Here is a 461,373-nt window from a genome sequence, read left to right as displayed (position 1 = left end):
TGTCGCAGGCGGCCAGCAGCCCGAGCCCGCCCGCCCTGACGTGCCCGCGCACCTGGGCCACCACCGGCTTCTTCAGGGTCGCCATCCGCCGCATCAGGTCCGCCAGTTGGCGCGGTCCCTGCCGGACCCGGCGGTCCTTGAGGTCGGCGCCGGAGCAGAAGGTGGTGCCGGTGTGGGTGAGCAGCACCGCGCGGACGCCGTCGTCCTCGCCGGCCCGCTCCACCTCCGCGGCCAGCCCGTCGAGCAGGTCGGCGGACAGGGCGTTGCGGTTGTGCGGGGAGTCGAGGGTGAGGACGGCGATGCCCCGATCGAGGTGCCGGTGGACCAGCGGTGCTGTTGCCACGTACGGACTCCTGTCAGTAGGACTTGGGCAGGCCCAGCGTGTGGTGCGAGACGAAGTTGAGGATCATCTCGCGGCTGACCGGGGCGATGCGGCCCACCCGGGACGCGGCGAGCAGGGTGGCGAGGCCGTACTCGGCCGTCAACCCGTTGCCGCCCAGGGTGTGTACGGCCTGGTCGACGGCTTTCGCGCCAGCTTCGGCAGCAGCGTACTTGGCCATGTTGGCGGCCTCGCCGGCGCCCATGTCGTCGCCCGCGTCGTAGAGATGGGCGGCCTTCTGCATCATCAACCGGGCCAGTTCCAGCTCGATATGGGCCTGCGCGAGGGGGTGGGCGATCGCCTGGTGCGCGCCGATCGGGGCCTGCCAGACCTGCCGGGTACGGGCGTACCCCACCGCCTGGGACAGGGCGTAGCGGCCCATCCCGATGGAGAACGCGGCGGTCATCACCCGCTCCGGGTTGAGCCCGGCGAAGAGCTGGAGCAGCCCGGCGTCCTCGTCACCGACCAGCGCGTCGGCGGGCAGCGCGACGTCGTCGAGGAAGAGCTGGAACTGCTTCTCCGGCGCGGCCAGTTCCATCTCGATCTGCTTGAACTCGAAGCCGGGGGTGCCGCGTTCGACGATGAACAGGCACGGCTTCAGCTTTCCGGTGCGGGCGTCGGCGGTGCGGCCGACGATCAGGGTGGCGTCGGCGATGTCCACCCCGGAGATGAAGACCTTGCGGCCGGTCAGCAGCCAGCCGCCGGTGTCCGGGTCGCGGCGCGCGGTGGTGGAGATCCGGTGCGAGTTGGAGCCGGCGTCCGGCTCGGTGATGCCGAACGCCATCCGCAGCGAGCCGTCGGCCAGGCCGGGCAGCCAGCGCTCCTTCTGCGCCCGCGTGCCGAACCGGGCGATCACGGTGCCGCAGATCGCCGGCGACACCACGAGCAGCAGCAGCGGGCTGCCGGCCGCGCCCAACTCCTCCAGCACGATGGACAGTTCGGCCAGCCCCTGGCCGCCGCCGCCGTACTCCTCGGGCAGGTTCACCCCGAGGTAGCCGAGCCGGCCCGCCTCCTGCCACAGCTCGTCCGGCTGCCTGCCGGCCCGGACGGTCTCGGTGAAGTAGGTCCGGCCGTAGCGGCGGCCGAGCGCGCCCACCGCCGAGCGCAGCGCGCGCCGCTCGTCGCTCTCCAGCAGTGCGCGGTCGAAGGGGGTGGCATCGGTGCTCATGGTCGCTGTTCCTCCCGGTACGTGGGTGGTGGCGCGGTTCACGGTGCCTGCTCCGGCGCGCCGCCGTCCTCCTTGACGACGGCCAGTACGGTGCCGGGTTCGACCTGGTGGCCCACCGCGGCGGTCAGTTCGGTGAGCGTGCCGGCGGCGGGTGCGGTGACCACGTGCTCCATCTTCATCGCCTCCAGCCACAGCAGCGGCTGCCCGCGCTCCACCCGGTCGCCCGGCGTGAAGCGGCCCAGCCGGACCACGGTGCCGGGCATCGGCGCCCGCAGCGAGCCCGGTGCGACCTGCTCGGCGGGGTCGGTGAAGCGGGGCAGCGCGGTGAGCGCGGCGGCGCCCGCGGGCCAGTCGACGAAGACCCGGTCGTCGTAGGCGGCCACCTCGAACGTCCGCCGCACACCGGCGACTTCGAGCACCACGCGGTCCGGCGCGGCCGACACGAGCACGACGTCGTCGTGGCCCTCGGCGGTCAGGCCGTCGCGGGTCAGGCGGTAGCGGACCTCGTGCTCGGTGCCGGCGGGCTCGGCGCGGAAGCGCTTGAGCTGGGGCTGCGAGGGGAGGTTGCGCCAGCCGCCGAGGAGGGCGGCGACCGGGGTGGGGCGGGCCGGGGGAGGGGGCGCCGGCGCCGTACGGCCGGCCGCGTCGGCGAGCGCGGCGGCCAGTGCGGCGAGCCGCTCCGGATCGCCTGCCGCCTGTCCGGGCTCCCCGGTCAGCTCGGCCAACCGCCGCTCCAGGAAGCCGGTGTCGAGCCGGGCGGCGGCGAAGTCCGGGTGGCGCAGGATGCCCACCAGCAGGTGGCGATTGGTCAAAGGCCCGTGGATACGGGCGCGTTCGAGGGCGTGGGCCAGCCGGCGGACGGCCTCGGCGCGGGTCGGCGCCCAGGCGATGACCTTGGCGAGCATCGGGTCGTAGTGCACGCCGACCGTGTCCCCGCCGGTCACCCCGGAGTCCAGTCGCAACCCCGCGTCGCGGCCCGGAGGCAGCGTGAACTCGGCGTCCACGTCGGGCAGTTCGAGCCGGTGCACCGGGCCCGCCTGCGGTTGCCAGCCGCGCGCCGGGTCCTCGGCGTACAACCGCGCCTCGACGGCGTGTCCGCGCGGCCGCGGCGGCTGCGGAGGCAGCGCGGCGCCCTCGGCGATCCGGATCTGCCACGCCACCAGGTCCAGGCCGAAGACGCACTCGGTGACCGGGTGCTCCACCTGGAGGCGGGTGTTCATCTCCAGGAAGTACGGCCGTCCGTCCGCGCCGACCAGGAACTCCACGGTGCCGGCGCCCTCGTAGCCGATCGCGCGGGCCGCGCGGGCCGCCGCGTCGTGCAGGGCGGCGCGTACGGTCGCGGGCAGGCCGGGCGCCGGGGTCTCCTCGACCACCTTCTGGTGCCTGCGCTGCACCGAGCAGTCCCGCTCGCCCAGCACCCACACCGTGCCGTGCGCGTCGGCCAGCACCTGCACCTCGATGTGCCGGGCGCCTTCGGCGTACGGCTCGACGAACACCTCGCCGTCGCCGAAGGCCGCCGCCGCCTCCGCCCGGGCGGCCGTCAACTCCTCCTCCAGCGAGCCGAGTTCGCGGACCACGCGCATGCCGCGCCCGCCGCCGCCCGCCGCGGCCTTCACCAGCACCGGCAGGTCGGCGGCGGTGACCCGGGCCGGGTCGAGCGCCGCGAACAGCGGTACCCCGGCCGCCGCCATCAGCTGCTTCGCCCGCGTCTTCGAGCCCATCGCCGCCACGGCCCGCGGCGACGGCCCGATCCAGGTCAGCCCCGCGCCCCGCACGGCCGCCGCGAACTCCGCGCTCTCCGACAGGAATCCGTACCCCGGGTGCACCGCGTCCGCGCCCGCCGCCAGCGCCGCCGCGACCACCGCGTCCCCGCGCAGGTAGGTCTCGGCGGCCGACTCGCCGGGCAGCCGGACCGCCCCGTCCGCCTCCCGTACGTGCGCCGCGTCCGCGTCCGGGTCGGAGTGGACCGCCACGGTGCCGATGCCCAGCACGCGGCAACTGCGCAGCACCCGGCGGGCGATCTCGCCCCGGTTCGCCACGAGGAGGACCCGGATCGGCCCGCGTCCCTCCTGTGCCGGGCCCTCCTGTGCCGGGCCCTCCTGCGTACGCGCCTGCGCCTGCTCGTTGCTCATCGGGTCCAGCTCCTCACATCCGGAAGACGCCGAAGCCGCCCCGCGCGCCCTCGACCGGGGCGTTGTGGATGGCGGACAGGCACAGGGCCAGGACGGTGCGGGTGTCGCGCGGGTCGATGACGCCGTCGTCGTAGAGGCGGCCGGACAGGAACATCGGCAGGGACTCGGCCTCGATCTGCTGCTCGACCATGGCCCGTAGCGCGGCGTCGGCGTCCTCGTCGTACGCCCGGCCCTTGGCGGCGGCGGACTGGCGGGCGACGATGGACAGCACCCCGGCGAGCTGCGCGGGGCCCATGACCGCGGACTTCGCGCTCGGCCAGGAGAAGAGGAAGCGCGGGTCGTAGGCGCGGCCGCACATGCCGTAGTGGCCGGCGCCGTAACTCGCGCCCATCAGCACCGAGATGTGCGGCACCCGGGAGTTGGAGACCGCGTTGATCATCATCGCGCCGTGCTTGATGATGCCGCCCTGCTCGTATTCGCGGCCGACCATGTAGCCGGTGGTGTTGTGCAGGAAGAGCAGCGGGATGTCCCGCTGGTTCGCCAACTGGATGAACTGCGCGGCCTTCTGCGACTCCGCGCTGAACAGCACCCCCTGGGTGTTGGCGAGGATGCCGACCGGATAGCCGTGCACCTCGGCCCAACCGGTCGCCAGGCTCGGCCCGTACAGCGGCTTGAACTCGTCGAACGCCGAGCCGTCAACCACCCGGACCACCACCTCGCGCGGGTCGAACGGGGTGCGCAGATCGCCCGGCACGATGCCGAGCAGGTCCTCCTCGTCGAAGAGCGGCGGGCGCGGGTCCGGGCGCGGATCGGGGCCCTGCTTGCGCCAGTTGAGCCGGGCCACCACCCGGCGGGCGGTGCGCAGCGCGTCCGGCTCGTCCAGCGCGAAGTAGTCGGCGAGGCCGGAGACGCGGGCATGCATGTCGGCGCCGCCCAGCGACTCGTCGTCGCTCACCTCGCCGGTGGCCATCTTCACCAGCGGCGGCCCGCCGAGGAACACCTTGGAGCGCTCCTTGACCATGATCACGTGGTCGGACATGCCCGGTACGTACGCCCCGCCCGCCGTGGAGTTGCCGAACACCACCGCGACGGTGGGGATGCCGGCCGCGGACAGCCGGGTCAGGTCGCGGAAGAGGGCGCCGCCGGGGATGAAGATCTCCTTCTGGCTGGGCAGGTCCGCGCCGCCCGACTCCACCAGGCTGATCACCGGCAGCCGGTTGGCGAAGGCGATCTCGTTGGCCCGCAGTGCCTTGCGCAGCGTCCACGGATTGCTCGAACCGCCGCGCACCGTCGGGTCGTTCGCGGTCACCAGGCACTCCACGCCCTCGACCACGCCGATTCCGGTGACGATCGACGCGCCGGTGGTGAAGTCGCTGCCCCAGCCCGCCAGCGGCGACAGCTCCAGGAACGGCGTGTCCGGGTCGAGCAGCGACTCGATCCGCTCCCGCGCGGTCAGCTTGCCCCGCCCGCGATGCCGCTCGACGTACTTCGGGCCGCCGCCGGCCAGCGCCTCCTCGTGCGCCGCCGCGACCTCCGCCAGCCGCTCCAGCATCACCGCCCGCCGCTCGTCGAAGTCGGCGCCCCGCAGCGCGTTCATGCCGCACCGCCGTCCGCCGCCGGCGCCCGCCCCTTGCCGGGCGGCCCCGCGAACGCCTGCGCCACCGACAGCCACGCGTCCGCGTCCGCGCCCCACGCGCGCACCGCCGTGTCGTCGCGGTGCCGCCGCCGCACCGCCAGCAGGCAGAAGTCCAGCGCGGGACCGGTCACCCGCTGCTCCGCGTCCGGCGGTCCATACGTCCACAACTCGCCGTCCGGAGCGGCCAGTTCGACGCGGAACGGCTCCGCGGGCGGCGTCAGCCCGTGCACCGAGAAGGCGTAGTCCCGGGCCCGCACCGCGATCCGGGCGACGTGCCGCAGCCGCGCGGTCGGCTCCCGCCGCACCCCGAGGGTGTCCGCCACGTCCTCGCCGTGCGCCCACGTCTCCATCAGCCGTCCCGTCGCCACCGACGCGGTGCTCATCGGCGGCCCGTACCAGGGGAACCGCGCCTCCGGCGGCGCCGCGGCCAGCACCTCCAGCAGCAGCCCCCGCCCGTTCCGCCAGCGCGCCAGCAGCTCCCCGTACGGCTCCGCCGCACCCGCCGCGGCGCCCTCCGCCACCGCCATGCCCAACTCCACCGCGCCGCGCCCCAGTTCCGCCGTGAACTGCGCCGGGTCCCGCACCGCCAGCAGCGCCCGCCCGTCCGTCCAGGCCAGATGCGCGATCTGATGCGCCACCGTCCACCCCTCCGCGGGCGTGCCGGCACCCCACTCCCGCGCCCCGAGCCCCGCGACCAGCCCGTCCAGCGCGTCACCCTCCGCGCGGAGATCCTCCAACACGGCGCGTACTGCCTGCGGATCGGCCACGGCCACTCCTCGACGAGCGAAGCCCACGGAACTGACAGGACGGTGCTCCATGAGGGTGCCAGCGGCACCCAAAACATTCAAGCGCGCATGCATTTTTCGGGAGCGGCTTCTTCCGAGGAAAGAGCGGCGCGCGGCCGGCGTGCACCGGGGAATCTACGGGCAGGTACCGACAGCGGCGGACCGCGGCGAGGCCGAGGGCCGGGAAGAGGGGGCGCGGGGTGGCGATTCGCGGGGTGCTGTTCGACGTGGACGGCACGCTGTTCGACTACGCGGCGTCGGAGGAGGCCGGGTTGCTCGCCCACCTCGCGGCGGAGCCGCTCGACGGGTTCCGGTCGCCCGCGGACGCGCTGGCGCGCTGGCGGGAGGTGACGGCGGAGGAGTACGGACGTTTTCTGGCCGGCGAGTTGAGCTTCCACGAGCAGCAACAGGTCCGGGTGCGGCGGTTCCTGGGCCGTCCCGGGCTGTCCGGCCGGGACGCCTTGGCGTGGTACGGGCGGTACGCGATGCGGCGCGACCTGCTCGGGGTGGCCTTCGACGACGCCGCGCCGGTGCTCCGCCGGCTCGCACCGCACTACCGCCTCGGGGTCGTCTCCAACGCGGGCGCCGAGGCCCAGCGGCACAAACTCTCCTGCGTCGGGCTGCTCTCCTACCTCGGCGGCGCGTTCGTCTGCTGCGACGTGCACGGCGCCGCCAAGCCCGCGGCGAGCATCTTCCACGCCGGGTGCGCGGAGCTGGACGTGCCGCCCCACCAGGTCGCGTACGTCGGCGACGACTACGCCGTGGACGCGCTCGGCGCCCGGGACGCCGGCCTTCGGGCGTACTGGGTGCGGCGCGACCCCGGCGCCCCGGACTCCCCGCCCGCCGACGGCATCCGTGTCCTGCGCACCCTCCACGACCTGCCGGCCGCGCTCCGCACCTGACGCGGCCCTACCGGCCCGGGCACTTCTCCTTCGTCTTCACGATGCGCACGGTGACGCGCGTGGAGACGTTGTAGCGCGCGGGAGAGGGCTGCTGGGAGCAGACGGTCCAACGCCCGCCCGGAGGAGCTCGTGGCGGGCATCCAGGCGGTGGCCACCGGCGAGGCCGTGGTGGCGCCGAGCCTGACCCGCCGCCTGCTGGACGCCTACGCCCACCAGGTGCTCGCCCCGAACGACCCGGCCGGGGCCCAGGACCCCCGGTTGAAGGACCTCAGCGAACGCGAGCGCGAGGTCCTCGTCGCGATCGGCAACGGCTCGCCTACGACGCCGGCCTGGTCGGGTCCAGACCCTGACGGGCAGGGCAGGGCAGGGCAGGGCCGGGCAGGGCCGGGGTGCGGGGCGCGGCGGGGGTAATGGAGCGGCGGGAGCCCGGGGGGAGACGGTAAGATCCCCGGCCTGATGAGCGCGACACTTGTAGCGAAGAACCTCGCCGCCGGGCACGGCGACCGGGCACTGTTCAGCGGGCTCGACCTGGTGGTCGCCGGCGGCGACGTGGTCGGCCTCGTGGGAGCCAACGGAGCCGGCAAGTCCACGCTGCTGCGGCTGCTCGCCGGGATCGGCACCCCCGAGGACGGCTCGGTGCGGCTGTCGCCGTCGACCGGGAACGTCGGGTACCTGCCGCAGGAGCCGGACCGCAGGGAAGGCGAGACCGTACGGGCCTTCCTGGCCCGCCGTACCGGGGTCGCGGCCGCGCAGGCCGCGCTGGACGCGGCCACCCAGGCCCTGGTGGACGAGGCGCCCGGCGCCGACGACGCGTACGCGGAGAGCCTGGACCGCTGGCTGGACCTCGGCGGCGCCGACCTGGACGAGCGGGCGGAGGAGGCCGCGGGCTCGCTCGGCCTCGGGGTGGGCCTCGACGCGCAGATGCGGGCGCTGTCCGGCGGCCAGGCCGCCCGCGCCGGCCTGGCCTCGCTGCTGCTCAGCCGCTACGACGTGTTCCTGCTGGACGAACCCACCAACGACCTCGACCTGGACGGGCTGGAGCGGCTGGAGAAGTTCGTCGCGGGCCTGCGCGCCGGCACCGTCCTGGTCAGCCACGACCGCGAGTTCCTGGCCCGCACCGTCAACCGCGTGGTCGAACTCGACCTCGCCCAGCAGCAGGTGACCACGTACGGCGGCGGCTACGCGGCCTACCTGGAGGAGCGCGAGATCGCCCGGCGGCACGCCCGGGAGGAGTACGAGGAGTACGCCGACACCAAGGCGGGCCTGGAGGCCCGGGCCCGGATGCAGCGCGGCTGGATGGACAAGGGCCTGCGCAACGCCGTCCGCAAGCAGCCCGACAACGACAAGATCGCCCGCAAGGCCCGGACGGAGAGCAGCGAGAAGCAGGCCGCCAAGGCCCGCCAGACCGACCGGATGATCGAGCGGCTGGACACCGTCGAGGAGCCACGCAAGGAGTGGGAGCTGCGGATGGAGATCGCCGCCGCGCCCCGCTCCGGCGCCGTGGTCGCCACCCTGCGGCAGGCCGAAGTGCGGCGCGGCGCCTTCCGGTTCGGGCCGGTCGACCTCCAGATCGACTGGGCGGACCGGGTGGCGATCACCGGCGCCAACGGCTCCGGCAAGTCCACGCTGCTCGCCGCCCTCCTCGGCCGGCTGCCCCTGGACGAGGGGCACGCGGCCCTCGGCCCGGGCGTGGTGGTCGGTGAGATCGACCAGGCCCGCGGGCTCTTCCGCGGCGACGACACGCTGCTCGACGCGTTCCGGGCGCCCGCGCCCGACCTCGAACCCGCCGACATCCGCACCCTGCTGGCCAAGTTCGGGCTGAAGGCCGCGCACGTGCTGCGCCCCGCCGCCACCCTCTCCCCGGGCGAGCGCACCCGCGCCGCGCTCGCCCTGCTCCAGGCCCGGGGCGTCAACCTCCTCGTCCTCGACGAGCCCACCAACCACCTCGACCTGCCCGCGATCGAGCAACTGGAGTCCGCGCTCGCCTCGTACGAGGGCACGCTCCTGCTCGTCACCCACGACCGCCGGATGCTCGAGGCGGTGCACACCACCCGCCGTATCGAGGTGGCCGAGGGGCGCATCACCGAGCACTGACGCGAGCCACCGGGCGCCGGCCGGCGGGGGGAGCCGTCCGGCGCCGCGGAACGCGTCAGCGGGAGCGGGTCACCCGGTCCTCCCGGGCAGCGAGCGTGCCGGCCGCACTCGTCGGGGCGGCCTCACCAGGACGGCATCATCTCCTCCGGATACCGCGACCCGGCCGCGCCGCGCGGCAGGATCTCCCGGACCCGGGCGAGGTCCTGCGGCGTCAGGGCGACCCGTGCCGCCGAGACGTTCTCGGCCAGCCGCCGCGGGCTGCGGGTGCCCGGGATCGGCACGATGCCCTCGCCCTGCGCCAGCAGCCAGGCCAGCGCCAGTTGCGTCACCGTGATGCCCTTGCCCTCCGCGAGCGCGGTCAACTCGCGGACGGCGGCCACGTTCCGCTCGTAGTTGCCCGGCTGCCAGCGGTCGTCCCAACTGCGCATGTCGTCCGCCGGGTACTCCGCGGCCGGCTTGCCCGCACCGGTGAGGAACCCGCGGCCCAGCGGCGAGTACGGCACGAAGCCGATGCCCAACTCGCGTACCACCGGCAGCACATCGGCCTCCACGGCGCGCTCGAAGAGCGAGTACTCGGTCTGGAGCACCGACACCGGATGCACCGCGTGCGCGCGCCGGATGATGTCCGGGCCGGCCTCGCTGAGCCCGAGAAAGCGCACCTTGCCCTCGGCGATCAGCTCGCCGACGGTGCCGGCCACGTCCTCGATCGGGACGTCGGGGTCGACGCGGTGCTGGTACAGCACGTCGATCCGGTCGGTGCCCAGGTGCCGCAGGCTGTTCTCGGCCACCTCGCGGATGTGCGCGGGCCGGCTGTCGAGCCGGGTGCCGACGTGCTCCGGGTCGGTGAGGTCGAAGCCGAACTTGGTGGCGATCACCACCTCGTCGCGGAAGTCCCGTACCGCGCGGCCGAGCAGGCGCTCGTTGCTGCCGGTGCCCATGCCGTACAGCTCGGCGGTGTCGAAGAAGGTGACGCCCAGTTCCCGGGCCCGCCGGATGGTCGCGATGCCGCCGGGTTCGTCGCCCGAGCCGTACGCCATCGTCATGCCCATCGTGCCCAGCCCGATCGCGCCGACCTCCAGGCCCTGGGTGCCGAGCCGGCGCTGCGGCAGCGCCCCGCCGCCGGTCTCGCCGGTCTCGCCGGTCCCGCCCGTACCGTCCGTGCTGCCTCCGCCGCCGGCACGCGTGCCGCTCGTCTTGCTCGTACCGTTCATCCGGTTCCGGCCGGCCGTGTCGTCCTGGCCGGTCTCGTTGCTGTGTGCCATGCCTCCACACTAGGAAGACAGCCGCTCCGGGGCATGGGGCGCTGATCGCATATTGTTGCCCGATACTCTCAACCGGATCGGAAGGAGCGCCACGGTGGACCAGCTCGCGGCCGCCGTCGCCCGGCACAGCGACGGCATGTGGTGCGACAGCGCGGTGCCACGCCTGACCGTGGTCGCCCTCGACGCACCCGTCCCGCCGGCGGACCTGCTCTACGTGCCGATGATCTGCTTCATCGCCGAGGGCGCCAAGCACTCCACCGCGGGCGAGCGGAGCTGGGGGACCCGGCGCGGCGAGATGTTCTTCAACTCGCTGATCCTGCCGGTCACCGCCGTCTTCGAGCAGTTGCCCTACCGGGCCGCGGTGATGCGGCTGGACGGAGGGGTGCTCGCCGACCTGCTGCTCGAACTGGAGGGCGCGGACCGGCGGCCGCTCGCGCCCGCGAGCCAGGACGGGCAGATCTCCGCGCCGATGACCCCGGAGATCGTGGACGCGGTCACCCGCTGGGTGCGGCTGCTCGACACCCCTGACGACATCGGCGCGCTCGCCCCCAGGATCGAGGCGGAGATCCTCTACCGGCTGCTCGGCAGCCCGCTCGGCCCGATGCTGCGCCGGCTGACCCCGGCCGACACGGCCGCCTCCCGGGTGCGCGCCGCGGCCGCCTGGATATGTGCGCACTTCCGCGAGCCGCTCACCGTCGAGGCGATCGCCGCCGTCGCCCACATGAGCCCAGCCACGCTGCACCGGCACTTCAAGGCCGCCACCGGCATGAGCCCGCTGCGCTTCCAGAAGCACCTGCGGCTCCAGGAGGCCCGTCGCCGCCTCATCACCGGCGGCACCACCGCGGTCCTGGTCGCGGAAGAGGTCGGCTACGCCAGCGCCACCCAGTTCAACCGCGAGTACCGCCGCCACTACGGCCTCCCGCCCGCCCGCGACGCCACCCGCCTGCGCCGGCGCCTGACGGCGGCCACGTGAGGGAGCCCGGGGCGCGCTCCACCCCGCACTCCACCCCGGACGCGGCTCCCCGGACATGGTCACGTGGCCCGGGCCGCCTCATGTGCGGCCCGGACCACGTGGTCTCGGTGCGCCGGAGCGCGGTGGATCAGCTCACGTTGACCGCCGTGTCGTCCAGCAGGAACGACGTGGCGTAGAGGGAGTCCTCCGAGCCGGTGAACTTGAGGGTGAAGGTCTTGCCGATCTGGGAGGAGACGTTGACCGTCTTCAGCACGTAGCCGCTGCTCGCGTTGACGTTGGAGTACGTGGCGAGCGTGCTGGAGCCGGCCGCGACGGTGAACTTGTCGTACGCGGTCGAACCCGTCTCGTTTGTGCTGATGTAGAGGTAGAAGGACAGGCTCGCGCTGGTGCAGGTGGCGGGGATCGTCACCGACTGGGAGAGCGTGTCGGTGTGGGTCGTGCCGTAGCCGTCGAACCACGCCTTGTAGGAGCCCGAGTGCGCCGGGGCGTCGGTGCTGTTGTCGATCACGCCCGAGGACGAGGTCCAGCCGGTGGTGCCGGACTCGAAGCCCGGGTTGCTCAGCAGCTGGGAGGCCGTGCAGCCGCCGCCCCCGCCGGAGGTGCTCACGGTCCAGCTGAAGGACGTCGAGCCGGACGCGTTGGTGCCGTCCTTGGCGGTGACCGTGACGCTGGAGGTGCCCGCGGTGGTCGGGGTGCCGGAGATCAACCCGGTGGAGGCGTTGATCGACAGGCCGGCCGGGAGGCCGGACGCGCTGTAGCTGAGGGTCTGGCCGGAGGCGGAGTCGCTGGCCTGGATCTGGAGGCTCGCCGCGGTGCCGGTCTGGGTGGACTGGTTGCCCGGGTTGGTGACCGTCACGGTGTTGCCGCCGGTCGAGCCGCCGTTGGTGAAGGCAGCGGTGCCGTTGGGCGTGCCGAGGCCGGTCGGGCCGTCGTAGCCGGGGCCGGCGGTGCACAGGTAGCTGCCGCTGCAGCTGCCGTTGGAGCCGCTGGTCACGTCGTTGAGCGAGCCGGTGTGCGCGTACGGGTAGGACGCCGGGGTGGTGCCGGCGGCCGGGGTGCCGGCCAGGGCGTAGACCGAGGCGATGATCGGCGACGAGGCGCTGGTGCCGCCGTACTGCTGCCAGCCACTGGCGCCGTAGGAGTCGTAGACGGCCACGCCGGTGGCCGGGTCGGCGACCGCGGAGACGTCGGAGATGGTGCGCTTGGAGCAGCCGGTGTCGGTCTGCCAGGTGGGCTTGGCGTCGTAGGACGAGCAGCCGGAGCCGGTGCCCTCGGAGCTGGAGGTGTTCCAGACGGACTCCGTCCAGCCGCGGGTGGTGCCGCTGGCGCGGTTGAGCGCCGTGCCGCCGACCGCGGTGACGTACTTCGAGGCGGCCGGGTACTCCGCGCCGTAGCCCTCGTCACCGGCGCTGACGGTGATGGCGACGCCCGGGTGGTTGAAGTACGACGAGTCGTAGCTGGAGTCGGAGGAGGACTCGCCGCCGCCGTAGCTGTTGGAGACGTACTTCGCGCCGAGGGTGACCGCCTCGTTGACCGAGGTGCCCAGGTCGCTCATGCTCGCGCTGGTCGCCTCGACGAGCAGGATGTGGCACTGCGGGCAGACCGCGCTGACCATGTCCAGGTCGAGGGAGATCTCCCCGGCCCAGCCGGAGTCGGCGGTCGGGTAGCTGGTGCCGCCGGTCTGGTTGACCTTCTTGAAGCAGCCGTTGGCCGTGGTGCAGGCCGGCAGGCCGTACTGCGAGCGGTAAGTGGCCAGGTCCGCCTCGGCGTTCGGGTCGTCCTGGGCGTCCACGATGCCGACCGTCTGGCCGGAGCCGCCGCTCGGCAGGGCGTAGGCGCTCGTCAGGTCGGTGGGGCCGTAGCCGGACGGGGTCGCGTTCGGGGAGATGCCGAGGTGGTGCGCGACGTCGGTACGGGCCAGCGCCATACAGGCCATCTGGCCCTTGCTGGGGGTCGCGCACAGGTGCTGGGCGTCCTTGCCGGCGGCGGGGCCGACGGCCGCGGTGCCGTTGCCGCTCGCCGCGGGGGCGGCGGCGGAGGTCGTGCTGGTGGCGGGAGCCGCGGTGGCGGCGGTGGCGGCGTACATGCCGCCGGTCAGGAGCGCGCCCGCGGCGACCGCCGCGATGGTCGCGCGCCGGAAGACCCGTCTGACCGGGCCGGTACTGAGCTGCAATGAACTGCCCTCCATGGGGGGAAATCCTGACGAGGGCGTCCATGGCCGAATATGTCAAGAGCATGACAAGCCATGCCATGGCGCGCCTGGACTTCGCGTGGCGCACGTGCACTGGTGGGGCGGAGGTGGAACGGGGGTGCGAGTGAACGGGGTGGAGCGGGCGGAAACGGGCGACACTGATGGAGCCGGTGGAATGTGTGGAGCCCGTGGAACAGGTGGAGCCGATGCCAACTTCTGTTCACTGCCACCCCGTTGAGTGGTGACGAGATGAAGGTAGTGAGGAGTATCGTCAAGGAACTACCGGGTGTTGGTAAAGGATTGCCCTCGACTTGTGCCCGAGTGTCCCCCCGGTCGCTTCCGCCGGACGATCTCCGCCGTATACGGTCGTCGTTCATGGAGACGGAGGAAGAGCCGGTCGGCGACCTGGTCGCACTGGGTCTGGCGCGCTACGAGGCCCGGGTCTACCTCGCTCTGGTCCGCCGCGAGTCCTACACCGCGGCCGAGGTCGCGCGCGAGGCGGACGTGCCGCGGCAGCGGGTCTACGACGTGCTCGACGCGCTGGTCAGGCGGCGGTTGGCCACCACCCGGCCGGGCCGGGTGGCCACCTTCTCCGCGGTCGCGCCCGAACTCGCCGTCGCCCGGCTGATGGCCCACCAGCGCGAGACCCTGGAGCGGCTGGACCGGATGTCCTCCGCGCTCACCGCCGCGCTGCTGCCGGTCTGGACCGAGGGCCGCACCCAGACCGTGCCGATGGACTACGTGGAGATCCTGCGCGACCCGAAGTCGATCGCCGAGGCGTTCGCCGACATCCAGGCGCAGGCCCGGCAGGAGCTGCTGAGCTTCTGCAAGCCGCCCTTCGTCGCCTCCCCGCTGAACGCCACCGGCATCAAGGTCGTCCGGCGGCTGCGCCGCTCCGGCGGCTCGGTCCGGGCGATCTACACCAACGAGGCGCTGGCCGACGGCGAAGTGCTGGAGAACGTGCGGAGGTTCGGCGCGGCGGGGGAGGAGAGCCGGTTCGCCGCGGAGCTGCCGCTGAAGCTGGTGGTGGCCGACGCGTCGCTCGTCCTGTGCGACATGCCCGACCCGGTGGCCGGCACCGACGCGACCACCGCGCTCTACATCGAGCACCCGGCGCTCGCCGCGTGCCTGCGGCTGGCCTTCCTCACGGTGTGGGAGGGCGCGCAGACCGTGCCGAGCGCGCTGCCCTGACCGGCGCCACGCGCCGGGCCGGAGGTCGCCAACGCCGGACGTGCCCAGGTCCGGGAGCTACAGTGACGGCGTGGCCGTGTTCCTGCTCGGCGTAGGTGCCGCCTGCTGTCTGGGCCTGGGGTTCGTGCTGCAGCAGCGCGCGGCGGCCCGTGCGCCGCGGGCGGACATCCTCTCGTTCCGGCTGCTGCTGGACCTCATCCGGATGCCGGACTGGCTGCTGGGCGTCGGGTTCATGGTCGCCGGCCAGGTGCTCAGCGCGATCGCGCTCACCCACGGCGAGGTGTCCCTGGTCGAGCCGCTCACCGCCACGAACCTGCTGTTCGCGATGGCGCTGTCGCGCTGGCTCACCCGCCAACCGCTGGGCTGGAGCGGCTGGGGCGGGGTGGCGCTGCTCGCGCTCGGCGTGACCGCGTTCATCGTCGCCGGGCAGCCGCACAGCGGCGGGCACGTCGCGAGCGCGCTGCGGCACTGGCTGGTGTTCGGCATCGTGGCCGGGCTCGCGCTCCTGGTCACCCTCTACGCGAAGGGCCTCCAGCCGTCCTCCGAGGCCACCTTCCTCGCGCTCGCCGCCGGCCTGATCTACGGGCTCCAGGACGCCCTCACCCGCATCTGCGGGTCCATCGTCGAGGACGACGGGCTCGACCAGCTCCTCGTGAGCTGGCAGCCCTACGCCGTCCTCGGCATCGGCATCACCGGCATACTCCTGGTCCAGTCCGCCTTCGAGGCCGCCCCCCTCCGCATGTCCCTCCCCGCCCTCACCGCCGCCCAGCCCCTCGCCGGCATCGCCTGCGGAATCGGCTTCCTCGGCGACCAGATCCGCGTCACCCCCCTCGCCCTCGCCTTCCAAGCAGCCGGCCTCGCCGCCGTCGTCGCCGGCGTCCTCCTCCTCGGCCGCCACCCCGCGATGCCCCAGGGCCCCACCAAACGCGAACGCCCCGGAGCCACCCGCGTGGCCTGACAAAGCCGAGCATTCCCCAAGGGGCGCAGCCGAGGCACGGAGGAGCCGAGCGAATATCAGGAGCGCGGCCGAGGCGCGGAGGAGCCGAGCGGATATCAGGGGCGCGGGGAACTGCGCGATCAGCCGCAGCGGGCGGAAGGTCGCGCGACGGCCCGACGGGGCAGGGCGGAGCGGGGCTGCGCCGGGGGAGCCCGAGCAATCCCGGTGGCGCGCGGAAATCCGCGGCCGGAGGGGCGCAGCCGAGGCGCGGAGGAGCCGAGCGAAAATCAGGGGCGCGGGGAACTGCGCGATCAGCCGCAGCGGGCGGAAGGTCGCGTGACGGCCCGACGGGGCCGGGTGGAGCGGGGCTGCGCCGGGGGAGCCCGAGCGAATATCAGGGGCGCGGGGAACGGCGCGACCAGCCACAGCGCCGAGAAGGTCGCGTGACGGCCTGACGGGGCAGGGTGGGGCGTGGGCTGCCCCGGGGGAGCCCGAGCCCCGAGAAGGTCGCGCGACGGCCTTACGGAGCAGAGCGGGGCGTCACCGAAGCCCAACCCCCCGCGAGAAACGCCTCGGCCCCTTCCGTCGCCTCAGAACTCTCCGCGGCCTGCCGGGCCCAGTAGGCGACACGCTCAGCGGACGGCTCCCCCGCCGCGAACTCCTTCGCGGCGGCCTGCGTGAGCCTCGACCTACTCGTGAGGACCTCCGCGAACCGGCGCACCCGCGCGTCCAGTTCGTCCCCGTCGGAGACCACCTCGTCGATCAGACCGGTCCGCAGCGCCCGCTCCTCGTCGATCAGCTCCGCGGAGAACAGCAGGTACTTCGCGGTGCCGGACCCCGCGAGAGCGACAAGGCGCCGGGTGGAGGCAGCTGGGTAGACGATGCCGAGCCGGGCCGGGGTCACCCCGAACCGCGCCCCCCGCGCGGCGAACCGCACATCGCAGGCGACCGCGAGCTGGCAGCCGCCACCGACGCAGAAACCGCGCACCGCGGCCACCGTGGGCTTGGGGAACGCCGCCAGCGCCTCCTCGGCCGCGAGCGCGGCCTCCTGCGCGGCCCGCCGCCCCTCGGGATCGGCCAGCTCCGAGATGTCCGCACCCGCGCTGAACGCCTCGCCCTCGCCGGTGAGCACCACCAGCCGTACTCCGGGGTCGGCGGCCAGCCCGGCCAGCACCCTGGGCAGCGCCCGCCACATGCCGAGCGTCATCGCGTTGCGCCGTGCCGAGTTGCTGAGGGTGACGGTCGCGGCACCGTCCTCGGTGCTCACCAGCAGACCGGGGCCGAACCGGGACATCAGGTGCTCCTTCGTGCGTGCACGAGCACCGTCCAGGTGCCGCCGGACGATCCTAACCACGCGTGCCGCCCCGGCCCCGACCGCCCCGACCACACACCCGGCGGTCGGTATCCGACGCGCAGCCGATCGCCTCCGGTCCGATCCGATCGCGAAACGCGCAAAGTCGTGGAGTTGCGGTCTCCTGCACGTGCAGGTGCAACAGACGCGGACACTCGACGGGTGAGGCTGATTCTCCCGGTCCTCCCGGTCGCCACGGTTCCCCGGGCGGACGCCTCGGCAGGCCCTGTCGGACGATGTCACGCGAAAGCGATGGTGGGTGCGGTCATGGAGGTCCGCGGGAGTGTCCCGCTCGGTCAGGCCCCGACACCGGCTCCGGTTCCACGACCGTACGAAGGGGTGTGGCGGTTCACCGCTCCCACGGTCGACGCCTCGGTGCCGCAGGTGCGGCGGGGCGTGCGCGCGCTCGTCCACGAGCAGGGCGTCCCCATCGACGACGACACGCTCTTCGGCCTGCTGCTGATCGTCTCCGAGCTGGTCACCAACGCGGTGAAGCACGCCGCGGTGCTCTCGCCCGAGGTCGCGGTCGAGCTCGCGGTGGGCCCCGAGTGGATCAGGATCGCGGTGGAGGACAACCACCCGTACCGGCCGAAGGCGCTGGAGACCGACCACGCGCGCACCGGCGGGCGCGGCCTGGTGCTGGTCAAGACGATCACGGACGAGGCGGGCGGCTCCTGCGACATCGCGCAGACCCCGGGCGGCGGCAAGGTGATCTGGGCGGCGCTCCCGCTGCGCCCGCTCACGTCCTGACCGGGCGGGGCCGCGACCTGGCGCGACACCCGCCCGTATAACCGTTCACCGACCCGTACGGCCGGTCACCGACCCGAGCCTGCGGTCACCGACCCGCGGTGCCGGTCACCAACCCGCGGTGCCGGTCACCTCGCGTACCGCGGGCAGCGCCGCGTCCAGCACGGTCTGGAACCACGCCGAGAACGGGCCGTCCTCGCGCAGCTTCGCCAGCTCGTCGGGAGTGGCGAAGAGCGTCTCGCCGATCTCCTCCGGGTCCGGCCGCAGCGGGTCGCGGACCAGGCCGACGTAGAGGTGGTTGTACTCCTGCTCGACCAGGCCCGAGGCCGGGTCCGGGTGGTTGTAGCGGACCGTGCCCGCCTCGCGCATCAGCACCGGCGCGACCCCCAGCTCCTCGGCGGTGCGCCGGGCCGCGGCCACGAACGGCTGCTCGCCGGGGTACGGGTGGCCGCAGCAGGTGTTGGACCACACGCCGGGGGAGTGGTACTTGCTCAGCGCCCTGCGCTGGAGCAGCAGCCGGCCCTCGTCGTCGAAGAGGAAGACCGAGAACGCCCGGTGCAGCCGGCCGGGCGCGAGATGCGCCGACAGCTTCTCCGCCGTGCCGATGGTGACGCCGTTCTCGTCGACCAGTTCGAGCATGATCGGTTCTGCTACCCCGTTCGGGGACGGCACGGTGGCGGGGGAGCCGGGTCGGCCGGTGGCAGGACTGGTTGGCATTTCCATCCTTCGCGTTCGACGACAAGCCCTAAGGGCCCGTCGTTCGGATCTGTGCGGTGCAATCCGGGCACCGCTCCTTCAGCCCGCGGAGATCCAAACGACAGGCCCTTAGTCTGCCTCACCGCCGCGTCTGCTCCGCGCCCGCACCGCCTCGCCGCACCGGCGCCCGGAGGCGCACAGGTGGTCACCCGGCGGCACCGGGCGCCGTCAGCGGCACAGCCCGGGCTCGTGGGCCGCGTGCCCGGCCGGTTCGAGCTGGAACGTGCAGTGCTCGACGTCGAAGTGCGTGCCGAGGCAGCCCTGGAGGTCGTGCAGCATCTTTTCGTACCCCACCGCGTCGAGCACGTCCTGGCTCACCACCACGTGCGCGGACAGCACCGGCAGGCCCGAGGTGATGGTCCACACGTGCAGGTCGTGCAGCCCCTCGACGCCCGGCAGCGTCTCGATGTGCCGCCGCACCTGCCGCATGTCCACGCCCTTGGGCGCCGCCTCCAGCAGGACGTCCAGCACCTCGCGCAGGAGCTGCCAGATGCGCGGCACGATCAGCACGCCGATCAGCAGCGAGGCCACCGCGTCGGCCTGCCGCCAGCCGCTGACGAGGTAGGTCACCGCGGCCGCCACCACCGCGAGCGAGCCGAACGCGTCGGCCATCACCTCCAGGAAGGCGGCCCTGACGTTCAGGCTCTCCTTCTGGCCGGCCATCAGCACCACCAGCGACACCGAGTTCGCCACCAGGCCGATCACACCGAAGACGATCGTGGCGCCGCCGTCGATGCCGTGCGGGGTGATCAGGCGGCGCACGCCCTCGTAGAAGATGAAGACGCCGACGGCGAGCAGCAGCAGCGCGTTGAGCCCCGCGGCCAGGATCTCGGCGCGGGCGTAGCCGAAGGTGCGGCGCTCGCTCGGCGGCCGGGCGGCGACGTGTACGGCGAGCAGCGCCATCGCCAGGCCCGCCGCGTCGGTGGCCATGTGGCCCGCGTCGGCGAGCAGCGCGAGCGAACCGGTGAGCAGGCTGCCCGCCACCTCGGTGGCCAGCACCAGCAGGGTGATCGACAGGGCGATCCGCAGCCGTCCGCGGTGCGCGCCGCCGGCGGTGGCGGCGACCGGGCCGTGCTGATGGCCATGGCCGTTCCCGTGGCTGTGGCCGATCCCTGCGCCCATCGGCGAGGCCCCCTTCCGCATGCTGATGACGCCCGCAGAACGTCTGCTCGCGTGGTCCCGGCGGCCAGTCAACACCGGTTACCCACCGTGGGCAAGCCGATACTGGAGACCGTTGTCATGTGCGGTGACCTGCGGTGGTGAGGTGACCCTCAGTTGTCGCCGACAGTGATCCGCGAGCCGGTGAGGAGGCATGGATGCCCCAATGTTGTGACGGGCGCCCGGAATCGAGGATGATGATCACACCGGACGGGCCAAGTTCAGGCGAACACGCAGTGAACGACTGCCGACCCGCATCCGATAACCTCGCCGTCGTGTCCGGCCCGGAGCCGCCTGCCGCGGCCTCGCCGGTGCGCCTTCGTACGCATTCAGGGAGTGGGTTCCTCTGTCGACCGCAATTCTCACCGGCCCGCCCGACGCCGGGACGCCGTCGCCGCTCGCGGACGACCTGCGGGCCCTGGGATTCCAGGTCGTGGAGGCCGACGGGCCGCGCGCGGTGGCCGAGCGCGTCGCCGACGCGCCGCCCGCCGAGCGCGTCGCGGTCGTCGACCGCCGCTTCCGCGGCCACCGCCACGCCCTGCGGCTGGCGCTGACCGACCCCCGCTTCGACGCCGGCGCCGTGCCCGGCGCGCTGGCCGTGCAGACCGCCGCCCGCCCGGCCCTGGCCAGGGCGCTCGCCGACCTGGCCGGCAACGCCGCCGCCCCGGTGGTGGCGGCCGGCCCGGCCGCGGCGCAGGGCGGCGCGCCCACCGCCACCGTCTCCGACGGCGACGTGCTCGCCGACCTGCTCGCCGGGGAACTGGGCCGGCAGGGCGCCGAACCGTACCGGCCGGAACTGGGCGTGCTGGTGGCCCGGGTGGCCCGCGGCCCGCAGGAGCAGGCCGCCGCCGCCGACGCGATCGCCGGCGTGGACGAGGAGGCGGTACGGCTGCGCAGCGCGGTGAAGTCCCGCGACGGCTTCTTCACCACGCACTTCATCAGCCCCTACTCCCGCTACATCGCGCGCTGGTGCGCCCGGCGCGGCCTGACCCCCAACCAGGTCACCACCGCGTCCCTGCTGGTCGCGCTGATCGCCGCCGGCTGCGCGGCCACCGGCACCCGGGCCGGCTACGTCGCCGCCGGGGTGCTGCTGCTCGCCTCGTTCGTCCTGGACTGCACCGACGGCCAGCTCGCCCGCTACTCCCTGCAGTACTCCACGCTCGGCGCCTGGCTGGACGCGACCTTCGACCGCGCCAAGGAGTACGCGTACTACGCGGGCCTGGCGCTGGGCGCGGCCCGCGGCGGCCATGACGACGTGTGGGCGCTGGCGCTGGGCGCGATGGTGCTCCAGACCTGCCGGCACGTCGTGGACTTCTCCTTCAACGAGGCCAACCACGACGCCGCCGCCAACACCAGCCCCACCGCCGCCCTGTCCGGGCGGCTGGACAGCGTCGGCTGGACCGTGTGGGTGCGCCGGATGATCGTGCTGCCGATCGGCGAGCGCTGGTTCCTGATCGCGGTGCTGACCGCCGCCACCACGCCCCGGATCACCTTCGTGGTCCTGCTGATCGGCTGCGGCCTCGCCGCCTGCTACACCACCGCCGGCCGGGTGCTGCGCTCGCTCACCCGGAAGGCGAAGCGGACCGACCGGGCCGCCCAGGCGCTCGCCGACCTCGCCGACAGCGGACCGCTGGCCGAGGCCGTGGCACGCGTCACCGCCCCGCTCGCCCGGCGGCTGCCCGCCTTCGCGCCGCCGCTGCTCGCCGCGATCGGCGCCGGCGCGCTCACCGCGACCGCCGCACTGGCCGCCCGCGGCACCTGGTGGGTGGTCGCGGCCGCCGCGCTCTACGTCGTGACCAGCGGGATCGCCGTCGCCCGGCCGCTGAAGGGCGCGCTGGACTGGCTGGTGCCGCCGTTCTTCCGGGCCGGCGAGTACGGCGCGGTGCTGGCACTGGCGGCCGTCTCCCAGGTGAACGGGGCGTTGCCCGCCGCATTCGGGCTGGTGGCCGCGGTCGCCTACCATCACTACGACACGGTGTACCGCATCCGCGGCGGCACCGGAGCGCCGCCCCGCGCGCTGGTGCGGGCGGCGGGCGGACACGAGGGCCGGGCGCTGCTGGTGGCCGTCCTGTCGGCGGCCCTGGTCACAGGAGCCCACCGCACCGGCTTCACCGTCGCGCTGACGGTGCTCGCCGCCGTACTCGCGCTGCTCGTCGTCACCGAGAGCATCCGCTTCTGGGTGTCCTCCGGGGCGCCCGCCGTACACGACGAATCAGGAGAACCCGCATGATCGGCCTGGTGCTGGCGGCAGGCGCAGGACGGCGTCTGCGGCCGTACACGGACACGCTGCCGAAGGCGCTGGTGCCGGTCGGACCGGACGGCGCCGCGGACGGCCCGACCGTACTCGACCTCACGCTGGGGAACTTCGCCGCGGTCGGCATCAAGCGGGCCGCCGTCGTGGTCGGCTACCGCAAGGAAGCGGTGTACGAGCGCAAGACGGCCCTGGAGGCCCGCTACGGCGTCGAACTGACCCTGGTCGACAACGACAAGGCCGAGGAGTGGAACAACGCCTACTCCCTGTGGTGCGCCCGCGACGTGCTCCGGGAGGGGGTGATTCTGGCCAACGGCGACACCGTGCACCCGGTCTCCGTCGAGCAGACCCTGCTGGCCGCCCGCGGCGAGGGCCGCCGGATCATCCTCGCGCTGGACACCGTCAAGAAGCTCGCCGACGAGGAGATGAAGGTCGTCACCGAGCCCGGCCGCGGGGTGCGCCGGATCACCAAGCTGATGGACCCGGCCGCGGCCACCGGCGAGTACATCGGCGTCACCCTGATCGAGGCCGACGCGGCCGCCGACCTCGCCGACGCGCTGAAGGCCACCTACGAGCGCGACCCGGACCTGTACTACGAGGACGGCTACCAGGAACTGGTCGACCGCGGCCACACCCTGGACGTGGCGCCGGTCGGCGACATCCCGTGGGTCGAGATCGACAACCACGCCGACCTCGCCCGTGGACGGGAGATCGCGTGCCAGTACTGACCCGGCTGGTTCCCTCGCCGGTCGTCGTCGACATCCGCAGGGGCGCGCTCGCCGACCTCTCCCGGCTCCTGGCCGACCAGCGGATCTCGGCGGCCGGCAAGATCGCCATCGCGGTCAGCGACGGCTCGGGCGCCCGCCTGCGCGAGCGGCTGGCCCCCGAGCTGCCCGGCGCGGACTGGTTCCCGGTGGCCGGCGGCACCATCGACGCGGCCGTGAAGCTCGCCGAGGCGATGCGCGGCAGCCACTACGACGCCGTGGTCGGCCTGGGCGGCGGCAAGATCATCGACGCGACGAAGTACGCCGCCGCGCGGGTCGGGCTGCCGATGGTGTCGGTCGCCACCAACCTCTCGCACGACGGCATCTGCTCGCCGGTCTCCACCCTCGACAACGACAACGGCAGCGGATCGTACGGTGTCCCGACGCCCATAGCGCTGGTGATCGACCTGGACGTGGTCCGGGAGGCGCCGCCCCGCTTCGTCCGGGCCGGCATCGGCGACGCGGTCTCCAACCTCTCCGCGCTCGCCGACTGGGAACTGTCGCACCGCGAGACCGGCGAGCGGGTGGACGGCCTGGCCGCGGCCATGGCCCGCACCGCCGGCGAGGCGGTGCTGCGCCACCCCGGCACCATCGGCGACGACGAGTTCCTCACCGTCCTCGCCGAGGCCCTGGTGCTCTCCGGCCTCGCCATGTCGGTCAGCGGCGACAGCCGCCCGGCCTCCGGCGCGTGCCATGAGATCCTGCACGCCTTCGACCTGCTCTTCCCGCAGCGGGCCCCCGCCCACGGCGAGGGAGCCGGCCTCGGCGCCGCCTTCGCGATGCACCTGCGCGGTGCCCGCGAGCAGTCCGCGCTGATCGCCGACACCCTGCGCCGGCACGGACTGCCGGTGCTGCCCGAGCAGATCGGCTTCACCGCCCAGGAGTTCGTCGACGTGGTGCGCTACGCGCCGCAGACCCGCCCCGGGCGTTACACGATTCTGGAACACCTCGACCTGTCCGCCACCGAGATCAGGGACGCATACGCCGACTATGCCAAAACCATCAGTAGCTGAGCTGCGCCCCGTCGTTCATCCGGCGGGCGTCAAGGACCGGCGCAGCGGCGAGCACTGGGCCGGTCGGCTCTACATGCGCGAGGTGTCGCTGCGCATCGACCGGCACCTGGTCAACACCCGTGTCACGCCCAACCAACTGACCTATCTGATGACCGTCTGCGGCGTGCTCGCCGCCCCGGCGCTGCTGGTGCCGGGCATAGCCGGTGCCGTGCTCGGCGTGGTCGCGGTCCAGCTCTACCTGCTGCTCGACTGCGTCGACGGCGAGATCGCGCGGTGGAAGAAGCAGTACTCGCTCTCCGGCGTCTACCTCGACCGGGTCGGCGCCTACCTGACCGACGCCGCCGTGCTGGTCGGCTTCGGGATGCGCGCCGCCGACATCTGGGGCAGCGGCCGGATCGACTGGCTGTGGGCCTTCCTGGGCACGCTCGCCGCGCTCGGCGCGGTCCTGATCAAGGCCGAGACCGACCTCGTCGGCGTGGCCCGCCACCAGGGCGGGCTGCCCCCGGTCAAGGAGTCGGCGTCCGAGCCGCGCTCCTCCGGGATGGCGCTGGCCCGCCGGGCCGCCGCCGCCCTGCAGTTCCACCGGCTGGTGCTCGGCATCGAGGCGTCGATGCTCATCCTGCTGCTGGCGATCGTCGACCAGATCCGCGGCGACCTGTTCTTCACCCGGCTCGGCGTGGCCGTGCTGGCCGGCATCGCGCTGCTGCAGACCCTGCTCCACCTCGTCTCCGTCCTCGCGTCGAGCAGGCTGAAGTGAGCACCCCGCTGACGGTCGGCGCCGTCATCATCACCATGGGCACCCGTCCCGCGGAGTTGCAGGACCTGCTGGACTCCGTCGCCAAGCAGCAGGGCGCGCCGATCGAGGTGGCGCTGGTCGGCAACGGCTCCCCGCTGCCGGTGATGCAGCGCGAGCACGTGCGCACCGCCGAACTGCCGGAGAACCTGGGCATCCCCGGCGGCCGCAACGTCGGCGTCGAGCTGTTCGGCCCCGGCGGCCGCGACGTCGACATCGTGCTCTTCCTCGACGACGACGGCCTGCTGCCCGGCGACGACACCGGTGAACTGGTCCGGCAGGCGTTCGCGCGGGACCCCGAACTGGGCATCATCAGCTTCCGGATCGCCGACCCGCAGACCGGCGAGACCCAGCGCCGGCACGTGCCCCGGCTGCGCGCGTCCGACCCGATGCGCAACTCCCGGGTGACCACCTTCCTCGGCGGTGCCTGCGCGGTGCGCACCGAGGTCATCCGGCAGGTCGGCGCGCTGCCCGAGCAGTTCTTCTACGCGCACGAGGAGACGGATCTGGCCTGGCGTGCCCTTGACGCCGGCTGGATGATCGACTACCGCTCCGACCTGGTGCTCCTGCACCCGGCCACCTCGCCCGCCCGGCACGCGGTCTACCACCGGCTGGTGGCCAGAAACCGTGTGTGGCTGGCCCGGCGCAACTTGCCCTGGCCCCTGGTGCCGGTGTATCTCGGCGTATGGCTGGCGCTCACCTTGGTGCGCAGGCCGTCGGGCACCGCGCTGCGCGCGTGGTTCGGCGGCTTCCGGGAGGGCTGGGCCACACCGTGCGGTCCCCGGCGGGCCATGCGCTGGCGTACGGTATGGCGGTTGACCCGGCTGGGTCGACCCCCGATCATCTGACAAGCTCGGATCTGAGAGCATCAGGCGCAGTCCGGGAGACCCCCTGCACCCGGCGCGCACCTTGAGGACGAAAGTGTCAACTGTGAGCGATACCACGCACAATGGTGCGGTCGCCGTCGGTGCCCCGCCGGTGCCCTCGGCCTTTGACGACGGCCTCAGTCCGGCGGAGCTCGCGGCCAAGTACGGCTTGTCGGTCAGTGGTGCTCGGCCTGGTCTGGTGGCTTACACCCGTCAGTTGTGGGGTCGTCGACATTTCATCAACGAGTTCGCGAAGGCGCGGACGGCGGCGCAGTACACGCAGGCGCGGTTGGGTCAGCTGTGGCAGGTGATGACGCCGTTGCTGAATGCGGCGGTGTACTACCTGATCTTCGGCATCCTGATCGGTACGCATCGGGGTATCGACAACTTCATCGCGTTCCTGGTGACGGGTGTCTTCATCTTCACGTTCACGCAGTCGTCGGTGTTGAGCGGGGTGAAGTCGATCTCGGGGAATCTGGGGTTGATCCGGGCGTTGCATTTTCCGCGGGCGTCGATGCCGATCGCGTTCACGTTGATGCAGTTGCAGCAGTTGATGATGTCGATGTTCGTGTTGTTGGCGATCGTGTTGATGACCGGCGAGGTGCCGGACATGTCGTGGTTGCTGATGTTCCCGGCGTTGTTGTGCCAGTGGGTGTTCAATACCGGGTTGGCGTTGATCGTGGCGCGGTTGGGCAGCAAGATGACGGACTTGTCGCAGTTGATGCCGTTCATGTTGCGGACGTGGATGTACATGTCGGGGGTGATGTACTCCATCACGAAGCTGACGACGACGGCGCCGCATATTCTGCGGATTCTGCTGGATGTGAATCCGGCGGCGATCTATATCGATCTGATGCGGTTCGCGTTGATCGACAGTGTGACGGCGGCGCAGATGCCGCGGCATGTGTGGGCGATGGCGGTGGTGTGGTCGCTGGTCGTCGGGGTGGGCGGGTACATCTACTTCTGGAAGGCGGAAGAGTCCTATGGCCGTGGCTGAGCAGCCGGCGCTGCCGCCGGTGCAGGTGAGTCGTCCGATGGTGCCGACGGTGATCGTGGAGGACGTGAACATCGTCTACACGGTGTACGGGGCGGGGACGGGCAAGGGGAGTGCTTCGGCGGCGTTGGGGCGGATGCTGTCGAAGAAGCGGCGGTCGTCGAACGTGCGGCGGGTGCATGCGGTGAAGAACGTGAGTTTCACGGCGTATCGCGGTGAGGCGATCGGGATCATCGGGTCGAACGGTTCGGGGAAGTCGACGTTGTTGCGGGCGATCGCGGGGTTGTTGCCGCCGGAGTCGGGGCGGATCTACACGGATGGGCAGCCGTCGTTGCTGGGGGTGAACGCGGCGTTGATGAACGATCTGACCGGGGGGACGAATGTGATCCTGGGCGGGTTGGCGATGGGGATGTCGCGGGATGAGGTGCGGTCGCGGTACAAGGGGATCGTGGACTTCTCGGGGATCAACGAGAAGGGTGATTTCATCTCGTTGCCGATGCGGACGTATTCGTCGGGTATGGCGGCGCGGTTGCGGTTCTCGATCGCGGCGGCGAAGGATCACGATGTGCTGATGATCGACGAGGCGCTGGCGACGGGTGACCGGGCGTTCCAGAAGCGGTCGGAGTCGCGTATTCGGGAGTTGCGGAAGGAGGCGGGCACGGTCTTCCTGGTCAGTCACAGCAACGCGTCGATCCGGGACACCTGTGAGCGGGTGATCTGGTTGGAGCACGGGGTGATGCTGATGGACGGTCCGACCGAGGACGTGCTGACCGCCTACGAGGCCAAGACCGGGAAGTGACGTGGCGTCGGAAACCGCGCCGCCCGCCGGCCGGTCTCCTGACGTCCGCCCTGACCTGCCCCATCCCGCGCCACCCCGCCCCGTCCTGACCCGCCGTACCGTGTCCCGCTCTGCCCGACTCGGTGCGTTGCCGGGGCCGGACGCGGGAGGTTTCGCGGGAAGTTTTTCGGAAAACCCGATCCCCGCCGGATGATCCGGTGGGGATCGGTTGTTGTGGTGGGGTGTTGTCGCTCGCGGATCGGGGCGCGCCCCCGGCGTACGCCGGGTGGGGCCCCGACGTAAGCTGTACCGGTGCTGGGAGCCTGCCGATGATCGATACCCGGGTCCGGGTGTCCGCAAGCGAGAGTGCGGCGTGTCCGAAATGGGAAGTTTCGACGGGGCAGTGTAGAACGGGGGATGTGGCGGCCATGAAGATCGGGACCATCCTGTTCCGGGGCACGTTCGCCGCCTGTGCACCGGGAAGCCCGCGGTGACCGGGGACGTCACCTCCCGGGCCGTCCTGGACAAGGCCGCGCGCGAGAACTTCCCGGTGGCACCGGTGTTCCTTCCGCGTGCCTGGCGACAGGATCTGATGGCCGTTTACGGGTTCGCCCGTCTGGTGGACGACATCGGCGACGGCGACCTGGCCGACGGCGGCCGGCCCGACGCGGTCCGGCTCGGCCTGCCCCCCGAGGCGGCCGGCGACCGGCTGGCGATGCTCGACGCCTTCGAGGCCGACCTGCGCCGGGTGTTCGACGGCGCCCCCGTCCACCCGCTGCTGACCGCCCTGCGCCCCACCGTCCAGCGGCACCGGCTGACCCCCGAGCCCTTCCTCGGCCTGATCGCCGCCAACCGGCAGGACCAGCAGGTCAGCCGGTACGCCACCTACGACGACCTGCTCGCCTACTGCGAGTTGTCCGCCAATCCGGTGGGCCGGCTGGTGCTCTCCATCACCGGAACCTCCACCCCGGAACGGGTCCGGCGCTCGGACGCGGTGTGCACCGCGCTCCAGATCGTGGAGCACCTCCAGGACGTCGTGGAGGACCTCGGCAGGGACCGGGTGTACCTCCCGGCGGAGGACATGAAACGCTTCTCGGTGGACGAGGCCGATCTCGCCGCACCGAGCGCGGGGGAGAAGGTGCGCGAACTGGTCGCGTTCGAAGCCGGGCGGGCCCGTGACCTGCTGGGCGAGGGCGGTGCCCTGGTCCGTAGCGTCCGTGGCCGGCTCAGACTGCTGCTCGCCGGATTCGTCGGCGGCGGCCGCGCGGCATTGCGGGCGGTGGAGGACGCGGGGTACGACGTGTTGGCGGGTTCCCCCAAGGCCACCAAACCCGTCCTGCTGCGTGAGGTGGGGTCGACATTGCGAAGAGAGGGGTGACCCGGACCGTGAACGGTTCCGCGCACACGTCCGGACAGGTGCTTGCTGCATACAAGTACTGTGAGACCGTGACCGGCCACGAGGCCCGCAACTTCGCCTACGGAATCCGCCTGCTGCCCACGGCGAAGCGGCAGGCGATGTCGGCGGTCTACGCCTTCTCCCGGCGGGTCGACGACATCGGGGACGGCGAGCTGCCGCCCGACGAGAAACTGCGCCGACTGGAGGACGCCCGCACCCTGCTGCACCGGGTCGAGGCCCACGAGGTGGAGGAGGACGACACCGACCCGGTCGCCGTCGCCCTCGCCGACGCCGCCGCGCTCTTCCCCATCCCGATGGGGGGCCTGGGCGAACTCATCGACGGCGTCCAGATGGATGTTCGGGGCGAGAGCTACGAGACATGGGACGACCTGGCCGTTTACTGCCGCTGTGTGGCGGGAGCTATCGGTAGGGTCTCATTGGGCGTTTTCGGCACCGTGAATGGGCACGATCATGCACGTGCCGCCGAATACGCCGACACACTCGGCCTCGCTCTGCAACTCACCAACATCCTGCGCGACGTCCGCGAGGATGCCGGGAACGGACGCACGTACCTGCCCGCGCAGGACCTCGCGAAGTTCGGCTGCGCCGAGGGATTCCACGGTGACACCCCGCCGGCCGGCTCCGACTTCGCCGGGCTGGTCGAGTTCGAAGTACGCCGGGCCCGCGCGCTGTTCGCCACCGGCTACCGGCTGCTGCCGATGCTCGACCGCAGGAGCGGCGCCTGCGTCGCCGCGATGGCGGGCATCTACCGGCGGCTGCTGGAGCGGTTCGCCGCCGACCCCGAGGCGGTGCTGCGCGGCCGGGTCTCGCTGCCCGGCCGGGAGAAGGCGTACGTCGCGGTCCGCGGCCTGGCCGGACTCGACGCCCGCCGTACCGCGCGTACTCCCGCCCCCGTCACCGCCCCGCGGAGGGACGCGTGAGACCGACCCGCGTGCACCCAGCGGGTCCCACCGCGCAGTACGCTCCGTCCACGTCGTTCGCCACGTCGTCCGCTCAGCCCGTCACACCCGCCCCGTCCCCGCGGCAGGTGCAGTTCCCGCGGTTCGTCCCGCACCCGCCGTCCGACCGAGCAACCTCGTTGACGCGCACTGCGTCACCTTCCGCGACGGCCCGCCGCACCCCGCATGGTGCGGCCCGAGGAGAGCGCGCATGACGACCACCCGATCCGGCCCGCAGGCCGGTCCGGCCGGCACCGAGGCCGGCCGCCCCGAGCGCGCCCGCGGGCGGCGCACCGCCGTCGTGGTCGGCGGCGGCCTGGCCGGGGTGACCGCCGCGCTCGCGCTGGCCGACGCCGGGGTCGAGGTGACCTTGACCGAGGCCCGGCCCCGGCTGGGCGGCCTCGCCTTCTCCTTCAAGCGCGGCGAGTTGACCGTCGACAACGGCCAGCACGTCTTCCTGCGCTGCTGCACCGCCTACCAGTGGTTCCTGGACCGGATCGCGGCCCGCGACCTGGTGACGCTTCAGGACCGGTTGGACGTCCCGGTCTTCGACGCCGACACCGGCAAGCTCGGCCGGATCGGCCGGGTGGCGCTGCCGGTTCCGCTGCACCTTGCGCCGAGCCTGGTGCGCTACCCGCACCTGTCGGTGGCCGAGCGGGCGTCGGTCGGGCGGGCGGCGCTCGCGCTGCGCGGCCTGGACCTCGACGATCCGGCGCTGGACCGGGTCGACTTCGGCAGCTGGCTCGCCGGGCGCGGGCAGTCCGCCCGCACCATCGAGGCGCTGTGGGACCTGGTCGCGGTGGCCACCCTCAACGCCACGTCGGGGCAGTCCTCGCTGGCCCTGGCCGCGATGGTGTTCAAGACCGGCCTGCTGTCCGAGCCGGGCGCCGCCGACATCGGCTGGGCCGCGGCACCCCTGGGCGACCTGCACGACGGCCGGGCCCGCGCGGCGCTGGACGCGGCGGGGGTGCGGGTGCTGCTGCGGACCCGCGCGGTCGGTCTGACGCCCCGTCCGGAAGGCCCGGACGCGGCCGCCGACGGGGCCGCGGGACGTGACGTCGCACACGCCGGGTGGCGCGTGGACGTCGAGACCGGCCCCGGCCGCGGCGAGCAACTGACCGCCGGCACCGTGGTGTTGGCCGTGCCGCAGCAGGAGACCCACGAACTGCTGCCGGCCGGCGCGCTGGACGAGCCGGAAAAGCTCTTGCGCATCGGCACCGCGCCGATCCTCAATGTCCATGTGATCTACGACCGGCAGGTGCTCCAGCAGCCGTTCCTGGCGGCGCTCGGCAGCCCGGTCCAGTGGGTCTTCGACCGCACGAAGAGCTCCGGGCACACCGGCGGCGGCCAGTACGTCGCGCTCTCCCAGTCGGCCGTGCAGGACGAGATCGACCTGCCGGTGGCCGAGTTGCGCCGCCGCTACCTGCCCGAACTGGAGCGCGTGCTGCCCGCGTCCCGCGGCGCCGCCGTCCGTGACTTCTTCGTCACCCGCGAACGCACCGCGACCTTCGCGCCCACCCCGGGTGTGGCCGCCCTGCGGCCCGGGCCCGCCACGCGCGCCCCCGGCCTGTACCTGGCCGGCGCGTGGACCGCCACCGGCTGGCCCGCGACCATGGAGGGTGCGGTGCGCAGCGGCCTGTACGCCTCCCGACAAGCTTTGTCCGCCCTTGGACTGCCCTGCGAATACGGCGTACTGGAGGCGGCATGAGTGCAATTGGTGCGACAAGAGGAGAGAACGTGACCGCTGACAGCGTGATCGCGCTGCTGGAGAACGGCCGCATCCTGACCACCCCCGTGCTGCGCGCGGCGGTGGCACGGCTCGCCCCGCCGATGGACACCGTCGCCTCGTACCACTTCGGGTGGATCGACCAGGCCGGCCGGCCCGCGGACGGCGACGGCGGCAAGGCGGTGCGTCCCGCGCTGGCCCTGCTGTCCGCGCAGGCCGCGGGGGCGCCCGCGGAGACCGGCGTGCCCGGCGCGGTCGCGGTGGAGCTGGTGCACAACTTCTCGCTGCTGCACGACGACCTGATGGACGGGGACGAGCAGCGCCGGCACCGCGACACGGTGTGGAAGGTGCACGGCCCGGCCCAGGCGATCCTGGTCGGCGACGCGCTCTTCGCGCTGGCCAACGAGATCCTGCTGGAGCAGGGCACCGCCGACGCCGGCCGGGCCACCCGCCGGCTGACCACGGCGACCCGCAAACTGATCGACGGTCAGGCGCAGGACATCTCCTTCGAGCACCGCGAGCGGGTCACCGTGGCGGAGTGCCTGGAGATGGAGGGCAACAAGACCGGGGCCCTGCTGGCCTGCGCCTCCTCCATCGGAGCGGTGCTCGGCGGCGCGTCGGAGTCCGACGCGGACGCGCTGGAGGAGTACGGCTACCACCTGGGGCTGGCCTTCCAGGCGATCGACGACCTGCTGGGCATCTGGGGCGATCCGGCCACCACCGGCAAGCAGACCTGGAGCGATCTGAGGCAGCGTAAGAAGTCGCTGCCGGTGGTCGCCGCGCTCGCCGCGGACGGTCCCGCGTCGGAGCGGCTGGGTGAACTCCTGGCCGCGGACGCGAAAAACTCCGGATTGATCGAAACTGATGCCTTCAGTGAGGAAGAGTTCGCCCTGCGCGCGGCGTTGATCGAGGAGGCGGGTGGTCGGGAATGGACGTCTCAGGAGGCCCGGAGGCAGTACACGACCGCCATCGCCGCACTGGACAAAATGGACATGCCTGAAGAAATCCAACGTAAGCTCGTGGGCCTGGCGGATTTTGTGGTGGTCCGCGAAAAGTAAACAGACAGACGTGGAGCGTATGACGTCGCCGGTCTCACTTTCGTGACGGCGGACGGCCGCCCCCGACACCGCAGAAGTCTCAACTGCAAAGGGGAAGCCATGACAGCGACGACCGATGGCAGTCCAGGGACGCCAACCCACCGGACACCTTCGGCCAGTAGCGCCTCGGAGCCGGAGCCTGTTCCAGCCGGCGATACAGAGGCGGCGGCGCAGCGTGCCGTGCAGCGCGCCGCAGACCACCTCCTGGCACGGCAGCACCCTGACGGATGGTGGAAAGGCGACCTCGAAACAAACGTGACGATGGATGCCGAGGACCTGCTGCTGCGGGAGTTCCTCGGCATCCGCGACGACAGCGTCACCGCGGCCTCGGCCCGCTGGATTCGCTCCCAGCAGCGCGAGGACGGCGCCTGGGCCACCTTCCACGGCGGTCCGGGCGACGTCTCGGCCACCATCGAGGCGTACGTCGCGCTGCGGCTGGCCGGGGACGACCCGGCCGAGGCGCACATGGCGCTGGCCGCCAAGTGGTCGCGCGGCGAGGGAGGGGTGGCGGCCAGCCGGGTCTTCACCCGGATCTGGCTCGCCCTGTTCGGCTGGTGGAGCTGGGACGACCTGCCGGAGATGCCGCCCGAGGTCATCTTCCTGCCCAAGTGGATGCCGCTGAACATCTACTCGTTCGGCTGCTGGGCCCGGCAGACCATCGTGCCGCTCACCGTGGTCGGCGCCCACCGGCCGGTGCGCCCGGCGCCGTTCGGCATCGACGAGCTGCATGTCGATCCGGCCCGGCCCTACCCCAAGAAGCGCCGGAAGTCGATCACCAGCTGGGACGGCGTCTTCCAGCGCCTCGACCAGGTGCTGCACGTCTACCGCCGGTTCAGCCCCCGGGTGGTGCGCCGCAGCGCGATGAACGCGTGTGCCCGCTGGATCATCGAGCGCCAGGAGGCCGACGGCTGCTGGGGCGGCATTCAGCCGCCCGCCGTCTACTCGGTGATGGCCCTCCACCTGCTCGGGTACGACCTGGACCACCCGGTGGTCAAGGCCGGACTCGACTCGCTGGATCGTTTCGCCGTATGGCCCGAGGAGGGCGTGCGGATGATCGAGGCGTGCCAGTCCCCGGTCTGGGACACCTGCCTGGCGACCATCGCGCTCGCCGACGCCGGCGTCCCCGCCGACCACCCGGCGCTGGTCAAGGCCGCCGACTGGATGCTCGGCGAGCAGATCACCCGCCCCGGCGACTGGTCCGTGCAGCGCCCGCAACTGGCGCCGGGCGGCTGGGCGTTCGAGTTCCACAACGACAACTACCCGGACATCGACGACACCGCCGAGGTGGTGCTCGCGCTGCGCCGGATCGCCCACCCCGACCAGGCCCGGGTGGACTCCGCGATCGACAAGGCGGTGCGCTGGAACGTCGGCATGCAGTCGAGGAACGGCGCATGGGGCGCCTTCGACGCCGACAACACCAGCCCCTTCCCGAACCGGCTGCCGTTCTGCGACTTCGGTGAGGTGATCGACCCGCCGTCGGCCGACGTGACCGCGCATGTCGTGGAGATGCTCGCCGCGCTCGGCCTGGAGCACGACGGGCACACCCGGCGCGGCATCGACTGGCTGCTGGGGGAACAGGAGGACAGCGGCGCCTGGTTCGGCCGCTGGGGTGTCAACTACATCTACGGCACCGGATCGGCCGTCCCCGCGCTGGCCGCGGCCGGGCTCGCCCCGGACCACCCGGCGATCCGCCGGGCCGTCGACTGGCTGCACGAGGTGCAGAACGCGGACGGCGGCTGGGGCGAGGACCTGCGGTCCTACTCCGAGCAGGAGTGGGTCGGCCGCGGGCACTCCACTCCCTCGCAGACCGCGTGGGCGCTGATGGCGCTGCTGTCGGCCGGCGAGCGGGACACCGAGTCGGTCGAGCGCGGGGTGCGCTGGCTGGCCGACACCCAGTTGGCGGACGGCTCGTGGGATGAGCCGTACTTCACCGGCACCGGCTTCCCGCGCGACTTCTCGATCAACTACCACCTGTACCGGATGGTCTTCCCGCTGACCGCGCTCGGCCGCTACGCCCGCTCCGAGCCCTTCGGTGCCGGCCACCCGGCGGCTTCGGCCGGCACGTCCGCCGTGAGCACGTCGGGCGGCGGCACGGCCGGCACCGGCATGCCCAGTTCCACCATCCCGAGCACCACCATCCCGAGCACCGGAAAGGGGGCCTAGTTCGTGGGCCGTCCCCGACCCCCGCTGACGGTGGTGTGCGCCCTGCCGATCGAGCGCTTCGCGCTGCGCAGGGGCACCGCCAGGAATACCGCGGAGTTCCCGGTCACCGTGCTGCGCACCGGCATGGGTCCGAAGAACGCGGAGCGGGTCGTCGCCCAGGCCCTGCAAGACCCGGCGATACACGGAGGTTCCGTCCTGACCACCGGCTTCTGCGCGGGGCTCGCCCCCGGCATGCGGCCGGGCGACGTCGTCGTCTCCGACGACGGGCACGAGAGCGCGACGCTGGCCGCCGCGCTCAAGGCCGTTCTCGCGGACCGGGGCCACACCGTGCACACCGGCACACTGGCGGAATCCGATCATGTCGTGCGGGGCGCCGAGCGCACCGCACTCGCGGCGACAGGTGCCATCGCCGTGGACATGGAGTCGGCCGCGATGCGCCGCGCCGCTCTCGCCGAGGGGGCGCACCGCATCGCGGCGGCCCGCGTCGTCGTCGACACGCCCGAGTTCGAACTCGTCCGTGTCGGAACGCTTCGCACCGGGATCATCGCATTCCGAGTGCTCAGAGATCTTGTTCCCGCCTTTCTCGATTGGCACCGCACTACCGCGCTCCCCTGGAGGTGAGCTAGATGGCCATGCCGCTCCGTCAGACCGTCCGCGTCGCGTCATACCTCTTCGAACAGAAAATGGTTAGGCGTCGCGAAAAGTTCCCGCTGATCGTCGAACTCGAACCGCTCTTCGCCTGCAACCTCAAATGCGAGGGCTGTGGCAAGATCCAACACCCGGCCGGGGTGCTGAAGCAGCGCATGCCGGTCGCCCAGGCGGTCGGGGCGGTGCTGGAGTCGGGTGCGCCGATGGTCTCCATCGCGGGTGGCGAGCCGCTCATGCACCCCCAGATCGACGAGATCGTCCGCCAGCTCGTCGCCCGTAAGAAATATGTATTCCTCTGCACCAACGCCCTGCTCATGCGCAAGAAGATGGACAAGTTCACACCGTCCCCTTACTTCGCGTTTACCGTTCACATTGACGGCCTGCGCGAGCGGCACGACGAATCGGTGGCCAAGGAAGGCACCTTCGACGAGGCCGTGGAGGCGATCAAGGAGGCCAAGCGGCGCGGCTTCCGGGTGACCACCAACTCCACCTTCTTCAACACGGACACCCCGCAGACGATCATCGAGGTGCTCAACTTCCTCAACGACGACCTCCAGGTCGACGAGATGATGCTCTCGCCCGCGTTCGCGTACGAGAAGGCGCCCGACCAGGACCACTTCCTCGGCGTCGAGCAGACCCGTGAGCTGTTCCGCAAGGCGTTCGGCGACGGCAACCGCAAGAAGTGGCGGCTCAACCACAGCCCGCTCTTCCTGGACTTCCTGGAGGGCAAGGCGGACTTCCCCTGCACCGCGTGGGCGATCCCCAACTACTCGCTCTTCGGCTGGCAGCGCCCCTGCTACCTGATGAGCGACGGCTACGTGGCCACGTACCAGAAGCTGATCGACGAGACCGACTGGGACAAGTACGGCCGCGGCAAGGACGAGCGCTGCGACAACTGCATGGCCCACTGCGGCTACGAGCCCACGGCCGTGCTGGCCACCATGGGCTCGCTGAAGGAGTCCATCCGCGCCGCCCGGGAGACCGTCGCGTCCAACCGCGCGAAGTGACCTCCTGGTGAAAGCGGGTACGAGCCACCGGCGACGGCATGGGCCGCGCCGGTGGCTCGTACCCGCACTGCCACCGGCCGGTCAGCGGCCGGCGATCCACCGCAATCCCGGCAGGAACGAGGTCCACACATGTCGATGCTGGAGAACATCAAAGGCCCGCGCGACCTGAAGGCACTGCCCGACGGCCGGCTGGACGAACTCGCCGCCGACATCCGCCACTTCCTCGTCGACGCGGTCGCCAGGACCGGCGGCCACCTCGGCCCCAACCTCGGCGTGGTGGAGCTGACGATCGCGCTGCACCGCGTCTTCGACTCACCCGCCGACCGCATCCTGTGGGACACCGGCCACCAGTCCTACGTGCACAAGCTGCTCACCGGCCGGCAGGACTTCTCCAAGCTCCGCACCAAGGGCGGCCTGTCCGGCTACCCGTCCCGCGCGGAGTCCGAGCACGACGTGATCGAGAACAGCCACGCCTCCACCGTGCTCGGCTGGGCCGACGGCCTGGCGAAGGCCAACGAGCTGCGCGGCAGCGACGACCGCGTGGTCGCGGTCATCGGCGACGGCGCGCTCACCGGCGGCATGGCCTGGGAGGCGCTGAACAACATCGCCGCCGCCCGGGACCGCCCCCTGATCATCGTCGTCAACGACAACGAGCGCTCCTACGCCCCCACCATCGGCGGCCTGGCCAACCACCTCGCCACCCTGCGCACCACCGACGGCTACGAGCGCTTCCTGTCCTGGGGCAAGCAGCTCCTGCAGCAGACGCCGGTGATCGGCCAGCCGCTCTACGAGTCGCTGCACGGCGCGAAGAAGGGCTTCAAGGACGCCTTCGCGCCGCAGGGCATGTTCGAGGACCTGGGGCTGAAGTACCTCGGCCCGATCGACGGCCACGACATCGACGCGGTGGAGTCCGCGCTGCGCCGCGCCCGCCGCTTCCACGGCCCGGTCCTGGTGCACTGCCTCACCGAGAAGGGCCGCGGGTACGCCGCCGCCGAGCAGGACGAGGCGGACCACTTCCACACCGTCGGCGCCATGGACCCGCTCACCTGCCGGCCGCTGACCCCCTCCCCGGGCCCGTCGTGGACCTCGGTGTTCGGCGAGGAGCTGGTGGCCATCGGTGCCGAGCGGCCCGACGTGGTCGCCATCACCGCGGCCATGCTCCAGCCGGTGGGCCTGGCGAAGTTCGCCGCGGCCTACCCGCACCGCGTCTTCGACGTCGGGATCGCCGAGCAGCACGCCGCGACCTCGGCCGCGGGCCTGGCCACCGGCGGGCTGCACCCGGTCGTCGCGGTCTACGCGACCTTCCTCAACCGCGCCTTCGACCAGGTGCTGATGGACGTCGCGCTGCACAAGTGCGGCGTCACCTTCGTGCTGGACCGGGCCGGGGTGACCGGGGTGGACGGCGCCTCGCACAACGGCATGTGGGACATGTCGATCCTCCAGGTGGTGCCCGGGCTGCGGATCGCCGCGCCGCGCGACGCGGACCAGTTGCGCGCGCAGTTGCGGGAGGCGGTCGCGGTGGACGACGCGCCCACCGTGGTGCGGTTCCCGAAGGAGACCGCGGGGGAGGAGGTGCCCGCGCTCGACCGGATCGGCGGCGTGGACATCCTGCACCGGCCGGCCGCGGGCCTGCGGCCCGACGTGCTGCTGGTCTCCGTAGGCGCGCTGGCCGGCACCTGCCTGTCGGTCGCCGAACTGCTCGCCGGGCGCGGCATCGGCGTCACCGTGGTCGATCCGCGCTGGGTCAAGCCGGTCGACCCCGCACTGGCCGAACTCGCCGCCGGGCACCGGATGGTGGCCGTCGTCGAGGACAACGGCCGTGCCGCGGGCGTCGGTTCGGCGATCGCCCAGGCGCTGCGCGACGCGTCCGTCGACGTGCCGCTACGCGACTTCGGCATCCCCCCGCAGTTCCTCGCGCACGCCAAGCGGGGCGAGGTGCTGGCGGACATCGGGCTGACCCCGGCGGAGATCGCCGGGTCGGTGGGCGCGTCGTTCCTGCGGCTGGCCGCGCGCACCGGGGCGGTGGCGGAGGGCGGCACGGCGGCGTCAGCTTCGGCCGGCGCCGTACCCGGAACCGCGGCGGGCCCCCGCGCCGTACCCGTGCGCGCGGCGGGAACCGCGGCCAAAGACGCGGGCAGGACTGTCCCCGGGCAGGCCGACCCGGCCGGTTCCGACACCGCGAGACCGGCACATACTTCGGGTGGCAGCACCCCACGCACGCGAGGAGCAGGTGAACGATGACATCGTCCGACCCGATGCCGGACCCGGACAGCCCGGTCCCCGTCGCGCAGCCGAAGGGGTTCGACCTGGGCACCCTGCTCGCGGAGCGGGGCGGTGAGCGGTACGAACTGCACACCAAGCACCTGAACCACCAACTGCCGCGGATGCTGCGCACCATCGGCTTCGACAAGTACTACGAGCGGGCCGAGGGCGCGCACTTCTGGGACGCCGAGGGCAACGACTACCTGGACATGCTCGCCGGCTTCGGCGTGATGGGCGTCGGCCGCCACCACCCGGTGGTCCGCAAGGCGCTGCACGACGTGCTGGACGCGGGGCTGCCGGACCTGACCCGGTTCGACTGCCAGCCGCTGCCCGGGCTGCTCGCCGAGAAGCTGCTCGCCCACACCCCGCACCTGGACCGGGTGTTCTTCGGCAACAGCGGCACCGAGGCGGTGGAGACCGCGCTGAAGTTCGCCCGGTACGCCACCGGCAAGCCCCGGGTGCTGTACTGCAAGCACTCCTTCCACGGCCTGACCACCGGCTCGCTGTCGGTCAACGGCGAGGAGGGCTTCCAGGACGGCTTCGCGCCCCTGCTGCCCGACACCGAGGTCGAGGTCGGCGACCTCGACGCGCTGGCCCGCGAGCTCAAGCGCGGCGACGTGGCGGCGATGATCGTCGAGCCCATCCAGGGCCACGGCGTGCACATCCCCCCGGCCGGCTACCTGCGCTCCGCCCAGTCGCTGCTGCGCGCGCACAAGGCGCTGCTGATCTGCGACGAGGTGCAGACCGGCATCGGCCGCACCGGCCGCTTCTACGCCTACCAGCACGAGGAGGGCGTCGAGCCCGACCTGCTCACGGTGGCGAAGACGCTCTCCGGCGGTTACGTCCCGGTGGGCGCGACGCTCGGCAAGGACTGGATCTTCAAGAAGGTCTTCTCCTCGATGGACCGGGTGCTGGTGCACTCGGCCAGTTACGGCTCCAACGCGCAGGCCATGGTGGCCGGCCTGGCCACGCTGTCGGTGGTCGAGGACGAGCAACTGGTCGAGAACTCCCGGCGGATGGGCGACCTGCTGCGCACCCGGCTGGCCGCGCTCGTCGACGAGTACGAACTGCTCAAGGACGTCCGTGGCCGCGGGCTGATGGTCGCGGTCGAGTTCGGCCGGCCCAAGTCGCTGAAGCTGCGCAGCCGCTGGACGATGCTCCAGGCCGCGCGCAAGGGGCTGTTCGCCCAGATGGTGGTGGTGCCGCTGCTCCAGCGGCACCGCATCCTCACGCAGGTGTCCGGGGACCACATCGAGGTGATCAAGCTGATCCCGCCGCTCGTCGTCGACGAGGCGGACGTGGACCGCTTCGTGCAGGCGTTCACCGAGGTGATGGACGACGCGCACGGCGGGGGCGGGCTGATGTGGGACTTCGGCCGGACCCTGGTGAAGCAGGCGGTGGCCAACCGGTAGGCGGCTGCCCCGGCCCGGCGAGGTCACGACCCCGCGTCGTCACGACCCGCACCGCTTCTTCCACCCCGCGTCGCCCGGTGTCGGGCGCCGCGGGGTGGCGGTCTCGCGGGAGGGCGGTCAGTCCGTGAGGAGGCGGTCCCGCAGGCGCGCGCGGGCCGCGGGGGCGAGGGCGAGGCCCTCTTCGAGATAGCGGTCGACAGAGCCCCAGTGCTGCTCGATCGTGTCGAACGCGGCCCGCAGGTATTCGATCCGGGCCTCGAAGAGCGGGTCCAGCAGCTCGCGGACGGCCGGATCGATCGCGGTGCCGGTGCTTCCGTCGCCGCGGACCACCTTGTAGCGGCGGTGCCGGGCGTTGCTCTCCAGGTAGTCCGCCTCGATCGCGGACCGCTCCACGCCGAGCGCGAGCAGGATGATCGCCATGGAGGTGCCGGCCCGGTCCTTGCCGGCCGCGCAGTGCAGCAGCGCGGGCACGGCGGCGCGGTCCGACGGCCCGGCCGCCGCGGCCGCCGCGGTCGTCACCGGCTGCCGGCCGTCCTGCGCGTCGTCGGACGGCCCGGCGAGCAGGGCGAGCATCCGGCCGTGCTCGGAGGTGCGTTCGAGGATGAGCTTGCGGTAGGACGCCTCCATCCGCTCCGCGCCCCTGCCGTCGCCGAGCGCGGCGTGCAGCGCGTCGAGGTCGCCGTTGCGGACCGTCCGCCAGAAGTCCGCGTTCTGCGCGGGGTCGCTGAGCGGGATGTTGATGTTGCGGGTGCCGGGCAGCGTGACGTCGGGGCCTTCGAGCGCGATGTCGTCGCCGTTGCGGAAGTCGAAGACGGTGTGCAGCCCGAGCGAGGCGAGGAAGGCCGCGTCCTGCTCGTCGGCGTGCGCGAGGTGGCCGCTGCGGAAGAGCACCCCCGGCCGTACCCGCCGGCCGTCGGCGGTGGGCAGCCCGCCCACGTCGCGGAAGTTGCGCACCCCGGTCAGCTGGGGTTCCGGGCCGGTCGCGGCGGACTGCCGCACTTCCTGCGTCACCGATGCTCCTTTTCCTCGTCCTTGCCATGCCATGAACTGCGCCTGCCGCGGCCGCACCGCGCCACCGCCGACGATACGGCAGCGCGGGCGAAGGCGTACCGAGCGGTATGTGTCGGGCCGTATTCCGTCCGCGGGCGGTCTTCTCCGGGCCGGACGGGTGGGATGAATCACGTACCGTCAATCCGTCCTTACGGTCGCGTAGGTCACAGGCCGAGGAGAAAAATGGTCCGACGTGGCTGACGATACGCGGACAGATGACAACGGAGAGACCGACGAAGGACGCCCGGCGCAGGGGACGCCGACCGGCACGGCGACCGGCTTGGCGACCGGCACTGCGACCGGACCGGGCGGCGGACCGGGCCGGGTGCTCGCGCCGGCCACGGCCGGCTTCGGGTCCTACGCGGCGGTGGGGGACAGCTTCACGGAGGGCGTCGGCGACCCAGGGCCCGGCGAGGCGTTCGTGGGGTGGGCCGACCGGCTGGCGAAGCTGCTCGCCGAGCGCCGGGCCGGCGCGACCCCGCCCGGCGACTTCCGCTACGCCAACCTCGCGGTGCGCGGCCGGCTGCTGGACCGGATCATCGACGAGCAGGTGCCCCGGGCTGTCACGCTCGCGCCCGACCTGGTCACCTTCTGCGCCGGCGGCAACGACATCCTGCGCCCGGGCAGCGACCCCGACGCGCTCGCCGAGCGGTTCGAGGGCGCGGTCGCGCAGTTGCGCGCGGTGGTCGGCACGGTGATGGTCTGCACCGGCTTCGACACCCGCGGGGTGCCGGTGCTCGGCCTGCTGCGCGGCAAGATCGCGACGTACAACGCCCATGTCCGCGCGGTCGCCGACCGCTACGGCTGCCCGGTGCTGGACCTGTGGTCGCTGGCGGCCATCCACGACCGGCGGGCCTGGAGCGACGACCGGCTGCACCTGTCGTCCGCCGGCCATGTCCGGGTGGCGCTGCGGGCCGCCCAGGTGCTCGGCCTGGAGCCGCCGACCGACCCCGACCTGCCCTGGCCGCCCGAGCCGCGCCGGCTGCCCGCGCAGGTCCGCCGGGACAACATCCACTGGGCCCGCGAGTACCTGGTGCCGTGGATCGGCCGCCGGCTGCGCGGCGCGTCCTCAGGCGACGGTGTGCTGCCCAAGCGGCCGGAACTGCTCCCGCTGGAACCGCGCCGCTAGGAGCCGGCGGGGGAGTCCGCGGTCAGGAACCGCGCCGCTAGGAGCCGCGCCGTCAGGGCTCGGCGGCCGGCCGGCGAACGTCGGTACGCCGGCCGAAACGCAGGCCGGTGCGTCGGCCGATACGTCAATGGGGCGCGCGGTGTGCGGCCAGTTCGGCCCACACCACACGCCCCATGCCATCCGCTGCGGGATCGGAACCCCAGGCTGCCGCCAGCACGCTCACCAGCAGCAGTCCTCGCCCGCCCTCTTCGTCGGCAGTGGCCGCACACGGCATCGGGTCCCCCTCGCCGCGCCCCTGATCGGTCACTTCGAGTCGCACTGCCGAGCCGACGTCATGCAGTGCGCACGTGATCTTCTCGCTGTCGGTGTGCCGGACCGCGTTGGTGAACAGTTCGGTCACCACCAGTCCCGCGTCGTCCCTCAGCTCGGCGTCCGCGCCCCACTCCCGGAGGCGGGCCCGTATCCGTGCGCGGGCGGCCGCCACGGACGCGCTCAGCGCGGGCAGCCGGAAGACGTCCTGGTGCCCGGGGGCGCGGACGTCTGCCCGGCATTCGGGCCGGAGAGCGTGAGTTGAAAGGACCACCCCGTAACTATGGGGCCCGCGCTGGACACATGGCAAGGTCCGAACTGTAAATTACAGAATCGACAGAACATGCTGTTCCTGGCGCTGACGTCATGACACACTGCATGTCAGTCAAGGGAGTTGGAGGATGAGGCACGTGATGGACCCCCGGCCGGGTGGTGCCCCGACGGTCCTGCGCATGGTGCTCGGAAAACGCCTCCAGGACCTCCGCGAGAAGGCCGGTCTCAGTTTCGAGCAGGCCGGCCGTGCCCTTGATGTGACCCACGCCACGATCCGGCGGATGGAAAAGGCCGAAGTCGGGCTGAAGATCCCGTATGTCGAGAAGCTGCTCACCACCTACGGCGTCACCGCCCCCGACGAGATCGGCGGCTTCCTCGCGCTGTGCCGCGAAGCCAACCGGCCGGGCTGGTGGCACAACTTCCGCGACGTGCTGCCCGAGTGGTTCAGCGCCTTCGTCAGCCTCGAAGGCGAGGCGTCGGTCATCCGCGCCTACGAGCCGCACTACGTCCCCGGACTGCTCCAGGTCCCCAGCTACGCCCAGGCCGTGCTGCGCGCCGGGCTGCCGAACGCCACCCCCGAGGAGATCGACCGGCTGGTCACGCTGCGGGTCGAGCGGCAGGCGCTGCTCAGCCGCGACGAGGCACCGCTGCTGTGGGTCGTGATGGACGAGACGGTGCTGCGCCGGCCGATCGGCGGCCGCGGCGTGATGCGCGAGCAACTGGGCGCCCTGATCGACGCCGCCGACCTGCCCAACGTGCGGCTGCAGGTGATCCCGTTCGCCGCGGGGCCGCACCCGGCCATGTACGGGCCGTTCCACATCTTCCGGTTCCAGCTCAAGGAGATCCCGGACATCGCCTACACGGAGAGTCTGGTGGGCGGCGCCTACTTCGACGACCGGGACGACGTGTCCACCTTCCTCGAAGCCCTCGACCGGATGTGCGCGCAGGCAGCGCCGGCACAGAGCACCAAAGCCATCCTCGATGGCATGCGCAAGGAGATCTGAACCATGGATCGCGTCACCAACGACACCATCTACAACGGAATGCCCGCCACGGAACTCGGCGCCGACGGCTGGCGAAAGCCGTGGAGCGGCGGCAACGGCGGCTCCTGCGTGGAGGCGAAGAGACTCAACGACGGCCGGGTGGCGCTGCGCCAGTCCACCGACCCCGAGGGCCCCGCGCTCATCTACACCAACCACGAGATCACCACGTTCATCCTGGGCGCCAAGTCCGGCGACGCGGACTTCCTGCTCGGATGACCGGGCCCTGCCGCCGGCCCGGCCGGCCCCGACCCCTCGACCAGGCAACGACCAAGCGGAGGACCGCGTGACCGAGCAGGGCTTTCCCGCCGGCGAGATCGACACCAGCCGCCCGCATCCGGCTCGGATGTACGACTACTACCTCGGTGGCAAGGACAACTACGAGGTGGACCGGGAAGCCGCCGACCGCATCGTCGACGCGGCCCCCGAGGTGGTCGTGGGAGCCCGCGCGAACCGGGACTTCCTCCAGCGGGCGGTGAGCTTCCTCGCGGAGCGCGGGGTGCGCCAGTTCATCGACATCGGCACCGGGATACCCACCTCGCCGAACACCCACGAGATCGCCCACTCCGTCGCCCCCGACGCGCGGATCGCCTACATCGACAACGATCCGATCGTCGCCACCCACGCCGGCGCCCGCCTGCTCGGCACCGGCAACACCGGCTTCTTCCTCGCCGACATGCGCGACCCGCAGACGATCCTGGGGCACCCCACCATCAGCGAGCTGATCGACTTCGACCAGCCGGTCGCGCTGATGCTGGTGTCGGTCCTGCACTTCGTCACCGACGAGGAGGACCCGCGCGGCATGGTGACCACGCTGGGCGAGGCGCTGCCGGACGGCAGCTACCTGGTGCTCTCCCACGCCACCGCCGACTTCCACGCCGAGAAGGCCGGCGAGGTGACGGCGGTGTACAAGAACGCCACCGCCGTGCTCACCCCGCGCAGCCACGCCGGAGTGCTGGAGTTCTTCGACGGGTACGACCTCGTCGAGCCCGGCCTGGTCCAGGTGAACCACTGGAAGCAGGAGGTGCCCGAGGACGAGCCGCCGGTCGGCGTCTACGGGGCCGTCGCCCGCAAGCGGTGAGTGACCGCGGCTGAGTACCGCCGCTCTCGAACAGGGGCCCTGCCGGGGCGCCCGGCCGGTGTCAGGGGAAGGACGCGCCCGGGACGCCATCCGGCGGGGCCCCATACCTGTCCGCACATCCGCGCGCGCCCGCCCGCCCGCCGGTCCGCGTGCGCCATGTCCGCCCGCGTCAGTGCGGCGTCTCGATCGAGACGGTCACGTCGTCCAGCGACGCGGCGAAGTCCGCGCCCAGCGCGCGGGACGGCGTCTGGAAGCCGGCGGCCAGATCGGGCAGCCGCTGCACGATCCGCAGCACCGCGTCGCTCGTGATCCGGTACGGGTTCGGGCCGGTCAGCGTGGCGGTCGCCTTGTTGCCCGCCGCGTCGGTGGCCTGCCCCCACACCTCGCTGCGGGTGCCGGCCAGCCGCCGCTCGCCCGGCCCCCGCACCACCAGCCCCACCGCACCCGAGACCGCGCGGCGCAGCGGCCCGAGCCGCACCGCACGGGAGGCGGCCACCACGGCCTGCGGCATCGCGGTGTACGTGGTGATGTCGGGGATGCCGGTCGAGTGGTAGGCGGTGCTCACATCGCCCCACGGGATCGACACCACCGTGCGGGCGCCCGAGGGGAAGGCGGCGCGCACCTGGCGGGAGCCCAGCGGCACCGAACGGATCTCGCCACCGCTGCGGATACGGCCGCCGTCGGGCGCGCCCTCCACCAGGGTGCGGGCGGTGCCGGGGCTGGGGCCGCCGCCGAGCAGGAACGCCAGGTCGAGCTGGGTGGCGTCCGGCAGCCTGGCCGCGAGCAGCGCCGCCACGCAGTCGGTCGGCACCACGTCGAAGCCGGCGCCCGGCAGCAGGGTGATCCCGGCCGCCTCCGCGCGGGTGCCGAGCGCGCGCAGTGACTCGAACACGTCGATCTCGCCGGTGATGTCCAGGTAGGGCGTCCGCGTCTCCACGCACGCGTGCGCCATCGGCAGCGCGGTACGGGTGAACGGCCCCGCGCAGTGCGCCACCGCCGTCACGTCCTTCAGCCCGCGGCGGATGGCGGTCGGCTCGGAAAGGTCGAACACCCGGTGCTCCAGACCGAGTTCGGCGGCGAACGGGACCAGCTTGGCGGCGTTGCGACCGGCCAGCACGGGGCGCTGGCCCTGCGCGACGGCACGGCGGGCGATCAGGCGACCGGTGTACCCGGTGGCCCCGTACAACAGCCAGGTCATGGAGTGCGATCCTTCCGCGGCGGTGCTACGAGAGCTGACCGGAACCGTACACGCGCGGTCCGTCAGGCCGCTATTCAGTAGGCGGGGGGCGGCCGACGTGCGAGGCTTGGGTCATGACCGACGCAAAGCAGGCGGCCGACGCGGCCGCCGACAGCAGTTCGCTGGATGCGGAAGCGGCCGCACCGGCCGATTCCGCGGAACCGGAAGGGGAGAACCCGGCCGCACCCGCCGAGGACGACGTGAAGCGCAAGTTCCGTGAGGCGCTGGCACGCAAGCAGGGCGGGCGCGGCGGAGGCGGCACCGCGGGGACCGGACCGGACCAGTCCAAGGTCCACGGCGCCCACGGCCGCGCGGGCGGAGCACGCGAGTTCCGCCGCAAGTCGGGGTGACCTGACCCTCCGGGGTGCCCCCGTCCGCCGGTTGAGGGACCACCCGCCGGCGGGGGGTCCTCGCGCGGTTCCCCGCGCCCCTTGAGGTTGCCCTCCTTCCGCGGAAGCAGCCGCACATACTCAGGGGCGCGGGGAAACTCCCGCCAGGGGGTACCCCAGCGCGCGGCAGGCCACCGGACTGGTGGCCGGAACGCGACCGAAACCGAGACGGCGGGGGCCCAGGCGGCTGTATAGGGTCGAACGGTGACCATGAACCCGCTGCTGAGCCCGAGCCCGCTGCCCTACGGCCTGCCCGCCTTCGCCGGGTTGGACGACGCCCACTACCTCCCGGCGTTCAAGCGGGCCATCGCGGAGCACACCGCCGAGGTCGAACGGATCGCGGCGGACCCCGAACCCCCCACCTTCGCCAACACGCTGGAGGCGATGGAGCGTTCGGGCGAACTGCTCGCACGGGTGGGCGCGGTCTACAGCAACCAGGCGTCCGCACACGTCACCGACGGCCTGCGGGAGATCGAGTCCGAGGTCAGCGCGATGACGTCCGCGCACCGCGACGAGGTGTACCTGAACGCGCAGCTCTACGCGCGGATCAAGGCGCTGTACGAGACACGCGACTCCCTCGGCCTGGACCCGGAGTCGCTGCGGCTGCTGGAGCGGTACCGTATCGCCTTCGTACGTGCCGGGGCGGAGCTGTCGCAGGAGGGCCGGGAGCGGCTGCGCGCGCTGAACGCGCGGATCGCGGCCGCGAGCACCGAGTTCGGCCAGAACGTGCTGGCCGCCAGCAAGGACGGCGCCCTGGTGCTGGACGACCCCGCGCAGCTGTCCGGCCTGTCGCCGGACGCGGTCGCGGCCGCCGCGGCGAACGCCCGCGAGCTGGGCCACGACGGCAAGTGGGTGCTGAGCCTGCGGAACTTCACCAACCAGCTCGAACTCGCCGTTCTCGACGACCGCGAGGTCCGGCGCCGCCTCCTGGCCGCCGCCATGGACCGCGCGCAGGACACCAACGGCCCGCTCGCGGTCACCCTGGCCACCCTGCGCGCCGAGCGGGCCGCGCTGCTGGGCTACGACAGCCACGCCGCGTACACCGTCGCCGACACCACCGCCGGCAGCACCGAGGCCGTGACCGCCCTGCTGGAGCGCCTGGTGCCGCCCGCCGTGGCCAACGCGCGCCGTGAGGCCGACGCGCTCGCCGAGACCGCCGGCGGACCGATCGAGGCGTGGGACTGGGCGTACTGGTCGGAGAAGGTCCGCAAGGAGCGCCACTCTATCGACCAGGCGGCGCTGCGCCCGTACCTCGAACTGGAGTCGGTGCTGCGCGACGGCGTCTTCCACGCCGCCCACGAGGTCTACGGGATCACCGTCACCGAGCGGCCCGACCTGGTCGGCTACCACCCCGACGTCCGGACCTTCGAGGTCTTCGACGCCGACGGCAGCGGGCTCGGGCTGTTCCTGATCGACTTCTTCGCCCGGCCGACGAAGCGCGGCGGCGCCTGGATGAACGCGCTGGTCCCGCAGTCCCGGCTGCTCGGCCGGCAGCCGGTGATCGTCAACAACCACAACATCGCCAAGCCCGCGCCCGGCGAGCCCGCGCTGCTGACGTTCAGCCAGGTCGACACGCTCTTCCACGAGTTCGGGCACGCCCTGCACGGGCTCTTCTCCGACGTGCGGTACCCCTACTTCTCCGGAACCGCGGTGCCGCGCGACTTCGTGGAGTACCCGTCGCAGGTCAACGAGATGTGGTCGACCTGGCCCGAGGTGCTGGCCCGGTACGCGCGCCACCACGAGACCGGCGAGCCGATGCCCGACGGCATGGTGGCGCGGATGCTGGAGGCCGCACGGTTCGGCGAGGGCTTCGCGACCGTCGAGTACCTCGCGGCGGCGCTGCTGGACTGGGCGTGGCACTCGCTGCCGGCCGGCAGCGACCCGGGCGACCCGCTGGAGTTCGAGGCGCGCGCCCTGGCGGCGGCCGGGATCGACCTGCCGGCGATCCCGCCGCGCTACCGCACCACCTACTTCACGCACATCTTCGGCAGCGACTACAGCGCCGGCTACTACTCCTACATCTGGAGCGAGGTGCTGGACGCCGACACCGTCGACTGGTTCGAGACCCACGGCGGCATGCGGCGCGCCAACGGGGAGATCTTCCGCCGCGAGTTGCTCGCGAAGGGAGGGAGCAAGGACCCGATGGCGGCGTTCGCCGTGGTGCGCGGCCGCGCACCACGCGTCGAGCCGCTCCTCTCCCGCCGCGGCCTGCGGTAGCCGGCGCCCACGGCGGGCGGCCGCCGGCGGTCGGGGCGGTGGGCCGCGCCTGGGCCGTGTGATGGAAGTGGCGCCGTCCGCCCGAGGGGAGGGGCCCGTGGCGTCTGGTGCTCCCCCGCAGCCTGCGGCGGGGGAGGGACTTCCAAAAATACGGCCTACGCGTCCGCGACCTGGTCCCGCTGGGCCGGGGCGGGGGGCGGCCACGGGGTCCAGCCGGTCTCGGGGGTGACGGCGACCTCGCGCCACCAAGGGAAGGCGGCCGGGGCGGTGACGGGTTCGAAGGGCTGCCCGACGAGCGGGGTGACGGCCTGCACGCCGGAGCGGTGGGCGGCGTCGAGGGTGCCCTCGCCGGGGTCGGACCAGGCGTGCGGGGCGAGGTTGAAGGTCCCCCAGTGGATGGGCAGCATCACGCCGTGCGAGGTGCCGCCGGACAGGTCGAGGTGGGTGCGGACGCCCTCGGCGGGAGTCATGTGGATGTCCGGCCAGAACTCGCTGTACGCGCCGATCTGGATCATGGTGGCGTCGAACGGGCCGTGCAGCTGGGCGATGTCGGCGAAACCGGGGAAGTAGCCGGTGTCGCCGCTGTGGTAGATCCGGTGGATGTCGTCGGTGACGACCCAGGAGGCCCACAGGGTCTGCTGCCGGCCGCGCAGGCCGCGCCCGCAGAAGTGCCGCGCCGGGGTGGCGGTCAGGGTCAGCCCGGCCACCTGGGTGGACTCGTGCCAGTCCAACTCGCGCAGCCGGTCCGCCGGCACCCCCCAGTGCTCCAGGTGCGAGCCGACGCCCAGCGGCACCACGAAGACCGCGCCGCCGCGGATCAGCGCGATGATCGTCGGCATGTCGAGGTGGTCGTAGTGGTCGTGGGAGATCACCACGGCGTCGATACCGGTCAGCGACTCGACCGGCACGGGCGTGGGGTGCACCCGCTTGGGCCCGGCGAACGCGAACGGCGAGCACCGCTCGCCCCACACCGGGTCGAAGAGCACCCGCCGGCCGCCGATCTCGGCGAGCACCGAGGAGTGGCCCATCCACGTCAGCCGCAGGCCCGAGGCCGGCGGCTTGGCGAGGTCGGCGAGCGTGGTGGGGTGCAGCGGGACTGGCCGGGCCGGCTTGCGGGCCAGCCGCGCGTCCTTGCGGAGGTTGGCCGGCAGCGCCTTCAGCATGCCGCCGCTGGGGGTGGTGCGGGCGCCGACCGGGTTCACGAAGGCCCCGTCGGCGTAGTGGGGTGAGGCGAGGATGCGCTCCAGCCGCGCGCCCGCGGGGTCCGCGCCGAAGGGTGCGGGCCGCAGCTTCACGAGATGGGACGGCTGTCGGCGGGCGCCGGTCACGGCTCCTCCTGGCGATCGTCGGGCGGCGGGGTATCCGCCGCTTCCATTATGCGGGGCGGTCGCGGAACCGCTCCGGTGAACGCGATGAGCTCTCGATCACCCGAAGGCGACCACCAGTTGGTCCCGAACCGGAACGTAGCCCAGCCGCCGGTAGACGTGGTTGCTCACCGGGTTGGCCAGGTCGGTGAAGAGCACGACGTCACGCGCCCCGGTGTCCAGCGCGGCCCGCGACACCGCCGCGGTGACGGCTCCCGCGTAGCCGCGCCCGCGCAGCGCGGCCGGGGTGTAGACGGCGACCACCCGGACCGCGCCGTCCTCCGGCGACGTCATGCCCGCCATCGCGACGGGCTCGCCGTCCACCTCCCACAGGACGCGGCCGCCGAACCGGAGGGCGTCGGCCACCACCCGCTCCGCACCCGGCATGGGCTCGCCGATGTCCCGGGCGAACTCCTGGTGCCAGCGCAGCAGCAGGCCGAGGTCCCGCTCCCCGGCGACCCGGGCCCGGCCGGGCGGCGCGGGGCTGCGCGGGGTCAGGGCGCCGAGCCGGTGCAGCCGCTGCTCGCGCACCACCCGCGTCGCCGCGCCGGTCCGCTCCCGCCACGCCTCACCGAACGCCCGGACCGCGTCCGCGTCCCCGCGCGCCCCGTCCAGCGGGCCCTCCCACCCGGCGGCCAGCTCGCGGGAGGACTGCTGGGTGCCGGGCGCGAGCAGCGGCGGATACGGCGGGGTGCGCAGGAACGCGGCCTGCACCGCCCCCTCGTCGCCGGCCCGCCACCAGCCGAACACCGGCGGCTGCGCTCCGTACGCGTCGGGGCCCCGCCGGCGCAGCGTCCCGCAGACCGTCCGCAGCACGTTGGTCTCCAGCGGGTGCCGGTCCAGGAAACCGCCGGCCGCGGCGGTGAACTCCGCCACCGACGGTGTGAACGTCCATCCCATCGCCCCATCCTGTCCCCACCGGCCGGATTTACGCACCGGGAATTCCGCGCGATGACCGGGCAGGCTGCCGGCGTACGGCTCGCCGGCTCCCGTGCCGCGTCCGCGGCCAGGCACGGGCCCCCGGGGGCCGCGTCCGCGTTGCCCCGGCCTACGCTCCGGCCTCCTCGTCCGCCAACTCCTCCCCGTCCGCCGTCTCCTGCCCGTCCGCCATCTCCTGCTCGTCCACCGCGTCGGCGAGCCGTTCCAGCGTCCGCTCCATGCCGCTCACCCAGACCTGCCCGCCCTGCATCCCGTCCCGCTCGTCGGCCGGGGCGCGGGAGCAGTCGTACGCCTCGGTGACCAGGGTGGACCCGGGGCCGGCGGGGGACAGGGTGTAGATCCAGCGGTGGCCCCAGCGGCTGCCCGGCAGGCCGTGTCCGGGGTGGCCGCGGCCCGCCTCGGGCTCCCAGGCGATACGCCGGTCCTGTTCGTACTCGACGACGTGGTTGTTCATCTCGTAGTGGCCGTGCTCCGAGTAGTACATGCGCATCACGAAGACGTCGCCGACGCGGGAGACGGGCGTCTCGGTGACCGCGCCGCGCAGCATGCCGGAGCCGTCGAGGTCGGTGTGCCGGGTGGGGTTGGCCAGGACCCGGAAGACGGCCGCCGGCGGGGCGGGAACCACCCGCGACACCGTCACGGGTTCGTACGGGGACTCGTCGGTCATGGGGTGCACCTCCTGCCGCCGAGCGTAGGGGCGGGCACTGACAATCGGCCGCGGCCGCGCCCGGCGGCGTGGAGGCGTGCCGGAGGCGTTACGACGTGGCGCGGCCGAGGTACGTCAGCGGCCCCGCGTCCGGGACCGGGATCTCGTGGAAGCCGAGCCGGTCGTAGAACGCGCGGGCGGAGGTGTTGGTGCTGAGCATGCCGAGGTGCACCGCCGGGACCCCCTTCGCCGCGAGCGCGGCCAGGTACGCGGTCATCAGGGCGCGGCCGTGCCCGGACCGCTGCGCCCGGGGGAGCAGGTCGATGTGCAGGTGGGCGGGGTAGGAGGCGAGCGCGGGCACCACCATCCGCTCGGGGAGGTGCAGCAGCACGGCCATCGACTCGGCGGGCGTGCCGGGTTCGCCCGCCGGCGCGGGCCAGCGGCCGGCCACGGACGGCAGCCACTCCGCGCGGAACCGCTCGACGAACCGCGCGGTGTCGCCGGTGCCGACGATGTAGCCGACCGCCTGCCCGCTGCCGTCGTCCACCACGAAGGTGAGGTCGGGTTCGAGCACGGCGTACGGCGCCGCGAAGATCGCGCCGACCAGGTCGCGGTCGGGCTCGGCGTAGGACGCGGAGGCGTCCTGACCCGCGTCGGCGGTGCGCAGGCAGATGTCGTACAGCGCGGCCAGGTCGGCGGGGCGGTACGGGCGGACGAAGGGGGTGGTGCCGGTCACGGGTGCTCCGGATCGTCGATGTCGGGGTGAGTGTCGGGGTAGGTGGCGGGGTCGGGGTCGGGCTTGATGGCGGGGCCGGTGGCCCGGTCGGGGAGAGGGCGGCCGGCCGGTCAGAAGGGGGGCCGCGGGCCGGCCGGGTGGCCGGCCCGCAGCGTGCCGAAGGTGAAGGAGAACGCGGCCGGGGCGGCGGCCAGCCGGAACTCCGGCAGCGCCTCGGGCCCGCAGGCGCCGCTGCCCACCCCGTGCAGCCCGTGGTCCAGGTGCACCCAGATCAGGTCGCCGCGCTTCAGCTCGTTCGTGTGCTCGGCCGCCGCCAGCTCCTCGGTGCTCCACGGCCGGGCGGTGAACCAGAACGGTGGCGCACCGGTCACCCGCAGCCCCGAGCCGTCGGCCCGGCGCAGCTCCGCCCACCGCACGTCGGCGCGGGCGCCGTTCTCCTGCGGCCGTACGTAAGGCGTCTGGAGGCCGTCGACGGTCGAGCGGTGCCGGCCCAGCCGGGACGCCTCGCGGGTGTCGGGGTACGCCTCGCCGGGCCCACCGCCGTACCACTCGACGGTGTCGAGCGTGGGGCACAGCCCGAGCCGTATGCCGAGCCGGGGCAGCGGCAGCGTCCAGGGGCCCTCCGGGGTGACCTCGACGTCCAGGGCGAGCCGGTCGCCGGCCGCCGTCCAGCGGTAGACGGTGCGCAGCCCCAGGTCCGAGGCGGCCGGCGCGACCCGGGTGGTGACGGTCAACGCGTCCTGGCCGGGGGCCACTTCGTCGATCCGGTGCCGCATCCGGTCCAACCCGGCTTCCCGCCAACGGCGTTCGAGCTGTCCTTCCGGATACCAGTCCGCGCCGCGGTCGTTGTCGATCGGCGCCCGCCACACGTCCAGCCGGGGGCCGTCCACCACCGCACCGTCCAGGTAGCGCAGGGTGCCGTCGGCCGCGTCGAACATGCCGGGGCCGAGCATGATCAGCCCGCCCTCGACCCGCCGCGGGGCGTGCGGCGCGCCGGGCAACGGGCCGGCCGGCACGGCCGGTCGGGCCACCTCGAACTGGGCCCACGCCACTTCGTGGCCGGACGGCGCCCACGCGGTGTCCTCGGCGAGCACCGCCCGCACCGTCCAGCACGCCTCGCCGTCCGCCGCGGTCCGCGGCGCGCGCGGCAGCGCCACCTCGGCGCTCGCTCCCGGCGCCAGCGCGGGCACCTCAAGCCGTCCCTCGGCGGCGAGTTCGCCCTCCACCTCGTACGCCCAGTGGAAGGCCAGTCCCGAAACGTCCGCGAAGTCATGGCGGTTGGTGACGTTCAGCAGGCCGCGCGCCAGATCCGCGGCGAAGCCGACCGGCTGCACCACCTTCTTGTACTCGACCAGCCCGGGGGAGGGCGTGCGGTCGGGGAAGACCAGCCCGTCGCAGACGAAGTTGCCGTCGTGCAACTCCTCGCCGAAGTCCCCGCCGTAGGCGAAGTACGCGCCGCCGTCCGCGGTCCTGCGGCGCAGCCCGTGGTCGATCCACTCCCACACGAAGCCGCCCTGGCAGCGTTCGTACGTCTCGAAGATCCGCTGGTACTCGCTGAGTCCGCCCGGGCCGTTGCCCATCGCGTGGGCGTACTCGCACAGGATGAACGGCATCGCGCGCCGGCGCTGATCCGACTCGGCGTCCAGGAGCGGGGGTTCGGCGCGGCGGCCGATCGTCTCGCTCTCCTCGTGGTTGGCGTACATCCGGGAGTAGACGTCGACGTCCGCGCAGGACTGGTCGCCCTCGTAGTGGATCGGGCGGGCCGGGTCGCGCCGCCTGATCCAGTCGGCCATCGCGGACAGCCCGCGCCCGGTGCCGCATTCGTTGCCCAGCGACCACATCACCACCGCGGGGTGGTTCTTGTCGCGCTCGACCATCCGGGCGGCCCGGTCCAGCAGGGCCGGGGTCCACCGCTCGTCGTCCACCGGGTTGCGGCGCCAGTCGACCTCGGAGAAGCCGTGCGTCTCCAGGTCGCACTCGTCGACCACCCACATCCCCAACTCGTCGCACAGGTCGAGGAACGCCGGGTGCGGCGGGTAGTGGCTGGTGCGGACCGCGTTGACGTTGTGCCGCTTCATCAGCAGCAGGTCCCGGCGCATCGTCTCCAGGTCCACCGCCCGGCCGTGGTCCGGGTCGAACTCGTGCCGGTTCACCCCGCGGAACAGCACGCGCCGCCCGTTCACCTTCAGCACGCCGTCCTCGACGCGGACCGTGCGGAAGCCGATCCGCAGCGGCACCCGTTCGCCCTCGGTGGCCAACTCCGCGTCGTACAGCCGCGGTACCTCCGCCGACCACGGCTCCACCGGCACCACCGCGGTCTCGCCGGTCGCGATGTCCAGGCCCAACTCCGGTACGGTCACGGTCCCCTGGGGATCGCAGTCGACCCGCAGCGAGCCGTTGCCGGTCAGGTGGTCGTAGTCGCAGTGCACGAAGAAGTCCGTGACGGCGCCCTCGGGACGTTCGATCAGCGTGACATCGCGGAAGATGCCCGGCAGCCACCACATGTCCTGGTCCTCCAGGTAGCTGCCCGAGGACCACTGGTGCACCCGCACCGCCAGGACGTTCCCGCGCGGCCGCAGCACCTCGCCGACCTCGAACTCCACCGGCAGCCGGCTGCCCTTGAAGGTGCCCAGCTCCTCGCCGTTGAGCCAGACCCGGGCGCAGGAGTCCACCCCGTCGAAGCGCAGCACCGCCGCACCGCCCGGCCAGTCGCCCGGCAGGTCGAAGCCGCGCAGGTGGTCCCCGGTGGGGTTCTCGGTGGGCACCCGCGGCGGGTCGATCGGAAAGGGGTAGCGGACGTCGGTGTACGCGGGCCGGCCGTAGTCGTGGTCCTGGCCGTGGCCTTGGAGCGGCCAGTGCGAGGGCACCGGCAGCACGTCCCAGCGCGAGGCGTCGAAGCCGGGGCGGGCGAACGATTCGTCCGACCCGTCCGCCGTCGCCGACAGCCGGAACCGCCATGCCCCGCCCAGGTTCACCCGGCGCGCGTCGGACACCCCCGTCCACGCCCGCGGCGGGAGCGCTCCCGTTCCCGGCCCCATGTCCTCGTAATACGGAAGCGGCCCGGACGGCGCCTCGTGCATGGTGCGGCTCCTCATGGTCCCGTCGAACGAATGTACCTGCCTGCGACGACGATTCTTCGCCAGCGGGGAGGGGCGGCGCCAGCGCTCACGCGGACGGATTCGGGGGATTCACGAGTGACGGGCGGGGCAAGGCGGTTCACGCACTCACGCGCGGCTCGGGCATACCCGCGCACGGCTCAAGCACCCGCGCGCGGCTCAAGCACCCGCGCACGGCTCGGCTCACGCCTCCACGCGCAGCACCGTCTTCCCCTTCGCGGCACCGGACTTGATGTCCTCGTGCACCTTCGCGATGTTCTCCCACGACTCGACGCGCCAGACCGGCACGGTCAACGTGCCCGCGGCGACGGCGTCGGCGACCGTCTGCGGGGCGTCCAGGCGGAAGACGGTGCCCTCGCGGCCGCTGGCCCGGACGCCGAACTCCGCGGCGTTGCCGAAGTCGGTGACCGTCACCACGTGCGAGGGATCGCCGCCCGCGATCGCGATCAGCTCGGGGAGTTGGCCGCCGGGGCCGATGTCCAGGACCCGGTCGACGCCGCCGGGGGCCAGGGCGCGCACGCGGTCCGCGAGGCCGTCGCCGTACCCGGTGACCTTCGCGCCGAGTTCGCGCATCGCCGCGGCCTTCTCGGCGCCCGATGTCACGATGACCTCCGCGCCGCGGCCCACCGCGATCTGCGCGGCGAGCCGCCCGACGGCGCCGCTGCCCCCGTTGACGAACAGGGTGTGCCCCTCGGCCACGCCGAGTTCGTCGAGGGTGCGGATCGCGGTCTCGGCGAGCATCGGGATGGCCGCCGCCTGCTCGAAGGACATGGTGTCCGGGATGTTGGCCCAGTGGTCCAGCACCGCGAACTGCGCCGCGCCGGCGGTGGCGCCGCCGAACATCAGGTTCCCGAAGACCCGGTCGCCGACGGCGGTGCCCGCGACGCCCTCGCCGGCCCGCGTGACGACGCCGGCGGCCTCGAAGCCGGTCCCCTGCGGCAGGGACCCGCCCAGGGCGCCCTCGCGGACGAACCAGTCGGCGGGGTTGGTGCCGCACGCGCGCACCTCGATCAGGACCTGGCCGGGGCCGGGGACGGGCGTCTCGGTCTCCACGAACCGCAGCACCTCGGGTCCGCCGAACTCGTCGATCTGTACCGCTCGCATGGGCACTCCACTCCGATGACGTGATGACACTTGATGTCATCACAACGATAACACCAAGTGTCATCGGGTAGGGTGAAGGCATGCCGAGATGGGAGCCGGACGCCCGGCAGCGCCTGGAGACAGCCGCGCTGGAGCTGTTCGCCGAGCGCGGCTACGACGGCACGACCGTCGCGGACATCGCGGAGCGCGCGGGCCTGATGAAGCGGTCGTTCTTCCGCTACTTCCGCGACAAGCGGGAAGTCCTCTTCGGCGGCACCGACGGGCTGGTCGCCCGGCTACGGGCGGGAGTGGGCGACGCCCCGGCCGGCGACCCGCCGTGGCAGGTGCTCCTCGGCGCCCTCGCCGGCTCCGCCTCCCTCTTCCCGGCGGACCGCTCCCTCGCCCACCGGCGGCAGAGCGTCATCGCCGCCAACCCCGAACTGCGGGAGCGGGAAGTCCTCAAGGTGGCGGTCCTTGAGGACGTGCTCAGGGACCTGCTCGCCGAACGCGGCGTCCCCCCGCGGCAGGCGGCCTACCTGGTGCGGCTCGCCCTGACCGTCTACGAGCAGGCGTTCACCCAGTGGATGGAGCCCGGCGCCCGCGCCACCTTCGAACGCTGCGTGGCCGACGCCGACGCCGAACTCCAACGGGCCCTGTCCACCCGCCACTTCGCGTAGCACGGTTCTTGCTGATCGTCGGATCGTCGGATCGTCGGTCCGGTCGTGCAGTGCCGTGCCGTGCAGTGCCGTGCGGTGCCGTCCCGTCCCGAACCGGTCCCGTGTCAGGGGGTGGCGCGGCCCCCGGCGCACAACGCGTGGTCGATCAGCGCGCTCCCCGCGTTCTCCTGCTGGGAGATGTGCTCCTGGGAGTCGCCGAGCGCCTCGGACATGGAGACCACCGCGCTGCGCCGGCCGTCGCCGGTGACGCCGTTGAGGGTGATGTAACCGCCGTCCCCGCCCTCATGGCTCCAGTACGTTCCCCCGCAGCTCAGGGGTCGCTCCACCAGCCCCAGCCCGTACCGTCCGCCGGGCCACATCGATCGCAGGTCCGCGCTGACCGGGACGGTCCGCTTCATCTCGGCCAACTGCCGCGCCGGGAGCAGCCGGCCCGAGAGCAGCGCGCGGAAGAAGGTGTTCTCGTCCCGCGTGGTCGAGACGAACGCGAGGATCTCGTGCTCCACCGGTACCTGGTGGGTGACGTCCACCCGGGAACCGGGCCCGAAGAACTGGTAGGCCCGGGCGTGCGGCTCGGGCAGCGTCGGCGAGACGCCCGTCCACCGGGTCCGGTCGAGGCCGAGCGGGCGCAGGACGCGGTCCTCGATCTGCCGATGGGCGGGTTGGCCGGTGACCTTCTGGATGATCATGCCGAGCAGGACGTAGCCGGTGTTGGAGTACTGCCAGCCCCCACCGGGCGGGAAGTCCGGCGGGTGGGCCATGGCGCGCGCCACCAACTGCGCCGAGCTGTAGACGTCGTCCCGCTGCTGGACGTACTCCTCCGGCGTGGTGTAGCCGGGCAGGTCGTCGTGGATGCCGCTGGTGTGCTGGAGCAGTTGGCGGACGGTGATCCGGCTGCCGTCGTTGCCGTTGCCCCGCACCACGCCCGGCAGCCAGTGGTCCACCGTGTCGTCCAGGGAGATCCTGTGCTCGGCCTCCAGCTGGAGGACCACGGTGGCGACCAGCGTCTTGGAGGTGCTGGCCATGCGGAAGTAGCCGTCGGAGGGCACCGGGCGGCCGGTGTCCAGGTCGGCGGTGCCGCTGGTGGCGACCGTCTGCCGGCCGTCGGGCGCGACCACGCGGGCCTGCACACCGCTGATGCCGAGGGCGTGGATCGCCTCGGTGTCCTGCCGGAGCCGCTCGGCGGGGGAGGCGCCGGCGGTCTGCGCGGAGGCGGTGGCCACCTCGGCGGCGAGCAGCGCGGCGACGCCGACCGCCACGGCGAGGTGCTTGCGTAAAGTCCGGGTCATGCCCGGACGCTACGTCGCGCGCCGGCGGGGCACGATCGGGCCAGTCCCATGATCGGACCGGGGGATATCCCCCGGCGCGGGCCGCCGAGGACCGGCGGCGCGTCTGCTGCCTGCCGTCCGGGCGGGCGCACGAAGCGCCGCCGCCCCCGAGCCGATCGTCGGCCACCGCGCAATCCGGCTGCCGCGTCCGGAATTTGACGCGCGCACGGGGCCTGGTCGGGTTCCACGCCGACCTGGCCAACCCCGGCTCGGCGGGCCCTGGCACTCCGCGCCCGCGGCCACGCCGAGCGGAACTCCGAAGGCTCCACTCGACGCTGCCGACCGGCACGGAGCCGATCGGTGCGCCGCCGGCCACCCCGTCGTGGGAGTGCCGGCCGGCCGGTCGCCCCCGAGGCCGGCTGATCGGCGGGGTGGCCAACCGCATCGTGCCGGCGGGCGTGACGCGCTGCCGCCCGAACGGTTCGACGACGCGGTGCCGTTCAGGAGGAGAGGGGCGGCCGTGCGTCCTGGTCGAGGTCGCACGGCCGGGACCGATCCCGCCGATGCCGGTCGGCATCCGAGTCGCCCGCGACGCGCGGCAGCGGAGCCTGTCGCCGCTGCCGCGGCTCCAACCGGCGGCACGCCCGCCCGCGGTGACCGGACCGGGCGGCTGAGCGCCGCCGGGTCAGGCCGGGTCCACCCGGATCGAGCCGAAGGTGTTCTGCGTCAGGCTCGACACCAGGCCGATGCCGCCGCGACGCAGCGCGATGCCGCTGTCCCGGCGGACCAGCGTGCCGTCCAGCCACAACTCGAGGACGTCCGCGGCCGCGTGGACGAGGAACGTGGCGGCGGCGCCGACCTGCGGGAAGGGCGCCGGCGCCGCGGCGCCGACCTGCGTCAGGGTGCCGTCGTGCTTGGTGAACAGCCGGGCGTTGCCGTCGGCGCACAGCCGGTACTCGTAGTAGTTCGCGTCGTCCTGGAAGCGCGCGACCACCCCGACGAAGGTGTCCTGACGGTAGGAGGGGTCGGAGTACCACACCACCGGTGCCACCGTCGGGCTGACGGTGACCGTGAACCGGTAGTCGGTCCAGGTCTGATCGCCCGCGACGAGCAGGGCCGGCTCGCCGATGGTGTCGCCCTGGGACTCGCCCTCGGACAGGTTGGTGTTGGCGATCACCGGCCCGTGGGCGCCGTCGGTGACGTCCCAGTCCCCGCGGCCCTCGACGATGCGCCACCCGGTGGGCAGCCGATGGCCCAGGTCGGTGGTCGCTCCGGCCCGGATCGGCGCCGTCCACGGCAGGCGGACCGGATCGCTGATCGCCACCTCGACGGCGGCGGTGACGTCGGGTTCGGCGGCGCTCGCGGCGGTGATCGTCACCGATCCGCCGGCCGGGACCCGGGCCGGGGCGGTATAGGTGCCGTCGGCCGTCACCGTGCCGACGCGGCTGTCGCCGCCGGGCCGGCCGTCGACCGACCAGCGGACCTGCTGGCCGGTGCCCTGCGTCGGTACGGCCACCAGGTGCACGCTGTTGCCGGCCGGGACGGCGGACGGGCCGGGGAACGGGAACACCACCCGGCTCGGCGTCAGGTGCGGCCGGTAGGGCCGGTCGAGGCCGATCACCAGCACGTCGTGGTACTCCAGCCGCGGCACCCGTACGGTGACCCGGCCGGAGGCGTACTGCCAGGACGGCGCCTGCCGTCGGGCCGGACCGACGGTGTCCGGGGTCACCAGCGTGACGCCGGCCGGGCGGCGGTCGGTGGACACCGTCACGGTCAGGTCGGTCTGGGTGCGCATGCTGCCGGTGTCGTTGTCGAAGTCGCCGTTCACCACGTGCACGATCCGCCGGCCCGGCTGGTCGAACGCGGACAGGTGCACGTTCGGCGCGCTGACGTCCAGCGTGGCCGGGGTGATCGCCCGCAGCTCGCGCCGCAGTTCGTGGGTGTCCCGCTGGAACGCGGCCAGATTGGACTCCAGCGTGAACACCCCGCGCACCAGCCCGTCGAGCACGTTGTACATGCTGCGGCCGGCCGCCGGGAAGCCGCCCGCGGCGAGGATCTGGGCGGAGGCGATCCGCACGAACGCCGGCCAGGAGCCGAAGTCGTGCGGCCCCCAGAAGATGGTCGGCGTCGCGTAGTCGATGAAGAACACGAACGGCTTGGGCGCGACCTTGGCGATCGCGGACCGCAGTTGCGGGATGAGGTTCGCGGTGCCGTCGAACGGGGCCGTGCTCTCGGCGGCGGGCACGTCGAGCCCCTGGAGCCGGAACGGGTAGTTGCGCAGGTAGTAGTCGACCGCCTCGGCGCCGGTGTTGGTGTCGCCGTCGAGCGCGGGGAAGTCCGCGCCGCCGTAGGTCGAGTTGGCCGACAGGTAGACCGTACGGCCGTGCGTCTGCCGTGCCTGCTGCCTGATCGCGCGCATCGCCGGGGCGATCACGGAGGTGTCGGTGGGGTACCACTCGTCGAACTCGACGCCGTCGAACCCGGCCGCGATCTGCCGCTCGGCCTTGAAGACCAGTTGCCTGACGGCGCTCGGGGTGTCACTGACCAGGTGGTACACCGGGCCGTTCCCGAGCGGGTCGCCGGACGCCTCGGCGGGGTCCACCCCCGGCGCGAGCGTCTCCAGCTCCGGTTCCCAGTAGCTCGCCGACACGCCGGCGCCGAGCAGCGCGCCGTCCTGTGCGAGCCGGACCAGGCTCTGCCGGACCGCGGGGAAGCCGCGGTCCTCGTACTCGGTGCCCACCCACTCGTACGCGGACCGGTGCACGAAGTCCGGGGCGATGACCCGGGTGAGCCGGCGGTTGCGGGCGTCGGACGCGTTCTGCTCGAAGAGCCACACCTCGACCTGGTCGAGGCGGCTCGGCGGGGTGGCCGGCGCGTTGGACGGCGCCGACCAGTGCCGGCCGTCGTGGGTCGCCAGCGCGAACCAGTGCCGGGTGCCCGGGTCCAGCCCGGAGACGTCCAGCTGGTGGCCGGCGCCGGCGGAGCCGATCGGGCGGGGGCCGCCGAGGCGTCGCGCGGTCGGCCATGTCGAGGCGTCGATCGGGCGGTCGGCCGACCGGAGTTCGTACCGCACCGCGCCGGCCGGCGCGGTCCAGCTCAGGGTGATCCCCGCCGAGGTCACCGACTCGACGGCGAGGTCGGTCACGGTCGCGACCGGTTGGCCGGCGGCCGGCGATCCGCTGCGCGCCGGCTGAGCGCCGGCCGGTTCCGCGCCGGCCGGCCGGGCATCGGCGACTCCGACCGGAACGGCGACCGCACCGGCCCCGACCACCGCGATGGTGAGGAACCGCCGGCGACCGATACCGGGTTGAGCTGACGCGTCCACGCGACCCTCCGACCGGGGATGGGGTTCTGACATCGTTGTCAACTACCTTGTGCACCGCTCGACGATCTGTCAATACCCTGTCAGCCACGGAGAGTTCGCCGCGGGAAACCGGTCCGCCCGCCGCCCCCGGCACCTCGTACGGGTGACGGGGGCGGCGGGCGGGTGTCCGCTCGGTGCTGCCGCGGTGGTCAGTTCACGCAGGTGAGCCGGGCCAGCCCCCAGTCCGCGTGGTCGTAGTTCTTGCCGTCGCCGCCGTCGCCGACGGCCAGGCTCAGGGTGTGCACGCCGGTGGTGTCGACGCTCAGGTCGACCGCGCTCTGGCCGCCGCGCACCACGTCGGTGGACGCGAGTTGCCTGCCGTCGTCGCCGAGCACGGTGAACGTGACGCTGCCCTGCCCGCCGGTCTCGTCGTCGACGCCGACGTGGGCCTCGAAGCGGGTGCAGCGGCCCTGGAGGTCGATCTGCACCTGGGCCGGCGCGTTCATGCCCAGGCCCTTCGGATACACGGTGCCGTCGATCGTCAGGGGGTGGCCGTCCTGCCCGCCGGCCTCGCCGTTGGACTGGTCGCGCTCGACCGGCCCGTAGCCGTTGGTCTCGGTGAGGAACGGCTGATCGCTGGCGTAGACGGTGCCGTGCAGCGGGATGGAGACCCGCACGACCTGCTCGACGTGGACCGGCGGGGCCTTCCCGCCGGCCGGGTCGGCGTACGTGGCCACCACGGGCACGTCGACCTCGCCGCCCGGCTGGTCCTTGCCGACCGTCACGGTCCAGTGGCCGTCGAGCGCCCGGCCGGCCCGCAGCGAGCCGGCGGTGACGTCCCGGCCGGTGGCGCTCCAGCCCGCGGGGAGCCGGTCGCGGTCCACCGTCAGGCGCACCTGGCGCAGGGCCGTGCCCTGCGGAAGCTCGAACGCCGCGTCGATCCCGACCTTCGCGCCGGGGCCCGCGGTGGCGGTCGACGGGTCGAGGGTCAGGGACGTGGCGGGCGCGGTGACCACCGGGTTCTCGCAGTCGGTGCGGCCCTTGGTGGCGGGGCAGGCCAGGGCGACGAAGCCGCCGTTGGCCGCGCCGGGCACCGACAGGGTGTCCTTGGCGGTGGCCGTCCGCACGGTGCGCTGCAACCGGCCGTCGCTGTCGCCGATCGTCTCGACCAGCCAGGTGCCCTTGCCGAGGAAGCCGAGCGGCGCCGTCATGGTGTCGCTCGCGCCGGCCAGGATGCCGCCGACGAACCAGCGGTCGCCGCTGCGGCGGGCGATGACGGCCTGCCGGTCGCCGGCCGGCTGCGGACCGGGCCCGCCGGAGACCAGGTGCGTCTCGTCCCAGGTGGTGGGGAGTTGCTCCAGGTAGCTCTCGGCCACCGGTTGGGCGGCGAAGCCCTCGGGGTTGTCGCCCAGCGACGTCCAGCCGGACTCGTAGACCACCGGCAGCGCCAGTTCGTGCGCCAGGGAGTCCTGCCGGTTCGGGCGGGAGAACCACGTCGGGGTGTAGTCCATCGAGCCGACGATGTTGCGGGTGAAGGCGAGGAAGATGTCGCGGGTCGGGTTCTGCCCGTTCTCCTCACCGCGGACCGCCTCGACGCTCATCACCTGCGGCCAGGTGCGTTGCAGGCCGCGGGGAATCGTCGCGCCGTGGAAGTCGATCATCAACTTGTCCTTGGCGGTGTCGTGCAGGATCGCGTCGTACCACTGGAAGGTGGACTGCGCGTCGGAGTCCATGTAGTCGACCTTGACGCCCGCGACGCCCCACTCCTTGAGCTTCGCGAACCAGGTGTCGCGCTGCTGCTGGGTCTTCAGGTCGGTCCAGGCGAACCACAGGATCACGTCGACGCCCTTGGCCCGCGCGTAGCGGACCAGTTCGGGGACCCAGCTGGCCTGCCAGCCGGCGTCCACCAGCGTGTACGGCAGGCCGTGGGCGGCCGCGTAGTCCACGAAGTCCTTCTGCCGGTCGAAGTCACCGGGGCTCGACCCGTCGCTCAGCCAGGACCAGTCGTCCACGCCCGGCCGTATCCAGGAGGTGTCCTGGAACTTCGCCGGCGGCGCGAGGTCGTTCACGAGCGTGGAGCCGACCAGCGTGTCCAGGCTGCCCACGATCGCGGTGCGCCACGGCGTCGCCAGCGGTCCGTTCGAGGTGACGGGCGCGTCGTCCGCCAGCGCGACGGAGTACGCCCCGCTGCCGGCCACGTGGTCGAGGTGGCTGCCGGAGTACCGGCCGTCGACGTCCGCCTCCGTCAGCAGCACGTAGGTGCTCCCGACCTCGAAGAGCGTCGGGTAGCCGAACGCGCAGGTGTCGCCGGTGCAGGACGTGGGCTGCGCCGCGTTGGCCGCGCCGGCGGTGGTCTGGGTCCGCTCGGTCTCGTAGCTGGGCGAGTACGGCTGGACCCAGGCGTCGGCGTCCGTCGGCAGCTCGAACGTCGAGGACTCCCCGGTCACGGTCACCGGGCCCTTGCCGTCCAGCAGGTACCGGTAGGCGACGCCGTCGTCGGACACCCGTACCGCGACGCCCAGTCGGGCACCGTCGGCGCCGCTGAAGGTGAAGGTCGCCTCCCGCATCGTGGCCGAGGTCCGCAGCTGCTTGCCGGTGGTCATCCGGTAGGACTCGTGGACCGTGCGGTCCTGCCGCCTGACCAGCCGCAGACCCGTCGTCAGGTCGTGCTGGTCGGTGCGGATGCCGAGCCGGCCCGGCAGCAGCACCGGCGCGCTGCCGCGGTCGACCGCGAGGTGCAGCTCGCCCGCGGAGTCCAGGTCGAGTTGCGCGGTGAGCGTCGAGCGGCCGGGGTCGTCCACCGTCCAGCTGCCGTTGGAGTTCTGTGCGGTGGTGGGGTTCTGTGTGGCGGAGTGCCGGGCCGCGGTGGACGGTGCGGCGGTGGACGGTGCGGCTGCCGCCACGACCAGTCCGCTGCCCAGCAGTGCCGAAAGGGCCACGCCGGTCACCGTTCGCCGGAGTCTTTCGTGCCGTGGTCGCATGCATGTCCTTTGCCTTGGACCACCGCACGCCCCTGAACGACCGGTCACGGACCGATCGTCAGCACGGGCTCGGCGGTCGACAGTTGAACAACAACGAACTTTTTCCAAGCAATTCCCGCACATGTCACCGGACTCCCACATGCGCGTCAAGCCTCAGGACCGAGTTCGCGGTGGCGGGTTCTCGCCCGCGCGGGCGCCGTGGGCGGCCGGTCGACCGCCCGCCCACGGCGCCGCTGCCGACCGGAGGTCAGCTGATGGCGGTGGCGAAGACGTGCAACTCGGGGTTGCTCGGCAGGGTCACGTACCGCACCTGCTTCCCGCTGCTGAGCGGCACGGACGCCGCGTACAGGCTGACCTTCTGGTCGGCGGGGTTGGTGCTGCCGGCCGGCCGGTTCCAGTGCGGGGTGGTGACGACCAGCGTGCAGCCGCTGCCCGCGGCGTTGCTGTACCAGTCGGAGACGTTCAGGGTCGACGTGGAGGTGGTGCCGTCGGTGTAGGTGACGGTCACCTTGCCGGTCTGGGTGCCGTTGGTGCCGACGGTCAGGAGCGACAGCGCCGAGCCGGAGCCGGACTGGCTGACGAGCTGGCCGCCGGTGGTGACCGCGTCGGCCTGGCCGGCCGGCACGTCGGGCCAGGTGAACGTCGCGCCGCCGGCGGTCACCTGGCCGCCGGGCGTGACGCCGACCGACGCCAGCGCCTGCGCGGAGAAGCTGTAGCCCTTTCCGTCGAGGTTGCCGGGGGTCTGGTCGGCGTCGTCGGTGACGCCCACCGTGTCGCGGGCCGCGGCGAGGTCGGCGTAGGCGATCTGCACGGTCGCCTTGCCGGTGCCCGGCGGCAGGCCGCGGGAGCCGCTGTAGGCGGTGGTGGCGGCGAGGGTGGCCGCACCGCCCCCGGTCCCGGCCGGCACCGTCACCTGCCAGGTGGTGGTGGCCGAGGCGCCCGCGGGCACCTTGCGGAAGGTGGCGGCGGTGACCGCCTTCTTCGTCCAGCCGGCCGGCACGGTGAGCTGGGTGGCGGCCTGGCTCACGCTCTGCGTCGAGGCGTTGGTGAACGTGGTCTTCACCGACAGGGTGCCGCCGCCGTCAGCGGTGGCCGGCGCCGAGACCTTGGTGAAGCGCGGCCCCGAGTTCCTGGTCACCTGGAAGGCGCCCGACAGCGGCAGGGCCCGCGAGGAGTCGCCGACCTGCACGGTGTACCTGCCGGTGGCCAGCTCCCACGCCTGCGCGTCGGTGCTCCAGTACGACGCGTCCTGCGCGCTGATCTCGAAGGTCACCCGCTTGCTCTGGTGCGGCTTGAGGTCGACCTTCTGGAACCCCTTGAGCTGGCGGGCCGGTTCACCGGTCGAGGACGGGTCGGTCAGGTAGAGCTGCGCGACCTCGGCGCCCTCGCGGCTGCCGGTGTTGGTCACCTCCACGCTCGCCGGCACGGTGCCCTTCTCGCTGAGCGCGTGGCCCACCCGCAGGTCGGAGAAGCCGAACGACGTGTAGGACAGGCCGTAGCCGAACGGGAAGAGCGGCGTCAGCTTGTTCGTGTCGTACCACCGGTAGCCGACGTTCAGGCCCTCGGAGTACTCCACCGTGCCGTTCACGCCCGGGAACTGCGCCGCGGTCGAGGCCGGCACCTGGTCCAGCGACGTGGGGAAGGTGACCGGCAGCTTGCCCGACGGGTTCACGTCGCCGAAGAGCAGCGACGCGATCGCGTTGCCCGCCTGCTGGCCCGGGTACCACGCCTCCAGCACGCCCTTGACCTGGTCCAGCCAGGGCATGGTCACGGCCGAGCCGGTGTTCAGCACGACCACGGTGTTCGGGTTGACCGCCGCGACCGCGGAGATCAGCTTGTTCTGGTCGGCGGGCAGGTCGATGTTCTGCAGGTCGCTGCCCTCGCTCTCGAAGTCGTTGGCGTAGACGACCGCCACGTCGGACTTGGCCGCGAGCGCGACCGCCTGGTCCAGCGGGCTGCCCGCACCCGGCGGCGTCCAGCCCAGCTCGGCGACGGCGTCGCCGCCGGACTGGTAGTAGTCCATCTCGACCTGCACCGGCTTGCCCGCGGTCAGGTCCACCTGCGCGGTCTGCGTGGTGCTGCCCTGGTCCCGCCAGTTGTCGATGAGCTGCTTGCCGTCGATGAACAGCCGGCTGCCGTCGTCACTGGTGATCCCGAACGTGTACGTGCCGGTGGCCGGCGGGGTGATCGTGCCGGTCCACTTGGCGGAGAACGAACCACCGGACACGCCCGCGGCGGGCGCCTGGCCGTTCCACTTGAAGTCGACCTGCGGGTCGGTCGTGGTCGCCGCCGGGTCCCCGGCCAGCGTGGTGTTGGTGTAGTAGTCGCCCTGCAGCCCGTGGCCGCTGCCGGACGCCGGCGTCAGGTAAGAGCTGTCGATGGCCGGCAGCTCACCGCCGGGGCCGCTGCCGCCCTGGGCGTAGGACACGGTGGTCCCGGCGCCGGCCCGCGCCTTGATCCCGTCGTACGGGGTGACGGTGCCGGTGCCGCCGACGGACGCGCTGCCGCCGCCCGCGGTCATGGTGTCCACGCCGGCGCCGTCGCCGAGCACCGCGATCGACTTCACCTTGCGGGAGTTCAGCGGCAGCACGCCACCGGAGTTCTTCAGCAGGACGGTGCCGGCCTCGGCGGCCTTCCTCGCGGTGTCGACGTGCGCGGCCGTGGACGCGTCGGCGTCCGGGGTGTCCTTGGACGGGTGCTCGAAGAACCCGAAGCGGAACTGCTCGCGCAGGATGCGGGTGACCATGTCGTCCAGCCGGCTCTGCGCCACCTGGCCGTTCTGCACGGCGGTCTTGAGCGCGGCGCCGAAGTACGAGGCGTCCGGCATCTGCATGTCCATACCGGCGTTGGCCGTGGCGACCGTGCTGTGGGTGCCGCCCCAGTCGGAGGTGATGAACCCCTTGAGGCCGAAGTCGTCCTTGAGGATCGAGTCCAGGTAGGCGCTCGCGCACGCGTCGGTGCCGTTGACCGTGGAGTACGAGCACATCGCCGACGCCGGGTCGGACTGCGCCACCACCGCGCCGAACGCGCTGGTGTAGATCTCCCGGACGGTGCGGTCGTCGATGATAACGTTGTCAGACGGCGTGTTCCTGTTGGTCTCCTGGTTGTACACCGCCCAGTGCTTGACCTGGGCCATCACGTCCTGCCCCTGGATGCCCTCGATGTCCGCGGCGCCCATCTGCCCGGTCAGGTACGGGTCCTCGCTGTACGACTCGAACGCCCGGCCCCAGCGCGGGTCGCGGACGATGTTGATCGTCGGACCGAGGTCGACGTCGACGCCCTTGGCCTTGTCCTCGGCGCCGATCACCGAGCCGTAGGACCTCGCCACCGACGGGTCGAACGACGCGGCCACGTTCGCCGCGGCCGGCAACTGCGTGGTGTCGCTCATCCGGACGCCGGTCGGGCCGTCCTGCATCTTCAGCGCGGGGATGCACAGCCGGCTGTTGCCGGGGACCAGTCCGGTGTACGGGCCCGCGGCGGAGCCGTGCACCATCGCGATCTTGTCGTCGAGGGTCATCTTCGACAGCACCTGCGCCGTACGCGTGTTCACCGGCGCGGTCGAACCCACCCACGGGCAGGCCGGGTTGGGGCCGTCGGTGCCGGCCGCGGCGGCGGGGGAGACCCCGGTGGGGGAGAGTGCGAGCCCGGCGACCAGGGCGGCGGCGGCGGTTGCCACGGCCGCGGCCCGCCGTCTGCGGGACGTTCTGAATCGTTTCACGATCAACACGGCTCCTCTGTTGGCCCGAGGCGATCCGGGGACCGGCCCGGGAAGTGGCGTGCGGATGGACCCTAGGCTCACCCAACTCGACTTTCAAGAGGTAGAGTCGGGCCTCAATTCGGCCGTTCAACGGCAGAAATTTGAGCTGGGGTGACGGCATGACAGATGCGACCGGGCCGGTCTCGGCGCGCCGGATGCGGACGCGCGAACTGCTCCTCGGGGCCCTCGCCGAGCGCGACACGGTCAGCCGCGCGGAACTCAGCCGGCTGACCGGGCTGTCCCGCAGCGCGGTCGGCGCGGGCGTGGCCGCGCTGCTCGCGGAGGGGCTGGCCACCGAGGGCGCCGGGTCGCCGGCCGCCGCCGGCCGCGGCCGGCGGGCCGGGCTGGTGAGTCTGCGGCCGGCCGCGGGGGTGGTGGTCGGCATCGACTTCGGGCACGCGCACATCACGGCCGCGGTGGCCACCGCGGCCGGGGAGATCCTGGCCGAGCGCACCGACGAACTCGACGTGGACGGGCGGCCCAACGACGCGCTCGACTCCGCGGCCGGCCTGGTCCACCAGGCCCTGGAAGCGGCCGGCCAGCGGCTGGACCGGGTGCTGGGCATCGCCGCGGGCATCCCCGGGCCGCTCGACGTACGGACCCAGGTGGTCCGGGCGCCCACGATCCTCTCGGACTGGGTCGGCCTCGATCCCGCCGACGAGCTCGGCCGCAGGCTCGGGCATCCGGTCAGCGTGGGCAACGACGCGGACATGGGCGCGCGGGGGGAGCGGGCCTTCGGCGCGGGGCGGGGGCTCGACGACTTCCTCTACATCAAGGCGTCGCACGGCATCGGCGCCGGCATCGTGCTGGCCGGCCGCACCTACCGGGGATCGACGGGCATCGCGGGGGAGATCGGCCACACCCAGTTGCCGGGCGCGACGAGTTGGTGCCGGTGCGGCAGCCGCGGCTGCCTGGAGACGGTGGTGTCCATCACCGAGGTGCGGCGCCAGCTCACGCACGTGCTCAAGACCGGCGCGGGGGACGTCTCGACGGTACTCCCGCCGCTGGCCGAGCTGGCTCCCAACTCGGCGGCGGCCCGCGTGGTCACGGACGCCGGGCGCACCATCGGGCGGGTGCTGGCCGACCTGGTCAACTGCCTCAACCCGGCGGCGATCGTGCTCGGCGGTGAACTGGGCACGGCGGGGGCCCCGTTGGTGGCGGGCGTCCGCGAGTCCGTCGACCGCTACGCGCAGCCCGCCAGCGCGCAGGCGGTCAGCGTGCGGAGCGGGTTGCTGGGGCAGCGTGCGGAGTTGCTGGGGGCGATGGCGACGGCGGCGGCGGTGCGGGCGGGGGGTGCGGCGGGGTGAGCCGGGGGGAGGGGGCCCCGGTGCGTGAGCCGGGGGAGGGGTCGCGGCTGTGGCGACCGCCTCCACGGGGCCGGGGTGGGCCGGGCGAGGGGGCGCGCGTGCGGCCGGTGTTGCCGCGCCGCGGGTCCGGTGGGGGGTGCGCGCGGCGCTGTGCGGGGGTGAACGGTGCGGGAAGCCCGTACGGGGGTGGGCGGGGGGTGCGGCGGAATGCGTCGGTGTGAGCCGGGGGAGGGGGCCGCGGCTGTGGCGACCGCCTCCACGGGACTGGGGCGAGGTGGGCGAGGGGCCGCGCGCGGCGTTGTGCGGGGGGAACGGCGCGGGAAGCCCGTACGGGTGTGGGGCGTCGCCCGTGACCGTGCGTGGCGTGTGGGTCACGAGGGCCCCGGCGACCTCGTCCGGGGCCGCACAGGTCGTCCGCCCTTCGCTCCCTTCGCATGGAGGGCTTTCGGGAGGAAAGGACATGCTTGATCGATGGCATCGGGCGGCCTCGATCTTTTTCCGGCCACCGGCGCGCCCCCCTCTGCCGGGCCCCCGTGGAGAGGGCGCGGCAGAGGGGGCGAGCGAGCGGGGCGATGGCCCGGCAGCGCCTCGGGTGCGTCAGCGGTCCGTCGAAGATCGCTGACACGAGGATGGTGCACCCGCGGGCACGCTGCGCGCCCGGTGTCAGACGGGCTGGCCGATCGGACGGAGCGTCACCGTGTTGAGGTCGACGCCGGCCGGCTGGTCGAGCGCGAAGCCGATCGCCTCGGCCACGGAATCCGGGCTCATCGCGATGGGGGGAGCCTGGCCGTGCCAGAACGCGGTGTCGATCATGCCTGGGTTCACGACCGTGACTCCGATGCCGCGGGTCGTGGCGTGCAGGCGGAGGTTCTCGGCGAAGCCGACCACTGCCCACTTCGTGGCGGAGTAGAGGTTCCCCGGGCTGTTCTTGATCCCGGCCACGCTGCCGAGGAGCACCAGCCGGCCGCGGGACCGTTCGAGGTGGGGCAGGGCCGCCCTGGCCAGCAGAGCCGGGCCGAGCACGTTGGCGAGCACCATCGGAGCCCACAGCTCCGGATCGCCGTCGTCGACCACGCCGGCACTGCCCGTCCGGAAGTGATCCGCGGACGCGCCGCCCGCGTTCGCGATCGCCGCGTCGAGCGACCCGAAGTGCTCCACCGTGCTGGTGACCACCGTGTTCGTGGCGTCCCAGTCGGAGGCATCTGCCACCAGGCCCAAGACGCGGTCCGCGTGGCCGACCTCGTCGAGGAAGGTCTTGAGCCGACCAGGGTCGCGCCCGGTGACGGCGACCCGGTGGCCACGCGCGAGCAGGAGCCGAGCGGTCGCGGCGCCGATCCCGCTCGTGCCACCGGTGATCAGGACCGTCTTTCCAGCGACCGGCGCGGCGCCGGAGCCGGTGGGTGTGTCAGTGAGTGAGGCGTTCATGGCGTCCACTGTGTGGCGCGGCGCGGGCCCGTGACAGTTGCTTCCGAAGGTGGGGACGGCATCCCCTGGCGCCGGCGGCGCAGCTCAGGGAGGCTGGGCCCATGTCGAACACGAGGTACTCCGAACTCGGCGGCTTCCTGCGTTCCCGACGCGAGCGGATTCGCCCCGAGGAGGTCGGGCTCGCGCCCGGCCCGCGGCGCCGCGTCCCCGGTCTGCGTCGCGACGAGGTCGCCGTGCTGGCCGGTGCCTCGGTGGAGTACTACACCGAGCTCGAGCGCGGCGCCGGGTCGCAGCCCTCCGACCAGATGCTCGCCGCGCTCGCCCGCGCCCTGCGCCTCAGCCGCGACGAGCGCGACCATCTGTACCGGTTGGCGAACCGCCCGATCCCGCCCCAGGGCGGGACGGCGTCGCACGTCCACCCCGCGATGCTCGACCTGCTGACCCGAATCGACGGGACCCCGGCGATGGTGAGCACCGACCTGCACACCGTCCTGGTCCAGAACCCGCTCGCCCTCGCGATGCTCGGCGACCTGTCCGCGCACCACGGCCGCGCGGCGAGCTTCATCTACCGGTGGTTCACCGACCCGGCCGCGCGGCGGATCTACCCGCAGGAGGACCTCGCCCCGCAGTCACGCTCGTTCGTCGCCGACCTGCGCGCGGCAGTCGGGCGACGCAGCCCGGGCGACGCCGAGGCGACCGACCTGGTGGACGAGCTGCTGCAGCAGTCGCCGGAGTTCCAGGCGCTTTGGGCCGACCAGGACGTGGAGGTGCGCAGAGACGAGCGCAAGCGGATCGTCCACCCCACCGTCGGCATGCTCGACCTCGACTGCCTCAGCCTCTTCAGTGAGGACAGCCGCCAGCGGTTGCTCTGGTTCACCCCGCGCGCCGGGACCGACACCGCCGAGAAGCTCGCGCTGCTGACCGTCGTGGGCACGCAGGCGATGCGAACCGAACCGGTCCGATGAACCGATCGAGGAGGTACCGGTCGAGCGACGGACGTGACCGGCCGGTCTTCGCCTTCCCGCGCCGCCGGCCTCGGTGCGTGACGCCGCCGTCGGATCGGACGCAGGCGGCTGTCGTCCGCACGGCACTCGGCGTTCGCACCGCACTCGGCGTCCGCACGGCACTCGGCGTCCGGCGGGAAGGAAGCGGATGACCGACCGTGGCCTGCCCGACGCCGGCACGATCGAGGCCGTCCTGGCATCCCATGAGGGCGCGTGGGCAGCCGGAACGCGGGTGCTCTCGGTGCGGGACCTGTCGCCGGGGCTGGGACAGGCAGCGGTCCTCGGGGTGAGCACCGCGGCTCCGGAGGGTCACCCGTCCCGGTGGATCGTCAAGATCCCGGGTGGGGGCCACCGGTCCCTGCTCGACTCGCGTGATGGCCGACTGGACCGCCGAGAAGCCCGCTTCTTCGGCAGCGGCATTCCCGCTGCGCTGCCCCGCGGCCTGGCCACACCGCCGGACGCGACCGTGGTGCGGCACGACGGGCGCGTGTGGATGGTGATGCGCGACATCGGTGCCGCCTTGCACCGGCCCTGGACTCCCGCCGCCGCCACGACGGCCGCGCTGCGCACCGCGCTGCTGTACGTCCCAGGGGCCTCGGACCCCGGCCTCCTCGACGCCCCCTGGCTGGAGCGCGACGGCCACGCCGCGTACACCCACCACGTTCCGGCCGGTCACGACAACCTCGACGCCCTTGCCCACGAGCCGCGGCTCAAGGCGCTGTTCACCCGCAGGCAGGTTCGCGCCCTGCACACCTGCCTGGACGCGGCCGCGGAGCTGAACTCGCGCGCCGCCACGCTGCCCAGCACTCTCGTGCACGGCGATCTCACGCCACGCAACGCCGGCCTGGACACGGACGGTGCCCTCGTCCTCATCGACTGGGAACACGTCGGCGTCGGGCCGGTGGGCTTCGACCTGGGCACCTTCGTCTCCCTCTACCGCGTCTTCGGCGGCCACGGCGAGCTGGACGAGCAGGCCCTCCTTGAGGAGTACGGCCGAGCCCTCAGCGACCTGGCCGGCACCGAACTGCGCCACCCCGCCGCCCTGGGCTTCGCCACCGCCCACCTCACCTGGGGACTGCACCTCCGTCTCGGCCCCGGCCTGACGGCGGTACGCCAGGGCTTCCACAGCGAGAACCCGGGAGAACTCTCCGCACACCTCGACGACATCCGCTCGGGATGCCTGCGCGCCCTGTCCTGGGCACCCGCGGCGGGAGTGGCCGCGGCGGGAGTGGCCGCCCGGGATGGCAGTGGGCTGAGGGCAACGTGACATTGTATTCTGGCGGTCACGTGCGTGGGAGGGTCGGTCATGGGTCATCTGTCGTCTCGCAGTGCCATTCCGGTGCGGGAGAACCTACGGGACCAGGTGGCCAACGCTCTGCGTGCCGCGCTCGTCGCGGGGGAGCTGCGGCCCGGTGTGGTGTATTCCGCGCCGACCCTTGCCGTCGATCTCGGGGTGTCGGCCACGCCGGTGCGGGAGGCGATGCTCGATCTGGCCCGGGAGGGGCTGGTCGAGGCGGTGCGGAACAAGGGTTTCCGGATCACCGAGGTCACCGAGCGGGAACTGGACGAGTACACCGAGATCCGCGAGCTGATCGAGGTTCCGACGATCGGACGTGTCACGGCCGTGGCCGGCGCCGAGCAGTTGGAGGCGCTGCGCCCGCTGGCCGAGGAGGTCGTCCAGGGTGCCCGGCGGCATGACCTGATCGCGTACCTGGAGGCGGACCGGCGCTTCCACCTCGGGCTGCTGGGCCTTGCCGGCAACGCCCACCTCGTCCAGGTGGTGGGCGACCTCCGCAAGCGCTCGCGGCTGTACGGGCTCACCGCGCTGGACGCGAGGGGCCGCCTGGTGGAGTCCGCCGAGGAGCACCTCGAACTGCTCGACCTCATGCTCGCCGGGGACGTCGAGGGCGCCCAGGCGTGCATGCGGCGCCACCTCGGCAACGTCCGCTCCCTGTGGGCCGACACCCCGGAAGGGGCCCCGTCCGCCGGGCCGGACCGCGGCGCGAGCTGACCGCACGACGGGGCTCCGGCACGCGCCGGGGCCGCCTCACGTCCGCGGGGTCCGGTAGTGGCGGGCGGCCCACGCCTGGAAGTGCGGTGCCCGGGCGATGAGTTCCTCGTAGGCGGCCAGGGCCGCGCGGAAGAGGGTCTCCGCGACCTCGCCGGACACCCGCTCGCGATGCCACACCAGTACGTAGCGGCACCACAGGGGCGTGCCGACCAGGGGCTTGACGATCACCCCGGGAATCGGCCGGCACGTCGCCTGGACGATGGAGATCCCCAGCCCGTCCGCGATCATCCGCTGCAACTCGTCCCGGTCGCCGAGGAATTCATGCACCGTGGGCGGGGTGAAGCCGGCCGCCCGGAAGGCGTCGTAGCAGACACCGGGCCAGCCGGCACCGTCGTCGGGGGTCAGGAACCAGGCGTCCCCGGCGAGTTCGAGCAGCGGCACGTCCAGCCGGCCGCGGGCCGGGTGCGTGGTGGGCAGGGCCACGAAGCTGGGCTCGGTGACGATCCCTCGGCGGGCCAGGGCCGCGGAGTGCGCCAACTCGCGTCCCGGGTAGTCGACCGCGACGCCGACGTCCACCTTGCCGTCCTCGATCAGCTCGACGATCTCGGCCGAGGAGTACACGCTGCTCACCTGCGCGGCGAGGGTCGGCAGGACGGCGCGCGCCCGTTGCAGCATGCCGGGCAGGACGGGCGTGTTCGTCGCGGCCAGCCGCAGCACCCGGCCGGCCCCGGGCCGGCCGGCGGTGGACCGCCGCCCGATCGCGTCGGCCAGCGCCACCACCTCGCGCGCCTGCACCACCACCTCGACCCCGAAGCCCGTCGGGGTCACCCCGGAACTGCCCCTGACGAACAGGTCCTCGCCCATCAGCCGCTCGATGCGCTTCAGCTGGTTGCTGACCGCGGGCTGCGAGCACCCCAGGACGGTGGCGGTCCTGCCGAGACTCATCGTGTCGGCGATCGTGCACAGCATCCGCAGGTGTCGGAGTTCGAGTTCCATCAGCCGGCACACCCCCCGCCCCAGGTCTCTCAGGAATGTGCCAATTTTACGGCCGATCTTGGGTTTTGGAGGTTCCGCTGCGGGCCGGGAGCCGGTTGGCGGAGGAAGGGTCGGGGCGGGAGGTTCAGATGCCGACGTAGTTCTCGGCGAAGTAGTCCTGGTGGCTGCGCAGATCCCGCAGGCTCGTCAGCCGCGCGCGTTGCAGCGCGCGCTGGAAGACGGCTTCGTCGTCGTCGCCGGCAGGGCTGTGCAGAAGGTTGATCATCCAGTGCGAGAACTCCTGGGCGTGCCACAGGCGCGGCAGGCAGTCCCGCGAGTACCGGGCGAGCCCGCGCGGGTCGTCCCTGACCAGCGCGTCGACGAGCGCCCTGGCCAGCGTGTCCGCTGCCATGATGGCGAGGTTGGCGCCCTTGGCGGCGGACGGGCTGATCAGGGCGGCGGCGTCGCCGGCCAGGAACAGCCGCCCGTGCTGGAGGGGTTCACGCACCTCGGAGCTCAGGTCCACGGTGGTCCGCTCCAGGATCGGCCCCTCGTGCAGGGGCTCGTACTGCGCGGTGCGCATCCTGACGGCCAGTTCGTCCCAGATCCGCCGCTCGCCCCACTCCTCGGGGTCCTCGCCGCGCGGCACCTGGAGGTAGTAGCGGGTGACCGTGGAGCTGCGTGCCATGTGGCCGGCGAACCCGCGGTCGTGCACGGCGTAGGTCACCGCGGCCATGCTCGGCGGCGCCTGCGCCAGGATCGCCAGCCAGGTCACGCCGTGATACCGCCGGTACTCGCGGGCCGCGACGGCGGGCAGCGCACGCCGGGCGACGCCGTGCCGGCCGTCGCACCCGGCCAGGTACGCCCCGGACAGCCGGTAGGCCGTCCCGTCGGGACCGGCGCAGTCCACCGACGGCCGGTCGGTGTCGATGCCGTGCAGCCCGGTCACCGCCGTGTCGAAGCGGATCTCGCCGCCGCGGTCCAGGAACGCGGTGATCAGGTCGGCGACCAGGTCCTGCTGCGGGTAGACCGTCAGCGGCTGACGGTGCCCCAGCGCTCCGTAGTTCAGCTCGAACTGCCCGTGCTCGCCGCGGAAGGCACACGTGTCATGGCGCTCCCCGCGGGCCCGCAACCCCGCGGCGAGCCCGTTCTCCTCCAGGACGCGGACGCTGTGGGGCGCCAGGAACCCCGCCCGGGCCCGCCGTTCCACGTGCGCGCGGCTCTGCCGCTCCACGATCACGCACGTGACGCCCGCCGCCCGCAGCAGGTTGCCGAGCACCAGCCCCGCGGGTCCGGCACCGACCACCACCACCTGGGCGTCCCTGGACGCGAGCATGCCTGTTTCCCCCCAACTCGGCTCACCACGGGGTACGTTCGCCGCTCACGGCGAGCGATTTCGGTGAAGCTCTCCCCAACGGTAACCGGCGGGCGTGGCCCGAGCCCGGCTGTCACGCTGATCGTGCCCCTCCGTCCCCCGTTCGGTGCCGGGCAGGGCAAGGAGCGGGCCCGTCGAGGCCGGCGATGGCGGTCGGCGGAAGGAGGTCGGCGGTGGCGGGTGGCGGTCGGCCGTCGGCGGGACCGTCAGTCCGACTTCGGCGGCTTCTGCGCGTCGAAGGCGAAGAGGGTGTTGTCGGCCGCGGCCACGATCACCTCACGCCCGGCGAGGGCCACGCGCGGGCTCGCGCCCTGCTCGCCGGTCAGACCGTCGGCCCGCGGGTCCGTGGTCCAGAGGGTCCTGCCGTCGGCCGGGGACAGCGCGACCACCCGGCCGGTGGCCGAGCTGAAGTACAGCGCACCGGCTCCGGCGACCGGCCCCGACGCGCCCTCCACGGCAGTCTGCCGCGACCACTTCTTCCGGCCGGTCAGGGGGTCGAGCGCGGTGACGAGACCGGTCTGCCCGCTCACATAGACGGTGCCGCCCGCCATGCCGGGCGTCCCCTCGTACACCTTGGCCAGCGGGGTGTAGGTGACCGTCCGCGCGACAGGGTCCACCCGCACCACCCTGTCGTAGCCGGCCGGCGCCGGTCCCGACATGTGCTCCTGGAGGAGTACGAGCTTGCCGTCGGCGACGCCTACCGGCACGGCGGGGGCCTTCACGTCGATCGCGAGGGGCCTGCCCAGCTTCCCCGAAACGCGGTCGACCGTGTAGAGGGTGGGGTGACGCACGTCCAGGTCGTCCACCTCCGCACGCGTCGCGCACATCGCGAGGAGCCGCGCGCCCGCCAGGACGGGAGAGCACTGCCGGTCCGCGGGGAACGGGGTCCTCCACAGCACGTGACCGCTGTGCGCGTCCCGGGCTTCCAGGCGGGTGTCGGCCGCGTTGACCGTCACCACGGCCGAGCCGAACACGAGGGCCTCCTCGGTCCGCGACGTGACGGCCGCCGACTGGTCGCCCGACGCGACGGACCACAGCTCCCGGCCGCTGTCCGCGTCGACGGCCACCACCTCGGTGGGCGGGTCCTGCGGGGCGTCCTCGGCGGCGAGGCGGTAACCGATCACCGTGTCGTCGGTGGCGCCGACCATGTGCATGCCCTGGGAGGGCACGCCCGGGCTCTTCACCGTCCACACCCGCGAGCCGTCCGCGGCCCTGATCCGGGTCGCGAGCACACCGCCGCCCCCGCAGTACACCGCGTCGCCGTGCGTGACGCACCGCAGCTCGTCGGGGATGCCCGCGCCGCCCCGCACGGTCATGTGCCACGGCGCGAAGCCGTCCGGAAGCGAGCCGACCGGCGCCGCGACGCCGGTGACCTTGTCGCCGACGTTCTTGCCCTGGTCGCCGCCGCTGTTCCCGCCGAGGCCGCCCGCCTGGAGCGCGGCGATCCCCCCGCCGATCGCCGCCACCGCGACCGCGGCCGCGAGCACCGGACGCCAACGGCCGCGCAGACGGCGGCCGGTGGGGGCTTCGGTGTCCTCGGTGCCGGAACCGGCCGGGGGGTTCGGCACTGAGGCGTTCGGCGTCGGGGAGTTCGGCGCCGAGACGTTCGGAGTCGAGGCGCTCGGTGCCGGGGTGGGCGGTGTCGCGAGGTGATGCTGGGTGATCACGTCGCGGGTGTGGCCCGCGCCGATGCCGCTCGGCTCGGTCCCGCCGAGGTCGACCGGCAGATCCCGGAGCAGCACGAGGAGTTCGTCCGCCGAGGGGCGCCCCTCGGGCTCCTTGTCCAGGCACGACTCGACGACCGCGCGCAGGGCCGCCGGTACGGCATCCAGCGACGGCTCCTCGTGCACCACCTGGTACGCCGTCATGTAGGGGCTGTCCGCGTCGAAGGGACCGTGGCCCGTGGCCGCGTACACCAGCAGCGTCCCCAGCGAGAAGACGTCGGACCGCGGTCCCACGCCACGCGGCGCCTGGAGCTGCTCCGGCGACATGAACGGCGGCGTGCCGATGACCCGCCCGGTCATGGTCAGCGTCTGCTGGTCGACGGCGCGCGAGATGCCGAAGTCGATGACGCGCGGGCCCTCGGGGGAGAGCACGACGTTCGAGGGCTTGAGGTCACGGTGGACGACACCCACCCGGTGGATGTCGCGCAGCGCCTCCGCCAGCCCGATGGCGAGCCTTCTCAGCTCCGCACCGTCCAGCGGGCCCTTCGCGGTGATGTGCTGGGCGAGCGTGTGCCCCTCGATGTAGGTCGTCGCCATCCACGGCTGCTCGTCCTCGGTGTCGGCGTCGACCACGGCGGCGGTGAACGCGCCGCTGACCCGCCGCGCCGCCGCCACCTCCTGCCGGAACCGGATGCGGAACTCCTCGTCCCCGGCGAACTGCTGGTGGATCAGCTTGATCGCCACGGCCCGCCCCGAACTCGTCCGGGCCAGGAAGACCGTGCCCATGCCACCCGAGCCGAGGCGTGCCTCAAGCGGATAGCCGCCGATCTCGGCTGGGTCCCCTCCGCGCAGCGACACTCTTCCCGTCCTCCTGTCCCCGTGTGTCTCCGCCATCACGGGCCCGCGTACCTGTCCTGCACACAAACTAGCCGCAGTGTGGTGCGGCAGGCCAAAGCGGGTGACGCACGGGGAGCCCGGGGGCGTGCTTCGTCGCCAGCCCGGTTCCGGGGGAGTCCTGCTCGGCGACTGTCAGGTACGCCGAGCAGGACCGATCAGGTGGTGCCGCCGGACACGTCCGTTCCCACCGTACAGATCGAGCGGCGCCGGCAGCGGCCGACCCCCTTGGACACCCGCCCTGGACAAGCGCGTTGGATACGCGCCCGCGTGGAGTGACCCCGCGCTGCCCGGTCCGGGCCGCGGCCCCGGCAACCGCCCGTACCCTGCTACCTGCCGTCGCGCAGCCGGGACGCCAGCGAGGCGAGCTTGTCGGCCTCCTTGGGGCGGTCCAAGGAGGTCAGGTGGGCGACCGCCGCGTCCAGCCGGGCGAGGGCGGCGGCGGTGCGCTTGAGGTGGATACCCTCCACGACGCCCGCCAGCCGGACGCACTCGGTCCACTCGTCGACGCGGTGGTCCCCGGCCGCCGCCTCGCCGAGCAGGTCGAGCGCCCGGTCCAGCGCGGCCACGGCGTCGTCGTACGCACCCGCGTACGCGTTGACCCGGCCGTACTCGTAGGCGAGCGCGGTGTCCAGGGAGCGGCCGCGCGGCGCGAAGCCGGCCTCGCGGGCCTCGTCGGCGACCAGGCCGGCGTCGGCGAGGAAGGCGAGGGCGTCCTGGAGGCCGTCGGGGCCGTCCTGCTCGCCCCGGAGGCGGGCGACCTCCCGCAGGGCGTTGCTGAGCTGCTCGTAGCGGGGGGCTCGGGCGTGGGCGGCGATCGCCTGGTCCACCGCCCGGCGGGCCGGGCCGAACTCGCCCGCCTCGGCGAGGAGCACGGCCGTCTCGGCGGCGATCATGGCGTGGCTGCCGCGGTCGTCGTCCCATCCGGCCGACTCGGCGGCGAGCGCGACGAACTCCGCCGTGGCGGCCTTGAGGTCTTCCCCCGCGTGCAGCGCGCGGGCGCGGGTCAGCCGCAGTTGTGCGAGCAGCCGGTCGTCGAGTTCCCCGGCGGCGGCGTCCGGTTCGGCCAGCACGGAGTCGAGCAGGGCGATGCTGTCCTCGACGCGGCCGAGTTCCAGGCTCAGCTGGGCGGCGTTGCTGTAGGCGCAGAAGGCGTCGACCCGGCTGCCCGCGCGCAGGTCCAGCTCCGCCGAGCGGGTCAGGTGGCGCAGCGCCTCGTCGGGCCGGTCCAGCCGCATGCACGCTTCGGCGAGGTCCGCGTGCAGGCGGGCGGTGGGTGCCGCTCCGGCGGGCCAGCCGGCGGCCAGCCGCAGGGCCTCGGTCAGGTCGGCGTGCGCGGCCTTCGCGTCCCGCAGGCCGAGGTGGAGGCGGGCGCGGAGCCCGAGGGTGCGGGGCAGGTGCCAGGCGGGGCCGTGCTCCGCCAGGAGGTCGAGGAGGCCGTCGATCTCGGTAAGGGCGGCGGGCAGGTCGCCGCGGATGGCGTGGGTACTGGTCCGCAGCAGGCGGGCGCCGGAGATCTGGCCGGCCAGGTCGTGCCGGGTGGCGAACTCCTGCAGCAGGTCCGTCGCGGCGAGGACCGGTTCGGCGTGCTCCTGGCTCCGCGACTCCTGGAACCGCAGGCCCAGCGCGGTGGCCCGAAGCCGCAGCAGGCGGGCCGCCAGGTACGGGGCGAGGTCGGGCGTGTCCTCCTGCATACGGACCAGCGCGGCGTGGACCTCGCCCAGCGCGGCCGCCTTGGCCTCGGCGGCCTCCGCCTTCCGCGCGTCGTCCCCGCCGTCCGCCGTGTCCGCTGCATCCGCGCCGCTCGTGTCGTCCGCACCGTCCGCCGTGTCCGCTGCATCCGCGTCGCTCGTGTCGTCCGCGCTGTCCGCCGCGTCTGCCGCGTCAGTGGCTTCGGCGCCGCCGCCGCGCTCCGCGTCCGCGGGCTTCTCGGCCTCGGCGAGCAGGGCACAGCCGCGGGCGAGCACCGCGTAGCCCCGCTCCCCGGCCTCGTCGTAGAGGGCCGCCGCCTGCGTGTAGAGGGGGACGGCGGTGCTGTGCTCGTCCTTCTGGTGGGCCCGGCTCGCCTCGTCGGCGAGAAGGTCGGCGCGCAGCCGCGCGAACGGGCCCACGGCCGGGTCGTCGGGGTGGGCGTAGTCCGGGGCGGCGGTGAGCGTCCGCAGCCGGGCCCAGCAGGCGTCCCCGTCCGGGTGCCCCTGCTGCTCCAAGTCCCTTGCCCGCAGGATGAGTTCGGTCAGGGACTCGGGGAGGGGCGCCGCCGTGGCGGGGGTGGCGGTGACCGGGGCGGCCGGCGCCACCGCGTCGTCGAGGCGGCGGCTGCGCAGGGTGAGCTCCAGCGCGTCCAGCAGGGGCGCCTGGTCCAGGCGGGCGCGACGGCGATCGGTGTGCGCCGTGGTCCCGTTGCGGGCGTCGAAACGGCTCGCGAGGTCGTCGGCGCGGTCCCGTATCTCGGCACGCAGGTCGGTGACCGACCAGGTGCGGCCCGCGTACCCGGCCGCGGGCAGGTCGCCGTGGCCGAGCCGTTCGACCCGCTGGAGGAGGACCTCGACGCCGGTGAGGAAGTCGTAGGTCTCCAGCGGCGACTCCACCTCGTCGAACAGCCGGCGGTTCTCGGCGAGCAGTTCCAGGCCGCGCGCCTCGTTGCCGGTCAGCGCGCAGAACTCCAGGTGCCGGCCCACCTCCGCGGCCATCGAGGCGTTGCGGCGGCAGCCCCGGTACCCGGTCAGGTGCAGCTCCCGGGCGCGGTCGGCGCGGCCGGTACGGACCAGGGCCGCCAGCGCGTACGAGATGGAGCGGGCCGGCTCCTCCTGGCAGGACGACTTGCCGGCCAGCACCGGCTCCCAGAGGTCCAGTGCCTGCTCGTCGTCGCCCGCGGTGAGGCGGTACAGGGCACGTGCGCAGATCTCGCACGCCTCGCAGTCGCTGAGCCGGGTGCGGGCGCGGGCGGCCCACAGCTCGTAGGCCGGGGCGGTGCCCTCGCCGACGTGGTGGGCGAGCTGGTACGCCTGCCCGTAGTACGGCTGGAGGCCGAGACCGGCCTTCTGGTACCGGTCGCGCATCTCGGTCAGCCACTGCCGGAGGCTCGCCAGCGGGATCTCGGGGAGCTGGAGCAGGGCGTTGGCCACCCACTTGAACCGCCAGAACAGCTGCTGGCGCAGCCGCTCGTCGAAGAGGTCGGGCTGCTCGTCGAAGAGGGTGAGCAGGCGGGCGAAGACCACGGGCGACTTCCGCGGTTCCGAGCCGTAGGTGTACGCCTTGTGGAGTTCGAGCAGGGCGTGGATGAGCGTGGTGGGGTCGTCGAACTGCTCGGCGACCTCGGCGAGTTCCTCCGCGACGACGGTGCGGTCCCGTCCGAACGGGCGCTGCTCGTTGTCGCTCAGCGCCTGGTACAGCTCGTCGGTGGTCAGGGGTGCGGTCGGCATCGTCAGCTGTCCTTGCGCAGGGCGTGGGCGAGAAGGTCGAGGAAGGAGCGGTTGATCAGGCTCGACTCGGCGGGCCTGAGCGGGCGCCGGGACAGCAGTGCGGCCTGCCCGTAGAGGGCCTCGGCGCTGGTGCGGGCGAGCTCGGGCTCGTCGATGGCGACGGCGGTGCGGACCAGCGGGTTGAGCTGGTTGAGGATCAGCTGGGCCCGTGGCGCCTCGTGGCGCAGCGCGCCGAGGATGTCGCCCCACAGGCAGCCCTCCTGCTCGCGGGCGAGCTGGGAGCGGGTGCGCTCGTGCCGGGCCTCCCGGCTGTCGACGAGGAGCGCGGGGGCGGAGGCGGGCTGGAACGTGCGCAGCGCGACGTCGCAGTCGAAGACGGCGAGGGCGTCGCGGGCCAGCGCGAGATAGGCCGAGGCGGCCAGTTCCGTCTCCCGGTCCACCGGGTCGAGGTGGGCGGTGAGCGTGGCCGGGTCGAGATCGGCGACGCTGGTCCCTGGCCTGACCTCGGGCAGCCGGTGGACGAGTTGGCGGTCGTAGGTGTAACCGCCGTTGACGACGCCGAGGCCGGCAGCCGAGGCGATCGCGGCGACCTGCCGGAACTCCTCCACGCTGGAGGTGACCAGCACGGTCGGGTGGGTGCGGGCGAACTCGTCGAGGGTGGTGTGCCCGTCGGTGGTCTCGAAGGGCAGCCACGGCAGCAGCATCCGCAGGATCTCGTCGTCGTGCACCGCGAGCGACTTCACGGCCAGGTGGTGCGCCTGGAGGAAGCGGGCCAGCAGGTCCGGGTCGCTCGCGGCGGCCCGGGCGATCCACGCGCGCAGCCGCTCCGCGAGGGCGTCGCGGACGGCGGCGAGGGTCTCGTCCTCGTACAGCGACTCGCGGGAGGCGGTCGGGCGCAGGCTCTCGGCGTCGACGACGCAGCGGACGAAGAACGCCCAGTCGGGCAGGATCTCCTCGGCCTGGTCCGACAGCAGCATGCCCTTGACGTGTACCCGGTGGCCGTGGCGGCGCCCGGCCGGCACCGCGTCGGGCAGCACGCACGCGATGCCCTTCAGGCCCACGGCCGGCAGGTCCAGCTCGATGGTGTCCAGGGGCGTGAAGCCGAAGACCTGCTCTCCGTAGGCGGCGAGTGCGCGCGAACGGGCGCCCGGGGTGGGGTACGTGGCCGCCCAGGGCGCGGGCTCGCGATTGACGGGGGCGCCCGGGCCGCCGGTGCCGTCGTCGAAGGTCACCGGGTGCCGCAGCAGCGAGCCGAAGTGCCGTGCCAGCACGTGTACTTGGGACGGCCGGGTCCACTCGCCGGCGTCGGCGCGCGGCGTCAGCCGGACGGTGGTGCCGGGCCGGGGACGGGCGGAGGCGGGCAGGGTGCGGACGGTGTAGCTGCCGTCGCCGTGTCCCCGCCATTCCACCGCGGGCGCGTCGGGGGTGCGGGCGGAGCGGCTGAGGACGTGGATCTCGTCGGCGACCAGGAAGCAGGAGAGCAGGCCGATGCCGAACTGGCCGATGAAGTCGGCGCGTTGCTCGGCGATCCGCTCGGCGCGCTTGCTGCTGCGGCCGATGGTGGAGAGGAAGGCGTGGACGTCGGCTTCGGTGAGTCCGACACCGTCGTCCTCCACGCGCACCGACGAGCCGTCGGCGTACAGGCGGATGCCGAAGTCCGCGGAGAACGCGTCGGGTTCGAGGAGCTGCCGGGCGGTCAGCGCGTCCACCGCGTTCTGCAGGAGTTCACGCAGGTAGACGCGGGGGCTGGAGTAGAGGTGGTGGGAGAGGAGGTCGACCAGTCCGCGCAGGTCCACCTGGAAGGTGCGGTCGGCGGAGGCGGGCGCGGTGGTGGGCGCGGTGTTGTCGTCGTGCGCAGTCATCGGGCAGTCCGGGGTGCGAAGGGGTGGCGGATGGGCGGCGGGGGAGCGGCGGAGGGGCGCCGGGTGAACGGCAGTTGGGTGCCGGCTGAGCGGCGGGTGAGCGGCGGGCCGGGGTCGGGTCCGCGCGGGCCGGGCCGTGGAAGGCCGGCGGCGGGTGCGGGCCCGGCGGGGTGCCGGTCGCGCTCGGACCCGCTGCCGGCTCGGACGGCTGCCGGCTCAGACGCGGCTGCGGAAGCGGGCGAACTGCTTCTCGGGCTGGGAGAGATACGACCAGGGCCGCCCGGTGAAGGCGCCGTCGAGCGCGCCGAAGACGCGCCGGGCCGTACGGCGTTCACCCGCCAGGGCCAGGGCCATCGCGAACAGGCTGAAGTCGTGCTGCCAGCCCGGCACCCGCACGTAGTCGGGGTGGAGGATGCTGTGCTCGGCCGCCGCCCTCAACTCGGCCTGGATACCGGGTGTTTCGAGGCACTTCCCGTCGTCCGACTCGACCCAGTCCTCGATGTGCGCGCAGGCGATCACGCAGCCGAGCCGGTGTCCCTGCGGCGCGCGCGTGAGGCTCTCCCGGGCGAAGGCCAGCGCCTGCCCCGGCTCACCGCTCCACCGGGGCTGGAGGTATGACACCCACTCGTGGTGCGCCGCCAGGTCCAGCGGGTCACGGCGCAGCGCCGCGGCCAGCCGGGTCTCGTTGACGGTGTCGCCCAGCGACATGCCGCGCCCGGAGGTGAGCAGACGGGACCACGGCGTGCTCCATTCCGGCCGCAGTTCGGCGGCTTCGAGCAACTGCTCCTCGGCGACTTCGAGCCGCTCGTGGAAGAGCCGCCACTGCTCCCGCGTGACGTTCTTGGCCGACGCGCGGGTGCGGGCCTCCCAGCCCCAGGCGATGTTGCGCGCCCCGGCCACCAGCAGGGCCGTGGCGCGGTACTCCTCCTTGCCCTCGGCGGCTTCGACGATCCAGTTCTGCACGCCCCCCAACTCCGCGAGTTCGCTGAGGACATGGTGGTCGCGACCGAGGTCGAAGGGGGCGAGCGCCGTGGTGAACGCCGCCCAGTCGTCCGCCCGCACCGCGTCGGTCAGGGCGAGCACCCGCGCGTCCCCCAGCGCGCGCAGCGTGTACGTCCCGTCCTTCTGCCGGCGCGGGACCGGCAGGGCGTACGGGTCCGCCTCCGGTCTCTCCCGGCCACCCCGACCCCACAGCTTGCCGAACATGCCGCGCCCTCCCCTGGTCCCGCGTGATCGTCCGGTGCAGGATATGTGGTCGCACCGACACTGTCTCCCCAGATCCTTCACCCCGCCCCGGTCTCGGCCGGCACCGCCCGACCCCGCCCGACCGCCGCCGCCCGCCCGGGAATACGGGCGGCCCCTCCGGGGACCGTGACGGTCGCCCGGAGGGGCCGCGGTGACGCTGTGCCGTACCCCGTGGTCCTCGCTCCCTGGCCTTACCCCTTGCCGCCCGCGGCGGAGGGGCGGTGATCCCGGGCCGTCGGCTGGAAGCCGACCGTGTAGGTCCGGGTGACCGTGCCGTCGGCCGAGGTGACCTCGATGGTGCGGGTGGTGATCCGGGAACCGGTCGAGGTGAGGACCGGGCTGCCGTCGGTGACCTTCACCCGGGCACCGGACTGGGCCGGTACGGCCGTGACGGACGGGAGCTTCACGTTCTTCGGCCAGTCGACCAGGTACGTGGAGACCTCCGGGTCGAACCCGTCGATCGCGACCCCGCCCACCGTGATGGCGCCGGCGTCCGCGACGGCGGCCTTGGTGGCGTCCGCGATGTTCGTCACCGTGACCGACCCGTCGGCGTTGACGACGACGTGCGCCGTCATCGCCGCCGCCAGGTTGATCCGCTCCCAGCTCGCCCCGCCGTCGGCGGTGAGGTCGAGCGGGTTCCCGGAGTCCGTCGCGGTCTGCTCCAGGATCTCGGTGCGCTGCTCGGTGTCGAGCTGCGGGAAGGCCGTCACCAGCAGGGCCGCCGCGTCGGACGGCACCTTCAGCGGCTGCCCGGCCTTGCCCGTCCGCGAGAACCCGTAACTCAGGCGCTGCGTGTACACGTTGACGTCCTGCGCCGTGCTCAGCCCGTCGTACGTGTCGCCCTCGCAGGCCGCGAGCGTGTCGCCGTACCCCTCCTTCTCGCACTGCGCGAGCAGCACGTTCTCGATCTCGGTGTGCGCCTGCGTCAGCAGCTTCGCGAAGTCGGGGTCCGCCCACCGGTGCGCGACGGTGGCCTGCCCGGTGATGCGGCCGCCCATGACGTCGAGCGGGTAGTGGAACCCGAGGACGATGCGGTTGTTCCCGTACTCCGAGGTGCGCGCCAGGATCGACGGTGCCAGCTCCGGCAGCAGCGTGGCGAGGATGGTGCCCGCCTCGTAGCCGCCGTAGGTGTGGCCGCTCGGGTAGGAGCCGCTGGTGGCGAGGCTGCTGTACGAACCGTCCTGCGACTCGTAGATGTCCCCGCCGTCGCCGACGAACCCGAGCCGCACGTACGGGCGCAGGTAGTCGTAGTAGTTCTTCGCCGCGTCGTGGGTGTCGATGTCCTGGGTCACCCGGCCGAACAGGGCGTTGGTCTTCGGCAGGTTGCCGCTGCTCAGGGCGTCGCTGTAGATCTTGCCGAGCCGCGACCCGAGGCCGTCGGCCATCGTGACGGTGGGGCTGTTGTTCGCGTCGATCTCGGCCCGGTCCACCTGGGCCTGCGTGGCGGCGTTGTTGATGCCCACCGCGATCGTGTCGTTCTCGGCGGTCAGCGAACTGCCGTCGGCCACCTTGGAGTTGGCGGCGAGGATGTCGGAGTGCAGGTCCTTGATGCCGCCGAGCAGGTCGTTGAAGTAGTCGCTCCCGTCGTCGGTGCTCGGCCACGCGTCGGAGGAGTAGTCGGCGTTGAGGGTGTCGGAGGGGAAGGGGGAGGGCGTGTACGACGACGGGTCGGAGCCGTCGCCGTCCGTGGCCGCGGCGTCCGTGGCGGAGGGGCCGGCCGACGGCGCCGTGGCGTCGTCCGAGGTCCCGGCCAGGGTGACCGCGGTCACCGTCGCCGTGTGCGCCTTCGCCTTCTTCCTGGCGGTCAGCAGCGCCGTGGTCGCCGTGCCGGGCACGTGCGCCGTGGTGCCGTCGTCGAGGGTCACGGTGTAGCCGATGACCGGGAACCCGCTGTCGCCGGCCGGCAGCCAGGTCACGCGGACCTGCCTGCCGTCGGTGACCACGCTCGTCACGGTCGGCTGCCGCGGCTTGCCGCCGCCGGTCACCACGGGTGCCGTGGCGGGGCTCTTGGCCGAGGCGCCGACCGCGTTCACCGCCTGGACCCGCGCCCGGTAGGAGCGGTCGCCCGTCAGCCAGGTGAAGGTGGTGCTCCGGCTGTCCGGGTCCTTGATCGCGATCTGGTGCCCGTCGTCGAGGCTGACCCGGTACCCGGTGACCGGCGAGCCGCCGGTGTCCCCGGGCGCGGACCAGACGACGGTCACGCTCGTGCCGGACGACGTCGCCGACACCGCGGCGGGCGCGGCGGGCACCGTCCTGGGCTTCGTGGTGAGCGCGGCCTGGGCCTTCCGCAGGGCCGTGTAGCGCGCGGTGAGCGTCGCGTCGGTGGCCTCGGTGTCCGCGACCGCGGTCTTCGCCGCGGCGAGCGCCGTGCCGAACGCCTGCCACGACGAGTCGGTGTAGCGCGCGTCGGTGAGCGCCGACGCGGTCGTGACCAGGTCCTCCAGTTTCAGCCGCGGCAGCGGGACCAGCTGGTCGGCGGCGAGGGTCAACGTGCGGGTCTGGGTGTCGACTTCGAGCTGGGTCGCGCCGTCGGCGGCCACCAGGTCGCGGGCGGCGGCGAGTTCACGGGTGAACACGGCGAAGTCGATCGGGTCGTAGCGCGCCGCGTCGCCGGCGAGCCCCGCGTACTGGTCGATCGCCTTCCGCAGCGCGGAGGTGTCCGTGGCGGCGGGCGCGTCCACGTGGCTGAAGGTGACCCGGCCCAGGTTCGCGACGTACGGGTGCGCGGCGTCCGCGGTCGTGGTCAGCCGCAGGTGGACGGCGTGCGTGCCGGTGATCGAGGTGGGGAGCGTGAGGCTCGTCGTCCCCCCTGACGACCACGCGCTTCCGGTGACCGGCAGCGGGATGGTCGCGTACGGCGTGCCCGGGGCGGCCGGGTCGAAGGCGTCGAGGTAGAGCTCGACGGCCGAACCGGTGCCGCAGCGCGCGGAGTTGTTGGCGTAGGTGATCGTGGCGGTGGTCTTCGCGGAGGCACCGAAGTCGATGTCCCCGTATGCCAGCCAGGCGCCGTCGTAGGTGCCGCCGAGGTCGGTGGCCGAGCCCGCGTCGCTCCAGCCGGCCGGCTCGCTCTTGAGGGTGCCGCCGCTGCTGGTGGTGAACGCCGTGGCGTCGAAGCCCACCGGGGCGTCGGCGGTCCGCGTCAGGGTCAGCGCGTAGACGTTGGCCACGTACGGCTGGTCGGAGGTCTGGGTGCCGGAGACGAAGTCCGCGTACACGTCCTGGACGCCGGTGAAGACGCTCGGGTCGAGCCGCACGGAGGTGGTGGAGACGGTGCCCCAGCCCGAACCGGTGTAGTCCAGCGGGATGTCGACGCTCCGGTCGCCGTCCTTCGCGGCGAGGTGCAGCTCGATGTGGGAGTCCGACGCGGCCCTCGACCGGGGCTTGTCGTAGCTGACGGTCACGGTGTCGGCGCCGTCGCCGAGGTCCGTGCCGTGCCACTCGGCCCACGCGCCGTTCGTCACGTTCTCGAAGATGCCGTTGCCGAGGCTGAGCGGGAGCGAGCCGGCACCGGTGGAGGTGGCGCTCGGCGCGGTCAGCGTGGCGAGCGTGGTCGTCGGCGACGACGTGACCGCGTTCGGCGAGAACTGGTACCAGTCGAAGTTCGACACCCACTGCTGCCCGGACGGGGCGTGGAAGACGAACGTCGCGGCCGACGCGCTCAGCAGCAGGTCGGGGTCGGTGATGTCGGCCTGCACCGTGGTGTAGTACTGCCAGCCGCCGGTTCCGGGCAGCGTGACGGTGCCGACGATCGGCCCGTCGGCGGGGCCGGCGTGGATGTCGACGCTGCTCGGCTTCGCGTTCGCGGCCTGCGCGTTGGCGTAGCGCACCGACACGCTGCGCGGCGCGACCCCGCCGAAGTCGAGCTTGCCGTACTGCTCCCAGGCCCCGTCGGTGACGCCACCGAGGTCGCCGTCGGAGTAGTACGCCTCGCTCACCAGGCTGGGGCCGTCCTTCTGGTCGGGGCTCTCGGCCTGAAGGACGGCGTAGCCGCCCTCGTCGATGGTGAGCGCGCCGGCCGCGGACGCCAGCGCGTCCTGCGCCGCCATGAGGGTGCCGGTCCCCGACGCGGTGTCCGCGAGGACGGTCCTGGCGCGCTGGAGCGCCGACTGGAACAGGGTCCAGGAGCCGTCGGAGTAGTTGGCGCTGCGGACCTCGGACGCCTGGTCGATGAGCGTGCCCAGGGACGCGCGGTACACCGCGGCGGCGGAGATGACGAGCGGGTCGGTCGCGGAGACCCCGGTGCCGGTCACCGTGGAGGCGTGCGCGCCGCGGGCGAAGGCCGCGTCGGTGAAGGTGATGCCGAAGCGCGCGTCGACCTTCGTGGTGCCGGTGAGCGACAGCGTCGCCGTGTGCGCGCCGCTGACCTTCAGATCGGCGCTGACACCGGCCGGCAGGCCGGTCACCGTCGCCGCCTTGCCGCGGGTGAGGCTGGTTCCCTTGCGGGCGGCGAACGACGCCGGACCGGACAGGGTGAGCTGCACGCTGCCCTTGACGGTGCCGTCCGCGGCGGTGGCCACGGTGCCCGGACGGGCGGAGACCACGGTGGTGCCCCGGTCGGTTCCGCCGCCTCCCGTGGCGCCGGTGTCGGTGTCCAGCGAGTACGCGGGCTTCGTGTCGGCGCCCCACCGGGAGGGCTTGGCGCCCATGGTGAAGTCCAGGGTGCCGCCGGCGATGATCTGCGCGTAGTCGAGCCAGGTGTCGTTGAACCGCGAGCCGTTGAGGGTCGCGCTCTGCACGTAGTAGTTGCTCGGCGACACCCCGTCGGCCTTCACCGTGAACGTGCTGCCGTTCGCGTAGGTGATCGTCGTGGAGTCGAAGAACGGGCTGCCGATCTGGAACTGGCTGGAGCCGGCCGTCACCGGGAACAGGCCCAGTGCCGCGGCCACGAACATCGTCGACATGGTGCCCGCGTCGTTGTCCATGGTCGGCAGGAAGCCGTCCGGGGCGAGCTTGTAGACCTGGGTGTCGATCGGCGGGGTGAACTCGCCGCCCGAGCTGGGGGCTTCGTTGGTGGAGCCGGTCGCGATGTAGCGGTTCCAGGTGGTGCCGGTGTAGATGGAGCGGACCCACTTCTGCGTCTGGCTGGGCTCGCCGACGTAGTTGAACAGGTACGGGGCCTGCAGGTCGATCTCGTTGGCGTTGGAGTGCAGCATCGTCGAGCCGTCGTCGGCGGCGGAGTCCACGCCGAACATGTGCTCCACGGCGGCCTTCCCCGCCTTCGCGCCGCCCATGGCCTTGATCAGGCCGCCCATGTCGTAGGCGTCGTACCAGTTGTACTGCCAGAGCGTGCCCTGGTAGAGGCCGGCCGCCTCGAACTTCTCGTAGTCCGCGCTCTGCCAGTCGCCGCCGGACGCGCGCGGGGTGAGCAGGCCGACCTGGGTGCCGTCGGCCGCGGTCCAGGCGCCGGACTTCACCAGGTGGTCGATGGCCATGGTCGACTGGGTACGCAGCTTCTTCGCGTCCGCGTCCTTGCCGAGCGCGCCGGCGATGATGGACAGCGCCCACTGGTCGTAGCCGCGCTGCACGGTCGTACCGGGGTCACCGCTGACGTACCCCTGGCGCAGTTGCGCTCCCGTGTAGTAGCCGGCGTACGACAGCAGCGCCGGGTACGCCTCGTCGAGCCGGTCGAAGTTCTTGTACCCCTTCGACAGCGCGTCGGCGATCACCACCGCCGAGCGCTCCCAGCGCACGGTCGGGACCGACTGGGTGAGGCTGCCGAGGCTCTTGCCGGAGGTGTGCGCGTCGGCGAAGAGCTCGATGAGCGACTGCACCATGTCCCGGTAGGTGGTCGGGTCGACGTACGCCTCGACGGAGTACTTGCGGAAGTCGTCCCAGGTGGACCAGCCGTCGTAGTACGTGAACCCGTTCGTCCGGTGCACCGCGCCGTCGACACCGCGGTACGTCCCGCTGGTGCTGGTGGCGTTCACCGGCAGCCCGTACATCCGGTACAGGTGCGTGTAGAACTCCTTGGTGAGCGTCGACTTGGGGTCGGACGTCGCGGAGGAGTGCACGGCCACGGCGCCGAGGGTGCTGTTCCAGTCGGCCTTGGTCCGGGCCCGCGCCTGGTCGAAGGTGAGGCCGCCCACCTCGTTCTGCTGGTCGGTGACGGCCTGGTCCGCGCTGATCGGCGAGAGCGTGATGCGCAACTCGACGTCGTGGCCCGCCGACGGGTCGAAGCCGAGGACGGCGCCGGTGTCGGTGCCGTCCTGCGCCGTCGCGTCGCCCAGCGTGCCGTCGTCGCCCCAGCTCTTCAGCGAGGTGACGGGGGCGTTCGTGGTGGCGGCGTAGTACATCCGGTACGCGGCGCCGTTGAAGGAACCCGCGATGAGCCCGGTGATCCGGGTGGTCCCGTCCGCGAGGGTGGTCGCCTTCATCGTCGCGCGCGTGCGGCTGGTGTAGTTGTTCGCGAGGTCGAGGACGAGTTCGGGGGCCGACCCGGCGGGGAAGTCGTACCGTTCGAGCGCCGTGCGCGTCGTCGCGGTCATCTCGGCGTCGATCGTCCCGGCGTCCTGCGTCACCGACGTGTCGGTCCCCGAGACGGACCCGAGCCCGACCTGGTAGGAGCCGGGCGACGCGCTCTCGTCGTCATGCCGGTAGGGGTGCGCGTACGTGCCGGGCGCGGGGCGCTTGCCGTACCGCACGGACGTCGGGACGACCAGCAGGTCGCCGCCGCCGCCCGAGCCGCCGACACCGTCGAGGTCCGTGGCGGTGAACCCCGCGATGTGGTCCTCGTTGTAGTCATAACCGGAGTGGTTGCGGTCCGGCGTGGTCATCGGGTTGACCTTGGCGAGGCTGTGCGGCGCCTCGGCGCCCGGCAGGTCGTTGCCGTCGTCGCCGGCCGTCGACACGAACGGGTCGACGAGCTTCGTGTAGTCCGTGCCGCCGGACGTGCCGCCGGACGTGCCGGAGGACGTGGCGGACGTCGCGGGCGACGCGGCGGCGGTTCCGGCACCCGCGAGTGCGGCGAGGCCGAGGGTGCCGGCGACCAGCGCGGCGACCGCCGCGCGCAGGGGCCGTCGCCGCCGGCGCTCGGTTCTCGTCAACGTCGTGGGTGGCAAGGGGGGATGAGATCTGACGGGCATGGCGCCTCTCCGGCGGTGCGGCACGCACGCATGTCCCGGTCCGAGCTCATGCTCAAAAGGACGGCTGACAACGTTGTCGGCCGCCAACTCCGGTTCATGCGGAACGAGATGGCAGTGGATATGCGGGGTACGGTACCCCGCTGCGTTCGTGGACGTCAGTCATCAGACACGGAGAAGGCGTACGGCGGATAAACGGAGTCCGCACAGCCGGTGCCCGGTCGTGCGGGGGGCGGGCCGTGCGGGAGCGGGCGTCCTGGGACACGCGGCGGGCCGGCGCCGCGTGTCCGCGTCACCACACGGTGACCGTATTGACCGGTTCGGGGAGCCGCTCGGGAGCGTGATCGGCAGGAGCGATCCGGGTGATCGAGGCGAACCGGCCACGGGTGGCTGCCGCGGCGGCCCCGGACCGCGTCGGCTGACGTCGTCCACCGACGGGTCGCGAGGCCGTACCCGGTGAGGCGCCGGCGGGGGATACGGGAATCGAACTCGTGAGGGGTTGGCCCCGACGCGCTTTCCAACTGCGACTACCGGTGTTCACGTTGGTACGCCAACGTCCTGACTAGGGCGGGAAGGGGCCGGCGGATGCACTTCGGACCCCTCCGAACAGGGGTGAACGCAACCCGAACTGCAACCTTCCGGTCCCCCGTCCGGCCGCGCGTCGATCGGGAGCGTACGCCCGCCCATGCCTTGTCCGTTCCGCCTCGGAGGCTCGTAACCGTGGACTGTGAGACCGAGGCCGCCCACGTCCAGGGAAGCATCTTCCACACACCCTGACAGGGGTCGTTCACCGGGACCCGCGTTCAGTTCTGCTGCGGCCAGCGGTTGCGGCTCTGGAAATACTCAAGCGCTGTGGGTTCCTCCGTGAACTCGAGCAGGCCGCCCACCTTGTCCGCCAGGAGTTCCCGGACCTCGGAGGGGGTGGCGAAGAAGAACTCGCGCCGCTGGTTGACGAAGTTGACGCGCCGGTCGGCGAACGCCTTGTGGAGTTGTGCCTCCAGAGTCACGGCGTCCTCGGAGAAGAACAAGGCATGGACGTCGTACCGGAACGGCACGGAAGCGTCACCGAGTTCCCGGACTCGGTCCATTGGATCGACGCGGCGGGTCATGCCGATCTTGACCATGTTCGGACCGAACGCGCCGATGTTTGAGATCACGTACACGTAGCCGGCACGGATGTTCGCGATGCGGTAGTCGTTGGCCTCGATGGCCTTCTCGATGTCGGCGAGGCGGCTGGAGAGTTCCGTGACGGAGGCGTCGTCGCCCTTGGCACGGAGGGATGCCAGGGCGCTGATGTAGTGGGCTCTTTCCTTCTCGAGTCGTTCCTTCTCGACGGCCAACTCTTGCTCCGCTCTGCGCTGTTCGCGGAGGAGCCGGCGTTCCTGGCGGGCGTGTTCGCGCTCTTCCTGAATTTTCATCTGGAAGTCGGCGGTCAGTTCGAGCTCGGTGACGCGCAGCGCGTGGTATTCGGGGTTGATCCGCATCTCCATGATCGCCCCGAGCCTCTCGATCGCGGTGACCGCCGACTCCATCCGCTTCAGCGCAGTGCGCACGTTCCCCGACCGCAGCGAGCGGACGCAGTTGTCGGCCTCGGCGTTGTAGGCCCGCAGCATCAGCTTCGACAGGTCGCCAACCAGCTTCCGCCCTCGGGCCAGAGAACCGTCGAAGGTGAACATGTCGGCTGCGAGGATCGCGCGACCGCTCCTGACAGCTTCGTCGATCTTGCCTTCGAGACTCCGCAAACGGTCCTTGTAGGCCGCCGCGTTCTCCAAGGGATGGTGGTAGTGATAGATGCCGACATCCTGCAGGGCGCGCTGATCACTGAGATCGACGAGGTCGGCGCCACCTTGCGCGGCGCCGAGCGCTGCTTCGAGGTCGGCGATGCGGGCCAGCAGCGGCGCGGGATCGACTCCGTGGGGTGGTTGCGGAGTCGGTGGGTCGGCCGGGGCGGGCTCCTGCCGCGCTTCCGGCGCGCCCTGCGCCGATTGCGTGGGCACCCCGGTGGCCTGGCCGGTCCCGGGCTTGCTGGCATCGACGTCCGCATCCCTGTCGTCGGGCAGGAAGAGGCGCCAGCCGTGTGGCGGGGCTGGCCAGGCCGGGTTAGGGTTCCATCCTGGCGGGGGCGTCCAGCCTTCGGGCGGCGTGGGCCACCCTGGGGGTGGGTTGAAGCGCATCGTCAATGTCCCCGAACGCGGACGCCGCGACTGGTGTCCGCCGGGACCAGGTCGAACGGCGATTTTGACATTGCGGCACCGAGGTGCCGCAATGTGTCCTGGGGCACTACTTTGGTCAGGTCGAAGCTGTTGAAGGTCTCACGTTCCGCCGCCACGAAGACCAGCGGAACGGTGGTCGGGCGGCCGGTCGCCGTGTCGACCGTGTCGACGCCGACCGCCAGCGCGATCGAATGGACCTTGCCGGCGCGGTCGGCCTCGAAGACCTCGTGCAGGCAGCGGACCGCGACCTGCCAGACCGCGTTCGCGTACCGCTCCTTCTTCTCGCGAACGGGCAGGTTGGTCGAAGTGATCTCGTCCTTCGCTTTCACGTACCGGTATGCCTTCACCGAAGACATGGACGAAGGCTCCGGAACACTGACTTCGAGCGAGAGTTCGCGGGACGCGAGGCTGAACACGTGGTTGTGCTCGACCGGGAAGACCTCGGGGTAGAGCGAGTTGGACAGCACGATGCCGACGTATTCCTGGATAGCGGATTCGACATCGAAGGCAAGATCGTTGATCAGTTTGGCGACCTCAGCGTTGTGAGCCGACGCCTTGGCCTCGCGCTTCTCGCACTCCTGCCTGTACTTCTCCTCGGCCGCTGACAGTTCCGCCACACGCTTCTCTTCGGACTTATCACGCTGGGCCGCCTTTTTGACATAGCTGCTGTGAGCGGCGTCCCTGGCACGCTCCCAGTGGTGATGGGCGTCCGCAAAAGCGGTTCGGGCCTTCTCGACAGCCTGCTGGTGCCGCTTCTTGCCGCCGAGTATGGCGGAGAGCCCGCCGGGCGCGGGCGGCTCTTCGTACACGGGTTCAGGCACGTCGTCCGGTTTCGGAACCGCGGCGGCCGGAACGGCCAGTTGACCGGGTGCGAACGGAGGATGCTCGACTACCGAGACCTTCAGGGAATCGAGATCGACGTAGTCGTCCATCTCCAGCGCCCACGCGAGCAGACCGTCGATGTCGGAGAGGTCGCCAGCCAGGCTGGCGTTCATCGACTCGACCTCGGCAAGCCTGGACTCAACGTGGAGCCGCGCGGCTTCACGCTCCGCGGCCTTCCTCTCCGCGGCAGAAGATCTCGCAGCTGCCATCTGCGCGCGCTCGTACGCCTTCGTGGCGCGCTCTGCTTGGCGCTGCGCTGCAAGATGAGCGCGATGGGCGACGGCGTCCTGCTGGCGTCGGCGCTTCTCCGCTTGCTGCGCCTGGTAGTTCAGTTCCGCGAAAAAGCCGCGGCGTTTCCCCATGACATCCCCCCACAGGAGTCGGCACCCGAGGATGTGACCGTCGGTCTTTCACCGTAGCCATGATCGTTGTCGCTGGCGTGGCGAACTCGGGATTCCGGACGGACGTCCCCACCGAACCCACGCGGGTGACAAGGGGAACGAGCGAGGCGTCGTGGTTCCGGCAGCGCGCCCGGTGTCGCCGGCTGCCGACGTGGTGTATCTCGCGAAGGACCGCCTGCACGTGGTCTAGGAGTACGGATGCCGGGGCACCCCGTGCAGGACGTGCCCGGTTGCCGTGCGGCTGCGAAAGCGAGGGGAGGCGACCGACTCGCCTCACCGACGATGCGGAATCCCATGAGGAGGACGGCTCCCCCGCCTGAAGCCACCTGTCGAGAGCGGTGAGGTCAGCATCGGTGATGCTGTGGCGGGGGTCGACGCGGTGGAGGAATGTTCGAGCGGGGTGACGTGCTTCGATCCAGGCACGGTCGTTGTCGGTGATCTCGTCGTCGAGCCAGGAGAAGGGGCGGCCAGCGGACCGGTTGAGAAGGGCACGAGCCTTCCAGTGGAGGCCGGCCAATGCGGGCCTCGTCGGACGGCTCCGGCCACGTGACCACGGGGAGTTGCGGAGGCCCCAGGGGCGCCGGAGTTACTCGTTGGCCTCGGCCTCCCACGTGGTGGCCCACACCAGCGCGCACTGAAGAGCCAGCAGGTTGGGGCCGAACCTCGGGTCGACCCTGCCCAGCAGCGGATTCGCTCCGGTTTCCTGTGGCACGTACGTCGGACAACCGTCCGGGTACTGCTCCCGCGTCTCCCCCGAACGGGATGAGCGGTCCGTCCACGTCAAGGAAGAGGAGAAGACGCGTGCGGGAAACGATCACACCTGCACGGTAGGGGCAACACGGGGAGACCCGGAAGCAGACCGACGGCCGCCAGCCCGAACCGGGCCGCGCCGCTGGCACCACCCCGAACGTCGAAGGGCCCCACCTTGCAGTGGGGCCCTTCGACGTCGTGCCCGGTGAGGCACTGGCGGAGGATACGAGATTCGAACTCGTGAGGGGTTGCCCCCAACACGCTTTCCAACTCTTCGTCCGTGGGTTCAGAAGCGTTCGTGGGCATCCTGACCCGCGATGGAAGGGGCGCACGGCCGTGGGCCGGGCCGTGCTGAACGCCGGTGAACGGGGCGAGATCACGTAGCCGGTTTCGCGGGTGACCTTCCCGCCGGCTTCGGTGCACCCGCGCGGCCTCAGCCAAGTGCGGGAAGTCCAGGCCCAGTCGATGACGGTCAACGCGCGCACCGTGCGGGTCGTTCGTCGGCCGTCACCGCGATCGCGCCGGATGGGCTCGGCGCGTGCCGTCGCCCGGGCGGCGCGCGCAGCGTCTCCAACAGTGCTCGTTCTAGCGACCGGGGCGGCTGAGGGCCTGCGCGTCGGCCGGGGAGTCGGCGGCTGTTGCGGCGGGGACGAGGACGATCTTGCCCACCGCGCGGCGGCCCTCCAGATCGGCGTGGGCGTCAGCGGCGCGATCGAGCGGGTAGCGCTTGACCAGTGGTTCGAGTCCGCCGTCGGCGGCCGCCTGGATCGCGCGGGCCTGCAGTTCCCTCATGGTGCCGGCGCGTCGCAGCAACTGGGGGCCGATCGCCCAGATCACGGTGCTCGCGTGCCCGATGATGTCGTCGGTGGTGAGCTGGGTGGCCGTGCCCGATGACCAGCCGTGCAGGAGGAACTTCCCCCCGGGGCCGAGAAGGTCGAACGCCTGGCGGCCGGTGGTCCCTCCGACGCCGTCGAACACGATGCCGATCTCTTTGCCGCTGAGGGCATCGTGGACCGCGTGCGGCCAGTCCGGGTCACGGTAGTCGGCGGCAATGTCGGCACCAAGTGACATGGCCTGCCGCGCCTTCTCCGGGCCGCCGGCCACGCCGACGACGGTGACGCCCTGGCGGTGCAGCGCCTGGATGAGCAGGGCTCCGACGCCGCCGGCCGCCGACGTGACCAGCGCGACGTCCCCGGGCTCGGCCTCGGCGACGTCGAGGAGTCCGAGCGCGGTCGAGCCGGTGGTGATCATCGCCACCGCGGTGTCCGCTGCCATCCGGTCGGGGATGCGGTGCAGAGCCTCGACTGCGGCCACCGCCTGCTCGGCGTAGCCGCCGTGGGCATCAAGGGTGCCGACCACCGGGCGGCCCAACCAGCTCTCGTCTACGCCCGGGCCCAGCGCGCCCACGACGCCGGCGACCTCGCCGCCCAGCACGACGGGCAGCGCGGGGGCGGGATGAGGTCCGATTCCGCGGCCCGACCGCAGCCTCGTCTCGATGACGTGGACGCCGCTGGCCCGGACGTCTATGCGGACCTGCCCCTCGCCGGGGGACGGTGGGGTGATCTGCTCGTACCGGAGGTTCTCGGCGGGCCCGTACTCGTGGAGCCTGACTGCGTACATGGGTGTTGCGCCTTTCAGGAGGAGCCGGCCGGCTTCCGGGCGTGCGGGCCGGTCGCGGTGGCGGCATCGGCGGTGGCGGTGTGCGGGGTGGGGCCCGGCGACCTGGGCGAGGACAGGACCCAGCCGGCGAAGGCTTCGGCGCCGTCCACGATCGCCTCGGAGCGCGGCGAGTGGTAGAGGTCCATCACGTGCTGTCCGCCGGGCAGTTCGGCGAGGACCACGGCGTTGTGCGATACGTCGCGCAGCCGGCCGACGAAGCTCCGGGCGCCCTCGACGGTGCCCAGCGGGTCCCTGGTGCCGTGGACGACCAGGAACGGCGGCGCGCCGGCGTTGAGGTACCGGTAGGGCTGCTCCTGCGGCGGCGTCTCGTCGGGCTGCTCGCCGAAGAAGTGGCCGTAGTAGCCGTAGAAGCAGATCGCTGCGCTCACCGAGGTGTCGGCGTCCTCGAAGCCGGGCTGGAACGCCGGGTCGTTCGGGGTGAGCGCGCAATGAGCCGCCATGTTGGCGCCGGCCGAGCCGCCCGCCACGAACACCCTCGACGGATCGGCGCCGTACCCGGAGCCGTACTCGCGGACCCAGGCGATGACCTTCTTGGCGTCGATCTGCTGGCCGGGGAAGGTGGTCTGGGGCCGCAGCCGGTAGTTGGCGCTGATGCACACCCATCCCTGTCCGGCGAGCCGGTGCAGCAGGGGACGCCCCTCGCGGCTCTTCGCGCCGCTGGAGTAGTGGCCGCCGTGGAAGTAGATCAGGACCGGAGCGTCGTCCGGAGCGTCGCGGCGGCGGTAGAGGTCGAGCAGATTGCGACGCCCGGCGTCCCCGTAGCGGATGTTGGCGATCCGCTGCACGCCGCGCGGTCGCAGGAGGCCCGGTGGTGGCAGCAGCAGGATGCGGGCCCAGGCCCGGTGGCGGCGCGGCGGCGCCTGCACGTGCTCCCGCCAGCCGGCCCCCAGCCCTTCCCGGAGGGCCTGCCCGACGGCCCGGTCCGACCGCACGCCGCGCCACGCGGCGACGGCCAGCCCGACGACGGTGGCGGCGGCCACCCCGACCACCGCCCGGGCGCCCGTCGACCCCAGGTCACCCTGGGCCGCGGCGAGTGCGGTGGAGGCCACGAGGGCGTATATGGCCACGAACGGCAACTCGTTGGGGAGCAGACCGAAGACGAAGCTCATGCTCGCCACCGGGCCGGGCCGACGCGGGGAGACAACGGCGAAGAAGGTGCACCAGGCGATGAGCGCCACGGTGATCAGATAGCCGACGGGCACGAAACCTCCAAGGACGTGGACCCTGACCGAAGATCGCAGCCACATGCGTGTGAACGGAGGGGCGCTGGTGTGACCTGGTCGAGAGCGGCTGTTCCGGCGGTCACGCCGTCCTCCTTGGTCCGGCTCGATGCACGGATAAGACGATACGTTTCGTCTCGCCGGAGCATGGCCGAGGAACCGACGCAGTGTCAAGACGAGACGTTCCGTCTCGTTCGTCTATGCTGAGGGCATGCCCAAGGAGCCGGACGCGGCGCGCCGCAGCGAGCGCAGTCGCCAGGCGATCCTCGCCGCCACTGAGGAGATCTGCCGGGAGAACGGCTACGGGCGGCTGACCATCGAGGCAATCGCCACGCGTGCCGGAGTGGGCAAGATGACCATCTACCGGTGGTGGCCGTCCAGAGGTGCCATTGTGCTGGACCTCCTCGACCAGACCGCGAACGTCGCAGCCGACCCGCCGGACAGCGGCGACCTGGCCGCCGACCTGCACGCCCTGCTTGCCGAGGTCATCAGCATCCTCACCCCGCCGTTCACCTCACCCGCCACCGGACTGATCGCCGAGGCACTGCAGGACGCCGACCTCGCCAACGACCTCCGCGAACGCCTGATCCGGCCGCGCATCGCCACGTTCAAACAACGCATCCGCCGCGCGCAGGACGCAGGCGAACTCCCGGCGGACGCGGACCTCGACGTGGCACTGGACCTGCTGTACGGCCCGCTCTACCACCGCATGGCCCTCCACCTCGGCATGCCGGACCCCGACTACCTCGACACCCTCATCGCCCACGTCCTGCGCGCCCTGGCAAGCACGAACGCGGGACCGCCGCCGGCTCGTGGCCGCCGAGGCGGTCCGGCGCAAGCAACGCCTGGGCTCCGCTAGGAAGCGGCGCTCGCATGGTTCTACCCGGCGACGACGCCTGACCCGGCCACCCGGAGCCGCCCAGCGCCACCAGGGCACCTATGCAACGCCGTTGGCCCCCCGCTGCGAGCAGCGGGGCGGGGGCGGGGGCCAACGATGTCGTGCCCGGTGAGGCGCCGGCGGGGGATGCGGGATTCGAACTCGTGAGGGGTTGGCCCCGACGCGCTTTCCAAGCGCGCGCCCGACACGGTCACGGCATCCGGCGGGGTGACACGTGCGAGGGACGGCCCGCCCGCCCGGCCGCGCTGCCGCCAGGGATGCCCCCGCCCCCGCACACCCCCTTCCACCCGCCGGGACGGGCCGGGACGGGGCGGGCGGTCAGCCGAGGGTGCTGCCGAAGGCGGACCCGGTGACGGGTGTGTGCATGGTCGCCGCGCCGAAGTTGGCGGGGTGACTGCCGGTCAGGCCGGCCGCGGTGCCGTGCAGGACCCACACCGCGCCGTTCCCGGCGTTCTCGCTCGGGTCGCCGGCGGCTGCCTGGGCGCGGTCGGTGCCGGTGGCGGCGAGGACGGCGACGGTCCGGCCGAACCGGTCGTGTGCCTCCGCGGCGCCCGGTACGCCCGCGGAGTCCTGGCTGAACGCCTGCGAGCCGGTGCCGGTCAGACCCTGGGCCGAGCCCTTGAACAGGAGGAAGTCGCCGGCGTCGGTGACGCCGTCGAGGTCCTCGCCCGGCGCGCCGGCCACCACGTCCGCGTAGCCGTCGCCGTTGACGTCGCCGACCGCGACGTCCGCGCCGAGCGCGTCGGCGGGTTCCGCGACGCCGGGCACGCCTGCGCTGTCCTGGTTGAGCCAGACCGGCGCGACGGTGGTGCTCTCGCCGTCGGGCCCGCCGTAGGCCACCCCGATCGCACCGCCCTTGGACGGGATCAGCGAGTCGGTGTAGTAGCCCTCGTGGGTGTGGCCGATGACCACGTCGCCGTAGCCGTCGCCGTTGAGGTCGCCGATGGCCACGGAGTCGCCCTCCAGCCAGTGGCCCTTGGCGTCCACGAGGTTGCTCCGGTAGGCGAGGCCGCCGACGCTGTCGCCGGTGTGCGAGCCGCCGAGGAAGAGCGGGGCCTGCCCGTCGTCCAGGGTCTCCACGTCCCTGCCGATCACGGCCAGGTCGCTGACGCCGTCCCCGTTGACGTCACCCGCGGCCAGGTCGTCCGTGATGATCCCGGCGTTGCCCATCGCCTCCCAGGTCACGATGGTGCCGTGGTGGTCCGGGCGCCCGTCCGTGCCGACGCCGGAGAGGACTTGGATGTCGGTGCCGGTGAGATACGCGATGTCGACGCCGCCATCCCCGTCGAAGTCGCCGGCCGCGAGGGTCTGACCCGTATGCCGGCCGGCGACGGCGCCGGTGTCGACCGCGGTCCCGCCGGCCAGGCCCTTCGTGCCGCCCCACAGCACGGTGACCATGCCGGCGTCGACCGCGCTGCCGACGTCCTCGCCGGGGGCGCCCACCAGCAGATCCGTGTATCCGTCCCGATTCAGGTCCACCGGGAGGACCTTGGCGCCGAAGTGGTCGCCCGCCTCGGCTCCTCCGGGCACGCCCGCGGTGTTCTGGCTGAAGCTCGCGTGCGTGGCGGCGTCGAGGCCACCGGTGGCGCCGTAGACCACCGAGACGTATCCGGCGCCGGCGCCCCCGCCGACCGTGCCGCCGGGGGCGCCGACCGCCAGGTCGGCGTGGCCGTCGCCGTTGAAGTCCACCACCGGGGGGACCCGGGTGCTCGGGGCGGACGCGTGGGCCGCGGTGCCGGGGGCGACGACGGCGCTCACCACGGCGACCGCGGCCGCCAGCGTCATCGAGTGGACACGGAAACGTCCGGGTCTGGACAAACGTCTGGGTCTGGACATACGCACTCCCCTTCAGCCTGACGGCCTCCGGAGACCCCGGATCGCCCGCCGCCCCGTCAGACCGGCCACCGCCGCGAACGGTTGTACGCCCCCGCGCCCGCCCGCCTCCCGCCCCGCCGCCCGCCCGCCTTCCGCCCCGCCTCCCGTCCGGTTGGCCCCGAGCGCTGGGCGTACGGCCGTGTGACGTGCGGAGCGCGGCGCGGTGCGGCTGCGGCGCGGGTTCCGTTCCGGCGGGGGCCTTGCCGGCGCCGGCCAACGGGCCGGGTGCTGGGCCGTCAGCCGGGGTGTGACCGAGATACGCGCCAAAGAGGCAACGGGATGATCGTGAAGCCCTGATCCGCTCGGATCTACGTGCGGCGACGTGCAGCGGGGTCGCGTTCGGCGAATTGCCGAGCGACCGAGTCCACGCCGGGCCGTGCGTATCGCTCCAGAGAGCGGACCGGGGCGTGGCGGGAGCGGGCCAGCAGTCGGGTGTTCTCCGCGAAGACCTCCTCAGCGCGGCGGTGGGAGAGCCGGGCCCGGCCGGTCTCCGGGCACACGTCGAGCGTCGGTGTTCCGGCCGCGCCTTGCGGTCGGTGCGGTTGCACGAGAACGGGGCCTACCTGGCGGCCTCCGGATCGGCGGACTGCGTGTCTCCCCTCTCCACGCGGAAGGGGTATGTCCTGGCTGCGGTGAACGCGTCGTGGATCGGCATGATGAGCGAGGTGAGACGACGGATGTCGGCGTCGCCGATCGGCGTCCACAGCGCCGCGCAGTGCTCGTCGGTCTCGACCTCGATCTGCTCGCGCGCCGCGATGCCGGCATCGGTAGCGGTGCCGTCGGCGTTGAGCCAGCCGCGAGCTACGAGGCGTGTTGTCGCCGCGGCCACCTCCTCGTCCTCCCACAGCCGGGTGGCGCGCGCGATCGCTTCCGGGAAGTGACCTGTCGCGGTTTGCAGAACGTTGCAGTCACACGGCCCGAGGTCGTTGGCGGCGAGCACGGTGACATGCGCGTCGCCGCGCCACTCGCGCAGCACCGTGATCTGCTGCCATAGCGCGACGAGCGGATCGGCTGGGAGGGGGACCGAGGCGTTGGCGGCAGCCATCGTCTTCCCGGCGTAGTCGGCGCTCGCGACGACCGGGGCGATCAGCGATCGTGCCTCGGCGATCTGATCGGCGGTGAGGCTCACGTCGACGCGCCGCAACGCACGATCGACGGCTGCGAAGCGGGCGGCCTGCCACTCCTCTGGCGTCGCCGTGTCCCACACGCCTGCCATGACCCGCACCGACCGCGGGCTGAAGTTGTAGAAGGCCGCGAGTGTGACCTGCCATGGGACCGCGCCCATCGGGGCTGACCGGAACGCGAAGTACGCCGGTGCGTACTCGGTTACGCCCAGCTTGGCGGCCTCTTCCGGTGCCTCGGGGATGAAGTAGACGAACAGGTGGGTCGCGTTGATGGTGAGGCTGACCTCGCGGACGGCGTTCAGATCCATGTCAGCGCGAGCGAAGGTGCTGGCGAGACGCATCTCGGTGGTCTCCCGACAAGTGGAAGGGGCAAGATCGTTTGTGGTGCGTCCGGTTCGTCCGGTACGTCAGGACGGCTCTGGCGCGGTGATCCGTGCGGAGATCGCGCCGAGCTCCTGCACTTCGATCCGGACCGTGTCTCCCGGTGCCAGGTAGCGGCGGCGGCCGGACAACTCCTGGATGCAGCCGGTGCCCACGGGGCCGCTGGCGAGGATGTCACCGGCTCGCAGCGAGGTACCGCGCGACGCGTGCGCCAGCATCTCGCCGAACGACCAGTGGATCTCGTCCCAGCTGCCGCCGCCGTAATGCTCATCGTTGACGTACCCGTCCATCCGCAGGGCATAGCCTTTGCCCGAGCGGTAGGGCTCCAGTTCGTCGGGGGTGACGAGGAACGGGCCGAGACTGGTCGAGGCGTCCTTGCTCTTGGACGGGCCGTACACGAACCCCATCTCGCTCGCGGAGATATCGCGTGCGCTCCAGTCGCAGTAGACCAGGTAGCCGGCTATGTGATTCTCCGCGGTGGCGGCGTCAAGGTTCGAGCAGTCCCCGGCGATCACCGCGGCGACCTCGACCTCGTAGTCCCACAACTGAGCGCCCGGGGCGATGGGGACCTCGTCGTGCGGTCCCTTGATCGCCGCCGGGTTGGAGAAGTAGAAGAGCGGATACTCGTACCAGACCGGGCTGACCCTGCCGTCGCCGACGGCTGCCTTACCCGCGTTGCTGATGTGACGTTCGAACGCGGCGAAGTCCCGGATCGCCGGGGGCACCGGTATCGGCGGCAGCAGGTCGGCCGTAGCCAACTCGACGATCTCAGACGGTTCTCTGGTTGCCGCGGCCTCCAGCCCGCCTTCGGCGCGCAGCAGCGTCAACAGGCCCGAGCCCACGGCGTGGATCTTGTTGTCGTGCACCACGCCGCAGCGCGTGGAGCCGTCGGCGGAGCGGTAGCTGACCCACTTCATCGGGCAAGCACCTCCCGGGTGTGGTCGTCGAGCCGCCGCGCGTCGGCGAGGGAGGATGCCTGAGGGTCCAGGGGGACGGCGCTTCCCTCGCGCACGGCGCCGGGCTCGGCCTTGGCCTTGTCCGTCCCGACGACCACGACCTGGTCCCCACGCCCGAGGTGGATACGGGCGAGGCCGCGCCCGATGCCGTCCGTGCCTCCGGTGATCACGACCGTCTTCATGCGGCCACCGTCCGCGCGAACTTGACGATCTCCTCGACGAACAGCCCAGGCTGCTCCAGGGCGGCGAAGTGGCCGCCCGCGGGGATGTCGTCGTTGAAGTAGCGCAGGTCGTGATAGGCGCGCTCGGCCCAGACGCGCGGGGTACGCGTCAGTTCGTCCGGGAAGACGCTGACCCCAACGGGAAGGTCCAGCTCGGTCAGCGCGAGCGGCTGCCGGGCGTACTCCCAGTACAGGCGGGCGGAGGAAGCGGCGGTGCCGGTGAACCAGTACAGGGAGATGTGGTCGAGGATCTCGTCGGGGGTGAGGGCGTCGGGCCGGGCCCAGTCGAGGAACTTCTCGTAGATCCAGGCGGCCTGCCCGGCCGGGGAGTCGGTCAGGGCGTAGCCGATGGTCTGCGGCCGGGTGCGCTGCACGACGTGGTATCCGGAATGGACGGCGAAGAAGCGGCTGCCCTGGTCGAGTGCGGCCTTCTCCTCGGGGGTCGGGGCGTCGCCGACCGGTGGTGCGGCGAGGAACTCAGGGAAGTTGACGTGGATCGCACGCAGGCCCGTCAGGCGCTGCGCCCCCATGCGGGTCGCGACGACACCGCCCCAGTCGCCGCCCTGGGCCAGGTAGGAGTCATAACCGAGGCGCCACATGAGCACGCCGTACGCGCGGGCGATCCGGTCCGGGTCCCAGCCTGTCGAGGCGGGTTGGTCGGAGAAGCCGTAGCCGGGCATCGAGGGGACGACGAGGTGGAAGCCGTGCTCGGTGAGCGGGCCGACGGTCTTGAGGAACTCCAGGAACGAGCCCGGCCATCCGTGCAGCAGCAACAGGGGGGTGGCGTCGGGGCGGGGTGAGCGTACGTGCATGAAGTGGAGGCCGAGACCGTCGACGGTTGTGCGGAACTGGCCCAGCTCGTTGAGCCGCCGCTCCAGATCGCGCCAGTCGTACCCGGTGGCCCAGTACTCCAGCAACCCCTCAAGGCGCTCCCGCTGCACCCCCTGGCTGCTGTCCGGCGCTGTCTCCCGGCCGGCAAGGCGTACCCGGTGGAGCCGGTCCTTCAGATCCTCCAGGGCACTGTCCGGAATGTCGATACGAAACGGTGTCACGCGGTCCGATGTCATGGTCACCACGGTGCGGCCGCGACGAGCGCGCAGTCCAATGATTGTTCCGACACATGTCATACGGACTGCGTATAAGGCCAGCTAGAGTGGGGTGGTGTCCGAACGCTTCCCCGCACCCGTGGACCTCGACCTCCGGCTGGTGCAGTGCTTCACGGTGGTCGCCGAGTACCAGCACTTCGGCCGTGCCGCCGAAGCGCTGCACACCACCCAGCCGTCGCTGAGCCGGCAGATCCGCCGCCTCGAACAGCAAGTGGGCGTCCGCCTGCTCGACCGCACCACGCGCGGCACCCGGCTCAGCGAGGCCGGCGAGGTCTTCCTGCCCCGGGCCCAGGGGGTGCTGCGCGCCGCGGTCGAGGCGATGGCCCGCACCCGGGCCGCGGCCCGGCCCAGCAGCATCACCATCGGCTACACCAAGGGGCTGGTCATCACTGCGGCCGTGCGCGCCCTGCTCGACCGCAATCCCGATGCCGAGGTCCACACCCGCCTGCTCGCCTGGAACGACTCGCGCGGCGCGCTGCTGGAGCACCGCGTCGACGCGGTGGTGACGCGCCTGCCGTTCCCCACCGACCAGCTGCGCGTCACCGTCCTCTACGACGAACCGCGGGTACTGGTCGTGCCCCGGGACCACCGTCTGGCCGGCAAGGAGTCGGTCACCCTCGGCGACATCGCCGACGAGCCGATCCCCCACGTACGCCAGTCCGACCCGTTGCTGAACGCCTACTGGCGGCTCGATCCCCGGCCCGACGGGCGGCCCGCGCCCGACGGCCCCCTGGTCGAAGCCCTTGAGGACAAACACGAACTCATCGCCGCCGGGCAGGCCGTGGCCATCGGGCCGCCCCTCGACCACGCGACCGGCCTGCATCCCAGCCTCACCACCGTCCCGTTGCACGGGGTCGAACCGAGCCAGGTCGTACTCGCCACGCGCACCGGCGACCGCAGCCGTCTGGTCACCGCTTTCCGCAAGCATGCCGAAGCTCTGCTGACCGGAACCCACCGTGCAGGACCGACCCGCACGACATGATCAGCGGCAGCTCCGCCCGCATACGCAAGTGATCATGGCCCGTGCCTGGTCCGCCGCCACAGCGTCCCGACGAGATCGGGGATCTCCTCCTTGGACGTCCCGCGCACCACTCCGTCTGCTGGGAGGGCCGGTAGACCCGCGGCCGGGGGTCGCCGGGGGTCGCCGTGGGTCGCCGTGCACGAAGGGCGGTTCGGCGCCGCCGACCGGGCTCAGCGGAACGCGTCGACGTGGCGGGCGGCCCAGTCGGCGAAGGGGCGCGGGGCGCGGCCGAGCACCCGCTCGACGTCCGGGCTGACGCGCAGCTCGGCCGGGCTCGGGGAACCGAGGATGTCCAGCGTGTCGTCGGCGAGTTCGGCCGGCATGCTCCGGGCCATGGCGGCCTTGGCCTCGTCGCGGGTGAGTTCGTGGAACCGTACCGGCGAGCCGAGCGCGGCGGCGATGGCCTCGGTCTGCCGGCGCGGGGTGATCACCTCCGGGCCGGTCAACTCGTAGACGCCGCCGGCGTGCCGGTCCTCCAGCAGGCAGGCCGCCGCGACCGCGGCGATGTCCGCCGGGTCGATGATCGGTACCCCGATGTCGCCGAAGGGCGCGGCGACGACCTGCCCGGTGCGGACGGAATCGGCCCACCACAGCGCGTTGGAGGCGAAGCCGCCCGGCCGCAGGATCGCCCACTCCAGCCCGGACTCCCGCAGCGTGTCCTCCAGCGCGCGCATCGCGACCCGGGTGGGGCCGGAGGGCCTGGTCACCACGCCCTGCGTGGAGAGCAGCACGACCCGGCGGACCCCGGCGGCCGCGGCTTCGCCGATGATGTCGGCGGGTTGGGCTCCGCCGGCGTGCAGGTCGCCGGAGAGCAGCAGGAACAGTGCCTTCGCGCCGTCCAGCGCGGGCTTGAGGCCGGCCGGCTCGGCGAGGTCGGCCACCACGTGGCGGACGCCGTCCGGCACCGCCGCCGCGTGCCGTGACACCGCCGTCACCTGCCGGCCCGCCTGGGCCAGTTCCCGCGTCAACGGCCTGCCGATGTTGCCGGTGGCCCCGGTCACCACGATCATTTCGAGCTCCTTGTCGGATGTCCTGTGTGGCCTTCACGCTAGGAGCCTGGGCTAACTTTTGGTAAGGACATACCTTGAGGTAAGCTCAATACATGGCGGGAGGCGCGCAGTTCAGGCAGGCCGGGGCGGGGAAGCCGTATGACGTGTTTCACACCGACTGCCCCGCGCGCGACATGGTCGACCACGTGACCAGCAGGTGGGGCATCTGGGTGCTGATCTCCTTGCGGAGCAACGCCCTTCGGTTCTACGAGCTGCGCGAGAGCATCCAGGGCATCAGCGAGAAGATGCTCGCCCAGACGCTGCGCGTGCTGGTCCGGGACGGCCTGGTCTGGCGGGAGGTCGAGCCGACGACGCCGCCCCAGGTCACCTACGGGCTCACCGAGTTCGGCCGTGACGTCGGCGAGCCGCTGACGGAGCTGTTCGACCGGATCACCCGGCGGCTGTCGGCCGACGGCGCGGACTGGCAGCCGCACTCGTAGCCGTAGCCGTAGCCGTAGCCGTAGCCGTAGCCGTAGCCGCAGCGCTCGTCGCCCGGCGCGGGGGTGGTGCGCTTCGCCCGGCGGGCATTCCGCGTCGTCGAGGTCAAGATTCGTCAGGTCACGGGTCTGTCCCAGCGGGGGCGGCCGCGGGCAGGTGCGGAACTCCGGCCGGGAACCGCCGACTCGGGCCGTCGACGGCCGCGTGCCGGAGCGTCGCGGCACACAGCGTGCGGACAGGTTTTCCGCGCCGGACGGGGGCGGGGGAGGGGTGCGGGAGGGGCGGCGCGGGCGGGATGTCGCCGGTGGTGGCGCGTGGGGCGCCCGGGATGGGTGTGTAACAGGGGTGTCCTAGCCGGCAGTTGGGTGGAACGGCCGGCCGGGCCGGCCGAGTCCTGGTGATCAGGAACGCTCGCTCGTACCGACTCGTACGGACTCGCACCGGTCCGTATCGACTCGTACCGGGCAACCGGAGCCTCCAACCGACACCGAGGAAGAAAAGATGCGCGTCCACAAGCTCACCTTCGCCGCCGTGATCGTCGCCGCGGGACTCTCGCTCACCGCCTGCAACAACGACGACAGCTCGGCGCACAGTGACCCGACGTCCTCGTCCACGGTGACGTCCACGGGCGGCGGTTCGGACTCGGACGGCTCGGGCTCGGGCGGTTCCGACCAGACCGCGACGGGCTCCGGCGGGCAGAGCACGGCCACCGGCACGTCGTCCTCGGGCGGCGGCTCGGGCTCGGGCGGTTCGGGCAAGGCCACGACCGGCTCCGGCGGGCAGAGCACGTCCGGCGGGTCCGGGTCCGACGCGAGCGGCAAGGTCGGCAAGTGCCGCACCGGCGACCTGAAGATCACGGCGACGGACACCTTCATCGACGGCGACGCGGCCGGCAGCGTCGCGGTGGGGCTGAAGAACGACAGCGGCCGGACCTGCACGCTCGCCGGGTTCGCCGGCGTCGACCTGACGACCAACGTGGGGACGGTGTCCGCGAAGCGCGTCGGTGCGCCGGCCACCACGATGAGCCTCAAGAACGGGCAGGAGGTGGACTTCAACGTCAACTACCCGCTCAACAAGACGGGCGGCACCGGGGCCCGGATCACCGGGCTGCGGGTGACCGCGCCTGACGACACGAAGTCGGTCACCCTGCGCTGGCCGGGCCAGGCCTCGCTGCCCACCGGCACGGACAGCGGTGGCCACGGCGTGGAGGTCGGCCCGATCGGCAGCGCCGGCCAGGGCGGCTGACCGCTTGCGCGCCGGTTCCGGAGCGCGGCGGTGCGGCGAGCGGCACAATGGGGGAGTGCCTGACTTCGCCGAACTCCGCCTCGCCGACGACTCCTTGGTCCGGGTGGAGCTTGCCCCGGTCGGGCAGCCCCCTTCGGGCGAGGGGGAGCCGGACGACCTGCCCGACGGTTTCAGCGCTCCCGTCCCGGTCGGACGGGGGGCCGGCGCCGCCAGGCTGGCCGCCGGCACGCTGCGAGGGGTGCTGCGGCCGATCGGGTTGGTGCTCCAGGAAGTCCAGGACAGCCTGAGTGCGCTGGACCACCCTCCGCAGGAGGTGAGCGTCGAACTCGGCGTCCAGATCGGGCAGGACCTCAAGCTGGGCATCGTCGGAGCGAACGGTCAGGCGAGTATGAAGGTGTGCGCCACGTGGCGGCCGGTCCCGGCCCCCGCCGCCGTGCCCGCGGCCGTACCCGGACCCGCGCCCGCACCCGGACCTGTGCCCGCACCCGCTTCCGCCCCCGCCGCGTCCGGAGCGGAGACCCCGCCCGCGGCGCCCGGCCCGGGGGCGCGGTAGCCCATGGGGTGGTTCGGGCCGCCCGTGGACGGTGGCGGCGGGCACGGTCGGGAAGCGGTGATCACGGTCCTCGCCGCGAAGAGCGGGCGGACCGCGGGCGCCGCCGTGCAGATGTCGGGCCGCTGGCTGCTGACGTGCGCGCACGTGGTCAACGAAGCCCTGGGCCTGCCGCTGGAGTCCGTGGCCGAACCCGCGGACGCGTGGGTCGACGTGGCGTTCGCCGCGCTGCCCGGGACGGGGCGGCGGCGGGCACGGGTACGGCACTGGATACCGCGGCGTGCCGCGGAGCCCGGCGCGTTGGGCTGGCTCGCGGACCTCGCGGTGCTGGAACTGCGGGATGACCCGCCCTCGGGAGCCCGGCCGCCCGCCTGGCGGAACATGGTGGCGGGGCAGCACCTGGTGGCCTGGTACGGCACCGGTCAGGAGTACAGCTACGCCAAGGTGGACGTCGGCTCCTGCGACGGCCCGCTCGGCTACCTCGACGGCACCCTGGCGGGCGCGGCCCTCGGCCCCGGCTACAGCGGCGGCCCGCTGTGCCTGCCGGACGGGACCGCCGTCGGCCTGGTGGTGGCGCACCTTCCGGCGCCCGCGGGACCGTTCTCGCCGGGCGACGTCATCCGCCGGGGCATCGCGATCCCGTGGCAGGCCGTACGCGCCGAACTGGCCGCGGCCGGAGTGCCCGATCGCGTGATGAGCGCGCTGACCGCGGCGCCGCCGGCACCGTACGGCCACCTGGTGGCGCGCATGGCGCAGCCGCTGGCCGTCCTGCTGGGCGACCCCGTGCTCCGCGCCGACCGCGCCGGCCAACTCGCCGAACTCCACGGGCTGGACCGCCCGCGAGACGGATCGGCGCCCGCCTACCAGGAACTGGCCGCCTTCCTGCTGCGGCACCCCCGAGGCACCGCCGACTTCGCGGAGATCCACGCGCCGACCCTGACCACGCGGGCCGGGCGGGCCGCGCTGGACGAACTGGTCGGCCTCGCCCACGGCGAAGGGGCCGCACTGCTGCTGTCGGCCGGCGAGCACCACGAACTGCTGGAACACCTCGGCGGGCGCTGCGACGCGGATCGGACGCTGCTGCCCCGCGCCACGCAGGGAGCCCTGCCGTACGCGCGCCTGCCCGCGGTCCTGCGCGCCTCCCGGCTGCCGTCCGGTGCACTCGACGAGGCCGTCCGGGCGCTGGAGTCCTTCGGCGGGGACAGCGCCCGCGTCCCGTACGACACGCCCCGGGTCCCGGCGCTGCTGCGCGTGGTCGAGTACGTGGCGGCGCTCCATACGAACGGCGCGGACCTGCCGGCGCTGCGCGCCTGGAACGACCGGGTCGCGCGCCGGCTGGGCATCCCCGGCGCGGCGCTGGCCGAACGCCGGCAGGACGCCGCCGAGTGGGCGGCCCGGCAGCGTGAAGGGCACCAGCGGACCGTCGTGGTGGAACTGGACCGGCGCGAGGGCGACCCGGACCACCACTTCCGCTGCGCGCTGTGGCGGACCCGGGCGGACGGCACCCCGGCGCGGGTGGAGACCGGCCCCGACCGGGCCCTGCCCGCCGCGGTGATCGCCCGGCTCGTCCGGCAGGCGGCGGACGGCGGCGAGGGCGACACGGCACTGGTCGAGGTCTGGGTGGACGACGCGCAGCTCCAGTTGCCCGTGGACGAGTGGGACGGCGCCGACCCCGGCGACGGCCTGGCCGCACCGCTGGGGGAGGAGCACCACGTGGTGCTGCGCTGCAAGGCCGTACGCCGCAACGCCTCGGCGCTCGCCCGCCGTTGGGCCGACCGCGCGCTCGCCGAACCCCTGGTGGTCGACGGGCGCGCCACCGACCCGAAGTCGGCGATCGTCCGGCTGAAGCAGGACCGGGACTGCGGACGGGTGGTGATCCACGGCCCCCGCGGCCACCGCGACACGGTGCTGCGCGCCTGCCTGGTACTGGGCGTGCCGGTGGTGCTGTGGGACCGGAACGCGGACGGGTACGACCACGCGCCGAGGCTCGATCCGGTCGGCCCCGCCGGGCCGCTCGACGGCCTGCACGAAAGGGTGCGGCGCTTCCGGGTCGACGCCTACGCGGACCCGGCGAAGTACCCGGCCCGTCCCGCGCTCGTCTGGGAGGACCCGGAGCGGCAACTGCCCGACGGGCTCTGGCTCGCCGACCCCGAAGGCACCGAGGCGTGAGGACCGATGACCGACATCCATGACCACGACTGGCAACTGTTCAAGGGCGACGGGCAGGCCCGGCGGCCGGACCTGCCGACCGCCCCGCCCTGGCGCCGGTTCAGCGGCGAGCAGGGTGCGCGCGGCCGGCCGTACCTGATCGGCGCGCGGGAGACGCACATCGTCAACGCGGCGCTCCACCTGCGCCGCCCGCTGCTGGTCACCGGCCATCCGGGCAGCGGCAAGTCCTCGCTGGCGCACGCCCTCGCCCATGAACTCGGCCTGGGGCGCGTGCTGCGCTGGCCGATCAACAGCCGCTCCACCCTTCAGGACGCGCTCTACCGCTACGACGCGATCGGACGGCTGAGGGAGACCACGCTGAGCCGCGACCGGGGCGAGGCGGAGCCGGGCATCGGCACGTACATACGGCTGGGGCCGCTCGGGACGGCACTCGCCCACCGGGGACGGCCACGCGTCCTGCTCGTCGACGAGCTCGACAAGGGGGACGTGGACCTCCCCAACGACCTGCTGGCCGCCTTCGAGGACGGCGAGTTCGAGATCCCGGAACTGGCCCGGCTGCCCGAGGAGCAGTCCGCCGTGGACGTGCTGACCGAGGACAACGGCGAGCACGTGCGGGTCGAACGGGGACGTGCGTTCTGCCGCGAGTTCCCCGTGGTGGTCATCACCAGCAACGGTGAGCGCGACTTCCCGCCCGCGTTCCTGCGCCGCTGCGTACGGCTGGACCTGCCCGAGCCGGACCGCGACCGGCTCCGGGACATCGTCGCCGCCCACCTCGGTGCGGAGGGACTGGCCCAGGCCGAGGACCTGCTGGAGGTCTTCGAGAACCGCCGGGTGGCGGGCGAACTGGCCACCGACCAGCTGCTGAACGCGGTCTTCCTGCGCGTCGGCGGCGTGGACACCGACGCGGACGGCCTCCTGGACGCGGTGCTCCACCGCCTGGGCCGGACGGTGTGACGGCCCGGTGGAGCGGCTGCTGAGCGTCCTCGACACCTGCGGAGTCACCCTGGACCCGGAGGAGTTGCTGGACGTCCTGTGGCTGGCCAGCCGGGTGCCGCGCGGCGCAGGTGCCCCGCTGGCCGAGGCGGTGGGCGCGGTCCCGGCACCGGCCGTGCAGCCGGAGCAGGCGGCGGCGGACCCCGAGGCGGCGGACTCCCCGGCGCCCGTTCCGGAGCCGGCGACCGTGCCGGTGCACGCCGGCGGCCGGCGGCCCGACGCCGAGGCGACCGCGCCCGGGACCCGGGCCCTGCCGGTCGGCCTGCCCGGGGAGCGGGCGCTGGGCGCCGGCACGCTCCCGCTGGGACGAGCCCTCAGGCCGCTGCGGGTCAGCCGGCCGGCCGCGCGCCGCACCGAGCTGGACGAGCCGGCGACGGCCGCCGCGTACGCGGAGACCGGGCTGCCCGACGTGGTGCTGCGGCCCGCGCGGGAGCGCGGGCTGGACCTGGTGCTCGTGGTGGACGACGGCCTGTCGATGCTCCTGTGGCGTCGGCTCGGCGCCGAACTGCGCATGCTGCTGGAGCGCCTGGGGGCGTTCCGCGCCGTGCGCGTCCACGGCCTGGGCAGCCGGGGCGCCGACGCGCCGTACCTGTCGTCCCGTCCCTTCACGCCGGGCGCCCGGCTGCCGGCCGCGGTGGCCGCCGACCCGTCGGGGCGCAGCCTCGTCCTGGTCGTGAGCGACGGGGTCGGCGAGGCGTGGCGGGACGGCCGGATGCGCGGCGTCCTCGACCATTGGGCGGGAGTGGGGCCGACAGCCGTGATGCACGTGCTGCCGCCGCGCCTGTGGCAGGGCTCCGGCATCCGCGCGGACCCGTGGCGGGTGACGTCCCGTCAGGCCGCCGCCGCCAACGGGACGTGGACCGTCGACGATCCGCTCCTGCCGCCCGGCACCGTGGACTTCGACGACGTGCCGGTGCCGGTGCTCCGGCCCGAGCCGGCGTCGGTCGCCGCGTGGGCACGGCTGGTCGGCTCCGGCGGCGCCACGGCGGTCCTGCCGCTGCTGGCACCGCAGTACGCCCCGCAGCGGCGGAACCCGGCGCCCACCCGGAGCACCGATCCCGCCGAGGCGGTACTCCGCTTCCGGGACGCCGCGTCGTCCGAGGCGTACCGCCTCGCCGCCCACCTGGCCGTGGTGGGCACGGTCTCGGTGCCGGTCATGCGGCTGATCCAGCAGGCCGTGCCGTGGACGTGCGAGACGGCGCACCTCGTGGAGGTCTTCCTCGGCGGGCTCATGCGCCCGGTCGCCGACGGGCAGCCACCGCACCGGCAGAGCTTCCGCTTCGACCCGGCCGCCCGGCAGATCCTCCTCGACACCGTGCCCACCGCCGAACTCGCCGCCACCAGCCGTGCGGTGGCCGAACAGCTCGCCGCCCTCGACCCGCGACCCGACCGGTTCCCCGCGTGGCTGCCGCATCCTGGCGGCAGCGCGCGGCTGTCCGCCGGCGCGCGCCCGTTCACCGCACTCGGCCCGGGCCTGCTGCGGACGATGGGCGCGAGCCTCCCGGACGCGCGGGAACCCGAAGGAGAGGCGGCCGGACCCGGCGGGCCGGAGGCGCCGGTGCCCTCACGGCTCGACCCGGCCCCCACCGTGGGGGCCCCTGCCGCGAGCGGTGACTGGGAGGAGCTGCGGGCCCAGGATCTGCGGCAGTTGGGGCCGTACCGGCTGCTGCGGCGCAACGACCGGGGCAGCTTCGCGGTGAACTACCTGGGCCGGGACGTCCGGGGCGGGTCGGCCCTGGTCCGCGTGCCGCGTACCCCGGAAGTCGCCCTCGCCCGCGAACTCATGTCCGTCGAGACCGAGGCACTGCGACGGATGAACGGGCGGTACGCCCCCCGCATCCTCGCCCAGGGGATCGACGAGCGGCCACCGTGGCTGGCGACCGAGCTGATCACCGACGACGCCATGGACCCCGCGCCCTCGCTCACCGCGCTGGTCGCCGCCGAGGGCCCCATGGGGGGCGGCCGGCGCTTCCGGACCCTCGGCTGGCATCTGGCGGAGGCGCTGAGCATCTGTCACCTCAAGGGCATGGTGCACCTGGGCCTGAACCCGAGGTCGATCACCGTCGCGCGGGGCACGGCGTACATCACCAGCTGGGCACGCACGCAGATCGACGGCCGGCCGCCCGGACCGCTGTCCGCGCATCGCGGGCCGCCCCGGTACCGTGCCCCCGAATTCGGCGACCTGGGCACGGTGTACGGCTCCGCGACCGACGTCTACGTGCTCGGACTCCTGCTGAAGGAGGTGTGCGCCGGCCGGGCGCTGCGCCAGTTCCAGGGCCGTGTCGCGATCGATCTCGTCGAGATGGCGAGCCTGCCCCAGGAGCTGCGCCGGATGCTGGACCGCTGCGTCCACGAGGACCCGCGGGAACGGCCCACCGCCCGCGCGCTCGCCGACGCCTTCGCGGCATCCCTGGAGGCTCATCCCGCGCCGGCGGGGTGGGGGCGCCCCGAGCCGGCCCTGTCCCCCCTCGGCGGCGCCGCGCCGCTGGGTCGTACGGCGGCGGTGGAGCTGTCCTCCGACCGGCTGCTGCGCGACCAGCCGAGGCCGAGACCCGGTGCCAACACGCAGCCGTCCCGGTTCAGGATCGGCGGCAGGAAGGAGCAGGAGGCGGAGCGGAGGCGGAAGCTGGAGCTGATCCGCACTCCGGTGCTGGCGTGTTGTCGGATCGCGGTCATCAGCTTGAAGGGTGGTGTCGGCAAGACGACGACCACCGTCGGGCTGGGTGCCACGCTCGCCAGTGAGCGGCAGGACAAGGTCCTGGCGTTCGACGCCAACCCGGACGGGGGCACGCTGGGGCGCCGGGTGCGCCGGGAGACCGGTGCGACGACCAGCGACCTGGTCCAGGCCATCCCGTACCTCACCAGCTACATGGACATCCGGCGGTTCACCTCGCAGGCGCCGTCCGGTCTGGAGGTCCTCGCCAACGACGTGGACCCGGCGGTCTCGTCGGCGTTGAACGACGAGGACTACCGCCGGGTCATGGGCGTGCTGGGCCGCCAGTACCCGTTGGTTCTCACCGACTCGGGCACCGGGCTGCTCTACAGCGCGATGCGCGGGGTGCTGGACCTGGCCGACCAGCTGATCGTCGTCTCGACGCCGTCCGTGGACGGCGCCTCCAGCGCCAGCACCACCCTCGACTGGCTGTCCGCCCACGGCTACGCCGAACTCGTCGCCCGCAGCATCACCGTCATCTCCGGGGTGCGCGAGACCGGCAAGATGATCAGGGTCGACGACATCGTGGCGCACTTCCGGACCCGCTGCCGCGGAGTCCAGGTCGTCCCCTTCGACGAACACCTCGCCACCGGCGCCGAGATCGACCTCGACAGGTTGCGACCCAAGACCCGCGAGGCGTACTTCGACCTCTCCGCGATGGTCGCCGAGGACTTCGTACGGGCGCAGCAGGACCACGACCAGCGACCGGCGGGCCCCCCGAACCCGCCCCCGGACGACGGCACTCCGCGGACGGGCGGGACCGACACCTGAGGATCGGTCAGGCGAACCATCCGTGCCAGCGGGCATGCGGGGGACGGCACCCCGCCGCGGCAGCGGCCTGCCGATAGGCGCGGTCCGCCAACCGCTGGTCCGTCCGGACCTTCCCGTTGTCGCTGGACGAGTCGGGCCCGCCGACAGAGGTGTACGGGCCGGAGAAGATGACGACACCGCAGCGCGGGCGCACGGACTGCGTGGCGTACCACCCCACCGTCGTGACGGCCACGACGGCGCAGACGCCGAGGACGAGCAGGCGGGGACGGCGCGCAAGGGACCGGATCACTCGCGGATCGTACCCGGCACCAGCTGACCGGAGGTCAGCGGCAGCCGGTCACGGTTCGCCGGGCACGTCCCGGGCGGCGGTCACCGCTCGCTCCTTTCCAACGGCTCGGCGGGCTCGGTCGGCTCGGCGGTGACGGCCTCGTCCGCGCGGGCGTAGGGCAGGTGCGGGACGAAGGGGCCGGCCATCGCCGTGGTCACCAGCGCCATGATGACCATCATCGTGAACATGCGGCCGTCCAGCACACCCATGGTGACGCCCGCGTTGAGGACGATCAGCTCGGTCAGACCGCGGGTGTTCATCAGGAACCCGACCGTGCGGGACTCCCGCCAGGAAAGGCCCGACAGGCGGGCCGCGCCGGTCCCGCCGAGCAGCTTCCCGAGGCTGGCGACCCCGCAGATGGCCAGCAGTTCGAGCACTCCGCCGCCCCCGAGCCGGGTGACGTCGACAGCGAGGCCGGTGCTGACGAAGAACACCGGCAGGAGCAGCGCGGTCACGTGCTCCATCGGTATCCGGACCCGCAGTTGCAGGGAGCGGTGCGCCTCGCGCGGCATGATCAGGCCGAAGGAGAACGCCCCGAAGATGGCGTCGAGGCCGATCTGGTTGGTGACGTAGCCGGCGAGGAACGCGCCGCTGGCGAACACGCCGAGGAGGAGCGGGGAGACGTCGCCGTTGCGGGTGGCGCGGACGACCAGCAGCCTGACCAGCGGCCGGACGGCAACGACCAGCACCACGACGTACAGCGCGGAGTACCCGACGATGCCGAGGAGCTTCCCGGGGCCGTCCGACACCGCGACGGCGGAGACGACGGCGAGCATGCACCACGCGAGGACGTCGCCGATCGCCGCACTGCCCAGAGCGAGCACGCCCGCCCTGGTCATCTGCAGACGGTGTTCGAGGATGATCCGGGCCAGTACCGGGAACGCGGTGATGGCCATGGCCGTGCCCACGAAGAGCACGAAGGCCGACTCGCCGACACGGTGGCCGGCGACTTCGGCGTGGTCGTGGAACAGCCATGTCGCCAGCAGCAGTCCGGTGACGAACGGCAGCGTGATGGACGCGAGCGAGAGGCCGAGTACGGCGTTCTTGCTGCGCCGGATCTCCGCGGCGTTCATCTGCCAGCCGACGAGGAACATGAACAGCAGGATGCCCACCTGGGCGATGGCTGCCAGGTCCGGTCGTACGGCCGGGGGGAACAGCCGGTGCGGCAGGTTCCCGGGCAGCAGCCCGAGCAGGCTCGGGCCCAGGGCGATGCCGGTGATGATCTCGGCGATCACCTGGGGCTGCCGGAGCCGCCGGAAGAGCGGGGTCAGGGCGGCACTGACGAGCAGGACCACCGAGACGTCGGCCATGGCCTCGGCCAGGAGTTGGGTCGGGTTCTGAGCCACTGGTTACCTCGCGGGGTCGTCGGATCGAGGGAGGCGTGGGAACGTCCGCGGTGTGCACGGCGGGCACGTGGCCGGGCTCCGGGATCGGGAGGGGCCGGTACCGGGATCAGGAGGGGTGGGCGCCGCCGGTGAGCCGGGCGAGGAAGTCGGGGACGAAGTCGCGGGTGCCGGCGCCGATGGCCACCCGGCCGCACATGTCGAGGCGTTCGCTGATGCCCGGCGGGAGGTTGGGGTTGTTCGTCTCGACCTCCGGCACGAAGACCGTGCGGCCCCGGCCCAGCCCGAGGTCGCAGCCGACGACGACGGCACCGTGTTCCAGCGCCGCGAAGCGGGGATCGGTGGCGACCGCGACCGCGAGCGGGTCGTGCAGGAAGCAGTGCTCCTGACCGGTGAACCGTGCGTACGCGGCGAGGTAGTCGCGCAGGACGCGTGCGGACAGTTCCGTTCCGGCGCCGCCGTGCTCCTCCATGACCGCCAGGTCGGACCGGTCGAAGACGGCCAGCTGGGTGGCGTCCAGCCCCACCATGGTGAACTCGATCCCGCTGGACACGACGATGTCGGCGGCGTCCGGATCGGCCCAGATGTTGAACTCCGCGACGGGGGTGATGTTCCCGGGCACCCGGGCCGCGCCGCCCATGAACACCAGGGCCCGCACCCGCCGGGCGAACCCCGGGTCCAGGACCAGCGCGGCGGCCACGTTCGTCAGCGGTCCGGTGGCCACGACCGTCAACTCGCCCTCGAAGCGGCGGCTGAGGCGCAGCAGGGCCGACACCGCGTCCTCGGCGGGCGGCCGGACGCGCGAGTCGGGAAGCGTCTGCCGGCCCAGGCCCTCGGGACCGTGGAAGTCCGATCGCACGGTGACCCGGCTGATCGGCCGTCCGGCGCCGCGGTGGACGGGCACGTCCGCGTCGATCCCGAACGCGGCCGCGATCGCCCGCGCGTTGCGGAACGTGCCGTCCACCGGGAGGTTTCCGCCGACCGCCGTGTAGGCCCGGAGATCCCACTCCGGTCGGGTGAGCAGGTAGTGCAGCGCGACCGTGTCGTCGAGACCGGGATCGCTGTCCAGCACGATCGGCATAGGCGTCATCGGTGGGACTCCTTCTGGTGGCGCGGTCACCCTCGGGGTGCGTCACGCGGGTCGGGACGGGGCGGTGCCGCGGGCGAGAACGAGGGCGAGCGGAGGAGGAACGTCTCGAACGCCCACGGTGCCAACGTCACGGTGAGCCGGCCCGCGTCGACCGGCAGGCGCTCCCCGGGCTGCTCGGTGAGCGTCGTCCGCCGGCACTCCACGTCGGGCGGCAGCCCTTCGAGGGTGGTGCGGCCGCCGCGGCCGGACCAGTCGGCGACGCGGTAGATCAGCCCGTCGCCGCCGTCGGCCCGTTTGACCGCGCCGACCAGCCCGCTGCTGTCCGCGGTCGGCACCGGCAGCGGCACAGGCAGTGGCACCGGCACCGGGCGCCGGCCCTGCGCCTGCGCGGCCGGCCGGCCCGGCGCGCCGACGACGACCGGCCGGACCAACCGCTCGGCCAGCAACGGAAGGCGGGCGTCCTGCCAGGTGCCGGGGTGCGGCACGATGCTGTAGCGGAAGGTGTGCGAGCCGAGGTCCGATCCGGCGGCCGGATCGTAGGCGCTGCGCAGCACGGTCATGCGCACGCGCGGCCCCAGCGCGTCGTAGCCGAAGCGGTCCTCCGACACCAGCGCGACGCCGTGCGCGCCGTCGCCGACGTCCACCCAGCGCTGCATCGGGCGCTCCTGGCCGTTGGCGGACACCTCGACCACACCTGCGGCGGCCGCCGCGTGCACGCGGGCAGCTGGCAGATCGGGCGTGCACGCCACTTTCAACGCCGCGGCGCCGTGCGCGTCGCCGACGGGTTCGTGCCAGTCGACGTGCAGGGTCACGTCGATGCGGGGCAGATCCCGATAGACCGTCAGGTCCTGCACGACGGAGGTGGCTCCGACCGTGTGCTCGGTGCGCAGCACGGCCCGCAGCGGGCCCTGCTCGCGCCAGGAGGTACGGCCGGTGTGGATCAGCGACACCTCCTGGTGGACCTCGTGCAGGTGCCAGGCGGACATCGCGTGCGGTCGCTCGCGGGCGATCTGCAGGACGTTGAGCCCCAGTTCGGGGCGCGCCGTGTTGGGGAACGTGGTCCTGCGTCGGGTGCCGTACGCCACGAGTTCGCGGTGCCCCTCGCGCATGGTCAGCGAGACGATGGCGCCGGCGTCTCCCCTGACCAGCAAGGAGAAGAACCGGTTGCGCACCGCGAAGAACTCCTTGCGGTTCTCCTCGCCGACGAAGACCTCGGGGGCGCCGTGGCTGCCGCACTCCAGGATCGCGTCCGGCGGCGCGGGGGGCTGCTCGCCTTCCTCGAGGCGGAACGCGCCGACCTCCCAGGGCCCGACGGGCGCCAGGAACCCCGTGCCGGTGCCGGTGCGTTGCAGCGCGAACCGCTCCCCGCCGGCGGAGACGGCCACGGTCGGGGCGCGGTGGGAGCGAAGCACGGCGTCGTCGGCGCGAATCCACTCCTCGCGCTGCCAGGGCGTCGGGTTGGCCACCACGAGGTCGGCGTCCGGCGGGAGGGGCAGCCGCGCCAGCGAGGCGTCGCGCAGCCGGGCGACGGTCCGGCTCCAGGCGGCGGAGTCGGCGGCGAGCCGGGTGTAGACGTCGGCCATCGCGGTACCCGCCGCCGTGTCGTGGTTCTGCCGGAAGAGCAGGGCGCGCCAGGCCTGGCGCAGCTCGCGGCGCTGGTCCAGGCCCGCCATGCAGGACAGCGCCTCCGCCTCCAACAGGGCGCTCTCCGCCTGCCGGATGCTCTGCTTGGCCACCGCCTGGGTGGTGTACGCGCCTTCCGAGATGGTCGGGGGAAGCGCCTGGAAGTCGGGCAGCGGCCCGCGTGCCACCGCGTCGACGAAGGTGTCCAACCGGGAGGGACGGGCTGCCGGGAGCCCGCTGCCGGACGCGTGCCGGGCCAGGCGGGCCAGCCCTTCTCGCACCTCCTGCCCGGTGTGCCCGTCGATGTCGAAGAACAGCACCCCCACGTCCAGGCCCGCTCGGCGTGCCTGCACGGCCGCTTCGGCGACCCGGCTGTGGAGCAGCTCCCCGTCGTAGGCGTCGGTCACCACGCCGATCACGCTCGAACCGTCCGGTCCGGTCCACCGGTAGGCGGGTCCGCCGTGTCGCGGCAGCGGGTGGCAGCGGGTGTGGAAGTACGCCGTGCAGCCGGCCCGGGCCAGCAGACCGGGAAGGGTGGCGGGGTGGCCGAAGGTGTCGGCGGCGACGCAGACCCGGGGGCGCACCCCCAGCACCTGCTCGCTGTAGCGCAGCCCCTCGGTGAGCTGGCGGGCGACGGACTCGGCCGACGGCACGTTCATGTCGTGCTCCACCCAGGTGGCCGTGAGCGGTTCCCATCGCCCGCCGTCGATCAGGCGCTGGACGGAGTCCATCAGGGCGGGCTCCTCCGCGCGGAGCATCTCGTACACCACGGGCTGGCTCAGGCTGAAGCACAGGTCGGGGTGCGAGTCCAGCAGCTCGACGGCCCGGGCGCAGACCGCCTTGGCGGCCCGTCCGGCCTGGTCCCAGTTCCACAGCCACTCCAGGTCGAGGTGGGCGTGCCCGACGAGGTGGACTTCGGGGAAGGGCTCCAGGTCCGCACGGACCGGCGGGAGCACCTCGGAGAGCAGGTCGGGAAGCGTGTCGACGGTGGCGGCCGGAAACTCCTCGGCGCGCTCGTTGATGGCGGCCAGGACGGCGGGGCGCAGGTCCGGGCGCTGCTCCGTCGCCAGCAGCAGCCGGGCCCAGGCGCGGTCGGCGTCGTGCCAGCGTTCGCGCAGCAGCGGCGTGGAGAACGCCAGCCGGAATCCGTAGGCGACCAGGTTGTCCGGGACGTCGATGGTGAGGTCCAGCTCGTGGACGCGGCCCGGCACGAGCTCGGGCAGCACGCCGGTCAGTATCCGGCCGCGGATGATCGGCGGGTCGTCGCACCGCGCGACCTCGCGTCCGTCGCACCGCAGCCGGAAGGGGAACCGGCTGAACACGTGGCAGTCCAGGCGCTCCCCGGCGAGTTCGATCCGGCCCACCCGCCGCGGCGCCTTCAGCCGGGTGCGCATGCGCACGGTGCGGCCCGGGGGCAGTTCGGGGCCGACGAAGTGCCCGCCGGAGGTCTGTACGGCCTTCCGGCCCCGGTCCGGTCCCTCGGTGATGTCCCAGCGCTGACCGGGGAAGCCGAACCGGCTGTGGTCGAGTATGTCGCGTAGCTCCGTGAGCCGTTCGCGCAGCGGGTCGCTCCACCAGGGGTCCGGGTCCACCCGCCGCGACGCGGCCGCGGCGGACCCGGGACTCTGCACGGTGGTCATGACGCCCCCTCCGGCGGCGCGGGCGTCGTGGGCCGGCGCGCCACCACCTTCGTCACGGAGTGGCCGTGCTCGCGCGGTACGCCGGCGTGGGACGACACGAAGGTCTCGTCGCGGACCGCTTCGACGCTCCAGCCGTCGTAGAGCGAGAGGCACCAGGAATGGGTGGGGATGAAGCGCGGCGGCGCCCGGTGCCCGTCCAGTTCCTGGTGCCGGTCGTTGAAGCAGCACATGAGGTGGCGGCCGCCGGGCTTCGTCGCCTCCCGCAGCCGGGTGATGACGCGCACGGCGTCGTCGGCGTCGGCGAGCCAGTGCACGACGCTGTCGACGACGACCAGGTCGTAGTGGGCGACGGGCAGTTCGACGTCGCGGAGGTCCGCCTGCTCCCAGCTGACACCGGGCAGCTCGCCGGAGGTCCGCACGGCGTGCTCGATGGCCAGCGCGGAGATGTCCAGTGCGCGCACCGTGGCCCCGAGACGCGCGAGGTGGGCGGTGTTGCGGCCCTCCCCGCAGCCGGCGTCGAGGACGCGCCATCCGGAGACCGGCGCGGCCCTGGCCGTTTCCGTCAGGAGGGGTTCGGGGTCGGTGCCCCACACGCAGGCACTGGTGGCGTAGGCGTGGTCTGATCCGCCGTCCATCGGTGGTTCCTCTCGTCGGTGTGGGTCATGCGAGGGCTGGGACGCGTGCAGGAGTGTCGCTACCATCGCCGGCATGGCAATCGACGAATGGACTGTCGAGCGGCACCTGGTCGGCAAACCGCCGGAAGTCGTCGCGCTCTACCACCGCTTCATCGAACTGGCCGAAGCGTGCGGGTCGTTCACCTATTCCGTGGCGAAGTCGGCGATCACCCTCAAGGGCGAGCGCCGGGGGTTCGCCGGCGCGAGCCCGGGCCGGGACCGGCTCGACGGCTACCTGGACCTCCAGCGCAGCGTCACCGATCCGCGGATTCGCCGGTCGGCGCCGTACACCAAGCGGCTGTTCGTGCTGCACTTCCGGGTCACCTCGCTGGAGGAGCTGGACGACGAGTTCGCCGGCTGGGTCGGTGAGGCGTACGCCGTCGGCCAGGGTGACCACCTCGACCAGCCGCCCACCCGGTAGCAGCGGCGCCGCCGCGCTCACCGGCCGGCCGCGCGCGCGATCAGGTCACGCAGGGCGGGTGGGCAGCGCAGGTAGTCGCGGTGCCCACCGTCCAGCGTGTGGTGGCTCACCGGCGCGCACTCGTCCCACCCGTCATGCACCTCACGGTCGGGGACGACGTCGTCCCGGCTCCACCCGATGACGCTCACCGGGCAGGGCAGCGGCTCGGCCGGCCGGTAGGAGTAGCCGCGCTGGACGGCGAGTTCCGCCGCCAGCACCTCGGCGGCCAGCTCCGCCAGGTCGTCGGGCAGGGGGCGGCCCACCTGCCGCGCCATGCTCCTGACCTCGGCGACCGCGTCGAACGCGGCCAGGTCGACATGGTTGAGCCGGCCGTACAGGCCGCGGTGCGGGGCGCCCCACGACGACGCGAACAGCCGTACCGGCGGCGCCAGTCCCCGCTCGCGGGTCAGCCGGATCGTCTCCAGGGCGTACGGGACGGCGCCGCAGTGCGCGGTGAAGGCGTAGCGCCGGCCGCGGACGTGGGGTTCGATGGCCGTCACCAGGTCCGCGGCGAACGCCGCGTGCGTCGGGTGCGCCTCCTCCCGGAACCGGCCCTCCCGGCCCGGCGGTTGCAGCGGCACGACCTGGAAGGCACCGAGACCCGAGGCGGGCCAGTCGTGGTAGGTCGAGGCGCCCATGCCGGTGTAGGGCAGGCAGAACAGCAGCGCCTCACCGTCGGGGACCGGCCGGATGAACCAGCGGTCGGTCGGGGGCACGTCGTCCGGTCGGGTGGACCGCGGGCCGCCGGTCATGCGCTCACCCGCGGGTCCTGCCGGCCGCGAGAGCCCTTCTCCCGTCCCGCGAGGTGCACGCGCAGGGGGAGGCCGGTGATCCCGTTGATGAAGTTCGAGTGCAGGTGCCGTACCTCGCCGGCCGGCTCCCACCGCTCGACCGCCGGGAGCAGTTCCTCCAGCAGCACGCGAAGGACCAGGCGGGCGGCGGGACCGCCGTTGCAGAAGTGGATGCCGTTTCCGAAGGCGAGATGCGGGTTCGGCGTGCGCCGCGGATCGAAACGGTGGGGGTCGGTGAAGCGGGACGGGTCCCGGTTGGCCGACGCCACCCACGCGCAGACCAGTTCGGCGGGCGCGATCTCGGTACCGGCGATGGTGGTGCGGTGCTTGGCGCGGCGCACCAGGTGGTTGGTGGGGGTGGCCCAGCGCAGTCCCTCCTCGACCGCCGCTTCGACCCGGTGCGGTTCGGCGCGCAGCGCGTGCCAGAGCTCCGGCTGCTCGGCGAAGGCGAGCAGCAGGTGGGCGGCCACGTGGGGGGTGGTGGTGTTGGCGCCCATGATGAAGCTGTAGCAGTTGAGGACGACCTCCTCGGTGGTGAACCGGCGCCCGTCGGCCTCGACCGCGAGGAGGCTGGTGATGATGTCGTCCCGCGGTCGCGACCTGCGCGCACGGACAAGGCTGTGGAAGAGCGCGAAGAGCTCGTGGTGCGCGGTCCGCAGGGTCTCCTGCACGCTTCCGTCGTGGAACGCCGGGTCGGCCGGCGCGACTCCGGCCATGGTCCAACGGGCGACGTCGGCCCAGTGCTCGCTCGGGATGCCGATCACGTCACCGACGGCCGCGAGCGGCAGCGGCAGCACCAGCGGTGCCAGGTCGACGACCCCGCCGCCGCTCAACGGCGCGAGCAGGGCCCGCACGTTGGCCCGGACGCGGTCCTCGTGGCGGAGCATCGCGCCGGTGGACAGCAGCCGCATCGTCGGCACCCGCACGGCGGTGTGACGCGGCGGGTCCATCAGGTTGATGGTGCGCCCGCCGGCCAGGTCGCCGTCGAGCACGGCGAGGATCGTGCCGTGCTCCGAGCTGAAGGTCCGGTGGTCCTTGATGACCCGCAGGACGTCGTCGTAGCGGGTCACCGACCAGTAGCGGGCGCCTCCCGGACCGGTCTGCGGCCATACCGGTGCCCGCTCGCGCAGGGTCTGCCAGGCGGGGTGCTGGGTGCCACCCGCGTAGCGTTCGGGGTCGAAGAGGTCGATGGTGTCCAGCGGCACGGTCAGGTCGTCAGTGGTGAGTGCGTTCCGCATAGTCCTAGCCCCGGAAGCCGATCGGTAGGTGAGTCAGGCCGTTGATCCAGTTCGAGTACAGATGGGTCGGCTCGCCGACCGCCTCGACGACCGCCGACGGTCGCAGCAGCCGGGTGAGGAGCATGACGAGCGCGGCGCGCGACAGGTGCGTGCCGACGCAGAAGTGCGGGCCGGCGCCGAATCCGAGGTGGCCGTGGGAGCGCCGGTCGATCCGGAACCGGTAGGGGTCCTCGAAGACGTCCTCGTCCCGGTTCGCCGACGCGACCCACGCGCAGACCCAGTCGCCGGCGCGGACCCGGACGCCGGCCAGCTCGGTGTCGCGGGTGGCGCGCCGGATCAGATGGTGCGTCGGTGACGTCCACCGGGTGCCCTCCTCGACGAGCGCGGGCAGCAGGCGGTGGTCGGCGCGCACCGCGGCGCTCAACTCCGGTTGCTGGGTGAGGATGTGGAGGACGTGCCCGGCGACGTGCGGCGTGGTGGAGTGGGCGCCGAGGACGTAGCTGTAGCAGTTGAGCACGATCTCCCGCATCGTCAGGTGCCGCCCGCGCACGGTGAGGGAGGACAGGACCGTGAGCAGGTCGTCGCCCGGGTCGCGGCGGCGGTGCCGCAGCGCCTCGGTGAACAGGTCGAACAACTCGTGGTGGGCGTTGAGCATGGTCTCCTGCACGGTGGCGCCGACGGCGTACTCCGGCTCCTCCGGCGCGATGCTCACCGCCGCCCAGCGCCCGATCTCCTCCCACAGGGGTTCCGGCACGCCCATGAGGTCGCCGAACATCGCCATCGGCAGCCGCCGGCCGACCTCCGCGAAGTCCCCGCCGCCCGCGGCCACGAAGGAGGCGGTCAGGTCGTCGATCCGCTCGCGTATCCGGGCGGTCCGCCGCTCGACGCCCGACCGGCTCAGCAGCCGCATCGCGGGCATCCGCACCTCGCCGTGCTCCGGCGGGTCCATGAGGGTGATGGTCTGGCCGCCGGCCGGGTCGCCGACCCCCACCGACGCGAGGATCGTGCCGTGTTCGGAGCTGAAGGTCTCCGTGTCCCGCAGTACCCTGCCGCAGTCCGCGTGCCGGGTGACCGACCAGAACGGGGTGCCGCCGGCCGCGTGCTGACGCCACACCGGGGCGTGCCGGCGCAGCGTCCGCCACGCGGCGTGCTGGCAGCCGTCCCGGTAGCGGCCGGGGTCGAAGAGGTCGACCGTGGCGAGGTCGACGTCGTCGTCAGGTGTCGACGAGGTGATCTTCATGACCGTCCCGTCTCGGCCTCGACGGCCTCGACGACGCCGGCGGCACCGGCGGACTCGGCGGCACCCCCGGAGGTGCTGCCACTGCGGCCGTCCAGCAACTCCGCCAGGAGCGCGACGGTGGGGTGCGCGAAGAACTCGCGTGACGACAGCCGGTAGCCCATCAACCGGAGCCGTTCCAGGACCTGCACGCTCTGCAGCGAGGTGCCGCCGAGCGCGAAGAAGCCGTCATCCCTCCCCACCAGGTCCAGGCCGAGCAGTTCCTGGAGCGTCGTGGCGACGGCCTTCTCGGTCGCGGTCCACGCCGGGACGTAGTCGTCGAGTCCCATCAGTTCCCGCGAGCGCCAGGGCGCGGGCAGCGCCCGCCGGTCGACCTTCCCGTTCCGGTCGAGGGGGAGTTCGTCGAGCAGGGCGTAGTACGACGGGCGGGCGTAGCCGGGCAGTCCCTCGTCGGCGAGGTACCGCAGGTCCGCCTGGCTGAGGGTGGCCCCGGGCTCCGCCGCCACGTAGGCGACCAGGCGCCGTTCCTCCTCGGCGGCGCCCACGACGGTGACGGCCGCGGCGGAGACCCCCTCGCACGTGGTGAGGAACGCCTCGACCTCCGCGGGCTCGACACGGAAGCCGCGGATCTTCACCTGCCGGTCGATCCGGCCCACGAACTCGACCGCGCCGTCCGGGAGACGGCGGCCGAGGTCGCCGGTGCGGTAGATCCGCCGGCCGGGGGCCGCCGCGAAGGGATCGGGCACGAAGCGCTCCGCGGACTCGCGTGGGCGGTGCAGATAGCCGCGCGCGACTCCGCCGCCGCCGACGTAGATCTCGCCGGTCTCCCCGTCCGGGAGCGGCCGCAGGTCGGCGTCGAGCACTTCCATGCTCCGGCCGGCCAACGGGGTACCCAGCGGGACCCGTTCACCGGTGCCGGCCGGGTCGACCCGGTGCAGGGAGCTGAAGACGGTCGTCTCGGTCGGTCCGTAGGCCGCGTACACCCGCGCGCAGCGCCCGGTGGCGGCGCGGACGTGCCGGGCGGACAGGACGTCGCCGCCGGTGATGACCCGGGTGACGCCCTCCAGCGCGTCCGGGGCCTGCTCCATCAGCGCGTGGAAGAGGCCGGTGGTCAGGAAGAGCCAGTCCGGCGCCGCGGCGCGGATGCCTCCGGCCATCGCGTGGATGGTCAGGTCGTCGCGCGCGATGACCTCCACGCGCGCACCGCTGCCCAGCGCGCACCACAGCTCGAAGACCGAGGCGTCGAAGGAGGTGGGCGCGAACTGCGCGACGACGTCGCCCGGGGCGATGCGCAACCGGGGGTCGCCGTCGATCAGGTCGAGCACGTTGCGGTGGCTGACCGCGACGCCCTTGGGCCGCCCGGTGGACCCCGAGGTGTAGATGGCGTAGGCGAGGTTCTCCGGGTGGGTCGCCCGGCGCGGGCCGGCGGGCGCCGGTGAAGCGCCGGTGTCGCCGGGTATGGCGACGCCGGCCGGCCCCGGCGCGTTCCAGCGGCCGACGTCGGCGGGGCGGGTGACCATCCGGCGCACCCCCGCCTCCGCGATCGTCGCCTCCTGCCGCGCCTGCGGGTGACCGGGGTCGACGGGCACGTAGTAGGCGCCCGCCATCAGGATGCCCAGGGCTCCGACGGCGAACTCCGGTGAGCGCAGGGCCGTGACGCCGACCGCCGTCTCGTGGCCGACCCCGGACCGGCTCAGCTGTTCGGCCAGCAGCTCGGCCCGGGTGACCAGTTGACGGTAGGTGAGGCTGGTGCCCTCCGCGCTGATCGCGATCTGGTCGGGCTGCCGTTCGGCCCACTGCCGAACCCGTTCGTGAATGCCCGTAGCCGGTTCGGTACCGGTGTTGTGCAGTGCCGCCACGTGATCACCTCATCCTGGGACGTGCCTCGCGGTCGCTCGCTTCGGCCCGGGCCCGCCGCAGCAGCGCGGCCCCCAGCTCCACGAGACGCCGCGGCTGCGTTCGCAGCACCGAGTAGTGGTCGCCGGGCAGGTCCACGACCTCCAGCGCCCCGCACAGCGGGCGCCAGTCCGTCGCGAGCGACCGCGACCGCGCCGCCTGGACCAGGCTCACCGGGCCCGGGTAGTACGTCGGGGTGTGCGCGAGTACCAGCTCGACGGTGGCGCTGAACGCCTCGTACCGCGCCAGTAGTTCGTCGACGTCCAGCAGGCCCCCGGCCGCCACGTCCTTGAGCACGCGGTCGGGGAAGCGCTCGTCGACGTGGTCCGGCAGCGGGAGCGCGATGTCCGCGCGCAACGCGAGATCGTGCAGGAAGGCGGCCAGCACGCCGGACGAGCCCGGTGCGGCCGGTGCGGGGCGTACCGGCGAGTCGATCAGCAGCACCGGCGGAAGCCCGCCCACGCTCTCGTGCCACAGCCGGGCCATCTCGTGTGCCAGCACGCCGCCCGCCGACCATCCGGCGAACACCACCGGGGTCGCCGCCAGCGTCTCCCGCAGTGCCGTCACCTGCGCCGCCGCCAGGGCCGTCAGGTGGCTGCCGCGGGTGCCGACGACGTCCACCAGCCGGCGCGGGTAGCGGTCGCCGATCGCGCTCAGCCAGGGGCCGTATCCCAGGCCGGCGCCTTCGACGCCCACCAGGACCAGGGTCGGTGCGCCGGACGTGACGTCGGCCGGCACCGCCTGCGAGCCCATCCACTCGGCGAGTTCGGCGACGCTCTGGCGGGCGAGCAGGACCTGCACCGGAACCTCGTGGCCCCGGGCCTCCAGCTCGGTGAGCAACTGGACGAGGAACAGCGAGTTGCCGCCCAGCACGGGGAACTGGTCGTGCCGGCCGACGGATTCCAGGCCCAGCAGGTCGGTCACGAGGTCCGCGACGACCTTCTCGGTGGCGTCGGTGATCGGGGTGCCCGACACGCGGGCCCCGGGGGTGACCGCCGGCAGGGCCTGGTGGTCGACCTTGCCGTTCGGCGTGAGCGGAATGCGGGGCAGCACCACGAGGTGCGCGGGGACCATGTGTTCGGGAAGGCGTTCCCGCAGGGTGCGCAGGAGCACGGCGGGGGAGAGGGACGCGGACTCGCCCGGCGACACGTAGCCGACCAGGCCGCCGCCGTCCGCGCCGCCATCCGCGCCGCCGTCCCGCGCGCGAGCCGCGACGACCACCGCCTCGCCGACCCCTGGTATCGCCGCCAGCGCGCTCTCGATCTCGCCGGGCTCGACCCGGAATCCACGGACGCTGACCTGGCGGTCCATCCGCCCGAGGATCTCGAACCTGCCGTCCGGCAGCCGGCGGGCGAGATCACCGGTGCGGTACAGCCGGGAGCCCTCACGGCCGGCGAGCGGGTGCGGGACGAAGCGCTCCGCCGTCGAGGCCGCGGCCCCGGTGTAGCCCCGGGCGATCCGGTCCCCGCCGACGCAGAGCTCCCCGGGCACGCCGACCGGCAGCGGCCGCATCCGGTCGTCCATGACGTGGACGTCCGTCGCGGACACCGGACGGCCCACCGGCAGGCGCACCGCCCGGTCGGGGACATGGCTGACGGGCTCGTAGGTGGCGAGCATGGTCGTCTCCGTCGGGCCGTAGGTGTGCACGACCTGCCCGCCGAAGCCGGTGGACAGCAGCGCGCGCACCGCGTGCGGACTGCCGGCCTCGCCACCGAAGTACAGCGCCCTGAGCGGTGCGCCGCCGAGGTGCCCGGTGTACGCCCCGTGGTTGACGAGTGCGCTGGGCACCGACAGCACGTCGATCCGCGCGTCGGTGAGGGCCCGTCGCAGCGCCTGCGGCGACATGATCACGTCGCGGTCGAGGATGTGCACGCAGCCGCCGTTGAGCAGGGGAGCCCAGATCTCGAAGGTGGTGTTGTCCGAGCAGGGGTTGGCCGTCTGCGCGACCCTGTCGCCGGGTTCGATGCTCACGTGGTTGGCGTCGACCACCAGACCGACGACACCGCGGTGGGTGATCGCCACGCCCTTGGGGACGCCGGTCGACCCGGAGGTGGACATGACGTAGGCGAGGGCGTCCGGGTGCCCGTCGTCAGCGAGCGGGCCGGCCTCCCGGTGGCCGGTGGCCGCCTCCTCGACGCGCAGGACGCCGAGGCCCCGCGGCCAGTCGCGGCCCGCGGCAGCGGCGTCCGTCACCACGCACCGCGCACCCGACTGCCGCAGCACCTCGCCGAGCCTGGGGTCCGGGTGGTCGGGGTCCAGCGGCACGTAGGCGCCGCCGGCCTTGAGGATGCCGAGGTAGGCGACGACGAGGTCCACCGAGCGCGGCAGGCACACCCCGACGGTGTCCTCGCGGCGGACGCCGTGCCGGCGCAGGTACCCCGCGACGGCGTCGGCACGCCGGTCGAGGTCGCCGTAGCCGATCTGCCGCGTGCCGTGGACGACGGCGACCGCGTCGGGGCGGCGCCGGGCCTGCGCGGCGAAGCGGGCGTGCACGGTCCCGCTCGGGGCGGCGCCGGCCGGAAGGGCGGCCGGGGGCTCGGCCAACGACAGCCGGCTGGCGGGGAGATCGGGGTGGCGGGCGGCGTCGGCCAGGAGACGGGTGAACTGGTCGGCCATCGCGGCCACGGTCCCGGCGTCGAACAGCGCGCTGTCGTAGATCCAGTACAGGATGGTCGGATCGGTGCTCGCGTCGACGGTGAGCGTCAGGTCGCCCAGCGGGAACCACCGCTGGTGCGGCACCGCGACGGTCGCCAGGTCGCCCAGCGCGAAGGAACCCTGCTCCGGATACCTGATGTTCAGGCTCACCTGCTGGTAGGCGACGGTGCTGACGCCCTGGTCGGGCCGCAGGGTGCGCAGCAGCAACTCGTACGGGGCGTCCTGGTTGCCCATTACACCGAAGACGGTGGCCTTCGTCCGCGTGAGCAACTCGCGGAAGGAGGGGTCGCCGCTCAGGTCCAGGGGCACCGGGAACGACCCGGCGAACATCCCGACCAGGCGCTCGACCTCGGGACGGAAGCGTTCGCCCGCGACCGGAAGGCCGATGCTCAGGTGCTCCTGCCCGGTGTACCGGTGCAGGAGGACGCCGAGCGCGGACAGGGACGCCACCACCAGAGTGGTGCGCTCCGAGCGGGTCAGCGCCGCCAGTTCGCCGGTCACCGACGCCGGCAGCGTGACCTGGTGCACGCCTCCTCCGCGCTCGCGGTCGCTGTCGCGCCGGCGGTCCGTCGGCAGGTCCAGCACGGGCGGGCAGTCGGCGAGCCGGCGGCACCAGTAGGCGACCTGCCGCTGCACCTCCGGCAGGTCCTCGCGGGCGCGCTGCCAGGCGGCGTAGTCGGCCGGCCGGAGAGGAGGAGCCGCCTCGGCGGCCTCCCCGGCGTCGCCGCCGCCGGTCTCGGCGCCGTACAGGGCGCCGAGGTCGGCGAGCAGGATGGGCCAGGACAGCAGGTCGATGACCACGTGGTGGGCCACCAGCAGCAGGGTCCACCGGTCCTCGCCGGTGCGCAGGACGACGATCCGGAACAGCGGGCCCCGCGACAGGTCGAAGCTGCCGGCCGCGGCGGCGTCGACATGGCGCGCGGCGGCGCCGGCGGGGTCCGGGTCGCCCCGCAGATCGACCTCCTCCGGTGCCAGCTCCCGGTCGACACACACCCGTTGGCGCGGAACGCCCCCCACCACGTCGATGACCGTGCGCAGCGCCACATGGCGTTCGCCCAGCCGGGCCGCGGCCCGGGACAGTGCTCCGGGGTCGAGGTCGCCGCGCAGCGCGAAGCACCGCACCCCGGTGTAGGTGGCGAACTCCGGGAACATCCGCTCGGTCAGCCAGATGCCCTCCTGCGCGTAGGTCAGCGGACCCTCGGCGCCGGAGCCGCCGCCGGGGCGCGAGATGCCCTCCACGCTCATCGCGGGTCCTCCGGCCGGCCGGCCGCGGCGCCCGCGGGGTGCCGCCGCGGCTCCACCGGCGCGGCGAGCCCCAGGAAGGCGGTGGCACGGTCCCAGGCGCGCGCGGCCACGACCGGGTGGTGGCGGTCCGCCGCGAAGCGGTTGGCGAAGGCGTGCCCGGCGCCCGCGTAGGTGCAGGCCTCCAGGTAGCCGCCGACCTCGTCGAACGCCTGCACCGCGCGGGCCAGTCGCCCCGCGTCCGGGTTGGTGTCCCGCGATCCGCGGTGGAACTGGACGGGTGCGGCCCCCGCGCTCGTCCGCTCCAGCGGACTGACGGCGTGGTGCCAGCCCTGGTCCAGGGCGCCGCCGTAGAAGCAGCAGGAGCGGTCGACGCCGGTCCCCGCGACCGCCGCGAGGAAGGCCAGCCGGCCGCCCATGCAGAAGCCGAGCGCCGCCACGTCACGGCCGGTCCGGCGCAGGAGCCGCGTCCCCCCGGCCATCACCTCCAGCAACTCCTCGTCGCGCAGCAGGCTCTTGCGCTCCTCGGGAGCGAGGCCGGGCGGCTGCCCGGCGAAGAGTTCCGGCACGGTGACGGCACATCCCAGCCCCAGCAGGCGGGCGGTGATGTCGGCGGTGAAGTCGTCCAGCCCGGTGCGGTGGTGCAGGAAGAGCACGGCACCCACCGGCTCGGCCGGCGGCAGGAACGTCCACACCGGGGTACGGGCGATCACCGTGCGATCGGACGGCTCGGGGCCGTTTCGGGCGAAAGGCCGGGGCAGATCGTTCATCGGCTCCTCCTGCGGCACCGGAAAGCGGAATCTGGACGGCGGGACCGGTCGTGTGCGCGAGCGGGCGAGGGCCTCGCTCACCCGCGCAGTGGCCGCAGCACCTCCTGCCAGTGGCGGACCCGGTCCAGCACGGCGGCGGGTCCCGCCTCGAGCACTCCTGAGGTGATCGGCAGCATCGCTCGGGACGGCCCCGCCGCCCCGACGACCTCGCGGAACTCCTCGACGGTGCGGCCCGGTCTGCCGAGCCCGGGCAGCGAGACCAGGGTGCCGGGCATCCGCCGCAGCAGGGCCACCGCCTCGTGCGGGGGAGCGCCCACCACCGCCGCCGCGGGACCGGGGGCACCGTCGGCGGCGAAACGGCGGTTGTGGCCGGCGATCCCGTCGGCGAGCTGCTCGCTGACCGTCACCCCGTCCGCGCTCCGGGCGAGTTGGGCTCCCGCTTCATGGTTGCTGGTGCGCACCAGCAGGAACGCCGTGCACCGCCGGCCGGCGGCCAGGTCGAAGAGCGCGGCGGTGGCATCGAGACCGAGGAAGGGCGCCACCGTCACAGCGTCCGCGCCCAGGACGCTCTGCGGGCCCAGATAGAGATCGGCGTACGCGGCCATGGTGTCCGCGGTGTCGCAGCGCTTCGCGTCGGCCACGGTCAGGGTGCGGCGCTGGGCGCAACCGGCCAGGAACGCCGCCATCAGCTCCAGCCCTTCCGGGCCGAACCGCTCGAAGAACGGCGTCTGCACCTTGACCGCGGCGACGCTCTCCACGGCGTCCAGCAGGCGCTTGCAGAACTCCTCCACGCCGGCCGGGTCGTCCCGCAGCCCCCATGCGGACAGCCACTTCGGGGACGGGGCGATCCCGACGGCGAGATTGGTGCGCTCGGCGGTGAGCTCGGGCCAGCCCGAGAAGCCCGTCCTGGGCGCCGGGTTCCGCGCACGTGTCCGATCGCGCACTGGCTTCCTCCGTGGGGTGGTGACCGCGTGGGGGGTACCGGGTCCGGACCGCTCGGCGCCCGCCAGTCCCGCCAGTACCGGGCCGAACCGCGCGGTGCCCTCCACCACCGGGCAGTCACCCGCCCGCTGCTGGACGACCGTCGCCAGCTCGCCGTAGGTCGGTGCCACCGCCGTCAGCCGGGACGTGGCGAAGACCCCGCGCTCCGGATCGGCGAAGGAGGGCCCGGAGTAGGGCAGTTCGGCAGCGACCCCGTGGGCCGGGAGGTCTCCGCGGGCGCCCGGTCTGCGGTGCATGTCGAAGACCGGCAGCCCGGCGGCCAGCGCGGCGATCCGCAGCGTGCCCGACACCCGTGGGTTGATCTCCAGGACGTGCACGGTTCCCTCCGCCGTGACCAGGAGTTCGGCCTCCGCCCAGCCGATCGAGCCGGCGGCCGCCGCGGTGCGCAGGCCGAACTCCCGCAGCACCCGGTCGAGGGCGGGGCCGCCGAACGGGTCGGGACACAGCCGCAACCGCCGCCAGGGCGGGACCAGGTGGCGGCTGGTGGCGCCCTTCCACACCGGCGGCAGCACCGCGGCGCCCGCGGCGTCCCGGTAGACCAGCACGGAGTACTCGGTGCCGTCGGCATAGCTCTCGCAGAACTCGTCCGGTCCGGCCGCGGCCGCGCCCGCCAGGTCGAGTCGGATGCCCTCGCTCTGGGTGCCGAAGCGCGACTTCACCACGACCGGCGTGTCGCCGGCCGGCGCCGGCCGCGGCCGGTCGCCCGGCCACCAGGGAAGCGTGCTCAGCCCTTCCTCGTCGAGGAGCCCGCGCATCGCGAACTTGTCGACGCCGAGCCGTGCCGCGCGTGCCGACTGCGCGAGCACGGTGCGTCCCTGGGCGCGCAGCTCGTCGGCGAGCGCGCTGTCGCGCAGGAGCGTCTCGTGACTGGAGTGGAACACCACCAGGTCCGCGTCCGTGCCCCGCAGCGCGTCCCGGGCCTCCTCGGACGCCAGGTCCGGGCCGGTGCCGGCGTGCACGACCTGGTCAAGGCCACCGGGGTCGGCCACGAAGTACGGCAGCCAGGCGAGCAGCGAGCCGGGGGCCACCACGTGCAGCGCCGACAGTGCCGAGGGCGCCGCGGGCCCGGGCTCCGCCGGGCTCCGCCAGGTGGCGCGCGCCTGAGGCGTCATGCGAGGAGCTCCGCGAACTCCTCGACGTAGCGTCCGGGCAGCGGACTGTCCTGCTCGTACAGGAAGCTGACGGGCAGCCGGAGCCAGTGGGCGAAGAGGTGGTCGGCGCGCGGGAAGGCACGGGCACCGGACCGGGCCGCCGCGCGGGCGGCCCGCGCGGTGCGGGGCGACCAGTCCGGCGCGCTGCCGCGGAAGAGCGGGTAGTGGTGCAGGGGGCGGGTCGAGGGCGCCCGCACGTTCAGCCCGCGGCTCTGGAGCAGCCGGACCAGGGTGTCCCGGTCGAGGCGGGCGTCGTCGCCCACCTCCACCACGCCGTCGTACCACGCGCCCGTGCTGCTGCCCGGCTCCACCGGTACGGCCCGGATGCCGGGCAGGGCGGTGAGGCCGTCGACCAGCGCGCCCATGTTCGCCTGCCGGCGGGACACCATGACGTCCAGGCTCTCCAGGTGTTCCAGGGCCAGCACCGCGGCCGTCGGGCTGATCCGGAGGTTTCCGCCGAGTCCGGTCGGCAGCAGCGCCGCGTACCGCTCGTCGTGGATGGTGAGGTCCGTCCGGTGGCGGAAGTTCGCGAGCAGGCAGGCGCGGGCGTAGAGGTCCGGGTCGTCGGTGAGCAGCATGCCGCCGAGGCCGCCGGAGACGGCCTTGTGCCCGCCGATACTGAAGACGGAGATGTCCGCGAGCGACCCGACCGGCCGGCCGCGGTACCGCGCGCCGTGGGCGTGGGAGCAGTCCTCGACGAGCGGGACCCCCCGCTCCCGGGCAAGGGCGATGATTGCGTCCATCGGGCCGGGGTTCCCCCACAGGTGGGTGATGGCGATCGCCCTGGTCCGGGGGGTGAATGCCGCGGCGAGCCCTTCGGCGGTGGCCTGGCCGGTGGCGGGCGCGACATCGGTGAGCACCGGGACGGCACCGAGCAGCAGCAGGGGACTGACCGCGCTGAAGAACGTGTAGACCTGCGTGGCGACTTCGTCGCCCTCGCCGAGGCCGAGCGCGAAGTAGGCGGCGAACAGCGCGGAGGTGCCCGAGTTGAGCGCGAGGGCGTGCCGGCGGCCGTGGTAGCGCGCGAACGCCTCCTCCAGCGCGGCGATCTCCGGCCCGTGCCCGTAGTCGAACGACCGGCCGGCGCGCAGCATTCGGGCCACCGACTCGATGGTGTCGTCCCGGTAGACGGGCCACTCCGGTGGATGGGCGAGCTTCGCTCCGGTCGCCGCACCGCCGCCCGCATCCGCCGGACGCGCGCCAACTGCTGTCATCGCCGCTGCCTTTCCGCACGCCGAAGAACCTCCTCGCGCCGCGGGAGGTGGAAGGCGCTCACGAAGGTCGTCGAACCGGACTCGCAGACCACAGTGCAGTGCGTCGGCAATGTGCGCAAGCCCCGCTCGGGGTGGTCCGCGCGTAACGCCGGAAGGCGGCCGGGCCGCGCTTTTCCGGTCCCGCCGCTTTGCGTCCGGTACACCGTTGTCGACCGCAATCGGCGCGGGTTATGTTGCCCGGACTCATTCAGCCGGCCGATCGACGGGAGTTGTGCTGTGGGCGAGAACGACGCGCTGGCGAACGACATCGAGGAACAGCTGCGGAATCACCTGGCCAAAGAATTCCACGACGACTGGACCGTCCGCGGGCTCTCCCAGCACTTCCGCCGCGAGGGCTACGTCAAGGTGTCCGGGATCGTGCCGCCGGATCTCAAGCGCGCGATCGGCGACGACGCCCGTCGGCTGCTGGACCAGGCAAAACGCATCGACACCACACTCAAGGAGACGTCGAACACGCCCCGCAGGATGAGTACGGTCGGCTTCCGCCACATCGCCGACAACAGCGAACTGGTGCCGGCGGTCTACGAGTCGCCCGCGCTGCTGGAATTCCTGTCCCGGCTGGCCGGGGAAAGGGTGCTGCCGTGTCCCTACGAGCCGGAGCGCTTCGTCATGACGAAGCAGGAGAAGGTCGGTGACACCCACGGGTGGCACTGGGGCGACTTCTCCTTCGCGCTCATCTGGATCGTGGAGGCGCCCGAGATCGAGGCGGGCGGAATGCTCCAGTGCGTTCCGCACACCGACTGGAACAAGTCCGACCCGCGCGTGCACGACTATCTCGTCAAGTACCCGGTGAAGACCTATTACCACAGCAGCGGGGACATCTACTTTCTGCGGACCGACACCACCTTGCACCGGACGGTCCCGCTCAACCGTGACGCGACCCGCATCATTCTCAACACGGCCTGGGCGAACGCCGCCGACCTGGAGAGCGCGGACTCGCACGAGACCATGGACGCGCTCTTCGACTGAACACCGCGTACCCAGCGGAGCCACGACGGCGGTGCCCGATGCCCTCCAGGGCATCGGGCACCGCCGTCGTTCAGCGGACGGCCCGTCCGGCGCGTACCTGGTCGATGAGGGCTCCGAGCGTGGGGCGCCGCAGGAAGTCGCGCAGCCGCAGTCGTACGCCGAGGTCGTCGCGGACGGCGGCGACGAGCCGCCCCGCGAGCAGGGAAGTCCCCCCGGACAGCATGAAGTCGTCGGACGCCGAGGCGCTGTCGACCCGCAGCAGCGCCGTCCACATCCGCCGCACCTGTGCGGCCGCGTCGTCCTCCTCCGGGTCGCCGGCGGGGAGGCCGCTCCCGGCGCCGTCCGGCCGCCCGGCATCCGGCACCGGCGGGCCGGCCGGGGGGAGGACCGGAACCGGCAGCGCCCGCCGGTCCACCTTGCCGTTCGCGTTGCGCGGCAGCCGCTCCAGGCCGATCACCACCGCGGGCACCTCGTGTTCGGGCAGCCGTCGCAGCAGGAAGCGCCGCAGTCCGGCGGGCACCGTCGCGCCGGGCCCGTCCGTGCCGGCCACCACGTAGGCCACCAACTGGGTCCGGCCGTCGTGATCCGGGACGCCGACGACCTCCGCGGCCAGGACGTCCGGGTGTTCCAGGACGGCCGCCTGCACCTGGCCCGGCTCCACCCGGTGGCCGCGCACCTTGACCAGGTCCCCGGTCCGGCCGTGGTGATGCAGCATGCCGTCGCGGTCCAGGACGGCCAGGTCCCCGGTCCGGTAGACGCGCTCGCCGGGGACGGCGGGCCGGGGATGCGGCAGCAACCGCTCGGCGGTGAGCGCGGGGCGGTCCAGATAGCCCCGGGTGAGTTCGGGTCCGGCCACGAACAGTTCACCGACCCCGCCGGCCGGCATCGGCCGCATCGAGTCGTCCAGCACCATCACCCGCACGTCCGGCCAGCTCCGGCCGACCGGCGGCGGCGCGGACCTGCGGGCGTGGCCGGCGGTGTGGGAGGTGCATCTGCGCGTCCAGGGGACGAGGCCGCTGGTGACGCCGTTCGCCTCGGCCGACCCGTAGGACACCGCGGTCTCGTACGGCAGGTGCGGCGGTGCCCAGCGCGCCACCCGGTCCCCGCCGACCGTCACCAGGCTCAGCGGGGTGTCCGACGGCCAGGGCAGCGCCATGAGCTCCTGTGCGGTCAGGGAGTTGAGGAACGCTTTGGTGATCCCCGTCGTGACGAGCCAGTCGCGCAGCTCCGCGGGGGAGGCGACGACGGCGGCGTCGGTGGTGTGCACGCTCGCTCCGTGCGCGAGGTAGGGCCACAACTCGCCGACGCCCGCGGACGAGCCCGGGGAGGCCAGCCAGCTCGCCCGGTCCGAGCCGTGCACGCGGTGCCCGGCCGCGTGGGTCGCGACGCAGTGGCTGACGGATCGATGGGTGATCCCGGTGGGCTTGGCCTCGCCGGTCGATCCGGACGTGTGCACGACGTAGGCGAGATTGTCCGGGTGCACCGGGACGCGAACGGCCCGGTCCTCCGGCCCGCCGATGGCCGAGGCCGCCTGATCGACCGGCAGGACCTCGCAGCGGGCGGTCGCGGCGGCCGGGGGGAGCGCGGCGGGACGGGCCAGCAGGACCCGGGGCGGGGTCGCCGCCAGGAGTGCCGTGGTGCGCTGGTGCGGCCACCGGGGGTCCAGCAGATGCGCGGTGCCGGCGGACTTGAACACCGCCAGGAGCGCGACCAGCAGGTCCGCCGAGCGGTCCAGGTACAGCCCGACCGGTGTCTCGCGGCGGACGCCGCCCGCGCGCAGCACGCGGGCGAGCGCGTCGGCGCGCAGGTCGAGTTGGCGGTACGTCAGCTCCGACGAGGCGTCGGTGAAGGCGAGGCGGTCGGGGGTCCGCCGCGCCTGCGTCTCGATCAGCCGGTGCACCGGAGTCCTGCTCTGTTTCATTTCGTCCGACTCGGCGATGGTGGGTTGAGGCGTCATGATGATTCCTGCCTGTGACCGATTTTCGGGATGGGTCTCTTCGGCATCCGCCTTGTCCGTCGGCATGTTCCCTTGTTTCCCGGCGCACCCGGACGCATGTGAGTGAGGTTGACGATGAACTCAAGTCTCGACTGCATGGTGATCGGCTACAACGACCCGCCGCTCTCGTTCCACGAGCACCGGTTGATGGCTCAGGAACCGAAATCCCCGGAACGCCGGGTGTTCATGCGTGAGCACCTCCTGGTGGACGGAGCGCGGCTGGCTCCGATGGATGTCATCAACCACTACGCGGAACGTTTCCAACCGGTCGGCGCCGACCCGTACTACCACGTGGGCGAAGTTCCCAATCTCGCCGCCGTGTATCTCACCAGCTACCTTCGCCGGCAGGGATTCGACGCCGAGTACATCAGCCTGTTCCGGCCGGAGACCTCCCGGCTGGAGGAGGTGCTGGAGCATCGCCGGCCGAAGGTGGTGGCCATCACCACGACGTTCTACCTCATGCCGTGGCCGGTGCACGAGATCTGCCGGTTCGTCCGGGAGCGGTACCCCGAGGCCCATGTCGTCGTGGGCGGCCCGCTGGTGGACAACCTGGCCAACGATCTGTCGGCCGAAGCCCTCACGACCGTCTTCGAGTGGGTCGGCGCGGACTCGTACATCAGGGAGTCCCAGGGAGAGGAGTCCCTGGGACGCCTGGTCAGCGCGGTGCGGCAGGGCACGGAGCCGTCGGACGTCCCCAACCTGTACACCCGGGCCGACACCGGCTTCCGGTTCACCCGCACGCGGCCGGAGGCCAACAGCCTCGACGCGTGCGCGATCGACTGGGGTCTGTGCGACCGGAGCGAGCTGGGCGCGACCGTGCAGACCCGCACCGCCCGCAGCTGCGCGTTCAAGTGCAGTTTCTGCGACTTCCCGGTGCGGGCCGGCGCCTTGAGCGTCGCCTCCGTGGAGACCGTCGAGCGGGAACTGCGGCAGCTCGCGGATCTGGGCACCCGGCATCTGGTCTTCGTGGACGACACCTTCAACGTGCCGATCGGCCGGTTCAAGGAACTGTGCCGGATGATGATCAGGAACGACTTCCCGTTCGAGTGGTATTCGTTCTTCCGCTGCTCGGCCGCCCGCGACACCGAGATATTCGATCTGATGTGGCGCAGCGGCTGCCGGGCGGTCTTCCTCGGTATCGAGACCGGTGACGACTCGGTACTGCGCAACATGGTCAAGTCGAGCAGCGGCGACCAGTACCGATTCGCCATGGAGCAGTTGCACGCGCGGGGGATAGCGACGTTCGCGTCGTTCATCTGCGGATTTCCCGGGGAGACCGAGCAGACGGTCCGGAACACCGTGGATTTCATCAACGAGACGCAGCCGACCTTCTACCGGTCCGAATTGTGGTTCTACAACCACCGTTCGCCGATCCACCAGCAGGCGGAGACCTTCGGCATCACCGGTCAGGGCTACGACTGGTCGCACGCCACGATGGACTCCGGGCGCGCAGCGGACGCGGCGGACGCCGTGTTCCGGGAGGTCACCGGCTCGGTGTGGATGCCCGGCTACAACTACGACTTCTGGGCCGTGCCGTACCTGCTCGGCAAGGGCCTGACGATGGCGCAACTGGTCGATCTCCACACCACCATGAGCCGCCTGATGGCGTTCAACGCCTCGCCGTCGACCGCGCCGGCCGAGCAGGCGCGCCACCGGCGGAAGCTGGAGGAGTGGTTCCGCTCGGTGCGGATGGCGCCGCCCCGGTACCGGATGGCCCAGGACCGGTCCGTGTCCTCAGCGGTCTGAGCGGCTGCCGGCGTCCAGGACGGTGACGAGACGGTCGAGCCGGGCCCTGACGGTGTCCTCGTCCCACAGGTCGGTGGCGTACTCCAGGTCGAGGACCAGCCCCCCGGCCGTCTCCTGCACGAAGAGCGTGAGTTCGAAGCGGCTCACGTCCGCCGTGACCTTCGCCGGCTCCGTCCGGCAGCCGGCCAGGGACAGCGCCTGGAGCTCCGGCCGGACCTGCTGCACCGTGGCCTGGAAGAGGGGCATGCGGTCGAAACTGCGCCTGGCCCCGGCCGCCCGCACGATGTCGGCGAGGGGCAGGTGCTGGTGCTGGTAGGCGTCCAGGCAGACATCGCGGGTCCGTGCCAGCAGGTCCGGGAAGGCCAACTCCGGGTCGTGGTCGACGCGCAGCGGAACGAACCCGGCGAAGCAGCCCACCGTCCCTTGCACCTCCGCGGTCGGGCGGTTGTCGACCAGGGTGCCCAGCACGATGTCCCGCTGCCCGCTCCAGCGGGCGAGCACGGTCGTCAGCGCGGCGGTGACCGCCATGAACACCGTGGCGCGGCAGCGCCGCGCGAGGCCGGCCAGGCGCCGCACCACCGGCGCGGGAACCGTGCGGCGGCAGGAGGCGACCGACAGCGTGGCCCGCTTGCGGCCCGGCGCGATGGGAAGGCGGAGCTCGGCGGCACCGGCGAGGTTGCGCCGCCAGAACGCGGTGGCCGCCGCGCCGCGTTCGCCGGCCAGCCAGGCCCGCTCCCACCGTACGTAGTCGGCGTAGTGGGCGCCGACCGGGGCCGGTACGGGCTCGCGGCCGGTGAGCTGGGCGGCGTAGAACTCGCCCAGGTCGTGGTGGACGACGCCCATCGACGTGCCGTCGGTGACGAGGTGGTGCAGCGTGCAGGACAGCAGGTGGTCCTCGGCGCCGAGCCGGATCAGCGTGGCGCGGACCAGCGGAGCGGTCCCCGTCTCGAACCTCGTGCCGGCGTCGATGCGGGCCAGCCGGACCGCCTGCGCGGCGCGCTCCGCCGCGGGCAGGTCCTCCACCGACAGCAGCGGCATCGCCACCGTGGCGGTGTCGCAGAAGTGCTGGCGGGGGATGTCGTCGACCGCCTCGAACCTGGCGCGCAGACCGGGGTGCCGGTCGATCGTCCGCTGGAGGGCGCGGTGCAGTGCGACGGCGTCCAGCGGGCCGCGTATCCGGTGCGCGAACGCGCTGTTGAAGTCGTCGGCGGCGCCGAGCATAAGGCGTTCGTTGACCCAGATCTGCTGCTGGGCGGCGGACAACGCCGGCTCGCGGTCCGGTCGTTGCCCGGCAGGCGCGGTGGGGGCGGCGCCCGCCACGTCCTGGGTGCGGTCGCGCAGCCGCGCGGTGAGGGCGGCGGCGAGGTCGTGCACCGTCGGGTGGAGGAAGACGTCCCGTACGCCGACGGGAACGCCGAGCGCCTCGGTGAGCCGTACGGCCAGTTGCGCGGCCGCCATCGACCCGCCGCCCAGGGCGAAGAAGTCGTCGTGCGGCCCGACCGTCCTGCCGGGCAGGAGCAGGCTCCACACGTCGGTGAGGGTGCGTTCGAGTCCGGTGTACGGCGGCGGGCCGGCCGTCCCGCGCGGCGTGGCCGGCAGCCGGGCCTCGTCGACGGTTCCGTCCGGCCGGCGGGGGATCTGCGCCAGCACGGTCACCTCGGAGGGACCCCACATCCGCGGCAGCGCCGCCGCGAGGTCCCGCCGGAGGCCGGCCAGGTCCGCGGCGCCGGCCGTCGTCTCGGTCACCACGTACGCGACCGGTCGCGGGTCCTCGCCGTGGGGCGCGGTGAGCGCCGCGTCCCGGACCGCCGGCAGGCCGCGCAGCACGTCCTCCAACTGGTCCAGCTGAACGTCGAGTTGGCCCAGCCTGATCCGGCGCCTGAGCGGTCCGAGCGTCTCGACGCGCCCGTCGGGCAGGCGTCGTGCGGTGCGTCCGGCGGGGGTCGGCGCCGGCCGGCCGTCGGGGCCCGCGACCAGCCGGTGCAGCTCACCGCACGCGCCGACGGGCAGCACGTTGCCGTCGCGGTCGAGGACCACCTCGTCCGCGGCCAGGGCGGTGGACACCTCCGGCGGAGGGAGCATCGCCACCGAGGCGAGCGGCTGGCCGGGGGCGCTCGCGGCGCCGCGGATCAGGCGCGCGAGGTGCGCGACGAACCGGGCGACGGTGTCAGGACCGAACAGGCCGGTGTCGTACTCGACGTGCACCGTCCACGCGCCGGCGTCGAAGACGTGTTCCATCATCAGGTCGAAGCGGGCCCGCGTCCTGGGGACCTCCAGCACGTCCCAGTCGAGGTCCGCGCAGGACAGGTGGGCGTAGTCGCGGTCCCAGATGGTGCAGACGAGCTGGACCAGCGGGGGATGGCTCGGGTCGTAGGCCGGCCGCAGGGCCGCCGCCAGCGCCTCCAGCGGGACCGCGCCGGCGTCGATGGCGTCGAAGACGGCGTCGCAGGCGGCGTCGAGGAGGCGGTCGACCGTGCTGCCGCCGTCGGGCCGCAGCCGTACCGGGACGAGGTTGGCGAACAGCCCGACGGTGCGGGAGAACCGCTCCGGCCGCGGATCGGTGGCGGTGCCCAGCAGCAGGTCGCCGCGGCCGGTACAGCGGTAGACCAGCGCGCCGGACATCGCGGCGAGTACCGCCAGCCGGCTTCCCCCGCAGCCGGCTGCCAGCCGGGTCAGCGCCTGACGGGTCTCCTCGTTCATCGGGAAGGCGTCGCGCCGGCCGCGGAAGTCCTTGACGGCGGGGCGCAGCCGGTCGGCGGGCAGTTCGGCGAGGGTCGGCGCCCCGGCGAGCGCGTCCGCGCGGCGGTCCAGCTCGTCCTGCCAGGCGGTCGCCCCGAGCAGGTGCTGCCGGCGGGCGTACGCGAGGTAGGACGGCGCGTCGGGCAGCGGGGGCGGGACCGCGCCCCGGGCCGAAGCGGCGTACCACTCCACCAGTTCGCGCAGCAGCAGGCGCAGCGACCAGCCGTCGCAGACGAGATGGTGGACCGCGAGCACGAGGGCGTGGTCGTCGGGGCCGAGCCGGACCAGCGTCCAGCGCAGCAGCGGTCCGCGCGCGGTGTCGAAGGCGGCCTCGGTGCGCTGTCGGGCGAGTCCGAGCACCCGCTCCAGCCGTACGTCGGGCGGCACATGGCTCAGATCGACCAGGTCGTCGCCCCAGGGGTCGGCGTACCGGGCCGCCGCGGGCGCCGGCCAGACCGCCTGGACCGGTTCGCCGTCCTGGAGCGGGAAGGTGGTGCGCAGCGCCTGGTGGCGTCCGACGAGCGCGACCAGGGCCCGGTGCAGGTGCTCGGGCCGCAGAGTGCCGCTCAGCCGCAGCAGGCAGCCCTCGTTGTACAGGCCGGTCGGCGGGGCGTTCTGGTCGGCGAGCCAGATCTGGCGCTGCTGCGGGGACAGCGGGCCGGTGTCGACGGGTCCGGCGTCGAGGGGGTGGGAGTCGAGGGGGCCGGCGTCGACGGGGACGGTGTCGAGGGGACGGGAGCCGGGCGCCCGCCCGCCGCCCTCGTCACGCATGGGCCGGCCGGCCGTCCACCGCCGCCGCGATACCGAGCACCGTGGGTTCCTCGAAGAACTCCTGCGGCGTGAGGGTGACACCGAACGCCGACTGCACCCGGGACAGGATGCGGAGCACCTGGAGGCTGTTGCCGCCGAGCGCGAAGAGGTCCTCGTCCACGGGCGCGTCCTCCACCCGCAGCACCTCCCGGACGATCTCGCCCACCGCCTTCTGGGTCGCCGTCGGCAGCGGCGCCGCCTCGGGCTGCCCCGGCACCGTGCCGGCGGGCGGGAACGGCAGCGCGGACAGCGCGGCCATGTCGACCTTCCCGCTGCTGTTCGCCGGGAGGCTGTCCATCACCACGAGCGTGCCCGGCACCATGTACGGGGGAAGCCAGTCCGCGGTGAAGGCGCGGATGCCGTCGGCCGCCGCGCCGCCGCCGCGCACCTCGGCGTAGCCGACGATCTCGGTGTCCCCGTCGGGGGTGGTCACCGTGACGGCACAGGCACGGCTGACCTCCGGGTGCCGGCACATGGCCTGCTCGACCTCGCCCAGCTCCACCCGCATGCCGCGGACCTTCACCTGCCGGTCGGTGCGCCCGACGTACAGCAGGTCGCCGTCGGGCAGGCGGCGGACGAGGTCCCCGGTCCGGTACAGCCGCCCGCCACCGGCCGCGCCGAACGGGTCGGGCAGGAACGCCGCGGCGGTCGGCCCCGGCTGGGCGAGATAGCCGCGGGCCAGGCCCGCGCCGCCGAGGTACAACTCGCCCGCCACACCGACCGGTACCGGACGCATGCGTTCGTCGAGGACGTACGCACTGTGGTTGGCCAGCGGGCGGCCGATGGGCGGGTCGTCCTGCCCGGTGCCCGCGCAGACCTTCGCCACGACCTCGACCGTCGCCTCGGCCGGACCGTAGCCGTTCACGAACCGCCGCCCGGGCGCCCACCTCGCGGTCAGCTCCGCCGAGAACGGCTCGCCGCCCACCGACATCACCCGCAGGTCGGGCAGGCCGTCCGGGTCCAGGGTCTCCAGCAGCGAGGGAGTGGTCATCAGCACCGTCGCCCGGCGTTCGCGCAGCACGGTCTGGAGGGCGCCGGGCGTGAGCTTGGTGTCGTCACCCGCGATGTGCACGCTCGCCCCGATCAGCAGGGCGGCGAAGATCTCGAAGACCGACACGTCGAACCACAGCGCCGCGCACTGGGCGATGCGGTCGTCGGCGGACAGCTCGAAGAAGTCCTGCACCATGTCGACGAAATGGGTCAGGGCGGCGTGCTCGATCATCACCGCCTTGGGCCGGCCGGTGCTGCCCGAAGTCGGAATGACATAGGCCAGGTTGGCGGCGGACAGCGGGACCCGGGGGCCGGCGCCCGCCCCCGCGGGCAGGTCGGGCCCGACGAGGTCGAGGGCGACGACCCGCGCGGCCCGGCCGGGCAGCCGCTCCGCGAGCCGCGAGTGGGTCAGGACCGTGCGCACGTCCGCGTCCTGGAAGAGCGCCTCCATCCGGTTGACCGGCATGGCCGGGTCCACCGGCAGGTACGCGGCACCCGCCTTGATCGTCGCCAGCACGGCCACGATCGCGTTGACCCCCCGCTCGTACACGATGGCGCACCGGTGCTCCGGGCGGACACCGATGGCGACCAGGTGCGCGGCGAGCGCGTTCGTGCGCCGGTCCAGCTCCGCGTACGTCAACGTCCCGCCGTGGTCGTCCGCCACGGCGATCCGGTCGCCGTACCGCCCGGCCGCTTCGGCGAACCGTTCCGGCACGGTGCCTCTCCGGTAGTCCCGGAGCGGACCTCTGGCCACCTCCGGCAGCGCCGACTCCCGCGCGGTGACGATGCTCAACTCGCCCACCCGGACCCCTGCCGGGTCGGCCGACGACTGGCGCAGCACCTGCTCGAAGCGTTCCAGCAGCAGCTCCGCGAGTCCGGGCCGCAGGGACCCGGGGCGGTACGCCAGGGCGAGGAGCGGGCCGGACCGCCCGGCCACCTCGTCCCGCGCACCCAGCTCCACGGTGAGGGTGAGGTCGGCGCCGATGTCGTGGTACTCGGGCAGCCGGGTGGTGACCGCCACGCCCGGGACCCAGGGGTCTTTGTCGTGGCCGGGCACGACGGAGACGACGGCCCGCGGGGCGAGGTCGCCGACGGCGTCCCGGTAGGCCGCCGACGGCGTGCCGGCGTGCGAGGCGAGGGCCGCGCCTTCCTCGACGGCGTTCCGGCACCGGTCGGCGAGTTGGGCGGGCGTCGCGGAGGCGGTCAGCGCGAGCCGGACCGGCACGACGACGAGCGGGGCCCCGCCGCGCGGCCCGTCCGCCCGCGGTGAACCGGCGTCGCAGCGGTACGGGCCGGTACCGAACAGCAGGTCGCGCTGCCCGCTGTGCCGGTGCAGCCAGGCCGCGAACGCGGCCTGCACCAGGGCCGGTTCGCCGACACCGAGCCGGGCCGCGACCCGGCCGAGCGAGGCGGAGACGTCCGGCGCCAGAGGGAGGGTCGCGATGCGGGTGTCCGTGCGTCCGGCGTTCGTGCCGGCGTGCTCGGCCGGAAGGCCGAGCCGTTCGGCGCCCTTGAACGCCTCCGCCCACCGGCGCACCTGTTCGGCGCCGCTGTCACCGCCCGGCTCCGCGGAGCGCGGCGTCCGGGCGCTGGACTCCGCGGAGCGCGGCGTCCCGGGGCCGGTCGGCCGCTTCGGGGAGACGCCGGGCTGGCCGGGGCCGCCTGCCGCGGGCTCTCCGCGGTAGTGGCGCGACAGGTCCCGCAGCACGCTCGCGCGGCGCGGTGCCCAGGCCCCGGGCGCGGCCACGACGAGCACGTGGCGATCCGGCGCGAGGACGCACACGGCCGTCCGCGCCGGGGCCTCGGCGGCCACTCCCGCGAGCGCGCCGCTCTCCTCGCGCCGGACCCGGTCGACCGCGTCGTCCTGCTCGGCGGCCGGCAGGTGCCTCAGGTCCAGCGTGCGGGTCATGGCCGGCTGCCCCACGGGCGGGTTCCGCAACGTCACCCGCAGGGTGCGTTGCAGGGCCTGGGAGTCCAGCGGGCCGGTCAGTTCGACCGCCCAGGACAGGACGGACGTATCGGGGGTGTCGTACCGGTCGGTCGCGTCAGCGCTTCGCATGGTCTTCCCGTCTCACGGTTCCAGTCGGCTGCGGGCGGCGGCACCGGGAACCGGTGCTCACCGGGTGCTCCGTCGCGTTCGTCGCCCCGTGGGCGGTCAGTCGTCGGGGTGCTCGCTCATCCAGCGGCGCAGACTGAGCGGCCGCATGTCGGTCCACAGCTCGTCGATGCGGGCCAGGCATTCCTCGCGTGGAGCCGGATCGCCCACGGGGTGCCATCCCGCGGGCAATTCGCGATCACTCCACCAGATCGAATACTGCTCCTCGTCGTTGCGTACCACGAGATAGAACTCTGTGGTCTTCGCATCGAACATGAATCGCCTCCAGAAATCATCGACCCCGGAAAACAACTTCAGCCATGTTCGTGGCACCGGATCGCCGGGTCAACCGTCGTGCCGCCGGCGCGCGGTGGAATCCGGGCGGGCCCGCCCGGTGTCCGTTCCGAGCACGACAACCCGGCGGTGTTCGTGGCATTGTTCGGCATCGGCGAGGCACTCCGCCCCGGTCCCCGGCACCTGTTGAGCTGCGTGGACCCGATCGGAAGACCGCCATGTCCGACTGCCGCTACGGACCGGAGGGCCGACGATGGACGTCAAGGACATCGATCTCATGGATTCGACCATGTTCACCACTCCCCGTGCGCTGCAAGTATTCGCGACACTGCGCAGAAAAGCACCGGTGCACTGGCACCGGGCGCCTGACGGCGGAACCGGATTCTGGGTGATCTCCCGTTATCACGACGTGGTCCACGTGCTGCGGCACCCGGAGATCTTCAGTTCCGAATTCGGCAACATCCTGCCGACCCGGGTGACCCGTGACCCCACCGCGGGACTGATGACGTTCACCACCGACCCGCCGGTCCACACCCGGCTGCGGTCGGTGTTCACCCCCTCGCTGACCGCCCGTTCGGTCGAGAGCATCCGCCCGATGATCCACGACATCGTCGAGGAGATCGTGGACGAGGTCGCGACGGGTGAGTCCTTCGACTTCATGGCGCAGGTCGCCGAGCGGCTGCCGATCGCCGTGTCCTGCGGGCTCATGGGGGTGCCGCGGGAGGACTGGCGGCTCGTCACGAACCTCACGCACGTCTCGCACGGCGTCAAGGACCTCAACCTGGTCGCTCCGACCACCAGCAGGAAGGGTTCCTCGGAGGCGAACCTCGAACTGCTCGCGTACTTCGGCGACCTCGTCCTCCAGCGGCGGCGCAGCCCCCGCGACGACCTGGTGACCAGGGTCGCGCAGGGCGAGGCCGCCGGCGGCGGGCTCTCCGACGAGGAGATCGCGGTCAACTGCTTCGCGCTGACGCTCGGCGGGTTCCAGGCCGACCGCAACGCGATGGGCGGCGGTCTGCTCGCGCTGATGGAACACCCCGACCAGTACCGGCAGTTGGTCGACGACCGGTCGATCATGCCGACGGCGATCGACGAGATCCTCCGCTGGACGACCCCGACCCTGAACCTCGCCCGGGTCGCGCTCGCCGACACGGAGGTCGCGGGGGTGCCGATCAAGAAGGGCGACCGGGTCAGCGTCTGGCTGTACTCGGCCAACCGCGACGAGAGCATGTTCGAGGACCCGCACCTGTTCACCGTCACGCGGCACCCGAACCGGCACCTGAGCTTCGGGAACGGCTCGCACTACTGCGTGGGCACGAACGTGGCCCGGCTGGAGATGGGCACCTTGCTCAACTCGCTCATCGACCGCGGCCTGCGCCCGTACCCGACAGCGGAGCCGACCCGCATCACGTCCTACTTCCAGCAGGGCCTCAAGCGCCTTCCCATCCGCCTGGCCGCCGACGACCAGGCCGCGTGATGGCCACCGGGGAAGCCCAGCGGGAGAAGCCGGCGGTCGAATCGCTGCGCGGGCAGAGCGACTTCCTCAGGCTCTGGACGGGGCAGTCGATCTCCACGCTGGGCAGCAGCATCTCCAGCGTCGCGCTGCCCCTGGTGGCGGTGGTCACGCTCGGCGCCTCGACCATGCAGATCAGCGTGCTGACGTTCCTGCAGACGCTGCCCGCCCTCCCGCTGTCGCTCTTCGTCGGGGTGCTGGTCGACCGGGTCAACCCGCTCAGACTGCTGATCGTCTCGGACCTCGGGCGCGGTGTGGCCGTCGGCGCCATCCCGGTGCTGGCCTACGCCGGCCTGCTCCGCGTGGAGGTGATGTACGTCTGCATGTTCGTCATCGGGGTGCTCAGCACCGTCTTCGACATCTCCTACGGGGCGTACCTGCCGCGCCTGCTGCCGCAGTCGCTGCTGATCGCGGCCAACAGCCGGATGGAACTGACCCGTAACGTGCTGAGCCTGACCGGCAAGGGCGTGGCCGGCGCGGCCATCGCCGTGATGCGCATCCCGTTCGTCGTGGCCGCCGACGCGCTGTCGTACTTCTGCTCGGCGCTCAGCCTCGTGCTGATCCGCCGCAGGTCCGCCGACCCGTCCGGATCGCCGAGCCCCGCCAGGCCGGCGCCCCGGCAGGTGATACGCGAGATCAGGGAGGGCGTCACGGCGGTGTTCGGCAACCGCTATCTGCGTCCGGTGACGGTGAACGCCGCACTGTCCAACTTCCTGACCCAGGTCGTGCTGACGCTCTTCGTCCTGTACGCGACGCGGGACCTGGGGCTGAGCGGCGGATGGATCGGCCTGGTCTTCGCCGGGGGAAGCGTCGGCGGGGTGGTGGGCAGCCTCCTGCTGCCGCGGCTGGTCGAACGGTTCGGGTACGGGCGGGCGTTCCTCGGCTTCATGGTGTGCCTGCGGGCCGGGCTGCTGTGCGTCGGCCTCGTGCACGGCCCGCAGCCGCTGCTGATCGCCGGGCTGACGGTCCTCTGGTTCGTCTCGCTGCTCGGGCTTGTCGGGTCGAACATCTGCCTGGCCGCCCTGCGGCAGGTGGCCGTTCCCGACGAGCTGCGCGGCCGGGCCAACGCGGCGATCATCACGCTCATCGCGGGAGTGACACCGCTCGGCGCGATCCTCGCGGGTGTGCTCGGCTCGGCGATCGGCGCGCACCGCACGATCCTCGGCGTGACCCTGCTGATGCCGCTGCCGCTCCTGCTGGTGGTCTTCTCGCCGATCCGGCGACTGGTCTCGGTCACCGAGACGGCACCGCAGCGGTCCTGAACGGCCCGACCCGACATCCGTCCGACCCAGGAGGTGACCCATGCGCATCGAGGTCTTCCGGGAGCGCTGCTGCGGCTCCGGCTACTGCGCCGCGGCCGCACCCGAACTCTTCGACCAGGACCCGGCCGAGGGGCGGGTGCTGCTGCTGGCGCAGCGGCCCACCCCGGACCAGGAGGCGGCCGCCCGCAGCGCCGCCGACGAGTGTCCGACGATGGCCATCGAGATCAGCTGAGACGTCCGGCCGGCGGGCCCGAAGTGCACGAAGGACCTGAAATGCCCTGCCGGTGCCGCGCGTTGGAGTATGCGGTGTGCAAGTGCGGCTTTTCCGCGGCTGCACACCGCAGGACGCCCGCATCACCGCGCCGGCCGCTGTACGGGCTCGCGCTCGGTCCGGACCGACGTCTCCAGCAGGCCCGCGAGATCCAGCCAGTCCTGCGCGTAGATCCTGAAGAGCGTGGCAACGGCCGTCACACGGTGCTCGGGAATGGTCTCGATCACCTTGCGGCGCAGCGCGAGCGCGGGCCGCAGGCCGAGCAGCCGCAGCAGGTCGCGGCCGCTGGCGCGGTACCTGAGCGTCGGGTCCTGCCGCAGCTCCTGAAGGATCGACTCGGCGTCCTTCGCCGGCACATCGGCCGACGCCGCACCGGCGCGCGCCGCCGTGCGCGGCCCACCGGTCTCCTTGCCCGTCTCGGCGAGCGCCGGTGTGCGCGGCTGGAGCGGGACGAGGCCGCGCACCGTCGCGGGCTTGCCGCGGTCCATGCTGTCGCGGACCCGGCGGACGGTCCCGGGCGAGACCCCCGCCCACTTCGCGATCTGGCGCAGCGCCGCCTGGGGGTGCGCGCTGAGGAGTTCGGAGGTGGTCTGCCGTCTGGCGGCACCGTCCACCGGCCGGACCCTTCCGTCCAGGCCGATCCGCCGGGTCTGCGCCGGCAGGTCCTCGGCGTGACGGTGCCTCAGTGCCCGGACGGTCTTGTCCGACACACCCGCCGCGCCGCCGATCGCGCGGTCGGACCACTCGGGGTGCAACTCGATGATCCGCAGTGCCGCGGACTTGCGGTCCGCCAGGGTCAGGGGGAGGCCGTGGGAGACGTTGGCCGCCACGCCGCGCAGGAACGCCTCCGCGTCCGAGATGTCCAGCAGCCGGGCCTCGATCTCCGTGCGCCCTTGGAGCTGTGCGGCCCTCAGCCGGTGCATACCGTCGATGACGCGCATCGAACTCGCCTGCACCAGGATGGGAGGCAGTTTTTCCGTGGATTCCGACAGAATTCTGACGTGTGCTTCGTCGACCCCGGCCGCTCTGATAGGTTCACCGACAGTTATTTCGTCGAGGCGTACACGGGTGACGTTCCCCGATTCTGCCCCGACAATTCCGCGATCCTCCCCGCCCAGCAAGCCGTACCTCCATGATTCGAAGGGCCGAAGATCGCCTGTCCGAGAAAGACCTACGGAGAGTGATAATCCGCCCTGGGTTCCGCGCCCTCCTGGTCTGCTGAAAATAGATGCCCGGATCATGTTCGCACAACCCTGCGGATGTCGATTTTAGCGACGGGTTGTCAAATCCCTTGTCAGCTCACTTTGTTTCCAGTTTCCCTTTCTGTCGAATTGCCGACCTTTGCACTTCACCGCGGCCGGCCCGGCGATGCGGATATGTCCCGAATATGACCCACCGCCTCGTGGGCCCAGGCCCCGAGCAGGGGCAGGACCTGGTCGGGGAAGAGCTCGCTCTGCGCCTCGACCGCCCAGTTGAGGCGCAGCAGCCAGTGCACCGCGACCGTCGTCGGGTCGACGAACGGGTGCGGATCGATCCCCGCCGCGACCAGCAGGGAGACCAGGTCGACCTCCGGAGGGGCGAGGATCGGCCGCTGCCAGTCGATCAGCCGGTAGCCGTCCGGGGTGACGAAGATCTGGTCCGCCTTCAGGTCCCCGTGCGCCAGGCGGGAGCCGTCCTCGAGCAGCGCCTGGACCGGGGCCGACGCCGCCCACGCCCGCACGTGGTCCAGGTCGTCCGGTCCGGTGCCGGCGAGCCGCCCCCGGGCCAGCAGCCCCGACCATCGGCCCAGCAGCCGGTCGACCGCCTCCGACCAGGCCCCGGGCGAGCCGACGTCCAGGTACGACGGCGGTTCACCGCCGATCTCGCCGATCAGGGCGATGACCTTCCGGGCGTGCGCGACGAGCCCGTCCGCGTCGTGCTCGGTCTGCGACAGCAGGGGCGCCGCGATCCAGTCGAGGGCCATCATCCGCACCCGGCCGAGCCGTCCGAGGTCGCGGTGGGCCGGCAGGAGCACGGAATCCGCCGCCGCGTAGAACTCCGGCTCGACGGAGGGCGGCAACTGGGCCTTGTAGACGAGTCTCCTGCCGTCCGCGAGGCGCACTTCCTCGACGCAGGAAAGGGGCCACGCCTGGATCACGCGGCGTTCCGCGGGGCGAGCGCCGAGCAGCCGCTCCAGTTCGTCGTCCGAGTACAGCAGAAGGTCGGTGAAAACAGGGTGGTTCGGCATGACGGGAATCTTATGCGAGAGCAAGGCACCGGCGGGCGAGAGAAAGCGTATCGACATGAGGGTCGCGGGCCGCTTCCGTCAGCACCGACTCCACCGCCCGCAGGATCTGTGTCGGACCCACCGGGAAGAAACGCCGGTCCAGATAGAGAAAGACCTCCGCCACGGGTGCGACCCGTGCCACCGTGAAGAGAAACTTCGATTCCCTGTCCGGTTCGCCGTCCGGCATCCGGCGGTATACCGAACCGCCGTCGCAGCAGGCCGCGTCGTGGTCCGGGCCGCCGCGCGCGGTCAGGCCCCGTGCCGCCGCCACGGCTCCCGTCTCATGGTCCGGCACCGGGCCGATCGGCTGGCTGACGTCGTTCAGGAACACGCACTGCTTGAACTCCTCCCCCCGGTCCCGAAGCGCGGAGTCGATCACGCCCTCCATCTCGTCCGGGTTGCACTGGCTGTACTGGACGGCCTGGAGCGAGGCCGCGGCCGCCCGCAGGAAGTGGGCTCGGATCGGTCCGGGCTCCACCTTCAGCCGGAACAGTCCGTTCAGGTTCAGCGTCGCCACCGAGTACCGCGCCTGGCGCCGGAACCTCGTCACCACCAGGCTGCGCAGAGCGAGATCGGACTCGCCCAGTGCGGCCGACAGCACCAGGGACACCGCCCCGGCGAGCACGGCGGGACTGCTCACCTTGTCGCGCACCACGATGTCCCGTACGGCGCGGGCGATGTGGTGCGAGTGCACGCTTCCGCGCTCCGCCAGCGCCTTGCTCTCGGGGCCGCCGGCGAACATGACCGACGGGACCTCGTCGAAGGCCCGCTGCCAGAAGCGCAACGTCCGCCGTGCGGCCAACACGCCGGCTTCCGATCGTTCGAACTCCGCCCGCTCCAGGGGCTGTTCGGACTGCCCGGCGTAAGAGCGCAGCGCGCCGGGACCCTTCGTGAGGAGCTCGTCCACCATGCGCCGGACGATCTCCACGCTCCAGCCGTCGACGGCGACGTGCGAGAACGCCGCGGCCACCTTCACCACCTGTCCGCCCGACGTCACGATGCCCAGACGCAGCGGGACATCCGTCGCGAGGTCGAAGGAAGTACCCAGAAGCCGCGCGAGCAGGAGCTTGGTGTGCTCGGCCGGCGCATCGGAGCCGGCGTCGCTGAGCACGACCGGGACCTCCCCCGAGCCGTGGACCTCCTGCCGCGGCCAGTCGCCGTCACTGCGAAAGGTCGTGCGCAACGTCTCGCACGCGGTCAGCAACTCCTCGAAGGCGGCGAGCACATCGTCGACGCGGACGCCCGGCGGCACCGACCACACGCACGGCAGGTTCCGCCGGTACGCGGTCTCGCCCTCCCAGCGGATGACGGACCAGATCGCGTACTGCGACCAGGTCATGGGGCCGCTGCGCCGGTCGAGGCCGGAGAACCGGAGCACCAGCCTGCGTTCCGCGTCCATCGTGATACCTCCGTCATGGCGTGACACGTGGTGTTGCGCCCCCGGGCGCCGGCAGGCCGGCGAGGAAGCGGGCCAGCCGGGTCGCTCCCTCCCGGATGCGCTCGGGGGTGAGATAGCTGCACGACAGGCGCAGTTCGTTGTCCCCGCCGCCGCCGATCCAGAAGGGGGACATCGGGGTCCACAGCACTCCGTAGCGGGCCGCGGACAGTTCCAGCAGGGCGGTGTCCACCGGAACCGGCAGCCGCATGCGGACGAAGAAGCCCCCGGCCGGCCGCTGCCACACCGGACCGGGGGGTTCCGCGGACGCCTCGCGGGTGTCGAACCGCCCCGCGGGTCCGACGTGGCGTTCCAGGGCGGCCAGCAGCGCTCGCAGGTTGCCGCGGTAGAAGGCGGACCGCCGGGCGGTGAACGGGGCCAGCGACCCGCCGTGTTCCAGCAGCATGCCGCCGATCACGGCCTGGCACAGCGGCGAGGTGTTCACCGTGACGGCCCCCTTGAGCGCCGCGAGGTGGTGGGCCAGCGGCCGGCTGCCCTCCGGCCCGCGGGTCCGCTGGTCGGCCAGCACGTATCCCACCCGGGTGCCGGGCAGGCACACCTTGGAGAAGGTCCCGAGATGGATCACCGACTCGTCCTGGTCCAGGGCCTTCAGCGGCGGCAGGACGTCGCCGCCGGCCGCGGTGAAGCCGTACGCGCTGTCCTCGATGACGAGGAACCCCTCACGGGCGGCGGTCTCCAGCAGGCGCCGCCGGGAGGGCAGGTCCATCCGGGTACCCGAGGGGTTGGCGAAGTCCGGTGCCACGTACAGGGCCCGGACGCGCCGGCCGCGGCGACGCTCGTCCGCGCAGACCTGTTCGAGCCGGCCGAGGTCCGGGCCGGCGCCCATGTCCTCGACCGGTACGACCGGGATGTCCAGGAACCGGGCCGCGCCGGTGATCCCGACGTAGGCGGGATCGACCACCGCCAGGACGTCCTCGGCCGATCGGCACAGCGCACGGAGGGTCAGGAGCATGGCCTCCTGGGCGCCGGCGGTGATCACCACGCTGTCGGGCCCGCAGGCGATGCCCAGGTCCGTGCGCAGCGCCTCGGCGACCAGATCGTTGATCAGCCCGCGGGCAGGCCCGTACTCGTAGAGCAGCAGCCGGGCGGCGGCTCGGTCGAGACCCCGTTCACGGGCGAGGTGGCCGACGTAGCGGTCGAGCAGCGCGGGGATGTCGAGGTCGGCGAAGAAGTCGGGGTGCGGCGCTCCGGGGGCGAACGAGATCGCCGTCGGATGGCGCGCCATCACCTCGTTGAGGTCGCCGACCGCGGACAGCGCCGGGTCCGACACGGCGGGATGCAGCTCACGGGCACTCACGCGCACGGGCCCCGACCTCGTTCCGCGGCGGGACGGCCCGGCAGCGACCGGGTCAGCTTGTCGATCACGTCCGGGCTGTTGACGCGTACGGCCTGGGCGTAGGCGAACTCCGCCATGTAGGTGCGGAACAGGTCCAGGGGTTCCTCGGCCGCCACCAGAGCGTGCTTGTTCGCGACCACGGCGGGGTCGGCCAACCGCGCCGCCGCCGCCTCGACCGCGGCTGTCACCTGTTCCGGCGGCACCACCTCGTCGCACAGCGCGCGGGCTTCCGGTTCGGTCGCGGCGATGCGTCTGCCGGACAGGACGACCTGCCGCGCCAGCCGGCCGCCGACCAGCCGCGGCAGCCGCAGATCGGCGGCTCCGGGGATGATGCCCTCCTGGGCCGCGGGCAGGCTGAAGTAGGCGTCGGCGGCGGCGATCACCACGTCGAAGACGAGCAGGAGTTGCATGCCGCCGCCGATCGCGAAGCTGTCCACGGCCGCGATCCACGGCTTCTGCGCGAACCGGGGCGGGGCGAAGGGGTCGGCGGAGGAGTCGGCGGAGTGGCCGGCGAAGGTGCCGCCGGAGGACCTGGCGAAAGGATCGGCGGGGGACCCGGCGGGGGGCTCGTCCAGCACGCCGCGGAGGATCTTGCTGACGTAGCCCAACTCCCGGCCGAGCAGGAAGTCCACGAAGGAGATCTGCCCGCGGTGGAGGTGGCGCAGGTTGATGCCGGCGCTGAAGACGCGCCGCCCCCGGTGCCGGGGATGGTCCATCACCCCGCCGCGGAGCACCCCGACCTTGATCCGGTCGTCGCACAGCGCCAGGTCGACGGCCGTCTCCATGGCGTCGCCGAGCGCGTTGTCCTCGGCATTGAGGCAGTAGCCGTTCGTCACGGTCAGGTGCGCCGCCGTGCCCCGCCGTTCCACCCGCACGGACCCCAGGTCCATGCGGTCGGTACGGCGGAAACGGGGCAGCAGGTCGAGGGCGCGCGGCGACGGCTGGAGCATCGAGGCCAGCAGGTGGCGGCCGGCCGTGGGCGCGCGCAGCACTCCGCGTACGAAGATCCCCTGGTCGATCTCCGACCCGTCCTTGTCCGCCTGCGCCAAGGCGGCCTGCTCGGCCATGTGCGCACGGGTGGGTACCAGGCCCGGGTAGCGGTCGGCGGCGCGGTGCAGGAGTTCCGCCAGCCGTGGACGGGCGGTACGGCGGTCAGTCAGCTCGTCGTACACCGCGTCGGCGTGGCGGCCGATGAAGCGTGCGCGCAGTGCGCGGCATGCGTCCTGGACGGACGGCGCGCACTGCGCGACCTCGCCTGCCCCCTCGCCGTTGCCTTCGCCCTTGCCCTCGCCGCTCCCGTGCGCGGCCTTCGGTCGTGGTGGGGGCAGTTCGGCCGCGGCGGCGATGTGGGCGCGCAGCGCTTCCGCGTCCTTCGCGAGGCCGGCGGTGAACTCCGGTGCGCCGGCGAGCCAGTCCGCGGTTCGCCGGTACCGTACGGTCTCGGTGCCGGTCATCGGCCGCCGCCCGTGGGCGGCAGCGGCGTCACCGGCCGGCGCCGCCCGAGGCGGCGCAACTCGCGGTCGCAGGCGCTGAGATGGGCACCGAGCGCGTCCTCGTAGGGGGAGGAGGCGGCCTCCCGGATCAGCTGGCGGCGCACCGCGACCTCGGCGCCGGCCAGTTCGCCGAGGAGGACGACCGCCGCCCGTACCGCCGCGTCCGTGTCCGCGCGGCACTCGTCGACGACTCCCGCCTCGAGTGCCTGGCGGGCGGACAGTTCGTGCCGCCACAGCACCAACTGGCGGACGTGCGCGGGGGACACCTGCTGGGCCAGCCGGAACACGGCTGTCCCCGGCCAGAGTTGACCGGCGTTGACGGGCAGGCGCAGCCGCAGGTCGGCGCCGGCTATCCGGTAGTCGGTCGCCAGGAGGAGGTCGAAGGCGGCCCCCGCGCAGGTCCCTTCGGCAACGGCGATGGTGACCGCGGGGAGCCGTTCGAGCCGGCGCACGGCACGCTCCCAGCGGTTCACCTCCTGGATGGTGACGTCACCGGGCCACCCTTCCCCCGGCGTGCCACCGTCGACGAGCCTCAGCACCAGGCACCGGCGGTCCGCCTCGGCCTGCTCGCAGACCTCCCGTACGGCATCGGTCAGTACGGGGAGCGGGTGCCCGGCGCCGATCCGCAGTACCCGCTCGGCATGCTCGTGGCGGCTGCTCGTGTCGTGTTCGTACATGTCCGTCCCTTCCAGGAGCCGGTAGGCGCTCACCAGCGCAGCAACGCCGTCTCGATCGCCGCACCCGGGCCCATGGTCATCAGCACTCCGTGGTCCCCGGGCCGTGGGGTGCCCTCGTCGAGCAGACGCTGGTAGGAGAAGAGGAAGGACCCGCTGGACAGGTTGCCGTGCTCCCTGAGCACCCCTGTGGTGTGGCGGAGTTCGTGCCGGGTCAGGCCGAGGTTGACCCGCAGCGAGTCGATGACCTTCTTGCCCCCGGAGTGCACCACCCAGTGCGCGATGTCGGCCCGCCGGAGCCGGTGGGCGGAGAACAACCGGTCCACCGTCTCCTCGACGTGGGCTCCCACCACGTAGGGCACGTCGGGAGCGAGCAGGAAACTCAGCTTCCCGAGGCGGTCGTCCCAGGCGAAACGCATGGCGTCGGCCGTGCCGGGGATGGTGCTGCTGGCGTAGTCCAGGACGGCCGGCGAGTTCCCGGCACCGGGGCCCGCGACCACCGCGACGGCCGCCGCACCGTCTCCGAACAGGCTGTTCACCACGGCGTTGGGCATGCCGCCGTCGATGACGTATGCCGCCGAGCACACCTCGATGCACACCATCAGCGCCAGCTCCCCGGGGTGGCCGCTGGCCCAACCGGTCACGGCGGAAAGGGCGTTGAGGCCGGCGTTGCAGCCCATTCCGACCACGTCGATGCGGGAGCACCGGTCGGACAGCCCGAGTTCCCCGATCAGCAGGGCGCTGAAGCCGGGCGTGAGGAGTCCGGTCGAGGTGACGGCGCACACGTAGCGGACATCCGACAGCTGGGCGCCCGCCTGCTTCAGGCACGCGCGCATCGCGTCGGCGCCGATGTCGAGCCCGGTCGACAGGTGCCGGTTCCGCAGTTCGCCCTGGGTTTCGGCGGGAGGGGGACAGCCGGGCTCGGCCGGGGGCAGGTCGAGGTAGCGCCGGTCGATGGCACTGTTGGTGAAGACCGACCTGATGCGCGGATCGGTGATCCGGAACAGGTCGAGCAGTTCCCGCTGGGTGTACGAGACCGGTGGCAGCGCCGTGCCGACCGCGGTGATGTGCGGCAGTGCCGGGGTGCGCTTCCCGGTGTCCTCGCGAGCGGCTGGCCCGGTGGTCATCAGGAGCGGCCCTGGGCCCGGCGTCCGCCGCCGGGGCCGGGGCCGGGGCCGGCGGGCCGGACGGAGCAGGCGGCCCATATGTTCTCGGCAGAGTAATTCTCCTGCATGAAGGCTCCTCTTCGAAAGCAGAACCGTTCGCGGTGAGGGTGCCGTGAAACAAAAGGATCGAACTGTCGAGGCGGCCGGTGAAGGGGAAATGCCTGCCGCGTCAGCGAGTGTTCAATGCCCTTCCCGCCGATGTCAAGCACCTGCCGATCGGCCCACTTCTGGCCCCTTGGGCCGGACTCCGGCCCGAGTGCGAGGAATTTGGCGGGTGTTGACTTCGCACCATGCCGGCTCTACGGTCATACCGCCGCCTCAAGGCCCATGGGGGAGGGCTGCGTTCGCCACGGGGCGAATTCCTCCGACCGGAAATCCCGGGCGGCCGATTCACCGACGGGCGGGGCGGGTTCTCCCCTTGGGAGGTCCTGGCCCGACACCCCACCGCGCACCCACGGGACGCCCGCGCGCCGGCACCTGCCCGGCGGAAGGGCCGGAAGGGACGACACGTGCCGATCCGGGGCGTGCTCTTCGACGTCGACGACACGCTGTTCGACTACTCGTCCTCGGAAGAAGTCGGCGTGCTCTCCCACCTGCGGGCCGAGGGACTGCTCGAACGGTTTCCCGACCCTGCCACCGCCGTCGCGCTCTGGCGGACCATCATGGAGCAGCAGTACGCCCGCTTCGTCAAGGGCGAACTCACCTTCCCCGGGCAGCAGCGCGAACGTGCCCGGGAATTCCTGCTCCGCATCGGACGGGCCACGCGCGCCGAGCTGTCGGACCGGATGGTCTCCGCCTGGTTCGCCGGGTACGAGGCCCATCGCAACGCCGCCTGGGCCGGGTTCGCCGACGCCGAGCCCGCGCTGAGAAGGCTCGCACCCGCCTACCGCCTCGGGATCGTCTCCAACTCCTCCGCCGACCACCAGCGTCGCAAGCTCGAAGCCATCGGCCTTCTGTCCTACTTCGGCACCGTGCTGGTCTGTTCCGACCAGCACGGCGCGGCCAAACCCGCGCGCAGCATCTTCCTCGCCGGCTGTGCCTCGCTGGGCCTGCGACCGCACGAAGTGGCCTACGTCGGCGACAAGTACGAGATCGACGCGGTGGGTGCCCGTGACGCGGGACTGCACGCGTACTGGCTCGACCGGGCGAACTCCGGTGCGGGCATGGACGTCGGCGGGAGTATCCGCGTCATCCGCTCCCTCGACGAACTTCCGGTCGCCCTCGCGGGCTGAACTCCGCGCGACGTCGCCCGCCCGCCGACCCGTTTCCGCCGGATTCCGCATCCGGCACGGAGGCCGGGCGCGCCGGCCCGCACCGTTCCCTCGCACGGGCGGCGAACGGATTCCGGCCAGGTGCGGGTGATGATCAGCCGGGTGCGGAAGGGGTGTTGACGCCGGATTGTTTCTTGATCTACCGTCACTGGGTCCACGAAGGATTCCCACACCGCCCTGTCGGCTCCCCGCATTCCTTTATGCGCGCCTCTCCCGCGAGGAATACCAATTCCGTTCCCGAGCCGTGAACGAGAATGGGGAGAACGAGCGGAATCGACGACACGCGGTCCGTATGAACGCCCTTTGTGAGGTGGCCCCCATGGACTCACCGGCTGTCGCCGTGTTCTGCGGTTCGTCGCTCGGCAGCAGACCCTCGTACGCCGCCGCGGCCCGGCAGGTCGCGGCGTACTGCGCCGAGGCGAAGGCCGACCTCGTATTCGGTGGATCGGCCGTCGGGTTGATGGGGGTGATGTGCGACGAGGCCGCAGCTCTCGGGGTGCGGACGATCGGCATCACCCCGCAGCACCTGGCGGACATCGAACCGCCGTCGGCGAGCGTCGGCGAACTCGTACTCGTCGAGGACATGCACGAGCGCAAACGCCGGATGATGGAGCGCTCCGACGCGGTGCTGGTGCTGCCCGGCGGCGTGGGGAGCCTGGACGAGGCGTTCGAGGCGATCACCTGGCGGCAGATCGGGCTGCACGAGAAGCCGATCGTGTTCGCCGACATCGACGGGTACTGGGGCCCGTTGCGCGCACTGGTCGACCACATGCAGGCCGAAGGGTTCGTCTCCGCCCAGGTGCGCGCGAACTTCACGCTCAGCGCGTCGCTGGACGACGCGTTCCGGGTGATCGGGGCGGCGCTTCGCAGTCGAGGGGCATGGACCGACGGCCCGAACCCGAACTAGTCCGCGCCGAGAGGAAGGCACACGAAATGCCGGTTCTCTACTCGTACCTGAACCTGAGCAACGGTTCGAATCTCCTGGCGGACAGCGGGTTCGTGTTCCAGGAGTCGCTGCTGCGCGGCCTGCGGGACCTCGGATGGGAGACGGTCCTGATCGGGCCGCCCGGCGTGCGAGCGGTCACCTCGTCGCGTGCCGTCGAAGTGGAGATGCCCGATTCGAAGTACGCCGTCCGGTACAGCTTTCCGTGGTCCCACCTGGAGAACGCGCTCGCCTCGTGCGGTTCCACGCCGGACGCACTGCTCGTGAACCAGCCGGAGTTGGCCGTCCCGCTGTCCGCTCTGATCGCCGAGCAGTCGGGCCGTAAGGTTCCCACCGGGGTCTACTACCACTACCTGCCCATCGAGTCGGTCGACGCCTCCGGCGACGTTCACTTCGACCCCAGCCTGAACGCCAACGGCCTCGCCGGCAGCATCTGGGCGCGCCAGGTCGAGGCGGCGCACTTCGCCGACCTGCTGATGATCGGCAGCGAGTGGGGGAGACGGCTGTTCCTGTCGGCGGCCCCCGGCTCGGAGGCGCTGGCGGACAAGCTCGCCGTGGTGCCCCCGCCGACGACCGTACGCGGTACGGACGTTGAGGTGGTGCCCGCGACGACCGTACGCGGTACGGACCCGCGGGCCGGCACCGGTGACTCGCCGCCGATCCCCACCTTCCTCTACAACCACCGGCTCTACGCCCACTACGGCACCACGGAACTCTTCGACTGGTTCGAGGAGCTGGCCGAGATCTCGCCGACCCCGTTCCGCGTGGTGGTCACCAACCCGACCGGGCGACGGTCGGCACGCCGGCGGAAGCTGGACAGCAGCGTGGACGCCGTGCTGGCGCGGATCTCGCAACTGCCCTTCGTGAGCACGGTGGACGCGCCGACCCGGTCCGCGTACGAGGCGGTCATCGCGCGCACCGACATAGGTGTCGCGCCGCTGCGCGCCGGTGCGCTGTGGAGCATGGCCGTGGTCGACGTCATGGCGTCCGGGCGCCCGGTGCTCGGCGTCCGGCGCGGCGCCATCCCCGAAATCATCGGTGACGACGACCTGTTGTTCGCCGACCGGGCTCAATTCCTCGACCGGGCACTGAAGTTGATCGCGGACTCGGCGTACGCCGTACGCAAGGGAGCCGCGGCCGAACGACGATCCCGCCGGTGGGCCCCGGAGCAGATCGCGGAACGGGTGTCGGACCTGTTCACCCGGGTCGACCGACCGCTGGCGGTCAGGTGAGGGGATCGGCGGCGTCGCCCCGCACTGCCGGCCGCAGGGACGCCCCGGCGGCGCGCCCTTCCCGTCATCTGGTGCGGGCCCGTGTCGCCGTCTCGCTGGTGTTCGGGTACTTCGGTGTCGTCGTGGGCACGTGGACCAGCAGGCTGCCGACCCTCAAGAACCGGCTCGGGCTGACCGACACCCAACTCGGCACCGCACTGGTCTGTTTCGCCGCCGGGTCGGTGCTGGGAATGCTGCTGCTGGCCCGGGTGATCGACGCCCTGGGACCGGCACGGGCGCTGGGCACCCTCGCGTTGACCCAGGCGATCGCCCTCGTGCTGGCCGCCATGGCCCCGAACCTGCCGGCGCTCTGCTGCGTCCTCGCCTTCTTCGGCGCCGTCCAGGGCACCTTGAACGTGACGATGAACTCCGCCGCGGTGGATGTCCAACGGGCCTACCACCGGCGGATGATGTCGTCCTTCCATGCCCTGTTCAGCGTCGGCGGGCTGGCAGGGGCGGCGAGCGGGGGCCTGGCCGCGGGTGCGGGGATCTCCGTCCGGCACCATTTCCTGGCGGTGCTCTGCGTGGCGGCCGTGCCCGCGGTGCTGGCGCACGCGTGGCGGCTGCCCGGGGGCCCCGGCACCGCGGACGTGGACGTGGACGCTGACATCGACGTGGACGCGGACGTGGACGCGGACGTCCGGTCGGCTCGTGCGCACGTCACAGCGAGGGGCACGAGCCTGCGGCTCGCGACCGTCCTGCTGGGGCTCTTCGCCATGTTCGCCATGGTCGCCGAGGGCGCCGTCGGCGACTGGAGCAGCGTCTACCTGCACGAGAACCTCGGTGCCGGCGTCGCGTTCGCGAGCTCCGCCTTCGTGGTGTTCTCGATCGCGATGTTCATCTCGCGAGTGGCGGGCGACCGCGTGGTCACCTCCCTGGGCACCCGGCGGTTCCTCCAGTACAGCGCGGTCCTCGGGGCGGTCAGCCTCGGTGCCGGGGTGCTGTCGACCGCGCCATGGCTCGCGGTGGCCGGCTTCGCGGGACTCGGCCTGGGCCTCGCCGGGCTCACCCCGCAGATCTACACGATCGCCGGCGACGTGGCCCACGGCAGCGCCGGTCGTGCGCTCTCGCTCATCGTCGGCATGGGCTACATCGGTTTCCTGGTCGGCCCGGCGCTCATCGGCTTCGTCAGCGGCGCGACCAGCCTCCGCGTCGCCCTGCTCCTGCCGTCCCTCCTCATACTGATCATCCCGGCGCTGGTGCCCGCACTGCGCCTCTCGGACTGACACGCCAACGGGGGCGGGAAGCGGCGGAAGTATCCGGCGGCTCGGGAAAGGGGCGCAATCCCCACGGCGGGGGCCTAGAGGGTGGAGTCCCGGAGGCGGCGGGTTGCGAGGGTGGTGAGGCTCTTACGGGCCTCGTCCCAAGAGTGCTGGGCGGTGAAGAAGCTCTGGCTCTCGAAGTAGGCGACCACCGATTCGACGGCCAAGTCGTCATCGATGCGGGCCAGTGCCCCCACCACGTCGACATGCCTGGGCATCCGGGCGGGCCCGTTGCCGTCGAGAAACCGGAGCAGGGGCCCCAGCCGCTCCGGTTCCGGCCGGTCGGCGAGCGCGTCGACCGCTGCGGCGCGGGCCGCGGCTTCGAACGGTCCGGTCGCCACACGTCCGAGCGCGGTGACGGCCTCGGCTCCCGCGCAGCGGCTGAGCGCCTGGACCAGTTCCCGCTGTGCGGGCGCCCGTTGTCCGGGTGCGCGTTCGACCAGGGCGGTCAGCTCCCGCACGGCGGGGGTGCCGATACGGCCCAGCGCGCTGAGCGCCGCGCACGCGATGTCGGCGTCGGGGTCGCCCGCGAGGTGGCCGAGCAGTCGGACGGCCTCGTCGGTGGGGAATCCGCCCAGCGCTTCGGCGGCCCGCAGCCGTACCGCTTCGGAGGGGGCGCGGGCCGCCGCGGACACCGCGGTCAGCGATTCCGGTACCCCGATCCTGCCCAGTGCCCGTACGGCGCGGGCCTGGAGACCGGGGGCTTCCGCCGGGTCGGTGAGTATCGCGCCGAGGGGTTCGGCTGCGGGCCGGTGGCCGAGCAGGCCCAGGGCGTCGGTGGCGGCGGCGCGCAGCGGGCGCGGTCCCGCCCGGTCCAGGGCGGCCAGCAGGAGTGGCGCGGCGGCCGTGCTTCGGGCAAGTCCGAGAGCCACAGCCGCTCCTCGCCGCCGGACGGGGTCGCCGCTGCCGGCGAGCAGTTCCAGCAGCCGCTGTTCGGGCGGGGCCGGGAGGCGGGCGAGTACGTCGGCGGCAGAGTCGGCGATCCGGTCGTGGCCCAGGGCATCCAGGAGGGCGGCGGTCGCGGCCTGCCCGCCGAGCGAGCCCAGGGCCTCGGCCGCGGCCTGCCGCAGCGGGCGGGGCTCCTCGCGGGCGAGCAGCAGCCTGCTCAACAGCGGGCCGACTTCCGCGGCGTCGAAGAGGTCCGGCTTCTCGCGGATGACGGCGCACGCCATCATGCACGCGGTCTCGGACGGCAGCGACTCGGGCACCGCACGGTCGTGGGCGCTGTGCGGGTGGCGCAGGCGGCTGACGAGCGTCTGCCGGCCGTCTTCCGTGCGGGAATGCAGTACCGCGGCGAGCCAGACCGTCTCGCGGTCGGGGTCCTGGGTGAGGCGCCACAGCAAGGCGCTGATCCCGAGATTGTTGCGGGTCGTGGCCCACGGCACGTCGGGGAGGTCGACAAGCGCTTGGAGCGCCGCCCGGCGGAGTTCGCGCGTGGAGCCGGTGGAGGAGGCGAGGTAGAGCATGGCCGGCCCGGTGCGTGCGTCGCGGAACGAGCCGAGCGCCCGTACGGCCTGGACGGGGTAGCCGGGCAGCATGTTCCACAGGAGGGCCAGCAGGGGTACGACGGCCTCAGGGTCGCGCAGTTCGTGCACGAGGTCGATGTCCGCGCTGTCCGGAGCCCCGGCCAGCCGGGCCAGGAGCAGGTCGGTGCCCTCGGGCGCTCCGATGGCGAGCAGGGTTCGTATGACCGCCGTCTCCAGCCGGTAGGTGAGGTAGTCCGGGATCATGGTGCCCGGGTCCAGCAGCGGCAGCAGCAGCGGGACGGCGCGGTGCTCCCGCAGCCGGCCGAGCCCGCGTACGGCCTCCAGCAGCGGCCAGAGCTGTTCGTCGTCGTAGCTTTCGACGCGGCAGCGTCTGCCGTGCCGGCGCACGCACATCAAGAGGGCGTTCGCCGCGTCCAGGCCGCCCATGTCGGAGAGCAGGGCGGCGGCTTGGGCAGCCGGTGTGGCCTCCCGGCCCAGCGCGATCCGGGCGAGGCCGTCGACGTCGCCGACGAGACGTAGCCTGGCCGGGCTGCTCGGGGGAGCGCCGCGCACTCAGGCTTCCTGGATCTCGTCGGACATGGCCACGTAGAGCGGGGTCGCGACGACCACGTCCCGCTCGCGGCCGTCAGGACCGGTGGCCCTGCCGCGCAGCAGTTGCCGGGCCAGGAACTCGCACCAGGTGGCGGGTCCGGTCGCGTGCTGGGCGAAGGCGATGACGTCGCGCAGCGTCCCGTCGGAGTCGAGGGCTTCGGTGTCCGGCGTTTCGCGGCCGGCCCGGGATTCCTCAAGCAGTGCGTGCAGCGCGGGGAGCCAGGAGTGGCCCACCCGTCCCAGTTCGGCGGGCGGCTCCTCGCGGCCCACGAGGTGGTGCGAGGAGCCGATCAGCGCGACCACGATGTCCTCGTCCACGCAGGTCATGAGGACCGGGCTGCCCGGCATGCCGGTCACCGCGGTCCGCAGTCCCGACTCGCCGCGGAACCATCGGGCGGGCTCGGTCATCCAGCCGATGTCGTACTCGCGGTCCAGGTGCGTCTCGACCACGCTGAGGCGGTCGTAGAGCGTGGGTTCCTCGCGCGGCTGCCGCACCGAGACGCTGAGCACTTTCAGGTCGGCGCGGGCCTCGGTGACCAGCTGGGGAAGCAGTTTCCGCGGGATCTGTCCGAAGAGCATGTCGACCTTGGCACGGGACACGTAGAGGTAGTAGCGCATCTCGGTCCTGCCCCTTCGTCAGCCGTCAAACGGACTATATACAGGGCGGGTTGGGTGCATCCTGCGAATGCTGACGCTGCTCGACGCCGTCGTCGCCCCGGGCGCCGCGGCCGTGGCCCGGCGCCGCGGAGGCGGTACTCGACGAGGCCGGCCCGGTCGACGGTGGAGGGTGCGGCGCGGGGCCGCGTCGACGGTCGGGCCGGACAGACCGCGAACCCGAGCGGGGCGGATCGGCCGCTCGGCTCCGCGGTCCCGGCCGGTCGCGTCCGTCTGACCGAACCCAGCGGCCACCCCACGGTCCGCAGCGGAGCAGGCGTCGGCCGTCCCGGCGCGGACGGCCGGCGCCGGCCGGGACGACGTGTCGGCGCCGGCGGCTGCGGCGAAGCGGCTGGTGGCGGCGGGGGAGGAGGGTGAGGTCCGGATGCCGCGGCCGGTCTGCCGTCGCCTCCTCACCCACCTGACGGGCCGTTCCCCGGCGACCTCGGATTCCCCGGCGCCCGCGGCGGACACCGCCGCTTCCGCCCCGGGCCGTCACCGCAACCACCGCGAACCGCGGGCCCCACCGCCCGGGGTGGCGGATGGGTTGGGGCTTGGGGCTTGGGGCCCTTCGCACGTCGTGCCCGTCCGGTCGGGTGCCGGCGCGGCCGACGCGGGAGGAGGAGCGGCCCTCCTGCCAGCGCTGTGCCGGGTGCCGCGCACCGGTGAACCTTGCCGGTCGCGGCACTACCGGACGGCGGGGTCCTGCTTCTGTGCGATGCGGTGCAGCACCGCGCGCAGCGCCAGCTCGTAACCGAACGCGCCGCAGCCGCAGATGACCCCCTGCGCGGCCGGTGAGGTGACGCTGGTCTGCCGGAACGCCTCCCGGGCGAGGATGTTGGAGATGTGCACCTCGACCACCGGGGTGCTGATCACGTCCACGACATCGCGCAGCGCGTAGCTGTAGTGCGACAGGGGGCCGGGATTCAGGACCACGCCGTCGTAGGCCGTACGGCTGTCCTGGAGAAGGGTGACGATCTCCCCTTCGGAGTTGCGCTGGTCGCAGGTGACCGAGACGCCCAACTCCTCGCCGAGTGCGGTGACTTGATGCTCGATCTCCTTGAGCGTCGTCCGCCCGTAGAGGGACGGGTCGCGCTCGGCGAGGAGGTTGAGGTTGGGGCCGTTCAGCACCAGGATGCGGAGACCAGAGGGATCACTCACAGGAGTTCCTTTCCGACGTCACGTTGCTCGACGAGGCCGAAACTTGACGGATACCGATGGTGCGGGGGAGTTGGAGGAGTTGGAGGAGTCGGGGGAGTCGGGGGAGCGCGGTCAGGCGCCCGCGCGGGCCGGCTGCTCGGGGCCGGTACGGACCAGGGGGAGGGCCACCGCGGCGAGGAGCGCGGTCGCTCCGGCGGCCACGAAGGACGCGGACGGCGAGGAGTTGTAGATCGGCAGCCAGCACAGCGGGGCGATGGCCGATCCGCTGTAGCGGAAGGCCGAGACCGCCGAGAGGGAGCCGCTGCGGTTGCCGGGGACCGCCCGGACGGTGAGGTTCTGGAGCGCCACGGTGACCATGGACGCGCTCACGCCGGCCCCCAGCCAGGCGAGCGCCAGGGTGACGCCGGAGCCGGTGATGCCGCACAGCGTGACGAAGACCGCGCTGACCACGGCCGCGACGGTCCCGCAGAGCTTGGCGCCGTAGCGGTCGGTGAGCGAGCCCCACGAGGCGCCGAGGAGCAGGCCGGCGAGGCCGAAGCCGAGGACGACCACACCGGTGACGCCCGAGCCCAGGCCCAAGTGCTCCTCGGCGTAGACCGAGACCAGGAACGGCAGCGCCGAGGCGCCCATGTAGGAGGCGAAGGCCGCGGCCGACAGCCAGGCCATCCGCCGGCTGATCAGCGGTCGCCACGGCGGCGCCGACGCGCCGGGCCGGGGCTCGCCGGGGGGCGGGAAGAGGGCGAGCACGGCCGCGGCGACGGCGACGACGACGAAGCCCAGCCGCCAGGACGAGCCGGCCGCCAGGCCGCCGACCAGCGGCGCGAAGGACTGGCCGGCGGCGAGGCAGCTGGCGTAGATCCCGACCGAACGGCTCAGCCGCTCCTTCGGGACGATGTCCGCCAGCCCCGCCAGCAGCAGCGGGGAGGTGAAGGCGTTCGCCACGCCCAGCACCGCCCGCATGACCAGCAGGACGGAGAGGTTCGGTGCCAGGGCGCAGGCCACCGACCCCACCGCGTAGACCAGGTACGCGGTGCGTACGGTCCGCTTGCGGCCCCAGCGCTCGCCCAGTGTCCCTGAGACCAGTTGGGCGGCGGCGAAGGCGACGAAGTAGGTGGTGAGCGAGGTGGCCACCTCGCTCGTCGACGCGTGCAGCGAGAGGCCGATCTGCAACATCATCGGCGAGACGACGCCGCCGCCGAGCGGACCGAGGACGCCGCCGGCGTAGGCCATGGTCACGCGGAGCCGGTCGCCGCCCGGCGTGCTTGAGGGGATCTCTGCGGGCTCCGCCGTCCGGGGTGGCCTGGTGCCCGTGTACCCGCCCGCGATCGACTCGTCTGCCATCGGACAGTTCCTTCAGGTCGAGGGTCTCCACTGCGAATAATGAGACTAGCACCTCACCCAATGGACAGTCCTGAAAGCTGATCAGCTGACGGCGTTCCTTGACTTCGCGTCATGTTGCCACGAGATCAGGCCATTTGACGCGCCGAGGGGAGGCGCTTCGCCCGCCTTTGTCACGGCGGCGCCCGGATTTCTTCTCTTGCCGTGCAAGAATCGATTCCCGTACGGTGGACAGCACTCCGCCGCTGGCGTCGGGGGGCAAGTCCCCGGGCACGACCGCAGGCTCTGATGGGAGTAGTTGTGGCACCCTCCACCTCGATCGTCGAATCACCCTCGGAAGACCAGGCGTTGAGCGACGCGTTCGGGCTCAGCGGCAAGGTGGTGCTCGTCACCGGCGCGAGCAGCGGCATCGGACGCGCGGCAGCGGTCGCGTTCTCGCGGGCCGGGGCGCACGTCGTCGTCGCGGGCCGCCGCGCCGACCAGTTGGAGGAGACCCGCCTCCTGCTGCCGCACCCGGACGACGCCCTCGCCGTCCGCACCGACGTCGCGCGGGAGGACGAGGTCGCCGATCTGGTCGAGCAGACCGTCGGCCGCTTCGGCGGCCTCGACGCGGCGTTCAACAACGCCGGCACCTTCGGCCGGTTCGGTCCGCTGCACGAGGACGACGAGGAGAACTTCGACCTCGTCGTCGGCACCAATCTGCACGGCCTGTGGAGCTGCATGAAGCACCAGGTGGCCCGGATGCTGGCGTCGGGCGGCGGCTCCATCGTCAACTGCGCCTCGGTGGCAGGGCACCTGGGCCACGCCAAGAGCCCGCTGTACTCGGCGACCAAGCACGCGGTGATCGGCCTGAGCAAGTCCGCCGCGCTGCAGTACGCCGCTTCCGGGGTCCGGGTCAACGTGGTGAGCCCGGGGTCCACCGACACCGAACTCCTGCGCTCCCTCTACGCGGACGCCGGCGCGCTCGCCACCCGCAGCAGCCGGGCCCCCCTCAAGCGGCTCGGAGCGCCCGAAGAGGTGGCCAACGCCGCCCTCTGGCTGGCCAGTCCGCTGAGCAGCTACGTCACCGGCCAGACCGTACTGGTCGACGGCGGCGTCACCGCCGGCCACTCCTGATCTTCCACCACCACAGTCCACGCCCTTGCACAAGGAGAAGAACGACCATGACCTCGACTCTGTACGACAAGGTCTTCGACCTGCATGTGGTGCGTGAACTGGGTGAGGACCAGTACCAGCTGTTCATCGGCCTGCACCTGATCCACGAGGCCACCAGCCCGCAGGCGTTCTCGATGCTGGCCGAGCGCGGGATGAAGGTGGCCTACCCGGAGCGGAACGTGGCCACCGTCGACCACGTCATCCCCACCGACGACGTCGCCCGCCCCTTCGCCGACCCGCTGAGCGAGGCGATGATCAGCGCGCTGGAGGCGAACACCTCCTCCGCCGGGCTGCGCTTCCTGTCGCCCGAGCGCCGGGAGAACGGCATCGTGCACGTCGTCGGCCCCGAACGCGGTCTGACGCAGCCCGGGTTGACGATCGTGTGCGGCGACTCGCACACCGCCACACACGGTGCCTTCGGCGCCCTGGCCTTCGGTATCGGCACCTCCCAGGTGCGCGACGTGCTCGGCACCCAGACCGTGGTCACCAAGCGGCTCAAGGTGCGGCGCATCGAGATCACCGGCGCGCTGGCCCCCGGCATCACCGCCAAGGACGTCATCCTCCACGTCATCCACCACCTCGGCTCCAAGGCCGGCGTCGGCTACGCGTACGAGTTCGGCGGCCCCGTGGTCGACGCCATGTCCATGGACGAGCGCATGACCGTGTGCAACATGGTGGTGGAGGGCGGCGCGCTCGTCGGCTACTGCAACCCCGACGAGACGACCTTCGCCTACCTCGAGGGCCGGCCCAGCGCGCCGCAGGGCGAGGACTGGGACCGCGCGGTCGCCTGGTGGCGCTCGCTGCGGTCGGACGACGACGCCGTGTACGACGACAAGGTCGTCTTCGACGGCGCCGCCATCGGCCACATGATCACCTGGGGCGTCAACCTCGCGCAGTCGGTCCCGGTCGACGGACTGGTGCCGGAGCGGGCCTCCGGCGACGAGGAGGCGGCCCTGGCGGACGCCCGCGCGTTCATGGGGGTCGAACCGGGCCAACCGGTCGCCGGCATCCGCATCGACGTGGCCTTCCTCGGCTCCTGCACGAACGGGCGGCTCTCGGACTTCGAGGCGGTGGCCGAGGAGTTGGTGCGCACCGGCGCCAAGGTGGCCGAGGGGGTACGGGCCCTGGCCGTCCCCGGCTCCCACGAGGTGCGGGCCCAGATGGTGGAGCGAGGGCTGGACGTGGTGTTCGAACGGGCCGGCTTCGAGTTCCGGCAGCCGGGCTGCTCCATGTGCATCGCGATGAACCAGGACCGGCTCGCGGACGGGGAGACGGCGGCCTCGTCCTCCAACCGGAACTTCAAGGGGCGGCAGGGGGCGGCGACCGGCCGGACCCTGATCATGTCGCCGCTGGCGGTCGCCGCGGCAGCGGTGCGCGGCGCGGTCGCCGACCCGCGCGAGGTGTTCGGCCTCGCCGACGGGTCTCGACTGGTCCCGGCCGGTCCCGACTCAGCTCGACCGGTCTGACCGGTCTGACCGAATCCGGCCGACCGGCCGCCGGAGCGATCCAACCGGCCGGCCGGGGCGTTCAACCGGCCGGCCAGAGAATGCGACCGGGCCCGACCGGCCCGACCGGGCCCGACCGGCTCGCAAGGCCTGCGTGACCCCTGAACGGCTTGCACGGCTCGCGTAGCCCGACCGGCCTGCGTGACCCGTACGACTTGCACGGCTCGCGTGACCCGCACGACCCGCACAGCCCGCACGGCCTGCGTGACCTGCACGGCCCGCGTGACCCGCACAGCTCGCGCGGCTCGCGTAGCCCGACCGTCCCGCGGGACCCGCACGGCCCCGCCGGGCCGACGCATCGGGCTCCCGCGCCGCGTGACCCGCCCGCCACACCGAAAATCCGAGAAAGGCACTCCATGGCGATCCCCGTTCAACCCCTGGTCTCCGTGCGCGGCACAGCCATCGCGCTGCACGGCGACGACATCGACACCGACCGGATCATCCCCGCCAGGTACCTGAAGTCGCTCACCTTTGACGCGCTCGGCGACCACGTCTTCGAGGGCGACCGCCGCATCGCCACCGCGGCGGGCGGGGCGCACCCGTTCGACGCGCCCGAGCACGCCACCGCGTCCGTCCTGCTGACCGCGGAGAACTTCGGCTGCGGCTCGTCGCGCGAGCACGCCCCGCAGGCGCTCCACCGCTGGGGCATCCGGGCGATCGCCGGAGTGAGCTTCGGCGAGATCTTCAGCGGCAACTCGGCGACCATCGGCCTGCCGTGCGTGCTGCTGACGCCCGTCGACGCCGCCGCGGCGCGGGCCGCGGTGGACGCGGACCCGGCCCTCGAAGTCGTCGTCGACCTGGAGCGGAGCGAGTTGCGGGCCGGCTCCCTGCGCTGGCCGGTGACCATCAACGAGTCGCAGCGCCGGCGCTTCGTGGCCGGGAACTGGGACACCCTGACCACCCTGTCAGAAGCCGGCGCAGCCATCTCCGAGGTTGCCCAGCGCCTTCCGTACCTGCACAACTGGCATGTCGCGGCCTGAGCGCACAGCGGCCGGGCCGACGAGGGCGGGCGCGGCGGCGGGCACGCTCGTCATGCCCGCCTGCCACGGCTACCCCGGCCTCGCCGACCTGGTGCGGCGCTCCCACCCCGACGCGGGCTTGCGGATCGAGGTGCACCCGGGCGCGCCCGGGTCACCCGCGGCGTGGGCGGACCGTATCCGCGGCGCCGACAGCGTCCTGCACTTCTTCGACTCGGGCGCAGTGGACACCGAGGCGCTGGTGGCCGAGCGGCCCCGCCGGGTCGTGATCGCCGGGCCGGCCGCCGGCGTGGTGGACACGGCGGCGATGCGCGCGGCCGGCGTCGAGGTCTACGACACGCCGGGCCTGGCGGCCGATACGGTCGCCGAGTTCACGCTCACCGTGATGCTCGCGCTGGCCCACCGCCTGCCGTCGGCGGTCGGTGCGCCGGGCGACTGGCGCTCCGTGGCCGGCCGGGATCTGGCCGGGCGCACCCTCGGCATCGTCGGCTGGGGCCGGATCGGCGCCCGGCTGGCCCGGCTGGCCCAGGCCATCGGCATGGACGTGGCGGCGTGGTCGCCGTCGCTGGGGGAGGAGGCCGCGCGCGCCGTCGGCGTCCGGCGCCGCGAACTCGACACGCTGCTGGCCGAGTCGGAGGTCGTCAGCCTGCACCTGCGGGCGGTACCCGAGACCCGCGGCATTCTCGACGCGCGCAGGCTGGCGCTGCTGCGGCCCGACGCCCTGCTGGTGAACACCGCCCGCGCCGCCCTGCTGGACATGGCAGAACTGCGCCGCCGGCTGCGGGCGGACCTGCTGGGCGGTGCGGCCCTGGACGTCCTGGACGTGGAGCCGCTGCCGGCGCGGGACCCGTTGGCCGCGCACCCGCGGGTGCTGGTCACGCCGCACATGGCCTGGATGACCGACGACGCGGTCGGGCGTTTCCTGGCCGCGGCCGCGGCGTTCGGCATGGACAACGACAACCGGTCGGTCCGGCGCGTCACATGAAGGGGCCGGGCCGCCGCACCACCACGGGGAGGGACGATGACCACCACGCCGCGGGTTCCGGAGATATTCGTCGGCGACGACCACGTGCTCGGTGACGTACTCGCGCAGGTGGCGGAGCACTTCGAGCGGGCGGGGGTGCGGGTCGTTCGAGGGCCCGCGGAGCCCGCGCCGGCCAGGACCGACTACCCGCCGCACCAGTGGCCGCGCTACTTCGCCCGGGCGGCCGTGGCCGTGATCAGCTCGCGGACGCTGATCGGACCGGAGTTGATGGGCTGGGCGGAGAACCTGCGGGGCGTGGTCTTCGCCTCCAGCAGCACCGCGTCCTGCGACCTGAACGCGGCCACCGCCCACGGCGTCCTGGTCGCCAACGGGGCCACCCCGCAGAACATGGAGAGCATGGCCGAGTCCACGGTCATGCTGATGTCCGCCCTCATGCTCGAACTCCCCGCCAAACAAGCCCAGTTGGCGCGCTCCTTGGCCAGGCCCGCACCCTACGAGCAGACCGGCCGGATGCTGGCCGGCTCCACGGTCGGCCTGTTGGGCTACGGGCGGATCGCCCGCGAGGTGGTCGCCCGGCTGCGCGGCTGGCGGGTCGGCCGGATACTGGTCGCCACCCGGCGTCCCGAGCACTACGCGGGCACCGAGGACGCCGCGGACGTCGAGTTCACCGACGTCGACACCCTGCTGGGCCGGAGCGACGTGGTCAGCCTTCACCTGCCGCTGACCGCCACCACCCGCGGCCTGATCGGCGCCGACGAGCTCGCCCGGATGAAGCCCGGCGCCGTCCTGCTCAACACCGCGCGCGGCGGGCTGGTCGACGAGGCGGCGCTCGCCCGCGCCCTCACCTCCGGCCGGCTGCGCGGCGCGGCGATCGACACCTTCGCGGTGGAACCGGTGCCCGCGGACCACCCGCTGCGCCGGCTCGACAACGTCATCCTCACCGAGCACATCGTGGGGCACACCCGAGAGCTCTTCGACTCGCTGGCCCCCACCGCGATCCGCAACGTCACCGCCCTGCTCGACGGGCGGCCGCCGCAGTACCTGGCCAACCCGGGCGTCCTGCGGAGACCTTCGCGCATCGGGCAGCCCTCGCGCGCCTGACCGCGGACCGCCGGACCGGCGGATCAGCGGATCGGTCGAGCGCACGCAATCGCATCGCACCAGACTCACCAGTCAGGAGAGCACACATGCGGATGGCAGAGCAGCAGTCCTTCGACGTGGAGACCGACGTCGTCGTCATCGGTTACGGCTACGCGGGAGCCGCCACCGCCATCACCGCCCACGACGCCGGGGCCGAGGTGGTGATCCTGGAGAAGATGGCCCAGCCCGGCGGCAACTCCCGTGTCAGCGGCGGCAACTGCGTGATCCCCCGGGACAGCGACGAGGCCGTGCGGGGCTTCACCGACTACCTCGACCGGCTCTGCTTCGGGACGACCCCGCGCCCGGTGCTCGAAGCGCTGGTCACCGAGGCGCGCTCGCTGGTCAAATGGGCCGCCGACCTCGGCGGCGACCTGCACATCCCCGAGCAGCTCATCGTCTCCGGCACCTACCCGCGCACCATCAAGGGCCCCGGCTTCCCCAAGGTGCCCGGCGGCAGCGGGAACTTCGACAAGTACTGCATCCGCGGCGACGCCGACGTCCCGCCGTCCCTGCGGCTGTGGAACCTGCTGTCCCGCAACGTGGCCGAGCGGTCGGTCCAGGTCCGGCTGGGCACCGCGGCGCGCGACCTGCTCACCGACGCGTCGGGCGGGGTGGTCGGCGTCGTGGCGACGGCCGGCGGCCGGCAGATCACGATCGGGGCCCGCAAGGGCGTCGTGCTGACCTGCGGCGGCTTCGAGAACGACCCGGAACTGAAATGGGACTACGCGCCGCCCAAGCCGCTGAAGTTCGCCGGGAACCCCGGCAACACCGGGGACGGTATACGTATGGCGCAACGCGTCGGCGCCGACCTGTGGCACATGACCCGCACCTCCACCATCGTCGGTTTTCAGGCACCGGAGTTCGAGGCGGCGTTCGGCATCTTCTTCCCGTCCGACGGATTTATCTACACCGACCGGGCCGGGAACCGCTACGTCGACGAGACCGGAATCGAGCTGCACGAGTTCTACCGGGTGTTCTCCCACTTCGACGCCGAGAACGTGGAGTTCCCGCGGATACCGAGTTGGGCGATTTTCAACGAGCAGACCCGGCTGGCCGGGCCGCTCACCTGGAACACGAGCGGCTACAACCGCGACCTGTACCGCTGGAGCCCCGACAACGCGGCGGAGGTCGAGCGCGGCTGGATCGTCGAGGCCGGCTCGGTGGAGGAGCTGGCCGAACGGCTCGACATGGACGCGTCAGTGGTCACCGCCACTCTCACCCGCTACAACGCGGCCTGTGCCGACGGGCAGGACACCGAGTTCGGCCGCTCGGCGGCCACCCTGAAGCCGCTGGCGCCCCCGTTCTACGCGATCCCGCTGCACCCGGTGGTCCTCAACACCCAGGGCGGCGCCAGGCGGGACGAGCAGGGGCGGGTCATCGGCACCGACGGGAACCCGATTCCGCGGCTGTTCTCGGCCGGAGAATTCGGCTCGGTGTGGGGATACCTTTACCAGGGGGCGAGCAACATCACCGAATGCCTGGTTTTCGGCCGCATCGCCGGCGCCAATGCGGCGTCCACGGTGAACGTCTGAAGGCCGCCGCGAGCGCTCGGTTGCGGGCACGTTAAAACCGCAACAACGCCTGACGGTTTCCCTTTTCGTTCGCACGGATATGCGACATGATTGAAGCCGGAGAAATGAGATCCATTTCTCCGGCTTCATCATCCGAGGGAAGTAGAATGAATCTTCATACATCCTCTCCCGCGCTGCCGAAACTCCATGGCGGCGGCGACTTCTTCGCCCGCACGCAAAGCGCGCTCAGCTGGCAGCGAGCGCTGTGCCTCAACCCCGGGCAGGTGGCGGACGACGTACTCCAGGACCTGCTCGACCAGGCCAGGAGCACCGCTTTCGGCCGCCAGCACCACCTGGGCTCCGTCGCCACCTCCGCGCAGTGGAAGCGGGCCCTGCCGATCCGCAACTACGAGGGCTTCCGCCCCTACGTGGAACGCCAGTTGGCGGGCGAGCCGCAGGTCCTCACCCGCAGCGCGCCCTACGCATTCCTCAAGACGTCCGGCTCCTCCGGGCTGCCCAAGTACGTTCCCAGCACCCGGCACTGGCGCGACCACTACCGCGGCCGCGGCCTCTATGCCCAGTGGGGGCTCTACTTCGAGAAGGTCGGCCGGCCGCGCCCGTTCAGCTCCGGCCTGCTCGACCTGTCCTGGGAGCGCGCTCCCGTCGCCGTCGAGCACCAGGGCTTCCCCGTCTACAGCATCTCCCGCCGGCCCGGCGCGGTCGGAGCCGAGGACTGGGTGCCGCCGTGGTACGACACCCCCTGGTTCACCGGTGACGACGACGAGGAGTACGGCGACAGCCTCTACCGCAAGCTGCGGCTGCTGGTGGGCGGCGACGTCCGGCTGCTGGTCACCCTCAACCCCTCCAAGATCGTCGGCCTGGCCGAGCAACTCGCCGCGCGCGGAACGGAACTCGTCCGGGACGTGCACGAGGGCACCGTGGCCGGACGCCCCTTCCAGGGCGCGTCCGCCGATCCCGAACTCGCCCGGCGCATCCAGCTGATGCTCGACCGCGGCGACGCGGGCCTGCGCCTCACCGACCTGTGGCCCAACCTCTCCCTGGTGGTGTGCTGGAACTCCGCCTCCGCCGGCCTGTACCGGGACTGGCTGGAGAACGTCACGCCCGGCATCCCGAAGCTGCCCTTCAGCACGACGGGCACCGAGGGCATCGTCACCCTCCCCGTCGACGACCACCCGTCGGCCGGCCCGCTCGCCGTCGACCAGGGGTGGTACGAGTTCGCCCCGTACGAGGACGGCGACGACGGCGGCCCGCTCGCGTCCGACGCCGAGACCCTGGACTTCCACGAGGTGGAGGTCGGCCGCTCCTACCGCCTGGTGATGAGCCAGGCCAACGGCCTCTACCGGTACGACATCGGGGACGTCTACAAGGTCGTCGGCAAGGTGGGCGCCGTGCCCCGGCTGGAGTTCTCCGGCCGGGCCGGCTTCGCCAGCTCGTTCACCGGCGAGAAGCTCACCGAGACCCACATCCACGACGCCCTGCGGCTGGCCTTCGCCCCCGCCTGGGGCGCGCTGCCCCTGTTCACCTGCATCCCCTCGTGGGGGACCCCGCCCGGATACGTCATCGCCGTGGAGTGGCCCGAGGGCCTGGGCGCCGTCGCCGAGGCCGAGCTCGCCGTCGGCGCCGAGCGCGCGCTGCAACGGCTCAACTCCGAGTACGCGGAGAAGCGCCGTACCGACCGGCTCACCCCGCTGCGGGTCCTGCCGCTCGTCGCCGGAAGCTTCGGCCTGATCGCCGAGGAGCAGCGCCGGCGCGGAGCCGCGGCCATGCAGATCAAGCACCACTGGATACAGCGCAACGACGCGCTGCTGGACATCGTCACCGAGATGGGCCTGACCGTCCGCCGGTGACCACCGCGCCGGGCCACCGGCCGCGGCACCCCAGCCCTTCTGCCATGAGAGGTCATCGCCTCGCCATGCCCATGGACCATGACGCAACGTTACCGGTCGCTCGCAGCACCGAGGAGTTCCCCGCTGCGGACGGCACCCCGCTCAGCCTCCACCGGTGGCTCCCGACCGACCGAGCCCCCGAAGCGGCCCTCTTCTACATCCACGGCCTGCAGAGCCACGCCGGCTGGCTCTTCGAGACCGGCGCCGAACTCGCCGGACGGGGGATCGCGGTCTACGCGCCGGACCGCCGCGGCTCCGGTGCCAGCGGCGGCCTGCGCGGCCACCTCCCCTCCGCCGCGAGCGTGCTGGACGACTACGCGGCGCTGTTCGACGCGGTCCGCGACCGCACGCCCGGGCTGCCGCTCACCGTCGTCGGCCAGAGCTTCGGCGGCAGCCTGCTCGCCGCGCTGCTGTCCACCACGCGCATCACCCCCGACGCCGCCGTGTTCTGCGCGCCTGCCCTCGGCCAGCAGCATGCCCGGCTCGGCAGGGACGGCATGGCGGAGCAGCTGAAGCTGGAGGGGACCTGCCGCACCCCGGTCGCCCTGTCCGACACCGACTACACCGACGACCCGCGCTACCTGGCGGTCATGGCCAACGACCATCTGATGCTCCGTCAGGTCAGCGACCGGTTCCGCTCGGTCATGGCCGAGCTCGAACTCGCCTACACCGCGGCCGGACCCTGGTGCCCGTTCGCGGTACGCGGCCCGGTGTACTTCGCCAGGCCCGAACGGGACGCGATCATCGACCTGGACGTGGCGCGCCGCGAACTCGCCCGCCTCCAGCCGGAGGCGGTCGAGGTGCACTTCGCCGCGGACACCCACTACCTGGAGTTCTCGGCGGTGCGCCGGCAACTGTGGGACTGGCTGGCCGACACGGCGGTGCTCCACACCGTCTGCCGGGAGAGGACCCAGGCGTGATCACCGACCTGGACGTCCGCATCGCACAGGTCCCGCTGCACCGCCCCTTCGCCCACGCCACCCACTCCCACAGCCGCACCCGGTCCGTCCTGCTCCACCTGCGCTGGGACGGTGTCCAGGGCTGGGGCGAGGGCGCACCCCGGCCCTACGTCACCGGCGAGACGCTGGTCAGCGCGCACACCGCGCTGACCGGTCTGGACACCGCGGTGCTGGACGTGCTGCTGTCCGGCCTCGACTTCGGCCCCGCCGTAGCGGTACTGGCCGACCTGGACCTGCCACGGCTGCTGGGCGGCCTGCGACGGGCACCGGCCGCGGCCGCCGCACTGGAGACCGCCCTGCTCGACGCGCTGTGCCGCCGGCACGGACTGCCCATGGAGGCCGTCATCGACGCCTGCCCCGGCGTCGACGGCGCCCTGGCCGAACGCCGGGTGCCCCCGCGGCCGGTCAGCCAGGTGGTGGACCTCAGCCGCTCACCCGCCGAGCAGTTCGGCGCCCTCGGCGCCTCGGCGCGCTCCCACCTCGCCCACGTCAAGCTCAAGGCGCTGGGCGACCCGGAGGAGACCGCCCGGCGGGCGGTCGAGGTGCGCAGGACCCTCGGCGACGAGGTGGGCCTGTCGGTCGACGCGAACGGCGCGTGGGACCCGCAGGACGCGCTCAAGGGCGCCGGCCTGCTGCGTGACCAGGCCCGGCCGGACTGGCTGGAGGAGCCCACCACCCCGCGGGACTGGGCGACGATGCGCCGTATCCAGGAACTCGGCGTCCCGGTCATGCTCGACGAGTCGGCCGTGGACCCGGTGGACGTCGACCTGGCCGCCGCCGCCGGCGCCGCGTCCCTGGTGAACGTGCGCGTCTCCAAATGCGGCGGGCTGCTGCCCGCGCTGCGCACCGCGGCGCGGGCGGCCGACCACGGCATGCGGGTCCAACTCGGCGTCCAGGTGGGCGAGGTGGGGCCGCTGTGGTCGGTCGGCCGGACCCTCGCCGCCCGGCTGTACGACCCGGTGACCGTCGAGGCCGGGCGCCAGGACGAGTGGTTCCCCACCCCGCTGACCGAGCCCGCCTTCGCCATCGACCGCGACCGGGGGCTGGCCCCGCCGGTCGCCGGCCACGGCCACGGCCTCGCCCCGTCCGCGGCCCTCACGCCGTACCTGCGCACCTCTCCGGAGAGGACGGAAGACCTGTGACCGCGACCCCGCGAACCGCCCTGGTCGTCGGAGCCGCGGGCGGCATCTGCGCGGAACTCTCCCGCGCCCTCGCCCGCCGCGGCGACCGGCTGGTGCTCCTCGACAGCGACGGCGCGGCCCTGAAGGAGCTGGCCGGCGAGGTCGCCGAGCTCACGGAGGTCCGCACCCTGAACGTGGACATCACGGACGTGCGCAGCACCGAGGAGCAGCTCGCCACCCTCAGCGGCGGCTGGGCGCCGCAGATCCTGGTCAACGGCGTGGGCGGCGACACCCGGGTGGCTCCGGTCACCGACCTCGACGAGGCGTTCCTGACCGAGTCGCTGGCCCGCAACGTCGTCCCGGTGCTCACCGCGATCCGGCTGTGTGTCCCCGCGATGCGGCGGGCCGGCTACGGCCGCGTCGTCAACTTCAGCTCCGCCGGCGGGCGTACGTACAGCCACTTCAGCAACGCCGCGTACGTGGCCGCGAAGGCGGCCGTCGTCGGGCTGACCAAGCAGGTCGCCTACGAACTCGCGCCGTTCCGGGTGACGGTGAACGCCGTCGCGCACGGCCCGATCGCCACCGAGCGGATCGCGACGGCGTGGGAGCGGCGCCCCGCGGCCGAGCGCGAGCAGGTCCTGTCCAAGATCCCGGTGGGGAGGCTCGGCACCGTCGCCGAGGCGGTGGGCAGCGTGCTCTACCTCTGCTCCGAGGAGGCCGGGTACACCACCGGCACCGTCATCGACGTCAACGGCGGACTGCTCATCTGACCGGCTCCCCTCACCAGGGGGGCGACACACCGTGGAAGGAGAGCACCGATGGGAACCTTTGTCGTGGAGCGCACCTACGTGGGGGACCGCGGCGCCCGGGCCGGCTGGGTCCCGCAGCACCGCGCGTACCTGGAGGAACTGATCGAGCGCGGCGTCCTGCTGGCGGCGGGACCGGTGGCCGGTGTCAACGGCGGCCTGCTGGTCTACCGCGCCGCCGACCGGTCCGACCTGGACGACGTCCTGGCGGCCGACCCCTTCACCCAGGCCGGCCTGGTTGCCTCGGTGCGGGTGCTGGACTGGAACCCGACGACCGGCATCTGGGCCGCGAAGGGGGTGCACTGATGGAGATCGTGCGCGTGCGCACCGAGCGGGGCGCCTCCTACGGGCGGGTGGACCGTGCCTCCGGGACCGTCCACCTGCTGAAGGGGGAGACCTTCGTGGAGATCGTGCGCGATCTCCACGAAGGGGTGGCGGCCGAGTCGGGACAACTGGTCCTGTTCGAGGAGGAACTGCTGCTCGCCCCGGCCGAGCCGGGGAAGATCATCGTCATCGGCCGGAACTACGGCGGCCGCGCCGAGGAGGCCGGCCGCCTCGTGGTCCACCTCAAGCCGCCGACCGCCGTGATCGGGCCCAACGACCCGGTCGTCCTGCCGCGGATCTCCCGCGACACCCGCTTCGAGGGCGAACTCGCCGTCGTCATCGGGCGGGTCTGCCGGGACATCGCCCCTGAGCAGGCCGACGGGGCCGTCTTCGGCTACACCTGCGCCAACGACGTCACGGCGTGGGACGTGGGGAGCGACGGCGGCCAGTGGACCACGGCCAAGGGCTTCGACAGCTTCTGCCCGCTCGGCCCGTCGATCACCACGGACCTCGACCCGCTCCACGCGGAGATCACCACCCGGGTCAACGGCGAAGTCCGGCAGTCGGGTTCGACCGCCGGCCTGGTGCGAAGCGTCCACCAGCTGGTCGCGGACCTCAGCGCCCTGATGACGCTGCTGCCGGGGGACGTTCTGCTCACCGGCACCCCGGAGGGCAGCGCGGCCCTCCACGACGGCGACGTGGTGGAGGTGGGGATCGCCGGAGTCGGAGTGCTCCGCAACCCCGTCTCGGGGTAGGCCGCGCACGGCCGGCGAGCGGCCGCCCCGGGGGGAACCGGTGCCCGGGACCGGGCCACCCGGACCACCCGGGGCGTCCGCACCGGCCACCGGACCTGGCACGACCGCGAAGGCACCCGGTAAAGTGCCTGATAGCGTCCGAGGACTGACAGGCGACGGACGGTCCTCGTGGAGAGCAGATTGACGCAGCGAAGCACAGAGTCAGGGATCGTCATGGTGGACCGTGTCATCGCGGTCCTCGACGCCCTGGCCGGCGGCGGCTCCTCGCCTGCCGAACTCGCCCAGGAGACGGGCATAGCGCGTTCCACGATCTACCGCATCGCCGCCGCCCTCCAGTCGCACGACGTGGTCCAGCGGACCAGCGCCGGGGAGTACCTGCTCGGCACCCGCGTCCTGTCCTGGGGCACCGCGGCCGTCGCCGCCCTGCCGTGGCTGACCACGGTCCGCGACGTGCTGGGCACCCTCCACAAGGAGACCGGCGAGAGCGTGCAGTTCTACGTGCGCGAGGGCCGCGAGCGCCTCTGCGTCGCGGCCGTCGACCGCCCCACCGGGCTGCGGGAGACCGTCGCCGTCGGCGAGCGCCTCGCGCTGAACGCCGGGTCCGGGGCGAAGATCCTGCTCGCCTGGTCCGACGACTGGCAGCAGTTCGGCGACATCGACAAAGCGGAACTCGACCGTATCCGCCTGGAAGGCACCGCCTACAGCATCGCCGAACGCGAAGTCGGCGTCGCCAGTGTCAGCGCGGCCGTGATGACCGGCCCCAAACGGATACTCGGCGCCCTGTCGGTGAGCGGCCCCATGCAGCGGATCGTGCCCAACATCGAGCGGCTGCGCCTTCAGGCCGCCCGCGCCGCCCGCTGCCTCACCGCCTCCTGGGAGGACGGCGACTTCCCGCCGGGGGACCCGCTCGCGCCCGGGACGGAGACCGAGGACGCGCGCGACGAAACCGCCTGACCGCCGGTCAGCGCACCCGCGACCGGGCCCCGCGCGCCGGCCGGTCCCCGGTCCCGTTCACACCCACCCGGCCACCACCGCGAAGCGGTACCTCTTGTAGAGGCAGTCCACCTGGCTGAATCCCGCTTCCGCCAGCCAGCTCAGGTGCGTGGAGACGGGCGCGGGAAGGTCGTAGGCCATCCGCTTAACGGCCTCGTCGATCTCCCGCGGGCTCGCGCCGAGCGCGACCACCTCGCGGTGCCAGGTCTCCTCGTACAGCGCGTCCAGGGCGGGGGTGCCGCCGGCCACCTGCTCCGCGTTGACGAACACGCCGCCCGGCCTCATCACCTCGCGCACCCGCCGGTAGAGGTCGCGCTGGTCGGGGTGCGGAAGGTGGTGGATGGCCAGGGCGGAGATCACGATGTCGTACGGCCCCTGCGGCAGCGGCGCCCGCAGATCCTGCTCGTAGATCGTCCGTTCCACCGCGTAGAGGTCGAGCATCTGGTCGGCGACGGCCAGCATGGCGGCCGAGGAGTCGACCAGGTCGACGGAGGCGTTCGGCAGCGGGAGGGCCAGTTCCCCGCTGAACAGGCCGGTACCGGCGCCGAGGTCGAGGACCCGCGGCGCGGGGCCGTGCCCGCGCACGGCCACGTCGATCGCCAGGCCGTAGAAGTCGTTGAGGTGGGGGACCAGCCGCGAGCGGGCCTCGTCATAGCGCTTGGCGCCGTCGCCGAAAAGGCGCGAGACCTCCCCCTCCACGGTGCCCCCGAAGTCGTAGTCAACCGGACCGCTGCTCACTATAAAGTGCGAACCGGATTCCCCGTCACCGGACGTGGCCAAAACCCGGGCCCCCGGCCCTCGCGGGGGCGAGGCTCGCTGGAGAGATGACGGGGCGTCAATTATATTGACCAGGGGGCACTTCGCGGCCGGCCTGAGGCCGCCCCCAGGGCTGGGCCCGGAGCTGCGCCCGGCCTGCCGGACACTGCTCCGGCCGAGCACGCTTCCCCATCGGGTGAGGACGTTGCGAAGGAGCCTACGTGACGCGGGTTGAACCGTTCGGCATCGGTTTGGTGGGGGCGGGACCGAGGGGCCTGATCGCTCTGCAACGGCTGTGCTCGGGCCTCGCCGCGTCCGCGTCCGACCGGCCGGTCCACCTCCATGTGATCGACCCGTACGAGCCGGGCGCGGGGCGGGTGTGGCGCGGCGACCAGAGCAGGTCGCTGCTGATGAACAGCCCCTGCGCACGCGTGACGGTGTTCGGCGAACCGCCCCTGCCGGGCGAGCGTGCCGCACGGCCCACCGCGGGACCGACGCTGTGGGACTGGGCCCGCGCCGTGGCCGACGGCAGCGTCCCCGCCGACCCCCAGGCGGCGGCGGAGGCCCGTTCGCTGACCCCCGCGGCCTGCACCACCCGCGCCTTCCACGGCAGTTACCTCCGCTGGGCCTTCGACCACGTGCGCCGCAGCGCACCCGCACGGGTGCAGATCTTCGACCACCGCGCCACCGCCCGCGCGCTGGACGACGCCCCGAACGGCTGCCAGGCGGTCCGGATCGCCGCGGCCGACGGCCGGGAGCTGACGCTGACCGTGGACGCGGTCGTCCTCGCCCAGGGCCACGTCGACATGCTCCCCGACGCCGGCGAGGACTGGTTCGCCGGCTGGGCCCGGGCCCGGGGCCTGGTCCACGTACCCGCGTCGAATCCGGCCGACGTGAACCTTGACGGCATCGCCGCCGGCGAGCCGGTCCTGATCCGCGGCCTCGGCCTCAACTTCTTCGACTACGTGGCGATGCTGACCACGGGACGCGGCGGCCGCTACGAGCGCGCGGCGAACGGACGGCTGCGCTACCTGGCATCCGGGCGCGAGCCCGTGCTGTTCGCGGGGTCGGGCCGCGGCGTCCCGCAGCCCTCCCTGCCGGCCTCCGAGCCGCCCTCCGCGCCGGGCGTCGACCTCGCCGCCCGGCTGCGGGAGAGCGCGGGCAGCGGCCCGATCGACTTCCGCCGCCACATCTGGCCGCTGGCCCTGCACGAGATCGGACGGCTGCGCAACGCCCCGGCGGCGCCCGTGCCGGTCGACGACACCTCCGCCTCCCAGCGCGACGTCGACGCGCTGGTCCGGCCGGCCTCGGGGCTGACCTTCCGCAGCCCCGGCGAATACCGCGAGTGGGCCGCCCGGTTGATGCGTACGGACCTGCGGCCCGAGGGCGCGCGCCCCGAAGCGGTCGGCCGCGCGCTGAGCTCGGTGCGGCGGCAGGTCCGCGACCTCGCGCGCGAGGGCCGCATCAGCGGCAGGTCCTTCCGCGACCACGTCCTGGGGACCTTCGCCTCCCTGGACAACGTGGGCGCGGAGGGACCGCAGAGCGCCCGGCTGGAGGAGCTGTCGGCCCTGATGGACAGTGCTGCCGTCTGCCTGGTCGGCCCGCACATGCTGATCGAGGCCGACGAGGACGCCGGGCGGTTCGCCGCGTACTCACCGGCGGTGAGCGGCAGCCGGGTCGTCGCGCGCTGCCTGATCGAGGCCCACCTGCCGGCGCCCGACATCCGCCGCACCAGCGACCCGCTGCTGCGCCATCTCGCCGCTACCGGCCAGATCCGCCAGCGCTCCCTCCCGGACGGCCGGGGGGACTACGCCACCGGAGCGCTCGACGTCGACACCGCGACGGTGGCGGTCGTCCGTGCCGACGGGACGCCCCACCCGCGGCGCTTCGGCTACGGCCCGCCGACCGAACTCGTGCCCTGGGTCACCTCCCTCGACGTGTCGGGCATTGTCGGTGAGGCGTTCCGGGACGCCGATCGCATCGCCGCGGGGTGCCTGCGCCTCATGGACACGGCCGACCGCTCCCTCGACCCGGTGGCCTGCTCGGCGCGCTACTCCGTTCCGCATTCACCGTGACCAAGAAATCGAACGGCTCGCCGACTCGAAGAGCCGACCGGCCGGCAAAGGCGAGACGGCGCCGATCGGGGCCATCCAGCGGTGGCACGCGCTGTGTTGGATCTCGGATAGAGTCAGGGCCGGGCCTGCGGTGGTGCGTTGAAGGAAATACCAGCGCTCCTCGCGTCTGAACACAGCGGATTCAGTGGAGCCGGCGGAGTCATATGGACCTGGGAATTGACGGCAAAGTCTTCCTGATCACCGGTGGGACCAAGGGACTCGGCCTCGCCGCCGCCCATGCCCTCGTCGGTGAGGGCGCTCGGGTGGTGGTCTCCTCACGCAACCAGGCCGCGGTCGACGAGGCCGCGGCGGCGTTGGGCGGCCCGGAGAACGTGCTGGGCCTGGCCGCTGACAACGCGGACGCCCTGGCGGCGGAGCAGATGGTGGCCTCCGCCCTGCGCCACTTCGGCCGGTTGGACGGCGTGCTGATCAGCGTGGGCGGGCCGCCCACCGGCCCGATCACCACGATCACCGATGAGCAGTGGCGGGATTCCTTCGAGTCGGTATTCCTCGGTGCGTTGCGCCTCGCCCGTGCCGCCGCACCCGTACTCCCGTCCGACGGATCGATCGGATTCGTCCTGTCGTTGTCCGTGAAATCCCCCTGGCCGAACATAAGCGTCTCCAACGGCTTGCGCCCGGGGCTCGCTATGGCCGCCAAAACACTCGCCGACGAGCTGGGTCCACGCGGCATCAGGGTCAACGGCTTCGTTGTCGGCTCGATCGCCACCGACCGGCTCAAAAGCCTGGAGTCGGCCAACGACGATCCGGCGCGGGCCCGCGCCGAACGGACCGCCGAAATCCCGTTGCGACGCTACGGCACACCTGAGGAGTTCGGCCGCCTTGCCGCGGTCATCCTGTCGCCGATTGCGTCCTACGTCACCGGCACCATGATCCACATCGATGGCGGCGCCCTGCGCACCCTGTGACCTACGCCCGGCGGAAGGGGTTGGGGATGCCGGGCCCCGCGAGTTCCCCGGCGCCTGTCACGGCTTCACGGCTGCCGGAGGTCAAGCGCGCGGGAGCCGCCCCAAAAGGGACGGGCGGCTCAGCGTGCCGCGATGAGACCGTCGACGAACGGCTGGACGTGGCCCAGCAGTTCGTCCTGGTGGGGTGGGGTGAAGATCTCGAAGTGGCCGCAGTTCAGGTCCCGGACGGTGAGGCGGGTGGCGAGCGAGCGCCAGCGGGCGATCTGCGCCTCGCGGTCGGGGCTCGCGCAAGCGAGCAGGAGTGTGGGGGTGTCGCTGGGCTGTCGGACGCGATGGGTTCGTGCGGCGGTGAGATGGGCGGCGGCGGTGGAGCGCAGCAGCGCCGGTTCGAAGCCCGAGGACAGCCCGCTGACGGAGTGTTCGATGCTGTCGAGTGGGTGGGAGCGCAGCAGCGCGTTGTCCGGTTCCAGTTCGGGGTGGCTGTCGATCATGACGACGGCGGGCGGCGGAGTGTCCCCGGCGTTCCCCGCGGCAGCGGCCTGTGCGGCCAGCTCCCAGGCGAGGATGCCGCCGAGCGACCAGCCGGCGAGCAGGGCGGGTGGTCGGGGCAGCCGGTCGAGGAGTTCCCGGTAGGCGGCCGCCATCCGTGGGACGCTCCGCTCCGGGCGCTCGCCGGGCAGCAGGCCCGCGGCGCGGATGCCGTAGACCGTGCCGTGCCGGGCCAGTCGCCGGGCCAGGCGGAGGTACTGGCCGAGCCCGCCGCCGGCGGGGTGGATCAGCACGGTGTCCAGCGGGCCGCTGCGCCGGCCCAGGGTCATGAGCAGCCCGGGTTCTTCGCTCATCGGCCGGCCCGCTGGGTGACGGCGATGCACACCAGCACCGCGACCGCGGCGACGGCCGCGATCACCGGCGGGCGCTCGCCCAGCATCGGAACCGACCAGATCAGGGTGAGCAGCGGCTGGGAGAGCAGGATCTGGCTGGCCCGGGTGATGCCGATGGCCGCGATCCCGCGGTACCAGACCAGCGGGCCGAGGAACTGCGCCCCGGCGCCCAGCCAGATCAGGCCGATCAGCGAGCGCGCGGTGGGGTGCGGATGGTCGACGAGCAGGGCGGCCACCGAGCCGGCGGCCGTGAGCGGCAGGCAGATCACCAGGGCCCAGGCGATCACCTGCCAGCCCGGCATGGCCCGGGCCAGCAGCCCGCCCTCGGTGTACGCCGCCGCGGCGACCAGCAGTGACGCGAACAGGTACAGGTCCGCCGCCGAGAACGTCCCGCCGCCCTGCTGGAACGCGAACCCGACGACCACCGCCGCCCCGGTCAGCGCGGCGGCCCAGAACACCGGCGGCGGCCTGACCCCGGTCCGCGCGGTGCCGTAGACGGCCGTGGTCAGCGGCAGGAGCCCGGCGATCACCGCGGCGTGGGTGGAGGTGGTGGTCTGTAGCGCCAGCGTGGTCAGCAGCGGGTATCCGACGATCAACCCGCCCGCCACGGTGGCCAGTCCGGCCCAGTGCGCGCGCCGGGGGAGGGGGACGCGCCGGGCCAGCAGGCAGCCGCCCGCGATCAGCGCGGCCAGCACGGCGCGCACGGTGGTCACCGTCCAGGGGCCCATGCCCTCCAGGGCCCAGGCGGTGGTCGGGAAGGTCAGCGAGAAGACCACCACCCCCGCCACGGCCGACACGCTCCCCGGCACTCTCGCTCGATCGGCGCCCTCCGCTACGTCCGCCGGTGCGGCGGCTCGCCGGGTGGTCGCGCCGGGCTCCACGTTCATGGCGGGGCCTTTCCTCATCGCGCTCATCAGGGGTTCCGCGCCAGCGCCTCGCGTAGCGCCGTACGGTCGATCTTTCCGTTGGTGTTGTAGGGGAAGGAACGACGGACGCTGACGGTCACCGGCACCATATAGGCGGGCAACCGCTCCCGTAGCCCCGCCAGCAGGGTGTCCGGGTCGAGCCGGGCGCCGGACTGCGCGGTGCAGGCGGCTGCGAGCCGCTCCTGTCCGGCGGCGCCGTCGAGTGACAGCACGACCGCCTCGTTGACGCCCGGTAGCGCGCGCAACGCCGCCTCGATCTCGCCGAGTTCGACGCGGTAGCCGCGGATCTTGATCTGGTGGTCGAGCCGGCCCAGGTGGACCAGCCCGTCCGGGCTCCGGCGCACCCGGTCCCCGGTGCGGTACCAGAGGTCGTCGGAGGGGGGATCGGCCCGTTCGACCACGGTGGTACACCCCTGCTCCCGGCGCAGGAAGCGCCCGATGTTGTCCTGGGGGTCGAGATAGCCCGGGAAGCGCTGGACGCCTCGTACGCACAGCTCTCCCTCGTCGGCCTCGCGGCCGTCCTCGTCGACGACCAGGTGCTCCAGGCCGGGGTAGAGGGTGCCGATCGGTACGGCGCCGCCCGGCCCGGCGGCGGGCGTGCTGCCGGCGGGAGTGCCGGTGCCGGCGGCGGGAGTGCCCGGTGCGGGCATCCGGAACTCGGTGCAGCTGAGGGTGAGTTCGGTGGGGCCGTAGAGGTTCTCCAGCACGCTGTTCGGCGCGGCCCGCTGCCACGCGCTCGCCTGGGCGAGGGTGAGCGTCTCGCCGCAGAACAGGCTCCAGCGCAGTGACGGCATGCTGTCCGGGGCCAGCGCCCGCAGCCGCCGGGCGAAGGAGATGACCGAGGGCACGGAGAACCAGTGGGTCAGCCGTTCGCGGGCGACGAAGCGGGCGGGTGCCAGGACGTCGTCGGGGCCCGGCACCACCAGCGTCGCGCCCGATCCCCAGGCCGCGAAGAGGTCGAAGACCGAGAGGTCGAAGGTGAGCTCGAAGGTCTGCGACAGCCGTGCGCCGACGTCCAGTTGGTAGCGGTTGATGACATGGCTCAGATAGGCGTCGACGGAACGGTGCTGGATCGGGACGCCCTTGGGGGAGCCGGTCGATCCCGAGGTGAACAGGACGTAGCCGATGTCCCGCGGTCCCCGGGCGCCCGCCGGGAGGGCCGGCAACGCGCGCGCGGGCGGGAGGGAACCGAGGTCGGGCGAGAGCAGCCGGGCGCCCAACTCCGCTGTGCCGTAGTCGGGTTGGGCGAGGACCAGATCGAGCCCGGCCGCCTTGGCGATGGCCGCGTTGCGGGCCGCCGGGAAGGCCGGGTTGAGCGGCACCACGCTCGCGCCCAGCCGCTGGACGGCCAGATAGCCCGCGTAGGCGTGCGGGGTACGGGAGGCCAGCAGCCCGATCCGCCGCAGCGGCCGGCCGGGGTCCGCCGCGTGCAGCGCTTCGGCCAACCGGCCTGCCAGGTCGCCGAGTTCGGCGTAACTCCAGGGCCGGCCGCCGACTTCCAGGGCCACCGCGGCGGGATGGCGGCGCGCGGTGTCGGCGAACCACCCGTACATGCCGCGCTGTGGGGTCATGGCTGCTGCTCCGCGGGCTCGATGGGGAACGGGGCCGGTGCGCCGTAGGCGACGCTCAGGGGGAGGGATGTCCGGTCGCGCAGCGACACCCAGCAGTAGCGGCCCCAGCTGCCGGCCCGCGCCGCCGGGCGGACCCGGACCCGCCAGGGCCGCCCGGCGAAGCCGCTGCCCTCGGCCTTGACGCACGCCTCCTGGACCGTCCACAGCCAGGCGAACTCGGTGGTCCGGCGCTCGGCCGGCAGCCGGGCCCACTCCTCGGCGCGGCCCTGGGTGCAGCGCCGCAGCAGGGCGGGCCGGACCTCCGCCGGGACGTGCTGGACGTCGACGCCGACCGCGCGGTCCAGTGCCGCGCAGACGGCGACGGCCCCCCGGTCGTGGCTGATGCTGATGCCGATCCGGGGCCGGCCGGCCAGGGCGGGGCGGCCACCCGGCTCGTAGACGACGGGCGCGCCGGCGGCCTCCGGGTACCGCGCCCGGAGCAGGGCACGCAACAGCCCTCGGCCCGCGAGCAGTTCGGCGGCCCGCCACGGCGGAAGGCCGTCGGCCGCGGCCAGATCCTCCCGGGTCGGAGGCACGTGCGGCGCGGGCTCCTGGTGGCGGTCGAACCGCTCCTCGTCGTGGCAGGCGCCCCGCCTCTCGTGGAGGGCGACCCAGATGCCCGGGGCGGCTTCGAGCCGCAGGCCCGGCCCCGTGGCCGGCGGCGGTACGGTCATGGCGTCAGCCCGTCCAACACGGCGTCCAGACGCTCGGCGACGATGTCCAGGGTCACCTCGGTGGTGCCGCCGCCGATGCCGAAGATCGCCGCCTCGGCGCGCAGCGCCTGCGCCCCGCCCCGTGCGAAGCCGTCGGCGCCCTGCAACCGCGCGCACTCCGCGAGCACATGGTCCACCGTCGCCCCCGACGCGGCCTTGAGGAGGGCGGCCGCGGTGCCGTCCCGCTCGTCGGCGATCCGGTCCCGCAGCTGCGTCCACAGGGCGTGCAGCCCGGCGACGCGGACCGCGCACTCGGCCAGGCGCTGGCGGACGCCGGACCGCCGGCGCAGCGCCGTGTCCTCGACGATGCGGCTGCCCAGCCGCCGGTCGGTGTCGGCGATGATCCTGCGGCACAGGTCGATCGCCCAGCCCGCGGAGGCCAGCCGCTCCACCGCGATGTGCTGGGCGAAGGCCGCCATGCCGCGGCCCTGCCGCCCCACCAGGTGGTCCGTCGTCAACCGGACGTCGGAGAAGCGGAGATGGCCGACCCCGGAGCCGGCGAACAGCTCGGTGTCCGCGGGCTCGGCCGTGACCCCCGGAGCGTCCAGGGGCACCAGGACCCAGGTGAAGTTGGTGAAGTGCCGCCCGGGCGACCGGCGGGCCAGGACCAGGGCGTCGCCGGCGGTGGTCGCCGAGGTCACCCAGCGCTTGGTGCCGTCGACCACCAGCCCGTCGGGACGCGTGCGGACCGTGGTGGTGAGCGCCGCCAGGTCGGAGCCCGCGCCCTCGTCCGTGGCGGCCAGGGCGACCAGCCGCTCGCCGCGCAGCGCCGCCTCCAGGCACGCGGCGGTCGTCTTCGAGCGGGAGCCCGCGGCGAGCAGCGGCACCGCCGACGCCAGGTGGACGCAGAGCGAGAGCACCGGGCCCAGCGCCCCCTCGGCGTCGGCGGCGGCCAGCAGTTCCCTGAGCACGACCGGGTCGAGCCGGCCAGGTGCGGGGTGCGGGTAGAGCCGCCGGAACTCCCCGGCGTCTGCGAACTCCTTGAGGAGCCGGTGGACGCGGGCCGGGGTAACGGCCTTTGGGGGAACGGCGGTTGGGGTATCGGGGACGGGGAGATCGGGGGCCGGGGGCGCGGCGCCCGGGGGAACAGCGGCGGCGCGGGCGTCAGGCACGTCAGGCAAAGGACACCCCCGCGTCGAGCAGGGCGAGGACGCCGTCCGCCTGGTGGAGACGGTCGTTGCTGTAGTTGAGCGGTGCGGAGCGCAGATCGCGCAACGCCTTCTCCAGGCGGGTGGGCGAGTTCCTGAGATAGCCGTGCCGCAGACCGACGGCGTCGATCAGGTCCTCCACGGCGCGATGGCACTCCTCGGAGGCGGTCAGCTTGAGGCTGTTGATCAGCAACTGGTTGCGGGGCAGCGAGACATCGGTGCCGCCCTCGGCGGCGGCGGTGACCACGGCGGCGGTGTGGCGCAGCAGCGCGTGGACGGTGTCCAGCCGCTGCCGGGCCCGGGAGAGCCGGCTCAGCAGCAGCTCCGACTCGAGCCGGCCGTCCTTGCCGTCCTTGCCCCGGGCGGACTCCCGCAGCATCCGCAGCACCCGGGACAGCGCCCCCGCGGCCGTGCCGAGCCAGCAGGCCGACCAGCCCAGGTGCGCCAGCGGACCGAGGGTCTGGAGCACCACCGCGCGGAACTCGCCGTGCTCGCCGACGACTTGGTGTCCCGGGATGCTGCCGGTCAGCCGCAGGGCCACGCTGTGGCTGGCCCGCATCCCGAGCGGGTCCCACTCTCCGGAGGCGGTGATCTCCAGCTGGTCGCGGCGGGCGAAGACCAGGGAGACCGCGTCGGCGGAGGGCGCCTCGGGAGCGCGCATGCTGATCAGGAAGCCGTCGGCGTACGCCCCGCCGGTCACGATCGGCGCGAACCGGTCGAGTTCCAGGTGCCCGGACCGCCCTTCGTCCGCGGAGAGTTGGGCGCCCGCGGTGAGCAGATGGCCGCCCTTGCCCGGTTCCGTGGTCACCGACGCCAGGTACATCCGCCCGGCCGCGATCTGCGGCAGCAACTCCTCGGCGAGCGGCGGGGCGGCGTGGGTGACCACGCAGGCCACCTGCTGGCAGTGCATCGCGAAGATCAGAGCCGCGGACAGGTCGGTGCGGCCCAGCGCGATGCTCACGTCCAGCAGTTCGTCCAGGGTGCCGCCCAGGCCGCCGTACTCGGTGGGGACCATCAGCCCGAGCAGCCCGCCGGCCCGCAGCTCGTCGAGCACCGCGACCGGGAACTCGGCCGCCGCGTCGGTCTGCTGGGCGTACTTCTCGGCCACCGCGCGGGCCTGATCGGTCTGCCGGGCGAAGCGGCCGCCGGCCGCCGGGCGGGGACGCGCGGACTCAGACATCGGCGCCGCCCTCCTGTGCCGCGACCGCCGACCACAGCGCGCCGGCCGTGCTGAAGGTCTTCTCGACCAGCGCCTCGTCGGGCAGTTCGACGCCCAGCTCGTCCTCCAGGGCGAGCAGCAGCTCGATCGACTGCATGGAGGTCAGCCCGGCCTCCCGCAGCCGGGTGTCCGGGGTGATCGGCCGGTCGGCCAGGTGGGGGAGGAAAGGCCGGAGTATCCCGGTGAAGCGTTCGTCCATCACGGCGCGGGCACCCTTCTCGGTCGGTGTGGACGCCGGGCTCACCCGGCGCCGCCATTGAGCCGTCGCTCGACCAGTTCGCACAGGTCGACGATGCGGTGCAGTCGTTCGGGGAGGAGGTCCCCCGGGCCGAACTCGATGGCGAAGCCCTCCTCCAGGCCGTCGACGATCTCCAGCATGCGCAGGGAGTTGAAGGCGGGCAGTCCGGTCAGGTCGGCGTCGGGCGCGGGCACGTCCCGTATGCCGAGGACCCGCCCGACGATCCCGGCCACCGTCGAGGCGACCTGCTCGGGGGAAGGTGGACCACCGCCGGCCGCCCCGGCAGCACCGGCCGCCTCGATGCCGCCCGCCCCCCGGTCGCCACCGGAGAGCACTTCCCGGTCGGCGTGCAGGAGTTCGGCCGCCCGCGGCAGCAGATCGGGTGGCTCCGCCCGGCCCCGGGCGACGCGGCGGGAGGTCAGATACGTGTACTCGACCAACCCGTCCCAGCGGGCGAGGTGCTCCGCCACGTGCTGCGGGGTCCCCGCGTCCCCCTGGGCCAGATACGCCGCACGCAGCCGGCGTGACCGGGCCAGCAGCCAGGTCTCCATGGTGAACTGATCCAGCGTCAGCTTCCGGTCCGGATGCTCGGCGTAGGAACGCAGGTAGTCGTCGGCCCCGGCGGACGATATCCGTACCTCTTCCTCCGGCGGATCGAGACGAGCGGGATCGAGGGGCGTGGGGGCGAACTGGAAGGCCCGGCCTGGGCCGGCGTCCAGGACCGCGGCCAGCTCCTCCCGTTCGAGGCGCAGTCGCGTCGGGCGCGCCGCGCCCCACGGAGTGTCGTTGTGGTAGGCGTCGGTCACCGCCAGGGTGCCGTCGCCGTCGGGTTCGGCCAGAAAGCTGTGCTCGATGTGGCGCTGCCCGTGGTAGGGCACCCAGGGCAGGTGGTAGGCGTCCGCGACCACCCACGCCGTCTCCCGTAGCGATCGCGCCCAGTCGCCGTCGGCGCCGGGCCACTTCTGGGCGAGGGCGAGGCCGAGGAGGTCCGCGGCGTCGGCCAACGCCTCGTCCAGGGAGGGCTCGACGGTGGGCAGGCCGTGCGGACCGGGGCGGGTGCGCAGGCGCAGCGCGGCGCCCAGCCGCAGGTGGGTCCCGGCGCCGTGGTACCTGTCGGCCAGCACCGCGAGGTTGCTCTGGAAGCAGTCCAGCAGTTCGGCTCGGATCTCCGGGGGCGCGGTCACAGCGACTCCTCCGCCGCGTCGTCGGCGTCGAAGGGGAACCGGTCGGCGAAGGCGGGCTTGAGGTCGGCGAGCCAGATCGCCGCGGGGTCGTACGCGGCGTAGAACGGCCGGCCGACCAGGGCCGGATCGCGGGCCTGGATCATGTGTAGGGCGAAGACCTTCTGGCCGAGGAGATCGACCACCCCGTCCACGCAGACCTTGCCCGCGGTGGCCGACATGGACGGCCCCCGTACGGTCCGGGCGAGGCCGGAGACCGAGGCGTAGGCGTCCCGGAAGATGTCGTAGGCCCGGGCCAGCGGCACCGCGAAGTAGTCCACCGGACCGGTGTCCCGCTCCACGAACATGTAGTACGGAATCATCCCGAGCCGCACCTGGGCGCGCCACATCGACTCCCACACCCGCGGGTCGTCGTTGATCGAGCGGATCAGCGGCGCCTGGGTGCGGATCACCGCCCCCGTGCCGCGCAACCGGGCCACCGCCTGCGCCACCACCGGCGGTTCCAGCTCGCGCGGGTGGGAGAAGTGGGCCATCAGCGCCAGGTTCTTGCCGGCCGCCACGACCTCCTCGAACAGCCGCAGCAGATCCTCGGCGTCCGGATCGGTGAGGAACTTCCGCGGCCAGAACGACAGCGCCTTGGTGCCCAGCCGGATGGACTCTATCTGGTCCAGCGCGAGCAGCGGCTCGACGTAGCGTCTCAGCACCGCCGCGCTGGGGATCATCGAATCGCCGCCGGTGAAGAGCACGTTGGTGATGTCCGGGTGCGCGCGCAGGTAGTCCACCAGGACCAGTTCGTCGCTGTCGGCCGCCATCCGCAGCTCCGGCTCGCCGACGAACTGCGCCCAGCGGAAGCAGTAGGTGCAGTAGGCATGGCAGGTCTGGCCCTGGCGGGGGAAGAACAGCAGCGTCTCGCGGTACTTGTGCTGGATTCCGGCCAGTTGCCGACCGTCCACCACCGGGTGGTTGAGCTCCAACTGGCCGGCGGGGTGGGGGTTCAGCCGCATCCGCACCTGGTGGGCGATCGTCTGGATCTGCCGGCGTGGCGCCCCGCTGCGCAGCAGGTCCGCGATCCTGGCCACGTCCTCGGCCGGCAGCATGTCCTCCTGCGGGAAGACCAGGCGGTAGATCGGGTCGTCGGGGGCCGCGGACCAGTCGATCAGCTCGTCCACGACATGGCTGTTGGCCCGGAAGGGCAGCACCTCGGCCACCGCCCGCACGCCCAGGCGCTGGTCGGGGCTCAGGCCGGCGCGGGCGGTCAGGTCGTCCAGGTGTCTGGAGGTGACGGCATGGAACCGGGGCGGGCTGTCCGTGGTCGGCGGAACGCTTGCGTTGCTCGGGGGCACCGTGCGGTCATTCCTTCCGGTCGGGGGCGGCTCAGCCGCAGAGCTTGCCGAACCCCTCTTCGATCGCGGCCAGGAGCCGCGAGACATGGGGCAGTACGAGCGGATCGGGGCTGTGCAGGGCCGCGGACTGCTCCTCGGGGGTCTCGCCGTAGAGCATGCTGGTGGCCGCCCGGAAGCGGAGCGCTCCCGGTTCGTCGCCGTGGTGGTGGCCGCCGAGGACGGCGATGCCGTGCGCGTCGAGCAGGCGGTCCTGCAGGGTGGCGGAGTCGGTGACGCCCCGGGCGGCCAGGGCCTCCCGGCGCGGTTCGAAGTCCGGGTAGACGTAGAAGCCGGCGTCGGGTCTGCGGCACTCGGCGCCGGCCGCGCGGACGATCCGGTGGACGGCACCGGCCAGCGCTCCGTGCAGCCGGGCGGCCTCGGCCAGGTGGGCGCGCAGTTCGGGGGGTTCGGCGAACGCGTAGGCGGCCACCTCCTGCATCGGACCGGCCAGGGTGGACCAGACCTCGCTGGCGAAGGAGGCCACCGCGTCGCGCAGCGCCGTCCCCCAGGTGCTCTCGGGGAACCGGGCCGCGCCGATCCGCCAGCCGCCCAGGGCCAGGTTCTTGCTCAGCCCGGTGGTCACCACCGTGCGCTCCGGAGCGACCTCGGCCGGGCTGAGGAAGGGCTGCCGCGGATCGTGCAGGAGGTCGCGGTAGATCTCGTCCGAGACGATCAGCAGGTCCTCCTCCCGGGCGATCGCGCACAGTTCGCGGACCAGCGCGGCGGGCGCCGCCGTCCCGGTGGGGTTGTCCGGCAGTGCCAGCACCAGGATGCGCGGGTCCCGGCCGTCCTCCCGCGCCCGCGCGATGGTCCGCGTCAGGGCCGACGGTTCCGGCACCCCGCCGCAGCCGGCGGGGATCGGCACCTGGAAGACCGCCTTCCCGGCCAGCAGCGCCTGCGGGGGATACGTGTTCCAGCAGGGGCGCGGCAGCAGGGTGTCGCCCCGGACGGTCATCTGCACCGCCGCGAGCAGGGGCTTGCTGCCGGGAGCGAGCACCACCTGGTCCGGTTCGGTCGGCACGCGGCGGCGGGTGAAGTACCCGGCCACGGCCCGCCGGGCCGCGAGGTCGCCGCGGACCGGGCCGTAGGCGTTGCGGCCCGCGCCCGCGGCCAGCCGCTCGACCAGCGGCGGGAACACCGGCAGCCGCGACTCGCCGAATCCCAGGTGCACCACGGTGTCGCCGCGCCGCCGGCGCTCCCGGACCTGCTCGTCCAGCGCCAGGTTGGGCGATATCCCGCGCGCGCCGGTCAGTTCGATCCGCGTCACACCGTCCGCTCCTTCCCGGGCAGCGCCAGTGCCAGCAACCGGGCCCGGTCGACCTTGCCGTTGGGGTTGAGCGGCAGGCGGTCGATGGCTCTCAGCTCGTCGGGGACCATGTAGTCGGGCAGTTCCTTCCCGCAGAACTCCCGTAGCTGATCGGGGTCCCAGCCGGCGGCGGGCTCCGGTACGACGAAGGCGGTCAGCACGGGATCGGCCGCGTCCCCGGCGCGCGGCACCACCAGCACGGCGGCGGCCTCCACCGAGGGGAACGCGCGCAGCCGGTGCTCCACCGCCCCCAGCTCCACGCGGTTGCCACGGATCTTCACCATCGAGTCGGCCCGGCCGTGGAAGTACAGTTCGCCGTCGGCTCCGCGGGAGGCGAGATCACCCGAGCGGTAGACGAGCTGGCCGGACCGCGGTTCGAGCGGATCGGCCACCAGGACGGCGCGGGTGGCCGCCGGGTCGTTCCAGTAGCCGGTGAACAGCGCGGGACTGCGCAGGTGGATCTCACCGACGGCCCCCGGCTCGTCCACCGGCCGGCCCTCGCCGTCGATCAGCAGGATCTCGGCTCCCGCGTGCGGCCGACCGATGGAGATGTCCGCCTGGTCCGCCGGGAGCGGGTCGGGGATGTCGGCGAACGTGCAGGCGATGGACTCGGTGCTGCCGAAGCAGTTGACGATCCGCACCCCGGGCAACTCGCGGCGCAGCAGCCGCAGATCCTCCAGCGGGAAGCGCTCGCCGGAGAAGAGGATGCCCCGCACCGCGCCGAGTTCGGACAGCCGCGCCGGCTCGTGCCGCAGCAGCGGCCGCCAGATCGAGGGGACGCCGTTGACCTGGGTGGCCCCGGCCTCGCGCAGGAAGCGGGCGAAGCGCCGCGGCCAGCGCAGCAGTCCGCGCGGTACCGGCACCAGCGTGGCCCCGTTGCCCAGCGCGAGCCCGGCGTCCAGCAGGGAGAAGTCGAACTGGAAGGGCGAGGTGCTGGCGACCCGGTCCTCGGCGGTGACGATGTCGTGCCGCAACATCCCCCGGCAGAAGGCCAGATACCCGCGGTGGCTCATCACCACGCCCTTGGGGGTGCCGGTGGAGCCGGAGGTGAAGACGACGTAGGCGGGGTCGGTGGAGACGGCGCCGGTGCGGTGGTGGGCGCGCCGGGCCGGCGCGCGCTCGATGACCAGCCCCTCCGGGCCGAAGCGGCCGCTGCCGGTGGACGCCGGCAGGCCCGCCGGTTCCTCGCCGCCGGACCGCAGGTACAGCGCCGGTCCGGTCATGCCGACGATCGTCAGCCGGCGGCCCACGGGCGACTGCGGGCTCAGCGGGAGAAAGGTCGCGCCGAGTGCGGAACACGCCATCAGCAACGTGAGGACGGCGGCACTGCTGTCGGACTCCAGCGCCACGCGGTCGCCGACTCCGATTCCGAGGCCGGCGAGTTCTTCGGTCCTGGCGGCGGTGCGTGCCGCCAACTCCCGATAGGTGACCGTGTGAAGGCCCCCGTCGGGGGCGCTTTCGATCACCGCCGGTCTGGTGGGGAGGGTATCGCTCGCACCGAGCAGGAACTCGTGCAGGAGCTCAGGGGCTTGGCGATGCCACGGGGAAAACGAACCTGTGGTGGCCATGTTCTCCTCCGAGAAAATCGGCGGGGTGGCCTGGGCACAGGGGACAGTACTACGGAAGCCATGTGCGTGAACCCATGAGTCCCAGCCCCGCTGCCGTATCCGCCACGGCGGCTCCGGCGCACGTCAGCGCGGTGCGGGCGCTGGACGGGGGCGCTTTCGGGTGGCCGATTCCCGGACCTGGGCATCGTTGTCATCCGCTGGTCGCGAGGGGGTTCGCCCGGCGTTTCGCTTTCTTCCGCGCCGCGGGACGCCGAGGTGGCCGATTCTGTGCCGTGGCGAATTTCGGCCTTCTTTTATTTCCGGCCAATCGGGACTCGCGGTGGCGGCCGGAGCGAAGTGGAGAAGATCTGCCGAGGGTGGCGGAGTGAGAGGGTGAGGAAAATGTGAACGCCCACCGCTGGTAGCAGACATTCGTGAAGAGAACATTGCACGAGAATGACGAAGACCGCGCAAGTCCGTGGCGTCCCGGCCGATTTGGAGGTCCACTCCCTTGGTGGACGCCGAAGTGCGGCGGCCGGAATCCCGCGATGCCGGCGTCCTTCGGAACTGTTTCCCGCGCGCGTCTTCCACTCGGCCACCCCCGTGTATCGGGAGGACCGACCCGGCGCTCCCGGCCTGCTCCTGACCGCCGCCGTACTCCGGACGACCCGCCACCTGGACGCCGCCGTCGACCGGCCCCAGGCCCTGCCGGCCGCTGCCGCGTCCGCGCCACGGTTCCGGACGGCGGATCGGGGTCCGTCCAGCCGACGGAGCAGCGCGGGGCGACGACTCCAGCGGTGCACGGTCGCTACGGTCGCTGAAGCGCTGCCAGCTCCGTTCGTGCGCGGGCCGCGCCCGCCGGGTACGGCATGGCATCGGCGAGGGCGACGGCCCGGCGCAGTTCCGCCGCCGCGTCAGCGGGGCGCCCGGCCGCGAGTAGGGCGCGCCCCAGCACCCACAGGCCGTCGACCTCGGCCGGGCGGTCGGGGAGTTCGCCGGCGCGCCGTACTCCCTTCGCGGCGGCGGCCAGGGCGTCGTCCACCGCCCCGGTCTCCAAGCGGGCCCATCCGACGAGCGGGCTGACGCGCTCGGCCGCGTCCCCTTCGGTGTACGGGCCGAGCAGCACCGCCGCCCGCGCCGGGTCGCCGGCGGCAAGCGCCGCTTCCGCGCGCAGGACGACGGTCCGCAGTCCCGCCTGCGCGTCGCCACTGGCCGCGGCGGCCTCCGCGGCCTCGGCCAGGTACTGCTCGGCCTGGTCCGTACGGCCCGTGCGGAGGTGCACCTCGCCGAGGTTGAGCATGGCGTAGGCGAGCGACCAGGACGTACCGACGGAGCGGGCCTGGGCGACGGCCTCTTGCGCGTGTTCGGCCGCCGCGTCGGGGTCACCGGTCAGCAGGCGCAGGTTGGCGAGGTTCGCCAACTGGAAGGCGAGCCGGGAGGGGGCACCGATCCGCTCGGCCAGCGTGACCGCGCGGGCACGGTGCACCAGCGCGCCGGTGAGGTCTCCGTCGCGCCGGCACGCCTCGGACAGGTTGCCCAGCACCGTGGCCAGCAGCACGGCGTCACCGAGGGGTTCGGCCTGCGTGGCGGCCTCCTGGAGGCTGCGCCGACCGTCCGCCGCCTGTCCGACGGCGAGTTGAGCCACCGACCGGCAGACCAGCCCGTCGATCACTGTCCGGGGCCCGGCTGGATGGCCGGTTGCGATCAGTTCCCGGCCCAGGGCGACCGCGGCGTCGCCGGCGGCCAGCTGCTCCGGATACCGGCCGAGCGGGAAGTAGAGCCGGCCCAGGACCAGTTGGCGGGCCGCGCGCACCGCGGCAGAGGCCGTCGAGTCGTTCACCGCCAGCAGCGCGGCCAGCCCCAGGGCCGGGGTGCCGGCGCCCGCGTGCAGGTGGCCGCCCTCGGTGATGGTGCGCACCAGCCCTTCGGTGTCGTCCGCGTCGCGGTACCAGCCCTCGGCCGCGGCCAGCGCCGCCGCGGAGTCGGCCCACCGGGCGGCGGTGCGCAGCACCGCGGCCCGGGCCACCCGGGCCGCCGCTGCTCCTGAAGGGTCGCCGGACTGGTCGAGGCGCTCGGCGAGGCGCCCGTAGTACTGCTCGGCGGCGTCGTTCGCGTAGAGCGCGGCCGCCCGATCGCCGGCCCTGCGCAGGTGGTCGGCGGCCCGGGGGTGCTCGGCTCGGTCGAAGTGCCGGGCAAGGGCGTCCACGTCCCGCGGGCGGGTGCGCTCCAGGGCGAGGGCCAGGGCGCGGTGCAACCGGAGCCGCTGGGCCGCCGAGAGCCGCTGGTACAGGGCCCTGCGGACCAGCGGGTGGCGGAAGGCGTAGCCGGCGGCGGTGCCGACCGGGCGGTCCTCCACGAGGCGGGTGGTGACAGCGCGGTCCAACGCGGTCAGCAGTACCTCCTCGGTCAGCGGAGGTACGAGGAGCGCGGCACTGGCGCGGAGTTCGGCCAGCGGGCCGTGGCCGCCAAGCGCGGCGAGCAGTTCCAGCACCCGGCGGACGTCGACCGAGATCCGGTCGACCCGGGCGACCACGAGTTCACGCAGGCCGCTGGGCACCTGGTGGGTGGAACCGCCCGCCGATCCCGACGGCTCCGCCGCCCAGGCGCCGATCAGCTCGTGGGCGAAGAGCGGGTTGCCGAGCGAGGCCCGGAAGACCCGCTCGACCAGGTCCGGCCCGGCCCCGGGCGCTGCCGCGCCGAGCAGCGCGGTCGCGTACCCGTCGCAGTCGGCGCGGCTGAGCCTCATCAGTTCCAGCTGGCGCAGCGTGCCCGCGGCGCTGGTGGCCCGGACGAACCGCTCCAGGTCGCCGCCCGCCTCGGGCTCCTGGTAGGTGCCGAGGAAGCGCACCGGGCGCCCCGCGGTCCGGCGCAGCAGATGGGCCACGAGCTCCAGTGAGGGCCCGTCCGCGGTGTGCAGGTCGTCGAGGACGACCAGCACCGGGCGGTTCGCGGCCAGGTCGGTGAGGAGCGCCGCCGTGTCGGCGCGCAGCCTGTCCCTGCGCTCCTGCGGGGTGCCGACGTGCGGGTCGTCGGGGCCCCGGGTCAGCGGCGGGACACCGCCCCCGAAGCCCGGCAGCAGTTCCGCCAGGTCGGGGTACTGCACGGCGAGGGCTTCGCGGACGCGCGGCGGGCATCCGGTCACGAAGTCGTCGAGCGCGGCGGCCACCGTGCGGTACGGCTCGTCGCGCGCGCCCTCCTCGCCGGCCGCCCACAGCACGACCGAGCCCTTCGCGGCGGCGGCCCTGGCCGCCTCGGCGACCAGCCTGGTCTTGCCGACGCCGGTCTCGCCACTGACCAGGGTGAGTCGCCCGACCGTGCCCGCGGGGTCGGCGGTGAGCAGCCGCAGCGCGCGGACCCTCCCGAACAGCGGGGTCGGCGGCGGCGATTCCAGGGCGGACGGCAGGGCGGCGGCAAGCCCCTGGAAGACGCTGTCCTGCGGTGCGGAGACCGCCTCCTGGAAGAGTGCGCGGGTCGAGACGTCGGGGTCGACGCCCAGTTCGGCGCGCAACGCGGCGCGGCAGGCGTGGTACTGGCGGATGGCCTCGCGGCGCCGCCCGAGGTCGAGGTGGAGCCGGATGAGCCGGCGGTGCAGCCCTTCGTCCAGGGGGTCGGCGGCCAGGGCCGCCGCCAGCGGCTCGACCCCGCGGGCCGGCTCCCCGCCGTCGCGGAAGAGGTCGGCCAGCGCGGTCGCGAGCCGGCGCAGCAGCTCCTGCTGGTCCCTGCGGGCCGGGGCCGTCCAGGGGGTGTCGCGGTCTTCGGGCAGCAACGGCCGGTCGAGCGCGGCCAGCGCGGCGGCCAGGGCCGTCGTGGTGGGCGGCCCGGCCAGGGCCGCGTTGGCCGCCGCACGGACCTCGTGCAGGTCGACCCGGGTCCGTTCCGGGACCAGCTGGACCATGCCGTCCTGGACGACGAGGTAGGAGGAGGCGGCGCGGGGCGGCAGGCCCGGTTCGAGGGCACGGCGGGCGGCGTGCAGGGCGACGCGCAGGCTGACCTGGGCGGCCTGCCGGCCGGCGCTCGGCCACAGCAGGCGCTGCACCCGATCGCGGTGCAGTGACGTTCCTTCACTCAGGGCCAGCAGCTTGACCAGGTGCCGGGCGCTGGAGCGGGTCCAGCGCTCCTCGTCCACGACGACCGCCGTCGCGTCGCCTCCCGCCTCCGCCAACTCGGCGCGAAAGCCGCCCAGGACGTGGAGCCGCAGGTCGTGGTCCATGGTTGGGCACTGTAATGAGTTTCACCGGCGGTGTCTCGTGCCGGCCGAGGCGCCGGGTGCGGCGGGACGTTCCCGCCGCACCCGGCCACCCGCGGTCTCAGCCGCAGGAGTTGACGGGCTTGAGGGCGAAGTCCGCGGTTTTCACACCTCTCGCGGTGATCTTCACCTTCGCCGTCTGGGGCTGCCGCCCGCCGGCGGTCGCGATGACGGTGAGCGGGTTGTTCTTCCGGTCCGCCCACAGTGCGTAGCGGCCGTCGGCACCGGTGGCCAGCGTCCAACTGCCGGCCGCCCCGTCGATCTGCACCAGTGCGCCGGGCAGCGGGGTCGTGGTGCCGTCGCACTGCGCGGTCGACACCAGTCCGGTGACCTCGCCCCAGCTCTTGGGCGGGGTCACGTCCATGGTCACGTCGACCGGGCCGACGGTGTACGGGGTGTTCTGGCGGAGTGTCAGCTGCGCGCCGTAGGTGCCCGGTTGGCTCACCACGGCGGAGTTGACCGTGACGGCGATCTTCACCGACGCGCCCGGCGCGAGGTTCGCGCTCGCGGGTGTCTCGCCGAGCCAGTCGACGTCCGCCGAGCCGCACTGGTCCCAGCCCGGCAGGACCTCCGCGACCGGCGCGATCTGGGACGGCCCCACCGAGCCGCCGACCTTGTAGAAGCCGCAGGCCGCCCCGCCGCGGTAGGTGGCCGCGTTCGAGTTGGGCAGCGGCGTCCAGGTGCGGGTCTGCGGGTCGAGAGCGAAGCCCTGGTTGGTCAGGACGGTGCTGCCCGAGGTGACACCCCCGGAGACGACCAGCCGGTCGTCAGCGGTGGCGTAGGCGCTGCCCCACAGGTCGATCGGCAGGTCGGGCAGCGGGGTCCAGGAGTCGGAGCCCGGTTCGTACACCCAGCCCTTGGTGGTGCTGACGCTGCTCAGGTCCAGGCCCCCCGCGCAGTAGACCGCGCCGTCCAGACCGCCGCAGGACAGCCACGAGGTGGGGGCGGGGTAGGACGCCGCCACGGACCAGGTGTTCGAGACCGGGTCGTAGACCTGCACATCGGTGTGGCCGCAGTTGCTCTGGTCGCAGCCGCCGACCACGTACAGCTTTCCGTCCAGCACGGCGGCGCCGGCGGCCGCGTACGGGTGCGGCATCGCGGCCTTCTGCGACCAGGTGTCGGTCACCGGGTCGTACGCCTGGAGATTGGTGATCGGCCGGCCGGTGCTGTCCCAGCCGCCTGCCGCGTAGAGCGTGCCGCCGATGAAGCCGCCGACCGGGCGCTCGCTCGGGACGGGCAGGTCGGCGATCGATGACCAGGTGGCGGTGGCCGGGTCGTAGGCGTAGCCGTCCGGCACCGCGTCCACGCCCCGGGTGCCGCCGACGGAGTAGATCACGCCGTTGAGGGAGGCGGCCAGGTTGTCCTGGACCGCCCTGGGCAGGTCGGGAAGGGTCTGCCAGGGCGCGGCGGACGGCGAGGCGGTCCTCGGGGTGGCGGCCGGGCCCGCCGCGCGCCGGGCGAGCGGTGTCCCGGCGTAGTGGCCCTTGATCCGCTGGGTCGCGGGTCCGGCCGGGGCGGTGGTCGAGGCGGGGCTGCTGACCGTACCGGTGAGCGAGGTGAAGGTGCCGTCCCGCTCGCCGAGTTGCACGCTCGCCGGGGCGGTCCCGGTGTTGGTGACGGTGAACGTGCCGGTGCCGGCCTTGCCCAGGGCGACGCTCCGCGTCACCGGGCCGCCAACGGTGAGCCGGCCCGCCGCCAGCGCGGTGCCGGCCCTGACCACGGCGTCGGCCTTGACGGTCACCGGGACCGACGCCGTCGTGTAGCCGGCGGCGGCGACCTTCAGCGCGTGCTTGCCGGTCAGCGAGGAGAACATCTGGAAGAAGCCGTCGCCGAGCGCGGTGTCCGCGCCGGTCGGCGCGGTCGTGGCGGAGTCCAGCGGCTGGTCGGCGCTGGTGACCTTCGCGCCGTCCACGGACTTGCCGGTGTTGCTGTCGGTGACCCGGCCGATGACCAGGCCGCCCGTGACCGGCGCGCACGCCCGGGTGCCCAGGTAGGCGTCGTCCACCTGCCACCACCGGTCGTAGTCGTAGGAGTTGGCGTAGCGGAACCGGATCTGGGCCTTGGGCTGGTGGGCGGCCTGCGGCAGCGGAACGGTCTCCATCTGGCCGCCGACGTGGCTCTGGTGCCAGACGGTGCTCCAGGTGGTGCCGCCGTCCAGGCTCAGGTCCACGTAGGCGGAGCCCCCGTAGGCCTCGTTGTAGTCGGAGCGGAAGCCGAGCACCGGAGCGTCCTGGCCGCTGAGGTCGGTGGACGGGCTGGTCAGCGTGGTGGTCAGGGACAGGCCGAGGCCCGCGTACTGGCCGTCGACGATGGCGAAGCCGCCCCGGCCGCCGGTCTGGTTGCCGCGGGTGGCGGGGTCGTCGAAGGTCCAGCCGGCGACGCTGGTCCGCGGTGTGTCCACGGTCCAGCCGGTGGGTGTCGAGCCGGTGTCGAAGGTCTGGCTCAACCCGGTGTAGGCGGCGGCGTAGCCGGGGGCGACGCATGCCGTCGCGTCCACGGCGAGCGCGGTGTCGTGGACGGTGTCCGCGGTGCCGACGGTCACGGTGTCGTCCGCCGCGGTGTAGCCGGCCGCGACCGCGCTCACGTGCAGCGTGTAGTCCGAGCCCTGCGGCACCCGCACGCTGTACGCGCCGGTCTTCGGGTCGGTGTACACCGGTGCGCCCGGGCGGCCCCCGACGGCCACCGTGGCGTAGAGCGGCCAGCCGTGCCCGCTGCCGTCGGTGACCTTGCCGCTGAGCGTGGCCATCGGCTCCGACGTCAGGGCGACGTCCTCGGCGGTGGTACCGCCGTCGGTGACGGACACCCCGTCCAGGGTGCGAGCGGCGTATCCGTAGGCGGTCACCTTCAGGTCGTACCGGCCCACCGGCAGGCCGAGCCGGTACGTGCCGTCCTTCCCCGTGGAGACCGTGCCCGCGGACGTGGCGACCGTCGCTCCCGGCACCGGCTTGCCGGTTGCCGCGTCGGTCACCGTGCCGGTGATCTCGCCGTGCGCGCCGGGAATCCCGAAGGCGGCCGTGCCGTGCGGGGTGCCGAGGCCGGTCGGCCCGTCGTAACCGGTGCCCGCGGTGCACAGGTAGCTGCCGCAGCCTCCGTTGCTGCCGTCGACCACGTCGTTCAGGCCGCTGCGGTCGGCGTACGGGTAGGCGGCCGGGTGGTCGCCCGTGGCCGGGGTGCCGGCCAGCGCGTACACGGCGGCGATGATCGGCGCGGCGGCGCTGGTGCCGCCGTAGACCGCCCAGCCGGCGCCGGCCCAGGTGTTGTAGACGGCGACACCGGTCGCCGGGTCCGCGACCGCGGACACGTCGGCGATGGTGCGCTGCGCGCAACCGGTGTCGGACTGGTAGGAGGGCTTGGGAGCGTAGGCCGCGCAGCCGCTGCCGGCGCCGTTCCACGCGCTCTCGCGCCAGCCCCGCGGGTCGCTCGCGTCCTTGACCAGCGAGGTACCGCCGACCGCGGTCACCTGGGAGGCAGCGGCGGGGAATTCGTTGCCGTATCCGTTGTCGCCGGAGCTGACGGTGACCGCAACTCCCGGGTGGTCGTAGTACTTCGCGGCGTCCGCGGCCTCACCGGCGTACTCCGCGCCGCCGTAGCTGTTGGAGACGTAGTCGGCGCCCAGCGCCACCGCCTCGTTCACCGCGCTGCCCAGGTTCTCGGTGGTCGGCGAGTCCGCCTCCATCAGCAGGATGTGGCACTGCGGGCAGGCCGCACTGACCATGTCCACGTCCAGCGAGATCTCGCCGGCCCAACCGCTGTCGCTGACCGGGTAGGTGACGCCGCCGCGCTGGTCGGACTTGCGGAAGCAGCCGTTGGCGGTGGTGCAGGGCGGCAGGCCGTACTGGCTGCGGTAGACGGCCAGGTCCGCTTCGGCGTCGGGGTCGTCGTAGGCGTCGACGACCGCGACCGTGGCCCCCGCGCCGGTGTCGGTGGGCAGGTCGTAGGCACTGTCGATGTCGTTGGGCGACAGGCCCGAGGGGGCGGTGTCCGTACCGGCGGCGTTGGGCCGCTGCACGCCGCGCAGCGGCGCGACGTCGTCGCGCACCACGGCCAGACAGGCCATCTGGCGCGGCTTGGTGGGCTTGGCGCACAGCTCGTGCGTGGGGTGGGCGGCAGGAGCCGAGGCCGGGGCGGCGGCCGGGGCGGCGGTCGGGGCAGCCGAAGCGACGGCCGGGGCGGCCACGGCGAGCCCCGCGGCTATCGCCAGTGCCACGAGGGGCGGCAGCAGTCTGCGGGCGAAGCCGCGCCACTGCGGCTGACGGCCGGCCCGCGGCGGGTCGGCCGACTTTCGACGGAACATGCGGTGTCTCCCTGCTGATGGCGGAGTGGGCTTACTCATGGGGGTCGCGGGACAGGGCCTGTCCCGCGGAACCGGGTTCCGGGTGCGCGCCGATCCGGATGACGAAGCGGGCGACGGCGTCGCCGTCGTGAGTGCGGGTCAGCCGGTCACCGTTGCGGGCGCACCAGGCCGGGACGGCACAAACGGCCTCGGGGTGGGAGGTCGAGACCTCGAGCAGCGCGCCCGGTGGGAGCGCCGCGCGGCGCCGCTCCAGAGCGGCGCGCAGTCGGGACCACGGCTCCTCACCGCCGTCCACCACGGCGAGCGGCTGGTCGGCGCCGCCGGGTGGGTCGGCGGGAGCGGAAGTCGGGTCGGGTGGACAGGGATCGGGCACTGAGCGGTCCTCGGACGTGGGGTACCAGGGCTCACCGAAGGTACGGTCGAAGGGCGTTACTCGTGTGTTACTGCGCTCGGCCGCACCTCACCGGATGACGGGCGGCCGGCCCGATGCCTGCGTGTGGCGCGGCTTGACGTCACTCCCGGGTCCCTCCACGAGGGTTCTCGCTCTCGTCGCTCTCGTCGCACCCGGGAGCGAGGTCGCCGAGGTCGCCGAGGTCGCCCGGCTCCTGGGCATCGGCGACCGGGCGATCCATGCCCGGCGACGCCGGCGCCTCATCGACACGGGGCAGTCGCCCGGCGCGCTGCCGGTTCGACTGGAACGTCCACCTGTCCGACGGCCTGCGCTCGGTCGGGCCGTTGCACGCCACGGGCGTCGAGGTTCTCCCCGGTACCGGCGCACCCCACCTCGGTGTCCCCACCTCGGTGCCCCGGGCCTCGCTCACGGCGCCGGCCCGCACGACGAGCCGCGCCCGCTCGGGCCGGCGCTCTGAGTCCGGTCGGGGCGCTCAGCTCGGTGGCGCGGCGTACCGCCGACCGGTCCGGCCCCACCGACCGGTCCGGCCCCACCGACCGCGGGCGAATGGAGCCTGGCGCCGCGGCGGACCTGGTACTCGTGGAGGGTGCCCCGACCTCGCAGCTCTCCTCGACACCGAACACCCGCGCGGTGGGGCGTCGGGGGTGTTGGGGACACCGGGGGCAGCAAGGGCAGCGGGGGCGTCGGGGCACCGCCTGGCACCGGCCGGGGTGACGGGGCGTCAGGATGCCTGAGCGCCCGTGCGGCGGCCCTCACCCTCGCACACGCGCGCGTGCCCGCCCCGAGATGTTCCTCGGGGCGGGCACGCGCGGGGCCGCGGGTTCGGTCACCGCGAGCGCGGTGACGCTTCGTCTACCAGCGGTACCAGCGCCCGCGGTTGCCGCCCGATCCGGTCGAGCGCAGGAGGAATCCCAGCGCCCAAAGGACCAGCACCACGATGCCGATCCACAGCAGCAGTTTCACCGCGAAACCCGCACCGATGAGAATCAGTGCCAGCAGGAGAACAATGAGCAACGGTGCCATGATGGTGAACCTCCGAGAATTGGTGTGCCCGGGAGTCGCCGGCCGATTCAGGGGATTCCTGTGACAACTCAGGCGAGGCAGTACCCGTGGTGCGGACAAGTGGTACGCCGACGCCCGCGCTACCGGGCGGTCGGGAAATGCGATGAGCCCCTGAGGCGGGAACCTCGGTTCCCGGCGTCCCCGGGACGTCGACGACGCGGGGGGTGTGCCGGACCGGTCAGGCGCGCGGACACGGGCGGAGCCGGGTGTCAGGGCGCGGGCCGGACCCGCCGGGGTGCGCCGGTCAGGCGCGTCGGCCGTTGGTGACGGCCCGGTGGATCGCGAGCAGGATCATCGACCCGGCGATCGCCGCGATCCAGGTGGACAGGTGGAAGAACCCGTTGATGGAGTGCACGTGGAAGATGACCTTCCCGAGCCATCCGCCGAGCAGTCCACCGAGAATTCCGATGACCATCGTGATGATGATGCCGCCCGGGTCGCGGCCCGGCATGAGCGCCTTGGCGATGGCGCCCGCCAGCAGTCCGATGATGATCCAGGCAACAATACCCATGACGCGCTCTTTCTCCGTTTCCGACGATCCCTGACAGCGACCGTCTTTACCGGCGCTGGACTTTCAAACACCCGTTCCCCGCGAAGCATCGGATGATCGGCCCGGGGTATCGTCCCGAGCACCGTGCGAAGAGACCGCGACAGGTTGGGGAGGCAGGTATGGCGGGGCAGGGCGCGGAGGTGTCCGCCTGGGCCGCAGGCGGCGGGGTGTGGATGGTGAGGATCGCGGGCGATCTGGACGAGTCCCGCACGGCGGCGATGTCGGACGCGCTACGGCGGGGCCTGGACACCGGTGGACGGCGCACCGTGGTGGACGCCTCGGACGTGGAGTTCGCGGACTCCTCGGTGCTGCACACCCTCCTCCAGGCCAGAGCCGCATACGTCGCCACGGAGGTCGAGTTGGTGATCGCGGGGCCCAGCCTGGCGGTACGCCGGCTGCTCGACGTGACCAACACGGCCTCGGCGTTCGTCCTGGCGGACAGCCTGCGGGAGGCGATGGCGTATTGACGGCGCGCGCTCGGTGACGGCGGGGAACCCGGTGGCGTGCCGTTGCGCGCACCGGGTAGACAGGCCCCCAGTGAGCGGGGAAGCAGCAGGTGATCAGCACGGCGCGGGTACGGGCATCGGGTCCGGCGGCGCCGCGGGATCGCCGAGCGCGCTTCCCCGGTCCAGCGCGGACGCGCGGGCGGCGGTCCTCGCTCTGCTGGAGCGGCGCTTCTGCGCTCCGGCGGCCGACTGGAGGGAGACCGTGGTGGTGGCGGATGTGCTGCTGGTCACGTCGGAGCTGGTCACGAACGCCAACCGGCACGGCGGCGGCCTGACCCGGTTCTCCGCGGAGATCGACGGGGACGCGCTGCGGTTGTACGTCGGAGACGCCAGCCCCGAGCCCCCGGTCAGCCCGTCCGGACCGGACGCGGCCGAGAACATGCCGAGGATCGGCGGGTACGGCTGGCAGATGGTCTGCCGGCTGGCCCACGAGGTGACAGTCGTCACCCACCGCGCGGGCAAGACGATCTCGGCCGTGCTCCCTCTGGTGTAGCCGGCACGGCCGGTCCGGGGCGGGTGCCGGGCCCTTCCGCCAGGCCCCTTCCGCCCCGGCCCCTCGGCCCTCGTCCCGCAGGCGGGCGGCGCCGTCGTGCCTGACCCGGGCGTGGTCCGGAGCCGGCCCGGAGCGCGCCCGCGCGGTGCCGAAAGCCTCCGGTGCGGCGCGCCGTTGGGACGGGGGCCGGTTGCCATCGGGGCGGGACATGCAGGATGGTTGCCGGGTGGCAACGATTTCGTCGAGTCGATGAGGTGAGGGATTCGCACAGCGGGTCCTCAGCATATGGTCTCCACCAGAGCGCAGACCGGCGCCGGACCGGAACACGGTTCTCCGTGGCGCCGTGCCCCCTATCCCGTCCTGGTCGTTGACGGCCGGGACACGATCGTCGTGCGGAACGACTCCGCCGAGGCGCTGCTGCCAGGGGCCCGCCCCGGGACGCGCTTCGCGGACTGGGCGCCGGACTGGCTGTCCGCCGCGCACAACGCCGTGCGGGCGCCCCGCCCCCGCCCGGCCGGCTCCGCGGCGGCCGAACCGCTCTCGGGCCTGATCGGCGAGCGGAGCTTCGAGGCGTACCCGCGGGCGCAGGGCGACGGCACGGTGGTGTGGTGGCTGGTCGACGACACCGAACTCCGGCTGGTGCGGGAGGCGTTGCGGCTGGAGCGTGAGCAGACCGCGTTCCTGACCAGGGCGTCGAGCACCCTGCTGTCCTCGCTCAACATGGTCCGCTGCATGGAGGTGATCGCGCACCTGGCCTCGGAGCACCTCGCCGACGCGGCGCTGGTCGTCGCGCCGGCCCGCGGGACCCGACTGCCGATGGTGACCTGCCTGCGCGGCGGAGACACCGTACGGACCCACGCGCCGGTCGACCCGGACGAAGTGCCCGGCCTGGGCGAGGCGTTGCGCGGCTTCCCGCCGATGCCCTCGCGGTGGATCGACCCGTCGGCCGCGCCCGACTGGCTGGTGCCTGACGGGTTCGGCCCGGCCGGTTCGATCGTGGTCACCCCGCTGCCCGGCCACGGCGTACCCGCCGGCGCGCTCGTCCTGCTGCGCCGTTCGGGTGATGCGCCGTTCACCGACAACGAGGAGGTCTTCGCCCGGCTGTTCGCCGCCCGCGCGGGCGTCGCGATGTCGGCCGCCCGCCTGTACGCGGAGCAGTCGTCGATCACCGAGACGCTGATGCAGGAGCTGCTGCCCCCGTCGCTGCACGAGGTCTCCGGCGTGGACTTCGCCGGCGGCTACCGGCCGTCGGCGGACCACGAGCGGATCGGCGGGGACTTCTACGACGTGCACCCCGCCGTCGTCGACGGCGAGCCGTCGCTGGTCGCGCTCGGGGACGTGTGCGGCAAGGGGCTGGAAGCCGCCGTGCTGACCGGGAAGATCCGCAACACGCTGCACGCGCTGCTGCCCATGGCCGACGACCACCAGCGGATGATCGGCCTGCTCAACACCGCGCTGCTCAACTCCCGCCACAGCCGGTTCGCCACCCTGGTGCTGGCCTCCGCGGTACGGGAGGGCAGCGGGGTGGGCCTGCGGCTGACCAGCGCCGGTCACCCGAGCCCGCTGATCGTCCGCGCGACCGGCGCGGTGGAGGAGGCCAGGACCCGGGGCACCCTGGTGGGCGCCCTGCCCAGCGCGCCCGCCCGCACCGCGAGCATCACCCTCGCGCCCGGCGAGTCCTGCGTCCTGTACACCGACGGGATCACCGAGGCCAAGGGAGGACCGATGGGCGGCACGCAGTTCGGCGAGGAACGCCTCCAGCGGGCCCTGTCGGAGTGCGCGGGCATGCCGGCCGAGAGCGTCGTCGAACGGGTCCAGATGCTCGCTTCGGAGTGGGTGGGGAAGGGCTCCCACGACGACATGGCTGTCGTGGTGATCTCCGCGCCCCGCAGCCACCATCTCATCGCGGTGAACGGCCACACCCGGGGCCGCTTCACCGCGTGATGCCGCGCCTGGTGAACACCGCGCCTGGTGAACGCCGCATCTCGTGAACGCCGCACCTGGTGAACACCGCACCTCCTGACCGCCGGGCTCCGGCCCGCCGGGCCGCGCGTGCGCCCGGCGGGAGGCGGCGGCACGGGCCCGGCGGCCGCGCGCCGGGCCGCGGGGTGCGGTGAACGCGCGCATTCAGGGCAGATGCGTTGCATGAGAACCAGTACACGGGACCGCCTTCCGGACAGCGGTGTGGTCGAGCGGTTGGTCGACGAGCTGTGGGAGGCCGTCGTGGCGACCCACGAGCGGAGGGCCACCGACGTGGTGCTGCGCGCGCTCGCGGACGGCGTGCACCCCGAGACCCTCCTGCTGGACGTGATCGCCCCGGTGCAGGGCAAGGTGGGCGAGGAGTGGGCCGCCAACCGCCTCAGCGTGGCCCAGGAGCACGCGGCGACAGCCATCAACGAGCGGGTCGTCACCGCGCTCACGCTGCACGCCGCCCCGGACACCGCGCCCGACCAGGGCCGGATCACGGTGTCCTGCGTCGACGGGGAATGGCACGCCCTGCCCGCCCGCCTGCTCGCCGAGGTGCTGACCCTGCGCGGCTGGCAGGTCGACTACCTCGGCGCCCAGGTCCCCACCCCGCACCTGGTCGGCCACCTGCACCGCACCGACGCCGACGCGGTCGCCCTGTCCGGCTCGATCGCGGTCCGGCTGCCCACCGCGCACGCCGCGATCACCGCCTGCCAGGCCATCGGCGTACCCGTGCTGGTCGGAGGAGCCGCCTTCGGACCCGGGGGCCGCTACGCCCGCCTGCTCGGCGCCGACGCCTGGGCGCCCGACGCCCGCGCCGCGGCCGACCGGCTCGCCCGCGGCCCGCTGCCCCGCCCGCAGCCCGACCACCAGCCGGCCGACGACCTGCCGCACCTGGCCGACCAGGAATACACCATGGTCACCCGCAACAGCGCCTCGCTCGTGCGCGCCGTCCTCGCCTCCCTGGAGGAGGCGTTCCCCGCCATGCGCGGATACAGCGCGGCACAGCGGGAGCGTACGGCGGAAGACCTCGCGCACATCGTGGAGTTCCTCGCCACCGCCCTCTACCTGGGCGACGCGGCGCTCTTCACCGGGTTCGTCACCTGGACCGCCGGGATACTCACCGCTCGCGGCGTCCCCGCGCACAGCCTGCCGCCGGCCCTGGGCATTCTGGCCCGCGAGCTCAAGGACTTCCCGCGGGCCGTCAACATCCTCGAACAGGCCCTCGACACGTTCGCCACCGCCCCTCGCACCATCGCCGGGAAGCCCCTATGACGATGACACCCCCCGCCCATCTGCGTCTGACCACGGTCGACACCGAGGACACCGTCCGGATCGAACTCCACGGCGACCTCGACTACGACAACGCCGACCGCCTCGTGGCCGCCGTGACGGAGAAGCTCGCCGAACACCCGCACCTGGACGACCTGCACCTGCACTGCGCCGAACTCGGCACCGTCGACACCATGGGGCTGTCCGCCCTGCTGATGATCCGCCGCCGCACCGGCGAAGCCGGCGTCCGCCTCCACCTGGACGAGCGCGGCACGCGGCTGGACCGCCTCCTGGCTGTCACCGGTACCCTCGAACACCTCACGGCGCCGGTGGCCGGCACGGACGAGACCGGCGCGGACGAGACCCCCCGTGACGAACGGGGAGGCGACGGTGCCCCGTAGCGCCGGGCCGGACACCACCCCCTGACGGCGAACTCCCCGGCCTCCCCCGGCCGCCCCCGGGCGCTCCCGGGCGCACAGAACCGGGACCCATCGACGGGGAGCCCCTGCCAGCACCAGACGTCGCCTCAGGAAGCCTCTCCGAGGAGGCCGCCCGGCCCGCCATCGCCTCCGCCATCGCCCCCGCTTCCCCGTCCCAAGTCCGGTTGGCCTCGGGCTTTCACGAGCGGGCTCGTGCGGGTCCGCGCGGGGGCGCGCGCCCAACTCACGGCGGACAGCGACGAACGCGGACCCGGCGCCGTCTCCGCGGCCTGATCCGCCCGCCCGGTGGCGTCAATTGGGTACTCGACGCGTACTCGGCGCGTACTCGATGCGGGGCACCTCGGCGGCGTAGACGGGGCGGGACAGCGGGACGGTCAGGGTCATTGATGTGCTTTGCGCACATCAATGTGCCTTTTGTGACGCCTCGTTGCTTCCCTATGGTGGGGCTACGCACTAGTCGTAACCAAGCGAGGAGCGACATGCCAGTCCAGCGTCTCAACCATGCCGTGCTCTATGTCCGCGACGTCGAACGCAGCGTCGCCTTCTACTCCGACCTGCTGAAGTTCCGCACCGTCTTCCGCCTCCACGCCGACGGCGGCAAGGTGCCCGAGGGCGCGTTCGTGCAGGCCGAGGGGTCTTCCAACGACCACGACCTCGCCTTCCTCCAGATAGCGGACCCGGCCTCCCCGCAGAGCCCGGGCCGACACCCCGGGCTCGCGCACCTGGCGTGGGAGGTGGACACCCTGGCCGAACTCCGGCAGATCCGCGACAAGCTGCTGCGGGCAGGTGCGCTGGCCTACGAGATCGACCACGGCACCACCAAGTCGCTCTACGTCAAAGACCCGGACGACTTGGAGTTCGAAGTGTGCTGGCTGGTGCCCGCCGAAAGGATCGACGAGGTGGACCGCGAGGCCTTCACGCCGCTCGACCTGGACGCGGTCATCGCACAGTTCGGAGCCGACCTCCCGGGCGGGACCGGCATCTCCGCCCCGGCCCGCCACTGAACCGGCGAACTCCGTTCGCCACTGGAGCCCCGCGGCGTCTGCGGATCGCGCGGTGGCGTGCCCGTGGACGCGAAGAAGCCCGCTGGGCTGGAGCGATGTGCTCCGCCAGCGGGCTTCCCCGTCTGTCGGGACGACAGGATTTGAACCTGCGACCCCCTGACCCCCAGTCAGGTGCGCTACCAAGCTGCGCCACGTCCCGGTGCTTGATCTTCCGGGGCGGGCCCCGGGTTGATCGCGCAGGGAAACAATACCGCACTTGGGGAGGTGGTCGCTCGCACCGTGGGGACGGGGCAGGGGGAGGGTTGAGTAGGCGTACTCATGTGGGGCGGGTCACGGGCGGGGAGGGTGGAGGCATGACCAAGGTGATTCCGCAGCAGCAGACGACTGCCGCGTATGCCGCGCAGGCCGCGATCTCGTTCGGGCTGGCGCTGGGGGCGATGGTGGTGGGGGTGGCGTACCTGCCGGTGGACGCGTGGGTGAGGGCGTTCCTGGCAGTGGGGCTGCTCTATGTGGTGACGGCGACGTTCACCCTGTCGAAGGTGGTCCGGGACCGTCAGCAGGAGGGGCAGGTGACCAGCCGGGTGGACCAGGCCCGGTTGGACAAGCTGCTCGCCGAGCACGACCCGTACAAGGTCGAGGGGATGTAGCCCGGGGGAACCGGGGAAACCGGGGGAACCGGGGGAGCGGATACGAGGACGCGCCCCGGGGGAGGGGGCCGGGGCGAGCGGGGGTTCAGCGCGCCGGGGGACTGTCGCCCAGCAGGTAGCGGGCGCCGGGCCCCTGGTGCGCTGCCGTGTCGTCCGGGTTGTACAGCCCGCAGCGGGTCAGGGACAGGCAGCCGCAGCCGACGCAACCGGTGAGCTGCTCCTTGAGCCGCTGGAGCTCGGCGATCTGCGCGTCGATCCGGCGCTGCCAGGTGCGGGCCACCCGGCTCCAGTCGGCGGAGGTGGGCACGTGGTCGACGGGCAGGTGCGCGAGGGCGTCGCGGACCTCCTCCAGGCTCAGCCCGATCCGCTGGGCGGCGCGGACGAAGGCCAGCCGGCGCAGAGTGGCGCGGCGGTAGCGGCGCTGGCCGCCGGAGGTGCGCTCGGCCTGGATGAGGCCGATCTCCTCGTAGTAGCGCAGCGCGGAGGTGGCGTTGCCGCTGCGGGCGGCCAGTTCGCCGATGGTCAGGCGGTCGCGGGTGGAGAGGCTCACGGCGTCCAGGGTAGCGCTTGACTTCAAGCGGACTTGAAGTTGCACAGTCGGGGTATGACGACGACGAGAGCCGCCGCACAGGCGGTCGCCGGCCACCCGGACGGGCGGCCGTACGGCTACCAGGACCTCCACCCGCTGATGTCGCTGATGAGCGGCGACGAGAAGCACGGCCCCGCGGCCACCTCCACCCTCGATGCGCTGTGGGTGCTGTACGACCGGGTGCTGCGGGTCTCCCCGGAGAGCGCCGACGACCCCGAGCGGGACCGTTTCCTGCTGTCGAAGGGCCACGGCCCGATGGCGTACTACGCGGTGCTCGCCGCGAAGGGCTTCGTGCCGCGCGCGTGGCTGACCGGCTTCGGGGGATACGACTCGCCGCTCGGCCACCACCCGGACCGGACCCTGGTGCCGGGCGTGGAGATCGGCTCGGGCTCGCTCGGGCACGGGCTGCCGCTGGCGGTGGGCAGCGCGCTGGGCCTGCGGGCGCAGGGGCTGACCGATCCGGCGGTGTGGGCGCTGGTCGGCGACGCGGAGATGGACGAGGGCAGCAACCACGAGGCGCTGCAGTTCGCCGGGGCGATGGGCCTGGAGCAACTGCACGTGGTCGCCGTGGACAACCAGTCCGCGACCTACGGCTGGCCGGGCGGGCTCGCCGCCCGCTTCACCATGGAGGGCTGGTCCGCGCTGACCGTGGACGGGCGGGACCACGACGCGCTGTACGAGGCGTTCACCGCGCCGCACCCGGGCCGCCCGCACGCGGTGGTCGCCCGGGTGGAGCCCAAGGACTGAGCCCGCCGCCCGTAAAAACGGTCCGCCGCCCGTACGGTCCGCCGCCCGTAAAAACGGTCCGCCACCCGGTCCGCCGGCCGGACAGCCGCAACCCCCTTCCCCACCCCACCCCACTTCTCGGAGCACCCCATGGACACCATGCGTGACCGTTTCGGCACGGTCGCCGGCCGCCTTCTCGACGAGGACCCGCGCCTCGCGGTCGTGCTCGCCGTGATCTCCGGCGACCGCTTCAAGGACGCCGCCAAGGCGCACCCGGACCGCGTGATCGACGTCGGCATCCGGGAGCAGCTCCTGGTCAGCGTGGCCGGCGGCATGGCGCTGACCGGCCTGCGCCCCCTCGTGCACACCTTCGCGAGCTTCCTGGTGGAGCGCCCCTTCGAGCAGGTGAAACTGGACCTCAACCACCAGGGCGTCGGCGCGGTGCTGGTGAGCGCGGGCGCCTCGTACGACATCGCGGCCGGCGGACGCACCCACCAGAGCCCGGGCGACGTCGCGCTGCTGGACACTCTCGACGGGTGGACGGTGCACGTGCCCGGGCATCCGGACGAGGCTGAGGCGCTGCTGCGGCACGCCGCGGCCGACGGGGACAACCTCGTGTACGTCCGGCTCAGCGACCAGGCGAACCTCGCGCCGCAGCCGGTCTCCCCGGGACGGTTCCAGGTGGTGCGCGAGGGCCGCGCCGGCGTGGTGCTGGCGGTCGGGCCGATGCTGGACGCGGTGCTGGAGGCGACCAGCGGCCGCGACGTGACCGTGCTGTACGCCTCGACGGTACGGCCGTTCGACGCGGCCACGGTGCGCGAGGCGGTGGCGCGTGCGTCGGCGCCCGACCTGGTGCTGGTCGAGCCGTACCTCGCGGGCACCTCGGCGGACTTCGCCGGCCGGGCGCTGGCGGACGTGCCGCACCGGGTGCTGTCGCTGGGCACGCGGCGCGAGGAGTTGCGCCGCTACGGGTCCCCGCGGGACCACATCGCCGCGCACGGGCTGGACGCGGCCGGGCTGCGCGAACGGATCGACGGGTTCCTCCGGCCGTAGCGCACCGAAGCGGGCCGCACCGCGGCGGACCGTAGCGCACCCGCACCCGCACGGCACCGCAACCCGCACGGCACCGCAGCCCGCACGGCACCGCCCCCGTGCCGCAGCCCGCCCTGGGGCCGTGCACCGGGAGCCGCCGAGGACCGGACCGCCCGGACCCGGTGACCTGATCCGTCCGCATCCGGACCCGATGGGGCCTGTCGCCGTCCGCGGCGCGGCCGTCAGGCTCGGGGCATGACCCGAGCACTGATCGTCATCGACGTCCAGGAGTCCTTCCGCGCCCGCCCGCTGTGGCAGTCCATCTCCGACCCGAGGATCGCCGAGCGGGTGGACCGGCTGGTCCGGCTCGCCCGGCGGGCCGGGGACCTGGTGGTGTGGGTGCTGCACACCGAGCCCGGCAGCGGCGACACGTTCGACCCGGCGCTGGGACACGTCCGGCTGATGGAGGAGCTGCGGCGCCTGGACGCCGAACCGCTGCTCCACAAGACCTCGCACAACGCCTTCACCACCACCAACCTGCAACAGCTCCTCACCCGGCACGGCGTGCGCGAGCTGACCGTCTGCGGCATCCGCACCGAGCAGTGCGTGGAGACCACCACCCGGGTCGCGAGCGACCTCGGCTACCAGGTCACCTTCGTCGTCGACGCCACCGCCACCAACCCCATCCCGCACCGCGACGCGCCCGCGGGGCAGAGCGTCGCCGAACTGCTCGCGGACCCGCGGACGTTGAGCGCCGAGGAGGTCATCAGGCGCACCGAGTACGCGCTCGCCGGACGCTTCGCCACCATCGCGACCGTCGAGCAGTTGGAGGAAGCGGCCGAACGCTCGGGCACGGGGGCCGAGCGCTCGGACCCGGCGGCGGGCACACCCGCGGGTGCGGCTACGTCCTCGGGCGCGGCGGCGGGCACACCCGCGGGTGCGGCTACGTCCTCGGGCGCGGCGGCGGGCACACCCGCGGGTGCGGCGGTGGGCGGGCGTTCGGCATGATGGCCTGATCGTGAGCCGCGTCGTCTTCTTCCTGGTGCCCGGGGTCCATCTGCTCGACCTGGCCGGACCCGCGCAGGTCTTCTCCACGGCCGCGGACTTCGGGCACCCCAGCACGCTCGTCTACGTCGCCGAGCGGCCGGTGGTCCCGACCGCTCAGGGGCTGCCGGTGGTGGCCGGCACCGAGTGGCCCCGCCTCGGCCCGGAGGACCTGATCGTGGTGCCCGGCTGGCGGGTGTCCGTCCCGGCGGCGGGGCCCCGTACCGGCGTCGGGGTGGGCGGCCCCGCCATCGGCGCGGCCGCCCTGCGCGCGCTGCGGGACCACCACGCCGGGGGCGGGACGGTGGCCGGCGTGTGCGTGGGCGCGGAGGCGCTCGGCCGGGCCGGGCTGCTCGACGGGCGCCGCTGCACCACCCACCACGAGGTGCAGGACGAGCTGGCCCGCCGGCACCCCGCGGCCGTGGTGGTCCGCGACGTCCTCTACACCGCCGACGACCGGGTGGTCACCTCGGCGGGCATCGCCAGCGGCATCGACCTGGCCCTGCACCTGGTCGCCGGCCGGCACGGGCCCGCCGTCGCCGCCCAAGTGGCGCGGGACATGGTGCTGCACACGCGGCGCAACGGCCACGAACCGCAGGCCAGCGCCATGTTCAGATACCGCTCCCACCTCGACGACGCCGTGCACCGCGCCCAGGACGTGCTCGACGCGAGGTTCGCCGAGCCGTTGCCGCTGCCGGTCCTGGCCGGGGCCGTGGGGGTGAGCGAGCGCACCCTCACCCGACTGTTCACCCGCGCCACCGGCGGGCTCACCCCGCTGCGCTACCAGCAGGCCCTCCGCCTCGAACGCGCCGAGCACCTCATCGGCCACGGCGCCACGGTCGAGGCCGCCGCCCGCGCGGTCGGCTTCGACGACCCCCGCATGCTGCGCCGCCTGCGGGCGCGCGGGAGTTGACCGCTTCGTCCGGACCTCGCGCGGACCCCCTACGCGACGCGTGCGGACCTCGTCCGTTGCTCCGTACCCGTACCCCGTACCCCGTACCCCGTACGTAAAAGGGTGGCGCCCGCGATTCCGAACGCCGAGGCTGGGCAGCGTGGACATACCCCGACAGCAGATCCGCGCCGTGCACACGGCCTCGACGGTGACCGTCTACCAGGCGTACGCGCCGGAGATCGGCGGACCGGCCGTCCGGCACGGGCGATTCCCCGCGGCCTGGAAGCGGGACCGTATGACGTGGATCAAGCCGTCCTTCCTGTGGATGATGTACCGCTGCGGGTGGGGCACCAAGGAGGGCCAGGAGACCGTGCTCGCGGTCGAGATCACCCGCGACGGCTTCGAATGGGCCCTGGAGCACGCCTGCCTGGCCCACTACGACCCCGCGCTCCACCCCGACCACGACGCCTGGAAGCGCGAGCTCAAGCGGGCCCCGGCCCGGGTCCAGTGGGACCCCGAACGCGACCTGCACCTGCGGCCGTTGCCGCACCGTTCGCTGCAACTCGGCCTCGCGGGCGACGCCGCGCGCCGCTACGCCGACGAGTGGACGGTCGCCGTCACCGACGTCACCGCGCTCGCGCACGAGGTCCACGCCCACGTGCGGAACGGGGAACTGGAAGCCGCCCGGCACCTGCTGCCGGCGGAGCGCCCCTACCCCGAGCACGGCCAACTCCTCGCCAGGGTGCGGGGATGAGCCCCACATAAGGGGAGAGCGGCCACTTCGCCCGGACCTTTATGCCATCGTGACCTGACGGATGTCAGGGTGTGGCCATGAGCGTAAGAACTGCGGAGGACCACAGACACGACCACAGACCTCTCGCGACGGTCGCGTGCGACGAGCGCGCCGGCGGCCCGGGCCTCGGCTTCGGTACCGGACCCGGACTCGGCACCGACGGCCACGCGGACGGGCCGTTCACCTTCGCCGGGCTCATCGCCCGTGTGCAGGCCCTCAACAGACGGGGCCGGTGAGCAGCGCGGACCGGGTACGCGTCGGCGGATCTCCCCGGCTCCGAGGCACCGCCTCTCCGGCGCCCCCTCCGGCACCGCCCTTCCCGTACCGCCCCTCCCGCACCGCTTCCGCGGCACCCACCGAGCCGGTCGCTCCGGACGGCGGGCCGCTGACCCACCCGCGCGCCACCGCGCGGCACAATTGCCGGATGGACCACACGCCGCAGGACGGAGCCCCGGCCGACCGGACGCACGGCGTCTGCGACCGGTGCGGAGCCGTCCGCACCACGCCGGCCGCCGCGCCTTGCGAGCGCTGCGGCGCGGTCCCCGAGCCGGTGGACGAGGCGCCGCACGGCAGGCCCGACCGCCGGGAGCAGGCCACCGACTCAGGCGCGGCGCAAGGGCGTTCCGGGCGTGACCGGGACGTCGACGGCCGGGCGCGCAACAGCCGGCCGCGCGACGGCCTCGGGCGCCCGCTGCCCTACGGCGCGCAGGGCGTGGAGCGCCAGCCGGAGGGAATCCTCCGCACGCCCCGGCAGACCCTGGACGAAGCCCAGCGCCTTCTCGACGACGGCATGCCCTTCCACGCCCACGAGGTGCTGGAGGACATGTGGAAGGCCGCGCCGACCGACGAGCGCGCCCTGTGGCGGGCCCTGGCCCAACTGGCGGTCGGCCTCACCCATGCCGCCCGGGGCAACAGCCGTGGCGCCGCAGCCCTCCTGGAGCGCGCCGCGAAGGGGCTCGCCCCGTACGGGGACCGGGCGCCCTACGGCATCGACGCGGCCGGGCTGGTGCGGTGGGTCGCGGACCGCGACACCGCCGCAGGACCGCCCCCGGCCCTCCGGACACCGCACTCCGCCACCTGACCGGGTCCGGCCGCCACCTGGCCCCGGCCGTCTCCCGACCCCGGCCCGCCGCCAACTCCGGTGCGGCCCGCGCGTCTTGCGTGACGGCAGGGGACCGTCACGACCGCGTGGGGACCTCGACGGGGTCGGCGCCGGGGAAGCTCAGCCGGACCCGGTCCCCCCGCACCTCGCAGCGGATCGCCTGCCGCAGTGCCCCGGGGTCGACGGTGTCCTGCGAGAGGACGACCAGGGTGACGTGGACCCCCGCACCCGCGTCCGTACCCGCACCCGCACCCGCACCCGCACCCGCGTCCGCACCCGCGCCCTCGTCCGCGCCCGCGCCCTCAGGGCGTGCCGCGCGCGAGAGATACGGCGTCGCCGAGTGCGAGCCGAACGCGTTCGCGGCGACCTCGCGGGCGACCGCGGCCTGCTCGTCCCAGCCGTGCAGGGCGATCACCGCGCTGGTGAGGCCGTTCGCGGTGCGGGCGAGCGCCCAGCCCGGACCGGTCTCGACGTAAGGCGGCTCGGCGTCGGCGACCGCGTAGCCGCCTTCCCGTACGGCCGCGTGCCGCGCGCCGCCGACGCGGTGCACGCGGACCTCCCACGGGCCGTGCAGGACACTGGCCGACTCGATCGGCACCGCCTCGTCGCTGCCGGGGAGCAGGGCGTCGTGGCGGGAGGCGGCGGTCCGCCCGTCGCAGTGCAGCGGGTGGATGCGCAGCCGGCGGGACGCCGTGCCGTCGGGCGCGAGGAGGGCCAGGTGGCCGTCCACGGCGCGCTCCCACGCGTGCTGCGCCGACTCGGGCGCGGTCGCGGTGGAGTAGCCGAACTTGGCGTAGTGCGGGTCGTCCTGGGCCGGGCCGGTGAGCGGGTTGTGGTCGCTGCCGTGGTTGACCAGCCGGACGATGCCGTCGTGCCGGGTGCCGTGCAGCAGCCAGCCGGGGACCGGCAGCGCCGTGCAGTGGTCGGACTCCTCGACCGGCAGCGCAGCCTCGCGCGCGGTCCACACCGGGTGGTCGGCGGGCAGCAGCAGCCCGAGGAAGCCCTTGCTCGCCCAGTACGGCGAGGCAGGCCCGGAGTACGGCTGGGTGGCGGGCAGGAACGTGCGGTGCCAGCCGAGGGTGAGCAGGCCGCGCTCGTCCGGCGCGCCGCGCTCCACGAAGTGCCGCACCGCGCCCGACGCGAGCCGCCGGGTGAGCCCGGGGGCCAGTGGCGAGCAGTCCGCGAGCGCCCCCATCCACACCGGCGCGGTCGCCGCGAACCGGTAGGCGAGGGACCGCCCCTGGTGGACCGGGGCGCCGTCGCCGCCGAAGAAGTGCGGGTAGTCCGCGAGGAACCGGCCCAGCCGCTCGCGGTACTCCCGGGCCCGCCCGCCGTCCTCCGCGCCGGCGATGCGCGCCCACAGCAGCGGGTACAGGTGCATCGCCCAGCCGCCGTAGTAGTCGAAGTTGCGGCCGTCGCCGTCGGTGTACCAGCCGTCGCCCAGGTACCAGTCCTCGATACGGTCCAGCCCGCCGTCGATGTCGCTCTGGCTGAACGGCGCGCCGACCGAGGCGAGGAACTGCTCGGAGACGACCTGGAACAGCCGCCAGTTGTTGTCCCAGGTGCGGCCGCCGACGAACCCGGAGAACCAGTCGACCACCCGCTGCTGGACCGCGGTGTCCAGCCGGTCCCAGATCCAGGGCCGGGTCTCGTGCAGGCCGACCGCGATCGAGGCCGCCTCCACCATCTGCTGCGAGCAGTCGGTGAGCACCGGCCACGCCTCGCCGGAGGAGGGGTCCGTGCCGGCCGCGAGTCCCCGCGCGTACCGCTCGATCAGGTGCCCGTCCACCGCGCCGCCCGCCCCGGCGATCCGGAAGGCGGCCAGCAGGAAGGTCCGGGCGTACCCTTCGAGGCCGTCGCAGACCACGCCCGACCAGGAGTTGCGCCCCGGCAGCCGGTACTGCGCGAAGTCCGGGGTGGCGAACGGCACGACGGAGTCCAGCAGATGGTCGGCGACCGCTTCCCAGTGGGCGCGGGTCCAGCCGGTGCGGGGCGACAGCACCCGGTCGGTCGGCGGGAGCGGGAGGAACGGAGCGGGCATGCGGGGGTCCTGTCTTCTCTTCTTCTCTGTCTGCTGCGCCGGGTGGTCTTGTCGTACGCCGCGCCGTGTCCGCCGTCCGGCGCGCACGGCGCGGCGCGTCGCGGTGGTGCTCAGGTCAGTTCTGCGCTGTGGGTGTGCCCCCGTGACCCTCCCACCCGCACGTGGAGCACCGGGCGCCGTCCCGTGGTGACGGTCACCGTGTCGTCCGCCCGCAGCACGTCGCCGACCGGGAACGGCAGCGTGATGGCCAGCGACTCGGCGGAGCGGCCACTGTCCGCCACCGCCACGGACACCCGCGTCCCCCGGCGCCGCACCAGTACGCTGCCGGGCCCGTCGCAGGCCAGCCCGGCGACCTCGCCGGCCGACCAGAAGTGGGCCGACAGCAGCCCGGCCGTGCGATCCTCGATCGCCTGCAGCGCGGGGAGGTTGGACAGCACCCGCACCGGCCGGGCCAGTGACCAGGCGGCCGTCCGTGCGGCGTCGGCCCCCGGCAGCAGCACGTACGCGTAGGTCGCGCCCGCGGGTGACACGCCGTGGTCGAACCACAAGGTGGCGTAGCGGTTGGTGACGGGAGTGGTGCTTCCGTAGGTGGTGCCGCCGACGTCCAGGTCGTGCCAGGTGCCGGTACGTTCCTCGCGCAGCGCGCGCAGGGCCGCCCCCGATGGCAGGACGTAGCCGCCCACCCCCTCCAGGTGCGCCCAGCGGACGTGGTCGAAGTCACGCTGCCAGCCGTCCCGTTCCGGCTGCGGCACCCCGTCGACCAGCAGCCGGTGGGAGGCGCCGGACGGGAGCCGGCGGTTCTCCAGCACGGTCTCGATCCTCCGGCCGTCGCTCGCGGTGATGCCGGTGCCCAGCGCGACGACCGCGTCGTCGAGGCAGAACCACGCCTTCCTGGCCCGCAGGGTGCTGCCCTCGGCGGCCAGTTCCATGGCGGCGGCGCCGTAGCGGCCGGCGAGGACGGCGCCGCCCGCGACCGCGTTGGCCGGAAGGTCGCCGGAGGTGCCGCTGCTTTGCAGGTCGGCGCGGGGCCGGGTGTCCACCGTGGTGCCCGGCAGGCGGTAGGAGTTCACGGTCGGCCAGAAGCCGTCCGCGAACTGGCCGCGGTCGCCGTCGGTGTAGAGGTAGGCCATGCCGTCGCCGGTGTACCAGCCGTGCAGGTTCTCGCCGTTGCCCGCCTCGTAGCGGGCGATCCGGCGCGAGGACAGGGCGAGCGCGAAGGACCAGGTCGGGCGGCGGTGCACCACGCGGTCCATGTCGGCCATGACCGTGTGGGCGGCGGCCGGGCCGGTCGGCACGAGGCCGCGGTCGGCGGTCAGCGCCTTGGCCCGTACGATCGCCGGGATCGTCGCCGACCGGGGGAACGGGTGGTCCTGGCCGCGGCTGATCCACCCCTTCACCAGCGCGCGCCAGGTCGCGGCGCGGTCCGCGGGCGCCCGCTCGGCCAGCAGCAGGATGCCGGACACGGCGTCGGCGCCGGCGTTGAAGTCCTGGGAGTACTCACGGGAGATGGCCCGGCCGCGCACCGGGTCCATCATCAGGCCGTCCAGGACGAACGGCGCGAAGGTCCGTTCCACCGCGTCGTAGAGCACCGAGACGGCCCGGTCGGTGATCTGCCAGTCGGAGTCGCCGAGCAGGGCGAGCAGGTAGGACGCGCTGTTCAGGAGCACGCTGCCGTAGGACCCGGTGTAGGCGAAGACGTCGTGCTGGACGAACGACCCGTCCTGGTAGAAGCCGTCGCCCGCGGCCACGTACTGGAACAGGCTGTCCTTCCCCGCGTCCCGGACGTCGGACAGGCCGTCGCGGGCGAGGACCAGCCGGTCCGCGTCGCGGCTCAGCAGGCCGCTCAGCGCGACGATGACGGACTTGTCCGCCCGGTTCGCGCCGGTCTCGGAGAGCGTGGGGCTGTTGGTGCGGCGGTCGGGGTTCGGGACGAAGTGGTCGACGGCCGCCAGATGGGCCGCGAGGTCGTCCGGGGTGAGCCGCGCACGCAGCAGCACGCACGTGTCGAGCAGTGCGCGCGGCGAGCCGATCTCCCACTGGTACCAGTTGCCGGTCTCCGCGCGGGCCGGGTCGTACGCCCGCTCGCGCAGGAACCGCAGTGCGGCGAGCAGGGCGTCCGCGACGTCCTGGCTGCCGGTCAGCGAGGTGCCCGGGGTGGCCCAGGCGACGGCGAGGGTCCGCAGGGCCGTGTAGCACTGCGCGAACATGTCGGGGTCGGTGACGGGGGCGAAGTCCGGCCACAGCACGGTCCGGTCCGCCGAGCGGTCGAGCGTGCTCCACAGTCCGCCGGCCGAACTGTCCAGCGTGCGCAGCGCGGTGGCGAAGTCGGGGTCGTCCGGGTCGATGTCCCCGCCGGTGATCAGGGTCTCGGCACGGGCGAGCAGGCTCTCGAAGGGGTCGTCGGCGGCGACGGCGGGTGCGGGGGTGAGCGGGCCGAGCACCGCGGCCGCGCCGGCGCCGGCGAGCCCGGCGAGGACGGTGCGCCGGCTTGCGTGCGATCGCGAGGGGGGGAGGTCCGAGCGCATGCGAACTCCTCTGCTGAGATGAGGCGTGGAAGCGTTCAGCGGATGCCGGACAGCATGTAAGCGATTGCTATGTGAGCGCAAGAACGCCCGGGAAGTTACTGTCTTTTACTATGGCAAGCGGGCTGAGAGGGCTAGTAAACGCTCACACCCGGCGGGCCCGGCTGCCGCCGCCGGGCGGTGCCACCGAGTCGCGGACCACGATGTGCGTGCCGAGCCGCACGACGCCGCTCGGCTGCTCGCGCCAGTCGTCCTCGTCGCCGTCGGCGAGGGCGAGCCGGACCGCCTGGCGGCCCATCTCCTCCAGCGGGACGTGCACGGTGGTGAGCCGCGGACGCAGCTCCTGGGCGACCGGGATGTCGTCGTAGCCGACCAGCGAGACGTCCTTCGGCACCCGCACGCCCGCCTCTTCGAGCGCCTGGGCGGCGCCGGCCGCCACGATGTCGTTGGCCGCGAAGACGGCGGTGAAGTCCGGTCCCCCGTCGAGCAGTTCGGCCATCCGGTGGTGGCCGAAGGAGCGGCTGAACGGGCCGTGCTGGACCAGCTCGGGGTCGGCTTCGACGCCCCGGGCCTTCAGCGCCCGGCGGTGGCCGGCCAGCCGGTCGCGGCTGGTGGACAGCCTCGGTGGGCCGCCGAGGTAGAGAATCCGCCGGTGGCCCTGGGTGAGCAGGTGGTCGGTGATGGCGAAGGCGCCGCCCTCGTTGTCGTACTCCACCTGCGCGGTCGGGGCCCGCTCGCCGATGCCCGGCCGCCCGCACAGCACCAGTTTGCTGCCGTCGGCGTGCAACGCGCTCGCCCGGCGCTCCAGTTCGGCGACGTAGCCGCGGTCCTGCACGCTGCCGCCGACCAGGATCACCGCGTCCGCGCGGCGCTGGTGGAGCAGTTCGATGAAGGCCAGCTCGCGCTGCGGGTCGCCCTGCGTGCAGCAGACCAGGCACAGCCGGTCGCCACTGGCCGCCTCCCGCTCCACGCCGCGCGCGATGTAGGCGTAGAACGGGTCGATCACCTCGTTGACCACGATGCCGACGGTGCGGGCCGAGACCCCGGCGAGCGCGCGGGCGTGGGCGTTGACGACGTAGCCGAGTTCGCGCATGGACGCCTCGACCCGTTCCCGGGTGGCCGCGGCCACCGGGTAGTTGCGGTTCATGACCCGTGACACCGTGGCCGTGGAGACACCTGCGTGCCGTGCCACGTCGGTGACTGTCGCGCGCCGTCGCGCGTCCTGGGATGTCGTACCTGCCCGACGCATCGTGCCGCCCTCTGCCCGCCGTCTCGTTCCGCTGAGCCTATGGTCTGGCGGTGCGGCCTCGCGCCACCTCTCCCCGACCGGGTCGGCCGCCGTCATGCCAGATACTCCCAGCTGGCCTGCCGCACCTGGTGCAGCAGCGGCTCGCGCCGTGTGTAGCGGACGAGTTCGTCCACGGCCAGCGATCCGAGCCGGGCCGCCTCGTTGCCCTGGGCGCCGGCCAGATGGGGCGTCAGGAAGACGTTCGGCAGGGTCCACAACGGGTGCTGCGGGGGGAGCGGTTCGGGCTCGGTGACGTCCAGGACCGCGTCCAGCCGGCCGCTGACCAGGTGTTCGGTGAGCGCGTCGATGTCGACCAGCGCGCCGCGCGCGGTGTTCACCAGCAGGGCGCCCGGCCGCATCAGGGCCAGCCGCCGGGCGTCGAGCAGGTGGCGGGTGGCCGGCGTCTGGGGCGCGTGCACGGTCACCACGTCGCTGCCGGCCACCAGGGTGTCCAGGTCGGTCCGCCGCGCGCCCAGCAGTTCGGCCTCGCCGTCGCGCAGGTACGGGTCGTAGAGCAGCACCTGGGCGTCCAGGGTGCGCAGCAGCAGTTCGATCACCCGGCGGCCGGTGCGCGAGGCGCCGATCACCCCGATGGTCAGGCCGTGGGTGCCGAGCCAGTGCTGGCCGTCGAGGTCGGCCGCGGTGCGGTGGGTGCGGCGGTGCTGGAAGAGCCGGGCGAGCGGCATGACCCGCTTGGCGCCCAGGATGATCGCCGCCAGCGTGAACTCGGCGACCGGTACGGCGTTGGCGGCCGCGGCCGAGGAGACGACGATGTCGCGGTCGAAGACCTCGGGTGACAGGAAGGTGCGCACCGTGCCGGCGGCGTGGATGACCGCGCGCAGCCGGGGCGCCCGTCGCAGCACCGCCGCGTCCACCGGGGGGCAGCCCCAGCCGGTCACCAGCACCTCGACGTCGGCCAGTTCGGCCGCCACGGCGGCGGAGGAGAAGTCGTCCACCGGGTGCGGGCGGCGCAGGTCGGCGACCTCCGCCAGGCGGCGCCGCACGGCCGGCGGGAAGACGTTGTCGACCGCGCCGGGGCTCATCGTCAACAGCGCGCGCGGCCGCCTCGGTGGATCGCCGGCCTCCGCTGCGGGACCAGCCGACGCTTCATCGATGCTACGCACCCTGCCTCCGGACAGTAAACGTGTACTACGGACGAGAGCACGCTAGGCACTCGGCCGGGCGGCCGTCAAGAAACCTCCTGGTGCCCAACGCCGCTGGTCACGCCCGCACATACGGCCTGACCACGGGTTTCGTGGCTCGCCAAACCGGCTGCCGCACGGCCGTGAAACACAGACTTTTCACGAAGACTATTGACGCTGGACGTAATCGCTTACTACTTTCTCGCAGCAGAAGACATCCGATCACACCCCCGGCGCCGCCCGAGGCGACCCCTGCGCCACCCCGTCGAAGAGGAACCCCGTCGTATGGCTGACACCGCAACAGGTCCACCGCGCAGCGGACGGCGCGAGCGCGCCGCGTCCGCCGGCCCGCCGGTGTACCGGCCGTCCCTGTGGCAACGGCTCAAGCGGGACAAGGTGATGCTGCTGCTGACCCTGCCGGGCCTGCTGTACTTCGTGGTCTTCCACTACGTGCCGCTGCTCGGCTACGTCGTGGCGTTCCAGCACTACGAGCCCTACCTGGGCTACATGCACAGCACCTGGACGGGACTGGCCAACTTCTCGACGGCCTTCTCCCAGCCGGCGTTCTGGTCCGCGACCCGCAACACCGTGGAGATCGCGGTCATCCAGCTGGTGTTCTTCTTCCCGGTGCCGATCGCGCTCGCGCTGCTGCTCAACAGCGTGATGAGCAGCAAGGTGCGCCGGTTCGTGCAGAGCGTGGTCTACCTGCCGCACTTCATCGGCTGGATCATCATCGTCTCGATCTTCCAGCAGGTGCTCGGCGGCGCGGGGTTGCTGCCGCACCTGCTCGGCAAGGTGGGCCTGCCGCGCTACGACATGATGTCCGACCCGCACGCCTTCCCGTGGCTGCTCACCTTGGAGTCGATCTGGAAGGACGCCGGCTGGGGCACGATCATCATCCTCGCCGCGCTGCTCAGCATCGACCGCGGGCTGTACGAGTCGGCGGCCATCGACGGCGCCGGGCCCTGGCGGCGGCTGTGGCACGTCACGCTGCCGGGCATCTCGTCGGTGATCGTGCTGCTGCTGATCCTCAACCTCGGCAACCTGCTGTCCGTCGGGTTCGAGCAGATCCTGCTCCAGCGCGACGCGGTGGGACCGGACGCGGGCGAGGTGCTCGACACCTACGTCTATTACCACGGCATCCAGGACAACGACTGGGGCGTCGCGGCCGCGGTCGGCCTGGTCAAGGCCGTCGTCGGCACCGTTCTGGTGGTCGGCGCCAACAAGTTCGCCCACCGGCTGGGCCATGAGGGGGTGTACCGCGGTGCTGACCGCTGATTCCACCGACGTCACGCGATCCCTCCCCGGCCGGGAGGAGTCCGGCACGGCCGGGAGCGGGGCGAAGGCGCTGCGCAAGGCCCGCCGCGACGCCCGCCGCCGGGCCGCCGCGCCCGAGGGGCGGCCGCCGTGGATGGAACGGCCGAGCCTGATCGGGCGCTGGGGCAAGGCGCTGATCCTGGTCCTGGTGGTGGCCGCCGTCGCCTACCCGATGATCGGCATCATCGCGACCAGCTTCGCCTCCCAGTCCGACATCATCAAGAGCTCCGGACTGGTGCTGTGGCCCGCCCACCCGACGCTGGCCGCCTACCGCACCGTCTTCACCGGCGGCGTGGTGCTGCGCGCCCTGTTCGTCAGCATCGGCGTCACCGTCGTCGGCACCTTCGTCAGCCTGCTCTTCACCATCGGCATGGCGTACGGCCTGTCCCGGCGCGAGGTGACCGGCTCCCGGCTCATCCTGATGACGGCGCTGGTCACGATGTTGTTCAACGCCGGCATCATCCCGAACTTCCTGCTGGTGAAGAACCTCGGGCTGTACAACACCTACGCCTCGCTGGTGATGCCGACGCTGATGAGCGCCTTCAACCTGGTGGTGCTGCGGGCCTTCTTCATGAACCTGCCGGCCGAACTGCTCGACGCGGCCCGCATCGACGGCGCCGGCGACCTGCGCATCCTGGTCAGCATCGTGCTCCCGCTGTCCAAGGCCGTCATCGCGGTGGTCAGCCTCTTCTACGCGGTGACGTACTGGAACGCGTTCTTCAACGCCCTGCTCTACCTCGACGACTCCACGAAGTGGCCGCTGCCGATGGTGCTGCGCAGCTATGTGCTCCAGGGCCAGAGCCTGAGCGGCGCCGCGGCCGGCGAGACCGTGGCACCGCAGGAGGCCGTGCAGATGGCGGTGCTCGTCATCGCGGTGGTGCCGATCCTGCTCGTCTACCCCTTCCTCCAGCGCTACTTCACCAAGGGCGTGCTCACCGGCGCCGTCAAGGGCTGAGCCCCGCCCGCCTCGTCCTGCAGCACCCTGCCCCACTCCTGGCAAGGAGAGCCATGTCCCGTTCCGCCATCCCCTCCCTCGGCCGCAGAGCGCTGCTGCGCTCCGCCATCGGCGTCGGCCTGGGCCTCGCCGCGTCCCCCGTGCTCAGCGCGTGCGGTGACGGCGGGAGCACCGCGAAGGCGTCGGCGAAGGCCGCCGACCTGCTGCCCGCCACCACCGTCCGCGACATCGGCCTCAAGCCCGACCTGCCGGGCACCGCGGCCGGCGTCCCGCAGGGCTTCTACCGCTATCCGGCCACCCCGCTGCGCGCCACCAAGGGCGCCCCGCTGGCGGGCGCCAAGTCGGTGCGGGCCACCTCGGAGACGTTCATGCCGCCGCCGCCCGGCCGGGGGAAGAACGCGGCCTGGCAGCAGATCGAGAAGCTGCTCGGCGCCGAGGTCGACGTCACCGCGGTGCCCACCGACGACTACCCGACGAAGTTCTCGACCATGGTGGCCGGCGGCAGCCTGCCGGACATCTTCGAGTACCCGGAGACCGGCGGGGTGGACGACAAGGCCGCCTTCCTCGCCGCCACCTGCGCGGACCTCACCCCGTACCTGGCCGGCGACAAGGTCAGCGCCTACCCGAACCTCGCGGCGATCCCCAAGGCCGCGTGGCAGGGCGCCATCTTCGGCGGCCGGCTGTACGGCGTGCCGATCTCCCGGATGGGCACCGGCGGCGCCGGCTTCTACCGGCACGACCTGTTCGCCGAGGTCGGCGTCACCGACCCGCGCGAGATCGCCGACCCGGACGCGTTCGTGAAGGTGTGCAAGGAGCTGACCCGCCCCTCGAAGGACCAGTACGCCATCATGGCCGGCGCCACCAACCTGGTGGCGATGAGCACCGGTTCGCCGAAGGACTGGCGGATGGACGCCGGGACGGGGAAGTTCATTCACCAGCTGGAGACCGACGAGTTCCGTACGGCGGTCGAGACGCTGCGCACGCTGTACAAGGCGGGCTGCTTCTACCCGGGCTCGATCGGCATGTCGGGCTCCCAGAAGGCCAAGTACACCGACATGTTCATGAACGGCAAGGCCGCCTACGTCTACGACGGCATGCCCTCCTACCTCACCCCCAGCACCGGCTACGTCGACGCCATGAAGGCCGTCGACAAGAGCTTCGACCCGCGGCCGATGGTGCCGTTCGGCAAGACCGCGGTCTCCTGGATGGACAACGTCTCGCTGCAGAACGTGCACCTGAAGAAGGCGTCCGGTGACCGGGTGCGGCAGCTGCTGGCCTTCGCCGACTTCGCCGCCTCGCCGTTCGGCAGCGTGGAGTACACGCTCATCAACTACGGCGTCGAGGGCACCGACTTCACCAGGGACGCCCGCGGCAACCCCGTGCTCACCACGAAGGGCACCTCCGACGTCGCGGTGCCCTGGAAGTTCTTCGGCTCGGCGGTGCCCGCGGTCTTCAGCGCGACCTCCGAGCAGGGCGTGCGCTACAGCCACGACGCGTACGCGACCCTCATCCCGATGATGGCGCCCGACCCCACCCTCGGCTACTCCTCGCCGACCTGGGACTCCAAGGGCTACGGCAGCCTGCTCACGCTGCTCGGCGACGGTGTCGCGGACCTGATCACCGGCCGCAAGCCGATGTCCTGGTACGGAACGCTGACGAAGAACTACCTCGCCGCGGGCGGCGAGAAGGCCAGGACCGAGTTCCAGGAGGCCGCGCAGACGGGGGCGAAGAAGTGAGAGTGCCCAGCGACGAGCCCGCCCCCCGCCGTACTCGAACCGCCCCCGCCCCCGCCGCCGCGACCGCCCCGACCGCCCCCGGCCGCCGGACCGTCCTGCGGGCCGGCGCGGTCGGCGCCGTCGCCGCCGGGACGGTCGCCGTGGCCGGCGCCGCCCCCGCGTCGGCCGCGTCCGCCACCCACCGCTTCGATCCCGAGCCGGGCGCGCCCGGTGTCGGCGACCCGCTCTTCCCGACCCTCGGCAACGGCGGCTACCGGGTCACGCACTACGACCTGACCTTCGACTTCACCCCGGTCAGCTACGACTTCACCGGCGTCGTGGCGATGCGCGCGCTGGCCACCCAGGACCTGTCGGCGTTCAACCTCGACACCGACGGGCACACCATCGACCGGGTGACCGTGGACGGGCGGGACGCGGCATGGGCGCTCTCGCTCGGGCAGAGCGGCCAGGAGCTGACCGTCACCCCCGCCCGGCCGCTGCACGACGGGGCCCCGTTCACCGTCGAGGTCCGCTACCACGGCAACGGCAAGGACCACCGGTCCGGCCTCAGCGGCTGGGTGTTCGGCGCCGACGGCGGCTTCGCCTGCGCCGCCCAGGCGTCACGCGCCGACACCTTCTTCCCCTGCAACGACACCCCCTCCGACAAGGCCGCGTGGACCTTCCACCTCAGCGCCCCCGAGGGCTATGTCGCCACCGCCAACGGCGAGTTGCTGCGCAGGACGCCACGCTCGGACGGCTCGGCGGTCTGGCACTTCGCGCTGCGCGAGCCGATGCCCACCGAACTGTGCGGGATCGCCGTCGTCAAGGGCACCTACCTGTACGGCGCGAGCCACACCGGGCTGCCGCTGCGCCACGTCGTCCCGCAGGGCGAGGAGGACACCTACGCCCCGGTGGTGGCGCGGACGGCGGACCATCTCGCCTGGCTGGAGGCGAAGTTCGGGCGCTTCCCGTTCTCGCTGTACGGCCTGCACATCTACGGCGGCTACACCGACGCCCTGGAGAACCAGACGCTGAGCCTGTTCGGCACCAACTGGTTCAAGCCCAACGCGGACGGCAACCCGACGTGGGAGAACACGATGGTGCACGAGCTGACCCACCAGTGGTGGGGCGACTCGGTCACGCCGCGCGACTGGCAGCAGGCATGGCTCAACGAGGGCCCGGCGACGTACTACGCGGCCCTCTACAGCGAGGAGCGCGGCTGGTCGGTGCTGGCGGACGCGATGCGGAAGACCTACGGCTCGCTGAACGCCGTCCGTGCCGCCGACGGCCCGCCCGGGCTGCCGAACGCGCTCGGCGGCACCAACATCTACGACGGCGGCGCGCTCGTGCTCTACGCCCTGCGGATGCGGGCCGGCCAGGCGCGGTTCGACCGGATCATGCGGCTGTGGCCGGAGCGCTTCAGGAACTCCAACGCGTCGAGCGAGGACTTCATCCGGCACGCCGTGCAGGTCACCGGGGACTCCTCCCTCGACCCCTTCCTGCGTGACTGGCTCTTCGGCGCCGTCAACCCCCCGATGCCGGGCCACCCCGACTGGAGCGTGAGCGCGTGAAGCCGACCATCCGCACCGCCGTACTCGCCGCCGCCGCGCTGGCCGCCACCGTGCTGCCCGCCGGCGCCGCGTCCGCCACCTCGGCCGCGTCGGCCGCGCGGCCCGGCCCGACCGTCTACCAGGCCGCGCCCACCGGCAGCGGCGACGTCTGCGACCGTGCGCGCCCTTGCTCCCTGGACGGCGCGCGGGCCAAGGTCCGCGCCGACATCGCCGGCGGCATGGACCGGGACGTGCGGGTCGAACTGCGCGGCGGCACCTACCCGTTGACCGCGCCCCTGGCGCTCGGCCCGGACGACTCCGGCCGCGACGGGCACACCGTCACCTGGGCCGCCGCACCCGGCGCGCACCCCGTGCTGTCCGGCGGCCGCACCCTGACCGGCTGGACGAGGAACCACGACGGCACCTGGACCGCCGCCGTGCCCGCCGGAGTGACGGCCCGTCAGCTCTTCGTCGGCGGCCGGCGCGCCACACCGGCCCGGGGCGCCGCCTGCGCCGCGAGCGTCTGCCACGCGACGAAGGACGGCCTGACCGGAGCCGTCGCGACCGGCATCGCGCGGTGGGCCCGTCCGACCGACGTGACCGCCGTCATCAAGGTCCGCTGGCGCAACTACCAGTGCCGGGTCACCGGCGTCAGCGGCGACGTGCTGACCTTCGCGCAGCCGTGCTGGGCCGACTCCTCCAGCGGCACCGGCCGCACCGGCCCCTCCTGGGACACCACCACGGTGGACTCCACCCGCTACACGGGCGTCGCCTGGTTCCAGAACGCGCCCGAACTCCTCGACACGCCGGGCGAGTTCGTCTGGAACTCGGCGGCCCGCACGGTCACCTACCTGCCGCTGCCCGGGCAGGACATGCGCCGCGACCAGGCCGTCACCCCCGCCACCGAGCAGCTCGCGGTCCTCGACCACGCGCACGACCTGGACCTGACCGGCATCGGCTTCGCCTATGCCGCCTACCACCAGCCCGACACCGCGGACGGGTACGCGGGCACCCAGGCCGGCCTCACCCTCACCGGAGCGAGCGGCCCCGCCGACCAGTCCGGCCGCTACTACACCAAGCCATCGGCCGCGCTCACCGTCGACGGCGGCCGCGACGTACACGTCCAGGGCGCCGACTTCACCCATCTCGGCGGCGCGGGGGCGGTGCTCCAGGACGGCACCCAGCACTCCTCGGTCACCCGCTCCCGCTTCACCGACCTGTCCTCCGGCGCCCTCTACATCGGCGACACCGACCCGAACCCGGCGCCTCAACTCGCCGGCACCGACAACACGGTGGCGTACGACACCATCGACCACGCCGGAGTCGAGTACACCGACGCCGCCGGGATCTGGGCCGGTTACGAAGCCGGCCTGACCGTCGACCACAACACGCTGGAGCACCTGCCGTACTCCGGTGTCTCCGTCGGATGGGGCTGGAACCAGCCCGGCGCGCAGCAGTCGGTGCTGCGCGACAACCACATCACGGACAACCGGATCACCGACGTCATGGCGGTCAAGGACGGCCAGCACGACGGCGGCGCGATCTACACCCAAGGCGACCAGCCGGGCACGGTGATCTCCGGCAACTACATCAACCGCTCCGCGTACGGCAACACCGAGCGGGACGGCAACGGCATCTACCTGGACGAGCAGTCCTCCCACATCACCGTGGCGGACAACGTCCTGACCCGCCTCGGCTACAAGTGGATCTCCAACTGGGCGGACTACGGCATCCAGAACACCGCCACCGGCAACTGGACGGACACCGACGCCCCCGCCCTGGCCGGCACCGGCTCGGTCGCGACCGGCAACCACACCCGGCTCGACACGCTGCCGGCCCAGGCCACCGCGATCGCCGCCCGGGCGGGCGCCGACGGCCCGCACGTCGAACCGCTGCCCGCCGACCTGGCCCGGGCCGGCACGGCCACCCAGTCCGCCACCGACGGCACGGCCACGGCCGCGAACGCGATCGACGGCGACACCACCACCGACGCGCTCACGCTCTCCGGCGCCGGCTCCTGGTGGCAGACCGACCTCGGCGCGGTCCGCCCGATCGACCGGATCGAGATCTGGAACGACGCCACCATGGCCACCGCCGACGTCGACGTGTCGATCAGCGCCACGCCCGACTTCGCCCGGGCCACCACGGTGCACCTCGGCGGCAAGGCGCTGCGGCCCAGCATCCTGGACCACCTGCACGCCCGCGGCCGCTACGTGCGGATCACCGCGACCGGCACCGGCCCGGCCCGGATCGGCCTGGCCGAGGTGCGCGTCCACTCCTGACCGCCTGACCGCCTGACCGCCTGACCGCCTGACCGCCCGACTCGCCGACGGCCGCGGCCGGTTCGGGAACACCCGCTGCCGCGACCCGGCCGGCGGCTCCGAACCGGCCCGGCCGCACCCTCGCCCCACCCCGGATACCCGGCCCGGCCCCGCGCACCCCGACCGGCCCCGCCCGCAGCCGACGTGAGCCCTCGCCCACCGACGCGGCCCCCAACCGTCCCACCCCGAACCACCGTTCCGCATCCATTGGCCCGCCCCACACCGGAGATGACATGCGACCCGACCCGCGTTCCCCCGGCTCCTCCCGCCCCGCTCCCGCCGCGTCCCGCACCTCCACCCCCACCCGTATCCGCACCCGTATCCGCTCCCGGCGCCGTACGCTGCTGCGCTCGGCGACCGTCGCCGGGGCGGCCGCGCTGCTCGGCGTCGCCATGACCGGGCAGTCGTGGGCCTCGACGCCCACCTCTTCCTGGAGCACGGGCGCGCCGACCCCGGTCAGCCGGCTCACGCTCCCGATGTCCTTCGAGTCCGCGCCCGACGCCGGCGGCATCTACTTCGCCTACTACACGACGCTGGAGAGCGGCACCCGCCCGTACGCCGGCTTCCAGCCGAAGGAGGTGGACGCCGACGGCCGCCCCACCCTCCAGGCGGTGTTCAGCTCCTTCAACGCCGCGGCCACCACGACCGACGCCAACTGCTCCTACGGCGCGGACGGCGGGGCCGGTGTGAGCTGCGCAGCACGCTTCGCCTACACCAAGGGCACGATGTACGCGCTGGTGCTGCAGCGGGCGAGCGTCACCGGGGACACCCAGCTCATGACCGGGGACGTGGTGGACGAGGCGACCGGCGCGACCGTGACCCACATCGGCAGCTTCAGCCTGCCGTCCGACTCGGGCCGCTTCAAGCCCGCCGACTCCGGCTTCATCGAGCCCTACCTGACCGCCGGATGCGGCCAGCAGGTCACCGTGACCTACGGCGCCCCGGTCGGCTCGGAGGGCGGCACCGACTACACCGGCGGCCTCCCGGCCGACACCGACCCGAGCTCGGGCAGCTGCCTCAGCACCACGTCCACCAGCACGCCCCAGGGCCGCCAGGTCACCGTGACCGGGGACACCTTCACCGGGTGACCGGGTGACCGGGTGACCGGGTGACCGGGTTCACCGGGTGACCTTCTCCACCCGGTGACCGTGCCGTCCGGCCCAGGCGGCCGGACAGGGTCAGCCCAGGCGGCCGACGTGCGCCAGTGCCTGCTTGAGCAGGATGCCGCGGCCGCCTGGCATCTCCTCCTGGAGCTGCGCCGAGGACGCCTCCTCCGGGGTGAACCAGACCAGGTCCAGCGCGTCCTGCCGCGGCCGGCAGTCACCCGCCACCGGCACGACGTACGCGAGCGAGACCGCGTGCTGCCGCGGGTCGTGGTAGGCCGTGACGCCCTCGGTCGGGAAGAACTCCGCGACGGTGAACGGCTGGAGCGAGGCGGGCACCCGCGGCAGCGCGACCGGCCCGAGGTCCTTCTCCAGGTGCCGGACGAGCGCGTCCCGCACCCGTTCGTGGTGCAGCACCCGCCCGGAGACGAGGCTGCGGCTGACCGTCCCGTCCGGTCCGATGCGCAGCAGCAGCCCGATGTGGGTGACTTCTCCGTTGTCGTCGACCCGCACCGGCACGGCGTCGACGTAGAGGATCGGCATACGAGCGCGGGCCAGCTCCAGTTCCTCGGGAGCCAGCCAGCCGGGCGTGGTGTCGGTCATGTCAGCCATTGCGTGATCGTACGTGGAGCGGCGCGCTCTCCACTATGACGTGGGGTACTCCGAGCAGCGCCGCTCCACCGGGTCATCCGCTCATCCGCTCACCCGGCCGCCGTGGCGGTCAGCGCGCTGACGCGCTGCGCGCCGGCGGGCGTGCCGGGGGCCGCGCTGGTCAGGTCCAGCCGCAGCCGCGCGGTGTGGACGGCGGTGAAGGAGACGACCGTGGGGCTGTCGCTCGCGCTCGCCCAGGAGACGGCCGGGTGCTTCACCGGGGTCCAGCGGTCGCCGTCCCAGTACGACACCGTGACCGTGGCCGGCAGTGTGTGCGTCGCGTCCACGGTGAAGGAGACGGAGACGGTGTCGACGCGGCGGGCGGTGGCCCAGGTGACCGAGACCCAGTCCGCGGGGCGGGCGCCGTTGAACGCGGGCAGCAGCGCGGTGGCGCTCTTGGCGAAGGCGTTGGACCAGCCGGTGGCCGGGTCGCCGTCGAGCATCGCGGCCGGCAGCGAGGAGGGCGAGCCGGAGTAGCTCGCGTCGGCCAGCGGGTAGGACGGGGTGCCGGGGCCGGGGTCCGGGACGAAGCGGACCGGGGGAGTGGCGGCCACCGCGCCGGGCGCGCGCGTGGTGCGCACCGAGGTGGTGCCGCGGTGCAGGCCGGGGGCGCTCGCGGTCACGTCGAGGTGTCCCGCGCTCGTGCCGGAGCGCACGATGGCGAGGGCCTTGCCGTGGAAGGCGGTGCGGGTGGTGGCCTGGTAGCGCTCGGCGCTCTCCTGCTGCCCGTTGTCCAGGCCGGCCAGGGAGCCGCCGGAGACGGTGAAGGTGAGCAGGTGGTCGGCGCCGGGCACCACCACGCCGTGGGAGTCGATCACTTCGGCGGTGACGTAGACCAGCGAGTCGCCGTCGGCCACCGCGGAGGCGCGGTCCGGGGTGAGCCGGACGGCGTGCGGCTCGCCGGCGGTGCGCAGCACGTCGGTGGCCACCACCTTGCCGTTCCTGCGGGCGACCGCCTTCAGCTCGCCGGCGGCGAACGGCACCTGCCAGGTCAGGTGGAGCTTGCCCGCGCTGCCGTTCGGGCTGGTGTAGCTGCCGGGGTAGGCGCCGGTGGTGACGGTCTTGTCGTCGCCGGTCGGCTCGGTGGTCTCCAGGTAGGTACGCCCGTCCACCGTCTTCTTGGTGTCGAAGCGGCGCACCCCCAGCGAGCGGCCGTTGAGGTAGAGCTCGACGGTGTCTACGGTCGAGTACGCCCACACCTCGACGGTCTCGCCCGGCCGGTGGTCCGTCCAGTCCATCGGCAGCAGGTGCACCATCGGCTCGGACGTCCACTGGCTGTGGAAGAGGTGGTACATGTCCTTCGGGAAGCCGGCCGTGTCGACCGCGCCGAAGAACGACGCCTTCACCGGGAAGACGCCGTACGGCGTCGGCTCGCCGATGTAGTCGGTGCCGGACCAGAGGAACTCGCCGGCGAAGAAGGCCCGGTCGCGGTCCTTCTTCAGGCCGTACTCGCCGCTCATGGTCCATGAGGCGAGGTTGTTGTCGAACGAGGAGGTGGCCCGCCGGCCGGGGGTGTGGTTCTCGCCGGTGTTGAGGTGCTGCGGCTCCTGGTAGGTGCCGCGGGTCGAGGTCTCCGAGGACGACTCGGACTCGAAGAGGAACAGGTGCGGGTAGCGGGCGTGCAGCGCGTCCACGGAGGCGGCGGTGTTGTAGTTGAGGCCGAGGCCGTCGAGCTTGGCGAGCATCAGGTCGGCGGGGGAGCCGACCGCCGGCAGGCCGCGGTACTTGTCGGAGCCGATGACGATCGGGCGGGTGGTGTCGAGCGCGCGGATCGCGGCGATCAGCCCGTCGGCCATGGCCAGGCCCGCGGTGGAGGTGGAGTCGGGGATCTCGTTGCCGATCGACCACATCATCACCGCGGGCGAGTTGCGGGCGGCGGACACCATCTCCGCGATGTCGGCGGCGCTGTTGGCGTCGAAGAACCGGCCGTAGTCGTAGGTGTTCTTGCCGGTGCGCCAGCAGTCGAACGCCTCGACCATCATCACGATGCCCAGCTCCTCGCAGACCCGGATCATCTCCGGCGACGGCGGGTTGTGGGAGGTGCGGAAGGCGTTGACGCCCATGGACTTCATGATCGTCATCTGGCGCAGCACCGCGTCGTAGTGGATCGCGGCGCCGAGCGCGCCCTGGTCGTGGTGGAGGTCCACGCCGCGGATCTTGGTGGGCTCGCCGTTGACGGACAGGCCGTGGTCCGGGTCGAGGGTGAAGTGGCGTACGCCGAAGGTGGTGGTGACGGTGTCCACGGTCTCGCCGTGCACCTGGATGTCCGTCTCCAGGGTGTACCGGTTCTCCGGAGTGGCGTACGACCACAACTGCGGCCACTCCACGCGCAGTTGCGTGGTGACGTCCTGCGCGCCGGTGGCCGCCGCGAGCGTTAGCGGCGAGCTGGCCCGCGCGACCTGGCGGCCCTGGCGGTCCCGGACGGTGTTGACCACGGTGGCGGCGACGGTGCCGCCGGTCTCGTTGACGACGCCGACCTGGGCGCGCACGGTGGCGTAGCCGCTTCCCTGCCGCGGGTTCAGCGTGTCGGCGAGGTCGGGCGTGGTGACGTAGGTGCCGTGCCGGGCGACGTGCACCGGGTCGGTGACGACCAGCCGGGCGTTGCGGTAGATGCCGCTGCCCGAGTACCAGCGGCTGCTGGGCAGTTGGTTGCGGACCTGGACCGCGATCACGTTGGCCGTGCGGCCGTCGGTGTGCAGCAGGTCGGTGAGGTCGTAGGCGAACCCGGTGTAGCCGTAAGGGTGGGTGCCGACCAGGGTGCCGTTGCAGTAGACGGAGCTGTCCATGTAGACGCCGTCGAACTCGACCGAGACGCGGCGGCCCTTGACGGCGGCCGGCAGGGTGAACGACCTGCGGTACCAGCCGAGTCCGCCGGGCAGGAAGCCGGTGCCGCCGGAGGTGTTGTCGGCGGTGGTGGGGGTCTGCTCGATGCTCCAGTCGTGCGGGACGCGGACGGCCCGCCAGCGGGAGTCGTCGTAGCCGGGGTCGGCGGCGTCGGCGTAGGAGCCGGTGGGGTCGGTGATGCCGGCCGGGTTCACCAGCGCGAAGCGCCAGCCGTCCGCGAGGTCGACGGTGCGGGGGAGGGCGGAGTGCGAGCCGGCCGGCCGCGCCGGGTCGGTGTGGGCGCTCGCGGTCGCGGCGAGCCCGGGCAGCGCGGGGGCCGCGGCTCCGGCCGCTCCTGCGATCAGAAAAGACCTGCGGTCGACCGGCATGGTGGGACCCTTCTCGTCGACGCGTGCACCGATGGCGCCCTGAAGAGGCGTCATAACTGACCAGCATTGAACAGAACCAACCAGGAACTCACGGATTCTCGCATCGCCGTACTGTCGCCGGTCAAGGGGTGCGGCACGGCTTTCGCGGTCGCCGATCGCAGGTCGCGGCCGGTGCGCCGGGTCCGGCGGGCGCCTTTACAACGATGGAGAAACCCGGTCGCCACGGCGCCGAACGTGTGCGGTCGCCGTGAGGCTCTCCTGGCGCGTGCCAGGCGTGCGGGCTCCTTCGTGCGCGGCTGCGCGAGGCGCCGGCGGCGCTCTCCCCGACCGGCCCGCTCCTCCTGGAGTCGGCTTCAAACCTGCTGATGGGCAAGGGTGTTCGGATATTCACGGGGTGCGGTGGGCCATGGCCGGACATCGCGAAACGCGGCGGAAATCTGTCCGGTACAGGGGATGGACATGACATCTGGGCTGTGCTGTCATCATCTCGCCTCGCTTTACATCGTTGTAGGAATCTCTTCCGACGGGCACGCCCCAAGCCGCGGCTTCGGTCTGCCCCACCCGGGCCGGAGCGCGCGCCCCTGCCATCCCGCTCCGCACGGGAGCGGTTCCTGGAGGAAACCGATGACATACAGAAGCAACGACGTGGCCCCACCCGTCACCGGGCCGCCGGACGGCCCGCCGCCCGTGGAAGCCGCCGACGCCGCCGACGCCGCCGACGCCGACACCACCGTTGCCGCCGCCGGGCCGGGGCAGGGGATGAGCCGGCGCGGCCTGATCCGCTGGACGGGAGCGGCCGGCGTCGTCGGGCTCGGCGCGGCGGGCACCGGGCTGCTGCCGGGTGTCGCGGGCAGCGCGCGGGCCGCGGACACGGCGGCCCCCTCCTCCTCCGCTTCCACCGCTTCCACCGCCTCCTTTTCCGCCACGCGGAGCGGCGCGTCCGGGAAGCCGGGCGGCACCACCGCGGTGGACACCGTCTTCGACCCGATCCGGCCGCCGGCGGTGCCGCTGGCGGTGCGCTCGCCGTATCTGAGCGCCTGGCTGCCGGCGAGCAACACCGCCGGCACCTGGCCGACGTTCTGGACCGGCCGCACCACCGCGATGACCGGCATCGCGCAGATCGACGGCGTGCCGTACCTGTTCCTGGGCGCGCCGAACATCGACGGGCAGGTGCTGCGCGGCATGGCGCAGCGCTCGCTGACCACCACCGCGACCCGTTCGGTGTTCCAGTACGAGGCGGCCGGCGTGGAGTTGACGCTGACCTTCCTGTCCCCGGTGGAGCCGGGCGACCTGCGCCGGCAGTCGGTGCCGCTGTCGTACCTGACGGCGGAGGTGCGCAGCGGTGACGGCGCGGCGCACGACGTGAAGCTGTACCTCGACATCTCCGGCGAGTGGGCGCACGGCGACTCCGGCACGAAGATCGGCTGGTCGGGGGAGCAGGTGGCCGGCGCCGGCAGCGGCTCGCTCACCTCGCTGTCGTTCACCCCCGACGGCACCAAGTCCCTCGCGGAGAACGGGGACATGGCGACCTGGGGCACCGTGGTGTGGAGCGCCACCAACCGTCCCGGGCTGACCTGGCAGATCGGCGCCGACACGGTGGTGCGCCCGGCCGCCCTGACCGACGGCAAGCTCGCCGGCAGCGCCGACACCCGCCAGCCGCGCGCGATCAACGACGCCTGGCCGGTCTTCGCCTTCCATTTCGACCTCGGCAGCGTCCACCGCACCGCGCAGCAGGCGGTGCTGTCCGTCGGCCATGTGCGCGAGCCCGCGGTGAGCTACCTCGGCACGCCGCTGCCGCCGCTGTGGAAGTCGTACTGGCCGACCTGGCAGCAGATGGCGGCCTTCTTCCACGGCGACCTCGCCACCGCCGCCACCCGTACGGCCGCGCTCGACCGCAAGGTGCGCCAGGAGGCGACGGCGGCCGGCGGCCCGAAGTACGCGGCGCTGTGCGCGCTGGCGCTGCGGCAGGCGTACGGCGGCACCGAACTGGTCAGCAAGGACGGCAAGCCGTGGGCGATGCTGAAGGAGATCTCCTCCTCCGGCAACGTCTCCACCGTGGACCTGCTCTACCCGGCGATGCCGGTCTTCGCCTGGGCGGACCCGGCCTACCTCGGGCTGCTGCTGGCGCCGGTGCTGGAGTACGCCGAACACGGCGGCTGGCCCAAGGAGTTCGCCGAGCACGACCTGGGCTCCTCCTACCCGAACGCCGCCGGCCACAACGACGGCAACGAGGAGGACATGCCCGTCGAGGAGTCCGCGAACATGCTGCTGATGTCGGCGGCCTACCTGAAGGGGGCGTCCGCCTCGGCCGGGCGGGCCTTCGCCACCGGGCACTACCCGATCCTCAAGCAGTGGGCGGACTACCTGGTCGACAACGCCCTCGACCCGGGATTCCAGAACCAGACCGACGACTTCACCGGCTTCATCGGGCACAGCGCCAACCTCGCCCTGAAGGGCATCCTCGGCCTGGGCGCGATGAGCCAGGTGGCCGCCGCGGCCGGCAACGCCGCCGACCGCACCCGCTACCTCGGCGTCGCCAAGGACTACATCGGGCAGTGGACCGGCAAGGCGCAGGACACCACCCCCGACCACCTCAAGCTCGCCTACGACCAGCCGGGCACCTGGAGCCTGAAGTACAACGGCTACCCGGACGCGCTGCTCGGCCTCGGCCTGGTGCCGTCCTCGGTCGCCGCCGAGGAGGCGGCGTGGTACCTCACCCAGGTCAACCCCTACGGCATCCCGCTGGACGTCCGGCACGCCTACACCAAGGGAGACTGGGAGATGTGGACCGCCGCCTGGCTGCGTGACCACCCCGTGAGCGCCTACCTCATCGACTCGTACTACGCGTTCGCGCACACCACGCCGTCCCGGGTGCCGTTCACCGACTGGTACGACACCGTCAACGACCGGCCGGCCGGCGGCTTCCAGGCGCGCCCGGTGATCGGCGGCGTCTTCGCCCTGCTGAGCGTGACCCGATGAGCGCGGCGAGGTCGCGCCGCCGGGCGATCGGCGTACGGCGGCGGATCGCGGTCGTGGCCGCGGCGGCGGCCGCCGCCACGGTGCTCACCGGCACCGGACAGGCGGCGTCCGCGCACGGCACGGCCCACCCCCGCATCCCGACCGTGACGTCCGGCGACGCCCGGTTCGAGGTGCTGTCGCCGACGCTGATCCGTACCGAGTACGCCGGCGACGGGCAGTTCACCGACAGCCCGACCTTCAACGCCATCGGCCGGGACTCCTTCACCAGCACGCCGTACACCTCCAGCACCTCCGACGGCTGGCTCACCCTCACCACCAGCAAGGTGACCCTGCGGTACAAGGTGGACTCGGGGGCCTTCACCGCGCAGAACCTCACGGTGGACCAGAACGCGGGCACCACCCCGGTCACCGCCACCCCGTGGAACGGGCTGACCTGCACGGTCGGCGCGCTGTGCGAGGCGGAGGACCTCTCGGCCGCGGGCGTCAGCACCGCGTCGGACCACACCGGGGCCACCGGCACCGGCTTCCTGGCCGGCTTCACCGCGCAGGGCGACTCGGTCTCCGCCGACGTGGACGCCACGTCGGCGGGCTCCTACGAGTTCGACGCCCGGTACGCCAACGCGCTGGGCGGCGACGGCAAGAACACCACCCGCACGCTGTCGTTGACGGTGGACGGCGGCACGGCGCGGACGGTGAGCCTGCCGGTGACCGCGGACTGGGACACCTGGGCCGTCGCGCGGGTGCCGATCGACCTGACCGCGGGCCACCACACGGTGACGCTGGCGCACGCCGCCGCGGACTCCGGCAACGTCAACCTCGACAGCGTCGCGGTGGTCACGCCCGGCGCGTCCTACCCGGGGACGTCGGCCACCGCGATCACGGACTGCCGGTTCGGGGTGAGCTGCGAGTCCGAGGCGGGCCGCGCCACGGGCTCGGCGGTGGTCGCCACGAACCACCAGGGCTACTCCGGGGCGGGCTTCGTCGCGGAGCTGAACCAGGGCGCCGGGCTGACCCACCGGATCGTCGGGGTGCCGGCCGACGGCACCTACCTGCTGCGGGTGCGCTACGCCAACGGCGTCGGCGGCGACGGCCTGCACCAGACCCGCACCATGACGGTCACGGCCGGCGGCGACGACACGACGCTCAGCCTGCCGGCCACCGCCGACTGGGACACCTGGGGCACCGCGTCGGTCCCGGTCACCCTGACCGCGGGCACCGACGACATCACCCTGGGCTGCCCGGACGCGACCAGCTGCCACGTCAACGCCGACACGGTGTCCGTCAGCGACCAGAGCGCGCCGGCGCCCGCGCCGCACATCGCCCTGGGCGGCTACCGCCGCGGCCTGGACGGGGTCAACGGCGACAACGGCGACCCGTCCATCACGCCCGGCCTGCTCTACCGGGACGGCTGGTACCTGCTGGACGACACCTCCTCGGCGCTGTACTCCACCGCGACCGGGACGGCCTCCGCGCGGCCCGGCCACGGCGGCGCGCCCTACCAGGACGGCTACCTCTTCGGCTACGGGCACGACTACCAGCAGGCGCTGACGGACCTGGCCACCCTCACCGGCCCCTCCGAGCTGCTGCCCGAATGGGCCTACGGGGTCTGGTACTCGGAGTACCTGGACCGCACCGCGGCCGACTACGAGAACACCATCCTGCCCGCGTTCCGTTCCGAGGGCGACCCGCTGGACGTCCTGGTCACCGACACCGACTTCAAGTCACCAGCGACCTGGGACGGTTGGGAGATGGACCCGGCCAAGTTCCCCGACCCGAAGGCGTTCTTCGACTGGGCGGCCGGCCAGGGGCTGCACAACACGCTCAACATCCACCCGAGCATCGTCAGCACCGACCCGCAGTTCGCGCAGGCCGAGTCCACCGCGAAGAACAAGCTCGCCAAGAGCGGCTGCGACGGCGACGTGTGCACGTACACCTTCGACTTCGGCGACCCTGACCAGCTCAAGGCGTACCTGGGGCTGCACCAGACGATGGAGCAGGCCGGCGCGGACTTCTGGTGGCTGGACTGGTGCTGCGACAACTCGCAGTCCACGCTGGCCGGTGTCACCCCCGACGCCTGGATCAACCAGCAGTACGCCACCGACGCGGACAAGACCGTCGGGCGCGGGTTCGTGCTCTCCCGGGCCTTCGGGTCACTCCAGTCCGGCGGCTACAGCAGCCCGACCGGCCTGCCGACCGGACCGTGGGCGGACAAGCGCACCACCGTCCACTTCACCGGGGACACCTCCTCCACCTGGGGCACCCTGAAGTTCGAGGTCGGCTACACCCCGGGCGAGTCCGCCTCCACCGGCCTGTCCGCGGTCAGCCACGACATCGGCGGCTTCAACGACGCGACCGGGCTGACCGGCTCCGAGACGTACTCCGACGGCGGGCAGCAGAAGTCCACCACCAAGCTCCCCGACGACCTGTACGCCCGCTGGGTCCAGCTCGGCACCTTCCAGCCGGTGGACCGGCTGCACGGCAACCACAGCGACCGGCTGCCCTGGCAGTACGGCACGGACGCGCGCGCCTCCGCGGACAAGTTCCTCAACCTGCGCGAGGACCTGCTGCCGTACACCTACACCCTCGCCCAGCAGGCCAACGCCACCGGCGTCCCGGTGGTCCGGCCGATGTACCTCCAGTACCCGGAGGAGGACAGCGCCTACACCACGGCGGGCAGCGAGTACATGTACGGGCCCGACGTGCTGGTCGCGCCGGTCACCACGCCCGGCACCACCGCCACCACCTCGGTGTGGCTGCCGCCGGGCACCACCTGGACCGACTACTTCACCGGACAGACCTACCCCGGCGGCACCACGCAGACCATCACCACCGGGCTCGACACGATGCCGGTGTTCGTCCGGGCCGGCGCGGTCGTGCCGACCAGGACCGACCACGTCAGCAGCGACGCGAAGAGCCCGCTGAAGAAGGTCACGCTCACCGTCACCGGCGGCGCGTCGGGCTCGTTCCAGCTCTACGAGGACGACGGCACCTCCGCGGTGCCGGCCCGCTCCGCGACCACGGCCGTCCACTACAGCGAGCGCAAGGGAGTGCACACCCTGCGGATCGGCGCGGCCGACGGTTCCTTCCCCGGCCAGGTCACCAGCCGGCAGTGGACGGTGACCTTCCGCGGGATCTCCGCGCCCGGCGCGGTGGCCGCCACCGGCGTCCGGCTGCCCAGGACGGCCTGGCACTACAGCGCGGCGGACCACACGCTGACCGTCACCCTCCCGGCCCGCAGCGTGCACAGCGCCACCACCGTCACCGTCCGCTGAGATCCCGGGACAGGTGACGGTCAACGGCCCGGGGCGGGACCGGCGAACCGCCGGACCCGCCCCGGGCCGTACCGCCGACGCGGGGACGGACGCGCGCTCAGGCGCCCCAGCCGGCCTGGGTGCCGCCGACCCGGTCGGCGACGATCCGCTCGGCGTAGCCGGACCGCGCGTACGCCGCCATCGGGTCCGGGTCGATCCCCGACTCCGCGCGCAACTCGGCCAGCAGCGGGCGCACATCGGTGTTGAAGGCGTCCATCAGGACGCCGTTGGCGCCCAGCACGTCACCGGCCGCCTGCGCCGCGGCGAGTGCCTCGGTGTCGACCAGCAGCGCCTTCGCGGTGGCCTCCTGCACGTTCATCACCGAACGGATCTGGCCGGGGATCTTGGGCTCGATGTTGTGGCACTGGTCGAGCATGAACGCGATCCCGGAGTCCTCCGCCAGCCCGCCCGCCTGCTTGACCTCGAAGAGGATGCGGAAGAGCTGGAAGGGGTCGGCGGCACCGACCATGAGGTCGTCGTCGGCGTAGAAGCGGGAGTTGAAGTCGAACGCGCCGAGTTTCCCCTCGCGCAGCAGGAACGCCACGATGAACTCGATGTTGGTGCCCGGCGCGTGGTGCCCGGTGTCGACGCACACCTGCGCCCGCTCGCCCAGCCGCAGGCAGTGCGCGTAGGCGGTGCCCCAGTCCGGCACGTCGGTGGTGTAGAAGGCCGGCTCGAAGAGCTTGTACTCCAGGATCAGCCGCTGGTCGGCCGACAGCCGCGCGTACACCGCGTCGAGCGCCTCGGCCAGCCGGTCCTGCCGGGCCCTGATGTCGTCCTGGCCGGGGTAGTTGGTGCCGTCGGAGAACCACAGCTTCAGATCCCGCGAGCCGGTCCGGTCCATCACGTCCACGCAGGCGAAGAGGTGGTCGAGCGCCTTGCGCCGGACGGCCGGGTCGGGGTTGGTGACGCTGCCGAGCCGGTAGTCGTCGTCCTGGAAGACGTTGGCGTTGACGGTGCCCAGCGTGATGCCGGCGTCCGCCGCGGCGCGGCCGAGCTCCGCGTAGTCCGCGACCTCGTCCCAGGGGATGTGCAGGGCGACGGTCGGCGCGACCCCGGTGAAGGCGTGCACCTGGGCCGCGTCGGCGATCTTCTCGAACGGGTCCCGGGGCACGCCCTGTTGGGCGAAGACCTTGAACCTGGTGCCGGAGTTGCCGAACGCCCACGACGGCAACTCGATGCGCTGCGCGCGCAGTACGTTCTTGGCTGCCTCACGACCGGCCATGGGCGGACCTGCTTTCCAGTGCGGACGGTTCTTGCTGACAGTTCGGATCGGTGCTCACAGGGCGACCTCCACCAGGTCCACGCCCAGCAGGTCGGCGGTCGCCCGCAGTTGGGGGAGCAGGTCGCCGACACCCAGCGCCCAGTGGTGCGAGATGCCGGTGGCACTCCACGCGTCGGTCCACTCGCCAGGGTCGCAGCCGAAGTCGACCCGCGAGGTGGTGTTGCCGATCTCCAGCAGCGGCCCGGGGACCACCTCGCCGGTGGAGGCGACGAACCTGAAGGCGCCGTCGCGCTGCTGGGCGATCCCGAAGGTGGTGACCGGGCCGTGCGCCACGTCGAACTCCACGGACACGCCCCAGCCGCGCTTGCCGTGGTAGACGCCCAGGCCGCGCAGCAGCGGCCGCCGTTGGCTGATCGCCAGGTGGGCCGGGCCGTCGTGGCCCATCTCCACCACGTTGTCGCGGAAGTTCAGCGCCTGGAGCTCGGTGAACGAGCCGCCGCCGCCGAGCCGGTCCACGATGAGCATGGCCAGCGAGGTGCGCAGTTCGTACTCGCCGGTGGTGGGCACGCCGCGCGCGGTGAGCAGGGAGGCGCCGAGGATCATGCCGGCGCCGAGCCGTTCGTGCTGCTCGCCCTCCAGGCCGCGGTGGTAGTAGGCGAGGCTGTCCAGCGCGAAGTCGTCCGCCAGCCGGTCCAGCCCCACCGACACCTTCGCCGCCCAGCGGAAGTCCTCCTCCTGGACCGTCGGGTCCAGGTCGAACACCTCCCGGGCCAGCGCGATCCGCTCCTCGACCTGCGCGTCGCTGACCGCGGCGACCCGCACCCGCAGGTCGTCGAACTCCAGCACCTCCATGTGGCCGCCGAAGTTCGCCGGGACCAGCGTGAGGTCGGTCGACACGTCGAGCATGCCCGGGTAGAGGTGCCCCATCAGGCCGTGCCGGCCGTGCCGCAGCGCGCCGCGCACCCCGGCCGCCTTGATCCAGCGGCCGATCCGGGCCCAGGCCCGCTCGTCCTCCAGGTACCCCGACACCGAGCGGAAGTCGATGCCGCAGCGCAGGAAGGCGTTGGCCATCTCCGGCAGCGGGCAGGCGCCGCAGTACGCCAGCCACTGACCGGTGTCGAAGGTCGCGTGGTCCATCGCCTCGGTGGGCTGGAGGTTGATCAGCAGCACCGGAGCGCCGCTGCGCTGCGCGATCGGCACCAGCATCGACGCGGTCATGTAGGTGGTGAGGAAGCCGACGATGATGTCGCAGCCGGCCACCCGCAGCGTCTCGGCGGCGCGCGCGGCGTCGGAGGCGTCGGAGACGAACCCGGCGTCCACCACGTCGCAGTCCAGCGCCCGCATCCGCTCCGCCACCCGGTCCGCGGAGCGCTGGAGTTGGGGCAGCAGGTCGGGGAACTGCGGCCAGTAGGCGCCGAGTCCGCCGGCCACCAGGCCGACCTTGGTGCGCCGGGCGGTGATGCGCCGCAGCCCGGCCGGCAGGGCGGAAGGCGGCGCGGCGGAGGGCGGCGCGGAACCCGGCTGCCGCGCGGGGCCATCGGGCTGGGGGGAGTCGAAAGTCGTGGTCATCGGCCGGGTCCTTCTCCACTGGCGTGCAGTTGGTCGTCGAGGTTGAAGATCTGCCGCAGCAGCACGAACCCCTCGTCCGGCGGCTGCCCGTCCAGGCCGGTGAAGTAGGGGGCCATCTCGGCCTGCCAGCGGGCGTTGACGTCGGTGCGGGCCATCGCGGCCTGCGCGGCGGCGAGGTCGTCGGCCTCGACGTATCCGACGATCAGCCCGTCGTCGGCGGCGAAGATCGAGTAGTTGCGCCAGCCGGCCGCGTCGAGCGCGCGCAGCATGTCCGGCCAGACCCGCGCGTGCCGCTCGCGGTACTCGTCGAGCCGGTCGGGCCTGACCCGTAGCAGGAAGCAGTAGCGGTTCATCCGATCGTCGTTCCCTTGTGCTCTCCGGGGCGCCGGGGCGCCCCGGTTGCCGCCGGCGCCGGCCGGCCCCAGGACGGGACCGGCCGGGCGCCCCGCGGCATCAGAAGTCGAACTTGTCGACGTTGGAGGCGTCGAAGACGGTCGGCGGCCCGAGCACCACCGACGGGCCGACCCCGCTCGTGGGGGCGAGCACCTTGTACGTGCCGAGCGTGCCCGCCTTGAAGCTGGACCCGGTCTGCAGGCTGGCGCTGCCGGACGCGAGCGACGCGGCCGCGTAACCGGCCAGGTAGCCCAGCTGGTTGGGGTCCCACAGCTCGAAGGACTTCACGGTGCCGTCCTTGACGTAGGACTTCATCTGCGAGGGCAGCCCGAGTCCGGTGAGCGTGACCTTCTTCGCCACGTCCTTGTGGTTGGACAGGTACTGCGCCGCGGTCGAGATGCCCACGGTGGTCGGCGAGATGATGCCCTTGAGGTTCGGGTACGCCGACAGCAGGCCCTGCAGCACAGTCAGCGACGTGGCCGGGTCGTCGTTGCCGTACACCGTGCTGACCAGCTTCATCTTCGGGTACTTGGTCAGCTGCTGCTTCATGTACTTGATCCAGGCGTTCTGGTTGGTCGCGCTGGCCGCCGCGGACAGGATCGCGACCTGGCCGCTGCTGCCGATCTGCTTGGCGAGCAGGTCGACCTCGGAGGTGCCGATGGTCTCGGTGTCCGCCTGGTTGATGAACAGGTGGTTCGGGGTGGTGCCGCAGGAGATGTCCGAGTCGAACGAGACGATCTTGATCCCGGCGGCAGCGGCCTGGTTGAGCGACGGGCACAGCGCCGACGGGTCGTTGCCGGCGATCACTATGGCGTCGGCGTGCTTCTGGATCGCGGTCTGGATCGACGGGATCTGCGCGGCCGCGGTGTCGGCGGTGCCGCTGGAGACCACGACCTTGCCGCCGAGCTCCTCCAGCGCCTTCTTGCCGCCGGCGTCGGCCAGCACCTCGTACGGGTTCTGGGTGTCCTTGGGGATGAAGTAGACCGTCAGGCCCTTCTTGACGCCGGTCGCGGTCGGCTTGCCGGTCGGGTCGGCGCCGGCGTTGGAGGAGGAGCCGCAGGCCGCGAGCATGAGGCCGGCAACGGAGAGGGAGAGGAGTGCGGTCGCCCTGCGGCGCACGGTTCTGCTGATGGTCACGTGACTGTCTTTCTTCAGAGGGTCGGACGGAACGGCCGGCGCCGCCGGGTGCCGGCCGGTGAGGAAGCGGAGGGGAGCCGCGGCTCCGGACGGGGTGGCCGGGTGGAGCCGCGGGCTCCGGGTGGCGGCGGGTCAGGCGGCGGGCAGCGGGCCCCGCTTGGCGCGGGCTCTGATCCGGCGCACCAGCTCGCCGCCGTTGGGCACGACGACGCTCACCAGCAGCAGCGCGCCGGTGACGATGTTCTGCACCTCCGGCTGGACGCCCATCTGGGTCAGCGCCTGCTGGAGGCAGCCGACGATGACCACCGCGAGCACCACGCCGATCACGGTGCCCCGGCCGCCGAAGATCGACACCCCGCCGAGCAGCACGATCGCCACCACGTTGAGTTCGAGCCCGGTGCCGGCGTCGTAGCTGACCGAGGAGTTCTTCAGGGTGAACAGGATGCCGGCGAGCGCGCAGAAGAGGCCGGAGGCCACGTAGAGCCCGAACTTGACCCGGTCGACCCGCACCCCGGAGAAGCGGGCGGCCTCCGGTTGCAGGCCGATCGCCACGATGGAGCGGCCCAGCGAGGTCGCGTGCAGGATCACCCCGAAGATCACCGCCAGCACCAGGAAGATCAGCGCGGACCAGGCGATCTTCGTGCCCTGCACCGGCATCACGCCGATCTTGGTGAGCGACATCGGGAACCCGGTGATGGTGCGCGGCGCCAGCACGATCTCGGAGAGGCCGCGGAAGAGGGTCAGCGTGCCGATCGTCACCGCGATCGACGGCAGCCCCATCTTCGACACCAGCAGGCCGTTGAGCGCGCCGCCGGCCGCGCCGACCGCCAGCGCCGCCGCCATCGCGGCCCACACCGACCAGCCGTCGTGGAAGAGCGAGCCCATCACGGTGCCGGACAGCCCCAGCATCGAGGCCACCGACAGGTCCATCTCGCCGGTCATCACGATCAGCGTCAACGGCAGCGCCATGATGGCGATCTCGCCCATGTTCAGGCTGATGTAGAAGAAGTTGGTGCCGTCCAGGAAGTCCGACGACTGCGCCGACCCGAAGATCAGCACCGCGATCAGGACGAACACCAGCGCGGTCTCCCAGCGCACCAGCCCGCGCCAGAACGGCTGCCCGGCGTCGTCGGCACCCTGGTAGGAGGGGGTGGCCGGTTTCGTGGTGGTGATGTCAGGCGTCACGGTGGGCTCCCTGTGCGGACTGGAGGCTGCGGGCCACCCGCAGGCCCAGCCAGCGGTCGAAGGCGATGGCCGCCAGCAGCAGCCCGCCGGCGATCGCCTCGTTCCAGAAGGACGAGATCTTCGCGGCGACCAGCGCCTGGTTGATCGTGTTGAGCAGCAGAGCGCCGAGGGCGGCGCCCAGCACGGTGCCGCTGCCGCCGAAGATGGCCACCCCGCCGACGACCACCGCGGCGACGACCGTCAGCTCGTAGCCGTTGCCGCCGGTGACGTCGATCTGGGCGTGCAGCGCGAGGAACAGCGACCCGGCCAGGCCGGCGAGCGCGCCGCTGATCAGGAAGGCGGTGAACACCCGTCGCCCGGCGGGGATGCCGGCCAGTGCGGCGGCCTCCGGGTTGGAGCCGATCGCGTACAGGTCGCGGCTGGCCCGGAAGGAGCGCATCGCGTACCCGACGACCGCGACCACGACCGCCACGATGATGGCCAGCCACGGCACGCCGAGGAAGGTCCGGTACCCCACCTCGGTGAAGGACTTGGGGATCGCCCCCGGGTCGATGGTCTTGCCGTCGACGATCACCCCGTCCACCCCGCGGACGATGTAGAGCATCGCGAGCGTCACCACCAGGCTCGGCACCCGGGTCACGACCGTGATCAGGCCGTTGATCGAGCCGACCAGGGCGCCGACCAGGATGCCGAGCACGTAGCCCAGCAGCACCGGGAAGCCAGAGTGGTGCTTGAAGACGTCGCCGACGACGTACGCGGACAGGCCGACCACCGAGCCGACCGACAGGTCCACGTTGCGGGTGACGATGACCATCGTCTCGCCGACGCCGAGCAGCGCGATCAGCGAGGCGCCGGTGAGCAGTTGCTGGATGCTGTGCGGGTTGGCGAAGGCGTGGTTGCTGATCGTTGTGGCGACGAAGACCAGCACGATGACGACCCCGATGCCCAGTTCCCGGGCCCGCAGCAGGGCGGCGCCGCGGGCGAAGCGCTGGGTGTCGGGCGCCGGGGCCGGCGCGGTGAGCTGTGCGGTCATGACGCCACCGCCGCGTATCCGGTGGCGGCGCGCATGATCGAGTCCTCGTCGGCCTCGGCGCGGCTGAGTTCGGCGGTGATCCGGCCCTCGTGCAGGACCAGCACCCGGTCGGCCATGCCCAGCACTTCGGGCAGTTCGGAGGAGATCATCAGCACCGCCATCCCGTCGGCCACCAGTCCGTCGAGGATGCGGTGCACCTCGGCCTTGGTCCCGACGTCGATACCTCGGGTCGGTTCGTCGATGATCAGCAGGGAGGGGCCGCGGGCCAGCCACTTGCCGAGCACGACCTTCTGCTGGTTGCCGCCCGACAGGGTGGCGACCGGGTTCCTCATCCGGCCGAACTTCAACTGCAGGCGCTCCGCCCAGGTCAGTGCCAGCTCGCGCTCCGAGCCGCGCTGGATCAGCCCGAACCGGCCCAGCCGCTCCAGCGAGGCGAGCGCGACGTTGCGGTCGATGCCCATGTCCATCACCAGGCCCTGCTGGCGGCGGTCCTCGGGGACCAGCGCCACGCCGGCGGCCATCGCGTCGGCCGGGATGCCGTTGCGCAACTTCCTGCCGCCCACCTTGACCGTGCCCGACGTCCACCGGTCGATGCCGAAGACGGCGCGGGCGACCTCGCTGCGGCCGGCCCCGACCAGCCCGGCCAGGCCGACGATCTCGCCCCTGCGCACGGTGAAGCTGATGTCGTGGAAGACGCCCTCCCGGGTGAGGTGTTCGACCTCCAGCACGGTGGCGCCCGGGTCGGTCTGCGTCTTCGGGAAGAGCGTGCCCAGCTCGCGGCCGACCATCGAGCGGATGATCGAGTCGGCGGTCACGTCCTCGATCGGCGCGGTGCTCACGAAGCGCCCGTCGCGCATGATGGTGACGCGCTGGCAGCTCGCCAGCACCTCCTCGATCCGGTGCGAGATGAACAGCACCGCCGCGCCCTGCTCGCGCAGCGTGCGCATCACGTCGAAGAGGCGTTCCACCTCCACCGAGGTCAGCGCGGCGGTCGGCTCGTCCATCACCAGCACCTTGGCGTCCAGGGACAGCGCCTTGGCGATCTCGACGATCTGCTGGTCGGCGACGGACAGGCCGCGGGCCTGGCGCTGCGGGTCCAACTGGACGCCCAGCCGCTCGAAGACCGCGACGGCCGCCTTGTTCATGGCGGTCCGGTCGATCCGGCGGCCGGCGCGGCGCGGCTGGCGGCCCATGAAGATGTTCTCCGCGACGGTGAGGTCGGGGAAGAGGGTGGGCTCCTGGTAGATGATCGACACCCCGGCGGCGCGGGAGGCCGCGGGCCCGGACAGGACGACCGGGGTGCCGCCGATCAGCAGCCGGCCGCTGTCGGGCTGGTGCACGCCGGCGAGGATCTTCACCAGCGTGGACTTGCCCGCGCCGTTCTCGCCCAACAGGGCGTGTGCCTCGCCTGGGTACAGGGTGACCGACCCGTCCTCGAGCGCGCGCACCGCGCCGAAGCGCTTTGCCGCCTGCTCCAGGACGAGGAGCGGGTCCTTGCCTACGGGATCTTTCATCGTGCCAGGTCCTCGTCTTGGTGTGGTGCGCTTGCGCGGCGGGCTCGCCACATGTGTGCCCACCCCCTCCCCGGAACGTCGTCCGGGACTCGTCGTGCCCTCCGTCCGAACGTCGGGCCACCGGTAAATTGGAACGTTTCACAAAAGTTGACGGACGCGAGACTATGTCCTGCGTCACGTGACGTCTAGGGTCCCGCACGTAATATCCGTTGGCGGGGAAGAGCGCTGGTGGGCGCGTCGGCCCGCGGGGGCCGCCGTACGGGCCGGCGGCGCGGGCTCCCAGGGTGCTCGCCGGCGGGCGCGGCGGGGGTGTCCGGCCGGGGTGCCCGCGCGTGCGCCCGGGCCTGACGGGTTCCCTCCGGACGGCCAACCGCCCTGGTCGCGGCGGTCGTCGGAGTCGGGACCCGGGTCTTGTGTACGGTCGCGGATACGATCATGGTCCGCGGGGGTTCGGTGGCGGGTGGAGCCGGGCGGTGGGCATCGTCTCCGAATCGTGCCGGTACGCCCCATTGCGGAGCCTGCTCGGCGCGGTTATTCTATGCACTTTTGAAACGTCTCAGGTCCTCAAGGGGGATCTGGGGAACCGGAGTTGCCGGTGCGCGGCGCCCGGGTGGCCCGGGGGAGCCGTCCGGCCCGCGGCTCGCCCGGGAGGGAGCACGGGAGGAGCCCGCGAGGAGCACGGGGAGCCCGTCCGGGAGGGCCCGCGGCGGCCCGGCCGGGTGGAGACAATACGAGCATGCCCTCTCTGGCCACCCCCGCGATACCCGCCGGCGCACTTCGTTCGACCGGGCAGCCGGTCCTCCCGGTCGAGGGCGGGCGGCAGTTGCGGCCCTGGCGGCCGGACGACGCCGGCGCCGTCCACGCCGCCTACCAGGACCCGCAGATCCAGCGCTGGCACGTGCGCCGCGCCGACTCCGTCGCCGAGGCGGGGGAGTGGATCGAGCAGTGGCGCGGCGCCTGGCCCGCCGAGACCGGCGGGCACTGGGCGGTGGCGGACGCGGCGACCGACGCGCTGCTGGGCCGGGTGGCGCTGAAGGCGTTCGACCTCGCCGACGGGCAGGCGGAGGTGGCCTACTGGACGGTCCCGGCGGCGCGCGGCACCGGCGTCTGCTCCGGCGCGGTCCGCGCGCTCGCGGCCTGGGCGCTGGGCGACGGCGGCTTCCACCGGCTCGAACTGGCGCACTCCGCCGCCAATCCGGCGTCCTGCCGGGTGGCGGTCGCGACCGGCTTCGCGCAGGAGGGCGTACGCCGCGGGGCGGCGCGGCACGCGGACGGCTGGCACGACATGCACCTGCACGGGCGGGTGCGCGGCGGCCGGGGCTGACACCGCGTCAGGGGGGCGGACCCGGTCGCCGGGTGCCCGGGGGAGCCCGGGCGCGCGGGTGGCTCGGTGCCCGGGTGCCGGTAGGGCCGGGCGCCCGGCGGGATTGCGGCCGGTGGGGCGGGGCACGCGGGGTGGCATGGACAGCGGCGCGGGAGACGAGGGCGGGCGGGCGTTCGTACTCGGCGGCGGCGGGGCGCTGGGAGCGCACGAAGTGGGGATGCTGAAGGCGCTGTTCGCCGCGGGGGTGCGGCCCGGCCTGGTGCTGGGCACGTCGGTGGGGGCGATCAACGGCGCGGCGGTCGCGGCGGACCCGTCGCAGTCCGCGGTGGCCCGACTGGAGGAGCTGTGGACGGGGCTGGGCCGGGCCGGGGTCTTCACCGGCTCGCTGGCGGCGCGGTTGTCCACGGCGCTGCGCAGCGGCACCCACCTCTACGCGGCGGCGCCCCTGCGTACGTTGCTGCGCACCCATCTGCCGGTCACCCGGATCGAGGACCTGGCCGTACCGTTCCAGTGCGTCGCGGCGCGGATCGAGGACGCGGCCGAGCACTGGTTCGACGGCGGACCGCTGGCCGACGCGGTGCTCGCGTCCTGCTCGGTGCCGGGGCTGCTGCCGCCGGTCCGGCTGGGCGACGCGCACTTCGTGGACGGCGGGCTGGTCAACAGCATCCCGGTCGGCCGGGCGGTGGCGCTCGGCGCCCGCGAGATCTACGTGCTCCAGGTCGGCCGGGTCGAGCACGCGCTCACCCCGCCCCGGCTGCCGTGGGAAGTCGCCACCGTCGCCTTCGAGATCGCCCGCAGGCACCGTTTCGCCCGGGACATGGCCGACCTGCCGCCGGACGTCACCGTGCATGTGCTGCCCAGCGCCTCCACCCGTGACGAGACCGGCGGGACGCTGCGCCAACTCCGCAGGCGCGCCGCGTTCGGGGCGACCGCGGAACGCATCGAGCGCGCCTACGCGGCGTCCTCGCGCTACCTCGACACCGCCCTCGCCCCGAAAGGCGGCGCCCCCGCATGACGACACCCCCGCCCCACCCGTCCGCGTCCGCGGCCGCGTCCGTGCCGTCGGACGCACCCGCCTCCGTGTCCGCCTCCGTCTCCGCTTCCGCAGCCTCGGCCGTGTCCCTCGCGGTGACCCTCGGGCGGCGGGCGGCCACCACCGCGCTGCTCCTGGCCCTGATCCCTTTGACGGCGGCCCTGTTGGTGGCCGTGACCGTGCTCGGCGCGCCGGTCTCCCTCGCCACCCGGGGGCCGTGGCGGCAGACCCGGGTGGCCGGGTTCGCGCTGCTCTACCTGCTGGCGGACCTGGCCGGGCTGGTCACGGCGACCGTGGTGTTCCTGCGCGACCCGTCCCCGCGCCCGGCCGCCCGACGCCGGCGGGAGGACACCGCGTTCCGTACGCTCGCCCGGCTGCTGGCTGTCCTGCGCCGGGCCGCGGAGCACGTCTTCCGGCTCAGGGTCGAGGTCACTCCGGCCGTCCGGCGCGGAAGCGGCTCGGGTGGCGACGGCTCGCACGGTGACGCCTCGCATGGTGACGGCTCGGGTGGCGACGGCTCGGGTGGAGACGCCTCGCACGGTGACTCCTCGGGTGGCGACGGCTCGGGTGGCGACGGCTCGGGTGGAAGCGCCCCGCGGGCAAGCGTCCCGATGGGTGGCAGACCGTACGAACGCGTCGCGCCCGGGAGCGATCCGCGTCGCGCGCCCCTGCTCGTACTCGTCCGGCACGCCGGTCTCGGCGACTCCTTCCTGCTGCTCCAGATCCTGCTCACCGAGGCCGGGTTGCGCCCGCACACCGTGCTCAAGGGCGCGCTGCGCGCCGACCCCTGCCTGGACGTGCTCCTCGGCCGGGTGCCGCACTGCTTCGTGCCGCCCGCCTCGGGCACCGCCGTCGACGGCATCGCCGATCTCGCGGCAGGACTGCGCCCCGGCGACGCGCTCGTGCTCTTCCCCGAGGGCGGCAACTTCACCCCGCGCCGCCACCGCCGCGTGATCGCCATGCTGCGCCGCCGCGGCCTCTACCGCCGCGCCGCCCGCGCGTCCCGGCTGCATTACGTACTGCCGCCGCGCGACGGCGGGGCGTTGGCCGCGCTGGCCGCCGCGCCCACCGCGGACGTCGTCTTCGTCACCCATGCCGGGCTCGACGTCATCGACTCGGTCCGGACCGCCTGGTCCGTCCTTCCGTTCACGCGCGGGGTGCGGGCCCACTGGTGGCGGATACCGGCCGCCGCGATTCCGCCGGGCGAGGAGGCCCGCAGCGACTGGCTGCTCACCCAGTGGGAACGCGTCGACCGGTGGACGGCCGCGCACGCCGTCGCCCGGACCCCGCACGTCTGACCTCGCGCTCCCGCGTGCCGGCCGGCCCGAGCGGGGGTGCGGAGGCAAGGAGCGCCGCCGGTCCGGGGGATGAACGTGTCCGGGTCCTGGTCGTCGTTCCTGCGCGGAGTGCCAAGGGCGGTGCGCGCACCGTCAATGACCCGGCGCGGCTCCTGCCGCACCGTGGGACCCGAACATCGGATCACGGGGTGCGCGGTCCCACGGTGTGGCCGCGCGCCGCGGAGGACGGGGAGGACGGGGAATGAAGCGGATGAGAGCGGGTGCCCGCGGAGCGGCGATCACGGCCACCGCCCTGGTGTGCGCCGTGGGCGGGTTCGTCGGGACCGCCGGCGCGACGACCGGTGCCGGCTGGATCGGATACGGCTACGCGAACACGCACAACGGGGTGGAGTGCGTCCAGGAGGCCATCGACAACTCGCCGGCCCCCGCCCACGTCACCGTCGACGGCGTGTTCGGCCCCCGGACCTACTCGGGTGTCAAGTCCTTCCAGCAGTGGTGGAACCAGACGGGCATGAACCCGCACCTGAGCGTGGACGGCGTCGTCGGACCGGCGACCGGGGACCAGATGCTCGGCTACGTCGGTGCCGGCTGCTACCTCTACGTACCCACCACGGACTGACGACCCGGCGGCACCCCGCAAGCAACCACACGAGGGATCGGCCGGCTCGGCACCGCCCGGTGTCCTGGCCTGCCGTTCCACAGACGGGAGGGAACATGCGTATCCGTTCACGAGGCATCACCGCGCTGGCGGCCGTCGCGCTCGCAGCGAGCGGGCTGACGGTCGCGGCCGGCTCGTCGGCCAGCGCGGCGGCGCCCTTGGACTGCTACGGAAGCTCGAACATCTACTCCACCAGCGGCAACAACAGGTGGCCGTCGAGCGGCTGGGTCACCACGTCGTCGGTCTGCGCGGACATCAATGTCAGGCCCAACAACAGCCTGTGGGTCCAGACATGCTTCCAGGCGACGAACTCCTGCAACAAGGCCACCTGGATCAGTGCCGTGACCTGGGGCACGGCCGCCACCGGAGTCCTTGACGGCACGAAGTTCTACCTGCACTTCGACCGCGCCAGCGTGGGGGACGTCGCCTACTGAGCGCCGCCCGGCACCGTCGGCCCCCTGGGTGTACGCCCGGGGGGCCGTGCCGTGGCGTGGCGTGCCGTGCCTTGGGGTGGCGGTGGTGCCGAGGTGGCAGGAACCGGCTGCTCGGCCCGCGCGTTGCCTCGGCAGGACCTCGGAGGGAGAACACTTGTCCAGTGCGGGTTTCCCGCCGGTGCGGGCGGTCGGACGCGGGGCGGCCTGGTACCGCGGGGACTGCCATGTCCACTCCGTCCGGTCGGGCGGCGGGGAACTCACGCCCGAGGAGCTGGCCGTCCGGGCACGCGCCGCCGGGCTCGACTTCATCGCGACGACGGAGCACAACTCGGCTGCCGCGCCCGGGGTGTGGGGGCATCTGGCCGCCGACGACTTCCTGATCGTCCTCGGTGAGGAAGTGGTCACGAAGACCGGGCACTGGCTCGCGCTCGGCATCGACCCCGGCCAGGTCGTCGACTGGAACCACCAGGTCAGGGACGGACTGGTCGACCGGTGCCTGGACCAGGTCCATCGCGTCGGGGGCCTGTGCGTGGCCGCGCACCCGCACGCGCCCTACCCGTCGGGCGACTTCATGTTCCCCTTCCGGGGCTTCGACGTCGTGGAGGTGTGGAACGGGCTGTGGACGTCGGACCAGCCCTGGAACGCCGACAACGAGGCCGCCCTGGCGGAGTGGGGACGCGGCCTGGCGGCGGACCTCCGGACGGGCTCGTGGCGGCCGGCGATGGGCAACAGCGACACGCACCTGGAGGGGCAGATCGGCATCCCCCACACCGTGGTCTTCGCCGAGGAGCTGAGTACGCAGGCGGTCCTGGCCGCGATCCGCGCGGGCCGCAGCTGGATCGCCGGGTCGGCGGACGTGGACGTGTCCTTCACCGCCGGCGCCGATGGTCGCGTCGCCGGGGTGGGAGAACGGCTCGCCACCCAGGGCCGGCCGGTCGAAGTGCGGGCAGCCGTACGCGGTGTGCCGACGGCGACCGTCAGTTTCCATACCGACCGGGGAAAGGTGCACCGTGCGTCGCTCCCCGATGACGGGCCAGGCGTGGTGCGGTGGGAGACGACGGCGGAGGACTCGGCGTTCGTACGCGTCGAGGTCCGCCACCCCGACGGAGCCGCCGCCGCACTCACCAACCCGATCATCCTGACCTGACCCCCGCGCCCGCGGTCCATGGACGCGAGGTCCGTGCCCGCGCTCTCCTCCCGCCGCACCCACCGGCTCACCCGGTGGCAGACCCGGTGGACCGCGCTCCGCCCCTCAGGTCTCGCTGGACCTGCCGGACTGCGCGGCCGCCGACGCGAGCAGCGTGTCCAGCAGCCCGGGGAAGACCGCGTCCAGATCGGCGCGGCGCAGTTCGTTGATCTTCGCGGTGCCCTGATAGCGCTGGGTGATCACGCCCGCTTCGCGTAGCACGCGGAAGTGGTAGGTGGCGGTGGACTTGCTGCACACGAGCCCGATCTCCCCGCAAGCCGACGCGGCGTCGGCGGCCAGCGCCTGGATGATGCGGAGCCGCATCGGGTCGGCGCAGGCGTGCAGCACCGCCTCCAGCCGGATGTCGGCGGGCTCGGGATGGTCCAGTTGCCGGCTCGGAGTTGCCGCGCCGGCGCTGTGAGGAGGCATACGGCGAGTCTACTGCGACGGATCTCGTAGTTCGACAAATCTCGAACTTTGATGTTCGATGAATATCGTAATACGGTAATCATCGAACTAAGGCGTGCCGCCCCGGCCGTGTGCCCTGAGGAGACATCTCCATGAGCCAGTTGTTCGAGCCCTTCCGCTTGCGAGCGTTGACCATCCCCAACCGCGTGTGGATGCCGCCGATGGGCCAGTACAGCGCGGGGTCGGAGGGGCCCGCCGTCGGCGTCCCCACCGACTGGCACCTCGCGCACCAGGGCGCCCGCGCGGCCGGTGGCGCCGGCCTGATCCTGACCGAGGGCACGGGGGTGAGCCCCACCGGCCGGACCACCCCCTACGACCTGGGCATCTGGACCGACGCGCAGCTTCCCGGGTTCCAGCGGATCACCGCTCTGGTCACCTCGCTGGGTGCCGTGCCCGGCATCCAGCTGTCGCACTCCGGCAGCAAGGGGTCGACCGACCGTCAGTGGCTGGGCGGCAAGCGGCTCGGTCCGGAGCAGGGCGGCTGGCGGCCGGCCGGCCCCGGCGAACTGACCCTCGCCGACATCGACCGGATCGTCGAGGAGTTCGCGGCGGCGGCGCGTCGGGCGGCCGCGGCCGGGTACCAGGTGGTCGAACTGCTCGCCGGACACGGGTATCTGATCCACCAGTTCCTGTCGCCGGTCACCAACCACCGCACGGATGCCTACGGCGGCTCCTTCGAGAGCCGGACCCGGTTCGCCCTCCGTGTCGTGGACGCCGTGCGTGCCGTCTGGCCCGACGACCTGCCGCTCTTCGCCCGCGTCTCCGCGACGGACTGGCTCACCGAGAACCCTTCGGACCACCGCGAGGGCTGGACTGTGGACGACACCGTCCGCCTCGCGACACTGCTGGCCGACCACGGCGTTGACCTGCTGAACGTGTCGAGCGGCGGCATCGTCCCCGACGCGAAGATCACGGTCGGGCCGGGCTACCAGGTGCCCTTCGCCGCGCGGGTGAAGGCGGAGACCGGAGTGCCGGTCGCCGCCGTCGGCATGATCACCGAGCCCGACCAGGCCGCCAAGATCCTCGCCAACTCCGAGGCCGACGCGATCCTGATCGGCCGCGAACTCCTGCGCCACCCGACCTGGCCCCTCGACGCCGCCAAGGCACTGGGAGCCGAGGTACGCATCCCGCCGCAGTATCGCCGCGCCTACTGACACCCTGAGAAGGGCCGGTCGCGCGTGCCAGGGTGGGTGCCGGTCAGCAGGACGTCATCGACCCGAAGGGCGGACTCTCGTGCGCACAGTCCACGTCGTCACGCATCCCGAGGCGACGCACCACGTCGAGGGGGTCGTCGGCGGGTGGCACGACTCGCGCCTGACGCCCGCCGGAGTCCGCGCGGCGGTCTCCATCGCCCGAACGCTCCGGGCCCGGGTGCCGGACGGCGCCGAGGTGGAGCTGTTCTCCTCGGATCTGCGGCGCACCCGGCGGACCGCCGAGGAGGTGGCCGACGTGTTCGGCGTGCGGCCGGTCCTCGATCGCCGGCTGCGGGAGAAGTCCTACGGTCAGGCGGGGGGAAGGCCGCAGGAGTGGCTGGACCGGCGCTTCGTCCCGCCGCCGGCGGTCGGGGAACGGATGGACCACGACGAGGGCGTGGAAGGCGCCGAGACGAGGGCGGAGTTGGCGCGGCGCGTCTACGCGGCCATGGACGACATCCTGCGACGTCCGTGCGCACACCAGATCGTCGTGACGCACGGCGGCTCGCTGACCTTCGTCGTGGCGTCCTGGATCAGGATGCCGATCGAGTCGGCCGGTTACGTCGGCTTCCGGGCCCCCTCCGGCAGCATCACCACGCTGCGCGAGGACGACTTCTACCACAACCGCCAGGTCGTCAGCCTCGGCGAGACCTGCCCTCTCGACGAGTCCCGCCATCTCGACGAGTCCTCCCCTCTCGACTCCGCGCGACGCTGAATCGCCGGCGAGCCGTCGTCGTCTCCTGCCGTGTCTCCTGCCGTGTCGGTCAGCGTGGTCGGGCTTCCCAGGCCGGGCGCCGGAGTTGGGCGTTGTCCACGATGAAGTCGGCGTGGTCGGCCGGGTGGGCCGTGGCGGCGTAGAGCCGCTGGGCGGGGATGTAGCGCTCGCGCCAGGACCGTTCGACGTCGGCGGCATCGGCGGAGGGCCCGGCCTGGGCCGAGTCCCGGTCCCGGGCGCGGCCCACCGTCTGCTCGAAGGGGACGGATACGAGGATGCGCAGCTCCCACCGGTCGACGAGTTCCGGGCGCAGGAGGAAGACGCCGTCGAAGAGGAGTACGGCGTTCGCGGGGGCGGTCGTGGGCGGCAGCGACAGCGCGCGGTCGGTGTCCTTGTCGTAGACGGAGTGCTGGAACCTCCGGTGCCCGCCCGGGCCCAGCGGGTCGAGCAGGACCCGGCGCAGCGCTACGTGGTCGTGGGCGTCGAAGTAGCAGGCTTCGGCCGAGTACCGGCCGCGTCGGTAGCGCTGTGCGCGGGGGAAGAGGAAGTCGTCGACGGTCGCGCGGATGACCTCGCGGCCCTGCGCCCGCAGGACGACGGCGAGTTCGTCGGCCAGCGTGGTCTTGCCGGCGGCGGGCGGCCCGTCGACGGCGACCCGCACCGGGTGCGCGGTCGTGACGGCCCCGATCGCCCCGGCCAGTTGGCCCATGAGTTCGCCGCGGGTACCTCGATCCATTGCTGCCCCTCTCTCACGGCGCCGGTGCGCAGGGCACGTTGGGCCGCGATCGCCGGTTCCGGACCCGCCCCGCGCCCACCCGGGTGGACGCGCGCCCCCGCACCCGCCCGGTGGACGTGGCCCCACCGTAGTCCCCGTGGCCCGCGTGGCCCGCGTAGCCCGCGTGGCCCGCATGGCCCCGTCGCAGGCGGCCCCCGCCTGGCGGAAGATGCCGCGCTCCCGTGATCGTGTGAAACCTAGTGACACGCGGAAAGGGTGTTGCTTGAATGCGGCAAGCGCTTTCTGTCGTCCGCCCTTGGAGGGTCCCGCCGTGCAGATCTCCCGCCGTGCCCTGATCGCCGCGGTGCCCGCGACCGCCCTGCTGGCCGCGGCGCAGCCGTCCCGCGCGTGGGCCGACGCCACCGGCACCGGCGCCGCCCCCCGCACCGGCGACCGCACCGCCACCGCCGCCAAGGCCGCCGCCGGCACCCCCGCCGACCGCGCGCAGATCCTGGCCAACACCGTGGACGTGTTCGCGGGCACCGCCCAGTCCAACGCCCGGCCGGACGTCGCCGCCAAGCTCGCCGCGATCGCGGCGACCGCCCGCACCCGGCTGACCGCGATGGACGCGGCGGCGGGCGGCGACCAGCTGTTCGGCGGGCTCGCCCTCGGCACCAGCGACACCAACCTCACCTCCTCCTTCCAGTACCTGTACGAGATCGCGCTGGCCACCCGCGTGCCGGGCGGCGCCGCCGACCTCGCGGGCGACGCGGCCGTACAGCAGCGCGTGGTCGACGGGTTGCAGTGGCTCTACGACCACTACTACGGCGACCAGGCGACCGGTTACTACGGCAACTGGTTCAACTGGGAGATCGGCATCTCGCAGTACGCCACCAAGACCCTGATCCTGCTCAAGGACACCGTCGCCGCCTCCCGGCCGGACCTCCCCGCGACCTACGTCGCCGCGATGGACGCCTACCTGCGCAACGGCAAGGACGGCGACGTCGACCTCGACTCCCGCTTCCACACCGGCGCCAACCTCGCCGACATCACCACCGACCGGATCATGCAGGGCGCGCTGCTCGACGACGACGCCCGGATCACCAAGGCCGTCGCGGACCAGGAGACGGTGCTCGCCACGATCGACCCGTACGCCCTCCAGCACGGCGTCACCGACGGGTTCTACGCCGACGGGTCCTACCTCCAGCACGCGTCCGTCGCCTACACCGGCTCGTACGGCACCGGGCTGCTCACCCGGATCGTGCAGACCGTCAAACTCCTCGACGGCACCGACTACCTGGCGGGCGCCGACCTGGTCGGGGCGGCGCGCGGCTGGGTCGCGAACAGCTTCGCGCCGCTGATCTTCGAGGGCTGGATGATGGAGGCGGTCAAGGGCCGCGCGGTCTCGCGCACCGGCACCGGTTACGCCGACGTCGGCACCGTCGTGGAGTCCGTGGTGGACCTGTCGGCGTACACCACCGGCGCGGACGCGACCGCGCTCGCCGGGTACGCCAAGTTCGTCCGGCAGGAGTCGCGCACACCGGTGAACCCGGCGTCGTTCGTCTCCCCGGTCAGCGTGGCCCGCTACGCCGACATCCTCGCCGACACCTCCGTACCCGCCGCCGACCTCAACGCACCCGCGCAGCACTCGGCGTTCAACGCGATGGACCGCGTCGTGCACCGCCGCCCCGGCTGGGCGTTCACCCTCGCCCGCAGCTCCACCCGGATCAGCGGCTACGAGTACATGAGCGGCGAGAACCTGATGCCCTGGTTCCAGGGCGCGGGCGCGCACTACCTCTACCTGTCCGGCCAGGACCAGACGCAGGCGTTCGGCGTCGACTACTTCACCGCCGTCTCGCCCTACGCGCTCGGCGGGGTGACCGCGCCCGTCGAAACCCGCGAGACCGTACCGGAGTTGTACGGCACCGCGTGGTACGACAACCCGGCGGCCGGGTTCACCTCCTCGTCGGAGTCGCAGAACACCTACGTCTACTTCCCGCTGTCCACCAACTCCCATTCCGGGGGCGCGCGTTCGGGTACGTACGGCACCTGCGGCCTGGTGCTGTCCGATGACGCGGCGTACGCCGCCGCCCGAGCCGGCCTGCTCCCCGCCGACTTCGTCGCCTACCGCGACGCGCGGGCCACCAAGTCCTGGTACCTCTTCGACGACGAGGTGGTGGTGCTCGCGGCGGGGGTCGGCGACGGTACGGGCGCCGGCGCGGGCCGCGCGGTGACGACGACCTTCGACACCCGCATCGCCGCACCCGCGGACCCGGTGAGCGTCACCGGCCGACTGCGCGACGGCACGCCGTTCACCGGCCCCGGCACGGCCCCGCTGGCGTGGCTGCGTTACGCCGACGGCGGGCAGGGCACCGCGATCGGCTACGTCCTGCTCGACGGCCCCGGCCAGGACCCGCACGCGCGGGTGCGGGTGGGCCTGGAGACCGTGACCCGCAGCCGGCGGGCGATCCGCACGTCCAATCCCGACACCGCCGTCACCAAGCAGGTCTTCTCGGTCGGCCGCGACCAGCCGGCCGGCGCGGCGCCGACCTCGTTCGCGTACGCGCTGGTGCCGGGCGCGACGGAGAGCGCGCTGCGGGCGTACGGATCTGGCGGTGCGCACGGTGCGCATGGTGAGCATGGGCGGCCCGGTCCGCTGTCGGTGCTGGCCAACTCCACCGCCTTCCAGGCCGTACGCCACGCGGGTCTGGGCATCACCGCCGCCAACGCCTTCGCCGCCGGGCCGCACCGCGCGGGGGAGTTGGAGGTCGACGGCCCCGCCTCCGTACTCGTCCGCGAGCGGCACGACGGCACCACCACGGTCTCCGTCGCCGACCCCACGACCACCCGCGACACCGTCACGGTGCTGCTGCGCGGGCGCCGGCTGCGGTCGCTCTCCGCCGCCGACGGCATCCGCGTCACCCGCTCCCGCGGCGCCACCCGCGTCGAGGCCACCACCCGCCACACCTACGGCGCCACCCTGGAGGTCACCCTCCGCTGACCCGCCCCACCCGCGCCCCGTCGGCGCCCCGCCGGCCCCCCGCGCCGGACCGTTCGCCGCCCCCGCACCCGGCCGGACGCGGTCGCCGGGGGACAAGGTCTACTCGTCCCGCGGCAACCGAGCCTACCTGCGCAAACGCCGCATCGAGGCGGCCCTGTCGCGCCCTAAGGGCGGATGTAAGGCCGAGTCATGACCTCCATGTTGTGACCGTCCGGGTCGTCGAAGTAGGCGCCGCGACCACCGAATAGACGGTTGATCTGGCCGGGTTCGGTGTGGCTGGGGTCGGCGTAGTAGGTGACCCCGACCGCCGTCAGACGGGTGATCACGGCGTCGAACTGTTCGTCAGGGACAAGGAAGGCGTAGTGCTGCGACTGGATCGGCTCGTCCCTCTTCTCGTAGTAGTCGAGCGTCACGCCGTTGCCGAGGTCGACGGGGAGGAACGGTCCAAACGGGGCGCCGACCTTCAGGCCCAGGATCGCGGCGAGGAACTCGGCAGACAGGTGCCGGTCGCTTGCGTAGATGGCAGTGTGGTTCAGCTGGACGCCGGCCGTCGGCGGCGCGGATTCATGCGGGTCATGCTGGTCATAGGACATCAGTGGTGTGTCTCCGCTTTGGGATCTTCCGCTGGAATGCGGCGCCGTATGCGGGCGCCGGGAGCCAAGACGCGGAGAAGTGGGCGGGCCTCTTGCCCGCCTCGGGCTCACGCCGAGGCCGGGAACCTCACTCGTGCGTGGCCCATGGCCGACCCGGCAGTCACCCGATGGACCTTAGTGACCATCACAGGCGGGAGCAACATCGCTTCTTGGCCGTGCCCGGCCGCGAGCCGCCGTTGCGTCGTAGCGGTTCGTCACGGCTCCGCTGATGACAACTCGATACGCGACCTAGTAGTAACCCTTCGTGCCGTCGAGCAACTCACGGACGATGTCCGCGTGGCCCGCGTGCCGTCCCGTCTCCTCGACGAGGTGGATCAGCATCCAGCGGAGGTTGGCGCCGGCGTCGCGGAAGTCGGGGTGGCGGCCGACGTCGTCCAGGGAGGCCGCGGCGACGATCTCGTTGCCGCGGGCGCACTGCGCCTCGTATTCCGCGAGGAGTTCGGTGAGGGGGCGGCCGCCGGTGTGCCAGTCGGCGTCCTGGCTCGACTCGTCGAACGCCGGGTTCTGCTGCTTGTCGCCGCCGAGGAACACCACCTCCAGCCACATGTGCTCGGTCCAGCGCATATGGGAGACGAGGCCGGCCATGGTCATGGCCGGCGAGGTCGGGACGACCGAGCGGTGCGCGTCCTCGTCGCTCAGCCCCTCACACTTCCAGCGCAGGATCTGCCGTTGCAGGTCCAGCCAGCCGATGAGCGCGGTGCGTTCGTCCGCTTGGAGTGGGGGGCGTTTCAGTTCCGATGCCATGCCGGCGCACGCTACCGGTGCGGCCTGGAAAGGGACACCTGGATTTGCCCGCGATTTCGCGGTGCCGCAGCGCGCCGGGGTGCGGCTGCGCACAGGGGAGGACGTGCTCGCCTCACCGGCCCCGCCGACGTGTGTTCGCGGGGTCGCGGGTTCGTCGGGGGCGCTAGCCCACCACGCCGACGGCCGCCCACGTGCACACCTGTTGCGGCGGGGGAATGACGTCGCCCGGGTCGCTGTGCCACTGCGGTGGCGTCACGACGCCCGGCTCCTCCAGCGTCAGCCCGTCGAAGAACCGCTCGATCTCGGTGCGGCTTCGCGCGAAGCTCGTGGTCACGCGCCCGCTGTAGTGAGCCATGGCCTCTTCCATCAGGGCCGGCCGAAGGTCGGAGGCGATACTGGCGATCACCAGGCGGCTCCCCGGCGCCAGGGGCCGGACCAGGTCGGCCACCACCGTGTAGGCGATCTCACCGGGCACGAAGTGCAGCAGGTTCCCCAGCAGGAGGGTCACGGGCTCCGTGAGGTCGAGGTGATCGCGGACCCGCGGCTGTTCGTACAGCGCCGCGCCGTCGAGGAAGTCGTGGTGAACGTAGGTGCAGCCGTCGACGCCGGCGAGATCGCGGGCGCAGTGGCGGCGGACGAGCGGGTTCTTGTCCGCGTACACCACCCGGGCGGCAGGGAGGACGCGTTGGGCGACCTCGTGCACGTTGTCGGAGAGTTTCGTCGGGATGCCGCAGCCCATGTCGATGATCTGGCGGACGCCCTTGCTCGTCGCGTACTCGGTGGCGCGCAGCACGAAGGCGCGGCTGGCCCGGCACGACATCCCGACGTCCGACCAGACCCGGGAGAGCTGGTCGGCGGCGGCGCGGTCCGCGGGATGGTTCTCCTTCTCGCCGAGGAAGTAGCCGTAGACGCGGCTGACGTCCGGCGTCGTCGTGTCGACAGCGTCGGGTTCCCGTTTCTCGCCTGCCTGGTTCACCATGTGTCCCGCCCGCCGTCCGGCCGCGGCTCCATCGAGTACGCGGCTGCCGATGTCGCTCGGCCCCATCGTGACATCGTCCGTGGCGGCCTCGGCCGTCCCCGGTGGAACTCGCGTGACGGGGACTCGGCCCCTCACCACGACCTGCTCCCCGTGCCCCGGTGGCGCTGACGGCACGACGGCTCTCCCGGATCACCCGCATCCGCCTCGGTAAACTCGCAGCAGACCAGGCCACGGCATCCCGCCCGGGCGAGGGGCCAACTCACGTCGTTGTGGGGGCCCGCCGGGAAAACCCCTTGCGGGTGCCCGGCAGCGGAGGTCTGATTGATCGGCCGCCGACCACGGGATGGAACATGAGCACGTCGCTGCCGGCCCCCTCGTTGCCCACCGCTCGCCTCCGCCTGCGTGCCTTCGAGGACGCGGACGCGAACGACCTCTTCGCCCTGCACAGCAGCGCCTACGTGCTGCGCTACTGGGACTCGCCGCCGTGGACCGAACGCGCGCGCGCCGAGCGGTTCATCGCGGCTTGCGGGCAGATGGCTCGGGAGGGCACCGGGGCGAGGCTGGCCGTCGATCGGGTCTCCGACGGGGCGTTCATCGGATGGTGCGGCCTGACCAGGTGGAATCCGGACTACCGCAGCGCGTCGCTGGGCTACTGCTTCGTCGATACGGCGTGGGGCCACGGCTACGCGACCGAGGCCGCGCGCGCTCTGCTGCGGTGGGCCTTCGACACCCTGGACCTCAATCGCGTGCAAGCCGAGGCCGACACGCGCAACGTGGCCTGTGCCCGCGTGCTGGAGAAGCTCGGGTTCGTGCGCGAAGGGACGTTGCGGGAGGACTGCGTCGTCAACGGCGAGGTCTCCGACTCGTGGGTCTACGGGCTGATCAGGCGGGAGTGGCGGCCGTCGTCCGAACCGGCTCCCGCCCGTTGAGCCCGCTGAGCCCGCTGGGTCAGTTGAGCCCGTTGAGTCCCCACGCCCCGGCCCGTGCCCGGCCGGACGAGGACCGACTACAGCACGCGCAAGGCGTCATGGGTGTCGCGTTCGCGTCGGGTCAGGGCGTGCAACACGGCCTGGTCGCCGTGGCGTTCGCGGGCCGCGGCGGTGAGTACGTCGATCGCGAGGGCGAGCGCGGCCCCGGGAGCGGGGTTGGGGGCGCCCACGCTCAGCGCCAAGTCCTCAAGATGGACGGTCAGTTCGACGCATCGGGTCTGGAGGTACCCGTCGAGGAGCATTTCCTCCCCGGGCCGGTGGAGGACGGACACCCGCCGGTCGGCCGGCTCCCCTGGCAGCCGCTCGGCCAGCCGCTGCCACGCGGCCCGCGCCTGCTCGGCCACGGCGGCGGGACCGGCCGCGGCGGTCTCCTCGCTCCGCGCACGCACGCCGACGTTGAGCGCGGAGCCGGGAGTCGAGGTGCCCTCCAGCCTGGCGTAGTAGTGCACAGGCGTCACCGGTTCCGCGCCGAACACCGGACCGTCGAGGAACCACTCGACCTGGAGGACGCTGCGGGCAAGGTGGCCGGCCAGTCCGCCCACGGACATCCCCGGCAGCACGGACTCCTGCTGCCAGCGGAGCGCCACCTCCCCTTCCGCCAGGAGGCGCGTGGCCCGCTCGGCGGCCAGCAGGTACGCGGTGCGGATCTCGGTGGTCGTCATGCCAGGCATAGTGCCCGCAGGGAGTTCGCGACGGCGGCGGCGTCCGTATATTGGTCAACACGTCCACCATGCGGACTCGGGTTGCCGCTACGACCGGGTGTGCGCGGTGTGTTCGGCCAGTACGGTACGCAGGAAAGCCAGCGAGTCCGTCGGCGTGAGAGCGGTGTCGCGGAGCAAGTCGTAGGCGAGGCGCAGCGGTTCGACGTCCTCGGGTTCCTCGACGAGGTGGCCGCTCCAACTGCTCTGCGTGTACGCCACGACGTGGCCGTCCTGGAAGAAGATCAGCTCCAGGCAGCTGCGGATGTGGTGCGGCCCGGTCCCGAACGGCACTACGTGCAGCGAGACATCGGGCTGCTGGGCAACGTCGATGAGGTGCTCCAACTGGCCGGTCCACGTCTGGGGGTCGCGCGCCCCGCGCCGTAGTACGGCTTCGTCGATCAGCGCGCGGTAATGAACCGGATTGGGTCCGGTGAGACGGTCCTGCCGCTTGAGCCGCTCGGTGACCTGCGCGCTCAACTGCTTGATGCTGTGCGGGCGGGCGGTGCGGAGCTGTTCTTCGGCGTAGGCGCGGGTCTGGAGGAGGTACGGCACCGCGCTGACCGCGTACTCCTGCACGCTCACCGCGTCCGCCTCCAACGGTGCAAGTCCCAGGAACGGCTTGTCCTTCGCCTCGCGTTTGGCCAGGTGCCACAGCTTCACCAGGAGGGTCCCGGTGCCGTACACCTTGTCCAGCGCGGTGGCCGCCTCCAGAGTCCCGAGTCGCTGCCCCCGCTCCAGCCGGTGCAGATACGACTGCTCGTACATGCACAGCCCCGCGAGTTCCATCAGCGTCAACCCCGCCTGCTGGCGCCGATAGGCCAGTTCACTGGCGTACAACTCCCGTGCCGACAACCACTCCCAGTCGATGAGCATCCTGGTGGTGCCCTTCTCGCCGCTGGTGCTGGCCATACGGATGTCCTCTCTACGGTGTCGTTCGTGCTCGCCAAGTCCCCTTGTCCGGACTCGAACCGGAGTCATCGGGCCGACCCGCACGCATGAACGGAGGTAGTGCGGAGGCCCGGGCTCTTCCTGACTGAGCTACAAGGGGAGGTGCTTCAACGGTGGTCGGGTGGGGTGGCCGGCTCGGTGTGCCGGCTCCGCCGGCAGCGCTTGCAGCCGCACGGCGGCAGGGCGCTGCTCAACGGTGTCGGCAGGGTTGCCGGCTGCACGTCGTAACGGTCCCGGACGGTGGTGCGCTCTCCGGACATCGGATTGACCCGATACACGGCGATGGTCATACCCATGGCCCGTTCCTCTCCGTAGTGGTTCCACTACCGAACTCGGTCAGAGTGACGTACAGTCAGAAGACCTTCAAGTAATCGGATGTGAAGGAAGGGTTGGGGCGCCCCATGGTCAACCGCAAAGAGCTGAACCCCGAGAGCAGTCCAAGAGCGGCCTACGGCGCCCGATTGCGCAGGGTGCGGGAAGCCCGCGGCTGGAAGCAGGAAGACCTGGCGGAAGCGTTGGCATATTCCAGCCAGCATATTTCTGCGGTTGAAACTGGTCGCAAGCCGCCAACCCTCTCCTTCTCATGCAAGGCTGACGTTGCCTTGGGAACCGCCGAATCACCGGATTCGTTCGAACGCCAGTGGCACGAGATGCGGCACGGCTCGCTGCTGGAGGGCTTCCCGGAGTTCGTCGGCTATGAGAGCCGGGCCGTGGAGCTTCGGCTGTTCGAAATCGGCATCATCCCGGGCCTGTTGCAGACGCCTGAATACGCCAAGGCATTGGCGGACGGTGAGGTTCAGCGCGGCTCCATCACGACAGGTCAGGCCGCCGAGCGAGTCTCCGTCCTCATGGACCGGCAGGCCGCGCTGGTGAGGACCCGCCCGCCCCTGGTGATCGTCGTGATGGATGAGAGCTGCCTCCACCACGCTGTTGGCGGCGCGGAGAACATGCGAGCCCAGCTCCAACGGCTAGTCGAGGTTGCTGCCCTCCCCAACTGGATCATCCACGTCTCGCCCTTCTCCGTAGGCGCAGGCCGCTCGTTCAACCGGCCGGTTACGCTGCTGACGCTTGCCGACCGCTCCGTTCTTGCGTACGCCGAGTCACAGGTACAGGGGCACCTTGATCGAGAAAGTACGTTCGTGCTCCCCATGTTGACGGCCTACCATCAACTCCAGGCCGAAGCGCTGTCGCAGGCGGCGTCGGTGGCCATGATTAACCAGTTGCGAAAGGGCACCCCATGACGACCGAAACCCCCCGCTGGTTCACGTCTTCCTACAGCGCCAACGGCGGCCAGTGCATCGAGGTCGCCGCCAACCTCGCCGCCTCGCGCGGTGTGGTCCCCGTCCGTGACTCCAAGGACCCGAGCGGCCCGGCGTTGGCCTTCTCCGCCGACGCGTTCGCTTCGTTCGTGGCGGGTGTGAAGGCCGGCGAGTTCCCCCTCGTCTGACCCGTTCCCGCGCCACGCATCAACGGCCCTGCTACCCCTCACGGGTAGCAGAGCCGTATGCGCTGGAGCCACGTACGCCGAGCGGCGGGAACAGGGGCGAATCCAGCGTGAAATCGTCTCTGTTGAGCCGATGCTGGGGGCCTACCATCGGCTGCGTGATGACCGAGACCCCGCGTTGGTTCAAGTCCTCGTACAGCAGCAACGGTGGCGCGTGCGTCGAGGTTGCCGCCAACCTCGCCGCCTCGCGTGGCGTGGTCCCCGTCCGTGATTCCAAGGACCCGGGTGGCCCGGTGCTGGCTTTCCCGGCTGATGCGTTTGCTTCGTTCGTGGCGGGTGTGAAGGCCGGCGAGTTCCCCGTCGTGTGACCTGTTCCCGTACCCCGTACCCATCGACTGTTCGCCGAACCGCCGTGGCAGGCGGTGCCGGTGGCCATGATCAAGCAGCTACGAAAGGGCACGTCGTGACGACCGCATCTCCCCGTTGGTTCACGTCCTCGTACAGCAACAACGGCGGCGCCTGCGTCGAGGTCGCCGCCAACCTTGCCGCTTCGCGTAGCGTGGTTCCGGTCCGTGATTCCAAGGACCCGGGTGGCCCGGTGCTGGCCTTCTCCGCCGACGCGTTCGCTTCGTTCGTGGCGGGTGTGAAGGCCGGGGAGTTCCCCCTCGTCTGACCCGTTCGCGCATCACGCATCAACGGCCCTGCTACCCCTCACGGGTAGCAGGGCCGTACGCGCTGGGGCCACCTACGCCGAGCGGCGGGAACAGGGGCGAATCCAGCGTGAAATCGTCTCTGTTGAGCCGATGCTGGGGGCCTACCATCGGCTGCGTGATGACCGAGACCCCGCGTTGGTTCACGTCTTCGTACAGCAGCAACGGCGGTGAGTGCATTGAGGTGGCTGCCAACCTCGCCACCTCGCGTGGCATCGTCCCTGTCCGTGATTCCAAGGACCCGGGTGGCCCAGTGTTGGCTTTCCCGGCTGATGCGTTTGCTTTGTTCGTGGCGGGTGTGAAGGCCGGCGAGTTCCCCCTCGCCTGACCCACTCTCGCGACGCTCGCCATTCGTCGACAGGCGGAGACGCTGTTGTAGGTGGCGGATGTGGTGCGGATGTGGTCGTGATCGACCAGCTACGAAAGGGGCACCCCGTGACGACCGAATCCCCCCGTTGGTTCACGTCCTCGTACAGCGCCAACGGCGGCCAGTGCGTAGAGGTGGCCGCCAACCTTGCCGCCTCCCGTGGCATCGTCCCCGTTCGTGATTCCAAGGACCCGGGCGGTCCGGTGCTGGCCTTTCCGGCTGATGCGTTCGCCTCCTTCGTGGCGGGTGTGAAGGCCGGGGAGTTCCCCCTCGCCTGATCCGGCGGGGCCTCCGGCGTATCCGGTGGAGCGGCGGTGCGGACCGTACACGTAGTCCGCACCGCTGAGAAGACCGGCCGGTCACGCGGCCCGTCAGCCGTCGGCCTTGAACGCGGGGTGGACTTCCTCGACGCGGTCGCGCTCGGTGTACATGTCCCAGTAGAGCGCGGCGAGTTCGGCCGGGTCGACGACCGGGAACGAGGCCGCCAACTCCGACGCGCCGGCGGCCTCTGCCGCCTCGCTGCCTCCGATGAACGCGGCGACCGAGAGGGTGCCCGCGTAGATGCCCGACTCGGTGAGTTCCCCGTGGAGGGAGTAGAGCCAGTTGCGGGCGGCGGCCATCAGCGGGCCGACCCCGCTCGCGTTCGGCATGGGGTGGACCGCGGTGGCGCCGGTGGTCATCAGGAACGCGCCGTCGCCGCGTTTCTGCCACTCCGGCAGCACGGCTTGGACGACGGCCAGCGGTGTGAGCAGGAGCAGTGGGATGCCCTGGACGAGGGTGTCCGGGTCGAGTTCGGCGGCCGGGGTGAAGTGGACGCTGGGGATCGGGCCGTACTCGACCACGTCGATCCGGCCGAACCGCTCGCGGATGGCCTCGATCAGGGCGGGGATCTCCTTGGGTTCGGAGAGGTCGGCGGTGAAGCCGGTGGCGTCGACGCCCTCGGCGCTGAGTTGGTCGACGAGGGCGTCGAGGCGGTCCTTGCGACGCGCCACCAGGGCGACGCGGAAGCCCTCGGCGGAGAAGCGTCGGGCGAGGGAGGCGCCGAGACCGGGGCCGGCGCCGAAGATCGCGATCACTTTGGACATGGGGGTGTTCCTCCAACTACTGCGGTAGGTAGCGGCGGTGAATGAGGGTGAATGACGGGGGAGAGGGGGCGGGTCAACCCGGGGAGTTCCACGCCAGGGGGTTCTGGTCATCGTCGGGTTGAGGCGGGCCGGTTACGTCATGCGGCACGCGCCGTGCTGATGGTCGTGGCGATGGTCGTGGCGAGGCGGCGGGCCTGGTCGTGGGCGGCGGCCATGGACGCCTCGTGCAGCGGAAGCAGCGGGGCGAGGGCCGGTGCCACCGGGGCCATGGTCAGCTCGGGTATCACCGTGGTGACGTCCAGGCCGAGGAGGTCGTCGTGCCCCAGAACGGCCTCCAGCGTGGGCACCACGTAGTCGAGGCCCTCCTTGGGGGAGCCGGGTCCGTAGCCGCCGCCGCGGGCGGAGATCAGCACGGCGGGACGGCCCGCCGCCGGGGAGGTGCCGGTGTGGCTCATCGTGCGGTCCAGGACGATGACCTGGTCCAGCCACGCCTTGAACACCGACGGCATCGAGAGGTTGTACATCGGCACGGTGAACAGGTACGCGCCGGCGCCGAGGAACTCCTCGATCAGCTCGTCCTGGAGCGCGGCGGCCGCGGCCTGCTCGGGAGTGCGCCGGGCCGGGTCGGTGGTGCCGGCGGTGATTCCCGCGGCGGTCAGGTGCGGTACCGGCGAGGCGGCGAGGTCGCGGTGGACGACCGGGCCCTGCCACTGGTCGCGGAAGGACCGGGCGACCTGGCGGGAGACGGAAGCCTCGCCGAGCGAGGAGGAGTCGATGTGCAGCAGGTACGACATGGCGTGGGCGCCTTTCAGCGGGATGTCCGGATCGGAGGGCGGTCGGGGGCGGGCCGGGGGCGGGCCGGGGGGCACGGTGGCCGCCCGGCCCGTACCGGGGGCAGGTGACCTCGGCCCGTACCGGGGGCAGGTGATCTCGGCCCAGACCTCTGCCTCGATCGCTGCCTTCACGGCCCGAGCTCCAATTCCTCTCATTTGTTCGTAGCGCCATGATGCGCCAGTATGGAGGCCGGTACAAAAGGCACACCGGTGTGCGCGACGGAGAGGGATGGGCGCCATGCAGGACAGCACTGATGGGGAGATGGCGGCGGCGATCGGGCCGTGCGCGAGCATCCCCGCCGACCACATGCCGTTCATCCGGCAGGTCCTCGACCGGGTCGGCGACAAGTGGAGCATGCTGATCACCGCGGCCCTGGAGGACGGCCCGCTGCGCTACACCGACCTCCAGCGTCAGATCCCCGGCATCTCCCAGCGCATGCTCACCCACACGCTGCGCCAGCTCCGGGACGACGGCCTGATCACGCGCACCGCCTACGCGGAGGTGCCGCCGCGGGTGGAGTACGCCCTCGCCCCGCTCGGCCGCGGCCTGCACGAGATCGTCATGCGGCTGATCGGCTGGGTCGCCGACCACCACGACGAGATCCGCGCTAACCGCGCCCAGTCCGACACTTCAGCCTCCCCCCGCGCCTGAGCTCCTGCGCGCACCGGTACTTCTCGGCGGTGACGTGAACCCACGCGGCGTGGTGACGGCGGGCGACGCGGCGGGCGAGGTGGTTCGGGGCGCGGCTCTGGCCGCGGTCGCGGCGCCGGACTCGCCCACCGGCGGACGAATCCCCGTCCTGGACGTGCCACTTGGGGTCCACTACTCGCGACCGATCAAGTGGATCTTGGAGCGCACCTCATGTCCTCACGTCAACGCCCGGCCCTCGCCACTGTCGCGGCCGTGCTCGCCCTCGCCGCTTGCCCGATGCTGGCCGGCGCCTCCGCCACGGCGGCCCCCGCCACCGCTCCGGCCGACGGCGCCTCCGCCCGCGCCGGCGGATTGCTGCCGCCCATCGGCGCGGAGATCCCCTCCTCCATGCTCGCGATCAACAGCGAACTCGAGGTCAAGGGCGCGACCTACCACGTGGACTTCCGCGGGGGTATCAAACAGCGCGTCGACGTCAACCCGAACGACCCCCTCTACAGCGTCCGGCTGCGCACGGTCGGCTTCAAGGTCAGCGCGGAGATCGACAGCGGGAAGTACAACTACGTCGTGTTCGAGCAGAACGACGTCGACGTCGACGTGAGGAGCACCCTCACCCTCACGCAGCAGTTCCCCCCGAGGTACGTGGAGCGCGACGAGCTCTCCTTCTCGGCGGTGTTCGAGCCCAAGGACGGCGGCGAGCCTCTCGTCCTGGTGACCAAGGAGCCGATGGTCCTCACCGCGGCCCTCACCCAGTACCCGGCCAGGGGGGATCTGTACCGCTTGGACAAGCCCGTCGACCTGGTCGACCCCGAGCACCCGGACAACGTCGAGGCGGTCCTGAAGACGTTCCCCAGCAAGCGCGGCGGCCTGTAAGAAGCCGAACGACCCGGGCGGCGTCGCGCCGAACACCGCCCGGGCAGCCGAAGCTCAAGGAACCGCGTCCAGTCGGGATGACGGCCCCGCCACTCGGGGCCCGTGGGCGGCGGTGACCGTCGCCGGAGCGGCCGGTGGTGGAGGTCCGTCATGCGGGTGTCCGCGGATCTGCGCGTGCCAGTACGTCGGCGGGACAAGCCCGGGTTCGTGCCGCTGTAACGCTTTCGGGCCGGATGCGCACGTAGGGGGTGAGGGAGCCGGACGGGCTGCCGTCGAGAGGGGGAAGCGATTCAGTGGACATATCCGCACGCCGTCGGGGTGATCCGGCGGGCAGCTCCGCACGCGGGCGTGTACGGGATCTGGAGGACCTGGAGGGCTTCTACCGCAGGCATGTCGATGACGTGACGCGGTTCGTGGGCCGGCGGTTCGACGACCCGCACACCGTCGCCGATGTCGTCGCCGACATCTTCCTCGCCGTCGTCGACTCCGGCGACGCCTACCGGTCGGCCGCACGCAATGAGCGAGCGTGGCTGTACGGGGTCGCGCGGCACGTCGTCTCCGCGGAGTACCGCCGCAAGAACCGGGTGGACGTGCTCAACTCCCGTGTCGCGGGGCGGCGGTTGCTGGGCGCGGACGACATCGCGCGGGTTGAGGACCGGATCGTCGCCGAGAACGAGGGGCGCGCGATGGTCGAGGCCATGGAAGGGCTGCCGGAGCAGCAACGGGCCGTGCTGGAGCTCGTCGCCGTCGACCAGCTCACCGTGGCCGAGGCCGCCCGTGCGCTCGGCATCAGCTCGGTCAGCGCGCGCGTCACCCTGCACCGCGCCCGCGCGCGACTGCGCAAAGCCGCCGGGGCCCGGTCGGACGAGAGTTCGTCCGCCGCCCCGCTCACCCGTAGCACGGCCGCCGTACTCGACGCCTCGGCCGCGTCGATCGACCTCTCCAGGAGCAGAGCATGAACGACTCGACAAGTTTTGAGGACCGGCTGTGGGACGCCCTCGTCCGTGAAGCGGGGCGCCCCACGGACGAGTTGCCCGCCGACCGCCTCCGTGTCCGCCCGGCGCGCCGCGCCGTGACCGCGCGTTGCGCCGGGTTCGGCCTGGCGGCCGCCGCGATCGCGGGCGCCGCCCTGGTTGCGCTGCCCGGCGGCGGCGCGGCACCCGCGTACGCGGTCGATGTGCAGAAGAACGGCGTGGTGGAGATCAGTTACGACGCCAAGGCCAAGCCCATGAACACCACCGAGGAGCTTGCGAAGCTGACGTCCGAGCTTCGCGCGGCGGGGATCAAGATCTACCAGCCGCAGGGCAAGGCCGGTCGCGTGGGCTGTGCTTCGTTCGTGCCGTTCGCGGCGGCCCCGGACGTGCAGAAGTCCAAGGCCGGCGCCGTGGTGGACGGAGCCGTGGCCGGTGTGTCCGCCAAGCAGTATCTGCACCGCGGCGACACGGTCCAGGTGCTGCGCATCCGGCTCGGCAAGAGGCAGGTCTATGCCGTGAGCGTCCTTCACCCGAACGACTGCCGTGTGGTGCGTAGCAACTCCCCCCAGGCGACTCCCCGTTGACCTTCGTACGTCCCGGCGGTGAGGCCGGCGGCCGGCCGCCGTCCTCGCTGTCGCGGCCGCGCCGGGGGAGCCTGGCGGTGCGACGATGCGGTCGCGCGGCCGCCCCGCGGCGCGGCCGATCCTTGAAATCCTCGCAAAGGCGACATGTTGGCTGGATTTCGTCTCTGCGGCCCGCCGGCGGACGACCGTAGGCTCGCCGTGGACGGGGGGAAGCAACAGAGCTGCCCTCCGCACGCACACGGGGGGCTCAACCGGCATGCGGACCATCACCAAACGCACCGTGCAAGGCGTTCTCGCCGCGACGATCGTCCTCGGGGGGATCGCCGTCACCGGCGGCACCGCGCAGGCGTACGGGGACATCGACCGGTGGGACCTCAACAGCCCGGGCTACCAGCTCGGCGGCAACGACAACACCGGCCGCTGCGTGGACGACTCGTCCGACGCCAGCGTCGCGGACGGCAACCTGCTGCGCGGGTTCCCCTGCGGTCAGGGCAACTACGACGGGGGCTGGCAGAAATGGAAGGTGGTCGCCCTGGCCAACGGCTACGCCCAGCTCCAGAACGGCGCCACCGGACTGTGCCTGGACGACTCCTCCCACTCGGACGGCAAGGACTACCTGCGCGGGTTCCCCTGCCTCACCCCAAGCTTCACCGCTGGTTGGCAGGGCTGGCGGATCGTCAACCGCACGACCGCGAAGGGCTTCTACGAGCAGGTGCTCCAGAACGCCGCCACCGGCCGCTGCCTGGACGACTCCAACGCGGGACCCAACAACGGTGACCTCCTGCGGGGTTACACCTGCAACGGCACCTCCCAGGACAACGGTTTCCAGGGCTGGGACATCTGGACCTGAACCGACGGACCGACCTGACGGACCGACCTGACGGACCGACCTGACGGATCGACCCGCGCCCCGTGTCCGGCCCCGGCCGGCCGGGGCGCGGTCATGCGATCAGCGCCGTGTTCGCGCTCGGTGGCGCACCGGGTCACCGGAAATTCCGTTCGGTGAAGGCTTTTCCGCCGGCGACGGCTGCGGCGAAGTCGCCCGTCGAGGTGAGGGAGAGGTGCCCCATCTCGCCGAGGCCGGTGACGAGGAGGTGGGACTCCCGCACGGTGGCCCACCAGACCCAGGACTCACCGGCGGTGCCCAGGGTGCCGGTGACGCTCCGGCCGTCCACCTCGGCATCCGCTGCGGTGACTTCCGCGGCCCGGAACCCGAAGGCGTTCTCCGGGGTGATCTCCTGCTGCCCCGGGATGTCGTACCAGGTGATCACTCGTAACGGGTTCTCGCCGGGCGCCGACGGGCTGTAGCGGATCTCGATGGAGTAGTACGCCTCCGCGATCAGGTGGAACTCCGCGAGGAGGGCTGGTGCGGGCACCGGTTCGGCGAGCATGTAGACCGAGAGCCGGCCGGCGTCGAACGCGCTCTCGATCTGGCGGTAGTGCTTCTCCCGCAGCCGCAGGGCCAGTTGGATGTCACCGCGAAATTCCATCGTCCTACTGTGCCCCCACGCGGAGGTCCCCCGACAGGGCCGGTGCCGCCGCGATACGCCCGGGGAGGCGGGAAACGGACACCCGCCGAAGCCCCGACCGCGGGCAGCCTCCCGCCCGCGCACGCCTCGGCGGCCCGATCAGTCGCTGCCGGTGTTGGCTAGGCCGTGTTTTGGAAGTCCCGCCTGGCCCGTGGCGCCTGGCACGCACGCTCGCTTCGTTGTCGGGCTTGTCCGAGTAGGCCCACTACGAGGACAACCCTCCGCCTTGCGATCGCACGCACCAGACGCCACGGGCCCCGCCCTTTGGGCGGACGGCGCTACTTCCAAAACACGGCCTAGGCCCAATACTGGTGACTTTGGTGGTGTCTGGTCGTTGGTCGGTGTGTGCCAAGGCCTGGACAGGTGAAGTCGTCGGGGGTTGAGCGGTTCTCGGATCGGATCGCGTTGGGGGTGCTCACGCGGGCTTTCCCGCCCGAGTTGATCGACGAGGTCGTCGCCGAGTGTGGTCGGGTCGAGCAGCGGAACCGGCTGTTGCCGGCTCGGGTGGTGATGTATTTCGTCCTGGCGATGTGCCTGTTCTTCGGGCAGGGCTACGAGGAGGTGGCCCGGTTGTTGGTGCAGGGGCTGGAGCGTGAGGGCCGTTGGGTGAAGGCCTGGCGGGTGCCGACCACCGGGGCGATCGGCCGTGCGCGTCTGCGGCTGGGGCCGGAGCCGTTGCGGGTCTTGTTCGACCGGGTCTGCCGACCGGTGGCGGTCCCGCGGACCCCGGGTGCCTGGTATGGCCGGTGGCGGCTGGTCGCGGTGGACGGCACCGTCTTCGACGTGCCGGACACGGCCGCGAACGCGGAGTTCTTCGGGCGTCCGGGCAGCAGCCGCGGGCAGGGCAGGAGCGCGTATCCACAGGTGAGAGTAGCGGCCTTGGCCGAGTGCGGCACCCATGCCGTGTTCGCGGCCGAGGCCGGCCCGTTGTCGGTGCATGAGACCGCCCTGGCCCGGCGGATCTTCCCTGCTTTGACCGGGGACATGCTCGTACTGGCCGACCGGGGTTTTTGCGGCTTGGACCTGTGGCGGGCGGCCAAGGCCGGAGGCGCTGACCTGCTGTGGCGGGTGCGGAGCGTCATCGTGCTGCCGGTCCTGGCCGCGTTGGAGGACGGCTCTTATCTCTCGCAGATCGTCGCCACCCGAGACAAACACCGCCGAGCCGACCCCGAACAGGTTCGAGTGATCGAGTACACGCTCGGTCCGGGCGGGGCTGACGGGGACGTCTACCGGCTGATCACCACCATCCTCGACCCCGCCGACGCCCCGGCGGGCGAACTCGCCGCCCTCTACGCCCAGCGCTGGGAGATCGAGAACACACTCGATGAGATCAAGAACCATCAGGGCAGCCCCGGGATCGTATTGCGCTCCCAGCACCCCCGCGGGGTCGAACAGGAGATCTTCGCGTTCCTGCTGGTCCACCACGCCCTACGGGACCTCATGCATCAAGCCGCCATACACGCCGGACACGACCCCGACCGGATCTCCTTCACCCGCACCCTGCGCATCGTCCGCCGCCACGTCACCGGGCAGGCGGCACTTTCCCCCCTCCCGCCTGACCCACACACTCAGACAGAGTCTGCGTGAAATCACCGAACGGCCCCTACCCGCACGGCGGCCACGCTCCAACCCCCGCGTCATCAAACGCAAGATGTCGAACTGGGCACTGAAACGAGCCGAGCACAACCACCCGCCCCGCCCCAACACCCCCACCGTCCAACTGGTCGGCCCGACCAAAGCCAACCCAACCCGCCGGAAAATAACCTAAATCACCGGTATTGGGCCTAGCCTCCCAGTTCGGTGAGGAGGGCCGGGTCGAACGGGCCGTCGTAGGTTCCGATGCGGAAGCCGGCGATCGTTCCGACGAATCCGCGGCTCTGCGCCGCCGGGTGGACGTCGTTGCCGATGCCCACCGTGTCGTTGAGGACCTGGGTCGAGGGCGGGGCGTCTCCGGTGACCGCGGGCAGTTCGACGCCGTCGAGAAAGACGTGCAGGGTCGCTACGGTGCCGAAGCCGTCCCAGCCGATCCGGAGGTCGTGCTGCTGCCCGGTCGCCGGCAGCGGAGCGCTCGCGGTGTGGTTGCTCTCGCCGGCGGGAGCGAAGCCGTAGGTCAGCCGGCCGCCGCCGTAGCGGACCCACAGGTTGCCGCCCACGGCGAACAGCGTGGCCAGCGAGGGCTGTTCGGTCCCGGCGGCCGGGGTGAACCTCACGTCGGCGACGAAGTTCCGCGTCAGCCGGGCGTCGCCCCAGGAGGTGGCCGGTGCGAAGCCCACGGCGTTGTCGCCGCCCTTGAGCACGACGCCCTGACCGGGCTGGACCGTCTCCGTGCCGGCCCGGCGGTCGATGGTGCCGAGGGCGACCTCGCCGGCGCCGGGAGCGTAGGCGTGGTCCGTGAACGAGCCGCCGAAGCCGACCTCGGCGGTCAGGCTCAGCGTGCGCGGCCCGATGACCACCGAGACGGTCCTCGGCGCCGAGGTACCGGTCCGGTCGGCCTGGACCGCCGAGATGGTCCGCAGGCCGTTGCCGAACGCGGTCGCCGGAGCGCACGCCCACGTGCCGTTCGGCGCCACGGTGGCGGTGCACACCTGGCGTGCCGCGTCCGGATCGGTCACCGTGACGGTGGCTCCGGCCAGCCCCGTACCGGCGATGCGGGTCGGCGAGTTCGGCAGGGCGGCGAACGGTGCCGGGTCGGTGATGACCGGTGCCGGCGGGCGGCCGATCGAGAGGTCCGTCGGGTCCGCGCCGGCGGGCACGTTCGCGATCAGGAAACCGCTGGAGAGCACGGTCAGATCGGTCCCCGAGACCCGGACCCCGCCGACGTAGACCGCCTTGGACGGCGAGAACCCGGAGCCGGCGACGAGCACCTGCTCGGGGGTGCCGGCCGTCGCGGGGGAGGTGCCGGAGTAGGTGATGCGGGCCGGCAGCGCGGCGTCCACGGCCTGGTAGGCGCCCTGCGGCCCGGCCGCGCCGAGCACGGCCCGGGCGCTCCGACCGCTGATGGTGCTCGCCAGGTCGGCGGGGCCGGGCCGGCTGGGGAACGCCGTGTTCGCGCCGATGCACACCGCGTCGGGGCTGTCGTCGGGGTCCGCCTGCCAGTTGCCCACGGTCGCGTTGCGGCACGCGCTGTTCGTGGGCCAGTGACTCGACATGGAGTAGTGCGAGTTCCACTCGACGTTGCCGGTGACCGTGATCCACTGCGAGCCGACGTCGGGCGCGACGAAGTACGAACTGTGGACGGTGTCGGTGTCACCGACGTTGCCGCTGATCGTCAGGCCCTGCGCGTACGACGCCTGCTGGTCGATCGAGCCGTCCGCGCGGTAGACGGTCGGGCCCTGCTGGCCTTCGGTGTAGACGTCGCCGCCGTCGCCGAACATCTGCATGTTCCGGTGGAACCAGTTGGCGGTGATCGCGTTGTGGGCGTTGATGTTGGTGGTGTGGTTCCAGTACTGGTCGAGGGTCTCGGGCGGGTTGGCGCCCGGCAGGGACTCCGCGTCCGGGTGGCCCTGCCACGCGCCGGAGGTGATGCCGTCGTAGGGCATGTCGAAGATGTCGTTGTGGGAGATGGTGGTGTGCCGGGTGAACAGCATCGTCACGCCCGCGGCCCCGATGTAGTCCAGGCCCGCGTCGTGGATGACGTTGTCGTCGACCACGTTCCCGGTCATGATCTCGCCCTCGCCGTGGGCGCCGATGTCGTCGTGGGCCGACGCGCTCGGGTTGTCGGAGCAGTCCGCGATCACCGTGGCGGCCGGATCGTCGGCCGAGCCGGGGGTCGGGTCCCCGGAGCAGCCGAGCCAGATCGCGCTCGACGCGATCTGGCGGAACTCGCTGCCGCGCACGAGGTTGTCGTCGCTGCCGTACCTCACTCCCAGCCCGATGCCCCCGAGGTCGCTGAACCGGTCGCCGTCGAAGGTCACGTGCCGGGCCGCGGTCAACTGCACGTTCGCGAGCGGCTGATCGAACGCGGCCCACGGGCAACTGCCCTCCGCCGGTGCGCCGAAGTGGCATTCGCCCTGGCTCGCCGGCAGCACGTCGCCGCCGGCGTCCCTGGCGATCGGCTGGGTGACCATGAGGTTGTCCTGCACCTGGGCGAACCCGGTCGGGGTCGAGGGCTGGTTCCAGGTCGCCGTGCTGAACGTGATGCCGCGGAACGTGAGGTCGTGCACGGGGTGGGCCAGCGTCCCGGCGACGTTCACGAGCGATTCGAGCCGCGGGATCTCCACGTCGAGGGCGGACACGCGCTGCCCGGACGCGGGCTCGAAGTACAACCGGTCCGCGGAGTCGTCCAGGTACCACTGCCCGGGGCTCAGCAGCGCGTAGGCGTTCTCGATCATCGTGGGCGGAGTTCCGGCGGCGAGGCTGTACGGGGTGATGTTCGAGGAGTTGCCGCCCCACACGGTGGTCTGCTTGTTCGTGACGTTGTTCCAGCACGGCTGAGCCATGCCGACCGTGGTGGTGCCGGGCTTCGCGCCCGCGCCGACCGACGCCACCGGGCACTCCACGGTCGCCCAGTCCATCGGCGGTGCGGGCGTGTAGACGAACTGCATCTCGTGCAGCTGCGTCGCGTTGAGCCGCGCGGCCAGATCCGAGAACCAGGTGGCGGTGGAACCGGTCGTGGTGAACGCCGTCCTGTCCCACGAGGTCAGGCTCAGGCCGAGCTGCGCCGGGGTCTTCTGGGCGACCGGCGCCTCCACCCCGTCGACGTACAGCTGCCGCGTACGGGTCCCGGCCGGCACCGGGGCGGACCATATGTCGGAACCCTTGGCGTGCGTCCACCGCGTGACCCGGGTGCCGCCGGAGATCACCGGGTGGGCCCCGGGGGCCGCCCGCCAGGTGACCGGGTGGCCGGGCTTGCCCGAATCGGCCGGGCCGAAGTCGATGCCGTGCGCCAGGCGGTAGGTGCCGTCGGCGAGGACGACGGTGATGTCCGCCGGGTGCGGCTTGGCGACTTCCTTGCGGACGGCCGCTTTCGCCGCGGTCAGCGAGCAGGGCGCGGACGCCTTCTCGCATGTCGTCCCCGGCCCCGAACCCGGCTCTGATCCCGACGGTGCGGCGTACAGCGTGAGGGACTTCGTCGGCGACGCCGCCACCGCGGCCGGGACCAGTCCGCCGCCGAGCAGGAGGGCTGCGGCCAGGCCCAGGACCCCCGCGATCCGGCTGCTCCGGGCATGGGTGCGTAACGTGCGAGGCAACATGTGCGGCTCCTTGGATAGAGGCGCGTGCGGTGGGCCGAAGAGGTCGGCCGGTGTCTCGGTCGATACGGTGATCACGTGGGAGCGGCCTCGCGGCAACCCGGCTGATACATCGGATGTATCGGCTCGCGGAGGACGCTAGTGGGACGCCTCTGAGGGGTCAAGAGGGTTGGCGACAACCGGCTGGAGGTTCGTAGGCGGCATCCGGGCAAGCCGCACTATGTCGGCCGCCAGCAGGTGAGTTCGGACCCTGGGCGGCAGAAGGAGCCGCCCGATCCCGGGTGTTGACGGGTGGGACGCATCCGGGCCGCATCCGGGCCGTATCCGCGCATGTGGCCGCTCTCGCGGGAGAGATCGGACGGGCCGGGACGGAGGTCGCCCGGAACGCGGGCGGGCGTCGCCTGCGGTGCGCCCGCACACCGGGGGCAACCTTCCCGCCGTGCCGGAGGTCTGAGGGGCATGGGAAGAAGCAGAGCAGCGTTCACCGTGGCGGTCGCGGGCACCGCAGCCGCCCTGCTGAGCCTGCTCGGCTGCACGGGCCGGCCCCACTCGGCGACGTCCCCGACCGCGACCACCGCCAAGACACCGGCCACGTCACCGGCCAAGCCCCCGGCCAAAGGCCCGGGCGTGCCGGAGGACTTCACCGGCGACGGACGTCCCGACCTGGTCGTGGCCGCCGCCAACGCCACCATCGACGGTGTCGCCTCCGCCGGATACCTCGCCGTCGTCCCCGGCTCCGCCACCGGCGCCGACCCCGCCCACGCCACCGTGTTCACGCAGAACGGCATCGGTCAGGGGCCCGCCGGGACGGGCGGCGAATTCGGCGCGGTGACCGTCTCGGCCGACCTCGACGGCGACGGTCGCGCCGACCTCATCGCCCAGGCCGGCCGCTCCACCGTCTTCGTCGTCTGGGGCGGCGCCACCGCCTCCGCGCCGGCCGCCCGGTTGCAGGGCCGCGCACCCCTCACCGGGGACTTCGACGGCGACGGCCACCCCGACCTGCTCCTGGCCGACGACGGCCCGGCCGGGGGCACCATCGACTACGGCCCGTTCTCCCGCACCGGCAAGCCCGCCCGTACCGCGGCCGTGTCCTTCACCCCCCAGCTACCGAAGCGCCCGCCCAGCTACCCCAACCTCGGCATCCCGCTGGCGGTCGGCGACTTCAACGGCGACGGCCGCGACGACGTCGTCACCCAGTGGTTGGAGGACGACGGCGACGACGTCCCCCCGAAGGCCACCGTGATCTACTACGGCTCCGCGTCCGGCCTCGTCCGCGGCCCGCGTCTGACCGGGCCCGACGGCAAGGACGTGCACAGCACCTACGGCTCGCTCACCACCTACACCGCCGACCTCAACGGCGACGGCCACGCCGACGTCGTCGACTGCGTGCTCCCCGAAACCCAGGGGGACACCGGCGGAGTGCCGCCCCGCTCCCGCGTCACCGTCAACTACGGCGGCCCCCACGGCATCCCCGCGCGCGCACCGCAGGCGTTCGACGTCAGCACCCGCGGTCTGCCCGAGGCCGGCACCGGCCCGGACGCCGAGCTGGGCCGCGCGGCGGCCGTCGGCGACATCAACGACGACCGGTACGCCGACCTCGCCTTCACCACCACTCCGGGCGGTTCCGGCGAGTCCGGTCAGTCCGGTCAGTCCGGCGGGTCCGGCGGGTCCGGTCAGGCGCAACCGGCCGTCGTCGTGCTCTACGGCGGCCCGAACGGCCTCACCGTCAGCCACGCCCAGACCATCCCCGGTCACGCCACCGCCCTCCGCATCATCGACCTGGACCACGACGGCCACGGCGACCTCGTCATCGGCCAACCCGCCTCCACCGTCGTCGAGCAGGTCGTGACGGTGCTGCGCGGCAGCGCACGCGGCGTGCGGACCGCCCACCCGCAAACGATCACCGCGGACGACATCGGCCGACCGGCGAGCCAGTCGAACACCTTCGGCTACGGGTTCGCCCGCTGAACGAGCCGAACCAGCCGAGGGAGCCGAACCAGCCGAGGGAGCCGAACCAGCCGAGGGAGCCGAACGAGCCGAGGGAGCCGAACGAGCCGGTCACAACGGTCAGTCGGTCGTCCTCACGGGCGCACTGCTGCTTCCCTGGCGCCGGCCACCGAGCTCCGCGTCGAGCGTCTCCTGAGCCACGCGCATCACTTCGGCGTACACGGGGTCCGCCAGGCGCTCCCACATCTCGCTTTCCGCGACGTCCTCGACGAGGCCGACCACCCACCAGATGTTGCCGAACGGGTCCTTGATCCGCCCGCCGCGCTGGCCGAAGGCGTCGTCGGCCAGGGAAGTGACGACCTGGCCGCCGGCCGCGAGGGCTCGTGAGAACGCCTGGTCCGCGTCGGCGACGAACACGCGCAACAGGCTCGGCATGGCGGGCCAGTCCGCGTGCCGGTCGAAGGCCAGCACGACGGTGTCGCCGACCCGGATCTCGGCGTGACCGATCAATCCGTCCTCGGTCGACACCCGCCCCAGCTCCTCGCCTCCGAACGCCTGGGTCACGAAGTCGAGGAAGGCCCCCGTGTCGTCGGTGACGACCCAAGGCGCGACGGTGGTGTAGCCCTCCGGGGCGTTGCTGGTCTGCTCGGGCATCGCTGTCCTCTCGCTGATGGTTGCTGCCGACAGCGACCGTAGGGGCGAACCAGGTCAGTTTCGGTCCTCAAGGGCGGCGAGTCGGGGTCGCGGCCCGGTGCCCCTCACCCCCGCCCGCTCACCCCCGCCCGCGCGTCGGCATCGGCCCGGCCCGAGGCAGCGGGGATGCCCCGTCCCCACCCGGAGTTGACCTTGTCCGTGCCGGGGTGAGCGGGGGCCGGAAAGCCTCTCAGCCGGACCGGCCCAGGGTCACGGTGCGGGACCCGGGTGTGAAGTTGCCGAAGGACTGCTGCCAGGACTCGCCGGGCCAGTGGTACGTCACGCGGCCTTCGGCGGGCCGGTAGTGGGCGGTGTAGAGCGTTCTGGACCCTTGGTCGTCGACGGATCGGTACAGCGGCGGCTTCAGCATCGCGGCCACGTCCGCACCCGCGGCGCGAATGGCGCGCAGCCGCTCCTGCGTCCGCAAGGCCCGCTCCTGTTCGTCGGTCACCGGCAGGTGCTGGTGATTGGCGGCGCAGGCGTCGGGCGCCACCATCGGTGACATGTCCGGCCCCACGAACACCGTCACCGCCTTCACGGCATCGAGGAGGGTGAGGTTCTGCGGGACGGCGATCGGCAAGGACCGCAGCCTGTCGACCGCCTCATCGACGGTGTCGCACGTCTCCAGCAGGTAGCGCACCACGATGAGAACGGCGAAGCCGCGTCCGTAGACGGAACGTCCGCCCCAAGTGAGCGAGACCGCGAGACCGGCGTCGTTCATCCCGTCCAGCAAGCCCCACAGCACGTCCTGCATCCCGATCACGGGGCGCAGGAAGCAGGAGGAGACGATGGTCCCCTCGCACTGGTCGGGCGGCAGGTCGTAGTTGCGCAGCAGAGTGCCGTTCCGGCCGATCTGGGTGCAGGACTGGGTGAACGGCCGCAGCGCCGCGTGGGTGAGGAAGGCTTCCGCGTCGGGCCGGTCGAGTTGGCCGGCCAGGCGGTCCAGCACCGGGACCAGTTCCGGCATGTGCGCACGGAAGAGCGTCCCAACGCGGTCCGCGCCCTGCGGAGTCCGGCCCTCCGCGGTCAGCAGGCCCGCCATCTCCCGCCACAGGGCCCGGGCGTGGGCGGCCCACCGCCCGTCGCCGCCGTCGCCGACCGCTATCGCCTGGAAGGTCTTGTGCTGTTGCCGCACGGCTGCCGCTCCCCTGGGAGAATCCGACGAGGTGAGGGCAACCTAGTCAATTGCGGGGTGAATCACCAGGCGCACGATCGCGTCGATCAGGGAGCCGGACCCGGTGGTGCGGTCGGCGGTGACCACGCTGAGGACCGGGCGTGCCCTCCCGACCCACGCCGCACCGCGCGCCTACTGACCGCCGCGCTCGGCGAGGTCCTGGAGGAACTTCGGCACCCGGCCGGCGCCGAAGTCGTAGTAGCGGGCCCAGGTCGGGGTGATCGCGATGCGCGCCATCCGGTCGTACAGGTCACGGCAGTTCTGCTCGAACTGCGCGGCGGCCTCGGCGTCCATGCTCTTGCGGGCCGCGGCGAGGTACTCCTCGACCACGCCGTCGACGATACGGACGTCCACCCGTCCGCGTACCGACAGGGCCCGGGCCTGGTCCGGGGTGCCGCCCGCGTCGACGGCCAGGGCGACGGTCGGATGGGCTTGCAGCGCCGCGACCTTGGGCGCCGAGGCGGCCGTGGAGATCACGAACTGCTCGCCGGTCCAGTAGATGCCGACCAGGACCACCCGAGGCGTGCCGTCCTTCGCGGTGTAGGCGAGGTGGCCCGAGGAGGCCGCGTCGAGCAGTTCCGCCGCGTCGGCCAGTTCGGTGTCGATGGCGTGCTGATCCATCACGGCGTCCTTCCGGTCAGACGCGGCGCCACTCGCCGCGCTCGTACCAGGGACGGTACTGATCCCCCGTTCTCGACATCGGCCCCGACGCACCGGGGGCGGTCCGCCACGCCATGCGGGGAACCGCGGTCCCGGGCGCGGGACGGTCGGGCGCTGTCAGGCGGTGTCGGTCGGGGAGGCGGTGGGGGTGGGGCCGCCGCCGGGAGCGCCCTCGCCGTCGTTGGTGGCGGCGGGGTCCACGGCCATGGTGAGGTAGCCGACGACGCCGCGCTGGATGTGCCGGGGGTCGTAGACGAGCTTGAGCAGTCCGCCCTCGGTGCCGGTGCCCGGGTAGATGCTGTCCTGGTCGAGAGTGACCCGCGTGACGGTGTTCGCCGAGTAGGGGGTCACACCCGTGGTCGCGGTGACCGCGCTCTCGGCGAAGTAGAACTGCCCGGTGTGGCAGGTGCGGCCACCGGTGTACGCGGTGGACGTGCGGGTGCCGCCGGTGTGCACCTTGGTGTGGACGTGGACGGCACGACCGGAGTACCAGCCCGGGAAGACCGTCCGGAAGGTGACGAAGCCCTGGTGGTCGGTCATCTGGATGCCGCGCAGCCAGGTGAGGTCGTCCGTCGGGGTGGCGTGCCCACCGCCACCACCGCCGGGCGGAGGCGTGCCGGTGGGCGGCGGGTCGGTCGGAGGCGTGCCCCCGCCGCCACCCCCGCCGTTGCCGGTCCGGGTGTAGCCGGAGTAGACCCCGGAGGCGTCGCAGTGCCAGATCTCCACGGCCGAGTCGCGCAGCGGCTCGCAGGTCGACGCGTCCACTGCGCGCAGGACCAGCAGCAGGGGGATGCCGGTGCGGTCCTCGACGACGTTCTTCCGGAAGAGTTCGTAGTCGAGGTAGTAGGGCCCCTCGATCTGCTCGCTGGTCAACTGCATGCACGCGGTGGTGGCCAGCGCCTTCGCCTTCGCGGCCGCCACGGCCGCCGAACCGCCGGACGCGGACCGGTCGGCGGCGTACGCGGTGGCACCGAGGCCGGTGAGCGCGACGGCACCCGCGCCACCGAGAGCGAGCGCACGGCGGCGGGTCAGTGCCTGGGAGACGACGGCGTTGTCGGGTTCGTCGTGGCTTCGTTTGGTCATTGCGCGAGGCTAGAAAGCCGTCCTGTGACCGCCATATGAAACAACCGTCCAGATCCGGCCAGTTCCGCAGCCGGTTCCCGGAGCCGGTTTCCAGGGTTCCAGAGTCGGTTCCGGAGCCGGTTCCGGGCCCGGACGAGGGAGGGCGGGGCCGTACGCTGGTGCCGTGCATCTGTGCTTCGTCTGCAGCGGGAACATCTGCCGGTCGCCGTCCGCCGCGCTGGTGGTCGCCGAACACCTGCGCCGGGAGGGCCTGGAGGACCGGGTTCGGGTCACGAGCGCGGGCATCGGGCCCTGGCACGCCGGCGACCCGATCGACCCGCGCGCCGGGGAGGTGCTGGAGCGGCACGGCTACCCCGTGGACCACGTCGCCGCGCAGGTGGGCGCGGAACACCTGGACGCGGACCTGTTCCTGGCGATGGACTGCGGCCACGAGAGGGCGCTGCGCAAGCTGGTCGACGACCCGTCGCGGGTGCGGATGCTGCGGTCGTTCGACCCGGCGGCGACCGGTGGCCCGGACGGGCTGGACGTGCCGGACCCGTACTACGGCGGCCCCGACGGCTTCGAAGAGGTGCTGGACATGATCGAGGCGTCGACCCCCGGCCTGCTCGCGTGGGTGCGCGAGCGCCTCGACGCGTGAGGGCCGGCGCGTGAGGCGCAAAAAGCGAGGGCCGGCGTGAGGCGCGGCGCGTGAGCCGGGACGACCCCGAGTCCGCCCGGGCCGCGGCGGCACGGCTGACCGGGCAGCCGGTGACCGGCGGGCGCGGCGGTTCCGGCGCGCTCACCGAACTGCTGCTCGGCGACGGCACCGTGGTGCTGGCCAAACGCGGTGCCGGCCCCGGGGCGGCCCGCGCGGAAGCGGCCGGGCTGCGCTGGCTCGCCGACACGGGCACGGTGCGCGTGCCGGCCGTCCGGGGCGCCGACGACGCGTGGCTGGTCATCGACCTGGTCCCGACCGGCCCGCCCGGTGCCGGGGCCGCGGACCGGTTCGGCCGCGACCTCGCGGCCCTGCACGCCGCCGGCGCCCCCGCGTTCGGCGCCCCGCCGCCCGGCGGCCCCGAGGACGCGTACATCGGCACCGCGCCGATGCGCGACGTGACCGGTCCCGACTGGCCGCGCTGGTACGCCGAGCACCGCGTGCTGCCCTACCTGCGGCTCGCCGTCGACCGCGGCACGCTGCGGCCTGCCGAAGCGGCCGTCGTGGAACGCGTCTGCGACCGGCTGCCCGACCTCGCGGGGCCCGCCGAGTCGCCCGCCCGGCTGCACGGCGACCTGTGGAGCGGCAACGTCCTGTGGGGCGCCGACGGCGACACCTGGCTGATCGATCCCGCCGCGCACGGCGGCCACCGCGAGACGGACCTGGCGATGCTGCGGCTCTTCGGCTGCCCGCACCTGGAACGCGTGCTGGCCGCCTACGACGAGGCCGCGCCGCTGTCCGCCGGCTGGCGCTCCCGGGTCCCCCTCCACCAGCTCTTCCCGCTCCTGGTCCACACGGTGCTCTTCGGCCGCGGCTACGGCGAACAGGCCCTGACGGCGGCCCGGTCGGCGCTGTCGGCGCTGTCGGCCTGAGCCTTGCCGGGGGTGGGCCCTGCCTTGCGTGGTGGGCCCTGCCTGGTCGGGGTGAGCCGCCGCCGGAGGAGCGGTCAGCTGTCGGGCGGGCCGTACCCGTCGCGGTCGAACGCCTCCGCCGCCTGCGCGATCAGGTCGCGTGCCTCCGCCCCGTAGACCGCCGACCGCCGCAGCAGGCCGAACGCCTTGCGGAACACCGCGAGCCGGGCCGGATCGGTGATCGTCTCGGAGCCCCGGAAACCCTCCACCTCCGCGCGGCGGTCGTCGAAGAGGGCGAAGCCGTCACCGGGGTGGACGTGGCGGCGGGCGCGGGCGGGGATGACCCCGAGCGTGAGCCCGGGAAGCACGGTGGCTCCCGCGAGGTGTTCCAACTGCTCGCGCATCACGCCGGCTCCGCCGATGTTCGTCAGCAGAGCCTGCTCGCCGAGCAGGACATGGAAGGTGCGGCCGTCGCGTCCGATGTACGCCGCGCGGGCGGTCCGTGCGGCGACCCCGGCCTCGATGTCGTCGGGGATCTCGTGGAAGTCGACGACCAACCGGAGCATCGCGGTGGCGTAGGCGGGCGTCTGGAGGTTCCCCCAGACGACGTCGGGGGAGTACCCGACGTAGTCCCGGGTGTTCCTGACCAGGTCGAGGAAACTCTCCTGCACGGGGCCGGTTCCTTGCCGGAGCAGGGCCTGCCAGGAGCCGTCCTGGTGCTCCGAGCGCTCCGGACCGTAGCGCTCCGGACCGTGCGAGTCGTTCGCCGAAGAGGGCCGCATACGGGCGATCGTGGCATCGTGGGGGCCGCCGTGTCCGCGAAACGGCCGCGACGGAGGGGGCGCGCGGAGGGCTCCCGGGTGCGGGTTCGGGGCGTGCGGCGGGCGTGGGGCAGACTCGTCGGCAGGGTCGGGTGCGGAGAACCGGGTGCAGAGAACCGGGTGAAGAGAAGGCGGGCGAGGGATGAGCGGCGGGATGTGGGCGGCTGTGGCCGCGGTGGCGGCGCTGGCGCTGGTCGCCGCGCTGATCGACGGCCGGGCGAGGTCGCGGCGTCCGCCGCGGCGCACCCGGCGGCGCCCGCCGCGGGGCCCGCAGCCGCGCGCCGGTACGGGCCCCAAGTCGCCTTCCGGGCAAGGGAGTCGGGGCGCCGACCGGGTGCCGCGCAGGGGCGAGGTGTGGTGGGCGGAGGTGCCCTTCGAGGACGGGCCCGGGTCCAAGGACCGGCCCTGCCTGGTACTGACGGTGCGGGGGACCTCCGCGCGGGTCGCCAAGATCACCACGAAGCGGCACGGCGAACTCCCCGGCGTGCTGGCGCTGCCCGCGGGCACGGTGGACGACGCGGCGGGCCGGCAGAGCTACTTGGAGACCGGCGAGCTGCGGGACGTCCCGCTGCCGGCGTTCCGCCGCCATGCCGGCGCGGTGGACGCCGGGTTCATGAAGAAGCTCAAGCTGCGCTGAGGAGTTGCGCTGAGGAGCCGGGGCGCCGGTCGTGTCGTGATCCCGCCGTGATCCCGCCGTGGTCCCGCCGGTGGCCGCGCCGCCGTCCGGTCCGCGGCGCGGCACGCGGGGCGCGTACTGCCGTCCGCAGCGCGCGCGGCCGTAGAGTGCGGGCATGTACACCACTCGGGTGGCCGGTCATGTGAACGCGCCGCGCGCGGACGTCTACGCGGCGCTGGTCGACGCGGAGGCGCTGGCGAAGTGGCGGGTGCCGGACGGCATGCGCAGCGAGGTGCACGCGTTCGACGCCCGCGAGGGGGGCGCGTTCCGGATCTCGCTCACCTATGACGCGCCCGCCGCGAGCGGCAAGTCCGAGGCGCGCACGGACACGTACCACGGCCGGTTCGTGCGGCTCGTGCCCGGCGAGGAAGTGGTGGAGGAGTTCGAGTTCGAGACGGGCGAGGCCCGCTTCCACGGTGTGATGAGGATGACGACCACGCTGACCGACGCGGGTGCGGGCGCCGACGGGCGCGGCGGCACCGAGGTGCTGGTCGTGCACGAGGGCATCCCCGACGGTGTGCCCGCCACCGACAACGAGACCGGCACGCGGATGGCGCTGGCGAACCTCGCCGCACTCGTGGAGGCCGACCCCGGCTGACGGCCCGGGGACGTACCCGGGGAACTGCGTGCGGCCCCGCGGAGTCCGTGATCATGGAGGGGCGGCGGGACGCCGGGCGCGGGTCGCGCGCGGGCGGCGCCCGGGGGACGGAAGACCGCGGGGGACACATGGTGACGAACTACGCCTCGGGCGTGCCCGATCGCCGCAACACCGAGCTGGCGCTGCTGCTCCTCGCCGTCGCGATCCCGCTCTTCGCCTACGTCGACACCGGACTGGCCCTGCACGGCGAGGTGCCCTCCGGGCTGCTGAGCTACGGTCTCGGCCTCGGACTGCTGGCGGGCCTCGGGCATCTGGTGGTGCGCAGGTTCGCCCGGTACGCGGACCCGTTGCTGCTGCCGATCGCGACGCTGCTCAACGGCCTCGGCCTGGTGATCATCTGGCGGCTCGACCAGTCGAAGCGGCTGCGGGCCGACCCCGGTTTCGTGGCGGACACGCCCCGTCAACTGCTCTACTCCGCGATGGGGCTGGCGCTGTTCGGCACGGTGCTGGTGGTCCTGAGAGACCACCGCAAGCTCCAGCGGTACACGTACATCTCGATGGCCGGCGCGCTGGCGCTGCTGCTCCTGCCGCTGGTGCCCGGGCTCGGGGTCGACGTGTACGGGGCGCGGATCTGGGTCGCGGTGGCCGGGTTCAGCTTCCAGCCCGCGGAGTTCGCGAAGATCGTGATCGCGGTCTTCTTCGCCGGCTACCTGGTGCTGAAACGGGACGCGCTGGCGCTGGCGGGCCGCCGCTTCGCCGGACTTGCGCTGCCGCGCGGCCGGGACCTGGGGCCGATCCTCGCGGTGTGGGCGGTGTCGATCCTGATCCTGGTCTTCGAGACGGACCTGGGCACCTCGCTGCTGTTCTTCGGCATGTTCGTGGTGATGCTCTACATCGCCACCGAGCGCACCAGCTGGATCGTCTTCGGCCTGCTGATGGCGGCGGGCGGCGCGGTGGGCGTCGACTCCTTCGAGCCGCACGTCCAGCAGCGGGTGCAGGCGTGGCTGCACCCCATGGGCGAGTACCTGAAGAGCCGGCAGGGCCTGGCCGGCCACTCCGAGCAGTCCATGCAGGCGCTGTGGGCGTTCGGCTCGGGCGGCCTGATCGGCACCGGCCTGGGGCAGGGCAACTCCGACCTGATCGGCTTCGCCGCGAACTCCGACTTCATCCTGGCCACCGTGGGCGAGGAACTGGGCCTGGCCGGCGTGGTGGCGCTGCTGCTGCTCTACGCGCTGATCGTCGAGCGCGGCATGCGGACCGCGCTCGCCACCCGCGACCCGTTCGGCAAGCTGCTCGCCGGCGGGCTGTCGGCCGCGTTCGCGCTCCAGGTCTTCGTCGTGGCGGGCGGCGTCATGGGCCTCATCCCGCTGACCGGCATGACGCTGCCGTTCGTCGCGTACGGCGGGTCGTCCGTGACCGCGAACTGGGCGCTGGTCGGCATCCTGATCCGGATCAGCGACACCGCGCGCCGCCCGGAGGTGGCCGTGGACGACGCGGAGTGGTGACCCCCGTTCCTCGTTTCCCGTCCCCCGTCCCCGACCGCTGCGGCGCCGTCCCGGTCGCCGACCCCCGCGGCCCCGACCCCCGCGGCCCCGACCGCCGCGGCCCCGACCCCCGCGGCCTCGGCTCGCCCGCCCGGGCACCGCGCAGGGCACACCCGGTGTGCGGGTGGTCGCGGGGCGGGAGGTAACGTCATTTCGTGCTTCGCGTCGTGTTCACCCGCCGCTGGATTCTGCTGACCATCCTGTTCGTGGCCCTGATACTGGTCATGGGCCGGTTGGGCCTGTGGCAGTACCACCGCTACGAGCAGACCAAGCGCAGCAACCACAAGATCTCGCTGGCCCAGCACGCCAAGCCGGTCCCGATCCAGACGCTGTCCCGTCCGGGCGCGAACCTGCCCGGCAGCGAGCGCTACCGGCCGGTGACCGCCACCGGGCAGTACGACCCCGCGCACCAGTTCGTGGTCCGGCGCCGCACCAACGCCGACGGCGACCAGGGCTTCTTCCTGATCACCCCGCTGATCATCTCCAACGGTGACGCGGTGCTGGTCAACCGGGGCTGGGTCGCGCCCGCCGACGACACCGCGGCGTTCCCCGCGGTGCCGAGGACGCCCACCGGGACGGTCACCCTCACCGGGCGGCTCCAACTGGACGAAACCACCCGTATCAGTGGTATTCGGAACGTCGGTGGTCTGCCGCCCCGCCAGTTCATGCTGATCAACAGCACCGAGCAGACGAAGAAGCTGTCCAAGTCGGTGCTCAGCGGCTACCTGGAACTCGTGAAGACCAGCCCGCCGCTCACCAAGGGCCAGTCCGCCGAGCAGATCGGCGCGCCGGGCAGCGACAGCTCGGGCACCGACATGGCGGTCGTCGGCCAGGGCGTCCACCTGCCCTACGCGATCCAGTGGTGGCTGTTCGCCCTCATGGTGCCGGTCGGCTGGTGGATTCTGCTGCGCCAGGAGCTGAAGGAGCGGCGCAAGAAGGCCGCCGCCCCGGCCGCGGCGGCGCCCCCCGCGCCGCGCGGGCCCGAGCCCGAGGGCACGGCCGGCGCGGACGTCAAGGCCGAGGCGGACGTCACGGCCGACGCGGGGTCCGAAGCCGCCACCCGGAGCTGACCGGCGCGGCCCGCGCGTCCTTCTCGTCGTCGCGGCGGCGGTCCGCAGCCGTCCGGTAGGCGAAGCGCGGCAGCAGCGACTGGGCGGTCGGGCCGATCGCCACCGCGTACAGCACGGTGCCCGGCCCGACGCTCCCGCCGAGCAGCACGCCCACGGCGAGGACGGTGACCTCCATCAGGGTGCGGACGAAGCGGATCGAGCGGCTGGTGGCGGCCGAGGTGCCGGTCATCAGCCCGTCCCGCGGGCCCGGCCCGAGCCGTGCGCCGACGTAGATCGCGACGGAGAGCCCGTTGAGCAGCACGCCCCCGAGCAGCAGGCCGACCCGGGCCGGCAGCCCGGGGTGCGGGGGCAGGAGCGCGAGGCCGAGGTCGGAGGAGAACGACAGGACCACGATGTTCGCGACCGTGCCGAACGTCGGCCGCTGCCGCAGCGGAATCCACAGCAGCAGCACGAACGCCCCGACCAGCCCGTTGACCGTGCCGAAGCTCAGCGAGGTGTGCCGCTGCACCCCCTCGTAGAGCACGCTCCACGGATTGACGCCGAGCGAGGCCCGGACCATGGCGGACAGCCCGAACCCGTACAGGGCCAGGCCGACCAGCAGTTGGGGCAGGCGGCGGCGGGGGGCCAGGCGGAGGGGGAGGTAGCCGAGCGGCGGCAGCGGGGCGCGGGTCCGGGGCGCGGGTGCCGGTACCGGTGCCGGTGCCGGTGTGGTCGCGGGTACGGGGGTCGGTGGGGCGGGGTGGCGCGGGGTGCCGACGCCGGGGCCCGGGACGTCACCGTGCACGAGCGGACCGCCGGTCGGGTACGGGCGCGGGGCCGCCGGGAGCCGCGTGCAGCAGGCGGCCCTCGGGGTAGGTGAGCGCGGCGGCGGGGAGGGCGGCAGGGCGGCCGCTGTGGACGACGCGCAGGGTGCCGGCGGCGGGGGAGCCGGGTGCGGGGCGGGCGCCGATCCTGCGCATCGCCTGGGCGGCGACCGCGTCCGCGGTGCCGTACAGGACGACGGGCGGCCGGCCGGGGTGCCGTAGGGCCGCACCAACCTGTTCGGCGACCAGTTCGTAATGGGTGCACCCCAGGACGACAGCCCTTACATTGGTCGGGGTGCGCGCGGCGGCAGCGGCGATCGCCCGCTCGACGGCTTCCCCGTCCGCCCGTTCCACCGCGTCGGACAGCCCGGCGCACGGCACTTCGGTGACGCGCACCCCGGCCGCGAACTCGTCGATCAGCGCGCGCTGGTAGCGGCTGCCGGTGGTCGCGGGGGTGGCCCACACCGCGACCGGCCCGCCGCCCGCGGCGGCCGGCTTGACCGCGGGGACGGTGCCGATCACCGGCAGCCGGGGCTCGAACCGGGCGCGCAGCGCGGGCAGGGCGTGCACGGTGGCGGTGTTGCAGGCCACGATCAGCGCGTCCGGGCCGTACGCGGCCGCGGCCCCGGCGACGGCCAGCGCGCGCTCCGCGAGGTCGGCGGGGGTACGCGGCCCCCACGGCATGCCGTCGGGGTCCGAGGCCAGCACGAGGTCGGCGTCGGGACGAAGCCGGCGCATGGCGGCCGCGGCGGCGAGCAGCCCGATCCCGGCGTCCATGAGGGCGATCCGCACCGGGCGGTCGGCGGGGTCGGCGTGGTCGGCGCGGTCCGCGGGCGCCGGGGTGCGGCGGGCGGCCGTATGCCCTTCGGGCGGGGGTCCGTTGGTCGCGGTTGCCGTCGTGGTCGCCGTCGCGGTCGACGTCACCGTCACCTTCGCGGTGCCGGGGACGGCGTCCTGTGCCGTGCCGAGGTCGTCGGGGTCCTGCATGCGGTCGCCTCCTGGGGGTCCGGTCGGGTCGAGCGGGATCGGGTCGGTCCGCGTGGGCCCGCCACGAGACGGCCTCGCCCTCGCTGGACGGTGGCCGCGGGGGAGCGCCGGACCTCACGGGCCCCGCCCGGTCCGCCGGCGAGGCCACCGCAGGCGATTCTGTACAGTGATTGGCCTGGATCACATGGCCAATCGGGAGGAAATGGTATGGCCGGCCCGCAGCCGTCCCGACCCGTGGAGGGCGCGCCGCACGGCGGCCGGACCCTGGGCAGCCGGCAACTCGCCGCGATGCTGCCCGACCCGTCCGGCGCCCGGCCCGCCTACCGCCACCTCGCCCGCGCCATCGGCACGTTGATCCTCGACGGGCGGATCGCCCTGCACGTCAGGCTCCCGGCCGAACGCGAACTGGCCGCCGCCCTCGGCACCAGCCGCGCCACCGTCACCGCCGTGTACGACCTGCTGCGCGCGAGCGGCCACGCGCACAGCCGGCAGGGCGCGGGCACCTGGACCGCGCTGCCCGAGGGCCGCACCCCCCGCGGCGTCACCCGCGCGCTCGGGCTCCCCGACACCGCGATCGACCTGGCCAGGGCCTCCCTCGGGCTGCCCGAGCGGACCCTCGCGGACGCACTCGCCCGGGTCGCCCCGCGGGTGGCCGAGCACGCCCGTACCCCCGGCTACCATCCCTACGGCCTGCCGGAGTTGCGCGTCGCCGTCGCCGAACGCTTCACCCGGCGGGGACTGGCGACCGTGCCGGACCAGATCCTGGTGACCTCCGGCGCCCAGCACGCCCTCACCCTGGTGCTCGGCCTGCTGTCCGCGCCCGGCGACCGGATCGCGGTCGAGAACCCCTCCTACCCCAACGCCCTGGAGGCGATGCGCCGCGCCCGGCTGCGCACCGTCCCCGTGCCGGTGGCCGACACCGGCTGGGACGCCGGCATCGTGGAGTCCACGCTGCGCCAGGCGGTGCCCCAACTGGCCTACCTGATCCCCGACTTCCACAACCCGACCGGATGCCTCATGCCCGACGGCGAGCGGGCCCGTATCCTGCGCGCCGCCCAGCACGCCGGCACCTGGCTGGTCGTCGACGAGACGCTCACCGAACTCGCCCTGGACGTCCCCGCGCCCGCGCCGTTCGCCTCGCACGCGCCGCCCGGCGGCACCGGGCAGGTCATCACCGTCGGGTCGATGAGCAAGACGCACTGGGCCGGGCTGCGGGTCGGCTGGCTGCGCGCGCCCTCGCGGCTGGTCACCGAACTCGCCGCGCAGCGCGTCGCCTCCGACATGGGTGGCTCGGTGCTCGACCAGCTCCTCGCGCTCGACCTGCTGTCCGGCGCGGACGGCGGACCGCCGCCGGACCGGCTGACCCGGCTGCGCGGGCAGCGCGCCGCCCTCACCGCCGCCCTGGCCGAACACCTGCCGCGGTGGACCTGGCAACTGCCGCCCGGCGGGCTGTCGTTGTGGGTCGACCTCGGCGAACCCGTCGCCTCCGCCCTGGCCGAACGCGTCCTCGACTACGGCGTACGGATCGAGGGCGGCGCGTACTTCGCCACCGACCCCGGCATCTTCGAGCAGCGGCTGCGGATTCCCTACACCGCGGAGCCCGACACCCTGCGGGAAGCGGTGCAGCGGATGGCGACCGCGCTCGCCGACGGGCTCCCGCCCTCCGCCGCGACCCGCCGCCCGCACTGGGTCGCCTGACCCGCCGCTTGCCCCTTGCCGCTTGCCCGTTGCCCCTTGCCGCGTGCCGCTCGCGCCTTCCGTCCGGCGCCCGGGCGTGGCGGCTACCGGGGCCCGAGCCCTGTCCGCCCGTCGAGCAGCTCGCGCACGACGTCGAGATGGCCGGCGTGGCGCGCGGTCTCCTCGATCATGTGCAGGACGATCCAGCGCAGGTCGGTGACCTCGTCCTCCTGAGCGCCGGGGTGCCGGCCCCGCGGCGGCGTCGAGAGCGGGGCGGCGGCGAGGACGGCGTCGGAGCGCCGGCACTGCTCACGGTAGAAGGCGAAGACCACGTCCGGCGGCCGGGGTGTCGTCAACGGAGCGGGGTCGTCGGGCCAGTCCAGCGGCTCGGCCGCGCCGGTGGCGACCTCCTGGAACCAGTGCCGCTCCGCGTACCCCAGGTGCTCCACGAGCCCGAGCGGGGTCCACCCGGAGGGCAGCAGCGATGCGGTCAGGGCCTCGGCGTCGAGGCCGTCGACCACCGCGAGCACGCAGGCGCGCTGCGCCGCGAGGAACCCCAGCAACGACGTCTTCTCGCCGTCTTCCTTCTCCACCGTCTCGATACTCATGCGCCGATGCTGCCAGCAGCCACCGACAACCCGTGCCGGTGCCCGCCGCCCCGCGCAGGCAGCAGGGCGGCCTATCGGGGCGGGGCGAAGTCCACTTCGGACGCGGGCAGCACCCGGATGCTCCGTCCGGGGAACCCGAGGTGCCGGAAGATCTCGTTGTGGTGCGCGATCGACCGCGCCGGCGAGGCGAACGCGCCGCCGTCGGGCCGTACCGACGTCGTGTGCCCGTCGGCGACCACCACCAGGTCGTAGCCGTGGCTGAGCGCCTGCCGCGCCGTGGTGTCCACGCAGATCTCGGTGGCGAACCCGGTGACGACCACCTCGGTGACGCCCCGCTCCTTCAGCACCCTGTCGAGATCGGTGCCGAGAAAGCTGTCCGGGCTCGTCTTGTGCACCACCGACTCGCCCTCGCCCGGAGCCAGTCGGGCCACCACCCGCCAGCCCTCCGTCCCGGCCGTCATCCCGCCGCCCTGGTCCTGGATCGTCACGACCGGAACCCCGGCGACCCCGGCGCGCTCGCGCAGCCCGGCGATCACGGCGACGGTCTCCGCGGCCCGATAGGCGATCTCCATCGGATCGTTCTGCATGTCGATGACGAGGAGCGCGGAAGCGTGTGGCATGGGCTCACGGTAGCGGCCTCCTCCGGAATCCCGCCTTGGGTTTACGGTCGGGCGACGGGCGGGCCGAGCCGGGGGACCGTATGGCACGAGCCGCGGTTCGGGCGGCGGGTCCGGGCCGGGGTCGTGCCGCGGTTCCCGATCGTCTGGGGGTGCCTGTTCACGGCCTCTGCCGTGCTGGTCGCCGTGGCGGGCCACTGAAGGGGTCACCGAGCGGGCCGCCGAGCGGGCCGCCGCGCGGGGCCGAACGGCACCGTGCGTACGCGGAGTTGCCCCGGGTGGTGTGGCGTTGGGGTGGTCGGGGGTCACTCCGTCGTGGGACGGCGGGGCGAAGGAGCGGCGGGCGGTGGGGCGGGCCGGGAAGATCCGGGTATGTCGCCGTTGCCGCCACCCGACGCCGTATCCGCCGCCGCTGACCTTCCCGGCCGACTCGCCGCGCGCCAGGGGCGGTTGACCCGCACCCTCACCACCCCGAAGATCGTCTTCATCGTCGTCGCCGCAGCGGCCCCGCTGGCCGCGATGGTCTTCACGGTGCCGCTCTCCTTCGCGCTGGGCGCCGGCCCCGGGGTCCCGGCGCTCCTGCTCCTCGCCGGGCTGACCCTGCTCTGCTTCTCCTGCGGGTACGCCGCGATCAGCCGCCACATCGGCCAAGGCGGCGGCTTCTACGGGTACATCGCGCGCGGCCTGGGCCGGCCGGTGGCGGTCGGCGCCGGGATGGTCGCGGTCGTGGCGTACAACGCGGTCGCGGTGTCGCTGCTGGGCGCGTTCGGGTACTTCGCCCAAGGCGTCGCCGCCGCCCACGGGTTGCACCTCGCGTGGGAGGTGTGGGCCGCACTGGGGCTCACGGCGGTCGGCGTACTCGGCTACCGCCACGTCGAGTTGAGCGCCCGCGCGCTGGCGGCGTGCATGGTCGGGGAGATCGCGATCCTGCTCGCGCTGGACGTCGCGGTGCTGGTCGAGCACGGCCCGGCGGCTCTGCCCGCCGTGTCGTTCGCCCCGCACCAGGTCCTGGTCCCGGGCGCCGGGGTCTCCGTGATGTTCGCCTTCGCGTCGTTCATCGGCTTCGAGTCCGCCGCGCTCTACGGCGAGGAGGCGCGCGACCCGGGCCGGAGCGTGCCGCGCGCGACGCTCGTCGCGGTGCTGCTGGTCACCTCGTTCTACGCGCTCACCAGCTGGGTCGCGGTGGGCGCGGTCGGGCCGGACCGGGTCCGTACCACTGCCGCCGCGCACCTCGGCGACCTCTTCTTCGTCCTCGGCGACCGCTACCTGGGTGGCGCCGCCTCCACTGCCATGCAACTCCTGCTCTGCACCAGCCTGTTCGCGAGCTGGCTGGCCCTGCACAACGCCGCCAACCGCTACCTGCTGGTGCTCGGGCGGGACCGGCTGCTGCCCGGCCGGCTCGACGCGGTGCACCCGCGGCACCACGCCCCGCACCGGGCGAGCGCCGTGCAGACCGCGCTGGCCGCCGTCGTGTCGACGGTGTTCGCCGTGGCCGGCCTCGACCCGTACCTGAACATGTCCACCACCCTGCTCGGCCTGGGCACCCTCGGGGTCATCGCGCTCCAGGCCCTCGCCTCGATCGCGGTGCTCGGCTACTACCGGCGCCGGCCCGGCCACTGGTGGCGCACCGGGCTCGCCCCCGCGCTGGGCGCCGCCGGGCTGCTCGCCGCCACGGTGCTGGTCGTATGCAACTTCCGCGTCCTGACCGGTACGTCGAACCCGCTCGTGACGTCCTTGCCCTGGCTGCTGGTCGTGGCGGGCGCGGGCGGCAGCGGCTACGCCCTGTGGCTGCGCGCGGCCCGCCCGGGCCGGTACGCGAGCCTCGCGGGACTCGCGGCGCTGCGGGCGCTCCCGGGTGGCAGGGGCGCCGCCGCCCTGCCGGCGCAGCGGCGCCGCGGGCCGTCCCGCCGGACCACCAACTGAGTGACGGAGGACGGACGTTGGGAGGCCAGAGCCCGACCGGACCCGGACGCCGCCGCGCACCGGACGCATCGGACCGCCGCGCGCCGTACCGGCGGGCACGCCACGAGCACGGCCCGGGCCCCGGCAGGCCGTGTCGCCGCCGCAACGCCCGGCACCGCCCCAGGCCGAACCCGTCGCGGTCCACCCGGAGCCCTACGTGGCGGCCGACCATGGAACAGCTCGACCTTTCGGCCGGACCCGTCGCGTACGAGGACACCGGCGGGGACGGCCCTGTCGTGGTGCTGGTGCACGGGCTGCTGATGGACGGTTCGCTCTGGGACGACGTCGTGGCCGACCTGCGGGCGGACCACCGCTGCGTGGTGCCGACGCTGCCGCTGGGCGCGCACACGCTGCCGATGCGGGAGGACGCCGACCTGTCGCCGCGGGGCCTCGCGCGGCTGCTCGGCGAGTTCCTGGAACGGCTGGAACTCGACGACGTCACCCTCGTCGGCAACGACACCGGCGGCGCGCTGGTCCAGCTCCTGCTCGCCGCGGGCGCGCCGCAGGTGGGCCGGGTGGTGCTCGCCTCCTGCGACGCGTTCGACAACTTCCCGCCCGGCCTCACCGGCCGGACCGTCGTCGCCACCGGCAAGCTCCCGCCCGCCCTCTTCGGCCTGTTCATGCAGCAGATGCGGATCAAGCCGCTGCGCCGGCTGCCGGTCTCGTTCGGCCGGCTGACCAAGCGCGGTGACGCCGCCACCGCCCGCTGGATCAAGTCGCTGCTCGCCCGGCCCGCCATCCGGCGCGACACCGTACGGATACTGCGCGGCATCTCCGCGCACCGCGGCGCGCTCACCGAGGCCGCGGCCGAACTGGCCGGCTACGACCGGCCCGCCCTGGTGGTCTGGGCCGAGCAGGACAAGGTCATGCCGCCGGAGCACGGCCGCCGCCTGGCCGAACTCCTGCCCCACGCCACCCTCGTGACCATCCCGGACAGCTACACCCTCCTCCCGCTCGACCAGCCCGCCGCCCTGGCCCGCACCCTCCGCGAGTGGACCCCGACCTGACCCGCACCCCCGCCCCCACCCCGCGCACGGCCGTCCTCACTGCCCCTCGGCGTCCAGCAGCGCGTCCCCGCTCGGGGTGAACTCGCTGCCGCCGTCCGAGCGGAAGAAGGAATCGCCCGGCTCGCCGATCCTGGCCGCGAGCAGCACCGGGCCCGAGCGGCCGGGCGCGTGCCCGAGGTGGAAGGAGACGAGCGGGCCGCGCCCGTCCGCGCCGACGTAGCCGAGGGTCTTCGGCCGCCGCGGGTCCGGGTCCCCGAAGGTCACCGAGGGCGGCCCGTACGCCGCGACCACGTCCGCCCCGTCCCGGTCGGCCCGCGCCCACTCCAGGACGCCCTCGACCAGCGCGGCGTGCCCGGCGGCCGGCAGCGTACGGTCCGGCCGCAGCCAGCCGAGGCGGTGCGCGTCCTCGGCGTACTGCGCGGCGGCCACGTGCACCTCGGGGTCCGTCAGGCAGTGGCGCAGCAGGGCCGCGTCGCTCAGCCGCGCGTTCGTGTCGGCCAGCCACACGGTGCCGGCCGCGGCCCCGGCGTCCGCGGCGTCTCCGGCGTCCCCGGCGTCCGCGGCGAGCCGGTCGAGCAGGGAACGTACGGCGGGCAGGCCACCGAGGTCCGCGGGACGGCGCAGCGCGCGGTTGAGCCGTTCCACCAGCAACTCGCGCGCGTACGCGGCCGGGTCGGCGCCGGGCGTGGCGCCGGGCGTGGCACCGGACGGGTGCGCGGCGGTCGCGCGCGTCGCGAGGGTCATCGCGACATGATGCCGCTCGGCCGGGCGGAACCGTCAGCGCTTGTGGACAGTGGACAGGTGAGGGAAGCGCTCGCTCACAAGTCCAGGATCGTGGCCACCAGTTCGCGGCGGCTGCGGACACCGGTCTTCGCGAAGACGCTCTTCAGGTGGTCCTGCACGGTGGCCGCGGTGATGTGCAGTTCCGCGGCGATGGCCCGGGACGGCAGGCCGGCGACGACCCGCGCCAGGACGTCCCGCTCGCGCGGGGTGAGCCCGTACGCGAGCAGCAGCACCTCGGCCACGTCGGCGGCCGGTGCCGGGTGCATCGTGACGGCGAGGGCCGCCGGGTGCGGGCCGCCGCTCAGCGGCGAGGCGTGGACCGACAGCCACCGGCCCGAACCACCGCGGAGCCGCCCGTGCGCCGGCAGCGTCGTGCGCTTCCCCAGCGCGGCGACCTCCAGGACCGCGACGGGCAGCTCAGTGCCCGACGAGACCAGCTCGTCGCGCCAGAGTTTCGCGGCCGGATTCTCCGAGAGCAGCCGCAGGTCCTGGTCGAGCAGGAACACGCCCGCCTCGGCCGGGCCCGGAGCGGGGTCGCCGCCCGGTGCCCGGTGAACGGTCCGGCGCAGGGCCGTGGCCACCGGAGCGGACAGCCGCCGCAGCACGTCGACGTCGGCCGGGGTGAAGTCGGGCCGCCCACCGCCGCGGAACAGGGCGATGGCGCCCCAGCACCGGCGGTCGCTCACGAAGCTCGCCCGCAGCTCGTGCCGCGCGTCGATCATCGGCAGCACGGACCGGTACCGGTGGCTGGACTCCGGGTCGCCGCCGGTGGCCGCGCCGAGCGTGCCCGCGGGCACCTTGGAGCGGGCGAGCACCGAGAACTTCAGGACGTCGTCCACCAGGTACTCGTTGCGCACGGCCGCCGCGGCCGCGGCCGACGTGAGGCCGACGCTCACGTCGTCGGTGATCAGCATCGTCGTCGGGTCGATCGTGCCGAAACAGTAGGAGTCGGCCGGGACGAGCCGCGTCAGCCGGTCGGCGATCCGGCGTCGCAGCTCCCGGGAGCCGAGGTCGAGACGGCAGATCGCCTCGATGTCACGCACGGCCTCGCGCCGGGCCACCGGGGAACTCACCGGCCGAACGGTATCCCAGAAGTGGGGGAGGGCCGTGCGGCGCCCCCGCTGCCTACCCTTGAGCCGGAAATCCCGAGGCACAGGAGGTATCGAGGCATGTCCCCGACCATGCTCACCGTCGGACTGGACCCCGCGCTGGTGGACGACGCGCCCTCGTCACGGGCGGCGTTCCCCGAGATCGACGCCGAAACGGTCCGGGCCGGTGTGGCCGCCGGCCGGGCCCGGCTGGAGGAGCTCGGCTTCACCGTCGACCTCTGCCTGCTGGACTACGGTCGCACGGCCGAGGCGGTGTACCGCGCCGCGCTGGCCGCGAAGGACTACGACCTCGTGATGATCGGCGCCGGTGTCCGGCTGGACCCGGCGCTCACCCCGCTGCTGGAGGTGCTGGTCAACACCACCCACGAGCTGGCACCCGGTGCGAAGCTCTGTTTCAACGTGAGCCCGTTCACCACCGTCGAGGCTGTCGAGCGGTGGTGGCCCGAACGCAAGCCGCTGCTCTGAGCGTTGCCCCGCGACGATGTCCGGCGGACGTGTACGGCGACGCTCGCGCCGGTCCTGAGCGGGTTCGCGGACCGCGGCGGGCCACGGCGGACCGCGGCGGGCCGGCGGGCCACCCGGCACCGGTGGCCGGAGACGCGGCGGGGGTCAACGGCCGCCGCTGGGCGAGCAGGTGGCGTGGCGGCGGGCGGCCTTGAGGACGGCGAGGCTGTCGGTGGGGGACATGGCGCGGCTCTCCGCGGTGTCGAGGAGGCCGGGGTAGGGGCCGGGGGAGGGTGCGGTGCGGTAGTGGACGCCGGAGAAGTCGTCGTACTCCTCGGCGAAGAGGTGGTGGCGGCCGCCGGCGCGGGCGAGTTCGGTGATCATGGCGGCGCCGGTGGGCTGGGCGTGCATCCCGATCACCCGGACGGTGAGGGCGCCGCCGGCCACGAGGCCGAGCACGTGGTCGAGTTGGGCGGCGGTCACGGCCGGGTCGAGGTCGACGTTCCACAGGTGGCACAGGACCATCTCGTCCAGGAGCGCGGTGATCGGCACCCCCTCGGGCACCCGGGCCGGTGGCGTGAACCGGCCGGGCGGCATCCGGTGGGCGGTGCACAGCGCGTGGGCGTAGCCGGCCGTCCACAGCACGCGCGGGAAGACCGTCAGGGCGTAGGTGCGGACCCGGCCGGCCCGGCCGACGCAGGCCGCGAGCCGCTGCGGCCAGCCGGCGCCGCTGTCGTGCAGCGCCGCCGGGTCGGGCGCGTGGAGGAGCCGCGCGGTCGCGTCGCGGGTTTCGGGGTCGGTCATGCCGTAGCGCGCGAGCAGCGCGTGGCGGGCGTCCGGGCCGATGCCGTGGCCGCCGAGCGCGCCTTCCAGGCGGGTGATCGCCCGGGTGCCTGCGCCGATGGACCGGGCCGCGTCGGCCCGGCCGCGTACCGGGTTCGCGCCGGACGCGGAGCCGCGGCGCAGCGACTGGAGGGCCAGCCCGAACACGACCGCGCCGACCGGGGGTTGGGCGGGAGCGGGGCGGCCGGGCGGCAGGGGCGACGGCTCGGGCCGGGGGCGTGTGGTGTGCGGGCCGAACCGGTCGTACGCGTCGCGCGGGCCGTACGGGTCGGGTGCGGCGGGGCGGGCGTGCGCGTCGCACCCTCCTTCGGCTAAGGCGCGCAGGGACCGCGGGCCGGGGACGCGCGCCGGGCGCGGGTCCGTCATGACGGGCCGTCCCCCTCGGCGCCCGGCGCACCCGCACCGAGAATGCCCACCAACTGCTTCGCGAGTGCGGCGAGTTCGGGTCCGGCCGGGTCGAGTTCCGCGTCCGCCGCGGCTATCACCACCAGCACGCTGTCCGAGCCCGCCTCGGCGAGCACGATCCGCCCGTCGTGCATGTCGACCACCAGCGTCCGGATGCCCCCGCCCTCGGCCCGCTCCGCGGCCCGCCGCGCGACGCCCATCATGGTGGCGCCCAACGCCGCCCAGTGCTCGACGCGTTCGTCGTCCAGTTCGTACCCGCACAGCGGCAGCCCGTCCGCCGCGACCACCAGGGCGCCGCGCACCCCCGCGACCGGTGCGAGGTACTCCTCGACGGTCTTCTGCACTTCGGGGTGGACGGTGGGGATCATGGTGTCTCCGGATCGCTGGGGGAGTCGTGCCCCGCCGTCGCCGCACCTCCTGCGGCCGCACCGCCCCGGCCGCGGACGCCGGTCCCGATACACGAGTCGTGCGGACGCCGCATGCCGCGCGGGTCGTACGAGCCGCCGCGCGAGGCGAGCTGAGTGGGCGTCACAGCAGGTGTCACGGCTTCACTATGCGCGGGCATCCGATCACTACGCAAGGGGCAATGTGCATGATGCAGGGTGCCTGATGCCCGAACGCGTGGCAGACTGCCACCACGGTCGGCGCACGTGCGAAGAGGAAGGCGCATCGGCGTGAGTGAACGGCGTGCTGCTCCCACGGTGTTGCAGATCTCGCTCGGCCGGCGGCTGCGGGACCTGCGCGAGTCGGCCGGGTTGTCCGCGGCGCAGGCAGGTGAGCGCATCCGCGTGGCGCAGTCCACCGTCACCCGGCTCGAAGGCGCCAGGACCTCGCTCAACTACGCCACCGTCAAAGCCCTGTTGGAGCTGTACGGCGTCACCGGGCCCGAGGCCGCGGACTTCCTGACCCTGGTCGACAAGGCCAACGAGTCGGGCTGGTGGCAGAGTTACCGCGACGTGCTGCCGGGCAGGTTCGGGGTGTACGTCAGCCTGGAGAGCGCCGCCTCCCAGATCCGCAGCTACGAACCCCAGGTGGTGCCCGGGCTGCTCCAGACCCCGGCCTACTGCGAGGCGGTCATCCGGCTCGGCTTCCCCCGGGATTCCGACGACGAGGTGCGCCGCAGGGTCGCGCTGCGGCTCCAGCGGCAGAACGTGCTGACCCGCGCCGACAGCCCGCCGTTCCTGTGGGCGGTGATCGACGAGACCGCGATCCGGCGGCCGGCCGGCGACCGCGCGGTGATGGCCGAGCAGATCGAGCGGCTGATGGAGACCGCCGACCTGCCGAACGTGGCGCTCCAGCTGCATCCGTTCGAAGCCGGCCTGCACCGGGGCGCGTTCGGGCCGTTCACGCTCTTCCGCTTCCCGATCCCGGACTTCCCGGACATCGCGTGCGTCGACAGCCTCCTGGGCACCGCGTACCGGGACGAGAGCGCCGAAGTCGAGCTCTACCGGCAGACGTTCGAGCATCTGATGACCGGCGCGCTGGCGCGGCGACGCACCAAGGGCTTTCTGGACGGCCTGCGCAAGGAGTACCTGCGATGAACCCGCCGCCCGCGCTGTACGCCCCGCATGTTCCGCATGTTCCGCACGTTCCGCACGCCCCCGCCGCACTCGGCGCCGAGGGCTGGTCCCGCCCGTGGAGCGGCACCAACGGCGAAGCGTGCGTGGAGGTCAAGGTGCTCGTCGGCGGCCTGGTCGCGGTCCGGCAGTCGACCGACCCCGGCGGTCCCGCGCTGATCTTCCCCGCGGAGGCGATGGCGATGTTCGTGGCCGCCGCCAAGGACGGCCGGGCGGACTTCCTGGCCCGTCCCGACCTCCCCTGACCTGCCCCCGTCCGTACCGACACCCACCCGGGAGACAGCAGTGAACGATCCGGCGACCGGCGGCACCACCGTGGACGACGCCGAGAGCGTGCCGAGTTCGGCGCGTATGTACGACTACATCCTCGGTGGAAAGGACAACTACGCGATCGACCGGGAGCGGGTGGACGCGGCCGAGCGCGCCTACCCGGGCATCAAGGACGCGGCCCGGATCAACCGGATGCTGCTGCTGCGGATGGCCCGCTACTTCGGCGAGTCGACGGAGGTCGACCAGTTCATCGACGTGGGCACCGGCATCCCGACCGAGCCCAACTACCACCAGGTCATCCGTGCCGCCCGGCCCGAAGCCCGCATCCTGTGCACGGACTTCAGCAAGACGGTGCTGCGCTACACCGAGAACCTGTCCCAGCAGGACCCCGAGGGCCGGATCTCCTACGTGCACGCGGACGTCCGGGAACCGGAGAAGATCCTGGAGGCGGCCCGGGCCCACCTCGACCTGAGCCGTCCGGTCGCGATGACGATGGTCGCGCTGCTGCACTTCATCTCCGACGAGTTCGACCCGCACGGCATCGTGAAGACGCTCACCGACCAGCTGGTGCCCGGCAGTTACCTCGCCATCAGCCAGGTCACCGGCGACTTCGACGCGGAGGCCGGCGAAGGGGTGGCGAAGGTCTACCGGGCCGGCGGCACCCCGGCGCAGGTCCGCTCGCACGCGGAGGTGGCGCGGTTCTTCGACGGCTTCGAACTCGTCGAGCCCGGGCTGGTCGTCGCGCCCCGATGGCACCCGGAGCTCGCGGTGCCGATGCCCTGGCCCGAACCCGAAGGCGGCGACCGCACCCCGGTCTACGCGGCCATCGGCCGCAAGCCGTAGGGCGGGCAAGCCGTGAACCGCGAGGCGGCAAGCCGGCAGCGCTGAACCGTCAGTGCTGAACCGGCAACGCTGAACCGGCAGCGGTGAGCCGTACGTCCGGACAGCCCGCGGCCCGGACGGGGACTCCCCGTCCGGGCCGGGTCGTGCTCACGGCCCGAAGGCCGTCACCTCACTGGCCGAGCAGCGTGGACGAGAGGGTGGCGGCGTTGTACGAGCCCCAACCCGTCACGAAGTCCCAGCCCTTGGCGGCCGAGTAGGCGCCGTTGTTGCCACTGGTGATGTCGTGGAAGCCGGTGCCGGCCGCCGTGTACAGCGCCGGGTTGGCGAAGCCGAGCTTGGCCTTGCCGGCCGCGGTGGCCTGCTGGTTGTAGAGGGCGGCGAAGGCGGCCCACTCGGGCGCCGCGGCGCTGGTGCCGCCGACCTGGCCCCAACTGCCCTGCGAGTAGATGGACACACCCGGGCTCGGGTTGGCCAGCGCCGAGACGTCCGGCACCTGGCGCTTGCCGCCGCCCGCGCTCTGCTGGACCGAGGTCTGCCAGCTCGGGATGGCGAACTTGGTGGACACGCCACCGCCGCCGCCGGACCAGGCGGTCTCCTTGCTCCAGGCGTTCCCGGAGGTGACCGTCAGCGTGGTGCCGCCGACGCCCGTGACGTACGGGTCGCTCGCCGGGTAGTCGACCGACTTGCCGCCGTTGCCGGCGTCGTCGGAGCCGTCGTCACCGGAGGCCGCGAAGAAGCCCAGGCCCTCGGCCGCACCCTGCTTGAAGACGGCGTCCACGGCGGTGATGTTGGCGCTGGTGCGCTCCGACTCGGCGGCGCCCCAGCTGATCGAGGTGACGGGGATGCCGCTGTCCACGATCGCCTGGTAGGTGTCGACCTCGCCCGCGTCGGAGTTGGGGCCCTCGAAGACCGTGATCTGCGCGGCCGGCGCGACCGCGTTCAGCACCTCGATGTCCAGCTCGACCTCGACCTGCCCGTCGCCGAGCGAGCCGGAGCCGCCGTCCACCTTGCTGACGGTGGGCGCGGTGGAGCTGAGGCCGTAGTTGCTGTCGTACTTGGTGATGTTGGACTGCTGGAAGCCGTCGAACTCCAGCAGCGCGACCTTCTGGCCGCTGCCGGTGGCGCCGGAGACGTTGTAGCCGCCCTTGATCTGCGCCGGGGTGTAGCCGCCGCCCGGGCCGTTGTGCGGGGTGACCTTCGCGTCCGTGTGGTGCAGCAGCGAACGGTTGTTGAGGCCGGAGACGCTGCCGACGATCGAGGCGATCGAGGAGGGCACCGACGGCGCGGCGGTGTTGGCGTAGAAGGTGCGGCCGGTGGCGCCGTCCTTGTAGTTCGCCAGCGTGGTGCCGAACGCCTTCTTCAGCTGCGTGGCGGTGCCGGTGGCGTCGATCAGCTGGTTGCCGGAGTGCACCTTGCCGACCTTGAGCCCCTGGGAGCGCAGGTAGTCGGTGACCTTCTTGACGTCGGCGTCGCTGCGGCCGAACTCGGCGGCGTACTGCGCCTTCGTCAGGTAGTGGCCGTAGGAGGAGGAGTGGGGGTCGCTGACGTTGGCGATGAAGGTGTCCAGCGCGCCCTCGTTCCGGGCCGTGAGGCTCACCGCGACGGATATCTGCTTTCCGGCCGCGACGTCACCGGTGCGGACGGCGTGCGAGGTGAGGCCCGGCACGACGTCGCCGGACAGGGAGGTACGGGCCGAGTCCGCGTGGGGGGCGGAGGCGTACGCGGCGGGGATGGCCGCGGCCAGCAACGCTGGAGTCGCGGCGGCGACCAGCAGTTTCAGACGGAGCGTCACGAAGGTCCTCCATGAGGGGATGGTGCCCGGATCGGGACGACCACCACGCTAGGGACGGTTGGGGCCGGACATAAGCGTGGGAACCCTTGCGACGACTGTTAACGATGTGTTTCCCGTGGCAGGTGTGGGGAGTTGGTGGGCCGTATGTGGGGGAATGGTGTGCGCGGAGGTCCGGCAGAGATCCAGGGGGAGGAGCGGCGAGCGGCGGGCGGGGGCTCGCCGGGGATACGGGGGTGGGGCGGCGGGCCCGGGCGCTCGCGGTCCGGGTACGTGCGCAGGGGGCGGGCCCGGGGTGCGGGTGCGGGTGACGGGCGCTCGCGGTCCGGGTACGTGCGCGGGCGGCGGGCCCGGGGTGCGGGTGGCGGTGCCGGGTGGCGCGGCCCCTACGCCGGCCGGAGCCCCGCGGACGCCATCACATGGGCCAGTTCCGTCCTGGACCGCACACCGAACTTCCGGTACAGCCGCGACAGCGTCCCCTCGACCGTCTTGACGCTGATGAACAGCTCCGCGGCCACCTCCCGGTTGGTGGCCCCGCCGCGGACGAGATCGGCGACCCGCGTCTCCGCCGGCGTCAGGTGCGCCGCGCTCGCCGTGCCGCGCACCACCGCGTCCACCCGGGCGAGTTCGTCCCGGGCCCGCGCGGCGAGCGGCGCCGCGCCGGTCCGCTCGGCCAGCTCCAGCGCCTCGGTGAGCGCGGCCCGCGCCGCCGTACGGTGCCGGGCCCGGCGCTCCACCGCACCGAGCGCGGTGAGCGTACGGACCAGCTCCACCGGCAGCTCCAGCGGGCGCAGCCGCTGCGCCGACGAGCGCAGGAGCACCGCGCCCTCCTTCGCCCTCCCGGCCGCCGCCTCCCGCAGCCCCTCGGTGCGCTCCAGCGCCGCCAGCACGCTGCCGGGCACGGGACCGGTGACCCGGGCGCGGGCCAGGCCGAGCACCGTGGCGGCCGCGTCCGTCTCGCCCGCGGTGACCAGCGCCTCGGCGAGGTCGGCGTGCCAGCACAGCAGCGGCGGGTCGGCGGCGCCCATCGCGGCACCGATCTCCAGCGCGCGGCGCAGCGACTCGACGGACTGGGCCGCGCGCCGCCGGTCGCCCGCGAAGAGCGCGGCCTGCCCCAGCGCCGCGAGCGCGCGCAGCAGGAAGAGCTGGTCGCCGTCGGCCTCCGAGGCGGCCACCGCCTCCACCGCGAGCCGGCACGCCTCGTCCGTGTCACCGCCGAACGTCCGCGCCAGGGCCGCCGCGTAGAGCGCGGGCGCGGAGGTCAGACCGGCGTCGGCGACCACGCGGGCGCAGTGCGCCGCGGTCCGCAGCGCCTCCCGGCACTCGCCGGCCCGCACCTGGACCCGGGTGAGCGCCACCAGCGACGCCACGTCCTGCTCGACGTCGGCCGCCGCGCCGGTGGCGCCCAGCAGCGCGAGCACCTGGGCCCGCGCGGACCCGACCCGGTCGGAGTCGAGGGTGAGGATCGCCCGCATCCGCTGGATGCCCCAACTGCGCGGCCCGTGGTCGGCCCGGGCCAGCGCCTGGTCCAACGCGGCCTCGGCGGCGGCCGGTTCACCGGCCAGCGAGCGCACCCGGGCGAGCGTGGACAGCGCGTCCACCTCCGTGCCGGTGTCCCCGACGGCAGCCGCGCGGCGGGCGGCGCGCAGCGCGTGCTCGGCCGCCTGCGCCAACTCCCCGCACAGCAGGCCGCGCAGCGCCGCCCAGTCGTACAACTTCGCTTCCAGCGCCTGGTCCCCGGCCGCCTCCCGCAGCCCGTCCGTGATCAGCGCGGCCTTGTCGCGCAGCGCCTGCCCGGCGTTGCGCAGCAGCACCAGCCGGGCCGCGACCCGGCCGGGCGCGGAGGTGGAGCAGTCCAGCACGCTCTGCGCGATCCGCTCGGACTCCTCGCGGTGGCCGGCGTCGCAGGCGAACCCGGCGGCGGCCAGCAGGCGCTGGTCGTGCAGCTCGGTGCGGTCGGCGGGGGTCCGGCCGGCGGCGAGCGCGGCCAGCTCCGCCGCGGTGGCGGCCTCACCGCGCTCCCGGGCCAGGTGCGCGGCGGCCATCACCGTACCGGCGGTCGCCTCGTCCTCCTGCGGGTGCGCCAGCGCCAGGTGCCGTGCCGCGTCGACGGGTTCGCCGACCGCGGCGGCCAGCAGCGCGTGCGCGCGGCGGCGGGCCGGTCCCGAGGCGTCCGCGCTCAGCGCGACGGGCAGCAGCGGATGGCTGAAACGCACCGCGCCCGACGCGTCGCAGGCCGCCACCCCGAGCCGCTCCGCGGCGTCCAGCGCGGCCGCGGTGGGCTCGGTGCCGGCCGCCGACCGCAGCAGGGTGAGGGTCGGCCGGGTGGCGGCCGCGGCCAGCAGCAGCACCTCCTGGACCGGCCCGGGCAGCGCGCGGACCCGGTCCAGCACGAGCGCGCGCAGCTCCGGCGGCACCGGCTGGTGGCCGTCGGGGAGTGAGGGCGTGCCGGCCCGCAGCGCGTCCCGGCCCAACGCCAGCGCGTACAGCGGGTTTCCGGCCGCCGCGTGCAGCACCGCGCGCAGCGCGGACGGCGGCAGGGTCACGCCGGAGGCGAGCAGCAGCAGCGCGATGTCGTCGTCCCCCAGTGCGGGCACGGTGACTTCGGCGCTGCCGGCCGGGCAGCAGCGGGCGCGGGCGGGCCGGCCGTCCTCGGCCACCCGCTCGGTCGCGGCCATCCGCACGTCGGTGCTCTCCAGCCGGCGCGCGACGAACGCCAGTACCTCCGCGCTCGGTTCGTCCAGCCACTGCAAGCCGTCCACCACCAGCACGACCGGTGCCCGCGCGGCCAGCAGCCGCAGCGCCTCCAGCACGGCCAGCCGCACCGCGAGCCCGCCGTACGGCCCGACCGGTCCGTGCCCGCGCAGCAGCGCGGTGCGCAGCGCGGTACGCGGCCCGGACGGCAGCGCCCGCACCACGTCCTCGGGCACCCGGGCGAAGAGGTCGATGACTCCCAGGTAGGGCAGCGGGGTGTCCGCGGCGGTGGGGGAGCAGCACAGCACCGTGGCGCCCTCGTCGGCGGCGCGCGCGGCGAGCGCGTCGAGCACCACGGACTTGCCGATCCCGGCCGGGCCGTGCAGCAGCAACCCGCCGCTGCGCGCGAGGTGTTCCCACCCCGCCTCCAGCAGCGCCTCGCGTCCGGTGGGGGCGGTGCGCGGGCGCCGCACGGCGCCGCCGCCCGTGCGCGCGGGCGCGGGCAGGGGTGCGTACGGCCGGTAGGCCGGTGCTGCGCCGGCGGCTTCGTGTGCCACGGTGCGGGCTGACCTCCTCGTCCGGGACCGCGCGGAACGGGCCACTCGGGCACGGTCTCGATTGATGTCCATGACAATCACTGCAAAGCCGCCTGTCAATGGCGCGAGGCGCTCCGGCCAGGCCGTTTTCACGTGATTGTGACCTCGCGCAAGCGGAGGAAACGGCCCCGGCACGTCCGATGCCGTCGCGGTGTGCGGGGCGGGGTGCGTCGTGGTGTCCGCCGGCCGCCCGCCGCCGCCCCGCGCCGCTGCCGCGCGGTCGGTGCGAACCCCGCCGACTCCCGTGCCACGGCGGCCGGTTACTCAAGTGATCACACTCAATCTTGCAAGTAAAAGTCGAGATTCAACGAAAACGGATCTGGATATTGCAGCGATGTGTCGGAGGGGTTACGGTCCCCCTGCGTCGCCACCCGAACCCCGGTGGTGCACCGGCGTTTCCCCCCTTTCCCCACCCCTCCTCCCAGCTCGTGCACTCCTCGGCCCGCACCCGGTCGCGCTCGGCGCCGCGGTGCCGGTCCGGCTGTTCGTGTCGAAAGGAGCAAGACGTGTTCAGACACCTGCGAAGTCTCAGACGTGCGGTCGCGGTCGGAGGCACCACCGCGGTGCTCGCCGCGGGCGGCGTGCTCGGCCTCGCGTTCCAGCCCGCGGTCGCGGCCACGGCGGCGGTCGCCACCGGCGGCAGCGGCGCGAACCTTCCCTACGTCGAGGTGCAAGCGGAGAACTCCGCCACCAACGGCACCGTGATCGGCCCGAGTTACGCGGCCGGCAACCTCGCCGACGAGGCGTCCTACCGCAAGGCGGTGACGCTGCAGGGCTCGGGCAAGTACGTCACGTTCACCACGCCGGTCGCCACGAACTCGATCGACTTCCGGTACAGCATCCCGGACACCGCGGGCGGCTCGGTGTACACGGCGCCGCTGTCGCTGTACGTCAACGGCACCAAGCAGCCGGACTTCACGCTGACGAACGCGTACTCCTGGTACTACGGCAGCTACCCGTTCACCAACTCGCCGGGCAGCAACCCGCATCACTTCTACGACGAGGCGCACCGGCTCTTCGACACGACGTATCCGGCCGGCACCACCTTCAAGTTCCAGGTCGACGCGGGCGACAGCGCGTCCTCCTACACCCTCGACTTCGCCGACTTCGAACAGGTCGGCGCCGCGCTCCCGCAGCCGGCCGGCTCGGTCTCGGTGACCAGCGAGGGCGCCGACTCCAGCGGCGCGGCCGACTCCACCGCCGCGTTCAACGCCGCGATCAGCGCGGCCGGGTCGGGCGGCACCGTGTGGATTCCGCCGGGCACGTACAACATCCCCGGCCACATCAGCGTCAACAACGTCACGGTCGCGGGCGCCGGCATGTGGTACTCCACCGTCACCGGCACCGCCCCCGGCTTCTACGGGACCTACGGCACCGGCGGCCCGGCGAGCACCAACGTCCACCTGCAGAACTTCGCGATCTTCGGCAACGTCCAGGAGCGCGACGACAACGCGCAGGTGAACGGGATCGGCGGCGCGATGAGCAACTCGTCCGTCTCCAACCTGTGGATCGACCACATGAAGGTCGGGGCCTGGATGGACGGCCCGATGGACAAGCTGACCTTCAGCGGGATGCGCATCCGCGACACCACCGCCGACGGCATCAACTTCCACGGCGGGGTGACCAATTCGACGGTCACCAACAGCGACATCCGCAACACCGGTGACGACGGCATCGCCACCTGGGCGGACTCCTCGCTCGGCGCCGACGCCAACGACACCATCTCCGACAACACCGTCTCGGTGCAGACCCTCGCCAACGGCATCGCGATCTACGGCGGCCACGACAACACCGTGACCGGCAACCTGGTCCAGGACACCGGCCTCGCGCAGGGCGGCGGCATCCAGGTCGGCCAGCGCTTCACCTCCACGCCGGTCGGCACCACCACCATCAGCAACAACACCATGATCCGCGACGGCAGCCTCGACCCGAACTGGCAGTTCGGCGTGGGCGCGCTGTGGTTCGACGGCAGCCAGGGCGCCATCACCGGCCCGATCAACGTCTCCAACGCCCTGATCGAGCAGAGCCCGTACGAGGCCGTGCAGTGGGTCGAGGGCACGGTCAGCGGGGTCAACCTCAGCAACGTCACCATCGCCGGCACCGGCACCTTCGCGCTGCAGGAACAGACCGGCGGCGCCGCGAAGTTCACCAACGTCACCGCCACCGGCGTGGGCGCCCCCTCGCCGGTCTACAGCTGCGAGGGCGGCAACTTCGCGGTCACCGACGGCGGCGGCAACTCCGGGATCGACGGCACCCCGGTCTGCGGGCCGTGGCCGACCCCGGTCTTCCCGCCGTACCCGCCGTCCGGCGTCACCGCCAGCCCCAGCGCGCTGTCCTTCGGTTCGGTCGCCACCGGCACCACCAGCGCCGCGCAGAGCGTGACCGTCTCCAACCCGACCAACGCGGCCGCGTCGGTCTCCTCGATCGCCGCCTCCGGTGACTTCGCGCAGACCAACACCTGCGGCAGCTCCATCGCGGCGAACGGGTCGTGCACGGTCAGCGTCAAGTTCAGCCCGACCGCGACCGGTGCGCGCACCGGTGCACTGACCGTCAACGCCGGCGGCGTCACCAACACCGTCACCCTGTCCGGCACCGGCACCGCACCCGGCCCGATCCTCAACACCAACCCGGGCGGCCTGTCCTTCGCCGGCACCGTGGTCGGCGCCACCACCGCCGCGCAGGCGGTCACCGTCACCAACTCCGGCACCACCTCCGCGACCGTCTCCGGCGTCGCGGTGACCGGTGACTTCGCCCAGACCAACAACTGCTCCACCATCGCGGTCGGCGCCTCCTGCACCGTCAACGTCACCTTCAAACCGACCACCGGCGGCGCCCGCAGCGGCACCCTCACCGTCACCAGCAACGCCAACAACAGCCCGACCACGGTCGGCCTGACCGGCAGCGGCATCGACAGCAGCACCGACATCGCGGCCGGCAAGCCCGCCACCGCGAGCAGCAGCAACAGCCTCTACCCGGCGACGAACATCACCGACCCGGACGCGTCGACGTACTGGGAGAGCTCCGGCGCGTTCCCGCAGTGGGCGCAGGTCGACCTCGGCGCGAGCTACAGCGTCGGCAAGGTCGTGCTCAAGCTCCCGCCGGCCACGGCGTGGTCCACCCGCACCCAGACCCTGTCGGTGCAGGGCTCCACGGACGGCTCCAGCTTCTCCACGCTGGCGGCCTCCGCCGACCGCACCTTCGACCCGTCCACCGGCAACACCGTCACCATCACCTTCAACGCCGCCGACGCGCGGTACGTCCGGGTGAACATCACCGCCAACTCCGGCTGGTCCCAGGCCCAGTTGTCGGACCTGGAGGTCTTCCCCAGCGGGAGCGGCGGCAGCACCCCGCCGTCCTCGGCGACCCTCGCGGCCAGCCCGTCGTCGCTGAGCTTCGGCAGCGTGGCACCAGGCATCAGCAGCGACCCGAAGACCGTCACCCTCACCAACAGCGGTTCCGTTGCCGCCTCGGTCTCCTCGATCGCCGCCTCCGGTGACTTCGCGCAGACCAACACCTGCGGCAGCTCGATCGCGGCAGGCGGCACCTGCACGGTGAGCGTCACCTTCAAGCCCACCGCGACCGGCGCCCGCACCGGCACTCTCACCGTCACCGGCAACGCGTCGAACAGCCCGACCACGGTCCCGCTGACCGGCACCGGCACCGGCACGGTGAGCGCCAACCTGGCCCTGCACGCGGCCACCAGCGAGTCCAGCCACACCGACGTCTACCCCTCGTCCAACGTGACGGACGGCAACCAGGACAGCTACTGGGAGAGCGCCAACAGCGCCTTCCCGCAGTGGGTCCAGGTGGACCTCGGCTCCGCGCAGAGCGCCAGCCGGGTCGTGCTCCAGCTCCCCGCGAGCTGGGGTGCCCGCAACGAGACGCTGGCGCTGTCCGCGAGCACCGACGGCTCCACCTTCACCACCCTGAAGGCGTCGGCGAGTTACAGCTTCAGCCCGACCTCGTCCAACACCGTCACCCTGTCGTTCCCCGCGACCAGCCAGCGCTACTTCCGGCTGAACGTCACGGCGAACACCGGCTGGCCGGCCGGGCAGCTCTCGGAGTTCCAGGTCTGGAACATCTGACCCGCGGCTCCACTGCTCTGAACGTTCCACGGCTCTGAACGCACCACGGCTCTGAACGCACCACGGCGTCACCGCACCACCGCACCACGGCTCCACCGCACTACGGCTCCACCGCTCTGAACGCTTCACCGCTCCACGGTGCCGCCGGACGCATCCCGTCCGGCGGCACCGCCATGCCCGGCCGCGGTCCGCTTCCGGCCGCTTCGCTACCCGAGCCCCCGCGCCTGCCTGAACCGGGCCAGCCCCTCGGCCAGTTCGACGATCGGCTCGGGATAGTCGCCGCACCCCGCGCGCTCCCGCGCCGGCAGCTTCCACGGCTCGTGCACCGCCGCACCCGCCACGCCGGCCAGCTCCGGCACCCAGCGGCGCACGTAACTGCCGTCCGGGTCGTACCGCTTCGCCTGGAGCAGCGGGTTGAGCACCCGGTTGGGGCGGGAGTCGGTGCCGGTGCCGGCCACCCACTGCCAGTTGAGCTGGTTGTTGGCGATGTCGCCGTCGACCAGCAGCTCCAGGAAGTGCCGGGCGCCCACCCGCCAGTCCAGGTAGAGGGTCTTGGTCAGGAAGCTCGCGGTCAGCAGCCGGCCCCGGTTGTGCATCCAGCCCTCCGTACGCAGCTGCCGCATCGCCGCGTCGACCACCGGGTAGCCGGTCCGGCCCTGCCGCCACGCCTCCGCGTCGGCCTCCGCCGAAGCCCCGGTACGCCAACGGTCGTGCCGGGTACGGTAGTCGGCCGCCGACACCGCCGGACGGGCGGCCAGCAACTGGTGGTTGAAGTCGCGCCAGCACACCTGCCGGGCGAACGCCTCCGCGCCCGGCCCGCCCTTCGCCAGCGCCCGCCGCACCGCCTCGACCGGCGAGAGCGTGCCGAAGTGCAGGTGCGGGGAGAGCCGCGACGTCGCGTCCCCCGGCATGTCGTCATGGCGCGCGTCGTACTCCCCGACACCGCGCCGCAGCCACGCGGCGAGCAGCCGCCGGGCCACGTCCTCACCGCCCGCGGCCAGTTCGGGTGACACCGCGCCGACCGCCGCGCGCGGCTCGATCGCGGCCGAGCGCACCGACTCCGGCACCCGCACGGCTCTCGGCGCGGGCAGCGGATCGCGCAGCCCCTCCTGCCGCCAGCGCCGGAAGTACGGGGTGAACACCGCGAAGTGGCCGGAGTTCTGCGGGGTGATCCGGCCCGGCGGCACCGCCGTGACCACCGCGTCGTGGACGTGCAGCCGCCGCCCCTCCGCGGTGAGGGAGCGCCGCAGCCGCTCCTCACGGCGCTGCGCGAACCCGCTGCACCCGGCGGCCACATGCACCTCGGCCGCGTCCGCCTCCCGCGCGACCGCGCACACCTCCGCGACCGTCTCCCCGGCCCGCAGCACCAGCCGCCCGCCGCGCTCGCGCAGCCCGGCGTCCAGCGCCCCCAGGCAGTCGGCGAGGAACGCCCGCCGGTTGGGCGCGGCGAACCCGGCGCCGTCCACCGCGGGATCGCGGACGAACAGCGGCACCACCTCCTCCGCGCCGGCCAGCGCGGCCCGCAGCGGCGGATGGTCGTGCACCCGCAGGTCGGAGGTGAACAGCACGACCGCACGCCGCGTCGTCGCCGAACGCGCCCCGGCCGTAGCGGAGTCGGCGGACTTGGCGGACGTCGCGGACTTGGCGGACCCGCTCATCGCGTGCGGCCGCCTTTCGTGAGCCGGCCCGACGCGCTCGCGGCGGAGGCGCGGCCCTCCGAGGCGTCCACACGGCTCGCCGCCCGCGCGATGTTGCGCGCCATCCCGCCGAACACGGCAGCGTGGAAAGGGGAGATGGACCACCAGTAGGCGTGCCCGAGCAGACCGCGGGGCTGGAAGACGGCGCGCTGGCGGTAGCGGGTGCGGCCGGAGCCGTCGGTGTCCGCGCGCATCTCCAGCCACGCCGGGCCGGGCAGCCGCATCTCGGCGCGCAACCGCAGCAGCCGGCCCCGTTCGATCTCCTCCACCCGCCAGAAGTCCAACGAGTCGCCGATCCGCAGCCGTTCCGCGTCGCGCCGGCCGCGCCGCAGCCCGACCCCGCCCACCAGCCGGTCCAGCCAGCCGCGCACCGCCCACGCCAACGGGAAGGAGTACCAGCCGTGTTCGCCGCCGATGCCCTCGATCACTCGCCACAGATCGGCCGGTGAGGCGTCGACCACCGCCTCCCGCTCGTCGGTGTAGAGGCTGCCGCCGGTCCAGTCGGGGTCGGTCGGCAGCGGGTCGCTCGGCGCGCCGGGCACCGACGCCGACGACCAGCGGGTGGTGACCTGCGCGTCCCGCACCCGTTGCAGCGCCAGCCGCAGCGCGGTGTCCACGTCGAGCGGACCGCCGGGCGGGTCGGGCACGTGGTCGGCGATGTCGTGCTCGTGGCAGACCACTTCGTGCCGCAGCGACTCGGCGAGCGGGCGCGCCACGCTCGCCGGGACCGGCGTGACCAGCCCGACCCAGTGGCTGGACAGCCGGGGCGTGAGCACCGGCACCGGCACGATCACCCGCCGCGGCAGCCCGGCCACCGTCGCGTACCGCCGCATCATGTCCCGGTACGTGACCACGCCGGTGCCGCCGATGTCGAACGCCCGGTTCACGTCGGACGGCATGGCGGCGCTGCCCACCAGGTAGCGCAGCACGTCGCGGACGGCGATCGGCTGAAGCCGGGTGCGTACCCAACTCGGCGTCACCATCGCCGGCAGCCGCTCGGTGAGGTAGCGCAGCATCTCGAACGACGCGGAGCCCGAGCCGATGATCACCGCGGCCCGCAGCACCGTGGTCGGCACGCCCGACGCCAGCAGGATCTCGCCGACCTCGGTGCGCGAGCGCAGGTGCGGGGAGAGCCGGCCGGTCGGCACGTCCCGCGGGGTGAGCCCGCCGAGGTAGACGATCCGCCGCACGCCCGCGGCCCTGGCCTGCTCGGCGAAGATCCGCGCCGCCCTGCGGTCGGTGTGCTCGAACTCGGCGCCGGTGCCGAGCGCGTGCACCAGGTAGTACGCCACCTCGACGTCCCGCAGCGCCGCGCCCACCGCCTCGCGGTCCAGCACGTCGCCGGCCGCGACCTCGACCCGGCCCACCCACGGGTGGTCGCGCAGTTTCTCCGGGGTGCGGGCCAGGCACCGCACCTCGTGTCCGGCGTCGAGGAGTTGCGGGACGAGCCGGCCGCCGATGTACCCGGTCGCCCCGGTCACCAGGCACCGGGGTCCGGGCTGAGCTGTCACGTGCCTCACCGTAGCGGACGGGACGTGCTGGAGCCGTCACCGTGCGTGTGCGTGGCGGGGTGGTCGGGGGGCGGGCGGGCGCGTGGATGACCGCGGGGCGGGTCCGGTGCCGGGTACGTCGCGGAAGGCGTCCGTGAACCGCGGGGCGCGCCGCGGTCCGTGCGGCATTCGGCCCGCTCCCGCCGCTCCGCCGGGTGACCTGACCGGTGTCGGCGGCCGGGCGGGCGGCGCCTGGTGCTTGGGTCGGCGGGTCGGGGTACGCGAACGCGGTCGGCGGTGAGGCGGTGGGTCATGGCGGGCGGGGCAGCCGGGGCGGAAGGGGCGGCGGGCACACCCGGCGGAACGGGCGGTGGCACGGGTGGCGGGCCGGGCACGGGCGGCGCGCCCGGGGCCGGTTCGGGCGGGAACGGCGTGGCGGCCGAGGCGGACGCGCTGCTGCGCAGCCGCGCCTACCTCGCCCTGCTGGGATTCGCGGTCCTGCTCGGCGTCCCGATCTCCGCGGCGGCGTTCGGCTTCCTCGCGCTGACCGCGAAGCTCGAACCGCTGATCTACCACGACCTGCCCCGCTCGCTCGGCTTCGACGGGACCCCGCCGTGGTGGCCGGTGCCGATGCTCGCGGTCGGCGGGGTGCTGACCGCGCTGTGCGTACGCTTCCTGCCCGGTGCAGGCGGCCACGAGCCGACCGACGGGTTCTCCGCGACCGGCACGTTCGGGCTGAGCGCGCTGCCCGGCGTCTTCCTCGCCGCCCTCGCCACCCTCTCCTTCGGCGCGGTGCTCGGCCCGGAGGCGCCGCTGCTCGCGCTGGGCGGCGGGCTGGCCGCCGGGTCGATCCGGCTGCTGCGGCCCGGCCTGCCCGAGCGGACGTACGCGGTGGTCGGCGCCACCGGCAGCTTCGCCGCGGTCAGTTCACTGCTCGGCTCGCCGCTGCTGGGCGCGTTCCTGCTGATGGAGGCGGCCGGGCTGGGCGGTCCGATGCTCGGCCCGGTGCTGGTGCCCGGCCTGCTCGCGTCCGGGATCGGCGCGCTCATCTTCGTCGGCATGGGCTCGTGGACGGGCCTCGGGACGTACTCCCTGAAGCTGCCGCACGTGCCGAAGGCGGCCGACCCCACCGCGGCCGAGTTCGGCTGGGCGCTGCTGATCGGGCTGGCCGCGGCACTGATCGCGGCCGGACTCCGGTGGCTCGCGAGGCGGCTGCGCCGGCACGTCGAGGGCCACCGGCTGCCGCTCACCGTGCTGCTCGGCCTGGTCGTCGCGGGCCTGGCCATCGCCTACGCGGAGGGCTCGGGCAAGCCCGCCACCGATGTGCTCTACTCCGGGCAGACCGCTATGGGTCCGCTGCTCAGCGACGCCGCCACGTTCTCGATCGGCACGCTCGCGCTGCTGGTCGTGTGCAAGGTCCTGGCGTACTCCGCGTCGTTGAGCGCCTTCCGCGGCGGCCCGATCTTCCCGGCCCTGTTCGTCGGCGCGGCCGGCGGCGTGCTCATGTCGCACCTGCCCGGCCTGCCGCTGGTCGCCGCCTTCGCCACCGGGATGGGGGCGATGAGCGTGGCCATGCTGCGGCTGCCGCTCACGTCGGTGCTGCTGGCCACCCTCCTGATCGGCAAGGACGGCCTGACCGTGATGCCGCTGGTGATCGTGGCGGTCGTGGTGTCGTACGTGGCCACGGCCGTGCTGTCCCGGCCCCCTGCCGGAGCCGCACCTGATCCCGGAGCCGCACCTGGTCCGGGCGCCGCACCTGGTCCGGGCGCCGCGCCCGGGCACGGAACCGCGCCCGCTTCCGGTTCCGTACCCGGGCACGGAACCGCGCCCGACACCGGGGCCGGCAGCGGCTGAACGCGGCGGAAGAGGTGAAACCCGCCGCCGTTCGGCTCGAATGCCGCGCAGCCATTTGCCTTGGAGAGCACTCCAGCTCCTAGCCTCGAAGCCATGACCACACCACAGCAGCCCATCGCATCCGGATTCGGCGCCGAGAGCACCGCGGCCGAGGTCCTGCGCGGAATCGACCTGACGGGGAAGCTCGCGGTCGTCACCGGCGGCTACTCCGGGCTCGGCCTGGAGACCACCCGCGCGCTGACCTCGGCCGGCGCGCACGTCGTCGTGCCGGCCCGCCGCCCCGACACCGCGCGGGAGGCGCTGGCCGGCGTCGACGGCGTCGAGCTGGAGGAGCTGGATCTGGCCGACCTCGGCAGCGTCGAGAAGTTCGCCGAGCGGTTCCTCGCCACCGGCCGCGACATCCACCTCGTCATCAACAGCGCCGCCGTCATGGCCTGCCCGGAGACCCGGGTCGGCCCGGGCTGGGAGGCGCAGTTCGCCACCAACCACCTCGGCCACTACGCCCTGGTCAACCGTTTGTGGCCGGCGATCGAGCGGGGCCGCGGCCGGGTCGTCGCGGTCTCCTCCGCCGGTCACCACTACTCCGCGATCCGCTGGGACGACCTCGGGTTCGAGCAGGGCGACTACGACAAGTGGGAGGCGTACGGCCAGGCCAAGACCGCCAACGTGCTGTTCGCCGTCCAGCTCGACGCCCTCGCCCGCGACCGCGGCGTGCGGGCCTTCGCGCTGCACCCCGGCGGTATCCTCACCCCGCTCCAACGCCACCTTCCCCAGCAGGAGATGGTGGACCGCGGCTGGATCGACGAGGACGGCAACCCGCTGAACCCGGAGGGTTTCAAGACACCCGAACAGGGCGCCGCCACCCAGGTCTTCGCCGCCACCTCACCCCAACTCGACGGCAAGGGCGGGGTCTACCTGGAGGACTGCGACATCGCGGACGTCGCGGTGCCCGACGGTCCCCGCACCGGCGTCAAGGAGTATGCCGTCGACCCCGAGCAGGCGGCCCGGCTGTGGACCCTGTCGGCCGAACTCACCGGCGTGAACGCCTTCGCCTGACAGACGCGTTGCACCTGACGGATGGTCAACTGCCGTCGCTGGTGGCCCGGTCGGGCCGCCGGACCGCCCCGCGACGTATCCGGGCGGTCCGGCGCCCGTGCCGCCGAGGACCTCCCGCCGGGCTATTCCCCGATGTCCTCGGCCCACAACTCCGGCCGTGTCGCGATGAAGTCCCGCATCAGGGTGACGCACGCGTCGTCGTCCAGCACCGTCACCCGCACGCCGTGCTCGGCGAGCCAGTCGTGGCCGCCGTGGAAGGTGCGCGCCTCGCCGATCAGCACGTGGCCGATGCCGAACTGCCGCACCAGGCCGGAGCAGTACCAGCACGGCGACAAGGTGGTGACCATGGTGGTGAGCCGGTACCCGCGCAGCCGCCCCGCCGCGCGGAACGCCGAGGTCTCGGCGTGCGCCGACGGATCGCCGTCCTGCACCCGGCGGTTGCGGCCGCGGCCGAGCAGGTCGCCGTCCGGGCCGAACAGGGCCGCGCCGATCGGGACCCCGCCCTCGGCCAGCCCCGCCCGCGCCTCCTGGAGGGCCACCGCGAGCATGGCCGCCGGGTCCGTTGCCGCCGTCCGTGTCATGGGCCCACTGTCCCGGCCCGGCCCGCCGCCCGCAACGCGACACGACCGGTGACCGCGCTACGGTCCGGGCTGGTTGAATGCTCCCGTGCCAGCCACCCGTACCAGTGTCGACGTGCTGACCGTGCTGTGCGGCCCCGACCGCCGCCACGGCAGCGAGGTCGCGGTCGTACGCGACGGGCGGCCGTATCCCGACCGCCGCTCGCGCCAGGAACTGGCCGCGCGGCTGGGCTGCCCGCACACCGTGTTCGTGGACGACCCGGAGCGCGGCGCCGTCGAGGTGCACCGGCCCGGCCGGCCCGCCGCGCCGGGCGCGGGGCCGGGCTCCGTACCGGGCCGCGAGTTGGCCCCGCACGCGCTGATCGGCGCGGCCTGGCTGCTCGACCTGGAGATCCTGGAGATCCCCTCGTTCGGCGACGTGTTCGCCCGGCACGACGGGGAGTTCGGCTGGGTCACCGCGCTGGCCGGCTGGGCGGCGCCGTGCGCCCTGCGGCAGTACGCCGCTCCGGCGCTGGTCGAGGCGCTGTCGGCCGGTGACGCCGAGGAGCGCCACTACGCCTGGGCGTGGTCCGACGAGGCGGCCGGACGGGTGGTCGGCGCCGAACACCACGGCACCGCGTCCCCCCGCCCGGGTCCCACCGGCGCCGGCGCCCTCCTCCTCGCCCACCACCTGCAACGGGCCCTGAACGTCAGCGAGGCGCCGGGCGCCCAGATCCTCTGCGCGCCCGGCGCCGACGGAACCATCGAGATCGGCGGCCGCGTACTCCTCGATCCGGCCCGGCACCTGCGGCTCGGGTAGGGGCGAACGGCCCGCGGGTCGGCCGGATCGCCCGCCGGTCAGCCGATGATCAGGTCAGCCGGTCGTCGGCCGGTAGGCGTAGATCGTGGTGGCGACCTCGCACACGCTCGGCGGCACGATCTCCACCCGCAGCAGCTTGGCGGACGGGTCGTAGTCGACGCCCTCGGCCTCGAAGGTGCCCGAGCAGATGCTGCTCTGCGGGATCTGGAAGAGCGTGCTGACCTGCCCGGTGACCGGGGTGCCGTCCAGCGCGTGCGGCAGGTCGACCTGGAGGACGTCCTTCGTGGCGTCGTCGGAGGCGCAGACCAGCCGGGTCGCGGAGACGAAGTCGCAGCCCTGGATGTCCGAGACGCTGCGGTCGAGGGTGATCTGCCCGGCCTGGGCGAGGGTGCCGCCGGTGCTCGGCGTGGACGGGTTGGTCAGCGGCGCGGGGAAGACCTGCAACCGGGTCTCGGTGTTCCACTCGCCCTCCACCAGCCACTGGGCGTCGGGGGAGACCGCGGCGAAGGAGTTGTTGAGCGCCTCGCCGGAGTCCAGCGGGTGGGTGTAGTCGTACGACTGGCCGCCCGGCGTGGTGACCTCGAAGAGCTTGGAGGTGGCGTCGTCGCCGCCCTGGTAGGCGTCGAAGACGTAGCCGTTCGCGATGTCCGGGTCGCCGACGTGGTTCCAGCCCTGGACCCGCAGCCGCAGCGGCACCGAGCCGAGGCCCCGGGTGAGCAGCGAGCCGTCCGCCCGGCTGGCGATGCCCTCGCCGCCGGTGAGCGAGTTCACCGTCGAACTGCCCGCCGCCACCCACCCGCCGGGCGAGTCGTCGGCGTGCGCGGTCGCGGAACCCAGCGCGGTGGCTGCGGCGGTGGCGATCAGCAGCGCGGTCGCGCGGCGGCGCAGTGCGGTTGCGGTCACAGGAACCCCCAAGGTGGTCGGAGCGCGGCTCGGCGGACCGACCCCGGCCACGTGCGCAGTCCTGTGGCGGGCTCGGGCAGCCATGACCCTAGCCCCACCGGTATCACCCGCACCAGCACGCGTCGGCCAACTCGCCCTGAACGTCCGAGGATTGGCGGGTGCATGGCGAGTGCGGGCTGGGGGCGGCGCGGCGGGCCGCGAGCCGGGTGGCGGCGGGGCGTCGGGGAGGGGTGGCGGGCCGGCGGGGCGTTGTCGGTGCCGGGAACTACAGTCGTGGGTGGGTACAGGCACGACGGGGAGACGGCCATGGGGGACACGAGCGGAGCGGACGCGCGCCGACCGCCGCGCGGGGGCGCGCCGACGCGGGCAGCCGCGCTGATCCTGGCCGTCCTCGGCGTGCTGCTGCTCCTGTGCGGTGCCGGCGGCGCGAGCGCGGCACCGGACAGCGGTTCCGGGCCCGGCACGGGATCGGACGAGGGCGGCGCGGCGCCGCCCGTGTCGCAGTCCGTCCGGCTCGCCGACGCGCTGCGCGCCGACCCGGTGTACGTCACCGACCAACTGCCGCGCGTCGTCCCGCGGTCCACCGCCCCCGCCTTCGCGGCGCTGGCGAAGACGACCGGCGTGCCGACGTACGTCCTGGTCCTGCCCGACCACGGCGGCTCCGGCGACGCCCTGCTGGGCACCGTCCACGACCGGCTCGGCCGCGACGGGCTCTACGTCGAGGTGGACGACATGGGCGTCGCCGCCGCCAAGGCGTTCGGCGTCCGCGCCCCCGCCGACGACGCACGGACCATCGCGCTGTACGCGCTGCCGTACGACGCGGGGCCGCTGCGCTCCTTCCGCGTGTTCACCGAGGCGATCGCCTCCGGCCCGGCGCGGGCCGCGCACCGCGCCGACCAGTTGGAGAAGAAGTACGGCAACACCGGCCGCGAGGTCGCCCCCGACTACATCGACAGCACCGACCGCGCCAACCAGTCCTTCCTCACCGGCATCGCGCTGACCTGCCTCCCGCTGTCCGTGCTGCTGATCGGCTGGTTCCTACGGGCCCGCCGGCATCGTACGCGTGCCAGGGGAGCGGTCGGTGGCGGTGGCGCAGGCGGTGGCGCAGGTGGTGGCGGTGGCGCGGGCGTCACCCTCGCCAAGGGCGGCCGTCCCCCCGGCAAGCCCGACGGCCGGTCCACGCGCAAGGGCGCCCAGGGCGCCCAGGGCGCCAAGGACGGCCGCGGCGCAGAGGACCGTACGGTGCGCGGCGGGCGCGTCCGGGCGCTGCTGCCTGAGTCGGCCGCCGCGCTGCTGCTGGTCCTCGGCATCGTGCTCCTGGCGCCCCAGCTCTTCGACCAGACCACCGACAGCGCCGCCTCGCCGCCGACCCGCGCCGACCTCACCGCCCGGGTGGACCGGGTCGCGGCCGGCCTGCGGCAGGGCGCCGTCTACACCGACCCCGAGAGTCCGCAGGTGCTCGACGCGGCCCGGCTCGCCGAACTCCGCCGCAAGATCGCCGCGTTCCGCACCGGGCCGATCCGGCTCGCCGTGGTGCCCCAACTGCCGGACGACGAGTCGGCCGGCGAATCCGAGGCGTTCGTGACCGCGGTGCACGCCCGCCTCGCGGCCGACGGCGGCGGCGCCCCTGGCACCGACGCCGGCAAGGGCAGCGGCGGACTCTACGTCGTCGCGGACCCGCTCAGCGGCGACATCGACGTCTACGACTACGGCCTCCCGCTCGACGACCTCCGCCTCACCCTCGACCTGCCGATGGCCATCGCCTACGACCGCTCGGACGACGCCTCCGACGACAACCACCTCGGCGACCGCCTGGACCAGCTCATGGCGTACATCGCCAAGGTCCCGCACGCCGCCGCCGATCCGTCCTCCGGCCCGGACCAGCCCCCCGAGGCGGTCTCCGCCCACAAGCTGCCGGGGCTCTTCCACGGCGACTTCTTCCCGGGGCTGTTCGTCGGCGCGTTCGGCGCGGCCGTCCTGGTCGGCCTCACCGCCGCGGGCACCGGCACGGGCGCCGCGCTCCGACGGCGCGCGGGGCGCGGGCCCCGTCGTGCGGCGGTCGCCGAGCCGCCCTCGCGGGCCTCGACCGCCTACCTCGCGCAGGCCGCCCGGCGCGAAACGGACGCCCTGGCAACGCGGTTCGCGGCCGCCGCCCCGGACGCCCCGCACCGCGACACCGCCTGGGACTGCCTCGACACGGCGATGCTGCTCCTCGGCGACCACGACGGTGACGGCGACGGTCGTGAGGGCGAGGGTCATGACGGCGACGGACGCGACGCGGGCGCGCGGGCCGCGGAGTCGGCCGCCGCGACGGTGCTCGCGCAGGCGGGCCTGGCGGCGCTCGCCGGACGGCCGTACTTGCACTGCTGCACCGTCAACCCGCTGCACGGCGCCGCGGCCACCGGCGGCGCGGCCACCGACGCCGCCGGGCCGAGCGACCGCGTCCCGTCCGCCCGGCGCGCCGCCGCCCGCGCCGGCCACCGCTGCGACGGCTGCCGCGCCGCCGCGGCCCGCGGGCCGGACGCGCTCGACCGCCGACGGCTCTTCCTGCCCGGCCCGCACGGGAGTTGGCGGCCGTACGAGGAAGCCTCGGGTCCGTTGCCCACCGCACGCGACGGGATCGCCCGGCTGATCGCCGGCACGAGGGAGTACACCCATGTCCAGTAGCCACCATCCCCCCGTGCTGCCGTCGCCCGCACTCCACGGGACGGTTCGGGGCGCCGTACTCGCCCTGCTGGCAGGGCTATTGACCCTGTGCGGGCTGTTCGTGGCCGCGGCGCCCGCCGGTGCCGCGCAGGCGCCGGCCCGGACTCAGGCGCAGGCACAGGCGCGATCACAGGTCCACGCGCCGGTCCGGCTCGGCGCGCCCGCCACCGGGGGCACGGCGGGGCAGCGGATCGCGGACGCGCTGAAAGCCTCCCCGGTGTACGTCGACCCGGCGTACGCGGGCGCGGTGCCGCCCGCGCGGCAGAAGCAACTGGTCGCTCGGATCGGCAGGACGCACCTGCCGATCAAGGTGGCGCTGGTACCCCTGGTGAAGGGCGACGCGTTCGACGGCGACTCCACGGTGCTCCAGGGGGTGCTGCACGACCGGCTGGGGATGGGCAACCTCATCCTGATCACCATGGACGGCGAGTTCGGCGACACGCTCACCGGCCAGGAGTGGCCCGACGATACGCATCAGGTCATGGACGCGGCCAGTGCGGTCGGCCTGATGGACGACATGAAGAGCGCGGGCCTCGCCGACCGTGTCGCGAAGGCCATCGACCTGATCGCGAGCGGCGACGGCAAGAAGGCGTACGACCAGGCCACCGCCGACATCGGTGGCCCCCCGACCACGGCGAAGGCCGAGCACGGCAAGGGTGGTTCGGCCGGTTCCGGGCCGGGCGCGGTGGTGTGGCTGCTCGTCGTGGCCGCCGTCGTGGTGCTGGGCGGCGGAGCCGGTTGGCTGCTGCGGCGCCGCTCCATGGCCCGCCGCGCCTCGCCGTTCGCCTTCCCGCGGGAGGTGTTCGCGGCCGAGGAGGTCGCCGACGAGGCCGCGCTCCGGCGCCGCGCCGAGGCCGAGGTGATCGCGCTCGGCGAGGCGGTCGAGGACGCCGACGCCGGTTCCCGGCCCGGCCTCGGCCGTGCGCTCGACGCCTACGCGGCCGCCGGCAAGGTGCTGGACGGCGCCCGTGGCATCCCCGACCTCGCGGGCGTGCTCGCCCTGGTAGCCGAGGGCCGCGACGCGTTCGACGGCCGCTTCGACGCACTACCGCTCTGCTTCTTCGACCCGCTGCACGGCCGGGCCGCCCGCCGCCTCGTCTGGCGGCCGCTCGGCCGCCGCGACACGCTGCGGGTCGCCGCCTGCGCGGAGTGCGCCACGGCCGTCGAGCAGCACCGCGCCCCGGAGGTGCTCACCGACACCGCCACCGACGGCCGCCGCGTCCCGTACTTCGAGGTGCCCGCGGGCGAAAGCGTCTGGGCCGCCACCGGTTACGGCTCGCTCGTCCCGCCACCGGCTCCTGTAGCCCGGGCTGCCGCCGATGCGGCTGACGCCGGGGACGGCGACCGGTGCGCCGATCGGGATACGGGTCTTGGCGGCATCGCCCCCCGCGTCCTCGACGGCGACTTTCCCCGCCCGCGCCGCCCGCGCTGAGCCGCGGGGGAGAGCGTCTGGGCCGCCACCGGTTACGGCTCGCTCGTCCCGCCACCGGCTCCTGTAGCCCGGGCTGCCGCCGATGCGGCTGACGCCGGGGACGGCGACCGGTGCGCCGATCGGGATACGGGTCTTGGCGGCATCGCCCCCCGCGTCCTCGACGGCGACTTCCCCCGCCCGCGTCGCCCCCGCTGACCCGCGGGGGAGAGCGTCTGGGCCGCCACTGGTTACGGCTCGCTCGTCTCGCCACCGGCTCCTGTAGCCCGGGCTGCTGCCGATGCGGTTGACGTCGGCGACTGTGACCGGTCCGTCGACCGGGATACGGGTCTTGGCGGCATCGCCCCCCGCGTCCTCGACGGCGACTTCCCCCGCCCGCGTCGCCCCCGCTGACCCGCGGGCGATCGCGGACCGAACCTGACCGCATCGGCTCCTAGGGTCGAGAGTGTCAAGACGAACGGCAGCGGAGACGGACCGAAGGGAACCCCATGCCGAGCCTGGTGAACGCGGAGACCGACGAGCGGGACGCACTGCTGGCCTTCCTGGACGCGCAGCGCGGCGGGCTGCGCCGCGCGGTCCGCGGGCTGACCGACGAGCAGGCCGCCGCGCACCCCAGCGCGAGCGCGATGGCGCTCGGCGGCCTGGTCAAACACGCGGCACACTGCGAGCACAACTGGGTCCAGGTCATCCTGATGGGCCGCCCGCAGGCCGGCCCCGGCCCGGCCGCCGACTGGCAGGCGGAGTTCCAGCTGCTGCCCGGCGAGACCCTGGCCGGCGTCCTCGCCGAGCTCGACGCGGTGGGCCGCGCGACCCGCGCGGCCATCGCCGAACTCCCCACCCTCGACGTGCTCGTCGCGCTGCCCGAGGCCCCCTGGTTCCCCAAGGACGGCAAGCGCAGCGCCCGTTGGATTCTGCTCCACCTGATCGAGGAGCAGGCCCGCCACGCCGGCCACGCCGACCTCATCCGCGAATCCCTCGACGGCGCGCAAGCCTTCGACCTGCTCGCCCAGGAACAGCAGGAACAGCAGGAACAGCAGGAACGACAGGGGTAGCAGGAGTAGCACGAGCGGCTGCGGGAGCAAGGGGGGAGCCGTCACCCGATACGAGCGCCGGGACATCGTCGTCGACGCCTTCTTCGATCTCGCCGACGCGATCGTCAGTCAGCGGTCGGAAACAGGAACCGTACGTCGGTGAGCCGCTCCGACAGTTCCCACAGACGGCGGCCGGTCCGGGGATCGGCTGCCGCGGGGGACAACCGCACTCGTGTCGGGCCGCCGCGCAACTCGGCGAAGCCGTCCGGCCCGATGAACTCGCCGCCTTTCACGTCCGGGGCGGTGGCCGCGTACAGCTGGGGCAGCGCACCCTGGTCCGGGGGCTGGGCAAGCGGGGCGAGGACGTGGCCGAACAACACCTTCACCCTGTTGACGGGCGCACTCGTCTGGAGGTTGGTGGAGGTGTAGCCGGGGTGGGCGAGCAGGCTGCGCACCGGGCTGTCGGCCGCGGCGAGCCTCCGGTGGAGTTCCCGTCCGAAGACGGCGTTGGCGAACTTCGACTGGTTGTAGAACCCCATGGGCGAGTACGTGCGCTCGCCGGAGAGGTCGTCGACGTGGAGGTGCCCCTGCCGGTGGTTGGTCGAACTCACCGTGACCACGCGGGGGTCGTCGCCCCCGGTCAGCAGGTCGAGCAGCAGACCGGTGAGCGCGAAGTGGCCGAGGTGGTTGCAGGCGAACTGCAACTCGTGGCCTTGGGCGCTCAGTGAGCGGGGCGGCGCCATCACTCCGGCGTTGTTGACGAGCACGTCCAGCCGCGGGTGATCGCCGCGTAACCGATCGGCGAATGCTCGGACCGAATCGAGATCGGCCAGGTCGAGGCGGCGCACCTCAAGGGTGGCGTCAGGCTGCTCAGCGGTGATCTCCGCGGCGGCCAGGCGGCCTTTCGCCTCGTCGCGCACCGCGAGGATCACGTGCCCGCCCTTGCGGGCGAGTGCCCGGGCGGTCGCCAGGCCGAGGCCGCTGTTGGCACCGGTGACGACGAACACCCGCTTGGCCTGGTCCGGGATCTGGTGGGCGGTCCAGCGCTGGTTCTTCCTCATGCGGCACACGCTGCCTTCTATGGCACTCGGTGTCAAGAAGGTACCGGGTGTCATGGATGGCGTGGCGATAGGATCGGACGGTGAACTCCCGCCCTGAAGTCACCATGGCCCAGCGCAAGCGCCAGCTCGTCTCCGACGAGCTGAGCGAAGCGGCGCTGCGACTACTGGCGTTGAAGGGGTTCGACGCGGTCACCATCGACGAGATCGCGGCCACCGCCGGCGTGTCCAAGCGAACGTTCTTCCGGTACTTCGCCTCCAAGGAAGACGTGGTCGTCCGGTTCCTGGCCGACATGGGCAGCGGCATGCGCGCGGAGCTGGCGTCTCGCCCCATCGACGAGCGGCCCTCCGTGGCCCTGCGGCACACGGTCTGGGTCCCCGTGGCCGCCTGCGCCGACCATTTCGACAGGGCACTGCGCGTGGTTCAGCTGATCCTGCGCACCCCCGCCCTGCGCGCACGCTTCCTGGAGCGCCAGGACCAGTGGCGCGACGACTTGGCGGCGGAGTTGGCGCAGCGCCTGGGGCTCGATCCCGACACCGATCTGTACCCGCGGCTGGCTGCCGGGATGGCGCTCACCGCCTTCGACACCGTGCTGCGGCGGTGGAGCGACAGCGACGGCGCTCAGGACCCCGCCGAACTGACCGCCCAGGCGTTCGCCACCATCGTCCCGGCGCTTGACTCCATCGAGTGAGGCAGGGCGCCGTCGAGCGGCTGGGCAGGGTCCCCGCCGACGCCGACGCCGACGCCGACGCCGACGCCCACGGACCCCCGCGGACCCCCGGGATCAGTGTCCGCCGCGGCCCAACCCGGGGACGCCGAGCGCCGACAGGCCGTCGAGCATCACGTCGACGCCGACCGCGGCGAGCAGCAGGCCGAGCAGGCGGCTGAGCAGTTCGGTGATGGTGTGGTGGGTCCGGCGCAGGAGCGGCGCGAGCACGATCACGCAGGCGAGGTCGAGCACGATCACGGTGTCGTACGCGCCGACGACGGTGCCGCGCCAGGTCCACGAGTCGCGCTCGGACGCCTCGATGAGGATCGCGGTGAGCGCCAGCGGGCTCACCACGAACGGCATCAGCAGCGCCCTGAGCCCGCTCACCACGTCGGGGTGGTCCTCCTGCGGCCCGTCGGGCCCGAGTTGCACGCCGAGCACGAGGCTGATCGCGTAGATGAAGAAGATCGCGCCGCCGGCCAACTGGAGCGCGGGCGGGGAGATGTGGAACAGCTCCAGCAGCCAGGGCGCGGTGAACCCGGCGAGCGCGCCCACCGCGACCGCCACCGCCGACGACAGCAGTGCGATCAGCCGCAGCCGCCTCCGGTCGTGCACCCGCGCCAGGTGCGCGAACGACAGCAGCACCTTGGGCGGCCCCACGACGGAGAAGAACGTGATGAACGCGGCGGCGAAGTTCTTGGTGACCATGGGGCGCATCCTCGGTCCGCCGCGCCCGGCCGCGGCGGACCGACCCGCCCGGGGCGGAAAAAGCCCGCGCCGAGCGGACGTGCCCGGGCGGAGCAGAAAATGCCCGCGCCGGGCGGAAGGCCCGCCGCTACGATGAGCCGGTCGTCCACGAAGGAGAGTTGAGGTGCCCGGTCACCGAAGCGCGCGCTGACGCCGTAGGTCGTATCCGACCCGTCATCGCGTGCTGCCCCTGAAGTCGAAGAGCGGCACAGCGAGCCTTTCCCTGCCCGGTTCCCGGCGGGCCGCACCCGCGCGCCCCGGAGCCGGCGCCGCTCTCCGCTACCCAAGGGGCACTCGTGCCGACCGCAGTTGGGACACCCTCTCCCCGTTCCTCCCGCTCTTCGCGTTCCTCCCTCTGGCGGGACGCCGACTTCCGCAGGTTCTGGGCGGGCGAGACCGCCTCCCAACTCGGCGAGCAGGCCGGCCGGACGATCCTGCCGCTCCTCGCCGTGGTGGCACTCCACTCGGGCCCCGGCCGGCTCGGCGCCCTGCGTGCCGTCGAGCAGGCGCCGATCCTGCTCTTCTCGCTGCTGATCGGCGTGTGGGTGGACCGCCGGCGGTCCCGCCGGTTCATGGTCCTCGCCGACCTCGGCCGCGCCGCGGTGCTGGCCGCGGTCCCGCTGGCGTACCTCTTCGGGGGCCTCGGCCTTCCGCTGCTGCTCGTCGTCGGGTTCCTCACCGGGTCCCTGTCGGCGTGCTTCGACGTGGCGTACCAGGCCACGCTCGTACGGCTGGTGCCGCGCGACCGGCTCACCGAGGGCAACAGCGCGCTGGAGGGCAGCCGGTCCGCCGCCCAGATCGGCGGGCCCGCGCTCGGCGGCGGGCTGGTGTCGCTGCTGTCCGCTCCGGTCGCGGTCGCGGGCTGCGTGTTCTTCTTCGCGCTGTCCGCCCTGTCGATCCGCCGCATCCGGCGCCCCGAGCCGCGACCAGCGCGGGCCAAGCCCGTATCCGTGCCCGCGTCCGTGCCCGTACTCGCGTCCGAACCGACGTCCGAACCGACGTCCGAACCGACGTCCGAACCGACGTCCGAACCGACGTCCGAACCGACGTCCGAACCGACGTCCGAACCGACGTCCGAACCGACGTCCGAGCCGGTGCCCGGGCCCGCGGCCGGCCTGTGGTGGCAGATCCGCGACGGACTGCGGCTCGTCGCCGGCGACCCCGCGCTGCGGGCCGTGGGCACGGCGTCGGGCCTCTTCCAGTTCTCCTTCGCCGCCCTGATGACCGTGTACCTGCTGTTCCTGCCGCGCGCACTGCACCTGTCGGGCGGCGCGGTCGGCCTGGTGCTCGCGGCGACCGGCCCGGGCGCGCTGGTGGGCTCCGCACTGTCCGCCCGGCTGCCGGCCAGGATCGGATACGGCGTGGTGCTCGTCGGCGCGGCCGCGCTCGCCGACGGCGCGATGCTCTGCGTGCCCGCGCTCCACGGCTCCGGCGCCGCCACCCTCGGCGCCCTCATGGCGATCAACTTCGTCTACGGCGCCTTCAGCCAGCTCGTCAACGTGACCACCACCGCCGTCCGGCAGGCCGTCACACCGCTACGGCTCCAGGGCCGCGTGGTCGCGACCATCAACGTCGTCGGCATGGGCCTGGGCCCGTTCGGCTCCCTGACCGGTGGCGGTCTCGCCGCCCGCTACGGGCTGCGCGCCGCGCTGCTGGCGACCGCCGCCGCGATGACCCTCTCCCCGCTGTACTTCGCCTGCTCCCCGCTCGCCCGCCTCGGCCGGAACCTCCCGGACCCGCCGGACGACCAGGACGAGCCGGACCTCCCGGACCAGGCGCCGGACGCCCTCCGTACGGCGGAGACCGGCGACCGGACGAGCCCGACGCGGGCCGGCGACGCCTCCCCGTGACCGCGCGGCGACGGCGCCAACTCTCCGCACCCCGCTCGGTGTTCGGGCCGCGCCGCCCCAACTGGACGGGAAGTGCCGGGGGCGGGCATCCGCCCCGCCCCCGGAGCACGGCTCGCGGTGAACTAGCCTTGCGGCCCATGGGAAACGGGAGCCCGGAGAGAGGAGCGGGGCCAATGAGCACACCGGCGACTCGTCCGGGTCGTGCGGCGGACGACGCGGACGACCCGCGGATGGACTACTGCTCGACCTGCCGGCGTACCCTCAACGGCGCCTTCATGTGCCCGGGTTGCGGTGCCTACGCGCCCGACATCGACCCGCGCGGCCCGGCCGGGCGGGCACCGGCCGACCTGCCGCCCGAGGACGGCGAACCCGTGGACGACCTCGCGGCGGAGCCGGACGGCGCGCCCGCCCCCGAGGCGCCGACGGTGTCGATCCCGGCCGTCCCCGAGGCGCCCGAGACGTCAGCGCCCGAGACGCCGTACGACCGCGACCGCCAACGGCCCCCGGCGTCACGCGGGTCCGCCGCCGGGGAGCCGACGGCGCCGCGCCCGGACGCGCCTTCCGCCGACGCCTCCCCGGCGGGCCCGCCCTCGGCCAAGGTGGCGCTGCCCCCGGAGCGGCCCGACCCGGCCGGAGCGCCCGAGGTCTCCGCGACCTCCCCGGCCCGCACGCCCGGCGCCGGCCCGCGGCCGACCCCGGGCACCGGCCCGGAACCGCTCGACGAGCGGCGCCGCAGGAACCGCCGCCGCGCCGCGGTCGTCGCCGCGTTCGCACTGGTCGGGGGCGGCATAGCCGCGGCGGTCATATCCGCCGGCTCCTCCTCGACCCCGCCCGCCGCGTCCGTCCCGGACGACCCCTCGCCGCACGGCACTTCGGCGCCGGGCGCCGCCGCGCCCGCCTCCAGCGCGCCGCCCCGCAGCCCCTCCACCGGGCACCCCCGCACCTCGGCCGGCCGCCCGCCCGCCGCAGGCCCCGGCACCTCCGCCTCCTCCGCCCCCGCCACACCCCGGGCAGCGGGCACCACGGCCTCCGGCAGCGTCACCACCCCCAGCACCGGGACGTCCGCACCGCAGTCCGCGTCGCCCACCGGCACCCCGACTTCCGCGCCCCCCACCACCCCGTCCGGCAAGCCGCCCTGCGTGCTGGGCATCTGCCTGCACTGACCCGCGCCCGCACCCGCCCCAGCATGTCGCCGTCAGGAGTCGCCGGCGGTCAGGGTGTCGGCGAGGCTGGTCGCGAACAGCGTGGTGCCGGCGCCGCCGCGCGGGTGGACGTGGTCGATCCACAGCAGGCCCAGATGGGTGGCGACGGTGGAGTACCAGTCGTCCAGGAGCACTTCGGGGTGGTCGGCGTGGTAATCGCGCACCGCGCTGTTGACGCTGTCCTGCCACGGGAACGGCCCGCGTACGGTGGTCAGTACGATCCGGCGGTCGCCGACCACGGCGCGGACGTGGTCCACGTCCTGCGTGCTGAACGTCGCGTTGGTGCCGAGTGCCAGCACGACGGTGCCGCGCAGCCGGTGCTGGGCCAGGAGCTGCGCACAGATGTCGGGGGCGTCCTCCATCATCCGCCCGACCTGGGCGTAGAGCTGGATGCCGGGCAGCACCCGGTGCAGATCCTGCGCGGAGCCCAGCGTGATCGAGTCGCCGATCATGGTGATGTCGCTGCCGTCGACCGTGCCGGGCGCGAGGGAGGGAGCCGCGGAGGGGGACCGCTCGGCCGGCGCCGACGAGCCCGGGTCGGCGGGAGGCGCGGGCACCGGGGCCGGGGGAGACGCCGGGTCCGCCGCCGTACCGGACGAGCCGTGGGGCGCGGCGAAGTGGGCGTCCCCGCCGCCCTTCCCGGCGAGTGTCGCCTCGTACTTCGCCCCCGCCTGCAACTGGCTCTGCAGGGCGCTGGGCGCCGACGCCGGACTGACCAGCACCGCGGCCGCCGCGAGCGCGACCGCGCCGACCACCACCGCCAGTGCCGGGTGCCGCCTGACCACCCGGGCCCACGGAACCGTACGGTGCGCGCGTCGCAGCAAGGTGGCCGGTGCCGGGAGCGGTCCGGCCGCTGCCTGCCCTCGCCGCGCCTTCTCGTCCCGCGGAAGCGCCCCGCCGACCCGCGGAACCGTCGTGTCCCGCCCGGCCGTCCCGCCGTGCGTCGCGGTCTCGCCGTGCCCGGCCGTCCCGCCGTGCCCGCCTGTCCCGCCATGTCCGGCTGTCTCGCCGTGCCTGGCCGTCCCGCCGTGCCCGGCCGTGTCGCCGTGCGTTGCGGTCTCGCCGTGCCCGGCCGTCCCGCCGCGCGTCGCCGTCTCGCCGCGCGTCGCCGTGTCGCCGCGCGTCGCCGTCTCGCCGCGCGTCGCCGTACGGTCCGGCCGGCGGCGCAGGGCCGCGGCGATCGGCCGCTGCACCAGCCGCTGGCCGGCGACGGCGAGGAGCAGCGGCGCGAGGAGTTCCACCGCGCGTACGGCCGTGGAGGTGTCGGGCCACAGGGCGTTCGCGGTCACGACGACCGGCCAGTGCCACAGGTAGAGCCCGTAGGAGTGCCGGCCGAGCAGCCGCAGCGGTGCGGTGTCCAGCAGCCGCGGCTGCGCGTCGAGCGCGCAGCCCGCGCACACCACCGTGGTGGCCAGCGCGACCACCGCGAAGCCCCACCCGTACATCACGCCGTTGCCCGGGCCGAGTACGGCGAAGCCGGCCAGCGCCGCGAGCGCGGTGCGCACCGCGGCCCGGCCGCGGTGCGGCAGCCGGGCGGCGTAGCGGGTCAGCGCGGGCAGGGCCAGCGCGGCGGCGCAGCCCGCGAGGAGCGCGCCGCAGTGCGAGTCGGTGCCGAAGTACGCCCGGGAGCCGCCGGCGGCGCCGGGGCCGAGCGCGTGCATCCGCCACAGCGACGTCGCCGCGCCGCCGGCGGCGAGCACCGCGAGCGCCCCGGTCAGCAGCGGCCGGCGGCGGCCGCGCGCGAACGGCAGGAGGACGGCCAGCAGCAGCGGCCAGACCAGGTAGAACTGCTCCTCCACGCTCAGCGACCACAGGTGCTGGAGCAGCGGCGGGCTGCCGAAGTGGTGGAAGTAGTCGGCGCCTTGGTGGATCTGCCACCAGTTGTTGACGAACGCCAGCGACGCCAGGGTGTCGCCGCGCAGGCCGTCGCCGATGCCGGTGCCGCGTCCTGCCGTGAGCCGCGCGGCCACCGCGCAGGCGGTCAGCACCAGCAGCAGCTCGGGCAGCAGCCGGACCGCGCGGCGCCGCCAGAACCCGCCGAGCCCGATCCGGCCGTCCCGCCGGTGCTCGGCCAGGAGCAGATGGGTGATCAGGAAGCCGCTGATACCGAAGAAGACGTCCACGCCGAGGTAGCCACCGGGCAGCCAGTCCGGGTCCACGTGGTACGCGACGACGGCCGCGACGGCGAGCGCGCGCAGCCCGTCCAGGCCGGCGAGTCGCGGCCCTCGGGCCGGCGGCCCGGATCTCCGGGAGGCGTTCCGGTCGGCGTTCCGGTCGGCGTTCCGGTCAGCCACTTGGCCGGTTCCCGGGCCGGTGTCCTTACGGGGCCCCGGGCCGGTGTCCTCGCGGGGCGCGGGCGGGTCCGCCGGCCCGTGCAGGCGGGAGGCGGCGGGAGGACGGGACTCGGGCAGCGGGGCAGACGAAGGCACGCTCCACCGTAGGAACGGCCCCGCCGGCCCCGCGCGTGCTGATCGGCCATCAGAACTAACAGATCATCAGATCATCACCCGAACGTGCGAAGGGTCAGTAGAAGATCGGGCCGAGCGCCCCGCCGCCGGCCACCACCGGGTCGCCGTTGAGCGCGACGCTCTTCGGGCTCGCCAGGAACGTGATGACGTCCGCGACCTCCTCCGCCGTCACGAGCCGGCCGATCGAGATGCCCGCGGCGGCGGCGCGCTCCACGTCCTCGACGCTCACGCCCCGGTTCGCCGCCATGGTGGCGAGGGTCTGCGGGGTCTTCTCGGTGCGAGTCAGGCCGGGGTGCACCACGACCACGTTCACGCCCTGCGGGCCGAGTTCGTCCGCGAGGTTCTTGCTCAGCGCGGCCACCGCCACGTTGCGCACCGAGCCGACCACCGAACCGGTCTGACGCGCCGCCAGCCCGCTGACGTTGATGATCCGGCCCCAGCCGCGCTCGGCCATGGCCGGCGCGAAGGCCCGCGCGGTGCGCAGGTAGCCGCGCACCTTCACGTTGAACTCCTCCTCCAGGGCGTCCTCGGGGAAGCTGCCCGGGCTGGGCGTGGCGGCGGCGTTGACGAGGATGTCCACGCCGCCGAGCGCGCGGACCGCCTCCGCGGCGAGCGCCGCCACCGAGGCGTCGTCGCCGGTGTCGGCGGGCAGGCCGACCACCGTACGGTCCGGGCCGGCGTGCGCGCGGACCGCCTCGACGGCGGTGGCGAGCGCGTCGGCGCCGCGCGCGACGAGTGCCACGTCGGCGCCTTCGGCGGCCAGCGCCTTGGCGGTGGCCAGCCCGATGCCCCGGCTGCCGCCGGTGACGACGGCGCGGCGGCCGGTCAGTTCGAGATCCACGGTGCGTCCCTTTCGGTCCCTGCGGTGTCGCTGTGCCCCAGCGTCAATCAACGCCGCCCACCGCTTGTTCCCGGGGCCTTCGCCGTACGACCGGACCCCGCGCCGCTCCCCGCGCCGCTTCCCGTGCCGGGCACCATCGGGAGCGGGGCCTTCTTGCGGACGTCCGGGTGGTCCGGTGTCGTTCGCGGGTCCACGGCGTCCGACGCCACACGAGGAAGCAGCAGGCGCCGGGCTGCTCAACGGCTTGACGCAACGGGGGAGTTGCCGATGACGACCGTCGATCCGCGCTTCAGACGGTTCATGAGCCGGATGGCGACCGGGGTGGCCTGGTTCGTCCTGTGCGTGCCGACGATGGTGGCGCGGTCCGCCTTCCACGACCGGCCGGGCCTGGGGAACCCGCCCGCGCCGGACCCCCTGGGGATGGCGTGCGTCTTCGCCGTCGTGGGGTACGGCTGCACGGTGGCGGCGCTGGTGCCGTGGCCCGAAAGGTTCACCGGTTCGCGGCGCCCGGCACGGCACCTCGCCGCGTTGCCGGAGTCCTCCGCGTACGCCCGGTACGAGGACGATCCTCCGCCTTGAGGATCACCGCACCGGACACCGCGAACCAGGCGAACCTCACCAGCCACGGCACCAGCCGGTACGGAACCTGAGGCCGCCGACGTGTCAGGTGCCGCCGGACTCCGGCGGCCTCGCGTCACTCCTCGCCGGGCGTGACCGCCGACGGGTCGGGCACGTGCGGGAGCACGTCCGCGAGGTAGCTCGCCACGGTGGCCTCCAGGCCGACGTCGCCCTCGGCCTGCTCCGACAGGTACCAGCGGTGTTCGAGGAGCTCGTGGTAGAGCTGCGCGGGGTCCATCTTCCCGCGCTGGTCGCGCGGCACCATGCGGACGGTGGGGCGGAAGACCTGGCGGACCCAGCGGTGCGCCAGCACCTCGGGCCGGGCGCCCAGGGGATCGCCGGGGGCGTAGTCGTCCTGCGTGGTCATCCACTGTTCGAGGTCGTTGAGCAGGCTGCGGGCCTGGTTCTCCTCGGTGTCCAGGCCGGTCAGCCGCAGCAGCTGGCGCTGGTGGTGGCCGGCGTCCACGACCTTCGGGAGGAAGGTGACGGTGTCGCCGCCCGGCGAGCGCTGGATCTGCATCTCGGCGACGTCGAAGCCGAGGCCGTTGAGCCGGCGTATTCGGCGGTCGATGTAGTGCCGCTTGCCCGCCGGGTAGACGGACTCGCGGGTCAGCTCGTGCCACAGGTCGCCGTAGCGGGAGCAGATGGCCTCCGCGAAGGTGACCGGGTCCACCGACGGGTGCAGCGAGCCGCCCGCCTCCAGGTCCATCAGCTCGCCGGCGATGTTCACCCGGGCCAGCTCGATGTCGTAGTCGCGCTGGCCGGCGCTGAGCCTGGGCTGGATCTGGCCGGTCTCGGCGTCGACCAGGTAGGCGGCGTACGCGCCGGCGTCGCGGCGGAAGAGGGTGTTGGACAGCGAGCAGTCGCCCCACGCGAAGCCGACCAGGTGCAGCCGGACCAGCAGCACCGCCAGCGCGTCGAGCAGCCGGCTGACGGTGCCGGGCCGCATCGTGGTCTCGAACATCGACCGGTACGGCAGCGAGCCGCCCAGGTGCCGGGTGATCAGCGCGGGCTCCAGCGCGGTGCCGTCGGCCGCCACCCGGCCGGTGACCACCGCGATCGGGTCGACCGCGGGGATCGCCAACCGGTCCAGGTCGCGCAGCAGTTCGTACTCGCGGGCCGCCGCCCACTCGCTGACCTCCTTGACCGCCACGACCTCGTCGCCGGCGCGGGCGAAGCGCACCACGTGCCGGGAGATGCCGCGCGGCAGCGCGACCAGCGTCTCGTCGGGCCACTGCTCCAGCGGCAGGCCCCACGGCAGGTCGAGGAGGTCGGCGGGGTGGCCGGCGTCGGTGGCCCTGATCTGCAACGGCATGGCGCTTGGGGTCCTCTCGTAGGACCGCAGGCTACAGGCTGTGCCGCTCTGCCCACGAGGTGACCGCCGCGGCGATCGCGTCCGGCTGGTCCTCGGGGGCGAGGTGGCCGGCCGGACCGCAGTGCTCGATCTCCAGCGCGGAGATGTGCTCGGCGCACCAGGCGGTCAGCGCCTCGCCGATGCCCAAGGTGGGCGAGGAGTCGAAGGTCAGCAGCAGCTTCGGGGTGCCGGGGCTGGCCGCGAGCCACTCGTCGTACGCGGAGACCCGGGCGACCACGTCGGCGGGTTCGCCCTCCAGCGGCATCGAGCGGGCCCAGCGCAGCAGCGGCCGGCGGGACTCGCGGGTCGGGTACGGGGCCCGGTAGACGTCGTGGTCGGCGGCCGGCAGCTCGCCGAGCACGGTCTGCTCGAAGCTGTCCTCGATGAAGACGTTCTTGTCCAGGACCAGTTCCTCGCCGGTGCCGGGGGTGCGGAACGCCTTGAACCGGGAGCGGGCGGCGGCAGGGTAGTCCTCCCAGGTCATCGGCCGGACGATCGTCTCCATGACGGCCAGCCCGGCGACCGAGGCGGGGTTGCGGGCGGCGCGGTCGAAGGCGAGCGCGCCGCCCCAGTCCTGCCCGACCAGCACCGCCCGCTCCAGGCCGAGCGCGTCGAACCAGGCGTCCAGATAGCGGGCGTGGTCGTCGAACGCGTAGGGGATGTCGGGCTTGCCGGAGCGGCCCATGCCGATCAGGTCGGGAGCCAGGCAGCGCCGCCCGGCCGCCGCGGCCTTCGGCAGGACGTGCCGCCACAGGTGCGAGGAGGTGGGGTTGCCGTGCAGGAAGACCAGCGGCGCGCCGACGGCCTCCGCCGCGCCGGGGCCGGCCTGCTCGTAGTGCAGGAACGAGTCGAGTACGTCGAGGGTGGGCATGAGAACGCCTTCCGTTTGTGTGACTAACGTTCGTGGCACTAACGAAGGTACATCGTTAGTGCGACAAACACAACGGAGTACGATGCGGCCATGGACACCGCGCACGACATGCCGCTCCCGGACGATCAGGCGGGCACCCCGCAGCGGCTCGCGGCCCTGCCCAGCCGTCTGCTCAACCTCGCCGCGGCCCAGGGCGAGCGCATGATCAGCGGCCGGTTGGCCGCGGTCGACGCCCGCAAGTGGCACTACGCGGCCCTCGCCGCCCTGGAGGAGTACGGCCCCGCCAGCCAGGCCACGTTGAGCCGGCGCACCGGCATCTACCGCAGCGACCTGGTGGCCGTGATCAACGAACTGGAGGCCCAGGGCGCGGTCAAGCGCGCACCCGACCCCGACGACCGGCGGCGCAACGTCATCACGCTGACCTCCGCCGGCCGCGCCCACCTGCGCCGCCTCGACGCGATCCTCGACACCGCCCAGGAGGACCTGCTCGCGCCGCTCACCGCGAAGGAGCGCGCCGAGCTGACCTCGCTGCTCGGCCGGCTGATCGCCCACCACGCCGGGCGCCGCGAGGGCGAGCCCGCGCACTCCGGACACTGAATCCGCCGGGGCGGCGAGCCGTCGCCGCTCCCGCCCCCGTCGCCGTCCCGGCGGTCCCGCTCAGTCGGCCCGCGGCCCGGCCTGCGCGCTCACCCGCAGCACCGTGCCCTGCGCCACCGCGCACAGCGTCTCGGCGCCATCGGCCGCGACCGCGTACAGGTCGCACCGGCACACCGCCTGACGCCGCCCGGCCTGCACGGTCTGCGCCCGGGCCACCAGCCGCACCCCGGTGCCCGGCCGGACGTACTGGATGGTGAACCCGCCGGTCAGTACCGACGCGCCCAGCACCGAACCGGCGGCGAAGGTGATCGCGTTGTCGGCGGCGTACGCCAGCACGCCGCCGTGCAGGAAGCCGTTCTGCTGCCGCAGCTCCTCGCGGACGGCGACCTCCAGGACCGCGCCGCCGGCGCCGAACGCAGTCAGCTCGGCGCCGACCAGCCGGCTGAACGGCTGGCTGTCGAGCGTCTTGCGGGCCGTTTCGAGGTCCAGCCCGACCGCGGGCCCGTACGCGGCATCGGGTGCGGAGCCGGATTCGGGTGCGGCGTCGGCCTGGGGTGCGGGCGGGGCGCCGGACCCGGGCGGGGGCGTCGTGTTCGGCGTCGTGTTCGGCGTCGGTTCGGGGTTCACCGGTGGGTCCCTTCCTCGGTGTCCGGTGCGCGGCGCGGGCCTTTCACCTGCGCCAGGTCCAGGTACGACAGCAGTTCGCGGGCGGCCGGGCTCGGGCGGTCGCCCTTCGGCAGCGCGACCGACACCTCCCAGTCCGATCCGCCCGGGCCGGCCAGCGGCACCACCGCCAGCGTCGCGGCCTGCTCCTTGCGGGAGATCGGCCGGGGCACCACCGCGACGCCCAGCCCGTGCCGGACCAGGTCGATCAGCGTGTGGACGTCGTACACCTCCAGCGCCACCCGGCGCACCGCGCCGCTCGCCGCGAACGCCTGGTCGGTCAACTGCCGCGCGCCCCAGTCCTGGTGCCAGTCCACGAAGGTCTCGCCCGCCAGCCGCGCCCACTCCACCCGCGGCTCGCCCGCCAGCGGGTGGTGCGGATCGCACAGCAGCACCATCGGCTCGCGGGTCAGCGGCAGCAGCCGTACGCCCTCGGGCGGCGGCCCCGGCAGCGAGACGAACGCCAGGTCCAGCCGGCCGTCCGCCACGTCCTGGGCGAGTACGGCGGAACCCGCCTGCCGCATCCGCACCTCGACGCTTCCGTGCCGGGCCCGGAACCGGGCCAGCAGCGCGCCGACGTCGACCGTCACGCACTGCTCGGTGCCCACCGCGAGGCTGCCGCGCAGCAGGCCCTGCACCGCCGCCACCGCCTCCTTCGCGGCGCGGGCGCCGGCCAGCGTGCGGGTCGCCTCGCCGAGCAACGCCCGTCCCGCGCCGGTGAGTTCGACGCTGCGGGTGGTCCGGATGAACAGCGGGGAGCCGAGTTCCCGCTCCAGCGCGCGCACCGACGCAGACAGTCCCGACTGCGAGACCAGCAGCCGTTGCGCGGCCTTGGTGAAGTGCCGTTCCTCGGCGACGGCGACGAAGTACTCCAGCTGACGCAGTTCCACGATTGAGAAATCTAGTCGATGAATCCGTTCTCTTTCTTCTATTGGACGAGTCTTCCGGGTCGGGGACAGCATGGTGCACGTGGCCCCGCACCCGTCGCGGGCCGCACCACCCGCATCACCCGCATCACCCGTCGCCGGCGGACCGCCGGCAGAACCGGAGAACCCGCATGGAGTACCGCACCCTCGGCAGCAGCGGCGCAAGCGTGTCGACGCTGGCGCTCGGCACCATGACGTTCGGCGCCGAGACCGACGAGAAGGGCGCGTTCGCGCAGCTCGACCGGTTCGTGGCGGCCGGCGGGACCCTCATCGACACCGCGGACGTCTACAGCTCCGGCGTCTCGGAGGAGATCATCGGCCGCTGGCTGGCCGCCCGCCCCGCCGACATCACCGGCCGGGTGGAGATCGCCAGCAAGGGCCGCTTCCCGATGGGCGACGGCCCCAACGACGCCGGGCTGTCCCGGCGCCACCTCGACCGCGCGCTCAACGCGTCGCTGCGCCGGCTCGGCGTCGACTGCATCGACCTCTACCAGGTGCACGCCTGGGACCCGTACACCCCCGTGGAGGAGACCCTGCGCTTCCTCGACGACGCGGTGCGGCAGGGCCGTATCCACTACGTGGGCCTGTCCAACTTCACCGGCTGGCAACTGCAGAAGGCCGTGGACGTCGCGGACTTCCGCGGGCTGACCCGCCCGGTCACCCTCCAGCCGCAGTACAGCCTGCTGGCCCGGGAGATCGAGTGGGAGATCACCCCCGCCTGCGAGTCCGAGGGCCTCGGCCTGCTGCCGTGGAGCCCGCTCGGCGGCGGCTGGCTGACCGGCAAGTACCGCCGTGACGAGCTGCCCACCGGCGCCACCCGGCTCGGCGAGAACCCCGATCGCGGTGTCGAGTCGTACCACCGGCGCAGCGCGATCGCCCGGACCTGGGACGTCGTGGACGCGGTCCGCGCCGTCGCCGACGAGCAGAGCGCCACGATGGCCCAGGTCGCCCTCGCCTGGCTGCTCGGCCGCCCCGCCGTCACCTCCGTGATCCTCGGCGCCCGCACCCTGGAGCAGCTGGAGGACAACCTCGGCTCGGTGGACCTGCGCCTCACCGCCGAGCAGGTCGAGCGGCTGGACACCGCGAGTGACCCGGGCGCCGCGGATTACCCCTACGGCGTTCCCGGCGTCAACCAGCGGGGCCGCGACATCCGGGGCCGCGGCTGACGGTCGCGCCTCGGCTGACGGTTCCGGCCGGCGGTTCCGGTTGACGGTCGCGCCTCGGCCGGCGGTTCCGGTTGACGGTCTCGGCGCGGTTGGCGGTTCCGCCGCCGACGGCCGTGCCACCGCTGACGGTTCAGCCGTCGGCGGGCGCCCGCGGGGAGGGCATGCCGCGCCCTCCCCGCCCCTTGACCTCGCGGCCCCGCGGGAGCCTTCCCCGCGGGGTCGCGAGCCTGCCCCCAGCCCGCGTACCCGCCGTTCCCCGCCCCCGACTTGGCGCCCGCCCGGCGGAAGGAGCCGCATCCTCCTGGCGGCGCGGGGAACCCCGCGAGACCCACCCGCCGGGCGGGCGCCGGAAATGCGGCCGGTACCGTGAGGGCGGGTTTCCGCAGGCCCCGCGCTGCGTGGATGTGATCGGTTCACGCCGTAAACGCCAGAACCGCGCAGAGCGCCTTGCGCAGGTCGGGGCCGATCGCGGCGCGATACGCTCGCTCTCCGATCGGCCGAAACGGAGGGCGGAGTCGATGGGGACGCACGAGCGCTGGACGCGGCTGCTGGAGGTCCTGGGCGACCGGGGCCGGATCAGCGTGGCCGAGGCGGCCGAACTGCTGGACGTCTCCGCCGCCACGGTGCGCCGGGACATGGAGGAACTGGCCAGGCAGCAGCTGCTGACCAGGACCAGGGGCGGTGCCGTGCTCAGCGGTGTCGCGTACGACCTGCCGCTGCGCTACAAGGCCGGGCGCCAGGCCGACGAGAAGCAGCGCATCGCCAAGGCCGCGGCCGCGCTGATCCCGCCGGGCGCGGTGGTCGGCGTCAACGGCGGCACGACCACCTCCGACGTGGCCAGGGAACTGGCGATGCGGGCGGACCTGGCCGAGCGCGGCAACGCCACCGCGCTGACCATCGTGACCAACGCGATCAACATCGCCAACGAGCTGGCGGTGCGGCCGTATGTGAAGACGGTCGTCACCGGCGGGGTGGCGCGGCCGAGTTCCTACGAGCTGACCGGGCCGCTGGCCACGATGGTGCTCCAGGCGATCTCGCTGGACTACGCGATCCTCGGGGTGAACACGGTCGATCCGCGGTTCGGCGCGGCCACCCACGACGAGGGCGAGGCCAGCGCGAACCGCGCGATGGCCGAGCGGGCGCAGAAGGTGGTCGTGGTCGCCGACTCCACCAAGCTGGGCAAGCGGGCGTTCGCCCAGGTCTGCGACGTGTCGGCGATCTCCGTGCTGATCACGGACAAGGGCGCGCCGGAGGAACTGGTGGAGCAGTTCGTGGCCCAAGGCGTCGAGGTGTCCTGCGTCTGAACGGCCGGCCCGTGCGCGGGAGTCCGCGCCGGGCCGTCCTCGTGGCGCCCGCACCCGCGGGGTCCCTCCAGGAGCCCGCCCGGTTCGCCCGGCCCGCACAAGTCCCCCTGCGTGAAGCTGATTCGAGATGTTCATAAGGGGCATGCTCTTGTCAATTTCGCGCAAGCCTGCCTAGATAGTCCTCGCATGGTTCTGGAGCGGCCGCCCCGCGGCGGCCCGACCGATCAGTGAGGTTGCCCCTGTGACATCACCTCTCGCCCGGCGCACGCGCGCCGCCCTGGCCGGCAGCGGCTGTCTCGCGCTGGCGTTCACCGGACTCCTGTTCACCGCCCCCGGCGCGTCCGCGGGCACCCCCGCGGACGCGTCGTCGGCGCCGTACCCGAACTACGCCCCCACCCCGCCCATGGGCTGGAACGACTGGTCGTACTACCAGTGCAACATGGACGAGCAGACCATCCTCGACAACGCCAAGGCCCTGGTCAGCAGCGGACTTGCCGCCAAGGGGTACGACACGGTCACCACCGACGACTGCTGGATGGCCAAGTCCCGTGACAGCTCCGGTGCGTTGGTACCCGACCCGGTGAAGTTCCCCGACGGCATGGCCTACGTGGGCGACCAACTGCACAAGCTGGGACTGAAGTTCGGCATCTACGAGGACGCCGGCACGGCCACCTGCGGCGGCTACCCCGGCTCGCTCGACCACTGGCAGCAGGACGCCGACCTGTTCGCGAAGTGGAAGGTCGACTACGTCAAGCTCGACGGCTGCAACGTGCCGACGAAGCCCGGCGAGACGGACGAGCAGAGCTACCACGACACGTACTCCGCGTGGAGCCAGGCGATGCTCGACACCGGTCGCCCGATGGTCTTCTCGGTCTCCGCGCCCGCGTACTTCCAGGGCGGGGCCGACTGGGACAAGGTCATCGGCTGGTCGGCGCAGGTCGGCAACCTGTGGCGGGAGGGCGCGGACATCGCGCTCGGCCAGGAGAGCGGCGCGGCCAAGTGGTCCTCGCTGCTCTACAACTACGAGTACAACGTGGGCCTGGCCGACCTGCAGAGCCCCGGGCGCTGGAACGACCCCGACTTCCTGCTGGCCGGCGACTCCGGGCTGAGCCGGGACGAGATCCAGAGCCAGATGTCGCTGTGGTCGATGATGGCCGCGCCGCTGATCTCCAGCACCGACCTCACCCACCTGTCCGCCGACGCGCTGGCGGTGCTCGGCAACAAGGACGTCATCGCGGTCGACCAGGACCGCACCGGGCTGCAGGGCCGGATCGTCCAGCAGGGCGACGGCTATGACGTGCTCTCCAAGCAACTCGCGGGCGGGCAGCGGGCGGTGGCACTGTTCAACAGCTCCGACACCGCGCAGACGATCACCACCACCGCGGCCAAGGCCGGCTTCGCGCACGGCTCCTCGTTCACGCTCAAGGACCTGGTGACGAAGAAGACCACGGTCACCACCGGCACCATCTCCGCGGACGTGCCCCCGCACGGCACCGTGCTGTACCGGGTCGCCCCGGGCGGCAGCCCGCTCCAGCAGCCCGCCACCGCGGTGAGCTGGAAGGACGTCAGCACCACCGCGCACCCGGACCGGTACCAGGTCAGCCTCACCAACCACGGCGCCACCCCGCTGCTGGGCGCCACGGTCGCGCTGAGCGCCCCGTCCGGCTGGAAGGTCTCGCCGTCGAAGGCGCTGCTCGGGCTGGTGGTGAACCCGGGCCGGACCGCCTCGGCGACCGTCCAGGTCACCGCGCCCACCGCCCAGCCGGGCACCACGGTCTCCACGGTCACCGCGACCGCGAGCTACCGTGCGGGCCTCGCCGGCAGCGGCACGGTGAGCGGGCCGCTGACCATCACCTCGGTGGTGCCCTACCCGTCGCTGGCCGCCGCGTTCAACAACATCGGCACGACGCCGGAGAGTGACACCTCCAAGGGCGACTTCGACGGGTCCGGTGACAGCTACTCCGCCGACGCCCTCGCGAAGGTGGGCGCCACCCCCGGTGCCACGATCCAGGCCAACGGGCAGACCTTCACCTGGCCCGCGTCCGCGCCCGGCACCCCGGACAACGCCACGGCCGCCGGACAGGAGATCACCCTCGCCGGTTCCGGCAGCCAACTGGCCTTCCTCGGCGCCGAAGCGGGCTTCACCTCCGGAACCGTCACGGTCACCTACACCGACGGCACCACCAGCACGGGCACCCTCGGCTTCCCCAACTGGTGCTGCTCGACCACGAACGACTACGGCTCCCAGGTCGCTTTGACCACCGACCACCGGGACACCCCGTCCGGGCCGGCCAACTTCGGCACCAGCTACCAGGTGTTCTCCAACACCGTGAGCCTCGACGCGGGCAAGACGGTGCGGTCGGTGACCCTGCCGAACCAGGCCGCGATCCACGTCTTCGCGATGTCCGTCAAGTAGCACGTCCTCCCAAGGAGCAGGCATCACCAAGGAGCAAGCGCCGCACGGCGGTCACGCGTCCCCGGCGGGGGAGTCCGATCTCCTCCGCCGGGGACGCGCCGCCTTGCGACGAGGCCCTAGTTCCAGGGCAGTCCGGCGCGGTGCCGCCAGTAGGCGGACGGCGGTTCGGCCAGTTCCGCGAGCGTGGCCAGCTGGGTCGGGGTGAACACGACCTGCCGGGCACGGAGGTTGGAGGTGAGCTGGGCGGCGGTCGCGGCGCCGGACAGGACCACGTCGGCCCACGGCTGGTGGAGGGCGGCGGCGAGGGCGACCGCGTCCGGCGTGGTGCCCAGGGCCGCGGAGAGCGGGCCGAGTACGGGGGCGAGGCGGGAATCGGGCGCGGCGAGCCGCCCGTTGGCGAGGGCCTCCTTGACCATCACCCGGCAGCCGGCGGCGTGTGCCTCGGCGAGGGCCGGTCCCGCGGAGGGTTCGAGCGGGTTCCAGGTGGACTGCACGCTGCGGAAGAGGGGCGCGCCGTCGACGGTGACCGCCAGCGCCGCGCGGATCGCGTCGGCCTGCGCGGGGCCGCTGGTGCTCAGGCCCACGAGGACGCCGTGCGCGGCCAGTTCGGCCAGCGCGCGGTGCAGCGCGGGGTCGGTGAGCGCGGGGCTGTCCGGGGTGACGGAGTGCACCTGGTACACGTCGAGCCGGTCGCCGAGCAGCGCGCGGGTCTCGGCGAGCTGCCGCTCGTACGTGGCCAGGCTGTGGTCCTTGATCTCGTGCGCCTCCGCGTCCACCCGCCAGCCCGCGGTGTAGGTGTAGCCCCACTTGCTGGACACCACCACCCCGGGCGGCTCCCGCTGGTCGAGCCACTGCGCCAGGAACTCCTCGGAACGGCCGTACGACCGGGCCGCGTCGAAGTCGCGCACGCCGTCCGCGTAGGCGAGGTCGAGCAGTTCGTGGGTGCGGCGGCGCATCGCGTCCACGGTGCGGTCGGGCGGCAGGTCCCGGTCGCGGCCGAGGTTGATGTAGCCGGGGCGGCCGACCGCGGCCAGGCCGAACCCGATCCGGGCCGTGGGCTCGGGCGCGGGTGTGGACGCGGGCGGGTCGGCGGGGGCGTGCGGCGGTGTGGCCACGGGGGCGGCTCCTGCGGTGGTGCGGGCACGTACGGACGGCGGGCGCGGGCGGCCGCGAAGACCCCGGCGGACCTGCGGCCGTACCGGTGCCGGCGCCCGTGGGGGCGCCGGCGCCCGCGGGGACGCCGGCGCTCCGGCCGGCCGCTATGTCGCCGTCGCCAGGATCTCCGCGAGCGCGGCGGCCGCCGCCTGCGCGTCCGGCCCCTGCGCCCGCACGGTCACCGTACGCCCGGCGGTCGCGCCCAGGCCCATGACGGCCAGCACGCCGGCCGCGTTGGCGCTGCGTTCCCCGAACTGGAGCAACAGGTCGCTGGTGAACCGCGCGGCGGCCTGGGCGATCCGGCCGGCCGGGCGGGCGTGCAGGTCGGCCGGCAGCACCACGGAGATCTCCGCGGTGGGCTCGCCGGCGGGCGCGGTGCGGACGGACGGTTCAGAGTTTGCTGACATGGCGGGCCTCCGTGGCGGCGGTGAGTACGGCGGCGAGGTCCGCGCCGGCCGCGGCGGTGACCGCGGCGGCCACGGCGCCCTCGACGAAGGGGGCGTCGGCGATCACTGCGCCGTCGCGGGGCTGGTCTTCCAGGACGGCCCGGGCGGTGAGCACGGAACTGCCCAGGTCCGGCAGGATGAGCACGCCTGCGCCGCGGTCGGCCTCCTTGACCGCGGCGGCGACACGCGCGTAGCTGGTGCCGATCCGGCCGTCGTCCGTGCCGCCCGCGACGGCCACCGGAACGGCGTCGGAGCCGATCTGGCCGAGCAGCCGGCGTAGCCCTGCGGCCACTTCGGGGCTGTGGGACACGAGTACGATGCCGACAAGTTCAGTCATGAACAGCGATGCTAGATCTCGGAACAGCATTCAGCAATACCGAACGAAGAGGTTTTCCCATGGTGCAAGCGGTGCAGCGTGCCGTCCAGATCCTCCGGGAGCTGGCCGTCACCGGCCCCCGGCTGGGGGTCACCGAGCTGGCCGAGCGGCTCGGCGTGGCCAAGCCGACCGTGCACGCGCTGCTGCGCACCCTGGAGGCCGAGGGCATGGTGGTGCAGGACCGGGACAGCTCGAAGTACCAGCTCGGGCCCTATCTGGTGCACCTGGGCAACTCCTACCTGGACACCCAGGAGTTGCGGTCCCGCTCGCTCACCTGGGCGGACCTGCTGGCCCGCCGGGCCGGTGAGGCGGTGTGGGTCGCGGTGCCCACCGGAGACCACATGCTGGTGGTGCACCACGCCTTCCGTCCCGAGGGGGCCGTCCAGATCCTGGAGGTCGGCGCGTCCATCCCCTGGAACACCTGCGCGCTCGGCAAGGCGGTGGCGGCCTTCGCCCCCGACGAGGAGCGCGAGCGGCTGCTGGCCGGCGAGCTGACCGTGCTCACCGGCGCGAGCATCACCGGACGCGAGCCGCTCGCCGCCCAGTTGGCGCAGGTCAGGGCGCAGGGCTACGCGCTGGAGGACCAGGAGTCGGCGATCGGCGACGCGGGGGTCGCGGCGCCCGTCTTCGACCGTTCCGGCGCCGTGGTGGGGGCGATCGGCGTGGTGGGGCCGGTCGAGCGGCTGCTCGCGGAGCCCGCCCGGCAGGAACTCGCCGTCGCGGTACGGGAGACCGCCCGCAACCTGTCCCGGGACCTCGGCGCGCCGCGCGGGGCGGCACGGGGTACGGCGCGAGGCGCGGCCGGCTGAACCCTCCCCGCGCCCGCGCGCCTTGAGCGGCGGGCGCGGCGCCGTACCGGGGCCGAGCGCGGAAGCGCCGGCCCTTCCGCATGCCCGACCGTGCGCCCGGGGGCCGACTCGCGCCCCCGCATGCCCCCGTATGCCGCCATGCGCCGGGACGTGCTTCCGTCCGCCCTGCGGGCTCCGGCAACACACGCTGGGCCGCGGGGAGTTGGGCCCCCGCGCGGCGCCGAACCCCTTGACACCGGCGAAACGCCCGCTTAACTTCCCACTACGTTCATCATTAATGAACGTCATTCGGTAATAGGGAGGATTGGCTCCCCTCTCCCGTTGCCCGACCGGCCGCCAGGCATGGACCCTGCCCTGACCTGCCTGGCGGCCACCCGTCCGGTCTCCCCGGCACGCCTCTCCCCGCCACGCCCACACCACCCGCCCCGCACGCGCAGGAGGTGAGAGCCCGCGACCGCCACCGGCGGCCGGGCGCTCAGGATGGAAGACACCGCACTCCCGACCTACCCGCAGAAACTTCTCGCCGAGCTGCTGGGCACCGCGATGCTGGTGTTCGTCGGCGTCGGCTCCGTGCCCGCCACGACCCTGCTCGGCGGCGCCGCGCCCTTCACGATGGCCGAACTCGGCATGATCGCCTTCGCGTTCGCGATGGTCGTGATCGCGATGGTGTACGCGATCGGCCACATATCCGGCTGCCACATCAACCCCGCGGTCACCCTCGCGCTGGCCGCCACCCGCCGGATGCCCTGGCGCGACGTCCCCGGCTACCTCGCCGCGCAGGCGGCCGGCGCGCTGCTCGGCGCGCTCGCCATCGTCGCCGTACTCGGCCGCAGAGCCGTCGGCGCCGGACTCGGCATCGCCTCCTACGCCGCACCGACCGGCGCGGGACACGCCTTCGCCGCCGAGGCGATCGGCACGTTCATCCTGGTCTTCGTGATCTTCGGCGCGATCGACCGCCGCGCGCCCGGCGGCTTCGCCGGCCTCGCCATCGGCCTCGCGGTGTTCGCGGTGATCATCCCGATCGGCCCGGCCACCGGCGCGGCCGTCAACCCCGCCCGCGCGTTCGGCCCGATGGTCATCGGCGCGCTCTACGGCGGCACCGTGCACTGGGGCCAACTGCCGGTCTACGTCGGCGCCGAGGTGGTCGGCGCGCTGCTCGCCGGCCTGGTGCACACCGCGTTCGCCACCCGCCGTACCCCCGCCGCCCGTACCGCGGGCACCGCCGGCCGGCCGGCGCCGGCCGCCGCCCCCGAAGGAGCCCTGTCGTGAAGAAGCTGATCAACGCGCCCGAGACCGTGCTCGACGACGCTCTCGCCGGTATCGCGGCCGCCCACCCCGACCTCCTGACCGTCGACACCGTCCAGCGCGTCATCACCCGGGCCGCCGGCCCCAGACCCGGCAAGGTCGCGCTGGTCTCCGGCGGCGGCTCCGGCCACGAGCCGCTGCACGGCGGGTTCGTGGGCGCCGGCATGCTCGACGCGGCCTGTCCGGGCGAGGTGTTCACCTCGCCCGTGCCCGGCCAGATGGTCGCCGCCGCGAAGGCCGTCGACGCCGGCGCGGGCACCCTGTTCGTGGTGAAGAACTACACCGGCGACGTGCTGAACTTCGAGATGGCCGCCGAACTCGCCGCGGAGGACGGCCTGTCCGTCGCCTCGGTGCTGGTCGACGACGACGTCGCCGTCCAGGACTCCACCTGGACCGCCGGGCGCCGCGGCACCGGCGGCACGGTCTTCGTGGAGAAGATCGCCGGCGCGCTCGCCGAACGCGGCGCCCCGCTCGCCGAGGTCGCCGACACCGCCCGCCGGGTCAACGCCGCCACCCGCTCCTTCGCCGTCGCCCTCACCGCCTGCACCGCGCCGGCCGCCGGCAAGCCCGGGTTCGAGCTGCCCGACGACGAGATCGAGGTCGGCGTCGGCATCCACGGCGAGCCCGGCCGCCGCCGCGAGAAGCTGCGCCCGGCACGGGAGATCGTCGCCGACATGCTGGCCGCCGTCCTCACCGACCAGCCGCTCGCGACCGGCGACGAGGTGCTCGTCATGGTCAACGGCCTCGGCGGCACCCCGCTGATCGAGCTGTACGTCGTCTACGGCGAGGTCGCCGCGCTGCTGGCCGCACGCGGCGTGCGGATCGCCGGGAACCTGGTCGGGAACTACGTCACCAGCCTCGACATGGCCGGCGCGTCGGTCACCGTCTGCCGGGTCACGCCCGAACTGCTCGACCTGTGGCGCGCGCCGGTGCGCACGGCGGCGCTGCGCTGGGGCGTCTGACCCGGCCCACCGCCCGCGGGTGCCGTGCCAAGGCGTACCGCGCGCCATCCGATCGCCCTATCCGACTGCGCGCACTGCCCGCACATCACTTGCCGCCCGCGGGTGCCGTGCCAAGGCGTACCGCGCGCCATCCGATCGCCCCACCCGACTGCCCGCACCGCACGCACATCACCGCACTGACGAACGGAGATCCCGTGGACACCGCCCTCGCCCGCACTTGGGTGCAGGCCATCGCCGCGGCCATGGACACGCACAAGGACCGGCTGACCCAACTGGATTCCGCCATCGGCGACGCCGACCACGGCGCCAACATGCACCGGGGCTTCGCGGCGGTCGCCGCGGCCCTGCCGGAGTACGACGCGGCGACCCCCGGGCTGATACTCGTCAAGACCGGCTCGCTGCTGATCTCCGTGGTCGGCGGCGCGTCCGGGCCGCTGTACGGAAGTGCCTTCCGCTCCGTCGGCAAGGCGCTGGACGCGCCAGAAGCGCCGGACGCGCCCGACGAGCCGGGCGGGTCCGGGCCCCAGGCGGGTACGGCCGGTCCCGAGCGGGTGGCCGACGCGCTCGCCGCGGGACTGGCCGGGGTACGGCGGCTCGGCGCCGCCACCGAGGGCGACAAGACGATGATCGACGCGTACGCACCCGCCCTCGCGGCGTTCCGCGCGTCCGCCGCGGCCGGCGGTGACCTGGCGGAGGCGGCCGCCGCCGCGGCCGACGCCGCCGAGGAGGGCATGCGGGCCACCACCCCCATGCAGGCCAGGAAGGGGCGGGCCTCCTACCTCGGCCCGCGCAGCGTCGGCCACCAGGACCCGGGCGCCACCTCCACCGCGCTGATCTTCCGCGCCCTCGCCGACACCGCCGCCGCGGCCAAGGCGGCGGCATGAGCACCCGCCTCCGCTATCCGGGACAGCCCGCCTCGCCCGGCACCGCACTCGGCGAACTCCACCGCACCGACCGCCCCTTCCCCACGCCCACCCCGACCCTCACCCGCGTTCCCCGTCAACCCGCCGACGCAGGCACGGGCACGGGCACGGCGTACGGCCCCGGTGGAACGGCCGCGAATACCGCCGCCGAGGGCGCGGAGTGCGGGTGCGGGCCCGGCGATCCCGCCGCCGAGGGGAGCGGCGAACCCGCCATCTCCGGCCGCGCCGACGCGAGTTCCGGTACCCCCGCCTCCGCTTCCGCCCCCGCAGGCCCGTCCGGTCCGCGCCGGCTCGCCGCGCTGCCCGCGCCCGCCGACGCCGGCGAGACGGCCGTCGCACCCGAGGCCGGCGGGCTGGTCGCGGACGCGTTCGACACGGCCGCCGACCGCCTGCACGCCGTGGCCGCCGGGCTGCGGGCGCGGGGGGACGAGGAGCAGGCCGACATCATCGAGATCGGCGGGCTCATCGCGCGCGATCCCGATCTGCGGCAGCACGCCCTCCGATTGGTCGCCGGGGGAGCGGACCCGGCGGACGCGGTGCACGAGGCCGTGGACGCGCAGGCCCGGGCCATCGCCGCGCTCGGCGACCCGGTGCTCGCCGAACGGGCCGCGGACGTCCGGCAGGTGGGCCGCCGGGTGCTGGCGGTGCTGCACGGTGTCCAGGAGCCCCCGCCCGACCGGCCGGTGGTGCTGGCCGCCCGCGAGATCGGCGCCGCCGACCTGCTGGAGCCGGGCCGTACGGTGACGGCCGCGCTGTCGGTGACGGGCGGGCCGAACTCGCATGCCGCCATCGTGGCCCGCTCGTTGGGCATCCCGCTGCTGCTCGGCGTCGACCCGCTGGTGCTCGACCTGCCCGACGGAGTGGAGACCCTGGTCGACGGGGCCGCGGCCGTCGTCCACCCCGCGGCCGGGGAACGCGAGAGCGCGCTCGCCGCGATCGCGGCCGTACGGGAGCGGCGGGCCCGGCTCGCCGCCGAGCGGCACCTGCCGGCCCGGACCGTCGACGGCCACCCGGTGACCCTGCGGGCCAACGTGGCCACGCCCGCCGACGTGCGGGCCGGCCTGCTGGCGGGCGCGGACGGCGTCGGCCTGCTCCGTACCGAACTGCCCTTCCTCGACGCGGTGCGCTGGCCCTCCCGGGCCCGGCACACCATCGCGCTCGGGCCGGTGCTCGCCCCGCTGGCCGGGCGGATCGCCACCGTCAGGACGCTGGACTTCGCCGACGACAAGCTGCCGCCGTTCCTGTCCGCGGACCGGCCCGCCGGCCGCGGGATCGGGCGCGGGCTGCCGCTGATGCTGGCCCGACCGCACGCGTTCGGCGAGCAGTTCACCGCACTGCTGGCGGCGGCGGCCGGTGCGCGCGCCGAACTGCGGATCATGATCCCGATGGTCGCGGACGTCGGCGAACTGCGGGCCTGCCGCGCCCTGCTGGACCGGGCGGCGGCGGAACTCGACCTGCCGGCACCCCCGTTGGGGATCATGGTGGAGCTGCCGGAAGCAGTCCGGCGGATCGACGAGCTCGCCCGCGAGGCCGCGTTCCTGTCGCTGGGCACCAACGACCTGACCTGCCAACTGCTGGAACTGGACCGCCGGGACCCGGCCGCGGGACCGGCGTCCACCGCACACCCTGCGGTCCTGCGCGCGATCGCCGCGGTGGTCGCGGCCGCACGGACGCACCGGCGGCCGGTGTCCGTCTGCGGCGACGCCGCCGCGCACCCGCTGGTGCTGCCGCTGCTGGTCGGGCTCGGCTGCGACACCCTGTCGGTGGCCCCGTCCGCGCTCGACGAGGTCCGGGCCGCGGTCCGCCGGCTCGACCACACCTCCTGCCGGGAGGCCGCGGCCGAGGCGCTGGTATTGCGGACCGCGGAGCAGGTCCATCACCTGGTCCGCTGCCGGCTGCCCGCGCTGCCCGACTGACGTCCGGCCGGCGCGGACGGCTCGCGGACCGGGGCAGGGGCGGGAGTGCAGAAGGCGGCGGAGACGGGGGCACAGACACGGGGGCACAGACGGGGGCGGGCTCACCTGACGATCCGGTGAGCCCGCCCCTCCCAGGAACCCGGCGGTGTCAGGCGGCCGGGTTGGTCGTGATCTGGCCCTCGCCGCTCTGCGCCAGCCAGGTCGACCAGCTCAGGTTGAAGTCCGCGTAGCCGTTGTCACCCTTGGCCTTGCCGCGCGGCGAACCGGTGATGGTGATCGGGTCGCCCGGCTTGATGAAGTTGTAGAACCACTTCGCGTTCGCGAGCGACAGGTGCACGCAGCCGTGCGAGCCGTAGCTGTGCCCGGGGTACGGGTCGCCGGTGGAGTAGTGCACGTAGGTGCCCGAGGTGGTCAGGTGCACGTCCCACGGCAGGGTCAGGTCGTAGTAGTCCGGGCTGGACTTGTTGCAGCTGATGCCGACGCTGCAAGAGGTCATCCGGACCTCCTTCTGCTTGTCGATGACGGCCATCGTGCCGTCCCACGACGGGAACGACGGGCTGCCGGCGTCGATCGGCATCGTCTTCACCACGGTGTCGTTGTGCGTCACCTTCATGCTGTGACCGGTGACCGACACGCTGGCGCGGTTGTCGTCGCCGATGGTGAAGGTGTGCGTGTAGCTGTGGGTGCCGTAACGCCCGTTGCCGTTCGGCACGTTCTTCAGGTCCGCGTCGATGGTGACCTTGGTGCCCGGCTTCCAGTAGTCCTGCGGGCGGAAGTCCGCCCGGGTGCTGCTGAACCAGTGCCAGGCACCGGTGGTGGGCACCGACGTCGATATCTTCATCGCCTTCTCGACGCCGGCCCGCGCCGAGGTCGCCACCGGGTTGGTGAAGACCACGGAGATCGGCATCGCCACGCCGACGGTGGTGCCCGTCTGCGGCGTTATCGTGTCGAGAAGCATCGGCGGACCCAGCGGCTTCGGCGTGGTCGGCTTCGGGCTCGCGGTCACCGCCGAGCCTGACGACGACGCCTTCGCGTCGTCCTTCGGCGGCGTCGAAGCGGACGAATTCCCACCGCACGCGCTCGTGCCCGCGAGTACCGCACCTGCCACCAGTGCGATCCCCATGCTGGTCCTGACCCGACCCATGTACCTGTACTCCGCTCATATCACTGCATCGGCTGCGACTACCAAACTTAAGACTCCCCGGCGATCAGCGCGGTTCCGGTCGCCGGTAAAGCGGATGCCAAGCTTTCGAACCGACCCCGGAACGTGACGAGATGGCCGCCGTGCTCACGGACGGTGCCGCCGGTGCGGGACGGGGGAAAGCTTGGGCATGCTGGCCCCACCCCAGTCGGCAAGGCAACAGTAGTGAGGTCAGAGGCCCGTGGACGGCACAGTCGTAGAGGGCGCCGCGCCGTGCGGTACCCCTTTCGGAACGGCTGCGACGGGGAGTTCGGATCATGACGGATCTCACACGACGGAATGTGCTGCGCGGCTCGGGCGCGGCGGCGCTCGGCGGGTTCACCGCGCTCGGCGCACCGGGTCTGCCCGGTCTGCCCGGCGCCCCGCGGGCACAGGCGGCGTCGCCCACCGCGCGCCGCGACCCCTACCCCTTCCTGCACGGCGCGTTCGCCCCGGCCACCGAGGAGGTGACCGCCTTCGACCTGCCGGTCACCGGCCGCGTCCCACGCGAGCTGGACGGCCGCTATCTGCGAACGGGCCCCAATGTGCTGGGGCTTGAGGACCCCCGCGCCCACCACTGGATGCTCGGCGAGGGCATGGTGCACGGCGTGCGGCTGCGTGACGGGCGCGCCGAGTGGTACCGCAACCGCTGGGTCAGGTCCGCGGCCGTCGCCGCGAAGCTCGGCGAGCCCTACCCGTGGCAGGCCCCCGCCGACGACTTCGCCAACAACACCCACGTCATCCCCTACAAGGGCCGGGTGATGGCCCTCCAGGAGAGCGGCCCGACGCCGTACGAACTCGGCGAGGAACTGGACACCCTCGGGCCGTACGACTTCGGCGGGACGCTCAGCGGTGCGTTCACCGCGCACACCAAGTACGACGAACAGGCCGACGAGCTGCACGCGATCACGTACTACCCGACCTGGGACCACGTACGGCACCTGGTCGTCGACCGCACCGGGCGGGTGGCGCGCACCACCCGCATCCCGGTCGCGGACAGCCCGATGATGCACGACTTCGCCCTGACCGAGCGCTATGTGGTGGTGTTCGACACCCCGGTGACGTTCGACGCCGCCGCCGCGCAGGCCGGCGCGCTGGTGCCGTACACCTGGAACGACAGGCATCCGGCCCGGGTCGGGGTGCTGCCGCGGGCCGGCGGGCCGATCCGCTGGTTCGAGACCGACCCGTCGGCGTACTACTCGCACACGCTCAACGCCTACGACGACGGGACCACCGTCACCGTCGACTTCACCAGCTTCCCGACGCCGTTCTTCGCGGCCGGGCGCGGCTGCGACGGGCCCTCGGCGCTCGGCACGCCCCGCCTGGACCGCTGGACGATCGACCTGGCGCACGGGCGGTTGCGCTCCCGGCGGATCGACGACCGGCCGCAGGAGTTCCCCCGGGTCCGCGAGTCGCTGGTCTCCCGCCGCCACCGGTACGGCTACGCGGCCACGGCCGGAGAGATGTGGCGGGCCTACGAGACGGTGGACGGGGTGGCGCCCGACCGCGTCTTCGGCAACGCGCTGCTCAAGCACGACCTGTTGCGGGGGAGCACCGAGGTGCACCGCTTCCCGAAGGACTCGCCCGCGAGCGAGGCGGTGTTCGTGCCGGCCGGCGGCGGCGCCCGCGCCGAGGACGACGGCTATGCCCTCGCCTACGTCCACGATCCCGTGCGGGGCGCCGCGGATCTGGTGATCCTCGCCGCGCAGGACTTCAGCGGGGCGCCGCTGGCCCGTATCCATCTGCCCGGGCCGGTCCCCCTCGGCTTCCACGGAAGTTGGGTCCCGGCGTGACGCGGACGGGCGGGCGCTCACGCGGACTCGCTCAGGCGGACGGGCTCACGCAGACGGGCGGTCCGAGGGGACGCGGTCGGTCCGCCAGCACATGGAGCGGAAGGGGAGGTCGATCGTGCCGTCGGGGTCGAGGAGGCCGGGGCGGGCGCGAAGGGCCTGCTCCGCCTGGGAGATGAGGGCGGCGCGCTGGTCGGCGGGGAGGATGAGGAGGCGGCTGTAGGTGCCGAGGAGGGCAGCCGCGTCGGCGGGGGTGGTACGACGGGCGCAGGTGAAGGTGGCGTGCGCGGGCTCCGCGAAGGGGGAGCCGGGGCCGGCGAGGGTCTCCCGCAGCCGCTCGCCGCGCCGGAAGTGCTCCCGTGGCGGGCGGTCACGTTCGGCCGTACGGGCGGCGCGCAACCCGGTGCGCCACTCGTGCACCCAGGGCACGGTGTCGTCGAGCCCGTTCCACACGACGCTCAGCCGGCCGCCGGGCCGCAGCACCCGGGCGATCTCCGGCACCGCCCGCTCGGTGTCGAACCAGTGCCACGCCGAGGAGACCACGACCGCGTCAAGGGTGCCGTCCGGCAGCGGAATGGCCTCCGCGGTGCCCTCGAGCACGGTCACCCCCGGGTTCCGCTCCGCGAGCACCGCCCGCATCCGGCCGTCCGGTTCGACCGCGACCACCTCGGGCCCCCGCGCGGTGAGCAGCCCGGTCAACGTGCCGGCCCCGGCAGCCAGGTCGAGCACCCGCGCGGCGCCCTCGGGCACCAGCCAGTCCACGGCCGCGTCGCACGGCGCCGGCCGCAACCGCCCGTACTCCGCGGCGATCGAACCGAACACGGTGGCCCGGCCCTCCGTCCCAGCGGCCTTGCTCGCGTCCTCGTCGGCCATGCCCGGCAACTCCTCCGCCTCGCGATTCCCGTTCAGTGACCGAGCGTAGGCGATCAAGCCGGCGGGGCTAGCAGGTGGTGTCGGTGGCGTAGAGGACGATCGCATCGAGGATGCCGCGAACGAGGGAACGGGACACCGACAGGTCCCAGCCGCCCTTGGACAGACCCGTGTCGACCAGGCCGTGCGCGGTGGTGCGCCGGTAGACGTGCCAGCCGTCGGCCACGAGGGCGCGCACGACCGCGGTGTAGTTGCCGGGAGTGTTGGTGACCGTGCTGTAGCCGCTGTCGGCGAAGCACTCCGCTGGCAGCGGCTTGCCCGTGCGCTTGACGGAGACCTTGAGCCCGACGGTGATGAGCCCGGTGACCTGCGGCGCCCGCACCGCCGTCACCACGCCCGAGAGGTCGGCCTCCACCACGGACTTGCTCAGGTGCGGCCCGGCCGGCACCCCGTCGCCGGGTTCGTCGCCCGACAGCAGCAGGACGAAGACGGCCGCTGCGCACAGCACGGTGGACCACGTGATCCGCATGCATCCCCCGGTTGCGTCCGCTGCACGGACCCTATCGGCTCGGCCCGCGCCCGGCGGACGCATCCCAGCGGACGGGGCCCGGCGGACGGGGCCCGCGCCCCGGTTCGTACCGCCGGGGCGCGGGTCCGTGGCGTAGAAACCGGCCGGCACGGTGCCCGTGGGGTTCACAGCACCTTGAGGATGTCCTCCACCCGCTCCTTCGCGTCGCCGAACAGCATCTGGGTGTTCTCCCGGAAGAACAGCGGGTTCTGCACGCCCGCGTAGCCGGTGTTCATCGAGCGCTTGAAGACCACCACGTTCTCCGCCTCCCACACCCGCAGCACCGGCATGCCCGCGATCGGGCTGGCCGGGTCCTCGGCCGCGGCCGGGTTGACGGTGTCGTTCGCGCCGATCACCAGCACCACGGTGGTCGCCGCGAGATCGTCGTTGATCTCGTCCATCTCCAGCACGATGTCGTACGGCACCTTGGCCTCGGCGAGCAGGACGTTCATATGCCCGGGCAGTCGCCCCGCCACCGGGTGGATGCCGAAGCGGACCTCCACCCCGCGCTCGCGCAGCCGCCGGGTGAGGTCGGCGACCGGGTACTGCGCCTGCGCGACCGCCATGCCGTACCCCGGGGTGATCACCACCGACGAGGCGGAGCGCAGCAGTTCCGCGGTCTCCTCGGCGTTGATCTCGCGGTGCTCGCCGTACTCCCTGTCGTCCGAGGGGGCCGCCTCCATACCGAAGCCGCCGGCGATCACCGACAGGAAGGACCGGTTCATCGCGGTGCACATGATGTACGACAGGTACGCACCGGAGGAGCCGACCAGCGCGCCGGTGACGATCAGCAGGTTGTTGTCGAGGAGGAAGCCGGACGCCGCCGCGGCCCAACCGGAGTAGCTGTTGAGCATGGAGACCACCACCGGCATGTCACCGCCGCCGATGGACGCGACCAGGTGCAGCCCGAGCGCGAGGGCGACGACGGTGACCGCGATCAGCAGGCCGATGTTCGGCGACGCCACGAACGCGGCGGTCAGCCCGACGAACGCCACGAGGGCGCCGACGTTGAGGTAGTTGCGGCCCGGCAGCATCAGCGGGCTCGACTTGATCCGCGCGGACAGCTTCAGGAACGCGATGATCGAGCCGGTGAAGGTGACCGCTCCGATGAAGATGCCGATGAACACCTCGGCGTGGTGGATGCCCAGCAGGTCGTGCGCGATGGTGGTCTGGCCGCTGCCCTTGGCCTCCACTTCGAGATAGCCGTCCCAGCCGACGAGAACCGCGGCCAGGCCGACGAAGCTGTGCAGTATCGCGATGAGTTCCGGCATCCCGGTCATCTCGACCCGGCGGGCCCGCCACAGGCCGATCCCCGCGCCGATCACCATCGCGACGACCAGCAGGCCGATCCCGGTGGCGGCGATGCTGCGGGAGGCCAGGCCGATGGTCGCGGCCAGCGCGATCGCCATGCCGGAGATGCCGAACACCACGCCGGAACGGGACGTCTCGTGCTTGGACAGTCCGGCCAGGCTGAGGATGAACAGCAGAGCCGCGACGATGTAGGCCGCCTGCGCGGCGGTCGATGCAGTCATCGCGGCCTCAGTCCTTGGAGAACATGCCGAGCATGCGGCGGGTCACGGCGAATCCGCCGAAGATGTTGATGGACGCCAGCAGGATCGCCACGAACGACAGCACCGTGACGGCCGTGTGCGCGTGCCCGATCTGGAGCAGCGCGCCGACCACGATGATGCCGGAGATCGCGTTGGTCACCGACATCAGCGGGGTGTGCAGGGCGTGGTGCACATGCCCGATCACGTAGTAGCCGATCACGATGGCCAGCACGAACACCGTGAGGTTGCCGATGAGTTGGGCGGGGGCGAAGCCGGCGAGCACGAACAGCACGGCCGCGGCGGCGCCGACCACGGTGTAGCGGCGGCTCGCGGTGGCCGGCCGCTTCGCCGCCTTGCCCGCGGGCGGCGTCGGCGGTGGCGCGCCGCCGGCCGCCGGCGCGGGCGCCGCCGAGACCTGCACCGGCGGTGGCGGCCAGGTCTTCTCGCCGTCGCGCACCACCGTCACCGAGCGCTGCACCACGTCGTCGAAGTCGAGCACGACCCGCCCGTCCTTGCCGGGGGTGAGCAGCTTCAGCAGGTTCACCAGGTTGGTGCCGTACAGCTGCGACGCCTGGGTGGGCAGCCGCCCGGCCAGATCGGTGTAGCCGACGATCGACACTTGGTTCGGGGTGACGACCACCTCCCCGGCGACGGTGCCCGCCACGTTGCCGCCCTGCGCGGCCGCCATGTCCACCACGACGCTGCCCGGCCGCATGCTCGCCACCATCTCCTCGGTGATCAGCAGCGGCGCCGGGCGGCCGGGGATCAGCGCGGTGGTGATGATGATGTCCACGTCCGCGGCCTGCTGGGCGTAGAGCGCGGCGGCGCGGGTGTTGTAGTCGTCCGACATCTCCTTCGCATAGCCGGTGGCGCTCACCTCGGCCTCCGCCGACTCGACCGAGAGGTACTCGCCGCCCAGCGACTTGACCTGGTCGGCGACCTCCGGCCGCGGGTCGGTGGCGCGCACCACCGCGCCCAGGCTGCCGGCGGCGCCGATCGCCGCGAGACCGGCCACGCCCGCGCCCGCGATGAGCACCTTCGCCGGCGGCACCTTGCCGGCCGCGGTGACCTGGCCGGTGAAGAACCGCCCGAAGAGGTGGGCCGCCTCCACCACCGCCCGGTACCCGGCGATGTTCGCCATCGAGCTGAGCACGTCGAGCGACTGGGCCCGGGAGATGCGCGGCACCGCGTCCATGGACAGCGCGGTGACCGGCCGCTCGGCGAGCGCGTCGACCAGGTCGGGGTGGGTGGCCGGGGCGAGCAGCGCGACCAGCACGGCACCGTCGCGGAGCAGCCCGATCTCCTCCGTCGACGGCGCGTTCACCGCCAGCACCACGTCCGCGCCCCACGCGCCGGCCCGGTCGCCGATCGTCGCGCCGGCCTCCTCGTACGCCTCGTCCGACAGGCTCGCGCCGTGTCCCGCCCCGGCCGCCACGACGACCTCGTAGCCGAGCCCGCGGAGTTGCTTCACGGTCGCGGGGGTGGCGGCCACCCTCGTCTCCCCGGGTTGCGACTCCGACACGACCCCTACGACACCCACAGGTTGCGCAGACTGACTCATCTTGGTCCCTTCTGGCCTGGACGGGTTCGGTTACGCAGCCTGCCATGCATTACCAGATGGGCATTGTTCATTCGCGATCGGTACCGACTGCTTCGACACACCCGGTGCGGAAGGGGGCCGACGTGTCCGCCGTGCCAGCGGCGTCAGCCGCGTCAGGCCGTCAGCGGTGTCAACCGCCGTACCACCGGCCGCGAGGACCGGCGCCGGCACGCGGATCGCCGGCGCGAGCACGCGGATCGCCGGCCGAGGTACGCGGACCACCCGCCGGACGCGCCGGGAACGGCCTGTACCCGATCCCGCCGGCGGAGCGCTACGATGCGTCGCAGGTCATTCGGGCAAGGGGCCCGGGAGTGGTTGCTGGGGGTTTGGCATGGTTGCCGGTCGGGTTGTCAGGTTCGACGGTGCTCGCGGTTATGGGTTCATTGCGCCGGAGACCGGTGGTGAGGACGTGTTCCTGCACGTCAATGACCTGTTGATCCCGGAGTCGTTCGTGCGCTCCGGTGTCGCGGTCGAGTTCGAGGTCGAGGACGGTGACCGGGGGCTCAAGGCGTCCTCCGTCCGCCTCGCCCACGGTGCGGACGGTGTGCCCGCCGGTGTCACCGCCTCGCGCGGTTCCGCGGTCTCCTCCGCCCCCCGCTCCTCGGGTGGCATCGACCTCGACGACCCCATGTGCGACGTGCTGAGCGAGTACGAGTACACCCGCGAGTGCACCGAACTCCTGCTCAAGACGGCACCCTGGATGACCGGCGAGCAGATCATCCAGATTCGCCAGCAGCTGCTCCGCTTCGGCAAGAGCCACGGCTGGGTCGAGGACTGATCGAGGGTTGATCGAGGGCTGATCGAGGACCGGCGGCACCCGCCGGCCCCCCGCCGGGCGGCATCTCCGGAACACGCCGGAACCGTGCCGTCCCGAGCCCCGCAGGCACTACCGTGGGTCCCGAGACGTAACGTAGGCGTAGCGGCGCACTCCGCGTGACTACGCCTGGGCTCCGGGGGGTTGTGCCGTGCTTGATCCGCTGTCGGTGTCGGCGGTCACCACGTTCCTCGGTTCGGTCGGCGCCGGTGCGGCCGGCGAGTCGGGCCGCCGGCTGTGCGAGGCGGTCGGCGGTGTCGTGGCGCGCGTCGCCGGCCGCGAGGTCACCGCTCCCGCCGACGCGGCCGCCCGCGAAGCACTGGCGGCGGTCCTGGTCGACCAGGCCCGCAGCGACCCTGAACGGGCCCGTGCCCTCGGCACCTGGATGAGCGGCGCCCCCGCCGACCCGCGCCCCGACCGCCGGCACGTGCCGCACACGCTGCCCGCCTCCGTACGCTTCTTCACCGACCGCAAGGGCCCGCTCGCCGCACTGGACCGGGAGGCGTTCCGCAAGCCCGACGGCCGTCCGCGGATCGCCGTGCTCTACGGTCCGGAGGGCGTCGGCACCAGCGCGCTGGCCCTCCACTGGGGCGGTCTCCAGGCACACCGCTACCCCGACGGCACCCTCTACGCCGACCTGCGGGCCGGCTCCACCAGCACCGCCCCCACGGCCACCGCGCTGCTGCGGCACTTCCTGCTCAAGCTGCACGTCCCGCAGGAGCGCGTTCCGCCCGCCGCCCAGGACCGCGCCGAACTGTTCCGCGCACTGCTCGCCGACCGCCGCCTGCTGGTCGTGCTGGACCACGCGCGGACCGCCGCCCAGGTCGTGCCCCTGGTCACCGCCGCGCCCGGCGTGTTCACGCTGGTCGTCGCGCGTCGCCCGCTCACCGGCCTGGACGCGCGTCCGGTGCTCGTCGACCCGCTGGGGGACAAGGACGCCAAACGGCTGCTGGTCGACCTCGTCGGCAAGCAGGCCGTGGCGGCGGCCCGCGCCACGCTGCCCTCGGTGCTGGAGCGTTGCGCCGGTTCGCCGTTCGCGCTGCGGGCCGCGGCGACCGACCTGGCCGGGGCCGCCACCGCGCCGCCGGCCGCCGGCGGGGACCCGGTGCGGACCGTGGTCGACGGCCTCTACCGCCGGCTCGCGGCGCCGGCCGCCCGGGTGTACCGGCTCGCCGCGCTGCGGGCCTGGCCGGCGCTGGACCCGGGACCGGTGGCCGCCGCGGCCGGGATCGGCGAGCCGGAGGCACGCGACCTGCTCGCCGAACTCGCCCAGCACGGCCTGCTGGAGCCGGCCCCCGACGGCCGGTACCGCTTCCGCCCCGCGGTCCGCGCGCACGCGGCCGACGCCGCCGCCCGCGAGGACGGCGTCGCCGCGTGCGCGGCCGCCCTGCGCCGCGCCGTCGAGTGGTACGTGTCGTTCGCGGTCCGCGCGGACCACGCGGCGCTGCCGCAGCGCTGGCACATCGGCCCCCGCTACGACCGCTACGACCGGCTCGGCGCGGACGGTGTGAGCGGCGCGGACGGCGGGGCCTTGGCGGGCCGGTACGAGGACGAGGGCGCCGCCATCGCCGCGTTGACCGCTGAGGCCGACAACATCGTGGAAGCCGTCCTGGCCGCCGAGGAGTTCGACGACCCCGCCGCCGTCTGCGAGGGTGCCGAGGCGCTGTGGGCCCTCCAACTCAAGGCGGGCTGCCACGACACGGTGCTGCCCGCCCTGCGCGCGGGCGTCCGCGCCGCTCCCGCCTACCACGGCGACCCGCGGATGGCGGGCCGCATGCACACCCAACTGGCCCTCGCGCTCATCGAGTCGGCCGGATACGAGGAGGCGGGCCGCGAACTGGCCGCCGCCGCACGGGCGGAGGAGGCCGCCGGGCATCTGCGCGGCCGGGCCACCGCCGTCGAGACGCTGGGCCTGCTCCGGCTGCGGGAGTGGCGCTTCGCCGAGGCGCTGAGCTGCTTCGAACAGGCCGGGCTGCTGCTCGCCCGGATCGGCCCGGACGACGACGGCCGCGAGGACGTGCCGCGCGCCACGGCGCTGGTCGAACGCCACCAGGGCCGGGCGCTGCGCGGCCTCGGCCGCTTCGAGGAGGCGAGGCAGCGCCTGGACACCGCGCTCGCCTACTTCGAGCAGACCACCGACGAGCCCTACAACGCGGCCCGGGTCCTGACCGACCTCGCCGAGACCGACCTCATGGCCGGCGACGCCCCGGCCGCGCTACCCCTGATCGACCGCGCCGCCACCCTCCTCGGCGCGCAGCACGCCACCGTCCACCTCGACTACCTCGCCGCCCTGCGGCTGCGCTGCCGGCCCGAGCAGCCGTGACGCCACCGCGTGCACGGCCGTCCCGGTCCGCACCGTGAACCCGCGGGTGAGCAGCGGCTCGGCGCCTTCGCCGTGCGGCCCGAGCAGGGCGAGCAGCGCGGACGCGTACAGCGCCGGGTCCGGACCCTCCACCGGGTCCTCCACCGGGTCCTCCGCCGGAGTCTCGCCCGGCGCCTCGGGACGTGGCCGCGCGGTGAGTTCGGCCAGCAACCCGCCGCGGTGGCGTACGACGCACGCGTGCCGGCCGGTGACGTACGCGGCGAGCGAGCAGGACGGGTACCGCGCCAGTACCTCCGCGGTCCAGCGCCGCGGTGGGCCGAGCCGCGGGTCGTCCGGGTCGGCGTGGCGCAGGATCAGGTCGGCGAGGTCGAGCACGCCGGGGTCGAGGGTGTCCTCGTGGACGGCCAGATGCCCGTCGCCCGGCCCGTCGGGTTCGTGCCGAGGGTCGGCGTGGCGGCGTACCGCGAGGACGCCGTCGGCGTCGCGGTGGACGATCACCCGGAGCGGCGCGGTGGGCTCGGCCGGTTCGTACGGTGGCAGCGGCAGCGGGTCGAGCCGCGCGGGGGCGGCGGGCTCGGGGATGCCGATCAGCCGGTAGAACAGCTCGCGCAGCAGCCGCGCCGACCCGCCGGGCGAGGAGGTCGTCAACTCGGCCGGGCCGCGCAGCGGTCGGTGCTCGGTGATCGCCCGCTCCAGTTGCGGAAGGAGCGCCGCGTACGGGTCAAGGCGGGGCGCGGCGCGGACGAAGGCGGCCACCGGAGTGCCGGGCCCGAGGGCGGCGAGGGAGGCGGAACCGAGCAGCACGGGTGTGCCGCGGGCGGCGGCGTAGTAGCTCACCGACCCGAAGTCGCCGATCACCAGGTCCGCGGCGATCAGCGCCTGCCGCCAGCCGGCGAGCGGGTCGATCAGCGTCAGGCCCGCGCGGCGGGCCCGGTCGAGCCACAGCCGCACCTGCCCGGGGCCGTGCCCGGCCCAGATGTTCGGGTGCAGCACGGCCGCCACCCGGTACTCGTCCGCGGGCAGCTCCGAGGTCAACCGCGGCAGCAGCAGCGGCAGTACGTCATCCGGGCCGCCGTCGCCGAACAGGGAGGTCGGGTTCCAGGTGGAGTTGAGCAGGACCAGCCGCTGGCCGGGGCGCACGCCCAGCGCCCTCCGGTAGCGCGGCCGGTGGTGTTCGGCGGCGAGCATCCGGTCGTAGCAGGGGTCCCCGCCGAGCACCGCGGTCGGTACGGCCTCGGGGCAGGCGGCGGCGAGGCGGTCCACCTGCTCGGGGTGGGACAGCACCATCGCGTCCGCGATCGGTTCGCCGCGGGCGAGCAGCCACTCCCGTGACAGCCCGAAGACCGATTCCGGCTTTCCGGCTTTCCGGCTTTCCGGCTTTCCGGCTTTCCGGCTTTCCGGCTTTCCGGCTTTCCGGAAAGGGTCTTATTGTAGCCGATTCCATGTGAAAGTATGACCAATTTGCCCTCAAGGCGCTCCAGTTCGCCGCCGAAGCTCGCCGACACCGCCAGGTCCACCGGGGTGCGGAGCGCCTGGTCCCAGGGCAGCACCGGGACGCCCACCGCGTCGAGGAGTTCGCGCACCCCCGCGCCGAACGGCGAGGAACCCGTACAGGTGGCGAGGAGTTGGACCCGCAGGTCGTCGCGGAAGAGCGGGAGCACGTCGAGCAGCCGGGTCGCCGAGGTGACGTTGTGCACGACGAGCAGCACCCGGCGGCAGCTACCGCGGGTCGCCCAGCGGGCCGCCTCCTCGCCGACGGGGACGCGTATCCACGCGTCGCCCGGCTCCGCCCCCTCCAGCACCTGCGCACCCCTTTCGGCCGACCGTGCAGGTCGGCGGCCCTCCAACCTACTCGGGCGAGGCCGGGTACGGGGCGCGGGGCGGAGCAGAAGCGCGGGCGGTCGCCGGGGCGACCGGCCGCGCTAGTGCTGGGGCCGGAAGCGGGTCTGGGCGTAGGTCCCGCCCTTGCGGAAGGCGAAGACCGTGGTCGGCGCCACCTCGAACACCGGCACCGTGCCCTGCGCCCCGCCGTTCGGCCCCGCGTGCCGGAAGCCGTCGTCCAGCGGCTCGAACCGCCATTCCTCGCCGTACTTCGCCACCCATGCCGCCGCCAGCTCCGCCAGGCGCCGCTGCCCGGTGACGCGCACGGCGCTGCCCTCCACCGCCACGTCGAGCCCGTCCTTGAGCGCGCTGCCGCCGGTGGCGAGGACCACCTCGGGGTGCACCGCGAGGTTGCGTGCCTTCTGCTCGCCCTCGCCCGTGCAGAAGTACATCGCCTCGCGGTGCCAGACCGCGATCAGCGGCGTGAGATGCGGGCGTCCGTCGGCCCGTACGGTCGTCAGCCAGTACGTGCCCGCGGCGGAGAGCACCTCGCCGACCTCCGCCCAGGTGCTCGGCTCCGCCGCCGGTTCGCTGAACCGCCGGTCCAGCACGCCCACTCCGGCACCCGTGTCCTGGTGCTCCGCTCCCATGCCGCCACCTCCGCTGCCACGCCTGCCCGCTTCCTTTCCCGCCAGCATGACGCATCCCACTGACAACGCGACGGAAGCCGTGTATGCCGTGAACGGCGCGAACCTCCGCGAACATTCACGAACGCCCGCGAATCGTACGAAGGCCGCGGATCGGCTACGCCGTCACTCCGCGATGCCCCGGGTCAGCAGCACGACCGTCACGAACGTCCGGTACAGCCGCACCGGGTCCTGGTCGGTGAGGGTGACCGTGAGCGGGTCGGCCGGGTCCGGTTCGACGCCGGTGATCCAGGTGGCCATCTCCGCGAGGTCGGGGTTGCGCATGCGGACGGTGAGCGTGGCGGGCAGTTCGATCGCCGGGAGGGACGCCGAGGGGAGGGTCTGCACGGCGCGGCGGGCCGCCGAGCGGATCACCTCGCGGGCCTCTTCGGGATGCATGCTGTCGGCGGCGAACCGGGACACGGACGACTTCACGACGGCGCCGACCGCGTCCGGGCAGAAGGGGCGCAGTTCGGCCGCGGTGGTGTCGTCGCCGGTGATCAGGACCACCGGGACGCCGTGGCCGAGAGCGACCAGCGCGTTGATGCCGCTCTCGCCGGCGACCACGCCGTTGAGCCGGACCTCGGCGATCGCGGCCGGGTTGTAGGTGTGCGACAAGGTGGCGGGCGCGCTGGACATGGAGCCGTGGTACGAGACGAAGAAGACCGCGTCGAACGAGTCGTCCAGGCCCTGCATCATGTAGAGCGGCTTGTGCCGACCGGACAGGTAACGGGCCCGGCCGGCTAGCGCGTCGGGGCGCAGGTTGGACATCGTGGAGTGCGAGTCGTTGACGAGGAACGCGGTCGCGCCGCCGGCCGCGGCGCCCTCGATCGCGGCGTTGACCTCCTCCTGCAGGAGGGTGCGGTAGTACGCGTACTCGGGCTGGCCGTGCCGGCACTGCGACCAGTCGACGACTCCGGCGGTGCCCTCCATGTCGGAGGACAGGAAGATCTTCACAGCAGGCTCCTCACGGCACTCACGGCACTCACAGTGCGTACGGCACTCACGTCGTTCACGGTGCGCGCGGCACCCACCGCGCTCACAGCACGATTCTCGGGCGGAACTCCGGCTCGGTGGACGCGTCGGTCATCAGACCGTAGACGCTGCCCTGCTGGCCGGCCGCGCCGCCGTGGCGCCCGTCGGGGGTCATCGCCAGGGCGCGCAACTCCGCGCGGAAGTCGTCCGGCAAGGTGGCGGCGTCGGCGAGCGCGGCCCGGCACGCGTCGGCCGGCTCCTGCCCGTCGGAGAGCAGTTCCACGATGGTGCGGGCGGTGCCGCCGCGCATGCTCAGCTCGCCGCGGCCGGTGCAGGCGGCGCCGCCGGCCCGCAGGTCGCACCAGTTGCCGGCGCCGGGCAGCGCCGAGTCGCCCACCCGGCCGGGGTACTTGTAGGGGTAGCCGGAGGTGGACACGCCCACGCACATCTCGCCGGTGGCGTCGAGGGCGATGATGTTGATGGTGCCCCAGGGGCCGTCGTGCGGGGCGAGCCGGCGGATCAGTGCGAGGGCGCTCTCCCGGTAGCGGGCGTCGCCGTCGGTGGCGGCGGTGTTCTCGCCCTCGACCGACTCGCGGGAGTCGGCGACCTGCTTGCGCCACAGCTCGCGGGACTCGTCGGTGATCAGGTCGGCGGTGGTGAACCCGCACTCCTCGGCGAAGAGCGCGGCGCCCTCGCCGACCAGCAGGCTGTGCTGGGGCAGCTTCTCCAGGACCGCGCGGGCCACCGAGATCGGGTTCGGGTAGCCCTTCAGCGCGCCCACCGCGCCGAACCGGCGGCCGGAGCCGAGCATCAAGGAGGCGTCCAGCTCGACCTCGCCCCGGGCGTTGGGCAGACCCGCGGTGCCGACGTAGTGGTCGGCCGGGTTGTCCTCGCAGCGCCGCATCGCGGCCTCCACGGCGTCCAGCGCCGAACCGCCGCGGCGCAGCACCTCCATCCCGGTCGCCAGACCCGCCTCGCTGCGTTCGCTGCCGATGATCGTCGCTTCCGCCACGTGTCCTCCTGATCCGTGTTCGCGGGCGCAGTCTTGCACCCGCTGACCTGGGACGGGCAACCGGGGGCCGGGGTTCCGCGCCGGTCACACCCGCATGGCGGTCACGGCTGTGCCCGCAGGGATACGGGATGCAGGAGAGAGATTGACATCGACTTTCTTGCACATCTTCTGTCAAATATTTCGCCTGATGCGCGATCTATTGCGTCTGTGTGTTCGCGTCGTTACGATCCCCGCACCAGCCGCCGGGCCGGTCCATCTCCGCCCACCAGCCCCGCGGTTGCCGGAGTTGACGACCGATCGGAGGAGTCCAGATGGGTGTCACACGCAGGGTCTTCCTGCAGGCCGCGGTGGCCGCCACCGCGACAGGAACCGCCGTCCTCACGCAGACCGCGGCCGCGGGGTCCGCGTCGGCGGCCAGCGGTCCCGGCGACGTGGTCGGGAAGGTGACCGTCGGCTACCAGGGCTGGTTCGCCTGTATCGGCGACGGCGCGCCGATCAACGCCTGGTGGCACTGGAGCGCGAACGACGCGACGGCGCCCTCGCCGTCGAACACCGGGATCGTGGCGTGGCCCGACGTCAGCGACTACGCGCACACGTACCAGACCGGCTACGCGGCGCTCGGCAACGGCCAGCCGGCCACGCTGTTCTCGTCGTACGACCAGCAGACCGTCGACACGCACTTCCTGTGGCTGCAGGAGAACGGCATCGACGTCGCGGCGCTGCAGCGCTTCAACCCCAACGGCAGCGAGGGCCCGACCCGCGACGACATGGCGGCGAAGGTGCGCAGCTCCGCCGAGAAGTACGGGCGGAAGTTCTACATCATGTACGACGTCTCCGACTGGACGAACATGCAGTCGGAGATCAAGACCGACTGGACCAGCAAGATGCACGCCCACACCGCGAGTTCGGCGTACGCGGTGCAGAACGGCAAGCCGGTGGTGTGCGTGTGGGGCTTCGGGTTCGCCGACAACCAGCGGCCGTTCGCCGCTGACGCGTGCCTGGACGTCGTCAACTGGTTCAAGAGCCAGGGCTGTTACGTGATCGGCGGGGTGCCGACCTGGTGGCGTACCGGGGACCGCGACTCGCGTGCGGGCTTCTCGGACGTGTACCACGCGTTCGACATGCTCTCGCCGTGGATGGTGGGCCGGATCGGCAACGTCTCGGACGCCGACAACTTCTACAACGTGGCGACGGTGCCGGACCTGGCGGAGTGCGCCACCTACGGCATCGACTACCAACCGTGCGTGCTGCCCGGTGCGGTGACGCTCCGTCAGCGCGCGCACGGCGACTTCATGTGGCGGCAGTTCTACAACATGGTCCGGGCCGGCGTGCAGAGCGTCTACATCTCGATGTTCGACGAGTTCAACGAGGGCAACCAGATCGCCAAGACCGCCGAGACCCAGGCGCAGGTGCCGACGAACTCCGGGTTCCTGGCGCTCGACGAGGACGGCACGGCCTGCTCGTCGGACTACTACCTGCGGCTGACCGGCGACGGCGGCCGGATGCTCAAGGGCCAGATCGCCCTCACCGCCACCCGCCCCACCCAGCCGGTGGTGGGCGGGAGCACCACGCCCCCGCCCACCGGGAACCTCGCCCTGCACCGTTCCACGTCGGAGAGCAGCCACACCCAGTCCTACGGCTCCGGCAACGCCACCGACGGTGACGCCAACTCCTACTGGGAGTCGGCCAACAACGCCTTCCCGCAGTGGCTCCAGGTCGACCTGGGCGCGGCCACCACGGTGAAGCGGCTCGTGCTCAACCTGCCGCCGGCCACCGCCTGGGCCACCCGCACCCAGACGCTCTCCGTGCAGGGCAGCGCCGACGGCAGCAGCTTCACCCAGCTCGCCGCCTCCGCCGGCCACACGTTCGACCCGGCCACCGGCAACGCCGCGACCGTCACCCTGCCGGCCTCGGTCACCACGCGCTACGTGCGGTTGAACTTCACCGCGAACACCGGCTGGCCGGCCGCGCAGCTCTCGGAGGTCCAGGTCTTCGCGAGCTGAACCGATCGAGCCGTCCGGGCGGTCGCCGACCCTTCCCCGCGCGGCCGCCCGGACTGCCCCCGGCCGGGGCCGAGTCGGTACCCGGCCGGGGGCGCCCACGTTTCGACGACGTGCCCGGCGGTCGGAAAGATCCGCCCGCCGCACGCATCACTCCGCTCGGCCATGGGCATGCTCCGCCCAGACATCGGATGTCCTGTCCGGGGAGGTCGTCCGAAGGACTGCTGTCAAAACCCTTGAATCCATTAATTAGTAGTTTTATGTTGCTCCTGCGTTTCTGCCAGGACCCCCCGCGTGCCGCAGAACATCACAGGAGGACCACCCCTCATGACCGCCCCTCAGCCCGCACCCGCTCAGCGGCCCAGTCGTCGGAGCTTTCTCGCCCTGGCCGGTGCCGGGACCGCCGGCTCGCTGGCCGCGTTCGCCGGGCTGCCGGCCTTCACCGCGGCCGCCGCGGAGCCCCAGCGGCCCACCGCCGACCCCCGTACGGACGACGCCGCCGCCGTGCGCCTGTGGTACACCGCCCCGGCATCTGCCGACGCGATGATCCAGCAGGGCCTGCCGGTCGGCAACGGGCGGATCGGCGCGCTCGTCGGCGGCGACCCCGCCGGCGAGGCGCTCTACATCACCGACAGCACCCTGTGGACCGGCACCCGCAACGACGTCCTCGACGACGACGGCCAGTTCCCCTACGAGCAGGTCGAGTTCGGCTCCCTCACCCAACTCGCCCACCTCTCCGTGCAGATACCCGCCCACACCGCGGACTCCGTCACGGACTACCGCCGCACCCTGGACCTGAGCAACGGCCTGGTCACCGCCACCTACCGGCAGGGCGGCGCCACCTACACCCGCGAGGTCTACGCCAGCCACCCCGACGACGTGATCGTGCTCCACCTGTCCAGCAGCGCGGGCGGCAGCCACACCGGCCGGATCGCCCTGGCCGGCACCCATGGCGAGACCCCGGCCGGCGACCCGGGCGACCGCACCCTGTCCTTCGCCGCCGCCTTCGACAACGACCTGCGCTACGCCGCCGCCGTCACCGCCTCCAGCGGCACCGGCACCGTCGAGGTCACCGCCACCGCCATCGAGTTCACCGGCTGCGCCGACCTCACCGTGGTGTTCAGCGGCGGTACCGACTACGCCCCCGACGCCGCCCGCGGCTACCGCGCCCCCGGTCTCGACCCGCGCGCCCTCGCCCGTACCAAGGCCCGGGCCGCGCTCCGGCACAGCCCCGCCGTCCTGCGCGGCACCCATGTCGCCGACTACCGCCGCCTGTTCGACGCGATGACGCTGTCGCTGGGCACCTCCACCGACCAGCAGAAGCAGGCCGACACCTGGACCCGGCTGCAGGCCCGCGCCGCGGACGGCGCCGCGCCCGACCCGGAACTCGAAGCGTCCTACCTCCAGTTCGGCCGCTACCTGATGATCTGCGGCTCCCGCGACAGCGTCCCGATGGGCCTTCAGGCGCTGTGGCTGGACGTCAACGACCCGGCCTGGATGGGCGACTACCACACCGACATCAACGTCCAGATGAACTACTGGATGGCCGACCGCACCGCGCTGCCCGGCTGCTTCGACGCCTTCACCGACTACTGCCTCGCCCAACTCCCCTCCTGGACGCAGAACACCGGCAAGCTCTTCAACGACCCCCGCAACCGCTTCCGCAACTCCTCCGGCACGGTGGCGGGTTGGACGGTCGCGTTCTCCACCAACATCCACGGCGGCTCCGGCTGGTGGTGGCACCCCGCGGCAAACGCCTGGATCGCCAACTCCCTCTTCGATCACTACGAGTACACCCAGGACGCCCGCACCCTGGCCCGGATCTACCCGCTGCTCAAGGGCGCCTGCGAGTTCTGGCAGGCCCGGCTGGTGTCCATGACCGTCACCGACCCCGCCACCGGCGAGGACCGCGAGGTGCTCGTCGACGACAAGGACTGGTCGCCCGAGCAGGGCCCGCAGGACGGCATCGGCAACACCTACTCCCAGGAACTGGTCTGGGCACTGTTCGGCAACTACCGCACCGCCGCCCAGCTCCTCGGCAAGGACGCCGGCTTCGCCCGCACCATCGGCGGCCTGCGCGACCGGCTCTACCTGCCGCGGATCAGCCCGGCCAACGGCTGGCTGGAGGAGTGGATGTCGCCGGACAACCTCGGCGAGGACCAGCACCGCCACCTCTCCCCGCTGATCGGGTTCTTCCCCGGTGACCGCATCACCCTCGACTCCTCGCCCGCCGACCTCGTCGCCGCCGTCCGCGCGCTGCTCACCGCCCGCGGCATGGACAGCTACGGCTGGGCCAACGCCTGGCGCGCCCTGTGCTGGGCCCGGCTGCACGACGCGGAGAAGGCGTACCAGCTGGTCACCACCAACCTGCGGCCCTCCACCGCGGACAGCAACGGCTCCGCGCTGAACTTCTTCGACATCTACCAGCTCGGGCAGGACAGCAGCGTCTTCCAGATCGACGCCAACTTCGGCACGCCGTCGGCGATGGTGGAGATGCTGGTGTACTCCCGGCCCGGCCGGATCGAGTTGCTGCCCGCGCTGCCGAAGGCGTGGGCGGGCAGCGGCCACATCACCGGCGTCGGCGCCCGCGGCGGCTTCACCGTTGACCTGACCTGGCGCGACGGGCGGGTGCGGCAGGCCGTGATCCGCAGCGTGGGCGGCCGCAGCACCGAAGTGGTGGCGGGCGGCACGGTCCACACGGTGCGGACGGCGCCGGGCCGCAGCGTCACCCTGCGGTTCTGAGCGCCCGAGCCGGTTCCGGGCGCCCGAGCCGTACGGCTCAGCTCTTGCCGATCACCGCGAACATCAGCCACAGGAAGAACGCCATGAAGTGCGCCACCGCGACGTACACCAGGACGCGCAGGATCACCGCGCGCTCCTTGTGCTTCTCGGTGCTGTCGAGGGCCGGCACGACCACGACGACGGGCACGGACTCCGCCTCGGGACCGGCCGGGCCGGGACCGGGCCGCGGGGTCGGCGCGGGCTCCGCGGTGGGCTCCGGCGCGGGGTGGGCACGCGGCTCGGCGGGGTTCGTGGTCATGAACGGCCTCCTCGGGGGTCGGCGGGCTCGCGCGGCACGACGCACAGTGCCGACGTCTCGCTCTGCATGAGGGTGTGGACGAAGAGCAGGTCGACCCCGTCCGGGCCGCCGGCCGCCAGCCGGTGCGGTACGAGCGAGTCGAAGTGCGCGGAGTCCCCGGCGGCCAGGGTGTGGGAACGGTCGCCGAGTGAGAGTTCGAGCACCCCGGCGGTGACGTAGAGCCACTCCTCGCCGGGGTGCACCCGGACCAGGCCGCCCTGGGCATGGGCGGGCACGTGCACGCGCAGCGCCTGCATGGCCCGCCCGGTGCCGCCGGCCCGCCGGTACGTCCAGCCGCCGGCGGGCACCGCGGCCATCGAGGCGCCGCGTACGATGGGATCGGGCTCGGCCGCCGTCTCGCCCAGCAGATCGGAGACGGTGGTGCCGTACAGGCGGGCGAGGCCGAGGAGCACCGGCAGGGATGGCTGGCGCAGGCCGGACTCCAGCCGGGACAGGTGCGCGGCCGAGAGGTCCGCGCGGCGGGCCGCGGCCTCCAGGGTGAGGCCGCTCGCGCGCCGCCGGTCCCGCAGCCGCGGGGCCAGGGCCGAGGCATCGGCGCCGACCGCGTCGGCGGTGTCCGGGGTGGCGGTCGCGTCGTCCATGACCCCATGGAACAACATGATGTGCCTCAGAGGCAAAAGACTTGCCTCTGAGGCAAACCGTCGTTCCTTCGCGGAGGAGAGCCGCATCTCCTCAGGGGGCTGGGGGCACCACCCTGGCGAAGCTCAGGGGGAGGAACTGCGCGACCCGCCACGGCCCTCCGGCGCGGTGGACACGGCGAGGGGCGACCTCGGCGCGGGCGGCGGCGTCGAGGCGCCGGCCGCACCGGTCGCGTCCGGCTCGGCCGGCACCCCGCCGTCCAGCCGGTCCCACAGCCGCAGCAGCGGCGTCGCCATCACCGTGGTGACCACCGCGACCACCACCAGCACCGTGAACATCGACGGCGACACGATCCCCTCGGACAGGCCGACGTTGATCGCGATGAGCTGCATCAGGCCGCGCGCGTTCATCAGGGTGCCGATCCGCAGCGCCACCGCGGGCGGCTGCCCGCCCAACTGCGCCGCGGCCCAGCACGCGCCGAACTTGCCGACCACGGCCGCGACCGTGCACCCCACCGCGAACAGGAGCAGTTTCGGGTCGCTGAGCAGCCCCGCGTCGGTGTTCAGCCCGGAGTAGGTGAAGAACAGCGGCAGCAGCAAGATCCGGCTGAGGGGCGCGGTCGCCTCGATCGTGCGGTCGATGCGCGGCGAGCGCGGGAACGCGGCGCCCAGGCTGAACGCGCCGAACACCGCGTACAGGCCGATCCGGTCGGTGTACCAGGCGGCCGTGCACAGGAACAGCACGGTGGCGAGCAGCAGTTGCTCGTCGCTGAGCCGCTCGGTGACCCGCAGCGCCGGCCCGCGCAGCCGGATCAGCGCGGTCAGCAGCACGACCAGCCCGGCCGCGCCGGCGGCGGCGAGCACCACCGTGTGCGCGCTGCCGCGCGCCAGGCTGACCACGCCCGCGAGCATGATCCACGCGGCGACGTCGTCCATCGCGCCGGCCGCCAGCGAGATGGTGCCGAACGCGGTGCCGGACAGCCCGTTCTCGGTGATGATCCGGGCCAGCATCGGGAACGCGGTGATCGCCAGCGTGACGCCGACGAACAGCGCCGTCACGTGCAGCGGCACCCCGGGCGGCGAGGTGTCCACGGAGCCGTGCACGGCCCAGGTCAGCCCGGCGCCCAGCAGCAGCGGCGTGGCGCTGCCGGCCGCCGAGATCAGCGCCGCCGACCTCGCCACCGGCTTGATCCGCTCCAGCCGGAAGTCGTACCCCGACTGGAACATGAAGAACACCAGGCCGAGTTGGCCGGCGACGTAGAGCATCGGGTGCAAGGCGGCCGGGAACAGGTGGTGCTCGACGGACGGCAGCACCAGCCCGAGCACCGACGGGCCGAGCAGCACCCCGGCGATCATCTCGGCGACGACCGGCGGTTGCCCGAGCGGTCGCAGCAGCAGCGCGACCAGCCGGCACAGCACCAGGATGACGGCGACGGCCAGCAGGAAAGCGGTGCCCAGTTCGGTGGAGGACATGGGGAGCAGCCCTTCGGCGGGGACGGCGTGGGGGAAAGGCGTGCGGCTCAGTCGCGGTGGTACGGGCAGGTCGGCGGGGCAGCGGTCGGCGGCGCGGTGGCCGGTGACCCGGCGGTCGGTGGGACGGTGTCCGTCGACGTGGCGGACGGCAGCGGGCGGCCCTGCGTGTCGTGCGCGGCGAACCACGTCTCCGTGAGCCGCAGCCGCCGCGCGTCCACCACCATCCAGGTGCCGAACACCGCCTGGAGCACGCTGCGCCCCAGGTCCTCCCAGCGGTCCCGCACCCTCAGCGCGGCCAGCACGGCGCCGATCCGGTAGCGGGGCAGCGGCCGGTCGCGGGCGACCAGCAGGCAGGGCGCGCGGTGCGGGATGGAGCGGGTGTGGGACACCGACGAGTGCAGGGTGAAACGGCTCAGCACCTCGCGGGTGACGGCCCGCATCACCAGTGGCGACAGCCGCCACGCCGGGCACGGCCGGTTCGCCGCGACCCCGAACGGGATGTGGTGCGCGTCCTTCGCCGACAGCCGGTCCCAGCGGCCCGGGTCGAAGACCTCCGGGTCCTGGTAACCGGTGGAGTGGTAGGCGGCGTAGTCGAAGCACAGCACCGTGCCGGCCGGGTAGGCGGCGCCCGGGCCGAGGTCGATGTCGGCGCCGGTGATCCGGTGCGCGATGCCGAACAGCGGGTACATGCGCAGCGTCTCGTTCATGACGTTGCCCAAGTCGTGGTCGTCGTCGGGGTGTTCGGCCAGCCGGCGCTGGACGTCCTGGTGCTGGGCGAGCACCAGCAGCAGGTGTGCCATCGCCTCCGACATCTGCACCACGGCGGTGTTGAAGAAGGTGCCTTGGAGGTAGTGGGCGCGGTCGCGCGGGGTGGCCAGCTCCGCGGGCAGGTCGTGCGGCACCTCGTTCGCGGCCAGCCGGCGCAGCAGGTAGCGGGTCAGCCGGGCCCGCCGGTCCATGTGCCGCAGCCGGGTGTTCTTCAGCGAGTTGACCACGTCCTCGGCGTTGTCCACGATCAGCCGCCGTACGTCCGGCGGGCACGGCTCGCGGAACACCAACTCGTGGAAGAACTCCGCCCAGATCGGCATCATCAGGTCGCGCAGCCGCACCAGCGCGGCCCGGCCGGGTATCCGCTCGTCCAGCACGCGTGCCGCGCACCGGCCCGCGGCGGCGGACAGCTCGGCGCTGGTCCCGGCGAGGATCGAGCTGGTGGTCCGCGCCACCGCGTCGTAGCGCGGCCCCGGCTCCAGGTGCTCCTGGTGCACCTCGGGCCCCGGCGACAGCCAGTACCAGAACAGGTCCGACAGCCCCGCGCCCTTGCTGCGGCCGCTCGCGGCGGGGTGCGCGTACAACTCGGCGAACCGCTCCGGGCCGACCCGCTCGTTCGGGACGATCACGCCCTCGGGCCCGTTGACCTTCGCGAACACCTTGACGCGTAAGGCGACCAGAGCCTTCGGCAGCCAGTACGGACTGGACAGCGCGACCGCGGCCACGGCGGCGCCCCGGGACAAACCCCGCGCGGCGTTCGGCGTCATGCGCCCGCCACCCCCTGCCCGCCGCGGACGACCACCTGGTCGCGGTTGAGGTCGGCGCAGTCCCGGGCGCCGCACAGCGTCAGCACGTGCGCGGTCTGTTCGGTCAGCTCCGCCAGCACCCGCGCCACCCCGGCCTCGCCCTCGGCGGCCAGCCCCCACAGCACGGGCCGGCCGATGCCGACCGCCGTGGCGCCGAGCGCCAGCGCGGCCACCACGTCGGCCCCGGACCGTATCCCGCCGTCGAGCAGCACCGGGACGCGGCCGGCGACGGCCTCGGCGATCCGGGGCAGCGCCTCGATGGTGGCGGGCGCGGCGTCGAGCTGCCGGCCGCCGTGGTTGGAGACGATCAGCCCGTCCGCGCCGTCGCCGATCGCGTGGCGGGCGTCGTCCGGGTACAGAACTCCCTTGACCAGCACGGGCAGTTCGGTGCGCTCCCGCAGCCTGCGCAGGTCGTCCCAGGACAGTGCGGGGCTCATCGCGATGTCGAGCGGCGCGTCCGGGGGGCCGCCGGGCAGGCCGCGCATGTTCTCCGCCGCGTAGCCGGGCGGCAGGTCGTGGAAGCCGTTGCGGTCGTCGCGGGCGCGGCGGCCGAAGACGGGGGAGTCCGCGGTCACCACCAGCGCGGTGCAGCCCGCGTCCTCGGCCCGCCGCACCAGCGCGTCGGTGACGTCGGCCCGCGGCTGGAGGTAGAGCTGGAACCACACGGCCGCGTCCGCGCGTACCTCCCGGGCGGCCGCCACGACGTCGGCGACGGCGGTGGTCGCGGCCATCGAGGTGATCAGTACGGTGCCGGCCGCCGCCGCGGCACGGGCCGTGGCCCGCTCGCCGTCGGGGTGGGCGAGGCGGTGGAAGGCGGTCGGCGCGACCAGGACGGGTGTCGCCGCGCGGGCCCCGGGCAGCTCGACCGCGGTGTCCGGCGGGCCGGCGCCGCGCAGTATCCGGGGCAGCAGGGCGAGGCGGCCGAAGGCGCTGACGTTCTCGGCCACGGCGGTCTCCCGGCCGGCGCCGCCCTCGTAGAAGTCCCAGTGCACGGGGTCGAGTCGGGCCCGGGCCTGGTCGCGCAGCTCGTCGAGGACGTCGAACGGCAGGGCGGGGGCACCGCTGGGCGGGTCGAGGGCTCCGGTGGACAGGGCGGTCACGACGGTTCCGGGGTGGCCGCCGGCGCAGCGGGGTCAGGTGCGGGCCGCCCGGCCGGGAAGAGGTGCGTGGCGAGGAAGCGGACGAGGGGGGTGCGGTGTACCTCCTCGCTGTCCCACTCGTTCTCCAGGTTCTCCGTGATGTGGTGGTCGGCCAGCTCCTTCCCGTCCTGCCACAGCCGGACCACCGGATGCAGGTAGCGGCTGTCGAGGCCGCCGGTGTCCTGCTGCGAGAGCCGGTTCACCGAGATGTCGAACGGGTTCACCTTGTCGTGGTCGGCGCCGTATTCGAGGGTGACCGTCAGGTAGCGGTCGACCGGGCCGAACTCGCCGTCGGCGAGCGAACGGTGGAGGTGGTCGACCGGCACCTCCTCGTAGTGGCCGACCGATCCGGCGCCGACGAGGATCGCGTCACCGAGGAAGCCGAACAACTGCCACAGCGCCGAGGTGCGGTTGACCCGGGTCAGCACCGCGTCCGCGACCGCCTCCGGGGTGGCCGGCAGCTCCGTGTGCGGCCATGCCTCGCCGTGGTAGCGCCGGGCCAGGATGCGGTGCAGGGCGCGCACGCCGTAGCGGAAGCCGTGGATGAAGCCGCTGGTGGACTTCTTGAAGTCGCGGACCTGGGTGATCGTGCCGGCGAAATACAGGTCGGGCACGTTGGGAGACTCCCACGCGTCGGTCTGCGCCGGGAACCGGTCCTTGATCGTCAGCTCGGGACGGCACTCCTCGGCGAACAAGGACGCGTCGAATCTGAATCCGGTGGCCAGGATAACCCGGTCGTAGTCTATCTCCTTGACCACTTCCGCGACCCGGACGAATTTCACCGCGACCCGATATCGGCCGTCCTCGTCCGATCGCCTGATCGAGACGACCTCGCCGTCCAGCAGGGCGTTCTGCGACTTGAGCTGATAAGTGTCGAGGAAGTTGTTGTTCACCGCCCTGAGATGGCCGACAAAATGGGTCTGCCAGGCCAGTCGCAGCGATCCGGGGCCCACCATGTGAATCACCGAAGCGGTCTCCACGAGATTGTCCGCGGTCTCGAAGGCGGAATTCCCGCGGCCGATGATCAGCACCCGCTTGCCGGTGAATTCGGCCGGGTCGACCGACACCTCGCCGTACGGCTCGGCGAGCTCCACGCCGTCGATCGGCGGGATGTGCGGGCGGGTCACGCCGGTGGCCACGATCAGGCGCTTCGCCCGCAGCGCGGTGCCGTCGGCGGCCTGGGCCAGGAAGTCCCCGTGCAGGTGCGCGGGACGGCTGATGTGGGCGATGCGGGTGTTGTAGCGGATGCGCAGCCGGTGGGTGGCGGCGAAGTCCGCGAGGTAGCCGACCATGTCGTCGGCGGAGGGGAAATAGCGGGGGGTGACCGCGGTGAAGAGCGGGCCGCGCTCGTCGGACAGCAGCGAGTTCCAGTCGGTGCGCAGCCGCAACTCCGGGTCGTCCCAGCCGGTGTGCACCTTGTTGATCGAGATCAGCGTGCGATGCCGGGGAAACCTCGTGAAGAACGTCCCCGGTGCCGCGCCCTCCTCCACCACCAGATAGTCGCGGCCGGCGCGTTCCAGGAAATACCCGGCCTGGATTCCAGCGGGTCCGGCGCCTACCACCAGGTAGTCGATCCGCTCTTCTCCCGACATATGCCCTCCCGATCGTTCCCCCGATGGAGATGCAACACCCTAGTTGAGGGTTCAAAGAGCCATCCAGGGTGCGTAATGTGATCCATGTCACATATCTTTCGGTGATTGGAAATGGCCCCGGCCGGATAACTTCGCCCTCGACTCGGAGCGCTTGCCGGCCCGCGCCTCCGCTATGTCCGGACGCCGCCCGAGGCGGTTTGCCGTGGTCGAAACGCGCCCGCGGCCGATCGCGTGGATCGGAGGGAAAGATGAGCAATCCGGCCGAATCGGTGTTTCCGCAACCCCTGATCGACGCGTTCGCCCGCGACCCGGACACCGCCGCCTTCGAGTTCCGGACCCGGCCGGTCAGCCGCGGCCGGGTCCTCGACCTGGTCCGCGACTGCGCCGCCGGCCTCGCCGCCGCCGGCCTCGGACCCGGCCGCGCGGTCGCCCTCACCACCGATGTGACCCCCGCCGGATTCGCCGCCCAGATCGCCGCCCACCTGCTCGGCTGCCGCGTCGTCGGACTGCGGCCCGGCCTGACGCCCGCTCAACTCCGCCACGTGCTGGCCCAGGACATCGACACGGTCCTCACCGACGACACCACCCGCACCGACGCGCTCACCGACGCGGCCAAGGCGGCGGGCAGCGCCGTGCTGGACGTCGAACGCGACCTGCTCGGCGGCACCGGCGGCGACGGCGGCATCGGCCCGCGCGGCTCCGCGACCGGCGACGGCCCCCGCGGCTCCACGACCGGCGACGGCCCCCGCGACGCCGAGGCCGGCGGCACGGCGCCCCGCGCCGGACTGACCGCGCGCGGCCGCCCCGACGACATCGCCCTGATCACCCTCACCAGCGGCAGCACCGGCAACCCCAAGGGCTGCGCCCAGACCTACCGCGCGCTCGGCGACCACTGGTCCTGGCAGCCGACGCGGTGGAGCGCCACCACCCGCCAACTCGTCGACGGCTACCGCAGGTTCCTCGTCTTCGGCACCCTCACCAGCGCGGTGATGCTCGAACACCTCGCGCTGTGCCTGCTCGGCGGCGGCACCGCGATCATCCCCGAACCCCCGGTCTCCTTCCCGCACACCTGGCAGCGCCACCGCGTCACCGCGTGCCTGTGCACGGTCCCGCGCCTGTACCAGGTGCTCGACACGCTGCGCACCGAGGACGTCGACACCAGCAGCATGCGCGCCCTGCTCGTCGCCGGTTCACCGCTGCCCCCGCACCGCCTCGCCGAGGCGGCCGACCGGCTGGGCCCGGTCGTCTACCAGGGCTACGGCCAGACCGAGACCGGCATGCTCGCGCTGCTCACCCCCGCCGACCAGGACCGGTACGGAGACCGGGTACGGGACTCCGTCGGCCGCCCGATGCCCGGCGTCGGCATATCCGTACGCGACCCCGCCGGGCGGCCCGTGCCCACCGGAGCCGCCGGCGAGGTCTGGGTCCAGGCCGGCGGGGCCATGTCCGGCTACTGGAACGACCAGGAGCAGACCCGCGAGGTCGTCCACGACGGCTGGATCAGGACCCGCGACCTCGGCACCCTGGGCGACGACGGCTTCCTGCGGCTGGCCGGCCGCGCCCGCGACGTCGTCTTCGTCAACGCGATCCTCCACTACACCGCCGCCATCGAGTCCGCCCTGACCACCCACCCGGACGTCGACCAGTCCTACGTCGTCGCCGCCCCCGACGAGTCGACCGGCGAGGCGGCCCACGCCTTCATCGTGCCGGCCTCGCCCGACCGGGTCCCCGACCCCGCCGAACTGCGTGCCACCGTACGGGCCGTACTCGGCGACGGCGCCGTCCCCGCCACGCTCACCGTGCTCGCCGCCGTCCCGGTCGCGCCCAGCGGCAAGCCCGACAAGAAGGCGCTGCTGGCCATGGTGGCGGCCCGGCCGGTGGACGGTGGGCCAGAGCGCGACGCGACGGAGTAGCCGCGCCCTGGCCCGTTCAGCCGGGCCCGGGCCCGGTCGACCGGAGGCGGTCAACCGGCCCGGCCGGTCGGCCCGTTCAGCCGCGCCCGGTCAACTCGGCAGCGTCCACTGCTGGTTGGCGGCGCCCCCGCAGTCCCAGATCTGGAGGGGTGTGCCGTTGGCGGAACTCGGGCCGGTGGCGTCGAGGCAGCGGCCCGACTGCGGGTTGACCAGGGTGCCGCCGGTTCCCGCTCGCCACACCTGCGAACCGGTGCCGTTGCAGCCGTAGAGCTGCACCGGAGTGCCGTTCGCGGTGCCCGCCGCCTTGACGTCGAGGCACTTGCCGAGCGCCCGCAGCGTGGAGTCGGCGCCCACCGTCCACTGCTGCGCGGCGGTGCCGTTGCAGTCGTAGAGCTGAACTGCCGTGCCGTCGGCGGGATTCGCCCCCGCGATGTCGACGCACTTGCCGCCGTACCCCTGGATCGCCCCGGTCGTACCGCCGCCGGTCCCGGTGCCGGTGCCCTGCGTCGCGTCGAACGAGAACGAGTTCGTCCCCAGGCCCTGACCGCCCTGCCAGATCTCGAAACCGGCCTCCGCGTCGATGAGATAGGAGTCGGCGCCGGTGGTGCCCCGGCTCACCGAGTCGTCGATCAGCGCCTTGACGTCCAGGCCGTTGACCGACGTTCCGCCACCCTGGAGCACGTACGACACGATGTTCCATGACGTCTGGCGGCCGGTGTACACGTCCCAGTTCAGGCCGCCGATGGTCGCGGTGGCGGTCTTGCTGCCGAACGGGGAGACCCCGCCACGGCTGTTGAGCCAGATCATGATCTCGCTGTCGTCCGGCTGGCCGCCGGTGGTGGCCGCGGAGTTGGTCCACAGGTCGTACGCCACGTCGTACGCGCCCGTCGCGGGCTGGACCGTCGACCAGGACGAGGTCGCGCTCGCCAGCTTGCTCACCTGGATCGGCAGGTTGCTGCCGGTGGTGCACGCACCCCAGTGGCAGCCCTTGTAGATCGACGGATACGTGGCCGGCGCGCCGCCGGAGAGGTCGAAGTTCGCGGTGCTCACCGACCAGGCGGTGCCGGTGGTGGCGGTCACGCACTGGGGCGCGGAGGAGTTCCACTCGTTGTTCTGCAACGTGTACTCGCCGCCGGCCAGGCTCACCGAGCCCTGCGGCTGGCAGTTGGTGGTGTCCGCCGGGGCGGCCGTGCCCGTCGCGTGGGCGCCGGCGGCGGGCACGAACAGCGCCGCACAGACGGCCGCGATCACCGCGGCGGCCCGTATCCGGCCTGTTGGTCGCGTCATGAGCCGATCCTTTCGGGTGGGGGTCCGGCTCCGCGAGGTGGTGAGAGCGCTCCCATGGCGCGGGGCGCCGCACCCGCCCCGCGCAGCGGAAGGAGGGCTTGGGTTCGGTATCGAACGGTGCGGCCGGGCGGCGGCCGACCGTTCGCCGGCTGCCGGTCTCGCGCGTGGGGGCGCTTGCCGTACCGCCAGCCATGAAGTCAGATCCAGGAAGCGGGTGTCAATGGTCCGGACCAGCGACGCATCGGTCGGACGGTCGCCGGCGGGACGAACCCGCTGGCAGCGGGGCGGGGGCGTGGGAGCGCGCCCACGAGGATTTTCTGCGGCGAGGCGGCGGTGTCGCGGGGGAGCGGGCATGGGAGAGCGCTCTCCTGGCCGTTCGTCGTACCAGAAGAGCGCTCTCCCGCGGGTCCCCACGGGTTCCCACGGGCTCCCGCGGGTTCCCGGGGGAGGAATCTCAGGTCTCGTCGACCTCGATGGCCCAGGAGGGGCAGCCGGCGGCGGCGTCGCGGACGTCGGCCCACATCGTCTGCGGGGGCTTGGGGTCGAGCAGTTCGACGATGCCGTCGGCGTCGCGCTGGTCGAACACCTCGGGCGCGGCCAGCACGCACATGCCGGAACCGCAGCACTTGTCCTGGTCGACGTGGATGCGCATGGGCGGGGTCCTTCCCGTGGGGCGGGGCGGTGGCTGGGGGATCGGGGGCGCGGTCACCAGGCCACGGGGAGGGAGTGCACGCCGTAGACGAGCATGTCGTGGCGGAAGCGGACGTCCTCGAAGGGGATCGCCAGCCGCAGATTGGGCAGCCGGCGCAGCACGGTGGGCAGCGCGACCTGGAGTTCGAGCCGCGCCAGCGGCTGGCCGAGGCACTGGTGCACGCCGAACCCGAAGGCGATGTGGCGGCGGCTGCCCGGGCGGGCCAGGTCGAGCCGGTCGGCGTCGGCGAAGACGTCCTCGTCGCGGTTGGCGGCACTGATCATGCACAACACGCCCTCGCCGGCGCGTATCACGGTGTCCCCGATGACGACGTCCTCGGTGGCGACCCGGGTCACCCCGCCCTGGATGACGGTCAGGTAGCGCAGCAACTCCTCGACGGCCGACTTGACTTCGTCGGGTCCGGCGGCGCGCATCCGCTCCAGTTCGCGCGGGTTGCGCAGCATCGCGAGGGTGGACAGCGAGGTCATGTTCGCGGTCGTCTCGTGACCGGCGACCAGCAGCAGCCGCCCCATCCGGGCGATCTCGTCGTCGGACAGCTCGCCCTGCTCGGCGAGCCGGCTGAGGATGCCGTCGTCCGGGGAGTGCCGCTTGGTGCGGGTCAACTCGGCGAGGTAGCCGAGCAGTTCGTCCTGCGCGGTGGTCACCTCGGCCTCGGTGGCATCGGCGCGGAGCATGGTGCTGCTGCACCGCTGGAAGAAGGCGTGCTCGGAGTACGGCACGCCGAGCAGCAGGCAGATCACCACCGACGGCAGCGGCAGTGCGAAGTCGGCGACGAAGTCGGCCTCGTGGCGGCCTTTGGTCATCGAGTCCAGCAACTCGTCGGCCAGTTCCTGGACCTGCGGCCGTAACGACTCGACCTTGCGGATCATGAAGTCCGCGGTGAGCATCCGGCGCAGCCGCGCGTGGTCGGGGTCGTCCATCCGGATGAAGGTCGGCCGGCCGGTGGCGAGCGCCCTGCGGCCGGGGTTCTGGAACGGGAAGCCCGGCCGGTGCGCCTCGGCGCTGAAGCGGTCGTCGCGCAGCGTGCGGCGGACGTCCTCGTGGCGGGTGATCATCCAACAGGACGAGCCGTCCCACAGCGTGGTACGGGCGACCGGGCGCTCGCGCCGGGCCTGCTGGTAGGCGGGCGGCGGGTCGAAGGGGCAGGCCCCGTGCGGCGCGGGGGCGTCGAAGGGGTCGGGGAGCGCGGTGTACGGTCCGGCGCCGGTGACGGGGCATGCGCCGCTGCCGGCGTCCAGGGTCGTCGAGGGGCTCGGGTGCGTGGTCGTGGGCGGGCTGGTGCGGGCGGCGGGGTGCGGTCCTGCTGCGGCCATGGCGGGCTCTCTCCTCCGGGGGTGAGGGTGAGATGTCTGATGCGGGGTGCAACTGCTGTGGCGCGCGGGGTAGTTGCCCATACCACTAGATGCTTGGGGCAACTAACCCAAACGTCACGTTAGTTCACGCTCCGTGCGGAGGGAAGGGCGCCTCGGGCGCTGAGCGGAATCTGTCCCGAAGCCGACGGTGCGGCGCCGCCACGGGGCGCGAGAGCCGCCCGAAGTCCGGTGCGACGGGGGAGAACCGGCCAACCCCGCCCGCCCGCCCCGCCCGGCGGGGGCTCGGCCACCCGGGCGGTGCGGGCGGGTAGGTTCGGAGGCATGGGAGACGTGCGGGAAGGCGTGACGGACGGAAGCGCGGGAGACGCGGACTACGGGGTGATCGGCGGCGGGTACAGCGCGTACCGGCAGCCCGACCCGCGGATCGCGCGCGTGGTGGCGGACGCGTTGGGCGGTGCCCGCACCGTGGTCAACGTCGGTGCCGGCGCGGGGTCGTACGAGCCGGCCGGCGCCGAGGTGGTCGCGGTGGAGCCGTCGGCGGCGATGCGCGCCCAGCGGCCCGCCCACCTGCCGCCCGCGGTGGCCGGCACCGCGGAGCAACTGCCCTTCGCCGACGACCGGTTCGACGCCGCGATGACCACGTTCAGCGTGCACCAATGGAGCGACACCGTCGCCGGGCTGCGCGAGATGCGGCGGGTGGCGCGCGGCCCGGTCGTCGTCGTGACCTGCGACCCCGCGCTGGTACGGGACTTCTGGCTCTACGAGTACGCGCCGCTGGTGATCGACACCGAGGCGCGCCGCTACCCGGCGGTCGAGGCCATCACGGCCGCGCTGGGCGGGAGTTGCACGGTGACCTCGGTGCCGATCCCGGCCGACTGCACCGACGGGTTCAACGAGGCGTACTACGCCCGCCCGGAGCGCCTGCTCGACCCCGGCGCCCGGCAGGCGTGCTCGGCGTGGAGCTTCGTGCCGCCGGAGGTGTGCGAGGAGTACACCGGCGCACTGCGCGCGGCGATCGGCTCGGGCGCGTGGGACGCGAAGTACGGGGAGTTGCGCCGCCGCCCGTATCTGGACGGGTCGCTGGTGCTGATCCGGGCGGTGCCGGACCGCGCGGCGCCCTGAGCCGCGGCGGCATCCCGCCCGCGACCTCGGGGCCTCACCTGCGGCGGCATCCCGCCCCGCCCCGGGGTCTGACCTGCGGTTCCTGGCCCTTACGGGCGATCGATATGGACGTTTGTCGACTTCACCCGGGCCACCGCCTCCGCGCCGACCTCCAGGCCCAGCTCCTCCACCGCCTCGCGCGTGACCAGGGAGACCAGCCGGTGCGGGCCCGCCTGGATCTCCACCTGCGCCGCCACGTCGCCGATCTTGACGGCCGTGACGATGCCCGGGAACGCGTTCCGGACCGAGGTGTGCGAGGTGTCCGACTCCGTGTCGGGGTTCTGGGCCAGTTCGACGGAGAACGCGGCGAGGTCGCGGCCGTCGATGAGCCGGCGGCCGGCGTCGTCGCGGTGCGTGGTGACCCGGCCCGCGTCGGCCCAGCGGCGCGCGGTGTCCGGGCTGACGCCCAGCAGCCGGGCCGCCTGCCCGATCGTGTAGGACTGCATACCGCCAGCCTACGGCGGCCCGCCCCGCCACCGGCGCATCCGCCCGCGCCGCGCCGTACCGCGCGGTACCGCCCCGTACCCCCGCACTCCGCCGTACCGCCTCTCGCTCGCCTACGGCCGGGCCCCGGGTCCGCGCGCCGATTTTCCCTCGCGCGCCGGACCGGCGGTGCCACTACGCTGAACGACATAGACGGCCGAACACATGGACGACAACACGGGGACGGGATGCCCATGACTGAGCCGGACGCCGGCACGCGCCGCGCCGCGCTCCTCACCGTTGACGACGATCCCGGGGTGTCCCGGGCGGTCGCCCGCGACCTGCGGCGCCGCTACGGCGAGCGGTACCGCGTGGTGCGGGCGGAGTCCGGGCAGGACGGGCTGGACGCGCTGCGGCAGATGAAGCTGCGCGGCGACCTGGTCGCGGTGATCCTGGCCGACTACCGGATGCCGAACATGACCGGTATCGAGTTCCTCGAACAGGCGATGGACATCTACCCCGGCGCCCGCCGGGTGCTGCTCACCGCCTACGCGGACACCGGCGCCGCGATCGACGCGATCAACGTGGTCGACCTCGACCACTACCTGCTCAAGCCGTGGGACCCGCCGGAGGAGAAGCTCTACCCGGTGGTTGACGACCTGCTGGAGAGCTGGCTGTGCTCCGACCACCGCCCGGTGCCCGAGACGAAGGTGGTCGGGCACCGCTGGTCGGCGCGCTCCTCCGACGTGCGGGAGTTCCTGGCCCGCAACCAGGTGCCCTACCGCTGGTATCAGTCCGACCAGGCGGAGGGCCGGCGGCTGCTGGAGGCCGCCGGGCAGGACGGGCTGCGGCTGCCGCTGGTGATCGCGCCGGGCGGCGAGGCGCTGCTGGAGCCGTCCGACCAGGACCTGGCCGCGCAGGTCGGCCTGTCCACCTCGCCGGCCGAGGAGTTCTACGACCTGGTGGTGATCGGCGGCGGCCCGGCCGGGCTCGGCGCCGCGGTCTACGGCGCCTCCGAGGGGCTGCGCACCGTCCTGGTGGAGCGGACCGCGACCGGCGGGCAGGCCGGTCAGAGCGCGCGGATCGAGAACTACCTTGGGTTCCCCGACGGGATCTCCGGCGCCCAACTCACCGACCGCGCCCGCCGCCAGGCCACCCGCTTCGGCGCGGAGCTGCTGACCGCCTGCGAGGTCAACGCACTTGAGACCAGCGGCCCGGCCCGCACCGTACGGTTCTCCGACGGCTCGGCGATCGCCGCGCAGAGCGTGATCCTCACCACCGGCGTCGCCTACCGGCAGCTCGACGTGCCGGGCCTGGCCGAACTCACCGGCCGCGGCGTGTACTACGGCTCCGCGCTGACCGAGGCGGCCGGCTGCGAGGGCCAGGACGTGTACATCGTGGGCGGTGCCAACTCCGCCGGCCAGGCCGCCGTCTACCTGTCCCGGCACGCCAAGTCGGTGACGCTGCTGGTGCGCGGCGCGTCCCTGGAAGCGTCCATGTCGCACTACCTGATCCAGCAGATCGCCGACATCCCCACCATCCGGGTACGCACCCGGACCTCGGTCACCGCCGTGCACGGCGAGGAGCACCTGGAGGGCCTGGCGCTGCGCGACGCCGACACCGGCGGCACCGAACTGGTCGACGCGCACCGGATGTTCGTCTTCATCGGCGCCGCGCCGCGCACCGACTGGCTGGACGGCACCGTCCACCGCGACCGGCACGGCTTCGTGCTGACCGGCCCGGACCTCGTCACCGAGGACGGCCGCCGTCCGCCCGGCTGGCAGCCGGACCGGCTGCCGTACCACCTGGAGACCAGCGTGCCGGGCGTCTTCGCGGCCGGCGACGTGCGGGCCGAGTCCGCGAAGCGGGTGGCGTCCGCGGTCGGCGAGGGCGCGATGGCCGTCATGCTCGTACACCGCTACCTGGAGGGGCTGTGACCGAGAACCCGGCGCAGAACTCGCCGCAGAACCCGCCGAAGAACTCCCCGCAGGCCCCGCAGGCCCCGCAGCGCCCGCTGGACCCCTGCGACCCGGCAGAGCTGCGCACGCTCTTCCTGTTCGAGAAGCTCTCGCCCGAGCAGCTCGCCGAGCTGTGCCGGATCGGCCGGGTGGAGACGATCGAGCCGGGCCCGGTCTTCGCCGAGGGCGACCCGGCGACCTGCTTCTACGTGCTGCTGGACGGCGCCCTGGTGACCTCCCGGCGGGTCGGCGACGACGACGTGGAGGTGGCCAGGACCTCGCAGCGCGGCGTGTACTCCGGCGCCTTCCAGGCGTACCTGGGCGACCGGGTGCCCCAGCGGTACACCAACTCCATGCGGGTGACCGCGCCTTCGCGCTTCTTCGTGCTGGCGGCCGACGACTTCTCGCGGATCGTCACCGAGTGGTTCCCGATGGCGGTGCACCTGCTGGAGGGCCTGTTCTTCGGCAACAAGTCGTTCCAGCAGGTGGTCAGCCAGCGGGAGCGGCTGCTCGCGCTGGGCTCCCTGTCGGCCGGTCTGACCCACGAGTTGAACAACCCGGCCGCCGCGGCGCTGCGGGCCACCGCCTCGCTGCGCGAGCGGGTGGCCGGGATGCGGCACAAGCTGAAGATCCTCGCCGGCGGCCCCTACCGGCAGGCCGACCTGGACACCCTCGTCAGCGTCCAGGAGCGGGCCGCCGAGCGGGTCGCGAAGGCCGAGCAGCTCAGCCCGATGGACGCCTCCGACCGGGAGGACGCGATCGCGGACTGGATGGACGCGCACGACATCGCGGGCGGCTGGGACCTGGCGCCGGCCTTCGTCCAGGCCGGGCTCGACGAGGAGTGGCTGGACCAGGTCGCCGCGGCCGTCGACGGCGCGGTGCTGGAGAGCGCGGTGCGGTGGCTGAACTACACCGTCGAGACCGAGCTGCTGATGAACGAGATCGAGGACTCCACCACCCGTATCTCCGGCCTGGTCGACGCTGCCCGGCAGTACTCCCAGCTCGACCGCGCCCCCTACCAGGTGGTCGACGTGCACGAACTCCTCGACAGCACCCTGCAGATGCTCGCCGGGAAGATCGGCGCCAAGGTGCGGGTGGTCAAGGAGTTCGACCCCGCCCTGCCGCCCATCCCCGCCTACCCGGGCGAGCTGAACCAGGTGTGGACGAACCTCGTCGACAACGCGGTCGCCGCGATGGACGGCGAGGGCACGCTCACCGTGCGGACCTGGCGGGAGCACGGCAACCTGGTAGTGGAGTTCCGCGACACCGGTCCGGGGATTCCGCCGGAGATCCGGCAGCGGATCTTCGAGCCGTTCTTCACCACCAAACCGGTCGGCCAGGGCACCGGCCTCGGCCTCGACATCTCCTGGCGGATCGTGGTCAACAAGCACCACGGCGACCTGACGGTCGAGTCCGAGCCGGGCGACACCCGCTTCCGGGTCTGCCTGCCGCTGAGCACGTCCGAGACCGGCCAGGACAGCGAGGAGGAAGCCGTATGACCCCGTCCGACGACCAGGGCACGCCCGGGACCTCCGGGACCATCGACCCCTCGGTGCCGCCCAGCGGCACCGGCTGCATGGAGTGCGAGGCCGGCGGCGGCTGGTGGTTCCACCTGCGCCGCTGCGCGGCCTGCGGCCACATCGGCTGCTGCGACTCCTCACCCGCGCAGCACGCCGGCGCCCATGCGGCCGCCACCGGCCACCAGGTGATCCGCAGCTTCGAGCCGGGCGAGGAGTGGTTCTGGAACTACGCCAAGGAGCAGTACGTCGAGGACGGCCCCCGACTCGCCGCGCCGCAGAGCCACCCGGCCGACCAGCCGGTGCCCGGCCCGGCCGAACGCGTGCCGACCGACTGGCGCGACCGGCTCAACTGAGCCCGGCTCGACCGCGAACCGGCTCAACCGACCGTCCCGTCCGCGACCGGCTCGACCGACTGGTCCGACCGTGACCGGCTCGACCGACCGGGCGGGCGCCGCTCCGGGGCGCCCGCCCGTCCGTGTCCGCGCCGCCCGCCCGTCCGTATCCGCGCCGGCCGGCCGGTGACCGCCGGCTCAGTCGCCGAGCACCGGCAGCAGCTCCGGCAGGTGCCCGTCAGAGGCGAGCGCCGCGGCGGTCCGCTCCTCCGGCACCTCCCCGTACAGGGTGGTGCGCGGGCGGGAGGGCCGGCCGGCCGCGTCGGCGATCGCGACGAGGTCGCGCACCGAGCGGTACGACCCGTAACGCGAGCCCGCCATCCGGGAGATGGTCTCCTCCATCAGGGTGCCGCCGAGGTCGTTCGCGCCCGAGCGCAGCATCTCCGCCGCGCCCTCCGCACCGAGCTTCACCCAGCTGGTCTGGATGTTGGGGATGTGCGGGTGCAGCAGCAGCCGCGCCATCGCGGTGACCGCCCGGTTGTCCCGCATCGTGGGGCCGGGCCGCGCGATGCCCGCGAGGTAGACCGGCGCGTTGGTGTGGATGAACGGCAGGGTCACGAACTCCGTGAAACCGCCGGTGCGTTGCTGGATCTCCGCGAGCAACCGCAGGTGCCCGAGCCAGTGGTGCGGCTGGTCCACGTGGCCGTACATCATCGTGGACGACGAGCGGATGCCCAACTCGTGGGCGGTGGAGACCACTTCGACCCAGGTCGCGGCGGGCAGCTTGCCCTTGGTGAGCACCCAGCGGACCTCGTCGTCCAGGATCTCGGCCGCCGTGCCCGGGATGGTGTCCAGGCCGGCCTCCTTCGCCGCCGACAGCCAGTCCCGGATCGACATGCCGGTCCTGGTCGCGCCGTTGACCACCTCCATCGGGGAGAAGGCGTGGACGTGCATGCCCGGCACCCGGGCCTTGACCGCGCGGGCGATGTCGAAGTACGCCGAGCCGGGCAGGTCCGGGTGGATGCCGCCCTGCATGCACACCTCCACCGCCCCCAGCTGCCAGGCCTGTTCGGCCCGGTCGGCGACCTGGTCGAGGGAGAGCGTGTACGCGTCGGCGTCGGTACGGCGCTGGGCGAAGGCGCAGAAGCGGCAGCCGGTGTAGCAGACGTTGGTGAAGTTGATGTTCCGCGTGACGATGTACGTCACCTCGTCGCCGACGGTGTCCCTGCGCACGTCGTCCGCGATCCGGCACAGCGCGTCCAGGGCCGGGCCGTCGGCGTGCAGCAGCGCCAGCGCCTGCGCGTCGGTGAGCCGGGTCGGGTCGTCGGCGGCCACCGACAGGGCCTGCTTGACGTCGGCGTCCACCTTGTCGGGCACCAGTCCGGGGGCGGCCTGCTCGCGCAACTCCGCCCAGTCGCCGTACACGTCGTCGAAGTCGTCGCGCCGGTCGGCGCTGCGCCCCTGCGTGTCGATGGTCCGGTGCAGGTCGGTGCGCCCGCCCGCCGCCGGGAAGGCGTCCTCCGGCTCCTGCCAGGGCAGCCCCCGCGGCCGTACGCCCTCGCGGGCCAGGCCGGTGTCGGGGTCGGCGAGCGCGGTGACGTGGGGCAGCAGCCGCGGGTCGAGCCAGGGCTCGCCACGGCGTACGTACTCCGGGTAGATCGTCAGCCGCTCCTTGAGCGTGAAGCCGGCGTCCGCGGTGCGCGCGGCCAGCTCCTCGATCTGCGGCCACGGGCGTTCGGGGTTGACGTGGTCGGGGGTCAGCGGCGACACCCCGCCCCAGTCGTCGATGCCGGCGGCGACGAAGCTGCCGTACTCGCCGTCCACCAGGTTCGGCGGCGCCTGGATGCGGGCCGCCGGGCCGAGCACGATCCGGGCCACCGCGATCGCCGCGGCCAGCTCGCCGAGTTCCGCGTCGGGCATGCCGCGCATCGCGGTGTCCGGCTTGGCCCGGAAGTTCTGCACGATGACTTCCTGGATGCCGTGGTACTGCCGGGAGGTGCGGCGGATCGCGAAGAGCGACTCGGCCCGCTCGGTGTACGTCTCCCCGATCCCGATCAGGATGCCGGTGGTGAACGGCACGTTGGAGCGGCCGGCGTCCTCCAGCACCCGCAGCCGGACCGCGGGCTCCTTGTCCGGCGAGCCGTGGTGCGGGCCGCCGGGCTCCGACCACAGCCGGGTCGCGGTCGTCTCCAGCATCATGCCCATCGACGGCGCGACCGGCTTCAGCCGCTGGAGGTCGGTCCAGCCGAGCACCCCCGGGTTCAGGTGCGGCAGCAGCCCGGTCTCCTCCAGCACCCGCACCGCCATCGCCCGCACATACGCGAGCGTGTCGTCGTAGCCGTGCGCGTCCAGCCACTCCCGGGCCTCCGGCCAGCGGTCCTCCGGGCGGTCGCCGAGCGTGAACAGCGCCTCCTTGCAGCCCATTTCGGCGCCGCGCCGGGCGATGTCCAGCACCTCGTCCGGCGACAGGAACATCCCCTCGCCGGCCCGCCGCAGCTTCCCGGGCACCGTGACGAAGGTGCAGTAGTGGCACTTGTCCCGGCACAGCCGGGTCAGCGGGATGAAGACCTTCCGCGAGTACGTGATCACGCCCGGCCGGCCCGCCGCGGCCAGTCCGGCGTCCCGCACCCGCCCGGCCACCGCCGACAGCCGTTCCAGGTCCGCGCCTCGCGCCTGGAGCAGCACGGCCGCCTCCGCGGCGTCCAGCGCTACCCCCTCCTCCGCGCGGTGCAGCGCACGGCGCATCGCGTTCGCCGTCGGCCGGCTCTCCGTCCCCGCGGCGGCGGGCTCTTCAGGTTCACGCGTCGTCATTGTCCGAGCATAAGCACACCCGCGCCCCCGACCCGATGCCCCCAGGGGGCACCCGTACTACCCGGCAGGCCGGCCGGCTCTCGCCGCCACCGACCGAGGGCCGCTCCTGAACCGCTACGTTGCGCCGCCGGGAGGCCCCTCCACCGCCCTGACCTGGGCGTATCGGTGACCGGACCGGCGGGCTTCCTTACTCCCGCGTGGCCTTGACCCGGCCGGAGCTGGCGGCTTTCGCCAGCGCGGCGTGGTCCCGTTCGTTCTGGTCGGCATACGCCTCCGCGAACGTGGAGATCGCGCGGTCGAAGACGTCGCCGCGGCCGAGATACGCGGAGATCGCGATCCGGTCGCCGGACCGGGCATGGGCGCGGGCAAGAGTGGCCCCGCACAGCTCCCCGAAGACGCGCAAGCCGAGGGGCACCATCTGGGAGGGGTCGATGACGCCCTTCCAGTCGCGCAACTGGCGTACGTAGAAGTCGCGTTGGACCCCGTCCATGCCCTGCGCCCGCTCCCAGCCGAGGAAGATGTCGCCCGCCGACTGCATCAGCCGCTGGCCGGCCACCACCCGCTTGCCCTGGATGCCGTAGCGGCTCGCGCCCGCGTAGGGCGCGAGCACGGACTCGGACGCCTCCTTGGCCTGGAGGAACAGGGGGTCCCCGCTGTCGCGGCCGAGCAGGAGCACGACCCAGCAGCGAGTGCCGACGCTGCCGACGCCGACCACCTTGCGCGCCATGTCCACCACCCCGAACTGCTCCAGCAGATGCTGCCGATCGGGTTCCAGGGACCGCTGGTAACCGGTGAGCAGGCCGCGCAGCAACTCCTCGACCTGGACGCTCTCCGCGCCGGGCAGCAGGTCGTCGAGGCGGGAGAGCATGGGCGGGTCGGAGATGATCCGCGGCCGGCCTCCGACGACCTCGGTGAGCTTGCGGGCGGCCTGGAGGCTGTCGCGGCCGCGCGCCTTGGCGAGTTGCGCGGAGAGCTTCCTGCGCCCGCGCGCCCGCAGCCGGCCCCCGGCCAGTTCCTTGAGCATGTCGGCGTCGGCCCTGGCGTACCAGACGTCCAGGTCGCGCATCCCGGCGAAGCGCCACATCTGCTCGCGGTACGACCTGACGGTGGCGCGCACGATCGTACGGCGCTCCGCGTCGTCGAAGCCGTTCTCGCGCGCGGCGATCACCATGCTGGCGGCCAGCCGCTTGACATCCCACTCCCACGGGCCCGGCAGCGTCTCGTCGAAGTCGTTGAGGTCGAAGAGCAGGTTGCGCTCGGCGGAGGCGAGCAGCCGGAAGTTCATCAGGTGTGCGTCGCCGCACAGTTGGGTGCGGAAACCGGACACGGGGGTGCGGGAGAGGTCCTCGGCCATGATGGCGGCCGCGCCTCGGTAGAAGCGGAACGGCGACTCGAGCATCCGGCCGTAGCGGAGCGGAACCAGCTCCGGCAGCCGGGTCGCCGACTGCCGTTCGACGGTGTCCACCGGGTCGGTACGGTTCCGGGGCGGGGCGAACTCCGCGTGCGCGGAGCGCGGCGCGTGCGCTCGCGCCGCCTTGCCCAGCCGGGCCCGTTCCTCGGGGGAGGGCATGTGGGTGCCGCTCACGGTGACGATCCCGGCCCGCCCGGACCCCGACCGGGAGCCGGTCCGGTCCGCCGCGCGCCCGCCTTTCGCCCTCGCCGCTCGGGTCTCCGCCATCGCCGGACCTTCCTGATCTCTGCACGGATGAATGAGGAGGTTCTGTGGTCTTTCTTCCCTTTTATCGGGACTCTAGGGCACGACGGGTCGGCCCACCTCCCGGGTCCTCGCCGTTCACCCGGCCTGGGTGCGGCCCCGCGCTCTAGGTGGGCGTGGTGAGGGAGTGGAGGAGGGTGTAGCAGGTGTTGATCAGGGCGCAGGTGCGGTCGTGGCGGGTGGCGGTGCCGATGACGGCGGTCGCGGTGGCCGGATGGAAGCCGAGGAAGGACTGGTGGCCGAAGGTCGCGCCGGCGTGGAAGAGGATCGGGCCGCCGGAGGCCGGGTGCAGGTACCAGGTGAGGGTGTGGGTGTGGCGGTGGCCCAGGCCGCGCCGGAGCTGGGGGACCTGGACGTCGCGCAGGGCGTCGCGCAGGGGCGCGGGGGTGCTGGGCGCGTCGGGGGAGAGGAGGGCTTCGGCGTAGCGCAGCAGGTCGCCGGGGGTGGCACGGATCGCACCGGCCGAGGTGAACGCCGCCATGTCGGTGGGGGGCAGCGGGGTACGGCCGTCGGGGCGGTGGCCGATCGCCGCGGTGGCGGCGGGGCTGCCCGCGGGGGCGGGGCCGATGGTGGTCCGCGCCAGGCCGAGCGGGCGCAGCACGCGCTCGGTCAGGAGGGTGGCGTAGTCGCTGCCCACGGCGCCCTCCAGGGCCGGGCCGAGCAGGGCGAGGCCGAGGTTGGAGTAGTGCCAGTGGCTGCCGGGGGCGTGCCGGGTGCGGGTACGGGCGAAGGCGCGCAGCAGCCGCTCGCGGTCGTAGCCGGCGTAGCCGTTGGTGTACGGCCGCAGCAGCGCGCCGGGGATCAGGTCGCGCGGCACCCGGGGCAGCCCGGAGGTGTGGGTGGCCAGGTGCCGCAGGGTGATGGCGCGGGAGTCGGGGTGCGGAAGTTCCAGCCCCGGCAGGTGTGCGGCGAGCCGGTCGTCCAGGCCGAGCGCCCCCTCCCGGGCCAGTTCGGCGAGCAGCAGGACCGTGAACGTCTTGGAGAGCGAGCCCAGTTCGTAACTGAGCGACGTGCGCGGCAGCCGGGGGTCGGCGGTGCCGCCGGTGGCGACGGTCCGGCGGCCGGCGCGGCTGACGGCCAGCACCAGGTCGGGCGCGCGGACCTGCGTCAGCGCCTCCTCCAGCCGGGCGGCGACATCGGCTTCGGGGTCGGCCCCGGTTGCGCCTCCGGTTTCGGCACGCGAGCTGCGGCTGCCGGTGCCGGTGCCGGTGTCGTCGCCGGCCTCCGTGTCGGTTCCGTGGCCGGGGCGGGAGCCGGGGGCGGCCGGGTGCGGGGCGGAAGCGGGCCGCCTTGCCGCGGGCCCGCTCACGCGGCGACGTCCGACGACAGCGCCCGGGAGGTGGCCATCGCGGAGGCGAACGCCGCGACCAGCGTGGGGTGGTGGACGATGTCGAAGACCGCGGCCGGGCTCCCGGTGGGCATCTCGTGCTGTACGGGCATCGCGCCGTCGGCGGACTGCGCGGCCGCGTACCGCTCCCACAGCTGCGCGTCGAGCGTCGGCCGGGGCAGGCACGCGTCGACCACGAGCAGCTCGCCCAGCAGGTCCCAGTGCTCCAACTCGGCCCAGTCCGTGGCCCATGCGGGCAGGTACAGCGCCAGGTAGGAGGCGATCCGCGGCGGCAGCCGGTCCGGCTCCGCGCCCCAGTCGGTGAGGTGGAAGACGGTGTGCGTGACGTCGTACGCGATGTGGAACTGCGCCGTCCACGGCTCCGGCGTGCGGCCCAGCCAGGTGGCGGCGACGGCCTGTTCGAAGTCGCCGCTGGGGACCAGCCCGAGCTTGCGTTCCGCGTTGAGCAGGCCGAGCCGCCGGTTCGGCAGCATCTCGACCGCCTGCCAGCTCGCGGTGGTGCGGGCGAGGTCGATCGCTGCCTCCAATCCCGGGTGGCGGTGGCCGAGTTCGTGCAGGCTGCCGTAGATCTCCAGCGGCACCGGGGAGAGCGGTTCCTGGGCCTGGAGCTCGGCCAGCACGTTGCCGCCGTCGAGCAGGTCCCGCCAGGCGTAGTCGAGCAGCCGCACGGAGATGTCGTGCTGCCGCGAGCCGGCGATGCCCTCGCGGGCCAGGACCCGCATGTTGATCGCCAACTCGCCGATGGGCTTGAGGCGTTCGACCAGACCGCGGCCCGTTTCGCGGTCGTCGTCGGTGAGCCGGAAGTACTCGCGGTTGGCGTGCAGCCAGGCGAGTGCCTGGTCGCCGACACGGTGCAGGAGCGCGGGGGATGCGGCGGTCACGGCAGGACCTCGCTCTCGGCGGGTGCGGGTGCGGGTGCGGGTGCGGACGGGGACGCGGGTGCGGCGGAAGCGGCGGGGGCGGCGTTCTCCGCGAGCGCGGCAGGAGCGGTACGCGCCAGGGTCGCGGCGAAGGCGATCACCAGCGTGGAGTGGTAGCAGCCGGTGAACTCCTCCTCGGGCGGGGCGCCTTCGGGCGGCCCGTCACCGGTCTCGGGCACGGCGCCGTCCGGGCGCTGCGCCGCCGCCAGCACCCGCCAGGCCGCCGGGTCGTACGGCGCGCCCGGCGTGCACGCGGCAACGGCGAGGAGTTCGCCGGCCAGGTCCCACTGCCGCTCCTCCAGCCAGCTCGTGGTCCACGCCGGCAGCCACAACCGCAGGTAGCCGGCGACGGGTTCGGCCATCCGGTGCGGGGCGCGGCCCCAGTCGGTGACGTGGTAGACGTCGTGGGTGACGCCGTACGCGGTGCGCAGGTCCAGCGCCCACGGCTCGGGTCGGCAGCCCAGGCCGGTCCGCGCGAGCACGGCGGCGAAGTCGGCGTGCGGCGGCAGGCCGATCCGCCGCTCGGCGTTGAGGACGTTGAGCGTGCGGGTGTGGTCCTCGCGGGCGAGCTGCCACAGCCGCAGCCCGGTGGTGGCCGCCATCAGCTCCTCGGCGGCCGGGTTGCGCAGGCCGGCCCGGGCGAACACCCCGTACAACTCGACCGGGTAGGTCGCCTGCGGTTCGCCGCGGACCAGGTCGGCGAAGAGCTCGCCGCCGCGGGTCTCCTTCCAGGCGAAGGCGAACAGGTCGTCGGCCAGGGCGCGCACCTCCGGCTGGGGGTGGCAGCCGCGCACCACGTCGGTCAACTCGGCCAGCTCGCCCAGCGGTTTGAGCGTGAGGTTCGGGTCGGCGTCGGTGGCCACGTCGGCCGGCAGCCGGAAGGACGGCCGCATCGCGTCGATCCGGGCGAGCGCGCCGGCCGCGATCCGGTCCAGCAACTCGGCGTCCGGGTGGGGTACTTCGCCCTGGGCGCCGGGTCGGGCGGGGAAGTCCGGTGAGCCCGGGGGGACTTGGCGGTCTCGGCCCGGCGCGGCCCGCGTGGCGCCGACCCGGTCCGACACGCCCGGCGCTTCCGCCGCCCCTGCCCCTGCCCCCGCCCCCGGCCGAGCCGGACCGGACGCGGCCGCACCCGCGCCCGGTCCCGTGGCCCCGCCCCCGCCCGCGCTCACCGCGCCCCGCGCCCGTAGAAGCGCCGGGCGACCGCGGCGTGCAGGGCCACCCGGGGGTCGCCGCCGCTCATCCGCAGGACGTAGACCAGCCCCGTGTCCAGCCCGAGGGAGTCCGGTACGTCCGGTACCCGGGCCAGCCAGCGCCCGATGCCCGCGGCCTGGAGCCAGTCGCGGCGGCGGACCGCCCGGACGAAGCCGCGGGCCAGGTCCTCGGTGCGCGCGGTCAGCCCGTCGGCGATGGCGGGTGCCAGGCCGGGCAGCGACAGGGCGCCGAGCTGGGAGGCCCGGTGGGCGAGCTTGGGCCACGGGTCGGAGTACAGCCAGTCGGTGCCCGCCTGCGGCTCGGCCGGCCGGCCGTCCTGTCCGCCGTCGCCGGAACCGCCCACGCTGTGACCCGCGCCGTATCCGCCCGCGCCGGAACTCCCGGGCAGGAAGGCGCGGGACGCCTCCACCAGCCCCCGGTAGCTCCACACGGACACGTCGGAGGCGTCGGCGGCCGGCGGATAGGCGGCGAGCGCCTTCCGCACGATCGCCTCGTCCGCGAGGCCGGCTCCGCCCGGGCGCGTCGCGTCGCCGCGCCCCGCGGCCCGGCTGCTCGTCGTGTCGGCGGCCGGCGCGTACGGCGCCAGCACATCCGCCCCCAGGACCCTGATCGCGGCGAGTGCGACCGGGTCGTCCTGCGCGAGGACACCCGACAGCGCGTAGGAGTCGTGCCCGCCGTCGAGGGCGAGCACGACTCCCGTGGCGATGTCGGCGACCACAGCGCTCAGCGAGGTGTTCCCTTGCGGCTGCTCGGCCAACGTGTCGCCTTCCGCGTCAGCGGGTGTCCGTCTTCGGACGCGGGGTAGGCGGTGAGATCAGAAGCAGGCCCGCGAGCAGGAGTCCTGCGCCGCACTCACGGGTGTCGCGGTAGATGCCTTCCGGTTCTGCGGAATCCAGCAGTCCTTCGACCTCAGCGGCAAGGGCTGCCGTCTCGACCGGGGCTGTCAGCTCCGAAGCCATGGGACCATCTCCTCTTGATCGGCTTGGATCTTCAGGATGGCATTCGGTTCAATAGCCCGCAAATGCGACATTTGTCCCCGGGCGTGTCGTGCTCCCGGCCCTTGCTGGGACGGCGATCCGCGCGTCGCGGGCCGCCCGCTGCGCCCGCCGCCGCGCACCCCGTAGCGCGCCGGCCGTGCCCCGGACCGTAAGCGCACACGTCGAGCCCCACGCGGCCGGGGGCGCCACGTAGGCAGGGGCCCACGTAGTCAGGCGCCCCACGCGGCCGGGTGCCCCACGCGGTCAGGCGCCCCACGTGTCGAGCACCCGTCGCGCGCGCGGGCCCGCCGCTCAGAACTCCTCGTGCTGCTCCGGGTCGCCGCCCAGCCGCCGCCGCTCGCCGGCCGTGATCGTCGCCAACTCCTCCTCGGACAGCTCGAATCCGAAGATGTCCAGGTTGTCGCGCTGCCGCTGCGGGTCACCCGACTTGGGGATCGGCACCGCGCCGAGCTGGGTGTGCCAGCGCAGCACCGCCTGGCCGGGCGTGCGGTCGTGCGCCTCGGCGACCGCCTTCACCGCGGGGTCGGCCAGCAGGTCGCTGCCACGGCCGAGCGGGCTCCAACTCTCCACCGCCACGCCCTTGCCGGCGAGCTGACCGCGCAACTCCTCCTGCGGGAACAGCGGGTGCATCTCGATCTGGTTCACCGACGGCAGCACGCCCGTCTCGCGCTCCAGCCGGTCGATGTGCGCGGCGGTGAAGTTCGAGACCCCGATCGACCGCACCGCGCCCTCCTCGCGCAGCTTGACCATCGCCCGCCAGGAGTCGACGTACTTGTCCACCCTCGGCAGCGGCCAGTGGATCAGGTAGAGGTCGACGTACTCCAGGCCGAGCCGCTTGCGGGACTCCTCGAACGACGCGAGCGTCTCGTCGTAGCCGTGGTGGCGGCCGGGCAGCTTCGTGGTGACCACGATCTGCTCGCGCGGCAGCCCGCTGTGCCGCACGCCGCGGCCGGTGCCGGTCTCGTTGCCGTAGTTCACCGCGGTGTCGATCAGCCGGTAGCCGAGCCGGACCGCCTCGGCGACCGCCCGCTCCGCCTCGGTGTCGTCCATCGGATACGTGCCCAGGCCGAGCCCCGGCAGCCGCGTGCCGTCGTTGAGCTCGCGCACCGGTGCCGTGGCGGCGGGTGAAACAGGGGACATGGGGGGACCACTCCGTTCCCTACGATCGCTGTACGTTCCCGCCATTGTCCTCCTGCGCCCCGCGCGACCTGGGGGGACACCCGCCATGTCGCCCGCGGCACGGTCGGCGCGGACCGGTCGCAGCACGGTCGGCGTGCACTGGTCGCGAACCGGTCGTGGACCGGTCGGCGCGGACCGGTCAGGAATGGAGAAGCGGGCCGCGCGGCCCCGCCCGTAGCGTGAAGCGCATGGACCTCACACTCTCCCAGTGCTTCATCGCCGTCGACGACCACGACAAGGCGCTCGCCTTCTACCGCGACGTGCTCGGTCTCGAAGTGCGCAACGATGTCGGGTTCGAGGGCATGCGGTGGGTCACCGTCGGCTCGCCGTCGCAGCCCGGCGTCGACATCGTGCTCGAACCGCCGCTCGCGAACCCGAACGCCTCGCCCGCCGACAAGGAGGCCATGGCCGAACTGCTCGCCAAGGGCATGCTGCGCGCCGTGATCTTCGCCACCGACGACTGCGACGCGACCTTCGAGCGCATCCGCGTCGCGGGCGCCGAGGTGCTCCAGGAGCCGATCGACCAGCCGTACGGGGTGCGCGACTGCGCCTTCCGCGACCCGGCCGGCAACATGCTGCGCTTCCACCAGCCCAGCAAGCGGTGATCGCGGGCAGCGGTGATCCCGGGCACCCGGTGATCTGTGGACATACCGCGCCGAGCTGGTTGGATCGGGTGCAGGAGACGCCGACCGAGGACCGGACCCGTGCGGGCGGCCCCGCGGAGCAGATGGAGAGAGCATGAGCACGGCCAGGAAGACCGCCGCGAAGAGCGGCGCCAAGGCCGCCGGCCGCGCGCCCGAGCCGCGGCTCGCCGACGACCACGACCTGATCCGGGTGCACGGCGCCCGCGTGAACAACCTCAAGGACGTCAGCGTCGAGATCCCGAAGCGCCGGCTGACGGTGTTCACCGGCGTGTCCGGCTCGGGCAAGAGCTCCCTGGTCTTCGGCACCATCGCCGCGGAGTCGCAGCGGCTGATCAACGAGACGTACAGCGCCTTCGTCCAGGGCTTCATGCCGACGCTGTCCAGGCCCGAGGTCGACGTGCTGGAGGGGCTGACCACCGCGATCATCGTCGACCAGCAGCGGATGGGCACCGACGCGCGCTCCACGGTCGGCACCGCCACCGACGCCAACGCGATGCTGCGCATCCTGTTCAGCCGGCTCGGCACCCCGCACATCGGCCCGCCGAGCGCCTACGCCTTCAACGTCCCCTCGGTCCGGGCCAGCGGCGCGATGACCGTCGAGCGCGGCGCCAAGAAGGCGCAGAAGGTCACCTACCAGCGCACCGGCGGCATGTGCCCGCGCTGCGAGGGCCGCGGCACCGTCTCCGACATCGACCTCGAACAGCTCTACGACGAGTCCAGGTCCCTCAACGACGGCGCGATCACCGTGCCCGGCTACAAGGGCGGCGGCTGGAACTCGCGGCTCTACATCGAGTCGGGTTTCTACGACCCGGACAAGCCGGTCGGCCGGTTCAGCAAGAAGGAACTGCACGACTTCCTGCACCACGAGCCGGTCCGGATGAAGATCGCGGGCATCAACATGACCTACGAGGGTCTGATCCCGCGCGTCGAGAAGTCGATGCTCTCCAAGGACCGGGAATCCCTCCAGCCGCACGTGCGGGAGTTCGTGGACCGGGCGGTCACGTTCACCGCCTGTCCCGAGTGCGGGGGGACCCGGCTCAGCGAGGGCGCGCGCTCGTCGCGGATCGGCCGGATCAGCATCGCCGACGCCTGCGCGATGCAGATCAGCGACCTGGCCGACTGGGTGCGCGGCCTGGCCGAGCCCTCGGTGGCGCCGCTGCTCACCGCGCTCGGCGACACCCTCGACTCGTTCTCCGAGATCGGCCTCGGCTACCTCTCGCTCGACCGGCCGTCGGGCACGCTGTCGGGCGGCGAGGCGCAGCGGGTGAAGATGATCCGCCAGCTCGGCTCCTCGCTCACCGACGTGACCTACGTCTTCGACGAGCCGACCGTCGGCCTGCACCCCCACGACATCCAGCGGATGAACGACCTGCTGCTGCGGCTGCGCGACAAGGGCAACACGCTGCTGGTGGTGGAGCACAAGCCGGAGACGATCCGGATTGCCGACCACGTGGTGGACCTCGGCCCCGGCGCCGGCCCGGGCGGCGGCTCCGTCTGCTTCGAGGGCACCGTCGAGGGGCTGCGGGCCGCCGACACCGTCACCGGCCGGCACTTCGACGACCGGGCCGTGCTGAAGGAGACCGTGCGCGAGCCCACCGGCGTGCTGCCGATCCGCGGGGCGACGACGCACAACCTGCGGGACGTGGACGTCGACATCCCGCTCGGGGTGCTGGTCGTGGTCACCGGCGTCGCCGGCTCGGGCAAGAGCTCGCTCGTGCACGGATCGCTCGGCAGCGGCCGGGCCGGCGCCGACGCGGGGGTGGTGTCGATCGACCAGAGCCCGATCCGCGGCTCGCGGCGCAGCAACCCGGCGACGTACAGCGGCCTGCTGGACCCGATCCGGAAGGCGTTCGCGAAGGCGAACGGTGTGAAGCCGGCGCTGTTCAGCGCCAACTCCGAGGGCGCCTGCCCGCATTGCAACGGCACCGGCGTCATCTACACCGACCTGGCCATGATGGCGGGCGTCGCGAGCGTCTGCGAGGTGTGCGAGGGGAAGCGGTTCGAGGCGTCCGTGCTCGACTACCACCTGGGCGGGCGCGACATCAGCGAGGTGCTGGCGATGCCGGTGGCGGAGGCGGCGGAGTTCTTCGGCGCGGGGGACGCGCGGACCCCGGCCGCGCACGCCGTCCTCGGCCGGCTCGCCGACGTCGGCCTCGGCTACCTCAGCCTCGGCCAGCCGCTCACCACGCTGTCCGGCGGCGAGCGGCAGCGGCTCAAGCTGGCCACGCACATGGCCGACAAGGGCGGCGTCTACGTCCTCGACGAGCCGACCACCGGCCTCCACCTCGCCGACGTCGAGCAACTGCTCGGCCTGCTCGACCGCCTCGTCGACGCCGGCAAGTCGGTGATCGTGGTCGAGCACCACCAGGCGGTCATGGCGCACGCCGACTGGATCATCGACCTGGGCCCCGGCGCCGGCCACGACGGCGGGCGGATCGTCTTCGAGGGCACCCCCGCCGACCTGGTCGCCGCCCGCTCCACCCTCACCGGCGAGCACCTGGCGGATTACGTCGGCGGCTGAGCGGCCGGCGGGGCGGCCAGCTGAGCCGTCGGCTGAGCGGTCAGCCGAGCTGTTGGCCGAGCCGGCGGAAGGAGCAGCGGGGCGACGGCGCGGGCCCAGGCGAGGAGCTGCTCGTCGGCTCCCGCGCGAGCGACCCACTGCGAGCCGAGCGGGAGCCCGTCGGGGGTCCGGTCGGCGGGCAGGGCGAGCGACGGCCAGCCCGCGTGGCTCCAGGGCAGGCACATGACGGGGTCGCCCGTGTCGGACAGGCCGTGGGGCGCGGGGCCGGTGGCGGCCGGGCAGATCCAGAGGTCGACCCCGGCCCGGTCGGTCGCCGCGAGCAGCCCGGCGCGGAAATCGTCGCGCGCCGCCAGCGCCTCCTCGTAGCGGGTGCGGGAGATCGCGAGCCCCTGGCGGACGGTGGCCGCGGACTGCTCCCGGTAGAGGCCGCCGTGGCGGGGGAACCACTCGGCGTGGCTGCGCGCGGCCTCGTGGCGGTTCACGGCGAACACGTCGTCGGCGGTGCGGGCGAAGTCCGCGAACATCGGCACCCTGCGCACCGCGCACCCGGCCCGCGTGAGGGCCGCCACCTGCCGTTCGAGCGCCGTACGCGCCTGCGCCCCGGCCCGGTCCAGGTAGGGCCCGTCGGGCACGCCGAACACCGGAGGGCGCCGCCCGGCGTCGCGTACCACCGGCTGCCAGCCGTCGCACAGCGCGGCGGCCGCCACCTCCACCGCGGCGGGGGTCGCGGCGAAGATCCCGAGGGTGTCGAAGGTCGGCGCGTTGGGGACGACACCGTCGATCGGGATGCGGGAGACGGTCGGCTTGAACCCGACGACACCGCAGTACGCCGCCGGCCGGATCAGCGATCCGCCCGTCTGCGTGCCGATCGCCAGGGGCACCATGCCGGCCGCGACCGCTGCCGCGGACCCGCTGCTGGAGCCGCCGGGCGTGTGGTCCAGCGCGTGCGGATTGCGGGTGGGGCCCGGTGCGGACATCGCGAACTCGGCCGTCACGGTCTTCCCCGCGACCACGGCCCCGGCCGCGCGGAGCCGGTCCACGACGGACGCCTGCGCGCCCTCGAACACCTCGGCGGGCAGCCGTGATCCGGCGCGCGTCGGCAGCCCGTCCACGCGCACGATGTCCTTGACCGCGACCGGCACACCGAACAGCGGCGGCCGCGCCCCGTCCACCGGCGGGCACGCGTGCAAGGCCGCCAGCTCCTGGTGAACGCGCTCCCGCCGGGCGGCACTTGTCTCCGACCCGGCGACGAACGCGTGAACGGCCCGGTCCCGCAGGTCGATCCGGTCGCACAGCTCGTCGGCCGTCACCGACGCCGCACCTTCCATGCCGTACGTTCTCACGTCCACGACGGCCAGCGTGCCAGATGCGCGGAGCGGTGCGCCGGTGGGAGACGCGAGGGAGACGCGCGGGGTTGCGGGTACGGGTTCGTCCGGGCGCCGGCCGGCCCGAACTCGCCTGTCAGGCCCGGGTGCTGCGCAACTCGGCCCACACCCGCTTGCCGCGGCGCAGCGGGGTGGCGCCCCAGGTCTCGGCGAGGGCCGTGACCAGGACGAGGCCGCGGCCGCGCTCGTCCTGGGGGTCGGGGATGCGCAGCACCGGGAGTTCGGGGGAGTGGTCGGTCACGGCGACCCGGACGAGCTGCCCGCCCGGCCGGGTGATCGACACCCGCAACCGCGAACCGGAGGTGTGCCGGGCCGCGTTGGCGACCAGCTCACCGACCACCGCGGCGGTGTCCTCGGCCAGGTCGTCCAGCGCCCACACGCTCAGCACGATCGTGACGAGGTTCCGCGCGGACCGCGCGCTCTGCGGCGCGCAGGGCAGCGTCGCCTCGTAGCCGGGGCGGCCGCGCGGATTGGCGACGGTGGTGACGGTCATCTGGATCTCGATGGGCTGGAGATGTGCGGTGGGGTCGGTGGTGTCGGCGGTGTCGGCGGTGTCGGTGCGGTCGGTGGGATCGGCTAGCTCCTGCCCGCCGTCGGCGCTCCTCGCACCACGGTTAGCCGGAATGCGCGGCAATTCCCACCATTCGGCCGTAGCGAGCAGGCATGGCGCGCGCCGGACGCCCGACGTACGCGGCGCCGGCCGGGTCCGCCCGACCGGCTCGGTACGCTCGCCGGGTAGCAGGTACGGCCCGTACCTGCTGCGCCCGAACCTCCGTACCCCGTACCCCCGTGCCGGAAGGAACCGTGCAGCCGCCATGCGTGTCGACCGCCTCGACCACCTCGTCCTGACCGTCCGGGACATCGACGCCGCCATCGCCTTCTACGCGGGGGTGCTCGGGATGACCGAGGTGACCTTCCGGGGCGGGCGGAAGGCGCTCACCTTCGGGCACAGCAAGATCAACCTGCACCGGGCGGGGCACGAGTTCGAGCCGAAGGCCGCGCGGCCGACACCGGGCAGCGCCGACCTGTGCCTGGTGGTGGAGCAGCCGCTGGACGAGGTCGTCGCCGAACTCGCCGGGCACGGTGTCGCGGTGGAGGAGGGGCCGGTCGAGCGGACCGGGGCGACCGGAGCGATCACGAGCGTGTACGTCCGCGACCCGGACGGCAACCTCGTGGAGTTGAGCACCTACCCGTCCTGAACCGGGCGGGTGGGCGCGACGCGCCCTACGCGAGGCCGCCGTTGCTGTACAGGAGCTGCCCGTTGATCCACTGGCCGCGCGGCGAGCAGAGGAAGTCCACCAGGTGCGCGGTGTCGCGCGGGGTGCCGAGGCGGCCGAGCGGGGTCTGCGCCACGAGGTCGTCGCGGAGTCCGTCCGTCATCCAACCGGTGTCCACCGGGCCGGGGTTGATGACGTTGGCGGTGACGCCCAGGTGGGCGAGTTCCCTGGCGGCGGCCTGGGTGATCCGGTCCAGCGCGCCCTTGCTGGCGCCGTAGGGCAGGTTGCCGACGGTGTGGTCGCTGGTCAGCGCGATGATCCGCCCGGTGCCGTGGGCCCCGGTGAACCGGCGGCCGAACTCCCGTACCAGCAGCCAGCTCGCGCGGGCGTTGACCGCGAAGTGGCGGTCGAAGCTCTCGACGCTCGTGTCCAGCAGGCCCGAGTCGACCGACTCGCAGTGGCACATCACCAGCGCGGTCACCGGCCCGAGCCGCCGCTCGACCGCGTCGAACACCCGTGCCGCCGCGTCCACTTCGGCCAGGTCGGCCTCGATCGCGGCAGTGGCCGCGCCGCGCCCGGCCAGGTCGGCCGAGACCGCCTCGACCGCGCCGTCCTCCACCCCCCACGCCATCCGCGCGTCGTACGGGTTCCAGTAGCTGAACGCGATGTCCCAGCCGGAGTCGGCCAGTTGCGCGGCGATCCCCGCGCCGATCCCGACCGTCCGCCCCACACCGGTGACCAGCGCGAGCGGGCGGGACGCGGAGACGGCACGGGAGCTGTCGGCGGAAGTCGTCACGGTCCGCGATCCTCGGCCACCCCCGACCCTCCCGGCAACCGGTTTACGGCCCCCGCGGGTCCTACGGTCGGGACGCGCGGCGCCCGTGCCATCCGCAGGTTCGGGAGGCGCCCGTGCCACAACTCGCGCTCGCCGGTGGGCCGGAAGCCGTGGCGGGCGTAGAAGCGGATCGCGGCTTCGTTGTACGACGTCACCCACAGCCGGGCGGGGTCGGCGCCGGTCCAGCCGAGGAAGTCGGTCATCAGGCGGCCGCCGACACCGTGGTCGCGCGCCTCGGGCAGCAGATACATCGGTCCGAGGGTGACCACGTGGGAGCCGGGCGTTGGGCGCCGGGTGCCGCCCGGCGTCCCTTCCACGGCCGGCTCGCGCAGCCCGCACAGGAAGCCCGCCACGCCGTCGCCGTCCACCGGTCGTACCGCCCGGCAGAACGTCCGATCCGGGCGGTCCCGCGCGTCCGCGATCACCGCCCGCCAGCGGGCGACACCCGGCGGGGCCGTCACCGGGCCGATGTGCTCGGTGATCCAGGCCGCGTCGATGCCCGCCTCGGCGTTCGGGTACGTCTCCAGCCAGGTCCGCAGGTGGACGTCCGCGAGGGCGGCGGCCTCGTCGGGGTGCGGGGTGTCGATCCGGTGGCGGTGCACGGTCCCCAGTGTGGGGGAACCGACCGGTGGGGCCCCTGCGGTTCCGGGCGGGCTCACTTCGGGGCGGGCGCGGACCAGCCGTTGGCCACGGAGATGACGGCGCCGGCGAGTTGGGCGGACCGGCGGGCGATCTCCTGCGGGGGCGAGGGCATCCCCTGGTCCAGCCACCAGGTGATCGACTGGGTGAACAGGGCGCCGAGCACGGAGGCCGCGAGGCCGTCGGCGGTGCCCGTGGCCGGAAGGTGCGGCCGGGTCATGTCCGCCAGCGACGCCTGCATCCTCGCCGCGAACCACGTGCTGCCGCGCTTGCCGAGCAACGCGCCGTAGAAGCGGTGGTACTGGGCGATGTGCTCGAAGAACGAGACCCACCGCTCGGCGTCGGTCCGGGTGCCGGCGGGGGCGGCGGCGCGGTCGGGTGGGGTGCCGTGGTCGGTCGGGGCGGTGGCGGAGGAGCCGGGCGGGGCATCGGCCATGGAGCCGTGCAGGTCGGCCATCGCGTCGTCGAAGATCTGCTCGACCAGGTGGAACTTGTCGCGGTAGTTCCGGTAGAAGGCGGCCCGGCTGACCATCGCCCGCTCGGTGATCCCGCCGACGGTGACGCGGTCGAAGCCGCGCTCGTCGATCAGCTCGATCAGCGCGTCCCGCAGCAGTTTGCGGGTGCGCCGGACCCGGACGTTCTCGGTGGGCTGGGACACTTCGCGCTCCTTGTCCACAACGGGACACGTCGGTCGATCTGTTGCTTGCCGCTGCCGCCGGCGGAACGCGAGGCTGGTCACGGAACCACTGCCCCGAACGAGACGTGCCGACCGGTCGGACACTCTCTGCCCGGATCGGGACATGCTGTCTCGATCGGGAGCGACTGTCAACGCAGACGCCGGCGCGCGCACTCCGCGTTCACGTACCTCGTCCGCGCCCGCTCCGTCCGCCCGTCCGCCCGTCCGCCTTCCGAGGAGCCACCCGTGAAAGCCATCCGAGTCCGCGAGTTCGGCCCGCCGGACGTCCTGCGGGTCGAGGACGTCGAGATCCCCGCCCCCGCCGAGGGCGAAGTGCTCGTCGCCGTGGAGGTGGCGGGACTGTCGTACGGCGATGTGATCGTCAGGTCCGGCCGCTACCCGTTCCCGCTGCCGTACGTGCCCGGCCTGGAGGTCGGCGGGCGGGTCGTGGCGGCGGGCCCGGGTACCGATCCGGCGCTGGTCGGTGCCCGGGTGGTGGCCGCCACCGTCGGAATGAGCGGCGGGTACGCCGAGTTCGCCGTCGCCGAGGCCGTCAACGCCCATCGCGTGCCCGAGGCGCTGGGGCTGGACACGGCCGTCGCCGTCGCCCAGTCCGGCGCCCTCGCGATCGGGATGCTCGCCGCGATCGCGCCGCGGCCGGGCGAGAGCGTGCTGGTCACGGCCGCCGCGGGCCGGATCGGCTCGCTGCTGGTGCAGCGGGCCGGGGTGCTGGGCGCGGGCACGGTGATCGGTGCGGTCGGCGGCGGTGAAAAGGCCGCCGCCGCACGCGAGTTCGGCGCCGACGTGGTCGTGGACTACACCGACGCGGACTGGGCCGCGCAGGTCCGCGAGGCGACCGCCGGGCGCGGCGCGGACGTCGTCCTCGACGCGGTCGGCGGTGACACCGCCGTGCAGGCGCTCGCCGCGACCGCCGACGGCGGCGGCCGGTTCGGCCTGTACGGGTTCACGTCCGGGCGCTGGGCCGAGCTGGACCCCCTCGCGATCGCCGGGCGCGGTCTGGCCGTGATCGGAGTGCTCGGCATCGTCTTCGCCAAGCCCGCCGCGGAGCAGCGCGCCGATGTCGCCCTGGCCCTCGCCGAGGCCGCGGCGGGCCGGCTGGTGCCCCGGGTGCACGCCTCCTTCCCGCTGGAGCGCGCCGCCGACGCCCACGCCGCCGTCGAGGGCCGCGCCAACGTCGGGGCGGTGCTGATCACTCCCTGAACCCGCCCGTGCCCAGGGGCCGTTCGCTGCCCGAAGCGAAATGCCCGAGGCGCCTGCCCGGTGCGGCCGGGCAGGCGCCTGGAGGGCTCGGCCGGATCAGGCCGGCGCGAGGTGTCGGTCGAGGCGTCGGTCCAGATGTCGGTCCAGGTGTCGGTCGAAGTGTCGGTCGAGTCGGTCGATGTGCCGGCAGACGTGCCGTCAGCAGGAGCTGTTCGGCGGCTTGTTCGCGAAGCGGTTCGCCAGGAAGACCTCGACCGACACGGCGCGGGCGGCGGCCTCCTCGGCGTGCTCGCCGAGCAGGTCGCGGACCTTCTCGACGGTGCCGCCGGCCGCGCACCAGCCGCTGACGGCGGTGTTGTCCTGGCCGACGGGCACGATCTCGTCGGTGTTGGCGTGGTAGTCGTAGACGGGAGTGGTGGGGGCGGCGGAGCCGAGGGTGTTGGCGCGCAGGACGGCCGCGACCGAGGGGACGGCGAGCGGGTCGGACACGGAGGTGTCCTCGTTGAGCTTCCGGAAGGCGTAGGCCGGCAGGATGTTCAGCTCGCAGGTGCCCTTGATGGACGCGAAGTCCTGCTGCCCGCGGGAGTTGAGCAGTCCGTTGATGCCGGACTCCGGGAACTCGGTGGCGAGGCCGTACGCGGCGGCGAACTCGAAGCCGGCGAAAGCGGTGCCGTCGATGTAGCTCGCGACCGAGGACGGGTCGGAGGGCAGCCCGCCGATCGCGGCACCGGCCAGCTTCACCTCGGGCGCGTAGGACGGCTGGAGCTGCGCGGCCCAGCCGGTCGCCTCGGCGCCGCCCGAATAGCCGTCCAGCGCCCAGGGGTTGGCAGGACCGATGCCCGCGGTGTCGAACGCCTTCACCGCGCGGATGCCGTCGAGCACGGCGTGCCCGGCCTGCGGCCCGGCGAGGAACACCGACTTGGGTCCCTCGAAGTCGGGCACCGCCACTGCCCAGTTGGCCGCGAGGAGCTGGGCGCCCAGCGCGGCGTCCTGCACGTCCTTGCCGGTGGCGATCTGGTACGAGGGGGCGCAACTGGTGCCGACGCTGTCCTCGGGAGTCTGGAGCGAGACCACCGGCCGCGGCCCGGACCCGGTCCAGGCGGTCTTGGGCACCACCAGGGTGGTCACGGCCAGCTCGGCCTGCCCGTGCGAGTCGTTGGTGCGGTAGGAGATCTGCCAGGCGTTCACCGGGACGGAGATGCCGAAGAGGTTGACGCCCGGCACCGGGCGGCTGTCGACGACGGAGCCGGGCGCGTACGAGGCGATGTCGGCCGGGGCCGCGTAGAAGGGGTCCTGGTCCGGCACGGTGGAACCGGGTGCGGTGGTGGCGGACGGTGCCGCGGCCGACGCGCTCGCGGCGGCGGGCAGGAACATGCAGGTGCAGGCCAGAGCGGCGGTCACGGCCAGGGCGTAGGGCTTGCGCACGGCTCTCCTCGAGTCCTCGGGGGTGGGGGAGTGGTGGTGGGGCGGGCGGGTGTCCGCCGCGGCGGCAGGCCGGACGGGTGACACGGCGCACGCGGGGTGCGTGGGACGGATCAGCCGTACGGGAATGACGGGAAGGACGGGATCGACGGGAACATCGGGCTCAGCGGGTCTCACGGGGTCACGCCATCATGTGCCGGGCCGGTACGCGATGAGCCTGGGGTGGTGGCGCAGACTTTCACCCGCCCGGTTGTGACCGGGCACAAAGCCGGGAGCGGCACTTCACACCGGGGTTACCCGTAGGTAATAGTGGAAGGTCCCGTATCCGGGCGCGTAGGGCCCCGCGATCCGACCCGCGCGCGCCCGCAACCCGCGAGGTGCCCTGTGACGACGCAGCCCGCGGCGGTGCCACGCCCCGCCGCCCCGATCACCATCGGCGGCACCCCGCTGGACAAGCGCCTGGTCACCGCCGTGCACGAGCTGGCCGCGCGCGTGGTCACCCGGCTGACCGAGCGGATTCCGGTGTACGCGTCCCTGCCCGCCGAGCAGCTGCGGGGCGACATCACCGCGGTGGTGGTCCGCGCCATCCGCTCCTTCGCGCAGGTGCTGCGGACCGGGCAGCCGCCCACCGCCGCCCAGTTGGCGCTGACGCACCGCTCGGCGGCGCGCCGCGCGCAGGAGCACATCCCGCTGGACGCGGTGGTCGGGGCGTACTTCCTGGGTGCGTACGAGTGCCTGGACGAGGTGCTGGCGGACGCCGGCCCGGAGGACCTGGCGGACGTGCTGGCCGCGCAGAAGCTTCTGCTGCGCTACCTCGACGCGGTCACCGCGTCGGTGTTCGCCGGGTACATCGCCGAGAGCCAGGCGGCGCTCGGCGAGCGGCAGAGCGCGCGTCAGGCGCTGCTGTCGGCCCTGCTGGACGGAGGCGCGGCGCGGCAGGCGGCCGAGCGCGCCGGGATGCGGCTGCCGGAGCGCTACTGGGTGGTGAGCGTGGCCGCCGCCCCGCACCCGGACGAGCACACGCCCGGCGTCGACCCGGGCATCGCCGCGGGCCGCAAACTGCGCCGGATGCGGGCGGAGCTGGACCGCTGGGCGCACGGCGAGGCGCTGTCGGCACTGTCGCCCGACGGCGGAGTGGCGCTGGTCCCGGCCGCCCCGGCACACGACACGGCCCGCGACACCACCCGGGACACGGCGCCGGCCCCCGGGGCCACCCCCGACACCACCGGCGTCCACGGCCTCACGGGCGCCGGCTGCCACGCCCCCGCCGCTGACTCCGCGGCTGACTGCGCCGCCGACTTCGACCGGCTTGCCGGACTCGTGCGGGACATGGCGCGGGCCTGCGGCGCCGAGCTGACCGCTGCGGCGGTCGCGGCGCCCCCGCAGGACGTCGCCGGGGCGGCCCGGCTGGCCGCCCGGATACGGCAGGTCGCCGAGAGCTGCGGGCGCGGCCCGGGCCTGTACCGGCTGGACGACGTGCTGCTGGAGTACCAGCTCACCCTGCCCAGCCCGGCCCGCGACCGGCTCGCCTCGCTGCTGCGCCCGCTGGAGGGCCGCGCGGACCTGCTGGAGACGTTGCGTACGTTCCTGGCCTGCGGGTTGGACCGGCGGCGCACCGCCGAGCGGTTGCACATCCACCCGAACACGGTGGACTACCGGCTGCGCCGGACCAGCGCGCTGACCGGGCTGAACGCCGCGCACGGCCCGGACCTGCCCAGGCTCCAGGCCGCGCTGGCGGCGTACGGCGCGTGAAGCGCGGGACTCAGCCCTTGCTCGACCCGAGGGACAGACCCGCGATGAACTGCCGCTGGAGGCACAGGTACACCACCAGCGTCGGGATCGCGGCGATCATCGCGGCCGCGGCGATGAGGTTCTGGTTGCTCACGAACTGCCCCTGGAGGTTGGCGAGCGCCGAGGTCACCGGCCGTTTGTCGCCCGACGACATCAGGGTGATCGCCCAGAAGAAGTCGTTGTAGATCCAGGTGGTCAGCAGCGTCGCGAGCGCGGCCAGCGCCGGGCGGCACAGCGGCACGGTCAGCCGCCAGAACCGGGTCCACAGGCTGGCGCCGTCCACGAGCGCGGCCTCGTACATCTCACCGGGGATCGACTTCATGTAGTTGCTCAGCACGAACACGCAGAAGCCGAGCTGGAAGGAGACGTTGATGACGATCAGACCGAAGATCGAGTTGTACATCAGGCCGCTGTCCGCGAGGAAGTGCGGCAGCGGGATCTTCAGGTAGATCCGGTAGAGCGGGGTGATGATGACCTGCTGCGGCAGCAGGTTGCCGGCGGTGAAGACGATCAGCAGCGCCACGTTGATCTTCACGTTGACCCGGACCAGGACGAAGGCGACGCCGGCGGCCAGCGCCAGCACGATCACCACCGCCGGCACCGTGATCAGCACCGAGTTCCAGAAGAAGTGCGGCATGTCCGACTGCGACCAGGCGTCCCGGAAGTTCTGGAACGTCAGGTGGTGCGGCAGCGACACGTAGCCGTACTTGCTGGTGTCGGAGTAGGGGCGTACTGCCACGTAGAGGGCGAAGAGGATCGGCAAAATCCACAGCACCGACGCGACGATCAGGAACGCCTGCGAGGCGATCTGCCCGCGCAGCCGCGGCTTGGCACCGGGGCCGCCGACCCGCGGCGCCTCGGTCCGCGGCCGGGTAAGGGTCTCGGAGCTCACGCGTCCTCCTTGTTCGCTTCTCCGCCTGCTCGGCGAAGCCGCGGGCGGTCGCTTACCTGCACGTCGCCTGCCTCGCATGCGTCGCTCACGGGGTGTCCTCCCGGCGGAACGTCTGATAAAGGAAGATCGTGATCGGCACCAGGGAGATCACCAGGAGCACCACGCCCAGTGCGGAGCCGAAGCCGACCCGCTGGGTCTCGCCGACGATGTTGGAGGTCACCAGCACCGACAGCAGTTCGAGGCCGTTGATGCCCTTGTTGGTGATGTAGACCAGGTCGAAGGCGCGCAGGCTCTCGATGACGGTGACCACCATGATGACGATGTTGATCGGCTTCATCACCGGGAAGATCACCCGCCAGAAGGTCTGCCAGGGGTTCGCGCCGTCCATCAGCGCGGCCTCCCGCAGCGTCGGGTCGACGGCCTTGAGCCCGGCCAGGTAGAGGATCATCACGTACCCGGCCTGCCGCCAGGTCGCCTCCAGCAGCACCGCCCACAGGTTCAGATGGGGATTGCCGAGCCAGTCGATCGCGTTGTCGTTCCCGTTCCTGCCGATCACCGTGTTGATCAGACCGTAGTTCTGGGAGTAGACGAACTCCCAGATGATGCCGATCAGCGCCAGCGACAGCATCACCGGCAGGAAGAGCAGGCTCTGGTAGATCCGGGTGCCGCGCAGGCCGCGGTCGAGCAGCACCGCGAAGAGCATGCCCAGCGGGGTGGCGATCACCACGAAGACCGCCAGCCAGATCAGGTTGTGGCGGACCGCGGGCCAGAACTCGGGGTAGATGGTGGCGGCCTGGTGGTAGTTCTGGACGCCGTACCAGCAGCCGTTGTTGAGGATCGACGGCATGTTCGGCTTGCACGTCTTCTCGTGCAGGCTGCCCACGCCGTTCCACTTGGTGAACGACAGCAGGACCGTGCCGATCGCCGGGAACCACACGAAGGCCAGGTCGAGCAGCAGAGGTATGCCGAGCAGCAGCGCGACCACGATGCGGTCGCGGGCGGTCATCGTGCGCAACCGCCGACGGCGGCGCCGGACCGGGGACTTGAGGTCCTCGGGCTTGTCCGACACCGCCGCCGGGGTACGCCCCTGGGACGTAGCGCTCATCAGGAGTAGATCGCCTTCGCCTGCTTCTCCGCGCTCTGCTGGAGCTTGGTGATGTTGGAGGTGCTCGGGTCGTCGATGAACTTCTGGCAGATCGCGATCATCGCGTTGGCCATGGCCGGGTCGGAGTCGCGGTCCATGAACTGCGCGACCGCCTTGCACTTGGCGATCTCTTCCACCGACTTCTTCTGGATCGCGTTGTACGTCGGCACCTGGAGGCCGTTGACCAGGCCGACGTCCCACTGGTCGGTCTTGAGGTACGTCGACTCGGCCGGGCCGGTGCCGATGTACTCCAGGATCGCCTTGGCGGCGTCGGAGTTCTTGGCCTTCTTGCTGAGCATGAACCCGTCGGTGGGCGCGTCCATGTAGTCCTGTCCCCACTGCGGGTTGACCGCGGGGAAGGTGAAGAAGTCCAGGTCGGCCAGGTCGGCCTTGTCGGTCACGTACTGCGCGGCGACCTGGTTGGTGCCCTGGAACATCATCCCGGCCTGCTTGGCCTCCAGGGACTTGGCGGCGTCCTGCCACAGCCGGCCGTTGGCGCCGGTCTGCATGTAGGGCATGAGCTCGGCCCAGTGCTGGAAGACCGTGTGCACGCCCTGGTCGGTCCACGGGATCTTGTGGGTCATCAACTTGTTGTGGTAGTCGTACCCGTTGATCCGCATGTTGAGGATGTCGAAGGTGCCGAGCGCGGGCCAGCCGTCCTTGTCGGCGAAGGCGATCGGGATCAGCCCGTCCTTCTTCATCTGCTTCGCCAGCGCGATGTATTCGTCCCATGTGGTGGGAATGGTGTAGTGCCGCTTGGCGAACTCGCTCTTGTTGTAGAAGACCACCCACGGGTAGTTGTAGATCGGCACCAGGTACTGGTGGCCGTCAAGACCGGTGGAAAGCTTCTTCGCCGCGGGGCTGAAGCTGCCGCCTATCTTCTCCCACACATCGTCGATCGGCTCGACCAGGCCCTGAGCAGCGAAGTACTGCATGCGGTATCCGGCGAACCAGGTGAACAGGTCGTCCGGGGTGCCTTGCAGGTAGCTGGTGATGTTGTTCTGGAAGGTGTTGTGGTCGACCGTGTTGATCTTCACCTTCACCTTGCTGGACGCCGTCGCGGCGGTCGTCAGCGCGGCGAAGGCGGCCTTGGGCGCCGCGTCGGAGTAGTTCGACCCGAAGGTCACCGTGCTCCCCGCGACGGGCTTCTTGCTGCCCGAGTCCTTCTTCTTGTCGCCGGAACCACCGCACGCCGCGAGCAGGCCGCCGCCGGCGGCGGTCAGGCCGGCGACCCCGACGCCCTTGAGCAGGTTCCTGCGGGTCGCGGACAGCGGGCTGCCCGTGGTACCCGACGACTCGACCTCCGACATGGTGCCTCCATGTGTGTGTGGGCGTATCTGGTGGAACAGCTGGCGAAAACCCGGGTGTCGGAACCTCTCGGCGACGCTTCCCGCCGATCCGTTTCCAACAGAAGTCACCAAGATGAAACGCCATCGCAATCGCAGGGTAGTTCTACGCCACATGCAGAAGACCGTCAACGCCCTGCTGTCGATGCGTTGCCGGACCGTGATGCGCACACCGTGTTTAATCGTGTTCGCTTCCGTCAACTCGATAACGGGGTAGGCCGAACCGGCCGTGCGCGCCGGTGCGCCAGGCCGCGGCCGGTTGCCCGCCGAGGGCGGACGCGGTCTGCCCGTAACGCGCTGTTCGGCCTGATCGTGCCTACCGGCTGCCTTCGGCGCCTGTTCGATGCCACGCTGTCGTCATGAAGGGCTTCATTCCGCAGGAGACAACGGGTTTCGTGGGCCGCGGGCCCGAACTGGCCAGGTTGGACGGCCTGCTGGCGTCACGTCGGCTGCTCACGCTCACCGGCGCGGGCGGGGTCGGCAAGACCCGGCTGGCGCAGCGCGCGGCCACCCGGATGGCCACGTACGCGCCCGAACTCTTCCCCGACGGCGTGTGGTGGGCGGATCTGGCCACGCTCGACGGCGACGACCTGCTGCTCGCCACCGTCAGCGACGCGGTCGACCTGTCCGACCACTCGCCGCGGATGCCGGTCGACGCGCTGTGCGAATGGCTCGACGGCAAGCGGCTGTTGCTGGTGCTCGACTCCTGCGAGCACCTGGTCGACCCGGTCGCGCGCCTGGTCGGCGAGGTGCTGGCGAAGGTCCCTGGGCTGAGCGTGCTGGCCACCAGCCGCCGCCCGTTGGAGTGCGCGGCCGAACAGGTCATCGAGGTGGCCCCGTTGCCGGCCGGCCCCGACGCGCTGGAGCTGTTCACCCAGCGCGTCGCCGACCAGGACCCGCACGCGCTGTCCGCCGAAGGAGCCGCCGAGGCCGCCGAGTCGATCTGCCGGCGGCTCGAAGGCATCCCGCTGGCCGTCGAGTTGGCCGCCGCGCAGGTCGGCCCGACCGTGTCCGTCGCCGATGTCGCCGCCCGCCTCGGCTCCCGCTTCGACGTGCTCGCCCGCCGCACCGGCTTCGTCTGGCCGCGCCGCCACCTGACGCTGCGCACCGCCATCGGCTGGAGCCACGAGCTGTGCGACCCGCCGGAGCGCCTGCTGTGGGCGCGGCTGACGGTCTTCCGCGGCTCCTTCGACCTCGCCTCCGCCCGCGCGGTCACCGCCGGCGCCCCGCTGGACGCCGACGCGGTCGCGGCCGGCGTGGAGCGGCTGGTCGCCCAGAGCGTGGTGCGCCGCGACGGCGAGCGCTACCGCATGCTCGACACCATCCGCGAGTACGGCCGCGAGTGGCTGCGCGAGCTCGGCGAGGAGGAGTCGCTGACCGCCCGCCACGCCGACCACTTCGTCGCGCTGGCCCGCTGGGCGGAGCACAGCTGGCCCGGCAGCGACCAGATCCACTGCTACCGCATCGTGGAGGACGCCCACACCGACCTGCGCACCGCGCTGGACCACCTGTCCGGTGACGACCCGGAGCGCGGCGCCGAACTCGCCGGGCTGCTGGTCTTCTTCTGGACCTGCTGCGGCCGGCTGAAGGAGGCCCGCGCGGCCCTGGAGGGCGCGCTGGCCGGCCCGGTCCCGCCCGGCCCGGCCCGGACCCGCGCACTGGCCGGACTCGGCGTCACGCTCACCCTCCAGGGCGAGTACGACGAGGCGTTACGCGTCAGCGACGAGGCGGTGCGCGCCGCCGACGCCGACGGCGACAAGGAGGGCGTCTTCGGCGCCGCCTACCTCGCCGGGTTACTGGCCCTGCTCACCGGCCGCGGCGAGGACGCCCGCCGCACGGTCCGCGACGTCCTCGCGGCGGCTCCCGGCTTCGCCTTCGACTCACCGGCGCGCCTGCGCTGCCACCTGGTGGAGATCTTCGCCCACACCGGCCTCGGCGACCTGGACCGGGCCCGCCGCGACGCGATCGAACTGCGCGCCCACTGCGAGGAGATCGGCGAGCGCTGGACCCGCTCCTACCTCGACTACCAGCTCTCCCTGATCGCCCTGTTCCAGGGCCACCCCGACGAGGCGGCCGACCGCGCCCGCGCCATGCTCGACGCCAAGCGGCAACTGGGCGACGCCTTCGGCACCGCGCTCGGCCTCGACGTGCTGGCCGCGGCGCTGGCCGCCGACGGATCGGTCGAGCACGCCGCCCGGGTGTACGGCCACGGCGAGGCGGTCTGGCGCAGCGTCGGCCACCCGCAGCGCGGCACGCCCGAACTGCGCGCCGTCCGCGAGGAGTACGAGCGCACCGCCCGCGGCGCCCTCGGCGACACCCGCTACGCGCGGGCCTACGCGTCCGGCGCCGCCTCCCCGACCATGCCTGTGAGCTAGATCACCCGTGCGACGCGCCTGGGCCGTACGGCGGTTCGCGCGGCCCCGGTGAGCGGCGGGAGCGGGCCGCGGGGCAGCGGGAAGCCGCCGTACGGCCGTCGCGTGCCGCCGCCGTGCCGCGCGCCCGGACGCCGGCGCCGGGCGACGCGGGCGCGGGTGCCGGGGTGGCTGTGCGCCGGGCCCCGGCGTGCGCGGGAGAATCGGGGAGGCACCCATCGGGGGTGCCGCGGCCGGGGGTGTGGACCTCCCGGCCGGTCGATGGCCTGAAAGGCTCCCATGAAAGCTGAGATCGCTGTGCCCATGGGGGCACCGCACAGCCGAATTCTCGGAGTGGGCGCGTACCGCCCCCGGCGGATCGTGGACAACGCGGAGGCGTGCCGCCATATCGACTCCTCCGACGAGTGGATTCGCGCGCGGACCGGCATCGTGACCCGCCGCTGGGCCGACCCGGACGAGACGCTGGGCGTGATGGCCGAGGCCGCCGCCCTCAAGGCGATCGCCGCCGCGGGAATCACCCCGAGCGACGTGACCTGCGTGATCGCCGCGACCTTCACCCACCTGATGCAGACGCCGGCGATCGCCACCGAGATCGCCCACCGGGTGGGCGCCGACCGCGCGGCCGGCTTCGACATCTCCGCGGGCTGCGCCGGGTTCGTGCACGGCGTGGTGCTCGCCTCGGACGCGGTGCGGGCCCGTGGCGGCCACGTCCTGGTGGTCGGGGTCGAACGGATGTCGGACATCATAGATCTGACGGACCGTTCGACCGCTTTCATCTTCGGCGACGGAGCGGGCGCGGTCGTGGTCGGCCCGTCGCAGACCCCCGGCATCGGCCCCGCGGTGTGGGGCGCGGACGGCTCGCAGGCCGACGCGATCCGGCAGAGCGTGCCGTGGAACACGCTCAGGGACGACCCGCAGCACCCCTTCCCCGCGCTGCGCCAGGACGGCCAGCGGGTCTTCCGCTGGGCGGTGTACGAGATGGCGAAGGTCGCCGTGCAGGCGGTCGAGGCGGCCGGGCTCCGGCCCGAGGACCTCGACGCGTTCATCCCGCACCAGGCCAACGAGCGGATCATCGACAGCATGACCAAGTCCATGGGGCTGCCCGCCCGGGTGACCGTCGCGAAGGACATCGTGACCAGCGGCAACACCTCGGGGGCGTCGATCCCGATGGCGATGGACGCGGTGCTGGCGGCCGGCGACGCCGCCTCGGGGGACACCGCTCTGCTGCTCGGCTACGGCTCCGGCCTGTCGTACGCGGCCGTGGTCGCGACCCTGCCGTAACGGCGTCAAGAGCGCCGTACCGGCCAGCGGCCGACGGCGCGCCGCAGCACGAGGAGGCGGTGATCCGTGGATCACCGCCTCCTCGTCCGGCACCCCGCCTGAGCGAAATGCGCAGCCTACGGCCGTGTCAGGGCGGCCGCGAGCCGCAGGGGCATCCTCTCAGAGCACCCCGGTCCTCCGAAAGGATTCGGCCACTTCTGTCACAGCCGTCGCCGGGCGCGCGCCGCGTCCCCCGCCGCGTTCCTCGCCCGCGTCAGCCGGCCGCGGCGGCCAGTTCCCCGGGCAGCCGGGACCCGGCGAACTCCCGCGCCCAGGCCAGGTGCTCCCCGCCGTACCCGCGCGGCACCACCTCGACCAGCATGATCAGGTGCAGATACGCGCGGTACAGCGCGATCCGCCGCCGGGCCGCCTCGTCCCACGTGGTGCAACCGCCACCGGCCGCGTATCCGGCGCGGAAGGCCGGGTCGTCCTCCGGGACGCTGTCGGTCAGCTCCAGCGACGCGAAGTCGGCCAGCGGGTCGCCCCAGAACATCCGCTCCCCGTCGATCAGTCCGCCGACGCTCCGGGCACCGGGCGCTCCGACCAGCAGCACGTTCCCCGGCCACAGGTCGAAGTGCACCAGCGCCGGCGTCTCCACCCGCTCCAGCAGCGGACCGGCCGCCGCGAACGCCGCGCGCGCCTCGGCCACCGTGACCGGCAGCCACGCGCCGTACCGCTCGGCGTCGTCCAGGATGGCGTCGGTCATCGCGGCGAAGGCCGTCGCCCACCGGTCGGTGAGCGGGCCGGTGCTGCCGGACGGGTAGCCGAAAGCCGGGCCGCGCACCGCGTGCAGCCGCGCCATCAAGGTGCCCAACTCGCCCCGCAGCCGGGCGTTCTCGTCCTCACCCATGCCGTCCTCCGCCGCCACCAGGTGCCAGGGCCGGCCCGGGCTGTGCGTCATCAGCAGGTACGGCGGCTGCCCGGTGCCCTCGTCCGGTTCGGCCCGCACCACCCGCGGCGCGGGCACGTCCGCCGCCTCGGCGGCCACGTAGAACCGCTCCTCGCCGTGCAGCAGCCCGGCCTCGTAGCGCAGCCGCGGCAGGTGCGCGGGCGGCGGGACCTTCAGCACCAGGCGGGTGCCGTCGGTGAGGTCCACCGCGTGCAGCGCGTTGTACGTGCCGCCGGTCAGCGCGGTGGCGGCGGCGATCCGGTCGGCGGGCACCCCGGCCCGCGCCATCACCGCCGCCACCTCGTCGTGTGCTGCCATGCCCGCGGCCCCCTCGTCGTCAGTGCCCCGTGCGAGGCCCGGCCACCCTACGGCGCCGGCGCGCCCGGGCGGCGTGCGGCGGGTGGGTGTTTCTGGGCGCCCGCGCGATACACCGGCACCCACAAGGGTCATTACATATGAAAAGCGGATCGATGTGCGCGCGGGCACATGGAAGGAGCGGCATGACGATCGCGGAACAGCAGCCCGACGGTGACACCGCCGACCCGGCGGGCGGCGGCCCCGGACGCAGACCGCGCAGGCGGCTGCTGCCCTGGAAGCACCGCCGCGACCTGACCCCCGCGCAACTGCGCCGCCGCCGCATCGTCACCCGCGGCGCGCTCGGCGTCTGCCTGGTGTGCGCCGGCACCATCGGCTGGTCGGTCGGCAGGGCGCTGACCTACCCCGGCAGCGACAGCACCGAGGCCCGCCTGGCGGAGTGGGCCCGCGACCACGAACTCGGCTTCGTGGTCGACAAGCTGGAGAACGTCCAGTACCGGATGCACCCGCCGAAGGTCGGCGGCACCCTGTCCGCCGACGCGCTGGCCCGGATGAAGGCCACCGCGGGCGCCACCGCCGCGGCCGGCGCGGCTTCGGGGGCGGTGCCCGGGAGCAAGGGCGCCGCCCACGGCCAGCCCCTGGTCGCGCTGCGCGCCCCCATGAAGCCGCCGGTCAGCCCGGCGCTGCCCGGCGAGGGCGTCTACCGCACGCTCAGCAGCGCCCACGGCATGCCCATCGTCCAGGGCACCTATGTCCGCCCCGACGGCGACCACACCTCCTACGAGGCCGCCGTCGCGTGGATCAGCGGCAAGTACGCCCGCTTCCAGCTCCACCCGGGCTTCATGGAACCCGGTGGCACCTTCGACGTGCCGCCCACCATCCCCAAGGGCCGTCGCACCGGCCTCGTCGCCACCTGGAACGGCGGGTTCCGGATCACCGACGGCGGTTCCCGCGGCGGCTTCTACCTCGACGGCAAGACCGACGGCGAACTGCGCGACGGCGCCGCCTCCGAGGTCTTCTACAAGGACGGCTCCATCAAGGTCGGCGTCTGGGGCCGCGACGTGCGCATGACCCCCGACGTGGTCGGCGTACGCCAGTGCCTGCAACTCATGGTCGACGGCGGCAAGGTCGTCCCCGACATCGACGACGACTCCAACTGGGGGGTCAGCGACCAGGGCGGCATGTTCGTGCCCCGCTCCGGCGTCGGCGTCACCGCCCAGGGCGACATCATCATGGTCGTCGGGCAGGCGCTGAACGCGCAGAGCCTCGCCGACCTCATGCAGCGCGCCGGCGCCGTCCGCGCCATGCCGCTGGACATGAACCGCGCGTGGCCCTCCTTCATGTCCTACGACAGCAGCCACGACCCGGCGAACCCCAAGCCCACGAACATTCTCGACTTCGAGGACCCGCCGGACCGCTACTACGTCCAGGCCACCCGCGACTTCGTGGCGGTGTACGCGCGCTAGCCGAGCAGACCCTCCGGTCCGGCCGGTCCCGTCCCCACGGTTCCCCGCCCCCTGGTAGGTGCCGCTCCTTCCGCGGAAGGGGCCGCAACCGCCAAGGGGCGCGGGGAACGGCGCGCGTAACCCTCCACCGGCAGGTGATCCCGGAACCGACAGAACCGGCCACCCCGGGGGGACACGGCTCAGCCCGCGGCAGCGACAAACGCCCGGATACGCGCGTTGACGCGCGACGTGCGCCAGACCGGACCCCACTCCAGGGACGGCGTGTCGTGGAACGGCACGTAGGCGACGTCGGGCCGGGCGTGGAAGCGCGTGGCGTGCGCCCCGACCGGGAAGACCCCGAGGCCCGCCCCCACCAGCGTGAGGATCTCCTGGAAGGTCGCCGCCGAACGCCCCGCCGTGATCGCGCGGCCGCCCGGCGTCAACCGCGGCGAACCCGGCTCCCGCCAGTGATCCGGCAGCGAGCACGGCGCCTGGAGCACCTCCACCCGGGCCAGGTCCTCCACCGACACCGAGCCGCGCTGGGCGAGCGCGTGCCCGGCCGGCACCGCCAGCATCCGCGGCTCCGACAGCAGCACCGGGCCGTTGGCCAGATCGGGACCGGTCAGCGGCAGGCACGCGATCAGCACGTCCAGCCCGTCGGCCCGCAGCCGCTCCAGCGCCTCGCCCATCTGCACCTCGCGGATCTCCACCTCGCACTCCGGGTACCGGGTCCGGAACGCCTCCGTGGCGCGGATCATCAACTGCCCGGCCGCCGCCCCCACGAAGCCGACCCCCAGCCGGCCGCTCACCCCGCGCCCGGCCGCGACCGCCGTGGCCAGCGCCGCCTCCAGCCGCTCGAACGCCGGGCGCAGGTCGTCGTGGAGCCGCCGCCCGACCGGGGTCAGCGCCACGCTGCGGCTGGTCCGCTCGAACAGCGGCGCGCCCACCCGCCGTTCCAGCTTCCCGATCACCTGGCTGACCCGGGCCGTCGTCACCCGCAGCCGGACCGCGGTCCGCCCGAAGTGCAACTCCTCGGCCAGCGTCAGGAACGCCTCGATCTCGTACCGCTCCACGCCTGGCCTCCGTTCCCCCGTGCCGGCCCCGCCCAGACTCCGACCGCCCCGGCCGCAACCGCGCCGCGGGGATGTCCTTGATCCACCGACAAGTATTAAATCCCACTTAACGATCGTTGAGCCAACGGCGATTGATCGGCCGGGTCCGGGCCCGCAGCCTGGACGCATGCACCTCTCCCGCACCCCGCTCGGCACCGACGCCGCGGCCGCCACCCGCACCCGGCCGTACGCCCTCGACGCGCGCCGCACCGAGGACGCGGTCCGCGAACTCGCCGACCGCGCCGAGATCACCGACGCCCTGTACCGCTTCGGCCTCGGCCAGGACCTGCACGACCGCGCCCTGTTCCGCTCCGCGTTCGCCGACGACGCCACGCTCGACTTCGGCCCGGCCGCGGCGGCATGGGGCGGCCACAGCCCCGTGATGACCGGCGCCGACACCATCGTGGACACGATCCTCACCGGCTTCGACGGCCGCGTCGGCACCAGTCACACCGTCAGCAACCCGCGCGTCGCCGTCGCGGCCGACCGCGGCAGCGCCGAACTCACCGCGCTGGTCGAGGCCCAGCACCTCCTCACCGCCGACCGTACGACGTACGCGCTGCTGAAGAACCTCTACGCGGTCGCGCTCGTCCCTGCCGGGGACGGCTCCGGGTTCGGGTCCGCGGGCGATGACGGGTCCGGGTCCGGGGGCGGGAACGCGGCCGGGGGCGGGGCCGGGCGCTGGCTGATCCGCACCCTTCGGATCGACAACATCTGGTACAGCGGCGACCCGGGCGCCGTCTTCGGCTGATCCGCGCGTTGCCGGGCGGTCCGCTCAGCCCAGGGCCGGCGCCGGGCGGTCCCCGCCCAGCTCCGGACGGTCCCCACCCAGGTCCTCGGCGAGCAGCCGTTTCGCGATCGCGTCGGAGGCGGCCCGCAGGTCCGCCGTCGACGGCCGGCCCCAGTCGCTCTCCAGCCGCTCGTTCAGCCACCGCGCCCACGCCTCCGTCAGCGCCGACGCCTCCCGCTCCCCGGCCGCCGTCGTGGACACGAACGTCCCGTCGAGCGTCAACCACCCGTCCGCGGCGGCCCGTTCGAACGCCGGCAGCAGCACCTCCGGCGGCAGCCGGCGCCGCGCCGCGATCATGTTCACGTTCGCGTGCCCCACCACCCGCGTCAGCACCACCACCTGCATCACCGTCCACGCGCCCAGCACGTCCAGCCGGGTGTCGGCCCCGCTGAGGATCTGCCGCGCGGCCGCCGGACCCGACCCGTGCATGATCTTCGCCACCGCCGACTCCAGCAGCTTCTCGGAGTCGCCGGTGCTCGGCTGCGCGAAACCCTCGCCCATGTCCGTCGAGGCCGCCCGCGCCGAGTCCCGCAGCGGCACCTGCTTCAGGAACAGCGCCACCACGAAACCCACCGCCGCGACCGGCACCGTCCACAGGAACACCGTGTGCAGCGAGTCCTGGTACGCCCGCACCAGCGGCGCGGCCTGCGCGGCCGGCAACCGGTGCAACCCCTCCGGGCTGCCCGCCGCCCGCGCCAGCACCGCCGGCGACGCCCCCGTCGCCCGCGCCGCCCGGGCCACCCCCCGCGCCAGGTTCGGCCCCAGCGCGTTGGCGTAGATCGTGCCGAACACCGCGGTGCCGAACGCGCTGCCCAGCGTCCGGAAGAACGTCACCCCCGACGTCGCCGTACCCAGATCCGCGTACGCCACCGTGTTCTGCACCGCGATCGTCAGCACCTGCATGCACAGCCCGATGCCGACCCCCAGCACGAACATGTAGACCGACTCCGCCGCCGCCCCCGAACCGGCCCCCATCCGCGACATCAGGAACAGCCCCACCCCCATCACCAGCGACCCCGCCACCGGGAACCACCGGTATCTGCCGGTCTTGCTGATCACGTTCCCGCTCGCCACCGACGCGATCAGCAGCCCCACCACCATCGGCAGCGTCCGCACCCCCGACAGCGTCGCCGAGTCCCCGTCCACGTACTGCAGATACGTCGGCAGGAACGTCATCGCGCCCAGCATCGCGAACCCCACCACGAAGCTCAGCACCGAGCAGACCGCGAACACCGGGGTGCGGAACAGCCGCATCGGCAGCATCGGTTCGACCGCTCGCGTCTCCGCCACGCAGAACAGCGCCAGCCCCACGACCCCCGCCACGAACAGCCCCAGGATGACCGGCGAGCCCCACCCGTACGCGTTGCCGCCCAGGCTGGTGGCCAGGATCAGCGCGCTCGCGCCCACCGCGACCAGCCCGATGCCCAGGTAGTCGATCACCGGCCGGCCCGCCGCCCGCACCGACGGAATGGTCCGCGCCGCCGCCAGCACCACGACGACGGCGATCGGCACGTTGACGTAGAACGCCCACCGCCAGGTCAGGTGATCCGTGAACAGCCCGCCCAGCAGCGGCCCGATCACCGTCGCCACCCCGAACACCGCGCCGATCGCGCCCTGGTACTTGCCGCGCTCGCGCAACGGGATCACATCGGCGATCAGCGCCATCGCGGTCACCATCAGCCCGCCCGCGCCCACCCCCTGCACCGCGCGCCACACGATCAGCAGCGTCATGTTCGTCGCCAGCCCGCACAGGAACGACCCCGCGACGAACACCACCGCGGACACCTGGAAGACCAGCTTCCGGCCGAACAGGTCGCCGAACTTGCCCACCAGCGCGGTCGCGACGGTCTCCGCCAGCAGGTACGACGTCACCACCCACGACATGTGCGAGGCCCCGCCCAGATCGGCCACGATGGTCGGGAGCGCGGTGCCCACGATCGTCTGGTCGAGCGCGGCCAGCAGCATTCCGAGCACGATCGTGGCGAACACGACGTTGCGCTGCCGCACCGGCAGCACCGGTGCGCCCGAGTCCGGCCCGGGACCACCGGCGCCGGGTGCCCCCGCACCTGGTGTGCCCGACCCCCGCGGGCCCGGGCCCGCTGCTCCCTCGCCCGTCGGGTCGTCCGCCGCGTCCACCGGCCCCACCGCGTCCGCACTCATCCGGCCACCCTCACACGCCCCGCCCGGCGCCGGCCGGACCGCGCCCACCTGGCGCAACGTCGCCACCCATCCGGCCGATGCCGTGAAAACCGCTGGACGCCCGCCGTAGGCTTCATCCCATGGCGGCAGAACACGAGCAGCTCGGCGGCACCGTCCGCGTCGACTCCTGGATCTGGTGCGTACGGCTCACCAAGAGCCGGTCGCAGGCGGCCACCGCCTGCCGGGCCGGCCACGTCAAGGTCAACGGCGAGCGGGTCAAACCCGCGCAGGCGGTCAAGGTCGGCGACGAGGTGCGGCTGGTGCACGCCGGCCGCGAGCGCGTCGTGGTCATCTCCCGCCTGCTCGCCAAGCGGGTCGGCGCCCCCGTCGCCGTCGAGGCGTACGTCGACAACAGCCCGCCCCCGCCGCCGCGCACCGACGCGCTCGCCCTCGGCGTACGCGACCGCGGCGCCGGCCGCCCCACCAAGCGCGACCGCCGCGAACTGGAACGCCTGCACGGCCGCCGCCCCCGCGACTGACCGTCCCACGCATCGACGGCCCGGCCGGCGGCGACCTCCGTCGAGGGGTCAGTAGGACTGGAACTCCAGCAGGTTGCCGTCCGGGTCGCGCAGGTGGGCGGTGCGCGTGGTGGGGCCCCACTCGGGGCGGGCGGTCGGGGGAGCGACCGGGGTGCCGCCGTGGCGCAGCGCCAAGTCGTACGCGGCCGTCACATCGGGCACGCGGCTGACCAGCATCGCCCGGTCCTGGGCGGCGGGGGGCGAGGCGGGCAGGGAACCGGTGCCGGCGACCTCGGCCATGGCGGCGCGGTCGAAGAGCATCAGCAGCCCCTCGGTGCCGACGTCCCAACTCGCGTACGGCCCGTCCGGGCCACCCCGGGTGAGGGTCGCGCCGAGCAGGGCGGGCAGCACGTGGTCGTAGAAGCGGAACGTGGCTCCGAAGTCGCCGACGAGCAGGCGCGGGTGGAGGGCGTCCATGGTGGGCTCCGGGGTGACGGGTGACGGGTGAAGGGCGGTGGGTGACGGGCGGCGCGAGCCGATTAGTGGGTGCGCACCCATGATGGGGCGAGCCTAGCGCAGGTGAAGGGGCGCCACCCATCGTGGGGCCCGCCTTTCATGGGTGTGCACCCATCAACGGCTCGCCCCATCAATGGCCCCACCCATCATGGGTCACCGCCTACACTGCCGGAATGGACCCCCGCACGCCCCCCAGCCTCGCCGAACTCACCACCTACCTCCTGTCGAAAACCGGCAAGGAGGCCCGCTCCCGCCTCGCCGAACGCCTCGCCGAGGAAGGGCTGCGGCTGTGGCACATGGCGGTCCTCGCCGCCCTCGCCGACTTCGGCCCGCACGCCCAGCGCGACCTCGCCGCCCGCGTGGCCATCGACGCCAGCGACATCGTGAAGGTCGTCGACGACCTGGCCGAGGCCGGCTACGCGGAGCGGGCCCGCGACTCCGTCGACCGCCGCCGGGTGAACGTCGCCATCACCCCCAAGGGCCGCACCGCCCTGAAGCGGCTGCGCCTGAAGGCCGCCGTCGTGCAGGACGAGATCCTCGCCCCGCTGGACGGCGACGAGTGCGATCAGCTGCACGCGCTGCTCAGCCGGGTGTACGACGGGCTGTGACTCGGCATAAACTCACACTGCTAGTTTCTCGCCCGAGGAGTCCGCGATGCGCCCAGTCCACTTCGCCGCCGCCCGCCGCACCCCGATCGGACGGCTCCGCGGTGCGCTCGCCACGGTCCGGCCGGACGACCTCGCGGCCACCGCGATCCGCGGCCTGCTGGACGGCGTTCCCGCGCTCGACCCGGCCCGGATCGACGACGTGTACTGGGGCGCCGCCAACCAGGCCGGCGAGGACAACCGCAACGTGGCCCGGATGGCCGTGCTGCTCGCCGGCCTGCCCGACACCGTGCCCGGCGCGACCGTCAACCGGCTGTGCGCCTCCGGCATGGAGGCCGTCACCTCCGCCGCCCGCATGATCGCCGCCGGCGAGGCGGACATCGTGCTGGCCGGCGGCTCGGAGTCCATGAGCCGCGCGCCCTTCGTCCTGGCCCGCCCCGACGAGGCCCTGCCCCGCGCTCTCCAGACCCACGACACCCGCCTCGGCTGGCGCCTGACCAACCCGCGGATGCCGGAACTGCACGGCGTGCTGGCGATGGGCGAGACCGCCGAGGAGGTCGCGGAGCGGTACGGCGTCAGCCGCGCCGACCAGGACGCCTTCGCGCTGCGCAGCCACCGCAACGCGGCCGAGGCCCGAAAGAACGGCCTGTTCGACGCGGAGATCCTGCCCGTCGCCCGCCCCGACGGCGTGGTCGTCAGCCAGGACGAGAGCATCCGCGAGGACACCACGGCCGAACGCCTCGCCGCCCTCAAGCCCGTCTTCCGCGCCGACGGCACCGTCACCGCGGGCAACGCCTCGCCGATGAACGACGGCGCCGCCGCGCTCCTGCTGGTCAGCGAGGACGCGCTCGCCGACCTCGGAGTGGAGTCCCTGGGCCGCTACGCCGCGGGCGCGAGCGCCGGAGTGCACCCCGACGTCATGGGGATCGGCCCCGTCCCGGCCACCCGGCGCGCGCTGGCCCGGCTCGGCCGCGGTATCGACTCCGTCGAAGAGGCCGAGTTCAACGAGGCGTTCGCCGCCCAGGCGCTCGCCTCGGTACGGGAACTCGGCATCGACCCCGACCTGGTCAACCCCACCGGCGGCGCCATCGCGCTCGGCCACCCGCTCGGCTGTTCCGGCGCCCGTATCCTCACCACCCTCCTGCACCGGATGCGCCGTACCGGCGCGGCGCGCGGTCTCGCCACGATGTGCGTGGGCGTCGGCCAGGGCTCCGCCGTCCTGGTCGACCGGGCCTGACGCACGCCACCCGCGAGCGGGCGCACCGCGCCACAGGGGTGTGGCGCGGTGCGCTGCTGGGGAGTTCGGGTCGGGGCGGTCAGGACGCGCTGCACGAGACGGACGGCCAGGTCCATGTCCCGTTGGTCTGGATCGTGACGCCCCAGTTGCTGCCGTTGCCGTTGGGGGTGGCGGTGAGTACCTGGCTGCTGGGGTAGGCGGCCGAGATGTTCCAGGTCGCGATGATCTTCTCGGGGGAGGGGACGTTCATGGTGACCGTCCAGTTGGCGGCGCCGCTCACCGTGACATTGAGGTTGTACCGGTCGCTCCACTGCTCGCCCGCGGACAGGGTCGCGGTGCAACCGGTGCCCCCGCCGCCGCCCGTGGTGCCGCCGGTGGTCGAACCGCCCGTCGTGGAGCCGCCGGTGGTGCCCCCCGTGGTGCTGCCCGTGGTGCCGCCGCCGCTGCCGCCCACCGTGATGTTGGAGTTCCCGCTGCTCTGGTAGCCCTCGGTCGCGAGGATCTGGTAGTTGAAGGTGCCGAGGTTCATGCCGTCGCGGGCCCACGCGTCGAAGTGGTTGCCCGCGGTGATGGTGCCGCCGGTCCGCTTGGACTGCCGGACGCTCCAGTACTGGTTGAAGGTCGCGGTGCCCTCGATGGAGGGGGCGTTGGTGCGTGTCGTCTCGTAGATGTCGTACGTGCCGCCGTCGCTGGTGACCGTGCCCTTGTAGGTGCCGGTGGGCCGGTAGGTGCCCCAGTTGTCCACGATGTAGTACTCGACGAGCGGGTTCGTGGTCCAGCCGTACAGCGACAGGTAGGCGTTGCCGGACGGGTTGAAGCTGCCCGAGTAGCTCACGTTCTGCCGGGAGCCGGTGCTCCAGCCCTTGCCGGCGACGAAGTTCCCGACGTTGCTCCACGAGGTGCTGTAGTTGCCGCCGGAGCCCAGGTCCATCGAGACCGACCCGCCGCCGTCGGTCCAGAACGAGTAGTAGTAGCCGTTGTTGGTGCCGGTCTGGCTGGTCGTGATGATCGTGTCGGCGTTGGCGGTGCCCGGCAGGATCAGCGCCGCAACGGCGACCAGGACGACGGCGCAGGCGCCGCCGATGAGCAGTCTGAGGCGGCCGGGCAGGTCGAGCCGCGCGCGGGCGCGGCTCGCGGGGCGTGCGGGTGTGTCGTTCATGTGCGTGCTTCCTCCTGGTGAAGGCGGGTGGGGGGCCGGGCAGCGTGGAACGACCTTGCGGGCTGTCGGTGTTCGGGCGTGACGGCGACCGCGCGTCGGCTCGTACGACGCGGCCGGGACCGACCGGTCGCCGTCGTAGGGACGGCGACCGGAGGACCGGGCCGTGGGGGTGGCCCGGGTCGACGTCGGTGGAGACCTGTCGACGGCGAACAGTGTTGGTCGGGCCGGTCGGGCTGTCAACACTTTCGGCACGACCGGCGAAAGAGTCGCCGCCGATTCGCGCTACCGGAAAGGGAGTTGGCCCCAGGTCAACTGCCCTTGCGGGCGAGGCTTGTTCGGCCGTGATCCGAGGTGATCCAGAATCTTCGATGCGGTTCGCGGGTCGATATCAGCGAAAGTTTCGACCTGGTGACCGATCATGCTGTACGGCGTGTGAGCGGGCGAGCGCGCGGAGGTGGCGGCCCGTCACCCGTACGGGCACGGGCCCCGTCACCACCGCGGCGGCGCGGACCGGAAAACACCGGCACACGGGCGAAGTCGGCCCGCGGGCGGGAACCGTCTGGGAGGATCGGAACCGTGCAGACATCGACCGCCGGCGCCCCGCACCTCCTCGCGATCAGCGACCTGCACGTCGGCTACGAAGCCAACCGCGACATCGTGGAGAAGATGCGGCCCGGCGGCGAGGACGACTGGCTGATCGTGGCCGGTGACGTCGCCGAGCAGGTCGAGGACATCCTGTGGGCGCTGCGCACCCTCAAGGAGAACTTCGGCACCGTCATCTGGCTGCCCGGCAACCACGAGTTGTGGACCCCGCCCAAGGACCCGGTGACCCTGCGCGGCGAGGCCCGCTACCGGCACCTGGTCGAGGAGATCCGCCGGCTGGGCATCGTCACGCCCGAAGACCCGTACCCGGTCTGGGAGAGCGCCACGGGCCCCGTCGCGGTCTGCCCGATGTTCCTGCTCTACGACTACACCTGGCGCGACGGCACCCCCGGCGCCACCACCAAGAAGGCCGCGCTCGACCACTCCAGCGAGCTGGGCGTGGTCTGCACCGACGAGATGCTGCTGCACCCCGACCCGTTGCCCGGCATCGACGACTGGTGCCGTGCCCGCGTCGCCACGACCGCCGACCGCCTGTCGGCCCTCGACCCCGAACTGCCCACGGTCCTCGCCAACCACTGGCCGCTGCACCGCGATCCCACCAGGGTGCTGCGCTACCCGTCGTTCGCGCTGTGGTGCGGCACCGAACTCACCGAGGACTGGCACGTCCGCTTCCGCGCCACCGAGGTCGTCTACGGCCACCTGCACATCCCGCGCATCACCTACCGCGACGGCATCCGCTTCACCGAGGCGTCGCTCGGGTACCCGCGCGAATGGGGCGCGCGCGACGCCGGCCCGCTCGGTCCGCGCCGCATCCTCGCCGGCCGCCCGGGGGTCGGGCGATGATCGAGCACCTGCTCCCCGCCGCGGTCCGCACCCGGGCCGCCTATGGCGACGAACTCGACCGCGTCCCGCTCCACCCCGAGGAGGAGCCCGCCGTCGCCCGGGCCGTGCCCAAACGCCGGGCCGAACACGCCGCCGGGCGCGCCTGCGCGCGGGAGGCGCTCGCCGCGCTCGGCCTGCCCGCCGGCCCGATCCCGCGCGACAACGCCGACCGCGGCGCCCCCGTCTGGCCCAAGGGCGTCGTCGGCAGCATCACGCACTGCGAGGGATACCGGGCCGCCGCCGTGGCCCACGCCGCCGACATCCTCGCGCTCGGCATCGACGCCGAGCCCGACGGCCCGCTGCCCGACGGCGTCCTCGACGTCATCCACTCCACCCCCGAAGAGCGTGCGGCGCTCGCGGAGTTGACCGCCGCGAAGCCCGAAATGCACTGGGGGCGGCTGCTGTTCAGCGCCAAGGAGACCGTCTACAAGGCGTGGTATCCGTACCACCACCGCATGCTCGGCTTCGAGGAGGCCGAACTCCTGCTGGCCCAGGACCAGTCCGCGTCCGGTCCGGCCCGCGGCACCTTCACCGCCCGCGTCCTCGTGCCCGGCCCGCTCCTCGCCGACGGGGTCGGCCCGGCCCTCTTCACCGGCCGCTGGATCGCCCACGCCGGCCTCGTCGCCACCGTCATCGCGATCCCGGCCCCCTCGGAGAGCTGAGCGGCGCCGGCGCGGACGTTCGGGCGGAGGGGTGGGGGTCAGGCGTCAGGCATCAGGCGGAGTGGCGGCGGACCAGGGTGGTCTTGAAGATCACCGAACGGAGCTGCTGGGCCGGGTCGTCGATCAGTGCGAGCAGCAACCGGGCCATCTCCGCGGCCATGTCCTCCACCGGCTGCCGCACGGTGGTCAGCAGCGGGCGGGAGGCTGTCGCCGCGCTGCTGTCGTCGAAGCCGACGACGGCGATGTCCTCCGGCACCCGGCGGCCCAGCTCGCGCAGGGCGAGCAGCGCGCCCTGCGCCATCAGGTCGTTGGCGACGAACACGCCGTCGGTGTCGGGGTGTTCGGACAGCAGCGTGCGCATCGCCGCCTCGCCGCCCTCCTGCGTGAAGTCGCCCTCGATGTCGGGCGCGTACGGGTGGCCGTGCTCGGCCATCGCGTCGCGGAACCCGGCCAGCCGGTCCCGGCCGGCCGGTGAGTCGTACGGGCCGGCGATGGTGGCGATCCGGGTGCGGCCCAGGGACACCAGGTGCTCGACGGCCAGTTTGACGCCCGCCTGCTGCGCGATGTCCACGAAGCTGATCGGCACCCGGGTGGTGGGGCGGGCGAACAGCACCGTCGGCAGCCCCGCCTCGGTGAGCAGGAACGGCAGCGGGTCCTCGGGCGCTATCGACACCAGCACCACGCCGTCGATGTGCTGCTGGCGCAGGTTGTCGACGAGTTCGCGCCGCACGTCGTCGGAGTCGGCGAGCATCAGCACCGGGTGCACGCCGCGCGGCCGCAGCACCGTCAGCAGGCCGCCGACGATCCGGCCGAAGAACGCGTCGCTGAACACCCGTGCCATGAAAGGGTCGTCGGCCGGGTGCTCGGGCACCGAGAAGACCAGTGCGACCGAGTCGGTGCGACGGGTCACCAGGGTGCGGGCCGCGCGGTTCGGCACGTAGCCGGTCTGGGCCACCGCCTCCTGGACCACCTTCTGGATCTCCGGGTCGACGTTCCGCGTGCCGTTGACCACCCGGGACACCGTCGCCCGCGACACCCCCGCGGACCGCGCGACGTCTTCGAGGGTGGGCAGGCGCGGACGGCCCGGACGGCTGGTGGTCATACCTGCCTTTATACCACGACGGGAGAGCGCTCTCCCGTTGCCCCTGGGCGGCGACAACCCGCAGATGGGACGGGGTGCGGCGGCCCCCCGCCGACTGCTGAGCCCCGCTCCGGGCCGCGGGCCCTGGGCCAGCGGTGCCGTATTCGTGCTGCTGTCGTGCCGCGTTCTTGCGGTCTTCCTGCCTCCTTTCCGCCGCCTTCCTGCTGCCTTTCTGCGGCCTCCGATGCCGCCTTCCTGCGGCCTCGCACCTGCGGGGATTGATCGGCGGCGCCGGCGGACTTAGGGTCGAGGCCGTCCGGTCACACCTCCGATGTATTGGAGCGGTTGCGGCTCATGCCCATGCAGCCCTGGTTCCCCGACGCCAAGCTCGGCATCTTCGTGCACTACGGCGTCTACGCGGTCGACGGCGTCCCCGAGTCATGGGCGTTCTACGACGGCCGGGTCAGCCACGAGCAGTACCTGGGCCAGCTCGGCAGGTTCACCGCGTCCCGGTACGAACCGGACACCTGGGCACGGCTGTTCGCCCGCGCGGGCGCGCGGTACGCGGTGCTCACCGCCCGCCACCACGACGGTGTCGCGCTGTGGGACACCGGGCAGCGGGGCCTGTCGGTGGCGCGCGACACCCCGGCCGGCCGCGACCTGATCGGCGGATACGCCGACGCGCTGCGCGCGCACGGCCTGCGCGTCGGGCTCTACTACTCGCACTCCGACTGGTCGCACCCGGACTACCCGACCGTTCGCCACCCGTCGCCGCCGGCCGAGATCCCGGTCAACGACAACCGCTTCAGCGCCCCCGCACCGGGCGCGGAGGACCCCGCCGCGTGGCGCCGCTACCTGGCCTACCGCAACGCGCAGGTAGCGGAGTTGACCACCCGCTACCGCCCCGACCTGCTCTGGTTCGACGGCGAGTGGGAGCGGTCCGCCGAGCAGTGGGGCATCGACGCGCTCGCCGACGAGATCCTCGCGGCCACCCCGGATGTGGTGCTCAACTCCCGCATGCTGCACCGCGGCGACTACGCCACGCCCGAGCAGGGTGTCCCGCTGCAAGCGCCGGACGGCCCCTGGGAGTTGTGCCTGACGGTCAACGACTCCTGGGGCTACCAGCCGCACGACCACCGGCAGAAGTCGGTCGGCCAGCTCGTCCGCTACCTCGCCGAGACGGTCGGTGCCGGCGGCAACCTGCTGCTCGACGTCGGCCCGCGTGAGGACGGCACGATCACCCCCGAGCAGATCGCCCGCCTGGAGGGCCTGGGCGAGTGGGTCTCGCGGCACGCGGACGCGGTGTACGGCACGGTGGCCGGACTGCCGCCGGGCCACCACTACGGCCCCAGCACCCTTTCCGCCGACCGCCGGACCCTCTACCTGACCTGTTTCGACCCGCCGCGCGAGACGGTGTCCGTGCGCGGCCTGCGCAACGCGGTGCGCCGGGCCACCGTGCTGGGCACCGGGACCGAGCTGGGCCACCACGTCACCGGCGGGCTGCACGACGTGCCCGGCGTGCTGTGGATCGACGCTCCCGCGCCGGGTGACGTCGACCCGTACGCGACGGTGCTGGCGCTGGAGTTGGACGGCGAGCTCGAACTGTACCGGGGGACCGGCCGGGACTGAACCCCGGGTTCGCCGCCTGCCGCCGGGACGGGGGTGAGGCATCCGATGTCTGCCGGGCCGCAGGCGCGGTGACGGCTGCCGGCCGCTCCCCGCCGGCCCGGTGGAGAGCGCTCACCGGGGGACCGGGAGAGCGCTTCCCCCCTGGTGGCGGCCGACCCCCGATCTGGCACGATGTGCCGGGTACGGCGACAGGGGGCCCGGTGAAGCGCGATGTGGGGCGGACGACGAGGGATCTGCGCCGGCACAACCGCACGTCCGTCCTGACCAGGCTCTACCTGAACGGCCCGGCCAGCCGGTTCGACCTGGCGCGGGTCACCGGGCTCAGCGCGGCGACGGTGAGCAACGTGGTCACCGACCTGCTCGGCGACGGCCTGGTGGCGGAGGCCGGGCTGCTGGACTCCGACGGCGGCCGCCCGGCCGCTCTGCTGGCGGTCGAGCCGGGATACGCGCAGGTGGTCGGCGTGGACATCGGCGAGACGCATGTCGAGGTCGGTCTCTTCGACTGGACCCTCGACACGCTGGCGACCGCCACCCACCCGATGGACGGCGGCCGTTCGGACCCCGTGCTGCTCGCCGCGTCGGTGCTCGCGGGCATCGCGGATGTCACCGCCGAGGCAGGGGTCGATCCGGCCGGGCTGCTCGGTGTCGGCGTCGGCGTGCCCGGCGCGGTACTGCCCGGCGGGCTCGTGCACGCGCCGACCCTCGGCTGGTCCGGCGTGCCTTTCGGCGACCTGCTCGGCCCGCACCTCGCCGCCCCGCTGCACCTGGACAACTGCGCCCGCACCCTCGGCCAGGCCGAGATGTGGCGCGGCGCGGGCCGGGGCGCGGAGCGGGCGATCGTCGCGCTGCTCGCGGTCGGCGTCGGTGCCGCGGTGGCGACGGGCTCACCCGGTGGCGTCACCAGCGTGACCAGCGAGTGGGGCCACACCGTGGTGGAGAAGGACGGCGCGGCCTGCCGGTGCGGGTCGCGCGGCTGTCTGGAGGCGTACGTCGGCGCCGAGGCGATCCTCGCGTACTACGAACAGCGGCCCGGGGCAGTGGAGTTGGGAGGGGGCGACACCGAGGGGCGGGTGGCCGCGCTGATCGCCGCCGCCCGCACGCCCGGTGCCGCCGCGGACACGGTGCGCCGGGCCGCGGAGTACCTCGGCGTGGGCATCGCCAACCTGGTGAACCTGCTCGGTCCTGACCGGGTGATCCTCTCCGGCTGGGTGAGCGCCGCGATGGGCCCCGCGATGCTGCCCGCGGTGCGGGAGGTGATGGACCGTCATGTGCTCGGCTACCTCGCCGGTGGGACCGTGGTCGAACTCGGCCGGCTCGGTCAGGAGGCGGTCGCCCTCGGCGCGGCCACCCTCCCGGTGCACGAACTCCTCACCACCGGCGGGAGTTGACCCGAGGGCGCGCGCGAGAGCCAGCCGGGCGGACCGGGCGCACCGTACGGGGGACCGCCCGAGGGCGCGCGCTCAGCTCTCGCGGCGGTAGTGCGCGGTGACGACGACCGTGGACGGGCTGAGCAGCATGCCGAGTTGGTTCCACGTGATGCCGAACTCCGCCCGGTCCACGGGGAGATCGGCTTCCAGGGTGGCCTCCTGGGGAGAGGCGAGGGTGACCCGGGCGGGGAAGGCGATCGGGCGGGAGACGCCGCGGACCGCGAGGTCGCCGGTGACCTGGACCTCGCCGGAGCCGTCCGCGGGGGCCGTGACGGAGCTCGCGGTGAAGACGATCGTCGGGTGCTCGTCGACGGCGAAGAAGTCGGCGGAGCGCAGGTGGGTGTCGCGCTTGCCGTTGCCGGTGTCGAGGGAGGCGGCGTCGATGGTGAGGGTGCCGCGCCCGGTGCCGTCGGGCGCGACCTCGCCCTCGCCGCTGACGGTGCCGAAGGTGCCCTTCACCGTCAGCAGCCCCCAGAACGTCTTGCTGCGGAAGCCGACGGAGGAGCGCGCGGGGTCCAGCACCCAGCGTCCGGCTTCGGCGGTGGTCTGCGACATGGATGTCGTCCTCTCCGGGCGCGGGCGGGCCGGATCGGCCCCTCGGGCTGGTGGAACGCTCAATACGTTACCAGTAATTAGCTAACCAGCGAGATGATAGCTCGAAGGCTATCCTGGAGCCATGGTGGTGGAACCCGTACGGAGCAACGCGGCGCAAGCGTGCCCCGACGCCGACGAACTGGCCCTGCTGAAGCGGTGGCACGCCCTCCAGTCGGGCGTGCGACGGCTGACCGACGACATGCTCGCCGACGTCGAGGCCGAGCAGGGACTGGCGCCGAGCTCCTTCCAGGCGCTGATGTTCCTGGTCACCGCGCCCGGTCAGGCCGCGCCCATGAACCAGCTCTCCGCCGCGCTCGGCTTCTCCACCGCCGGCACCACCAAGCTCGTCGACCGGCTCGCCGACGCCGGACTCGTCGAGCGCCGCCCCTCCGACGCCGACCGCCGGGTGGTCTACACCGCGCTGACCTCGGCCGGCGCCGAGTCCGTGCTCGCCGCCTCCCGCTCGCTCGCGCGGACCCTGCGGGCCCGGGTCGTCGCGCCGCTCGGCGAGGACGTCTTCCAGGCGCTGTCGGAGGCCGTGGGCTCCCTCGACCCGTTCGGTACGGCGCCGGGCACGCCGCCGAACGGATCACCCGCGGTCCCGTCCTGCCCGTGATCCGCTCGTCGCCGTTCGCGGCGGGGCCCCGTCGGGCACACGCGTCGGGCACAGTGGACGACATGGTTCACGAGGTCCCGTCCCTGCACGACCACCACGTGCGTCACCTGCGCCGGATGTTCCTCGCCGTCGTCACCGGCAGCTTCCTCTTCCTGATCCCGTGGATCGGCTACCTCTCGGCCAGCCTGCCCACCCACCACGAGGTCGACCAGTGGCGCTTCGCCTGGGTCGGCTTCGACGGCGCGCTGATCGTGGCGATCGGCATCACCGCGCTGTGCGCGTGGCGGCGGTTGCAGATCTTCATCCCGTGGGCGCTGGTCACCGCCGCGCTGCTGTGCTGCGACGCCTGGTTCGACATCGTGCTGGACTGGAACAGCGACGAGCTGACCGGCGCGATCATCACGGCGGTGGTCGCCGAACTCCCGCTCGCCGCCCTGCTGGTGTACGTCGCCCGGAAGATGATCCGGCTGACCGTGCTCGTCGCCTGGCGCCGGGCCGGCCGCACCGGCAACGTGCCTCCGCTCTCCCGGCTGACCCTGGTCAGGTTCGCCGCCGAGGACGAGCACGACCGGATCTGCGAGTACGGCCACGACCACACGTCCCCGGAGGCCGCCGCCCACCCCGAACCGGACAGCCATCCCGAGCGCGGCGGCGACGGCTGAGGCAGGCACGGGCCGCCACGGCGGGCGGCAGGAGGCGTACGGCTCCTGCCACCCGGCCGAACCGGTCAGGTCAGCCCGCCTCGATCCGGCGGACCGCCGTGTCCAGTGCCGCGTCGCGCGAGGCGTAGACCTCGCACACCGGGCTCCCGTTCGGGGTGCGGGTGTGGTCGATCTCCCACAGGCTCAACTCGGTGCCGTCGAGCAGGAGGAACGCGTGCTCGTACAGCGACCAGGTCACCGTGCGGCCGGCGACGAGCGTGCTGCGGCGGGTCACGATGCCGATGGTGTGGGCGATGGCCGCGTGCAGCCGCCGATGGACCTCCTCGCCCGGCGGGTTGGCGTTCGACGCGCGGCGCAGCAGGCGGCGGGCGTGCTCGGGTGAGTCGGCCTCGGTGTAGGCGCGGTGGCAGCCGTGCGGCTCGGGCAGCGGCGGCAGGGGGAGCGGCGCCGACCGCGCCGGGTCGCCCAGGACGTCCACGTCGTCGAGCCCGCCCGGACCCGCCGCGCCGCCCGGACCGGCCCCGCCCGCCTCACTGTCCAGGTCCGCGAGCCCGTCCAGGTCCGCGAGCCCGCCGATTCCGGCGATTCCGGCGACTCCGGCGACGCCGCCGAGGTCGGCCGCTGCCGGATCGCTGCCGTCGTCCGGGCCGGTCCACGGCGGCGGCCGGCCGAACGCCGTGTCGGCCTCCCACTCGGCGAGTGCGAGTTCGCCCCGGTCGGTGAAGACGGCGTACCGGAGTTCGCCGCCCGGCCCGGTGTTGTGCTCCAGTTCCCACACCAGCCGCACCCCGCCGTCCGGCAGCAGGAAGCTGTGCCGGTAGGTGCGCCGGTCGATCGGCCGCGGCGGCCCCTTGGCGTGGCGGCACGACTGGAGACCGCAGTAGTGCATCAGCGCGCTGTGCACCTCGGCCAGGTGCCGCGCGGCCTGCGCGCCGTTCTCGGCGCGGGCCAGTAACCGTGCGAGCTGCTCGGTGGGCCGGCCGCCCACCCGTTCGATGTCCGTCTCCACCGCCCTCGCAGGTTCAGCGTCCATACGGCCCTCCCGACTCCCCGGCGCCGTCACTCTCCTGCCGCCACTCAGCGTAGTAGCGCCGTCGCCCGTGGCGGATACGAAAGGCCGTAATTACGGGCGTGTACGCCAGAACGCGCGCCCCCGGTGGGCGATCGGGATGAGACTCACTCCGCCGTTCCCGCGCACCACAGCAGCGCGCCGTCGAGATGGCGGCGGAAGTCCGGGTCGGCGTAGGCGGATTCGAGGTGGCCGAGCGCGGTGTAGAGCACCCTTCCCTCGCCCACCCGGTGGCACCACACCAGCGGATGGACGGCGCCCATCGTGCCGCCCTCGTAGCTGTCCTCGTCGGCGGACGCGAGCACCCGCACGCCCCGACCGGCCGGTCCCGCGCGGAAGTCGTACCACTCGTCGGTCCAGCGCCAGGTGGCCGGGAGGTGCGCGGTCGCGGGGTGCGTACGGTCGTGCACGAGCACGTCGGCCGGCTGGACCCGCGGATGCCCGTCGAAGCGCGCGCCCAGCAACTCGCCGTAGTACGGCCAGTCGTACTCCGCGCAGGTCGCCGCGTGGATGCCGAGGAAGCCTCCGCCGCCCGTCACGAAGTCGCGCAGCGCGGCCCGGGCCCGGTCGTGCAGGACCTCGCCGGTGGGGGAGAGGAACACCACCGCCGCGCAGCCCGCGAGCGCGTCGGGCCGCAGGTCGTCCGGGTCCTCGGTGTGGCGGGCGGGCATGCCGTGCCGGCCGGCGAGTTCCGCGAGCGCGGCGGCGCCCGCCGTGATCGAGGCGTGCCGGTATCCGGCGGTCGCACTGAAGACCAGTACGGCGCCGGTGCCGACGGTCACTGCTCGGCTCGCCGGCCGGGCGGTCGGAGCGCTGACGGTGGTGGAGGCGCGTTCTGCCGGTCGGACGGGACGTGTTCCGAGGGGAGCGGGCGCGGTCCCGCCGGACTTGACGGGCCGGCGCCAGGGTACGGGCTGCCGCAGCGCGCGCACGTCGGGTCCGCGGTCTCCCGGAAGGCCCCGCACTCCTCGCACGCCCGGTCCGACCAGCAGACCGGGTCGCCGCCTTCGCTGTACTGGGCTCGCTCGGTTCCGTCGGTCACGCCGTGCCCGCCTCCTGTGGTGTGCCGGACCGCTCGCCGGTCCCGTCGCCGTCGGTGCTGTGGCCGCCGGTGTCGTGGTCGCCGCCGCGGCCGGTGCTGCCGTCGGTGCGTGCGCCCTCGCCGCGGTTGTCCGCGTCCCAGCGGTTCATCGCGCGCCGGAGCGAGCGCGACTCGGCGAAGCCCAGCCGCACCGCGCGCTGAGCGGAGCCCGCGCTCCCGTGCCGGAGTGACTGCTCGCGCCGTACCGCGTCCAGTTCGGCCCGCCAGGTGGTGCCGGAGTCGCCGAGCCTGCGTTGCAGGGTACGCGTGCTGATCGCGAGGCGTCGCGCGGCATCCGCCAACGAGGGCCGTCCATTGGGCAGTTGCTCGGCGATCACCTCGCGCAGTCCGGGTACGGCGACCGATCGCGGTATCCGCGGCGCCGGCATCTCGGCCGCGGCGCGCAGCATGATCGCGGCCAGCGCGGGATCGGCGGTGTCCAACCGCCGTTCCAGGTCCTGCCGGTGCAGCGTGATCGCGTCGGCCGTCGCGCCGAACTCCAACCGGGCGTTCCCGAAAGCCTCCTGGTGCGGGGCCTGCCTGAGGGGCGCCCGATGGGCGAACTCCACCCGGACCGGGGAGAGTTCACGACCGGTCGAGTGCCGCAGCTGCCTGGTCAGCACCGCGAGCGCGAACTCCGCGACCACCCAGCGCAGTTCGTCGTCGCCGTGCCGTGCGGCGTAGCCGATGGTCACCTCGTCGTCGGACTCGTCGATGGTCAGCAGGGAGTTGCTGCTGATCAGATGGATGTGGGCCGCGCCGCGGGCCAGGCCCTCGCCGACGGTCGGCGCGGAGGTCATCAGGTAGTCGAACACGTCGAGCAGGCCGGGCCGGTAGCCGGCCGCGGCCAGCAGCCCGGCGTCGACCCGCCCGGTGCGCGCCAGCACCGCGCCCCACAGCCGGTAGGTGCGGGTGGACGGGGCACGCGTGGTCTCCGGCTGGCCGAGTATGTGCGGCAGCCCGGCGGCGCGTACCAACTGTTCGGCCTCGCGCGGGTTGTTCGCGGTGGCCGTCGCGATCAGGCGGGGCACCACGACGGAGTCGGTGAGCGGGGCCCCCGCCAGCGAGGCGGGGACGGACGTGCGGGCCGTACCGCCGTACGGGCCCTGCGCGTTGTCCCCACCGCCTTCGCCCTGCCCGCCGCGTCGTCCGTCGTACTTCTGGTGTGCGGGCCCCTGGTGTACGGGCGGGCACGGGCACGGGGTCACGCCGGGGTGCGGGTGCGGGTGCAGGTGCGAGGTGGGCAGGTCGGTTATGGGCGCTGCTGGCGGCATACCGGAACTCCGGCGGTCGGCGGTCGTCCTGGGCGTCCCGCGGCGGTCCGTCGGGGACGTGTCAGCAGCCTACGCGCGATCTGGCGCGTTTCGACCATCAGGTGGCGCGTTCCGTCCTCCCGCCGGGACGGGGGTCCGACCCATGATCGGTGGACGGCGTCCCGGGATGCCGTGTGTGCCCGAGGGGGGCGCAGGCCCGCGGGGGAGAGCCGGTGCGGGTGCGGACCGTGTCCGTACCGACTCCAAAAGGCCCTGTCCGCCCCCCCTCGCGCCCGCCCCGTGAGGCTCGGGGCCGTGCTGTCCTGTCGCACGGTCCCGTACTCCACTGACGGGCCCGCCGGCCTCCCGCGTCCGCGCGCGACGCCGTCCCCCGGGTCAGTCCGGTTCTGGGTCGAGCCAGTGCCGCCGGCCCACGCTGATGATCCGCATCCGCAGCCGGGCCGCGTGCATGATCCGCCGCCGCACGGCGGTGTCGTCGCGCGGCGCCTCCAGGAGTTCCGCGGCGGTCATCACCATGTGGTCGACGTAGAGCCCGGCGAGCACGTGCAGTTCGGCCCGGGACCAGCCGGCCGACGAGGGCTGCGCGGCCAGGCCCGCGGCCACCTCGTCGGTGAACCGGCCGAGTTCGGCCGCGATGGCCTCCCGTACGGTCCGCACGCCGCCGTGCCGCTCGCGCGCGATGAAGCGGATGTGCGGGCGGTGCTCGTCGACGTAGGCCGCGGTGATCGCGACGGTGCGCTCGATCAGGACGTCGGGCACCGAACCGTCGGCGCCGTCGGCGAGCACCGCGCGGACCATGTCGTGCAGGCTGCCCAGCGCCTCGTCGACCAGGGCGACCCCGAGGCCGGCCATGTCGGGGAAGTGGCGGTAGAACGCGGCGGGGGAGACGCCCACCTCCCGGGTCAGCTCGCGCAGTCCGAGGCTGCTGAGGTTCTGGTGCTCCAGCAGGCGCAGGCCCGCGTCGAGCAGCGCCTGCCGGGTCTGCTGCTTCTGGGCCTGGCGGATGCCCGGTTGGTGCCCCTCGGCGGACGGCTGCGCGGCAACGCCCGCCTGCTCCGCCCGAGTTGCCCGGGCCGCCCCGGTCCCGGGGGCGTCGGAAGTGTGACTCATGTCATTCAGTAAACAACCGTTCTCCGACTTTGGCCACCGTACACTGGAGAAGTCAGTGAACAACTGTCATCTGAAATCTCGACTCGCTGGAGGTGCAGCAGACATGAGCCTCGTCGTCCTCCTGCTGGGGATGGGCATCCTGATGGGTGCCGCCGCCCACACCTCGCTCACGGTCTTCACCGTGCTCGCCGCCGCCATCGCGGCCTGGCTGCTCGGTTTCGCCGTCCGCGAGGGTGTCGCCCGCCGCCACCGCTGAGCGGGCCGCCCGTCCGGCGCCGCCCGATCGGCGGACCGGAAGAACCCACCGTTTCCGAGAGGAACACCGTGAACACCGCAGCGCACCCGGTCGACGCCGGCTCCTCGGCCGCGCGCACGACCACCGCGATCCGCACCGCCCCGGCGGCCTCCGCGGCCTCCGAGCCCTCCGCCGTCTCCCGCAACGTCCGTGACGCCGACGGGATGGCCGTCGCGTCCTTCCTGCTCGGCCTGCCCGGCCTGCTGGTGATGAACGTCGTGCTCGGCCCGGCCGCCGTCGTCCTCGCGCTCGTCGCGTTCGCCCGCGGCACCCGCCGCCGCGGCCGCGCGGCCCTCGGCCTGGCGCTCGGCGTGGCCGACCTGGCCGTCATGGTCGCGGTCACCATCGCCAACCACGGCGTGATCTGGTCCTTCACCTGATCCGTCACCCGGGCACCCGGGCACCCGGGCACCCGGGCAGTCCGGCCCGTCCGGCCGGTCCGGCGCTCGGGTTCGCCCGATCTGCCCGGGCACATGGATCGGCCCGCCCCTCGTACGCGCGACGACGTACGAGGGGCGGGCCGTTCCGGTCCGGCGGGCCGGTCAGCTCAGGTCGATGCCCGGGTAGAGCGGGAAACCGGCGAGCAGGTCGGCGGAGCGGGCGGCGACCTGCTCGGCGACGGCCGGGTCCAGCACGTAGTTGGCCTTCGACGTCCCGCCCTTCGCCGCCGCGGCGGGGGTCGTGGCCGCCAGCACCGTGTCGATGAGGCCGGCGATCTCGTCCATCTCCGGCGCGCCCAGGCCCCGAGTGGTCAGCGCGGGGGTGCCGATGCGGATGCCGGAGGTGTACCAGGCGCCGTTCGGGTCCTGCGGCACTGAGTTGCGGTTGGTGACGATGCCCGCGTCCAGCAGTGCCGCCTCCGCCTGACGGCCCGTCAGGCCGTAGGAGGAGACGTCGATCAGCGCCAGGTGGTTGTCGGTGCCGCCGGTGACCAGCGTCGCGCCGCGCCGCATCAGGCCCTCGGCGAGGGAGCGGGCGTTGTCCACCACGGCGTGCGCGTACGTGCCGAACTCCGGCCGGGCGGCCTCCGCCAGCGCCACCGCCTTGGCCGCCATCACGTGCGGCAGCGGGCCGCCGAGCACCATCGGGCAGCCCCGGTCCACGTGCTCGGCGAGCGCGTCGTCGCACAGCACCATGCCGCCGCGCGGGCCGCGCAGCGACTTGTGGGTGGTGGTGGTGACGATGTTCGCGTGCGGCACCGGGTCGAAGTCGCCGGTCAGCACCTTGCCCGCGACCAGGCCGGCGAAGTGCGCCATGTCCACCATCAGCGTGGCGCCGACCTCGTCGGCGATCTCGCGCATGATGCGGAAGTTGACCAGCCGCGGGTAGGCGGAGTAGCCCGCGACCAGGATCAGCGGCCGGAACTCGCGGGCCGCGGCGCGCAGCGCGTCGTAGTCCACCAGGCCGGTCCGCGGGTCGGTGCCGTAGCTGCGCTGCTCGAACATCTTGCCCGAGATGTTCGGGCGGAAGCCGTGCGTGAGGTGGCCGCCCGCGTCCAGGGACATGCCGAGCATCCGCTGGTTGCCGAAGTCGGCGCGCAGCCGGGCCCAGTCCTGCTCGGTCAGGTCGTTGACCTGGCGGACGCCGGCCTTGTCCAGCGCCGGGCGCTCCACCCGCTGCGAGAGCACCGCCCAGAACGCGACGAGGTTCGCGTCGATCCCGGAGTGCGGCTGCACGTAGGCGTGCGCGGCGCCGAAGACGTTGCGGGCGTGCTCGGCGGCGAGCGCCTCGACGGTGTCCACGTTGCGGCAGCCCGCGTAGAAGCGGCGGCCGACGGTGCCCTCCGCGTACTTGTCGCTGAACCAGTTGCCCATCGCCAGCAGCACCGCGGGCGAGGCGTAGTTCTCGCTCGCGATCAGCTTGAGCATCTCGCGCTGGTCGGCGACCTCCGCGGCGATCGCGTCCGCGACCCGCGGCTCGACGCCCCGGATCACCTCAAGGGCGCTGCGGAACGCGGTGGACTCGACGGACTGGCGGGACTGCGGAGTGTGCGGGGACTGCTGGGTGACAGACGGTTCGGCCATGGCGGGGTCCTCCGGAGATTCGGCAACGGGGTGGCCCAGGCGCACGGCACTTCTGTTTCGCGCGAGCCGCTTCCCGATGGTTGCACCCATCCCAGCACGCCAGTCACGGCTCCCGGGCAGCGTATCAACCCGCCCGACCCGCCGCGTACTGTCGGTTCCGGGATCACCCGCGGGCCGGGCCCGGGTGCGTGCCGGTCCTTCCGCGGGGAGCCGCGCGGGAGCCCGCGCCGGCCAGGGGCGCCGTAGGCACGACGTTGGGAGCGGTACATGGGCAGGGCAGAGACCTCGGCTACGGTGCGCGGCGCGGTCACCGCCTCAGGTGTGGGGGTCCTGGAACTGGACCGCCCGGGTGCGCTGAACGCGCTGGACCTGGAGATGGCCCGCGCGATCGACACGACGCTGCGCGGATGGCGGCAGGACCCCGCGGTCCGTTCGGTGCTGGTGCGCAGCACCTCCCCGAAGGCGTTCTGCGCCGGCGGCGACATCCTGGCGATGCGCGCCGCGGGCCTGCGCGGCGACGACGCGGCGGTCCGCACGTACTTCAGCACGGAGTACACCCTGAACGCGCTGGTCGCCCGGTTCCCGAAGCCGTACACCGCGCTGGTCGACGGGTACGCGATGGGCGGCGGGCTGGGCATCTCGGTGCACGGCTCGGCGATGGTGGTCACCGAGCGGGCGGTGCTGGCGATGCCGGAGACGGCGATCGGGTTCTTCCCGGACATCGGCGCGACCTACTTCCTGCCCCGGCTGCCGGGCGCCGTCGGCTGGTACCTCGGGTTGACGGGCGTACGGATCTCGGGCGCCGCCGCGGTCGAGTGCGGCCTGGCCACGCACTACGTTCCCGCCGCGGACCTGCCCGCGCTGGAGGAGGCGCTGACGGGCGCGGACGGCGGCGCCCCGGACGCGGTGCTGGAACGGTTCGCCGTGGCCGCGCCGCCCTCCGAACTCGCCGGGCACCGCGCGGCGATCGAGCGCTGCTTCTCCGCCCCGGACCTGGCGGAACTGCGGGACCGGCTCGCCGCGCAGACCGGTGCCGGGGACGCCGCGGACCGGGCGTGGGCCGAGGACACCCTCGCGGTGCTGGACCGGGCCAGCCCGATGAGCCTGGAGCTGACCTTCGGGCTGCTGCGCGCGGGCGCCGGCGCGAGCCTGGCGGAGTGCCTGGCCCTGGAGCTGGAGAGCGCCTGCCGCACCGCCCGCGAGCCCGACTTCCACGAAGGGGTGCGCGCCGCGCTGGTGGACAAGGACCGTAGCCCCGTCTGGGCGCCGCGCCCGTAGCCGGGCGGAACCCGCGCCCGTACCCGGTACCACGCACAAACGGCACCCCGCGCCCGGCGCCCTGCGCCCGTATCCCGCACCCCGCCCGCACGCCGTTCCGGGGGTCGGCGCGCCCCGAGAGCTGACCATTATATGAGACGCCGGTATCACCATGCGGTCACCACGGCGTACTGTGGCGGTCGAGGTGATCACCGGACCGCCGCCGTCGGGCGGCCGGCCGTGGTCGCGTGATGATTGGAGCGCCATGCCCCGGGAATGGGATGCCAGGACGTACGACTCCCTGCCGCTGCCGCACCTCGGCTGGGGGCGGCGCACGCTCGCCCGGCTGCCGCTGCGCGGCGACGAGCGGGTGCTGGACGCGGGGTGCGGTACCGGGCGCGACACGGAAGGGCTGCTGGACCGGCTGCCGGACGGCCGGGTGGTCGCCATGGACGGTTCCGCCCGCATGCTGGACCAGTTGCGCGAGCGGCTGGCCGGACGCCTGGACCGGGTGGAGGTCGTGCTCGCCGACCTGACGAAGCCGCTGCCCTTCGACGGCGAGGTGGACGCGGTCTTCAGCGTCGCGACCTTCCACTGGGTCGAGGACCACTCCGCGCTCTTCGCGTCGCTCGCCGAGCGGATGCGGCCCGGAGCCCGCCTGGTCAGCGACTGCGGCGGCCGCGGCAACATCGCCGCGGTGAACGCGGCCGTCGCCGACGTCACCGGCACCGCCTCCGACACCTGGGAGTTCGCGGGCGTGGAGGACACCCGCGAACGGCTGGCCGCCGCCGGGTTCACCGACATCGACGTCCGGCTGCGCCCCGACCCGGCCAGGTTCGAGCGCGGCGAGCAGTTGGAGTCCTTCCTCGCGACCGTCATCCTCGGCCCCCGGCTGGACGCCATGGCCGACGCCGACCACGAGCCCTTCGTCCAGGCGGTCGCCGCGCGGCTGGCCGAACCCGTCGCGGACTACGTCCGGTTGGAGATCTCGGCCGTACGCGGCTGAACCGGGGCGGGACCGGGGCGGGACCGCGGCGCTCAACCGGTTGAGCCGGCGGCGCCGTCGCGGAGATCCCGCGGCCACGGTGCCAACGCCACTGCCCCGGTTCAGCGTTGTTAAGGTGGGCGGGCCGTATCGCCGCACACGGCCCGCCCGCGGGCCCCGCACCACCCGAGGCCGCATGTCCCCCGTGTCCCCCAAGAAGCGCCCCACCATCGCCGACATCGCCGAGGCGGCAGGTGTTTCGAAGGGCGCGGTGTCCTACGCGCTCAACGGCAAACCGGGCGTCTCGGAGGGAACCCGCGCACGCATCCTGGAGATCGCCGCCCGGATGGGCTGGCACCCCAGCAGCGCCGCCCGCGCGCTGTCCGACGGCCGGGCCGGCGCGATCGGCCTGGTGGTGGACCGGCCCGCGTGGGTACTGGGCATCGAACCGTTCTTCATGCGGCTGATCTCCGGTGTCGAGGCCGGCCTGGCCGCCACCGGCACGGCGCTGCTGCTCCAGGTCACCGAGGACGCCGGCGCCGAGGAGGAGGCGTACCGGCGCTGGTGGGGCGAGCGGCGGGTGGACGGCGTGCTCCTGGTGGACCTGCGCGAACCCGATCCGCGCCCCGCGCTGCTCGCCGAACTCGGCCTGCCCGCCCTGGCGGTGGGCCACGCGGGCCGGGTGCCGGGGGTGCCGTCGGTCTGGATCGACGACGCCGTCGCCGTCCGGGAGACCCTCGCCTACCTCGCGGCGCTGGGGCACCGCGAGATCGCCCGGGTGGCCGGGCCGCCGCACTTCGTGCACACCCGCGAGCGCGGCGAGGCGTTCGAGGCCGCCGCGGAGGAACTGGGACTCGGCGGCGTCACCTGCGTCTACACCGACTACTCCGGGGAGGACGGCGCGCGGGCGACCCGGCGGCTGCTGTCGGCCGCGGAACGGCCCACCGCCATCGTCTACGACAACGACGTGATGGCCGTCGCCGCGCTCGGCGTCACCCAGGAGATGGGGGTGTCGGTGCCGGGCGAGCTGTCCCTCGTCGCCTGGGACGACAGCGAGTTGTGCCGCCTGGTGCACCCCGCGCTGACCGCAGTGAGCCGCCGCGTGCCGGAGTACGGCCACCGCGCCGCGCAGGTCCTGCTCGCACACGTACGGGGGGAGCGGGTGGCGGACGTCCTGCTCGAACCGCCGGTGCTGGTCCCGCGCGGGAGCACCGCCCCGGCCCGCCCCGCCGAACGCCCGCTGCGGGCGCGCCGCCCGGCATAGACGCCGCCCGGCCCCAGTCGCTCGGCCCGCCCGGCCCAGTCCCTCCGCCCGGCCCGGACATGCCCAGCCCTGTCCCTCCGCCAGGCCCGGACGCGCCGCTTGGCGCACGCCGCGCGTTTTCCGCGGTCCAGACCAACCTCCCGCAGGTCATCGCCCTGCACCCGGTCAACGCACCGTTGTTTCACCGTGTTTCAGACATCTGAACCGCGTTCGACACCTTGACGGCCTTGTGGAGCGCGAGTTAAATCACGTCGCGATATAAGCCGTGAAACAAGTACGGGAACAAGCGTGTGGGCCCCCTCGCTGCACGGTTGCCCCGGACAGATGGTGCACGGCCCGTAGGACGAAATGTCAGGCCCATGCCATCATTGCCGAGAAAGGCAACGAACCATGAGCGCAGCAACGCGCCCCCGCGCGGGCAGAACCCGTATGCGGCGCACCCTCGTCGGGGTGGTGACGGCGGCCGCGGCGGCCGTCGCCCCCATGCTCGCGATGCCGGCCACCGCGCACGCGGCCGGTGAGAGCGTCCAGGTGTACCTCACCACCACCAACGACTCCGGTGGCCGCAACGTCACGAAGGGCCTGGAGCAGCAGGCCCCGCTGACCTTCGCCGCCGGGACCGGCGGCTCCGGCCAGCAGGTCACGGTGGACGAGGGCACGCAGTACCAGCAGTTCACCGGCGGTGGCGCGTCCTTCACCGACACCGCCGCCTATCTGCTCAACTCCAGCGGCGCCCTGTCGGCCTCCACCCGCGACTCGGTG

The 461,373-nt window shown here is 73.2% G+C and carries 367 protein-coding genes, 2 tRNA genes, 3 pseudogenes and 1 riboswitch (2 of these 373 only partly in view); of the genes and pseudogenes, 179 read left to right on the top strand and 193 right to left on the bottom strand.

All coding sequences use genetic code 11. From position 1 onward, the window contains the following. The 5 genes in view from OG896_RS06540 to OG896_RS06520 are tightly spaced (at most 38 nt apart) and all read right to left on the bottom strand, a layout consistent with a single transcriptional unit that may run on beyond the window. Window positions 1-343: the start of an enoyl-CoA hydratase family protein gene (locus OG896_RS06540; protein ID WP_329363266.1), read on the bottom strand. The gene continues 398 nt to the left of window position 1, outside the view; only the first 343 of its 741 coding nucleotides appear in the window; its start codon is at window positions 341-343; its stop codon lies beyond the left edge, outside the window. 13 nt (window positions 344-356) lie between these two features. Further along, window positions 357-1,547, bottom strand: coding sequence for an acyl-CoA dehydrogenase family protein (locus tag OG896_RS06535; protein ID WP_329363264.1), 1,191 nt, complete (start codon window positions 1,545-1,547; stop codon window positions 357-359). A gap of 38 nt (window positions 1,548-1,585) precedes the next feature. Then, window positions 1,586-3,679, bottom strand: a complete 2,094-nt coding sequence (locus tag OG896_RS06530; RefSeq protein WP_329363262.1) for an acetyl/propionyl/methylcrotonyl-CoA carboxylase subunit alpha — start codon at window positions 3,677-3,679, stop codon at window positions 1,586-1,588. Window positions 3,680-3,692: 13 nt separating this feature from the next. Further along, window positions 3,693-5,276, bottom strand: coding sequence for an acyl-CoA carboxylase subunit beta (locus OG896_RS06525; protein WP_329363260.1), 1,584 nt, complete (start codon window positions 5,274-5,276; stop codon window positions 3,693-3,695). Further along, entirely contained in the window at window positions 5,273-6,082 is an 810-nt protein-coding gene (locus OG896_RS06520; RefSeq protein ID WP_329363259.1) for a TIGR03084 family metal-binding protein, read from the bottom strand. The genes OG896_RS06525 and OG896_RS06520 overlap by 4 nt, the downstream gene beginning before the upstream one ends. 218 nt (window positions 6,083-6,300) lie before the next feature. On the opposite strand from OG896_RS06520, the gene OG896_RS06515 reads away from it, so the two are divergent. From OG896_RS06515 to OG896_RS06505, 3 genes and pseudogenes are all read left to right on the top strand, one after another. Then, a complete protein-coding gene (locus tag OG896_RS06515) occupies window positions 6,301-7,002 on the top strand; it encodes an HAD family hydrolase (RefSeq protein WP_329363258.1) in 702 nt (233 codons plus the stop codon). A 108-nt stretch (window positions 7,003-7,110) separates the two neighbouring features. Further along, window positions 7,111-7,326: pseudogene (locus tag OG896_RS06510) on the top strand (DNA-binding response regulator); the annotation flags it as partial. A 132-nt stretch (window positions 7,327-7,458) separates the two neighbouring features. Continuing rightward, complete coding sequence (locus OG896_RS06505) at window positions 7,459-9,096, top strand: ABC-F family ATP-binding cassette domain-containing protein (RefSeq protein WP_329363256.1); 1,638 nt, start codon at window positions 7,459-7,461, stop codon at window positions 9,094-9,096. 122 nt (window positions 9,097-9,218) lie between these two features. Here OG896_RS06505 and OG896_RS06500 read toward each other — a convergent pair whose 3' ends face one another. After that, window positions 9,219-10,205, bottom strand: a complete 987-nt coding sequence (locus OG896_RS06500) for an aldo/keto reductase (RefSeq protein WP_329373752.1) — start codon at window positions 10,203-10,205, stop codon at window positions 9,219-9,221. Window positions 10,206-10,452: 247 nt separating this feature from the next. Between OG896_RS06500 and OG896_RS06495 the strand changes: the two genes are divergently transcribed. Then, window positions 10,453-11,331 carry an AraC family transcriptional regulator gene (locus OG896_RS06495; RefSeq protein WP_329363254.1) on the top strand — a complete coding sequence of 293 codons (879 nt, stop codon included), beginning with the start codon at window positions 10,453-10,455 and terminating at the stop codon, window positions 11,329-11,331. Window positions 11,332-11,458: 127 nt separating this feature from the next. Here the strand turns inward: OG896_RS06495 and OG896_RS06490 are convergent, their stop codons facing one another. Continuing rightward, on the bottom strand, window positions 11,459-13,519 hold the full coding sequence (locus OG896_RS06490; RefSeq protein ID WP_443056949.1) for a putative Ig domain-containing protein: 2,061 nt from the start codon (window positions 13,517-13,519) through the stop codon (window positions 11,459-11,461). Window positions 13,520-13,897: 378 nt separating this feature from the next. Between OG896_RS06490 and OG896_RS06485 the strand changes: the two genes are divergently transcribed. Together OG896_RS06485 and OG896_RS06480 are read left to right on the top strand one after the other, a co-directional pair. Continuing rightward, on the top strand, window positions 13,898-14,713 hold the full coding sequence (locus tag OG896_RS06485; RefSeq protein WP_328471296.1) for a TrmB family transcriptional regulator: 816 nt from the start codon (window positions 13,898-13,900) through the stop codon (window positions 14,711-14,713). Between the two features lie 70 nt (window positions 14,714-14,783). Continuing rightward, on the top strand, window positions 14,784-15,671 hold the full coding sequence (locus tag OG896_RS06480) for a DMT family transporter (protein WP_329363251.1): 888 nt from the start codon (window positions 14,784-14,786) through the stop codon (window positions 15,669-15,671). Window positions 15,672-16,170: 499 nt separating this feature from the next. Here the strand turns inward: OG896_RS06480 and OG896_RS06475 are convergent, their stop codons facing one another. After that, window positions 16,171-16,944, bottom strand: coding sequence for an enoyl-CoA hydratase/isomerase family protein (locus OG896_RS06475; RefSeq protein ID WP_329363250.1), 774 nt, complete (start codon window positions 16,942-16,944; stop codon window positions 16,171-16,173). A gap of 324 nt (window positions 16,945-17,268) precedes the next feature. On the opposite strand from OG896_RS06475, the gene OG896_RS06470 reads away from it, so the two are divergent. Continuing rightward, complete coding sequence (locus OG896_RS06470; protein ID WP_329363248.1) at window positions 17,269-17,751, top strand: ATP-binding protein; 483 nt, start codon at window positions 17,269-17,271, stop codon at window positions 17,749-17,751. A 105-nt stretch (window positions 17,752-17,856) separates the two neighbouring features. On the opposite strand, the gene idi is transcribed toward OG896_RS06470, so the two are convergent. Further along, the gene (gene idi / locus OG896_RS06465; RefSeq protein WP_328471304.1) at window positions 17,857-18,465 is read right to left on the bottom strand and encodes an isopentenyl-diphosphate Delta-isomerase; all 609 of its coding nucleotides are present in this window, start codon (window positions 18,463-18,465) and stop codon (window positions 17,857-17,859) included. 207 nt (window positions 18,466-18,672) lie between these two features. After that, window positions 18,673-19,626 (bottom strand): cation diffusion facilitator family transporter, encoded by a 954-nt coding sequence (locus tag OG896_RS06460; protein ID WP_329363245.1) that lies wholly within the window; start codon window positions 19,624-19,626, stop codon window positions 18,673-18,675. A 382-nt stretch (window positions 19,627-20,008) separates the two neighbouring features. On the opposite strand from OG896_RS06460, the gene OG896_RS06455 reads away from it, so the two are divergent. From OG896_RS06455 to OG896_RS06380, 16 genes are all read left to right on the top strand, one after another. After that, on the top strand, window positions 20,009-21,892 hold the full coding sequence (locus OG896_RS06455; RefSeq protein ID WP_329373748.1) for a DUF5941 domain-containing protein: 1,884 nt from the start codon (window positions 20,009-20,011) through the stop codon (window positions 21,890-21,892). Then, window positions 21,889-22,641 carry a phosphocholine cytidylyltransferase family protein gene (locus OG896_RS06450; protein ID WP_329363244.1) on the top strand — a complete coding sequence of 251 codons (753 nt, stop codon included), beginning with the start codon at window positions 21,889-21,891 and terminating at the stop codon, window positions 22,639-22,641. Before OG896_RS06455 ends, OG896_RS06450 begins: the two co-directional genes overlap by 4 nt. Next, window positions 22,629-23,690 carry an iron-containing alcohol dehydrogenase family protein gene (locus OG896_RS06445; protein ID WP_329363242.1) on the top strand — a complete coding sequence of 354 codons (1,062 nt, stop codon included), beginning with the start codon at window positions 22,629-22,631 and terminating at the stop codon, window positions 23,688-23,690. Before OG896_RS06450 ends, OG896_RS06445 begins: the two co-directional genes overlap by 13 nt. Next, window positions 23,668-24,447, top strand: coding sequence for a CDP-alcohol phosphatidyltransferase family protein (locus OG896_RS06440; RefSeq protein ID WP_329363240.1), 780 nt, complete (start codon window positions 23,668-23,670; stop codon window positions 24,445-24,447). The genes OG896_RS06445 and OG896_RS06440 overlap by 23 nt, the downstream gene beginning before the upstream one ends. Before the next feature lie 8 nt (window positions 24,448-24,455). Further along, entirely contained in the window at window positions 24,456-25,331 is an 876-nt protein-coding gene (locus OG896_RS06435) for a glycosyltransferase family 2 protein (RefSeq protein ID WP_329373746.1), read from the top strand. An 82-nt stretch (window positions 25,332-25,413) separates the two neighbouring features. Beyond that, on the top strand, window positions 25,414-26,346 hold the full coding sequence (locus tag OG896_RS06430) for an ABC transporter permease (RefSeq protein ID WP_328471314.1): 933 nt from the start codon (window positions 25,414-25,416) through the stop codon (window positions 26,344-26,346). Then, entirely contained in the window at window positions 26,333-27,142 is an 810-nt protein-coding gene (locus OG896_RS06425; protein ID WP_328463468.1) for an ABC transporter ATP-binding protein, read from the top strand. The genes OG896_RS06430 and OG896_RS06425 overlap by 14 nt, the downstream gene beginning before the upstream one ends. Before the next feature lie 469 nt (window positions 27,143-27,611). Then, on the top strand, window positions 27,612-28,499 hold the full coding sequence (hpnC, locus tag OG896_RS06420) for a squalene synthase HpnC (RefSeq protein WP_329363235.1): 888 nt from the start codon (window positions 27,612-27,614) through the stop codon (window positions 28,497-28,499). Continuing rightward, the gene (gene hpnD / locus OG896_RS06415; protein WP_329363233.1) at window positions 28,496-29,458 is read left to right on the top strand and encodes a presqualene diphosphate synthase HpnD; all 963 of its coding nucleotides are present in this window, start codon (window positions 28,496-28,498) and stop codon (window positions 29,456-29,458) included. Before hpnC ends, hpnD begins: the two co-directional genes overlap by 4 nt. A 229-nt stretch (window positions 29,459-29,687) precedes the next feature. Continuing rightward, window positions 29,688-31,184, top strand: coding sequence for a hydroxysqualene dehydroxylase HpnE (hpnE, locus tag OG896_RS06410; RefSeq protein ID WP_329363231.1), 1,497 nt, complete (start codon window positions 29,688-29,690; stop codon window positions 31,182-31,184). After that, the gene (locus tag OG896_RS06405) at window positions 31,181-32,260 is read left to right on the top strand and encodes a polyprenyl synthetase family protein (protein WP_328471322.1); all 1,080 of its coding nucleotides are present in this window, start codon (window positions 31,181-31,183) and stop codon (window positions 32,258-32,260) included. The genes hpnE and OG896_RS06405 overlap by 4 nt, the downstream gene beginning before the upstream one ends. Window positions 32,261-32,359: 99 nt before the next feature. After that, the gene (gene shc, locus OG896_RS06400; RefSeq protein WP_329363228.1) at window positions 32,360-34,462 is read left to right on the top strand and encodes a squalene--hopene cyclase; all 2,103 of its coding nucleotides are present in this window, start codon (window positions 32,360-32,362) and stop codon (window positions 34,460-34,462) included. Between the two features lie 3 nt (window positions 34,463-34,465). Beyond that, a complete protein-coding gene (locus OG896_RS06395) occupies window positions 34,466-35,083 on the top strand; it encodes a phosphorylase family protein (protein WP_329363226.1) in 618 nt (205 codons plus the stop codon). Window positions 35,084-35,088: 5 nt separating this feature from the next. Then, window positions 35,089-36,117 carry an adenosyl-hopene transferase HpnH gene (hpnH, locus tag OG896_RS06390; RefSeq protein WP_329363225.1) on the top strand — a complete coding sequence of 343 codons (1,029 nt, stop codon included), beginning with the start codon at window positions 35,089-35,091 and terminating at the stop codon, window positions 36,115-36,117. 129 nt (window positions 36,118-36,246) lie between these two features. Continuing rightward, window positions 36,247-38,358 carry a 1-deoxy-D-xylulose-5-phosphate synthase gene (gene dxs, locus OG896_RS06385; protein WP_443056948.1) on the top strand — a complete coding sequence of 704 codons (2,112 nt, stop codon included), beginning with the start codon at window positions 36,247-36,249 and terminating at the stop codon, window positions 38,356-38,358. A gap of 14 nt (window positions 38,359-38,372) precedes the next feature. Then, complete coding sequence (locus tag OG896_RS06380) at window positions 38,373-39,791, top strand: aspartate aminotransferase family protein (RefSeq protein WP_329373744.1); 1,419 nt, start codon at window positions 38,373-38,375, stop codon at window positions 39,789-39,791. A 117-nt stretch (window positions 39,792-39,908) separates the two neighbouring features. Here OG896_RS06380 and OG896_RS06375 read toward each other — a convergent pair whose 3' ends face one another. Further along, window positions 39,909-40,802 (bottom strand): tyrosine-protein phosphatase, encoded by an 894-nt coding sequence (locus OG896_RS06375; RefSeq protein WP_329363223.1) that lies wholly within the window; start codon window positions 40,800-40,802, stop codon window positions 39,909-39,911. Between the two features lie 364 nt (window positions 40,803-41,166). Here OG896_RS06375 and OG896_RS06370 point away from each other — a divergent pair, with 364 nt between their 5' ends. Continuing rightward, complete coding sequence (locus tag OG896_RS06370) at window positions 41,167-41,970, top strand: SGNH/GDSL hydrolase family protein (protein WP_329373742.1); 804 nt, start codon at window positions 41,167-41,169, stop codon at window positions 41,968-41,970. A gap of 124 nt (window positions 41,971-42,094) precedes the next feature. Here OG896_RS06370 and OG896_RS06365 read toward each other — a convergent pair whose 3' ends face one another. Beyond that, window positions 42,095-42,553 carry an ATP-binding protein gene (locus OG896_RS06365; RefSeq protein ID WP_329363221.1) on the bottom strand — a complete coding sequence of 153 codons (459 nt, stop codon included), beginning with the start codon at window positions 42,551-42,553 and terminating at the stop codon, window positions 42,095-42,097. 178 nt (window positions 42,554-42,731) lie between these two features. Between OG896_RS06365 and OG896_RS06360 the strand changes: the two genes are divergently transcribed. The 3 genes from OG896_RS06360 (at window position 42,732) to OG896_RS06350 (ending at window position 44,673) form a co-directional block, all read left to right on the top strand. Beyond that, entirely contained in the window at window positions 42,732-43,556 is an 825-nt protein-coding gene (locus OG896_RS06360) for a helix-turn-helix domain-containing protein (RefSeq protein WP_329373740.1), read from the top strand. Window positions 43,557-43,559: 3 nt separating this feature from the next. After that, window positions 43,560-43,811, top strand: coding sequence for a DUF397 domain-containing protein (locus OG896_RS06355; protein WP_328471334.1), 252 nt, complete (start codon window positions 43,560-43,562; stop codon window positions 43,809-43,811). A gap of 67 nt (window positions 43,812-43,878) precedes the next feature. Beyond that, complete coding sequence (locus OG896_RS06350; RefSeq protein WP_329363218.1) at window positions 43,879-44,673, top strand: SAM-dependent methyltransferase; 795 nt, start codon at window positions 43,879-43,881, stop codon at window positions 44,671-44,673. 169 nt (window positions 44,674-44,842) lie between these two features. Here the strand turns inward: OG896_RS06350 and OG896_RS06345 are convergent, their stop codons facing one another. Beyond that, the gene (locus tag OG896_RS06345) at window positions 44,843-45,871 is read right to left on the bottom strand and encodes a saccharopine dehydrogenase family protein (RefSeq protein ID WP_328471338.1); all 1,029 of its coding nucleotides are present in this window, start codon (window positions 45,869-45,871) and stop codon (window positions 44,843-44,845) included. Between the two features lie 113 nt (window positions 45,872-45,984). Here OG896_RS06345 and OG896_RS06340 point away from each other — a divergent pair, with 113 nt between their 5' ends. Beyond that, complete coding sequence (locus OG896_RS06340; protein ID WP_329363215.1) at window positions 45,985-46,260, top strand: DUF5302 domain-containing protein; 276 nt, start codon at window positions 45,985-45,987, stop codon at window positions 46,258-46,260. Window positions 46,261-46,509: 249 nt separating this feature from the next. Next, window positions 46,510-48,516, top strand: a complete 2,007-nt coding sequence (locus OG896_RS06335) for a M3 family metallopeptidase (protein ID WP_329373738.1) — start codon at window positions 46,510-46,512, stop codon at window positions 48,514-48,516. 155 nt (window positions 48,517-48,671) lie between these two features. Here OG896_RS06335 and OG896_RS06330 read toward each other — a convergent pair whose 3' ends face one another. The 6 genes from OG896_RS06330 to OG896_RS06305 form a co-directional block, all read right to left on the bottom strand. Continuing rightward, window positions 48,672-49,844, bottom strand: a complete 1,173-nt coding sequence (locus tag OG896_RS06330) for an MBL fold metallo-hydrolase (RefSeq protein ID WP_329363213.1) — start codon at window positions 49,842-49,844, stop codon at window positions 48,672-48,674. A gap of 96 nt (window positions 49,845-49,940) precedes the next feature. Next, on the bottom strand, window positions 49,941-50,780 hold the full coding sequence (locus tag OG896_RS06325) for a GNAT family N-acetyltransferase (protein WP_329363210.1): 840 nt from the start codon (window positions 50,778-50,780) through the stop codon (window positions 49,941-49,943). Between the two features lie 148 nt (window positions 50,781-50,928). Continuing rightward, window positions 50,929-51,486, bottom strand: coding sequence for an SRPBCC family protein (locus OG896_RS06320; protein ID WP_329363208.1), 558 nt, complete (start codon window positions 51,484-51,486; stop codon window positions 50,929-50,931). Between the two features lie 88 nt (window positions 51,487-51,574). Then, window positions 51,575-52,201 carry a GNAT family N-acetyltransferase gene (locus OG896_RS06315; protein ID WP_329363206.1) on the bottom strand — a complete coding sequence of 209 codons (627 nt, stop codon included), beginning with the start codon at window positions 52,199-52,201 and terminating at the stop codon, window positions 51,575-51,577. A 110-nt stretch (window positions 52,202-52,311) separates the two neighbouring features. After that, window positions 52,312-55,281, bottom strand: coding sequence for a glycoside hydrolase family 2 TIM barrel-domain containing protein (locus tag OG896_RS06310; protein ID WP_329363204.1), 2,970 nt, complete (start codon window positions 55,279-55,281; stop codon window positions 52,312-52,314). Window positions 55,282-55,500: 219 nt separating this feature from the next. Further along, a complete protein-coding gene (locus OG896_RS06305) occupies window positions 55,501-56,421 on the bottom strand; it encodes an NADP-dependent oxidoreductase (protein WP_329363202.1) in 921 nt (306 codons plus the stop codon). Between the two features lie 80 nt (window positions 56,422-56,501). Here OG896_RS06305 and OG896_RS06300 point away from each other — a divergent pair, with 80 nt between their 5' ends. Continuing rightward, on the top strand, window positions 56,502-57,077 hold the full coding sequence (locus tag OG896_RS06300; protein WP_329363200.1) for a TetR/AcrR family transcriptional regulator: 576 nt from the start codon (window positions 56,502-56,504) through the stop codon (window positions 57,075-57,077). 104 nt (window positions 57,078-57,181) lie between these two features. On the opposite strand, the gene OG896_RS06295 is transcribed toward OG896_RS06300, so the two are convergent. From OG896_RS06295 to OG896_RS06280, 4 genes are all read right to left on the bottom strand, one after another. Then, complete coding sequence (locus OG896_RS06295; protein WP_329363199.1) at window positions 57,182-58,363, bottom strand: serine hydrolase domain-containing protein; 1,182 nt, start codon at window positions 58,361-58,363, stop codon at window positions 57,182-57,184. A 664-nt stretch (window positions 58,364-59,027) separates the two neighbouring features. Next, window positions 59,028-61,667 (bottom strand): hypothetical protein, encoded by a 2,640-nt coding sequence (locus OG896_RS06290; RefSeq protein WP_329363197.1) that lies wholly within the window; start codon window positions 61,665-61,667, stop codon window positions 59,028-59,030. Window positions 61,668-61,855: 188 nt separating this feature from the next. Continuing rightward, on the bottom strand, window positions 61,856-64,594 hold the full coding sequence (locus OG896_RS06285; RefSeq protein ID WP_443056947.1) for a glycoside hydrolase family 97 catalytic domain-containing protein: 2,739 nt from the start codon (window positions 64,592-64,594) through the stop codon (window positions 61,856-61,858). Between the two features lie 280 nt (window positions 64,595-64,874). Continuing rightward, the gene (locus OG896_RS06280; RefSeq protein ID WP_329363192.1) at window positions 64,875-68,345 is read right to left on the bottom strand and encodes a glycoside hydrolase family 3 C-terminal domain-containing protein; all 3,471 of its coding nucleotides are present in this window, start codon (window positions 68,343-68,345) and stop codon (window positions 64,875-64,877) included. A gap of 158 nt (window positions 68,346-68,503) precedes the next feature. Between OG896_RS06280 and OG896_RS06275 the strand changes: the two genes are divergently transcribed. Continuing rightward, window positions 68,504-69,691, top strand: coding sequence for an ROK family protein (locus OG896_RS06275; protein ID WP_329363191.1), 1,188 nt, complete (start codon window positions 68,504-68,506; stop codon window positions 69,689-69,691). A gap of 663 nt (window positions 69,692-70,354) precedes the next feature. Here the strand turns inward: OG896_RS06275 and OG896_RS06270 are convergent. Beyond that, the gene (locus OG896_RS06270) at window positions 70,355-71,116 is read right to left on the bottom strand and encodes an SDR family oxidoreductase (protein ID WP_329363189.1); all 762 of its coding nucleotides are present in this window, start codon (window positions 71,114-71,116) and stop codon (window positions 70,355-70,357) included. A 101-nt stretch (window positions 71,117-71,217) separates the two neighbouring features. On the opposite strand from OG896_RS06270, the gene OG896_RS06265 reads away from it, so the two are divergent. From OG896_RS06265 to OG896_RS06255, 3 genes are all read left to right on the top strand, one after another. Continuing rightward, window positions 71,218-72,081, top strand: a complete 864-nt coding sequence (locus tag OG896_RS06265; RefSeq protein ID WP_329363187.1) for a helix-turn-helix transcriptional regulator — start codon at window positions 71,218-71,220, stop codon at window positions 72,079-72,081. Between the two features lie 187 nt (window positions 72,082-72,268). Further along, on the top strand, window positions 72,269-73,387 hold the full coding sequence (locus tag OG896_RS06260; protein WP_329363185.1) for a phosphotransferase: 1,119 nt from the start codon (window positions 72,269-72,271) through the stop codon (window positions 73,385-73,387). Window positions 73,388-73,426: 39 nt separating this feature from the next. Continuing rightward, window positions 73,427-74,131 carry a GntR family transcriptional regulator gene (locus tag OG896_RS06255; RefSeq protein WP_329363184.1) on the top strand — a complete coding sequence of 235 codons (705 nt, stop codon included), beginning with the start codon at window positions 73,427-73,429 and terminating at the stop codon, window positions 74,129-74,131. A 36-nt stretch (window positions 74,132-74,167) separates the two neighbouring features. Here OG896_RS06255 and OG896_RS06250 read toward each other — a convergent pair whose 3' ends face one another. The 12 genes and pseudogenes from OG896_RS06250 to OG896_RS06195 form a co-directional block, all read right to left on the bottom strand. Next, window positions 74,168-75,127, bottom strand: a complete 960-nt coding sequence (locus OG896_RS06250; RefSeq protein ID WP_329363182.1) for a LysR family transcriptional regulator — start codon at window positions 75,125-75,127, stop codon at window positions 74,168-74,170. 124 nt (window positions 75,128-75,251) lie between these two features. Further along, window positions 75,252-76,442, bottom strand: coding sequence for a 4-hydroxybenzoate 3-monooxygenase (locus OG896_RS06245; RefSeq protein ID WP_329363181.1), 1,191 nt, complete (start codon window positions 76,440-76,442; stop codon window positions 75,252-75,254). 245 nt (window positions 76,443-76,687) lie between these two features. Continuing rightward, window positions 76,688-79,003 (bottom strand): protein kinase domain-containing protein, encoded by a 2,316-nt coding sequence (locus OG896_RS06240; RefSeq protein ID WP_329363179.1) that lies wholly within the window; start codon window positions 79,001-79,003, stop codon window positions 76,688-76,690. Between the two features lie 365 nt (window positions 79,004-79,368). Continuing rightward, a complete protein-coding gene (locus OG896_RS06235; RefSeq protein WP_329363177.1) occupies window positions 79,369-82,461 on the bottom strand; it encodes a hypothetical protein in 3,093 nt (1,030 codons plus the stop codon). 2 nt (window positions 82,462-82,463) lie between these two features. Then, window positions 82,464-84,323 carry an HSP90 family protein gene (locus OG896_RS06230; protein WP_329363175.1) on the bottom strand — a complete coding sequence of 620 codons (1,860 nt, stop codon included), beginning with the start codon at window positions 84,321-84,323 and terminating at the stop codon, window positions 82,464-82,466. Window positions 84,324-84,539: 216 nt separating this feature from the next. After that, window positions 84,540-85,529 (bottom strand): hypothetical protein, encoded by a 990-nt coding sequence (locus OG896_RS06225; RefSeq protein ID WP_329363173.1) that lies wholly within the window; start codon window positions 85,527-85,529, stop codon window positions 84,540-84,542. Window positions 85,530-85,759: 230 nt separating this feature from the next. After that, complete coding sequence (locus OG896_RS06220) at window positions 85,760-92,650, bottom strand: glycoside hydrolase domain-containing protein (RefSeq protein WP_329363171.1); 6,891 nt, start codon at window positions 92,648-92,650, stop codon at window positions 85,760-85,762. A gap of 800 nt (window positions 92,651-93,450) precedes the next feature. Continuing rightward, a complete protein-coding gene (locus tag OG896_RS06215) occupies window positions 93,451-94,821 on the bottom strand; it encodes a DUF4041 domain-containing protein (RefSeq protein WP_329363169.1) in 1,371 nt (456 codons plus the stop codon). Between the two features lie 2 nt (window positions 94,822-94,823). Next, window positions 94,824-96,104 (bottom strand): hypothetical protein, encoded by a 1,281-nt coding sequence (locus tag OG896_RS06210; RefSeq protein WP_329374591.1) that lies wholly within the window; start codon window positions 96,102-96,104, stop codon window positions 94,824-94,826. 355 nt (window positions 96,105-96,459) lie between these two features. Beyond that, window positions 96,460-96,961 (bottom strand): annotated as a pseudogene (locus tag OG896_RS06205) (hypothetical protein); the annotation flags it as partial. Window positions 96,962-97,478: 517 nt separating this feature from the next. Beyond that, complete coding sequence (locus tag OG896_RS06200) at window positions 97,479-98,513, bottom strand: zinc-binding dehydrogenase (protein ID WP_329363167.1); 1,035 nt, start codon at window positions 98,511-98,513, stop codon at window positions 97,479-97,481. Window positions 98,514-98,527: 14 nt separating this feature from the next. Further along, window positions 98,528-99,775, bottom strand: a complete 1,248-nt coding sequence (locus OG896_RS06195; RefSeq protein WP_329363165.1) for an alpha/beta hydrolase — start codon at window positions 99,773-99,775, stop codon at window positions 98,528-98,530. A gap of 229 nt (window positions 99,776-100,004) precedes the next feature. Between OG896_RS06195 and OG896_RS06190 the strand changes: the two genes are divergently transcribed. Then, window positions 100,005-100,652, top strand: a complete 648-nt coding sequence (locus tag OG896_RS06190) for a TetR/AcrR family transcriptional regulator (protein ID WP_329363163.1) — start codon at window positions 100,005-100,007, stop codon at window positions 100,650-100,652. A gap of 357 nt (window positions 100,653-101,009) precedes the next feature. Here the strand turns inward: OG896_RS06190 and OG896_RS06185 are convergent, their stop codons facing one another. The 5 genes from OG896_RS06185 to OG896_RS06165 all read right to left on the bottom strand — a co-directional run bounded on the left by OG896_RS06185 (window position 101,010) and on the right by OG896_RS06165 (window position 106,324). After that, window positions 101,010-102,476, bottom strand: coding sequence for an FG-GAP repeat protein (locus tag OG896_RS06185; RefSeq protein ID WP_329363161.1), 1,467 nt, complete (start codon window positions 102,474-102,476; stop codon window positions 101,010-101,012). Window positions 102,477-103,125: 649 nt separating this feature from the next. Further along, window positions 103,126-103,998, bottom strand: a complete 873-nt coding sequence (locus tag OG896_RS06180; protein ID WP_329363159.1) for an SCO6745 family protein — start codon at window positions 103,996-103,998, stop codon at window positions 103,126-103,128. A 99-nt stretch (window positions 103,999-104,097) separates the two neighbouring features. Beyond that, window positions 104,098-104,988, bottom strand: a complete 891-nt coding sequence (locus OG896_RS06175; RefSeq protein WP_329363157.1) for a fumarylacetoacetate hydrolase family protein — start codon at window positions 104,986-104,988, stop codon at window positions 104,098-104,100. Further along, a complete protein-coding gene (locus tag OG896_RS06170) occupies window positions 104,985-105,209 on the bottom strand; it encodes a hypothetical protein (RefSeq protein WP_329363155.1) in 225 nt (74 codons plus the stop codon). Before OG896_RS06170 ends, OG896_RS06175 begins: the two co-directional genes overlap by 4 nt. Further along, window positions 105,206-106,324: an epoxide hydrolase family protein gene (locus OG896_RS06165; RefSeq protein ID WP_329363153.1), complete on the bottom strand. Its 1,119-nt coding sequence runs from the start codon at window positions 106,322-106,324 to the stop codon at window positions 105,206-105,208. The genes OG896_RS06170 and OG896_RS06165 overlap by 4 nt, the downstream gene beginning before the upstream one ends. Window positions 106,325-106,409: 85 nt before the next feature. Here OG896_RS06165 and OG896_RS06160 point away from each other — a divergent pair, with 85 nt between their 5' ends. Beyond that, complete coding sequence (locus OG896_RS06160) at window positions 106,410-107,336, top strand: LysR family transcriptional regulator (RefSeq protein ID WP_329363152.1); 927 nt, start codon at window positions 106,410-106,412, stop codon at window positions 107,334-107,336. Between the two features lie 209 nt (window positions 107,337-107,545). Here the strand turns inward: OG896_RS06160 and OG896_RS06155 are convergent, their stop codons facing one another. Then, window positions 107,546-108,385 (bottom strand): SDR family oxidoreductase, encoded by an 840-nt coding sequence (locus OG896_RS06155; protein ID WP_329363150.1) that lies wholly within the window; start codon window positions 108,383-108,385, stop codon window positions 107,546-107,548. A gap of 92 nt (window positions 108,386-108,477) precedes the next feature. Here OG896_RS06155 and OG896_RS06150 point away from each other — a divergent pair, with 92 nt between their 5' ends. The 6 genes from OG896_RS06150 to OG896_RS06125 all read left to right on the top strand — a co-directional run bounded on the left by OG896_RS06150 (window position 108,478) and on the right by OG896_RS06125 (window position 117,303). Then, on the top strand, window positions 108,478-108,864 hold the full coding sequence (locus OG896_RS06150) for a winged helix-turn-helix transcriptional regulator (RefSeq protein WP_329363148.1): 387 nt from the start codon (window positions 108,478-108,480) through the stop codon (window positions 108,862-108,864). A gap of 499 nt (window positions 108,865-109,363) precedes the next feature. Beyond that, complete coding sequence (locus OG896_RS06145; RefSeq protein ID WP_329363147.1) at window positions 109,364-110,107, top strand: DUF4232 domain-containing protein; 744 nt, start codon at window positions 109,364-109,366, stop codon at window positions 110,105-110,107. A 55-nt stretch (window positions 110,108-110,162) separates the two neighbouring features. Continuing rightward, on the top strand, window positions 110,163-110,660 hold the full coding sequence (locus tag OG896_RS06140; RefSeq protein ID WP_329363145.1) for a CU044_2847 family protein: 498 nt from the start codon (window positions 110,163-110,165) through the stop codon (window positions 110,658-110,660). Window positions 110,661-110,717: 57 nt separating this feature from the next. Beyond that, window positions 110,718-112,826: a VMAP-C domain-containing protein gene (locus OG896_RS06135; protein WP_329363143.1), complete on the top strand. Its 2,109-nt coding sequence runs from the start codon at window positions 110,718-110,720 to the stop codon at window positions 112,824-112,826. 6 nt (window positions 112,827-112,832) lie between these two features. Further along, on the top strand, window positions 112,833-113,780 hold the full coding sequence (locus tag OG896_RS06130; protein WP_329363141.1) for an AAA family ATPase: 948 nt from the start codon (window positions 112,833-112,835) through the stop codon (window positions 113,778-113,780). 7 nt (window positions 113,781-113,787) lie between these two features. Further along, window positions 113,788-117,303 (top strand): SAV_2336 N-terminal domain-related protein, encoded by a 3,516-nt coding sequence (locus OG896_RS06125; RefSeq protein WP_329363140.1) that lies wholly within the window; start codon window positions 113,788-113,790, stop codon window positions 117,301-117,303. A 7-nt stretch (window positions 117,304-117,310) separates the two neighbouring features. Here OG896_RS06125 and OG896_RS06120 read toward each other — a convergent pair whose 3' ends face one another. From OG896_RS06120 to OG896_RS06100, 5 genes are all read right to left on the bottom strand, one after another. After that, the gene (locus OG896_RS06120; protein ID WP_329363139.1) at window positions 117,311-117,592 is read right to left on the bottom strand and encodes a hypothetical protein; all 282 of its coding nucleotides are present in this window, start codon (window positions 117,590-117,592) and stop codon (window positions 117,311-117,313) included. An 80-nt stretch (window positions 117,593-117,672) separates the two neighbouring features. Next, a complete protein-coding gene (locus tag OG896_RS06115; protein ID WP_329363137.1) occupies window positions 117,673-118,977 on the bottom strand; it encodes a cation:proton antiporter domain-containing protein in 1,305 nt (434 codons plus the stop codon). 106 nt (window positions 118,978-119,083) lie between these two features. Continuing rightward, the gene (locus tag OG896_RS06110; protein WP_329363135.1) at window positions 119,084-120,064 is read right to left on the bottom strand and encodes a nucleoside hydrolase; all 981 of its coding nucleotides are present in this window, start codon (window positions 120,062-120,064) and stop codon (window positions 119,084-119,086) included. A gap of 26 nt (window positions 120,065-120,090) precedes the next feature. Beyond that, window positions 120,091-123,327: a glycoside hydrolase family 38 C-terminal domain-containing protein gene (locus OG896_RS06105; protein WP_329363134.1), complete on the bottom strand. Its 3,237-nt coding sequence runs from the start codon at window positions 123,325-123,327 to the stop codon at window positions 120,091-120,093. Further along, window positions 123,324-123,962, bottom strand: a complete 639-nt coding sequence (locus OG896_RS06100) for a class I SAM-dependent methyltransferase (protein ID WP_329363132.1) — start codon at window positions 123,960-123,962, stop codon at window positions 123,324-123,326. The genes OG896_RS06105 and OG896_RS06100 overlap by 4 nt, the downstream gene beginning before the upstream one ends. Window positions 123,963-124,035: 73 nt before the next feature. Here OG896_RS06100 and OG896_RS06095 point away from each other — a divergent pair, with 73 nt between their 5' ends. Continuing rightward, window positions 124,036-124,422 carry a DUF5655 domain-containing protein gene (locus OG896_RS06095; protein ID WP_329363130.1) on the top strand — a complete coding sequence of 129 codons (387 nt, stop codon included), beginning with the start codon at window positions 124,036-124,038 and terminating at the stop codon, window positions 124,420-124,422. 17 nt (window positions 124,423-124,439) lie between these two features. On the opposite strand, the gene OG896_RS06090 is transcribed toward OG896_RS06095, so the two are convergent. The 8 genes from OG896_RS06090 to OG896_RS06055 all read right to left on the bottom strand — a co-directional run bounded on the left by OG896_RS06090 (window position 124,440) and on the right by OG896_RS06055 (window position 137,657). Beyond that, on the bottom strand, window positions 124,440-125,213 hold the full coding sequence (locus tag OG896_RS06090) for a thioesterase II family protein (RefSeq protein WP_329363128.1): 774 nt from the start codon (window positions 125,211-125,213) through the stop codon (window positions 124,440-124,442). Next, on the bottom strand, window positions 125,210-126,490 hold the full coding sequence (locus OG896_RS06085; RefSeq protein ID WP_329363126.1) for a cytochrome P450: 1,281 nt from the start codon (window positions 126,488-126,490) through the stop codon (window positions 125,210-125,212). The genes OG896_RS06090 and OG896_RS06085 overlap by 4 nt, the downstream gene beginning before the upstream one ends. Window positions 126,491-126,494: 4 nt before the next feature. Next, the gene (locus OG896_RS06080; protein ID WP_329363124.1) at window positions 126,495-127,730 is read right to left on the bottom strand and encodes a cytochrome P450; all 1,236 of its coding nucleotides are present in this window, start codon (window positions 127,728-127,730) and stop codon (window positions 126,495-126,497) included. Beyond that, the gene (locus OG896_RS06075; RefSeq protein WP_329363121.1) at window positions 127,727-129,586 is read right to left on the bottom strand and encodes a non-ribosomal peptide synthetase; all 1,860 of its coding nucleotides are present in this window, start codon (window positions 129,584-129,586) and stop codon (window positions 127,727-127,729) included. The genes OG896_RS06080 and OG896_RS06075 overlap by 4 nt, the downstream gene beginning before the upstream one ends. Before the next feature lie 4 nt (window positions 129,587-129,590). Beyond that, complete coding sequence (locus OG896_RS06070) at window positions 129,591-133,523, bottom strand: non-ribosomal peptide synthetase (protein WP_329363119.1); 3,933 nt, start codon at window positions 133,521-133,523, stop codon at window positions 129,591-129,593. After that, the gene (locus OG896_RS06065) at window positions 133,520-134,290 is read right to left on the bottom strand and encodes a dienelactone hydrolase family protein (protein WP_329363117.1); all 771 of its coding nucleotides are present in this window, start codon (window positions 134,288-134,290) and stop codon (window positions 133,520-133,522) included. The genes OG896_RS06070 and OG896_RS06065 overlap by 4 nt, the downstream gene beginning before the upstream one ends. A gap of 77 nt (window positions 134,291-134,367) precedes the next feature. Continuing rightward, on the bottom strand, window positions 134,368-136,404 hold the full coding sequence (gene pyrF, locus OG896_RS06060; RefSeq protein ID WP_329363115.1) for an orotidine-5'-phosphate decarboxylase: 2,037 nt from the start codon (window positions 136,402-136,404) through the stop codon (window positions 134,368-134,370). Next, a complete protein-coding gene (locus OG896_RS06055; protein WP_329363113.1) occupies window positions 136,401-137,657 on the bottom strand; it encodes a DegT/DnrJ/EryC1/StrS family aminotransferase in 1,257 nt (418 codons plus the stop codon). The genes pyrF and OG896_RS06055 overlap by 4 nt, the downstream gene beginning before the upstream one ends. Window positions 137,658-137,933: 276 nt before the next feature. On the opposite strand from OG896_RS06055, the gene OG896_RS06050 reads away from it, so the two are divergent. Further along, window positions 137,934-138,686, top strand: a complete 753-nt coding sequence (locus OG896_RS06050; protein ID WP_329363111.1) for a HalD/BesD family halogenase — start codon at window positions 137,934-137,936, stop codon at window positions 138,684-138,686. Window positions 138,687-138,756: 70 nt separating this feature from the next. Here OG896_RS06050 and OG896_RS06045 read toward each other — a convergent pair whose 3' ends face one another. Further along, window positions 138,757-140,643: a non-ribosomal peptide synthetase gene (locus OG896_RS06045; protein ID WP_329363109.1), complete on the bottom strand. Its 1,887-nt coding sequence runs from the start codon at window positions 140,641-140,643 to the stop codon at window positions 138,757-138,759. A 114-nt stretch (window positions 140,644-140,757) separates the two neighbouring features. On the opposite strand from OG896_RS06045, the gene OG896_RS06040 reads away from it, so the two are divergent. Then, on the top strand, window positions 140,758-142,428 hold the full coding sequence (locus OG896_RS06040; protein WP_329363107.1) for a PhpK family radical SAM P-methyltransferase: 1,671 nt from the start codon (window positions 140,758-140,760) through the stop codon (window positions 142,426-142,428). Here the strand turns inward: OG896_RS06040 and OG896_RS06035 are convergent. The 3 genes from OG896_RS06035 to OG896_RS06025 all read right to left on the bottom strand — a co-directional run bounded on the left by OG896_RS06035 (window position 142,417) and on the right by OG896_RS06025 (window position 149,338). Beyond that, window positions 142,417-145,938 carry a condensation domain-containing protein gene (locus OG896_RS06035; protein WP_329363104.1) on the bottom strand — a complete coding sequence of 1,174 codons (3,522 nt, stop codon included), beginning with the start codon at window positions 145,936-145,938 and terminating at the stop codon, window positions 142,417-142,419. The two genes, OG896_RS06040 and OG896_RS06035, sit on opposite strands and share 12 nt — an antisense overlap. Continuing rightward, window positions 145,931-149,026 (bottom strand): non-ribosomal peptide synthetase, encoded by a 3,096-nt coding sequence (locus tag OG896_RS06030; protein WP_329363102.1) that lies wholly within the window; start codon window positions 149,024-149,026, stop codon window positions 145,931-145,933. The genes OG896_RS06035 and OG896_RS06030 overlap by 8 nt, the downstream gene beginning before the upstream one ends. A gap of 96 nt (window positions 149,027-149,122) precedes the next feature. Then, window positions 149,123-149,338, bottom strand: a complete 216-nt coding sequence (locus tag OG896_RS06025; RefSeq protein WP_329363099.1) for an MbtH family protein — start codon at window positions 149,336-149,338, stop codon at window positions 149,123-149,125. A gap of 295 nt (window positions 149,339-149,633) precedes the next feature. Here OG896_RS06025 and OG896_RS06020 point away from each other — a divergent pair, with 295 nt between their 5' ends. Genes OG896_RS06020 through OG896_RS06010 form a run of 3 tightly spaced genes read left to right on the top strand, consistent with a single transcriptional unit; the run spans window position 149,634 to window position 152,363 of the window. Continuing rightward, window positions 149,634-150,833: a cytochrome P450 gene (locus OG896_RS06020; RefSeq protein WP_329363097.1), complete on the top strand. Its 1,200-nt coding sequence runs from the start codon at window positions 149,634-149,636 to the stop codon at window positions 150,831-150,833. Next, the gene (locus OG896_RS06015; RefSeq protein ID WP_329363095.1) at window positions 150,833-152,131 is read left to right on the top strand and encodes an MFS transporter; all 1,299 of its coding nucleotides are present in this window, start codon (window positions 150,833-150,835) and stop codon (window positions 152,129-152,131) included. The genes OG896_RS06020 and OG896_RS06015 overlap by 1 nt, the downstream gene beginning before the upstream one ends. A gap of 40 nt (window positions 152,132-152,171) precedes the next feature. Beyond that, complete coding sequence (locus tag OG896_RS06010) at window positions 152,172-152,363, top strand: ferredoxin (RefSeq protein WP_329363094.1); 192 nt, start codon at window positions 152,172-152,174, stop codon at window positions 152,361-152,363. 122 nt (window positions 152,364-152,485) lie between these two features. Here the strand turns inward: OG896_RS06010 and OG896_RS06005 are convergent, their stop codons facing one another. The 7 genes from OG896_RS06005 to dpgA all read right to left on the bottom strand — a co-directional run bounded on the left by OG896_RS06005 (window position 152,486) and on the right by dpgA (window position 160,754). Next, window positions 152,486-153,343: a ParB N-terminal domain-containing protein gene (locus OG896_RS06005; RefSeq protein WP_329363092.1), complete on the bottom strand. Its 858-nt coding sequence runs from the start codon at window positions 153,341-153,343 to the stop codon at window positions 152,486-152,488. Window positions 153,344-153,750: 407 nt separating this feature from the next. Further along, window positions 153,751-154,629: a hypothetical protein gene (locus tag OG896_RS06000; RefSeq protein ID WP_329363090.1), complete on the bottom strand. Its 879-nt coding sequence runs from the start codon at window positions 154,627-154,629 to the stop codon at window positions 153,751-153,753. A gap of 10 nt (window positions 154,630-154,639) precedes the next feature. Further along, entirely contained in the window at window positions 154,640-156,067 is a 1,428-nt protein-coding gene (locus tag OG896_RS05995) for a condensation domain-containing protein (protein ID WP_329363088.1), read from the bottom strand. Between the two features lie 13 nt (window positions 156,068-156,080). Beyond that, window positions 156,081-157,421 (bottom strand): aminotransferase-like domain-containing protein, encoded by a 1,341-nt coding sequence (locus OG896_RS05990; protein WP_329363086.1) that lies wholly within the window; start codon window positions 157,419-157,421, stop codon window positions 156,081-156,083. Further along, window positions 157,418-158,914, bottom strand: a complete 1,497-nt coding sequence (locus tag OG896_RS05985) for an enoyl-CoA hydratase/isomerase family protein (RefSeq protein WP_329363083.1) — start codon at window positions 158,912-158,914, stop codon at window positions 157,418-157,420. Before OG896_RS05985 ends, OG896_RS05990 begins: the two co-directional genes overlap by 4 nt. Next, complete coding sequence (gene dpgB / locus OG896_RS05980; RefSeq protein WP_329363081.1) at window positions 158,911-159,630, bottom strand: enoyl-CoA-hydratase DpgB; 720 nt, start codon at window positions 159,628-159,630, stop codon at window positions 158,911-158,913. Before dpgB ends, OG896_RS05985 begins: the two co-directional genes overlap by 4 nt. 29 nt (window positions 159,631-159,659) lie before the next feature. Then, on the bottom strand, window positions 159,660-160,754 hold the full coding sequence (dpgA, locus tag OG896_RS05975; RefSeq protein WP_329363079.1) for a 3,5-dihydroxyphenylacetyl-CoA synthase DpgA: 1,095 nt from the start codon (window positions 160,752-160,754) through the stop codon (window positions 159,660-159,662). A 548-nt stretch (window positions 160,755-161,302) separates the two neighbouring features. Between dpgA and OG896_RS05970 the strand changes: the two genes are divergently transcribed. The 4 genes from OG896_RS05970 to OG896_RS05955 all read left to right on the top strand — a co-directional run bounded on the left by OG896_RS05970 (window position 161,303) and on the right by OG896_RS05955 (window position 165,504). Then, on the top strand, window positions 161,303-162,025 hold the full coding sequence (locus tag OG896_RS05970; protein WP_329363077.1) for an HAD family hydrolase: 723 nt from the start codon (window positions 161,303-161,305) through the stop codon (window positions 162,023-162,025). 358 nt (window positions 162,026-162,383) lie between these two features. Further along, a complete protein-coding gene (locus OG896_RS05965) occupies window positions 162,384-162,971 on the top strand; it encodes a TIGR00730 family Rossman fold protein (protein WP_329363076.1) in 588 nt (195 codons plus the stop codon). Window positions 162,972-162,997: 26 nt separating this feature from the next. After that, window positions 162,998-164,239 carry a glycosyltransferase gene (locus tag OG896_RS05960; RefSeq protein ID WP_329363075.1) on the top strand — a complete coding sequence of 414 codons (1,242 nt, stop codon included), beginning with the start codon at window positions 162,998-163,000 and terminating at the stop codon, window positions 164,237-164,239. A gap of 71 nt (window positions 164,240-164,310) precedes the next feature. Continuing rightward, the gene (locus OG896_RS05955) at window positions 164,311-165,504 is read left to right on the top strand and encodes an MFS transporter (protein ID WP_329363073.1); all 1,194 of its coding nucleotides are present in this window, start codon (window positions 164,311-164,313) and stop codon (window positions 165,502-165,504) included. Window positions 165,505-165,578: 74 nt separating this feature from the next. On the opposite strand, the gene OG896_RS05950 is transcribed toward OG896_RS05955, so the two are convergent. The 4 genes from OG896_RS05950 to OG896_RS05935 form a co-directional block, all read right to left on the bottom strand. Next, on the bottom strand, window positions 165,579-167,579 hold the full coding sequence (locus OG896_RS05950; RefSeq protein WP_329363071.1) for a HEAT repeat domain-containing protein: 2,001 nt from the start codon (window positions 167,577-167,579) through the stop codon (window positions 165,579-165,581). After that, the gene (locus tag OG896_RS05945) at window positions 167,580-168,236 is read right to left on the bottom strand and encodes a DUF7019 family protein (protein ID WP_329363069.1); all 657 of its coding nucleotides are present in this window, start codon (window positions 168,234-168,236) and stop codon (window positions 167,580-167,582) included. A gap of 723 nt (window positions 168,237-168,959) precedes the next feature. Further along, on the bottom strand, window positions 168,960-169,433 hold the full coding sequence (gene aroQ / locus OG896_RS05940; protein ID WP_329363067.1) for a type II 3-dehydroquinate dehydratase: 474 nt from the start codon (window positions 169,431-169,433) through the stop codon (window positions 168,960-168,962). Window positions 169,434-169,544: 111 nt separating this feature from the next. After that, window positions 169,545-170,774, bottom strand: a complete 1,230-nt coding sequence (locus OG896_RS05935) for an MFS transporter (protein WP_329363065.1) — start codon at window positions 170,772-170,774, stop codon at window positions 169,545-169,547. Between the two features lie 297 nt (window positions 170,775-171,071). On the opposite strand from OG896_RS05935, the gene OG896_RS05930 reads away from it, so the two are divergent. The 13 genes from OG896_RS05930 to OG896_RS05870 all read left to right on the top strand — a co-directional run bounded on the left by OG896_RS05930 (window position 171,072) and on the right by OG896_RS05870 (window position 184,870). Then, complete coding sequence (locus OG896_RS05930) at window positions 171,072-171,887, top strand: glucose 1-dehydrogenase (protein ID WP_329363063.1); 816 nt, start codon at window positions 171,072-171,074, stop codon at window positions 171,885-171,887. Window positions 171,888-171,934: 47 nt separating this feature from the next. Continuing rightward, window positions 171,935-173,392 carry a 3-isopropylmalate dehydratase large subunit gene (locus tag OG896_RS05925; RefSeq protein ID WP_329363061.1) on the top strand — a complete coding sequence of 486 codons (1,458 nt, stop codon included), beginning with the start codon at window positions 171,935-171,937 and terminating at the stop codon, window positions 173,390-173,392. A 395-nt stretch (window positions 173,393-173,787) separates the two neighbouring features. Further along, window positions 173,788-174,411, top strand: coding sequence for a 3-isopropylmalate dehydratase small subunit (locus OG896_RS05920; protein WP_329363059.1), 624 nt, complete (start codon window positions 173,788-173,790; stop codon window positions 174,409-174,411). Next, entirely contained in the window at window positions 174,398-175,393 is a 996-nt protein-coding gene (locus tag OG896_RS05915; RefSeq protein WP_329363058.1) for an NAD(P)-dependent oxidoreductase, read from the top strand. The genes OG896_RS05920 and OG896_RS05915 overlap by 14 nt, the downstream gene beginning before the upstream one ends. A gap of 36 nt (window positions 175,394-175,429) precedes the next feature. Then, on the top strand, window positions 175,430-176,494 hold the full coding sequence (locus OG896_RS05910) for a 2-hydroxyacid dehydrogenase (RefSeq protein WP_329363056.1): 1,065 nt from the start codon (window positions 175,430-175,432) through the stop codon (window positions 176,492-176,494). 86 nt (window positions 176,495-176,580) lie between these two features. Beyond that, entirely contained in the window at window positions 176,581-178,065 is a 1,485-nt protein-coding gene (locus tag OG896_RS05905) for an FAD-dependent oxidoreductase (RefSeq protein ID WP_329363054.1), read from the top strand. Window positions 178,066-178,211: 146 nt separating this feature from the next. Further along, on the top strand, window positions 178,212-179,912 hold the full coding sequence (locus tag OG896_RS05900; RefSeq protein WP_329363052.1) for a GH3 auxin-responsive promoter family protein: 1,701 nt from the start codon (window positions 178,212-178,214) through the stop codon (window positions 179,910-179,912). Between the two features lie 71 nt (window positions 179,913-179,983). After that, window positions 179,984-180,871 (top strand): alpha/beta hydrolase, encoded by an 888-nt coding sequence (locus tag OG896_RS05895; RefSeq protein WP_329363050.1) that lies wholly within the window; start codon window positions 179,984-179,986, stop codon window positions 180,869-180,871. Continuing rightward, entirely contained in the window at window positions 180,868-182,052 is a 1,185-nt protein-coding gene (locus OG896_RS05890) for an enolase C-terminal domain-like protein (protein ID WP_329363048.1), read from the top strand. Before OG896_RS05895 ends, OG896_RS05890 begins: the two co-directional genes overlap by 4 nt. Next, complete coding sequence (locus tag OG896_RS05885; RefSeq protein ID WP_329363046.1) at window positions 182,049-182,801, top strand: SDR family NAD(P)-dependent oxidoreductase; 753 nt, start codon at window positions 182,049-182,051, stop codon at window positions 182,799-182,801. Before OG896_RS05890 ends, OG896_RS05885 begins: the two co-directional genes overlap by 4 nt. Before the next feature lie 48 nt (window positions 182,802-182,849). After that, a complete protein-coding gene (locus tag OG896_RS05880) occupies window positions 182,850-183,143 on the top strand; it encodes a YciI family protein (protein WP_329363044.1) in 294 nt (97 codons plus the stop codon). Next, the gene (locus OG896_RS05875; RefSeq protein WP_329363042.1) at window positions 183,143-183,916 is read left to right on the top strand and encodes a fumarylacetoacetate hydrolase family protein; all 774 of its coding nucleotides are present in this window, start codon (window positions 183,143-183,145) and stop codon (window positions 183,914-183,916) included. Before OG896_RS05880 ends, OG896_RS05875 begins: the two co-directional genes overlap by 1 nt. Before the next feature lie 213 nt (window positions 183,917-184,129). Further along, entirely contained in the window at window positions 184,130-184,870 is a 741-nt protein-coding gene (locus OG896_RS05870) for an IclR family transcriptional regulator (protein ID WP_329363040.1), read from the top strand. A gap of 57 nt (window positions 184,871-184,927) precedes the next feature. Here OG896_RS05870 and OG896_RS05865 read toward each other — a convergent pair whose 3' ends face one another. Next, window positions 184,928-185,647 (bottom strand): class I SAM-dependent methyltransferase, encoded by a 720-nt coding sequence (locus OG896_RS05865; RefSeq protein WP_329363038.1) that lies wholly within the window; start codon window positions 185,645-185,647, stop codon window positions 184,928-184,930. Between the two features lie 239 nt (window positions 185,648-185,886). Between OG896_RS05865 and OG896_RS05860 the strand changes: the two genes are divergently transcribed. Further along, complete coding sequence (locus OG896_RS05860) at window positions 185,887-187,740, top strand: FAD/NAD(P)-binding protein (RefSeq protein WP_329363036.1); 1,854 nt, start codon at window positions 185,887-185,889, stop codon at window positions 187,738-187,740. A gap of 203 nt (window positions 187,741-187,943) precedes the next feature. Beyond that, window positions 187,944-188,705, top strand: a complete 762-nt coding sequence (locus OG896_RS05855) for an SDR family oxidoreductase (RefSeq protein ID WP_329363034.1) — start codon at window positions 187,944-187,946, stop codon at window positions 188,703-188,705. A gap of 119 nt (window positions 188,706-188,824) precedes the next feature. Here OG896_RS05855 and OG896_RS05850 read toward each other — a convergent pair whose 3' ends face one another. The 16 genes from OG896_RS05850 to OG896_RS05775 all read right to left on the bottom strand — a co-directional run bounded on the left by OG896_RS05850 (window position 188,825) and on the right by OG896_RS05775 (window position 211,381). Further along, complete coding sequence (locus OG896_RS05850; RefSeq protein WP_329363032.1) at window positions 188,825-189,547, bottom strand: alpha/beta fold hydrolase; 723 nt, start codon at window positions 189,545-189,547, stop codon at window positions 188,825-188,827. Then, the gene (locus tag OG896_RS05845; RefSeq protein ID WP_329363030.1) at window positions 189,544-190,473 is read right to left on the bottom strand and encodes a DMT family transporter; all 930 of its coding nucleotides are present in this window, start codon (window positions 190,471-190,473) and stop codon (window positions 189,544-189,546) included. Before OG896_RS05845 ends, OG896_RS05850 begins: the two co-directional genes overlap by 4 nt. Before the next feature lie 26 nt (window positions 190,474-190,499). Then, a complete protein-coding gene (locus OG896_RS05840) occupies window positions 190,500-192,083 on the bottom strand; it encodes an AMP-binding protein (RefSeq protein ID WP_329363027.1) in 1,584 nt (527 codons plus the stop codon). Beyond that, a complete protein-coding gene (locus OG896_RS05835) occupies window positions 192,080-192,796 on the bottom strand; it encodes a 4'-phosphopantetheinyl transferase family protein (protein ID WP_329363025.1) in 717 nt (238 codons plus the stop codon). Before OG896_RS05835 ends, OG896_RS05840 begins: the two co-directional genes overlap by 4 nt. After that, on the bottom strand, window positions 192,793-193,947 hold the full coding sequence (locus tag OG896_RS05830) for an acyl-CoA dehydrogenase family protein (protein ID WP_329363023.1): 1,155 nt from the start codon (window positions 193,945-193,947) through the stop codon (window positions 192,793-192,795). The genes OG896_RS05835 and OG896_RS05830 overlap by 4 nt, the downstream gene beginning before the upstream one ends. A 1-nt stretch (window position 193,948) precedes the next feature. Beyond that, window positions 193,949-195,163, bottom strand: a complete 1,215-nt coding sequence (locus OG896_RS05825; RefSeq protein ID WP_329363021.1) for an acyl-CoA dehydrogenase family protein — start codon at window positions 195,161-195,163, stop codon at window positions 193,949-193,951. Next, complete coding sequence (locus tag OG896_RS05820; RefSeq protein ID WP_329373736.1) at window positions 195,156-195,401, bottom strand: phosphopantetheine-binding protein; 246 nt, start codon at window positions 195,399-195,401, stop codon at window positions 195,156-195,158. Before OG896_RS05820 ends, OG896_RS05825 begins: the two co-directional genes overlap by 8 nt. A 41-nt stretch (window positions 195,402-195,442) precedes the next feature. Next, entirely contained in the window at window positions 195,443-196,624 is a 1,182-nt protein-coding gene (locus OG896_RS05815) for an acyl carrier protein (protein ID WP_329363019.1), read from the bottom strand. Beyond that, a complete protein-coding gene (locus OG896_RS05810) occupies window positions 196,621-197,964 on the bottom strand; it encodes a KamA family radical SAM protein (protein ID WP_329363017.1) in 1,344 nt (447 codons plus the stop codon). The genes OG896_RS05815 and OG896_RS05810 overlap by 4 nt, the downstream gene beginning before the upstream one ends. Window positions 197,965-197,995: 31 nt before the next feature. Next, entirely contained in the window at window positions 197,996-199,270 is a 1,275-nt protein-coding gene (locus tag OG896_RS05805; protein ID WP_329363014.1) for a pyridoxal phosphate-dependent aminotransferase, read from the bottom strand. Continuing rightward, window positions 199,267-200,877 carry an AMP-binding protein gene (locus OG896_RS05800; RefSeq protein WP_329363012.1) on the bottom strand — a complete coding sequence of 537 codons (1,611 nt, stop codon included), beginning with the start codon at window positions 200,875-200,877 and terminating at the stop codon, window positions 199,267-199,269. The genes OG896_RS05805 and OG896_RS05800 overlap by 4 nt, the downstream gene beginning before the upstream one ends. Before the next feature lie 787 nt (window positions 200,878-201,664). After that, entirely contained in the window at window positions 201,665-205,066 is a 3,402-nt protein-coding gene (locus tag OG896_RS05795) for an ATP-binding protein (protein ID WP_329363010.1), read from the bottom strand. Window positions 205,067-205,163: 97 nt separating this feature from the next. Beyond that, window positions 205,164-209,396 carry a carboxypeptidase regulatory-like domain-containing protein gene (locus OG896_RS05790; RefSeq protein ID WP_329363008.1) on the bottom strand — a complete coding sequence of 1,411 codons (4,233 nt, stop codon included), beginning with the start codon at window positions 209,394-209,396 and terminating at the stop codon, window positions 205,164-205,166. Window positions 209,397-209,427: 31 nt separating this feature from the next. Further along, complete coding sequence (locus OG896_RS05785; RefSeq protein WP_329363006.1) at window positions 209,428-209,769, bottom strand: sulfurtransferase TusA family protein; 342 nt, start codon at window positions 209,767-209,769, stop codon at window positions 209,428-209,430. 891 nt (window positions 209,770-210,660) lie between these two features. After that, entirely contained in the window at window positions 210,661-210,831 is a 171-nt protein-coding gene (locus OG896_RS05780) for a hydrophobic protein (protein WP_329363004.1), read from the bottom strand. A 283-nt stretch (window positions 210,832-211,114) separates the two neighbouring features. Further along, on the bottom strand, window positions 211,115-211,381 hold the full coding sequence (locus OG896_RS05775) for a GlsB/YeaQ/YmgE family stress response membrane protein (protein ID WP_328471521.1): 267 nt from the start codon (window positions 211,379-211,381) through the stop codon (window positions 211,115-211,117). Between the two features lie 158 nt (window positions 211,382-211,539). Between OG896_RS05775 and OG896_RS05770 the strand changes: the two genes are divergently transcribed. The 6 genes from OG896_RS05770 to OG896_RS05745 all read left to right on the top strand — a co-directional run bounded on the left by OG896_RS05770 (window position 211,540) and on the right by OG896_RS05745 (window position 217,100). Continuing rightward, the gene (locus OG896_RS05770) at window positions 211,540-211,887 is read left to right on the top strand and encodes an STAS domain-containing protein (protein ID WP_329363001.1); all 348 of its coding nucleotides are present in this window, start codon (window positions 211,540-211,542) and stop codon (window positions 211,885-211,887) included. Window positions 211,888-211,957: 70 nt separating this feature from the next. Then, on the top strand, window positions 211,958-212,419 hold the full coding sequence (locus OG896_RS05765; RefSeq protein WP_329362999.1) for an ATP-binding protein: 462 nt from the start codon (window positions 211,958-211,960) through the stop codon (window positions 212,417-212,419). Window positions 212,420-212,704: 285 nt separating this feature from the next. After that, complete coding sequence (locus tag OG896_RS05760; protein ID WP_329362997.1) at window positions 212,705-214,363, top strand: PP2C family protein-serine/threonine phosphatase; 1,659 nt, start codon at window positions 212,705-212,707, stop codon at window positions 214,361-214,363. 201 nt (window positions 214,364-214,564) lie between these two features. Next, window positions 214,565-215,659, top strand: coding sequence for a cobalamin B12-binding domain-containing protein (locus tag OG896_RS05755; RefSeq protein ID WP_329362995.1), 1,095 nt, complete (start codon window positions 214,565-214,567; stop codon window positions 215,657-215,659). After that, window positions 215,656-216,057 carry an STAS domain-containing protein gene (locus OG896_RS05750; RefSeq protein WP_329362993.1) on the top strand — a complete coding sequence of 134 codons (402 nt, stop codon included), beginning with the start codon at window positions 215,656-215,658 and terminating at the stop codon, window positions 216,055-216,057. The genes OG896_RS05755 and OG896_RS05750 overlap by 4 nt, the downstream gene beginning before the upstream one ends. Window positions 216,058-216,575: 518 nt before the next feature. After that, a complete protein-coding gene (locus OG896_RS05745) occupies window positions 216,576-217,100 on the top strand; it encodes a VOC family protein (protein ID WP_329362991.1) in 525 nt (174 codons plus the stop codon). A 125-nt stretch (window positions 217,101-217,225) separates the two neighbouring features. On the opposite strand, the gene OG896_RS05740 is transcribed toward OG896_RS05745, so the two are convergent. After that, a tRNA-Pro gene (locus OG896_RS05740) sits at window positions 217,226-217,299 on the bottom strand. A 154-nt stretch (window positions 217,300-217,453) separates the two neighbouring features. On the opposite strand from OG896_RS05740, the gene OG896_RS05735 reads away from it, so the two are divergent. Beyond that, entirely contained in the window at window positions 217,454-217,747 is a 294-nt protein-coding gene (locus OG896_RS05735; RefSeq protein ID WP_328471618.1) for a YiaA/YiaB family inner membrane protein, read from the top strand. An 85-nt stretch (window positions 217,748-217,832) separates the two neighbouring features. On the opposite strand, the gene soxR is transcribed toward OG896_RS05735, so the two are convergent. Beyond that, window positions 217,833-218,297, bottom strand: a complete 465-nt coding sequence (soxR, locus tag OG896_RS05730; protein WP_329362989.1) for a redox-sensitive transcriptional activator SoxR — start codon at window positions 218,295-218,297, stop codon at window positions 217,833-217,835. 54 nt (window positions 218,298-218,351) lie between these two features. Between soxR and OG896_RS05725 the strand changes: the two genes are divergently transcribed. The 7 genes and pseudogenes from OG896_RS05725 (at window position 218,352) to OG896_RS05695 (ending at window position 223,904) form a co-directional block, all read left to right on the top strand. Then, on the top strand, window positions 218,352-219,083 hold the full coding sequence (locus tag OG896_RS05725) for a transketolase (protein WP_402444858.1): 732 nt from the start codon (window positions 218,352-218,354) through the stop codon (window positions 219,081-219,083). A 129-nt stretch (window positions 219,084-219,212) separates the two neighbouring features. Beyond that, window positions 219,213-220,115 carry a transketolase family protein gene (locus OG896_RS05720; RefSeq protein WP_329362986.1) on the top strand — a complete coding sequence of 301 codons (903 nt, stop codon included), beginning with the start codon at window positions 219,213-219,215 and terminating at the stop codon, window positions 220,113-220,115. 234 nt (window positions 220,116-220,349) lie between these two features. Then, window positions 220,350-220,937 (top strand): annotated as a pseudogene (locus tag OG896_RS05715) (cysteine hydrolase family protein); the annotation flags it as partial. Between the two features lie 175 nt (window positions 220,938-221,112). Continuing rightward, window positions 221,113-222,051 carry a GlxA family transcriptional regulator gene (locus OG896_RS05710; RefSeq protein WP_329362984.1) on the top strand — a complete coding sequence of 313 codons (939 nt, stop codon included), beginning with the start codon at window positions 221,113-221,115 and terminating at the stop codon, window positions 222,049-222,051. A gap of 139 nt (window positions 222,052-222,190) precedes the next feature. Continuing rightward, complete coding sequence (locus OG896_RS05705; RefSeq protein WP_329362982.1) at window positions 222,191-222,784, top strand: DUF4291 domain-containing protein; 594 nt, start codon at window positions 222,191-222,193, stop codon at window positions 222,782-222,784. 77 nt (window positions 222,785-222,861) lie between these two features. Beyond that, the gene (locus OG896_RS05700; protein WP_329362980.1) at window positions 222,862-223,059 is read left to right on the top strand and encodes a hypothetical protein; all 198 of its coding nucleotides are present in this window, start codon (window positions 222,862-222,864) and stop codon (window positions 223,057-223,059) included. A 188-nt stretch (window positions 223,060-223,247) separates the two neighbouring features. Then, entirely contained in the window at window positions 223,248-223,904 is a 657-nt protein-coding gene (locus OG896_RS05695) for a DUF309 domain-containing protein (protein ID WP_329362978.1), read from the top strand. A 97-nt stretch (window positions 223,905-224,001) separates the two neighbouring features. Here OG896_RS05695 and OG896_RS05690 read toward each other — a convergent pair whose 3' ends face one another. From OG896_RS05690 to OG896_RS05675, 4 genes are all read right to left on the bottom strand, one after another. After that, on the bottom strand, window positions 224,002-225,966 hold the full coding sequence (locus OG896_RS05690; RefSeq protein ID WP_329362976.1) for a DUF2264 domain-containing protein: 1,965 nt from the start codon (window positions 225,964-225,966) through the stop codon (window positions 224,002-224,004). Between the two features lie 110 nt (window positions 225,967-226,076). Then, window positions 226,077-228,491, bottom strand: a complete 2,415-nt coding sequence (locus OG896_RS05685) for a polysaccharide lyase 8 family protein (RefSeq protein ID WP_329362974.1) — start codon at window positions 228,489-228,491, stop codon at window positions 226,077-226,079. 142 nt (window positions 228,492-228,633) lie between these two features. After that, window positions 228,634-229,737 (bottom strand): LacI family DNA-binding transcriptional regulator, encoded by a 1,104-nt coding sequence (locus tag OG896_RS05680; RefSeq protein ID WP_329362972.1) that lies wholly within the window; start codon window positions 229,735-229,737, stop codon window positions 228,634-228,636. 92 nt (window positions 229,738-229,829) lie between these two features. After that, a complete protein-coding gene (locus OG896_RS05675; RefSeq protein ID WP_329362971.1) occupies window positions 229,830-230,819 on the bottom strand; it encodes a hydroxyacid dehydrogenase in 990 nt (329 codons plus the stop codon). 384 nt (window positions 230,820-231,203) lie between these two features. Between OG896_RS05675 and OG896_RS05670 the strand changes: the two genes are divergently transcribed. From OG896_RS05670 to OG896_RS05645, 6 genes are all read left to right on the top strand, one after another. Beyond that, window positions 231,204-232,196, top strand: a complete 993-nt coding sequence (locus OG896_RS05670) for an ABC transporter permease (RefSeq protein WP_328471644.1) — start codon at window positions 231,204-231,206, stop codon at window positions 232,194-232,196. 133 nt (window positions 232,197-232,329) lie between these two features. After that, entirely contained in the window at window positions 232,330-233,190 is an 861-nt protein-coding gene (locus tag OG896_RS05665; RefSeq protein ID WP_329373731.1) for a carbohydrate ABC transporter permease, read from the top strand. Window positions 233,191-233,243: 53 nt separating this feature from the next. Further along, on the top strand, window positions 233,244-234,926 hold the full coding sequence (locus tag OG896_RS05660; protein WP_329362969.1) for an extracellular solute-binding protein: 1,683 nt from the start codon (window positions 233,244-233,246) through the stop codon (window positions 234,924-234,926). A 2-nt stretch (window positions 234,927-234,928) separates the two neighbouring features. Then, a complete protein-coding gene (locus OG896_RS05655; RefSeq protein ID WP_329362967.1) occupies window positions 234,929-236,476 on the top strand; it encodes a M1 family metallopeptidase in 1,548 nt (515 codons plus the stop codon). Further along, window positions 236,473-238,737: a right-handed parallel beta-helix repeat-containing protein gene (locus OG896_RS05650; RefSeq protein WP_329362965.1), complete on the top strand. Its 2,265-nt coding sequence runs from the start codon at window positions 236,473-236,475 to the stop codon at window positions 238,735-238,737. The genes OG896_RS05655 and OG896_RS05650 overlap by 4 nt, the downstream gene beginning before the upstream one ends. Window positions 238,738-239,009: 272 nt before the next feature. Next, window positions 239,010-239,864 carry a hypothetical protein gene (locus OG896_RS05645; RefSeq protein ID WP_329362962.1) on the top strand — a complete coding sequence of 285 codons (855 nt, stop codon included), beginning with the start codon at window positions 239,010-239,012 and terminating at the stop codon, window positions 239,862-239,864. Between the two features lie 90 nt (window positions 239,865-239,954). On the opposite strand, the gene OG896_RS05640 is transcribed toward OG896_RS05645, so the two are convergent. Both OG896_RS05640 and OG896_RS05635 read right to left on the bottom strand, forming a co-directional pair. Further along, window positions 239,955-240,482, bottom strand: coding sequence for an NUDIX hydrolase family protein (locus OG896_RS05640; protein WP_329373730.1), 528 nt, complete (start codon window positions 240,480-240,482; stop codon window positions 239,955-239,957). Between the two features lie 98 nt (window positions 240,483-240,580). Continuing rightward, window positions 240,581-243,742, bottom strand: a complete 3,162-nt coding sequence (locus OG896_RS05635; RefSeq protein ID WP_329373728.1) for a glycoside hydrolase family 2 TIM barrel-domain containing protein — start codon at window positions 243,740-243,742, stop codon at window positions 240,581-240,583. Between the two features lie 624 nt (window positions 243,743-244,366). Here OG896_RS05635 and OG896_RS05630 point away from each other — a divergent pair. Further along, window positions 244,367-246,721 carry a glutaminase family protein gene (locus OG896_RS05630; protein WP_329362961.1) on the top strand — a complete coding sequence of 785 codons (2,355 nt, stop codon included), beginning with the start codon at window positions 244,367-244,369 and terminating at the stop codon, window positions 246,719-246,721. Further along, the gene (locus tag OG896_RS05625) at window positions 246,718-249,993 is read left to right on the top strand and encodes a TIM-barrel domain-containing protein (RefSeq protein ID WP_329362959.1); all 3,276 of its coding nucleotides are present in this window, start codon (window positions 246,718-246,720) and stop codon (window positions 249,991-249,993) included. The genes OG896_RS05630 and OG896_RS05625 overlap by 4 nt, the downstream gene beginning before the upstream one ends. A gap of 97 nt (window positions 249,994-250,090) precedes the next feature. On the opposite strand, the gene rhaI is transcribed toward OG896_RS05625, so the two are convergent. The 7 genes from rhaI to OG896_RS05590 form a co-directional block, all read right to left on the bottom strand. After that, window positions 250,091-251,257, bottom strand: coding sequence for an L-rhamnose isomerase (gene rhaI / locus OG896_RS05620; RefSeq protein ID WP_328471658.1), 1,167 nt, complete (start codon window positions 251,255-251,257; stop codon window positions 250,091-250,093). 54 nt (window positions 251,258-251,311) lie between these two features. Next, a complete protein-coding gene (locus tag OG896_RS05615; protein ID WP_329362958.1) occupies window positions 251,312-252,826 on the bottom strand; it encodes an L-fucose/L-arabinose isomerase family protein in 1,515 nt (504 codons plus the stop codon). Then, window positions 252,823-253,179 carry an L-rhamnose mutarotase gene (locus OG896_RS05610; protein WP_329362957.1) on the bottom strand — a complete coding sequence of 119 codons (357 nt, stop codon included), beginning with the start codon at window positions 253,177-253,179 and terminating at the stop codon, window positions 252,823-252,825. The genes OG896_RS05615 and OG896_RS05610 overlap by 4 nt, the downstream gene beginning before the upstream one ends. Window positions 253,180-253,279: 100 nt before the next feature. After that, a complete protein-coding gene (locus OG896_RS05605; RefSeq protein WP_443057231.1) occupies window positions 253,280-254,290 on the bottom strand; it encodes a substrate-binding domain-containing protein in 1,011 nt (336 codons plus the stop codon). 198 nt (window positions 254,291-254,488) lie between these two features. Continuing rightward, the gene (locus tag OG896_RS05600; protein WP_329362955.1) at window positions 254,489-255,541 is read right to left on the bottom strand and encodes an ABC transporter permease; all 1,053 of its coding nucleotides are present in this window, start codon (window positions 255,539-255,541) and stop codon (window positions 254,489-254,491) included. Beyond that, window positions 255,531-256,574, bottom strand: a complete 1,044-nt coding sequence (locus tag OG896_RS05595) for an ABC transporter permease (RefSeq protein ID WP_328471668.1) — start codon at window positions 256,572-256,574, stop codon at window positions 255,531-255,533. Before OG896_RS05595 ends, OG896_RS05600 begins: the two co-directional genes overlap by 11 nt. Beyond that, a complete protein-coding gene (locus OG896_RS05590) occupies window positions 256,571-258,088 on the bottom strand; it encodes a sugar ABC transporter ATP-binding protein (protein WP_329362952.1) in 1,518 nt (505 codons plus the stop codon). The genes OG896_RS05595 and OG896_RS05590 overlap by 4 nt, the downstream gene beginning before the upstream one ends. A 736-nt stretch (window positions 258,089-258,824) precedes the next feature. Here OG896_RS05590 and OG896_RS05585 point away from each other — a divergent pair. The 6 genes from OG896_RS05585 to OG896_RS05560 all read left to right on the top strand — a co-directional run bounded on the left by OG896_RS05585 (window position 258,825) and on the right by OG896_RS05560 (window position 263,982). Continuing rightward, entirely contained in the window at window positions 258,825-259,412 is a 588-nt protein-coding gene (locus OG896_RS05585) for a GNAT family N-acetyltransferase (protein ID WP_329362951.1), read from the top strand. A gap of 136 nt (window positions 259,413-259,548) precedes the next feature. Then, on the top strand, window positions 259,549-260,427 hold the full coding sequence (locus tag OG896_RS05580) for a patatin-like phospholipase family protein (protein WP_329362950.1): 879 nt from the start codon (window positions 259,549-259,551) through the stop codon (window positions 260,425-260,427). Beyond that, window positions 260,424-261,743, top strand: a complete 1,320-nt coding sequence (locus tag OG896_RS05575) for a 1-acyl-sn-glycerol-3-phosphate acyltransferase (RefSeq protein ID WP_329362948.1) — start codon at window positions 260,424-260,426, stop codon at window positions 261,741-261,743. Before OG896_RS05580 ends, OG896_RS05575 begins: the two co-directional genes overlap by 4 nt. Before the next feature lie 241 nt (window positions 261,744-261,984). Continuing rightward, the gene (locus OG896_RS05570; RefSeq protein WP_329362947.1) at window positions 261,985-262,362 is read left to right on the top strand and encodes a peptidoglycan-binding domain-containing protein; all 378 of its coding nucleotides are present in this window, start codon (window positions 261,985-261,987) and stop codon (window positions 262,360-262,362) included. Window positions 262,363-262,457: 95 nt separating this feature from the next. Next, entirely contained in the window at window positions 262,458-262,835 is a 378-nt protein-coding gene (locus tag OG896_RS05565) for a hypothetical protein (protein WP_329362944.1), read from the top strand. 154 nt (window positions 262,836-262,989) lie between these two features. Beyond that, complete coding sequence (locus tag OG896_RS05560; protein WP_329362942.1) at window positions 262,990-263,982, top strand: CehA/McbA family metallohydrolase; 993 nt, start codon at window positions 262,990-262,992, stop codon at window positions 263,980-263,982. A 105-nt stretch (window positions 263,983-264,087) separates the two neighbouring features. On the opposite strand, the gene OG896_RS05555 is transcribed toward OG896_RS05560, so the two are convergent. Beyond that, window positions 264,088-264,450: an ArsR/SmtB family transcription factor gene (locus tag OG896_RS05555; RefSeq protein WP_329362940.1), complete on the bottom strand. Its 363-nt coding sequence runs from the start codon at window positions 264,448-264,450 to the stop codon at window positions 264,088-264,090. Between the two features lie 131 nt (window positions 264,451-264,581). On the opposite strand from OG896_RS05555, the gene OG896_RS05550 reads away from it, so the two are divergent. Both OG896_RS05550 and OG896_RS05545 read left to right on the top strand, forming a co-directional pair. Further along, complete coding sequence (locus OG896_RS05550) at window positions 264,582-265,643, top strand: NADH:flavin oxidoreductase/NADH oxidase (protein ID WP_329362939.1); 1,062 nt, start codon at window positions 264,582-264,584, stop codon at window positions 265,641-265,643. A 79-nt stretch (window positions 265,644-265,722) separates the two neighbouring features. Then, entirely contained in the window at window positions 265,723-266,397 is a 675-nt protein-coding gene (locus OG896_RS05545) for a histidine phosphatase family protein (RefSeq protein WP_329362937.1), read from the top strand. A gap of 49 nt (window positions 266,398-266,446) precedes the next feature. Here OG896_RS05545 and OG896_RS05540 read toward each other — a convergent pair whose 3' ends face one another. Beyond that, window positions 266,447-267,133: a cytidylate kinase family protein gene (locus tag OG896_RS05540; protein WP_329362935.1), complete on the bottom strand. Its 687-nt coding sequence runs from the start codon at window positions 267,131-267,133 to the stop codon at window positions 266,447-266,449. Window positions 267,134-267,443: 310 nt separating this feature from the next. Here OG896_RS05540 and OG896_RS05535 point away from each other — a divergent pair, with 310 nt between their 5' ends. Further along, window positions 267,444-270,113, top strand: a complete 2,670-nt coding sequence (locus OG896_RS05535; RefSeq protein ID WP_329362933.1) for a polysaccharide lyase family 8 super-sandwich domain-containing protein — start codon at window positions 267,444-267,446, stop codon at window positions 270,111-270,113. Between the two features lie 164 nt (window positions 270,114-270,277). Here OG896_RS05535 and OG896_RS05530 read toward each other — a convergent pair whose 3' ends face one another. The 3 genes from OG896_RS05530 to OG896_RS05520 form a co-directional block, all read right to left on the bottom strand. Then, a complete protein-coding gene (locus OG896_RS05530) occupies window positions 270,278-270,706 on the bottom strand; it encodes a VOC family protein (protein WP_329362931.1) in 429 nt (142 codons plus the stop codon). A 288-nt stretch (window positions 270,707-270,994) separates the two neighbouring features. Continuing rightward, window positions 270,995-271,510, bottom strand: coding sequence for a DinB family protein (locus OG896_RS05525; RefSeq protein ID WP_329362929.1), 516 nt, complete (start codon window positions 271,508-271,510; stop codon window positions 270,995-270,997). 163 nt (window positions 271,511-271,673) lie between these two features. Continuing rightward, window positions 271,674-272,555, bottom strand: coding sequence for an SAM-dependent methyltransferase (locus tag OG896_RS05520; protein ID WP_329362927.1), 882 nt, complete (start codon window positions 272,553-272,555; stop codon window positions 271,674-271,676). Between the two features lie 284 nt (window positions 272,556-272,839). Here OG896_RS05520 and OG896_RS05515 point away from each other — a divergent pair, with 284 nt between their 5' ends. Next, entirely contained in the window at window positions 272,840-273,418 is a 579-nt protein-coding gene (locus OG896_RS05515; protein ID WP_329362926.1) for a GNAT family N-acetyltransferase, read from the top strand. Window positions 273,419-273,495: 77 nt separating this feature from the next. Here OG896_RS05515 and OG896_RS05510 read toward each other — a convergent pair whose 3' ends face one another. The 4 genes from OG896_RS05510 to OG896_RS05495 form a co-directional block, all read right to left on the bottom strand. After that, window positions 273,496-274,140: a maleylpyruvate isomerase N-terminal domain-containing protein gene (locus tag OG896_RS05510; RefSeq protein ID WP_329362924.1), complete on the bottom strand. Its 645-nt coding sequence runs from the start codon at window positions 274,138-274,140 to the stop codon at window positions 273,496-273,498. Between the two features lie 87 nt (window positions 274,141-274,227). Continuing rightward, window positions 274,228-275,088: a helix-turn-helix domain-containing protein gene (locus tag OG896_RS05505; RefSeq protein ID WP_329362922.1), complete on the bottom strand. Its 861-nt coding sequence runs from the start codon at window positions 275,086-275,088 to the stop codon at window positions 274,228-274,230. 39 nt (window positions 275,089-275,127) lie between these two features. Then, window positions 275,128-275,227: transfer RNA gene (locus tag OG896_RS05500), tRNA-OTHER, on the bottom strand. 7 nt (window positions 275,228-275,234) lie between these two features. Then, complete coding sequence (locus OG896_RS05495; RefSeq protein WP_329362920.1) at window positions 275,235-275,423, bottom strand: hypothetical protein; 189 nt, start codon at window positions 275,421-275,423, stop codon at window positions 275,235-275,237. A 105-nt stretch (window positions 275,424-275,528) separates the two neighbouring features. Here OG896_RS05495 and OG896_RS05490 point away from each other — a divergent pair, with 105 nt between their 5' ends. From OG896_RS05490 to OG896_RS05465, 6 genes are all read left to right on the top strand, one after another. Continuing rightward, complete coding sequence (locus OG896_RS05490; protein ID WP_329362918.1) at window positions 275,529-276,368, top strand: helix-turn-helix domain-containing protein; 840 nt, start codon at window positions 275,529-275,531, stop codon at window positions 276,366-276,368. Next, on the top strand, window positions 276,365-276,574 hold the full coding sequence (locus OG896_RS05485; RefSeq protein WP_329362917.1) for a DUF397 domain-containing protein: 210 nt from the start codon (window positions 276,365-276,367) through the stop codon (window positions 276,572-276,574). The genes OG896_RS05490 and OG896_RS05485 overlap by 4 nt, the downstream gene beginning before the upstream one ends. Window positions 276,575-276,729: 155 nt before the next feature. Continuing rightward, window positions 276,730-276,939, top strand: a complete 210-nt coding sequence (locus OG896_RS05480; protein ID WP_329362914.1) for a DUF397 domain-containing protein — start codon at window positions 276,730-276,732, stop codon at window positions 276,937-276,939. Between the two features lie 95 nt (window positions 276,940-277,034). Continuing rightward, window positions 277,035-277,244 carry a DUF397 domain-containing protein gene (locus tag OG896_RS05475; RefSeq protein WP_329362912.1) on the top strand — a complete coding sequence of 70 codons (210 nt, stop codon included), beginning with the start codon at window positions 277,035-277,037 and terminating at the stop codon, window positions 277,242-277,244. A gap of 158 nt (window positions 277,245-277,402) precedes the next feature. Then, on the top strand, window positions 277,403-277,609 hold the full coding sequence (locus tag OG896_RS05470; protein WP_443057230.1) for a DUF397 domain-containing protein: 207 nt from the start codon (window positions 277,403-277,405) through the stop codon (window positions 277,607-277,609). A 107-nt stretch (window positions 277,610-277,716) separates the two neighbouring features. Beyond that, window positions 277,717-277,926: a DUF397 domain-containing protein gene (locus OG896_RS05465; protein ID WP_329362908.1), complete on the top strand. Its 210-nt coding sequence runs from the start codon at window positions 277,717-277,719 to the stop codon at window positions 277,924-277,926. A 93-nt stretch (window positions 277,927-278,019) separates the two neighbouring features. Here the strand turns inward: OG896_RS05465 and OG896_RS05460 are convergent, their stop codons facing one another. Next, on the bottom strand, window positions 278,020-278,733 hold the full coding sequence (locus OG896_RS05460) for an SDR family NAD(P)-dependent oxidoreductase (protein ID WP_329362907.1): 714 nt from the start codon (window positions 278,731-278,733) through the stop codon (window positions 278,020-278,022). 137 nt (window positions 278,734-278,870) lie between these two features. After that, window positions 278,871-279,527 (bottom strand): FMN-dependent NADH-azoreductase, encoded by a 657-nt coding sequence (locus OG896_RS05455; RefSeq protein ID WP_329373726.1) that lies wholly within the window; start codon window positions 279,525-279,527, stop codon window positions 278,871-278,873. A gap of 268 nt (window positions 279,528-279,795) precedes the next feature. Here OG896_RS05455 and OG896_RS05450 point away from each other — a divergent pair, with 268 nt between their 5' ends. The 5 genes from OG896_RS05450 to OG896_RS05430 all read left to right on the top strand — a co-directional run bounded on the left by OG896_RS05450 (window position 279,796) and on the right by OG896_RS05430 (window position 283,496). Continuing rightward, window positions 279,796-280,218 carry a winged helix-turn-helix transcriptional regulator gene (locus tag OG896_RS05450; RefSeq protein WP_329362906.1) on the top strand — a complete coding sequence of 141 codons (423 nt, stop codon included), beginning with the start codon at window positions 279,796-279,798 and terminating at the stop codon, window positions 280,216-280,218. Window positions 280,219-280,428: 210 nt separating this feature from the next. Further along, on the top strand, window positions 280,429-281,088 hold the full coding sequence (locus OG896_RS05445) for a hypothetical protein (RefSeq protein WP_329362905.1): 660 nt from the start codon (window positions 280,429-280,431) through the stop codon (window positions 281,086-281,088). Between the two features lie 293 nt (window positions 281,089-281,381). Beyond that, on the top strand, window positions 281,382-282,047 hold the full coding sequence (locus OG896_RS05440) for an RNA polymerase sigma factor (RefSeq protein WP_329362903.1): 666 nt from the start codon (window positions 281,382-281,384) through the stop codon (window positions 282,045-282,047). Then, the gene (locus OG896_RS05435) at window positions 282,044-282,646 is read left to right on the top strand and encodes a hypothetical protein (protein ID WP_329362901.1); all 603 of its coding nucleotides are present in this window, start codon (window positions 282,044-282,046) and stop codon (window positions 282,644-282,646) included. Before OG896_RS05440 ends, OG896_RS05435 begins: the two co-directional genes overlap by 4 nt. 256 nt (window positions 282,647-282,902) lie before the next feature. Further along, window positions 282,903-283,496: an RICIN domain-containing protein gene (locus OG896_RS05430; RefSeq protein ID WP_329362899.1), complete on the top strand. Its 594-nt coding sequence runs from the start codon at window positions 282,903-282,905 to the stop codon at window positions 283,494-283,496. A 133-nt stretch (window positions 283,497-283,629) separates the two neighbouring features. On the opposite strand, the gene OG896_RS05425 is transcribed toward OG896_RS05430, so the two are convergent. After that, window positions 283,630-284,136: a hypothetical protein gene (locus OG896_RS05425; RefSeq protein ID WP_329362896.1), complete on the bottom strand. Its 507-nt coding sequence runs from the start codon at window positions 284,134-284,136 to the stop codon at window positions 283,630-283,632. A 384-nt stretch (window positions 284,137-284,520) separates the two neighbouring features. Here OG896_RS05425 and OG896_RS05420 point away from each other — a divergent pair, with 384 nt between their 5' ends. Next, the gene (locus tag OG896_RS05420; protein ID WP_329362138.1) at window positions 284,521-285,762 is read left to right on the top strand and encodes an IS4 family transposase; all 1,242 of its coding nucleotides are present in this window, start codon (window positions 284,521-284,523) and stop codon (window positions 285,760-285,762) included. 197 nt (window positions 285,763-285,959) lie between these two features. Here OG896_RS05420 and OG896_RS05415 read toward each other — a convergent pair whose 3' ends face one another. Further along, the gene (locus OG896_RS05415; RefSeq protein ID WP_329362894.1) at window positions 285,960-289,367 is read right to left on the bottom strand and encodes an Ig-like domain-containing protein; all 3,408 of its coding nucleotides are present in this window, start codon (window positions 289,365-289,367) and stop codon (window positions 285,960-285,962) included. A gap of 456 nt (window positions 289,368-289,823) precedes the next feature. Here OG896_RS05415 and OG896_RS05410 point away from each other — a divergent pair, with 456 nt between their 5' ends. Next, a complete protein-coding gene (locus OG896_RS05410; RefSeq protein ID WP_329362892.1) occupies window positions 289,824-291,332 on the top strand; it encodes an FG-GAP repeat domain-containing protein in 1,509 nt (502 codons plus the stop codon). Between the two features lie 99 nt (window positions 291,333-291,431). On the opposite strand, the gene OG896_RS05405 is transcribed toward OG896_RS05410, so the two are convergent. The 4 genes from OG896_RS05405 to OG896_RS05390 all read right to left on the bottom strand — a co-directional run bounded on the left by OG896_RS05405 (window position 291,432) and on the right by OG896_RS05390 (window position 294,921). After that, on the bottom strand, window positions 291,432-291,965 hold the full coding sequence (locus tag OG896_RS05405) for a VOC family protein (RefSeq protein WP_329362890.1): 534 nt from the start codon (window positions 291,963-291,965) through the stop codon (window positions 291,432-291,434). Between the two features lie 229 nt (window positions 291,966-292,194). Continuing rightward, window positions 292,195-293,139 carry a C45 family peptidase gene (locus tag OG896_RS05400; RefSeq protein WP_329362888.1) on the bottom strand — a complete coding sequence of 315 codons (945 nt, stop codon included), beginning with the start codon at window positions 293,137-293,139 and terminating at the stop codon, window positions 292,195-292,197. A 171-nt stretch (window positions 293,140-293,310) separates the two neighbouring features. Continuing rightward, window positions 293,311-293,799, bottom strand: coding sequence for a pyridoxamine 5'-phosphate oxidase family protein (locus OG896_RS05395; RefSeq protein ID WP_329362886.1), 489 nt, complete (start codon window positions 293,797-293,799; stop codon window positions 293,311-293,313). A gap of 156 nt (window positions 293,800-293,955) precedes the next feature. Beyond that, window positions 293,956-294,921 (bottom strand): intradiol ring-cleavage dioxygenase, encoded by a 966-nt coding sequence (locus tag OG896_RS05390; protein ID WP_329362884.1) that lies wholly within the window; start codon window positions 294,919-294,921, stop codon window positions 293,956-293,958. A gap of 163 nt (window positions 294,922-295,084) precedes the next feature. On the opposite strand from OG896_RS05390, the gene OG896_RS05385 reads away from it, so the two are divergent. Together OG896_RS05385 and OG896_RS05380 are read left to right on the top strand one after the other, a co-directional pair. Then, the gene (locus tag OG896_RS05385) at window positions 295,085-295,558 is read left to right on the top strand and encodes a low molecular weight protein-tyrosine-phosphatase (protein WP_329362882.1); all 474 of its coding nucleotides are present in this window, start codon (window positions 295,085-295,087) and stop codon (window positions 295,556-295,558) included. Between the two features lie 50 nt (window positions 295,559-295,608). Beyond that, on the top strand, window positions 295,609-296,487 hold the full coding sequence (locus OG896_RS05380; RefSeq protein ID WP_329362880.1) for a fructosamine kinase family protein: 879 nt from the start codon (window positions 295,609-295,611) through the stop codon (window positions 296,485-296,487). Between the two features lie 74 nt (window positions 296,488-296,561). Here OG896_RS05380 and OG896_RS05375 read toward each other — a convergent pair whose 3' ends face one another. Beyond that, entirely contained in the window at window positions 296,562-297,248 is a 687-nt protein-coding gene (locus OG896_RS05375; protein WP_329362878.1) for a DUF5753 domain-containing protein, read from the bottom strand. 181 nt (window positions 297,249-297,429) lie between these two features. On the opposite strand from OG896_RS05375, the gene OG896_RS05370 reads away from it, so the two are divergent. The 4 genes from OG896_RS05370 (at window position 297,430) to OG896_RS05355 (ending at window position 301,175) form a co-directional block, all read left to right on the top strand. Then, window positions 297,430-297,924, top strand: a complete 495-nt coding sequence (locus OG896_RS05370) for a type II toxin-antitoxin system PemK/MazF family toxin (RefSeq protein ID WP_329362876.1) — start codon at window positions 297,430-297,432, stop codon at window positions 297,922-297,924. A 154-nt stretch (window positions 297,925-298,078) separates the two neighbouring features. Beyond that, window positions 298,079-298,561: an SRPBCC domain-containing protein gene (locus OG896_RS05365; protein WP_329362874.1), complete on the top strand. Its 483-nt coding sequence runs from the start codon at window positions 298,079-298,081 to the stop codon at window positions 298,559-298,561. A 128-nt stretch (window positions 298,562-298,689) separates the two neighbouring features. Next, window positions 298,690-300,066 (top strand): FtsW/RodA/SpoVE family cell cycle protein, encoded by a 1,377-nt coding sequence (locus tag OG896_RS05360; RefSeq protein ID WP_329362872.1) that lies wholly within the window; start codon window positions 298,690-298,692, stop codon window positions 300,064-300,066. Between the two features lie 194 nt (window positions 300,067-300,260). Next, complete coding sequence (locus tag OG896_RS05355) at window positions 300,261-301,175, top strand: SURF1 family cytochrome oxidase biogenesis protein (protein WP_329362870.1); 915 nt, start codon at window positions 300,261-300,263, stop codon at window positions 301,173-301,175. Here the strand turns inward: OG896_RS05355 and yczE are convergent. Both yczE and OG896_RS05345 read right to left on the bottom strand, forming a co-directional pair. After that, the gene (gene yczE / locus OG896_RS05350; protein WP_329362869.1) at window positions 301,135-301,959 is read right to left on the bottom strand and encodes a membrane protein YczE; all 825 of its coding nucleotides are present in this window, start codon (window positions 301,957-301,959) and stop codon (window positions 301,135-301,137) included. The genes OG896_RS05355 and yczE overlap by 41 nt on opposite strands. After that, window positions 301,949-302,770: a glutamate racemase gene (locus tag OG896_RS05345; protein WP_329373724.1), complete on the bottom strand. Its 822-nt coding sequence runs from the start codon at window positions 302,768-302,770 to the stop codon at window positions 301,949-301,951. The genes yczE and OG896_RS05345 overlap by 11 nt, the downstream gene beginning before the upstream one ends. 402 nt (window positions 302,771-303,172) lie before the next feature. On the opposite strand from OG896_RS05345, the gene yczR reads away from it, so the two are divergent. Continuing rightward, on the top strand, window positions 303,173-304,663 hold the full coding sequence (gene yczR / locus OG896_RS05340; RefSeq protein WP_329362868.1) for a MocR-like transcription factor YczR: 1,491 nt from the start codon (window positions 303,173-303,175) through the stop codon (window positions 304,661-304,663). Between the two features lie 83 nt (window positions 304,664-304,746). Here the strand turns inward: yczR and OG896_RS05335 are convergent, their stop codons facing one another. Further along, complete coding sequence (locus OG896_RS05335; RefSeq protein ID WP_329362866.1) at window positions 304,747-305,250, bottom strand: DinB family protein; 504 nt, start codon at window positions 305,248-305,250, stop codon at window positions 304,747-304,749. Between the two features lie 71 nt (window positions 305,251-305,321). Then, a complete protein-coding gene (locus OG896_RS05330; RefSeq protein ID WP_329362865.1) occupies window positions 305,322-305,870 on the bottom strand; it encodes a cysteine hydrolase family protein in 549 nt (182 codons plus the stop codon). Between the two features lie 369 nt (window positions 305,871-306,239). Between OG896_RS05330 and OG896_RS05325 the strand changes: the two genes are divergently transcribed. After that, window positions 306,240-307,790 (top strand): APC family permease, encoded by a 1,551-nt coding sequence (locus tag OG896_RS05325; RefSeq protein WP_329362863.1) that lies wholly within the window; start codon window positions 306,240-306,242, stop codon window positions 307,788-307,790. Between the two features lie 209 nt (window positions 307,791-307,999). Further along, on the top strand, window positions 308,000-308,836 hold the full coding sequence (locus OG896_RS05320; protein ID WP_329362861.1) for an alpha/beta fold hydrolase: 837 nt from the start codon (window positions 308,000-308,002) through the stop codon (window positions 308,834-308,836). A gap of 36 nt (window positions 308,837-308,872) precedes the next feature. Here the strand turns inward: OG896_RS05320 and OG896_RS05315 are convergent, their stop codons facing one another. Both OG896_RS05315 and OG896_RS05310 read right to left on the bottom strand, forming a co-directional pair. Further along, entirely contained in the window at window positions 308,873-309,580 is a 708-nt protein-coding gene (locus OG896_RS05315) for a hypothetical protein (protein ID WP_329362859.1), read from the bottom strand. A 74-nt stretch (window positions 309,581-309,654) separates the two neighbouring features. After that, window positions 309,655-310,692 (bottom strand): helix-turn-helix transcriptional regulator, encoded by a 1,038-nt coding sequence (locus OG896_RS05310; protein WP_329362857.1) that lies wholly within the window; start codon window positions 310,690-310,692, stop codon window positions 309,655-309,657. 96 nt (window positions 310,693-310,788) lie between these two features. Here OG896_RS05310 and OG896_RS05305 point away from each other — a divergent pair, with 96 nt between their 5' ends. Further along, window positions 310,789-311,193, top strand: coding sequence for a hypothetical protein (locus OG896_RS05305; RefSeq protein WP_329362855.1), 405 nt, complete (start codon window positions 310,789-310,791; stop codon window positions 311,191-311,193). A gap of 144 nt (window positions 311,194-311,337) precedes the next feature. Here the strand turns inward: OG896_RS05305 and OG896_RS05300 are convergent, their stop codons facing one another. Together OG896_RS05300 and OG896_RS05295 are read right to left on the bottom strand one after the other, a co-directional pair. Beyond that, the gene (locus OG896_RS05300) at window positions 311,338-312,381 is read right to left on the bottom strand and encodes a Scr1 family TA system antitoxin-like transcriptional regulator (protein ID WP_329362853.1); all 1,044 of its coding nucleotides are present in this window, start codon (window positions 312,379-312,381) and stop codon (window positions 311,338-311,340) included. After that, window positions 312,378-312,788, bottom strand: coding sequence for a roadblock/LC7 domain-containing protein (locus tag OG896_RS05295; protein WP_329362851.1), 411 nt, complete (start codon window positions 312,786-312,788; stop codon window positions 312,378-312,380). Before OG896_RS05295 ends, OG896_RS05300 begins: the two co-directional genes overlap by 4 nt. A 306-nt stretch (window positions 312,789-313,094) precedes the next feature. On the opposite strand from OG896_RS05295, the gene OG896_RS05290 reads away from it, so the two are divergent. Genes OG896_RS05290 through OG896_RS05280 form a run of 3 tightly spaced genes read left to right on the top strand, consistent with a single transcriptional unit; the run spans window position 313,095 to window position 315,110 of the window. Further along, window positions 313,095-313,961 carry a helix-turn-helix domain-containing protein gene (locus OG896_RS05290; RefSeq protein ID WP_329362850.1) on the top strand — a complete coding sequence of 289 codons (867 nt, stop codon included), beginning with the start codon at window positions 313,095-313,097 and terminating at the stop codon, window positions 313,959-313,961. Next, on the top strand, window positions 313,958-314,242 hold the full coding sequence (locus OG896_RS05285) for a DUF397 domain-containing protein (protein WP_329362849.1): 285 nt from the start codon (window positions 313,958-313,960) through the stop codon (window positions 314,240-314,242). Before OG896_RS05290 ends, OG896_RS05285 begins: the two co-directional genes overlap by 4 nt. Before the next feature lie 40 nt (window positions 314,243-314,282). Continuing rightward, window positions 314,283-315,110 (top strand): SAM-dependent methyltransferase, encoded by an 828-nt coding sequence (locus tag OG896_RS05280; RefSeq protein ID WP_329362848.1) that lies wholly within the window; start codon window positions 314,283-314,285, stop codon window positions 315,108-315,110. 169 nt (window positions 315,111-315,279) lie between these two features. On the opposite strand, the gene OG896_RS05275 is transcribed toward OG896_RS05280, so the two are convergent. Then, on the bottom strand, window positions 315,280-316,902 hold the full coding sequence (locus OG896_RS05275; protein WP_329362847.1) for a S53 family peptidase: 1,623 nt from the start codon (window positions 316,900-316,902) through the stop codon (window positions 315,280-315,282). Between the two features lie 383 nt (window positions 316,903-317,285). Beyond that, the gene (locus OG896_RS05270) at window positions 317,286-320,150 is read right to left on the bottom strand and encodes an AAA family ATPase (protein WP_329362845.1); all 2,865 of its coding nucleotides are present in this window, start codon (window positions 320,148-320,150) and stop codon (window positions 317,286-317,288) included. A gap of 545 nt (window positions 320,151-320,695) precedes the next feature. Between OG896_RS05270 and OG896_RS05265 the strand changes: the two genes are divergently transcribed. Continuing rightward, entirely contained in the window at window positions 320,696-324,274 is a 3,579-nt protein-coding gene (locus OG896_RS05265; RefSeq protein WP_329362843.1) for a choice-of-anchor D domain-containing protein, read from the top strand. A gap of 206 nt (window positions 324,275-324,480) precedes the next feature. On the opposite strand, the gene OG896_RS05260 is transcribed toward OG896_RS05265, so the two are convergent. Then, window positions 324,481-325,932, bottom strand: a complete 1,452-nt coding sequence (locus OG896_RS05260) for a cryptochrome/photolyase family protein (RefSeq protein ID WP_329362840.1) — start codon at window positions 325,930-325,932, stop codon at window positions 324,481-324,483. Then, window positions 325,929-327,482 carry an SDR family oxidoreductase gene (locus tag OG896_RS05255; protein ID WP_329362838.1) on the bottom strand — a complete coding sequence of 518 codons (1,554 nt, stop codon included), beginning with the start codon at window positions 327,480-327,482 and terminating at the stop codon, window positions 325,929-325,931. Before OG896_RS05255 ends, OG896_RS05260 begins: the two co-directional genes overlap by 4 nt. A gap of 291 nt (window positions 327,483-327,773) precedes the next feature. Here OG896_RS05255 and OG896_RS05250 point away from each other — a divergent pair, with 291 nt between their 5' ends. Both OG896_RS05250 and OG896_RS05245 read left to right on the top strand, forming a co-directional pair. Continuing rightward, window positions 327,774-329,315, top strand: a complete 1,542-nt coding sequence (locus OG896_RS05250) for a chloride channel protein (RefSeq protein WP_329362836.1) — start codon at window positions 327,774-327,776, stop codon at window positions 329,313-329,315. Window positions 329,316-329,408: 93 nt separating this feature from the next. Then, window positions 329,409-330,371, top strand: coding sequence for an SDR family NAD(P)-dependent oxidoreductase (locus OG896_RS05245; RefSeq protein WP_329362834.1), 963 nt, complete (start codon window positions 329,409-329,411; stop codon window positions 330,369-330,371). 122 nt (window positions 330,372-330,493) lie between these two features. Here OG896_RS05245 and OG896_RS05240 read toward each other — a convergent pair whose 3' ends face one another. Next, window positions 330,494-330,952, bottom strand: coding sequence for a nucleoside deaminase (locus OG896_RS05240; RefSeq protein WP_329362832.1), 459 nt, complete (start codon window positions 330,950-330,952; stop codon window positions 330,494-330,496). Window positions 330,953-331,037: 85 nt separating this feature from the next. Between OG896_RS05240 and OG896_RS05235 the strand changes: the two genes are divergently transcribed. After that, on the top strand, window positions 331,038-331,748 hold the full coding sequence (locus OG896_RS05235) for a PhzF family phenazine biosynthesis protein (RefSeq protein ID WP_329362830.1): 711 nt from the start codon (window positions 331,038-331,040) through the stop codon (window positions 331,746-331,748). Window positions 331,749-331,802: 54 nt separating this feature from the next. Here the strand turns inward: OG896_RS05235 and OG896_RS05230 are convergent, their stop codons facing one another. Beyond that, window positions 331,803-332,651, bottom strand: a complete 849-nt coding sequence (locus OG896_RS05230; RefSeq protein WP_443056939.1) for a hypothetical protein — start codon at window positions 332,649-332,651, stop codon at window positions 331,803-331,805. A 306-nt stretch (window positions 332,652-332,957) separates the two neighbouring features. On the opposite strand from OG896_RS05230, the gene OG896_RS05225 reads away from it, so the two are divergent. The 3 genes from OG896_RS05225 to OG896_RS05215 all read left to right on the top strand — a co-directional run bounded on the left by OG896_RS05225 (window position 332,958) and on the right by OG896_RS05215 (window position 337,838). Continuing rightward, window positions 332,958-335,318 carry a hypothetical protein gene (locus OG896_RS05225; protein ID WP_329362829.1) on the top strand — a complete coding sequence of 787 codons (2,361 nt, stop codon included), beginning with the start codon at window positions 332,958-332,960 and terminating at the stop codon, window positions 335,316-335,318. Continuing rightward, entirely contained in the window at window positions 335,308-336,789 is a 1,482-nt protein-coding gene (locus OG896_RS05220; RefSeq protein ID WP_329362827.1) for a hypothetical protein, read from the top strand. Before OG896_RS05225 ends, OG896_RS05220 begins: the two co-directional genes overlap by 11 nt. A 485-nt stretch (window positions 336,790-337,274) precedes the next feature. Further along, the gene (locus OG896_RS05215; protein ID WP_329362825.1) at window positions 337,275-337,838 is read left to right on the top strand and encodes a DinB family protein; all 564 of its coding nucleotides are present in this window, start codon (window positions 337,275-337,277) and stop codon (window positions 337,836-337,838) included. Between the two features lie 104 nt (window positions 337,839-337,942). On the opposite strand, the gene OG896_RS05210 is transcribed toward OG896_RS05215, so the two are convergent. After that, window positions 337,943-338,878: an oxidoreductase gene (locus OG896_RS05210; protein WP_329362823.1), complete on the bottom strand. Its 936-nt coding sequence runs from the start codon at window positions 338,876-338,878 to the stop codon at window positions 337,943-337,945. 104 nt (window positions 338,879-338,982) lie between these two features. On the opposite strand from OG896_RS05210, the gene OG896_RS05205 reads away from it, so the two are divergent. After that, entirely contained in the window at window positions 338,983-339,567 is a 585-nt protein-coding gene (locus tag OG896_RS05205; RefSeq protein WP_329373721.1) for a TetR family transcriptional regulator, read from the top strand. A gap of 93 nt (window positions 339,568-339,660) precedes the next feature. Here the strand turns inward: OG896_RS05205 and OG896_RS05200 are convergent, their stop codons facing one another. Further along, window positions 339,661-340,293: a MarC family protein gene (locus OG896_RS05200; protein ID WP_329362821.1), complete on the bottom strand. Its 633-nt coding sequence runs from the start codon at window positions 340,291-340,293 to the stop codon at window positions 339,661-339,663. Window positions 340,294-340,628: 335 nt separating this feature from the next. Here OG896_RS05200 and OG896_RS05195 point away from each other — a divergent pair, with 335 nt between their 5' ends. After that, complete coding sequence (locus OG896_RS05195; RefSeq protein WP_329362818.1) at window positions 340,629-342,182, top strand: MFS transporter; 1,554 nt, start codon at window positions 340,629-340,631, stop codon at window positions 342,180-342,182. Between the two features lie 173 nt (window positions 342,183-342,355). Beyond that, the gene (locus OG896_RS05190; protein ID WP_329362816.1) at window positions 342,356-343,345 is read left to right on the top strand and encodes an SCO2400 family protein; all 990 of its coding nucleotides are present in this window, start codon (window positions 342,356-342,358) and stop codon (window positions 343,343-343,345) included. A gap of 32 nt (window positions 343,346-343,377) precedes the next feature. Here OG896_RS05190 and OG896_RS05185 read toward each other — a convergent pair whose 3' ends face one another. Both OG896_RS05185 and OG896_RS05180 read right to left on the bottom strand, forming a co-directional pair. Further along, window positions 343,378-345,678 carry an acyltransferase family protein gene (locus tag OG896_RS05185; protein WP_329362814.1) on the bottom strand — a complete coding sequence of 767 codons (2,301 nt, stop codon included), beginning with the start codon at window positions 345,676-345,678 and terminating at the stop codon, window positions 343,378-343,380. A gap of 229 nt (window positions 345,679-345,907) precedes the next feature. Next, a complete protein-coding gene (locus OG896_RS05180) occupies window positions 345,908-346,693 on the bottom strand; it encodes an SDR family NAD(P)-dependent oxidoreductase (RefSeq protein WP_329362813.1) in 786 nt (261 codons plus the stop codon). A gap of 267 nt (window positions 346,694-346,960) precedes the next feature. On the opposite strand from OG896_RS05180, the gene OG896_RS05175 reads away from it, so the two are divergent. Beyond that, window positions 346,961-347,272: a hypothetical protein gene (locus OG896_RS05175; protein ID WP_329362811.1), complete on the top strand. Its 312-nt coding sequence runs from the start codon at window positions 346,961-346,963 to the stop codon at window positions 347,270-347,272. Between the two features lie 115 nt (window positions 347,273-347,387). On the opposite strand, the gene OG896_RS05170 is transcribed toward OG896_RS05175, so the two are convergent. Beyond that, the gene (locus OG896_RS05170; protein WP_329362809.1) at window positions 347,388-348,626 is read right to left on the bottom strand and encodes a DUF4032 domain-containing protein; all 1,239 of its coding nucleotides are present in this window, start codon (window positions 348,624-348,626) and stop codon (window positions 347,388-347,390) included. Window positions 348,627-348,657: 31 nt separating this feature from the next. Next, a complete protein-coding gene (locus OG896_RS05165) occupies window positions 348,658-349,536 on the bottom strand; it encodes a haloalkane dehalogenase (protein WP_329362807.1) in 879 nt (292 codons plus the stop codon). Window positions 349,537-349,626: 90 nt separating this feature from the next. On the opposite strand from OG896_RS05165, the gene OG896_RS05160 reads away from it, so the two are divergent. Further along, entirely contained in the window at window positions 349,627-350,133 is a 507-nt protein-coding gene (locus OG896_RS05160) for a MarR family winged helix-turn-helix transcriptional regulator (protein ID WP_329362805.1), read from the top strand. Between the two features lie 60 nt (window positions 350,134-350,193). Here OG896_RS05160 and OG896_RS05155 read toward each other — a convergent pair whose 3' ends face one another. Continuing rightward, on the bottom strand, window positions 350,194-350,622 hold the full coding sequence (locus tag OG896_RS05155) for a PaaI family thioesterase (protein WP_329373719.1): 429 nt from the start codon (window positions 350,620-350,622) through the stop codon (window positions 350,194-350,196). 134 nt (window positions 350,623-350,756) lie between these two features. Continuing rightward, window positions 350,757-351,686, bottom strand: coding sequence for a LysR family transcriptional regulator (locus OG896_RS05150; RefSeq protein WP_329362803.1), 930 nt, complete (start codon window positions 351,684-351,686; stop codon window positions 350,757-350,759). Between the two features lie 167 nt (window positions 351,687-351,853). Between OG896_RS05150 and OG896_RS05145 the strand changes: the two genes are divergently transcribed. From OG896_RS05145 to OG896_RS05135, 3 genes are all read left to right on the top strand, one after another. Continuing rightward, window positions 351,854-352,888, top strand: a complete 1,035-nt coding sequence (locus tag OG896_RS05145) for an aldo/keto reductase (RefSeq protein ID WP_328471841.1) — start codon at window positions 351,854-351,856, stop codon at window positions 352,886-352,888. 518 nt (window positions 352,889-353,406) lie between these two features. Then, entirely contained in the window at window positions 353,407-354,192 is a 786-nt protein-coding gene (locus OG896_RS05140) for a DeoR/GlpR family DNA-binding transcription regulator (protein ID WP_328471843.1), read from the top strand. Between the two features lie 241 nt (window positions 354,193-354,433). Further along, a complete protein-coding gene (locus tag OG896_RS05135) occupies window positions 354,434-356,608 on the top strand; it encodes an NEW3 domain-containing protein (RefSeq protein WP_329362800.1) in 2,175 nt (724 codons plus the stop codon). Window positions 356,609-356,724: 116 nt separating this feature from the next. Here the strand turns inward: OG896_RS05135 and OG896_RS05130 are convergent, their stop codons facing one another. The 3 genes from OG896_RS05130 to dhaM form a co-directional block, all read right to left on the bottom strand. Beyond that, a complete protein-coding gene (locus OG896_RS05130; protein WP_329362798.1) occupies window positions 356,725-357,723 on the bottom strand; it encodes an aldo/keto reductase in 999 nt (332 codons plus the stop codon). Between the two features lie 144 nt (window positions 357,724-357,867). Beyond that, window positions 357,868-358,170, bottom strand: coding sequence for an HPr family phosphocarrier protein (locus tag OG896_RS05125; RefSeq protein ID WP_329362796.1), 303 nt, complete (start codon window positions 358,168-358,170; stop codon window positions 357,868-357,870). Next, complete coding sequence (gene dhaM / locus OG896_RS05120) at window positions 358,154-358,546, bottom strand: dihydroxyacetone kinase phosphoryl donor subunit DhaM (RefSeq protein WP_329362794.1); 393 nt, start codon at window positions 358,544-358,546, stop codon at window positions 358,154-358,156. Before dhaM ends, OG896_RS05125 begins: the two co-directional genes overlap by 17 nt. 59 nt (window positions 358,547-358,605) lie before the next feature. On the opposite strand from dhaM, the gene OG896_RS05115 reads away from it, so the two are divergent. The 5 genes from OG896_RS05115 to OG896_RS05095 all read left to right on the top strand — a co-directional run bounded on the left by OG896_RS05115 (window position 358,606) and on the right by OG896_RS05095 (window position 364,500). After that, window positions 358,606-359,394: an IclR family transcriptional regulator gene (locus OG896_RS05115; RefSeq protein ID WP_328471853.1), complete on the top strand. Its 789-nt coding sequence runs from the start codon at window positions 358,606-358,608 to the stop codon at window positions 359,392-359,394. Between the two features lie 480 nt (window positions 359,395-359,874). Continuing rightward, a complete protein-coding gene (locus tag OG896_RS05110) occupies window positions 359,875-360,663 on the top strand; it encodes an MIP/aquaporin family protein (RefSeq protein ID WP_329362791.1) in 789 nt (262 codons plus the stop codon). Further along, window positions 360,660-361,661, top strand: a complete 1,002-nt coding sequence (dhaK, locus tag OG896_RS05105) for a dihydroxyacetone kinase subunit DhaK (RefSeq protein WP_329362789.1) — start codon at window positions 360,660-360,662, stop codon at window positions 361,659-361,661. Before OG896_RS05110 ends, dhaK begins: the two co-directional genes overlap by 4 nt. A 194-nt stretch (window positions 361,662-361,855) precedes the next feature. Continuing rightward, window positions 361,856-362,545: a DAK2 domain-containing protein gene (locus tag OG896_RS05100; RefSeq protein ID WP_329362787.1), complete on the top strand. Its 690-nt coding sequence runs from the start codon at window positions 361,856-361,858 to the stop codon at window positions 362,543-362,545. Continuing rightward, window positions 362,542-364,500, top strand: coding sequence for a putative PEP-binding protein (locus OG896_RS05095; protein WP_329362785.1), 1,959 nt, complete (start codon window positions 362,542-362,544; stop codon window positions 364,498-364,500). The genes OG896_RS05100 and OG896_RS05095 overlap by 4 nt, the downstream gene beginning before the upstream one ends. Window positions 364,501-364,648: 148 nt before the next feature. Here OG896_RS05095 and OG896_RS05090 read toward each other — a convergent pair whose 3' ends face one another. Then, window positions 364,649-365,644, bottom strand: a complete 996-nt coding sequence (locus OG896_RS05090; protein WP_329362783.1) for a L,D-transpeptidase — start codon at window positions 365,642-365,644, stop codon at window positions 364,649-364,651. A gap of 314 nt (window positions 365,645-365,958) precedes the next feature. Between OG896_RS05090 and OG896_RS05085 the strand changes: the two genes are divergently transcribed. Further along, the gene (locus tag OG896_RS05085; protein ID WP_329362781.1) at window positions 365,959-367,473 is read left to right on the top strand and encodes a carotenoid oxygenase family protein; all 1,515 of its coding nucleotides are present in this window, start codon (window positions 365,959-365,961) and stop codon (window positions 367,471-367,473) included. A gap of 45 nt (window positions 367,474-367,518) precedes the next feature. On the opposite strand, the gene OG896_RS05080 is transcribed toward OG896_RS05085, so the two are convergent. The 4 genes from OG896_RS05080 to OG896_RS05065 form a co-directional block, all read right to left on the bottom strand. Next, complete coding sequence (locus tag OG896_RS05080; protein WP_329362779.1) at window positions 367,519-368,343, bottom strand: class I SAM-dependent methyltransferase; 825 nt, start codon at window positions 368,341-368,343, stop codon at window positions 367,519-367,521. A gap of 67 nt (window positions 368,344-368,410) precedes the next feature. Continuing rightward, complete coding sequence (locus tag OG896_RS05075; protein ID WP_329362777.1) at window positions 368,411-368,869, bottom strand: hypothetical protein; 459 nt, start codon at window positions 368,867-368,869, stop codon at window positions 368,411-368,413. Window positions 368,870-369,033: 164 nt separating this feature from the next. Next, entirely contained in the window at window positions 369,034-370,440 is a 1,407-nt protein-coding gene (gene pntB, locus OG896_RS05070; protein ID WP_329362775.1) for a Re/Si-specific NAD(P)(+) transhydrogenase subunit beta, read from the bottom strand. Window positions 370,441-370,447: 7 nt separating this feature from the next. Then, window positions 370,448-372,019 carry a Re/Si-specific NAD(P)(+) transhydrogenase subunit alpha gene (locus OG896_RS05065; RefSeq protein ID WP_329362773.1) on the bottom strand — a complete coding sequence of 524 codons (1,572 nt, stop codon included), beginning with the start codon at window positions 372,017-372,019 and terminating at the stop codon, window positions 370,448-370,450. A gap of 370 nt (window positions 372,020-372,389) precedes the next feature. Between OG896_RS05065 and OG896_RS05060 the strand changes: the two genes are divergently transcribed. Next, window positions 372,390-372,836, top strand: a complete 447-nt coding sequence (locus tag OG896_RS05060) for a cold-shock protein (protein WP_329362771.1) — start codon at window positions 372,390-372,392, stop codon at window positions 372,834-372,836. A 187-nt stretch (window positions 372,837-373,023) separates the two neighbouring features. Then, window positions 373,024-375,195, top strand: a complete 2,172-nt coding sequence (locus OG896_RS05055; protein WP_329362769.1) for a tetratricopeptide repeat protein — start codon at window positions 373,024-373,026, stop codon at window positions 375,193-375,195. On the opposite strand, the gene OG896_RS05050 is transcribed toward OG896_RS05055, so the two are convergent. The 4 genes from OG896_RS05050 to OG896_RS05035 all read right to left on the bottom strand — a co-directional run bounded on the left by OG896_RS05050 (window position 375,088) and on the right by OG896_RS05035 (window position 379,689). Continuing rightward, window positions 375,088-376,482, bottom strand: coding sequence for a hypothetical protein (locus OG896_RS05050; protein WP_329362766.1), 1,395 nt, complete (start codon window positions 376,480-376,482; stop codon window positions 375,088-375,090). The two genes, OG896_RS05055 and OG896_RS05050, sit on opposite strands and share 108 nt — an antisense overlap. Before the next feature lie 635 nt (window positions 376,483-377,117). After that, window positions 377,118-377,666: a pyridoxamine 5'-phosphate oxidase family protein gene (locus tag OG896_RS05045; protein ID WP_329362764.1), complete on the bottom strand. Its 549-nt coding sequence runs from the start codon at window positions 377,664-377,666 to the stop codon at window positions 377,118-377,120. Window positions 377,667-377,828: 162 nt separating this feature from the next. Beyond that, window positions 377,829-378,659 (bottom strand): M55 family metallopeptidase, encoded by an 831-nt coding sequence (locus OG896_RS05040; RefSeq protein WP_328471880.1) that lies wholly within the window; start codon window positions 378,657-378,659, stop codon window positions 377,829-377,831. Between the two features lie 82 nt (window positions 378,660-378,741). Then, the gene (locus OG896_RS05035) at window positions 378,742-379,689 is read right to left on the bottom strand and encodes a N(4)-(beta-N-acetylglucosaminyl)-L-asparaginase (protein ID WP_328471882.1); all 948 of its coding nucleotides are present in this window, start codon (window positions 379,687-379,689) and stop codon (window positions 378,742-378,744) included. 311 nt (window positions 379,690-380,000) lie between these two features. Between OG896_RS05035 and OG896_RS05030 the strand changes: the two genes are divergently transcribed. Further along, complete coding sequence (locus OG896_RS05030) at window positions 380,001-381,692, top strand: discoidin domain-containing protein (protein ID WP_329362762.1); 1,692 nt, start codon at window positions 380,001-380,003, stop codon at window positions 381,690-381,692. A gap of 324 nt (window positions 381,693-382,016) precedes the next feature. Then, window positions 382,017-384,431, top strand: coding sequence for a glycoside hydrolase family 95 protein (locus OG896_RS05025; protein WP_329362761.1), 2,415 nt, complete (start codon window positions 382,017-382,019; stop codon window positions 384,429-384,431). A 37-nt stretch (window positions 384,432-384,468) separates the two neighbouring features. Here the strand turns inward: OG896_RS05025 and OG896_RS05020 are convergent, their stop codons facing one another. The 6 genes from OG896_RS05020 to OG896_RS04995 form a co-directional block, all read right to left on the bottom strand. Further along, window positions 384,469-384,729, bottom strand: a complete 261-nt coding sequence (locus tag OG896_RS05020) for a DUF6126 family protein (RefSeq protein WP_329362760.1) — start codon at window positions 384,727-384,729, stop codon at window positions 384,469-384,471. After that, window positions 384,726-385,370, bottom strand: coding sequence for a helix-turn-helix domain-containing protein (locus OG896_RS05015; RefSeq protein ID WP_329362758.1), 645 nt, complete (start codon window positions 385,368-385,370; stop codon window positions 384,726-384,728). The genes OG896_RS05020 and OG896_RS05015 overlap by 4 nt, the downstream gene beginning before the upstream one ends. A 123-nt stretch (window positions 385,371-385,493) precedes the next feature. After that, the gene (locus OG896_RS05010) at window positions 385,494-386,840 is read right to left on the bottom strand and encodes a cation:proton antiporter (protein ID WP_329362756.1); all 1,347 of its coding nucleotides are present in this window, start codon (window positions 386,838-386,840) and stop codon (window positions 385,494-385,496) included. 47 nt (window positions 386,841-386,887) lie between these two features. Then, on the bottom strand, window positions 386,888-388,375 hold the full coding sequence (locus tag OG896_RS05005) for a cytochrome P450 (protein WP_329362754.1): 1,488 nt from the start codon (window positions 388,373-388,375) through the stop codon (window positions 386,888-386,890). Continuing rightward, entirely contained in the window at window positions 388,372-389,505 is a 1,134-nt protein-coding gene (locus OG896_RS05000; RefSeq protein ID WP_443057229.1) for an alpha-hydroxy acid oxidase, read from the bottom strand. Before OG896_RS05000 ends, OG896_RS05005 begins: the two co-directional genes overlap by 4 nt. Before the next feature lie 5 nt (window positions 389,506-389,510). Further along, window positions 389,511-391,145 (bottom strand): NAD(P)-binding domain-containing protein, encoded by a 1,635-nt coding sequence (locus OG896_RS04995; RefSeq protein WP_329362752.1) that lies wholly within the window; start codon window positions 391,143-391,145, stop codon window positions 389,511-389,513. 248 nt (window positions 391,146-391,393) lie between these two features. On the opposite strand from OG896_RS04995, the gene OG896_RS04990 reads away from it, so the two are divergent. Beyond that, window positions 391,394-393,058 (top strand): class I adenylate-forming enzyme family protein, encoded by a 1,665-nt coding sequence (locus tag OG896_RS04990; protein ID WP_329362750.1) that lies wholly within the window; start codon window positions 391,394-391,396, stop codon window positions 393,056-393,058. A gap of 90 nt (window positions 393,059-393,148) precedes the next feature. Here the strand turns inward: OG896_RS04990 and OG896_RS04985 are convergent, their stop codons facing one another. From OG896_RS04985 to OG896_RS04975, 3 genes are all read right to left on the bottom strand, one after another. Beyond that, the gene (locus OG896_RS04985; RefSeq protein WP_329362747.1) at window positions 393,149-394,345 is read right to left on the bottom strand and encodes a GH12 family glycosyl hydrolase domain-containing protein; all 1,197 of its coding nucleotides are present in this window, start codon (window positions 394,343-394,345) and stop codon (window positions 393,149-393,151) included. Between the two features lie 454 nt (window positions 394,346-394,799). Continuing rightward, on the bottom strand, window positions 394,800-394,997 hold the full coding sequence (locus OG896_RS04980) for a ferredoxin (protein ID WP_329362745.1): 198 nt from the start codon (window positions 394,995-394,997) through the stop codon (window positions 394,800-394,802). Between the two features lie 53 nt (window positions 394,998-395,050). Further along, window positions 395,051-396,370, bottom strand: a complete 1,320-nt coding sequence (locus OG896_RS04975) for a cytochrome P450 (protein ID WP_329362743.1) — start codon at window positions 396,368-396,370, stop codon at window positions 395,051-395,053. A gap of 321 nt (window positions 396,371-396,691) precedes the next feature. Here OG896_RS04975 and OG896_RS04970 point away from each other — a divergent pair, with 321 nt between their 5' ends. Beyond that, window positions 396,692-397,492, top strand: coding sequence for a class I SAM-dependent methyltransferase (locus OG896_RS04970; protein ID WP_329362742.1), 801 nt, complete (start codon window positions 396,692-396,694; stop codon window positions 397,490-397,492). An 89-nt stretch (window positions 397,493-397,581) separates the two neighbouring features. Here OG896_RS04970 and OG896_RS04965 read toward each other — a convergent pair whose 3' ends face one another. Continuing rightward, window positions 397,582-397,977: a TOBE domain-containing protein gene (locus OG896_RS04965; protein WP_328471907.1), complete on the bottom strand. Its 396-nt coding sequence runs from the start codon at window positions 397,975-397,977 to the stop codon at window positions 397,582-397,584. Window positions 397,978-398,208: 231 nt separating this feature from the next. On the opposite strand from OG896_RS04965, the gene OG896_RS04960 reads away from it, so the two are divergent. The 3 genes from OG896_RS04960 to OG896_RS04950 all read left to right on the top strand — a co-directional run bounded on the left by OG896_RS04960 (window position 398,209) and on the right by OG896_RS04950 (window position 401,785). After that, window positions 398,209-399,891 (top strand): FAD-dependent oxidoreductase, encoded by a 1,683-nt coding sequence (locus OG896_RS04960; protein WP_329362739.1) that lies wholly within the window; start codon window positions 398,209-398,211, stop codon window positions 399,889-399,891. Window positions 399,892-399,968: 77 nt separating this feature from the next. Next, window positions 399,969-401,411: an ATP-binding protein gene (locus tag OG896_RS04955; protein WP_329373715.1), complete on the top strand. Its 1,443-nt coding sequence runs from the start codon at window positions 399,969-399,971 to the stop codon at window positions 401,409-401,411. Then, window positions 401,408-401,785 (top strand): UBP-type zinc finger domain-containing protein, encoded by a 378-nt coding sequence (locus OG896_RS04950; RefSeq protein ID WP_329362737.1) that lies wholly within the window; start codon window positions 401,408-401,410, stop codon window positions 401,783-401,785. The genes OG896_RS04955 and OG896_RS04950 overlap by 4 nt, the downstream gene beginning before the upstream one ends. A 177-nt stretch (window positions 401,786-401,962) precedes the next feature. Here OG896_RS04950 and OG896_RS04945 read toward each other — a convergent pair whose 3' ends face one another. From OG896_RS04945 to OG896_RS04910, 8 genes are all read right to left on the bottom strand, one after another. Further along, a complete protein-coding gene (locus OG896_RS04945) occupies window positions 401,963-404,575 on the bottom strand; it encodes a bifunctional FO biosynthesis protein CofGH (RefSeq protein WP_329362735.1) in 2,613 nt (870 codons plus the stop codon). Window positions 404,576-404,762: 187 nt separating this feature from the next. Further along, a complete protein-coding gene (locus OG896_RS04940; protein WP_329373713.1) occupies window positions 404,763-406,145 on the bottom strand; it encodes a DUF2252 domain-containing protein in 1,383 nt (460 codons plus the stop codon). A 250-nt stretch (window positions 406,146-406,395) separates the two neighbouring features. Continuing rightward, entirely contained in the window at window positions 406,396-407,412 is a 1,017-nt protein-coding gene (locus OG896_RS04935) for a serine hydrolase domain-containing protein (protein WP_443057228.1), read from the bottom strand. 182 nt (window positions 407,413-407,594) lie between these two features. Further along, window positions 407,595-408,518, bottom strand: a complete 924-nt coding sequence (locus OG896_RS04930) for a DUF6895 family protein (RefSeq protein WP_329362731.1) — start codon at window positions 408,516-408,518, stop codon at window positions 407,595-407,597. After that, the gene (locus OG896_RS04925) at window positions 408,515-409,618 is read right to left on the bottom strand and encodes a DUF6895 family protein (RefSeq protein WP_329362729.1); all 1,104 of its coding nucleotides are present in this window, start codon (window positions 409,616-409,618) and stop codon (window positions 408,515-408,517) included. Before OG896_RS04925 ends, OG896_RS04930 begins: the two co-directional genes overlap by 4 nt. 104 nt (window positions 409,619-409,722) lie before the next feature. After that, window positions 409,723-410,487, bottom strand: coding sequence for a hypothetical protein (locus OG896_RS04920; protein ID WP_443057227.1), 765 nt, complete (start codon window positions 410,485-410,487; stop codon window positions 409,723-409,725). A gap of 55 nt (window positions 410,488-410,542) precedes the next feature. Beyond that, window positions 410,543-410,728, bottom strand: coding sequence for a hypothetical protein (locus tag OG896_RS04915; protein WP_329362726.1), 186 nt, complete (start codon window positions 410,726-410,728; stop codon window positions 410,543-410,545). Window positions 410,729-411,058: 330 nt separating this feature from the next. Continuing rightward, the gene (locus tag OG896_RS04910) at window positions 411,059-411,907 is read right to left on the bottom strand and encodes an aldo/keto reductase (RefSeq protein WP_329362725.1); all 849 of its coding nucleotides are present in this window, start codon (window positions 411,905-411,907) and stop codon (window positions 411,059-411,061) included. A 227-nt stretch (window positions 411,908-412,134) separates the two neighbouring features. On the opposite strand from OG896_RS04910, the gene OG896_RS04905 reads away from it, so the two are divergent. Together OG896_RS04905 and OG896_RS04900 are read left to right on the top strand one after the other, a co-directional pair. Beyond that, window positions 412,135-412,551 carry a VOC family protein gene (locus tag OG896_RS04905; RefSeq protein ID WP_329362723.1) on the top strand — a complete coding sequence of 139 codons (417 nt, stop codon included), beginning with the start codon at window positions 412,135-412,137 and terminating at the stop codon, window positions 412,549-412,551. Between the two features lie 133 nt (window positions 412,552-412,684). Next, the gene (locus tag OG896_RS04900; protein ID WP_329362721.1) at window positions 412,685-415,111 is read left to right on the top strand and encodes an excinuclease ABC subunit UvrA; all 2,427 of its coding nucleotides are present in this window, start codon (window positions 412,685-412,687) and stop codon (window positions 415,109-415,111) included. Here OG896_RS04900 and OG896_RS04895 read toward each other — a convergent pair. Both OG896_RS04895 and OG896_RS04890 read right to left on the bottom strand, forming a co-directional pair. Further along, window positions 415,096-416,460: an amidase gene (locus OG896_RS04895; RefSeq protein ID WP_329362720.1), complete on the bottom strand. Its 1,365-nt coding sequence runs from the start codon at window positions 416,458-416,460 to the stop codon at window positions 415,096-415,098. The two genes, OG896_RS04900 and OG896_RS04895, sit on opposite strands and share 16 nt — an antisense overlap. Window positions 416,461-416,572: 112 nt before the next feature. After that, window positions 416,573-417,130, bottom strand: a complete 558-nt coding sequence (locus OG896_RS04890) for an ATP-binding protein (protein ID WP_329362719.1) — start codon at window positions 417,128-417,130, stop codon at window positions 416,573-416,575. 181 nt (window positions 417,131-417,311) lie between these two features. Here OG896_RS04890 and OG896_RS04885 point away from each other — a divergent pair, with 181 nt between their 5' ends. Next, window positions 417,312-417,695 carry a VOC family protein gene (locus OG896_RS04885; protein ID WP_329362717.1) on the top strand — a complete coding sequence of 128 codons (384 nt, stop codon included), beginning with the start codon at window positions 417,312-417,314 and terminating at the stop codon, window positions 417,693-417,695. Window positions 417,696-417,720: 25 nt separating this feature from the next. On the opposite strand, the gene OG896_RS04880 is transcribed toward OG896_RS04885, so the two are convergent. Genes OG896_RS04880 through OG896_RS04870 form a run of 3 tightly spaced genes read right to left on the bottom strand, consistent with a single transcriptional unit; the run spans window position 417,721 to window position 419,845 of the window. After that, a complete protein-coding gene (locus OG896_RS04880; RefSeq protein WP_329362715.1) occupies window positions 417,721-418,509 on the bottom strand; it encodes an SDR family oxidoreductase in 789 nt (262 codons plus the stop codon). After that, window positions 418,506-419,150: a GNAT family N-acetyltransferase gene (locus OG896_RS04875; RefSeq protein WP_329362714.1), complete on the bottom strand. Its 645-nt coding sequence runs from the start codon at window positions 419,148-419,150 to the stop codon at window positions 418,506-418,508. Before OG896_RS04875 ends, OG896_RS04880 begins: the two co-directional genes overlap by 4 nt. A 53-nt stretch (window positions 419,151-419,203) precedes the next feature. Continuing rightward, window positions 419,204-419,845: a TetR/AcrR family transcriptional regulator gene (locus OG896_RS04870; RefSeq protein WP_329362713.1), complete on the bottom strand. Its 642-nt coding sequence runs from the start codon at window positions 419,843-419,845 to the stop codon at window positions 419,204-419,206. A 264-nt stretch (window positions 419,846-420,109) separates the two neighbouring features. Between OG896_RS04870 and OG896_RS04865 the strand changes: the two genes are divergently transcribed. Then, entirely contained in the window at window positions 420,110-421,084 is a 975-nt protein-coding gene (locus OG896_RS04865; RefSeq protein ID WP_329362712.1) for a zinc-binding dehydrogenase, read from the top strand. A gap of 198 nt (window positions 421,085-421,282) precedes the next feature. Here OG896_RS04865 and OG896_RS04860 read toward each other — a convergent pair whose 3' ends face one another. Then, window positions 421,283-422,509: a lipase family protein gene (locus tag OG896_RS04860; RefSeq protein ID WP_329362710.1), complete on the bottom strand. Its 1,227-nt coding sequence runs from the start codon at window positions 422,507-422,509 to the stop codon at window positions 421,283-421,285. Window positions 422,510-422,890: 381 nt separating this feature from the next. Between OG896_RS04860 and OG896_RS04855 the strand changes: the two genes are divergently transcribed. Beyond that, complete coding sequence (locus tag OG896_RS04855) at window positions 422,891-424,258, top strand: PucR family transcriptional regulator (RefSeq protein ID WP_329362708.1); 1,368 nt, start codon at window positions 422,891-422,893, stop codon at window positions 424,256-424,258. Window positions 424,259-424,268: 10 nt separating this feature from the next. Here OG896_RS04855 and OG896_RS04850 read toward each other — a convergent pair whose 3' ends face one another. The 3 genes from OG896_RS04850 to OG896_RS04840 all read right to left on the bottom strand — a co-directional run bounded on the left by OG896_RS04850 (window position 424,269) and on the right by OG896_RS04840 (window position 427,643). After that, on the bottom strand, window positions 424,269-425,117 hold the full coding sequence (locus OG896_RS04850) for a carbohydrate ABC transporter permease (RefSeq protein ID WP_329373711.1): 849 nt from the start codon (window positions 425,115-425,117) through the stop codon (window positions 424,269-424,271). A gap of 157 nt (window positions 425,118-425,274) precedes the next feature. Beyond that, entirely contained in the window at window positions 425,275-426,294 is a 1,020-nt protein-coding gene (locus OG896_RS04845) for a carbohydrate ABC transporter permease (RefSeq protein ID WP_443056937.1), read from the bottom strand. Further along, complete coding sequence (locus OG896_RS04840) at window positions 426,294-427,643, bottom strand: ABC transporter substrate-binding protein (protein ID WP_329362706.1); 1,350 nt, start codon at window positions 427,641-427,643, stop codon at window positions 426,294-426,296. Before OG896_RS04840 ends, OG896_RS04845 begins: the two co-directional genes overlap by 1 nt. 395 nt (window positions 427,644-428,038) lie before the next feature. On the opposite strand from OG896_RS04840, the gene OG896_RS04835 reads away from it, so the two are divergent. Together OG896_RS04835 and OG896_RS04830 are read left to right on the top strand one after the other, a co-directional pair. After that, complete coding sequence (locus OG896_RS04835) at window positions 428,039-430,054, top strand: ATP-binding protein (protein ID WP_329362704.1); 2,016 nt, start codon at window positions 428,039-428,041, stop codon at window positions 430,052-430,054. A gap of 276 nt (window positions 430,055-430,330) precedes the next feature. Continuing rightward, the gene (locus tag OG896_RS04830) at window positions 430,331-431,332 is read left to right on the top strand and encodes a beta-ketoacyl-ACP synthase III (protein WP_329362702.1); all 1,002 of its coding nucleotides are present in this window, start codon (window positions 430,331-430,333) and stop codon (window positions 431,330-431,332) included. A gap of 253 nt (window positions 431,333-431,585) precedes the next feature. Here OG896_RS04830 and OG896_RS04825 read toward each other — a convergent pair whose 3' ends face one another. Further along, window positions 431,586-432,578 (bottom strand): phosphotransferase family protein, encoded by a 993-nt coding sequence (locus OG896_RS04825; protein WP_329362700.1) that lies wholly within the window; start codon window positions 432,576-432,578, stop codon window positions 431,586-431,588. 182 nt (window positions 432,579-432,760) lie between these two features. Here OG896_RS04825 and OG896_RS04820 point away from each other — a divergent pair, with 182 nt between their 5' ends. Then, a complete protein-coding gene (locus OG896_RS04820) occupies window positions 432,761-434,041 on the top strand; it encodes a phosphodiester glycosidase family protein (protein WP_329362698.1) in 1,281 nt (426 codons plus the stop codon). A 179-nt stretch (window positions 434,042-434,220) separates the two neighbouring features. Here the strand turns inward: OG896_RS04820 and OG896_RS04815 are convergent, their stop codons facing one another. Beyond that, window positions 434,221-435,093 (bottom strand): LysR family transcriptional regulator, encoded by an 873-nt coding sequence (locus OG896_RS04815; protein ID WP_328471962.1) that lies wholly within the window; start codon window positions 435,091-435,093, stop codon window positions 434,221-434,223. 166 nt (window positions 435,094-435,259) lie between these two features. Between OG896_RS04815 and OG896_RS04810 the strand changes: the two genes are divergently transcribed. Next, a complete protein-coding gene (locus tag OG896_RS04810; RefSeq protein WP_329362694.1) occupies window positions 435,260-435,883 on the top strand; it encodes a nuclear transport factor 2 family protein in 624 nt (207 codons plus the stop codon). Window positions 435,884-435,907: 24 nt separating this feature from the next. On the opposite strand, the gene OG896_RS04805 is transcribed toward OG896_RS04810, so the two are convergent. Then, window positions 435,908-438,082: an MDR family MFS transporter gene (locus OG896_RS04805; RefSeq protein WP_329362692.1), complete on the bottom strand. Its 2,175-nt coding sequence runs from the start codon at window positions 438,080-438,082 to the stop codon at window positions 435,908-435,910. Between the two features lie 119 nt (window positions 438,083-438,201). Here OG896_RS04805 and OG896_RS04800 point away from each other — a divergent pair, with 119 nt between their 5' ends. Next, window positions 438,202-438,600, top strand: coding sequence for an RNA-binding S4 domain-containing protein (locus tag OG896_RS04800; protein ID WP_329362689.1), 399 nt, complete (start codon window positions 438,202-438,204; stop codon window positions 438,598-438,600). 48 nt (window positions 438,601-438,648) lie between these two features. Here the strand turns inward: OG896_RS04800 and OG896_RS04795 are convergent, their stop codons facing one another. Continuing rightward, window positions 438,649-439,056 carry a VOC family protein gene (locus OG896_RS04795; protein WP_329362687.1) on the bottom strand — a complete coding sequence of 136 codons (408 nt, stop codon included), beginning with the start codon at window positions 439,054-439,056 and terminating at the stop codon, window positions 438,649-438,651. A 212-nt stretch (window positions 439,057-439,268) separates the two neighbouring features. Between OG896_RS04795 and OG896_RS04790 the strand changes: the two genes are divergently transcribed. Next, window positions 439,269-439,703: a MarR family winged helix-turn-helix transcriptional regulator gene (locus OG896_RS04790; RefSeq protein WP_329362685.1), complete on the top strand. Its 435-nt coding sequence runs from the start codon at window positions 439,269-439,271 to the stop codon at window positions 439,701-439,703. Window positions 439,704-439,749: 46 nt separating this feature from the next. Continuing rightward, entirely contained in the window at window positions 439,750-440,937 is a 1,188-nt protein-coding gene (locus OG896_RS04785) for a thiolase family protein (RefSeq protein WP_329362683.1), read from the top strand. 79 nt (window positions 440,938-441,016) lie between these two features. Here OG896_RS04785 and OG896_RS04780 read toward each other — a convergent pair whose 3' ends face one another. Next, window positions 441,017-442,096 (bottom strand): glycoside hydrolase family 11 protein, encoded by a 1,080-nt coding sequence (locus OG896_RS04780; RefSeq protein ID WP_329362681.1) that lies wholly within the window; start codon window positions 442,094-442,096, stop codon window positions 441,017-441,019. Window positions 442,097-442,672: 576 nt separating this feature from the next. On the opposite strand from OG896_RS04780, the gene OG896_RS04775 reads away from it, so the two are divergent. Together OG896_RS04775 and OG896_RS04770 are read left to right on the top strand one after the other, a co-directional pair. Continuing rightward, complete coding sequence (locus tag OG896_RS04775) at window positions 442,673-443,542, top strand: metallophosphoesterase family protein (protein ID WP_329362679.1); 870 nt, start codon at window positions 442,673-442,675, stop codon at window positions 443,540-443,542. Then, on the top strand, window positions 443,539-444,243 hold the full coding sequence (locus OG896_RS04770; protein ID WP_329362677.1) for a 4'-phosphopantetheinyl transferase family protein: 705 nt from the start codon (window positions 443,539-443,541) through the stop codon (window positions 444,241-444,243). The genes OG896_RS04775 and OG896_RS04770 overlap by 4 nt, the downstream gene beginning before the upstream one ends. A 52-nt stretch (window positions 444,244-444,295) precedes the next feature. On the opposite strand, the gene OG896_RS04765 is transcribed toward OG896_RS04770, so the two are convergent. Then, on the bottom strand, window positions 444,296-445,345 hold the full coding sequence (locus OG896_RS04765) for a LacI family DNA-binding transcriptional regulator (RefSeq protein WP_329362675.1): 1,050 nt from the start codon (window positions 445,343-445,345) through the stop codon (window positions 444,296-444,298). Between the two features lie 315 nt (window positions 445,346-445,660). Here OG896_RS04765 and OG896_RS04760 point away from each other — a divergent pair, with 315 nt between their 5' ends. Then, window positions 445,661-446,953, top strand: a complete 1,293-nt coding sequence (locus OG896_RS04760) for an alpha-L-fucosidase (RefSeq protein WP_329362673.1) — start codon at window positions 445,661-445,663, stop codon at window positions 446,951-446,953. A gap of 200 nt (window positions 446,954-447,153) precedes the next feature. Next, on the top strand, window positions 447,154-448,341 hold the full coding sequence (locus OG896_RS04755) for an ROK family transcriptional regulator (protein ID WP_329362671.1): 1,188 nt from the start codon (window positions 447,154-447,156) through the stop codon (window positions 448,339-448,341). Window positions 448,342-448,413: 72 nt separating this feature from the next. Here the strand turns inward: OG896_RS04755 and OG896_RS04750 are convergent, their stop codons facing one another. Then, window positions 448,414-448,935, bottom strand: a complete 522-nt coding sequence (locus OG896_RS04750; protein WP_329362669.1) for a YceI family protein — start codon at window positions 448,933-448,935, stop codon at window positions 448,414-448,416. A 121-nt stretch (window positions 448,936-449,056) separates the two neighbouring features. Here OG896_RS04750 and OG896_RS04745 point away from each other — a divergent pair, with 121 nt between their 5' ends. Together OG896_RS04745 and OG896_RS04740 are read left to right on the top strand one after the other, a co-directional pair. Then, window positions 449,057-449,590, top strand: a complete 534-nt coding sequence (locus tag OG896_RS04745; RefSeq protein ID WP_329362667.1) for a MarR family winged helix-turn-helix transcriptional regulator — start codon at window positions 449,057-449,059, stop codon at window positions 449,588-449,590. Window positions 449,591-449,652: 62 nt separating this feature from the next. Further along, window positions 449,653-450,252: a hypothetical protein gene (locus OG896_RS04740; protein ID WP_329362665.1), complete on the top strand. Its 600-nt coding sequence runs from the start codon at window positions 449,653-449,655 to the stop codon at window positions 450,250-450,252. Between the two features lie 70 nt (window positions 450,253-450,322). On the opposite strand, the gene OG896_RS04735 is transcribed toward OG896_RS04740, so the two are convergent. From OG896_RS04735 to OG896_RS04720, 4 genes are all read right to left on the bottom strand, one after another. Then, the gene (locus OG896_RS04735; protein WP_329362663.1) at window positions 450,323-451,285 is read right to left on the bottom strand and encodes a DUF6227 family protein; all 963 of its coding nucleotides are present in this window, start codon (window positions 451,283-451,285) and stop codon (window positions 450,323-450,325) included. A gap of 143 nt (window positions 451,286-451,428) precedes the next feature. Then, entirely contained in the window at window positions 451,429-452,103 is a 675-nt protein-coding gene (locus OG896_RS04730) for a ThuA domain-containing protein (protein WP_329362661.1), read from the bottom strand. A gap of 256 nt (window positions 452,104-452,359) precedes the next feature. Beyond that, a complete protein-coding gene (locus OG896_RS04725) occupies window positions 452,360-453,676 on the bottom strand; it encodes an AraC family transcriptional regulator ligand-binding domain-containing protein (protein WP_329362659.1) in 1,317 nt (438 codons plus the stop codon). Window positions 453,677-454,051: 375 nt separating this feature from the next. Beyond that, window positions 454,052-454,786: a TetR family transcriptional regulator gene (locus OG896_RS04720; protein WP_329362656.1), complete on the bottom strand. Its 735-nt coding sequence runs from the start codon at window positions 454,784-454,786 to the stop codon at window positions 454,052-454,054. A gap of 103 nt (window positions 454,787-454,889) precedes the next feature. Here OG896_RS04720 and OG896_RS04715 point away from each other — a divergent pair, with 103 nt between their 5' ends. After that, the gene (locus tag OG896_RS04715; protein WP_328472002.1) at window positions 454,890-455,042 is read left to right on the top strand and encodes a hypothetical protein; all 153 of its coding nucleotides are present in this window, start codon (window positions 454,890-454,892) and stop codon (window positions 455,040-455,042) included. Window positions 455,043-455,110: 68 nt separating this feature from the next. Continuing rightward, window positions 455,111-455,461, top strand: coding sequence for a DUF4190 domain-containing protein (locus tag OG896_RS04710; protein WP_443056936.1), 351 nt, complete (start codon window positions 455,111-455,113; stop codon window positions 455,459-455,461). A gap of 162 nt (window positions 455,462-455,623) precedes the next feature. Here the strand turns inward: OG896_RS04710 and OG896_RS04705 are convergent, their stop codons facing one another. Continuing rightward, a complete protein-coding gene (locus OG896_RS04705) occupies window positions 455,624-457,105 on the bottom strand; it encodes a glycine hydroxymethyltransferase (RefSeq protein WP_329362653.1) in 1,482 nt (493 codons plus the stop codon). Between the two features lie 26 nt (window positions 457,106-457,131). Continuing rightward, window positions 457,132-457,222: riboswitch (ZMP/ZTP riboswitch) on the bottom strand. Between the two features lie 150 nt (window positions 457,223-457,372). Between OG896_RS04705 and OG896_RS04700 the strand changes: the two genes are divergently transcribed. The 4 genes from OG896_RS04700 to OG896_RS04685 form a co-directional block, all read left to right on the top strand. Next, window positions 457,373-458,383, top strand: coding sequence for an enoyl-CoA hydratase/isomerase family protein (locus OG896_RS04700; RefSeq protein ID WP_329362651.1), 1,011 nt, complete (start codon window positions 457,373-457,375; stop codon window positions 458,381-458,383). Between the two features lie 244 nt (window positions 458,384-458,627). After that, window positions 458,628-459,368, top strand: a complete 741-nt coding sequence (locus OG896_RS04695) for a class I SAM-dependent methyltransferase (RefSeq protein ID WP_329362649.1) — start codon at window positions 458,628-458,630, stop codon at window positions 459,366-459,368. Between the two features lie 175 nt (window positions 459,369-459,543). Beyond that, window positions 459,544-460,611, top strand: a complete 1,068-nt coding sequence (locus OG896_RS04690; protein WP_329362647.1) for a LacI family DNA-binding transcriptional regulator — start codon at window positions 459,544-459,546, stop codon at window positions 460,609-460,611. 390 nt (window positions 460,612-461,001) lie between these two features. Beyond that, a protein-coding gene (locus tag OG896_RS04685; protein WP_443056934.1) for a ricin-type beta-trefoil lectin domain protein crosses the window boundary here: on the top strand, window positions 461,002-461,373 show its 5' end (the start). It continues 1,539 nt past the right edge of the window; the window shows 372 of its 1,911 coding nt (coding positions 1-372); it begins with the start codon at window positions 461,002-461,004; its stop codon lies beyond the right edge, outside the window.

This window comes from Streptomyces sp. NBC_00669 (genome assembly GCF_036226785.1).
Lineage (GTDB): Bacteria > Actinomycetota > Actinomycetes > Streptomycetales > Streptomycetaceae > Actinacidiphila.
This window is presented reverse-complemented; position numbering and strand designations above follow the sequence as displayed.

Coding starts and splice junctions, on each gene's coding strand:
- OG896_RS06535 (WP_329363264.1), bottom strand. CDS start 1,547: ATGAGCACCGATGCCACCCCCTTCGACCGCGCACTGCTGGAGAGCGAC.
- OG896_RS06530 (WP_329363262.1), bottom strand. CDS start 3,679: ATGAGCAACGAGCAGGCGCAGGCGCGTACGCAGGAGGGCCCGGCACAG.
- OG896_RS06525 (WP_329363260.1), bottom strand. CDS start 5,276: ATGAACGCGCTGCGGGGCGCCGACTTCGACGAGCGGCGGGCGGTGATG.
- OG896_RS06505 (WP_329363256.1), top strand. CDS start 7,459: ATGAGCGCGACACTTGTAGCGAAGAACCTCGCCGCCGGGCACGGCGAC.
- OG896_RS06490 (WP_443056949.1), bottom strand. CDS start 13,519: ATGGAGGGCAGTTCATTGCAGCTCAGTACCGGCCCGGTCAGACGGGTC.
- OG896_RS06485 (WP_328471296.1), top strand. CDS start 13,898: ATGGAGACGGAGGAAGAGCCGGTCGGCGACCTGGTCGCACTGGGTCTG.
- OG896_RS06475 (WP_329363250.1), bottom strand. CDS start 16,944: ATGTCCCGGTTCGGCCCCGGTCTGCTGGTGAGCACCGAGGACGGTGCC.
- OG896_RS06470 (WP_329363248.1), top strand. CDS start 17,269: ATGGAGGTCCGCGGGAGTGTCCCGCTCGGTCAGGCCCCGACACCGGCT.
- idi (WP_328471304.1), bottom strand. CDS start 18,465: ATGCCAACCAGTCCTGCCACCGGCCGACCCGGCTCCCCCGCCACCGTG.
- OG896_RS06460 (WP_329363245.1), bottom strand. CDS start 19,626: ATGGGCGCAGGGATCGGCCACAGCCACGGGAACGGCCATGGCCATCAG.
- OG896_RS06450 (WP_329363244.1), top strand. CDS start 21,889: ATGATCGGCCTGGTGCTGGCGGCAGGCGCAGGACGGCGTCTGCGGCCG.
- OG896_RS06440 (WP_329363240.1), top strand. CDS start 23,668: ATGCCAAAACCATCAGTAGCTGAGCTGCGCCCCGTCGTTCATCCGGCG.
- OG896_RS06425 (WP_328463468.1), top strand. CDS start 26,333: ATGGCCGTGGCTGAGCAGCCGGCGCTGCCGCCGGTGCAGGTGAGTCGT.
- hpnE (WP_329363231.1), top strand. CDS start 29,688: ATGACGACCACCCGATCCGGCCCGCAGGCCGGTCCGGCCGGCACCGAG.
- OG896_RS06405 (WP_328471322.1), top strand. CDS start 31,181: ATGAGTGCAATTGGTGCGACAAGAGGAGAGAACGTGACCGCTGACAGC.
- shc (WP_329363228.1), top strand. CDS start 32,360: ATGACAGCGACGACCGATGGCAGTCCAGGGACGCCAACCCACCGGACA.
- hpnH (WP_329363225.1), top strand. CDS start 35,089: ATGGCCATGCCGCTCCGTCAGACCGTCCGCGTCGCGTCATACCTCTTC.
- dxs (WP_443056948.1), top strand. CDS start 36,247: ATGTCGATGCTGGAGAACATCAAAGGCCCGCGCGACCTGAAGGCACTG.
- OG896_RS06380 (WP_329373744.1), top strand. CDS start 38,373: ATGCCGGACCCGGACAGCCCGGTCCCCGTCGCGCAGCCGAAGGGGTTC.
- OG896_RS06360 (WP_329373740.1), top strand. CDS start 42,732: ATGGTGCTCGGAAAACGCCTCCAGGACCTCCGCGAGAAGGCCGGTCTC.
- OG896_RS06355 (WP_328471334.1), top strand. CDS start 43,560: ATGGATCGCGTCACCAACGACACCATCTACAACGGAATGCCCGCCACG.
- OG896_RS06345 (WP_328471338.1), bottom strand. CDS start 45,871: ATGACCTGGCTGTTGTACGGGGCCACCGGGTACACCGGTCGCCTGATC.
- OG896_RS06340 (WP_329363215.1), top strand. CDS start 45,985: ATGACCGACGCAAAGCAGGCGGCCGACGCGGCCGCCGACAGCAGTTCG.
- OG896_RS06335 (WP_329373738.1), top strand. CDS start 46,510: ATGAACCCGCTGCTGAGCCCGAGCCCGCTGCCCTACGGCCTGCCCGCC.
- OG896_RS06325 (WP_329363210.1), bottom strand. CDS start 50,780: ATGGGATGGACGTTCACACCGTCGGTGGCGGAGTTCACCGCCGCGGCC.
- OG896_RS06320 (WP_329363208.1), bottom strand. CDS start 51,486: ATGACCGACGAGTCCCCGTACGAACCCGTGACGGTGTCGCGGGTGGTT.
- OG896_RS06310 (WP_329363204.1), bottom strand. CDS start 55,281: ATGCACGAGGCGCCGTCCGGGCCGCTTCCGTATTACGAGGACATGGGG.
- OG896_RS06305 (WP_329363202.1), bottom strand. CDS start 56,421: ATGCGAGCGGTACAGATCGACGAGTTCGGCGGACCCGAGGTGCTGCGG.
- OG896_RS06300 (WP_329363200.1), top strand. CDS start 56,502: ATGCCGAGATGGGAGCCGGACGCCCGGCAGCGCCTGGAGACAGCCGCG.
- OG896_RS06295 (WP_329363199.1), bottom strand. CDS start 58,363: ATGACCCGGACTTTACGCAAGCACCTCGCCGTGGCGGTCGGCGTCGCC.
- OG896_RS06275 (WP_329363191.1), top strand. CDS start 68,504: ATGACAGATGCGACCGGGCCGGTCTCGGCGCGCCGGATGCGGACGCGC.
- OG896_RS06270 (WP_329363189.1), bottom strand. CDS start 71,116: ATGAACGCCTCACTCACTGACACACCCACCGGCTCCGGCGCCGCGCCG.
- OG896_RS06265 (WP_329363187.1), top strand. CDS start 71,218: ATGTCGAACACGAGGTACTCCGAACTCGGCGGCTTCCTGCGTTCCCGA.
- OG896_RS06260 (WP_329363185.1), top strand. CDS start 72,269: ATGACCGACCGTGGCCTGCCCGACGCCGGCACGATCGAGGCCGTCCTG.
- OG896_RS06255 (WP_329363184.1), top strand. CDS start 73,427: ATGGGTCATCTGTCGTCTCGCAGTGCCATTCCGGTGCGGGAGAACCTA.
- OG896_RS06250 (WP_329363182.1), bottom strand. CDS start 75,127: ATGGAACTCGAACTCCGACACCTGCGGATGCTGTGCACGATCGCCGAC.
- OG896_RS06245 (WP_329363181.1), bottom strand. CDS start 76,442: ATGCTCGCGTCCAGGGACGCCCAGGTGGTGGTGGTCGGTGCCGGACCC.
- OG896_RS06235 (WP_329363177.1), bottom strand. CDS start 82,461: ATGCCGACCGCACCCCTGACCACCGACGAGCTGTACCAGGCGCTGAGC.
- OG896_RS06230 (WP_329363175.1), bottom strand. CDS start 84,323: ATGACTGCGCACGACGACAACACCGCGCCCACCACCGCGCCCGCCTCC.
- OG896_RS06225 (WP_329363173.1), bottom strand. CDS start 85,529: ATGTTCGGCAAGCTGTGGGGTCGGGGTGGCCGGGAGAGACCGGAGGCG.
- OG896_RS06220 (WP_329363171.1), bottom strand. CDS start 92,650: ATGCCCGTCAGATCTCATCCCCCCTTGCCACCCACGACGTTGACGAGA.
- OG896_RS06215 (WP_329363169.1), bottom strand. CDS start 94,821: ATGCGCTTCAACCCACCCCCAGGGTGGCCCACGCCGCCCGAAGGCTGG.
- OG896_RS06210 (WP_329374591.1), bottom strand. CDS start 96,104: ATGGGGAAACGCCGCGGCTTTTTCGCGGAACTGAACTACCAGGCGCAG.
- OG896_RS06200 (WP_329363167.1), bottom strand. CDS start 98,513: ATGTACGCAGTCAGGCTCCACGAGTACGGGCCCGCCGAGAACCTCCGG.
- OG896_RS06190 (WP_329363163.1), top strand. CDS start 100,005: ATGCCCAAGGAGCCGGACGCGGCGCGCCGCAGCGAGCGCAGTCGCCAG.
- OG896_RS06185 (WP_329363161.1), bottom strand. CDS start 102,476: ATGACGCTGGCGGCCGCGGTCGCCGTGGTGAGCGCCGTCGTCGCCCCC.
- OG896_RS06180 (WP_329363159.1), bottom strand. CDS start 103,998: ATGGATCTGAACGCCGTCCGCGAGGTCAGCCTCACCATCAACGCGACC.
- OG896_RS06175 (WP_329363157.1), bottom strand. CDS start 104,988: ATGAAGTGGGTCAGCTACCGCTCCGCCGACGGCTCCACGCGCTGCGGC.
- OG896_RS06170 (WP_329363155.1), bottom strand. CDS start 105,209: ATGAAGACGGTCGTGATCACCGGAGGCACGGACGGCATCGGGCGCGGC.
- OG896_RS06155 (WP_329363150.1), bottom strand. CDS start 108,385: ATGATCGTGGTGACCGGGGCCACCGGCAACATCGGCAGGCCGTTGACG.
- OG896_RS06150 (WP_329363148.1), top strand. CDS start 108,478: ATGGCGGGAGGCGCGCAGTTCAGGCAGGCCGGGGCGGGGAAGCCGTAT.
- OG896_RS06145 (WP_329363147.1), top strand. CDS start 109,364: ATGCGCGTCCACAAGCTCACCTTCGCCGCCGTGATCGTCGCCGCGGGA.
- OG896_RS06130 (WP_329363141.1), top strand. CDS start 112,833: ATGACCGACATCCATGACCACGACTGGCAACTGTTCAAGGGCGACGGG.
- OG896_RS06110 (WP_329363135.1), bottom strand. CDS start 120,064: ATGACGCCTATGCCGATCGTGCTGGACAGCGATCCCGGTCTCGACGAC.
- OG896_RS06105 (WP_329363134.1), bottom strand. CDS start 123,327: ATGACCACCGTGCAGAGTCCCGGGTCCGCCGCGGCCGCGTCGCGGCGG.
- OG896_RS06100 (WP_329363132.1), bottom strand. CDS start 123,962: ATGGACGGCGGATCAGACCACGCCTACGCCACCAGTGCCTGCGTGTGG.
- OG896_RS06095 (WP_329363130.1), top strand. CDS start 124,036: ATGGCAATCGACGAATGGACTGTCGAGCGGCACCTGGTCGGCAAACCG.
- OG896_RS06090 (WP_329363128.1), bottom strand. CDS start 125,213: ATGACCGGCGGCCCGCGGTCCACCCGACCGGACGACGTGCCCCCGACC.
- OG896_RS06085 (WP_329363126.1), bottom strand. CDS start 126,490: ATGCGGAACGCACTCACCACTGACGACCTGACCGTGCCGCTGGACACC.
- OG896_RS06080 (WP_329363124.1), bottom strand. CDS start 127,730: ATGAAGATCACCTCGTCGACACCTGACGACGACGTCGACCTCGCCACG.
- OG896_RS06070 (WP_329363119.1), bottom strand. CDS start 133,523: ATGAGCGTGGAGGGCATCTCGCGCCCCGGCGGCGGCTCCGGCGCCGAG.
- OG896_RS06065 (WP_329363117.1), bottom strand. CDS start 134,290: ATGAACGATCTGCCCCGGCCTTTCGCCCGAAACGGCCCCGAGCCGTCC.
- pyrF (WP_329363115.1), bottom strand. CDS start 136,404: ATGACGCCTCAGGCGCGCGCCACCTGGCGGAGCCCGGCGGAGCCCGGG.
- OG896_RS06055 (WP_329363113.1), bottom strand. CDS start 137,657: ATGACAGCAGTTGGCGCGCGTCCGGCGGATGCGGGCGGCGGTGCGGCG.
- OG896_RS06045 (WP_329363109.1), bottom strand. CDS start 140,643: ATGACGCCTCAACCCACCATCGCCGAGTCGGACGAAATGAAACAGAGC.
- OG896_RS06040 (WP_329363107.1), top strand. CDS start 140,758: ATGAACTCAAGTCTCGACTGCATGGTGATCGGCTACAACGACCCGCCG.
- OG896_RS06035 (WP_329363104.1), bottom strand. CDS start 145,938: ATGCGTGACGAGGGCGGCGGGCGGGCGCCCGGCTCCCGTCCCCTCGAC.
- OG896_RS06030 (WP_329363102.1), bottom strand. CDS start 149,026: ATGCGAAGCGCTGACGCGACCGACCGGTACGACACCCCCGATACGTCC.
- OG896_RS06025 (WP_329363099.1), bottom strand. CDS start 149,338: ATGTTCGATGCGAAGACCACAGAGTTCTATCTCGTGGTACGCAACGAC.
- OG896_RS06020 (WP_329363097.1), top strand. CDS start 149,634: ATGGATTCGACCATGTTCACCACTCCCCGTGCGCTGCAAGTATTCGCG.
- OG896_RS06015 (WP_329363095.1), top strand. CDS start 150,833: ATGGCCACCGGGGAAGCCCAGCGGGAGAAGCCGGCGGTCGAATCGCTG.
- OG896_RS06010 (WP_329363094.1), top strand. CDS start 152,172: ATGCGCATCGAGGTCTTCCGGGAGCGCTGCTGCGGCTCCGGCTACTGC.
- OG896_RS06005 (WP_329363092.1), bottom strand. CDS start 153,343: ATGCGCGTCATCGACGGTATGCACCGGCTGAGGGCCGCACAGCTCCAA.
- OG896_RS06000 (WP_329363090.1), bottom strand. CDS start 154,629: ATGCCGAACCACCCTGTTTTCACCGACCTTCTGCTGTACTCGGACGAC.
- OG896_RS05995 (WP_329363088.1), bottom strand. CDS start 156,067: ATGGACGCGGAACGCAGGCTGGTGCTCCGGTTCTCCGGCCTCGACCGG.
- OG896_RS05985 (WP_329363083.1), bottom strand. CDS start 158,914: ATGACCGGCACCGAGACCGTACGGTACCGGCGAACCGCGGACTGGCTC.
- dpgB (WP_329363081.1), bottom strand. CDS start 159,630: ATGTACGAACACGACACGAGCAGCCGCCACGAGCATGCCGAGCGGGTA.
- dpgA (WP_329363079.1), bottom strand. CDS start 160,754: ATGACCACCGGGCCAGCCGCTCGCGAGGACACCGGGAAGCGCACCCCG.
- OG896_RS05965 (WP_329363076.1), top strand. CDS start 162,384: ATGGACTCACCGGCTGTCGCCGTGTTCTGCGGTTCGTCGCTCGGCAGC.
- OG896_RS05960 (WP_329363075.1), top strand. CDS start 162,998: ATGCCGGTTCTCTACTCGTACCTGAACCTGAGCAACGGTTCGAATCTC.
- OG896_RS05945 (WP_329363069.1), bottom strand. CDS start 168,236: ATGCGCTACTACCTCTACGTGTCCCGTGCCAAGGTCGACATGCTCTTC.
- OG896_RS05935 (WP_329363065.1), bottom strand. CDS start 170,774: ATGGCAGACGAGTCGATCGCGGGCGGGTACACGGGCACCAGGCCACCC.
- OG896_RS05925 (WP_329363061.1), top strand. CDS start 171,935: ATGACCTCGACTCTGTACGACAAGGTCTTCGACCTGCATGTGGTGCGT.
- OG896_RS05920 (WP_329363059.1), top strand. CDS start 173,788: ATGGCGATCCCCGTTCAACCCCTGGTCTCCGTGCGCGGCACAGCCATC.
- OG896_RS05915 (WP_329363058.1), top strand. CDS start 174,398: ATGTCGCGGCCTGAGCGCACAGCGGCCGGGCCGACGAGGGCGGGCGCG.
- OG896_RS05910 (WP_329363056.1), top strand. CDS start 175,430: ATGACCACCACGCCGCGGGTTCCGGAGATATTCGTCGGCGACGACCAC.
- OG896_RS05905 (WP_329363054.1), top strand. CDS start 176,581: ATGCGGATGGCAGAGCAGCAGTCCTTCGACGTGGAGACCGACGTCGTC.
- OG896_RS05900 (WP_329363052.1), top strand. CDS start 178,212: ATGAATCTTCATACATCCTCTCCCGCGCTGCCGAAACTCCATGGCGGC.
- OG896_RS05895 (WP_329363050.1), top strand. CDS start 179,984: ATGGACCATGACGCAACGTTACCGGTCGCTCGCAGCACCGAGGAGTTC.
- OG896_RS05880 (WP_329363044.1), top strand. CDS start 182,850: ATGGGAACCTTTGTCGTGGAGCGCACCTACGTGGGGGACCGCGGCGCC.
- OG896_RS05875 (WP_329363042.1), top strand. CDS start 183,143: ATGGAGATCGTGCGCGTGCGCACCGAGCGGGGCGCCTCCTACGGGCGG.
- OG896_RS05870 (WP_329363040.1), top strand. CDS start 184,130: ATGGTGGACCGTGTCATCGCGGTCCTCGACGCCCTGGCCGGCGGCGGC.
- OG896_RS05855 (WP_329363034.1), top strand. CDS start 187,944: ATGGACCTGGGAATTGACGGCAAAGTCTTCCTGATCACCGGTGGGACC.
- OG896_RS05850 (WP_329363032.1), bottom strand. CDS start 189,547: ATGAGCGAAGAACCCGGGCTGCTCATGACCCTGGGCCGGCGCAGCGGC.
- OG896_RS05845 (WP_329363030.1), bottom strand. CDS start 190,473: ATGAACGTGGAGCCCGGCGCGACCACCCGGCGAGCCGCCGCACCGGCG.
- OG896_RS05840 (WP_329363027.1), bottom strand. CDS start 192,083: ATGACCCCACAGCGCGGCATGTACGGGTGGTTCGCCGACACCGCGCGC.
- OG896_RS05835 (WP_329363025.1), bottom strand. CDS start 192,796: ATGACCGTACCGCCGCCGGCCACGGGGCCGGGCCTGCGGCTCGAAGCC.
- OG896_RS05825 (WP_329363021.1), bottom strand. CDS start 195,163: ATGTCTGAGTCCGCGCGTCCCCGCCCGGCGGCCGGCGGCCGCTTCGCC.
- OG896_RS05820 (WP_329373736.1), bottom strand. CDS start 195,401: ATGGACGAACGCTTCACCGGGATACTCCGGCCTTTCCTCCCCCACCTG.
- OG896_RS05800 (WP_329363012.1), bottom strand. CDS start 200,877: ATGGCCACCACAGGTTCGTTTTCCCCGTGGCATCGCCAAGCCCCTGAG.
- OG896_RS05795 (WP_329363010.1), bottom strand. CDS start 205,066: ATGGACCACGACCTGCGGCTCCACGTCCTGGGCGGCTTTCGCGCCGAG.
- OG896_RS05790 (WP_329363008.1), bottom strand. CDS start 209,396: ATGTTCCGTCGAAAGTCGGCCGACCCGCCGCGGGCCGGCCGTCAGCCG.
- OG896_RS05780 (WP_329363004.1), bottom strand. CDS start 210,831: ATGGCACCGTTGCTCATTGTTCTCCTGCTGGCACTGATTCTCATCGGT.
- OG896_RS05775 (WP_328471521.1), bottom strand. CDS start 211,381: ATGGGTATTGTTGCCTGGATCATCATCGGACTGCTGGCGGGCGCCATC.
- OG896_RS05770 (WP_329363001.1), top strand. CDS start 211,540: ATGGCGGGGCAGGGCGCGGAGGTGTCCGCCTGGGCCGCAGGCGGCGGG.
- OG896_RS05760 (WP_329362997.1), top strand. CDS start 212,705: ATGGTCTCCACCAGAGCGCAGACCGGCGCCGGACCGGAACACGGTTCT.
- OG896_RS05755 (WP_329362995.1), top strand. CDS start 214,565: ATGAGAACCAGTACACGGGACCGCCTTCCGGACAGCGGTGTGGTCGAG.
- OG896_RS05750 (WP_329362993.1), top strand. CDS start 215,656: ATGACGATGACACCCCCCGCCCATCTGCGTCTGACCACGGTCGACACC.
- OG896_RS05745 (WP_329362991.1), top strand. CDS start 216,576: ATGCCAGTCCAGCGTCTCAACCATGCCGTGCTCTATGTCCGCGACGTC.
- OG896_RS05735 (WP_328471618.1), top strand. CDS start 217,454: ATGACCAAGGTGATTCCGCAGCAGCAGACGACTGCCGCGTATGCCGCG.
- OG896_RS05725 (WP_402444858.1), top strand. CDS start 218,352: ATGACGACGACGAGAGCCGCCGCACAGGCGGTCGCCGGCCACCCGGAC.
- OG896_RS05720 (WP_329362986.1), top strand. CDS start 219,213: ATGGACACCATGCGTGACCGTTTCGGCACGGTCGCCGGCCGCCTTCTC.
- OG896_RS05700 (WP_329362980.1), top strand. CDS start 222,862: ATGAGCGTAAGAACTGCGGAGGACCACAGACACGACCACAGACCTCTC.
- OG896_RS05695 (WP_329362978.1), top strand. CDS start 223,248: ATGGACCACACGCCGCAGGACGGAGCCCCGGCCGACCGGACGCACGGC.
- OG896_RS05690 (WP_329362976.1), bottom strand. CDS start 225,966: ATGCCCGCTCCGTTCCTCCCGCTCCCGCCGACCGACCGGGTGCTGTCG.
- OG896_RS05685 (WP_329362974.1), bottom strand. CDS start 228,491: ATGCGCTCGGACCTCCCCCCCTCGCGATCGCACGCAAGCCGGCGCACC.
- OG896_RS05680 (WP_329362972.1), bottom strand. CDS start 229,737: ATGCGTCGGGCAGGTACGACATCCCAGGACGCGCGACGGCGCGCGACA.
- OG896_RS05675 (WP_329362971.1), bottom strand. CDS start 230,819: ATGAGCCCCGGCGCGGTCGACAACGTCTTCCCGCCGGCCGTGCGGCGC.
- OG896_RS05670 (WP_328471644.1), top strand. CDS start 231,204: ATGGCTGACACCGCAACAGGTCCACCGCGCAGCGGACGGCGCGAGCGC.
- OG896_RS05665 (WP_329373731.1), top strand. CDS start 232,330: ATGGAACGGCCGAGCCTGATCGGGCGCTGGGGCAAGGCGCTGATCCTG.
- OG896_RS05660 (WP_329362969.1), top strand. CDS start 233,244: ATGTCCCGTTCCGCCATCCCCTCCCTCGGCCGCAGAGCGCTGCTGCGC.
- OG896_RS05645 (WP_329362962.1), top strand. CDS start 239,010: ATGCGACCCGACCCGCGTTCCCCCGGCTCCTCCCGCCCCGCTCCCGCC.
- OG896_RS05640 (WP_329373730.1), bottom strand. CDS start 240,482: ATGACCGACACCACGCCCGGCTGGCTGGCTCCCGAGGAACTGGAGCTG.
- OG896_RS05635 (WP_329373728.1), bottom strand. CDS start 243,742: ATGCCGGTCGACCGCAGGTCTTTTCTGATCGCAGGAGCGGCCGGAGCC.
- OG896_RS05630 (WP_329362961.1), top strand. CDS start 244,367: ATGACATACAGAAGCAACGACGTGGCCCCACCCGTCACCGGGCCGCCG.
- OG896_RS05625 (WP_329362959.1), top strand. CDS start 246,718: ATGAGCGCGGCGAGGTCGCGCCGCCGGGCGATCGGCGTACGGCGGCGG.
- rhaI (WP_328471658.1), bottom strand. CDS start 251,257: ATGGCCGGTCGTGAGGCAGCCAAGAACGTACTGCGCGCGCAGCGCATC.
- OG896_RS05615 (WP_329362958.1), bottom strand. CDS start 252,826: ATGACCACGACTTTCGACTCCCCCCAGCCCGATGGCCCCGCGCGGCAG.
- OG896_RS05610 (WP_329362957.1), bottom strand. CDS start 253,179: ATGAACCGCTACTGCTTCCTGCTACGGGTCAGGCCCGACCGGCTCGAC.
- OG896_RS05605 (WP_443057231.1), bottom strand. CDS start 254,290: ATGCTCGCGGCCTGCGGCTCCTCCTCCAACGCCGGCGCCGACCCGACC.
- OG896_RS05595 (WP_328471668.1), bottom strand. CDS start 256,574: ATGACCGCACAGCTCACCGCGCCGGCCCCGGCGCCCGACACCCAGCGC.
- OG896_RS05590 (WP_329362952.1), bottom strand. CDS start 258,088: ATGAAAGATCCCGTAGGCAAGGACCCGCTCCTCGTCCTGGAGCAGGCG.
- OG896_RS05585 (WP_329362951.1), top strand. CDS start 258,825: ATGCCCTCTCTGGCCACCCCCGCGATACCCGCCGGCGCACTTCGTTCG.
- OG896_RS05580 (WP_329362950.1), top strand. CDS start 259,549: ATGGACAGCGGCGCGGGAGACGAGGGCGGGCGGGCGTTCGTACTCGGC.
- OG896_RS05575 (WP_329362948.1), top strand. CDS start 260,424: ATGACGACACCCCCGCCCCACCCGTCCGCGTCCGCGGCCGCGTCCGTG.
- OG896_RS05570 (WP_329362947.1), top strand. CDS start 261,985: ATGAAGCGGATGAGAGCGGGTGCCCGCGGAGCGGCGATCACGGCCACC.
- OG896_RS05565 (WP_329362944.1), top strand. CDS start 262,458: ATGCGTATCCGTTCACGAGGCATCACCGCGCTGGCGGCCGTCGCGCTC.
- OG896_RS05555 (WP_329362940.1), bottom strand. CDS start 264,450: ATGCCTCCTCACAGCGCCGGCGCGGCAACTCCGAGCCGGCAACTGGAC.
- OG896_RS05550 (WP_329362939.1), top strand. CDS start 264,582: ATGAGCCAGTTGTTCGAGCCCTTCCGCTTGCGAGCGTTGACCATCCCC.
- OG896_RS05540 (WP_329362935.1), bottom strand. CDS start 267,133: ATGGATCGAGGTACCCGCGGCGAACTCATGGGCCAACTGGCCGGGGCG.
- OG896_RS05530 (WP_329362931.1), bottom strand. CDS start 270,706: ATGTCCTATGACCAGCATGACCCGCATGAATCCGCGCCGCCGACGGCC.
- OG896_RS05525 (WP_329362929.1), bottom strand. CDS start 271,510: ATGGCATCGGAACTGAAACGCCCCCCACTCCAAGCGGACGAACGCACC.
- OG896_RS05520 (WP_329362927.1), bottom strand. CDS start 272,555: ATGGGGCCGAGCGACATCGGCAGCCGCGTACTCGATGGAGCCGCGGCC.
- OG896_RS05515 (WP_329362926.1), top strand. CDS start 272,840: ATGAGCACGTCGCTGCCGGCCCCCTCGTTGCCCACCGCTCGCCTCCGC.
- OG896_RS05510 (WP_329362924.1), bottom strand. CDS start 274,140: ATGACGACCACCGAGATCCGCACCGCGTACCTGCTGGCCGCCGAGCGG.
- OG896_RS05505 (WP_329362922.1), bottom strand. CDS start 275,088: ATGGCCAGCACCAGCGGCGAGAAGGGCACCACCAGGATGCTCATCGAC.
- OG896_RS05495 (WP_329362920.1), bottom strand. CDS start 275,423: ATGGGTATGACCATCGCCGTGTATCGGGTCAATCCGATGTCCGGAGAG.
- OG896_RS05490 (WP_329362918.1), top strand. CDS start 275,529: ATGGTCAACCGCAAAGAGCTGAACCCCGAGAGCAGTCCAAGAGCGGCC.
- OG896_RS05485 (WP_329362917.1), top strand. CDS start 276,365: ATGACGACCGAAACCCCCCGCTGGTTCACGTCTTCCTACAGCGCCAAC.
- OG896_RS05470 (WP_443057230.1), top strand. CDS start 277,403: ATGACCGAGACCCCGCGTTGGTTCACGTCTTCGTACAGCAGCAACGGC.
- OG896_RS05460 (WP_329362907.1), bottom strand. CDS start 278,733: ATGTCCAAAGTGATCGCGATCTTCGGCGCCGGCCCCGGTCTCGGCGCC.
- OG896_RS05455 (WP_329373726.1), bottom strand. CDS start 279,527: ATGTCGTACCTGCTGCACATCGACTCCTCCTCGCTCGGCGAGGCTTCC.
- OG896_RS05450 (WP_329362906.1), top strand. CDS start 279,796: ATGGGCGCCATGCAGGACAGCACTGATGGGGAGATGGCGGCGGCGATC.
- OG896_RS05445 (WP_329362905.1), top strand. CDS start 280,429: ATGTCCTCACGTCAACGCCCGGCCCTCGCCACTGTCGCGGCCGTGCTC.
- OG896_RS05435 (WP_329362901.1), top strand. CDS start 282,044: ATGAACGACTCGACAAGTTTTGAGGACCGGCTGTGGGACGCCCTCGTC.
- OG896_RS05430 (WP_329362899.1), top strand. CDS start 282,903: ATGCGGACCATCACCAAACGCACCGTGCAAGGCGTTCTCGCCGCGACG.
- OG896_RS05425 (WP_329362896.1), bottom strand. CDS start 284,136: ATGGAATTTCGCGGTGACATCCAACTGGCCCTGCGGCTGCGGGAGAAG.
- OG896_RS05415 (WP_329362894.1), bottom strand. CDS start 289,367: ATGTTGCCTCGCACGTTACGCACCCATGCCCGGAGCAGCCGGATCGCG.
- OG896_RS05410 (WP_329362892.1), top strand. CDS start 289,824: ATGGGAAGAAGCAGAGCAGCGTTCACCGTGGCGGTCGCGGGCACCGCA.
- OG896_RS05405 (WP_329362890.1), bottom strand. CDS start 291,965: ATGCCCGAGCAGACCAGCAACGCCCCGGAGGGCTACACCACCGTCGCG.
- OG896_RS05395 (WP_329362886.1), bottom strand. CDS start 293,799: ATGGATCAGCACGCCATCGACACCGAACTGGCCGACGCGGCGGAACTG.
- OG896_RS05390 (WP_329362884.1), bottom strand. CDS start 294,921: ATGACCAAACGAAGCCACGACGAACCCGACAACGCCGTCGTCTCCCAG.
- OG896_RS05375 (WP_329362878.1), bottom strand. CDS start 297,248: ATGCGGCCCTCTTCGGCGAACGACTCGCACGGTCCGGAGCGCTACGGT.
- OG896_RS05370 (WP_329362876.1), top strand. CDS start 297,430: ATGAGCGGCGGGATGTGGGCGGCTGTGGCCGCGGTGGCGGCGCTGGCG.
- OG896_RS05365 (WP_329362874.1), top strand. CDS start 298,079: ATGTACACCACTCGGGTGGCCGGTCATGTGAACGCGCCGCGCGCGGAC.
- OG896_RS05360 (WP_329362872.1), top strand. CDS start 298,690: ATGGTGACGAACTACGCCTCGGGCGTGCCCGATCGCCGCAACACCGAG.
- yczR (WP_329362868.1), top strand. CDS start 303,173: ATGGCCGGCCCGCAGCCGTCCCGACCCGTGGAGGGCGCGCCGCACGGC.
- OG896_RS05335 (WP_329362866.1), bottom strand. CDS start 305,250: ATGAGTATCGAGACGGTGGAGAAGGAAGACGGCGAGAAGACGTCGTTG.
- OG896_RS05330 (WP_329362865.1), bottom strand. CDS start 305,870: ATGCCACACGCTTCCGCGCTCCTCGTCATCGACATGCAGAACGATCCG.
- OG896_RS05325 (WP_329362863.1), top strand. CDS start 306,240: ATGTCGCCGTTGCCGCCACCCGACGCCGTATCCGCCGCCGCTGACCTT.
- OG896_RS05320 (WP_329362861.1), top strand. CDS start 308,000: ATGGAACAGCTCGACCTTTCGGCCGGACCCGTCGCGTACGAGGACACC.
- OG896_RS05315 (WP_329362859.1), bottom strand. CDS start 309,580: ATGACCCTCGCGACGCGCGCGACCGCCGCGCACCCGTCCGGTGCCACG.
- OG896_RS05305 (WP_329362855.1), top strand. CDS start 310,789: ATGTCCCCGACCATGCTCACCGTCGGACTGGACCCCGCGCTGGTGGAC.
- OG896_RS05300 (WP_329362853.1), bottom strand. CDS start 312,381: ATGACGGACCCGCGCCCGGCGCGCGTCCCCGGCCCGCGGTCCCTGCGC.
- OG896_RS05295 (WP_329362851.1), bottom strand. CDS start 312,788: ATGATCCCCACCGTCCACCCCGAAGTGCAGAAGACCGTCGAGGAGTAC.
- OG896_RS05285 (WP_329362849.1), top strand. CDS start 313,958: ATGAACCCGCCGCCCGCGCTGTACGCCCCGCATGTTCCGCATGTTCCG.
- OG896_RS05260 (WP_329362840.1), bottom strand. CDS start 325,932: ATGAGCGGGTCCGCCAAGTCCGCGACGTCCGCCAAGTCCGCCGACTCC.
- OG896_RS05250 (WP_329362836.1), top strand. CDS start 327,774: ATGGCGGGCGGGGCAGCCGGGGCGGAAGGGGCGGCGGGCACACCCGGC.
- OG896_RS05245 (WP_329362834.1), top strand. CDS start 329,409: ATGACCACACCACAGCAGCCCATCGCATCCGGATTCGGCGCCGAGAGC.
- OG896_RS05240 (WP_329362832.1), bottom strand. CDS start 330,952: ATGACACGGACGGCGGCAACGGACCCGGCGGCCATGCTCGCGGTGGCC.
- OG896_RS05225 (WP_329362829.1), top strand. CDS start 332,958: ATGGGGGACACGAGCGGAGCGGACGCGCGCCGACCGCCGCGCGGGGGC.
- OG896_RS05220 (WP_329362827.1), top strand. CDS start 335,308: ATGTCCAGTAGCCACCATCCCCCCGTGCTGCCGTCGCCCGCACTCCAC.
- OG896_RS05215 (WP_329362825.1), top strand. CDS start 337,275: ATGCCGAGCCTGGTGAACGCGGAGACCGACGAGCGGGACGCACTGCTG.
- OG896_RS05210 (WP_329362823.1), bottom strand. CDS start 338,878: ATGAGGAAGAACCAGCGCTGGACCGCCCACCAGATCCCGGACCAGGCC.
- OG896_RS05205 (WP_329373721.1), top strand. CDS start 338,983: ATGGCCCAGCGCAAGCGCCAGCTCGTCTCCGACGAGCTGAGCGAAGCG.
- OG896_RS05200 (WP_329362821.1), bottom strand. CDS start 340,293: ATGGTCACCAAGAACTTCGCCGCCGCGTTCATCACGTTCTTCTCCGTC.
- OG896_RS05190 (WP_329362816.1), top strand. CDS start 342,356: ATGAGCACACCGGCGACTCGTCCGGGTCGTGCGGCGGACGACGCGGAC.
- OG896_RS05175 (WP_329362811.1), top strand. CDS start 346,961: ATGACGACCGTCGATCCGCGCTTCAGACGGTTCATGAGCCGGATGGCG.
- OG896_RS05170 (WP_329362809.1), bottom strand. CDS start 348,626: ATGCCGTTGCAGATCAGGGCCACCGACGCCGGCCACCCCGCCGACCTC.
- OG896_RS05165 (WP_329362807.1), bottom strand. CDS start 349,536: ATGCCCACCCTCGACGTACTCGACTCGTTCCTGCACTACGAGCAGGCC.
- OG896_RS05160 (WP_329362805.1), top strand. CDS start 349,627: ATGGACACCGCGCACGACATGCCGCTCCCGGACGATCAGGCGGGCACC.
- OG896_RS05145 (WP_328471841.1), top strand. CDS start 351,854: ATGGAGTACCGCACCCTCGGCAGCAGCGGCGCAAGCGTGTCGACGCTG.
- OG896_RS05140 (WP_328471843.1), top strand. CDS start 353,407: ATGGGGACGCACGAGCGCTGGACGCGGCTGCTGGAGGTCCTGGGCGAC.
- OG896_RS05125 (WP_329362796.1), bottom strand. CDS start 358,170: ATGTCAGCAAACTCTGAACCGTCCGTCCGCACCGCGCCCGCCGGCGAG.
- dhaM (WP_329362794.1), bottom strand. CDS start 358,546: ATGACTGAACTTGTCGGCATCGTACTCGTGTCCCACAGCCCCGAAGTG.
- OG896_RS05115 (WP_328471853.1), top strand. CDS start 358,606: ATGGTGCAAGCGGTGCAGCGTGCCGTCCAGATCCTCCGGGAGCTGGCC.
- OG896_RS05110 (WP_329362791.1), top strand. CDS start 359,875: ATGGAAGACACCGCACTCCCGACCTACCCGCAGAAACTTCTCGCCGAG.
- OG896_RS05095 (WP_329362785.1), top strand. CDS start 362,542: ATGAGCACCCGCCTCCGCTATCCGGGACAGCCCGCCTCGCCCGGCACC.
- OG896_RS05090 (WP_329362783.1), bottom strand. CDS start 365,644: ATGGGTCGGGTCAGGACCAGCATGGGGATCGCACTGGTGGCAGGTGCG.
- OG896_RS05085 (WP_329362781.1), top strand. CDS start 365,959: ATGACGGATCTCACACGACGGAATGTGCTGCGCGGCTCGGGCGCGGCG.
- OG896_RS05080 (WP_329362779.1), bottom strand. CDS start 368,343: ATGGCCGACGAGGACGCGAGCAAGGCCGCTGGGACGGAGGGCCGGGCC.
- OG896_RS05075 (WP_329362777.1), bottom strand. CDS start 368,869: ATGCGGATCACGTGGTCCACCGTGCTGTGCGCAGCGGCCGTCTTCGTC.
- pntB (WP_329362775.1), bottom strand. CDS start 370,440: ATGACTGCATCGACCGCCGCGCAGGCGGCCTACATCGTCGCGGCTCTG.
- OG896_RS05065 (WP_329362773.1), bottom strand. CDS start 372,019: ATGAGTCAGTCTGCGCAACCTGTGGGTGTCGTAGGGGTCGTGTCGGAG.
- OG896_RS05060 (WP_329362771.1), top strand. CDS start 372,390: ATGGTTGCCGGTCGGGTTGTCAGGTTCGACGGTGCTCGCGGTTATGGG.
- OG896_RS05050 (WP_329362766.1), bottom strand. CDS start 376,482: ATGGTGCTGTCCCACCCCGAGCAGGTGGACCGCCTCGCCGCCGCCTGC.
- OG896_RS05045 (WP_329362764.1), bottom strand. CDS start 377,666: ATGGGAGCGGAGCACCAGGACACGGGTGCCGGAGTGGGCGTGCTGGAC.
- OG896_RS05030 (WP_329362762.1), top strand. CDS start 380,001: ATGGGTGTCACACGCAGGGTCTTCCTGCAGGCCGCGGTGGCCGCCACC.
- OG896_RS05025 (WP_329362761.1), top strand. CDS start 382,017: ATGACCGCCCCTCAGCCCGCACCCGCTCAGCGGCCCAGTCGTCGGAGC.
- OG896_RS05020 (WP_329362760.1), bottom strand. CDS start 384,729: ATGACCACGAACCCCGCCGAGCCGCGTGCCCACCCCGCGCCGGAGCCC.
- OG896_RS05015 (WP_329362758.1), bottom strand. CDS start 385,370: ATGGACGACGCGACCGCCACCCCGGACACCGCCGACGCGGTCGGCGCC.
- OG896_RS05010 (WP_329362756.1), bottom strand. CDS start 386,840: ATGTCCTCCACCGAACTGGGCACCGCTTTCCTGCTGGCCGTCGCCGTC.
- OG896_RS05005 (WP_329362754.1), bottom strand. CDS start 388,375: ATGACGCCGAACGCCGCGCGGGGTTTGTCCCGGGGCGCCGCCGTGGCC.
- OG896_RS04995 (WP_329362752.1), bottom strand. CDS start 391,145: ATGTCGGGAGAAGAGCGGATCGACTACCTGGTGGTAGGCGCCGGACCC.
- OG896_RS04990 (WP_329362750.1), top strand. CDS start 391,394: ATGAGCAATCCGGCCGAATCGGTGTTTCCGCAACCCCTGATCGACGCG.
- OG896_RS04985 (WP_329362747.1), bottom strand. CDS start 394,345: ATGACGCGACCAACAGGCCGGATACGGGCCGCCGCGGTGATCGCGGCC.
- OG896_RS04980 (WP_329362745.1), bottom strand. CDS start 394,997: ATGCGCATCCACGTCGACCAGGACAAGTGCTGCGGTTCCGGCATGTGC.
- OG896_RS04975 (WP_329362743.1), bottom strand. CDS start 396,370: ATGGCCGCAGCAGGACCGCACCCCGCCGCCCGCACCAGCCCGCCCACG.
- OG896_RS04970 (WP_329362742.1), top strand. CDS start 396,692: ATGGGAGACGTGCGGGAAGGCGTGACGGACGGAAGCGCGGGAGACGCG.
- OG896_RS04965 (WP_328471907.1), bottom strand. CDS start 397,977: ATGCAGTCCTACACGATCGGGCAGGCGGCCCGGCTGCTGGGCGTCAGC.
- OG896_RS04960 (WP_329362739.1), top strand. CDS start 398,209: ATGACTGAGCCGGACGCCGGCACGCGCCGCGCCGCGCTCCTCACCGTT.
- OG896_RS04950 (WP_329362737.1), top strand. CDS start 401,408: ATGACCCCGTCCGACGACCAGGGCACGCCCGGGACCTCCGGGACCATC.
- OG896_RS04945 (WP_329362735.1), bottom strand. CDS start 404,575: ATGACGACGCGTGAACCTGAAGAGCCCGCCGCCGCGGGGACGGAGAGC.
- OG896_RS04940 (WP_329373713.1), bottom strand. CDS start 406,145: ATGCCCTCCCCCGAGGAACGGGCCCGGCTGGGCAAGGCGGCGCGAGCG.
- OG896_RS04915 (WP_329362726.1), bottom strand. CDS start 410,728: ATGGCTTCGGAGCTGACAGCCCCGGTCGAGACGGCAGCCCTTGCCGCT.
- OG896_RS04910 (WP_329362725.1), bottom strand. CDS start 411,907: ATGTCCCCTGTTTCACCCGCCGCCACGGCACCGGTGCGCGAGCTCAAC.
- OG896_RS04905 (WP_329362723.1), top strand. CDS start 412,135: ATGGACCTCACACTCTCCCAGTGCTTCATCGCCGTCGACGACCACGAC.
- OG896_RS04900 (WP_329362721.1), top strand. CDS start 412,685: ATGAGCACGGCCAGGAAGACCGCCGCGAAGAGCGGCGCCAAGGCCGCC.
- OG896_RS04885 (WP_329362717.1), top strand. CDS start 417,312: ATGCGTGTCGACCGCCTCGACCACCTCGTCCTGACCGTCCGGGACATC.
- OG896_RS04845 (WP_443056937.1), bottom strand. CDS start 426,294: ATGAGCGCTACGTCCCAGGGGCGTACCCCGGCGGCGGTGTCGGACAAG.
- OG896_RS04840 (WP_329362706.1), bottom strand. CDS start 427,643: ATGTCGGAGGTCGAGTCGTCGGGTACCACGGGCAGCCCGCTGTCCGCG.
- OG896_RS04835 (WP_329362704.1), top strand. CDS start 428,039: ATGAAGGGCTTCATTCCGCAGGAGACAACGGGTTTCGTGGGCCGCGGG.
- OG896_RS04830 (WP_329362702.1), top strand. CDS start 430,331: ATGAAAGCTGAGATCGCTGTGCCCATGGGGGCACCGCACAGCCGAATT.
- OG896_RS04825 (WP_329362700.1), bottom strand. CDS start 432,578: ATGGCAGCACACGACGAGGTGGCGGCGGTGATGGCGCGGGCCGGGGTG.
- OG896_RS04820 (WP_329362698.1), top strand. CDS start 432,761: ATGACGATCGCGGAACAGCAGCCCGACGGTGACACCGCCGACCCGGCG.
- OG896_RS04810 (WP_329362694.1), top strand. CDS start 435,260: ATGCACCTCTCCCGCACCCCGCTCGGCACCGACGCCGCGGCCGCCACC.
- OG896_RS04805 (WP_329362692.1), bottom strand. CDS start 438,082: ATGAGTGCGGACGCGGTGGGGCCGGTGGACGCGGCGGACGACCCGACG.
- OG896_RS04800 (WP_329362689.1), top strand. CDS start 438,202: ATGGCGGCAGAACACGAGCAGCTCGGCGGCACCGTCCGCGTCGACTCC.
- OG896_RS04795 (WP_329362687.1), bottom strand. CDS start 439,056: ATGGACGCCCTCCACCCGCGCCTGCTCGTCGGCGACTTCGGAGCCACG.
- OG896_RS04790 (WP_329362685.1), top strand. CDS start 439,269: ATGGACCCCCGCACGCCCCCCAGCCTCGCCGAACTCACCACCTACCTC.
- OG896_RS04785 (WP_329362683.1), top strand. CDS start 439,750: ATGCGCCCAGTCCACTTCGCCGCCGCCCGCCGCACCCCGATCGGACGG.
- OG896_RS04780 (WP_329362681.1), bottom strand. CDS start 442,096: ATGAACGACACACCCGCACGCCCCGCGAGCCGCGCCCGCGCGCGGCTC.
- OG896_RS04770 (WP_329362677.1), top strand. CDS start 443,539: ATGATCGAGCACCTGCTCCCCGCCGCGGTCCGCACCCGGGCCGCCTAT.
- OG896_RS04765 (WP_329362675.1), bottom strand. CDS start 445,345: ATGACCACCAGCCGTCCGGGCCGTCCGCGCCTGCCCACCCTCGAAGAC.
- OG896_RS04750 (WP_329362669.1), bottom strand. CDS start 448,935: ATGTCGCAGACCACCGCCGAAGCCGGACGCTGGGTGCTGGACCCCGCG.
- OG896_RS04745 (WP_329362667.1), top strand. CDS start 449,057: ATGGTGGTGGAACCCGTACGGAGCAACGCGGCGCAAGCGTGCCCCGAC.
- OG896_RS04740 (WP_329362665.1), top strand. CDS start 449,653: ATGGTTCACGAGGTCCCGTCCCTGCACGACCACCACGTGCGTCACCTG.
- OG896_RS04735 (WP_329362663.1), bottom strand. CDS start 451,285: ATGGACGCTGAACCTGCGAGGGCGGTGGAGACGGACATCGAACGGGTG.
- OG896_RS04725 (WP_329362659.1), bottom strand. CDS start 453,676: ATGCCGCCAGCAGCGCCCATAACCGACCTGCCCACCTCGCACCTGCAC.
- OG896_RS04720 (WP_329362656.1), bottom strand. CDS start 454,786: ATGAGTCACACTTCCGACGCCCCCGGGACCGGGGCGGCCCGGGCAACT.
- OG896_RS04715 (WP_328472002.1), top strand. CDS start 454,890: ATGAGCCTCGTCGTCCTCCTGCTGGGGATGGGCATCCTGATGGGTGCC.
- OG896_RS04705 (WP_329362653.1), bottom strand. CDS start 457,105: ATGGCCGAACCGTCTGTCACCCAGCAGTCCCCGCACACTCCGCAGTCC.
- OG896_RS04700 (WP_329362651.1), top strand. CDS start 457,373: ATGGGCAGGGCAGAGACCTCGGCTACGGTGCGCGGCGCGGTCACCGCC.
- OG896_RS04695 (WP_329362649.1), top strand. CDS start 458,628: ATGCCCCGGGAATGGGATGCCAGGACGTACGACTCCCTGCCGCTGCCG.
- OG896_RS04690 (WP_329362647.1), top strand. CDS start 459,544: ATGTCCCCCGTGTCCCCCAAGAAGCGCCCCACCATCGCCGACATCGCC.